General features: G+C 36.9%; 353 protein-coding genes and 9 tRNA genes. 169 read left to right on the top strand and 193 right to left on the bottom strand.

Features of this window, described 5'->3' with window-relative positions; translation table 11 throughout:
• From NAT51_RS05520 to NAT51_RS05430, 19 genes are all read right to left on the bottom strand, one after another.
• A partial coding sequence (locus NAT51_RS05520) for an HD domain-containing protein (protein WP_250596250.1) occupies positions 1–320 on the bottom strand: 320 nt, incomplete at its 3' end.
• A 39-nt stretch (positions 321–359) separates the two neighbouring features.
• Entirely contained in the window at positions 360–3224 is a 2865-nt protein-coding gene (locus NAT51_RS05515) for a lantibiotic dehydratase (RefSeq protein WP_250596221.1), read from the bottom strand.
• A gap of 27 nt (positions 3225–3251) precedes the next feature.
• Positions 3252–4415: a lanthionine synthetase LanC family protein gene (locus NAT51_RS05510; RefSeq protein WP_250596219.1), complete on the bottom strand. Its 1164-nt coding sequence runs from the start codon at positions 4413–4415 to the stop codon at positions 3252–3254.
• Positions 4416–4445: 30 nt separating this feature from the next.
• The gene (locus NAT51_RS05505) at positions 4446–6095 is read right to left on the bottom strand and encodes a S41 family peptidase (protein WP_250596217.1); all 1650 of its coding nucleotides are present in this window, start codon (positions 6093–6095) and stop codon (positions 4446–4448) included.
• A gap of 170 nt (positions 6096–6265) precedes the next feature.
• Positions 6266–6439, bottom strand: coding sequence for a hypothetical protein (locus NAT51_RS05500; RefSeq protein ID WP_250596210.1), 174 nt, complete (start codon positions 6437–6439; stop codon positions 6266–6268).
• 367 nt (positions 6440–6806) lie between these two features.
• Complete coding sequence (locus NAT51_RS05495; RefSeq protein ID WP_250596208.1) at positions 6807–7397, bottom strand: HD domain-containing protein; 591 nt, start codon at positions 7395–7397, stop codon at positions 6807–6809.
• Positions 7398–7422: 25 nt separating this feature from the next.
• Positions 7423–7938 (bottom strand): GNAT family N-acetyltransferase, encoded by a 516-nt coding sequence (locus tag NAT51_RS05490; RefSeq protein WP_250596206.1) that lies wholly within the window; start codon positions 7936–7938, stop codon positions 7423–7425.
• Between the two features lie 49 nt (positions 7939–7987).
• The gene (locus NAT51_RS05485; RefSeq protein WP_250596204.1) at positions 7988–8530 is read right to left on the bottom strand and encodes a toxin-antitoxin system YwqK family antitoxin; all 543 of its coding nucleotides are present in this window, start codon (positions 8528–8530) and stop codon (positions 7988–7990) included.
• A 201-nt stretch (positions 8531–8731) separates the two neighbouring features.
• Positions 8732–9487 (bottom strand): hypothetical protein, encoded by a 756-nt coding sequence (locus NAT51_RS05480; protein WP_250596202.1) that lies wholly within the window; start codon positions 9485–9487, stop codon positions 8732–8734.
• Positions 9488–9655: 168 nt separating this feature from the next.
• Positions 9656–9934: a hypothetical protein gene (locus NAT51_RS05475; protein WP_250596200.1), complete on the bottom strand. Its 279-nt coding sequence runs from the start codon at positions 9932–9934 to the stop codon at positions 9656–9658.
• 90 nt (positions 9935–10024) lie between these two features.
• Positions 10025–10375, bottom strand: coding sequence for a hypothetical protein (locus NAT51_RS05470; protein WP_250596198.1), 351 nt, complete (start codon positions 10373–10375; stop codon positions 10025–10027).
• 223 nt (positions 10376–10598) lie between these two features.
• Complete coding sequence (locus NAT51_RS05465; RefSeq protein ID WP_250596197.1) at positions 10599–11294, bottom strand: DUF4919 domain-containing protein; 696 nt, start codon at positions 11292–11294, stop codon at positions 10599–10601.
• A gap of 53 nt (positions 11295–11347) precedes the next feature.
• Entirely contained in the window at positions 11348–11752 is a 405-nt protein-coding gene (locus tag NAT51_RS05460; RefSeq protein WP_250596196.1) for a GNAT family N-acetyltransferase, read from the bottom strand.
• A gap of 45 nt (positions 11753–11797) precedes the next feature.
• Positions 11798–12841: a tetratricopeptide repeat protein gene (locus NAT51_RS05455; RefSeq protein WP_250596194.1), complete on the bottom strand. Its 1044-nt coding sequence runs from the start codon at positions 12839–12841 to the stop codon at positions 11798–11800.
• A 117-nt stretch (positions 12842–12958) separates the two neighbouring features.
• Entirely contained in the window at positions 12959–13603 is a 645-nt protein-coding gene (locus tag NAT51_RS05450) for a hypothetical protein (RefSeq protein ID WP_250596193.1), read from the bottom strand.
• Positions 13578–13799, bottom strand: a complete 222-nt coding sequence (locus NAT51_RS05445) for a hypothetical protein (protein ID WP_250596192.1) — start codon at positions 13797–13799, stop codon at positions 13578–13580. The genes NAT51_RS05450 and NAT51_RS05445 overlap by 26 nt, the downstream gene beginning before the upstream one ends.
• A gap of 58 nt (positions 13800–13857) precedes the next feature.
• Positions 13858–14388 (bottom strand): hypothetical protein, encoded by a 531-nt coding sequence (locus NAT51_RS05440; protein WP_250596191.1) that lies wholly within the window; start codon positions 14386–14388, stop codon positions 13858–13860.
• Positions 14389–14460: 72 nt separating this feature from the next.
• Positions 14461–14865: a hypothetical protein gene (locus NAT51_RS05435; RefSeq protein WP_250596190.1), complete on the bottom strand. Its 405-nt coding sequence runs from the start codon at positions 14863–14865 to the stop codon at positions 14461–14463.
• Between the two features lie 281 nt (positions 14866–15146).
• On the bottom strand, positions 15147–15560 hold the full coding sequence (locus tag NAT51_RS05430) for a hypothetical protein (protein ID WP_250596188.1): 414 nt from the start codon (positions 15558–15560) through the stop codon (positions 15147–15149).
• Positions 15561–15927: 367 nt separating this feature from the next.
• Here NAT51_RS05430 and NAT51_RS05425 point away from each other — a divergent pair, with 367 nt between their 5' ends.
• Complete coding sequence (locus NAT51_RS05425) at positions 15928–16476, top strand: DUF3575 domain-containing protein (RefSeq protein WP_250596186.1); 549 nt, start codon at positions 15928–15930, stop codon at positions 16474–16476.
• Between the two features lie 373 nt (positions 16477–16849).
• Here the strand turns inward: NAT51_RS05425 and NAT51_RS05420 are convergent, their stop codons facing one another.
• From NAT51_RS05420 to NAT51_RS05405, 4 genes are all read right to left on the bottom strand, one after another.
• Positions 16850–17242: a hypothetical protein gene (locus NAT51_RS05420; protein ID WP_250596185.1), complete on the bottom strand. Its 393-nt coding sequence runs from the start codon at positions 17240–17242 to the stop codon at positions 16850–16852.
• A 336-nt stretch (positions 17243–17578) separates the two neighbouring features.
• Positions 17579–18013, bottom strand: coding sequence for a 4-fold beta flower protein (locus tag NAT51_RS05415; protein ID WP_250596183.1), 435 nt, complete (start codon positions 18011–18013; stop codon positions 17579–17581).
• Positions 18014–18316: 303 nt separating this feature from the next.
• Positions 18317–19879, bottom strand: a complete 1563-nt coding sequence (locus tag NAT51_RS05410; RefSeq protein WP_250596182.1) for an FAD-binding protein — start codon at positions 19877–19879, stop codon at positions 18317–18319.
• Between the two features lies 1 nt (position 19880).
• On the bottom strand, positions 19881–20228 hold the full coding sequence (locus NAT51_RS05405) for a hypothetical protein (protein WP_250596179.1): 348 nt from the start codon (positions 20226–20228) through the stop codon (positions 19881–19883).
• Between the two features lie 801 nt (positions 20229–21029).
• On the opposite strand from NAT51_RS05405, the gene dnaE reads away from it, so the two are divergent.
• Positions 21030–25544 (top strand): DNA polymerase III subunit alpha, encoded by a 4515-nt coding sequence (gene dnaE, locus NAT51_RS05400; protein ID WP_250596177.1) that lies wholly within the window; start codon positions 21030–21032, stop codon positions 25542–25544.
• A gap of 102 nt (positions 25545–25646) precedes the next feature.
• The gene (locus NAT51_RS05395; RefSeq protein WP_250596175.1) at positions 25647–26621 is read left to right on the top strand and encodes an outer membrane beta-barrel protein; all 975 of its coding nucleotides are present in this window, start codon (positions 25647–25649) and stop codon (positions 26619–26621) included.
• Positions 26622–26668: 47 nt separating this feature from the next.
• Here the strand turns inward: NAT51_RS05395 and NAT51_RS05390 are convergent, their stop codons facing one another.
• Positions 26669–28717 carry an ATP-binding protein gene (locus NAT51_RS05390; protein WP_250596173.1) on the bottom strand — a complete coding sequence of 683 codons (2049 nt, stop codon included), beginning with the start codon at positions 28715–28717 and terminating at the stop codon, positions 26669–26671.
• Entirely contained in the window at positions 28714–29418 is a 705-nt protein-coding gene (locus NAT51_RS05385) for a LytR/AlgR family response regulator transcription factor (RefSeq protein ID WP_250596171.1), read from the bottom strand. The genes NAT51_RS05390 and NAT51_RS05385 overlap by 4 nt, the downstream gene beginning before the upstream one ends.
• A gap of 240 nt (positions 29419–29658) precedes the next feature.
• On the opposite strand from NAT51_RS05385, the gene NAT51_RS05380 reads away from it, so the two are divergent.
• From NAT51_RS05380 to trxA, 4 genes are all read left to right on the top strand, one after another.
• Entirely contained in the window at positions 29659–31344 is a 1686-nt protein-coding gene (locus tag NAT51_RS05380) for a hypothetical protein (protein ID WP_250596169.1), read from the top strand.
• A 12-nt stretch (positions 31345–31356) separates the two neighbouring features.
• Positions 31357–35898 carry a hypothetical protein gene (locus tag NAT51_RS05375; protein WP_250596167.1) on the top strand — a complete coding sequence of 1514 codons (4542 nt, stop codon included), beginning with the start codon at positions 31357–31359 and terminating at the stop codon, positions 35896–35898.
• A gap of 20 nt (positions 35899–35918) precedes the next feature.
• Positions 35919–37838, top strand: a complete 1920-nt coding sequence (locus tag NAT51_RS05370) for a fibronectin type III domain-containing protein (RefSeq protein WP_250596161.1) — start codon at positions 35919–35921, stop codon at positions 37836–37838.
• A 103-nt stretch (positions 37839–37941) separates the two neighbouring features.
• Positions 37942–38259 carry a thioredoxin gene (trxA, locus tag NAT51_RS05365; RefSeq protein WP_250596159.1) on the top strand — a complete coding sequence of 106 codons (318 nt, stop codon included), beginning with the start codon at positions 37942–37944 and terminating at the stop codon, positions 38257–38259.
• A gap of 49 nt (positions 38260–38308) precedes the next feature.
• On the opposite strand, the gene NAT51_RS05360 is transcribed toward trxA, so the two are convergent.
• Entirely contained in the window at positions 38309–38671 is a 363-nt protein-coding gene (locus tag NAT51_RS05360) for a nuclear transport factor 2 family protein (RefSeq protein WP_250596157.1), read from the bottom strand.
• Positions 38672–38848: 177 nt separating this feature from the next.
• Here NAT51_RS05360 and NAT51_RS05355 point away from each other — a divergent pair, with 177 nt between their 5' ends.
• The 6 genes from NAT51_RS05355 to NAT51_RS05335 all read left to right on the top strand — a co-directional run bounded on the left by NAT51_RS05355 (position 38849) and on the right by NAT51_RS05335 (position 42055).
• The gene (locus NAT51_RS05355; protein ID WP_250596155.1) at positions 38849–39316 is read left to right on the top strand and encodes a T9SS type A sorting domain-containing protein; all 468 of its coding nucleotides are present in this window, start codon (positions 38849–38851) and stop codon (positions 39314–39316) included.
• A gap of 10 nt (positions 39317–39326) precedes the next feature.
• Entirely contained in the window at positions 39327–40193 is an 867-nt protein-coding gene (locus NAT51_RS05350; protein WP_250596153.1) for a hypothetical protein, read from the top strand.
• A 41-nt stretch (positions 40194–40234) separates the two neighbouring features.
• Positions 40235–41161 (top strand): DUF58 domain-containing protein, encoded by a 927-nt coding sequence (locus NAT51_RS05345; RefSeq protein ID WP_250596151.1) that lies wholly within the window; start codon positions 40235–40237, stop codon positions 41159–41161.
• Between the two features lie 86 nt (positions 41162–41247).
• Positions 41248–41324 (top strand) — tRNA-Asp (locus NAT51_RS05340).
• A gap of 112 nt (positions 41325–41436) precedes the next feature.
• Entirely contained in the window at positions 41437–41772 is a 336-nt protein-coding gene (locus tag NAT51_RS19795; RefSeq protein ID WP_394799685.1) for a GIY-YIG nuclease family protein, read from the top strand.
• 206 nt (positions 41773–41978) lie between these two features.
• Positions 41979–42055, top strand: a tRNA-Asp gene (locus NAT51_RS05335).
• Positions 42056–42236: 181 nt separating this feature from the next.
• On the opposite strand, the gene NAT51_RS05330 is transcribed toward NAT51_RS05335, so the two are convergent.
• Positions 42237–42737 carry a DUF456 domain-containing protein gene (locus NAT51_RS05330; RefSeq protein WP_250596149.1) on the bottom strand — a complete coding sequence of 167 codons (501 nt, stop codon included), beginning with the start codon at positions 42735–42737 and terminating at the stop codon, positions 42237–42239.
• A 68-nt stretch (positions 42738–42805) separates the two neighbouring features.
• On the opposite strand from NAT51_RS05330, the gene NAT51_RS05325 reads away from it, so the two are divergent.
• Positions 42806–43279 carry a hypothetical protein gene (locus NAT51_RS05325; RefSeq protein WP_250596143.1) on the top strand — a complete coding sequence of 158 codons (474 nt, stop codon included), beginning with the start codon at positions 42806–42808 and terminating at the stop codon, positions 43277–43279.
• A 4-nt stretch (positions 43280–43283) separates the two neighbouring features.
• On the opposite strand, the gene NAT51_RS05320 is transcribed toward NAT51_RS05325, so the two are convergent.
• From NAT51_RS05320 to NAT51_RS05310, 3 genes are read right to left on the bottom strand one after another with little or no spacing between them, the layout of a single operon-like run.
• Positions 43284–43475: a hypothetical protein gene (locus NAT51_RS05320; RefSeq protein WP_250596141.1), complete on the bottom strand. Its 192-nt coding sequence runs from the start codon at positions 43473–43475 to the stop codon at positions 43284–43286.
• Positions 43476–43523: 48 nt separating this feature from the next.
• Positions 43524–44624, bottom strand: coding sequence for a glycosyltransferase family 2 protein (locus tag NAT51_RS05315; protein ID WP_250596139.1), 1101 nt, complete (start codon positions 44622–44624; stop codon positions 43524–43526).
• On the bottom strand, positions 44600–45556 hold the full coding sequence (locus tag NAT51_RS05310) for a hypothetical protein (protein ID WP_250596137.1): 957 nt from the start codon (positions 45554–45556) through the stop codon (positions 44600–44602). The genes NAT51_RS05315 and NAT51_RS05310 overlap by 25 nt, the downstream gene beginning before the upstream one ends.
• Positions 45557–45611: 55 nt before the next feature.
• On the opposite strand from NAT51_RS05310, the gene ruvC reads away from it, so the two are divergent.
• Positions 45612–46166 carry a crossover junction endodeoxyribonuclease RuvC gene (gene ruvC, locus NAT51_RS05305; protein WP_250596129.1) on the top strand — a complete coding sequence of 185 codons (555 nt, stop codon included), beginning with the start codon at positions 45612–45614 and terminating at the stop codon, positions 46164–46166.
• Between the two features lie 38 nt (positions 46167–46204).
• Complete coding sequence (hemW, locus tag NAT51_RS05300) at positions 46205–47329, top strand: radical SAM family heme chaperone HemW (protein WP_250596127.1); 1125 nt, start codon at positions 46205–46207, stop codon at positions 47327–47329.
• A gap of 1 nt (position 47330) precedes the next feature.
• Here the strand turns inward: hemW and NAT51_RS05295 are convergent, their stop codons facing one another.
• A complete protein-coding gene (locus NAT51_RS05295; protein ID WP_250596125.1) occupies positions 47331–49094 on the bottom strand; it encodes a DUF4153 domain-containing protein in 1764 nt (587 codons plus the stop codon).
• A gap of 54 nt (positions 49095–49148) precedes the next feature.
• On the opposite strand from NAT51_RS05295, the gene NAT51_RS05290 reads away from it, so the two are divergent.
• From NAT51_RS05290 to NAT51_RS05280, 3 genes are read left to right on the top strand one after another with little or no spacing between them, the layout of a single operon-like run.
• On the top strand, positions 49149–49916 hold the full coding sequence (locus NAT51_RS05290) for a cyclase family protein (RefSeq protein ID WP_250596123.1): 768 nt from the start codon (positions 49149–49151) through the stop codon (positions 49914–49916).
• 3 nt (positions 49917–49919) lie between these two features.
• Positions 49920–50285, top strand: coding sequence for an MmcQ/YjbR family DNA-binding protein (locus NAT51_RS05285; protein ID WP_250596121.1), 366 nt, complete (start codon positions 49920–49922; stop codon positions 50283–50285).
• A 55-nt stretch (positions 50286–50340) separates the two neighbouring features.
• On the top strand, positions 50341–51051 hold the full coding sequence (locus tag NAT51_RS05280; RefSeq protein WP_250596119.1) for a PH domain-containing protein: 711 nt from the start codon (positions 50341–50343) through the stop codon (positions 51049–51051).
• Positions 51052–51136: 85 nt separating this feature from the next.
• On the opposite strand, the gene NAT51_RS05275 is transcribed toward NAT51_RS05280, so the two are convergent.
• Positions 51137–52237: a DUF4407 domain-containing protein gene (locus tag NAT51_RS05275; RefSeq protein ID WP_250596117.1), complete on the bottom strand. Its 1101-nt coding sequence runs from the start codon at positions 52235–52237 to the stop codon at positions 51137–51139.
• A 301-nt stretch (positions 52238–52538) separates the two neighbouring features.
• On the opposite strand from NAT51_RS05275, the gene NAT51_RS05270 reads away from it, so the two are divergent.
• Entirely contained in the window at positions 52539–53357 is an 819-nt protein-coding gene (locus NAT51_RS05270) for a hypothetical protein (protein WP_250596108.1), read from the top strand.
• Positions 53358–53402: 45 nt separating this feature from the next.
• On the opposite strand, the gene NAT51_RS05265 is transcribed toward NAT51_RS05270, so the two are convergent.
• From NAT51_RS05265 to NAT51_RS05255, 3 genes are all read right to left on the bottom strand, one after another.
• Complete coding sequence (locus NAT51_RS05265) at positions 53403–54971, bottom strand: flavin monoamine oxidase family protein (RefSeq protein ID WP_250596106.1); 1569 nt, start codon at positions 54969–54971, stop codon at positions 53403–53405.
• Positions 54972–55035: 64 nt separating this feature from the next.
• A complete protein-coding gene (locus NAT51_RS05260; protein WP_250596104.1) occupies positions 55036–55587 on the bottom strand; it encodes a class I SAM-dependent methyltransferase in 552 nt (183 codons plus the stop codon).
• A gap of 6 nt (positions 55588–55593) precedes the next feature.
• Positions 55594–56982 carry a dipeptidase gene (locus NAT51_RS05255; protein ID WP_250596102.1) on the bottom strand — a complete coding sequence of 463 codons (1389 nt, stop codon included), beginning with the start codon at positions 56980–56982 and terminating at the stop codon, positions 55594–55596.
• Between the two features lie 213 nt (positions 56983–57195).
• Here NAT51_RS05255 and NAT51_RS05250 point away from each other — a divergent pair.
• The 5 genes from NAT51_RS05250 (at position 57196) to NAT51_RS05230 (ending at position 61232) form a co-directional block, all read left to right on the top strand.
• Positions 57196–57277: transfer RNA gene (locus NAT51_RS05250), tRNA-Leu, on the top strand.
• Between the two features lie 202 nt (positions 57278–57479).
• Positions 57480–58340 carry a hypothetical protein gene (locus tag NAT51_RS05245; RefSeq protein ID WP_250596100.1) on the top strand — a complete coding sequence of 287 codons (861 nt, stop codon included), beginning with the start codon at positions 57480–57482 and terminating at the stop codon, positions 58338–58340.
• An 83-nt stretch (positions 58341–58423) separates the two neighbouring features.
• On the top strand, positions 58424–58720 hold the full coding sequence (locus tag NAT51_RS05240) for a helix-turn-helix domain-containing protein (RefSeq protein ID WP_250596093.1): 297 nt from the start codon (positions 58424–58426) through the stop codon (positions 58718–58720).
• A gap of 172 nt (positions 58721–58892) precedes the next feature.
• On the top strand, positions 58893–60185 hold the full coding sequence (locus NAT51_RS05235; RefSeq protein ID WP_250596091.1) for a DUF3987 domain-containing protein: 1293 nt from the start codon (positions 58893–58895) through the stop codon (positions 60183–60185).
• A 99-nt stretch (positions 60186–60284) separates the two neighbouring features.
• Positions 60285–61232 (top strand): DUF6371 domain-containing protein, encoded by a 948-nt coding sequence (locus NAT51_RS05230; RefSeq protein WP_250596089.1) that lies wholly within the window; start codon positions 60285–60287, stop codon positions 61230–61232.
• 72 nt (positions 61233–61304) lie between these two features.
• Here the strand turns inward: NAT51_RS05230 and NAT51_RS05225 are convergent, their stop codons facing one another.
• The 5 genes from NAT51_RS05225 to NAT51_RS05205 form a co-directional block, all read right to left on the bottom strand.
• Positions 61305–62591, bottom strand: coding sequence for an HlyD family secretion protein (locus tag NAT51_RS05225; RefSeq protein WP_250596082.1), 1287 nt, complete (start codon positions 62589–62591; stop codon positions 61305–61307).
• A gap of 1 nt (position 62592) precedes the next feature.
• Complete coding sequence (locus tag NAT51_RS05220) at positions 62593–64785, bottom strand: peptidase domain-containing ABC transporter (protein ID WP_250596080.1); 2193 nt, start codon at positions 64783–64785, stop codon at positions 62593–62595.
• 161 nt (positions 64786–64946) lie between these two features.
• On the bottom strand, positions 64947–65750 hold the full coding sequence (locus NAT51_RS05215) for a tetratricopeptide repeat protein (RefSeq protein WP_250596078.1): 804 nt from the start codon (positions 65748–65750) through the stop codon (positions 64947–64949).
• Positions 65751–65756: 6 nt separating this feature from the next.
• Complete coding sequence (locus NAT51_RS05210; protein WP_250596075.1) at positions 65757–66959, bottom strand: hypothetical protein; 1203 nt, start codon at positions 66957–66959, stop codon at positions 65757–65759.
• A 74-nt stretch (positions 66960–67033) separates the two neighbouring features.
• The gene (locus tag NAT51_RS05205; protein WP_250596073.1) at positions 67034–67213 is read right to left on the bottom strand and encodes a hypothetical protein; all 180 of its coding nucleotides are present in this window, start codon (positions 67211–67213) and stop codon (positions 67034–67036) included.
• 186 nt (positions 67214–67399) lie between these two features.
• On the opposite strand from NAT51_RS05205, the gene NAT51_RS05200 reads away from it, so the two are divergent.
• Both NAT51_RS05200 and NAT51_RS05195 read left to right on the top strand, forming a co-directional pair.
• A complete protein-coding gene (locus NAT51_RS05200) occupies positions 67400–67765 on the top strand; it encodes a helix-turn-helix domain-containing protein (RefSeq protein ID WP_250596071.1) in 366 nt (121 codons plus the stop codon).
• Between the two features lie 54 nt (positions 67766–67819).
• On the top strand, positions 67820–69286 hold the full coding sequence (locus NAT51_RS05195) for a lipopolysaccharide biosynthesis protein (protein ID WP_250596070.1): 1467 nt from the start codon (positions 67820–67822) through the stop codon (positions 69284–69286).
• A 604-nt stretch (positions 69287–69890) separates the two neighbouring features.
• Here NAT51_RS05195 and NAT51_RS05190 read toward each other — a convergent pair.
• From NAT51_RS05190 to NAT51_RS05125, 15 genes are all read right to left on the bottom strand, one after another.
• Positions 69891–71192 carry a phage integrase SAM-like domain-containing protein gene (locus tag NAT51_RS05190; RefSeq protein WP_250596068.1) on the bottom strand — a complete coding sequence of 434 codons (1302 nt, stop codon included), beginning with the start codon at positions 71190–71192 and terminating at the stop codon, positions 69891–69893.
• A gap of 239 nt (positions 71193–71431) precedes the next feature.
• The gene (locus NAT51_RS05185) at positions 71432–71923 is read right to left on the bottom strand and encodes a hypothetical protein (RefSeq protein WP_250596066.1); all 492 of its coding nucleotides are present in this window, start codon (positions 71921–71923) and stop codon (positions 71432–71434) included.
• A 111-nt stretch (positions 71924–72034) separates the two neighbouring features.
• Positions 72035–72667 carry an SMI1/KNR4 family protein gene (locus NAT51_RS05180; RefSeq protein WP_250596064.1) on the bottom strand — a complete coding sequence of 211 codons (633 nt, stop codon included), beginning with the start codon at positions 72665–72667 and terminating at the stop codon, positions 72035–72037.
• Between the two features lie 16 nt (positions 72668–72683).
• The gene (locus NAT51_RS05175; protein WP_250596062.1) at positions 72684–73190 is read right to left on the bottom strand and encodes an endonuclease V; all 507 of its coding nucleotides are present in this window, start codon (positions 73188–73190) and stop codon (positions 72684–72686) included.
• A gap of 89 nt (positions 73191–73279) precedes the next feature.
• Complete coding sequence (locus tag NAT51_RS05170; RefSeq protein ID WP_250596055.1) at positions 73280–73942, bottom strand: hypothetical protein; 663 nt, start codon at positions 73940–73942, stop codon at positions 73280–73282.
• A 353-nt stretch (positions 73943–74295) separates the two neighbouring features.
• The gene (locus NAT51_RS05165; protein WP_250596053.1) at positions 74296–74703 is read right to left on the bottom strand and encodes a hypothetical protein; all 408 of its coding nucleotides are present in this window, start codon (positions 74701–74703) and stop codon (positions 74296–74298) included.
• Between the two features lie 23 nt (positions 74704–74726).
• Positions 74727–76694 carry a T9SS type A sorting domain-containing protein gene (locus NAT51_RS05160; RefSeq protein WP_250596051.1) on the bottom strand — a complete coding sequence of 656 codons (1968 nt, stop codon included), beginning with the start codon at positions 76692–76694 and terminating at the stop codon, positions 74727–74729.
• A gap of 246 nt (positions 76695–76940) precedes the next feature.
• Positions 76941–78461 (bottom strand): hypothetical protein, encoded by a 1521-nt coding sequence (locus NAT51_RS05155; protein WP_250596049.1) that lies wholly within the window; start codon positions 78459–78461, stop codon positions 76941–76943.
• A gap of 154 nt (positions 78462–78615) precedes the next feature.
• A complete protein-coding gene (locus tag NAT51_RS05150) occupies positions 78616–79404 on the bottom strand; it encodes a nucleotidyl transferase AbiEii/AbiGii toxin family protein (RefSeq protein ID WP_250596041.1) in 789 nt (262 codons plus the stop codon).
• Positions 79328–79627, bottom strand: coding sequence for a DUF6922 domain-containing protein (locus NAT51_RS19790; protein ID WP_394799684.1), 300 nt, complete (start codon positions 79625–79627; stop codon positions 79328–79330). The genes NAT51_RS05150 and NAT51_RS19790 overlap by 77 nt, the downstream gene beginning before the upstream one ends.
• 111 nt (positions 79628–79738) lie before the next feature.
• Complete coding sequence (locus NAT51_RS05145) at positions 79739–80359, bottom strand: hypothetical protein (RefSeq protein WP_250596039.1); 621 nt, start codon at positions 80357–80359, stop codon at positions 79739–79741.
• Between the two features lie 97 nt (positions 80360–80456).
• Positions 80457–80915, bottom strand: coding sequence for a hypothetical protein (locus NAT51_RS05140; RefSeq protein ID WP_250596037.1), 459 nt, complete (start codon positions 80913–80915; stop codon positions 80457–80459).
• A gap of 30 nt (positions 80916–80945) precedes the next feature.
• Entirely contained in the window at positions 80946–81383 is a 438-nt protein-coding gene (locus NAT51_RS05135) for a hypothetical protein (protein WP_250596035.1), read from the bottom strand.
• A gap of 23 nt (positions 81384–81406) precedes the next feature.
• Positions 81407–81685, bottom strand: coding sequence for a hypothetical protein (locus NAT51_RS05130; protein ID WP_250596033.1), 279 nt, complete (start codon positions 81683–81685; stop codon positions 81407–81409).
• A 75-nt stretch (positions 81686–81760) separates the two neighbouring features.
• The gene (locus tag NAT51_RS05125) at positions 81761–82240 is read right to left on the bottom strand and encodes a hypothetical protein (RefSeq protein ID WP_250596031.1); all 480 of its coding nucleotides are present in this window, start codon (positions 82238–82240) and stop codon (positions 81761–81763) included.
• A 146-nt stretch (positions 82241–82386) separates the two neighbouring features.
• On the opposite strand from NAT51_RS05125, the gene NAT51_RS19655 reads away from it, so the two are divergent.
• A complete protein-coding gene (locus tag NAT51_RS19655; RefSeq protein WP_262921785.1) occupies positions 82387–82512 on the top strand; it encodes a hypothetical protein in 126 nt (41 codons plus the stop codon).
• 25 nt (positions 82513–82537) lie between these two features.
• Here the strand turns inward: NAT51_RS19655 and NAT51_RS05120 are convergent, their stop codons facing one another.
• From NAT51_RS05120 to NAT51_RS05110, 3 genes are all read right to left on the bottom strand, one after another.
• Positions 82538–83086 carry a hypothetical protein gene (locus NAT51_RS05120; RefSeq protein ID WP_250596029.1) on the bottom strand — a complete coding sequence of 183 codons (549 nt, stop codon included), beginning with the start codon at positions 83084–83086 and terminating at the stop codon, positions 82538–82540.
• Between the two features lie 400 nt (positions 83087–83486).
• Positions 83487–83894, bottom strand: coding sequence for a hypothetical protein (locus tag NAT51_RS05115; protein ID WP_250596027.1), 408 nt, complete (start codon positions 83892–83894; stop codon positions 83487–83489).
• 79 nt (positions 83895–83973) lie between these two features.
• Positions 83974–84441, bottom strand: a complete 468-nt coding sequence (locus tag NAT51_RS05110) for a DUF4352 domain-containing protein (protein WP_250596025.1) — start codon at positions 84439–84441, stop codon at positions 83974–83976.
• Positions 84442–85145: 704 nt separating this feature from the next.
• Here NAT51_RS05110 and aspS point away from each other — a divergent pair.
• Positions 85146–86894: an aspartate--tRNA ligase gene (gene aspS / locus NAT51_RS05105; protein WP_250596023.1), complete on the top strand. Its 1749-nt coding sequence runs from the start codon at positions 85146–85148 to the stop codon at positions 86892–86894.
• 145 nt (positions 86895–87039) lie between these two features.
• Positions 87040–87237: a cold-shock protein gene (locus tag NAT51_RS05100; protein WP_250596021.1), complete on the top strand. Its 198-nt coding sequence runs from the start codon at positions 87040–87042 to the stop codon at positions 87235–87237.
• A gap of 154 nt (positions 87238–87391) precedes the next feature.
• Here the strand turns inward: NAT51_RS05100 and NAT51_RS05095 are convergent, their stop codons facing one another.
• A complete protein-coding gene (locus NAT51_RS05095) occupies positions 87392–87835 on the bottom strand; it encodes a nucleoside deaminase (RefSeq protein WP_250596017.1) in 444 nt (147 codons plus the stop codon).
• Between the two features lie 58 nt (positions 87836–87893).
• Here NAT51_RS05095 and NAT51_RS05090 point away from each other — a divergent pair, with 58 nt between their 5' ends.
• Together NAT51_RS05090 and NAT51_RS05085 are read left to right on the top strand one after the other, a co-directional pair.
• Positions 87894–88514 (top strand): hypothetical protein, encoded by a 621-nt coding sequence (locus tag NAT51_RS05090; RefSeq protein ID WP_250596015.1) that lies wholly within the window; start codon positions 87894–87896, stop codon positions 88512–88514.
• 25 nt (positions 88515–88539) lie between these two features.
• A complete protein-coding gene (locus NAT51_RS05085; RefSeq protein WP_250596013.1) occupies positions 88540–90309 on the top strand; it encodes a 1-deoxy-D-xylulose-5-phosphate synthase in 1770 nt (589 codons plus the stop codon).
• Positions 90310–90366: 57 nt separating this feature from the next.
• Here the strand turns inward: NAT51_RS05085 and NAT51_RS05080 are convergent, their stop codons facing one another.
• The 10 genes from NAT51_RS05080 to NAT51_RS05035 form a co-directional block, all read right to left on the bottom strand.
• A complete protein-coding gene (locus NAT51_RS05080; protein ID WP_250596011.1) occupies positions 90367–93042 on the bottom strand; it encodes a T9SS-dependent M36 family metallopeptidase in 2676 nt (891 codons plus the stop codon).
• Between the two features lie 151 nt (positions 93043–93193).
• Positions 93194–95920, bottom strand: coding sequence for a T9SS-dependent M36 family metallopeptidase (locus tag NAT51_RS05075; RefSeq protein WP_250596009.1), 2727 nt, complete (start codon positions 95918–95920; stop codon positions 93194–93196).
• Positions 95921–95988: 68 nt separating this feature from the next.
• A complete protein-coding gene (locus NAT51_RS05070; RefSeq protein WP_250596248.1) occupies positions 95989–97329 on the bottom strand; it encodes a deoxyguanosinetriphosphate triphosphohydrolase in 1341 nt (446 codons plus the stop codon).
• A gap of 61 nt (positions 97330–97390) precedes the next feature.
• Positions 97391–97834: a GNAT family N-acetyltransferase gene (locus tag NAT51_RS05065; protein WP_250596007.1), complete on the bottom strand. Its 444-nt coding sequence runs from the start codon at positions 97832–97834 to the stop codon at positions 97391–97393.
• Positions 97834–98058 (bottom strand): hypothetical protein, encoded by a 225-nt coding sequence (locus NAT51_RS05060; protein WP_250596005.1) that lies wholly within the window; start codon positions 98056–98058, stop codon positions 97834–97836. The genes NAT51_RS05065 and NAT51_RS05060 overlap by 1 nt, the downstream gene beginning before the upstream one ends.
• A gap of 76 nt (positions 98059–98134) precedes the next feature.
• Positions 98135–99028 carry a hypothetical protein gene (locus NAT51_RS05055; RefSeq protein ID WP_250596003.1) on the bottom strand — a complete coding sequence of 298 codons (894 nt, stop codon included), beginning with the start codon at positions 99026–99028 and terminating at the stop codon, positions 98135–98137.
• A 322-nt stretch (positions 99029–99350) separates the two neighbouring features.
• Positions 99351–101774 (bottom strand): ribonucleoside-diphosphate reductase subunit alpha, encoded by a 2424-nt coding sequence (locus tag NAT51_RS05050; protein WP_250596000.1) that lies wholly within the window; start codon positions 101772–101774, stop codon positions 99351–99353.
• A gap of 265 nt (positions 101775–102039) precedes the next feature.
• Positions 102040–103017: a ribonucleotide-diphosphate reductase subunit beta gene (locus NAT51_RS05045; protein ID WP_250595998.1), complete on the bottom strand. Its 978-nt coding sequence runs from the start codon at positions 103015–103017 to the stop codon at positions 102040–102042.
• Positions 103018–103271: 254 nt separating this feature from the next.
• Entirely contained in the window at positions 103272–103838 is a 567-nt protein-coding gene (locus NAT51_RS05040; RefSeq protein ID WP_250595996.1) for a DUF3109 family protein, read from the bottom strand.
• Between the two features lie 49 nt (positions 103839–103887).
• Entirely contained in the window at positions 103888–104610 is a 723-nt protein-coding gene (locus tag NAT51_RS05035; protein WP_250595994.1) for a DUF4412 domain-containing protein, read from the bottom strand.
• Positions 104611–105052: 442 nt separating this feature from the next.
• Here NAT51_RS05035 and NAT51_RS05030 point away from each other — a divergent pair, with 442 nt between their 5' ends.
• The 3 genes from NAT51_RS05030 to NAT51_RS05020 are packed head-to-tail and all read left to right on the top strand — an operon-like array spanning position 105053 to position 106483.
• Positions 105053–105628 (top strand): MarC family protein, encoded by a 576-nt coding sequence (locus NAT51_RS05030; protein WP_250595992.1) that lies wholly within the window; start codon positions 105053–105055, stop codon positions 105626–105628.
• A 39-nt stretch (positions 105629–105667) separates the two neighbouring features.
• Positions 105668–105871, top strand: coding sequence for a hypothetical protein (locus tag NAT51_RS05025; RefSeq protein ID WP_250595990.1), 204 nt, complete (start codon positions 105668–105670; stop codon positions 105869–105871).
• A complete protein-coding gene (locus NAT51_RS05020; protein WP_250595988.1) occupies positions 105872–106483 on the top strand; it encodes an FAD-dependent oxidoreductase in 612 nt (203 codons plus the stop codon).
• 2 nt (positions 106484–106485) lie between these two features.
• Here the strand turns inward: NAT51_RS05020 and NAT51_RS05015 are convergent, their stop codons facing one another.
• Genes NAT51_RS05015 through NAT51_RS05005 form a run of 3 tightly spaced genes read right to left on the bottom strand, consistent with a single transcriptional unit; the run spans position 106486 to position 109083 of the window.
• Positions 106486–108060: a S41 family peptidase gene (locus NAT51_RS05015; RefSeq protein WP_250595986.1), complete on the bottom strand. Its 1575-nt coding sequence runs from the start codon at positions 108058–108060 to the stop codon at positions 106486–106488.
• Positions 108060–108488 (bottom strand): deoxycytidylate deaminase, encoded by a 429-nt coding sequence (locus NAT51_RS05010; RefSeq protein ID WP_250595984.1) that lies wholly within the window; start codon positions 108486–108488, stop codon positions 108060–108062. The genes NAT51_RS05015 and NAT51_RS05010 overlap by 1 nt, the downstream gene beginning before the upstream one ends.
• 1 nt (position 108489) lies before the next feature.
• The gene (locus NAT51_RS05005; RefSeq protein ID WP_250595982.1) at positions 108490–109083 is read right to left on the bottom strand and encodes a HupE/UreJ family protein; all 594 of its coding nucleotides are present in this window, start codon (positions 109081–109083) and stop codon (positions 108490–108492) included.
• A gap of 125 nt (positions 109084–109208) precedes the next feature.
• On the opposite strand from NAT51_RS05005, the gene NAT51_RS05000 reads away from it, so the two are divergent.
• Positions 109209–109640, top strand: coding sequence for a tellurite resistance TerB family protein (locus NAT51_RS05000; RefSeq protein ID WP_250595980.1), 432 nt, complete (start codon positions 109209–109211; stop codon positions 109638–109640).
• Positions 109641–109710: 70 nt separating this feature from the next.
• Here the strand turns inward: NAT51_RS05000 and NAT51_RS04995 are convergent, their stop codons facing one another.
• On the bottom strand, positions 109711–110535 hold the full coding sequence (locus tag NAT51_RS04995) for a universal stress protein (RefSeq protein ID WP_250595978.1): 825 nt from the start codon (positions 110533–110535) through the stop codon (positions 109711–109713).
• A 178-nt stretch (positions 110536–110713) separates the two neighbouring features.
• Between NAT51_RS04995 and rimP the strand changes: the two genes are divergently transcribed.
• From rimP to NAT51_RS04975, 4 genes are all read left to right on the top strand, one after another.
• Positions 110714–111178 (top strand): ribosome assembly cofactor RimP, encoded by a 465-nt coding sequence (gene rimP, locus NAT51_RS04990; RefSeq protein ID WP_250595976.1) that lies wholly within the window; start codon positions 110714–110716, stop codon positions 111176–111178.
• 14 nt (positions 111179–111192) lie between these two features.
• Positions 111193–112434, top strand: a complete 1242-nt coding sequence (gene nusA / locus NAT51_RS04985) for a transcription termination factor NusA (RefSeq protein WP_250595974.1) — start codon at positions 111193–111195, stop codon at positions 112432–112434.
• 43 nt (positions 112435–112477) lie between these two features.
• On the top strand, positions 112478–115273 hold the full coding sequence (gene infB / locus NAT51_RS04980; RefSeq protein ID WP_250595966.1) for a translation initiation factor IF-2: 2796 nt from the start codon (positions 112478–112480) through the stop codon (positions 115271–115273).
• A gap of 105 nt (positions 115274–115378) precedes the next feature.
• Entirely contained in the window at positions 115379–115975 is a 597-nt protein-coding gene (locus tag NAT51_RS04975) for a murein L,D-transpeptidase catalytic domain-containing protein (protein ID WP_250595964.1), read from the top strand.
• 48 nt (positions 115976–116023) lie between these two features.
• Here the strand turns inward: NAT51_RS04975 and NAT51_RS04970 are convergent, their stop codons facing one another.
• Positions 116024–117430: an APC family permease gene (locus NAT51_RS04970; RefSeq protein ID WP_250595962.1), complete on the bottom strand. Its 1407-nt coding sequence runs from the start codon at positions 117428–117430 to the stop codon at positions 116024–116026.
• A gap of 86 nt (positions 117431–117516) precedes the next feature.
• Between NAT51_RS04970 and NAT51_RS04965 the strand changes: the two genes are divergently transcribed.
• The 20 genes from NAT51_RS04965 to NAT51_RS04870 all read left to right on the top strand — a co-directional run bounded on the left by NAT51_RS04965 (position 117517) and on the right by NAT51_RS04870 (position 140092).
• Positions 117517–117747, top strand: coding sequence for a (4Fe-4S)-binding protein (locus tag NAT51_RS04965; RefSeq protein ID WP_250595960.1), 231 nt, complete (start codon positions 117517–117519; stop codon positions 117745–117747).
• A gap of 1 nt (position 117748) precedes the next feature.
• The gene (locus NAT51_RS04960; protein WP_250595958.1) at positions 117749–118045 is read left to right on the top strand and encodes a GNAT family N-acetyltransferase; all 297 of its coding nucleotides are present in this window, start codon (positions 117749–117751) and stop codon (positions 118043–118045) included.
• Positions 118046–118098: 53 nt separating this feature from the next.
• Positions 118099–119121 carry a Holliday junction branch migration DNA helicase RuvB gene (ruvB, locus tag NAT51_RS04955; protein WP_250595956.1) on the top strand — a complete coding sequence of 341 codons (1023 nt, stop codon included), beginning with the start codon at positions 118099–118101 and terminating at the stop codon, positions 119119–119121.
• A gap of 80 nt (positions 119122–119201) precedes the next feature.
• Complete coding sequence (gene queG, locus NAT51_RS04950; protein WP_250595946.1) at positions 119202–120125, top strand: tRNA epoxyqueuosine(34) reductase QueG; 924 nt, start codon at positions 119202–119204, stop codon at positions 120123–120125.
• A gap of 65 nt (positions 120126–120190) precedes the next feature.
• Positions 120191–122482 (top strand): NADP-dependent malic enzyme, encoded by a 2292-nt coding sequence (locus NAT51_RS04945; protein WP_250595943.1) that lies wholly within the window; start codon positions 120191–120193, stop codon positions 122480–122482.
• Between the two features lie 93 nt (positions 122483–122575).
• The gene (gene ruvA / locus NAT51_RS04940) at positions 122576–123157 is read left to right on the top strand and encodes a Holliday junction branch migration protein RuvA (RefSeq protein WP_250595941.1); all 582 of its coding nucleotides are present in this window, start codon (positions 122576–122578) and stop codon (positions 123155–123157) included.
• 36 nt (positions 123158–123193) lie between these two features.
• Positions 123194–130477: a T9SS outer membrane translocon Sov/SprA gene (sov, locus tag NAT51_RS04935; protein WP_449536214.1), complete on the top strand. Its 7284-nt coding sequence runs from the start codon at positions 123194–123196 to the stop codon at positions 130475–130477.
• Between the two features lie 91 nt (positions 130478–130568).
• A complete protein-coding gene (gcvH, locus tag NAT51_RS04930) occupies positions 130569–130949 on the top strand; it encodes a glycine cleavage system protein GcvH (RefSeq protein ID WP_250595934.1) in 381 nt (126 codons plus the stop codon).
• The gene (locus NAT51_RS04925; protein ID WP_250595932.1) at positions 130918–131307 is read left to right on the top strand and encodes a VanZ family protein; all 390 of its coding nucleotides are present in this window, start codon (positions 130918–130920) and stop codon (positions 131305–131307) included. The genes gcvH and NAT51_RS04925 overlap by 32 nt, the downstream gene beginning before the upstream one ends.
• Before the next feature lie 73 nt (positions 131308–131380).
• Positions 131381–132124, top strand: coding sequence for a deoxyribose-phosphate aldolase (deoC, locus tag NAT51_RS04920; RefSeq protein WP_250595930.1), 744 nt, complete (start codon positions 131381–131383; stop codon positions 132122–132124).
• Between the two features lie 3 nt (positions 132125–132127).
• Positions 132128–134239 carry an energy transducer TonB gene (locus tag NAT51_RS04915; RefSeq protein ID WP_250595928.1) on the top strand — a complete coding sequence of 704 codons (2112 nt, stop codon included), beginning with the start codon at positions 132128–132130 and terminating at the stop codon, positions 134237–134239.
• A 3-nt stretch (positions 134240–134242) separates the two neighbouring features.
• A complete protein-coding gene (locus NAT51_RS04910; RefSeq protein ID WP_250595926.1) occupies positions 134243–134893 on the top strand; it encodes a hypothetical protein in 651 nt (216 codons plus the stop codon).
• 116 nt (positions 134894–135009) lie between these two features.
• Positions 135010–135912: a heme o synthase gene (gene cyoE / locus NAT51_RS04905; RefSeq protein WP_250595924.1), complete on the top strand. Its 903-nt coding sequence runs from the start codon at positions 135010–135012 to the stop codon at positions 135910–135912.
• Positions 135913–135914: 2 nt separating this feature from the next.
• Positions 135915–136493, top strand: coding sequence for a cytochrome c oxidase subunit 3 (locus tag NAT51_RS04900; protein WP_250595922.1), 579 nt, complete (start codon positions 135915–135917; stop codon positions 136491–136493).
• A 43-nt stretch (positions 136494–136536) separates the two neighbouring features.
• Entirely contained in the window at positions 136537–137529 is a 993-nt protein-coding gene (locus NAT51_RS04895; protein WP_250595921.1) for a cytochrome c oxidase subunit 3, read from the top strand.
• A gap of 19 nt (positions 137530–137548) precedes the next feature.
• Positions 137549–137899, top strand: coding sequence for a cytochrome C oxidase subunit IV family protein (locus tag NAT51_RS04890; RefSeq protein ID WP_250595919.1), 351 nt, complete (start codon positions 137549–137551; stop codon positions 137897–137899).
• A gap of 76 nt (positions 137900–137975) precedes the next feature.
• Entirely contained in the window at positions 137976–138650 is a 675-nt protein-coding gene (locus NAT51_RS04885; protein ID WP_250595916.1) for a hypothetical protein, read from the top strand.
• 2 nt (positions 138651–138652) lie between these two features.
• Complete coding sequence (locus NAT51_RS04880) at positions 138653–139336, top strand: SCO family protein (protein ID WP_250595914.1); 684 nt, start codon at positions 138653–138655, stop codon at positions 139334–139336.
• Entirely contained in the window at positions 139336–139875 is a 540-nt protein-coding gene (locus NAT51_RS04875) for a DUF420 domain-containing protein (protein ID WP_250595912.1), read from the top strand. The genes NAT51_RS04880 and NAT51_RS04875 overlap by 1 nt, the downstream gene beginning before the upstream one ends.
• Positions 139865–140092, top strand: a complete 228-nt coding sequence (locus NAT51_RS04870) for a hypothetical protein (RefSeq protein ID WP_250595910.1) — start codon at positions 139865–139867, stop codon at positions 140090–140092. Before NAT51_RS04875 ends, NAT51_RS04870 begins: the two co-directional genes overlap by 11 nt.
• On the opposite strand, the gene NAT51_RS04865 is transcribed toward NAT51_RS04870, so the two are convergent.
• The gene (locus NAT51_RS04865) at positions 140093–141487 is read right to left on the bottom strand and encodes a DUF4403 family protein (RefSeq protein ID WP_250595908.1); all 1395 of its coding nucleotides are present in this window, start codon (positions 141485–141487) and stop codon (positions 140093–140095) included.
• Between the two features lie 135 nt (positions 141488–141622).
• Here NAT51_RS04865 and NAT51_RS04860 point away from each other — a divergent pair, with 135 nt between their 5' ends.
• The 3 genes from NAT51_RS04860 to tsaB all read left to right on the top strand — a co-directional run bounded on the left by NAT51_RS04860 (position 141623) and on the right by tsaB (position 145072).
• Positions 141623–142975, top strand: a complete 1353-nt coding sequence (locus NAT51_RS04860) for a TolC family protein (RefSeq protein WP_250595906.1) — start codon at positions 141623–141625, stop codon at positions 142973–142975.
• A gap of 1 nt (position 142976) precedes the next feature.
• Positions 142977–144320, top strand: a complete 1344-nt coding sequence (locus NAT51_RS04855) for an efflux RND transporter periplasmic adaptor subunit (RefSeq protein ID WP_250595904.1) — start codon at positions 142977–142979, stop codon at positions 144318–144320.
• A gap of 92 nt (positions 144321–144412) precedes the next feature.
• Entirely contained in the window at positions 144413–145072 is a 660-nt protein-coding gene (tsaB, locus tag NAT51_RS04850) for a tRNA (adenosine(37)-N6)-threonylcarbamoyltransferase complex dimerization subunit type 1 TsaB (protein ID WP_250595897.1), read from the top strand.
• On the opposite strand, the gene NAT51_RS04845 is transcribed toward tsaB, so the two are convergent.
• The 4 genes from NAT51_RS04845 to NAT51_RS04830 form a co-directional block, all read right to left on the bottom strand.
• The gene (locus NAT51_RS04845) at positions 145056–145826 is read right to left on the bottom strand and encodes a mechanosensitive ion channel family protein (protein ID WP_250595895.1); all 771 of its coding nucleotides are present in this window, start codon (positions 145824–145826) and stop codon (positions 145056–145058) included. The two genes, tsaB and NAT51_RS04845, sit on opposite strands and share 17 nt — an antisense overlap.
• 65 nt (positions 145827–145891) lie before the next feature.
• On the bottom strand, positions 145892–146278 hold the full coding sequence (locus NAT51_RS04840; protein WP_250595893.1) for a YtxH domain-containing protein: 387 nt from the start codon (positions 146276–146278) through the stop codon (positions 145892–145894).
• Positions 146279–146389: 111 nt separating this feature from the next.
• Positions 146390–146590, bottom strand: coding sequence for a dodecin family protein (locus NAT51_RS04835; RefSeq protein ID WP_250595891.1), 201 nt, complete (start codon positions 146588–146590; stop codon positions 146390–146392).
• A gap of 62 nt (positions 146591–146652) precedes the next feature.
• Complete coding sequence (locus NAT51_RS04830; RefSeq protein ID WP_250595889.1) at positions 146653–147549, bottom strand: NifU family protein; 897 nt, start codon at positions 147547–147549, stop codon at positions 146653–146655.
• A gap of 208 nt (positions 147550–147757) precedes the next feature.
• Here NAT51_RS04830 and NAT51_RS04825 point away from each other — a divergent pair, with 208 nt between their 5' ends.
• Both NAT51_RS04825 and NAT51_RS04820 read left to right on the top strand, forming a co-directional pair.
• Positions 147758–148753 (top strand): PorP/SprF family type IX secretion system membrane protein, encoded by a 996-nt coding sequence (locus tag NAT51_RS04825; RefSeq protein ID WP_250595887.1) that lies wholly within the window; start codon positions 147758–147760, stop codon positions 148751–148753.
• Between the two features lie 41 nt (positions 148754–148794).
• Positions 148795–149304 carry a gamma carbonic anhydrase family protein gene (locus tag NAT51_RS04820; protein WP_250596244.1) on the top strand — a complete coding sequence of 170 codons (510 nt, stop codon included), beginning with the start codon at positions 148795–148797 and terminating at the stop codon, positions 149302–149304.
• Here the strand turns inward: NAT51_RS04820 and murI are convergent, their stop codons facing one another.
• The 8 genes from murI to NAT51_RS04780 all read right to left on the bottom strand — a co-directional run bounded on the left by murI (position 149305) and on the right by NAT51_RS04780 (position 157526).
• Positions 149305–150084: a glutamate racemase gene (gene murI, locus NAT51_RS04815; RefSeq protein WP_250595885.1), complete on the bottom strand. Its 780-nt coding sequence runs from the start codon at positions 150082–150084 to the stop codon at positions 149305–149307. It lies immediately after the preceding gene.
• 64 nt (positions 150085–150148) lie between these two features.
• Positions 150149–150646, bottom strand: a complete 498-nt coding sequence (locus NAT51_RS04810) for an OmpH family outer membrane protein (protein ID WP_250596242.1) — start codon at positions 150644–150646, stop codon at positions 150149–150151.
• Positions 150647–150676: 30 nt separating this feature from the next.
• Positions 150677–151708, bottom strand: coding sequence for an OmpH family outer membrane protein (locus NAT51_RS04805; RefSeq protein WP_250595883.1), 1032 nt, complete (start codon positions 151706–151708; stop codon positions 150677–150679).
• 40 nt (positions 151709–151748) lie between these two features.
• Positions 151749–154490, bottom strand: a complete 2742-nt coding sequence (gene bamA, locus NAT51_RS04800; RefSeq protein WP_250595881.1) for an outer membrane protein assembly factor BamA — start codon at positions 154488–154490, stop codon at positions 151749–151751.
• Positions 154423–155163, bottom strand: coding sequence for an isoprenyl transferase (locus NAT51_RS04795; protein ID WP_250595879.1), 741 nt, complete (start codon positions 155161–155163; stop codon positions 154423–154425). Before NAT51_RS04795 ends, bamA begins: the two co-directional genes overlap by 68 nt.
• 2 nt (positions 155164–155165) lie before the next feature.
• Positions 155166–155849: a type IX secretion system protein PorG gene (gene porG, locus NAT51_RS04790; RefSeq protein ID WP_250595877.1), complete on the bottom strand. Its 684-nt coding sequence runs from the start codon at positions 155847–155849 to the stop codon at positions 155166–155168.
• A gap of 129 nt (positions 155850–155978) precedes the next feature.
• Positions 155979–156863, bottom strand: a complete 885-nt coding sequence (locus NAT51_RS04785) for an NAD kinase (RefSeq protein WP_250595875.1) — start codon at positions 156861–156863, stop codon at positions 155979–155981.
• 3 nt (positions 156864–156866) lie between these two features.
• Positions 156867–157526 (bottom strand): CBS domain-containing protein, encoded by a 660-nt coding sequence (locus tag NAT51_RS04780; protein ID WP_250595873.1) that lies wholly within the window; start codon positions 157524–157526, stop codon positions 156867–156869.
• Positions 157527–157623: 97 nt separating this feature from the next.
• Here NAT51_RS04780 and NAT51_RS04775 point away from each other — a divergent pair, with 97 nt between their 5' ends.
• The 6 genes from NAT51_RS04775 to clpX all read left to right on the top strand — a co-directional run bounded on the left by NAT51_RS04775 (position 157624) and on the right by clpX (position 163145).
• Positions 157624–158349 carry a pyridoxine 5'-phosphate synthase gene (locus NAT51_RS04775; RefSeq protein ID WP_250595871.1) on the top strand — a complete coding sequence of 242 codons (726 nt, stop codon included), beginning with the start codon at positions 157624–157626 and terminating at the stop codon, positions 158347–158349.
• Between the two features lie 4 nt (positions 158350–158353).
• Positions 158354–159118, top strand: coding sequence for an alpha/beta fold hydrolase (locus tag NAT51_RS04770; protein WP_250596240.1), 765 nt, complete (start codon positions 158354–158356; stop codon positions 159116–159118).
• A gap of 18 nt (positions 159119–159136) precedes the next feature.
• On the top strand, positions 159137–159478 hold the full coding sequence (locus NAT51_RS04765; RefSeq protein ID WP_250595870.1) for a phage holin family protein: 342 nt from the start codon (positions 159137–159139) through the stop codon (positions 159476–159478).
• Positions 159479–159661: 183 nt separating this feature from the next.
• Positions 159662–160987 carry a trigger factor gene (gene tig / locus NAT51_RS04760; protein ID WP_250595868.1) on the top strand — a complete coding sequence of 442 codons (1326 nt, stop codon included), beginning with the start codon at positions 159662–159664 and terminating at the stop codon, positions 160985–160987.
• 151 nt (positions 160988–161138) lie between these two features.
• Positions 161139–161825 (top strand): ATP-dependent Clp endopeptidase proteolytic subunit ClpP, encoded by a 687-nt coding sequence (gene clpP / locus NAT51_RS04755; RefSeq protein ID WP_250595866.1) that lies wholly within the window; start codon positions 161139–161141, stop codon positions 161823–161825.
• 87 nt (positions 161826–161912) lie between these two features.
• Entirely contained in the window at positions 161913–163145 is a 1233-nt protein-coding gene (gene clpX / locus NAT51_RS04750) for an ATP-dependent Clp protease ATP-binding subunit ClpX (RefSeq protein WP_250595863.1), read from the top strand.
• A 56-nt stretch (positions 163146–163201) separates the two neighbouring features.
• Here clpX and NAT51_RS04745 read toward each other — a convergent pair whose 3' ends face one another.
• Both NAT51_RS04745 and NAT51_RS04740 read right to left on the bottom strand, forming a co-directional pair.
• Complete coding sequence (locus tag NAT51_RS04745; protein WP_250595861.1) at positions 163202–164770, bottom strand: OmpA family protein; 1569 nt, start codon at positions 164768–164770, stop codon at positions 163202–163204.
• A 192-nt stretch (positions 164771–164962) separates the two neighbouring features.
• Positions 164963–166477, bottom strand: a complete 1515-nt coding sequence (locus NAT51_RS04740) for a GH3 auxin-responsive promoter family protein (protein ID WP_250595859.1) — start codon at positions 166475–166477, stop codon at positions 164963–164965.
• Between the two features lie 99 nt (positions 166478–166576).
• Between NAT51_RS04740 and NAT51_RS04735 the strand changes: the two genes are divergently transcribed.
• Positions 166577–167371: a DUF2797 domain-containing protein gene (locus NAT51_RS04735; protein ID WP_250595857.1), complete on the top strand. Its 795-nt coding sequence runs from the start codon at positions 166577–166579 to the stop codon at positions 167369–167371.
• A gap of 32 nt (positions 167372–167403) precedes the next feature.
• Here the strand turns inward: NAT51_RS04735 and NAT51_RS04730 are convergent, their stop codons facing one another.
• Together NAT51_RS04730 and sppA are read right to left on the bottom strand one after the other, a co-directional pair.
• The gene (locus NAT51_RS04730; protein ID WP_250595855.1) at positions 167404–170037 is read right to left on the bottom strand and encodes an AsmA-like C-terminal region-containing protein; all 2634 of its coding nucleotides are present in this window, start codon (positions 170035–170037) and stop codon (positions 167404–167406) included.
• A gap of 133 nt (positions 170038–170170) precedes the next feature.
• Positions 170171–171937 carry a signal peptide peptidase SppA gene (gene sppA, locus NAT51_RS04725; protein ID WP_250595853.1) on the bottom strand — a complete coding sequence of 589 codons (1767 nt, stop codon included), beginning with the start codon at positions 171935–171937 and terminating at the stop codon, positions 170171–170173.
• A gap of 123 nt (positions 171938–172060) precedes the next feature.
• Between sppA and folK the strand changes: the two genes are divergently transcribed.
• Entirely contained in the window at positions 172061–173197 is a 1137-nt protein-coding gene (gene folK / locus NAT51_RS04720; RefSeq protein WP_250596238.1) for a 2-amino-4-hydroxy-6-hydroxymethyldihydropteridine diphosphokinase, read from the top strand.
• A 3-nt stretch (positions 173198–173200) separates the two neighbouring features.
• Here folK and NAT51_RS04715 read toward each other — a convergent pair whose 3' ends face one another.
• The 3 genes from NAT51_RS04715 to NAT51_RS04705 form a co-directional block, all read right to left on the bottom strand.
• Positions 173201–173734: an RNA methyltransferase gene (locus NAT51_RS04715; protein WP_250595851.1), complete on the bottom strand. Its 534-nt coding sequence runs from the start codon at positions 173732–173734 to the stop codon at positions 173201–173203.
• A 34-nt stretch (positions 173735–173768) separates the two neighbouring features.
• A complete protein-coding gene (locus tag NAT51_RS04710; RefSeq protein ID WP_250595849.1) occupies positions 173769–174647 on the bottom strand; it encodes a hypothetical protein in 879 nt (292 codons plus the stop codon).
• A 74-nt stretch (positions 174648–174721) separates the two neighbouring features.
• Entirely contained in the window at positions 174722–175186 is a 465-nt protein-coding gene (locus NAT51_RS04705; protein ID WP_250595847.1) for a DUF1573 domain-containing protein, read from the bottom strand.
• A 147-nt stretch (positions 175187–175333) separates the two neighbouring features.
• On the opposite strand from NAT51_RS04705, the gene mutS reads away from it, so the two are divergent.
• The 4 genes from mutS (at position 175334) to NAT51_RS04685 (ending at position 178841) form a co-directional block, all read left to right on the top strand.
• Positions 175334–177940 (top strand): DNA mismatch repair protein MutS, encoded by a 2607-nt coding sequence (mutS, locus tag NAT51_RS04700; RefSeq protein WP_250595846.1) that lies wholly within the window; start codon positions 175334–175336, stop codon positions 177938–177940.
• A 141-nt stretch (positions 177941–178081) separates the two neighbouring features.
• Positions 178082–178154: transfer RNA gene (locus tag NAT51_RS04695), tRNA-Gly, on the top strand.
• Positions 178155–178176: 22 nt separating this feature from the next.
• A tRNA-Leu gene (locus NAT51_RS04690) sits at positions 178177–178261 on the top strand.
• A 214-nt stretch (positions 178262–178475) separates the two neighbouring features.
• Entirely contained in the window at positions 178476–178841 is a 366-nt protein-coding gene (locus NAT51_RS04685) for a YegP family protein (RefSeq protein WP_250595844.1), read from the top strand.
• Positions 178842–178912: 71 nt separating this feature from the next.
• Here NAT51_RS04685 and NAT51_RS04680 read toward each other — a convergent pair whose 3' ends face one another.
• From NAT51_RS04680 to NAT51_RS04665, 4 genes are all read right to left on the bottom strand, one after another.
• Positions 178913–179137, bottom strand: coding sequence for a hypothetical protein (locus tag NAT51_RS04680; protein WP_250595841.1), 225 nt, complete (start codon positions 179135–179137; stop codon positions 178913–178915).
• A gap of 194 nt (positions 179138–179331) precedes the next feature.
• Complete coding sequence (locus NAT51_RS04675) at positions 179332–181479, bottom strand: S46 family peptidase (RefSeq protein WP_250595839.1); 2148 nt, start codon at positions 181477–181479, stop codon at positions 179332–179334.
• A gap of 181 nt (positions 181480–181660) precedes the next feature.
• Positions 181661–182599: a hypothetical protein gene (locus NAT51_RS04670; RefSeq protein WP_250595837.1), complete on the bottom strand. Its 939-nt coding sequence runs from the start codon at positions 182597–182599 to the stop codon at positions 181661–181663.
• 7 nt (positions 182600–182606) lie between these two features.
• Entirely contained in the window at positions 182607–183851 is a 1245-nt protein-coding gene (locus tag NAT51_RS04665; RefSeq protein ID WP_250595835.1) for a 3-deoxy-D-manno-octulosonic acid transferase, read from the bottom strand.
• A gap of 154 nt (positions 183852–184005) precedes the next feature.
• On the opposite strand from NAT51_RS04665, the gene NAT51_RS04660 reads away from it, so the two are divergent.
• Together NAT51_RS04660 and galE are read left to right on the top strand one after the other, a co-directional pair.
• Positions 184006–185133 carry a DegT/DnrJ/EryC1/StrS family aminotransferase gene (locus NAT51_RS04660; protein WP_250595833.1) on the top strand — a complete coding sequence of 376 codons (1128 nt, stop codon included), beginning with the start codon at positions 184006–184008 and terminating at the stop codon, positions 185131–185133.
• 72 nt (positions 185134–185205) lie between these two features.
• Positions 185206–186225, top strand: coding sequence for a UDP-glucose 4-epimerase GalE (galE, locus tag NAT51_RS04655; RefSeq protein ID WP_250595831.1), 1020 nt, complete (start codon positions 185206–185208; stop codon positions 186223–186225).
• A gap of 53 nt (positions 186226–186278) precedes the next feature.
• Here galE and NAT51_RS04650 read toward each other — a convergent pair whose 3' ends face one another.
• From NAT51_RS04650 to fabD, 3 genes are all read right to left on the bottom strand, one after another.
• The gene (locus NAT51_RS04650) at positions 186279–186482 is read right to left on the bottom strand and encodes a hypothetical protein (RefSeq protein ID WP_250595829.1); all 204 of its coding nucleotides are present in this window, start codon (positions 186480–186482) and stop codon (positions 186279–186281) included.
• Between the two features lie 140 nt (positions 186483–186622).
• Positions 186623–186874 (bottom strand): hypothetical protein, encoded by a 252-nt coding sequence (locus tag NAT51_RS04645; RefSeq protein WP_250595828.1) that lies wholly within the window; start codon positions 186872–186874, stop codon positions 186623–186625.
• An 86-nt stretch (positions 186875–186960) separates the two neighbouring features.
• Positions 186961–187830, bottom strand: a complete 870-nt coding sequence (gene fabD / locus NAT51_RS04640; protein WP_250595826.1) for an ACP S-malonyltransferase — start codon at positions 187828–187830, stop codon at positions 186961–186963.
• 166 nt (positions 187831–187996) lie between these two features.
• Here fabD and NAT51_RS04635 point away from each other — a divergent pair, with 166 nt between their 5' ends.
• Both NAT51_RS04635 and NAT51_RS04630 read left to right on the top strand, forming a co-directional pair.
• Positions 187997–189217, top strand: a complete 1221-nt coding sequence (locus NAT51_RS04635) for an FAD-dependent oxidoreductase (RefSeq protein ID WP_250595824.1) — start codon at positions 187997–187999, stop codon at positions 189215–189217.
• Entirely contained in the window at positions 189207–190970 is a 1764-nt protein-coding gene (locus tag NAT51_RS04630) for a flavin monoamine oxidase family protein (protein WP_250595822.1), read from the top strand. The genes NAT51_RS04635 and NAT51_RS04630 overlap by 11 nt, the downstream gene beginning before the upstream one ends.
• Positions 190971–191006: 36 nt before the next feature.
• On the opposite strand, the gene NAT51_RS04625 is transcribed toward NAT51_RS04630, so the two are convergent.
• The 6 genes from NAT51_RS04625 to NAT51_RS04600 all read right to left on the bottom strand — a co-directional run bounded on the left by NAT51_RS04625 (position 191007) and on the right by NAT51_RS04600 (position 194685).
• Entirely contained in the window at positions 191007–191882 is an 876-nt protein-coding gene (locus tag NAT51_RS04625) for an alpha/beta fold hydrolase (RefSeq protein WP_250595820.1), read from the bottom strand.
• Positions 191883–191984: 102 nt separating this feature from the next.
• Entirely contained in the window at positions 191985–192443 is a 459-nt protein-coding gene (locus NAT51_RS04620; protein WP_250595818.1) for a hypothetical protein, read from the bottom strand.
• A gap of 129 nt (positions 192444–192572) precedes the next feature.
• Positions 192573–193214: a hypothetical protein gene (locus NAT51_RS04615; protein WP_250595816.1), complete on the bottom strand. Its 642-nt coding sequence runs from the start codon at positions 193212–193214 to the stop codon at positions 192573–192575.
• A gap of 149 nt (positions 193215–193363) precedes the next feature.
• Positions 193364–193855 (bottom strand): hypothetical protein, encoded by a 492-nt coding sequence (locus tag NAT51_RS04610; RefSeq protein WP_250595814.1) that lies wholly within the window; start codon positions 193853–193855, stop codon positions 193364–193366.
• Positions 193856–193868: 13 nt separating this feature from the next.
• On the bottom strand, positions 193869–194186 hold the full coding sequence (locus NAT51_RS04605) for a hypothetical protein (RefSeq protein ID WP_250595812.1): 318 nt from the start codon (positions 194184–194186) through the stop codon (positions 193869–193871).
• Positions 194187–194292: 106 nt separating this feature from the next.
• Positions 194293–194685 (bottom strand): DUF1801 domain-containing protein, encoded by a 393-nt coding sequence (locus tag NAT51_RS04600; RefSeq protein ID WP_250595810.1) that lies wholly within the window; start codon positions 194683–194685, stop codon positions 194293–194295.
• Between the two features lie 252 nt (positions 194686–194937).
• On the opposite strand from NAT51_RS04600, the gene NAT51_RS04595 reads away from it, so the two are divergent.
• The gene (locus NAT51_RS04595) at positions 194938–195237 is read left to right on the top strand and encodes a hypothetical protein (RefSeq protein ID WP_250595808.1); all 300 of its coding nucleotides are present in this window, start codon (positions 194938–194940) and stop codon (positions 195235–195237) included.
• Between the two features lie 80 nt (positions 195238–195317).
• Here NAT51_RS04595 and NAT51_RS04590 read toward each other — a convergent pair whose 3' ends face one another.
• From NAT51_RS04590 to NAT51_RS04530, 13 genes are all read right to left on the bottom strand, one after another.
• Positions 195318–196277 (bottom strand): tetratricopeptide repeat protein, encoded by a 960-nt coding sequence (locus NAT51_RS04590; protein WP_250595806.1) that lies wholly within the window; start codon positions 196275–196277, stop codon positions 195318–195320.
• 271 nt (positions 196278–196548) lie between these two features.
• Positions 196549–199350 (bottom strand): TonB-dependent receptor domain-containing protein, encoded by a 2802-nt coding sequence (locus tag NAT51_RS04585; protein ID WP_250595804.1) that lies wholly within the window; start codon positions 199348–199350, stop codon positions 196549–196551.
• 504 nt (positions 199351–199854) lie between these two features.
• Entirely contained in the window at positions 199855–200730 is an 876-nt protein-coding gene (locus NAT51_RS04580) for a KilA-N domain-containing protein (protein ID WP_262921784.1), read from the bottom strand.
• A 150-nt stretch (positions 200731–200880) separates the two neighbouring features.
• On the bottom strand, positions 200881–201051 hold the full coding sequence (locus NAT51_RS04575) for a hypothetical protein (RefSeq protein ID WP_250595797.1): 171 nt from the start codon (positions 201049–201051) through the stop codon (positions 200881–200883).
• A gap of 11 nt (positions 201052–201062) precedes the next feature.
• Complete coding sequence (locus NAT51_RS04570) at positions 201063–201293, bottom strand: hypothetical protein (protein ID WP_250595795.1); 231 nt, start codon at positions 201291–201293, stop codon at positions 201063–201065.
• An 84-nt stretch (positions 201294–201377) separates the two neighbouring features.
• Positions 201378–201779, bottom strand: coding sequence for a superinfection immunity protein (locus NAT51_RS04565; RefSeq protein ID WP_250595793.1), 402 nt, complete (start codon positions 201777–201779; stop codon positions 201378–201380).
• Positions 201780–202131: 352 nt separating this feature from the next.
• Complete coding sequence (locus NAT51_RS04560; RefSeq protein WP_250595791.1) at positions 202132–202662, bottom strand: YceI family protein; 531 nt, start codon at positions 202660–202662, stop codon at positions 202132–202134.
• Positions 202663–202748: 86 nt separating this feature from the next.
• A complete protein-coding gene (locus NAT51_RS04555; RefSeq protein ID WP_250596234.1) occupies positions 202749–203468 on the bottom strand; it encodes a pirin family protein in 720 nt (239 codons plus the stop codon).
• Positions 203469–203834: 366 nt separating this feature from the next.
• Positions 203835–204410 carry a Crp/Fnr family transcriptional regulator gene (locus NAT51_RS04550; protein WP_250595789.1) on the bottom strand — a complete coding sequence of 192 codons (576 nt, stop codon included), beginning with the start codon at positions 204408–204410 and terminating at the stop codon, positions 203835–203837.
• Positions 204411–204413: 3 nt separating this feature from the next.
• Complete coding sequence (locus NAT51_RS04545; protein WP_250595787.1) at positions 204414–204737, bottom strand: DUF6370 family protein; 324 nt, start codon at positions 204735–204737, stop codon at positions 204414–204416.
• A gap of 120 nt (positions 204738–204857) precedes the next feature.
• The gene (purT, locus tag NAT51_RS04540) at positions 204858–206096 is read right to left on the bottom strand and encodes a formate-dependent phosphoribosylglycinamide formyltransferase (RefSeq protein ID WP_317245494.1); all 1239 of its coding nucleotides are present in this window, start codon (positions 206094–206096) and stop codon (positions 204858–204860) included.
• Positions 206097–206220: 124 nt separating this feature from the next.
• Positions 206221–207405: a pyridoxal phosphate-dependent aminotransferase gene (locus tag NAT51_RS04535; protein WP_250595783.1), complete on the bottom strand. Its 1185-nt coding sequence runs from the start codon at positions 207403–207405 to the stop codon at positions 206221–206223.
• 33 nt (positions 207406–207438) lie between these two features.
• Positions 207439–208533 (bottom strand): fatty acid desaturase family protein, encoded by a 1095-nt coding sequence (locus tag NAT51_RS04530; protein ID WP_250595781.1) that lies wholly within the window; start codon positions 208531–208533, stop codon positions 207439–207441.
• A gap of 105 nt (positions 208534–208638) precedes the next feature.
• Here NAT51_RS04530 and rsmG point away from each other — a divergent pair, with 105 nt between their 5' ends.
• A complete protein-coding gene (gene rsmG, locus NAT51_RS04525; protein ID WP_250595779.1) occupies positions 208639–209268 on the top strand; it encodes a 16S rRNA (guanine(527)-N(7))-methyltransferase RsmG in 630 nt (209 codons plus the stop codon).
• A gap of 29 nt (positions 209269–209297) precedes the next feature.
• On the opposite strand, the gene NAT51_RS04520 is transcribed toward rsmG, so the two are convergent.
• From NAT51_RS04520 to NAT51_RS04475, 10 genes are all read right to left on the bottom strand, one after another.
• The gene (locus NAT51_RS04520) at positions 209298–210308 is read right to left on the bottom strand and encodes a T9SS type A sorting domain-containing protein (RefSeq protein ID WP_250595777.1); all 1011 of its coding nucleotides are present in this window, start codon (positions 210306–210308) and stop codon (positions 209298–209300) included.
• A gap of 83 nt (positions 210309–210391) precedes the next feature.
• Entirely contained in the window at positions 210392–213427 is a 3036-nt protein-coding gene (locus NAT51_RS04515) for a T9SS type A sorting domain-containing protein (RefSeq protein ID WP_250595775.1), read from the bottom strand.
• Between the two features lie 174 nt (positions 213428–213601).
• Entirely contained in the window at positions 213602–215227 is a 1626-nt protein-coding gene (pruA, locus tag NAT51_RS04510; RefSeq protein ID WP_250595773.1) for an L-glutamate gamma-semialdehyde dehydrogenase, read from the bottom strand.
• A 92-nt stretch (positions 215228–215319) separates the two neighbouring features.
• Positions 215320–215706 carry a Co2+/Mg2+ efflux protein ApaG gene (gene apaG, locus NAT51_RS04505; RefSeq protein ID WP_250595772.1) on the bottom strand — a complete coding sequence of 129 codons (387 nt, stop codon included), beginning with the start codon at positions 215704–215706 and terminating at the stop codon, positions 215320–215322.
• Between the two features lie 72 nt (positions 215707–215778).
• Positions 215779–217035, bottom strand: coding sequence for a type IX secretion system plug protein (locus tag NAT51_RS04500; protein WP_250595771.1), 1257 nt, complete (start codon positions 217033–217035; stop codon positions 215779–215781).
• 57 nt (positions 217036–217092) lie between these two features.
• Positions 217093–217863, bottom strand: a complete 771-nt coding sequence (locus NAT51_RS04495) for a class I SAM-dependent methyltransferase (RefSeq protein ID WP_250595770.1) — start codon at positions 217861–217863, stop codon at positions 217093–217095.
• Positions 217863–218681: a type I methionyl aminopeptidase gene (gene map, locus NAT51_RS04490; RefSeq protein ID WP_250595769.1), complete on the bottom strand. Its 819-nt coding sequence runs from the start codon at positions 218679–218681 to the stop codon at positions 217863–217865. Before map ends, NAT51_RS04495 begins: the two co-directional genes overlap by 1 nt.
• A 41-nt stretch (positions 218682–218722) precedes the next feature.
• Positions 218723–219304 carry a thioredoxin family protein gene (locus NAT51_RS04485; RefSeq protein ID WP_250595768.1) on the bottom strand — a complete coding sequence of 194 codons (582 nt, stop codon included), beginning with the start codon at positions 219302–219304 and terminating at the stop codon, positions 218723–218725.
• 10 nt (positions 219305–219314) lie between these two features.
• Positions 219315–220832, bottom strand: coding sequence for a 2,3-bisphosphoglycerate-independent phosphoglycerate mutase (gpmI, locus tag NAT51_RS04480; RefSeq protein ID WP_250595766.1), 1518 nt, complete (start codon positions 220830–220832; stop codon positions 219315–219317).
• 37 nt (positions 220833–220869) lie between these two features.
• Positions 220870–223326, bottom strand: coding sequence for a DUF5916 domain-containing protein (locus tag NAT51_RS04475; RefSeq protein WP_250595764.1), 2457 nt, complete (start codon positions 223324–223326; stop codon positions 220870–220872).
• Positions 223327–223532: 206 nt separating this feature from the next.
• Between NAT51_RS04475 and NAT51_RS04470 the strand changes: the two genes are divergently transcribed.
• The gene (locus tag NAT51_RS04470; protein WP_250595762.1) at positions 223533–224240 is read left to right on the top strand and encodes a murein L,D-transpeptidase catalytic domain family protein; all 708 of its coding nucleotides are present in this window, start codon (positions 223533–223535) and stop codon (positions 224238–224240) included.
• Here the strand turns inward: NAT51_RS04470 and NAT51_RS04465 are convergent.
• Both NAT51_RS04465 and NAT51_RS04460 read right to left on the bottom strand, forming a co-directional pair.
• The gene (locus tag NAT51_RS04465; RefSeq protein ID WP_250595760.1) at positions 224184–225779 is read right to left on the bottom strand and encodes a L,D-transpeptidase family protein; all 1596 of its coding nucleotides are present in this window, start codon (positions 225777–225779) and stop codon (positions 224184–224186) included. The genes NAT51_RS04470 and NAT51_RS04465 overlap by 57 nt on opposite strands.
• Before the next feature lie 4 nt (positions 225780–225783).
• A complete protein-coding gene (locus tag NAT51_RS04460; RefSeq protein ID WP_250595758.1) occupies positions 225784–226221 on the bottom strand; it encodes a GNAT family N-acetyltransferase in 438 nt (145 codons plus the stop codon).
• 146 nt (positions 226222–226367) lie between these two features.
• Here NAT51_RS04460 and NAT51_RS04455 point away from each other — a divergent pair.
• Positions 226368–226440 (top strand) — tRNA-Gly (locus NAT51_RS04455).
• 34 nt (positions 226441–226474) lie between these two features.
• Positions 226475–226547, top strand: a tRNA-Gly gene (locus tag NAT51_RS04450).
• Between the two features lie 188 nt (positions 226548–226735).
• Here NAT51_RS04450 and pepE read toward each other — a convergent pair.
• Positions 226736–227443 (bottom strand): dipeptidase PepE, encoded by a 708-nt coding sequence (pepE, locus tag NAT51_RS04445; RefSeq protein WP_250595756.1) that lies wholly within the window; start codon positions 227441–227443, stop codon positions 226736–226738.
• 142 nt (positions 227444–227585) lie between these two features.
• Between pepE and NAT51_RS04440 the strand changes: the two genes are divergently transcribed.
• From NAT51_RS04440 to NAT51_RS04415, 6 genes are all read left to right on the top strand, one after another.
• Entirely contained in the window at positions 227586–228329 is a 744-nt protein-coding gene (locus tag NAT51_RS04440; protein ID WP_250595754.1) for a hypothetical protein, read from the top strand.
• The gene (locus NAT51_RS04435) at positions 228316–229062 is read left to right on the top strand and encodes a hypothetical protein (protein WP_250595752.1); all 747 of its coding nucleotides are present in this window, start codon (positions 228316–228318) and stop codon (positions 229060–229062) included. Before NAT51_RS04440 ends, NAT51_RS04435 begins: the two co-directional genes overlap by 14 nt.
• A gap of 7 nt (positions 229063–229069) precedes the next feature.
• Entirely contained in the window at positions 229070–229573 is a 504-nt protein-coding gene (locus NAT51_RS04430; protein ID WP_250595750.1) for a DUF6702 family protein, read from the top strand.
• Between the two features lie 61 nt (positions 229574–229634).
• On the top strand, positions 229635–231881 hold the full coding sequence (locus NAT51_RS04425; protein WP_250595748.1) for a M1 family metallopeptidase: 2247 nt from the start codon (positions 229635–229637) through the stop codon (positions 231879–231881).
• Between the two features lie 154 nt (positions 231882–232035).
• Complete coding sequence (locus NAT51_RS04420; protein ID WP_250595746.1) at positions 232036–232395, top strand: Sec-independent protein translocase subunit TatA/TatB; 360 nt, start codon at positions 232036–232038, stop codon at positions 232393–232395.
• Positions 232395–232979 (top strand): phosphatase PAP2 family protein, encoded by a 585-nt coding sequence (locus tag NAT51_RS04415; protein WP_250596232.1) that lies wholly within the window; start codon positions 232395–232397, stop codon positions 232977–232979. Before NAT51_RS04420 ends, NAT51_RS04415 begins: the two co-directional genes overlap by 1 nt.
• Here NAT51_RS04415 and NAT51_RS04410 read toward each other — a convergent pair.
• Both NAT51_RS04410 and NAT51_RS04405 read right to left on the bottom strand, forming a co-directional pair.
• Positions 232956–233597 (bottom strand): O-methyltransferase, encoded by a 642-nt coding sequence (locus tag NAT51_RS04410; RefSeq protein WP_250595744.1) that lies wholly within the window; start codon positions 233595–233597, stop codon positions 232956–232958. The two genes, NAT51_RS04415 and NAT51_RS04410, sit on opposite strands and share 24 nt — an antisense overlap.
• A gap of 87 nt (positions 233598–233684) precedes the next feature.
• Positions 233685–234632: an NAD(P)H-dependent flavin oxidoreductase gene (locus tag NAT51_RS04405; protein ID WP_250595742.1), complete on the bottom strand. Its 948-nt coding sequence runs from the start codon at positions 234630–234632 to the stop codon at positions 233685–233687.
• A gap of 83 nt (positions 234633–234715) precedes the next feature.
• On the opposite strand from NAT51_RS04405, the gene rlmN reads away from it, so the two are divergent.
• The gene (gene rlmN, locus NAT51_RS04400) at positions 234716–235759 is read left to right on the top strand and encodes a 23S rRNA (adenine(2503)-C(2))-methyltransferase RlmN (protein WP_250596225.1); all 1044 of its coding nucleotides are present in this window, start codon (positions 234716–234718) and stop codon (positions 235757–235759) included.
• Between the two features lie 29 nt (positions 235760–235788).
• Here the strand turns inward: rlmN and NAT51_RS04395 are convergent, their stop codons facing one another.
• Together NAT51_RS04395 and NAT51_RS04390 are read right to left on the bottom strand one after the other, a co-directional pair.
• Positions 235789–236610 carry a hypothetical protein gene (locus NAT51_RS04395; protein WP_250595740.1) on the bottom strand — a complete coding sequence of 274 codons (822 nt, stop codon included), beginning with the start codon at positions 236608–236610 and terminating at the stop codon, positions 235789–235791.
• Positions 236611–236738: 128 nt separating this feature from the next.
• The gene (locus tag NAT51_RS04390) at positions 236739–237629 is read right to left on the bottom strand and encodes a hypothetical protein (protein WP_250595738.1); all 891 of its coding nucleotides are present in this window, start codon (positions 237627–237629) and stop codon (positions 236739–236741) included.
• A 121-nt stretch (positions 237630–237750) separates the two neighbouring features.
• Between NAT51_RS04390 and NAT51_RS04385 the strand changes: the two genes are divergently transcribed.
• The 6 genes from NAT51_RS04385 (at position 237751) to dnaG (ending at position 244694) form a co-directional block, all read left to right on the top strand.
• Positions 237751–238731: a polyprenyl synthetase family protein gene (locus tag NAT51_RS04385; RefSeq protein WP_250595736.1), complete on the top strand. Its 981-nt coding sequence runs from the start codon at positions 237751–237753 to the stop codon at positions 238729–238731.
• Between the two features lie 117 nt (positions 238732–238848).
• Positions 238849–239409: an RNA polymerase sigma factor gene (locus NAT51_RS04380; RefSeq protein WP_250595734.1), complete on the top strand. Its 561-nt coding sequence runs from the start codon at positions 238849–238851 to the stop codon at positions 239407–239409.
• Positions 239396–240112, top strand: coding sequence for a hypothetical protein (locus NAT51_RS04375; protein ID WP_250595732.1), 717 nt, complete (start codon positions 239396–239398; stop codon positions 240110–240112). The genes NAT51_RS04380 and NAT51_RS04375 overlap by 14 nt, the downstream gene beginning before the upstream one ends.
• A 20-nt stretch (positions 240113–240132) precedes the next feature.
• Positions 240133–241185: a hypothetical protein gene (locus tag NAT51_RS04370; RefSeq protein ID WP_250595730.1), complete on the top strand. Its 1053-nt coding sequence runs from the start codon at positions 240133–240135 to the stop codon at positions 241183–241185.
• Positions 241186–241374: 189 nt separating this feature from the next.
• Entirely contained in the window at positions 241375–242610 is a 1236-nt protein-coding gene (locus tag NAT51_RS04365) for a hypothetical protein (RefSeq protein WP_250595728.1), read from the top strand.
• Between the two features lie 101 nt (positions 242611–242711).
• On the top strand, positions 242712–244694 hold the full coding sequence (gene dnaG, locus NAT51_RS04360; protein WP_250595726.1) for a DNA primase: 1983 nt from the start codon (positions 242712–242714) through the stop codon (positions 244692–244694).
• A 183-nt stretch (positions 244695–244877) separates the two neighbouring features.
• Here dnaG and NAT51_RS04355 read toward each other — a convergent pair whose 3' ends face one another.
• Together NAT51_RS04355 and nadE are read right to left on the bottom strand one after the other, a co-directional pair.
• On the bottom strand, positions 244878–245507 hold the full coding sequence (locus tag NAT51_RS04355; protein ID WP_250595724.1) for a response regulator transcription factor: 630 nt from the start codon (positions 245505–245507) through the stop codon (positions 244878–244880).
• 76 nt (positions 245508–245583) lie between these two features.
• Positions 245584–246396 (bottom strand): NAD(+) synthase, encoded by an 813-nt coding sequence (nadE, locus tag NAT51_RS04350; protein WP_250595722.1) that lies wholly within the window; start codon positions 246394–246396, stop codon positions 245584–245586.
• 87 nt (positions 246397–246483) lie between these two features.
• Between nadE and gldB the strand changes: the two genes are divergently transcribed.
• Genes gldB through NAT51_RS04335 form a run of 3 tightly spaced genes read left to right on the top strand, consistent with a single transcriptional unit; the run spans position 246484 to position 248414 of the window.
• Complete coding sequence (gene gldB, locus NAT51_RS04345; protein ID WP_250595720.1) at positions 246484–247455, top strand: gliding motility lipoprotein GldB; 972 nt, start codon at positions 246484–246486, stop codon at positions 247453–247455.
• Positions 247455–247796: a gliding motility protein GldC gene (gene gldC / locus NAT51_RS04340; protein WP_250595718.1), complete on the top strand. Its 342-nt coding sequence runs from the start codon at positions 247455–247457 to the stop codon at positions 247794–247796. Before gldB ends, gldC begins: the two co-directional genes overlap by 1 nt.
• Before the next feature lie 33 nt (positions 247797–247829).
• Positions 247830–248414: a hypothetical protein gene (locus tag NAT51_RS04335; protein WP_250595717.1), complete on the top strand. Its 585-nt coding sequence runs from the start codon at positions 247830–247832 to the stop codon at positions 248412–248414.
• A 29-nt stretch (positions 248415–248443) separates the two neighbouring features.
• Here NAT51_RS04335 and yihA read toward each other — a convergent pair whose 3' ends face one another.
• On the bottom strand, positions 248444–249067 hold the full coding sequence (yihA, locus tag NAT51_RS04330) for a ribosome biogenesis GTP-binding protein YihA/YsxC (protein ID WP_250595715.1): 624 nt from the start codon (positions 249065–249067) through the stop codon (positions 248444–248446).
• A gap of 52 nt (positions 249068–249119) precedes the next feature.
• Positions 249120–249890: an alpha/beta fold hydrolase gene (locus NAT51_RS04325; RefSeq protein ID WP_394799682.1), complete on the bottom strand. Its 771-nt coding sequence runs from the start codon at positions 249888–249890 to the stop codon at positions 249120–249122.
• 346 nt (positions 249891–250236) lie between these two features.
• Here NAT51_RS04325 and NAT51_RS04320 point away from each other — a divergent pair, with 346 nt between their 5' ends.
• The 18 genes from NAT51_RS04320 to NAT51_RS04235 all read left to right on the top strand — a co-directional run bounded on the left by NAT51_RS04320 (position 250237) and on the right by NAT51_RS04235 (position 272630).
• On the top strand, positions 250237–250710 hold the full coding sequence (locus tag NAT51_RS04320; protein ID WP_250595712.1) for a division/cell wall cluster transcriptional repressor MraZ: 474 nt from the start codon (positions 250237–250239) through the stop codon (positions 250708–250710).
• The gene (gene rsmH, locus NAT51_RS04315; RefSeq protein ID WP_250595710.1) at positions 250697–251593 is read left to right on the top strand and encodes a 16S rRNA (cytosine(1402)-N(4))-methyltransferase RsmH; all 897 of its coding nucleotides are present in this window, start codon (positions 250697–250699) and stop codon (positions 251591–251593) included. Before NAT51_RS04320 ends, rsmH begins: the two co-directional genes overlap by 14 nt.
• Entirely contained in the window at positions 251593–251934 is a 342-nt protein-coding gene (locus tag NAT51_RS04310) for an FtsL-like putative cell division protein (protein ID WP_250595708.1), read from the top strand. Before rsmH ends, NAT51_RS04310 begins: the two co-directional genes overlap by 1 nt.
• Entirely contained in the window at positions 251925–253925 is a 2001-nt protein-coding gene (locus NAT51_RS04305) for a penicillin-binding protein (protein ID WP_250595706.1), read from the top strand. Before NAT51_RS04310 ends, NAT51_RS04305 begins: the two co-directional genes overlap by 10 nt.
• On the top strand, positions 253925–255388 hold the full coding sequence (locus NAT51_RS04300) for a UDP-N-acetylmuramoyl-L-alanyl-D-glutamate--2,6-diaminopimelate ligase (RefSeq protein ID WP_250595704.1): 1464 nt from the start codon (positions 253925–253927) through the stop codon (positions 255386–255388). Before NAT51_RS04305 ends, NAT51_RS04300 begins: the two co-directional genes overlap by 1 nt.
• A 9-nt stretch (positions 255389–255397) precedes the next feature.
• Entirely contained in the window at positions 255398–256627 is a 1230-nt protein-coding gene (gene mraY / locus NAT51_RS04295) for a phospho-N-acetylmuramoyl-pentapeptide-transferase (RefSeq protein WP_250595702.1), read from the top strand.
• A 1-nt stretch (position 256628) separates the two neighbouring features.
• Entirely contained in the window at positions 256629–257960 is a 1332-nt protein-coding gene (gene murD, locus NAT51_RS04290; protein ID WP_250595700.1) for a UDP-N-acetylmuramoyl-L-alanine--D-glutamate ligase, read from the top strand.
• A 45-nt stretch (positions 257961–258005) separates the two neighbouring features.
• Positions 258006–259301 (top strand): FtsW/RodA/SpoVE family cell cycle protein, encoded by a 1296-nt coding sequence (locus NAT51_RS04285; protein WP_250595698.1) that lies wholly within the window; start codon positions 258006–258008, stop codon positions 259299–259301.
• 2 nt (positions 259302–259303) lie between these two features.
• On the top strand, positions 259304–260398 hold the full coding sequence (gene murG, locus NAT51_RS04280) for an undecaprenyldiphospho-muramoylpentapeptide beta-N-acetylglucosaminyltransferase (protein WP_250595696.1): 1095 nt from the start codon (positions 259304–259306) through the stop codon (positions 260396–260398).
• Positions 260399–260401: 3 nt separating this feature from the next.
• On the top strand, positions 260402–261745 hold the full coding sequence (gene murC / locus NAT51_RS04275; protein ID WP_250595694.1) for a UDP-N-acetylmuramate--L-alanine ligase: 1344 nt from the start codon (positions 260402–260404) through the stop codon (positions 261743–261745).
• The gene (locus tag NAT51_RS04270; RefSeq protein WP_250595692.1) at positions 261738–262463 is read left to right on the top strand and encodes a cell division protein FtsQ/DivIB; all 726 of its coding nucleotides are present in this window, start codon (positions 261738–261740) and stop codon (positions 262461–262463) included. The genes murC and NAT51_RS04270 overlap by 8 nt, the downstream gene beginning before the upstream one ends.
• 3 nt (positions 262464–262466) lie before the next feature.
• Positions 262467–263843, top strand: a complete 1377-nt coding sequence (ftsA, locus tag NAT51_RS04265; protein ID WP_250595691.1) for a cell division protein FtsA — start codon at positions 262467–262469, stop codon at positions 263841–263843.
• A gap of 42 nt (positions 263844–263885) precedes the next feature.
• The gene (gene ftsZ / locus NAT51_RS04260) at positions 263886–265868 is read left to right on the top strand and encodes a cell division protein FtsZ (RefSeq protein ID WP_250595689.1); all 1983 of its coding nucleotides are present in this window, start codon (positions 263886–263888) and stop codon (positions 265866–265868) included.
• Positions 265869–266042: 174 nt separating this feature from the next.
• Complete coding sequence (locus NAT51_RS04255) at positions 266043–266492, top strand: GatB/YqeY domain-containing protein (RefSeq protein WP_250595687.1); 450 nt, start codon at positions 266043–266045, stop codon at positions 266490–266492.
• Positions 266493–266554: 62 nt separating this feature from the next.
• Positions 266555–266626, top strand: a tRNA-Arg gene (locus tag NAT51_RS04250).
• A gap of 530 nt (positions 266627–267156) precedes the next feature.
• Positions 267157–268227 (top strand): efflux RND transporter periplasmic adaptor subunit, encoded by a 1071-nt coding sequence (locus NAT51_RS04245; protein ID WP_250595685.1) that lies wholly within the window; start codon positions 267157–267159, stop codon positions 268225–268227.
• Between the two features lie 7 nt (positions 268228–268234).
• Positions 268235–271324, top strand: a complete 3090-nt coding sequence (locus NAT51_RS04240; protein ID WP_250595683.1) for an efflux RND transporter permease subunit — start codon at positions 268235–268237, stop codon at positions 271322–271324.
• Entirely contained in the window at positions 271311–272630 is a 1320-nt protein-coding gene (locus NAT51_RS04235) for a TolC family protein (RefSeq protein WP_250595681.1), read from the top strand. The genes NAT51_RS04240 and NAT51_RS04235 overlap by 14 nt, the downstream gene beginning before the upstream one ends.
• 118 nt (positions 272631–272748) lie before the next feature.
• Here the strand turns inward: NAT51_RS04235 and rpe are convergent, their stop codons facing one another.
• Positions 272749–273411 carry a ribulose-phosphate 3-epimerase gene (gene rpe, locus NAT51_RS04230; protein ID WP_250595679.1) on the bottom strand — a complete coding sequence of 221 codons (663 nt, stop codon included), beginning with the start codon at positions 273409–273411 and terminating at the stop codon, positions 272749–272751.
• Positions 273412–273571: 160 nt separating this feature from the next.
• On the opposite strand from rpe, the gene NAT51_RS04225 reads away from it, so the two are divergent.
• Positions 273572–274792 (top strand): hypothetical protein, encoded by a 1221-nt coding sequence (locus tag NAT51_RS04225; RefSeq protein ID WP_250595677.1) that lies wholly within the window; start codon positions 273572–273574, stop codon positions 274790–274792.
• A gap of 59 nt (positions 274793–274851) precedes the next feature.
• On the top strand, positions 274852–276087 hold the full coding sequence (locus tag NAT51_RS04220) for a hypothetical protein (RefSeq protein ID WP_250595675.1): 1236 nt from the start codon (positions 274852–274854) through the stop codon (positions 276085–276087).
• Between the two features lie 52 nt (positions 276088–276139).
• On the opposite strand, the gene NAT51_RS04215 is transcribed toward NAT51_RS04220, so the two are convergent.
• The 21 genes from NAT51_RS04215 to NAT51_RS04115 form a co-directional block, all read right to left on the bottom strand.
• On the bottom strand, positions 276140–276751 hold the full coding sequence (locus NAT51_RS04215; RefSeq protein WP_250595673.1) for a hypothetical protein: 612 nt from the start codon (positions 276749–276751) through the stop codon (positions 276140–276142).
• 235 nt (positions 276752–276986) lie between these two features.
• Positions 276987–277850 (bottom strand): sigma-70 family RNA polymerase sigma factor, encoded by an 864-nt coding sequence (locus NAT51_RS04210; protein WP_014164868.1) that lies wholly within the window; start codon positions 277848–277850, stop codon positions 276987–276989.
• A gap of 80 nt (positions 277851–277930) precedes the next feature.
• The gene (locus NAT51_RS04205) at positions 277931–279163 is read right to left on the bottom strand and encodes a DUF4249 domain-containing protein (RefSeq protein WP_250595671.1); all 1233 of its coding nucleotides are present in this window, start codon (positions 279161–279163) and stop codon (positions 277931–277933) included.
• A gap of 19 nt (positions 279164–279182) precedes the next feature.
• On the bottom strand, positions 279183–280424 hold the full coding sequence (locus tag NAT51_RS04200; RefSeq protein WP_250595669.1) for a DUF4249 domain-containing protein: 1242 nt from the start codon (positions 280422–280424) through the stop codon (positions 279183–279185).
• Between the two features lie 24 nt (positions 280425–280448).
• Positions 280449–282143 carry a hypothetical protein gene (locus NAT51_RS04195; RefSeq protein WP_250595661.1) on the bottom strand — a complete coding sequence of 565 codons (1695 nt, stop codon included), beginning with the start codon at positions 282141–282143 and terminating at the stop codon, positions 280449–280451.
• Complete coding sequence (locus NAT51_RS04190) at positions 282131–283390, bottom strand: DUF4249 domain-containing protein (protein WP_250595659.1); 1260 nt, start codon at positions 283388–283390, stop codon at positions 282131–282133. The genes NAT51_RS04195 and NAT51_RS04190 overlap by 13 nt, the downstream gene beginning before the upstream one ends.
• 4 nt (positions 283391–283394) lie before the next feature.
• Positions 283395–286169, bottom strand: coding sequence for a TonB-dependent receptor (locus tag NAT51_RS04185; protein WP_250595657.1), 2775 nt, complete (start codon positions 286167–286169; stop codon positions 283395–283397).
• A 1-nt stretch (position 286170) separates the two neighbouring features.
• Positions 286171–286893 carry a hypothetical protein gene (locus NAT51_RS04180; RefSeq protein ID WP_250595655.1) on the bottom strand — a complete coding sequence of 241 codons (723 nt, stop codon included), beginning with the start codon at positions 286891–286893 and terminating at the stop codon, positions 286171–286173.
• 202 nt (positions 286894–287095) lie between these two features.
• The gene (locus NAT51_RS04175; RefSeq protein ID WP_250595653.1) at positions 287096–287290 is read right to left on the bottom strand and encodes a hypothetical protein; all 195 of its coding nucleotides are present in this window, start codon (positions 287288–287290) and stop codon (positions 287096–287098) included.
• 17 nt (positions 287291–287307) lie between these two features.
• Positions 287308–288318: a hypothetical protein gene (locus NAT51_RS04170; protein WP_250595651.1), complete on the bottom strand. Its 1011-nt coding sequence runs from the start codon at positions 288316–288318 to the stop codon at positions 287308–287310.
• Between the two features lie 120 nt (positions 288319–288438).
• Positions 288439–290607 carry a polyribonucleotide nucleotidyltransferase gene (locus NAT51_RS04165; protein ID WP_250595649.1) on the bottom strand — a complete coding sequence of 723 codons (2169 nt, stop codon included), beginning with the start codon at positions 290605–290607 and terminating at the stop codon, positions 288439–288441.
• A gap of 149 nt (positions 290608–290756) precedes the next feature.
• Positions 290757–291026: a 30S ribosomal protein S15 gene (gene rpsO / locus NAT51_RS04160; RefSeq protein WP_250595647.1), complete on the bottom strand. Its 270-nt coding sequence runs from the start codon at positions 291024–291026 to the stop codon at positions 290757–290759.
• A gap of 399 nt (positions 291027–291425) precedes the next feature.
• Positions 291426–292634: a threonine aldolase family protein gene (locus NAT51_RS04155; protein WP_250595645.1), complete on the bottom strand. Its 1209-nt coding sequence runs from the start codon at positions 292632–292634 to the stop codon at positions 291426–291428.
• 154 nt (positions 292635–292788) lie between these two features.
• The gene (locus NAT51_RS04150; RefSeq protein ID WP_250595643.1) at positions 292789–293205 is read right to left on the bottom strand and encodes a DoxX family membrane protein; all 417 of its coding nucleotides are present in this window, start codon (positions 293203–293205) and stop codon (positions 292789–292791) included.
• A 118-nt stretch (positions 293206–293323) separates the two neighbouring features.
• Positions 293324–293731: a hypothetical protein gene (locus NAT51_RS04145; RefSeq protein ID WP_250595641.1), complete on the bottom strand. Its 408-nt coding sequence runs from the start codon at positions 293729–293731 to the stop codon at positions 293324–293326.
• Positions 293732–293886: 155 nt separating this feature from the next.
• Positions 293887–294159 carry a hypothetical protein gene (locus NAT51_RS04140; RefSeq protein ID WP_250595639.1) on the bottom strand — a complete coding sequence of 91 codons (273 nt, stop codon included), beginning with the start codon at positions 294157–294159 and terminating at the stop codon, positions 293887–293889.
• 66 nt (positions 294160–294225) lie between these two features.
• The gene (locus NAT51_RS04135) at positions 294226–294498 is read right to left on the bottom strand and encodes a hypothetical protein (protein WP_250595637.1); all 273 of its coding nucleotides are present in this window, start codon (positions 294496–294498) and stop codon (positions 294226–294228) included.
• Between the two features lie 160 nt (positions 294499–294658).
• Positions 294659–295327 carry a hypothetical protein gene (locus tag NAT51_RS04130; protein WP_250595635.1) on the bottom strand — a complete coding sequence of 223 codons (669 nt, stop codon included), beginning with the start codon at positions 295325–295327 and terminating at the stop codon, positions 294659–294661.
• Between the two features lie 459 nt (positions 295328–295786).
• Positions 295787–296173, bottom strand: coding sequence for a hypothetical protein (locus NAT51_RS04125; RefSeq protein WP_250595633.1), 387 nt, complete (start codon positions 296171–296173; stop codon positions 295787–295789).
• Positions 296174–297536: 1363 nt separating this feature from the next.
• Complete coding sequence (locus NAT51_RS04120) at positions 297537–298448, bottom strand: hypothetical protein (protein WP_250595631.1); 912 nt, start codon at positions 298446–298448, stop codon at positions 297537–297539.
• Positions 298449–298901 carry a GAF domain-containing protein gene (locus NAT51_RS04115; RefSeq protein ID WP_250595629.1) on the bottom strand — a complete coding sequence of 151 codons (453 nt, stop codon included), beginning with the start codon at positions 298899–298901 and terminating at the stop codon, positions 298449–298451.
• Between the two features lie 72 nt (positions 298902–298973).
• Between NAT51_RS04115 and xrtF the strand changes: the two genes are divergently transcribed.
• From xrtF to NAT51_RS04025, 18 genes are all read left to right on the top strand, one after another.
• Complete coding sequence (xrtF, locus tag NAT51_RS04110; protein WP_250595627.1) at positions 298974–299525, top strand: exosortase family protein XrtF; 552 nt, start codon at positions 298974–298976, stop codon at positions 299523–299525.
• A complete protein-coding gene (locus tag NAT51_RS04105; protein ID WP_250595625.1) occupies positions 299503–299946 on the top strand; it encodes an exosortase F system-associated membrane protein in 444 nt (147 codons plus the stop codon). Before xrtF ends, NAT51_RS04105 begins: the two co-directional genes overlap by 23 nt.
• 328 nt (positions 299947–300274) lie before the next feature.
• Positions 300275–300499 carry a hypothetical protein gene (locus NAT51_RS04100; protein ID WP_250595623.1) on the top strand — a complete coding sequence of 75 codons (225 nt, stop codon included), beginning with the start codon at positions 300275–300277 and terminating at the stop codon, positions 300497–300499.
• A gap of 102 nt (positions 300500–300601) precedes the next feature.
• On the top strand, positions 300602–300832 hold the full coding sequence (locus NAT51_RS04095; protein WP_250595621.1) for a hypothetical protein: 231 nt from the start codon (positions 300602–300604) through the stop codon (positions 300830–300832).
• 32 nt (positions 300833–300864) lie between these two features.
• The gene (locus NAT51_RS04090; RefSeq protein ID WP_250595619.1) at positions 300865–301077 is read left to right on the top strand and encodes a hypothetical protein; all 213 of its coding nucleotides are present in this window, start codon (positions 300865–300867) and stop codon (positions 301075–301077) included.
• Positions 301078–301286: 209 nt separating this feature from the next.
• The gene (locus NAT51_RS04085; RefSeq protein WP_250595617.1) at positions 301287–301712 is read left to right on the top strand and encodes an HYC_CC_PP family protein; all 426 of its coding nucleotides are present in this window, start codon (positions 301287–301289) and stop codon (positions 301710–301712) included.
• Between the two features lie 53 nt (positions 301713–301765).
• Positions 301766–303763 (top strand): TonB-dependent receptor plug domain-containing protein, encoded by a 1998-nt coding sequence (locus NAT51_RS04080; protein WP_250595614.1) that lies wholly within the window; start codon positions 301766–301768, stop codon positions 303761–303763.
• 16 nt (positions 303764–303779) lie between these two features.
• Positions 303780–304121 (top strand): heavy-metal-associated domain-containing protein, encoded by a 342-nt coding sequence (locus NAT51_RS04075; protein ID WP_250595612.1) that lies wholly within the window; start codon positions 303780–303782, stop codon positions 304119–304121.
• A 95-nt stretch (positions 304122–304216) separates the two neighbouring features.
• Positions 304217–304507 carry a hypothetical protein gene (locus tag NAT51_RS04070; protein ID WP_250595610.1) on the top strand — a complete coding sequence of 97 codons (291 nt, stop codon included), beginning with the start codon at positions 304217–304219 and terminating at the stop codon, positions 304505–304507.
• A 59-nt stretch (positions 304508–304566) separates the two neighbouring features.
• A complete protein-coding gene (locus NAT51_RS04065) occupies positions 304567–306342 on the top strand; it encodes a SulP family inorganic anion transporter (protein ID WP_250595608.1) in 1776 nt (591 codons plus the stop codon).
• 12 nt (positions 306343–306354) lie between these two features.
• The gene (locus tag NAT51_RS04060; RefSeq protein ID WP_250595606.1) at positions 306355–306999 is read left to right on the top strand and encodes a carbonic anhydrase family protein; all 645 of its coding nucleotides are present in this window, start codon (positions 306355–306357) and stop codon (positions 306997–306999) included.
• 67 nt (positions 307000–307066) lie between these two features.
• Positions 307067–307702, top strand: coding sequence for a carbonate dehydratase (gene can / locus NAT51_RS04055; protein ID WP_250595605.1), 636 nt, complete (start codon positions 307067–307069; stop codon positions 307700–307702).
• Between the two features lie 82 nt (positions 307703–307784).
• A complete protein-coding gene (locus NAT51_RS04050) occupies positions 307785–308462 on the top strand; it encodes a DedA family protein (protein WP_250595602.1) in 678 nt (225 codons plus the stop codon).
• A 43-nt stretch (positions 308463–308505) separates the two neighbouring features.
• Positions 308506–308892, top strand: a complete 387-nt coding sequence (locus tag NAT51_RS04045; RefSeq protein ID WP_250595600.1) for a hypothetical protein — start codon at positions 308506–308508, stop codon at positions 308890–308892.
• A 284-nt stretch (positions 308893–309176) separates the two neighbouring features.
• Positions 309177–310259 carry an efflux RND transporter periplasmic adaptor subunit gene (locus NAT51_RS04040; RefSeq protein ID WP_250595598.1) on the top strand — a complete coding sequence of 361 codons (1083 nt, stop codon included), beginning with the start codon at positions 309177–309179 and terminating at the stop codon, positions 310257–310259.
• A gap of 19 nt (positions 310260–310278) precedes the next feature.
• Positions 310279–313494, top strand: a complete 3216-nt coding sequence (locus tag NAT51_RS04035) for an efflux RND transporter permease subunit (RefSeq protein ID WP_250595596.1) — start codon at positions 310279–310281, stop codon at positions 313492–313494.
• A complete protein-coding gene (locus NAT51_RS04030; protein WP_250595594.1) occupies positions 313478–314920 on the top strand; it encodes a TolC family protein in 1443 nt (480 codons plus the stop codon). The genes NAT51_RS04035 and NAT51_RS04030 overlap by 17 nt, the downstream gene beginning before the upstream one ends.
• A gap of 194 nt (positions 314921–315114) precedes the next feature.
• Positions 315115–315891, top strand: a complete 777-nt coding sequence (locus tag NAT51_RS04025) for a DUF2490 domain-containing protein (protein WP_250595592.1) — start codon at positions 315115–315117, stop codon at positions 315889–315891.
• 56 nt (positions 315892–315947) lie between these two features.
• On the opposite strand, the gene groL is transcribed toward NAT51_RS04025, so the two are convergent.
• The 7 genes from groL to miaB form a co-directional block, all read right to left on the bottom strand.
• On the bottom strand, positions 315948–317579 hold the full coding sequence (gene groL / locus NAT51_RS04020) for a chaperonin GroEL (RefSeq protein ID WP_250595590.1): 1632 nt from the start codon (positions 317577–317579) through the stop codon (positions 315948–315950).
• 55 nt (positions 317580–317634) lie between these two features.
• Positions 317635–317910, bottom strand: coding sequence for a co-chaperone GroES (locus NAT51_RS04015; protein ID WP_250595588.1), 276 nt, complete (start codon positions 317908–317910; stop codon positions 317635–317637).
• A 153-nt stretch (positions 317911–318063) separates the two neighbouring features.
• A complete protein-coding gene (gene secG, locus NAT51_RS04010) occupies positions 318064–318444 on the bottom strand; it encodes a preprotein translocase subunit SecG (protein ID WP_250595586.1) in 381 nt (126 codons plus the stop codon).
• A 2-nt stretch (positions 318445–318446) separates the two neighbouring features.
• Positions 318447–319403, bottom strand: a complete 957-nt coding sequence (locus NAT51_RS04005; protein ID WP_250595584.1) for a tetratricopeptide repeat protein — start codon at positions 319401–319403, stop codon at positions 318447–318449.
• Between the two features lie 4 nt (positions 319404–319407).
• Positions 319408–319911: an LptE family protein gene (locus NAT51_RS04000; RefSeq protein WP_250595582.1), complete on the bottom strand. Its 504-nt coding sequence runs from the start codon at positions 319909–319911 to the stop codon at positions 319408–319410.
• 30 nt (positions 319912–319941) lie between these two features.
• Entirely contained in the window at positions 319942–321204 is a 1263-nt protein-coding gene (locus tag NAT51_RS03995; protein WP_250595580.1) for a sigma-54 interaction domain-containing protein, read from the bottom strand.
• A 49-nt stretch (positions 321205–321253) separates the two neighbouring features.
• Complete coding sequence (gene miaB / locus NAT51_RS03990) at positions 321254–322708, bottom strand: tRNA (N6-isopentenyl adenosine(37)-C2)-methylthiotransferase MiaB (RefSeq protein ID WP_250595578.1); 1455 nt, start codon at positions 322706–322708, stop codon at positions 321254–321256.
• Between the two features lie 115 nt (positions 322709–322823).
• Between miaB and NAT51_RS03985 the strand changes: the two genes are divergently transcribed.
• Positions 322824–323606, top strand: a complete 783-nt coding sequence (locus NAT51_RS03985; RefSeq protein ID WP_250595576.1) for a hypothetical protein — start codon at positions 322824–322826, stop codon at positions 323604–323606.
• 62 nt (positions 323607–323668) lie between these two features.
• Here NAT51_RS03985 and NAT51_RS03980 read toward each other — a convergent pair whose 3' ends face one another.
• A complete protein-coding gene (locus tag NAT51_RS03980) occupies positions 323669–324346 on the bottom strand; it encodes a hypothetical protein (RefSeq protein ID WP_250595574.1) in 678 nt (225 codons plus the stop codon).
• Between the two features lie 282 nt (positions 324347–324628).
• On the opposite strand from NAT51_RS03980, the gene NAT51_RS03975 reads away from it, so the two are divergent.
• The 8 genes from NAT51_RS03975 (at position 324629) to NAT51_RS03940 (ending at position 334858) form a co-directional block, all read left to right on the top strand.
• Complete coding sequence (locus NAT51_RS03975; RefSeq protein ID WP_250595572.1) at positions 324629–324799, top strand: hypothetical protein; 171 nt, start codon at positions 324629–324631, stop codon at positions 324797–324799.
• A gap of 446 nt (positions 324800–325245) precedes the next feature.
• Complete coding sequence (topA, locus tag NAT51_RS03970; protein WP_250595570.1) at positions 325246–327747, top strand: type I DNA topoisomerase; 2502 nt, start codon at positions 325246–325248, stop codon at positions 327745–327747.
• A gap of 2 nt (positions 327748–327749) precedes the next feature.
• Positions 327750–328895, top strand: coding sequence for a formimidoylglutamase (locus NAT51_RS03965; protein ID WP_250595568.1), 1146 nt, complete (start codon positions 327750–327752; stop codon positions 328893–328895).
• 126 nt (positions 328896–329021) lie between these two features.
• Positions 329022–330410 (top strand): T9SS ring complex lipoprotein PorK/GldK, encoded by a 1389-nt coding sequence (porK, locus tag NAT51_RS03960; RefSeq protein ID WP_250595566.1) that lies wholly within the window; start codon positions 329022–329024, stop codon positions 330408–330410.
• A 50-nt stretch (positions 330411–330460) separates the two neighbouring features.
• Positions 330461–331108 carry a type IX secretion system motor protein PorL/GldL gene (gene porL / locus NAT51_RS03955; protein WP_250595565.1) on the top strand — a complete coding sequence of 216 codons (648 nt, stop codon included), beginning with the start codon at positions 330461–330463 and terminating at the stop codon, positions 331106–331108.
• Positions 331109–331161: 53 nt separating this feature from the next.
• Positions 331162–332691: a type IX secretion system motor protein PorM/GldM gene (gene porM / locus NAT51_RS03950; RefSeq protein ID WP_250595563.1), complete on the top strand. Its 1530-nt coding sequence runs from the start codon at positions 331162–331164 to the stop codon at positions 332689–332691.
• 51 nt (positions 332692–332742) lie between these two features.
• A complete protein-coding gene (gene porN / locus NAT51_RS03945) occupies positions 332743–333738 on the top strand; it encodes a type IX secretion system ring subunit PorN/GldN (protein WP_250595550.1) in 996 nt (331 codons plus the stop codon).
• Between the two features lie 64 nt (positions 333739–333802).
• The gene (locus tag NAT51_RS03940; RefSeq protein WP_250595542.1) at positions 333803–334858 is read left to right on the top strand and encodes an NAD(P)/FAD-dependent oxidoreductase; all 1056 of its coding nucleotides are present in this window, start codon (positions 333803–333805) and stop codon (positions 334856–334858) included.
• A gap of 495 nt (positions 334859–335353) precedes the next feature.
• Here NAT51_RS03940 and NAT51_RS03935 read toward each other — a convergent pair whose 3' ends face one another.
• Positions 335354–336055: a hypothetical protein gene (locus NAT51_RS03935; protein ID WP_250595540.1), complete on the bottom strand. Its 702-nt coding sequence runs from the start codon at positions 336053–336055 to the stop codon at positions 335354–335356.
• A gap of 246 nt (positions 336056–336301) precedes the next feature.
• Between NAT51_RS03935 and NAT51_RS03930 the strand changes: the two genes are divergently transcribed.
• The 4 genes from NAT51_RS03930 to NAT51_RS03915 are packed head-to-tail and all read left to right on the top strand — an operon-like array spanning position 336302 to position 345644.
• Complete coding sequence (locus NAT51_RS03930) at positions 336302–337777, top strand: uS8 family ribosomal protein (RefSeq protein ID WP_250595538.1); 1476 nt, start codon at positions 336302–336304, stop codon at positions 337775–337777.
• A 33-nt stretch (positions 337778–337810) separates the two neighbouring features.
• On the top strand, positions 337811–339595 hold the full coding sequence (locus NAT51_RS03925; RefSeq protein ID WP_250595536.1) for an RHS repeat domain-containing protein: 1785 nt from the start codon (positions 337811–337813) through the stop codon (positions 339593–339595).
• A 15-nt stretch (positions 339596–339610) separates the two neighbouring features.
• Positions 339611–345010: a DUF6443 domain-containing protein gene (locus NAT51_RS03920; RefSeq protein WP_250595534.1), complete on the top strand. Its 5400-nt coding sequence runs from the start codon at positions 339611–339613 to the stop codon at positions 345008–345010.
• Positions 345011–345020: 10 nt separating this feature from the next.
• Positions 345021–345644: a hypothetical protein gene (locus tag NAT51_RS03915; protein ID WP_250595532.1), complete on the top strand. Its 624-nt coding sequence runs from the start codon at positions 345021–345023 to the stop codon at positions 345642–345644.
• A 123-nt stretch (positions 345645–345767) separates the two neighbouring features.
• Here NAT51_RS03915 and NAT51_RS03910 read toward each other — a convergent pair whose 3' ends face one another.
• Positions 345768–346154 carry a DUF983 domain-containing protein gene (locus tag NAT51_RS03910; protein WP_250595530.1) on the bottom strand — a complete coding sequence of 129 codons (387 nt, stop codon included), beginning with the start codon at positions 346152–346154 and terminating at the stop codon, positions 345768–345770.
• Between the two features lie 65 nt (positions 346155–346219).
• Here NAT51_RS03910 and NAT51_RS03905 point away from each other — a divergent pair, with 65 nt between their 5' ends.
• Positions 346220–348127, top strand: coding sequence for an ABC-F family ATP-binding cassette domain-containing protein (locus NAT51_RS03905; RefSeq protein WP_250595528.1), 1908 nt, complete (start codon positions 346220–346222; stop codon positions 348125–348127).
• Positions 348128–348143: 16 nt separating this feature from the next.
• Entirely contained in the window at positions 348144–348533 is a 390-nt protein-coding gene (locus tag NAT51_RS03900; RefSeq protein WP_250595526.1) for a DUF4345 domain-containing protein, read from the top strand.
• Here NAT51_RS03900 and NAT51_RS03895 read toward each other — a convergent pair.
• The 5 genes from NAT51_RS03895 to NAT51_RS03875 form a co-directional block, all read right to left on the bottom strand.
• Positions 348526–349668, bottom strand: coding sequence for a GNAT family N-acetyltransferase (locus NAT51_RS03895; protein ID WP_250595524.1), 1143 nt, complete (start codon positions 349666–349668; stop codon positions 348526–348528). The two genes, NAT51_RS03900 and NAT51_RS03895, sit on opposite strands and share 8 nt — an antisense overlap.
• 63 nt (positions 349669–349731) lie before the next feature.
• Positions 349732–350214: a DUF1761 domain-containing protein gene (locus NAT51_RS03890; RefSeq protein ID WP_250595522.1), complete on the bottom strand. Its 483-nt coding sequence runs from the start codon at positions 350212–350214 to the stop codon at positions 349732–349734.
• A gap of 100 nt (positions 350215–350314) precedes the next feature.
• Positions 350315–350761 carry a KTSC domain-containing protein gene (locus tag NAT51_RS03885; RefSeq protein ID WP_250595520.1) on the bottom strand — a complete coding sequence of 149 codons (447 nt, stop codon included), beginning with the start codon at positions 350759–350761 and terminating at the stop codon, positions 350315–350317.
• A gap of 125 nt (positions 350762–350886) precedes the next feature.
• Complete coding sequence (locus tag NAT51_RS03880; protein WP_250595518.1) at positions 350887–352500, bottom strand: S8 family peptidase; 1614 nt, start codon at positions 352498–352500, stop codon at positions 350887–350889.
• 138 nt (positions 352501–352638) lie between these two features.
• Entirely contained in the window at positions 352639–353067 is a 429-nt protein-coding gene (locus tag NAT51_RS03875; RefSeq protein ID WP_250595510.1) for a MarR family winged helix-turn-helix transcriptional regulator, read from the bottom strand.
• Between the two features lie 125 nt (positions 353068–353192).
• Between NAT51_RS03875 and NAT51_RS03870 the strand changes: the two genes are divergently transcribed.
• The 3 genes from NAT51_RS03870 (at position 353193) to der (ending at position 355559) form a co-directional block, all read left to right on the top strand.
• A tRNA-Met gene (locus tag NAT51_RS03870) sits at positions 353193–353265 on the top strand.
• A gap of 62 nt (positions 353266–353327) precedes the next feature.
• The gene (gene era / locus NAT51_RS03865; RefSeq protein ID WP_250595508.1) at positions 353328–354212 is read left to right on the top strand and encodes a GTPase Era; all 885 of its coding nucleotides are present in this window, start codon (positions 353328–353330) and stop codon (positions 354210–354212) included.
• Positions 354213–354248: 36 nt separating this feature from the next.
• Entirely contained in the window at positions 354249–355559 is a 1311-nt protein-coding gene (gene der, locus NAT51_RS03860; RefSeq protein ID WP_250595506.1) for a ribosome biogenesis GTPase Der, read from the top strand.
• Between the two features lie 41 nt (positions 355560–355600).
• On the opposite strand, the gene NAT51_RS03855 is transcribed toward der, so the two are convergent.
• A complete protein-coding gene (locus tag NAT51_RS03855; RefSeq protein WP_250595504.1) occupies positions 355601–357472 on the bottom strand; it encodes a transthyretin-like family protein in 1872 nt (623 codons plus the stop codon).
• Positions 357473–357701: 229 nt separating this feature from the next.
• The gene (locus tag NAT51_RS03850; protein WP_250595502.1) at positions 357702–358235 is read right to left on the bottom strand and encodes a hypothetical protein; all 534 of its coding nucleotides are present in this window, start codon (positions 358233–358235) and stop codon (positions 357702–357704) included.
• A 163-nt stretch (positions 358236–358398) separates the two neighbouring features.
• Between NAT51_RS03850 and NAT51_RS03845 the strand changes: the two genes are divergently transcribed.
• Positions 358399–359187: an SDR family NAD(P)-dependent oxidoreductase gene (locus tag NAT51_RS03845; RefSeq protein ID WP_250595494.1), complete on the top strand. Its 789-nt coding sequence runs from the start codon at positions 358399–358401 to the stop codon at positions 359185–359187.
• A gap of 72 nt (positions 359188–359259) precedes the next feature.
• On the opposite strand, the gene NAT51_RS03840 is transcribed toward NAT51_RS03845, so the two are convergent.
• From NAT51_RS03840 to NAT51_RS03820, 5 genes are read right to left on the bottom strand one after another with little or no spacing between them, the layout of a single operon-like run.
• Positions 359260–360021, bottom strand: a complete 762-nt coding sequence (locus NAT51_RS03840) for a TPM domain-containing protein (RefSeq protein WP_250595492.1) — start codon at positions 360019–360021, stop codon at positions 359260–359262.
• Positions 360021–360458 carry a TPM domain-containing protein gene (locus NAT51_RS03835; RefSeq protein ID WP_250595490.1) on the bottom strand — a complete coding sequence of 146 codons (438 nt, stop codon included), beginning with the start codon at positions 360456–360458 and terminating at the stop codon, positions 360021–360023. The genes NAT51_RS03840 and NAT51_RS03835 overlap by 1 nt, the downstream gene beginning before the upstream one ends.
• An 8-nt stretch (positions 360459–360466) precedes the next feature.
• Positions 360467–361063 carry a LemA family protein gene (locus tag NAT51_RS03830; protein ID WP_250595483.1) on the bottom strand — a complete coding sequence of 199 codons (597 nt, stop codon included), beginning with the start codon at positions 361061–361063 and terminating at the stop codon, positions 360467–360469.
• A 55-nt stretch (positions 361064–361118) separates the two neighbouring features.
• On the bottom strand, positions 361119–361448 hold the full coding sequence (locus tag NAT51_RS03825; RefSeq protein WP_250595481.1) for a MerR family transcriptional regulator: 330 nt from the start codon (positions 361446–361448) through the stop codon (positions 361119–361121).
• Positions 361448–362422, bottom strand: a complete 975-nt coding sequence (locus NAT51_RS03820; protein WP_250595479.1) for a M23 family metallopeptidase — start codon at positions 362420–362422, stop codon at positions 361448–361450. The genes NAT51_RS03825 and NAT51_RS03820 overlap by 1 nt, the downstream gene beginning before the upstream one ends.
• Positions 362423–362606: 184 nt before the next feature.
• Between NAT51_RS03820 and alaS the strand changes: the two genes are divergently transcribed.
• Positions 362607–365243, top strand: a complete 2637-nt coding sequence (alaS, locus tag NAT51_RS03815; protein ID WP_250595477.1) for an alanine--tRNA ligase — start codon at positions 362607–362609, stop codon at positions 365241–365243.
• A gap of 50 nt (positions 365244–365293) precedes the next feature.
• On the top strand, positions 365294–365809 hold the full coding sequence (locus NAT51_RS03810) for a hypothetical protein (protein WP_250595475.1): 516 nt from the start codon (positions 365294–365296) through the stop codon (positions 365807–365809).
• A 55-nt stretch (positions 365810–365864) separates the two neighbouring features.
• Here the strand turns inward: NAT51_RS03810 and NAT51_RS03805 are convergent, their stop codons facing one another.
• Positions 365865–367625 carry an ABC transporter ATP-binding protein gene (locus NAT51_RS03805; RefSeq protein WP_250595473.1) on the bottom strand — a complete coding sequence of 587 codons (1761 nt, stop codon included), beginning with the start codon at positions 367623–367625 and terminating at the stop codon, positions 365865–365867.
• Positions 367626–367844: 219 nt separating this feature from the next.
• Between NAT51_RS03805 and NAT51_RS03800 the strand changes: the two genes are divergently transcribed.
• The 4 genes from NAT51_RS03800 to NAT51_RS03785 are packed head-to-tail and all read left to right on the top strand — an operon-like array spanning position 367845 to position 373172.
• On the top strand, positions 367845–370331 hold the full coding sequence (locus NAT51_RS03800; RefSeq protein WP_250595471.1) for an XrtN system VIT domain-containing protein: 2487 nt from the start codon (positions 367845–367847) through the stop codon (positions 370329–370331).
• 38 nt (positions 370332–370369) lie between these two features.
• Positions 370370–371560, top strand: coding sequence for an exosortase N (xrtN, locus tag NAT51_RS03795; RefSeq protein WP_250595469.1), 1191 nt, complete (start codon positions 370370–370372; stop codon positions 371558–371560).
• 42 nt (positions 371561–371602) lie between these two features.
• Positions 371603–372550: a GSCFA domain-containing protein gene (locus tag NAT51_RS03790; protein WP_250595467.1), complete on the top strand. Its 948-nt coding sequence runs from the start codon at positions 371603–371605 to the stop codon at positions 372548–372550.
• Between the two features lie 10 nt (positions 372551–372560).
• Complete coding sequence (locus tag NAT51_RS03785; protein ID WP_250595448.1) at positions 372561–373172, top strand: DUF4230 domain-containing protein; 612 nt, start codon at positions 372561–372563, stop codon at positions 373170–373172.
• A 48-nt stretch (positions 373173–373220) separates the two neighbouring features.
• Here the strand turns inward: NAT51_RS03785 and NAT51_RS03780 are convergent, their stop codons facing one another.
• Positions 373221–373532, bottom strand: a complete 312-nt coding sequence (locus tag NAT51_RS03780; RefSeq protein WP_250595446.1) for a rhodanese-like domain-containing protein — start codon at positions 373530–373532, stop codon at positions 373221–373223.
• 59 nt (positions 373533–373591) lie between these two features.
• Entirely contained in the window at positions 373592–375349 is a 1758-nt protein-coding gene (locus NAT51_RS03775) for an aromatic amino acid hydroxylase (RefSeq protein ID WP_250595444.1), read from the bottom strand.
• Between the two features lie 541 nt (positions 375350–375890).
• On the opposite strand from NAT51_RS03775, the gene NAT51_RS03770 reads away from it, so the two are divergent.
• From NAT51_RS03770 to NAT51_RS03760, 3 genes are read left to right on the top strand one after another with little or no spacing between them, the layout of a single operon-like run.
• Positions 375891–376133, top strand: a complete 243-nt coding sequence (locus tag NAT51_RS03770) for a microviridin/marinostatin family tricyclic proteinase inhibitor (protein WP_250595442.1) — start codon at positions 375891–375893, stop codon at positions 376131–376133.
• Between the two features lie 57 nt (positions 376134–376190).
• A complete protein-coding gene (locus tag NAT51_RS03765; protein ID WP_250595440.1) occupies positions 376191–377165 on the top strand; it encodes an MvdC/MvdD family ATP grasp protein in 975 nt (324 codons plus the stop codon).
• A 35-nt stretch (positions 377166–377200) separates the two neighbouring features.
• Positions 377201–378220 carry an MvdC/MvdD family ATP grasp protein gene (locus NAT51_RS03760; RefSeq protein WP_250595437.1) on the top strand — a complete coding sequence of 340 codons (1020 nt, stop codon included), beginning with the start codon at positions 377201–377203 and terminating at the stop codon, positions 378218–378220.
• Between the two features lie 38 nt (positions 378221–378258).
• Here the strand turns inward: NAT51_RS03760 and NAT51_RS03755 are convergent, their stop codons facing one another.
• The 3 genes from NAT51_RS03755 to NAT51_RS03745 all read right to left on the bottom strand — a co-directional run bounded on the left by NAT51_RS03755 (position 378259) and on the right by NAT51_RS03745 (position 381237).
• Positions 378259–378792 (bottom strand): DUF4136 domain-containing protein, encoded by a 534-nt coding sequence (locus NAT51_RS03755; RefSeq protein ID WP_250595435.1) that lies wholly within the window; start codon positions 378790–378792, stop codon positions 378259–378261.
• Between the two features lie 73 nt (positions 378793–378865).
• The gene (locus tag NAT51_RS03750) at positions 378866–380851 is read right to left on the bottom strand and encodes a urocanate hydratase (RefSeq protein WP_250595433.1); all 1986 of its coding nucleotides are present in this window, start codon (positions 380849–380851) and stop codon (positions 378866–378868) included.
• Positions 380852–381057: 206 nt separating this feature from the next.
• Complete coding sequence (locus NAT51_RS03745; RefSeq protein ID WP_250595426.1) at positions 381058–381237, bottom strand: DUF5522 domain-containing protein; 180 nt, start codon at positions 381235–381237, stop codon at positions 381058–381060.
• 28 nt (positions 381238–381265) lie between these two features.
• Between NAT51_RS03745 and NAT51_RS03740 the strand changes: the two genes are divergently transcribed.
• On the top strand, positions 381266–381610 hold the full coding sequence (locus NAT51_RS03740) for a hypothetical protein (protein WP_250595424.1): 345 nt from the start codon (positions 381266–381268) through the stop codon (positions 381608–381610).
• Here the strand turns inward: NAT51_RS03740 and NAT51_RS19785 are convergent.
• Both NAT51_RS19785 and NAT51_RS03730 read right to left on the bottom strand, forming a co-directional pair.
• The gene (locus tag NAT51_RS19785; RefSeq protein WP_394799686.1) at positions 381591–381794 is read right to left on the bottom strand and encodes a T9SS sorting signal type C domain-containing protein; all 204 of its coding nucleotides are present in this window, start codon (positions 381792–381794) and stop codon (positions 381591–381593) included. The genes NAT51_RS03740 and NAT51_RS19785 overlap by 20 nt on opposite strands.
• Before the next feature lie 3583 nt (positions 381795–385377).
• Positions 385378–390732 (bottom strand): GEVED domain-containing protein, encoded by a 5355-nt coding sequence (locus NAT51_RS03730; RefSeq protein ID WP_250595420.1) that lies wholly within the window; start codon positions 390730–390732, stop codon positions 385378–385380.
• Positions 390733–391821 lie beyond the last annotated feature (1089 nt).

The raw sequence follows: 391821 nt of genomic DNA, 5'->3' as shown, positions 1-391821 counted from the left end.
ATAAATTCTGCCGCCTGTTCTTCCGGCAATAACCCGAAAATGCGTTTCGCCGCCATAAGCTCTTCTTCTGTATTGCTGTGGTTCTTCGCAGTATCGTAAATAAAAGTGTCGCCGGCATCAATTTCGACTATGTCATGAATCAAGACCATTTTTAAAACTTTAAGCACATCAATGGGTTTGTCTGAATGTTCGGCCAGAATAAGGGTCATCATGGCGAGGTGCCAACTGTGTTCTGCATCATTCTCCCGCCTGTCGCTGTTGAATAACTTGGTTCTTCTCTGAATGTACTTTACCTTGTCAATCTCTTTGATGAAAGCGATCTGTTTTGCTAAATTGTCTGATTGAACTGTTTGGTGCTTTTAATTGCGATTGATTTTTGTAAATTTAAGCTGATTTAAATATTGCTTGGTTAAGTAATAAATTTTAAATTCATTAAATCTTTGATTACTACTAAAATGCCTATTCATGCTCATATGAATCGTAGACCAGATTATGCCGGAATATTCTGATGTTTTGTTCTGCAGATGATTGAGATAAATTTTTCTGAAATCAGAATCCTCCAAAAAAGTTTTGTAGTCAAAATTTAATAAATCTTCTCTTATTTCGGAATATTCCTTGTTAAATTCTTTCCTTTGCTCTGAGGTTAATTCAAATTCTTTTGAGAAATTAACAATCGATGTTTCGCAATAATTAATTGCGTCATCTAAAGGTAAGTTAAAGAAGTATAGATAGTTTCTCATTTTTAAAACAGCAAGGGTTTTTAAATTTTTCTCGTCCGGGTTTTTGGAGGTAATGTTTTTTAAAAAATCACGGCTGTCTAAATCGAAAATCTTCTCGGTTAATGCCATCATTTCTTCGCCTCCATATCTCCTTTTTTCCTGATTGTAAGGCAATATTTTATAAGAACTTATAAGATTTCTGGTTTTTAAATCGTGAACAGTATCGATTATATGTGTTTTGTCTTCGATTGATTTTGTTTTAAATCGTAATCTTAAGTGTCTTTCTGGGTTGTAATAGTTTACAAAAAAGAATTGATCAGTCTTGTTCATAGCTATAATCTTATTATAAATTGTGTTCAATATTTCAGAATCTGCTTGAGATTTACAATATAGTTCTAAATACAGCCAGTCAGAAGTTACTGCTGCATTTTGATGATTGGCATAAGAAATATCTAACTTACTGTAATCGATATTTTCTCTTTTGTAATGTGGATTTTGGACACCAACAACTAATTCATGAGCAAAATTTTCAACCCCATCAGTGATATTCGGTTCAAAATACTCATAAATATTTTCTTTTACATATAGCCACTTTTTCTCTTTTAATTTCTCATGCAGCTTTTTTAAATTTTCGGGGTTTTCAATATCAATAATAATTTCATTATAGGAATTTTTGATTATTAAGTGTTGTGAAAAATTATATTGTTTGATTTTAGCCTTAAGATAATTCTTGAATTCATCAATGTCTAAATTATTGTTAATCAGCATCATCTGTGCTGGATACAGCAAAATGCCTTCACTGAGATATATTCTGGCGATAAAAGGTAAAGAATGTTGGAATAAATTGAAGTCAAAAATTACAGGATAAATTTCCTGGTTGTACAATTCATAATCACATAAGAAATTATAAATATCTGAATCCAGAAGCCTTGAGTTTATTGCTGATACTTTTTTGGGCAAAATTTGTTTTTGAAATTGTTTGGAAACTAGTGACAAATTACCGTTTTCAAGATGTGCATAAATGTCAGATAATAAAATTGGATTTGAAGTTTCACTATGTATAGTATTTATCGGTATGGAAAAATCATAATGCTGTTCAGCCGGTGCTATATTGATACTTCTGAATGTACCAATGCAATTTATTTCAGCAATTATTTTATCTTCATTAGATTCTTTTTCGAATTGTATAACATCCTGACATGCAGTATGGGTTACATCGCTAAACCGAGATATCATTGCTAAAGCCGATTGATAACCTAAATTACGGATATATACAGTAGCTTTTTTGGATTCTTTTTCTGTTAATGTTTCTACTATGACAGAAAAAGTAGCCGGAAGTTTTTTTCTTTTGATTTCGATGTTTTCTTCAGTGGGAAGATTTAAAAAAAGGTTATTGTCTGAAGAATTTAGAATTTTCATTAAAATATCTTCATGCAATTCGATTTTGTTTTCGGTGTCGATTTCTAAATAATTTATACCGGAATACGGATTGAAAATTTCATTTAGGGGGATAAAACCCTCATTGTATCTCTCCTGGACTTTATTGATGAATTTGTTTAGTTTTTTATTTAAAGGTGCAGTTGTTGAATTGTATTGAACTATGAAATTTATGTATTGATTTATTTTTTCTTTAATTTCAGAATCCAATATACTTGCATGCTGAAAATCAAAACTGTTTATTGCATAAAAGTTCTTAGGCCTGTCACCGTTTGGAAAAATGTTGTTTAGTTCTTCAGTATAATTTTTTCTGAAATTTACAATATCTTTATTAGTAATGAGATTGTGTCTTTTTTGATCAATTAAATTTGAATGATAAGGCTGGAATAGACTGTTTAGCTTTTCAGTATAAGAATCAAATAAAAAAGATTCGATTATGACTCCGGTATCTATAGTGTCAATCAAAAAAGCCTCAATATTGAATCTGTCAAAACCTTGTTGTTCAAGACTCTCAATTACCAAATCTATTTTCTTTCCATTTTTAAATTGATCTAAAAGCCACGATAAGTCTTCGTCAAAATCAATTTCATTATATACAATTTCAATGTTGTCTTTTTCTTTTGGTTTAGACTTGTAAAAGCCAATTTTTGTATTGCTGACGAAATGGATGCTTGGATTAGGGAAGTAAACTAAATTACTCCAGTTTTTTTCAAATCCTTCATCTATTTTTGTTGTTAGGAACAAATTGTCATATTTGATGAATAATGATAGTTCATTTGATTTGGATATCCTTGTTTCATCCCCCCATTCTAACACTCCAACGTTATTGAAAATCCCAAAAGGGGTAGGGTTCATGTGTGCTCTCGCAAAATAATTATATAAAGAACCTTCTGTCTTTTTTGTTTTGTTTTTATTTAAATCAGCATATAAACTTTCTGAAGCAGTTAAAACACAAGTTTTAAATAGTTCGTTTGATTGATAGAAATCATACAAATTATCTTTGTTAATCTCATATGACTGTACAGAAAAATTTGCGACTCTTTTGATGATTTTATTGAAAAAATTCATTTTTAAACTTTTATTTAAATGGGTATATTAAAGAAGATTGAAAACTTCTAGCCATTTAGTTGTTATTTTATTGTTAACTGTCAAGATGACTAATCCCAGTCCTACTTTTCCGACCAATAAATTCGATACAGGAAAATAACTTTCGGTTACATTGTTGTACCAATTATATTCTTCGTAATTATTTGTTTGTTTTCTCATGATTTCAAACCAATATTCTATCTCTTTGTCATAATTGATTTTGTATTTCAATGAGGCCAAATAAAGTTGTATTATAACTCCGGAAGATCCATGACAAAGTCCAAAATCTTTAACTCCTGATTCGGTAAAATTTAATTTCGCGCTTTGATTCATTAGATATTCAGCCTCATCAGTCAAAGCCTTGTTGTTTAGGTAAATCCCTGCATTGTATAAGGCATTTGAAATTCCAAGGTCGCCTTGACACCATGAGAGCCTTGAAGGTAGATGATTGTCTGTTTCGGCTGATATTACATTGGCATAATATTGTTTGCTTTCATTGTCATATTTTCTTTGTGAAATTAAAAAATCAGTACATAGCTGTAATGCTTTATTAATTTCTAATTTGAGATTCGGTAAATTTGATTTTATATAAATTAAAAAATTCATGTAACTGGCAACTCCATGTGCTAAACCAAGTGAATAATGTTTTCCTCTGTTTTTATCATATTGAGCCAGAACTTCTTTGAAATCATTATTGATTTCTGTAATAAGCCTTTCAGAGAAGTTAGTCAGGATTTCTATGATTTTAATATCTTGATTTTTCTTATATCGCTCAATAAAATACATTGCAATCCCCATTGACTGATGCATGAATTCATATTTTTTTTCACTAATAAGCTGTTCAAAATCTTTTACTAAAAAATTGTCGATGTTCTCTAAATATTCTTCTTCTAATCCCAGATCATTATAGTGTAATCTCAATAAGGTTAAACCATATCCTGCCATCCCTGACGATAATGACATTGTACTTTCGGTATATTCAATAAGCTCGTTGGTTTTGGATATTGCAGTCAATAACTTGTTTTCGTATTCTTCAAGTTTATAAGCCTCAAATAATGAATCGTAAAATAAAATATATCCTGTTAGTCCGGTATATAAACCTATGTTGTCTATCTCGTTAAAAGATTGCCAAATGCTTTTTTCAATTTTGAAAATTATATCTTGTGTTTCCAATAAAATGTCGGTTTTAAGTAAAAAATGGTGCTATTTTCCAGACTCAATAAATTGTAAGGCACGCTCTAAAACTTCATCTCTGCCTTCTTGAATTCCTTTAATAGTTGGTTTGATTTTAATATCAGGAGTAACACCAATTCTTTGGGTCTCACGTTTGTCTGGGTAATAAACACCAATGCCGCTAAAACTGGAATGAAAGGCAGGCATATAGTCAATTTCAGTAACATTTCCGTCTGCTCCGGCCGTTTGACTACCAATTATTGTTGTGTTTCCGGATGTCTGAAAACACATGGCTGTCCACTCAGATTGACTCAGAGATTGTTCATTAACTAATAAAATGACCTTTCCTTTATAGTTGTTTTTATTTTGAAATCCACAAGTACTACCTTCTGACCATATAAATCTTCCGGGGTAATTTAAATCCGGTTTTGTGTAAATGGCAAATTCTTTTTCTTCTGCATTTATAAAGTTCGAAATGCCTTCATAAGTTTCTTTTGGATAGTTTCTAAGGTCAAGAATTATTGATTTTGTTGTTTTTAATTTATCAATCAATTCAGGGATGTCTTTTGTTTTCAATACTCCCATGTTAACATATCCAATGTTGTTTCCTATAATTTTTATTTTCTCTTTTTTGGAAGTGTATTTTGATTCATTTGTTAAAAGATAACGATTGGAATTGTAGTCAGTCCAATTAACTGTTTTTATGACTGTTTTGTTTTTGATTGAAAATTCCAGCGTGATAGTATCTTCTTTGCCTGATAAAACGGGTTCAATGATGTCATGTAAAAAACGTGCTTCATTTGAGGCGCAAATCAAATCTCTTTTCTCACGGATGATGTCCTTAATGCTCTTGTCATTTATTTTGGTAATGACATCTCCTGGATTTATAGTGTAATTTTCTGTCATGTGCTGATTCAAAACCTCTGTGACAATCATTTTTCCGTCAATTATTTTACAGATAACAGGGAGGTAATGTTTTTTGTTTTTGTACTTGAAAAAAACAACATGGGAATCATTTAATTTGGCAGTTAGCTTTTGCATTGCTGAATAAAAAGTATCATCATTTTGCGCCGAAAGAAAAACGGGAAGCATTTTTTCCAGTGATCTGTTCCATTTCTCATCCATTAAATACTTGTAGGGGAAGAAATACTCTACAAGGTTCCAGTAAGTAAACAATGCTAACATTCTTGAGTTTTTATCGTCGCTTTTGAAACTTGAAAAATCTTCATTTTTAATAAAAATATTGCCTCCTAAAAGTGTTCCGACATAAAATTGTTTTCCTTGAAATCGATTGTTTTCAATGAATTTTAATTTTTTAGAAATACTCTCTGTGAATACTTTTGAATTAGTAATCCAATTCAAATCAAAGTTTTTGTCAAAATAGTCAGCTTCTTTTGTCTCGGAAATAGGAGTTATTTCTTTTACCTCTCCCAAAGAATCTATCCAACTTTCCAAAAGAGACGAAAATTCCTCCTTGCTTTTGGTTTGTTCTACTTTTGGTAAAATTAGTAATAGTTGATTACTCCAGTTAAAATCACCATTGGCTACTTTCGGGTGGTAATACTTGAGAAACCCCCAAACTTTGCACGTTGTAATAAGTTTTTGGGAACTTTCAGCAGTATTTTGTGAAAAGGTAAATTGAAAAAAAAATAAAATAAGAAACAATATGTTTTTTGTCATTGATTTGATGATAAAGGGAATGCTGTGATTTTATTTTATTGAATGAATGTAAACATAACAATATATTTACGGAATTGGAAATTTAAAAAAAATGACCGTAATACATAATATTAGGTCATTCAAAACTTAAATTTTAAAAATAAATAACTTTACTTTTAAATATTCAAATCTTAGTCATTACAGCCACTGCACCATGACACATATGGATGAGAGGTTTCATTGCATTGTTTAGATGTACTCCAGCACCCTTTGCTGATGGCTTGTTCAAGTCCACCTTGTACTTTAGATTTTTGTTCATCTGTAAGTTTTACAACTTTCAAGTTTTTTAACTCCAATTTTTTCATCTTCTCTGTTTTTTAGATGATTAATAAATAATTTAAAGAGCTCTCACTATTTGATTTGTTCCTTGTGTACCAGAGTAAGTCAAATCTGTAAGAGTCATCGTCAAATATATGTAATACATTGTCTTTTTAACAAGGCTTTTATGAGATTTTTAATAAAATTCATTTTTTATTATTTATTGTAAAAAAAATTAAGAAACAGTGTGTTTGTAAAGGTTTGTCTATGAATGCTTTGGTTGGAGTGGAAATTTATTGGCTTATTTTTAATAATTCATCCGGATAGGATGTAGGTACAAAAAAGAAAGTACAAAAGTAAGTTAAATAATACAAATTCAAACTTCGTGTATAATGAAAATTTGAGTTTATTTCTTTACTTCTTCAAAATTCCCTTTTCCACACTTTCATTAATTAAACCCTCGGCATACTTCCAAATCGAAGACGAGCCGTCAGCAATCGCTTTTTTCTTCCCGTAAACTTTTTCATAAGGAACATTGAATTCGGCCCAGGTTCCGCCATTATTTGAAACGTTTTGCAACAAGGGTTCAAAGCGGTCCATCGTGCGTGCAAATTTTGCCTCATCGGTTTCGCCGTCTTCAAATTCTTTCCATACTGCTATAAATTCTGCCGCCTGTTCTTCCGGCAATAACCCGAAAATGCGTTTCGCCGCCATAAGCTCTTCTTCTGTATTGCTGTGGTTCTTCGCAGTATCGTAAATAAAAGTGTCGCCGGCATCAATTTCGACTATGTCATGAATCAAGACCATTTTTAAAACTTTAAGCACATCAATGGGTTTGTCTGAATGTTCGGCCAGAATAAGGGTCATCATGGCGAGGTGCCAACTGTGTTCTGCATCATTCTCCCGCCTGTCGCTGTTGAATAACTTGGTTCTTCTCTGGATGTACTTTACCTTGTCAATCTCTTTGATGAAAGCGATCTGTTTTGCTAAATTGTCCATCTGCATGGTTTTGTGGTTTTAGAGGATTCTTTTATTTTGATAATGTATAAACAAGCAAGTCGGAATTTTCTTCATCAACTCCAGTCAGTTTGAAATTTAAGTTCTCAAGTACTTTAGACGAGCTTCCGTTGTCTTTATGGGTAAAAGCTTCAATGCTTTCTAATTTCAGTGTCTGGAAAGCATAGGTTATCACTTCTTTCGTGGCTTCCGTTACGAAGCCTTTTCCTTGGTATTCATGTAAAAGTTCATAGCCAATTTCCCCTTTTTTAACTTCTTCCGAAAACCCGAACAAACAAATGGTTCCGATAAGTTTTTCATCACCTTTTTGGGTAATGGCCCAATAGTTTAAGGTGCTGTTTTCTCTTATTTTCCGGATGAACTGCAAAGCATCATCTAAAGTGTTGCTTAATGGCCGGTTGAGGTATTTGTTTATCGCTGCATCAGACCTAAGGATGAATATAGCACCCGCATCGCTTTCTGAAAGTTGGCGGAGTATAAGACGATCTGTTGTTAATGTTGGAAAAGGAGTAGCGTTTGGGTTTGTCATATCTTTCTGTTTTATTTTCTCCTGATTCTGGTGCAATCAATTGAAAAGGTTAATCGATATACTTCATACTTTTATAATCAAATTCACTGGTTTTATTCCCAATTGAATCGTAAACGGTTTCAATTCCGGATTCCTTACCGTTTAAATAGGTGCCTTTTTTCCTGATCTTTCCATTTCTGTGGAAACAATTGTAAGTGCCGTTTTTTATACCTTTTTTATCTACTTTGAATTGGCATTGTACCTGACCGTTGTCATGATATTCGGCAGAAGTTATCTCGGTATTGTTCTTAAAAAAGGAAATACCATAAATCATTCCTTTTGGTCTTTCGTAAACTTTAAAATAACAATTTCCGGAAGGATTTGAATAAATCGTTGGCGCCGGATTAGTTCCTGATGCTGAAGTGTCCTGATAAATAACGGTTGAAATGTCTTTAATAGAACCCAATACTTTTTTGGAATCTATTTTTTGGGCTCCGAAAATTTCTTCACTGAATTTTACCATTTGATTTTGGACCTTTAAATCAAATCGGACTTCTTCTTTGCAACTCATGGAGAGTAAGAATACAAGTGAAAGGATAACTGTTTTTTTCATTTTTTGCTGCTCTTTACAAATATACCGAAAGTTTGGATTCAAAAGGTTGGTGAATTGTATTTCAATCAATTAAATAATTTTCGTAGCGTTGTCAGGATATCGCCGCTTTTGGGTACATCATTAAATGAAGGATTATCTTTGAAATCGTTTATTTCTGTCGGTTCCGTTATTTCAACATATGCAAATGCAGCATTACACGAATCAACTTTGTAATTTGTACTGAATGAAACATCTGAAACAGGTAAAAGTGTTCTGTATATGATTTTGTTTTGGGATATACTCCCATTGGTTTAAAAAACTCGAATGCCACATGCCTCCGCCGGATTCTAACCATACACAATGGGTTTTGCTCTTAATCAGTCCGGCATATTTCTCCAATGGGATTTTAAAAAAATCAAATGGTTTTTCGAGTAAAGAATAACTGAAAAGTAAAGTGCCCGGGTCCAACAATTTTAGCCTGTAGTAGCCTTCATACGCATCAATTAGCAATAATTTATTACCAAAACCGAATCTTGCCTGTGTGAGATAATGCCCGTTATCCGAAAATTCATATTTCACTTCCAGTGTTTCTAAATCAATTAATTTGGTTTCAGTATGACCATTGATGACGCAGTATTGGTTTGTGTGGTCAAATTCATTTCCAATTAAAAAACCGATGTTGAATTCAGCTGTATTGCCATTTTCAAGATTGGTGATTTCTACACCGTTCCGCGTCGGTAATGCCAGAAATTTATTGTCATTTGAGGTGACCGAAAAGTAAGAAGGATCAGAGGTTGTGAAGGACTTAATAACCACATTGTTCTTTAAAACTTTTACGGTGCGGATGTACAGACTCATCCTGATTTCTTCAGGCTCGGTAAATTCAACAGTATACTGGTTTGCTTTAAAAGTAAAATCAGTTTTTTCAGGGAATTTCCTGAATTCAAAATTGTTCAGGCTGGTTTCAGATAGTGCCATATGATTATGCCGTAAGACTTGATATTGGTTAAGGTTTGTACAGATTCTTTTTCTATTCTTTTGTTGTCAGATTGAATTTTATGGTTCCGCCAAGTCTACAGAACGCTAAAATGAGACAAAACAATAAGGCGGTGAGTGTGTTTTTCAGTTTGCTCATTTTGTGTTGTTTTATAATTCCGGCTTCCCGATATCATCAATCGATTCTTTTTCCTCTTTTTTGCCCTGAACTAACCGCAAACCATATTTTGCAGAGAAGTAAGCAATGGTTGAAAAAAACAGAACCCCCATAAACATACCAAGGGAATATCCAAAATCAAATGCACTGTAACGGTCAATTTTTCTGATGACCGATAAGGTTTCCCTGATCAGGACTAAAAATGCGGCTAGCCCTGATATGCCTGCAATAATCAATAAAAGAATACCGGTAATTTTTTTTAAGATACGCATCTGATGGTCTGGTTTACATAATTTTTTGTTGCCCAGGTTTGATTTTTTCTTTTTTACCTAATCGTGAAGATTAAACACCGGAGAGGATAATCAATTTGTACTGGATCTATACTCTTTTTTAGATTTCCGGTTGTAAATTGCTTTAATAACTGCCTGAATAATAGTTACAACAATTAAAATGATCCCAATCATAAAACTGATGCCAATAATCCCGACTGCCGGAGTCATGCATTTTATATCCTCTTCACTTTGATTCATGGACATGGTAAAAAGAAAAAAGGAAACAATAGTTACTAATATCTGGGCCATGAAACTTGTGAAACCTATTTCGGTTATACTCATTTTGGTTAATCCTTTTATGGATTTATAACCGCAAATGAGTTGATAAACCAATGGCACGGCTAGCAGGATAAGCGAACACAATGATAAGATAATACTCATTAGTAATGTGGTTTGGGATTGTTGAAGCTAAATTATTGTCATTATAAGGCTTAGTGGCAAATATACACCGGATTATGAGTTTTACATTATTTTTCTTTTTTTACGGAATATAAAACACAAAGCTACATCAACTACCAACCCGTATACCGATAATTGACCGAGGAGGTAAAACCATTTGAATGACTGGGGTTGTCCAAGCATTTGTTTGGGTTGTTTGTGCTGTTTATTTTTTCATTATTGTCTTCTTAACGTGATTGATGTTGAAATAGAAGGTTGCAGGCAAATCTTGAAATGTTGTGTTTAAGATGTCAATAAAATAGCCATCGGGATCAGTCCCCGATCCCATGTTGCCAAGTTTGCAATCCATAAAAAAGCGGATGAAATATTGCCCGTCTTTCGGTCCCAGCGAAAACATGGGGTCTTTGATGTTTGTGCCAGATATGGTGGAACTTGCAAGCATTGCATTGTATATTTTGCCTGTTCTTATCATGAGTCGTTCGGCTATTTCCTTATTTCCGGTTTCTCCATAGGCATAAGCTAATTCCCTAAGAACCTTTATTCTGAAAGGGTTAATCTCTAGCGCTTTATTTCCGTATTCTATTGCTTCTTTGAATTTTTTGTTTTCATTCAAATTAAAAATTTCTGTATCAATGGTTAAAATGTCGAAATAAGGTTTGAAATTCTCATTGTCACTAAATCCGATCAGCAAACACAAAACTTCAAAATTACTCTGGGGTTCATGATTGGTGAATTTTTTTAATTGCGTTGAATAGGAATACTTGCTTTTTTCGTTTTTTGTTTCTTTAAGGATTAATTCATAGTGTCTTTTATAATTGAATTGCTTGATAGTATCCAAAGGAGATTGTGAATACAGATAGGTACTGATAAGTAATAAAATAAATGTTAGCTGTCTCTTCATTTTAATGTTTTCTTTTAAAAGTATGGTGCCTGATTTCGTTATGCCACTGGGTATTACCTCCAATCCGCCCTGTTGATAATAAAACTGCTTTCCTGTTTTTCAAAGCCCACTTTCGGATAATACTCCATCGCCGAAGGAACCGATAACAGCAATACTATCGACTCTTCACCCACTTTCTCCCGGGTCAGGTTGATGAGCTGCCTGCCGATGCCTTCTTTCTTGTACTCGCTTCTGACAGCAAGATCTGATAAATAACAACTCCATACCCAATCGGTGATTGAGCGGGAAACGCCTACCAGTACATCACCATCCCAAGCCGTAACAATCAAATTGGAATTGTCATACATCTTCTGGATGCGTTCTTTGTCATGGGTGGGTCTGGGCAAACCGGCATCATCATAAAGTTCGATAATCTGGTCTGCTGTTGGTTTTTCATCAAAACTGTATCGTATGTCCATAAGGGTAGTAGTGTTGGATTAAAATTTTGTAAGGTTAAATATCTTTTATTTCCATTGATAACTGCTTGACCAGTCATTGAAATTTTTTATCTCGGCGGCATGGGTTTTATGGTAGTCTAGCACATCTTCACTCTGTGAAGGAAGAAAAATGATATAGCTAAAAGGTTCAACGAGTTTTTTGCTGTTCATTTCAATAAAATAGGGAGCAAGAAATTCCCAGTAATATCCTTTACCTCCTTTTTTTGATTCGGTCAGGGAACTGCAAATGGTTTCAAACTTGGTAATGAATTTTTGGCAAGGGGTTTTGTCCTTATTCTTGTCATCATAGTCTAATGCCGCCGCCATGGATAAAATCATATCCGTTGTTGAAAAATTATTCTCGGTTTTTTTTCCTTTCTCAACACCGTCAAGGACATTTGGATCAAGAACCAATGAAATTGATTTGTCGTCTTTTTGCGAAACACCTTGGGACATATTCTTAAGAATTATTTCATAATTGCCCTTGGCCCGGGAAGATTTATTGTCTAAAGTCAGGTATCGGCTTATGGCCAGAATGGAGGCAATCCTGTTTTTCTGTTCCAAAACACCCAATGCATTGAATGAACTCGAATGGTTAGGGTTTACTCTGGTAGCTTGCTGGAAAGCAAGAATTGACTTCTCAAGCTGATTGAAGTTGGCCAGGGTTACTCCCTTGTTGAAATAAAGTTGATGGTAATCCGGGTATTTCTTTATGCCTTCGTCATATATCTTTATCGCTTTGTCGGGTTGGTTTAAATGGTCCAATGAATTCGCATAAGACACATAAACATTTTTTACATCCTCTTTTTTGTGTGTTTCAATAGCGCGTTTGCAAATCTCTATCGATTTGTCGTATTGCTTTGCTGCATTGAGGGTCATGGCCATTTCCGAAAGTGCCAGCAAATTATCTTTATCGAGGGTAAGTGCTTCTTCATACACTTTCAGGGCATGGTCATATTTACCTTCATCATGTAATGTAACGCCTTCCTGAACTTTGTTCTCAGCCTCTTCTCTTTTCTGGGAATACGCTAAAACAGGTAGTAATGTCAAAATAATAAACAGTTTTTTCATAATTATTTATTTTTGGATTTTGTCTTGGGAATTCAGTAAATGCTTTCCGGCTTTGTGAAGATAGTGATTTGGTTTTGTATCATCTCATTGTGCCGGGAAAACCTGTTTTACCACAGGTTAGTTTCGGGTGATTGTTCTTCTGGTGTCGGGTTGGATTTGTTCAGAAACAATTTTTTTAATGTCTTCTCTCAGTTTTAAGTAGTCAATGTCTTTTTTATAAGTGAAAGAATAGTACGATCCGCTCACTAATTGATTGTTTATTTCCTGTTGCTTTTCTAAGATGTAATCAAACTTTGTATTCGTGCTGTTCTGATGAAACATCAACACATGAAACCGATAAAGCTGGTCTTTGTCGGAACCATCGGCATTCCGGCTGTAAACATAATAAACTACTTTGGTAAAACTTGATGAAAACCGGTCTTCAGGCAATTCCGGGTACCATTCGTATCCCCATATGTTTTTATCATCAAGAATGAAATAGTCAAAATTAAAATAACCGTCTATCCCTTCCGGAAGTTGCTTTTTATGATAGCGTTCATACAATTGGGATTTGTATTTCTTTGCTTCGTCCGGTTTTTTTAAACCAAAATTTGAAACCACCAGATTTTTGATCATCCAGGGTTCTCTTTTGGCAAAAGTCGTATCGAATACTTTCTGGCCGTCCCGTATCAGTTTTAAAGCTTCCTGGCCATATTCAAGTGATTTTGGAAAGTTCTCCTTTAATCTGGAACTGCGCTCAAGTTCGGTTTGCCGCCCCAACATAATACCAAAGGGTGTAATTGTAAAGGGTGTCCTGTAATTTGACTTTAGGATAAAGTTCTTTAAATAGGGTATAAGCTCCTGCAGTGTTTCCCGACTTTAATTGGCTTTCAGCCTGATTATATTGGATAAGCATGTCTTCCTGGCTATACGCAGTGGCCGAAACCAAAAGAATAAAAATAAAATGTAAATACTTCATTTGCAGATTTGGATTGGTATCGTCTAATTTAATAAATAGTGTTTAACCGCAACGGGATTCACTTTTTCTTTTTTAAATCCGATTTGTATTTTTCCCTCAAATCAACTCCGTCTTCAAAATAGGGAACATCAGGATGCTCCAATATGTATTCTTTTTGGACCATCCTGAAAATGGAATCAATAAAATGGTTTCCGTATTTCCGGTTAATTTCTTTGTACATTTCTTCTTCATAGCAAAACGGTTCAAATCCTCCAATCCTGACACACCTCCCTAAATGTTCTTTAGACTCTATGCCGTATTTGAGTAGTATTTCAGACATCTTTTTAAATTCACGAGGATGAAAGCCGAAATAAACCAGCTTCCCTTTTTGGATGTCTTTAAGTACTCTTGATTTTTGGTTTATGCAGAAAGTATCAATAACCGTAACTTTTAAATTCCGGTTTTTGAACCACATTTTGGCATATACTTCTTCACTATACACAATCAGATTTCCTTTTTCATCAAATTTTGCCGGATCTTCAGACTCAACCGGTTTATTGCAGGAACCCAGAATAAACAGTATAAAACAAAACAGTGATAATTTATTCATTTGCTTTCTTATTTGTTGGTTCTTTGGACTCAAAAATTAACGCTAAACTAAATAGTCAGCCTTCGGTTTTTGTTATTGCTGTATCAGTTTAAATTCTGCAGCCGAATCAAATAGATCCGGATTTTTGCATTGCAAAACGGCACTGTGTCCATCTGTGTCAAACAGTATCTTGCTGTTCCGGGAATCGGGAAACCAATGTATACTTTGGATTCTCCGGCCAACTAACGCTGTGACCAACTCATATTCCACGTCGGGATCTTTCTCATAATCGGTCAGGGCTGTTTCAGACCAAAACGGTAAACCGGCATCCAGATAAACCCGGTATGATACGTCTGTAGTATCTAAACGGTACTCCAGATACAGTAATTCGTTTTGTTCAGTCACACAACGGTTGAAACTTTCAATTGTTTTATGGGTGTGCTCGGGAAATATTTCATTACCGGCTTCAAATAAACTGTCTCTGGGCTCTAAACGCATTTTGTTATTTCGTTATTAGGTAATCCATAACGCAGATTTGCATCCGTGCTGGTGTCGTACCAACACAAATCTAAAAAAATAATAAATGATTTGTCTTGATTTATCTATCAAATGATACTTTCAGTATACAATCCGATAGTACAGATTTGCGTATGAACCGCAGGTAATCAGTGCCGTTCCATGCCGTCACAAATCCGGAAATATAAGCAATCTATGTTGTCTAATAAGTCTAAGCTGTCCAAGAAGTCCAAGAAGTCTAACCAGTCTGAGCAATCTATTGATCACCAAATGATATTCTCAGTATACGATTCGTTTTTGTAGTCGTCAAAATCTTTTACTTTCCGTGCTTCCCGGGTCAGAATGTCAAATTCCCAAACAGAAGAATTGTCTGCCCACGGATCAATTAAAAGCTCTGCCTTATGCGTATCGGTCTGCCGTATTTTGAATGTCCAGTGAACCGAACTGTCTTTGATTTCCGTCAACTCGGTATTGGTCCATAGTTTCAGGGTCGAACCGCCAACCAAACACCAGGTATTGTCATTGCTGATTAATCCGCAATTCGGGTCACCATAAAAATGACCAATGAAAATAGAGTCACTGGTGTCCTTGTTTGTCAGATAAGCATTCTCAAAAAGATGTCCCAAAACAAACTTTTCCGTTTCATGAAGCTTGGTATAACCGGGTTGGTGTATCATAGTCTCTGTATTGCTGTTTTTCCGCAATGGCTATGAGTACCGCGGACTGTTGTTGATAAAATTAGCAATTTTTGTAAAGAAATGAAAGAAGAAGTGTATTATTTTGTAAGTTTTTTCTTTGTTTTGTTTGTCGCCCGATGGCTCGGATTACCCCGTCAGTTCGTCTCATTAGGAATAACGGGATTGCGCAATGCAGTGAAGTGAATTGTATTGTATTGGGAACCTTTTGATAAATCCGGTCATAGCAGCTGTTTTTTAATTTTTGGACCTTATTTGTGCTTTTTTTAACAAGATTTTTTGGCGCATTTAACATCTGCTGTAGCAAATTGCCATAGGTTTGTCCGAAATTAATTAAACCAACTTTTTTATGAAGAAAACCTTTGTTATAAGTGTAATACTGTTTTCGTTTTTAGCCGGTAAAGCTCAAAATCAAAATGAAATCAATGGAAATCCATACGAGAAGAACAATGAAGTTACACTCAATCTGTTTTCACCTTTGATGGGGGCAGTTGAGGTAAGTTATGAAAGACATTTAAACAAAAAGTCATCATTGGGAAGTTCCTTTTTTTATGTCTACGATACAAAACTAAACCCGGATTTAAATTATTATGCCTCTCCATATTACAGAATGTATTTTGGTAAAAAATATTCTTCCGGCTTTTTTGTGGAAGGGTTTGGGGTGATTAGTTCCATCGATGGGGATAAAGTATTTGGCACAGAAGATAAATCAACTTTTACGGAAAAACCTGATGTTTTTGATCTTTCTCTCGGTGTAGGCCTGGGCGGTAAATGGGTTACTAAGGGCGGACTTATCTACGGTGCTAACCTTGGCTGGGGTAAACAATTATTTAATTCAGATAAAACAGACCACGACCAAGTAGTGAAATTTGGAATAAATCTGGGCTATCGGTTTTAAACAATACTGATGCAGTAATTCCCACAGTTATCAGGACCCGACTTTGATTTGGCAAACAGTTCTTTGTGTTTTTGCTTGGTGGGCACGGATTACTTCGTCAGTTCGCTTCGCTCGGGTGAAAATTCGTGTCATCGGGGTTTTAATAACCTACTGCTCAATCCTGACAACTATAAAACCTATGAAATCCCGACTCTGGGCTGCTCTTTAAATGCTATCTGTGTTGTAATAATCTGACAATCTAACTGTCTAACAATCTGATAATCAGCTGCGTGCAAAGTCTCCTGACTTTGAGCTTGTGTCTGTATTCTAACAATCCAACAATCTGATAATCCAAAAAAATACCGGTAAAGTTTTCACTTTACCGGTATTGCTTTTAATGCCCTTCTACACTTTCATCATATTTTAAAACAAAACGTTCTACTTTTTCAGGATTCAGTTTACAGTTCTCCAAAGTGTTGTCTGCAAGCAGTTTTTTGATAAGTAACTTTTTGGTGAATATGTAAGAACTTGACGTAAAGGTGAGCTTTTCTTTAAGGAATGTCACTTTGGTATAAAGGCGGGCATATCTGCTGTTGTGTATGAATTTTAAAAAGATTATTTCATTTCCTTCCAAATCAAGTATTGAGACATTGTTGGCATCTGAATCATTGATTTTAAGACATTCTTTACCGTCTACAGTGACGATATCATCTTTAATCTTAATTTCCTGGCTAAATCCCATTTGACTGATCAGGGTGAAGGCAAATACTAAAAAGTTTTTTTTCATTTTTTAATGTTTTGGATTATAATAAATAGTGTAATTCAGTCTCTTTTTTGATGATTCTTACATATTGTGGCTTTGTGAAATTAAGCCAATGTCAAATCATCCGGTCCGGCTAAAAATCAAATATATAAAATTATTTTTTCTGCTCACCGCTAGGCAAAGTCTCCTGACTTTTGAGCTTTAGAGTCTGTGTCTATATTTCCAATACTCTAATGTAAGCTATTCTTTAATTTATCAGTCAGTATTCTAATAGTCTGATAGTCTGATAGTCTGATAATCTGATAGTCTGATAATCTGATAATCTGATAATCGAAAAATCTAATAATCGAACAATCTCATCTACTTCTTCCCGAAAAACAAAAACTCCGTCAGCGGAGTATTGCTCCAACGGTCCCAAAACGTCGGCTTAATAGGGGATATCGGTGTAATGGGGCGAAACGGGACAATACCCTGGATTCTTTTCATCCGTTCAAACTTGGTAGGGATGTTGAGGGCATCTTTGGTTCCTCCAACGATATAACCTTTCCGGTCATAAATAATCCCGTCTTCGTACCAACCTAAAAAACTGCGGTTAAAGCCAATGATGCACAAATCATCTCCGTCCTTTTCGATGAAAGCTACCGGTTTTCCGCTCCACATAAATATCGTGGCATCTTCATCGTAATCAATATAAGCGATAGCTTCTCCGCTACTGTCAAAAAGGGTAACCTGTTGGGCGCTGGATGATAAGGATAAACTGATTATGGCTAAAAAGGTCAAAATGTACTTTTTCATGGATGGGATATAAATGGGTTTGTTTTTCAAATATAGTCAATCCTCAAATGGATAGACTATAGGCTTCTCAAAAGTCTTGCCAAATCGTACCGGAATTACGAAATAAAAAGCACAATCCTTCACTAATATCAAATATCTGAAAATAAATAATTTTTAGTGAATTAAATCCGGTAAGCTAACCCTGTCAGCGGTTTTAAACCCTGACAGCGGTTAAACAAGTCATATTTGTCCCTTTTGACACCCCAACAAGTCTAAAAAATCTAAGAAGTTGAAAAATCTAACTGTCTAACAATCCAACAATCCCTACCCCAAACCAATATCTTCCAAAAATTTATTACTGAAGAGTTTCTGTGCTTTCTGACTAAGGAAACCCGTCCGGTGTTGTTTCCATTTTGCGGCGTCATTGCCATACATATGATTAACAAGTCCTGGAAACGACCAGTCGGCATTCTTGCCCCAATGAATCGTAAAAGGGATATTGTTTTCTTTTAACACCTCAATCATGCGCGTGCAGAATTTTTCCAGTGTAATCATTTTCTTGTTTTTGGCCGGGTCCCAGATGATGCCGTCAATTTCGAGCATACAGGTAATCGGGAAACGCGTAAACGCAAGGGTGGCTTTTGACTGTTTCACAAACCGCATCGCATAAATGCCGGGTATCGGGCCTTCTTTTTTGGCCAGTTTGGTTAATAATTCAAGGGCTTTTGCCGAATCTTTGTAATCAATCCCCACCGAACAGGCAAAGGCTGGCCCCTGATAGCCTGCGTCCCAGAATATCTCGCCGAGCGTTCCTGTTATATTGGTGTCGGTTTGGGGTAAAATAGACTTTTCAAGTATTTTGATCAGCTTCGGGATCGTTCCTTTCCAGTTTTCCGCAATTTTGATAAAGAGTAAAATCAGGTCGCGGTAAATGGACTTTTTAACGTGTGGAACGGGATCAGGATAACCACTCCGATACGGTTTCTTATACATCAGTTCGATTACAAAGTCGTTGGAATCAACATACGGATTGATGAATATTTTGTAATGATACGGGCGCAATCCCTTGCCCTGTGCATCCACTTCTTCCGGAATGATAGTGGAAGTCCCTTTAAAATCCATCGTGGTGGCGAGTTTAAGGGCCTCGGTTTTCGGAATTCTTTTTACATAACGATTGAGTAAAAACCGTTCTTCCGTTACTACAACCACGCCGTGTATGAACCCGAAGGAACCCAATCCTACCAGCGCTGCATTAAATAATCCGTCATCTCTGATGATCCGGGAATGGGTCTGACTGATAAAAGCATCTGAAAGACAGGGCTCGGTTGCTCTTTCCAGATACACAATGTCTTGCGGATCAGGACCGGTGATGATGTTCAGTCCAACAACATAATCCTGTACCGAACCTTGATCCAGTGCAGATCCGTGTACTCCGGTTGAAATGCACCCCGCTATTGTCTGCCCGTTGCTGGCACCGGACGCTTTAAGTGATTTGCCGGTTAAATTCACAAAATTATGAATCTCCTTAACGGTATTCCCACATTGGAAAATGAAGATGTTGGCCGCATCATGTGTCGAATTGGTGTGCAGATCTTGTTTCTGGACGGCCATTTTCAGATTCATATACGAATTGTCATGCATGTTGTCTCTTTGATGAGCTATATGCGACATCGACCAACGGGAGCCAAAAGCCCTGAAACCTTCGTTGGCGTCTAAAGCCTGTTTCAGTAAGCGCTGGATTTCTTTTGCCGAGTCATTGTAACAGGTTAATAGACCCGTTATGGTTTTGTCCGGCTTGGTCTGGTGCATGAATTGGGAAGGTGTAAACGGACCGTTTTCATGCAGGGTATTCCACGATTTTATTTTCTTGGTGACTGTATTTGCCATATCATTCTTTTAAACAAACATATTTAACCTTTACTTTCCGGACTCTGCCGAAGGTGATACCGCTCAGTAAAACATGTCCAAGGGTGGTCCTGTACTCAACAGCATAAAAACCGCTGGAACCGCATTTCTCAATCAGACTGAATGAATCATTGGTGACCCCCAGCTTAATTACGGTGTCGATTACTGTTACCTTTTTGTTCTTGTAAAAATCCTGGGAATCATTACTGTAATCGGGTTCAGGGATGCCGTCCCTGCTAATGATCCGTACCGAATAACAAGAACTGAGGCTTGTCGATAAAACCAGTAAAACAACAAAGGTTTTAATGTATTTGGTGTATCTTTCTTTCATTGGTTAACGAGTTGAAATTGATTAAACTAACAAAACTCATTTTTATATAAGTTCTTGACTTATATAAAATTAACAAAAAATTACGTACATACATGCCCATATTTATGCTTTTTTACCATTTTTCAACCCTGACAGTGGTTGAAAGACTTAATCCAAAAATCTTTTTCCATCCACACAATAAAGTTACTTGATTCCGGTTTGCCGGTTAAATGCATAGGTGTTAGTGCGATATATAGCGTATATATAGCGTGTCAAAGTAGTATCAAAGTAGTATCAAAGTAGTATCAAAGTAGTATCAAAGTAGTATCAAAGTAGTATCAAAGTAGTATCAAAGTAGTATCAAAGTAGTATCAAAGTAGTATCAAAGTAATATCAAATAGCCGACGGTGGCTGAGCGGAGCCGAAGCCAAGTAGTATGAGACTGTTAAACAATTAGATTTTTAGACTTCTTGGATTTTGGACTATGTAATTTGCTTCGCCAGTTCGCTGACGCTCGTGTCTCCTCCGTCGAGATGACAAAACAAGAAAGTCTTCGATCCTCCAATTCATAATTCATAACTCATAATTCATAACTCATAATTCATAACTCATAATTCATAACTCATAATTCATAACTCATAATTCATAACTCATAATTCATAACTCATAACTCATAACTCATAACTCATAACTCATAATTCATAATTCATAATTCATAACTCATAATTCATAACTCATAATTCATAACTCAAAAAAAACCGTACTTTTGTTTTTTGTCCAAAATGCTTACGGTATACAGCCTAAAGCCTAAAGCTCAGATAGATGTATTTAATTTTTGATACGGAAACCACCGGTTTACCCCGCAGTTGGTCGGCTCCCATTACCGATACCGATAACTGGCCTCGTTGCATCCAGATTGCCTGGCAATTGCACGACGAAATGGGTAACCTTATTGAACATCAGGATTATCTGGTAAAACCGGAAGGGTTCAATATTCCCTATGATGCCGAGCGTATTCACGGTATTTCCACCGAATTGGCCATGGAAGACGGAGTATCATTATCTGAAGTCCTGGAGAAGTTCAACATCGCATTATCAAAAGCTAAATATATCGTCGGACAGAATGTAGGTTTCGATGTCAATATCATGGGGTGTGAATTCCACCGTATGGGGGTGGCTTCCACTATGGCCCAAATGCCGGTATTGGACACCTGTACCGAAACTACTGCCGAATTGTTAAAGTTACCCGGAGGACGCGGGGGTAAGTTCAAATTGCCCACACTGACCGAGTTGCACCAATTCCTTTTCAACGCACCTTTCGCAGAAGCTCACAACGCTACTGCCGACGTTGAGGCAACTACCCGATGCTTCATGGAATTAATCAAACGCGAAATATTCACAAAAGAAGAACTGGATGTTGCTGATGATTACTATGTAAACTTCCGTGAAAATAACCCGCAGGAAATACAGCTCATCGGATTAAAACACATCAACCTTAAGGCTGCTTCCGATGAGATCAGAAAGCGCTTAAAGAAAGTTGCACAGGAAGATACGCAGGTGCCGGTTTCGGAAGAAAGTATCCGCGATCTGGAACACAGCCGCTTTGCCCACCTGCACAATCATACACAGTTTTCAGTATTACAGTCCACCATTTCCATCCCGAACTTAGTGGCGGCAACGGTTAAAAATAAAATGACGGCCGTAGCCATGACCGATACCGGAAACATGATGGGGGCATTCCACTTTGTAAGTGCTGTTTTAAACCATAATAAAGCAGCCAAGGCTAAAAATGATGAGGCTGTTGCCAATGGGGAAGAACCTACAGAGGTAGAAGTGAAGCCTATCGTGGGTTGTGAATTCAATATCTGTATCAATCACAAAGATAAATCCCAAAAAGACAACGGGTATCAGGTTGTTTTTCTGGCCAAAAATAAAAAGGGCTACCACAATTTAGCCAAGATGTCTTCCATAGCCTATACCGACGGATTTTACTACGTACCAAGGATTGACCGCTCGGTGATCGAGAAGTACAAAGAAGATATTATTGTCCTGTCAGGTAACCTCTATGGGGAAATCCCTTCCAAGATCCTGAACATTGGTGAAAACCAGGCGGAAGAAGCTTTGGTGTGGTGGAAGGAACAGTTCGGTGCCGATTTCTATATCGAACTGATGCGCCACAATCAGGAAGACGAAAACAGGGTAAACCAAACCTTAATAAGTTTCGCCAGAAAGCATGATGTTAAATTGATTGCAACAAATAATACGTACTATGTAGCTAAGGATGATGCGAATGCACACGATATTTTATTGTGTGTGAAGGATGGTGAAAAGCAGGCAACTCCAATCGGCCGTGGCCGTGGGTACCGCTACGGACTGCCCAATCAGGAGTATTATTTCAAATCGGAAGCCGAAATGAAAAAGCTCTTCGCTGATTTACCCGAAGCAATAATCAATATACAGGATATTATCGATAAAACGGAAGCTTATTCACTCTACCGTGATGTATTGCTTCCTAAATTCGGTATCCCGGACGAGTTTATGGTACCCGAAGATGCCGAAGACGGTGGTGTTCGGGGTGAAAATGCCTATTTAAGACACCTGACCATCAAGGGCGCCGAAAGACGGTACGGGGAAATTACTCCTGATATACAGGAACGTCTGGACTTTGAATTGCTCACGATCTCGAATTCCGGTTACCCGGGTTACTTCCTTATCGTACAGGATTTCATCGCCGAAGCCCGCAATATGGATGTATCGGTAGGTCCCGGACGTGGATCGGCTGCGGGTTCTGCTGTAGCATACTGTCTCGGGATTACGAATATCGACCCTATCAAGTACGATCTCCTTTTTGAGCGTTTCCTGAATCCTGACCGTGTATCCATGCCCGATATCGATATCGACTTCGATGACGAAGGACGTGGCCGCGTAATGGATTATGTAATCAATAAATACGGGGCAAACCAGGTAGCACAGATCATTACTTATGGTAAGATGGCGACCAAGTCGGCTATCCGTGATACCGCCCGTGTATTGGACTTGCCGCTATTCGAAGCGGATAGGATTGCGAAGTTGATCCCGGGAATGATGCCGTCTAAATGGAACCTCGCCCGTTTTCTTTCCGAGAAGGAGGAAGATGTGAAGAAGGCACTCCGTTCAGATGAATTCGACAGAGTGAAGGAATTAATCGCCATCGCCAATGAAGGGGAACTTTCAGGTGAAACCATCCAACAGGCAAAGGTGCTGGAAGGTTCTCTCCGTAATACGGGTATACACGCTTGTGGGGTAATCATCACACCGGATGATATTACTAATTTCGTTCCGGTAACCACTGCAAAGGACTCTGATCTATACGTAACCCAATTCGATAACTCGGTTGCAGAAAGTGCCGGATTACTAAAGATGGACTTCTTGGGTCTGAAGACCCTGACTTTAATTAAAGATACGGTTAAACTGGTAAAGTACCGCCTCGGTATCCAATTGGATCCGGATACTTTTCCTATTGATGACGAGAAAACATACGAGCTCTTCCAACGCGGGGAAACGGTCGGTATCTTCCAGTACGAATCCCCGGGAATGCAAAAATACATGAAGGAACTGAAACCTACGGTTTTTGGTGACTTGATTGCAATGAACGCACTCTACCGTCCCGGTCCGTTGGAGTATATACCTTCTTTCGTCCGCCGTAAAAACGGGGTAGAGGAAATTACATACGATTTGGATGCCTGTGAAGAATATTTATCAGAAACCTACGGGATTACGGTATACCAGGAGCAGGTAATGCTTTTGTCCCAGAAGTTGGCTAATTTCTCTAAAGGTGATGCCGACGTACTCCGTAAAGCGATGGGTAAGAAGCAAAAGGAAGTACTGGATAAGATGAAGTCTAAGTTTATCGACCAGGCAGTGGCTAACGGTCATGATGCTAAAAAGCTGGACAAGATCTGGACCGACTGGGAGGCGTTCGCGAGTTACGCCTTCAATAAGTCGCACTCCACCTGTTATGCCTGGATTGCTTACCAAACGGCTTACCTGAAAGCGCATTACCCCGCCGAATACATGGCGGCCGTACTTTCCAATAACATGAATGATATCAAACAGGTGTCGTTCTTCATGGAGGAGTGTAAACGCATGGGACTGGCAGTATTAGGTCCTGATGTGAATGAGTCGTATTATAAATTTACGGTAAACGAGGACTATGCCGTGCGCTTCGGAATGGGAGCCATTAAAGGTGTTGGGGAAGGTGCCGTAAATACCATCGTTGAAAACAGAAAGGACGGTAAATACAGATCTATCTTCGATTTGGCTAAACGTATCGATCTCCGCTCTGCTAATAAAAAAGCATTTGAGAACTTGGCACTGGCCGGCGGTTTCGATTGCTTTACGAATACGCACCGCGGACAGTATTTCCATCATGACGGTGATAATGTTACGTTCCTGGAAAAGGCTATCCGATACGGTGCAAAATCACAGGAGAATGAAAACTCATCACAGGTGAGTTTATTCGGGGAAGCATCTGATGTCCAAATCCCGGAACCTGTCGTGCCGCCTTGTGAGGAATGGCACACCATGGAGAAACTGGCCCGTGAAAGGGAAGTAGTGGGGATTTACATTTCCGGACATCCGCTTGATGATTACCGCTTCGAAATGAAGTACTTCTGTAATGTCAAACTGGACAGCCTCAAAAATCTGGAACCATATGTGACCAAGAATCTGACTTTCGGAGGTATCGTTTCCAATGTTCAGCACCGTACGGCCAAAAACGGTAAGGGCTGGGCTACCTTCAATGTGGAAGGGTATGATGAGAGTTTTGAATTCCGTATTTTCGATGAAGAATACCTGAAGTTCCGACACTTTTTGGTGCAAAACCAATTCGTTTTCTTTAAAATCAATGTCAAGGAAGGTTGGGTAAACCGTGAAACAGGCAAGAAGTCAGACCCAAGGATGCAGTTTCTGGAAGCTAAGATGCTTGCTGATGTATTGCCTACTTACGCCAAAAAAATGATTATCCAGTTTTCTATTTATGATTTGAAAGAGGCATTGGTCAAAGAATTACATGAATTATTCATGATGAACCCCGGCGACCATCAGATTACCTTCGAAGTCCTGGAATTGGAAAAGATTAAAAAGGAATTGCAAATCACATCCATGCCGGATAATGCAGAAGGAAGTGATGAGGTCTCTCCGGACGATCCCGAAACTGAAATCGACATCCCCGAAGAGAAGGAAGAAATCGTCATCAAAAACATGCTTTCCATGCCAAGCCGGAAGATAAAAATCAAGATTACTTCAGAGCTTTTACAGGCTTTAGAAAAAATGCAAATAAACTTTAAAATAAATTAGTTTTTTAATTATTATTTTTTATAGGAACGCATAATAAATTTGGGTTATGGCTTGATATTATTAATTTTGCAGCCTAAATAAAAACAAAAACCCCAAATTATCATGATTAAAAAAATGATGTTGGCTGCATGCTTAACTGTAACAGTATCAGCTTTCGCTCAAACACCGGATGCTTCTGCACAAGGTGCACAAAATGACAAAAAAGGTATGTATTTCAAAGTTGGAGGATCTTACTTTATACAAACCGCTGCAACTGAATTCCCAATAGTTTCAGGGCAATTACCTAATACAGATATTTATGCTGCTGATGGTACTACTTTAGTTTCAAGAGAGACTAACCATGGATCTTTTGGAGAAGGTTTCCGTGGTAGTTTAACTGCAGGTTACCGTTTTTCAAACTGTTTCGGAGTTGAAATGGGTGTAAACTATTTCAGAGGAAACAATAAAACGATGGTACAAACTGTACATAGATTAGTGGCTGCAGGACCAACTTTCGTTGACGGAACTGCTGTGGGTAGAATCAAAGCTTTGGATTTATCTCCTGCATTGGTTTTATTCTTAAACGAAACCAGTGGTTTGGAGCCTTATACTAAAGTTGGTGTTATCGTACCTGTTTACGGTGACTTGACTATCGAAACTAACCGTACTTATACAAACCCGGGTGGTGTTACTAAAGCGTATGCAAAAGACGTTGTAAAACCAAACCCAACTATCGGTTTCATGGCTGCAGTTGGTACTTCTTATAAATTAACAGAGAAGTTGTCTGCTTTCGCGGAAATCGAATACCGTAACTTTACAGTTAGCGGAAAAACTAAAGAAACTGAGATCTATACTGAAAACGGAGTAGATAGATTACATACACCAACTGCTTTCCGTCCTGATGCTTCTTATTCTGCAAGTCACGTAACTTACGTGGATCAAATTAACAGCAGCTCTAACAGCCCGTTAATTAATCCTGATACGTCAACTTCTTATACAGGTGATACAACAAGACCAAATGATGCGATGAATGAAATCAGTTCATTCGTTGGAATCAGTGGTTTAGGATTAACACTTGGATTGAAATATAGCTTATAATATTTAAGTGATTATACTTAGAAAGGAGACCAAATGGTCTCCTTTTTTTATATTGAAATAGTAATAATGGTTCCTGATTCAGAATGGGTGCTAACGCTTATTTCTGCATTGATGGTTTTGGCCAGATCACGGATAAGATGCAGTCCCAATCCCGAAGAAATACCGGTAATGGTAGTTTCATCGTAAAGAGCCTTAAATTGTTCGCTTGTACTGCCTGGGCCATTGTCACTGATGGAAAGTACAGTTTTGTTATTCTCGGTGTAGGCTTTCCATTCTATTTTTGGGTCTTCTGTTTTTTCAAGAGCTTTAATGGCGTTTCCGGTAAGATTTCTGATAATGGTTTTCAGATAGTTTTCATCGGTATATAATTCAATCTTTTCAGGGTTGTTGTACGTAATTGATATTTTTTCAATGTTTGAAAAATGTTTGGCAGTATCAACAAACAGTGAATTTATAGTTATATTTTGGGGTACTGGCTCAAAATGCTCCATCTGGCTTTTGCTCCATAACAACAGATCTTCCATGGATGATAACAAATTTTCGGCACCGGCAGTGGTTTTCTGTTTAAGCCTTTTTTCGCTTTCTTCATCCAGTAATTCGGGATGGTTTTCCTGCAAATATAAAAAGTGGATCAAATTGGCCACAGGACCTCTCAAATCATGATTGATAATACTGAAAAAGCGGGCTTTGGTCTTATTGGCTTGATCTAATTCCGAATTTAAAAGCTGAAGCTTCCGGTTAGTCCTTCTTCTGTTTATATTCTGCATATAAAGTAATCCGGCAATAGTTAATAGAAGAACAAACCCAATTCCCAAGTATATCTGTGTCTTTCTTGTGTTTTCTATTTGAAGGTTTTTAACTTTGTTTTCCGCAGAAAGCAGGTTTATTTTCTCCTGTTTGGTTCTGTTCTGAAATTGGGCTTCCGCATTGGCAATGGTTTGCTTCGCCGATTCGTTCAGCATGGTTTCGTTAGCTTTGGTGTAAATGTTTTGATATTCAAAAGCCTTTTTCCAGTCGCCTAATTGGGAGTAACTCTCCGATAACAATTGGTTGATAATAATGAAGGAATTTTTATCAAACTCAAAGGCATGGGTTGATGCCTGTTGAAGTATGACGATTGCTTTTTCAAATTGTTTTTGTCTGAAAAGAAGTTTGCCTTGTGTTACCTGTGCTTCCATCAAAATTTCTTCATCATTCGATTTTTCGGCAAACTGTAGGGCTTTTTTTCCAAAAATAACCGCTTTAGGAATATTGTTTTTGGATATAAAGTATTCAGCCATATGGCGGTTGGCAGAACTAACACTGATGTGCAATGAATCTTCTTTGGATACTAACCGGTAAATATTATTGTAGTATTTTGTAATACTGTCCAGGTTCTGTTTTCCGGTGTAGCATTTTATAAAATCGTTATATAGAAATGCCAGGGAATTGGGAGACCCTTTCATGTACGGTTTGGCATAATCGGAATATTCTATTCCTTTGTCAAACTGCTTCATTTTGATATAGGCCTGACCAATCTGTGAATAAGAAATACCAATATTAACGATATTACTCGCATCATCTTTTGGGAATTTCTTTCGGTATTCGATAGCTTTCAGTTTGTAACCTATGAATGGTTCTATTTCAGATTTGTCAAGATAGTATTCGCCTAAACTACCATTAAGGATACCTTGTGTGTAAACGCTTTTAGTAGTGTCCAAGACTTGTTTGATATAGCGGATGAGTTCCTCTCTTTTTTGAAATTGTTTTGTAGAGTAGTATAAATAGCTCAGCCGCATGATGGCCAAAGTTTCTTCTTTTAAGTTTTGATGTTTTTTGGCATATTTCCAAGAAGATTCAAAATAGGGAATAGCCTTTTCATATTGGTTATTATCGTATTCATAACCATAGGCTTTATAAAAACTGAATCGGGAAAGTAAATAAGAATCATTTTTTGACAAAGAAATTCCTTTCTCAGCTACTGTAATTAGGTTTCTGTAGTTTTCATTTTTTTTAATGGTTTCGCATTCTTCTAATAATTGAATGGCTGCCTTGTTCCGGGATTGCCCGAATAATGAAATTGGAAGTAAGAGTAAAACCAAAGTGATTTTTCTCATGTAATCAAACTTAAATTGTCTTTGTAGCTTCTTCCGACAGGTATTGAAATGTTGTTGTTCAATTCTATCTCCTGGGTGCCAATTTTCTTAACATATTGTTTTTGTACCGCAAAACTTCTGTGAATCCTAACAAATGACTGAAAGTGATTTTCTTTCAATAAGGTTCCTATACTCGAAAGAACACAGTGTTTCTTATGGTTTGTGACAACTAAAGTATAGTCTTTGAGAGCTTCCAGATAAAGAATTTCATGAAGCTTGACTTTGGTTTGTTCATGACCTTCTTTAATGTAAATGGTGTCACCTCCGATGCTTGATTCAAATAATTCGGCCTTTTGCCTGATTTCCAAAAACTCTTCAATCCTTTTAACGGTATTTTTGAAACGGTCACTTTTCAGTGGTTTGATAATAAAATCAAGGGTTTCATAATCAAAACTTTCAACGGCATGTTCAGGATGTGCCGTTATAAAAACACAAACCGGTATCTGTGCAGCACTTTTTCTGATTTCAAATCCACTGCTTTCAGGCATGTCAATGTCAAGGAACAGTACATCAATTTTTTCTTTATTGATCAGTTCCAAAGCGTCTTCCGCATTGTCGAAAGCTCCCATTAGATTTAATTGGGGGAACTTCTTGACATTCGAAATTGTCATCAGCCTGTCTATCTCATCGTCATCAACAATGATGCAGTTTATTAGCTTCATAATAATAGTTCTTGCCTAAATATATAAAAAATGCAAATGATGTAAAAATGTCATTCGTCTATTTTAATTGTCGTTCGTATATCGGTGTTTTTTTCGTGGGAAAACCCGTTGCAAATTTGGCTTAAAATTTTGTTAAAAACAATTGGTAAACCTTTTAAACACTGATAATTATAAATTTTGCATTTCATCGGTTTTATCTGCTTTTTATCGGCTTTTTTACAAAAAACAAATGAACAAACTATGAGAAGGATTAGATGGGCAATGGTTATTTTTTTTCTTTTAACCAGTGGAATAGTACCAAAAGTATTTTCGCAGGACCTGGAAACAATTACAGAGGAAAAACCGGTTGAGATTTCAGGAACTTTTTCTGCTTTTGGATCGTATTATGACGTTGATGGGATTGCTCCCCGCCGCAAAGATTTTTCCTGGTATTTTACTGGGAATCCGATTTTAAAATTGTACGGAATTGAAATTCCTTTTTCATTGACGGTAAGTGAGCAGGAACGTTCTTTCCGCCAACCGTTTAACCAGTTTTGTATAAGTCCGTCATATAAATGGGCCAAAGCACATCTGGGTTACACAAACCTGACTTGGTCACCTTTTACATGGGCAGGTCAAACTGCTATGGGTGTTGGGGTTGAATTAAATCCGGGTAAATTCCGTTTCGGTGCTTTGTACGGAAGACTCAACAGAGCTGTGGAAGAAGATTTAACATCTCCCGAAGCAATAACACCAGCTTACAAAAGAACCGGTTACGCCATGAAAGTAGGGTATGGTACTGAAACCAGCCATGTAGACCTGATTCTTCTTAAAGGTCAGGACGATGAAAATTCACTGAATACGGTTCCAACACAAACTGAGGTTTTAGCGGCCGAGAATATCGTTGCCGGGATATCGTCAAAGATGAAATTTACAGATCATTTATTCTGGGATTTTGACGTGGCTTCAAGCGTGTACACTAGAGATGTCAATGCTGCTGATTTTGCAACTGATGATAACTCACCAGTCAAAAAATTTGAATCGATAATGGAAATCAATACCTCTTCACAATGGTATAATGCTTATCAGACCGAAGTACGATACGAAGAGAAGACTTATAAAATAAAAGCAAAATACCGTCGTGTTGAACCGGATTTTCAGAGTATGGGTGCCTATTATTTTCAAACGGATGTCGAGAATATTACATTGGAGCCATCAGTTTATTTGTTAAAGAATAAATTGAAAATTACCAGTAGTGTTGGGCGTCAGCGCGATAATTTAATGGATAAAAAATCGTATACAACAAAAAGATTCATTGGTAATGTCGGTTTGGATTGGACGATTTCACAGAAATTCGGTTTTAATGCTATGTATGCTAATTTTTCAGGTGAACAAGGGAAAGGATTGAAAATCCCAAATCAGGCGACACAGCAATCGTATGTTTCCCAAAATATGGTTGTGATGCCAAGGCTGACTTTTGTAAAAGAGAAATTGACTCATTTCCATACTTTAATGTTGAACAAACAATGGATGACCGACAAAAATCCGAATACGGCAAACTTAACCGAATACCAAGTTGATAACCTAAACTATAACAGCAATTTTGTTTTTAATAAGTCGGGGTTTATGGTAGGAGTGAATTACCTGCTTTCGATCTTTAATTCGGATGCCAATACAAACCGTTTAAACGGAGTAGGCTTGAATGTTGCCAAACCTTTTTTTGAGAATAAAATGAATTTGAGTCTTAGTGCTAACGGAACCCAACAAAAACTGAACGGGGAACCTTTTGCCGATATTATAAACGTCACCCTTCAAAATACTTACAATTTGAACCAGCATCATGGGTTGACATTAAGAGGAACTTACCTTGATAACAAAGCTAAAAACGGAACCGGGGTTTCGTTTAACGAGTACAATATAGATTTAGGTTACACCTACACATTTTAATAATTGGGGATTATGAGAAATAATTTGAAATTTTTAAGTTTTATACTGTTGCTGATGACGCAGTTAATCTGGTCGCAAACACCAACAGTTAACGTCACGGTACAAGTATTGCCGCCTTATTCAACCTATTTGCCGGATTATGTAAATAGTTCGAATAAGGTATTGCTTACATTGATGTCTTACACGAATGCAAGTGTAAAGTTGAAGGCTACCATAACCGGTGATAATGGAATTACAGTGGCTACTTCTGATAGCTACAGACCAGCTACGCCACTTCAGCTTACAGCATATCAATCAAAAATGCTGACGGGGTTGGATTTAAGAAACTATTTGGAATTCAACTCTGTTACGGTTTCAGGAATCAGTAAAAGCGAACTGTTTAGAGGTTCTGGTATTCCAGAAGGGAATTACACATTGTGTGTGCAGGTTTTGGATTATAATACCGGAGCTGTTTTAAGCAGTTCTGAACCGCTAGGGTGTAGTAATTCATTCAATATTGAACAAATTACTCCGCCTCAACTGGTTTCACCAAGATGTGATGAACCAATTATGGCTGGAAATATCCAGAATGTCATTTTTTCATGGTTACCTTCGGCTGTTGCGCCTGTGGGAAGTCAGTATAAGTTGAAAATCGTGGAACTGATTCCGGCAACCCGTAATCCTAACGAAGCCATGAACAGTGCTACAACTCCGGCTTTCTTTGAAACAACAACTACTGCTTTTTCTTTTGTTTATGGTCCTGCACAGCCTCAGTTACGCAAAGGAAAAAAATATGCATGGCGTGTGACCTTGCTTCCGGCAGGTGTAAGAGGCGGGACTCCATTGAATGTTCAGAACAGAGGAAACAGTGAGGTTTGCAGTTTTGAATATAAAGGAGAAGAAATTGTAGTAATTGCCCAAAGCCAAAACACAAATTTCGGATTAAAGCCGGTTTATCCAATCAACCATCAACAGGTTTCAAGCGGTTACGGATTTAACTTTTCATGGACTCCGTCTAAAAATCCGAATGTAAAATCGTATCAGGTGCAAACCACAGATCAGATTAATGATAAGAAAACCATTAAGGAATGGAGTGAAGTATCTGAGGATTTGTTTGCTGATCAGTATAATTATTATCCATTGGATGCCCAACTTAATCTTACAGTTACCATGCAGGCAAAATGGGCGACAAAGAAAGGAAAGAATGCGTGGCGTGTGGTTGCTTTGGATGCCAATAAAAAAATAATTGAAAAGAGTACCATCGAAACTTTTGAAATTACAGACGCACCTTTAACAGAAAGGATAAAACTAATTTCACCTATTAACGGGAAACAGATTTCCGGTGGGGAAAATATGACCTATGCCTGGACGGCTTCAAAAAACAAAACCGTGCAGGAGTATATTATTCAATGGAAATATATCAAAAATAAAAGTGAAGTCAGTGAAAAACTGTTTTCAAATACTGATTTCAACGGCTCTCTCGGTCCTTTTAAAGAAACCAGTTTTAGCTTTAAAACTCAGGTGGATCAAGATAAGAACTTAATGGCCTGGCGAGTTTTGGCAATCGTTAACGGAATGATGGTGGATAGCAGTCTTCCTGATTATGTTGAGTTTGTGGAAGATAATTCGGAGTTGGCTAATCTCAAAAGTTTAGTTATCAATGGGTATAATATACAGGTGACGAAAGTGAATGATAAAAATCAGGATTCTTTCGCAGGTCAGGGGAAAATATTGCTTTGGGAAGGTGGAAAAGAAGTTACATGCTGGTTTAAAGATTTGAAAGTAAGACCGGTTGCGTATTTTCCAAAGCTTAAAAAATACCAATGGGCTGTTGTCAGTGGAACAATCGATATGAACACAAAAGGGATATTCCCGAGTAACCGCATCGATTTGAGTACGAATAAAGATTGTGAAGGCGCTTTCCAATTGGCATTGAACAGTATGAAACTGACCGCTAAACTCGAAGGGGACATGGATGCCGAAAATAAACTTTTTAAAGTCAGTAAAGATTCCGGAATCACCGAAGGTAAAGTGTCAATGAAATGGTTTTCAAACTGGTTCATCTGGCAGTCTGGTTCTAACAGTACAAACCAGCAATATGAATTTGAAACAGCTACTGACGGTACTTTGGCCATGAGTTTTGCTGATAAGTTTGACGGTTCGGTAATGCTGAAAAGCAAGAATATGCAAAATTTGGAAAATTCAGGGATTGGTGTCGATTTTGATCCGGTGGAAGGCATAAAGGTCAATGTAAAAAAACTGGAAGCTTCGACGAGTCTGACCGGAAAGATAAAAGTGCCAAAAGCAATGCCAACGAGTATGATTGATAATAATTTTGCGGTTTTGAACATTCCTTTCAAAGAGCAGAAGAATTTGAATTTCCGTTATGAATTTGCTACGCCAATGAAATGGAAAATCAATGAAGACGGATCTGTTTATGCTAAAGTAACTGAAACTTATGTGCATCTTTCAGATGACGGACGGATTGAATCTAAATTTGAAGGATATACTAACGGATTGAACTTTGATAAATTTGGTATTGAAGTTAATTTGCCCCAAAAACAGGGAGCGACTAAAAAATCAGTTCTGGACTTATCTTTCGATAAAGTACACAATTGTGGAAAAGGATATACCACAAATACTAAACCTGGAGTTGAAACTAAAAATACGGCCGACATTGCCGGTTTTACGTCAAAGTTGAGCAAATCTTCTTTCATGATCAAGAATAATAAATTGATTTTTCTGAATGTAGAAGGTAAATTGTACGCGCCTCTAATGAATGACTGGGCTGGATTAATGATTAATGTTGATGATAAGAAGATCCAGGAAATTAACCTGAGTTTCGATTACAATAAAAAATATTATCTGCATAAAAACACTTCGGGAAGTTATGCTTATATGACGATCTGGTCAGGTAGACTTGAAGGAAATGCGATTGTGGTTTCGCCTAATCTGACTGTTGAAAATTCGGAAGATAAAGGTTTTGAAACAAATAACATGAGCATGTGTGATATGCATATCAACGCTTCAGGTGCGGTTTCGTTTGACGGTAATTTTGCCGATAATTCTGAATCGGTTTGTGAAGGATTTAAAAGATGGGCTAAATATTACCGTTTCAGTTACGGCATTGATAAAATGAAAATCAAGCGGAGTACGGTAAAAACAGATGCGCAGTTTTTATTCTCAGGAGATTTGGTCTTAGGAGAAAAAATCGGAACGACTACTAAAAAAGAAATGGGCTTCGTGTATCACGGTAACGAACCAAAACCTAACACGTTTGATGTGACTGCCGATTATAATACAAATCCGAATTATTCAAATCAGACGAATCCAGCTCTTAACGATACAAAACCGCCTAAAAATATTTTTAAAGGACCAAGCTCTGAGGATGAACATTATATTTCTGCACTGGAAAATTCCCTTGAAATTTCGGATGACGGAAAAGCTGTAAACGGTGGTTATGAAGATGGTGCCCAAAAATTTGGAGGCGGCTTCAAAATCGTAACCGGGGATCAGACCTGGGGGAATTATTTTGAACTGGGAGGTTATTATGAAGCGAAAGAACCCGATGCCAAAGAATTACAGGCAAAAATGATTTTAGGAAAAACACTGGCAAATAATGGAAACTATACCTATTGGTTCTTTGAATTTAAACAAAAAGGATTCGTTGCTGTTCCAATTGTGCCGGGTATTCTCGAGGCACATGGTTTCGGAGGAAAGGCGTATTATCATATCCAGCCAACGTATAATAATTTAGGACAGATTACAGATATGAACCCGAATAAGAGTTATTCTTTGGGTATCGCTGCAGAAGCCGATGTGCGAACAGCTTACGATCAGGGAGCAACATTGCACGGACATGTTCAGGTAGTAACACAGTTTAAAGGATGGAGTATCGACGGAATTGATTACTTCGTAAAAGGTGATGCAATTGCCCAAAATAGTAACAGTTCAGGTTTGTTACAGGCGCGATTGAACGGTAAGTTAAATTGGGTTGATAAATACCTTGACGGAAAAGGCCAAATTTGGGGCGGTATCAAAGATATTGTGTGTATTAATGAAGGAGCAGCTAACGAAGATGCTATAAGTTTCCATTTTGGAGCAGATAATTTTTACCTGAACGTAGGAAGTAAAGAAGCGCCAATTACAGCTGAAATCATGTGCGGAAGTGGATTTACTAACGGTATTTGGTTGAATTTTGATAAAACACACGTTGCTTTAGGATTTAATAATCATTACGATTCGGGCTGGAAAGGATTGGATTTGGGTATTGCCTCAGCTGAAGGGCGTTTGGTTTCTAATTTAGGAGCTTCACTGGATGTCAATTATTCCCCATTTCAGGCTACCGGTAAAGCATGGTTTAGCGGAAATGCTTACGGTAGAGGTTGTGTCGATTTCTGGGCGTTTGAAGGTTGTATCGGTGGAGGTTGCGGTGTTTCGGCTGATTTGGTAGTTTCCATGCCTAATCCGGTTGTTTTTGACGGAAGTGTGGTGTGTGATGTTCACCGCTGGATTCCAAACTTTACCCTGCATGCACGCTGGTCGTCAAACGGAGGATTCAGTATTAGTCTGTAATAGATTTTAAAAGTAAAAAGATGAAAAAGATATATATAGTTACTGTTTTGTTTTTGATGTCATTGGTTGTTAATGCACAGGATTATAAATTATTTGGCGCGACTAACGGAAATAAAGTGCAATTAAAATGGATGTCAAAAAACCTGAAAGGAAATACGTCTTTTGATATTTTCAGAAGTGAATCCGGCAGCTCATGGCAAAAACTGAATTCCAGTCCGATTGTACCTTCGGCATTAATTGCTGAAGCAGAATTGAAGACGCCAAAAAATCCGTTCCCAAAGGATAAATCGTATGAATTTTATATTCAAAGCAAGAATACAAAAGCAACAGATCCTAATAAAAGAGCATATGTAAATTACCAGTTGGCTCTTGCGGCTATTTTTGACAATCAAACGGCTAAGCATTTAGGGATTTTCTTTGAAGATAATGCGGTTGTCTCGGGCAAAAGGTTTAATTATAAATTAGTTGATAATCAATCCGGAAAGGAGATTTCTGTTCTTAACGGATTAGTGGCGGGTGAAATTCCTTTAGCACCAAAAAACACAAAAGCGGCTCAGGAAAAGCAAAATGTAAAAATGTCATGGGAAACCAATGAAGATTTTATGGGTTACAATGTGTACCGTGACGGAATCAAAATCAATAGCGAACCCGTGATGGCAAATCTTGAGAAAAGCGGTTATCAGTCGGGTTATACCGATGTAAATGTTGTACAGGGAAGCCATGTTTATACAGTGAAAGGAATTACGATGCTGAATACCGAAAGTCAGGCTTCGGCTGAAATAAAAATAGAAGTTAAAGATGCAACAGCACCTGTAGTGGTAAAAGGATTTAAAGCCGAACGTAAAAATGATGAGGTTGTGTTGAGTTGGTTAGCTTCATTGGATAAAGATCTTGCCGGATATCATGTTTTGAAAAGCACCGATAAAGGCAAGACTTTTAAAAGGATTAACTCTGAAATCATTTCGGAAACCAAGTTTGTCGAAAAATTAGACGAAACTGCTTTTGGTTCTTTTCAATATCAGATTGAAGCTGTTGACAGATATAATAATGCCAGTAAAACAATACCGGCTAATGTTTTTGTTCCGGATCATAATGCGCCTGCCATGCCGAAGGAAGTGACATCAAAATCGGAACCGGGAAAAATAACCTTGTCATGGAGATCCAATTCTGAAAAGGATTTAGCAGGTTACCGTATTTACCGTGGATTGAAAGATGATGATGAAAACGAAATGCTGCTTTTAAACGTAAATCCGCAAATACAAACTGCTTTTGTGGATACTTTCAACGATAAAGCAGGAACTAAGTTCGTTTATAAAATTACCGCTATGGATAAATCATTTAATGAAAGTCCGCAAGCTGTTGTCTGGGTGCAATTGCCCGATGTTGTCGCGCCTCAGGCTCCTTTTTTACACGAAGCTAAATTTGAAAACGGTCAATTAAATTTAAAATGGAATGCTGTACATACCGATGCGATTTTAGGTTATGATGTCTATCAGGTTTACGAAGGAAGGGAAATGAAATTAAATACAGAACCAGTTAAAGAAGTATCGTTCAGTAGCGTGATACGCGAAAGAGGGCAACTGGAGTACTATATTAAAGCCATTGATTCGGCGAAGTTGGTTTCCAAAGCTTCTAATAAATTGGCTGTTGCCACGGCAGAAGGAAGAATGGAAACGATTAGATTGTCGGCTTCACAGGATGTAGCTTCTAAAAAAGTGCAATTAAGAATCGATGGGATATTACCAAATGAAGTTGCGGAAGTTAAGTTGTTCAAACGCAAAGGTGAAGCCGGTTTTGTAAGAATGCCGTTCGTGTTTTCGGAACGTGGTTTCACTGATGAAAATACTGAATTGGGAACTATTTATGAATATTTTGTTGAGGTAATCACGATTGACGGAGTTAAAATAAAATCGGAAAAAATTACGTTCAACAATTCGTAATCTAATGATTTAATTTATAAGACTATCAATAAAACTGATTTTCAATTGGCTTGCATTTAGAAATAAAATTCTATTTTTGTCCAACAATTAATAAAAAAATAAGATGGCACAAGCAATAACAGATGCTACTTTTGAAGAAGTAGTATTACAATCAAGCAAACCGGTATTAGTTGATTTTTGGGCAGCATGGTGTGGTCCTTGCCGTATGGTAGGTCCAATCATTGATGAGATTTCTTCAGAGTACGAAGGAAAAGCTGTGGTTGGTAAAGTAGACGTAGACGCAAATCAGGAATTTGCTGCTAAATACGGAGTTCGTAACATCCCGACTGTTCTTATTTTCCAAAACGGAGAAGTAGTTGGACGTCAGGTAGGTGTTGCTCCAAAAGACACTTACACTAAAGCTATTGATGCATTATTGTAATATATGTATGTAAATAAAAAAAGCCTGACATAATTTGTCAGGCTTTTTTTTATCCATGATAGACTCTTGACGCTATGATTTTTCCGTCGCGGACTTCCAATACTTCGGCAACCAGCATGTCTTCTTCTCCTTCTACCTTACGTACATATTCCATGAAAACACGGTCGCTGTTGGCGGTCAAGGAAGTTACTTTGTAATTTAAACTCGGTAATCGGTCAAAGGCATCCTGCCACCATACACGCATCGCTTCTTTCCCAATAATTAATCCCTGGGTTTCAGGTTGGCGGATTTTTAATTTCGGACTGAAATGTTGAGCTTCATCGTCATAAAGCGTTAATAATTTTTCTAACTGTTTGGTGTTAAATGCATCAAACCAACGGTATGCTATTGACTGTAAATTTTCAGGACTCATTTTTACTGATATTATACTTCAAATATAAGGATTCTTAAAAATGTAAATCAAAAAATATAAGAAAATTCCTTCTTTTAAGATTTAAAATAAGTTTATCAGATTTATAGGTATATTGTCGAGTATATTTTACAAAAACGCTTATAATCAATAAATTAGGGTATTCTAAAGTTTGTTGGTATGAAAAAAATAGCATTGGCCTTGTTTTTGCTGTGCAGGATTATGGTTTTCTCCCAGGAAGCCATTAATGCTTCGGGAGGAAATGCTTCAGGTTCAAATGGTAATGTGAATTATTCGGTTGGTCAGATTGCGTATTCTTCTTATTCCGGGAACGGATTTGTCAATGAAGGAATCCAATTTCCTTTTGAAATCACAACTTTGGCTACTGATGAACATTCAGATGACAACCAAATTGCTTTATTCCCGAATCCAGTTTCTTATGAAATTAATCTGAAAGTCGGTTTTTTGATTGCCGAAGATCTGAAATTTGAGTTATATGATATAAACGGAAGGATTTTAGCTGAAGACTGGATAAGTCAAAATGAAATTCAAATTCCGATGGGTCAATATCCAAAATCAATTTACTTTCTGAGAATAAAAGACCAGAATAAGGAATTAAAGGTTTTCAAAATTATTAAAAACTATTAATCTTGATGTTATGGAAAAAAATAAACTCTTGATATACGTTTTTTTATTGTTTTCGGTAGGTTTGCTGTATGGGCAGGTGCCGGAAAAACTAAGTTATCAGGCCATAATACGTAATAACAGTAATGTGTTGGTGGCAAATAGTCCTGTAGGGATGCAAATTAGTATACTGCAGACATCGGCTTCCGGAACAGTTGTTTTTTCGGAAACGCATACGCCAACAACCAATGCTAATGGTTTGCTTTCATTGCAAATTGGAAACGGAACGCCGGTTTTGGGTAGTTTTTCGGCGATTAACTGGGCAAACGGACCGTATTTTGTTAAAACCGAAACAGATCCGGCAGGAGGAACAAACTACACTGTTACAGGAACAAGTCAGCTGCTGTCTGTTCCTTATGCGCAATTAGCGGAAAATGTTTTAAATCCGAAATTTTCTGCTTCAGTATCAAGTTATAGTAATACTTCTTTGGCTAAAACAGCAAGGAATTTATGGCAAGATGATCCAAATATAAATGTTGTTGTTCCGGAGGCGGGAAAATATTTGCTTATGTTTTATGGAAGTGCTTTCAATGATAATGAAACTATCATTGGTGTTGATTCCAGTTATGATAATAATTGCTATGTTAGGGTTTATAATTCTACTGCTGCGACAGAACTTGTTAATGAAGTGGCTATTGAGCTTTATTTTGATCAGTTTGGAAGTAATAATATAAAAAGAAAATACAATCTCGTGAGGCCTTCTAAATCGGTGTTTGTTAATTTAAATGCGGGTGATGTACTGAAGCTTCAATATATTGTATATGGATTCGGAACACCACTGCCAAGCGGAACCTGGTATATCGGTAACGGGGGAGTATCAATTCTGAAAATCGGAAATTAATAAACTTTTTAAACCATTGATCTTTTCAATATATTTGAAGAATGAAGATCGACACGCAAATACAGAAGATTTCAAGTTTCCAGCATTTGGAATTGTTGGCGAACCAAATCGTTGAAGGTTTTATTTCGGGAATGCATAAATCGCCTTTTCATGGCTTCTCAGCGGAATTTGCCGAACATAAAATTTACAATTCGGGAGAAAGCACGAAGCATATCGACTGGAAATTATTTGCCAAAACCGATCGTTTGTACACGAAGCGTTTTGAAGAAGAAACCAATTTACGTTGCCATCTTATCATTGATAATTCGTCTTCCATGCATTATCCGAAGCTGAATGACGGCCAGTTTTTTTATGAAAACAAAATTGGATTTTCGGTTCTGGCTTCAGCGGTTTTAATGAATTTGCTGAAGAAACAGCGTGATGCAGTGGGGCTCAGTATTTATTCTGATTCATACGAATATTATGCTCAGGAAAAAGGAAGTGAACGCCATCACCGGATGTTGCTGAATCAATTGGAACAGGTTTTACAGTCTTCCAAAGTGTCTAAAAAAACAGATGCCATTACTTTTTTGCATCAGATAGCCGAAAAAATCCACCGCCGCTCTATGATTATATTGTTTACCGATATGTTTCAGGGAGAAGATGATGAACGCTTGTTTAAGGCGCTACAGCATTTAAAACACAATAAGCATAAGGTGGTTTTGTTTCATGTGATTGATAAAAAAACAGAGTTCAGTTTTAATTTTGACAATACACCGCGTAAATTTATCGATCTTGAAACCGGTGAACAGGTTAATCTGTTTGCTGAGAATGTCAAAGACGATTACGAAAAATTAGTTCAGGGTTATTTTGAAAAGGTTGCCAATACCTGTGCGATGTATAAAATTAAGTATGTTCCGGTATCTGTTGATGAGAAATTTGAAAAAATATTAACGACGTATTTAGTTGAAAAACAAAAGTTTGGTTAGTGTTTAAAATAAAAGTTTTATTTTTTTTTGAAAAACACTTGCAGAAATGAAAAACGGTTGTATATTTGCAACCGCAATAAAGCACTGGTTTGGTAGTTCAGTTGGTTAGAATACATGCCTGTCACGCATGGGGTCGCGGGTTCGAGTCCCGTCCAGACCGCCAGAAAAAGAGGAAGCTCCGTTAAATACGGAGCTTTTTTGCCCTCTTAAGATATTTAAGATTAGTTGTGTTGTTTAATCCCGGGTTAAATCGGGATGGTTTAGTAGTTAGACCAATGAAAAGCTTTCCATTTGATTGGAGGGCTTTTTTATTTTTATGCCGGTTTATGTTTTGCGTTTATATTATTTATTCGTTATCAAAAGATGTTTATTATAAAGGGTTTACATCTGATTTAGAAACCAGACTTGCAAAGCATAATGCAGGTGTGAGCAATTATACATCTTCAGTTTGTGATTGGGAATTGGTTTTTTCTATGTCTTTCGAAAGTAAGGCAGAAGCTTTGAAAGAAGAGAAGAGGTTGAAGAGACTTAATCGGGCTTCTATTGAGAGGCTAGTTCAGAAAAAAGACAATCGGGATGGTTTAGTAGTCTCGTTGTTAACAACGAGATGAAAAGCTTTCCATTTGATTGGAGGGCTTTTTATTTTTATGCCGGTTTTGTTTTTGGGTCCGTGTAATTTATTTCGTTTTGAAAACCGTTTAGTGTAAGGAAGTTACATTTGGAGCAATAAAAAATATTGGAAAGATGAGTGCTTTATGATTAAAAACACTTGCAGAAATGAAAAACGGTTGTATATTTGCAACCGCAATAAAGCACTGGTTTGGTAGTTCAGTTGGTTAGAATACATGCCTGTCACGCATGGGGTCGCGGGTTCGAGTCCCGTCCAGACCGCCAGTAAAAAGGAAGCTCTTCATTTGAAGGGCTTTTTTATTTCTATAATTCTTGGAAGGTTAGAATATATGCCTGTCACACATGGGGCGGGTTCGAGTCCTCTCGTCATCAGACGAGACCAGAAAAAATGAAGCTCCGTATTAACGGAGCTTTTTTATTTTGTAAAATTGGAATCTACCGGTTTTTAAAAAAGAAGACTTTTGTAATCCCAGGCGACATAAATAAAAGTCCCTAAGAAAGCTATGCAAACCACAAACTTGATAAAAGTGGATGCAAGAAAACCGATAAACGATCCGGTGGCAGCTTTCAAAGCGCGTTGATGGTCTTGTTTGTCGTAATATAGTTCTCCAATGAATGCTCCCACAAATGGACCAATTATAAATCCGAAAGGTATGGGGGAAATTAAGCCGACAATCAATCCTATATTAGTCCCCCAGATGCCGTATTTACTTCCTCCAAACCGTTTTGTGTCTTTGGCTGGGATTACATAATCCAATATGGTAACAATTATTGTGATAAAAAGGGTGATTCCAAGTATCCAGTAATTGTCGGGAATTGATTCTGTTAAATACAACAGCAATAAACCAATCCAGCTTAATGCGGGTCCTGGTAATGCAGGCAGGAAACTGCCAAAGACGCCAACGACAGAGCAAATCAGTCCTATAATTAACAATGTTGAATCCATATTACTATTTTTATTACTTTTGACACTAAATATAAACATTTATAAATTACCTCCACTTGCTGTCACAAATGAAAAAAATTGGTCTTCTTATCGCTGTATTCCCATTAATACAAAGCTGCCAGTATTTTGAAAAAAATGTTCCTGCAAAAGAGGAATTACTACAAAAAGAGCTCAATAAAATTAATTGGGATGAAGTTGATGAATACCCGTCAACAACAGAATGTGATTCCATTACAGATAAATTGCAGCGTAAACAATGTTTTTTTGATTACGTTTCCTCTCAACTGGAATTGCATCTGAACAATGATACCATAAAATCATTATATCCGAAACAAGACACGTTGAAAGTAAAAGTTACCGTGTTGCCTGATGCCATGATTACTTTTGTGTCTCATTTTGATATTGATACACTTTCTTTTGATAAAGTGAAAGCTGATAGTGTTTTACAGTCCAAACTTTCAGATTTTCCTCTAATGGAACCGGCTATCAAAAGAGGTATCAAAGTGAAATCTGAATTTATTATTCCTGTTGTTTTAAAATAAAAGATTATTTTTTTGAACGGATTCTCTGGATGTTCAGATAAATGCTGTAAATGAAAAATAGGGCGCTGGCAATTAATCCGATGGATTTAAAAGTGTGGTGGTCTCTTAATGCTGTTAAGGATATGGTTAAAAGCATTAAACCGATTACGACAAATTTTGTTCCTTTTTTGTTTGTGTTTTGAAGTTGATTTTCCATTTGTTAAATTTCTTATTTAAATAATTAGTAGCTGTAATCCTATAAATGTTACATTTTGAATGTTCTTCCTTTCCAGTTATAGCTCCCGAAAAATGAATAGAATACAACTCCCGTACTGAAAAAAGGATAAATTACACTGCAGGTTATAAGATATTTGATGCGTATCCGGTAGGAATGAGCGGTTTTTAAAATCAATATACTGTCAATTGAAAATTTCACAAGTATGAATAATACAAGGAATTTATAGTCTATTAAGCCTAATATGGACAAAATTAAAGTCAGTATCCAAATAAAATTCGTTAAAAACACACTTAATCCTAATTGCTTACTGTAAATACCGTTGTAGTTTCCGGTTTTACTTGCCCATCTCACTCTTTGATGAAATAAACCGCTCCAGGATTTCTCGGTTTGGGTCTGAACCAAAACCTGATTCGATTTTATAAAATGTATTCCGGTTTCTTCTTTAAGAATAGCTTTCTGTAATAAAAAAACATCATCTCCACTGGCGATTGTACTGTTTCCTTTAAATCCGCCAAGCGCTCCAAAAAAATCTTTACGGTAAGAAAAATTGGCACCATTGCACATAAAAGCCTGACTGTTGCCAAAACTCCCTATAGTGGTTCCCTGCAAGCTTAACAGATCCAATTGCTGGAAACAATCAAGAATAGAATTTCCGGTTTGATAATATACACCTGAGGCGATCATTTTAGGCCGGTATTGTTGAATAAAACTGTCAAAAGCTGCAAGCCAGTTTTTGGGAACAATACAATCAGCATCAGTTGTGACAATCCAGGTGTTTCGGGCTTTTTGAATGGCAGTATTGATGGCGTCTTTTTTAGGGGAATTGGTTTTCCGCTCGTTCTCTATCAGCGAAACTCGGAATTTGGAATTTGGAATTTGGAATTTTTCTTCAGAATCATCATCAACCAAAATCACTTCAAATAAATCCACAGGGTAATTTAATCTGTTAAACGATTCCAAAAGTTTCGGAAGATTATGCGCCTCGTTCCGGAATGGAACAATTACCGAAAAACTGTTTATCGGATGTGTATTTTCTGGAACGAATGATTTTACTTTGGCAAAACCATAAATAAGCCAAAGTATATTGAATAGGTACCAACTGGTTATGATAATGATTCCTGTTTCCATTTGGATTTGAAGGTGAAAACATAATAACTGCCGATTGCTACCGGTAACACATTGTTTAAAAACCACATGAGTGTGCTGATAAAAATCACTATCCACTCGCTAATGCCTGATAATCCGAAAAAAAATACCGCCACACTGCCTTTAACGGCAAAATCCAGAAACTGGAAACTGGGTAATGAAGAAGCCAGAAAATAGACGCTTGTTATCGTTGCCATTAATAATGCATAGGTCGATTCAACTCCTAATAGTAAAAGCAGAAAGTAATACTGGTGGGAAAATACCAGATAACGGGCAATCGCTAATGCAATATTTTTTTTATGGATGCTTTTTGGAATTGCATTGATTTTATGAATGAGTTTTTCAATGGAATATCCTTTAATATTGATTTTTTTCAGGAAGAAAACGGAAAGAAACACAAGGAGAAATACACCGAAAATGATAATGACTCTTTCGGGAGTTATGATGTTAAAACAGGCATTGAAATACAATAATCCGAAGACTCCGAAAATAACCGTGAGGATCATTTGGATGCCGTTGCAGATTAAATTAAGGAAAATAACTTTCTTGGTTTTCTCTTTTTCAAAAAACAAGGCTTTTCCGGCATATTCGCCAATTCCGTTCGGGGTAAAAAGTGCCAAAGGCAATGCGCCTAAAACCTGTCTGCTTGCCTCGCCAAACGAAATAGAACCTATCACAGTCACTAAATTTTGCCATTTGAGAATCTCCAGATACCGGTTCAAAAAGGAAAGTAGTAAAATAAAACAGACATTGCCAACCGAAGCTTTACTGATTAATAATGTTTTAAACTGGGACCAGCTTAACTGTGTATCTGTGGCTAAACGGTCGTAGATGAAATAAAATGCGCCTCCTACAATCAAAAGTTTGAGGAGAAGTATAAGGAATTGCTTAGTTTTGTCATTCACTGTTATCATCGGGACAAAGTAACGAAACTTTGAACTGATAAACTTTAAACTTTCAAATAAAAGAGTGTCAAACGAACGTATCATACTGGGAATCGATCCGGGAACCACAATAATGGGATTCGGACTTATCCGCGTGGTGAATAAAAAGATGGAGTTTGTCCAGCTAAACGAACTGCAATTAAATAAAATGGACGATCATTATATGCGTCTGAAACGTATTTTTGAACGTACCATAGAATTAATCGATACCTATCATCCGGATGAAATTGCCATTGAAGCTCCTTTCTTTGGTAAAAACGTACAGTCAATGCTGAAATTAGGCCGTGCACAGGGTGTTGCCATGGCGGCAGGATTGTCTCGCCAAATTCCTATCACCGAATATGAACCCAAAAAAATAAAAATGGCGATCACCGGTAACGGAAATGCGAGTAAGGAACAGGTGGCAAAAATGCTTCAACAGTTGTTGGGGTTGAAGGAATTGCCTAAAAACCTCGATAGTACCGATGGTCTGGCGGCCGCTGTATGTCATTTTTTTAATACCGGTAGGGTAACAGTAGGAAAGAGTTATTCCGGCTGGGATGCTTTTGTGAAACAAAATGAAGACAGAATAAAAAAATAATTCAGTTCTTAGATCTAAACAGTGATTGAAAATTAATTATGGCCGGTATCTACATTCATATTCCTTTTTGCAAGCAGGCATGTCATTACTGCGATTTTCATTTTTCGACATCGATGAAGAAAAGTGAGGCTATGGTTTTGGCTTTGGCCAAAGAAATTATATTGCGTAAGGATGAGTTTAAGGATGAAATGGTGGAAACCATTTATTTTGGTGGCGGAACACCTTCTATTTTAAAAAATGAAGATATCCAATTGCTCATTGATACTGTATATGGTAATTATAAAGTTACTTCTAATCCTGAAATCACATTGGAAGCAAATCCAGATGATTTAAGTGATGAACGGATTGTTGAATTGGCAAATTCACCGGTAAATCGTTTGTCAATTGGTATCCAGTCTTTCTTTGAGGAAGATCTTAAACTGATGAACCGTGCCCATAATGCATCCGAAGCCAGAAAATGTCTCGAAACCGCCGTTAAGTATTTCGATAATATTACAGCCGATTTGATTTATGGTATTCCCGGACTCACAAACGATAAATGGAAACAGAATATCCAAACATTACTTGATTTGGGAATTCCACATATTTCGAGTTATGCATTAACAGTCGAACATAAAACGGCTTTGGAAAAAATGATCGAAAAAGGGAGTGTTCCTGCATTGGATGAAGGAATGGCCCATGAACAGTTTTTAATGCTGGTGGATATTTTGGAAGCCAATGGTTTTGTGCATTATGAATTATCGAACTTCGGGAAACCCAATTACTTTTCCCGAAATAATTCGGCTTATTGGCTTGGTAAAAAGTACATCGGAATTGGCCCTTCCGCCCATAGTTACAATGGCATAAACCGAAGCTGGAATGTTTCAAACAACACTTTCTACTTAAAAGCCTTAGAAGAAAATAAATTGCCAAGCCAGCTGGAAACATTGACAAAAGCAGATCGCTATAACGAATACGTCATGACGGGTTTGCGCACGGTTTGGGGTGTTTCCATTGACCGTGTTGAAAATGAATTCGGTACCGGATATGTAAAATACCTTCTTGAAAATGCCCAACGTTTTCTGGATGATGATAAACTGATGCTGGAAAACAATATCCTGAAAACCACTAAAAAAGGGAAGTTCTTTTGCGATGGTATCGCATCCGACCTATTTTGGGTGTAAGCTACTTTTCCTTTAACAATAAGATGGCATTTTCAAAGCTATACTCAATTTCTCCTGAATAATCTGATTTGTTCAAATTGCTGAAATTCAATCGGAATTGATAATTACCTATGCTGTTTTCGATGAATAGGTCATCTGTTTCAATACTATATGCATTGAAATTGTATTTTTTGAAAATGGCTTTTACCTGTGGGGTAAGATCTATACTTTGTTTTGAATTTAGCGTTATTGTAATAAAATCTTTTCTACTGGCGGTCTTATTTATTTTGAAAATGTCATTTTTAATTTTGACTTCGGGGTTTTCATAACTGTTAAGTTGTATGATGTATTGATAATTTTCAACAGTAGAAAAGGTTTTCTTTGAAATAAGATTGAGAAAAGTTGCGTTTTTTGTTGATGTTGTAGATTTTATGTTAGGAAAAAAAGCGGCATAATCCCAGAAGTTTCCGTTTATGAATTCTTTTTTAGCTTTAATGCTGTCCATAAGAAATTTTGCCAGATATTCTTTTTCAAATCGTTCATTCAGGTACTCAAATTTGTTTGTAATCTGTCTGGCAACAGTGTCAATAACAGGTTTGCTGAAATTGATTTTGCCTTTTTCTAATAAGTTGTTTGCCATTAAAATGTTTTCCAATTCCTTTTTTTGACTCCTTTTTGAAACGGAAAGTGCATTGAAATAAGGAAAAATCAAAGCAAATAACCCGAATAAAAACAAGGATACCGGAATGAATTTAATAGTAGCTTCCTTTCTGAAGATAAAGTATAGTGCAATAGTAGAAACCCATATGGCTAATAACAACACAAAATAACGGGGTTCGGTAAATCCGTATTGCAATAATCGGGTGAAAATAGCTGTAAATAACAATACAACAAGAGGAATCAGACTGAAATAAAATATTTTACTGAATGCTTTTACCCATGATCTGGCGGCAACTTCTTTTAACGGATGAACCAATAATAAGGCTAAAATCCCTACTACTGAATAGGCTAAAACCAGATACGATACCCAACCACGAGGTAATTCCCAGGCCAATAATATTTTACCGGAATAAAAATAGAGAATCACTACATAAATAAAAAGTAACGGAATAAGAATGAATTGGGTGAAAAATTTCAATACAATTGGGTATTCACTTTCCTTTTCCAGAAAATCAAGGCCGGCTTCATTAAAGAGCAAAAAGATAAAAGTACTCCCGAAAATTGCCATCATGAAAAAAGTTTTCGGATAGATCAAACTGTCAAATTTGAATGTGAAAAGTTGATCTACAGCAACGATGGCGAGTTCAACACCGGCTGTGAGTACTCCTGTAAAAATCAAGGTAAGTGCAAAGTTTACAAACAGGTTTTTATTGTATTCCCAAAAGCTTTTTTCGGTATTTTCCTTTCTCAGATAAGGTGCAAATGCAACCAGTAAATGGGTTAAAAGATAAGTGGGCGCTATGATAAACGCATAAAAATCATTAAAATCTTCTCTTTTCTTCGGTAAAATAAAGTAATAACCAACCAGAAAAAGCAAGCCTGCAATAGTCAGTAGTAATTCTCTTCCAATTCTTTGTGATAACATCTTTAAACCAAAAAATAATGAAATTCCAAGTGAAGCACAGAATAAAATCCTGGTCAAGAAATATTCGTGATTGTATTCCATTTTGTTTTCAATCAGATGAACTGCTGTTAGCGCCATTAGAAGCGCCATTAATAAAACAATAGGATAACGTACAATCGTCTGAGTGGCTTTCTGGAAAATTTCGTTCAGTTTTTTGTTCATTTTTTGACCGGATAAAGGATAGAAATGTAAATTTACAAAAATTCGCATTAAAATATGATAGCTGACATATCACAAAATAATAAGACTTTTCAGATAGATTTATTGAAACCCATTGATATTTCATTACCGATTTCAAACACCGATCAGAATCCTGTTGCCTGGTATATTGATAAGCCGGTAATCGAACCGGTACGTTTCGGGGATTGGGTAGGGAAGGTTTCTGAAGGAAGTTCTTCGACCAACTTCAACAACATTGCTTTTAATCCACACGGACATGGCACGCACACTGAATGCCTGGGACATATCACACGCGATTTTTTCAGTATCAATCAATGTCTGAAACAGTTCTTTTTTACAGCCGAAGTGATTTCGGTACAGCCTGTCGCATCAGGAGAAGATTTTGTGATAACCAAAGACCAGATTGAAAAGGCCTTGGGAGAAAACCGTACACAGGCTATCGTAATCCGCACATTGCCCAATTCAGATGATAAGCGGTCAAAGAAATATTCGAATACGAATTGGCCATACCTATTGGAAGAAGCGGCTCTTTTTATCCGGGAATGCAGAATCGAACATTTGCTGATTGATCTGCCAAGTGTCGACCGTGAACATGATGAAGGGAAATTATTGGCACATAAGGCTTTTTGGAATGTTACTGATGTCAATAACCTGAATCCGGATGCCAGAATAAATTGTACGATCACAGAAATGGTTTTTGTGGAAGATACAGTGGCCGACGGGAGTTATATACTAAACCTTCAGATTGCGTCGTTTGAAAATGATGCATCGCCAAGTAAACCCGTTTTATATAAAATTGAATAGAATATGACCATTGATGTTTTCTACGAATATTGCCTGGCTAAGAAAGGCGTAACCGAACATTTTCCTTTTGATGAAGACACACTGGTTTTTAAAGTCGGCGGTAAAATGTTTGCCTTATCATCACTAAAAGAATGGGAAAATAACAATCCTGCTGTTAATTTAAAATGTGATCCCGAAAGAGCATTGGAATTGCGCGGACAATTTGATGATATACAGGCAGGATACCACATGAGCAAAGTACATTGGAATACGGTAAAAGTAAACGGTTCTGTGAATGATGCTTTTCTGAAGGAACTTATTGACCATTCGTATGATTTGGTGTTTAAAAGTTTAACAAAGAAATTGCAGGCGGAAGTATTAAATTCTTAATTTAGGCATTACTTTTGATGCAAATAGTAGAACAAAAATTAACGGATAAATAGTTATGATTGATAATTTAAAGAAAATATTAAACGAAGACCAGGATCCGAAAGCGATTGAGAAAATCACTGCTAAATTGGAAAACCTGTTAATGAGTAATGAAGAAGTAGGTTATATCGCTGTGCAAAAAAAACCGGCAATTACCGTTTTTCCGGACAGCATTGTGGTAACAAACAAACGTATCATTTTATGCAAACCGAAGAATTTAGGTCTGTCAATGGAATTCAATGATTTTAACTGGGACGAAATAGCAGGAACTTTTGTGAAAGAAGGTATCCTGGGTTCTGATTTTTCATTTTCAACTAAAACGGAATTGACGCATACTGTAGATTATTTGCCAAAGAACCAAGCGCGTAAATTATATACCTACGCTAAAGAACAATTGGACTTATTGAAGAATCCTGTAGCAACGGCCGTAACACCGGCTCCTGAAACCGTAACTCAGGTTGCTGAACCAATTGTTGAAGCTGTTGTGGAAGAAGTGGAAGTGGAAGAAGTAACTTCTTTTGCCGAAATCATGCCTTCAACACCGGCAGTTCAGGAAACGGTTACCGAAGTAATTGCGGCAACAACTCCTGGTGAGAAAAAGTTGAACGAAATGAACAGCGAAGAACTTTTTGCCAAGCTTCAAAACTATAAAAAACTATTGGATAACGGATTGATCCTTCAAGGGGAGTATGACCGTTTAAAGGCGGAAGTTTTACAGTATATGTAAAAATCATCACTGTTAAAAATAAAAGCCGGAAGTGTAATGCTTCCGGCTTTTTTACTTTATGACTTTGGTCTTTCGGCTATAATTATTACATCACACTTTTCTGCTTATCGGCATAACTGTCTGATTGCAACTTAAGAAGTTCAATAGCCGATCTTTTCTTATACGCATATACTTCCTTATCAGAGCGGATGTCTTCATAAATCTGATTGTAAATAATGGCATCAGTTTCTTTCTGTAAAACACGTTGGAAGTTATTCTGCTCAATATGTGTTTTCAAAGCCGTTTCATTGTCTTCCAGTTTATAATCGTATTCTCCTTTCGGTGACAGCATTTTGGCAATAATAGGTGAGGTTTCTATCGCCAGGAATAGCAACATGATAAAAAGTGACGGTAACAAAGGTAACTTGCCCAATGCATTGATTCTGGCCATTAATCCGTCAAAATTGTCAATAATAGGCTTTGAATCGGCTACTTTTTTATCAAGATCGGTCTGAAGGGTTTTGGCTCTGGCTTCTTTATCGGCAATGGTCTTGGCCGAATTGGCTTTCAAAGAATCCAATTGGCGTAACGCAAGATCATGTGCCTCTCTTTTTTCTTTGTATATCGGACCTTTACCCATTTTTTTGGTTCCGGCACTTCCTTCCGCTTCGGTGATATAGGATTGGTATAAATCGGCGACTTCTTTTTCTTTGGCTTTGATATTCGATTTGATGCTGTCTATCTCCGACTGGTTTTTGGTCACATCTCCCTTGAAATAATTGGAAACCTGATTTTTATTGGCAATCGCCATGGCGTTTCGCTCTTTTAGTAAAACGGTATTGATTTCTTTTTCAAAGATTTTGATTTCCAATGGTTTAGAAATGACGATTGCAATAATCATGGCCAGAATAATACGGGGTGAAGCCTGTGCTAATTCGGCCATTAGATTGTCTCTTTTCCTGATGGTTGAAACAATAAAACGGTCCAGATTGAAAATCAATAAGGCCCAAACGGTACCGAAGGCTAAGGCGTAGGCTGTATTGTCAAAAACAGTGAACAGCGCATAGGCACTGGCTAAAAAAGCCATAACAGCTGTGAAGAAAACTGTGGCGCCAATTCCAACATACTTGGTTTGTTCGCCTTCGCTGCATGATGAGAGCAGCTCGCGGTCTGCGCCGGAGCACAGAATGAAAAAACGTTTTAACATGATTGATTAAGGTTTTCTCCTTGGCACTCCGGAAATTCCAAAGCGCTTTGGGTTGATTGATGATACAGCAAATTTAAGACCAAAAAAAGAAATTTTATGTAAATCGCTGATTTATTTTGACTTATAAATAATGACTGCTTTCAAATGGCAAATCTAATTAATTATATTTTATTGATAATCAGATTTTTAAGTTAAAATTATCGTAAATTTACACCACTTTTCATGTGTTCTCAAAAATCCACGTATTCAAGGATTTAAAAACAGGTTTGATTCTTTTTTTTTAAACTTAATTTTTGAAATTATGAGAGCAATTCATTACAAGATTTTGGGATTTTTTCTAATCCTTTTGGGTATGGGTTTTTCGGCAAAGGCCCAGGAAAAAGCACCCGGTTTTTTAACGGTTACGATTCTGCACAGAAATACTTCAAACCCCGATTTAAAAAAAGAAGACTGGCTTAAAGTCGAAAAAGAGTACTTTGATAAAGTGGTGATGAAAAACCCTTATGTGAAAAATCATAACATCCTCACTCATTTTTTTACGGAAGACAATACTGAAATAGTTTTGGTTCAAATGTATGATGACTGGAATGCCATTGATAAGGCATGGGAGAAGGAAAATGAATTAATTAAAGCGGCCTGGCCTGAAGAAAAAGACCGGAAAGCTTTTTATGAGAAAAGAAATGTTTTTTACAATAACGAACACTCGGATGAAATCTACACCGTGTTGCCTTACCGTAAAACCCTGGCTAAAACTCCTGATAAGCAATTGGTTTATTATATCCGGAAAAGTGCTTTTGCCCAACCTAAAGACGGCACGGAAAAAGAATTCGAAGCGTTGTTTAAAGAAGTAATGGATAATCTGGTTAATAAAAATGACCTGCTTAAGGCGTATTACACTTACGCTCATGCCTGGGGTTCAAAAGGTGGTGAGTTTGTTGAGGTGTTTGTGTATGATAGTCTGACTGATCTTGAAAAAGCCTGGGCAAAAGATGATGAACTGGCCAAGGCATACTGGAAAGACGAGACTAAAATGAAAGAATTCGATAAAAAATTAAACAAGTATTTTTCACCAAATCACGGGGATTATATTTACCGTAATGAAGTGGGCTTACAGAAATAAAAAAATAAAGCCACAAAGCCGTTAATGGCTTTGTGGCTTTATTTTTTATTGGAAATCGATCACCATTTTTTTTCCGGTGATTTCTTCAAGTGCCCAATCGGAAGAATTGATGGCACCTTCAATAAATCCGGTATAGTCTGAATAGGCTTCCCCGATAATATGAATGTTTTTTACATCAGAATTGTCTAAAGCAAAAGCTTTGAACTGCTGCTGGATTTCCCAGGATTTCACACCCGGCCTCCAGCAATGGTTTCCGGCTCCGTACGGAGCACACGACCAGTCACGGATTCCATAGGAAACAATTGATTTTTCAATATCGGCCTTGATTTCGCCCAAACTCATATTGGCATATTTAAACAAGGCTTCTTTGGTCAGTTGTAAACCGGTGGTCGACATGGCTTCGTTGCCTTGTAGTGAGCGGAAAACGTCTTTCGACATGAAATTGGCAAATTGTTGCTTGATTTCGTCGTTGTTGTTCACTTCGGCAAATTCATGCTTATTGCGGTCTTCGATATAGTAATTCCAGAATTCTGTTGCAGGTTTGTCGGTGTAAAGCAGGATCATGCCGAAACCGTCAAAATCATTGGTCTTGGAACGGCGGAAATAATGAATCTCGCGGGTAGGCATCCTGTTGGCTCTTGCCTGTGGAGACTGGTTGTATTCCCACCACGGTTTGTCAAGAATGAAGAATACTTTGGTCATCGCAAAACCGTTCACGCTGTCCAGTTGCTCCCTGATTTTTTCCGGTAAGGAATGGCTTAGCTTTTTCAACGGGTATTGTGGCATGGCCAATAATAAATGATCTGCTGTAAGGGTTAATTTTTCTCCGTTTTTGGTATAAACGGCTTCTGCTTGATTCTTTTCATTATTTTTGAATGAAACTAATCTTGCGCCGTTAATAAGGGTAACGTTTGATCTTTCCTGTAGCTTTAAAAGCATCTGCTTGGTAATCTCATCTGTCCCTTTTTTGATAGTAGCCAATATCTGACCGTCTGTTTTAAAAGCACGCAACCACCAGATTACCCATTCAATGGCATTCAGGTTGTCAGGAATCATATGGTAAAAGGTTCCCGTATCGCGTATTTTCATCAGGGCCTGATGCGATAATATTCCGTCTTCACTCAAAGCATTCCAAAATCCCATCTTCCACATGAATTTCCCGTTTAAGGTAGCTTCCTTGCGCATGGTCCTGAAATCATCTTCGGTCAGACTGTCAATCCAGTTCTGGCAGCCAAAATCAATAGGGTTGTTCGGATTCTTGCCCATCATCAGCAAAATTCCTTTCCGCAATAAATCCAACGCATTCAGGTTTTGCTCCTGTAACGGCAAATCATACTGCGGGAATTGGGACGGATTGGCCTGCGGTCCGTTAAAAGGAACCAGGTCGATTTTTAAATCGTCTATCAGTTTACCGAATTTAGGCTGCAATTTGGTCTCAAACCGCATCGGCCCCCATTCGGTCACAAAGTTTTCCAAAACAGTGGTCTCGATCCGTCCGCCCCAGTGATTTTCCGAAGCTTCGAGTAGTATGACATTATAGTCCAGACTGCTAAGTTGGAGTGCGCTGTATAGTCCGGAAATTCCTCCTCCGGCAATACAAATTGTCTTTTTCATTTTGTTGTTTTGTTTGTAGGACAAACTTAAAAAAATTGAAAGAAAGACAAGAAATACTTTTGTTTTATTTTGAACAGATGTAAATAAATGCGGGTGGCAGATTTAAAAACGTGAAATTGATTCTGACTTCCGAAAAATAGGACTGTAGTTTCTTTTTGGCATTAAGGGAATACTGAAACTGAATGTATTTTCCGTTTTCAGACAGGGCATTGTCCGAATTGGTCAGGATGTTATGGACAACGGCATCCGGAATCATCGCAAACGGCAATGACGAAATGATATAATCGGCCGATGTAAAATGATGCTGGTCCAGATAATCCTGTATTTTTTCAGCGCTGTCATTAATGACAATCAACCGGGGATCGTTTATTTTTTCCAGTTCCTCTATGAAAGACGGATTGATTTCAAAGGCCAGCAGTTTGGCTTCAGGCTTCATTTTTTCCAATAATTTATGGGTAAAAACGCCGGTGCCGGGGCCAAATTCAACAATGCAGTCTGCTTTGCTGAAATCAATCGGTTCCAACATTTTAGCAGCCAAAAAAGAGGAACTAGGCGACAAAGCGCCTATAGTTCCTGTAGATTTTAAAACTTCTGAGATAAATTTTTTCTTACTCACCGATTCTTATTTATTCATTTCGGTGAAATACTTGTAGAATAACGGAATGGTCTCAATTCCTTTCAGGTAATTGAAAACCCCGAAATGTTCGTTAGGGGAGTGGATGGCATCACTGTCCAATCCGAATCCCATCATGATGGTTTTGGATTTTAACTCTTTTTCGAATAAAGCCACAATCGGAATACTTCCTCCTGAACGCACCGGAATCGGCTCTACTCCAAATGTATCGGCATAGGCTTTGGCTGCGGCCTGATACCCAATGCTGTCAATCGGTGTTACATATCCCTGCCCTCCGTGATGCGGTGTTACTTTTACGGTAACGGCTTTTGGAGCGATGCTTTCAAAGTGTTTCTGGAATAATTCAGTGATTTCTTCCCAGTCCTGATTCGGAACCAAACGCATCGAGATTTTAGCATAAGCTTTGCTGGCGATAACGGTTTTGGCTCCTTCACCGGTGTAGCCACCCCAGATTCCGTTTACATCCAAAGTTGGACGGATGGAGTTTCTTTCATTGGTAGTATATCCTTTTTCACCATATTCTTCAGCAATGTCAAGTGCTTTATTGTAGGCTTCCTGGCTGAATGGTCTTTTGCCCATCTGTGCTCTTTCTTCTGTTGAAAGTTCTTCCACTTTGTCATAAAAGCCCGGGATGGTGATATGGTTGTTTTCATCATGTAACGAGGCAATCATTTTAGTCAGTACATTGATAGGGTTGGCCACGGCACCTCCATATAATCCGGAATGCAAGTCACGGTTTGGTCCGGTCACTTCGACTTCCACGTAGCTCAAACCTCTCAATCCTGTTGTGATGGATGGCTGCTGGTTGGAAATCATTCCCGTATCTGAAATCAAAATAACGTCATTCGCTAATTTAGACTGGTTTCTCTCTACGAACCAACCTAAACTTTTAGAACCTACTTCCTCTTCTCCTTCTATCATGAATTTTACGTTACAAGGCAGGCAGTTGTTCTGGATCATGTATTCAAATGCTTTTACGTGCATGTACATCTGTCCTTTGTCGTCACAAGCACCACGGGCAAAAATAGCGCCTTCAGGGTGTAACTCGGTGGTTTTGATTACCGGCTCAAAAGGAGGTGAAGTCCATAATTCCATCGGATCTGCCGGCTGAACGTCGTAATGACCATAAACCAATACTGTCGGTAACGATTTGTCAATTATCTTTTCTCCGAAAACAATGGGATAACCCGGTGTCTCGCACAATTCCACCACATCACAGCCTGCTTTTTCAAGACTGGCTTTTACCACGTTTGCCGTGTCAATCACATCCTGTGCATAAGCACTGTCGGCACTCACTGAAGGGATTTTTAATAAATCGATTAGTTCGTTTAAAAAACGTTCTTTATTATCCTGAACGTATTGTTTTATGTTTTCCATTGTTTTTTGCTTGAATAGTAGATGCCAAAGATAGCAAAATGTAAATTCCCGACGGCAAAACACAAATGGCAATTTTATGTTAATTCGGCTGCGTTTAAAAAAAATCTGTTTTTTCTCATTTCTTGTTTGGAATTTAAAAAATATGTCTATATTTGCACCCACAAACGCCAGTACAATGAGTGTTTCACAAGAACACCAAGTACTACAAACCCTGCGGGTGTGGCGAAATTGGTAGACGTGCCAGACTTAGGATCTGGTGCCGCAAGGCGTGTAGGTTCGAGTCCTATCACCCGCACTTTAAAAATCTCTAAAGACTTGTAAATAAAGGATTTAGAGATTTTTTATTTTAATATTCCCCGATAATTCCCCAAAATCTTTTATCAAATGTAAATATATTTAATTTGATTAATTTAGATTAAGAGAACTGAAAGGACTAATGCTATTGTTAATTGCAAAAGTTTATTTTTGAAAATGTAAATAAGTAAAAATCCCGTAAAATGAATTTCGATTATCAGGAAATTGAAGACAGAAAATTTGTAAAGAAATTTAAACCCGAAGAACTTGAACTTTCAAATATAGAAAACCTTGTTCTGAAAAATGTTTTTATTGAAGATGAATCTTTAACTGACAACGAAAAAACAAATTCAATAGAGTTTGATACTTTGATAACTTTGGAATCAAAAGAATATAGTATAAATCAAGACATCTTAAAAGAAATATATATATCTATCCGCTTTTTTGTAGAAGTCGTTGTAACTAACCTAGAGTTTGATTTAAACAAGATTTTAACCAATTTGCAAGGACGAATTGAGAACGATGATAAAATAAAATACTTAGAGAAAAAACATAAGGATTTATATTCACAGGTTAAAAATGAATCCGAATATCTTGTTTATGCAGAAATAAAAGAATTTAATGGATTTGAAAATTGGCAGGAATTAATTTTTGATTGTCTTAGTGGAGAAAGCACTTTTATTCAGAAGTATTTAACTTTAGATTTTGAAATATCAGATATTCCTAAGGATATTTTGAGTATGTGGACAAAATATTATACCATTAAAAGCCAAATAGACTTTTGTAAAGAAGAGATTAATACACTTAAAGACACTAAACAGAAATCAAATTTTGTTGATACTTCATTGCAGATTTTTCTTCTTGAAGAAATTATAAACATGAAAGACTGGAGCAGTATAAGTGCCACCAAAAAAGGTGAGATTCTCAGCTACCTACTTGGAAAGAATAAGGATAACATTAAAAAGATTTATCTTGAACTTGATAAAAAAAGTTCTCAAAATTCGGATAAACTTTTAAACGACAGAAAAAAAGCAGATGAAATTATTAAAAAACTATTAGGGTAACTCACAGGGTTACCCTAATAGTTTTAATCCCATTCGACCAGATTAAGTTTGTGTCATAATTAATTAAAATAAACAATTAAGTTATGGCTAAAGAAATCTTGCAAATCGAGAACATCAACGCTAATGATTTTAAAAATGAAATCGTAAAGGACGTTACTCAGGCTCTAAAAGGATATGCTACTACTTTGCAAAATCCCGATAACGAAATACTACTAACAAGGGAAGAAACAGCTAAAATGCTTTCAGTTTCACTTGTAACCTTATGGTCTTGGACTAAAGACGATATTATTCCCGCCTACCGAATTGGTAATAAAGTACGCTACAAAAAAGCAGAAGTCTTAACTGCTTTACAGCAAATGAATAAATTCCCTGCTCAATAGAGATTATCTAAATCGTATTGCTAAAAAACCATTGCAATTATCTTTAAATATCATTGCAATGGTTCTGTAATGTATTCTAATTCAGTAAGTAGACAAACAAAAGATTAAAGAAAACTAATTGCAATGAAAACAAACGCACCATTGCAATTGTAGAATCATCTAAATTATGATTATGGAAATAAATAGTTTGAGCGATATTGATAATAAAATTGCGAATGCTTTTAAGACTAACAAAGAAATTGCTATTAATCAATTGGAGGAAATAATTTCCAAGATGCCTGTTGAAATTAAGTCGTTAATTAATGAAGCATTTACATTAAAGAGAATACCCAAAGAATATTTGTTAAGCTCCATATTGTTTGCCTTTAGTAACGCTGGTGGTCTTGCCTTTTCAATTAAAGCAATGGGATATGTAAACTATGCCAATTTGTATTTTGCAATAATCGGAAGCCGTGGGGATAGTAAATCCCCTGCTATGGATTTAGCTACTTTACCATTAGTAAAATATGACAATGAAAAATATAAGGAGTTTAAAAGAAACAATGCAGATTTAGAAGAAATTGAAAAGATTGACAGAAAGCAATTGTTTCTTCAGGATGCCACTATTGAATCGGCAATATATACCCACTATAAGAACAAATATTCCGTTGGGATTTTTGTAGATGAACTCTATTTCATCATTGAAAAAATGGCAAATAAAAACAGTACGGAGGGCACGGCTTGGAGAACTTTCTTTTTACAGGGAAATACCAATAAACATATTGATATATCACGCAAAACAACGGAGAGTTTTAGGATTGAAAAATCATATCCTACTTTGTTAGGCTCAATTCAACATCAATTTGTACCGAAACTATTTGCAGATGGAAATTTAGAAAGCGGATTAATCGACAGAATCCTCTTTACCAATAAGCTCACAATGAATGACCAATTGTCAAGAAATGATATTTCTACTGAAGTATATGAGAACTATTCTAAATCCTTAATCAATCTTCTAAATTACCGTACCGAAATAGAAAACACTTTCGAGATGGATGATTTACAAATAGCACTTGATTTGAAAGCCAATAAACGCCTTTTTGACTATTCACAGGAATTAATAAATCGTCAAAACAAAGCAACAGATTTAAGTAAAGAGTATATTTCAAAAATGATGATTAACATTCATAAATTAAGCCTGTTAACACACCTAATTTTAAATTCTGAAAAGCAGGACTACCAGAGTAAAATAAGTATTGATACCATTGAAATTGCAATCCTGATTCTTGAATTTTATTATATAAACTTCAAAATTGTTTTAGATGAAAATATTACCCAAAAAGAGAAACTACCAACAGCTGAAGAAATCATTAGACTGGCCATAAAAAACAATGCCAGTCAGAAAGATGTTATTGCAATTACGGGTATAAATAAATCAACCATTTCAAGGAAATGGAATAATGAGTTGATGAAACCTGCAACTTGAAACTAAACAGTGAAATCTTTGAACTGCCAGTAAAATTAATGCTTAACAGACTTTTTTTCAAAAGTTGCAAGTTGCAGGTTGCAGAACAAAATCTAAAAAATGTTACAAAAAAGAGAAATAGAGCTTGTTTTTGATGTGAAACGAAATCGCAAAATAACAACGCCTTGTTGCCATAAAAGCAACACAGATGGCAAGTTCGTAAACTATAAAAATCTAAGTGAGGAATTTGGTTATTGCCATTCCTGCGGAAAAGCAACATTACCACCCTCAATATACATTGATGAAAATGAAAACGAATATTATTGGAATGATTTAGAGCATAGATTTGCCTCCATTTCTTTAGCTCCAATTAATAAACCCAAAAGAGAACCAAAAGTAACTTTTACAAATAGAGAAATCGCTCAAAAATATATTGATGAATCCATAATATGGAAGTACTTCAAAGTAAATCCCGAAAACAATCTTTTGCAATATTTACGCAAAAAGTATGGGGATTTAAAGACTGAAGATGCAAAAGAAACTTACGCTTTAGGAACAAGTAAAGACGGAGGTATAATATTTTGGAGCATTAACACCGATTTGAATGTTCAAAAAGCTAAAATTGCGTACTATGATACAAACGGTAAACGAACCAATAAATTTAAAGTTCCTTATAAAAATGATGATGGTTATTTCAACTGTTTATTTGGTGAACATTTGATTGATGATAAAATTAAGGCAAAGAAAATAATTGTATTAACAGAAAGCGAAAAAACGGCTATTATAGGCTACATTTTATTTCCTCAATATGTTTGGGTGGCTTATGGTGGAATTAACGGATTAACAGAAAATAAAGTAAGTTGTTTAATAGGTCATAATGTGTTAATCATTCCCGATATGAACGAAAATGCGGTCAATATAATTTTAAATAAAATACCACTTTTTGTTTCATTGAGAATCAATGTCAAAATATGGGATATGACCGAGGGTAAAACTGACGAACAATTAAAACTCGAAAGGGTTTACAATAATGATTTGGAAGATGTTTTCAGAAAAATAATTATATAATCATTTTTATACTTTTTGAAGGGCTAAAAAAAAGCCATTTAACATTGCAGTTGCATGGCTTTTAAAAATTACTCACCTTTTAAAAATATCTCTAAATTGATATAATAAACGCTCTATCAGCCTTAAATCTTCAGTGACAATATCAGCAGTTCCACTCATTTCCTGTTGAAAAGCAATCCTTTTTTTGTATGAAGTTTCTAACCCATTAGGTAATGAAATATTAACAAGTAAGTTTCCATCCTTGTCGGGAGTTAGAGAAATTGCTTTAACAGTTCCTTTAATCATTCCAAATTCTCTATCAGGATAGTTTGCCAATCGGATGTTTGCAGTTTGCTCGATTTTTATTTTTCCCGAATTCTGCGCTGTTGCTTTCACCTTTCCAATATAGCCACTTTCGTTTGATGGAATTATTGCAAATACATTATCCCCAGCATTTACGGTTTGATTTTCTGCCCAAAGTTGTAAAAAAGTAACTTTGCCATCAATTGACGATCGTAAAACATAATTTAACTCCCAATCCCTTATCACTTTTTTGAGTTGATAGAAAGCATGTATGACATTACGCTCCAAATTTATATTTTCCTTACTTTCATTAATTTGTGTGGTTTTACTGTTTCTATTAAGTTCATTTAAAGACGATTTTAATTGTGAAATATTGCTTAGCAAACTTTTATAACTCTTTTGCGCTTGCAAGTACAGTAGTTTTTGTTTCTCAATTTCTTGAGTAGCAATAATCCCTTTTTTGTATAAAATTTCGTAACGCTTTAAATCGTTTTTTAAAAGTGTAAGCTCATTTTGATTGATGTCTTTTTGAGACTTTAATAAATTTAAGCGCTCTTTTAGTTGTAAAGCTTCATAATTTTGGGCATTGCCCTCAACTTGATAAGGTTGCAATTTTGTATTGAGTTCATCAGCGATGTATTCTCTTTTAAAAACTGCAAAGGCACTTTCTATTTCTCCAAGTTGAGCCGAATTTAATTTGTCAAAAGGGAATTTATCCTTATCAATATTGAAAGTGTCAAGAATTTTTTTTAACAAAAATACATCTCTATAATTAGCCGAATTCTCTATAATAGCTAAAGGTGTATTTTGATTTATATTTACTTTGTCTTTAACAAAAATAGTTTCAATTTTACCAGGTACTTTGGCAACTAACTTTTCAGGAGGTACGTTGGTTGTAATAATTATTTGAGTATTAATTACATCAGGATATTTTATAAACCAAGAAATCAAAATTAACACCATTATAAAACCAAACAATATAGTGTTACCCCATCTTAAAATTGCTTTTGGTGGGTTAGAAAGAACATCCCTAACTTCTTCACTATAAATTTTTAAGCCATCATTCGTTTCTTCCATACTAATTTCCTAATTCTAGTTGATTTTTTACCAATTCATAATATTTTCCGCGTAAGCTAGTTAAGACATCGTGAGTTCCCTGTTCAACAATTTCACCATTTTCTAGGACTATAATATTATCAGCATTTTTTACAGTACTTAACCTATGTGCAACTATTATGGCTGTTTTACCAGTTATAAAATTGTTTAGTTTTTCCATTATTACTTTTTCATTATTGGCATCTAAAGCACTTGTCGCTTCATCAAAGAAAAGATAAAAGGGGTTTTTATAAACTGCTCTTGCTATCATGATTCTTTGCTCTTGCCCCCCACTTAAACGAATACCAGATGAACCCAATTCTGTATTATATTTATTAGGTAATTTTTGAATAAAATCATCAATATTAGAAACATAAGCAGCATTATTTAATTTGTCTCTATCAATAATTTCATTTTGTTCGGATTCTGAAATATTACCACCAATAGTATCATTAAACATGAAAGTATCTTGCATTACTGCTCCAGAATTTAAACGCCAAAAGTCATTGTTGATGTTTTTTAAATCAACAGAATCAATATTAATACTTCCTTTTGTGGGTTCATAAAATTTAAGTAATAATTTCATTAAGGTAGTTTTACCACTTCCGCTAGCACCAACAATAGCGGTAGTTTTACCTTCAGGTATAATACAATTAATGTTTTTTAAAACAAATGGTGTTGATTTTCCTCCGTATCTATAAGATAAATCTTTTATCTCAATTGTTTTATTATTAGGTAACTCTTTAGCTTTATTGGCAGAGACTATATCTTCATCATCTCTTGTATGAACTTGTGACAATCGCTCTAAACTTATTTTTGCATCTTGCCAAGTTTGGACAAAAGTTATGAAATTGCTTAAAGGTAAATTTAATTGTCCTACAATATATTGAGTTGAAATCATCATTCCTAAAGTTAGATTGCCGTCAACAACGGCTTTTGCTGCCAAAAATGTAATTATAACATTTTTCAATTCATTGATAAATGAAGACCCGATAGTTTGATATTGAGCCAATTTCAAAGTACTTAAAGAGGTTTTAAAAAGACTGATTTGGTTATACTCCCATTTCCAACGATTCTTTCTTTGAGAATTATTTATTTTTATTTCCTTTACTCCACTAATTATTTGCAATAGATTATTTTGACTTTGCGATGTTTCATCAAAACGTTTATAATCTAAATCTGCTCTCTTTTTTAAGAAAAAAAATGTCCAGCCAACATATAGTATAGCTCCAGTTATGAAAACAAAAAATATTTTTAGATTATAATATGCTAAAATGCAATTGAAGATTATAAAAGTTATCATCGAAAATAGCATATTCAAAGATGATGAGGAAACAAAATTCTGAATACGGGTGTGGTCTGTAACTCTCTGTAAATGTTCTCCAGCACTCCTTGTGTCAAAATATTTTACAGGGAGTTTTAACATTTTAAACAAAAAATCAGAAATCATTTTTATATTAAAACGACTGGTAATATGTATTAAAAGCCATTCTCTAAAAACACTAACTAAAGTTTGTGATAATATTAAAACGAGTTGAGATATAAGTATAAGATAAATAAAAGGAATATCACGATTATTTACACCTACATCAACAACCGTTTGCATCAAAAAAGGTAAAATAAACTGGATAATTGTAGCTACTAATAAACCTATAAATAACTGTCGAATTAATTTTTTATAAGGTTTAAAATAAGGGATTAAAAAAGAGAATCCTTTGATTTTATTTTGGTCTTCTTCTAAAACATAGAACTGAGAGTTTGGTTCTAACAGCAATACAAAACCTGTATCTTCATTTTTTGTAGTCCAAGCTTTCTTGAAATCTTCGTGAGAATAACTTAGTAATCCTTGTGCCGGGTCTGCAACATAAATTTTATTTTTTGTCGTTTTATAAATAACCACAAAGTGTTTTTGCCTCCATGGTACAATAAAAGGAGTAGGTGCTTCCGTAATCAAACTTTCTAAGGAAATACGCATACCCAATGTTCGCATTTCTATAGCTTCAGCAGCTTCCGATATACCTGCCATAGTGACACCAGTTCGTGTTATACTTGCTTTGTCTCTAAGAAATTCTCTTGAGAAATTTTTACCATAATGTTTAGCAATCATCCGTAAACAAGTCGGACCACAATCTTTATGGTCTAATTGTCTAAAATGAGGAAATTCTTTTTTTAACATTTACTTTTACTATTTTTATTAACCTTTAAAACGATTGTTAAAATTGGTAATCATCAATCACTTTAAGATTGTAAATATTTTTCATCTGTTTTAATTTAATGCAATTCTTTAATTATTGGGAATCTTGTTTTTCTAAATTTTCTAACTAAGATGAATTTTATTTATTTCCATATTACTTGATAGGGATATTTTTCATAAACTGCATTATCTTCATTTATTGTGTATCCTGTTTTAGCATCTTTTTCACCTTCTTCAAATAAAAGCTTAGCTTCTTTTTCTTTATTAAGCCTCATAAGACATAAAGCTTTATAAAATTTTACATCTGAAAAATTTGGATATGATTTTAAAGTTCTGTCAAATTCGTGTATTGCCTCTACCCATTTTTGTTGTTCATATTTTGAGATGCCATAATAAAACAAAGCCGTCGGATGTACCCAATCTTCACCATTTTTTTTTAGCATTTCGTTTATGTAATCAGAAAGTAATTTTTCCGCTTCATCATACTGATTAAGTTGCAACTTACACAAAGCAATATAAAAATTGTAAGTATGATCCATTTCATAATTGTTTCCAAATTTTTTTTTACAATCTTCAAAATCGGCTATTGCTTCTGTATATGTTTTTGCAAAAATACATTTAATAAATGCTCTATACGGCTGCCATCTTTGTGCATCATATTTTACTGCTTTGTCAATAAGAGGCATACCTATTTCATATTTTCTTAGCTTAAAATAAGGCATAGCTTTTTGTTGCCATAAATAGGCAATAGTACTATCTTTTTTCAAACCTAAATCAATATTTTCTTGCCATTCTTTTGAAAACATCATGTGACGCCATGCGCCCTTTTCTAAATGCTCTTTAATTATTTCTTCTTGTCGAATTTTCTTCTCTTTTGAATTTGATTGAGAATTACAAGATGAAGTGGAAAATAATATTAAAAAGAGCATTAGTCTTATCATTATCATGTTGTATTATTTTAAAGGATTGAGTTCAATAAATTCGGAAAAGGTAAAGTTGTAAGGCTGATTACTCAAGTCAAAATTTTTAACTTTTTCAAACCATTTTTGATGCATTTCTTTCCATTTATTTTTAAGTTCATTATATATAATTATACCTTCTTCAGTAAAATACTGATTAGCTTTTGTGTCCAAATGTATTGGATTATCGAAAAGTAACAAATCCCTACAGCATTTATTTATATAAAATGCTATTCTACCAAGAGCTTCGTGCTTTTGTCTTGTGTTAAAGACATTATTTTCAAGACATGAATCTAAGCATAAAAAACTTGAATAATAAGTATATAGTGCATGGAAAAGAACTAATAAGCTACGTTTTTCTGTTAGTGAACCATCTGGCATTGTCAATGTTTCAAGAGTAAAGTTTTTATCAACTTTAAAAAAACGACTATCTTCATAAATCATAGAATTAAAAATTGCATGACCAGTCTGATGTGCAATATCATCTACAAAAAATACTTCATCATAATCCTCTTGATAGGCATTGTAAAAACCAACACCAAGAGCTTTGTTAGAAGCGAAAGAGTTTCGCTGGTAGGTGTCTACGTTAAAAATCACACATTTAGGGGCATATTTTTCAATTAGCTCAAATTGAGTAGGTATATTTTCTTTTATTATATGATAAGCTTTTGTCAAATTTTTTAGATGTCTTTTAGTAATATCTTCTATTTCTACATTAATCTGTTCTTTTTTTACGTTTATATAACATTGTTTGAGAAGAGGTAATGAGTATTTGTATATTTCAATTTTTGTGTTTTCAATTAAAGCTGGCTTTTCAAAATCGAAATTAATATTCGTGTCTCCTTTTTTTAATGTGAAAGTTTGTTTGTCAAAAATTAAAGATTCATTTTGAAAAGTGGTCAAAAACCAACCGACATTGGGTAGATAAACTCTCCCAAATTCATCAGTAAATAATTCTATTTGAATATTTCCTTTTGAGTATCCATAAAGTATGCTTTCTATTGATTGGCATTCATTAACCTCAGTATTAAAAAAAGATGATAGAGTTGGCTCATTATATATTAGGTTATTTTCAAAATCTAATATTTCAAATACTCTTTCATTCTGCTTGTAAAGAAGAATTTTAAAATTTAAAATGATTTTTGAGCTACCATCTTCTAAAAAGGGCTTTGAAATTTCGTATAGAGGATTGTTCATTGTATGTATATTTTATTAAAATTAAATAACCCGAGTTTGGCTCGGGTTATTAGTTTCTTGAACAATATTATTAATTATGGGTAGTTAGCGTGAATAGGATCACCCATTTCAAAATACTTCCCTAATTTGCCCCAGTAACCGTGACAGTCTCCCCAACCTTCTAGTCCACCTTCGACCTGTCTCATCACGTCTTCAGTTTGCACGCTTTCTGCCATTTGTTTGAAGGCATCTAAGCTTAATTTTTTGTTTTCCATCTTCATTTTTTTAGATGATTAATACTTGATTTAAAACTATTCATGACAATCTTTCTGTAATTTCCCACGTGCACTTGGTAAAGAATTTTTTGCACGATAATTTATGTAAAAAAAAGAGAAAAATTTTAAATCCACAATCTATATTTTAAATATAAACAAGTATTTTCGCACTTATATATTTACGTAATGAATACAGTTGGATTAAGAATAAGAAAATTAAGAGAAGAAAAGAATATTTCGCAAGAAAAAATGGCTATGGAATTAATTATTACACAAAGTAATTATGGTCGTTTAGAAAAAGATGATAAAAGATTAACCGTTCCCAAATTAAGAAAAATATCTGAAGTTTTAGATGTTAATGTTTCATACCTATTTGCAGAAGATTTTTCAAAAAGGAGGAATCAAATTGACAATCGAGATGTTGAAGCATATAATTTTACTGTTTTTCAATCAGACAAAGATCATATTAAAACTCTAAAAGATGAGATTGCTTTTCTTCGCAAATTGCTTGAGGTTGATAAAAAGATGAAAAAGAGTAATGAAACTTATTAATATACATGTATTTAATTAATTTAACAAATAGTACAATATTTTAAATTTAATGTTTTGAGTTTATATAAAAACCTTTTCAAGCAAACCGCCATTTATGGATTAGCAACTGTTTTACCTAGAATGTTCGGTTTTTTATTAGTCCCTCTCTATACAGATTTACTTCCAAAAGTTGCCTATGGTAAAATTACAGAAGTTTTTGCCTATATGATTTTCTTTAATGTAGTATTAGCTTATGGAATGGAAACAACCTTTTTTAGGTTCTACAACACAGAATCTGATAAAGAAAACGTTTTGGAGACATCTATTATTTCAATTTTCTCTTCGACAATTAGTTTTTTGATTATAGCTCTCTTATACCAAAAAACACTAGCTCTTTTTTTGGGAATAGACGTTGAATATATAAATTTCACAATTTGGATTTTGGTACTCGATGCACTTGTAATTATACCATTTTCAAGATTGAGAGCTAATCAAAATTCTATGCAATATGCAATAATCAAAATAGGGAATGTAATAATTAACCTTTCTTTGAATGTGTGGTTTTTAATTTATTTACCTCGAATTGCAAAAACACAACCCAATGGGTTTTTAAAATTACTTTATTTTGAAGACTTTCAAATAGGTTATATTTTTATATCTAACATTATAGCAAGTTTGGTTACTTTCATTATACTATCACCTATTTATTTTAAAATTAAATGGAAATTTGATTTTGATTTATGGAAGAGAATGATACTTTACGGTTCACCTATTTTAGTAGCGGGTATTGCATTTGCAATAAATGAACAGTTTGATAAAATTCTTCTAGCAAAATTATTGCCTGTTAAAATCGCTGAATCTGAAGTAGGTGTTTATTCAGCATGTTATAAGTTAGGGCTATTTATGGTTCTTTACAGGACAGCATACACATTAGGTATTGAACCCTTTTTTTTTAGTCATTCTTCAAATGAAGATGCTCCTCAGACTTATGCAACTATAACAAAATATTTTGTTATACTAGGCTCATTTATTTTATTATTTGTGATTGTTTTTGCAGACATTTTTAAATTTATGATGATTCGAGATTCATCATATTGGGAAGCTATGAAAGTTGTGCCTCTGATAATTTTAGCTAATTTTTTTCTAGGAATTTATACTAATCTCTCAGTATGGTATAAACTAATTGACAAAACATATATAGGTGCTTATATTTCAGTTTTTGGTGCATTTGTAACTTTAATCCTTAATTTTTTATTAATTCCAACTATGAGTTATTACGGGTCTGCGATTGCAACAATTTCGGCATACGGAAGCATGATGTTTGTTTCCTATTATTTTGGAAATAAATATTATCCTATTCCTTATGATATAAAAAAAATAGCTGGCTATCTCATGATTTCAATAGTATTTTCCATAATTTCATTTTATGGTTTTAGAGAAAATTATTATGTAGGAATACCTTTATTATTGGTCTTTATTTACTTTACATATTATAACGAAAAAGAGACTTTAAAATTAATCATCAAAAATGTAAAAACATGAAATTAAAAGTTTTCTTGAATAAATGGAAATTACATTTACATATTAATTGGAATGGTAAAGTCATTTTGGATATGTAAATGAAAAATAGTTTAAATTAAGCTAAATGTTGCACTATTCGGTATTTTTTTATTCCCTTCAGATTGAATAAGATTTGGAATAATATTTTTTTCTGTCAATTTTCTATCTGAAAAATTTAAAAAAGAAAGAAAAATTTCGGCAATTTTTCAGCAAAAACCAAAACAAAAAAAATCTATAAATTCTTAATTTACATGTCTTTATATGTTTTTAAAGCGCGGGCGATAGTATTGCAATACTTTTTAAGTATGTACTTATTGTTTTGTCACTATCAAAAACAGAAACCAGTTTCAGCTAAAATGACAACCAGTTTTTTATATTGATAAATAACAAAAAACATTGAAAACCAGCCATTTTACTTGAATTAAAGTATTATTCCAACCAAAAGAAAAACCAGTTTTCATTATTTCAGAACAAGACACAGATACTAAAATCAATTCTTGATTTATTCGGCAATTCTTAAACTACGTTCCTTATATTGTTTTTTGATTTGTATACTCTATAAAAGCCTATAACTATTTAAAGGAATTTATTCTGACATAATTGTTGAAGCATTTTTCCAATATGCTTTTAACTTTTCAGCATATTCTCTCGGAGTGATTTTAATATAACTCAAAAATTGGGCTTCTGTTTGATGACCAGTAATTTTCATAATAGTAAGCGTGTCAATTTTACCATATAAATTTGTTGCAAATGACCGCCTACAAATGTGTGATGTTACTAATTCATGCTTTGGGAATTTTCCAAATTGTTTTCTATGTATTTTTTTCTTTTTACCATTTTCTTTAATCTCAATCTCAACAATTTTTGCTCCCTCGACAATTTCTGAAATTCCAACCTCTTTACAAATAATTTTGATATAGTCATTAAATTTTTGGTCACTTATTCTTCTGGGGAAATCTCCATTACGCTTTTCTAAAATATATTTCACTTGATTGTGGATAGGTATAATTACAGGAAAATCTGTTTTTATGGTTTGCTTTTCAATAAAGCCATGTATTAGATTCTTTTTTGTAAGCTTTAAAAAGTCTGAAATCCTAAATCCTGTCCTTAATCCAATTATTAGCCAATCTCTAGCATTGTCCAAGTAGTCCTGTTCAAAATTTGAACTAAATATTGAATTTATTTCATCCTCTTTGAGATAAACGTCTTTTGTTTTGTTAGATGGGGTATAAAATTCTGAAAGTTTAAATTCTTTAGAAATTTGTATGTCTTTTTTATCAGCATTATTACAAAATAATTTGATGTCATCAATATATCCGCCAATTGTATTTGGGTTTAGTTTTTGTTTGTTTTCAAGAAATTCAAGAAATTTTGTATGAAATGAAATAGTTATGTCAGTTAATTTTACTCTACTGCCAATATGCTCCTCAAAGGCTATAATTTTATTTAAAGTTGTATTGTAATGTTGAATTGTTCTTGGTTTTACTGGAGTATTGTTTCTAGTTTTCTTTGTTTTAGATTCTTCGATAAATGAAACTATATAGTTTGTTAAAAAAATGCTTGAATTTATTGTGTCATTATTGGTTTCTCGATTAAAAAAAACATTGATTTTTGTTTTTAACCAATTAGTATTAATGGTCTCAGATTTGAGTTTTGCATCTTCAAAATCTTTCCTTATTTTTGAATCAAGGTCTTTGAGTTTAAGGTTTATTTCTTTAAAGTTTATATCGTTGGTTTGTAAAACTTCTTGTTTTGAATTGCTCCAACGCTTGTTGGGAATTTGTATTCCAGTTGAGCACTCAATATCAAACTTATTGCTGTGTTTGAAACGATAAAAAATAGTATTCCAATCGTTTGAGGTTTTAATTCTGAATTTACTTGTTGCCATATTTTATGTATTGCATTTTTGTATTCCCCTATTATTCCCCGAAATTTATTAGTTCAGCTTAATTAAAGGAGGTTTGCTTTTATTGTGATTTTAGCAAAAACCTCGCCAAATATAGGCTTTATAATTTTTTTTAATTCGATTTAATTTTACTTAATTGGGAGGTTGATTCCTATCACCCGCACAAAAAAGCCCAGACTTATGTTTGGGCTTTTTTTATTTCAAACAGAATCAACCGGGTTCTAACGGTAAAAATACAATCCAGATTTTTTAACGGCCTCTAATAATGGCTTGATCTTTTCATAATCCCTGTACCAAATTATTGTCGTCCAATCCCATTCTTCACTGTAAACAGCAGAATATTCAGGTAAAAGAATATCATAACGGTGACCACTTTCCCAGGTCTGATTCAGGATGTCGCAATGTCTGAGTAGGTTCTGGAGTGAGCCGGGTTTGTAAAACAAAATTCTGTAATGTCTTTTATGTCTCCACAAATAAACATCGGTTAAGTTGAAAAAATCAACCAACACATCTTCCAGTTTTTTTCTTCTCTCTGCAATTGTTTTTTTATCTGTATCATAAATTTGCCAACATTCTTCCTCTTTAAGCGGTTTTTCAAAGACACTGATGCAAATTGATTGGTAAAGCTCCCTGTTTTCGTACAATTGTTTTTTGATATGAGGCAGTCCGGTGTTGATTTCTCTTAATTCGGTTTTGGTTAGCTTTCTTTTCATGCAATGGTTGGAATTCTTTAGGAGGTGCCGGATATCACTTGATTTTACTGATATAACTCAAACACACTTCTTTTAAAGAATTAAAATCCTTGTCTTTAAGTTTAATTCAAGTTATGGATTGTTGTCAGTGATTTTCTTCTGTTCAAAATCAATCAATTTCTCAACTGTAAATAAAAGCCAGTCTCCAAAGCTAATTCGTTTCATATTTTTTTCGAAATTATACAGAGGATAAATATCATTATTTGAAAGCTTGTTATAGCACCATATATTTCCTTTTTCCTTTCCGTTAACAACAATGAAATCATATCCTCCACATCCTGTTGAAAGAATGTTTATCGTATTGTATGTGGTTCCTCCTTTATTATATGGATTTGAGTCATTAACATACTCTGTCTCATAAGGATACCACGACTCTTCATCTTCTTCTTTTTGTATGTCCTGGCCCGGATAACCAAAATATAACCTTTTGTCTAAAGGAAATTCAGACCAGACATATTCGTCCTGAAGAAAAAAAGCATTGTCAGGATCCATTTTCTCAAAAACACGTAAAGATTCCAGTCCGTTGTAGTAGATCCCATTTGCAAGATTTTTAATGGTGTATTTATAGTCTTCCGGTAAACTAATATTGAATTTGGATTCGAATTTTTCAATTTCAACCGCATTTAAACACGGTTGGAATATAAATGTTTTTGTTTTTTCGTTTAACTTTTGTAAAACATGAAATTTCTCGGTTAGTGTTTTCATAATTATAAGTTTGGCTTTAAACATTCCCTCTCCCGATTCCATCCACTTTTTTTAGTAAATCCGGTATTCTGTACTGTCCGGTCATGCTCTGGATAAATCCGGCCGCTTGGTCAATATCAATCCCTTTTGCGGTTATATGCAAAGCTTTTTGGCTGTCTCCCCTGAAAATCTCCCTTTGGTATTCCTGAATTTTGGAATAGTTGTTTTTGGCTACGCCGATAACGGGTATTTTGCCCTCTAAACTAGTGTGTAAATAATCACCAAGCCCCGGATTCTGTTCGTCATCCAATACAACAAAACCATCTATGACAATGGCTTCACAGGTTGATAAGTCTATCTGTTTGAGTAAACTCAAAATACAGGGTAGCTCGCGCTTGTAAAATTCCCCTGATTTATATTCTTCAATGCCCGATAATGTTTCTTCATAAGTATGGGTAACAGTACTGTCTGTCCATTCCTCAAATTGGATACAAACGGTTTTGGCGCTGTCCTCAAAATAATAAGTGTCAAAGGCTAAGATCATAATTATGAAATGGTTTCTTTTGTGCTAAAGTGGTATTGGCGTGGAATTAGGTTTAAATAAATGAAATGGGGAAAGATTGATTGGAGTTGCTAGCCCACCCAATATCCAAATCGGTATATGTTTTTCCATAGCCCATTCTCTAATTTGTAAACATAATATTTTCCACTCCCGGAATTGTTAATCTTAATCAATGCATACTTTTTATTTTCGGAAAAGACAGGTGTCGAAAATTTGAAATACACTTTCTTTTCTTTTGCGGTACTTTTTTCATAATGATCCCACGCAGCTTCAGCTAGTTCATTGATTTCTTCTTCGCTTCTGTTTTTTCCGGTTTCGATCCGGAGTTGATTATAGGCAACAAAACTAATTTTCAGGACCGATTCTTCATCACTCAATACGACAATATTATTTCTCATACAGCATGGAAATTTGGGAATGGAATCAAAAGAATACATTCTGGCTTTTGGATGGTTGAATTGGCGCCAGTTGATTTTTTTTGTTGATTTGGCTTTTTGGGCAAATTCTTCAGGATTAAAGTCCTTGTATTTTTCGAGAAATTCTTTATCATCTACTACATCCAAATCGTATCTGTCAAATGTCATTATAAAACTTGAATCGACTAAATTAAAATAGTCAAAATCATCAGGCACTGCATCTTTGGAACAAGCCTCAAATAATGCTTGAATTTCATTGCTTTGGGCAAAAAATGAAGTGGAAATCGTGAAAAATAGAATAACAATAAGTGTTCTCATTTTAAGGTTTCGGTTTTTAGTGCTGATGTTTACAAATATACCGAAAGTAGTATAATTCCGGGGCTGTTTTTTAGGTTTAATCTGTCAATTCATGAAGTCAAAATCCGCAAAGCAACCCTGTCAGCTGCGGTTACTGAGCCTGTCGAAGTATCAAACCCTGACAGCGGTTAAACTCAAATATTTTTTTCACTAACACAATAAAGATACCCGGTTCCGGTTTGCCCGTAAGTGCAAAACGGTGGCTGAGGTTCTCGAAGCCAAGTGCAATCAAAGTGCAATCAAAGTGCAGTAGAGACGGAATGCTTCCGTCTCATCAGTTAAAAACAAAAAGAGGACTCAAGGTCCTCTTTTTCTCATTCTTTTGTTTTAAACCAGCTTTTAAGGTCATTGGGAATCCCAAGCAATAAAAGCAACAGTAAAGGCAGGCACCAGTTGGCCGACCGCTCTACAAACTCCACAAACCGTTCACCGGATATCGGCCGGCTTAATGCAGCCATGAGGGCCCACAGGACCGCCCAAACCACGACCGCCCTGATGGGATATAATAAAATAGTAAGTGCAACAATAATATCAGCTATGCCAATGAGTGGCATGATTGCAACCGCCTGCTCTTCACTGAATCCATAACAGGTCAGTAAAGGAATCCATTTCGGATTGACTCCGATAGCCACGATCCCGTGTCCCAGAAAGGTGCCGAAGACACCAATCTTGGCCAGTATCTCCAGTTTGTCGTTTACAGTTGCAATATAAAATCTCAGCATAGTTATAGTAAGTTTTTCAGTGATTACTGACGGATTAAGATCGAACTGTCTTTCTGGTTGTTCATCTGGATTTCAAATACATATACACCTGCTTTTAATGAAGAAGCATTATAACTGTAGGTGAATTCGGTATTCTCTTTCATGGCCTTTTCCGAAGCAACTAATTTTCCTTTGATATCATAGATGTTGATTTTTACATCTCCGGTATTCGGGGAAGAATAGTCCACTTTGAAGGATTCTTTTACCGGGTTCGGATACAATTTAATCGGATAGAAAGTTTCTTTTGGTGGGTCAGTCGACAAATACGGCTTGTTGATACAGAAATTATCAATAACCGCATTGGTATCATCATAAACGGTTCCGCAAAGTGTCGTATTGGTCACATCAAACATCACATAATGGTAATCTGATTTAAACGCTTGCAATAAAGAAGAGGTTCCCGGTGTGTACAAGGGGGCTCCGGCTCCTCCGCAAACGACCTGGCATCTGCCTTCCCCAGCTAAACTGCCGTAATTGGCTACGGGAACAGTTGTGCTTACATTTCTGTTGATAGGCTTGAATCTTTCATATAAATGATCGTGACCGGTTAAAAGTAAATCCACCCCATAATCGTCAAAGGCTTTAAACCAGGTGTTCCATTGGGCATCCATCTCCCCTGCGTGTGGACCTACAGTGTAAAAAGGCCTGTGGAACGAAATGATTTTCCATTTCTTGTTGGCATTGGCGGCCAAAGTACTGGTCAACCATGAATATTGAGCCGCATCAGCCGGTGTCTCCGAATTTAAACAGATGAAAATAGCTTCTCCATAATCGACTGAATAATACAATTCAGTGGCAGGAGTATTGTTTTTAGGTAAATCAAATATGTTCTGATAGTATGAAGCTGATGCCACATCATGGTTCCCTTGGGCATGTAAAATCAATTTATTATTGATCAGACCTGATCCGTTGTCAAACCACGCATCCCATTGTGATGCCGAACTTCCGGTATCTACAATATCTCCGTTGAATACCACAAATGCAGGATTCTTCGCATGGGTTAAGTTGGAAATGGTATTCCATACGCCTACATTGGTACGGCTGTCACCCACCGCCGCAAACGAAAAGGTATTGGTATTCAAAGGTGGGGAAGTGGTGTAGGTTTTCTGGGCCGACCAAACACCGGATACCGAATCATACAGTGAATAGTATATCGTTGCATTAGGGGTCAACACACCCGGAAAGGTGAAGCTGAAAAACTTATTCGTAGCTGCCGCATAACCCGCTCTTGAAGAAACATTGGAAGTTCCCTGTTCATATCCGGTCGTATATCCCCATTTGATCTGATCGGTGGTGGCAGTAGTTGCATTTGTCCATGAAACAGTTAAGCCTTCCAATGTGTTTTTTGTAGTTCCCCATCTGATATGTTTCTGGGAAACTGATGGTGCAGCTGTTGTATTACCGATAAGCCCTAAATCAAAACTGATGTCCGAACTGTTGGCCGCATTCTGGTGGATTTCTACCGCTATTGTATTGCTCCCTGTTACAAATGTGCCTGCCGGTAATGTTGTAGTCTGAAAGCCAGCCCCGTCATCACTGGCAAGTGTAGCTAAAGTTGTATTGGATGCACCGGCTGCTAAATTATCTCTGTAAACTTCATTGCCATTCACATAAACAGCAACGCCGTCATCTCTTTTTACGTTTAAAGTATAATTCAGGTATAAGCTTGCATCGGTAACTGTAAATGTTCTTCTGAAGTAAGTGGTAATGTATTTACTGCTAGAACTCGGTCCGTAACTCACAACGGTTGCTTCATCTCCGTCCCCATATCCCAGTTGGGCATTTCCTTGTAACCATCCCGTTTCATCTATGGTTGTGGCTCTCCATGCCGTTCCCTGATTGGAACCGTTGTCTAAATATTTCCAGGAGGACCCGGTATTTACAAGGGTTGTCTGTGAGGTCATTATGCTCTGGATTCCAAGACATAATAACGTAAAATAGAGTTTTTTCATTGTTAGTTTTTTTAATTGGTTGCGCAAACCTAACAAGGGAAGAAAAAGGAAGAAAGTAAAATTTAGGCCAACTTTTGGAATTCAAACTGCCTGCTTACTTTAAATAATTTTTAAGCAAAGGTAAAATCTATGATAATCAATGGGTTAATTGTTTTGGTGATTGGGCTAAAGAGATGGTTTACAGCGTGTGATGACCGTTATTAAGAGAAATATAAAATGATTCTTTTTTGGATTTCTAACTGTTTTTTAAGCGAATAAATTATGGTTTGATTTTAAGGTTTCAACAAAACAACTGTTGCTGATTTTGCTTTCAATCCAATTAATCTGATGGGTGTAAAAGTTGATTTCCTTTTCAGTAAAGGGTCTGGAAATTGCGGTGAGCTCTAAATGTAACCGTGTGTATAATTTGGCTTTTTCTTTTTCATCCGTAATCAGGTAAATCCTCTTAAAGAATGAAAAAAGGGCTTCTTCGTATTTATACAGTTTTTCCCTTGTGGAAAAGAAATAACGGCTGGACTTTACAAGATGTTCTATCGAAAGCATATCATTGGTCTCAAGGTAAATCATAAGTTGCAACATGCGGGTATGGCAAAGGATATCCCTTCGGAGATCAGAAGGGTCGTTTACAATGTAATGAATCTGTTGTAACGCGTTTTTATAATCCTTAACGCCAAAATAGGAATAAGCAAAGTGAAAGTATAAACTGATTATCTTGGATTTATGGATAACGGTTTCGTATTGTTTGATACCTGTTTTTACCGTAGTAACCAGTTGTTCAGCTTTTTCAAATTCCCCGGTCTGGTTATACAGGGAGAGCAGATTGTCATAATACCGGTAAAACTGTTTGCCTTTTTCCAGAAATGATTTGGCGGGCAATGATTTCATTTTCTCAAGTAAGATCATGGCATCACTGTACTTGCCCATTTTGATACAGATTTCACAGAAGTTGGAAAGTCTTCTGGTTTCTTCGGAAAGATCAAATGCTTCTTTTTGGGTCAGTTCCGAATAGTAGTTGTAATTGCTTTCCAAACCTTCCCCGATTATATATTGGTAGGTATTGCTGATGTAATGGAATATGGCCTTGGCATCATTGGTGAGTGCCAGACTTTCGTCAGACATCAAACGGTGGTTGAGGATGGGTGTGAATTTCGATTGTCCCGAATCATTCCGGATGTATTCTCCTTCTTTCCGGATCAGTAGCAAAAACTGGACATATAATTCCCGGTATTCCTGCAGGTTCTGGATCTTTTCCAAAGCGAGTTTCGAATCATGGATGGTTTGGATTAACTCCCGCTCCAGTTTCTTGGAATTCTTGGATGATTGTAACGATAAAGCAATCCGGTGACGGGTTGATTTGATTAACTGTACCGGCATTTCATGGGTCAAAGCCACTTTTTTGTATTTGTCAATCAGTTTCTCACTTTGATTGAAAAGTCCCCGGCTATACAATATTTCAGAGTAATGCAGCAACTCCGCGGCTTTGATGTTGTCATCAGACGCCGAATGGTACAAATGCAGCGTCTTCAGAATCAGATTGTACAGGTAGTTCTTTTCCGAAGGCAGGTGTTTGATGAACTTACTGTCTGAAAAGGTAGCAATCACTTCTTCCTCGTTATACGTTTTCTGCTTTTCAATGGCATCAAACAACTTGAGGTAATTGTGTTTCGTAGACGAATCTTTCCCTTTGGAAGTGTAAATTTTAAAATACCTTTTCTCGGTTTTAGTCAGGGATTTTATCAATACAAATAAGTCGTCCGTTGTTTTCATTTGATTGTGAGTGGTTTTGCCGCAATCAAATATATAAAAATAGGCGGGTATGTTAAACAGGATTTCTCATAGAAAATAATTTCTATTTATGGTAAATAAAAAATGGAAAGGATAGTCAATAATTATTGCTTAAAATGTAGTAAAGAATGCTTTTTTATTTATTCTCTTTTAAATAAGTATTTACTTTTATCTTCCAATTTGACTTGTGATATGTAAGTAATGTTTTATTGTTTTTTAGCTTTGATTCTGAATGGAAAGGTATTCTTTCTTTGTCTTTTTTGTGATTTTCTAAAATCAATAATTCAGTATTTTCAATAGGGCAATATTCATTTGATAAACTGAATATTGTGTTTATCTCATTTTCAATATAATAGCTTTTTCTTTTTTCGTACAATTCCATTAGTTTGTTTAAAGAATGATTTCGGTTTTCAGTTATATAATCTAAATCATATAAATCTTTCTCTGCATATCTGTTGGTTATGGAATCTAATTTAAAAAGACCTATGTCAATCTCGCTGGCAAGTCTTATTTCATTGATTAATTCAATTGGATTGAATAATTTAAATCCTTGTATTATTTCAACTTTAATATTTGTTTTATTCGTTGAAATAATAGTTCGAAGAAAAACGAGCTCATCATTTTGTTTTGTAGGATAAGTAATAGACAGGACTCTGTCTTTGAATGTTTCTTTTATTTCTTTTTCGATTAGCTCAAAACCACTAACACCAATGATATTTTCGCAAAACAAATCAATATCAATTGATTCCCTGTGAGAATATCTTATTGCTAAATTACTGCCACCAGCTAAATAGAAACTATTTAATGAATCTAATTGTTGTAATTCTTTAATAGTTGTCTCTAATTCATTAGAGATGTACATACTTGTTGAATTTACTTTTGATAGAAATATTGTATCTTTTTGAGGTAACTGAACAAATTTCATCTGAAATCCGTTCAGTTGAAGATATAGCTACTTTTTTTATTATTTCTTTAGTATAGATATTTTCTAAAAACAATAAATTTTCAGTGATATTTGATAAGTCTGAAAACATAAGGATGCGAGATATTATAACATCATAATCTTCCTGGATGTTGAGTTTGTTCATGTCCAAGTCCCAAAAAACGTAATTTGGTATTTTTTCTAATATGTTAACAGTCTTTTTCATAAGTAGTTAAGACAAAAGTAATGATTGTTTTTTATATACATCAAATTTTGTGCAAATTTTAATTTTTGTAAGCTAATTACGTTAGTTTTTTTATCAAATCGTGCTCTCCAATCACTCATAAACAGGCACAAAATGCCATTCTTCTTTACGGCCAGTTGCATCCGAAACCCTGCTTTCTTTCAAACAGGTCCCTCTTTCATCTTTTGAAATACAGGATATCAACAGCTCATCAACCATCCGGTCATTTTGGTCTTTGGTGACTATTTTAGAAAGTCCGTTATCGGTATAGTAATAATACTGCGTATGGAATGTCGTAAAATTATCCACTATTTTAGCAATGGTACCGTCAGTATTGTAATAATAAACAGCTTCATTCTGCTTGTATTGTTTCTGGGTATAACAACTGATGCGTTCACGTTGTCCGGGTTTCCAGCGTGTCTTACAGTAATACTTCTCTTTATCGGGATAGGATTCGGTTATGAACCATAACTTCTTGTGGGTTTCCTGCATTAAATTTCCGGAAGCATCAACGGTTCTGGAGTATCGGATACGACCGTTTCCCGTAAAGATCATCTCCTTTTTCTGCAAAAGTTCTTTCCGGTCATTAAGGATGACGTATCTTTCCTCAATGGCTGATTTAATTCCTTTCGGAAGTTGCCGTATGACCGTATATTTTTTGGACGTACACGACTGAAGGACTGTGATGAGAATGAAAAACAATATAACATTCATAACCATAACGCTTAGCAATACACTAAGTTACGGATTTTCGGAGATTTAAAGTAAAACTGTATTGCAGAAGTAAATACCGGCAATAAGAAGGGTTTGACTAACTTTTTTCGTTGATTATTTTCAGTAACTTCCTAAGTAATTTCAGTCCCGTGGAATTTGCATCAGGCTCAATGCAGGACATCGAGAGTTCTTCTTTTTTGCCGTTTCTGCTGAAATGGACAATGAGTAAGTTGGAGTGAAAACAATCGTATTCTTCCTCTTCTGGTTTTAACCGGAAAGCGTTTTCCAATTCACTAATCAATGAAGCATACACTGTTCTGCTGATTTCAAAAGCGGACATTACCTTCGTCCGGGGTTTGTTGTCACTTACGGAAAACTCTCTTCGCTCGATATATTTGTAGACTGACACAGAAGAATCCCGGCAGACTTCAAATTCCACATCAATACAATCGCCGATACGGCCTTTTGTAATATAACGGAATGTTACATTTTTAGGGTCAATTTGTGCCGTACACAGGCAGCTGAATAACAGTATTAGATTAAGCAGGTTTTTCATGTGCTGGATTATAATTTGTATGTTGCTTTTTTACCCAAAACACCCAAAATTAATACTCACCATTTTGCCGCTTTTGGATTGCCCCACAATAAGCAATGATTTGTTTTTTAATATCCGGTCCCTGATCTTTATTAAATCAGACGGTCCGGCTTCTTTGCAGTCATCAGTATAAATCAACGAGTTTTTATCAAGTATATAGGTCCTGATTTTTGGATTTTTATTGATGACTATCCGTTCATCTGTATTCCGGTACTTGAATTGGACAAGATCTATGTCTACACATGTTTTTCCGTTCTTCGCATAAATGTTTTTGACATAAGCATTGATTTCGCTAATGTCTTCGCCAAGAATGATGTTGTCGGTCTGTTCCTGTTGGATGTCTTTCGCTTTAAAAGCTTCGGTATATGCTGCTTTACCACTCAAAAGGAAAATATAAACAAAAGCAGTTAGGTTAATAAAGTGTTTCATTTACTGTTTTACATGGAATTCTTTTAAGCTTCATCCTGATTCTCCACCAGTTTTCTGGATTTTAACTCGTTCCTGATTTCATGCGCTAAAACCGCATTGTTCTTCGAGTTTTTAATAACCACATAGGTGATGAGCAAAGGGAAGAAGGTAAAAAAGCCTAAACCGCTTTTTACCGCACTGTAAATAACAATCCCAATGGTAAAACCAACAAGCACGGCATCAATTATTTTACCGGTTTTTAGGGTTTTGCTCTTTTGTAAAAGTTCCTGGTCGCTTAATTCAGCTAAGTTTTTTGGTTTCATGTTTTTGATGGTTGGTTAATTGTTTTTTTGTCTTACGTTCTTGTTTTGGAGATTGGAGGAGATGATCCTTCGGCTTTACTCAATCATCAAACGTTCTTTACGCCATTTCTTTATTTTTCCGTCACCGGTAATGTCAAATAAGTAAGTAACAAATGTCCCGTCCAGATTTTCAATAAGGGCCACAATATTCTGGCCGGTTTCAAAACTTAGGACCGGGGTTACAAAAACCTGCCCGGATTTATTCTTTTTGAATTTCTTTAGTTCAAAACGGTTGTCATCCCCAATGTCTATAATGCCGGTTATTCTGGACGGTGTAACTCCTGCTGCCGTATCGTTGATCGTCAGGGCAAATTCTTTCAGGCATTTAACATTCCAGTAGCTGTAGTCGGCTATAGGGGTTTTGCTGATTTTTATCTTGTCCTTGCCTTTATAGTGCTTGAATACCGAGTCTCTGTAGTACTCAAAAGCAACCTGCTCAAACGTGATTTTCTTCTGTCCGTATGCGCACAGGATACTTCCAAATAAAAAGACAGTCAATAGCAAAGAGTGTTTCATTTTTTTAATTTTTAAGGGCAGCTAATTCATATTTGTACTGATGTATTACTGTAATCCGGATAAAACCGGGCATTATTTTTACAGTTACTTCAAAAATAAAACTTTCAGCGGTTATTACGTAAAGAAAAGGATAATCTTTTGAAAGTATGGTTTTATTGTTAGAACAAATTGTAAATCAGTACAACAGCCAACCCAAGAAGGTTATATCCGGTATCGAAACCCTGACAGCGGTTAATGTCCGGAATTCGTTGTTTTCGGCTGCTGCTTCGTAAGTTGTAAATTTGACATTCAGGGTGGTTAAAGTCCAAATAATTTACCCCACCAGCTCTTTCTTTTTGATGGGTTGTTGTCCCTGTTTTCCACCCGGTTTGAAATGAGTTCAAGCCGGTTTCTGATAAGGTCGTTCAGGAGTTTTTGTTCCTCAGGATTTGTTGAGGCCGATTTTAACTCATCAAAATAATCCAACAGCTCTTTTGCGCTTTCTTTTGAAAGGGTCAGTCTTCCGGAACTCATTCCTGTATCCATCGAATGGGAGGCTCCCCGTATGTAGTCTAACAGGTATTCCTTTCCGCCCCGTTTCAGGAGTTCGTCGGCAAGAAGATGGAATTTATTGTAAACGCCAAAGGTCATAGGGGAGGTTTTACCGGTTTCAAGGTATAAATCCCTGATCAATTCAATGGGTACGGTGTCAATCCTGGAAACGGCCAACTCACATACCTGTACTCGGAAATCGTAGTTTTCGTCTGCAAAATCCTCTCCGTACTTGCCATTCCAGATAAGCTTGATCCGGTCAAAATCCCTTGCAGAATAATGATCGATAAAGATTTGTAATTCTTGAACTGTCATGTGTTGGGGTTTTTAAACTAATTATCAGTGAAACTTTGTTGCGGTTGGGGATCTATTGTGTTTTGTATATTTTGATGGTCGTTCATTGTCTGGTTCAAAAGATTGTGCGTGTTTTGTTGGTCAGTTATTGTTTGGTTCATAAGGTTTTGCTGATGAATCTGGTCAATGGTTTGCTGACTGTCTGTAAATTGATTTTGTATGCCCGGATTGGGGTTCGGTTGATTCCTTTTTTCTGACGGATTGTTGTTGATAATCTTGTAAAATACCAGTAGGCCAAACAATAATTGAAGTTATGAATATGCTGATATTAAAATTTTCCATTGTTCTTTTATTTTCTGATCATTTAAGTTTTTTAGTTGCCGATGCAAGTTTCTGCTTTGCCTGAATCCGGCCTGTTGTGTTATTTTCGCTTGAATATCCATTTAACTGCGGAGTCATCTTTTGGGTAATTTTCGGTACATGTCTTTCCTTCACAGAAACCAATGGACCATCCGGAAGGTAAATTGTAAAAGAACCCCCAGCCGTCTTCCTTGGTTAGGTTTTGTTTGATGTAAAAGGGTAATTCCCATAGCTTTTTCCCAACATAAATCCCTTCTTTGGTAATAAACTTACTGTCGGTTGTCTGTAAATAAACCGTGTCTTTGTTTTTTACGGCTAAATCAAAATTGATGTTGTGAATTTTAACTGTTTTATACCTTGAATTTTGACTGCCTGAGGTCATAATCATTTTTTCCGGATTGTTTTCGGTTTTAGCATTTTGTCCCAAAATATTGAGGGTAAAAAGAATCAGGATTATGGGCAGTTTCATTTTTGTTCGGTTAAACGGTTTTGTTGTAAAGATAGTTTATTTAGTGGAAGATTGTCCTGGGTGAATGCTTGTTGTCCGTTTAAATCGAAACGGTGTTCGACCATATTATATTCTTCTTTTTCTTTAACGTGCTATACTGGAAAAGATCCTGCCTTTTAGTTGATTTTATCAAATTATAGCCAATCTTAAACTCTTTTTTCGCTGTGCCTGATACTTGGCCGGTTATTAATTTTAAGGCAACTGTCTTCTTTTTTCCTGGTGCCAATGTCAAAATTGTAGGGATGTTTTTGTCACAAACCGAACCTTCGATTGTAAGGTTTTTATGGTCTACAACATAAAGGTCTTCCCAAGAGCATGACATGCTCAGATAGTTTAAGATATCCTTGGAATTGTTTGTCAGGGTAACCGGAACAATTAAATACAACTGCTTGTTTCTCTTTATGGTTTTACCCTTTTTAACCGTCAGTACATAGTCGGTGTTGTAACTTTTAAACGAATGGAGTCCAATAAATGACAGTATAAATATAACAATCAAAATTTGTTTCATATCGGAATGTTTTATGCAGATTGAGGCTTCCGGCTCTTTTCTGTTTTTAAGGTTGGAATTCTCCAAAGATAATTTATTTCCAGTGTCAGGTTTTTAAAATATGGACGGCTTAATCTCTCAATTGAAGAAGTTAATATCCGGTATCGTAACCCTGACAGCGGCGGTTACTGAGCCTGTCGAAGTATCAAACCCTGACAGCGGTTAGTGGTTAAAATAGGATGAACCAATTATAAAAACTTCCCTACAGGCACAATAAATACTCCGGATCCCGGTTGGTGTTAATAACATATATAGCGTATATATAGCGTATATATAGCGTATATATAGCGTATATATAGCGTATTTATAGCGTATTTATAGCGTGTATATGTCGTGTCAAATCCATATCAAAGTAGCCGACGGTGGCTGAGGTTCTCGAAGCCAAGTAGTATCAAAGTAATATCAAATAGCCGACGGTGGCTGAGCGGAGCCGAAGCCAAGTAGTATTGGACAGTTAGACAATTAGATTTTTAGACTTCTTGGATTTAGGAATTTGACGCGAACCCTGTCAGCGGTTACCAACCCTGACAGCGGTTAATAGGTAATCCTTCAATTCCTCAGTTTCTTAACCTCCTACAATCTTTCAGTCAAAACGTACTCATAACTCATAACTTATAATTCATAATTCCAAAAAAACCTTAAATTTGCATTCAAATTTTACAAAAATGTACAGAAGTCATAACTGTGGGGAATTAAATGCCGCACATATCAATACAGAAGTAACCCTGGCCGGTTGGGTGCAAAAATCACGTGATAAAGGTTTTATGGTATGGGTCGATTTACGCGACCGCTATGGAATCACTCAGTTGATCTTTGATGAAAACCGTACTGATAAAGCCGTTTTCGAATTGGCTAAAACTCTTGGACGTGAGTTCGTAATCCAGGTAAAAGGAACCGTGATCGAGCGCGAATCCAAAAACCCGAATATGCAAACAGGTGATATCGAGATTCTGGTTTCCGAATTATCAGTCCTGAATTCGGCTATCACACCACCTTTCACTATTGAAGATGAAACAGACGGAGGGGAAGACATCCGTATGAAATACCGTTACCTGGACATCAGAAGAAACCCGGTAAAAAACAGCTTGTTATTCCGTCACAAAGTGGCAATGGAAGTGCGTAACTTCCTTTCAAATCAGGGATTCTGCGAAGTGGAAACTCCTTATTTGATTAAATCTACTCCGGAAGGAGCGCGTGACTTTATCGTGCCAAGCCGTATGAGCCCGGGGCAGTTTTATGCCTTACCACAATCACCGCAAACCTTCAAGCAGTTGTTGATGGTGGGAGGTATGGACAAGTATTTCCAAATCGTGAAGTGTTTCCGTGATGAGGATTTACGTGCCGACCGTCAGCCTGAGTTCACTCAGATCGATTGTGAAATGGCCTTTGTGGAACAGGAAGACATCCTGAATATATTTGAAAGTTTAACGCGTCACCTGTTAAAGGAAATCAAAGGAATCGAAGTAGATAAATTCCCGAGAATGACGTATGAGCATGCCATGAAAACCTATGGTAACGATAAACCGGACATCCGTTTTGGTATGGAGTTCGGTGAGTTGAATGCCGTAGCACAACATAAAGATTTCGGAGTGTTCAATTCATCCGAATTGGTAGTGGGTATCGCCGTTCCGGGCGGTGCTGCATACACCCGTAAAGAAATCGATGCCCTTATTGACTGGGTAAAACGTCCGCAGGTAGGGGTATCAGGAATGGTGTACTGTAAATTGGAAGCTGACGGTAGCCTGAAGTCTTCGGTAGATAAATTCTACGATCAGGAAGATTTAAAGAAATGGGCAGAAGTAACAGGAGCAAAACAAGGGGATATCATCTTCGTGTTGTCAGGTCCTGCACACAAAACCAGAACACAGTTAAGTGCTTTGCGTATGGAAGTAGCCACGCGTTTAGGACTGAGAAAACCGGACGAATTCGCACCGCTGTGGGTAGTCGATTTCCCGTTATTGGAATTTGATGAGGAAAGCGGACGCTACCACGCCATGCACCACCCGTTCACTTCCCCTAAACCGGAAGATTTACACCTGATCACTACAGATCCGGGTAATATCCGTGCCAATGCTTATGATATGGTACTGAACGGTAACGAAATCGGTGGTGGTTCCATCCGTATCCACGATAAAGATTTACAGGCAAGAATGTTCGAATTATTGGGCTTCTCTGCCGAAGAGGCTGAAAACCAATTTGGTTTCTTAATGAATGCCTTCCAGTACGGAGCGCCTCCACATGGTGGTTTAGCCTTCGGTTTGGATCGTTTGGTAGCTATTTTAGGAGGTCAGGAAACCATCCGTGATTTCATCGCATTCCCTAAAAATAATTCAGGACGTGATGTAATGATCGATGCACCTTCTGTAATCGATAACAAACAATTGGACGAACTGGCAATTAAGCTGAATCAATAAGAAAAAGAAAGTGGGCTAAGGCCCACTTTTTTGTTGTACAGGATTGTAACAAAATCAATTATATTTTGAAAAAATTATAAGAAAACTTTTTTGTCTCAATAAAAAGTATATCTTTGATTTATTATTAATTTATTTTATCAAAAGAATGCGCACAGGCAAAGTTAAATTTTTTGTTGAATCTAAAGGTTTTGGATTCATCACTGATGATGAAACAGGAGCAGACATCTTCGTTCACATTACTGGTACTAACGGTAAAGAGTTAAAAGAAGGTGAAAAAGTTTCATACACAGAAGAAGACGGAAGAAAAGGTAAAGTAGCTACTAACGTAGTAGTAGTTGGCTAATTATATATAGTATTTTTAGATTACCAGAATGAAGGTTACACCACGTCAGAAATGACGTGGTTTTTTATTGGTTTTCAGGAGCTATTTCCTGCTTTCGCCTTTATCTTTTTCCTGTTTTTGCAAAACAAAAAAAAGGATGCCGGCTCTATCAGGGCTAGGGCCTTCTCTTCTTAAAAAAATCCTTCATTAAATCAGAACATTCATTTTCCATCACACCGGTCACCACTTCGGTTTTTGGATGCAGTTTTCCACCCATACTGCGGTATCCCCTGTGTTCATCGGCAGCTCCATATACGATCTTACTGATCTGGCTCCAGTACAGTGCCCCGGCACACATCTGGCAGGGTTCCAGTGTTACATAAAGTGTACAGCCTTTTAAATACTTTCCGCCCAGAAAATTCGCCGATGCAGTAATAGCCTGCATCTCGGCATGGGCAGTCACATCATTCAGCATCTCGGTTAAATTATGACTGCGGGCTATAACTCTGTTGTCTACCACAATTACCGCACCCACAGGGATTTCGCCCCGCTCAAAAGCAGCCTCAGCCTCCTGTAAGGCTTTCTTCATAAAATATTCGTCAGTAAAAATGTTCTCCATAACCGCAAATGTACAATATTGGAACAGTTTTTGTTACTTTTAAGATAAATACAAAGCTATGACTCCCAATTACAAAATCTCCATCCCAAAACCGTGTCACGAAGACTGGAACGCCATGACCCAAGAAGATAAAGGACGCTTCTGTGGTGTCTGTGCTAAATCGGTGGTCGACTTTACTGGCCTCGATAACGAAGAAGTAAGTGACTATCTGAACCAAAACAAGGATAAAAAGATATGCGGCAGGTTCAGAAAGGACCAACTCGAGCCTGAGTTCACATTTACGGTACCCGAAACGGTTCTGTATCAAAAGAGAAGTTTCCATAAAGCTTTTCTTCTGGCTTTGTTTGTAGTGATGGGTACTACTTTGTTCAGTTGTAAAAACTACAACGGTCAAACGCTGGGTGAAGTGGAAGTCATGGAGGATACTACTTACGTAAAGGTAGATCCGGTACCTGAAGTAGAAAGCATCAAGGTAGGTAAAGTGAAGTATGATCCGTCTAAACCGGGCAAAGTACTTCCGCCACCGCCAAAACCTAAAGTAGATGAGGTGAAGTTCGTTAAACCGAAACCGTCAAAAGAAGTTGAGGTTCCTCAGGTTACTATGGGTGTAATGCTAGCTGAGCCCCCGGCTGTTGAGATAGAACCTGTTCCGCCTAAAGAGATAAAAGGGAATAATTAATTTAAATGAACTAAATTTGCCTGACATGAAAGGCAAATTATTACATTCCATAAATTCCCCCTCCGATTTAAAGAAATTGGAACCGTCACAGCTTCCGGTCCTGGCACAGGAACTCCGTGATTTTATTATCGATATTATTTCCCAAAAAGAAGGTCACTTAGGCGCAAGCCTCGGTGTGGTCGAACTCACCATTGCACTGCATTATGTTTTCAATACACCGGATGATCAGTTGGTCTGGGACGTTGGGCATCAGGCCTACGGACATAAGATTCTGACGGGCAGGAGGGATGTGTTTCATACAAATAGGGATTTAGATGGTATTTCGGGCTTCCCGAAGCGTTCTGAGAGTGTTTACGATACGTTTGGGGTTGGGCATTCGTCTACATCCATTTCGGCAGCTTTAGGGATGGCTTTGGCTTCTGATTTAAAAGGAGAGAAGGATAAACAGCATATCGCAGTTATCGGTGATGCTTCTATTGCTTCAGGAATGGCTTTTGAAGCAATGAATCATGCGGGTGTAACTAATGCAAACCTTCTGATTATATTAAATGATAATGCTATCGGTATCGATCCGAGTGTGGGCGCCCTTAAGGAATACCTGACTTCTTTCAAGGAAGGGAATGTTCATGAAGAGAATAATATTTTCAAGGCGCTGAGCTTTGATTACTCAGGTCCAATAGACGGACATAATCTTGATATGCTTGTTAACGAGTTAAACCGTTTAAAAAAGGTAAGCGGACCTAAATTCCTGCATGTGATTACCACTAAGGGGAAAGGGCTTCAGTTGGCAGAAGAGAATCAGGTCAAGTACCATGCTCCCGGTAAGTTTGACCCGGAAACAGGTAAAATATATCCTAAAGAAGAGGATAATCTGCCGCCTAAATTCCAGGATGTTTTCGGACATACATTGGTTGAACTGGCAAAACAAAACGATAAGATTATAGGGGTGACACCAGCTATGCCTTCGGGTTCTTCCATGAAGTTCATGATGGAGGTTTTCCCTGAGCGGGCTTTTGATGTAGGCATCGCCGAACAGCATGCCGTGACGCTTTCCGCCGGAATGGCAACACAAGGAATGACTGTTTTTTGTAATGTGTATTCTACTTTTTTGCAAAGGGCTTATGATCAGTTGATACATGACGTTGCTCTTCAGAAACTGCCGGTTATTTTCTGTCTTGACCGTGCAGGTTTTGTTGGGGAGGACGGCGCTACACATCATGGTTTGTATGATTTGGCCTACCTGAACTGTATCCCGAATATGATCGTTTTTGCGCCTTTAAATGAAATAGAGCTGCGCAATATCATGTATACTGCACAACTTGGTCTGGAGTATCCTATAGCAATCCGTTATCCAAGAGGGCGCGGTTTTATCCAAAACTGGCAACAACCTCTTGAAAGATTACCAATTGGTAAAGGAACTCGTCTGAAGGAAGGAAATGCAATAGCGGTTTTGTCTACCGGAACAATAGGTAACAATGTAATTGAAGCACTAAAACAGGTTGGGGATACTGATAACTTTGCCCATTACCATTTTCCGTTTGTAAAACCATTGGATGAAGAGATGCTCAATTCGATAGGAAAGAAGTACCATAAAATCATAACTGTTGAAGAAGGAACTGTTAATGGTGGCTTTGGAGGTCTGGTGTCTTCATTCTTTTTGGAAAACTACTACTCGATTTCAATCAAAAAGATTGGGGTTAAGGATGAATTCATCGAGCAAGGTACTGTTCCTCAATTGCACCATATTGCCGGTATTGGTATAGAAGTACTTAAAGATTATTTTGGTCAACTATAAGAAATAAAAAAACTCCGCAATTAGCGGAGTTTTTTATTAGTATTATTTACTGTTTTATTATTCTAAAACTATTTTCTGAGTATGGTTAATAGTGTCACCGTTTAGTTTAACTACATAGATACCCGATTGTAAGTGATTTAGATTAAATGCTTTTTCAGTTCCAAAGTCAATGTTCTCTTTAGAGTAAACTACTCTTCCGTTTAAGTCAACAATCTGAAGATTTGCAACTCCTGCAAAACTATTGATTCTGATGTTGATTAAACCATTAGAAGGGTTAGGGTAAATTCTAATATTGTTTTTGTTTTCAAACTGATCTGCGCTAAGAGTACAATTTGGACCCGGAGCCGGCTCTGTAAAATCTTCAACCTGATCTTTAATTCCGTCTGCTCCTGAATTTGTTCCTGATGAAGCATTAATACCAAGACCTCTTCTCGCAAAAGTTTTCCAGATCATACAATAGTCCTGTCCTCCTGTTGTGGCCTGATCTGCAGCAATGATTGCATCACGCGCTGATACGAAAGAGGGGCTACATCCGTCAAGTTTGATGGCATCAAGAACTAAACGCATTACTTTGTTGTTACCTCCTGTTCCAGAGTAGATGTTAGGATCATAGCCATATTTATCAATATAATTCCATGCTAAATCCCATAACATTACTGCCCAAACAGATCCTACAGCGTGTACATTTACTTGTTCATCTCCGTTTGCATCAGTATACGACATTGCATTCGTTGCAGCAAATGTATGAGGGTTTACGGCCATGTCTGTAGAATATTTGTATTGTCTGATACCATTGCCATTTGTTGGCTCGTTTTGTGCAAACGTACCAATTCCTCTCGAGCCGTTTCTTGTGTCTCCCGGTTTGATTTGCATCATTAACCAGAACCAGTCTGACCATCCCTCACCTTGTTGTTCAGAACTTCCTAAACAGTTACCTGATAGTCTTGTCGAAATACCGTGACCATATTCGTGAGCGATAATACCATTGTCAAAATCACCATCTGTATTTACAAAGCTTGTTCCTTTTTGTAAAGTTGCATTAACTGTTGAAGTTTGCATTCTGGTAATTAAAGCCTCACCGATTTCCATTGTAACACTGATAGCAGGAATTGTAATGGTTGCATCTGCACCTGCCATTCCAACTACACCTGCCACATTGTTAACAATAATAGCGGCTACGGCACCAGCATTTTGTGCTGCTTTAACTTTTATGGCAAAAGAACAGTCACCTCTTCTCATGACAACAATTTTTCCGTTTAATGCAGCAGCATTTACTGCAGCAGTACAGGCATCTGATTCAGGAGCTACACCATCATTGAATAAAGCCAAGTCAGCTGTGATTGCTGCAGGAGCCTGAGGTATATTAACGTGGCCTGGGCTAAATGAGTTATCTCTTGCAACTTTTCCACCCGCAATGTCAGCAGGTGTATTTACTGTAAAAAATGGTGGTTGTACATCCCATAAATACATTTGCATTCTTGGACTGATACCATCGGTTTGTGTTGAAAAGTTAGCATTATTAAGGTTTTGAGGTGAAGCTTGTCCTCCATCTTGTGCATCAGCAATTACATAATCATTTTGAACACCACCTCTTGCGTAGTTGTTTGACTGGAAGTTTTTATTAGCTTCATTGAAACCGTATTGGTACCATAAATCGTGCATGATGTTATTCATGTAGAATAAATTGGTATTTGCTGCATCAATATAAGTTGACGCTGCTACAGCTGTACCCGGGTATGCGAAATCAAACGTAAGGCTAGGATGTGTTCCTGTTCCTGTCGGACTTGTCCCGTTTGGAGCTGTTGTTGAGTTTGTTCCTGCAAAATCATTTCTTGCCCAAACATTATTACCTCTTGTAATAGAATATTTTTGTGCAGCGATATTACCGGCTAAAGCATTTGTGTCATGCCATCCTTTTGGAGAAGCAGTTGTGTTTTCAGGGTTGGTTACTAATTGTCTTGCACTATGGTTAGGACTTTCGTAGTTCCAAGGGACAACTCTATAGTTTGTTGTTCCCGGTGTCATCATGTATGATGATTGACGGTCTTTAAGGAAAGATTGTGTAAATGTATTTGAAATCAAATCAACATGATTATGTTCTTTATGGTTTGATCCGAAATTACAAGAGATTACTAAGTCTCTCTTTTCCAGTAATTTTCCGGTAACAGCATCTATCTTTAAACTCCATAAGTGACTGTAGTCTTGAGAATAAAATTCACAGTCCCAAGCAAGTTTTAACTCATTTTGGCTAACAAGGAAATATACTAATTCGGCTCTGATTGGGTCTTCAGTAAGATTACCATTGCTTAGTTTATAATCGTGACCATTTGATTCAAGAATCTGTGTAGAACCTAACAGTGGATTGTTGATTTCCTGTAAAACACCGGTTATGGCAGCTGCAACATTTAAACTTGGTGTTGAAGTGTTAATCTTGTGGCTTACATTCTTGATGAAATCTTCACCGCCATTGATTACGTTATTGTTTTTTATCCAAAAATTTGAATCAGAATTATAAACTTCAATGCCATTTTCACGTTGCTTCACGTGATAGTTGTTTATTCCTGTTGATTCTGAGCTGAATTCGTTTACGATTACCAAATCAGAAATATCTTGGTTGGTTAGTCCAAATTTTGACCGGTTATCGTTCATGTATGTTTTTATCTTATCGAGAGGATTCTGTGAAAATCCTGCTGCAGACATAAGAAAAAACAATAAAACAGTAGTTTTTTTCATTATAGTTAGATGTATTGGTTAAAGATGTTGCGAATATATTAATTATTTTATATAAAATTCATTTTAATTTAACATGTTGGTTTTTTGTTGTGATTTTATATAAGAATAGGCTACCATTGGCAGCCTATTCTTATTATATATCTTAAAGTAATTAATCTAATATAATTTTTTGGGTGTGGTTTAAAGTATCTCCGTTAAGTTTGATGATGTAAACCCCAGCTTGAAGATGACTTAGATTAAAAGTTTTTTCTGTAGAAAAATCAACTTTATCTTTTGTATAAACGATACGGCCATTCAGATCTACAATCTGTAAATTGGTTAAGCCGGCAAAAGAGTTAATCTTAATGTTTACCAAGCCATTTGAAGGGTTAGGATAAATTAGAATATTGTTTTTGTCAAAGTCGTTAACAGCTAATGTACAGTTTGGTCCGGGTGCGGGAGTTAAGAAGCTTTCCGTTTGATCCTGGATGTTAGGTGTTGAATTTGTATTGGCACCTGCTGAAGCTGCTGTTCCAAGGCCTCTTCTGGCAAAAGTTGCCCAGATTAGACAAAAATCCTGTCCGCCAGTTGTATTTTGATCTGCTGTGATAATTGCATCCCTACATTGAATAAACGAAGGATTGGCTGGAGTTAATTTAAGAGCATCAAGTACTAAGCGCATGACTTTGTTGTTTCCGGCAGTACCATTGTATATATTTGAACTGTATCCGTACTTGTCAATGTAATCCCATGCTAAATCCCATAACATGGCACACCAGATTGAACCAACTCCGTGTACGTTTATTTTGTCTAATCCATCACTTGGGTCATTGTACCATTGGTCGTTTGTATCACCATAAGTATGTGGATTTACTGCCAAATTTGTTGAATATCTGAATTCTCTGATTCCTTCCCCGGTTGTAGGTTCGTTAATGGAAAACGTTGCAATGCCTCTTGCGTCATTTCGGGTATCACCGGGCTTGATTTGCATCATTAGCCAAAACCAGTCAGACCATCCTTCTCCAGGTTGTTCAGCCGAATTTAAACCTGCTCCTCCACCAACTAAACGGGTTGAAATACCATGACCGTACTCATGAGCTATAATTCCGTTGTCAAAATCTCCGTCTGCATAAGCATAACTGTCAGGCGATGATAAACTTACATTTACTGTTCCGCTTGACATGGAAGTAATTAATGCTTCTCCGTCGGCTTGCGTCATACTTAAAGCAGGAATCGTGATTGTAGGATCATCTCCTGCCATTGATACTGTTCCGGCTGCATTATTTACAACCAAAACTGCTACTGCACCTGCATTTTGTGCTGCTTTGGCTTTTATGGCAAATGTACAGCTACCTCTTCTGACTACTGCAATTTTTCCGCTCAAAGCAGCTCCGTTTACTGCGGCTGTACAGGCATCAGAATTATCCGGAGTACCGTCATCAAATAAAACGAGGCTATTTGTCAGTGCTGCAGGAGCTATAGGTAAATGAGCATGTCCTTCGTTGAAGGCATTTTCAATGATCTGATAAGAAGTTCCTGTTAAAGTTCCGCTGGTTACGCTAAGATTTGAGAATTTTTTACCGCTGTTCCAAATATACATTTGCATTCTTGGTCTGCTTCCGTCAACCGGTGTTGCAAAGTTTGCATTGTTATATGTTGGAGTTGCTAAAAAAGAACCATCCTGTGCTTCAGCAAAAACATAGTCAGCTGTCGCAGCTCCTCCGCGTCCGTAATTAGAATTCTGGAAGTTACGGTTTGGTTCTGTAAAACCATATTGGTACCATAAATCATGCATGATGTTGTTCATGTAGAAAACATTTGTAATGGCTGCGTTGATATAGGTTTTAGGTGAAATTCCTGTTCCGCCGTAAGGATAGTCAAATGTAAGCGAAGGATAAGTTCCGGCCGAAGCATTTGCATACGTTGTTGGTGAAGCAGAATCAGTATCCATGAAATCTGAAGAAGCCCAAACATTATTACCTCTTGAATAGTTAAACAGTGCGGCCGGTGTAGTTCCCCCAACGGTTGTGCTTGTATTGTGCCATCCGTTTGGAGATGCGGCATTTGTTGATGGAGCAAGAATGGTTGTAGCTTCTGGATTTGTGATTAATTGTCTGGCGCTGTGATTCGGACTTTCATAATTCCACGGAATAACCCTGTAATTTGTCGTGCCCGGAGTTAAAAACGCTGATGGGCTTTCCTGCTTATAGAATTTGTTTAAGAATGAAGAATCAGTTTCAGCGTGTTTTTTATGTTTGGAATGATCGTGACCTGCAGTGCCACAACGTAAGACAAGGTCCCTTTTTTCAAGAATGCTTCCGGTTTGTGCATCAATTTGGACATTCCATAAATGATCTGTATTTTGGCTATAAAACTCATAACTCCATGCTAAACGCAATGTATTGTCTTTAGTCAGAAAGTAAATAAGTTTTGCGTTAACCGGATCTTCAGTCAGGTTGCCGTTGCTTAATTTGTATTTGTTTGATGTGTTTTCAATAACAGCTGAAGTAAATGTGCTTTCGCCAAGTGATGTTAATGCTTTTGAAAAACCATCCGTTACCGATAAAGTTGGGCGTGTTGCATTAATTTTGGCAGCGATATTGTTTAGAAAACCTTCAGGGGTATTGATGATTTCCCCATTTTTAATCCAAAAGTATAAATACGACTGTTGGATTTCTATTCCCTGATGGGATTGCTTGACGTAACAATTTTCGATTCCGGTTGTTTCTGAACTCGTAATGTTTTCTAAAAACCAGTCTTTGGAATCCTGTTCGGTCAATTGTAATTTTGGTGCATTTTGGTTGAAATACTGTTGAATTCTCTCATTTTTGCTTTGAGAATGCACAGAACTAAAACCTGCGAATGCGCAAAAAAGCGTCACAAGTAATTTTCTTTTCATAATATGCAGATTTTGAATTGTTTACTATCTGCTAATATATTCAATATTTTACATACTTCTGTAAGTTTTTATTCATTATTTGAGACTATTTTGTTAAAATTCAAGGCGTTACCGTCGGTTAACATGGAAATGAAGTGACAAATATGTAGTAAACGTTCATATAATGTCTCTTTTTCGATGTGTTGTTTCTCCGGTAGAATGCGTAATAAAAGGTTATCGAAGTTTGTGGCTTTTCCTTCGTGTTTGTTGTTGTAAGCCGTTATGAATTTATCCAGAAGATTGTTGATGATCTGGTATCCGTTGATTTCTTTTTCGATAACTTCCCTGCTTTGGTATATGTTTTTGACACTCAGTTTAATAATGTCATTCATTTGTGCATTGTATTTGCTTTTATCAGTCAATGCATAAGGAAATTTTCCCTGAAGGATGGCTTCTTCGTTTTCAATAAACACCTTAACGGTATCATTGATTAAACTTCCGATGGCTAAGGCACGCAAATAACTGATGCGGTCTTCTTTAGTGGTTAAGGCGTTGTATTTTGAGGAGTCAATCGAATCTTTTACCAGATTAATCAGGTATTCCAAGGCATAGTCTTCCGAAACAAGGCCTAGATTGATACCGTCTTCAAAATCAATTATTGTGTAACATATATCATCGGCAGCTTCAACCAAATAGGCAAGTGGATGTCTTTCGAAGCCAATATCATCTCCTGATTTATTGGGAATTAGTCCCAATTCATTTGCTACTTCCTTAAAAAAAGCTTTATCCTGTTGGAAGAAACCATACTTTTTATCGGCAATATTTGGAGTGGGTTTTTTGGGTAAACTTTCCTTTGGATATTTCATAAAAGCACCCAAAGTGGCATAGGTTAAGCGTAATCCGCCTTCAACACCTGGTCTTGAGCTTGTAACTACTGAAAATCCGTTGGCATTTCCTTCAAAATCAATTAAATCCTGCCATTCTTTATCGGAAAGTTGTTCTTTGAATTGTTTTCCTTTTCCAATTGAAAAATATTCTCCTATGGCTCTTTCTCCCGAATGTCCGAAAGGTGGGTTTCCGATATCATGAGCCAATGATGCTGCTGCAACGATTGCACCGAAATCATTCATGTGATAGCCATGTACTTCCTGCAAGTGCGGGTATTTTTCCAATATTTGTTTTCCTACCAAACGCCCCAGTGAACGGCCTACAACCGATACTTCTAAACTGTGGGTTAAACGTGTATGGACGAAGTCGGTTTTAGAAAGAGGAATGACTTGTGTTTTATCCTGTAAACTACGGAAAGCAGACGAAAATATAATCCGGTCATAATCGACTTCAAATCCTAAACGGGTGTCGTCTTGTTCTTTACGTAATCGTTTACTGGTGTCGCCTTGGCGTTTTAAAGATAAAAGTTGTTCCCAGTTCATCATTGGAATTTAGTTTTTTAGAATGTAGGTTTTAGTTTTTAGAATTTTTACGGATGTGGTTTTAACTTTCTTTCTTCATGCAGATACTGTTCTCCACGCCAATATACTGTCCGTAGTTGGGAATAAGATGATAGCCCGTTTTTTTATATAAGGCAATAGCACTTTCCAGTTTTGGCGAAGTTTCAAGTATGTAATTGTGATAACCAAAATCCTTTGCCCAATTTTCCAATTCTTCCAGAATAAGTCTTGCAATGCCTTTACCCCGTTGATCAGGATGTACAAACATACGCTTGATTTCGGCGGTGCTGTCGTTAAATTTTTTGAAAGCACCACAACCCACTGCCTCTTCGTTTTCGTAAACAACCAAGACATGGTCTAATTGTACATTGTTGTAGAAGGCAAAAAACTCTCTTTCTTCTCCATCAATATCCACAAGATATTCGTCAAAAAGTGCTGATAACGTTTTGAAGTCGGGATTGTCAGAAGTTGTACGAATAAGTTTCATTATTCCTTGTCGTTAGCCAGAAAGAAGACACGTGATTTTTTAGGGTATAAATTGTAGCTTTTATCACTCGGATTCTCAATAACCGTTTTAATATTAATCAGGTCTCCTAATTTGAAATTCTTTTCAGTGTATTGGTAGTCCAATAAATATTCGCCACAGAAGTAATTGCCGTGTTCGTCTTTTTCGATGATTCCTGTATAGATTCCTTTTTTATCTTTTGACATGTTATTTTATTTATGTACCAAATATACGCATTCGGGAAATAAAAAACAGCCATCATTTGACGGCTGTTTTAAAAACCTAAGCTGCTGATTTTATCAGTTCTAAAGAAATCTTAATCATTGACTTTAGTGTTGGCAGATTATTTTCATAATCTACCAAATTAGATACATCGACATTAGAACGTATTTTTTCTTTGTTTTTGATGTAAAAAGTCTTGCAGCTTTTATTGTAGCCAAGAACGAAAGCTATTTCGTCAAATTCCCCTTTGTTTAAAAAAGGAATCTTTGTAAATTCATTCGTTTCGTCTTGGTTAAATAACTCAATAAGGATTCGTTTCATTTCATGTGAATCAGAACTGTTGGATATTTTGAAAATTCTTTCCTCTCTTCCAAATGTATTACTTAGTTCTGAAGAATCATTATTAAAAAGCCTAATTTCTTTTAGAGTACCATTTTCTAAATGATTTTTAATGAAATACCTCGGTGGGGCTTGTCTTAACTCTAAATAATAGTTAGAAACCCCTTTTGCTCTCATGAAATTATTAAATGCATTTTCAAATATTGTCTTGACACCATGATTTTCTTTTCTTTCCACTATCAGATAACCATATTTTAGGTTTTTAGGTACATAAATCAAATAGAAAAAACTTTTGGAGACTAAATCGTCAGTTTTAATATCTATAATTTTTTCATTTGTCTCTCTGTTTCTTAATTTTCCTTCTTCACCGGTATATGATGATTCAAAATAACCAGTAATAGTTCTCTTTTCTTGATCTTTTTTCTGAATTCTATCAAGAGTGAATGTTCTATATTTTCCTTGATTATCTGTATAATCTCTTATATTACGGTGAATGTAACTGCAAAAATCATTTAATGTTTCTAATAAATCTTCTTCTTCATTGTAGAAGCTTAATACCTGTTGTTCTTTCGCTTTGTTTAAAATTGAAAAGCGATAAATTTCTAATTTAACCATGCTTGTTCTTTTAAAAATTACCTCAAGCCTTATGTGGCTTGACTTTGAAAAATTGTTATAAATTTCTGTAGATAATTTAACTTAGAAGAAGAATTATTTTATACTTTTGAGGCATAAAATAAGCGGGTGAGGTAACCCTTACCTTCTGCATAAAACTTAAATATTTTTTGGATCCGACCCCGTAAAAAATTAAGTTTTCCAAGTTAGGGATATCCACGGATGTCCCTTTTTTATTTTCTTTCTTTCCCTCGCTTATATGTTTAGTTAATATTCTTTAAAAAGGCTTCAATTATGAAGCCTTTTGTTTGTTTTATAAATATCCTTAAGATCCACACATTTCACAATCTTCCGGACCGGCATTTTTGGCCAGTTCGATCATGGCTCTGTATTCTTCAACACTCATGGAAGTTGGTTCTTCCACTACTTCGATGGATACTGCCTGTGCTTCTTCTTTAACTTCTACCGGTTCTGCTTTTTTCTCGTTGTTCAGGGTGAACTTGATCGCATCAACTGCCGCTTTGGTTCTCAAATAGTACATTCCTGTTTTTAAACCTGACTGCCAAGCGTAGAAATGCATTGAAGTCAGTTTTGCATACGTAGCGCCTTCCATAAATAAATTCAATGACTGTGACTGGTCAATGAAATAACCACGTTGGCGGGACATATCGATAATGTCTTTCATCGACATTTCCCAAACAGTTTTGTATAGTTCTTTCAAATCCTGCGGAATCGCTTCGATATTTTGTACCGAACCATTGTGGCGCATGATTTGTTGTTTTAACTCTTCATTCCATAATCCACGTTTTACCAAGTCTTCCAGTAAGTGTTTGTTCACTACGATAAACTCTCCTGAAAGTACACGGCGGGTATAAATGTTTGAAGTGTAAGGTTCGAATGCTTCGTTGTTTCCTAAAATCTGAGAAGTAGAGGCTGTTGGCATTGGTGCCATCAGCAATGAGTTGCGTACACCGTTCTCCATTACTTCTTTTCTTAAAGAAGCCCAATCCCATCTTCCTGATAAGTCTGAATCCTGTAATCCCCATAAGTTGTATTGGAATTCTCCTTGTGAAATCGGTGATCCTTCAAAAGTTGAGTACGGACCTTCTTCTTTCGCCATTTCCATTGAAGCGGTTACGGCTGCAAAGTACATGGTTTCGAAAATTTCCTGGTTCAATTGTTTTGCTTCGTCGCTGGTGAAAGGCATTCTCAACAGGATGAAAGCATCGGCTAATCCCTGAACTCCCAATCCTACCGGACGGTGGCGCATGTTTGAATTCTCCGCTTCTTTTACCGGATAGTAATTTCGGTCAATTACTTTATTTAAGTTTCGGGTTACACGTTTGGTAACCGAGAATAATAATTCATGGTTGAATTTTCCGTTTTCCACAAACATCGGTAACGAAATAGAAGCCAGGTTACATACTGCAATTTCATCTGCAGAAGTATATTCCATGATTTCCGTACATAAGTTGGATGAACGGATGGTTCCTAAATTCTTTTGGTTGGATTTACGGTTGGCTGCATCTTTGTACAACATGTAAGGCGTTCCTGTCTCAATTTGTGATTCAAGGATTTTCTCCCATAATTCACGGGCTTTGATGGTTTTTCTTCCTTTGCCCTGTGCTTCGTATGAAGTATATAAAGCCTCAAACTCATCGCCGTAAACATCATACATTCCCGGACATTCGTTCGGACACATCAACGTCCAATTGGCATCTTCCTGAACGCGTTTCATGAATAAATCAGAAGTCCACATGGCGAAGAATAAATCTCTCGCACGCATTTCTTCTTTCCCTGTATTTTTCTTTAAATCTAAGAAATCAAAGACGTCAGCATGCCAGGTTTCAATATAAATCGCAAAGCTTCCTTTGCGTTTTCCACCACCTTGATCTACGTAGCGCGCCGTGTCGTTAAAAACTCTCAGCATCGGGACAATCCCGTTTGATGTTCCGTTTGTACCACGAATATAAGATCCTGTTGCACGAACGTTGTGAATTGATAAACCGATTCCTCCCGCAGATTGCGAGATTTTAGCAGTTTGTTTCAACGTGTCGTAAATTCCGTCGATACTGTCATCCTGCATTGCTAATAAGAAGCATGAGGACATTTGTGGTTTTGGAGTTCCTGCGTTGAATAATGTAGGTGTAGCGTGCGTGAAGAATTTTTTAGACATTAAGTCGTATGTTTCAATCACTGCATCCAAATCGTCAAGGTGGATACCCACAGATACACGCATTAACATGTGTTGTGGACGCTCCACGATTTTACCGTTGATTTTCAGTAAGTACGAACGCTCTAAGGTTTTGAACCCGAAATAATCGTAGTTGAAATCACGGTTGTATATAATGTGCGAGTTTAAAAACTCGGCATTTTCCATAATTACTTTATGTACTTCTTCTGATAAAAGAGGTGCTTCCTGATTGGTTCTCGGATTTACATAGTGGAACATTTCGTTCATCGTTTCTGAGAACGATTTGTTGGTGTTCTTGTGTAAATTCGAAATCGCGATACGAGCGGCTAATTGTGCATAATCCGGATGGGATACCGTCATCGAAGCGGCAGTTTCTGCAGCTAAATTGTCTAATTCCGAAGTGGTTACCCCGTCATACAGTCCTTCAATAACACGCATGGCTACTTTTACCGCATCCACCATGTCATTTAATCCATAGCATAATTTTTTAATTCTGTCTGTGATCTTGTCAAACATCACCGGCTCTTTATGGCCATCTCTTTTTACTACGTACATAGTTTTAGTTTTGTGAAAGCAAACAATCCCTTCTTTGCTTTCTGGTTCTTATTTGATTTTATTTGTGATTCAACGCAGGTCTCCCGGCCTTTAACGCGTTTTATTTTTATTCCGAATGGTTTTCAGGAGCTTAATCCTGCTTTCGCCTGTATCTTTTTATCTCGTTTGGCACGAGACAAAAAGGATGCCGGCTCTATCAGGGCTAGGGCTCATCATTCCGTTCAGAATGTTCTTTTAAATTGTAATGAAGCAGGTTGTTTCTGTCCTAGAAATCGGCGTCGAAACTTATTTTATTGGCATCAGTGTCATTGTTCATCACGCCTGCTTTTTGGTATTCTGCTACACGTTTTTCAAAGAAATTCGTTTTCCCCTGTAGCGAAATCATATCCATAAAATCGAATGGGTTCGAAGAGTTGTATTCTCTTTCGCAACCTAATTCAACTAATAATCTGTCGGCAACAAATTCTAAATATTGTGTCATTAAAGTCGCATTCATACCAATTAAGCTCACCGGAAGTGATTCGGTAATAAATTCGCGTTCAATGTTTAAGGCATCTACAATAATTTCCCTGATTCTTGCTGTCGGTACTTTGTTTACCAAGTGGTGGTTATGCAAGTGCACCGCAAAGTCACAGTGAACTCCTTCGTCACGCGAAATCAACTCGTTTGAGAATGTTAATCCCGGCATTAAACCTCTTTTCTTTAACCAGTAAATTGAACAGAATGCACCCGAGAAGAAAATTCCTTCCACTGCTGCAAAGGCAATCAAACGCTCGGCAAATGAATCAGATTCAATCCATTTCAATGCCCAGTCTGCTTTCTTTTTGATTGCAGGGAACACATCAAGAGCATGGAATAATTCGTTTTTCTCTGCGTCGTCTTTTACATAGGTGTCAATTAATAAAGAGTAGGTTTCGCTATGGATGTTTTCCATCATAATCTGGAAACCATAGAAGAATTTAGCTTCAGGATATTGTACTTCGTTTACAAAGTTTTCCGCTAAATTTTCATTCACAATTCCATCAGAAGCAGCAAAAAATGCTAAAATATGTTTGATGAAATATTTCTCGTCGTCATTTAATTTATTGTTCCAATCCGATAGATCCTGGTGTAAATCAATTTCTTCAGCAGTCCAGAAACTGGCCTCCATTTTTTTGTACCATTCCCAGATGTCGTGGTGTTTGATAGGAAAAATAACAAATCGGTCTTTGTTTTCTTGTAAAATGGGTTCCATGGTAGCCATAGCTATTTGAAAATTAGTGTTTTAAAAAAATGATTGTTTGTCTTGATCGGGACTACAAAGATTCGAATTTGTAATCAAAAATGAAAGACATAGTTATTCACAATTTCTTTGAGTTTTTAACAACCCAGTAAAATCAAGGGGTTTCAGTTGTTTTGATGTAACAATCTGATAGTCAAATCAGTAAAAATTTTTAATTTGGTGAACTACTGTAAAATAAGGAGTTAAGTAAGGTGTTGAAAAGCCTGTAAGGAGGTTTATTTTTTCAATTCTTCAGCTACTTTTTCAAGTTCTTCATACCATTCAATCCCAAAACGGCGTATCAATGCTTCTTTGACAAATTTGTACACCGGAACTTCTAATTCTTTTCCTAACGCACAAGCTGCCGAACAAATGTCCCAACGGTCGTAATTTACCGCCTGGAAACTGCTGAATTCTTTTACGCGGATAGGGTATAAATGGCAGGAAACCGGTTTCTTCCAGTCGATAAGCCCCTGATTGTAGGCTTGCTCAATACCGCAAAGTGCTGTTTCTCCGTCAAAAATAACATAGGCACAATCCTTATCATCGATTAAAGGTGTGCCCAGTTCATTGTCTTTGTCTGTAACCCATGTTCCTTGTGCTTCGATCGCGGCAATCCCTTCCGGACGTAAAAATGGTTTTACAACCGGGTAGATTTTTTCCAAAATCGCAGTTTCTTCTTCTAAAAGGGGAGCGCCCGAATCGCCGTCAACACAACATGCACCTTTACAGGCGGTTAGGTTGCAAACGAACTCTTTTTCTAAGATGTCTTCTGATACGATGGTTTTGCCTAATTGAAACATGGTGTCCTGAATTTTGAGCGGCAAAAGTACAAAGATTAATCACATATCATCACATGAATTGGTAATCTGATTTGTTAAATGTGAAGGCTTCTTTGTTTAATGCCGTGCATTGCATTTTTACACTTTTCGATTTGTCTTTTAAATGGGTATAATCCATTGATAATAATAACGGTTTTTCACCTGCTTTGAAAACTTCGTTGAATACATTTGGAATTCCTTGGTTTTGCTGTGATTTGAACAGTTCTGCAAAACTGACTTTGGCTTCGGTTGTGTAATAGAATACCATGCTTGATGAAGTGCTTGTGGCTTGGATTCCTTTGCAGTTGTAGCCTAGAATAACTTTGTTGGGTAATTTTTTAAAGGTGTATTTTTCCTGTTTGGTCTTTTGATCCTTATAATCCGGAATTTTGGATACCATGGCCATTTTCTTTCCTTTCTGGTTAAAACCGGTAACCATAGTCTTGTTTTTGGTATCCATGACCATCAGCATGTCGGAGCCTCTTTGGTTCATTTTGGCTCCATAATACGTGGCGTTGGGTTGTAAAAAATATTGGAAATTGATTGTTTTTCCTGATTGGGCTGTCATCTCCATATTGTATTTCCAGGTAAATGCATATTTGGCCGGGATTGTTGAAGGATCCACTTTGTTCTGCCTCGTCTTCATGGCCTCTACCATGGCTTTCTTTTGTGCTTCGGTAGGGGCCTGGGCAAATAGATTGGCGATTGTAAAGAATGTAATAAGGATTCCGTAAATTAATTTTGTGTTTTTCATAGTGTGTTAGTTATAATTATTTGTTGTTTTAGTGATATTCTCTGTTGTTGCTTTGTGTCTATGTTGTCTGTTGTTGGATCGATATTGTCGCTTGTTGAGCCTCTGTTGTCTGTTGTTGGGTCAATATTGCTGCTTGTTGAGCCTCAGTTGTCTGTTGTTGGGTCAATATTGCTGCTTGTTGAGCTTCAGTTGTCTGTTGTTGGGTCAATATTGCTGCTTGTTGAGCCTCTGTTGTCTGTTGTTGAGTCAATATTGCTGCTTGTTGAGCTTCTGTAAACTATTGCTGAGCCAATATAAATTGTTGTTGGGCCTCTCTTTTCTAATTACTATTCACTAATCACTAAGGACTAACCACTTGTACATCAGTAAATTTAAGAATAAATTACTTTATTTTGAATTGGAACCGATTTAAAATACCTTTGTAGGATAAAATTGATACGCTATGGCTTTTGACTGGAAAGAAGTTTTTACGGTAGGAATGGTTTTGTTTGCAGTAATCGATATTGTGGGGACAATTCCCATTATTGTTGATTTACGCAATAAAATAGGGCATATTCATTCCGAAAGAGCGAGTCTTGTCTCGGGACTGATTATGATTACTTTTCTGTTTGTAGGGGAGGAAATGCTTAAGTTTATTGGTGTTGATGTGAAATCTTTTGCCGTTGCCGGTTCTATTGTATTGTTTTTTCTTTCGTTGGAAATGATTTTGGGAATCAGTATTTATAAAGATGACGAGCCAAAAACCGCCAGTATTGTGCCTATTGCTTTTCCGTTGATTGCGGGAGCGGGAACAATGACAACCTTACTTTCATTACGTTCTGAATACCAGTCTATTAATATTGTTGTGGCGATTCTGATCAATATCATTATTGTATATGGGGTTTTAAAGCTTTCGGGTAAAATTGAACAAATGCTGGGACAAACCGGTCTTGGTGTTATCCGAAAGGTGTTTGGTGTTATTTTACTGGCAATTGCTGTTAAATTATTTGCCGCTAATGTTAAAGGATTGTTTGTTTAAAAAAGAATGCCCTAAATTTGTCCCAATAATAAATACGTGATGAAAATTTTTACCTACATAGTTTTAGCTTTAGCACTTGTATTAATCGGGATCAATGTGATGAATCTGGATTTTAAAAATCTGTTTGAAGGAGATAGTCTTGTGGCATTAATTGGTATTTTGGCCATTTTGTGTGCTGTAGTGATTCTTTTGATCTTCAGGGTTTCCAAAGCTATTGATGAAAAATTAAAAAAGCATTCGTAAATGTTTGATGTTCTGATTATTGGTGGTGGAGTCTCAGGCGTTTCCTGTGCTTTGATTTTAGGTTCTGCCCATAAAAAATCCTTTGTCCAGGATAAGAAAATTGCAATTATTACCCACCAGAAAGCGTCTTCACTACAAGATGCTGTTTTTTTTAATGCCTATGGTGTTCCTTCAGGTAAATTAGGTTCTGATATACTAACCGAAAGCACGGAACATCTGAAAAATGATTATCCTCATATCGGGCAAATTGAAGATGAAAAGGTGTTGAAAGTTGTTTTAACCGATGGGATTTATGAAGTAACGACTAATAAAAAGGTGTATGTTTCAAAAATTGTTGTGGTAGGAATAGGTTCTTCTAATTTATTTGCCATTGAGGGTTTGACGGAATATGTCGAACCACATCAAAAATCATTGCCTGAAAAGCAACGCATTCAATTGCGTAATATTGATCAAAAAGTGGCTGATAATCTTTATGTCTGCGGAACATTGGCCGGTCACAGAAGTCAATTGGCAATTGCGTCAGGAAGTGGTGCGGCAGTTGCAACAGATATTCTGGTGTTATGGAATAATGGAGTTGAAACTCACAGTCACGACAGTATCCGGTTAAAATAAAATTAATGCTTTAAAGCTTCTTTGATCATGGTGTCTTCTTTCAGAATTATTCTGAAATAATCTGTATCTCCGAGAAGTTGTCGGCAAAACTCAGCTGTCAGGTATCTTTTTACATAAGATTTACTTAGGGAAAGGTCAATATAACCATCCGTTTTGGCAACGAATTCTTTGAATAGATTGAAATATTCATCGGTTCCGTTTACTTTGGAATAGATTTGGGAATAATTCATCTTTTCAAATTCCTTTCTTTTGGCGTCAATTGATTTAAAAGCAAAATTGGTTACAACGCCTGATTGCATTAAAATGGGGATTACTTCATTTCCTTTTGATGCTTCCAATGGTACAAAAACATCAGGAACAATTCCGCCTCCGCCATATACGATCCGGCCTTTTGGTGTTTTGAATTTTAAAGTATCGGCTATTTTGATGCTGTCTTTTGCATACAGTTCGCCATTATGGTAGCGGTTCATGAAATCATTGAAATATTCTTCAGATCCATGATTGTAAGGTTTTTGGATGGAACGGCCTGTTGGAGTATAATATCTCGCAACGGTTAAGCGTACACTTGATCCGTCTTTGAACGGCATTTCACGTTGTACTAATCCTTTTCCGAATGAACGGCGTCCAATGACAAGTCCTCTGTCGTTATCCTGAATGGCTCCTGCAATAATTTCACTCGCAGATGCCGAATTTTCATTGATCAAAACGGTAATTTTTCCGTTCTCAAAAGTACCATCGTTTGTGGCGAATGTTTTGTCAATGCGGCCTTTTTTGTTTTTGGTAAAAACAATCAGTTTCTTTTCTTTCAGAAATTCATCGGCTATTTCTACTGCTTCTTCCAAATATCCTCCGCCATTATCTCTTAAATCCAAAACCAATGAATTCGCCTTACTGTTGATGATTTGTGTCAGTCCTTTTTTGAATTCTTCGAAAGTGGTTTCTGCAAAACGGTTGATTTTGATGTAACCGGTGTTTTTGTTTAGCATGATGGCGATGTCAACACTTTTTACCGGAATAACATTGCGTGTAATTTCAAAGTTTAATTTTTTCTTTTCAGATTTGCGGTAAACGGTCACATTGACTTTGGAGTCGATTTCTCCTTTTAATATGTCATAAAGCTTTTCGGTATTGACTTTCTTGCCGAAGAGTTGTTTTTTGCCGGCAGTTAAAATCCGGTCACCGGCTTTGATTCCGGCTTTGTAGGCAGGTCCGTCTTTTATCGGACTGATAACGGTAACAGTGTCGTTCTCAATAAAAAAATTAACACCAATACCTACAAAATCACCACGCATGTTCTGTGCTTCAGTTGCAGCGTCATTTTTAGCGATATAGATAGAGTGTGGATCAAGTTTTTCTAAAATTCCTGTTACGGTCTGATCTACTATAGAGTCGGTATTAACGTCGTCAACATATTCCGAATCAATAAAATCGATCAGTTTGTTGAGTTTTTGCTTGGTTTCGTTTTGTGTAACGATTTGTGGTGCAACAGGTGCTTTGATAAATATACCGCCCAAAAGGAATCCTACGGCTACTGCCGAAAAAATAAGTAAGGGTAAGTATACTTTATCTATTTTCATTATTCTAAGTCTTCAATGTGTTTTACTTCAACGCCAGCTTTTAAAAGAAATTGTAACCCTGAATCATCTTTGTAGCCTTCGTGGTATACAACGCGTTTAATGCCTGACTGGTGAATCAGTTTGCTACATTCCTTACAAGGTGAAAGAGTTATGTATAAGGTAGCGTCTTTGCATGATTGTGTTGAATTGGCTACCTTTAAAATAGCATTGGCTTCAGCATGTAAAACATACCAGTGGGTTAAATTGTTTTCGTCTTCACAGCAATTTTCAAATCCTGACGGTGTTCCGTTGTAACCGTCTGAAATAATCATTCTGTCATGCACAATAATCGCGCCAACCTGCTTTCTTTTGCAATACGAAAGTTTGCTCCATTCTTTTGCAAGGCGGAGGTATGCTTTGTCGTATTTGTTCATTTTTTTTTCTTTCATTTTATCTGTTCCAGATTGGACTGTGAATAATCATCGGGATAACCACTCCTATAATGAATGCTGACATAACCAGTGTCCAGTCTCTTTTTGAGAATCTGAATACGGTTTGTACGATATAGGATAAAATCAGTACTATAAATACTACGATGATTTGCGCGGCTTCAATTCCTAATGCGAATTCTCCTAATGGTAAAAGTTTGTCTGATGAACTTCCGGGTAATATGGTTTTGAAATAATTGGAAAAACCTAATCCGTGAATAATACCAAAAAACAAGGTTACTATAGCAATCAGGCTTATGCTTTCTGCTTTGTTGTTCTTTCCTGCGGTGAATAAATTGTATAATGCTACTATTAAGATGGTGATAGGAATCACAAATTCCACCAGATTTTCACGGATATACATAATGTTGTATACCGAAAGTATTAATGCGGTTGTGTGTCCGATTGTAAATAAGCTGACAAGGATGAATAATTTTTTCCATTCATTAAATGAATAAGGAACGGTAAGTCCAATAAGGAAAAGAACATGATCGTAAGCATTGATGTCCAGGACGTGTCTCAGTCCCATTTGAAAGTATAGCCAAAACTCTTGCATGGTGATAGATATTAGGAAAACCAAACATACAAAATTTATTTGTCTTTGGGATTTTATTGGTAACCGTAATTTTTTGAAAACATTTTTTTAATGAGTACATTTGTAAGAAATTAAAATACATACTTATGTCAATCTCTGATTTATTTGATAGTGAATTTAAAGCAAGAAATAAAGGGCATTTTTCTGCTATTGTGCGTGTTGCCATTGCTGATGGTGATTTAAGCGAAGAAGAAAAACTTTTCCTGGACAAATTGAAAAGCCGTCTTGAAATTTCTGATGCAGAATATGAAGAAATTTTAGAAAACCCTACAAAATATCCAATTAATCCACCTTCTTTACATGTGCAACGTATCGAGCGTTTGTATGATTTGTCAAGAATGGTGTATGCTGACCACGTTTTAGGGCCTAAACAAAAAGAAATTGTTACAAAATTTGCTTTGGCGTTAGGTTTTACACCTGGAAATGTTGGTTATATCGTGGATAAGGCTTTTTCTCTTTTAATGCTGAATGTTGATTTGGATACTTTTGTGTACGAGATGCAACATATGAATAAATAACAAATTACAGTTGTAAATAAAAAGAGCCATGCATTGCATGGCTCTTTTCGTTGTATGTATGTCTTTTTGATTAGATTTTAAAAGTTATTACTGGTTTATGTGCGTGATTTACTAAGCTTTCGCTTACGCTTCCGTTTAGGAAATGAGCCAAACCTTTTCTTCCGTGTGTACACATTCCGACTAAGTCAGCTTTCACATGATTTGCGAAATTTAAGACACCCGCTTCAATGTTTGCATCATTGTAAATGTGTGTTTGGTAATTCTGAATGTTGAATTCTTTGGCGAAATTATCGATGATTGATTGTGCTGTATGTGTCGATTTGAAATTATTCGGTGTATTGATGTTTAGTAAGTGTAGTGTAGCTCCGAAGTCATTTGCAAGTTCAACAACCCTTGCGAAAGGTTTTTTGATTTCATCAGAAAAATCAGAAGCAAATACAAAATTATCAACTGTGAAGTTGCTTTTGTCATCTTTGATGATTAAAACAGGTATTTCGGAGTTTCTGACTACTTTTTCAGCGTTGGAGCCAACGAACATTTCTTTCATGCCGTTTGCGCCATGTGAACCCATTACGATTAAATCAATATCGTGGTTTTTTCCAATTCTCATAATGCCTTCATGTGCAAGATCTAATTGGACGATTTCGGAAACAGCAATTCCGTCAAGGTAGTCGCGATCCAATAATTCTTCCATTTTTTTTAGAACAGCATTTTTGAAGAACACTACTTCGGGAATGTCTAGGCCTTGAGTTATGGCGTCGTTTTCTTGATGTGGTAATTCGAGCATGTGAACCAGAATGATTTCTCCGTCATTTTTTTTGGCAATTTGAGCGGCTACTTTTAAGGCATACTCTGCATGTTCAGAAAAATCTGTGGGAACTAATATTCGTTTCATAATTTTTTGATGTTTTGAGATTAAAATTAAGTTCTTGACCAAAGCATACTTTAAAGGTAAGAAAAATTTTAACATAATGCAATAATTTCATTATTAGAAAAAAAGTAGTATATTTGCACCATTATTTAGTAGTTTTTTAAATAATGAGGCACGCAGAGCGTGCCTCTTTTTATACAATATGGGATTTAAAGAAAAAGTAAAGCAATTATTGAATGATGGTCTGGCAGAGTATCCGGATCTCTTTTTGATTGATTTGACCATTACGGATGCTAATAAAATTATTGTAACTTTAGATGGTGATAACGGGGTGCAATTGCAGGATTGTATCAATATCAGCCGGGCTATTGAACATAATCTGGACAGGGAAGAGCAGGATTTTGCATTGGAAGTGGCTTCTGCCGGTGTTTCCGCGCCTTTGAAGTTGGTGCGTCAGTTCAGAAAAAACATTGGAAGAACACTTAGTGTGAAAACCAAAACCCAGACAATTGAAGCAAAGTTGACAGATGTGTCTGAGGAAAATATAACATTGGAATGGAGTTCGAGAGAACCGAAAAAGATAGGAAAAGGAAAAGAAACAGTACTGCATAACGAGAAAATAGTGTACGATGAAATCGTGGAAGCAGTGGTTACTATAATATTTTAAATTAAAGAGTTGGCATGGAGAATTTAGCATTAATCGATTCGTTTTCAGAGTTTAAAGATGATAAACTGATAGATCGTGTAACGCTTATGGCGATTTTAGAAGATGTATTTAGAAATGCATTGAAGAAAAAATACGGTTCAGATGATAATTTTGATATCATCATCAATCCTGATAAAGGTGATATGGAGATCTGGAGACGTAGAGTTATTGTTGCAGATGAGGATCTGGATTTTGAAAATGAAGAAATTTCGCTTTCGGAAGCCCGTAAGATAGAGCCGGATTTTGAAATTGGTGAAGAAGTTTCGGAAGAAGTTAAATTAATTGATTTGGGTAGAAGAGCTATTTTGGCATTGCGTCAGAATCTGATTTCTAAAATCCATGAACATGATAATACAAATCTTTATAAACAATTTAAGGATTTAATTGGTGATATTTATACGGCAGAAGTGCATCACGTAAGACCAAAAGCAGTAATTTTGGTGGATGATGAAGGGAATGAGATTGTATTGCCGAAAGAAAAGCAGATTCCTTCAGATTTTTTCCGTAAAGGAGATAACGTTCGTGGAATCATTGAAAATGTTGAGCTTAAAGGGAATAAGCCGCAAATCATTATGTCAAGAACTTCTGAAAAATTCCTTGAGAAATTATTCGAACAGGAAATTCCGGAAGTATTCGACGGATTGATTACTATCAAAAAAGTGGTTCGTATCCCGGGAGAAAAGGCAAAAGTGGCTGTAGATTCTTATGATGACAGAATTGATCCTGTAGGAGCGTGTGTGGGAATGAAAGGATCTCGTATACACGGAATTGTACGTGAATTAGGGAATGAAAATATTGATGTGATCAATTATACAAACAATTTACAGTTGTATATCACGAGAGCATTGAGTCCGGCTAAAGTTTCTTCAATCAAAATTGATGAAGAAAAGAAAACAGCCGAAGTATATTTGAAATTAGAAGAAGTATCAAAAGCAATTGGACGTGGCGGACATAATATTAAATTAGCCGGACAATTAACAGGGTATGAATTAGATGTAATCAGAGAAGGTAATGTTGCGGAAGATGATGATGTTGAATTGACAGAGTTCTCAGATGAAATCGATGGTTGGATCATTGACGAATTTGCTAAAATCGGATTGGATACAGCAAAAAGCATTTTAAGTCAGGATGTTAACGATTTAGTTCGCCGTACTGATCTAGAAGAAGAAACCATTCTTGAGGTTATCAAGATTTTAAAAGAAGAATTTGAAGATTAATCACCTTAATCTAACAAATAAAAATAAATCATAAATAAAATTTATGTCTGAAGGAACAATTAGAATAAACAAAGTTTTAAGGGAATTTAATATTTCGTTAGAAAGAGCTGTCGATTTTTTAAAGGACAAGGGCTTCACTATTGAGTCTAATCCGAATACAAAAATTACTGACGAAATATATAATGTCCTGTCAAATCAGTTTGCTGGTGATAAAGGCAACAAAGATGCTTCAAAAGAAGTTGGTGAAGAAAAAAGAAAAGAAAAGGAAGCATTGCGTTTAGAGCGTGAGCACGAACTTGAAGAAAAGCGTAAGCTTGATGAAGAGCGTGCACGTCAGGAAGTTATCAAAGCAAAAGCAAGTGTTATTGCTCCTAAGCAAGTGGGTAAAATTGATTTAAACCCAAAACCTGCTGAGGTAAAACCTGTCGAGGAAGAGCCTAAAGAAGAGGTTAAGCCTGTCGTTGTTGAAACGCCTAAAGAAGAGGTTAAACCTGTTGTGGTAGAAACGCCAAAAGTTGAGGTTAAACCTGAGCCTGTAATTGAGAAGAAAGTAGAGAAACCAGCTTCAAATCCTTCAGTTGAAGCAGCTCCTGCCGAAGAAACTCATGCTACTCAGTATACCAAACTATCGGGAGCAACTTTTACGGGACAAACGATCGATTTATCGCAATTTAATAAGCCTAAGAAAAAACCTGAGGATAAAAATCAGAATAATAAACCGGGTGGTAATAATAACAATGCAGCCGGCGCAGATAAAAAGAAAAGAAACAGGATTCCTTCAAAACCGGGACAACCGGGTCAAGGAGGAGGACAGCCAGGTCAAGGTGGGCAAAATAGACCTCAGGGACAAGGAGGTTTCAATAAACAAGGCGGAAATAGACCTTTTAATAAAGGGAATAACCAGCAGCGTCCGGCTATCGTAAAAGTTGAGCCAACAGAAGAAGAGGTTAAAAACCAAATCAAAGAAACCCTTGAAAGACTTCAGGGTAAAGGTAACAAATCAAAAGCGGCTAAATACCGTCGTGATAAGCGTGATTCACACCGTCAGCGTACTGAGGATGAATTACAGGCATTGGAAGAAGGAAGCAAAACCCTTAAAGTAACTGAATTCGTTACTGTTGGGGAGATTGCAACGATGATGGATGTGCCAATTACAAAAGTTATTGGTACTTGTATGTCATTAGGGATTATGGTGACCATGAACCAGCGTTTGGATGCAGAGACTTTAACAATCTTAGCTGATGAATTTGGTTTTGAAGTGCAATTTATTACTACTGATATTGAAGAAAATATCGTTGTGGTAGAGGATAAACCGGAAGAATTAGAACACAGAGCGCCTATTGTTACGGTAATGGGACACGTTGACCACGGTAAAACATCTTTACTGGATTATATCCGTAAAGCTAATGTAATTGCAGGTGAGTCAGGTGGTATTACACAGCACATCGGAGCGTACGGAGTTGAGTTGGAAAGTGGACAGGAAATTACTTTTCTAGATACGCCAGGTCACGAAGCGTTTACAGCGATGCGTGCCCGTGGTGCACAGGTTACCGATATTGCGATTATTGTAGTTGCTGCGGATGACGATATCATGCCACAAACCAAAGAGGCTATTTCTCACGCACAAGCAGCAGGTGTACCCATGATTTTTGCTATTAATAAAGTGGATAAACCAAGTGCTAATCCTGAAAAAATTAAGGAGCAATTGGCCGCTATGAATTTATTGGTAGAAGATTGGGGTGGTAAATATCAATCACATGACATTTCTGCAAAATTCGGACAGGGAGTTCCGGAATTATTGGAAAAAGTATTATTAGAAGCTGAAGTTTTAGAACTAAAAGCTAATCCAAATAAACCGGCTTTGGGAACTGTTGTGGAAGCCCAGTTGGATAAAGGACGTGGATATGTTTCTACTATTTTGGTGCAAGCCGGAACGTTGAAAGTTGGAGATTACGTTTTAGCAGGAAGAAACCACGGAAAAATCCGTGCGATGTTCGACGAAAGAGGTAATCAGGTTAAAGAAGCAGGGCCGTCAACACCAGTGTCAATCTTAGGATTGGATGGTGCGCCAACAGCTGGTGATAAATTCAATGTTTACGAAGATGAAAGAGAAGCGAAGCAAATTGCTGTTAAACGTACTCAATTGCAACGTGAGCAATCAGCAAGGGTTAAGAAACATACAACACTTGAAGAAATTGGACGTCGTATTGCTTTAGGACAGTTTAAAGAATTGAACATTATCCTTAAAGGTGATGTGGATGGTTCGGTTGAAGCATTATCAGATTCATTTTCTAAATTATCAACAGAAGAAATTCAAGTTAACATCATCCATAAAGGAGTAGGTGCTATTACAGAATCTGATGTTATGTTAGCTTCTGCTTCAGATGCAATCATTATCGGATTTAATGTAAGACCTGCAGGAAATGCTAAACAATTGGCTGAAAAAGAAGAGATCGATATCCGTAATTACTCGATTATTTATGCGGCTATTGATGATTTACGTGATGCAATGGAAGGTATGCTTTCTCCGGAAATGAAGGAAGAAATCACCGGTACGGCAGAAATCAGAGAGTTGTTTAAAATCTCTAAAGTGGGGACTATTGCCGGATGTATGGTTACCGATGGTAAAATCTTACGTGCAAATAAAATCCGTTTAATCCGTGAAGGTGTAGTAATTTACACTGGAGAATTAATTGCCTTGAAACGTTTCAAAGACGATGTTAAGGAAGTTTCCAAAGGATATGACTGTGGTATGCAGATTAAAGGATACAACGATATTCAGGAATACGACATCATTGAAGGATTTACTGAAGTTGCAGTTAAGAAAAAATTGAAATAATTTTGAAATAATAGTAATTGAAAAGCCCGGTCTTTATGATTGGGCTTTTTTTATGTTTATTGGTATTATTTTTGTGGTTCACAATTAATTTAAATTAAATTCTCCATGAGATTATTGGTAATCGCATTAACGGCTTTGTTTTGTTTCTGTCAAAACACAGAGAAAGAATCAAGCAATAAGAAGAATTATTCGCTTTATACTAAAGAAGCATCCGCCTTTTGTAAAAAGAATAAGTTAGAAAATGGGTATTTTTTATTAGCCGATTTAGGTGTGCATTCGGGAAGAAAAAGATTGTTTCTTTATGATTTTAAAAAAGATACAATTGTCTCATCATATATGGTGAGTCATGGTTGCGGAGATAGTATGTGGGGAAATACTTTTACGAAGACTGATCCTAAAATAAGCAATGAAGCCGATTCCCATTGTTCGTCTGTTGGGAAATATGTGATAAAAGAAAGAGGTGTTAGCCAGTGGGGAATTCGGGTGAAGTATCTTTTATATGGTAAAGATAAAACAAATTCAAATGCTATGGATAGGGCAATTGTACTTCATTCCTGGGAAAAAATCCCACATGAGGAGGTTTATCCGCAAGGAGCTCCGGAAGGCTGGGGATGCCCTGCAGTTTCTAATGAGGCGATGCGCGAAATAGATAAAATACTCAAATTATCAAGAAAGCCGGTGCTTCTTTGGATTATAAAATAAACCCGATAGATTTCTATCGGGTTTATGTTTTATAAGATGTTAAGGGTATTAACTTTTCTCTTTGGTCAAATAATAAACCGGAATACCTGCCAACATGATTAAAACACCCCAACCGCATGTGCTGGTTCTGTCAATCAACAGCATCACACAAATTGCGGAAGCTATCAGTATATATAATGCAGGTAGGAAAGGATATGCAAAGGCTTTGTAAGGTCTTTCGGCATCCGGCATTTTTTTACGTAAGATAAAAATTCCGTAGATGGTAAGAATGTAAAAGATGATTACGATAATCATTACGAAATCCAACAAATCGCCATATTTACCGGTCAAACATAATGCAGAAGCCCAAATACACTGAATCCATAATCCCCACCCCGGGACACTGGCTTTATTCAGATTGGCTGCTTTTTTAAAGAATAAACCATCTTTCGCCATCGTGTAATAAACACGGGATCCGGCCATGATTAAACCGTTGTTGCATCCAAAAGTGGAAATCATAATCATCACAGCAATGATAATGGTTCCGGTTGCACCAAAAATATGTTCCGAAGCCACAACTGCAACCCTGTCAGAAGGAGCGAAGGCAATTTCTTCCAGTGGCATAACGGCTAGGTACATTACATTGGCTAAAACATAAATAATACTTACAATCAAAGTACCCAAGAATAAACTCAGGCCTACATTACGCTCCGGATTTTTAATTTCACCTGAAATAAAGGTTACGCCATTCCAGGCATCACTTGAAAATAAGGAACCTACCATCGAAGCAGCTATTGCAGAAAGTAATGTGAAACCGCCAATTTCGGTCCAAAGATTTGTCTCTTTGTTAAAGGATTTTGCTGTCCAGGCATTGGTCCAGTTTGTATCCCAAATATCACTTTTGGCAGCTAAAACCAATCCGAAAATGATCAATCCGAATAATGAAGCAATCTTGGTAATGGTGAATATTTTTTGGATTATTTTACCGTTTTTGACTCCTCGGCTATTAATATAAGTCAATAGGATAATAGTAGCAATGGAAACTAACTGGGCGGCACTTAATTTAAATGATCCGATTTCGATTAGGAAGTTGTTTTCACTAAAAGACGGAATTAAATAGGCGGCAAATTTTGAAAAAGCAACACCTACTGCAGCGATGGTTCCTGTTTGGATTACGGCAAAAAAGCTCCATCCGTATAAAAAAGCAATCAATTTATTATAGGCTTCTTTTAAATAAACATACTGCCCGCCGGCCTGTGGAAACATGGCGCTCAACTCGCCATAACTTACGGCCGCGGTCATTGTGATCAATGCTGAAACAATCCATATGAGTACCAGCCATCCGGCACTTCCTATATTTCGGGTGATGTCGGCGCTTACAATAAAAATACCCGAGCCGATCATCGATCCTACCACTAATAAAGTAGCGTCCAATAAGCCTAACTCGCGCTTAAAATGTTGTTTTTCTTCTTGCATAATTTTTGGGTTAGTTTCGATAAAGATATAAAAACTAATGTTTACTGGTTGTTTTTTTGTAATTTTAAGGATTAATCAATATGGTCATGGAAACGAATAAAGAGTACACAAACGGTGAAGTAACCATTGTGTGGAAGCCGCAACTTTGTGCCCATTCGGCAATTTGCGCCCGAGGATTACCCGGAGTTTTTAAACCTAAAGAAAAACCATGGATTCATCCACACGGAGCAACTTCTGAGGAAATCATTGCACAGGTGGCAAAATGTCCTTCCGGAGCATTATCCGGATATTATAACAACGAAAAAGAGAACAGCTAATATGACTGAAAATGAATTGATCCTTAATCAGGATAAAAAGAGATTTGAATTGGAAGTAGAAGGTAAAACTGCATTTATAGAGTACATTTTAAGTAACGAAAATATCATTTTTTTGACGCACACCGAAGTTCCGAGAGAATTAGAAGGGAAGGGGGCGGGTTCTGCTATTGTTTCAAAAACATTGGATTATATTAAAGAGAAAGGTTATACGTTGGCGCCACTGTGTCCGTTTGTTGCTTCTTATGTCAAGCGTCATCCCGAACGGAAGGAAATTCTTGCCAAAGGTTATAATGTTTAGTAAATCTGATTACTGACAACTGTGACTGAATACTAAATTTCTATCTTTGCCAGATGAATGAAAATTTGAATCCGAATAAAGACAGGTTTACTTCTGAGGAAGTTGATATTGAAAAGGCATTGCGTCCTCTTTCTTTTGATGATTTCACAGGACAGGATCAGGTGTTGGAAAACTTGAAGATTTTTGTTCAGGCGGCTAATTTAAGAGGTGAGGCGCTTGACCATACATTGTTTCACGGGCCACCCGGATTAGGAAAAACTACTCTGGCAAATATTCTGGCTAACGAATTGGGTGTAAGCATCAAAATTACTTCAGGCCCGGTGTTGGATAAACCCGGAGATTTGGCCGGATTACTGACCAATCTGGATGAAAGGGATGTTTTGTTCATTGATGAGATTCACCGTTTAAGTCCGGTTGTGGAAGAATACCTGTATTCGGCGATGGAGGATTTCAAAATAGATATCATGATTGAATCAGGGCCAAACGCAAGGACTGTTCAAATTAATCTGAATCCTTTTACTTTGGTAGGAGCTACAACCCGATCGGGATTGTTAACCGCTCCCATGCGTGCCCGTTTCGGAATTCAATCGCGATTGCAATACTATAACACCGAATTACTGACTACCATTGTACAGCGTAGTTCTTCTATTTTAAGGATGCCAATTTCCATGGAAGCAGCCATCGAAATTGCCGGACGCAGCCGTGGAACGCCACGTATTGCAAATGCTTTATTGCGTCGCGTGCGTGATTTTGCCCAAATTAAAGGAAACGGTAAAATTGACATTGAAATTGCACGTTTTGCTTTAAAAGCATTGCATGTGGATGCAAACGGATTGGACGAAATGGATAACAAAATACTGACGACTGTCATTGATAAATTTAAAGGCGGGCCGGTAGGATTAACAACTTTGGCAACAGCTGTTTCCGAAAGTGGGGAAACCATTGAAGAAGTATATGAGCCGTTCCTGATTCAGGAAGGTTTCATTATCAGAACGCCGCGTGGACGAGAAGTTACCGAGAAAGCTTATAAGCATCTAGGAAGAGTGCGCGGAGCTAATCAAGGGGAATTGTTTTAGGGCATTTCCCTGCGGGTCGGGTCTTCCGCTATATCTTTTTTCGTTCCTCAAAAAGGATGCCGCTTCAACCCCTAATGCAAATGAATTCTAAAGAAAAATACTCGAATCTTATTAAAGCTGAAGCCTTACGCCTCGGGTTTCTTTCGTGTGGAATTTCCAAAGCCGGTTTTTTGGAAGAAGAAGCGCCCCGGTTGGAAAATTGGCTGAATAAAAATAGGCACGGTCAGATGTCGTATATGGAAAACCATTTCGATAAGCGGCTTGATCCTACATTACTGGTTGATGATGCAAAAAGTGTGGTTTCGCTTTTGTTGAGCTATTATCCATCAGAAGTGCAAAATCAGAACTCGTATAAAATTTCCAAATACGCATACGGACAGGATTATCACTTTGTAATCAAAGACAAACTTAAAGATTTATTACGTTTTGTCCAGACTGAAATTGGTGAAATCAGCGGAAGGGTTTTTGTGGATTCTGCACCGGTTTTGGATAAGGCTTGGGCGGCCAAGTCCGGTTTGGGGTGGATTGGGAAAAACAGTAATTTGATTACGAAGCAGGTTGGTTCGTTTTATTTCATCGCCGAACTGATTATTGATCTGGAATTGGAATATGATTATGCGACTACAGACCATTGTGGTTCCTGTACGGCCTGTTTGGATGCATGTCCAACCCAGGCAATTGTTGCGCCTTATGTTGTTGACGGGAGCAAATGCATTTCCTATTTTACTATCGAATTGAAAGAGCATATTCCGTTGGAAATGAAGGGGAAATTTAACGATTGGATGTTTGGTTGCGATGTTTGCCAGGATGTTTGTCCGTGGAACCGGTTCTCAAAATCCCATAATGAGCCGCTTTTTAATCCCAATCCGGAAATTTTATCTTACTCCAAAAAAGACTGGGAAGAAATAACCGACGATGTTTTTAAGAAAATTTTTAAAAATTCGGCAGTAAAAAGAACAAAACTGGAAGGATTGCAAAGAAATATCCGGTTTTTGAAAGATTAGGCTATAAAACTTTCTTACTTCATTTACATCGTTTAACTTTGCAAGTTCCAATTATTCGAAAAAATATGGCAGACGATAAAAAACGCAGAGAAGCTTTACTATACCACGCAAAACCGCAACCCGGTAAAATAAAGGTCGTTCCCACAAAAAAATATGCAACACAAAGGGATTTGTCTTTGGCTTATTCACCAGGGGTTGCTGAGCCTTGTATCGAAATCGCTAAAGATGTCGATAAAGTATATAAGTATACGGCAAAAGGAAATCTTGTGGCGGTAATTTCAAACGGTACTGCAGTTTTGGGCTTGGGTGATATTGGTCCTGAGGCTTCAAAACCGGTAATGGAAGGAAAAGCGTTGTTGTTTAAAATATTTTCAGATATTGATGTTTTTGATATTGAAGTAGATGCAACCGATATCGATAAGTTTGTTGATACAGTTAAGGCAATTGCGCCTACTTTCGGAGGAATCAACCTGGAAGATATCAAAGCACCGGAGTCTTTTGAAATTGAAAGACGTCTGGTGGAAGAGTTGAATATACCCGTAATGCATGATGATCAACATGGGACAGCTATCATTTCTTCAGCAGCTTTATTGAATGCGCTGGAATTAGCCGAAAAGAAAGTTGATGAAATCAAACTGGTGGTTTCCGGTGCGGGATCAGCGGCATTGGCTTGTGCGAATTTATATGTATTGTTAGGAGTAAAGCCTGAAAACGTCATGATGTTTGACGTAGACGGAATGTTAGTAACAAGCAGAAATGATTTGTCAGATCTGCAAAGAAGATATGCTAAAGAAGGAGAGGCAAAAACCTTAGCGGAAGCTTTAGTAGGAGCTGATATGTTCTTAGGGCTTTCAGCAGGAAATATATTAAAACCGGAAATGTTATTGACTATGGCAAACGATCCTATTGTTTTTGCTATGGCAAACCCGGTTCCTGAAATCGATTATAATCTGGCCATTGCAACCCGAGAAGATATTATCATGGCAACGGGCCGTTCTGATTATCCTAATCAGGTAAACAACGTTTTGGGATTCCCTTATATTTTCCGTGGAGCACTAGATGTTAGAGCAACCAAGATTAACGAAGCGATGAAAATGGCTGCCGTTAAAGCTTTGGCCAGTCTGGCTAAACAGTCAGTTCCGGAACAGGTAAATATTGCTTACGGAGAAACAAAATTGAATTTCGGACGTGAATATATTATTCCGAAGCCATTCGACCCGAGGTTGATTGCAGAAGTGGCTCCTGCCGTTGCGAAAGCAGCAATGGAAAGTGGTGTGGCACAAAATCCGATTACCGATTGGGATCGTTATAAAGATGAATTATTAGAACGTTTGGGTTCTGATAACAAAATGGTGCGTTTATTGGCAAACCGTGCAAAAACAGCTCCTAAAAGAGTGGTTTTTGCTGAAGCTGATCATTTGGACGTACTGAAAGCAGCCCAGATTGTTCATGAAGAAGGTATCGGAATCCCGGTATTGTTAGGAAATAAAGAGATTATCCTTGAATTGAAAGAAGAATTGGGATTTGATGCAGAAGTTGAAATTCTGGATCCGAAAACCAAAGAAGAAGATGAGCGCCGTTTGCGTTTCGCTGATACTTATTGGCAGGCACGCCGCCGCCGCGGAATTACATTGCTGGATGCTCAAAAATGGATGCGTGAACGTAATTATTTTGCGGCGATGATGGTAAATGAAGGCGAAGCTGATGCATTGGTGACCGGTTATTCTCGCAGTTATCCTTCGGTAGTTAAACCGATGATGGAATTAATCGGAAAAGCTCCGGGCGTAACCCGTATGGCAGCTGCGAATATGATGATGACGCCTCGCGGGCCTATGTTTCTGTCAGATACAGCGATTAACCCGAATCCTTCGGCTGATGACTTGGCAAAAATTGCTTTGATGACAGCTAAAACGGCCAAATTGTTTGGTCTTGAGCCGGTTATTGCCATGGTTTCATTCTCCAATTTTGGTTCTTCAAAAGATGAAAGTGCGGCTAAAGTACGCGAAGCAGTTGCGTATCTTCATAACTATTATCCGGATATGATTGTGGACGGAGAAATCCAAACCGATTTTGCTTTGAATCCGGATATGCTGAAAAGTAAATTCCCTTTTTCAAAACTTGCAGGTCACAAAGTGAATACATTGGTTTTTCCGAATCTTGAATCGGCCAATATTACCTATAAAATGCTGAAAGAATTGTACAAAGTAGATTCAATCGGTCCAATTATGATGGGTATGGATAAACCGGTACATATTTTCCAGTTGGGAGCCAGCGTTGAAGAGATGGTGAATATGGCAGCAGTAGCAGTTGTCGATGCACAGGAGAAAGAAAAAAGGTATAAAAACGTAAAAAAATAGGCCCGAAACTTAATCGAGAAATCAGGTAGTTGGACTGAAAAATTGACACTAATTAAAGAAAATTAGTATATTTGGAAGTTAACCAAACTAACTATGATTGCGCACATCCAGGGAAAATTAGTTGAGAAATCACCTACAGAAGTTGTAATTGACTGTAACGGAGTTGGTTATCAGTTAAATATTTCCCTACATACCTTTGGGCTATTACCAAATTCAGACCATCTTAAACTCTATACCTGTCTTCTTGTAAAAGAAGATAGCCACACATTATTTGGTTTTGTTGAAAAATCGGAAAGAGAAATTTTTAAATTATTGATTTCTGTTTCGGGTATTGGGGCAAACACGGCCCGTACGATGCTTTCTTCACTGGAACCGAAACAAATTATCAATGCCATTGCATCCGGTGATGTTGCCGTTATTCAATCCATTAAAGGAATTGGGGCAAAAACGGCACAAAGGGCTATCCTTGATTTGAAGGATAAAGTGTTAAAATTGTATGATATTCAGGAAGTTTCGATGTTTCCAAACAATACAAACCGTGATGAAGCGTTATCAGCTTTGGAGGTTTTAGGTTTTGTCAGAAAAGCTTCCGAGAAAGTAGTCGATAAAATCGTAGCAAATTCCCCAGATGCTAATGTTGAAACTATTATAAAACAAGCCTTAAAAAATTTATAATCCTTGAAAAAGCTCATCATCAATCCGGCCAGTTTGTTGCATAATTACAGTAGCTTTTTGCTGCTTTTCTTCGTTTCATTCAGTGGTTTTGCCCAAGAAGAAAGAGATACGGTAAAAGGTTACAATAAAGGGAGTCTGGAATTACCGAATCCTACGAGTATTCTTGAAGCTTATACGTATGATCCCAGTACAGACCGTTATATTTACACTAAGACTTTTGAAGGGTTCAATATTGATTATCCAACTGTTCTGACACCAGAAGAGTATCAGGAATTGGTTGAGAAAGAATCTATTCGGAATTATTTTAAGAAAAAATCAGATGCCGTAAGTGGTAAGAAAGAAGGAAGTAAAGATGCTAAAAAAGATTTGCTTCCGAGGTATTATATTAATTCCAATTTCTTCGAAACTATTTTTGGAAGTAATACTATCGATATTAAGCCAACAGGAACAGTTGAAGTTGATTTGGGGATGCGTTATTCAAAACAGGATAACCCGTCTTTTTCGCCAAGAAACAGAAGTACATTTACATTTGATTTTGACCAACGTATCAGTTTGAGTATGTTGGGTCAGGTTGGTACCAAGTTGAAAGTGAATACGAATTATGATACCGAGTCAACTTTTGCATTCCAGAATTTAATTAAATTAGAATATACTCCAACGGAAGATGATATTTTGAAAAAAATTGAAGTCGGTAACGTGAGTATGCCACTCAACAGTACTTTGATCAGGGGAGCACAGAGTTTATTCGGGGTGAAAACACAATTGCAATTCGGTAAAACGACTGTGACCGGTGTGTTTTCTGAACAAAAATCGCAAACCCGTACCGTAACTTCGCAAGGTGGTGGATTGGTTCAGGAGTTTGATTTGTTTGGTTTGGAGTATGATTCGGACCGCCACTTTTTCCTTTCCCAGTATTTTAGGAACCGATATGATGCAGCACTTAAGCAATACCCTATTATTGATTCCCGTGTTCAAATTACCCGTATGGAAGTTTGGATTACGAACAGACAAAACAGGGTTACTACAGGTGGTGACGGAAATAATCTTAGAAATGTTGTAGCGATACAGGATTTAGGAGAATCACAGTTGAATGGAATTCCTGATAATCGGGTAATCAGTACTGATACACAGTATTATCCGGACTTTTTTGTTAACGCTCCTGACAGTCCTCCGAGCAATAAGAACAACTTAATGGATCCGGCAAGTATAACTTCGGTAGTGGTTGACGCTAATCCGACATTACCTCCTAACAATGGTGTGTTGAATTTTAAAATTAGGGATGTGTCAACTGCAAGTGCCGGTTTCAATATACCAGGTACCCAACAGATTTTTGCTGAAGGTGTTGATTATTCGAAATTGGAAAATGCCAGAAAATTAACGCCTAATGAATATACTTATCATCCACAATTGGGTTATATATCATTAAACCAGCGCTTAACAAACGATGAAGTGTTGGCTGTTGCATATCAGTATACTATTGGAGGAGAGGATTATCAGGTTGGTGAATTTGGAACAGATGGTATAGATGCTACACAAGTTGATGATAATAATATACCATCATCGAGAGCTTTGATTTTGAAATTGTTAAAAGGGAATTTGACAAATGTGAATAAGCCTATCTGGAATTTAATGATGAAAAATGTTTATCAGATTCCCGGAGCTTATCAATTGGATCCAACTGATTTTAAATTTAACATCTTATATACTGATCCATCTCCATTAAATTACATTACACCAGTAGCCGGAACTCCTTTTCCATTAAACCCTACGGTTGAAAATGAAGTTGAAAATACGCCATTGTTAAGAGTGTTTAATTTGGATAGATTGAATCCGACTAATGATCCTCAGATGAGAGGTGACGGTTTCTTTGATTTTATTCCTGGATTGACAGTTGATACCCAAAACGCAAGAATTATTTTCACTACTGTTGAGCCATTTGGTAAATTGCTTTATGATAAATTATATGACCCGAATTTTGCTTCTACTTACGGTGATGAGAATTCATACAACCCGAACCAGAAAAAATATGTTTTTACAAGTCTATATAAATCAACACAGGCACAAGCTTTACAGGATGCCAATAAAAATAAATTTCAATTAAAAGGTAAATTTAAATCATCGGGAGGACAGGGGATTTCGCTGGGTGCAGCTAATGTACCAAGAGGTTCAGTTGTAGTGACAGCCGGAGGACGTGTCTTACAGGAAGGAATTGATTATACCGTAAACTATCAGGCCGGCAGGGTTGAAATTCTGGATCCCTCACTTCAGGCTTCAGGTATACCAATCAATGTTTCAGTAGAAAACAATGCAGTATTCGGGCAGCAAACGAGAAGATTCGTAGGGCTGAATGTTGAACATAAATTTTCAGAAAAGTTTCAGGTTGGGGGAACTGTATTGAATTTATCTGAAAGACCATTTACACAAAAAACAAATTACGGACAGGAATCTGTAAATAATACTATTTTCGGATTGAATGGGAATTATTCAACCGAGGTTCCTTTCTTTACAAGATTGGTGAATAAATTGCCTAATATGGATACAGATGTTCCTTCAAATTTTTCATTCAGAGGTGAAGTAGCTGTTTTGAAACCAAGTACACCAAAAGCAGACCGTTTTGAAGGTGAGTCTACTGTGTATGTCGATGATTTTGAAGGTTCTCAGTCAACAATTGATATGAGATCGCCTTTAGCGTGGTCATTGTCGAGTGTGCCGACCGGCTTTGGAGGACAATATGGGGAAGAGCAATTAGAATATGGTTACAATAGGGCTAAATTCTCCTGGTATACCATCGATCCTATATTTTATACGGCACAACGTCCGGCCGGATTGAGTGATAATGATGTTTCGCGTTATGATACCCGAAGAATTTACAGCAGGGAGTTGTACCCGGTAACTGATGTTGCTCCTGGAGAAACAACCGTGATCAATACGTTGGATATGACTTATTATCCTGCTGAACGTGGGCCTTATAATTATAATCCTAATTCTGTTAATAATGCATTGCCGAATCCCCAGGATAATTTCGGTGGGATTATGCGCCCGATTACATCGACTAATTTTGAGCAGGCGAATGTGGAATATATTCAATTCTGGGTTCAGGATCCTTACTTTGAAACAGGTAGTGCGATCAGTAATACAAATATTGGAAAGCTGACTTTTCATTTGGGGGAGATTTCAGAGGATGTATTGAAAGACAGTAAAAAATTATATGAAAACGGTTTGCCTGTTCCGGGATCAAGCCAGGCAGTTTATGATACAGACTGGGGTAAAGTACCTGCATCGCAATCATTGATTTATGCTTTTGATGCTGATTCGGCTAACAGAAACCGTCAGGATGTTGGTTTTAATGGTTTGAATGATGCGGAAGAAGCAGTTAAACATCCGGATTTTGCAAGTGATTCCGATCCCTCACAGGATAATTATCAATACTTTTTAAGTGCTTCAGGTTCTGTTACTGAGCGATACAAACGTTATAACGGTAACGAAGGAAACTCTCCTGTAGAGGTGACTGATACTAACCGTGGTTCGGTAACAACACCTGATGTTGAGGATATCAACAGAGATAACACCATGAATACCATAGAAGCCTACTATAAATTTACGGTTGATATTAAGCCGGATATGAAAGTTGGTGATTTGTATGTGACTGATGTTAGAGAAGGTGAGGAAACTATGGTTAACGGAACCACTGTGCCAACACGATGGGTTCAGTTTAAAATACCGATTAATGTAAACGGCCCAAGAGAGGGGGGGATTTCCGATTTGCGTTCAATCCGATTCATGAGAATGTTAATGCATGGTTTTACTGATAAGGTAACATTGCGTTTTGGTTCATTGGATCTTGTGAGAGGTGAGTTTAGAAAATATTTAGCTTCATTGCAACCTGTTGTTGATGAAAACCCGGATAATGACTCTACCGGTTTTGATGTTATTGGAGTTAATATTGAAGAGAATACGGAAAGAGCTCCTATCCGTTATGTTATACCGCCAGGGGTTCAACGTGAACAAATGAATAATAACAATGCGGTTATAAATCAAAATGAGCAGTCATTGTCTGTTCGTGTTTATGATAAAGATAATCCGTCTGTGGGGATAAAAGGGCTTGAAGGAGGAGATTCAAGAGGTACTTTTAAAAGTGTAAGTGTAGATATGCGTCAGTATAAAAAACTGAAAATGTTTGTACATGCTGAAGCGCTTTCGAGTGATGTTATTAATAATGATGTTACTGTTTTAGCCCGATTGGCAGATAAGAAGATGTATGGATTTTTACGTTTTGGTAATGACTTTACAAATAACTTCTACCAAGTGGAAATTCCATTAAAAATTACTGAATTTACTGCAGGACAGGCTACAGGTGATGATAATCCTGTGGAAAATCCTTCATTAATTTGGCCTGAAGAGAATGAAATTGATTTGAAATTAAATTTGCTTTCTAAAATTAAGGCAGCGAGTTTAAGAGCAGATCCTACTGATCCGAATTTTGATGAAAATGGTATTTATTATATAGAAGAAGACGGTCTTCGTATCGGTATTAAAGGAAATCCTAATATCGGATTGGTCCGTACAATGATGTTGGGTGTTAAAAACGGTAATCAAAATGAAGGGGAATATATAAGGGGTGAAGTGTGGTTCAATGAGTTGCGTTTGGCAGATATGGATAGTGAGGGAGGTATGGCGGCTATTGCAAGTATGGATACTAATTTTGCAGATTTCATGACAGTTTCAGCGACCGGGCGTATGAGTACAATCGGATTTGGTGGGATTGAACAAAGTCCGAATGAACGAAGCCGTGAAGATGCTTTGGTATATGACGTTGTTACCAATGTTAATTTAGGGAAGTTATTGCCAAAAAAATGGGGAATTAATTTGCCTTTTAATTATGCAGTTGGAGAACAGATTATCACGCCGGAATATGATCCTTTATATCAGGATTTAAAACTAAAAGATGTTTTGAATGCTGCTGAGACCAATGCTGAAAAAGAAGCTATTAAGAGAAGATCAGAAGATTTCACCAAACGTAAAAGCATCAATTTTATTGGGGTTAAAAAAGAGAGAGGAGCTGAGCAGAAACAGCATTTCTATGATCCTGAAAATTTAACGGTGTCCTATTCTTTTAATCAATTGGAGCATAGGGATTTCGAAATTGAGGGTATGCTGGATCAACAGGTAAGGACTTCAGCTGATTATGCTTATACCTTTAAACCAAAAGCAGTTGAGCCTTTCAAGAACACTAAATTCATGAAAAAAAGCACCTACTGGAAAATGCTGAGTGATTTTAATTTCAATTACCTGCCATCAAGTATTAATTTCAGTTCGTCTATTCTGCGTCAGTTTAATAAGCAGGAGTTCAGGGATGTGGATGTTGTAGGTATTGGTCTGGATCCTTTGTACAAGCGTAATTTCTTGTTTAATTATAACTACGGATTTAATTATAATCTGACAAAAGCATTACGTGTGAATTATGCGGCAAATACAGGTAATATTGTACGTAATTATCTTGATGAATTCAATCAACAGGATCCTGATTTCACAATTTGGGATGACTATTGGGATATTGGAACTCCAAATCAACACAACCAGCAGTTAACCGTAAATTATGAATTACCACTTAATAAACTACCGTTTTTGGCTTTCGTAAAGTCTGATTATACGTATTCTGGTGATTATTCCTGGACCCGTGCTTCATTGCAGGCTCAGAGTTTTAATGGGTTTAATTTGGGGAATACTATCCAGAATGCTAATTCACATAAATTGAATACATCATTCAATATGACTACTTTTTATAAGTATATAGGATTGGTGAAAAGATCGGAAAAGGCTAAAAATCCTAAGCCAGTTGCTCCGGTGCCAGCTCCTAAACCGGGTGAAAAAGTTGTCGCAAAACCTAAAGCGAAGGATCCTAAGCCGAATATTTGGCTGGATGGTTTGATTGGTGTGGCTACAAGTATTAAAAATGTTCAGGTCAATTATACGGAAACCAGTGGAACGATGCTTCCGGGTTATTTGCCATCTATTGGTTTCTTGGGTTCATCGAGACCTTCATTAGGATTTGTTTTCGGGTTACAGGATGACGTGCGTTTTGAAGCTGCTAAACGTGGTTGGTTGACCAGTTATCCGGAATTTAATCAAAGTTTTACACAAATCAATAATAAACAAATTACTGGAACGGCAAATTTAGAACCGTTTCCGGATTTGAAAATCGATTTGACTGCTGACAGGACTTTGGCAGAAAATTTCTCAGAGCAGTATGATGCTGTTGGAGGTGTCTATACGCCAAGATCTCCATATAGTTATGGTAATTTCTCTATTTCAACAAATTTAATCCGTACGGCTTTTTCGCAAAGTGATGAGAATTTTTCTGAAGCTTTTGAAGATTTCAGGGAGAATAGATTAAAAATAGCAAATAGACTTGCAGCTGAACATTATGGAGCCAACATTCCAAGGTATGGTGATGTTGCTTTCCCGATTCCTGCTGATCCAAATGATCCTAATTATGCTTTCTATGTTGCAAACCAAGGTTATCCTGTAGGTTATGGAAAAAACAATCAGGCGGTATTGCTTCCTGCTTTCATGGCGGCTTATACTGGGGCAAGTGCATCAGGGGTTTCTTTGAATGCATTTAGAAACTTCCCAATTCCTAATTGGACCATCAAATATACCGGATTGATGCGTTATAAATTCTTTAAAGATAAATTCAAACGTTTTTCAATCCAGCATGGTTATAAAGCGGCTTATACCTTGAATTCTTTCCGCTCTAATTTTGAGTATGATAAGGATCCGGGTGGACAAATGAATGATACTTGGAATTTCTTCAATAAAACAATTATTTCCAATGTGAACTTAACAGAGCAATTCAGTCCGTTAGTCCGTTTGGATTTTGAGATGAAAAATTCCATCAAGATTTTAGCTGAAATGAAAAAAGACAGAACACTTTCATTAAGTTTTGATAATAACTTATTGACAGAAATGAGAGGTGTTGAATATATTATTGGTTTGGGTTACCGCATTAAAGATGTGAAAATCAAATCATCATTGGCGGATAATCCGACTGGAGTTGTAAAGAGTGATATCAATTTGAGAGCCGACGTGTCATACAGAAATAATAAAACTATTGTCCGTAATATTGATTATAATAACAACCAGTTGGGTGGCGGTCAGAATTTAATTTCGGCTAAATTGACTGGTGATTATACATTCAGCAGAAATCTGACGGCTTTGTTTTATTTTGACTATTCCTTCTCGCAGGCAGTAATATCAACATCGTTCCCGTTAACAAATATCCGTTCAGGGTTCACACTGCGATATAATTTTGGAAACTAAGTAAAGAATAACAATAAAAATTAACTTGTGAAATAGTAGCAATATTAATCTATTAATTTTACATTTGTTCGAAATTTAATATACTAAAAAAATGAACATACCAACTAACTTAAAGTACACTAAAGACCACGAATGGGTAAGTATTGAAGGCGATATCGCTACTGTAGGAATCACTGATTTTGCTCAAAAAGAATTAGGAGATATTGTATATGTTGAAGTTGATACGCTGGATCAGACTTTAAGTAAAGATGAAGTTTTCGGGACAGTTGAGGCTGTAAAAACCGTATCGGATTTATTTTTGCCTTTATCAGGGGAAATCGTTGAATTTAATGAAGAATTAGAATCTAGTCCTGAATTGGTGAACAGCGATCCTTATGGTGATGCCTGGATGATTAAAGTTAAAATTTCTGATACTTCAGAATTAGATTCATTACTTTCAAGTGAAGATTATAAAGCGCTTATTGGCGCCTAGTGAAAAATCGCTTTGGATTGCTGTTTTGTGGACGCTTTTAGTTTTTTATCTAAGCTTTAAGACTCCTTCTGAAATTCCAAAATTTGATTTTTTTCTGGCAGACAAACTGATTCATTTCAGTTTTTATTTTGGCTTTGTTTTTTTATGGTACCATTATATGTGTTTTAAAAAAAGAGTCAACTGGAAAGATAAATTGAATTTGGTAATAATTGCTGTCTTTATAGGGGTTCTGATAGAATTCTGTCAGGGTTATTTTACCACAAACAGACAAGCTGATGTATTTGATGCCTTGGCTAATGCAATTGGTAGTTTATGTGGTATTGCCACAGCCAGTCTTTTATTTAAAAAAATCTTTTAATAGAATAATATTCTTAAAAATATATCCCGCTTCGGCGGGATTTTTCTATTTTTATACTCAAATAAATAGGAAAATGGACATCAGACAATATTTAGATTCGACGTATTTAAAAACGGCTGAACAGGCAAACTTGAGTGAAAGCAAAAACAAGGAGATTGTACGTAAAGCTATACAGGAAGCAATCGATGAAGAATTTAAACTGATTATGATACGGCCAGACATGGTGAAGATGGCCAAAGAAATGATTTCAAATGCCAATTCAAGAGTATTGATAGGTACTGTTATTGACTTTCCGGAAGGAAAATCAGAATTGGATGAAAAATTAGCTGAAGCACAACAGGCTATTAAGAATCACGCAGATGAGCTGGATTATGTTATCAATTACGAGGCTTTCAAAAGAGGTGAAATCCATCAGGTGAAAGAAGAAGTTATTTCATGTACCCGATTGGGATTGATTAATCACAAAGTCGTGAAATTCATAATTGAAGTGGCGGCTTTAACTGATGACCAGATTATCCAATTGTCTTCCCTTATTAAAAATACCATTGTTGCTAATTTTGAAGAAAAAGACTATCATAACGTTTTTGTAAAATCTTCCACCGGATTTTACGTTACTAAAGAAGGAAAGCCAAACGGGGCTACTGTCCCAACCATTACTTTAATGCTTGAAAACTCTAATCCGCTTCCGGTTAAAGCTGCCGGAGGAGTTCGTACATTGGATGAAGCATTGGAAATGATTCGTTTGGGTGTAAAAAGAATCGGAACATCTTCTGCAAAAACGATCGCTGACGGAAATGTTTCCACTGAAAACTATTAATCAATGAAAAAACTCTTTTTTCTGCTGTTTTTAATGGCGCAATATACCTTCGGTCAAGTTAGTAATTCTGAAAAATTTCCTGTTTTTCCTGCTTGTCAGAATACTTTGGATAAAGATCTTGAGAATTGTTTTTATAATCAGATTCAGGATTTTGTATACAGTAATTTTCAAATTCCGGATGTAGTCAAACAAAAGGAATATAAAGGAAAAGTAATTGTGCTTTTTGAGGTTGATTCTACCGGAACTTTTAAAGTGCAATATGTAGATGCCGTTTATCCGCAATTAGCCGAAGAATCGAAACGGGTGTTTGGAGCTTTGCCAAAAATTGAACCAGCCACATATAATGGTAAGCCTACCTATACAAAATACACCATGCATATCGCCATTCCGTTACAAAGTGCGGCTGATTTGGCAAATGAAAAGGACAAACTTTATGGTTCAAACCATGATGCAGTTTTGTTAAAAGGTGAGAGTGATGAATTTGAAAATGTGGAAAATAATTACCGGAAGTTTTCAAATCCACATCTATCAAGTAATCTGAATATTCCTTTTTCACATAGTTTTTATTCGCAGTTTGATGATGAAATGAATCAGGTTGGGACAAATAGCCATACCGGATCCAAGCCGTTTACATATGCAGAAGTTTCCAAATACTATGATTTGAATGAGGCTTATAAAAAACTGGAGTTGAATAAGGCAAGTTGGCTGGGTAGAAAAATTTTTAATGAAAATTTAGTGGCCATTCAAGGGAAGGATTATTGGTTTACGATGAATCCTGTTTTGGACTTAAGAATGGGTAAAGCAGATCCAAGTACTGAAAATTATACGTTTGTGAACACCCGCGCCATTCAGATTCAAGGAGGTTTGGGCAGTCAATTCAATTTTACGGCCAGTATTTTTGAAAGTCAGGGTGTTTTCGCAGATTATTACAATCGCTATGCAATTTCTATACAACCATCAGGAGGAAATCCGGCGATTATTCCTGGAATAGGAATTGCAAAAAAATTCAAGGATACAAATTTCGATTTTCCTTCTGCTGATGCCAATATTACTTACGCCCCAAGTAAATTTTTTAACCTTCAATTAGGGTATAGCCGAAACTTCATCGGTGATGGTTACCGTTCTCTTTTACAGGGTGATGGTGCCAGTCCGTATCCTTTTTTCAAAATCAATACTACTTTTTGGAAAATTAAATATACCAATACGTATATGTGGCTAAAAGATGTAAGACCTACGGATGTAGTGTTGGAGACAAAAACGTATTCCACAAAATTTATGGCAAATCATTATTTGAGTTGGAATGTTTCCAAAAAATGGAACCTTGGTTTTTTTGAATCGGTGGTTTGGGCCAATACAAATGACAGGGGTTTTGATATGAGTTTTGTAAATCCGGTTATTTTCTTCCGTTCAGTGGAATTCAGTTCTTCTTCCAAGAGTGGAAATGCAGTTTTGGGACTTACAACCAAGTTAAAATGGAATAATTCGGTTAATTTTTACGGACAATTCCTGCTTGATGAATTCGCTTTGGGCGATATGAAGTCGGGTGAAAAAAGTTGGAGAAACAAATATGGTTACCAGATCGGAGCAAAATATTACAATGCATTTGGTGTGTCAAGCCTTCTTCTTCAGGCCGAATATAACCGTGTAAGACCTTATACGTATGCGCATAGTAATCCTTTGACTAATTATGGGCATAATAACCAGAGTATGGGACATAATTGGGGTTCAAATTTTAACGAATTAACCGGAATTGCCCGTTATACAAGAGGGCGTTTGTTTGCAAATGCGCAGGTTAGTGTTGGTGTCCGTGGTTTTGATTTTGATACTGTGGGTGATGATCTTAATTATGGATCAAATATCTATAAGGACTATGATGATGACAGGGCTTTTGAAAAAGGAGTGGAAATAGGACAGGGAAATAAAACTAAAATGTTTATCGCCGATTTTCAGGCGGGTTATTTGGTAAATCCGCATACGAATCTGAAGGTCTTTGGAAATATCATGTACAGAAGTATGTCCCCGGAAGTCGATACAGTAGCTATTTTTAAAGAAAACACAACCTGGTTCAGTGTTGGATTGAGAGCGGATGTGTTTAACTGGTATTTTGATTATTAAAATATGAAGGTTTTATTATTATCGTCTTTGTTTGTTTTGCTGATTGGAAATTACGACCAGACAAAAGCTGAATTCAAACAGTTAAAAGAGACGTGTAGAAAAGAATATCAGGCTGGTTCTGATAAAAATCAAATGATTAAAAAAGCCGGCAGGAGATTTTTGGATGAGTTTACGGTAAAAATATTGCCCGAATGGTACACAACACCATGGACTTTTACAGGTCATACCGAAAAGCCGAAACAAGGAAGTGTTGCCTGTGGTTATTTTGTTTCAACAACACTGAGAGATGCCGGTTTTAATCTGAATCGTTATAAATTGGCGCAAATGGCTCCGCTTGATGAGGCGAAAATAATTGCCTGTGGAGATTCGGTTAAAGTTTACAATAATTTTGATAAGGCTAAATTTAGCGCCGAAATGCTTAAATATGAAGATGGTCTGTATTTTGTTGGTTTGGATTTTCATGTTGGTTTCATTCTCAAATCTTCCGGGCAAATTTATTTTATCCATTCAAATTATATCGGAAAAGCAGGAGTGATGAAAGAGGATATTCAAGCTTCGAAAGCGATTCAAAGTGAATCATATTATGTTTGCTCAATTTCAGGTAATAAAAATCTGATGAAAAAATGGATTTTGAACGAAAAAATAAATTATTAGGCCGAAATCAATGGCTGGTGATAATTAATGATAATCCTTTTTTAATTAATAGCGTCTAAATTTGATTTTTAACATCGCTTCTTCCTATCTTTGCACCGATTTTTAAAACAATTGCCTTGAGCACTTCACAACAGTCATTTACTCTAAAATCTGTATTTGTTGATTTCAAAGAAATTACCAAAGCAGGACTTGCCATTAGTGTTGTCTTTTCATCTATTGCGGGCTATTTGTTAGGTGTTGATCAATTTGGTTTCCATGAAATAAAGATATTGATCATGTTGGCATTGGGAGGTTACTGCATGGTGGGAGCTTCGAATGCTTACAATCAGATTATTGAAAAAGACCTTGATTCGTTGATGGACCGGACTAAAAATCGTCCCATCCCTTCCGGAAGAATGTCTTCTAAAACAGCTTTTATTATTGCGACTGTTTTGACGCTTGCGGGTATCGTAATTCTTTACAATATTAATGAGAAGTCGGCTATGTTTGGTGCGATTTCCATCTTTTTATATACAAGCGTGTATACGCCTTTAAAAACTAAGACGCCATTAGCTGTTTTCGTGGGAGCATTTCCTGGGGCCATTCCTTTTATGTTGGGATGGGTTGCAGCTACGGGAGAATTCGGAATTGAGGCGGGTACATTGTTTTTGATTCAGTTTTTCTGGCAATTTCCACATTTTTGGGCAATTGGTTGGTTTTTATATGACGATTATAAAAAAGGTGGGTTTTTTATGTTGCCGACCGGTAATCGTGACAAAGCTACTGCCATGCAGGTGATATTGTATACTTTATGGTTGGTTGTGGCTTCTGTTTTGCCAACTTTTGGATATACGGGTCAATTATATCTGACAACAGTTTCAACGGTTGTTGTGTTGTTGATGGGATTGTGGATGTTGTATTATGCCATGCGTTTGTATAAACTTCAAACTGATAAAGCAGCTAAAAGTCTGATGTTAGTGAGTGTTTCGTATATTTCATTGCTTCAGTTGGTGTATATTTTAGATAAATTTTTGAGATAATTATGGAAATGATAATTGAGGAAGAGAAAATAAAAAAAGAAAGATCGGCTAAATTACTTTTGTATTTTGCGATTGTAAGTATGTTTATGATGTTTGCCGGTTTGACTAGCGCTTATTTGGTGAGTTCTTCAAGAAAAGACTGGAATCATGAAATGCATTTGCCGCCGGCATTTACAATTAGTACCATCGTTATTTTTATCAGTAGCTTTGCGATTCAGTTTGCTGTCCGTTCAATGAAAAACGGAAACCGTGAAAGAACGACTTTGTTATTGCTGACTACTTTGGTATTGGGTGTGATTTTTATTTTCTTTCAATTCCAAGGCTTTGATGAATTAGTGGCGCAAAGGTTTTTCTTTACCGGTAGTGAGAGTTCAATTACAGCTACTTTTCTGTATATATTGACTGTTTTGCATATGGTTCATTTGTTTGCAGGTATAATTTCACTTTTAATCATAATTTATAATCATTATAAACAAAAATATAACGCTTCGCAAACCCTTGGTATAGAGCTTGGTGCGATTTTTTGGCATTTTCTCGATATTTTGTGGATATTATTGTTTTTGTTTTTATATTTCGTGTAAAAAGAAAAAAACGTAAATTTGACAACTTTTTAAAATTATTTCTATGGCAACGACAGTTACTACAAGTACTGAAGGTAAAGTTTGGGGCGGAGGAAACGAACCAATGGGAGTTAGCTACGGTAAAATGATGATGTGGTTTTTCATCGTTTCAGATGCTTTGACTTTCTCTGGATTTCTTGCTGCTTATGGTTTCTCAAGATTTAAATTTATTGAAACTTGGCCGCTGGCCGATGAAGTTTTCACGCACTTCCCGTTTATGCATGGTTATCCTGCACCAATGTATTATGTTGCGTTAATGACTTTTATCCTTATTTTCTCGTCTGTAACCATGGTATTGGCTGTGGATGCAGGACACCAGATGAATAAGAAAAAAGTTACTTTGTACATGTTTTTAACGATTATCGGAGGTTTAATCTTCGTTGGTTCACAGGCATGGGAGTGGAAAAACTTTATCAAGGGTGAGCATGGTGCTGTTGAAACACACGGAGGTTCATTGTTGCAGTTTGTGAAAGTTGATAAGACACAGCCTTCAGGTTATGCAAGGGTGAGTTTATCTGAATTTGCTTCAACTACACCTGAAGAAAGAGTACAGGATACACGTAGTAAAGGATTATGGTTCACTGATGAGCCTACTTTGCCGTCTGTTTCTGTAAATCAAGTAGTTGAAGGTTTTAAATCACACGAGGAAATTTTAGTTCGTTCTGAAAAAGTTAACGCTGAAAAACATAAAATTGTTTTATCCCGTGAAGAGTCTTTAAAATTAGTGGAAAGCGCTAAATATGTAGTTGAGGGAGCTAACTTAAAGCGTAATGAATACGGAAACAGATTGTTTGCTGATTTCTTCTTCTTTATTACAGGTTTCCACGGTTTCCACGTATTTTCAGGAGTTGTAATCAATATTATCATTTTCTTGAATGTGTTATTGGGAACTTATGAAAGAAGAGGAAGCTACGAAATGGTAGAAAAAGTTGGTTTATACTGGCACTTTGTAGATTTAGTGTGGGTATTCGTATTTACATTCTTCTATTTAGTGTAATTTAAAAGTTAAAAGTATTATGGGACACGCACACGAATCAAACGTTGGTAGAATCTGGAAAGTTTTCGGAATTTTATCACTTATCACTATAGTTGAAGTAGCTTTGGGTATTTATAAACCACACAGCTTACACTTTACAAATTTATTGGGAATGAATTTACTTAACTGGATCTTCATCATCCTGACTGTTGCAAAAGCTTACGGAATTATGTGGGCTTTCATGCACCTTGAAGGTGAAGTGGCAACACTTCGCTGGTCAATTGTGGGGCCGCTGGTATTTTTGATTATCTATTTGGTTTTTATTTTATTGGTTGAAGCTGACTACATTTATGAGATTTTTAAAAATTCAACAATTAAGTGGAATTTTTAACAACATATTAATTCAAATTAAATCCCGATTCGTCGGGATTTTTTTATTTTTGTACTCTCAAAAACTTTCTTTTCTGATGCAGAAAAAAATTATCTTACTTACGTTATTAGCATTACCAATAGTAATCTATTTAATATTTGCTTCGGCAACCCACAACCAACTTTTTTTGCCTACCATATCTAAAAACAATCTTGAATTGCCACAATGGAAAAGCCTTGACGGAAAGCCAGTGCAATTAAAAAATAAGATTACGGTTTTAGGATTTATCGGAAGCGATATTAAGAAACATCAGGGGAATGTATTCAATCTGAATCAGAAGATATATGATAAGTATGTTGGTTTTAAAGATTTTCAGGTGGTTTTAGTTGCTAAAGAAGGAAGTGAAGCCAAGGTTAAGGAGCTAATGGAAAAATTGGCCGGATTTACCGAAAATATGACCAGTTACCGAATTGTATTTGCAAAACCGGCTGAAATAGAGACATATTATGATTCTTTTGGTTTGGAAGAAAAACTTGATGCTGATCTAAGTACGTCCCAAGTGATTATCCTAGATAAGGATAAAAACCATAGAGGAAGAAAAGGAAAGAATAAAGCAGGAAAAGAAGAATACCGCGAAGGCTATAATACCACGTCGGCTGCTGATTTACATAATGAGATGACGGATGATGTCAAAATATTGCTGCGCGAATACAGATTGGCTCTAAAGAGAAACAAAACAAAAGAGGATTTCCGTTTACACGAAAAGAAATAAACATGAAAAATAAATCATACATAGGATTGTCATTGGTGATTTTGGTTTTCGGAATCATTTTCATTCCGAAAATTGTATCCAGAATCAAAAATAATGATGTAGTAAAAGGTGATCGTTTGAATAGGATCGAAGCTGACGGTTCGGTTAAAAGTGATTTACATACAATAGGGAAAGCTCCGCAATTCAGTTTGACCAATCAAAAAGGTCAAACAATTACCAATGAATCTTATAAAGGTAAAGTGTATGTGTTGGAATTTTTCTTTTCAACTTGCCCTACGATTTGTCCAATTATGAACAAGAACATGAAGTTCGTTCAGGAAAGTTTTGCTTCCAATGCTAATTTCGGGATAGCATCAATTACCATTAATCCTGAAACTGATACGCCTGAAGCTTTAAAAAAGCATGCTGAAGATATTGGTGCAGTCGGAATGAACTGGAATTTTCTGACAGGTGACCAGAAAAAGATATACGAAATTGCCCAAAAAGGATTCAATATGTATGTTGGCCAAAATAAAAAAGTAGCTGGAGGATTCGAGCATTCGGGACTTTTTGCTTTAATCGACAAAGAAGGGAATATACGATGTCGTAAGGATAATTTTGGAAACCCTATTGTATACTATGACGGATTACAGGAAGAAGGAATTAAACAAATTAAACAAGATATTTCAAAATTATTAGCAGAATAATGGAAAACAATACAGAAAAAAAATACAACGTTTGGATTACTATATTGTCAATTGCCATACCTTTAGTGGTAGCGCTTTTATTTAAAGTGAAGCTGAAGGATTTTGGTTTTGATGTGAAACCATTATCATTTTTGCCTCCGATTTACGCAACTATCAACGGAATTACAGCTGTTGTGCTGGTTTGGGCAGTTATGGCAATCAAAGGTGGGAACAGAAAACTGCATGAAAGACTTATGAAGGTGGCGATTGGATTGTCGGTAGCGTTCCTTGGGATGTATGTTGCGTATCACATGACTGCTGAAGCTACAAAATATGGTGGAGAAGGAATCTTAAAGGCTGTTTATTTCTTTATTTTGATTACACATATCACCTTGTCAATTGTTATTATTCCAATGGTTTTGGTGACGTATGTACGGGCTTTGGCTCAGCGTTTTGATAAGCACAAAAAATTAGCTAAAATTACCTTCCCGATTTGGTTGTACGTTGCGGTTACAGGAGTTATAGTATACTTAATGATTTCGCCATATTATGCCCACTAAAGCTAAAAATATTGTTTTTACAATTGTTGTTTTCCTGATTTTTTCAGCTTCGAATGCACAATGCGCCATGTGCAGGGCTTCATTGGAAAGCTCTGGTGACACTGGACAGGGAGAAGCGGTTAATGATGGAATTGTTTATCTGATGGCGATTCCTTACATCATTGTTGCTGTTTTAGGTTATGTGATTTACAGAATGTACAGGAATAAAAAAGCCTGATTACATTCCGTTAATATTAACTTTTATACTTCCTGTGATGTTCAGAAAGGCAACAATTGAAGTATTGGTTAGTTGTACTTTTTCAAAAACAATATCATTCATTTTGCCATTCACAAATACACCGGGCATCGGAGAATAGTTGTTCAGATATTTCAGCATGTTTTTCTTTCCTTCTTCTAAATTGGGTTGAATTGAATAGCGGCAGCTTTCTTTTAGTTTTAATAAAATCATACTTTGAAAAAGCCAGTTGGCCGATTTCATTAATTTGCTTTTGGTTTCAAGTGCGTAATCCAAATCGTCAAAATACAGTTCTTTGGTGTCTGGGTTGTATTGTGGAAAACCGGCAAGATAAATTCTTCCGTTGATACTTCCGGTCATATCCAAGGCGATTATCATTTTAGATCTTTTGTGCCAGATTTCAACGTTTTGCACGGTTATTTTCCTTTTCCCGGAAGAAAAGACCTTTCCTTTGAAATTTTCATTCATGATGCGTGATGCTTCCTGGTAAGTGGAAACCGCAGTAATATTGGCTACGACCCTGTCCGGTAAATTAGCAATTGGCTTCAAAGTCATTTTACTCTTGTCATAGGCAGGTTTGGGTTTTTGGCCAATGAATGATTCCATCAGGCATTTCAGTCCAACATTCATATTTACGGCATTCTTTTCGAGTTTGGCTTCAGTGGCATAAAGTTCCTGAGGGGTTACTTTCAGCCAGGTGTGGTAAGTTGAACTCATCTCGACGGGTTCGGCTACTTTTTGCATCATCTCAAGAATATTGGATTTGAAATCGAGTGTTTTGCCCATCGATTCGTCGATCATCCGCTCGATTTTTGACCTGAAAATCCTGATGGTGGGATTGATAAGATAGGTGATTTTCATTTCTCTTCCGGCAATACTTACCGTCGGACTTTCATTCCATTGAATGTCCTGTAGTTCGGTTTGTGTAGTGACCTTCCAATTAGTCATTTTGATATCACTGAGCAAGGTAACGGTTCCGTTTAAATTAAACTCCCTGACATCGTATAAATTTAGACCTAATGCCGATGTACCGTATTTGACTTTTGCCCAAATTTTCAAGGGAACTATGGTTTTGAGGCGTTCGCCTTCCTGTGAAATTAAAATAGGAGCATTCTTCCAGATTTTTACTTCGGTATCGTCATCATCAAGAATGGTGTCATTGTATATCAATCCGTTCAGGGCTTTGTTGGTTTGCTTTTCAATGTCTTTAACTGTCAGGTTAATCGGAAAGCTCACATAGGACGAAGTAACCGGATATTTGATGGGCGGTGCGTCATCAGGTTCGGGTTTCATGAGTTCTATTTTTTGGGTCGTTGAACAGCTTGTGTTAAATAATCCCATTATAATGAAGCTTATAGCGATTAAAATTCTTTTCATAATTGCGAGTTGGTCAGCAAATGTATAATTATTTTGAAAAAATATTCGGATGAAATTGTAACAAAATGATAATGTGATAGTCTTATGGATTATAAGATAAATTTGTAAGAGTTGTCATCAAACTTTCAATAAAAAATGATAAAAAAGCCAAAGAATATAATTGCCTTAACATTCTTATTCACTTCGGTCATCGGTTTTGGACAATCCAAAAAATGGACATTGGAAGAATGTGTTAATCACGCCATTCAGCATAATATTTCGATTAAGCAGTCAGAATTGGATAAACAAACCTCTGAGATAGGTAAGAAAGATGCATTTGGGAATTTTTTGCCGGCCATCAACGGGCAGGTTTCACATTCATGGAATATGGGTCTGAGTAATGACCCTCTTTCAGGTGTAAAAACAAACCAGACAACCGAATCTTCTTCTGCAGGGTTAAGTGCATCGGTTGATATTTATAAAGGGATGCGAAACTTGAATCAGATGAGAAAGGCTAAAATGTCAATTATAGCTTCCCAATATCAGTTGACTAAAATGCAAGAAGATATTTCATTGAATGTTGTGAATGCATATCTGCAAATCCTTTTCAATAAAGAGAATTTGAAGGTACAACAGCAACAATTGCAGTATGATACCAAACAAATGGAACGTACTAAAGAATTAGTAGATGCAGGAGTTATACCCAAAGGTGATTTAATGGATGTTAATGCTACTGTTGCAACAGATAACCAACGGTTGATAGCGGCTGAAAACGCTTTGTTGATTTCTAAATTGAGTTTGGCTCAATTACTTCAGTTAGAGAATTTTCAGGATTTTGATGTAGTGGAAGAAAATGTTGAAGCTGCCTTGAGTAAAGTGTTGTTAGAAGATCCGAAAGCAATATTCAGTAAAGCTAAGGAAACCAGAACTGAATTGAAATTGGCCGAAACAAACCTGAAGATTGCTGAAAAAGATATTCAAATTGCAAAAGGGTCATATCAACCCACTTTGACAGGTTCGTATAGTATTGGGACCAGTGTTTTGCATAGAAATACACTCATTGATTCAAATTTGATTCCTTCTTTTTCAAATCAGGTTGGAGACAACAAAGGACAAACAGTTGCTCTGCAATTGAGTATTCCTATTTTAAATGGGTTCTCAACACGTAACAATGTTTCCAGATCTAAAATTGCTTTAGAACGATCTAAAATTGCATTGGAACAGTCTGAGTTGGATCTGGAGAGAACAGTTTATACGGCTTACACGGATACCAAAGGGGCGCAAAAATCCTATGAAGCAGCGGTGACAACATTGGAAGCACGTGAGAATTCAATGAATTACGCTAAGGAGCGTTATGAGGTGGGATTGATGAATATTTTTGATTTCAATCAGGCACAAACCTTATATGTGAATGCACAATCAGAGGTGCTGAGAACAAAATACGATTATATTTTCAGAACTAAGATATTAGAATTCTATTTCGGAATTCCGATCATTAAAAATAAATAGTATGACTAACAAAACTAAATATCTTTTATTCGGTGGTGTGGCTTTACTTATTGTCGGAGGTATCACTTTAAAGAAAAGCGGTGCTTTGGGAGAGAATAAAGAAGGAACCGAAGTCGAAATCGCTAAAGTGGAACAGCGTACAGTAATTGAAACTGTATCGGCTACCGGAAAAATCCAACCTGAGATAGAGGTGAAGATTTCTTCTGAAGTGTCAGGTGAAATTATTGCTTTGCCCGTAAAAGAAGGGCAAATTGTGAAAAAAGGAGACTTGTTGGTTCGCGTTAATCCGGAATTGTATGTGTCTGGATTAAATCGTTCCGTATCTGGGCTTTCTAATACAAAAGCAGGATTAAGTCAGGCTGATGCGCAATTCAAAGAAGCTAAAGCGAGTTACGAGCGTAATAAAAAGTTGTTCGAAAAAGGAATTGTATCGCGCTCAGAGTGGGAGAAGGCTGTTGCAGCTTATGAAGGTGCGCAGGCAGCTAAAGAGGCGGCATATTATAATGTACAGAGTGCTTCGGCGACAGTAAATGAGTCAAAAGAAAACTTAGGGAAAACATCAATTTATGCACCGGTCGACGGTACAATTTCCAGATTGGATGTTGAACTGGGTGAAAGAGTTTTGGGAACACAACAAATGACAGGTACCGAAATGATGCGTGTTGCCAACTTAAACAATATGGAAGTTGAAGTTGATGTAAACGAAAATGATATTGTAAAAGTTGAAATTGGTGATGAGGCTAAAGTTGAAGTAGATGCTTATTTAAAGAAAGAATTCAAAGGTGTTGTGACCAGTATTTCAAATTCGGCAAGCACAGCTTTATCTGCTGATCAGGTGACAAATTTTAAAGTAAAAATCCGTATCCTTAAGGAATCTTATGCAGATTTGTTGCAGGGTAAGCCGTCAAATTATTCTCCTTTCCGTCCGGGTATGACGGCAACTGTTGATATTATTACGACAACTAAAGCTGATGTGATTGCGGTTCCTATCAGTTCAGTGGTGATGCGTACTGATACGACAGCCAGTCGTAAAGCTTATTTGGATGAATCAAATGATGATGAAACTGAGAGCGGTGAGCTAGTGGAAGATGTTAAGCCTAAAAATGAAAAACGCCACGAATGTGTTTTTGTAAAATCAGGTGATAAAGTTAAACTGCGTATTGTTCAAACGGGTATTCAGGACGATACATACATTGAAATTATTTCAGGGTTGAAGAAAGGGGAGACCATAGTGACAGGGCCTTATACGGTTGTGTCAAAAGACTTGAATCCTGGCGATAAAGTCATTGTAAAGACAAAAGCAGAACTTGAAGCAGAACGTAAGAAAGCTAAAAAAGATAGTTAAGATTTAATTGATTAATTCTTGGAAAAGCTCGGACTTATTAATAGTCCGGGCTTTTCCTTTTTTAATTATCTTTGTGCCTCTAATAAAAGGAAATGGATTATATCTTATCAATAGAAACGGCAACTAAAAATTGTTCGGTTGGATTATCGCTTGACGGTCAAACGGTTTTATGTAAGGAAATTGCAGAAAACGGATATTCACATGCTGAGAAACTCCACGTTTTTATTGAAGAAATTCTACAGGAGGCAGACATTTTATTTTCGGATTTAAAAGCAATAGCGGTTAGTCAGGGGCCCGGTTCTTATACTGGATTACGTATTGGGGTTTCTGCTGCCAAAGGATTGTGTTATTCTTTAAACATTCCCTTGATTGCAATTGATACTTTGGAAACACTTGCCCGACAGTTAAAAGTTGAAAGCGGTATTATTGTTCCAATGATCGATGCCAGACGTATGGAGTGTTATACAGCTTTTTTTGATGTCAATTATTCTAAAATCAGAGCGGTTGAATCTGAAATTATTGATGAAACGACTTATCAGGATGTTTCTGATGAAGTCCACTTGCTGGGGGATGGCGCTTCTAAATGTCAGACAGTATTGACGGATCGCAAATTTGTTTTCCATACCGATTATATTTATCCTTCTGCTAAAGAAATGAGCTCAATTGCTTATAGTAAGTATAAAAAAAGCGACACTGTGGATGTTGCCTATTTTGAGCCTTTTTACCTCAAAGATTTTATGATTGTGAAGTAACGAGTGTTACGTATTTTCTCGATTTTTCCAGTATATCTGATTTTGCTTCAGTTGCATGGGCGTTTTCGGTCCATATTTTTACCATAAAATTCACTGAATTATCTGTAAAGTGTGAAATGTAAATTTCTGGTTTAGGGTCTTTCATAACCAATGGTTGATTCTGAACTATTGCCAGTAAATTGTTTTTCAACTCTGTAACATCTGAGCTGTGATTTGAAATGATTTCAAAATCGGTGCGTTGTGTGGGTAACTGTGAAAAATTTTTGATTTTACCATTTGAAAGTAATCCGTTTGGGATATAGACAGTCTGGTTATTCCCTGTGGTTATCTTTGTGGAGAAAATCTGAATTTCCTCAACTTTACCGGTTTCTCCCTGTACTTCGATTTTGTCACCTAATTTGAAAGGTTTGAATAAAATAATAAGTATCCCGCCGGCGAAATTTGACAAAGATCCTTGTAATGAAAGACCAATTGCTAAACCGGCCGCCCCCAGTATAGCTACAAATGAAGATGTTTCTACGCCTAGCTTAGATACTACAGCTATGAAAACAATCACACGTAAACTCCAAAAAACAAGATTGCCAAGGAAATTGGTTAAGGTTAATTCAATTTTACGGCTAAGCATGATTTTTTTGAACGCTCTGGTAATAATGCTTGTAACCCAAAGACCGACAAAAAGGATGATTAATGCCGTGATAATTTTTGGTGAAATGTCAAATAGTAATTTTTTAAATGCTTCTAAATAAAAATTCATTGTGTAGGTATTAAAAGAAAAAGAGGTCAGAATATCCAACCTCTTTTTTGTATTTCAATTTTTTGTTACTTCGTTTCTTCGTTGGCTTGTTCTGTTGATTCTTCAGTTGATTGTTGAGTTGCTTCTTCGGTTGGGACAACAGCGTCTTCTGCTTTTTCTTTCGCGGTATCAACAGCGCCATGGGCTAATTCCTCTACCTTGTCGATAGCAATTTCAGCCTTTTCTTTTACTGTTTCAACCAAATTATCAATAGATTCTGCAGCCTGAGGGATGAATTCTTTTACTTTTTCCCCAGCTTGTTCAGCAAATTCTTCAACTTTGTCAATAAGTGGTGCAGCACTTTCTTTAGCTTTTGCAATAGCATCATCAGCAAACTCTTCTACTTTGTTGGTGACTTCTTCTACTTTAGCTTTAGAACCAAATAAATTCTTAAAAAAACTTCCAATTCCCATTTTTTATAATTTTTTGATTATTAATAAGTGTAATATTACGATTTTTTTCCCGATTGAAATGAAAAGCGCCCCAAAATATGAAGCGCTTTGTTTCTTTATCGGTGTCGGTCATTATTCGATTTCGAACGTTAGTTTGACGTTTACACGGTATTCGGTTACTTTTCCGTCTATTACGGCTGCACTTTGTTCCTGTACATAGGCAGAACGTATGTGTTTTACCGATTTTGATGCTTTTTCAACTGCTTTTGCAGTGGCATCTTCCCAACTGATGCTCGAATTCGACAAGACTTCGATTACTTTTAATACTGACATAGCTTTTAGTTTAAATGATTATTGACTATTAAAGTTAATCATTTAAATGAGCAAAAGCAAATCTATCCGTTTAACGCTTCAACTTTAATCTCTTGATCGTGAAGCATTTCCTTTAACATGTTTTCAATACCGTTTTTTAATGTAAAAGTTGACGAAGGACATCCGCTGCAGGCTCCTTGCAAAATTACTTTCACTTTTTTGTCTGTTTCCGAGAAAGAATCAAACAGGATGTTTCCTCCGTCTGCAGCAACTGCTGGTTTGATATACTCTTCAATAATGTTGATGATCTTCTGGGATGTAACATCAAGATTATCGAAATTTTTGATTTGTTGTTTCTCCTGCTTCTCTGAAGAAACTATTTTGGTTTCATCTACGGCAATATTTCCGTTTTCAATAAACTCACGGATGAAAGTTCTTATTTCATTAGTTACTTCTTGCCATTCACTAACAGCATATTTTGTTACTGAAACATAATTTTCGTCAATGAAGACTTCTTTTACATAGGGGAATTTAAATAATTCCTTTGCAAGTGGTGAAGAGTCAGTTTCGTCAATGTTTTTACATTCTACAATTGATTTTGACAAAATACGGCTTGCAACGAATTTCATAACCGAAGGATTCGGAGTGCTTTCTGCATAAACTGTAACCGCTACTTTTTTAGTGGCTTCTTTTGTTTTAACTACTTCACCGCCGGCATTTACATAATTTTCCAATTGGTCTGCAACTTCGTGTTTTACATCATCCCATTCTACGATACTGAATTTTTCAATTGCAATAAAGTTGCCAGATATATAAACTGTTTTGACAAAAGGTAGGTAAAATAATTGCTGGGCTAATGGCGAATCAGCGCATTCGTCAATGTTTTTGAATTCGAAACTCTGATTCGGGCAGATGAAGTATGAAAACTCAAATTTTAATATGCTCGGGTTAGTGGTTTCTTTTATAGTGATAAGTCTCATCTGATATTTTTTTGCAAAGTTAATAAACATAATTTTACTTCTTTAGTACTAATGTATTTTATGGATTAATTAACTTTTTTATGACGATTAAAAAAAATGTTCAAGTTAAGTATTGTATAACAAAAAGTTATATCTTTGAGCGTTTTGAAAATTAGAGTATTAATTAATTTTATCAGATTAAGTCCTGAATCTGTAAAAGTCTAAAACCATGATTTTAAAGAATATAAAACTACTTATCTTACTATTTGTTTGTCAAGTATCTTTCTCTCAGGAAGGTATTGCTGTTTATTCGGATTATTTAACGGATAACTATTATTTGTTGCATCCATCTATGGCCGGTGCTTCTAATTGTTCTAAAGTTAGATTGACTGCCAGAAATCAATGGTTTGGAAATGATGATGCTCCAGCCTTACAAACATTGAGTTTTAATGGTAAAATTGGTGATAGGGGTTCAGCAATTGGTGCCATATTGTTTAATGATAAAAATGGTTATCATTCTCAAAAAGGAGCTAAAATTACTTATGCACATCATTTGATGTTTTCAAGAAGTAATGTAGATTTGAATCAACTATCATTTGGTTTGAGTGCCGGATTGGTACAAAATCAATTGGATGAGTCAAGTTTTGATATGTCTGATTTTGATCCTATTATTGCTGGTATTATTCAACGTTCAACTTATTTCAATGTTGATTTCGGAGCTTCTTATAATTATTTGGATTTTTATGTTCATGCAACTGTTAAAAATGCATTGTTCAGAAGTAGGGATTTGTATTCGGATTATGAATCAGATAACTTGAGAAAATATCTTTTGAGCGGTGGTTATGTGTTTGGTAATCCTCGTAAATTACTTTGGGAGCCATCCGTTCTTTTCCAATTGACAGAAAGAACCAAAGAAAAATCGTTTGATGCTAACTTGAAAGTTTACAAAACTATGGATTTTGGTAAAATCTGGGGTGGATTGTCATACAGAAGAAGTTTTGATGGGGCACAATACCTTGATGGTACTGAGTTGAAAGATCAAAAATTACAATATATTACACCGCTTATTGGTGTGAACTATAAGAAATTCATGTTCGCCTATACCTATTCGAATGTTATGGGTGATATCAAATTCGAAACTGGTGGCTTCCACCAAATTACATTAGGATTTGATTTTGGTTGTAAAAAAGAACGCTACGACTGTAACTGTCCGGCAATTAATTAAATACTATAATGTCCCGATTCATCGGGACTTATTTTTTATATATGGTTATCAAAGAAGTAAATGGGAAATTCCCGCAAATACCTGCTGATTGTTATGTTGCTGAAAATGCTACCATTGTTGGTGATGTAACGTTAGGCGAGCAATGTAGTGTTTGGTTTAATGCGGTTGTACGTGGAGATGTTCATTATATTAAGGTTGGGAATAAAGTAAACATTCAGGATGGTGCTGTAATCCATTGTACCTATCAAAAACACCCTACGGTAATCGGAAACAATGTTTCAATAGGTCATAATGCAATTGTACATGGGTGTACTCTAAAAGACAATGTCTTAATCGGTATGGGTGCTATCGTTATGGATGGTTGCGTGATTGAAAGTAATTCAATCGTCGCTGCGGGAAGTGTGGTTACACAAAACACCGTTGTTGAATCTGGAACGATTTATGCCGGTATTCCTGCCAAGAAAGTTAAGGATATAGATCAAAGTGATTTTGCCGGAGAAATTGAGCGTATTTCAAATAATTATGTGATGTATTCAGGATGGTTTAAATAATTAAAAATCCTTTTCAAAAACATTGGTTTCAAATCCCAGGATGTTTTTTAAAACTTGGGAATCACTGTTGACATAGAATAGGCCTTCTGATACTTTCTTTGAATTATTCAGAAGGTTATTTTTTTCCAAAATTGCTTTTGTTTGTCTTGCAACTGCTTCACCCGAATCAATAATTTTTACATGAGGAGGAATAATTTTTTTGATTTCGGGTATCAGGTAAGGGTAGTGGCTGCATCCTAATACTAAATAGTCGATGTTTTCGGCAACCATTGGTCTTAAATAGATTTTAAGAAGATTTCTCATTTCTTCAGTGTCTATTTTACCTCCTTCTATTAATTCAACCAAACCATAACCAACCTGCTCAAGAACTCTTATGTTTGAGTAGCTTTCAACGTGTTTGTTGAAAAGATCACTATTGAGTGTCCCTTTGGTCGCTAAAATGCCAATAGTCTGGGTTTCGGATTGATTTGCAGCCGGTTTTATTGCTGGTTCAATCCCGATGAAAGGAACGTCATATTTAGCCCTTAACTCTTTTATTGCGTTAGTGGTTGCTGTATTACAGGCAACTACAATCATTTTGCAATTTTGTTCTAATAAAAAATCAACGTTCTTATAGCACAAATCAATAATCTCCTCTTTGCTTCTTTTACCATAAGGCGCGTTTTTGCTGTCAGCAAGGTAGATTGTGTTTTCGTATGGTAATAGTTGATGGATTTCTTTCCAGATTGAGGTGCCTCCAATTCCGGAATCAAATAGGCCAATAGGGTTTGTGTTGCTCATAAAACAAATGTAAAAAAAAACTGCGCTAATAAGTAACGCAGTTTTTTAAAAATATTTTGGAAAATTAGAATTTTAATTCTTTTTTCACATCTTCATATAAGTTTGGACCATCAGCTACGATAAAAGCAGAAGCGTCCATTACATACTGATATCCTTTAGCTTTAGCTACTTTTACGATTGCTGCTTTAGCTTTATCCATAATTGGTTTTACGATTTCAGTTTCTTTATCTTGTAATTGTTTTTGAGCGTTATCTCTGTATTGTTGGATGCGTTGACCCATATCCTGCATTTCTTTAGCACGTGTTTCATTCATTTCTTTAGTAGCTGTTTCAGCTTCACTTTCGTATTTTTTCATTTTGGTCTGATATTCAGTTACCATTGTTGAATATTCAGTTTCGAAAGTTTTGTTTAATTTTTCCAATTGTGCTTTAGCAGAAGTCATTTCAGGCATCTTGGATAATAATTCCTGAACATCGATATGAGCTGTTTTTACTTGAGCATTCATTGTACCTGCTCCTAACATCATTACAGCTGCGATAAGTAAAGTTTTAATCTGTTTCATCATTTTAGTATTAATTAGGTAATATTAATTTTAGTTATTTTTCTTTTTTAATTCAATTTCTTTTGCTTTTCTGATCGAATCTCTCTCTTCGATGATTTTCTTTCTTTTTTCTTCCAGTGCTTTTCTTTTTTGCTCCTGGGCTTTTTTATTGTTTTCGATCGCTTTTAAACGTTCTGCTTCTTTAACTGCTTTTATTGAATCCTGTGCTACTTTTTTGTCTTCGGCTTTGTTGAAATCTTTGGTCTGCTTATCCTCGGTTTTTGTTTCTTTAGCTTCAGCTGGTTTAGTAGAATCAATTGTTGTGCCAGAATTTTGTTTATTGCGTTCTTCGATTAGTTTTTTACGGTTTTCTTCGAAGGTTTTTCTTTTCTCTTCGGCTGTTTTACGTCTTTCCTCAAGGATTTTGTCTCTTTTGGCTTTTTTCTCGTCTAAAAGTTTTTGTCTTTCTGATAAAGCCTGATTGTCTGCGATTTCATCTTGCTTCTCCTGTTTTTCTTCTAATGCTTTTTGTTGCTTTTTACTCAATTCTTCACGTTTTTCAGCACGGGTAATAACGCGTACTACCTGATCACTGATGTCAAACCTTTTGGCAGAAAAAAGCATGGTCATATCAGAAGATTTGTCAAAAATAAAGTCGTATTGTTTCGCTTCAGCAATATCCTGAACAGCCGTAAAAACCTGATCTTGAACTGGCTTTATGATGGTTTCTTTTTGGATGGCCAAGTCACCGCGGGGACCGAATCTCTTTTGTTGGTAGTCAATTAAATCAGCTTCCAGAAATTTAATTTCTTCTTCCTTTTCTTCAATAAGCTCTTTGGTGTAAAGTGCTTTTTCGTTTTTTAAGGCTTCTTTTAATTTTTGAATATTATTTTTCCTTTCTTCAATATCCTGTTTCCATTTTTGGGCCTTTTGTTCCAATTGACTTTTAGCTTCTTTATAATCAGGAACATTTTCCAAAATATAATCCATGTCAATATATCCTATTTTAATACCTGCTTTGGCTTGTCCGAAAACGAGGCCGGTAGCAGAAAAAAACACGATTAAGAAGAATAACTTTTTCATAGTTTGTTTTTTATTATGTTGATTGTTGTATCAAATATAACTAAAATTGCTGACCTATGATAAAATGAGTTTCCCATCCATTTCTTACTCCGTTTGGATACAATGAATCGAATCCATGTGCAAAGTCTATCCCCAATAGACCAAAAGCAGGCATGAAAACTCTTAAACCTACACCCGCAGATCTTTTTAAATCAAACGGATTGTATCCCTTAAAGTTGCTGAAGGCTGCTCCACCTTCAACAAATGTTAAGGCATAAATCGAGGCTGCTTGTTTTAGTGTAATTGGATAACGTAATTCAAGGGAGAATTTATTGTACACAGTTGCACCAATTTGTTCTCCTTTTGAATTGGTTGGTGTTAATGAGTTGTTAGGGTAACCTCTTAATTGGATTGTTTCGCGACCGTCCATTGAGTAATTCGCCATACCGTCTCCGCCTAAATAGAATCTTTCAAAAGGAACTAATCCTCTTTCCTGATTGTAAGCTCCCATGAAACCAAATTCGCCCAATGATCTTAAGGTTAGTTTTTTATAGACTTTGTTGTACCATTCGGCCTTGAATTTAACTTTGTAAAATTCCAGCCAGTTAAATCTTTTTTGGTCAATTTTAGAATTATTGGCATCTGCTTCTTGATAAGTATCAACTGCGACATAGCCTCCTAAATCTGAATTATAAGCTATATAGTCGCCAATAGTAGGTATTACTCCATTGTTTGCAGCAGTAATCTGTGTACCGTCAAATTTTAATTTGTATTCTTCAAGGTTTTTCAGATTTCCATAATCAACACCGTTGAATAATGAGTAAGGAGGGGTAAATTTAGCTGTAAAAGTAAATTCCGATCCGTACGTTGGGAAAATAGGGTTAACTCCTTTGTTGTTTCTTGAAATTCCAAGAGTGTATGATAAGTTTCTTGAAGTTCCGTATCCAAAAGTAAACAAACCTACATTGTAGTTTTTAAGATCATAATGTTGGTAACTCAGCGAGTTTGATAAAACGAAGAAATCATCCGGTGCTTTTAATCTTTTTGCTAATCCTAATGAAACCGAAAAGATGTTAAAACTTTTTGAACGGTCTACATCATTGGTTGTGAAGTTGTTTGAAAACTGCTTGCTGTAAGAAACCGATCCAGAGAACTGTACTGGTTTTTTTCCGCCAAACCATGGTTCAGAAAAAGAGAAGCTATACGTTTGGAAATAAGTACTTCCCTGTAGTCTTAATGATAGTTTTTGACCATCTCCCATAGGTAATGGCTTGTATGCGTGCTTTTTGAAAATATTTCCAATTGAGAAATTGTTGAACGATAATCCAAGGGTTCCGATGAATCCTCCTCCGCCATAACCACCTTGTAATTCAATTTGGCTGGCTCCTTTTTCAACAACATTATACTTAATGTCAACTGTTCCGGCAGCCGGGTCAACATTTTCAAAATCCGGTTTAATTGCTTCAGCATCGAAGAAGCCCAGCTGACCAATTTCGCGAATGGTTCTTACTAATTGTTCTTTACTGTAAATATCTCCCGGTTTAGTTCTGATTTCACGGTAAATTACCTTATCGTTTGTTTTGTCGTTTCCAACAACCGATATTTTATTAAAGTGTGCTAACGGACCTTCAACGATTCTGATTTCCATGTCAATGGTGTCGTTTTCTGTTTTAACCTCTACCGGGTTGATGTTTGAAAATAAATAACCGTTGTTTTGGTATAAATTGGTTAAATCATCGCTATCAGGACTCGATTTGTCAGCAATACGTTTGTCGAGTAATACACCATTGTAAACATCACCTTTTTTAAGACCTAATTGTCTTGCCAGTACATTGTCACTGTATACGGTGTTTCCAACGAATTTGATGTCGCCGAAGTAGTATTTATTCCCTTCTTCAAGGTTAAGATTGATGGTTAACTCGTTTCTTTCTTTGTCATAGATAACAGAGTCAGAAACAACACGTGCATCACGATATCCGCTTTCTTTGTATTTTTCTACAATCGAAGCTAGGTCTTCCCTGTATTTGTCGCGCATGAATTTTGAAGCTTTGAAAAGTCGTATAGGATTCTTCTGCTTCGTATTCTTCATTGCTTTCCGTATTTTGGCGTCAGCTATTTGGGAATTACCGTTAACATTGATTTTGCGGATTTTTACACGATCACCTTTGTCGACATTTACGATCATGTTTACATGGTTAATAGCGGAAGTATCTTCTACTGTAGTGATATTAACTTTAGTATTGTAAAATCCTTCCTTTTTGTATTTGTTTTCAATGTAGAATTTGGTCGTTGTAATTAAATTCTCATTGACGATTTTTTCCGGAGTTAAGGCATTGTCTTTAATTAAGTCGTCAATTGCTCCTTTTTTGATACCTACAAATCTTACCTCTTTAAGTTTAGGTAATTCATTTAGGTTTAATTCTAAAGAGATGCTGTCGCCTTCAATTTTGTCAACATAATAATTTACGTTTTCATAGAATCCCAATCTCCAGAGTTTCTTGATTGAGTTACTTATTTCTTCACCCGGAACTGTAATCGATTGTCCTTTTTGCAATCCGGCAAAAGTAACAATTGTCTGTTCGTTATAGGTTACTTTACCGGTAACTGAAACTTTCTTTAATATATATACTTTTCCCTGATCAAACGGAAGTCTGTCCTGAGCTCTTAAATTTGCCGTAAGGCTTATTAATAAAAAGAACAGCACTAATTTAATGCTGTTGGTAATACTTAGGGATTTATTGAATTTGTTCACTTGTTTTTCCAAATCTACGTTCTCTTTTTTGATAACTAATAATGGCCTCATATAAATGTTCTTCTGTAAAATCGGGCCACAATACATCTGTAAAATAAAATTCGGCATAAGCAATCTGCCAAAGTAAAAAATTACTGATGCGGTGTTCACCACTGGTTCTTACCACTAGATCTACGTCCGGTAAATCATGCGTGTAAAGATGATTATTTAATATGGATTCGTCAATAGTATCAATTGAAATTATATTATTTTTAACTTTATCTGATATTTTTTTAACAGCATTTAAGATTTCTTCCCGTGAGCCGTAACTCAAGGCAAGTGTCAAAGTCATGCGTGTATTGTTTTTGGTTTTTTCGATTACTTCCTGAAGTTCTTTTTGAACCCCTTTGGGAAGGTGATCCAGATTGCCGATTGAATTTAACTTAATGTCGTTTTTTTCAAGCGTAGCCAACTCCTTCTTTAAAGATGAAATGAGGAGTTTCATTAAAGTTTCCACTTCTAATTTGGGTCTGTTCCAGTTTTCGGTAGAGAAAGCATATAGGGTCAGATTTTTGATACCTAAACGGGCACAGGCTTCAACAGTGGTTCTCACACTTTTGGTTCCGTTTTCATGGCCAAAAGCACGAAGCATTCCTTTCTGTTTTGCCCAACGGCCATTACCATCCATTATGATGGCTAGATGAGTGGGTAAATTATCTGTGTTAATTTTGTTTAATAAGCTCATTTTTATTCTCTACAATAACAAGGTTTTTCGCCAAACGTGTACGTTAGTGTCAACCCTGTAAATACATACCAATCCTTACTATTTACGTTCCCGAATTTGTAGCCTTCCAAACTGCTTTTTTTAGGGAAACTTCCATCAATATCATCTGTAAATGTATAGTGTGCGCCGCTTTCTAATCCTAAGATAAAATTGCGTGAAATTTTCATTTTGATTCCTGCGATAATCGGAAGGGCAAAATCACCTGAACGATCATCATTTTCGTATTGATTTCCTACCACATACAAATTGTCGTGAAAGAAATAGTTAACACCTGAAGATAGATAAGGTGTCATGAAAAAACCGGATTGATGTTGGTCAAAATCAAAGAAGTTGAACTCAAAACCTGCTGAAAGCTCAGTAATTGAATTTTCAAACTGTAAGCCTCTGTCTTTTCTTCCTGCCACATCAGAATCTAAATCGTTTCCTGATATTTTAGAGCGCATTGCCGAAAATCTCCAGGCAAAACGCGGACTCTTATTCCACTTGTATAAAATACCGATAGCGGGTTCGTTAGGATGAATATAATCTGTTCTTCCTACGTCGCCAATAAAATTACTTCCGCCGGCAAATAAACCAAATTCATGGATCTGCGCATGGGCAAATTGCATTGCCAATAAAAGTACTATGGTATGATAAACTTTCTTCATTTTTATAATAGGTTGCAAATATAGTAATTATGACCACTTAACAAAGTGAAAACTTACATTCTGGTTGAAATGTTGGTAATTTTATTTAAGTTAAACGGAAAAGTGTGAAATGTAGTATTTACCTTTACTCTAATTGCGTTTGTCTTCTCCGAAGAGTAATTTATTGCGGAGTGTTTTCAGAAACGTCTCTTCAGGGATTTCTACCATATTGATTTTGAATGGTGTTTTCTTGATGGTCAGAATAGATTCGTTTTTGACTGAAGCCATTCTGGAATCCAGTGATATCAAATAGTTTTCTTCGCGTCCGGTAACTTTTAGTTTGATGGTGGTGTTGTCTGGAATTACTATCGGGCGGGCATTGAGGTTGTGTGGTGCAATGGGTGTTAATACCAGGCTGTTTGCATTTGGTGTCAAAATAGGGCCGCCGCAACTCATGGAATAACCGGTTGACCCTGTTGGTGTGGAAATAATTAATCCATCGGCCCAATAAGAGGTGAGGTATTCTCCGTTTAAATAGGTTTCAATGGTAATCATCGAAGTGGTGTCTTTACGGCTGACAGTTACTTCGTTCATGGCGAAATTTAAATCGGTAATGTTTTCTGCCTTAGGATTGCATTGCAGACTTAAAAGTGTGCGCTTCGAAATTGTATATTTTTTATCCAGTACCAATTGTAAAAAACGCTCCAGATTTTCTTGTTGTACGGTTGCCAGAAAACCTAAACGCCCGGCATTTATGCCTAATATGGGTATTCCTGAATTTCTGACTAATGTAGCGGCTCTCAGAAATGTTCCGTCGCCTCCCACACTGATTAACATGTCAAAACTTTTGTCCAGTTCTTTATAAGATATGAATATTGGGTAGCTTTTGGTTATGGCTTTGTTTTCTGTAAGTATTTCCAGAAATTTTTCTTCAAAAACAAACTGAACTTTATTGGTTTCCAAAAATGCCAATAACCGCTCAATGATAGGCGAAGTGGCGTTTTGATAAAACTGGCCGTAAATTGCGACTTTCATTGGTTATGTGTTAAGGTAGCGGTCTAAATAATCGGAGCGCTCTTTCAAAGTTCTTAAATAATCGTCTTCCTGATGCTCGGAAATAATTTCATATTCATAACGACGGAAAGTCTGAATGATTTCGTTTAGCCCGCCTTCGCCTATTTTTATGGTAATTTGTACTTTTTCTGCATCAGCATTGGAGATAAAAGCACCTAAAATTTTGCCGTTATTACCTTCGATAATCTGAGCAATCTGGCTGAAAGAATAATCATTGATTCCTTTTTCTATAATAATGATTCCGCCTATTTCCCTTAAAAAAGGAGTTTCATTAAATACCTTGATAATATCTTCAAGTTCGTAATAGCCAACGTAGTTGTTGTGTTCATCCAATACCGGAATCACATTGCTTTCATTTTTTGCGAAATCATCCAAAACATCCAGTAATACCGAATTTTTGCGGGTAAAGAAGCCTTCGAATGTATATTTATAATCTGTAAGATCTTTGCTGAAGTCGAATGAACTGGCATCTTCACTTGAAATGTTGCCAATAAAAACACCTTCTTCGGTTACAGGGAAATGGGAAAAATTGAAATCTGTGAAAAAATCCTGAACCCGTGCGATATTTTCCTTGATGTCGAAAGGTTTAAAATCTTGATTAATATAGTTTGAAAGTGTGTTCATAATACGTATGGTAATCTTCTGCAAAATAATTAAAAAATAAGAGAATGACCTTGTATAAGTTCGTATTTTTGTCCAATCATATAAAAATGACGTCAAAATGACACATAACAACTGTAAATTAAGTGTAAATATTAATAAGATAGCCACATTGAGAAATTCACGTGGCGGTAATACACCAAGTGTAACTGAAGCTGCAAAAAGAATTCAGGAATTTGGTGCTCATGGAATTACTATTCATCCAAGACCTGACGAGAGACATATCCGTTATCAGGATGCTCGTGATTTGAAGGGAGTTGTATATACCGAATATAATATAGAAGGCAATCCGCAGCATAATTTTATTGATTTAGTATTAGAATGTAAGCCTACGCAAGTTACACTGGTTCCGGATGCTATCGGGGCGCTGACTTCAAATGCGGGTTGGGATACGGTTAAAAACCAGGCTTATTTGAAAGAGGTAATTGCCGAATTTAAGCGTAATGGGATCAGGACTTCTATATTCGTGGATCCTGTTTTGGATATGATTGAAGGTGCGAAAGAAACCGGAACTGACCGAATTGAACTGTATACAGAGGCTTTTGCCCATCAGTATGGATTAGGGAACAAAGACGGAATTATTCCTTATGTGGCTGCTGCTGAATTAGCTAATGAGTTAGAATTGGGAATCAATGCGGGACATGATTTGAGCTTGGATAACATTCAGTTTTTCAATCAAAACATTCCGGGATTACTGGAGGTGTCGATTGGGCATGCTTTAATTTCTGAATCATTGTATTTAGGGCTGGAGAATGTTGTGAATATGTATCTGCAAAAATTAAAATAAGATGTTGTTGCATTCTAAAATAGAAGGTCAAGGGAAGCCGTTGTTGATTATTCATGGTTTTCTTGGAATGTCAGATAATTGGAAAACACTCTCAATGCAGTATGTTGAGCAAGGATTTCAGGTGCATGCCTTGGATTTAAGAAATCACGGAAAAAGTTTTCATTCGGAAGAATGGGGTTATGATTATATGGTTCAGGATGTTGTGGAATATTGTCAATTTTACCAATTGAAAAATATTGATGTGATCGGTCATTCGATGGGAGGTAAGGTGTCAATGTTGCTGGCTGCTAATCATCCGGAATTAGTTGATAAATTAGTTGTGGCTGATATCGGTCCGAAATATTATGCGCCTCACCATCAAACAATTCTTGCTTCGTTAAATGCGGTTGATTTTTCAAAAAAACCTTCGCGTTCAGAAGCTGAAGAAATTGTATCGGGGTATATCCATGATTTTGGGACTCGTCAATTTCTGTTGAAAAACCTGTATTGGGTAGAGCCAGGGCAATTGGGTTTTCGTTTCAACCTGAAAGTGTTTACTGAAAATACATCAGTGATTGGTGATGCGTTGCCTTTTGAAAATCATTTTGATAAAAAAACTTTATTTTTGCGGGGCGATAAATCGGATTATATTTTGGATTCCGATTTTGAAACGATTTACCATCATTTCCCAAATGCGGAAATTGAGACAGTTGCAAATGCCGGACATTGGCTACATGCCGAAAATCCAAAAGATTTTTTTAAAAAAACGGTATATTTTTTGAAAAACTAACCCAAAATAAAATTTAAAATGAACTTATTGAAAAAATTATTGATTTCGACAATCATAGTGTTGTTATTGTCTTATTTCCTTAAGCCAGGAGTGCAAGTGGACGGAATTGCTACTGCCTTAATTGTGGCTGTGGTTTTGGGGTTGTTAAATACCTTCGTGAAACCTATTCTGGTGTTTTTTACCCTGCCGATTACTTTTTTTACGTTGGGATTATTCCTTTTGGTAATCAATACGGTGATGGTGTATGTTTGTGATTATCTGGTTGACGGATTTGATGTAAACAGCTTTGTTACGGCTATGCTTTTTAGTGTATTGTTGTCGATTTCGCAATGGATACTTTACAAGTTTATAAAAGACTAGTAATTAGAAGCTTAAAATTTTTCAATTTGAAAATTTAATTTTTAAAGGATTTCAAGAACTCACTTTGGTGTTGTAATTTAAATATTATAATCTATAAAGTGAGTTTCAGTTAAATAAAATTTGTTGGGTGGTATAAATTATGTAATTTTGCCACCCAAATTTAGTATGTAAAAAACGTATATAATGAATATTACAAAAACCAATATCGATGCGTTAAACGCAGTGGTAACTGTTGAAGTTGCAAAAAATGATTATGCTGATAATGTAGAGAAAGTTTTGCAAAACTACCGTAAAAGCGCTAACATTCCTGGCTTCAGAAAAGGAGCTGTTCCAATGTCTTTAGTGAAAAAACAATACGGTAAAGCAGTTTTAGCTGAAGAAGTTAATAAAGTATTACAGGAGAATTTAAACAAATACTTAGTAGATGAAAAATTGGATATCTTAGGGAATCCATTACCTAAATTTACTGAAGATTTCAACTGGGATGCAGATGATTTTAAATTTGAGTTCGAATTAGGTTTAGCGCCTCAATTTGATGTTAAATTAGACGGGAAAAACGATTTGACTTATTTCAAAATCGTTGCTGATGATAAATTATTGGATGAGCAGGTTGTTAGAATCCAAAAGCAATTCGGAAAAATGATTGCTAAAACGGAAGTGGCTGAAGGTGACGATATCAGAGGAACTTTCATCAATGAAGAAAAAGGAATCAATGCTCCTGCACAAATCACTTTGGATATTTTCAAAAGCAAAACAGCTGTGAAAGCATTCATCGGTAAAAAAGCAGGTGATGTTGTGACGGTTTCAACTAAAGGATTATTTGATGATGATCACAAATTAATGGATTACTTACAAGTAGGACATGACGATGTTCATGGTTTGGATATCAATGTGGATTTCAAAATCGAAGAAGTTACAACTAGTGAGCCGGCTGAATTAAACCAAGAGTTATTCGATAAATTATTCGGTGCTGGAAACGTTTCTTCAGTAGAAGAAGTGAAAGCAAAAATCAAGGAAGATGCTGAAAAACAGTTTGCACAACAAGCTGATCAGAAATTCTATAACGATGCTTCTGCTTTCCTATTGGAAAGCCATAAAGTTGAATTACCGGCTACTTTCCTTAAAAAATGGATTCAGGTAGCAGGTGAAAACCCGCTTTCTGCTGAGCAGGCTGAAGAAGAGTACGCAAAATCTGAGAATGGATTACGTTACCAGTTGATCGAAGGTAAAATCATTACTGAGAACAACTTGCAAATCAATTTTGATGAATTAAAAGCATATGCCGGTGATATCATCAAAAAGCAAATGGCCCAATTTGGTCAAATGAATCCAACTGATGAAGATGTAAACGGAATCGTTGCCCGCGTTTTATCAAACCAAGACGAAGTCCGCCGTTTGTCTGAGCAAGTAATGAGCGAGAAAATGCTGAACTTGTTCAAAGAAAAAATTAATGCTAAGACAAAAGAAGTTTCTTACGAGCAGTTTGTAAAAGAGATGTACGGAGAATAATCTTCAAAAAATCATTATATTTGAGCGTCAGATTGTACAATTTGGCGCTTTTTTTATAGACAAAATGGCAGTCAGAAAAAAAGGTATGAATTTTGACTTGACAAAGTCTGTAAAGTAATGATTAGATACACAAACTTATAAATACGTTAGAATGAACTACGGTAAAGACCCAAGAGCTACGCTCGAAATGGCGAAGCAATTTAAAAAATTTGCGACAAAGCATCACGGAGTGAACAGTATGTACTATGACAAAATTGTTGGTAGTATGACTCCTTACATTATTGAAGAGCGTCAGTTGAATATTTCGCAATTGGACGTTTTTTCACGTTTAATGATGGATAGAATTATTTTCCTTGGAACCGGGGTTGATGATTATATGGCTAATATTATCCAGGCACAATTGTTGTTTTTGGAAAGTGTGGATGCATCAAAAGATATCCAGATTTATATCAATTCTCCGGGAGGAAGTGTATATGCAGGTTTAGGAATTTATGACACTATGCAGTATATCAAACCGGATGTTGCAACAATCTGTACCGGTATGGCTGCATCTATGGGAGCTGTTTTATTATGTGCCGGTGCTGAAGGCAAACGTTCGGCATTACCGCATTCAAGAGTGATGATCCACCAACCTTCAGGAGGTGCGCAGGGTGTGGCAACCGATATGGAAATCAACTTGAAAGAAATGTTGAAATTGAAAGATGAATTATACCATATTATTGCTAAACATTCAAACCAGCCATTCGATAAAGTTTACAAAGACAGTGAGCGTGATTATTGGATGATTGCTGATGAGGCGAAAGAATATGGAATGATTGATGAAGTGTTAAGAAGATAATTAAAAGTTTCAAAATTACAGAGCGGCTGAGTGACATCGTTTGTTGCTTTGCAACTTTGCAACTTTGCAACTTTGTAACTCAAAAAAATGGCAAAAGAAATATTAGAATGTTCTTTCTGCGGAAGAAAGAAACCCGAAACGAATTTGTTGATCGCCGGTATTAATTCACATATTTGTGACCGATGCATCGAACAGGCGCACGGAATTGTTTTGGAAGAAATGAAAGCGAGCGGAATTGCCAGATCAAGTGCAGATTTGGTATTGAAAAAACCGAAAGAGATCAGGGCGTTTTTAGATAAATACGTGATTGGTCAGGATCAAACCAAAAAGGTTATGTCTGTAGCGGTTTATAATCATTACAAAAGATTGATGCAACAGGATCACGGTGATGAAGTTGAAATTGAAAAGAGTAATATCATCATGGCCGGGCAAACCGGAACCGGGAAAACATTAGTGGCAAAAACCATTGCAAAGATGCTTGATGTTCCTTTGGCTATTGTCGATGCAACAGTTTTAACCGAGGCTGGTTATGTTGGGGAAGACGTGGAAAGTATTTTAACCCGTTTGCTTCAGGCGGCTGATTATGATGTGTCAAAAGCCGAAAGAGGAATCGTATTCATTGACGAAATTGATAAAATTGCCCGTAAAAGTGATAATCCTTCAATTACACGTGATGTTTCAGGTGAAGGTGTTCAGCAGGCACTTTTGAAATTATTGGAAGGAACGGTTGTGAATGTTCCGCCTAAAGGAGGAAGAAAGCACCCGGATCAAAAATTTGTGGAAGTGAATACTCAGGATATCTTATTTATTGCCGGAGGTGCTTTTGACGGTATTGAAAGAATCATTTCAAAGCGTTTGAACCGTCAGGCGATGGGTTACAGTGCATCAAAAGAGACTGATAAAATTGATGAGTCAAATTTATTGCAGTATGTAATTCCGAAAGATATCAAAGAATTCGGATTGATTCCTGAAATCATTGGGCGTTTACCTGTTTTGACACATATGGATCCGTTAGACAGAAATACATTGCGTGCAATTTTGACTGAACCGAAGAATGCATTGATCAAGCAGTATAAAAAGCTGTTTGCAATGGATGAAATCGAATTTTCAATTACGGATGATGCTTTGGATTTTATTGTTGATAAAGCCTTAGAATACAAATTGGGAGCAAGAGGTTTACGTTCTTTATGCGAAGCGATCTTAACTGACGCGATGTATGAAATTCCGGGTTCAGATGAAAAAGAACTGCATATCGATAAGCATTATGTAGAAGAAGCATTGACCAAAAACTTATTGAAGCGATTGGAAATTGCATCCTAAAATACAAATAAAAAAGCCTGAAGATCTCTTCAGGCTTTTTTGGTTAACAACGTTGTTTATTCAATAATTAAGAATTCTATTCTCCGGTCGGCATCATATTCTTTTTCCGTGCAATTTTCCGTGCATTTTGATAAAGATGATGATTCTCCAAAACCTTTCGGACTTATACGGTGACTTTCAATTCCTTTTTTGATTAGATATTGATAAGCTGAATTTGCTCTTTTGTCAGATAAAGCCTGATTGTATTTTTCGGAACCACGACAATCAGTATGAGCATTGACAGAAATTTTCATTTCAGGGTTACTGATCAATACCTCATAGATTTTATTCAGTGATAATGTTGATTCTTTTTTCAAAGAAGCTTTATTGTATTCGAAATAGATGTTCTCAATAATAATTGCTTCTTTAGTTACTTCTGCCTTTTTTTGATCTAAAGCGACATTGGCAAATGAATTTCCTGGAGAAGTCGTTACCGGCAATTCAAAAGCATTGTAACCTTCTTTTTGCGCAACTATTGAATAGATTTCCAACGGTTCGACATTAAATTTATAATTACCCTGTTCGTCAGTTACCTGTTTTTGGATTTCTTTTCCGTTTTCGTCAACTAAAGTAAGTTCAGTATTTGGTAATGCAATTTTGGAAACTTTTTCATGAGCTGTACCTTGCAAAGAAACTGGCGTTTTTTGTAAATCAAAACGATAGATGTCATACAGGCCTAAACTTCCACTTCTGTCGGAAGTGAAGTAACCTTTGGTTTTGGTAGCAAGAATAAATGCAATTTCATCTGCCTGTGAATTGATGGTTTTACCAAGATTTAAAGGATTAGAATAACCATCTTTTCTGATTTTTGCTACAAAAACATCCTGATTTCCATATCCGGGATGGCCGTTTGAAGAAAAGTACAACTCTTTATTGGATCCGCCAACGTAAGGAAACTTTTCATCAGACGTTGTGTTGATGTTTTTTCCAAGGTTAACCGGGTTAACAGGAATGCCTTCGGCATTGATGTCAGCTACATATAAGTCATATCCGCCAAAACCTCCGGGCATGTTTGATGAAAAATATAATTTCTTCCCATCAGGAGAAACCGCAGGATTTTCAATTGAATAATTCTCACTGCTAAACGGAATTAATGTTTCCTGAATCCAGGTGCAACGACAGGTTTCATCAAAAATTCTTTTGTATAAAGAGTAGTTGCCCGAATTACCTTCGTTACTTTTTGTGTAGTAAAGTGTTTTTTCATCCGGTGTAAAGGCTAATCCGCCTTCATTCCCTTTGGAATCCAATACAGAAGCAAAAAAATAAGGGTGTGATAAATTTCCGCTCTTGTCCATATTCATGCAGTATAAAGCATTGTATGGATTATTTGTACTTTCATCACGGCCTGCTCCAATGGCTCCTGTTTTTCTTGACGAATACATAATGTATTTGTTCATAAAGAAAGTTGAACCGATATCAGACAATTTTGAATTGATGCCTGTTGGAGCAATATTATACTTATCGTCTAATTCGGTTATTTCTTCGGATAGGCTTATATCATTAACCTCATTGTTAACAAATGCATCTTGTGAATTCATTACATTGGATACCACTCCAAAAAGTAATGAAAAAACAATTTTTTTCATGGGTAAAATATTTTCTGGAAAATTTCGCGCAAAAGTATGGCTTTCAGTACTAAATGCTCAAATTTTATAGACTATCTTGCAAAAAAATCGATGAAATGCACTTTTTCAACTATAGAATATTTAAAAACAGCTGTATTTTGTCGGTAAGTATTGCGTTTTATTTATGAAAATATGTTAAAAATGGTGTTTTTGTTAATGTTGTAAAGAGAGTAATTGGTCGAGGTATTCCCTTTGATTGGATAGTCTCGGGATTTTATGTTGACCGCCAAGTTTATCCTGATTTTTCAACCAGTCATAAAACAGGTTGGTTCTGGCTACATTAATCACTAATTGGTTTAGTGTCATATTGTTGTAACGTTTAGCTTCGTAATCTGAATTGAGTGATTGAATGTTTTCGTCCAATAACGTTCCAAATTTTGAAAGATCTTCCGGTTTTTTACGGAATTCAATAATCCATTCATGGGCACCTTTTTCTTTACCGTTCATGAAAATAGGCGCTACGGTATATTCTATAACTTCAGAATTGGTTTCCTGACAGGTTTTGGCAATAGCCTGATCAGTGTTTTCAACCATAAGTTCTTCTCCGAAAACATTGATATGATGTTTGGTTCTTCCCGTAACTCTTATACGGTAAGGTTTTAAGGAAGTGAAGCGAACGGTGTCGCCGATCATATAGCGCCATAAACCGGAATTGGTTGTAATTACTACTGCGTAGTTTTTGTTCAATTCAACTTCAGCCAGACGTATAACTTTTTGATTTGGCGTGCCAAAAGTATCCATCGGGATAAATTCGTAAAAAATACCATAGTCAAGCATTAAAAGTAAATCATTGGAATTGTTTAAATCCTGTATTCCAAAGAAACCTTCGGAAGCATTGTAAATTTCATAGTATTTGAAATCGGCTTTCGGAAGGATGTTTTTGTATTGTTCGCGATAGGGATCAAAACTTACGCCTCCATGAAAATAGACTTCAAGATTTGGCCATACTTCAAACAGATTAGTTTTTCCGGTCTCTTCCAAAACTTTATTGAGAAGCACCATCATCCAGGAAGGAACTCCTGCAAAGCTGGTTACATTTTCGGTTTTGGTTTCATTGACAATGGCTAACAGTTTGGTTTCCCATTCACTCATCAACGAAGTTTTATTGCTTGGTGTACTGCTGAATTCTGCCCAAAAGGGCATATTGTCAATCAGAATTGCGGATAAATCCCCGAAAAAAGTATTGTTGTCTTCGTACAATTGTTTACTTCCGCCTAAACGAAGACTTTTTCCGGTAAATAATTGTGAATCTTCGTTATTGTTAAGGTATAGGCATAATAAATCTTTACCGGCTTTATAATGACAGTCTTCCAGTGCCTGGTTGCTTACCGGAATGAATTTGCTTTTTGCATTGGTCGTTCCGCTTGATTTTGCAAACCATTTGATGGGTTCGTTCCAAAATACATTTTGCTCGCCACGTCTGGTTCGTTCAATTAAAGGTTCCAGATCTTCATAAGTGGAAACCGGAACGCGCTCCTGAAAAGTATGGTAAGTTCTGACCGAATTAAAATCGTATTGTTTTCCCAAAACCGTATTCTCTGATGACCGTATCAAATTCATCAGTAACTCTTCCTGTACTTCATTCGGATATTTTAAAAATAACTCAATTTGATGAATGCGTTGTTTTAAAACCCAGGAAGCAATTGAATTTATAATTGGTAGAGGCATTTTTCGGTGTAGGTTTTACAATTTCTGATTTAGATTCATAACTTTACCAAAAATAACATATTTTTTCAAGAATCCTAACCTAACAACCCTATTTCCGATATGACTTACGAAGGCGTACTGACTAAGATGCAGACTGAATTTTCCAATCCGATTCAATATTATTTAGTATTTGAAAATAGTTTTCTGAGCCTGAATCAATTGCTTGGTAAAGAACTGGAAATTGTACATCAGGGATATCAGTGTTTAGAGTGTGGGAAAAAGAAGAAAATTTTCCGTCAGGGCTTTTGTTATGATTGTTTTATGGGAAGTGCTGCAGCGGGTGACTGGATTATGAAACCGGAACTAAGTACAGCGCATTTGAATATTGAAGACAGGGATCTGGAATACGAGAAAAAGGTTCAGTTACAGCCACATGTTGTTTATCTGGCTTTGTCGAGCGAGGTAAAAGTTGGTGTTACTAGAAAAACACAGGTGCCCACACGATGGATTGATCAAGGGGCTGTGCAGGCAATACCAATTGTAGAGGTTCCTAACCGCTATTTAGCCGGAATAACGGAAGTAGCTTTGAAAAGTTTATATGCAGACAAAACCAATTGGCAAAAAATGCTGAAAGGTGAAATTCCACAGGCAGATATTGTGAAAGAAAGAAAAGGATTGCAGTACGTAATTCCTAATGAAGTAAAAGAATACTATGATGTCGATAAAAATGAATTATTCGAATTGCAATATCCAGTATTGCAATATCCAAAGAAGGTAAGTAGTCTGAATTTGGACAAGAGTCCGTCATTTACCGGTAAACTTTCCGGAATAAAAGGGCAATACTTAATTTTTGAAGACGGAACGGTTTTTAATGTCCGGACGTTTGAAGGTTATGTGGTTAAAATTTCATTATAAATAAAAAAGGCTCTTGAAAAGAGCCTTTTTTATTATGGTGTTGTTTGTTGCGGTTTTTTCTTTTTCCCGAAGATGCCGTCTATTAACTGACCGGCAGTATTCTTAACTGCATCCTTTTTAGGGTCGGTTGTTTTTGAGGTGTCTGTTTTTTTCTTGCCACCCAAAATATCACCTAATGCATCTTTTCCTTTGTTCAGGTATTTATCCTTTTGCATATTGGCAACCTGCATGGCCAGATTATTAGTAGCCTGTTTCATGTCAGTGGTTACTTTAGGGCTTTTGAAATTTCCGGTCATCTTTGCCGTGATCGGTACATTTTCAATCTTTGAAGCTTCGGCTGGAGTCAGTTTCGCTAATAATTTATTAGCATCATTTCCTAAATATTTGGCAGGAACGTCAAACTTCAGATTGTAATCCATACTTTGGTCAAAACCATGCGCACCGCCAATTTCAGCAGTGATGTCCTGATATTTTATTTTGAAAGGTTTTACTACAACTTTTCCTTTGTCAAATGAAACTGCTGCTTTGATGTCATTTAAATTGATTTTCTTCATATCGATGAATTTCAATTGGGAACCTAAAGCTGTCAGCATTTGTGAATTGTTGGCGTTAACGGTTGATGACAGTAATTGTCCTAACAAATCACCGGTAAGTGAAGTTAGTACAGGAGTCATTTCAACAGCATCAAGGTTTCCGTTCAGTTTGATGTTGGAGTTTAAACGTCCGCTTATCGCACCGGCAATAGGAGCGATGCTTTTGAGCATGTCTAGCTGTGTAAATGATTTGGCAATATCAACTTTGTCCAGATTCAGGCTCATGTTGAATTTTGGAGTGTTTCCTTTTGTCGACACAACACCATCAAGTCCAATCTGCCCGTCGAATATATTGGTTTTTACATTTTGAAGTGTAACCGCCTGGTCGCGGATGATCATCTTGCCTGAAACCGCTTTCAGGGTTAGGTTGTCATAAACAACTGTATTTGCTTTGGCTGAAATGGCACAATCGATAAATGCAGGAATTTTTACAGCATCTTTTTTACCTGAAGAAGCTGTTTTGGATTCTGAACTTTCTTCTGTTTTCTTAGTTGCAGTTGCTGAAGCCGGTTCCATGAAATCAGCCACTAAAAACTGATTGGAATTCATATTGAAGTTTCCTTTCAGGATTTGGTTTCGGAATAAAAATCCGTAGAAATTATCCAATGTTCCGTTCATTTGAATGTCTGATCCACCTGTTCTTAAATCAAAACTGTTCAATCTGATCTGGTTATTATTGAAGGCTACAACCGCTTGTTTGATTTGCACCGGTTTTGCCATTTCTGGTCCGGTATAATTGAAACCAGTAAGTGATATGTTTCCTGAATTCTGGATGTTTTGGTATTGGTTTTTTTCCACCGATTGCATGTCGAATTTCGTTTTGACATCGGCTTTTAAAATTCCTGAAAGCGGTTTGTCCAGTTTAACAGGATACGCTTTGGTTACATTGCCTAAATTGATGGTTCCTTTCAAAGCAGCATCAACCAAAGCATTGGTCATGGCATTTTTGATACTGGCTTTGATGCTGAAAACATCCTGATCGATTTTGAATGAAAGTTGATCAAGATTTACATAAGTATCGGTAACTGCTCCGGTTTCGTTGATGATTTTGGTGTCAATTACGATGTTTTGTACCGACTTTGGTAAATCAGGATATTGGAAAGACGCATTGTTTGAAGCAATTCCGATATTAAACTTAGGAACAGTTGTATCCGTCAGAGTTCCTTTTACCTTACCATTTACCGAAAAATTACCGGTTGTTTTAACAGTACTCAGGTTTCCGGCATAGGCAGCAGGAATCAAGCCCAAGAAGTTTTTGAAATCGGAAGTCGGGGTTTTGAAACTCAAATCATACTCTTGACCGTTTTCCAATAATTGGATGAATCCGGTAAATTCAAGCGGTAATTCATTGATTTTGGCTTTATTGTCTTTGAAGGTGTATTTGCTTTTTTCCAAATCAATTCCTAAAATGGCATCCAATGATAAACTCACATTATTCATGTAATTCATTTTATCCATGTCAATAGATATTTTGGCTGTCGATTTTGTGTCCAAATCTAATTTTTGTGTCCCGAAGTTCCCTTTACCGGTGTGGTTCAGACTATCGATAACCAATTTGATTTTAGAACGCTCATCATAATACTTGAAACGGAAGTTTTCCACTTCATAGTTTTGGATATTCATGGAGAAAGGCTTGCTTTCTTCTTTGGTATCCTCTTTTTTATCATCCTTTATGGCAATGTCAAAATTCCCGACACCGTCTTTATTGAAGAGAATATTGGCTAATCCGTTTTCTACTGAAATTGCTTCCAGAGTCATGGGGTCTTTTTCGCCTTTGAATAATTCGGTAACAGACATCTGAAGGTTTAATTCATCAAATGCTACCAATGTATCTCCTTCAAATGGAGCTTTATTGATGACCAATAATTTTTCAATTGATACACTCGCATCAGGAAAATTCCGGAACAAACTCAAATCGGCATCAGCAAAAGAAACCTTGGCATTTAGGTTGTCGTTTATGGATTGCTGGATTTTTGCTTTGATCTGGTCTTTGAAGAATATAGGAATTGATGCCAAAGCCGCCACTGTGACTACCAGAAAAACACCAATGCCAATAAATATTTTCTTTTTCATAACTCGAATGATTTGGAGTGAGTAAATTACATTTCTTACAAAAATAAGGTATATAATGAAAAACTGCTGTAAAGTTTTCATAAAAAAATCCGCTCTTGTATAGAACGGATTTTTCAGCTTTGTTAGTATGTATTTACTGGATTTCTATCTCATAAGGAAGTGAAGCCTGGATGCCTTTCTTCGAATTTAGTGACTTGATGCGTTGTATCATTTCGTAATTTTCTTCACCCAATTCTTCTTTCAGCAATGTTTCACGTGTTTTTAAGAAACTGAAGAATCCTTTTCCGCCAAATAATTCTTCAATATCTTTTTCATATTCAGGATATTCAACGGTTGAATAATCTTCAAGTTTTACTAAGCTTGCTGCATAAGCAATGGCGTCATCCATTCCGCCAATTTTGTCTACTAATCTTAATTTTAAAGCATCTGACCCGCTCCAGACACGTCCTTGGGCAATTGCATCTACTTGGCTGAAAGTCATTTTGCGTCCTGCAGCCACACGGGATACGAAAGTTTTGTAAACTTGTTCAACGCCTTCCTGAGTAAAGTTTCTGAAATCTTCTTCCAAAGGTTCAAAAGGTGTATAGCCTGAAGCATTTTTATGGGTTTCCACTAATTCGGAATTGATACCGTATTTGTCACTGATCTTGAAAAGATTCGGTAACATTCCGAAAACACCTATCGAACCGGTAATCGTACTGTTTTCTGCAAAAATTTTATCAGCATTGCAAGCGATGTAATAACCTCCCGAAGCTGCTAAATTACCCATGGAAACTACGACCGGCTTCACTTTTTTGGTGATTTCGATTTCTCTCCAGATTAAATCAGATGTCAGTGCACTTCCTCCCGGACTGTCGATGCGTAAAACAATGGCTTTAACATCATCGTCCTCACGGGCTTCTTTTAATGAACGTCGCATTGAACCTTCGCCCACAACATTTAAATCGCCTTCACCGGAACCAATTTCACCTTGAGCATAAATGATGGCAATTTTTTCTTTTGTTGAGAATTCGTTATCCAAGGCAACATCTTTGGCATAGTCTAAAATGTCAACTGTGTTATAATCTTCCTCTTCTTCTACTTTTAAACGTTTTTTGATATCGTCGTGGTAAACATCTTCATAAGCAACTATGTCAACCAAATTGTTGTTTTTGGCCATTTCAGGAGTTCTTGCCAGCAAATCTGCCGCTATGTTGTTTAGTTTTTCAACCGGTATATTTCTGGATTTGGAAATATCGGTTGCCATTGAATTCCAGATTGAATTTAAGAAAGTTGTAATCTGTTCACGGTTTTCCGGACTCATTTCACTGGCTAAGAAGGGTTCAACGGCACTTTTGTATTTTCCGTGACGGATAACTTCCATTTTTAATCCTGTTTTGTCCTGGAAATCTTTGAAATACATTACTTCGGTTGATAATCCTTTGAAATCCATTTCACCAACAGGGTTTAGGTATACTTTGTCGGCAACTGAATTTAAGTAATATTCCTTTTGTGACAATACATTGCCATATGACAATACAAATTTTCCGGATTTCTTGAATTTTTCCAATTCATCACGTAGGGTTTTGGTTTGTGCAATTCCTAAATGGATTTCGTTGTTTAATATTGAAATTCCTTTGATGTTATCGTCAGATGCAGCTGCTTCTATGGCACGTAATACATCGGTCAGGCCTTCTTTAGTGCCTTTGTCGTTTAAAAAAGGCATTTCTTTATAGTTGAATTTTCCGCCGTAATCATATGTTACTTTGGATAAATCAAGTTCAATTACCGAATTTTCTTTGACAACTGTCCGTTCTTCACCTCCGAACAAAGCACCTAAAATGATGATTCCGAAGAAAAAGAGAAAACAAAAAACAAAAAGCCCCACAACGGTAGCCAATACATTACCTAAAAATTTCATTTCAAATTTATTTTTATACCTATATGTAGCAATAAAGCTTTTTTTGTTACAATGAAATAGTTGTTAACAGTTGCAGGATTATGCTGTTATACTACAATTCTTTTTAGTTATTTTGTGGCTGATATGAGTCTCCAGCAAAAAGTCGTCCTTTCCCTGGGCAGTAATATAGGGAACCGGCGTGAAAATATCGAAAACTGCATTGAATTGATCCATCATCGAATCGGGTTGGTATTGCGTGTGTCAAAATTATATGAAACACCGGCCTGGGGATTTGAAAGTGATGCTTTTTATAATTGTGCTTTATTGGTACATTCATCTTTTTCGGCGGAGAAAATTTTAAAAAAAATCACGGCCATCGAAAAAGAGATGGGGCGCTTCCGTAAGCATAATACAGGTTATGAAGCCAGGATTATTGATATCGATATAATTTCGGTTGAAGATCAGGTAGCTGATGCGCATCATTTGCACATACCGCATCCGCAAATGCAAAACAGGAAATTTGTTTTGTTGCCGGTTTCTGATTTGAAACTGGATTGGCAGCATCCGGTGTTGGGAAAAACAGTTACAGAATTGATTCAGGTTTGTCCGGATGACAGCAAATGTGAAATTGCAGGAGAATTGAATGCGCCCGGAACCCAAAATAATATCAATAAGGTTAATTATATAGCTATTGAAGGGAATATTGGTGCGGGTAAAACTACTTTGGCTACTAAAATTTCGGAAGATTTCAATGCGAAACTTGTTTTGGAGCGCTTTGCAGATAATCCTTTTTTACCTAAGTTTTATAAAGACCAAAACCGCTATGCATTCCCGTTGGAAATGTCGTTTCTGGCCGACAGGTACCAGCAATTGGCTGATGACTTATCGCAATTTGATTTATTTGCCGATTTTGTTGTGGCTGATTATCATATTTTTAAGTCGCTGATTTTTGCCAAAGTAACGTTGCAGGAGGATGAATTTCGTTTGTATAAAACGTTGTTTGATATTATTTACAAAGAAATGCCAAAGCCTGATTTATATGTGTATCTGTATCAAAATACCGAAAGGCTGCTAAAAAACATCAAAAAACGCGGCCGTAGTTATGAACAGGAAATTCCGGCCGAATATCTTGATAAAATCAACCAGGGTTATCTGGATTATATTAAAACCCAAACGGATTTGAATGTCTTGGTAATCGATGTGTCCGATTTTGATTTTGTCAAACGTCAGGAGGATTATGTTACCATTTTGAAGGCTATTGAGAATAAACTGGGCAGCTGATGGTTAGCTTGTTTTTAGCTTACAGAATAAATCCCAGATTACAATCCCGGTAGTTACTGATATGTTTAATGAATGTTTGGTTCCCAATTGTGGTATTTCAATGGTGCCGTCACATAATTTTATAGCTTCCTGATTAACCCCGAAAACTTCATTTCCGAAAACCAATGCGTATTTTTTGTTGGTCTGTGTTTTAAAATTATCCAAGAAAATAGCGTTTTCAACCTGCTCAATCGCATAAACATCAACCTGTTGTGATTTTAATTCCTGAATTACTTCCAATACATCTTTTTTGTATTCCCAAACGACAGTTTCGGTTGCGCCTAAAGCTGTTTTGTTAATTTCTTTATTGGGCGGAGTGGCAGTAATTCCGCATAAATAGATTTTTTCAATTAAAAAAGCGTCACCGGTTCTGAATACCGATCCGATGTTGTGTAAACTTCTGATGTCATCCAATACCACAATTATTGGGGTTTTTTCAGCTTGTTTAAATTCTTCGACTGATTTACGTTCTAATTCGCTGTTTTCAATTTTTCTCATGCCGCAAAATTACACAAAAACTGAAAAAATGGAACTATTCTTTTAGTTGGTTGTGCGGAATAAAGTATAATGATGGTTTGGTCTTTATAATAGGAAGGGAAAATTCTTCACCTGAAATATAAATCCCTTCTTCGTTTACCGTTATACCTTCGAGTTGTCCAATCGAGAGTGAAGAACCTAATCTGTATTTTTGATAGGGATTGTTGAAAAACATTCCTGAATTATCCTTTGTGTTGAAAATGAGTAAAAAGCAGTTGCCTTTTCTGTTGTAACCAATGAGATATAGTTTCTGGTTGAAATAGCTTGCATCGGTTACAACAAATTTAGTTTTGAAACTTTCTCTTTTAACCAGTTTTTGCCTTTCAGATAAGTTAGGGTTAATTACATAATGCGAAGTGGCTTTGTTTTTCCATTCTTTTGAGAATAAATGTAGATTGCCATTTAAATAAATCAAGGCTTCAGCATCAAAATTATGACGGATGTTTTTGGGGCTGAAATCCTTTTGTTCCTCATATTCAAATGTAATTTTTGAAATGGGTTTAATAATAGTATCTGATTCGGTTTTTATTTTATAAATTGAAAGATCCTTTCGAGTTCCAAGGTTGTTGCCAAAATCTGCCAAATAAAGGTAAGTACTGTCTGTGGTTATGGCTTCCCAGTCAATATTAGGCAGTTCCGTTTTTGCTATTGAATTAATCTTTCCTGTTTCAGGGTTAACTTGATAAAGATTGTTAAGATTGCCGCCGTCATTGAATGTATAAAGTTTTTGCTTAAGGAAGCACAATCCTGATGTTTCTTTTAAGGTGTCTGACAAATGTCCGGTCAAGTATTTTTTGAGACGTATACGGCCTTTCTCCTGCGCAAACGAATGACAGTAAGCCAATAAGAATATAAATAATAGCGTCTTTTTCAAGAATGCAGTTTGAAATTGGTATAAAAATAAAAAGCCCATCAAAAGATGAGCTTTTCTATATTGTTTTCTGTTAATTAACTTTTAGGTGTTTCAACAGCTTTTGCATTTACTGTACCTTTAATAGTCAATACTTTTGAAGCACTTGCAGTTGCATTTGAAGTAACTGTTACTGTTTTAGTAAAAGCTCCAACTCTGTTTGTGTCATATTTCACACCGATAACAGCACTTTTTCCGGGTAAGATCGGCTCTTTAGGGAAAGTTGGTACTGTACATCCGCAAGATCCAGTAGCGTTAGTAATGATTAGTGGTTGGTTACCGTTGTTAGTTAAAACGAATTCGCGTTTTCCGTCAGCGCCTTGGTCGATTGTTCCGTAGTCGATTGTTTCGTTTTCGAAAACCATCCCAACTCCTTCAACTTTCGGTAACTTAGCTTTTTTAGCTTTTTTTTCTGTTTTAGCTTTAGCGGCAGTTTCCTGAGCAGATGCTGAGTACGTTCCTAAAAAGGCAACCGCAGCTAACATAAGTATAAATTTTTTCATAAATCTTTTTTTTGTTGATTCAACAAATGTATAAATAATTTCAATTGACAATTAAGAATTGCTTCAAAATTGTTGTTAAATATTTTAAGCAAATATTAGGCCAAAAATAATTAATTTCGTCGCCTGTATTTTTAAAACCATTACATTTTGTCTGCAAAAGAAAAAACTCCGAAAGAAACCCCGTTAATGAAGCAATATAATGAGATAAAAGCCAAGTATCCCGATGCTTGCCTGTTGTTTCGTGTAGGGGATTTTTACGAAACTTTTGGGGAAGATGCCATCAGGGCTTCGAAAATTTTAGGAATTACACTTACGAAGCGTGGCGCAGGAAGTGATTCGGAGACTGCTTTGGCCGGATTTCCGCACCATTCCTTGAATACCTATTTGCCTAAACTGGTTAAAGCCGGACTTAGGGTTGCAATCTGTGATCAGTTGGAAGATCCTAAAATGACCAAAACAATTGTAAAACGAGGAGTAACCGAATTGGTAACGCCTGGAGTTTCAATGAATGATGAGGTTTTGGTTTCCAAATCAAATAATTTCCTGGCTTCTGTTTATTTCGGTAAAAAACAATTGGGTGTTGCCTTTTTGGATGTGTCGACCGGTGAGTTTTTGACTTCGGAAGGTAATGAAGAATATATTGACAAATTGTTACAGAATTTTGGTCCGAGTGAAATTTTGGTTCCCAAACAAAATAAAAATGATTTTAAAGAAGCTTTCGGTGAAAATTTCCATGCCTTTTATTTGGAAGACTGGGTGTATAAAGAAGATTATGCTACAGAAACACTGACCAATCACTTTCAGACAAATTCCCTGAAAGGTTTTGGAATTGAAGAAATGATCCACGGAATTATTGCTTCTGGAGCTGTTTTGTATTATTTATCTGAAACACAGCATAATAAAATACAGCATATCACATCAATTCACCGTATTGCAGAAGATGCTTATGTGTGGATGGATCGTTTTACCATCCGTAATCTGGAATTGTACCACAGTTATAACCCGAATGCGGTTACACTTCTGGATGTAATTGATAAGACCTTGTCTCCAATGGGTGGAAGGCTGTTAAAGAGATGGTTGGCTTTACCGTTAAAAAACAGTAATAAAATTAATGACCGTCATGAAGTGGTTGGTTACCTGAAGGATAACCAGGATATTTTGCAGCAAATCCAATATCAGATTAAACAAATTTCCGATTTGGAACGTTTGATTTCCAAAGTGGCAGCCGGAAGGATTTCGCCTCGTGAGGTTATCTATCTGAAAGAGTCTTTAGATGCTGTTATCCCTATTAAGGAGTTGGCACTTAAAAGTCCGCAGGAAGCTGTAAAAGTAATTGGTGACAGTTTACATTCATGTGATTTGTTGCGTGAAAAAATACAAACGACTTTGAATCAGGATGCGCCGGTTTCCATTAATAAAGGAAACGCGATTGCTTTTGGAGTGAATCCTGAATTAGATGAGTTGCGTAATATATCCAATACCGGTAAAGGGTTTTTGGAAGCTATTGAAAAAAGAGAATCGGAAGCGACAGGGATACCTTCATTGAAAATATCCTTCAATAATGTATTTGGGTATTATATTGAAGTAAGAAATACACATAAAGATAAAGTTCCTTCGGAATGGATCAGAAAACAGACGTTGGTAAATGCTGAACGTTATATTACGGAAGAATTAAAAGAATACGAATCCAAAATATTAGGTGCCGAAGAAAAAATACAGCAATTGGAGAGTCAGTTGTTTGAACAATTGGTGGGTTGGGTTGCTACTTATATTAAGCCAGTGCAGTTAAATGCGAACTTAATTGCACAATTGGATTGTCTGGCTTCTTTTGCGCAACAGGCGATTGATAATAATTATGTGCGTCCGGTGCTTAATGATTCGTTTGAGCTGGATATTAAAAACGGCCGTCATCCTGTAATTGAAAAGCAATTGCCAATCGGAGTTCCTTATATAGCCAATGATGTGTATCTGGATAGGGATTCACAGCAGGTGATTATGATTACCGGACCGAATATGTCAGGTAAGTCGGCTATTTTAAGACAAACGGCATTGATTGTGTTGTTAGCCCAAATGGGGAGTTTTGTGCCGGCAGAGTCAGTAACGATGGGTGTCGTGGATAAAATTTTTACAAGGGTAGGTGCCAGTGATAATATTTCAATGGGAGAATCTACGTTTATGGTTGAGATGAATGAAACGGCTTCTATTTTGAATAATATATCAGACAGAAGTCTGGTGCTTTTGGATGAAATTGGGCGGGGAACCAGTACCTATGATGGTGTTTCCATTGCGTGGGCTATTGCCGAATTCCTGCATGAAAATCCGGCACAGCCTAAAACGTTATTTGCGACGCATTATCATGAACTGAATGAGATGACCGAAAGTTTACCAAGAATCCGTAATTATAATGTATCGGTTAAGGAATTGAAGGATACGGTATTGTTTATCCGTAAGCTGGAAAAAGGTGGAAGCGCCCACAGTTTTGGTATCCATGTGGCAAAAATGGCCGGAATGCCGCAAACAGTAATACAGAAGGCGGGGAAAATATTAAAAAAGCTGGAAAAGAACCATTCGGCGGAAGCGTTAAGCGGAATTAAGTCGGATAAAGATGAAATGCAGTTGAGTATTTTTAATTTAGATGATCCGCTTTTGGAAGAAATCAAGGAAGAAATCTTGAGTTTAGACATCAATACACTGACTCCTGTTGAGGCTTTGATGAAATTGAATGAAATTAAGCGGATGATTTCAAAAAAATAATTTTTGTAAATTATTACTATTCAATTGCTTAAAAAAATGATGTGATTTTTTTTTAAAAAGTTCTTGCAGAAGTAAATTCTTGTTGTATATTTGCACTCGCAATACGGAACAAGTATGGCGAAGTTCTTAAAAAGACGCAATGCGAAAATAGCTCAGTTGGTAGAGCGCAACCTTGCCAAGGTTGAGGTCGCGGGTTCGAACCCCGTTTTTCGCTCGACTACCAAGTTAAAATATTTGCTCGAGTGGTGGAATTGGTAGACACGCTGGACTTAAAATCCAGTGAACATTTCGTTCGTGCGGGTTCAAGTCCCGCCTTGAGTACAAAAGCTCCTAGCGTAAGTTAGGAGCTTTTTTGTTTTTGTAAATCAACTGACAAATTATAAACAGTCTGTATTTTATTTTGTGAATACATTCTTGGCTGAAATGGGTATTACTTCGTAAATTATCTATAAATTGCCTTGCTTGAAAAATGGATGGGAAGTGGTTTTACTCATTTCATTTTCAATTATTCTTAATTATCCAAACTAAAAAATAAATGGGGGTTTTTGTTATTACTAAGCGTAGTAATGACGATTACAAGTTTGAATTTGTTTCCCGAAAAGGGAAAACGATTCTGACGAGTAATAGTTATGAATTGCGGTTTGAGTGTGAAGAAGAGATTGAAGTGTTGAAAAATTCGCTTCCAGAGGCGATTTTTATGCGGTTTAAGACCTCGAGTGGTAAGTTTTACTTTCGGTTGATTGTGGATAAGAAAGAAATGGCGACAAGCCGTAAATATACCACGCAGCTTTTAATGCAAAGAGGTATTGATGAGATAATAAGATCTGGTGCGAATTCTGAATTATTGGATTTCTCTACTAATGATTTTGTATTTCCTGAAATTGATGTCTTTCAAGATTGATCTTTCTAAAAGAAGGGGAATAAAAAAAAGCTCCGCATTGCGGAGCTTTTTAAAAACTAGATATTATCTAATTATTTTTTTACTTCTTCAGTGTGAGCAGCAGCATCAGTAGCAGCAGCGTCAGCAGCAGGAGCAGCAGTAGAATCTGCAGTAGCTGTAGTAGAATCTACAGTTTCAGCAGTAGCCTCAACAGCTTCTTCCATTACTGGAGCCTCAGTAGTAGCCTCAGCAGCTTGATCTTTACAAGAAACTAAAACAGCAGCAACGAATGCTAAGCTTAAAACAACTTTTTTCATCTTACTTAAATTATAAAAGGTTAATTATTAATTCGTGGCAAAGATATAAATTTTTTGATATGAAATATTTTTTTTAAATATTTTTTTTAAAAATCCAAACTTTTACCGTTGTGTAGTATTCTACAAATTGCGTGCCAAAAATAAAGCGGATTCTAAATTTTAGAATCCGCTTTAAATAATTGTCTATTAGGATCTTATTTCTTAGAAGGAAGAATTAATTTCATCTCCTCCACTAAATTTTTAGCGCCTGCAAATTTATCCACAATGAATAAAATGTATCGGGCATCAACCATAATGTTCCTACAAATTTCAGGGCTGTAATAAATGTCGCTCATAGTTCCTTCCCAAACACGGTCAAAATTCAATCCGATAAGGTTTCCATTGGCATCTAAAGCAGGACTTCCTGAATTTCCTCCGGTAGTATGGTTTGTTGCAATGAAGGCTACTGGCATTTTCCCGTTTTTATCTGCATATCTGCCGTAATCTTTTGTGTTGTATAAATCAACCAGTTTTTTCGGAAGATCAAATTCATAATCACCAGGAATATATTTCTCAATTACTCCGTCTAAATATGTGATTGGTGTATAAGTGACTGCGTCAGCCGGTTTGTAACCTTTTACTTTTCCGTAAGTAATACGTAGTGTGCTGTTTGCGTCAGGGAAAATACGGGCCGATTTCGGGCTTAATTCTAAAATAGCTTTCATATAAGTGCGTTGTAAAGCGATGTTTTTTAAGTTCATCTCTTCAAACCTTGGGAAAACATTTTTAATATAAACATCTGAAATTGATTTCACCAATGCATAACCTTTATCTTGGTTTAATTTCTCAATAACTGATTTGGCATCTCCGTTCAATAATTCTTTTAATCCATTGTAAGAAGTTAATTTTGAATTCTTGAAAATATCTGAAGCTAATTGCGTGGCATTGATGTTTTGTAATGTAGAAGGTAAGAACTGTTTTGGTGATTTTGTCGCGTAGATATTGATTAACTGTTCAAATACTTTTTCGTCAACATTAGCATTGAAGTCTTTGTATAAACCTTCAAAAGTAGTGATGGCGTTGTTTTTTCGGTCGTTGAATGCCTGTTCACCTTTGGAATTGTATACTTGTTCCAATTGATACAAGCGGAATCCAAAAGATAAAATTTCAGTATTGCGTTGTACTACTTCTGTGAAATAGTCTCTTGCTAATGCATATTCTCTGATATTGGCGTAATTTGTTTTGAACTCGTTCAGAATATTGCCGTATTCGGCTTGTTTGCCTGCTTTTTCAATTTTCGTCTGTAAGTCTTTTTCGAATTTTTGCTTGATGCTTAGAGCGTCCGATTTTTTCAAACCTTTGGTTTCACCAATCCATTTTTTCCAGTAATTAGCTACTGAAGCATATTTAGAAGCATACTGGATTTTGATCGCATTATCTTTACGCATGAATCCGTCCTGAACTTTTAAGGCAGCATCACGGACTTCTATTTTAGCCGGATTTAGTTCGTTCACAATTTGCTCAACCGCAAATGACGGTAAGTACTCCTGTGTTCTTCCCGGATATCCCATTACCATTGTGAAGTCGTTTTCCTGAATTCCTTTTAATGAAATTGGGAAGAAATGTTTAGGAGTGTATGGAACGTTGTCTTTTGAATATTCTGCCGGACGGTTGTTTTTGTCAGCATAAATACGGAATAAAGAGAAGTCTCCTGTGTGACGTGGCCAAACCCAATTGTCTGTGTCAGACCCGAATTTCCCGATTGAGCTTGGCGGAGCACCCACTAAACGTACATCGCGGAAAGTTTCAGTTACAAATAATAAATATTGGTTTCCGTCAAAGAATGTTTTGATTTGGTTTTCCTGCCATGATTCTTTCGGAAGTGTTTTGTTTAAAGTGGCAATGTTCTCCTGTATTTTCTTTTGTTTTTCAGCTTCGGTTGCTAAAGACGCTACTCCTTCGGTTACTTTGGAGGTAACATCTTCTATACGTACAATGAAAGTAACAAATAAATCTTTGTTTGGTAGCTCTTCTTCCATTTTGTATGCCCAGAATCCATTAGTTAAGTAATCATGCTCAACCGTTGAATGGCTTTGAATGTTGTCGTATCCACAGTGGTGGTTGGTCAGGATTAATCCTTTAGGTGAAATCACCTCTGCCGTACAGCCACCGTCAAAGTGGGGAACAGCATCTTTTAAGCTGGATTTGTTTACCGAATAAATGTCTTCGGCTGTGATTTTCATACCCAGGTTTTTCATTTCGGCTTCGTTCATTCCTTTTAGTAATGAAGGGACCCACATACCGCCTTGTTGGGCGAATAATGGAGCGACGAATAAAATAAGAAGTAGTCGTAAAAATTTCATATGTTGATAGTTATTATTCTTTTGTCTGTCATATGTTATCGCCTTTTATTTGGTGTTTGCTTTGGCAAACTTTTTTGTTTGTGGCGATTTCATAATTAATATTTAATAGTAGCGCAAGTTACAATTTTAGAGTTGTTTATGTTTTATTTTAAGTTTTTGTTAAGAAATGAGGCTTTTGTTTTTATTCATATTGATATGGTGGTCTGACTCCCATCGGTGCTCTATGTAAAACGCCTTTGTTGGAAAGTGTTAATGTGAAGTTATCTGTTTCTTCATCGGGAAATATTAAATCAACAGTACAAAATTTGATTTTGGAATTAATACTTTCTATTTTGTTGATTTTGTATGATGAAAATTGAATTGGATTATCTCCAAAATCATAATAGGTTATTTCGTTTTTTGAAAAGTTGACAAAAGCATTATTTGAGGTGTCTTTGAATACCTTTTTCTTATTGATGAAATTTTGAATATCTTTTACTGAATTAAAGGCAATGAATTTCTTTTCCGGATCAGCATAGGAAGCATCCGGGACATGATAATAATCAATGGCAACCAGATTTATTGAGTTTTCATATATTGAAAAGTAAAACTCGTAAACGATACTTTTGCTTGTAGAGATTCCACTTCCCTTAAAGTTACATTTGTTTTTTATTGACTTGTTTGACTGGAAGGTTTCTTCAGGTAGATTTACATAAGCATTGTCAAAATGATCAAAAGAAAACTTATTTTTATAATCCTCATAAAAGAATCCATTTTTTTTAAATTCTAAATCTCCTAAATACTCAGGTGAATCATTATGGACTATATTGGTGGAAATTTCGTCATTAAACCAGTCGAAGTTATCTTTAAAGGAAGTGCTGAAAGTAAGAATAGGGTAGTATCCGTCTTTGTAGGAAAAAAGACATCCTGTTTTTTTATCAATAAATTGGTCAAGCTTCTTGTAGTCATTGGAATTAAAGGCAATGATGAATTTCTCGAATAATTCGTTGATGTTTTCTTTTTTCTGGGGTTTGGCAACAACTTTTGTTGTATCAGTCTTCGTTGTGTGTTGAGAATTTTGTTTTTCTTCATTTTTGCAGCATATAATTGCAAGAAAAAACACAAAAAATATTTTTTTCATAATTTGATTAAATGGAATTTAAAATTTTATCAGCTGCTCCTTTATTCATTTGGACGAAAGTGCTGCAGATGTGTCCTTTTTCAAATCGTTCATCTGGATTCTGAACCAATAAGTTAAAGGCCTGATTCAATTCCTGTTGGCTTTTTATAGTGGTACAACCATCCATGTTGACTAAAGCAGTTGCTTCGGCAAAATGGGAATAATTGGGGCCGATTATAATTGGCAAACCGAAAGTAGCCGGTTCCAATATATTGTGAACGCCCGGGTTTCCAAATCCGCCTCCTACGTAAGTGATGTCGGCATAACTGTATATTTTGGTCAAAATTCCTATAGTGTCGATGATGAATACATCATAATCTGCCAAATTCTTGCCTTCCATTTCAGAAAAAAGAACAGTCTTTTTTGCGATTTGTGATTTCAGATCAGCGATTTGGTCTGGTTTAATGTTGTGTGGTGCAATGATAAATTTCAACCGGTGTGAAGTTCTGTTGATGTAGTTGACCAGTAATTCTTCATCTTTTGGCCATGAGCTTCCAATGACAATTGTTGTCATTTTAAATTCCTGGAACGGATTTTTACAGAACTCTTCAATGAAGTTTAATGTGTTGTCTCTTTCTAAAATGGAAACCACCCGGTCAAAGCGTGTATCTCCTGATGTTTTGACATTTGTAAAGCCGATGCTTTGCAATAATTCTTTTGATGAGTCGTTTTGTACAAAAAAATAATCAAAAGTTTTCAGGGCTTTTCGGTAAAAACCGCCATACCATTTAAAAAATGTCTGGGTTTCCCTGAAAATTCCTGAAATAAGGTAAGTCTTGATTTTGTTCTTTTTCAGCTCGTTTAGATAGTTCGGCCAGTATTCGTATTTGATGAAAAATACCTGTTCCGGATGCACGATTGAAATAAATTTTCCGGCATTGGATGCGGTGTCAAGTGGTAAATAAACCGTTACATCGGCAATGGGATTGTTTTTACGGACTTCATAACCTGAAGGGGAAAAAAAAGTCAGTACTATTTTATGATTTGGGAATTTATTTTTGATTTTTTCCATCACCGGGAGGCCTTGTTCATATTCTCCAAGTGACGCGGCATGAAACCAGATGGTTTTGTCATTTGGTTTGATGGCAGAGGAAAGTGTAGTGAAAACATTTTTTCTTCCGTTAACGAATAATTTGATTTTCGGACTGAAAATCGCAATGATCTTGAGGATAAAGCCGGTGAGTTGGACTATTAGGTTGTATGCAAAAAACATGCTTCTGATTTTGTCCTGCTAAAATACATTTTCTATATTGAAATTCATTGCAGACTATGTAAATTAATGACTATTTTTGTTCTTGCTTTTGACAAGGTGTGTTTTGTCCGAAACGTATAGGTTTTAAGCTTAATTTATTTTAACTCTTTTTATAATGAGAAAATTACAAATGGTTGACTTGAAAAGTCAATATGATAAAATAAAAGATGAAGTGAATGCTTCAATCCAGGAGGTTTTAGATACTACAACATATATTAATGGGCCTTTGGTGCACCAGTTTCAGGCAGATTTAGAGAAGTATTTAGGTGTAAAACACGTTATTCCGTGTGCAAATGGTACAGATGCATTACAAATTGCCATGATGGGGCTTGAATTAAAACCCGGAGATGAGGTTATTACGGCCGATTTCACATTTGCTGCAACTGTTGAAGTGATAGCTTTATTGCAATTAACGCCTGTTTTGGTAGATGTGGATATGGATACCATGAATATTTCAATTGAAGCGCTTAAGAAGGCAATTACCCCTAAAACAAAAGCAATCGTTCCGGTGCATTTGTTTGGGCGCGCAGCCAATATGGATGCTATAATGGAAATTGCAAATGAGTACAATTTGTTTGTGATTGAAGATAACGCACAGGCTATTGGTGCAAATTATGCATCTAAAGACGGTTCGAAAGTGAAAGTTGGCGCAATCGGACATGTTGCAGCTACATCTTTCTTCCCTTCTAAAAATTTAGGATGTTATGGTGACGGAGGTGCAATTTTTACAAACAACGATGCTTTGGCGCATAAGCTGAGAGGGATTGTGAACCACGGGATGTATGTGCGTTACCATCATGATGTTGTAGGAGTGAATTCCCGTTTGGACAGTATTCAGGCAGGTGTGTTGAAGGCTAAGCTACCACATTTGGATGCTTACAATGCAGCCCGCAGAGAGGCAGCATATAAATACAATCAGGCACTTTCGGTTAATCCTAATATAGTGGTTCCTGAATTTGATATGAATGGTGATGATCATGTTTTTCATCAATATGTAATCCGTATCACAAACGGAAAACGTGATGGGCTTTTGGAGCATTTGATGGCTAAAGGTATTCCTTGTGCTATCTATTATCCAATTCCGTTGCACAGTCAGAAGGCTTATGTCGATTCGAGGTATGCTGAAGCCGATTTTCCGGTCACAAATCAATTAGTGAAAGAAGTCGCTGCTTTGCCAATGCATACTGAGTTAGATGATGAGCAGATCAAATTTATAACTGATTCGGTTCTTGAGTTTGTATAATGAAAATATGAAAAAGAGAAAAGACGGGCTTGAATAAAAGTTTTCTTTTCTCTTTTACTTTTAAAAAAAACAATGAAAATACTTGTAACAGGGGGGTTGGGTTTTATTGGTTCACATACGGTTGTTGAACTACAAAATGAAGGCTTTGAGGTTGTGGTGATTGATAATCTTTCCAATTCATCAATTGATGTTCTGGATGGTATTCAGAAGATAACCGGAAAGAAGCCTTTTTTTGAGAATCTTGATTTGAAGAATAAAGTTTCGGTGCAGGATTTTTTTGATAAACATACTGATGTCACCCACGTCATTCATTTTGCAGCCAGTAAAGCTGTAGGGGAGAGTGTGGGAAATCCGTTACTGTATTATGAAAATAATATTAATACGTTAGTGTATCTTCTTCAGGAGTTGGAGAAAAAGACCGAAGCAAATTTTATTTTTAGTTCTTCCTGTACGGTTTACGGACAGGCTGATGATATGCCTATTACTGAAAAGGCGTCTGTAAAACCTGCCTTTTCACCATATGGAAATACCAAGCAAATTGGTGAGGAAATTGTTTGGGATGTTTCAGCGGTCTCCGGAATTAATGCAGTTTTGTTGCGCTATTTTAATCCTATAGGAGCGCATCCATCTGCTGAGATTGGCGAATTGCCTTTGGGTGTTCCCCAAAATTTAGTTCCTTTTATTACGCAGACTGCTATTGGTTTGCGCCAGGAATTGTCTGTTTTTGGTGATGATTATCCTACGCCTGACGGAACAGCTGTCAGGGATTATATTCACGTGGTGGATTTGGCCAAGGCGCATGTATTGGCATTGAAACGCTTAATAGAAAAGAAAAATAAGGACAAGGTTGAGGTTTTTAATATTGGAACAGGAAAAGGAAGTTCAGTTTTAGAAGTGATTAAGGCTTTTGAAAAAGTATCGGAACAAAAATTGGCTTACAAAATTGTTGGCAGACGTGACGGTGATGTGACGGAAGTATATGCCAATACAGATAAGGCTAATCAGGTTTTGGGATGGAAAGCACAATTGACCCTGGAAGATGCTTTGGGTAGTGCCTGGAAATGGGAGAAGAAAATTAGGAATAACATATAATTAAAAAAACCGAGCATTGCTCGGTTTTTTTATTTTGTAAAAGCTGTTAAAAATTATTTTTTAACTTCTTCAGTAGCTTTAGCAGCAGCAGTGTCAACAGTTGTAGCAGCAGTGTCTACAGTTGTAGCAGCAGTATCAACAGCAGTAGCAGCAGTATCAACAGTTTCTGCAGTAGCTTCAGTAGCAGTTTCTTCTTTTTTGTTGCAAGATGTCATTAAAGCAGCTACGAAAGCTAAGCTTAAAATTGTTTTTTTCATTTTCTTGTGTTTTTAGAATTAATAATATTGAATTTCGGCGGCAAAAATATGGAAATATATTTCAAAAAAAAAATTTTTCACACTAAAAATATAAAAACCGGGAAAAGCCCGGTTTTTTTGTATTGCGATTAGCGTTCAGATTATTTCTTTGCGTCCTCTTTTACTTCTTTTGCAGCTTCCTCTACTTTTGCAGCACCGGCTTCAACTGCACCGGCAGTTTTAGCGGCAGCAGAATCTACAACTTCTCCCGTTTTAGCTGCTGCAGAATCAACTGCATCAGTCATTTCAGTTGCAACTGCATCAGCAGCTTCTGTTGCTTCTTCCTGTGTTTTTTCTTTGCAAGATGTCATTAAAGCAGCTATGAAAGCTAAGCTTAAAATTGTTTTTTTCATTGTTTTAGGGTTTTAAGAATTAATAATACGATTATTTTATGCAAAATATAAAAAAAATAGTATTAATTCCAAAAAATAATTAACAATTATGCAGAAATAGTTTCGACTTGATTGTTGATTTTGTTGACCAATCCTACTAAAACTTTTCCGGGACCAATTTCTGTGAACGATTGTGCTCCGTCAGCAATCATCTGTTGTACGGATTGTGTCCATTTTACAGGAGCTGTCAGCTGAATGATCAAATTCTTTTTAATCTCTGTGGCATCACTTACGGCACTTGCCGGAACGTTTTGGTAAACCGGACAACTTGGTGTGTTGAAAGTTGTAGCTTCAATTGCAGCTGCAAGCTCTTCTCTTGCCGGTTCCATCATTGGGGAATGGAAAGCACCACCTACCGGTAAAATCAAGGCTCTTTTGGCTCCGGCCTCTTTCATTTTTACACAAGCTTCTTCCACGGCTTTCAATTCTCCGGAAATCACTAACTGACCGGGGCAGTTATAATTGGCAGCAACCACAACCCCGTCAATTGAAGCACAAATATCTTCCACAATTTTGTCGTCAAGATTTAATACTGCCGCCATTGTTGAAGGTGTAATTTCACACGCTTTTTGCATTGCCAAAGCACGTTGTGAAACTAATTTCAATCCGTCTTCAAACGATAAAGTTCCGTTAGCTACCAAAGCGGAAAATTCTCCAAGTGAATGACCGGCAACCATGTCCGGTTTTACATCCAGTACTTTGGCTAAAATCACAGAATGTAAAAATACAGCCGGTTGGGTAACTTTCGTTTCCTTTAATTGCTCTGCTGTTCCTTCAAACATAATGTCTGTGATTCTGAAACCTAAAATGTCATTCGCTTTTTCAAATAATTCTTTGGCAACTTCTGAAGTTTCATATAATTCTTTACCCATTCCCGTGAACTGGGCTCCCTGACCGGGAAATACGTATGCTTTCATCTTAATCAATTTAGTTTAGTAAAGCAAAAATACACTTTTTTTGGAGAATCGGTTTTTTAGTCTTTTTATCAGATTAAACTTAATAATTAAATTGAAATCAGGTAGTTTTACGGGGTTGCATTTTGGTTAATATTTTGAAATTTGGAGAACAAACAAATTAAAAAATATGTCAAACAACGAATACGAAGTAGTGGTGATTGGCGGTGGGGCCATGGGGCTGGCCACGGCGTTCCATCTTAACAAGAGAAAAGTCAAAACCCTGGTTTTGGAACAGTTTACTTTTAAAAACCAATTAGGAAGTTCCGCCGGCGTTTCACGTCAGTTCAGGATACCCTATCCGGATGCCTATATGGTGCAGATGGCATTGGATTCTGAACCTTATTGGGATGAACTCCAAACGTACACCGATAAGAAACTGTTGGAAAAAGTGGGTACGTTATGGTTTGGGGATCCTACAGTGCACTCAACCGAAGGTAATATTGCCGAAGCAGAGAAAGCATTACAGGAATTAAATGTACCCTATGAATCACTGACATGTGAAGAAATTGAATCACGCTTCCATTTTAAAAATTTACCGAAAGAATATACGGGTTTGTTCCAAAAAGACGGAGCCAGTATCGATTTCAGGGCTACTATCCAAACGTTGTACGACCTTGCGTTGAAAAGTGAGCACGTCACACTGGAAGAAGAAGCTCCTGTTACCGATATTAAGGAGGTTGAGAACGGATTCCAGATCACAACACCCAATGGAGTAAGTTATGCAAAGAAAATTGTGCTGACACCCGGTCCGTACATGAACAGCGCGACAAATCTTTTGGGATTTGATGTGAAAGCGACCTATTGGAATATGTCATCGGCTTATTTCAAAAAAACAGATCCGGATATTCAGTATCCAACCTGGTTTGTATTCCAAAATGCCGAAGGCGAAAACGGGAATCAGTTTTATGGTTTTCCGGAAGTTGATTGGGATCATCCGGGCTACATTCGTACTGCTCCCGATTTTGTGATCAATCCGTTAAAAGAACCAAATGGAAGAACGCTTATCCCGAATGAACAGGAATTGGCTTATACTTCACAATGGGTTGAAAACCACATGACGGGAATGGATCCGAAGCCGTATTATACTTCGACCTGTCTGGTGGCATTGAGTTCGATCCCGAATAAGGAATTAATCATCGATTTTGCACCGGCTTATGTTCCACATCACAAAGACGTTGTTATCTACGCTACCGGTTGGGCAGCTAAGTTCACTCCGTTTTTAGGTAAAATTCTTGCCGATCTGGCGATGTACGGCAAAACCGATTTTGATATCACGCCGTTCCAATTGGGACAAAATTATTTCAGGGAATACAAACAATTGCAATTAACAAAACAATATGAACAATAAAAATATACCATTAAATAACGGAATGTCGCCCGATATGAAAATCGAGGTGGCTGTCATAGGAGCCGGAACTTCAGGTTTGTACAGTGCTTACCGTTTGACCACTGATAAAAAATATTCGGGGAGCGAACTGCAGATTTTTGATATGAACAATAAGATTGCAGGCCGTCTGGAATCGGTTGTTATGCCGGGAATGAATTTCTGGGGAGAATTGGGAGGAATGCGTTACCTGACTTCGCAGGAAATCGTGACCACATTAATCGAAGGTTATCCGTTAACTGAAGAAGATCCTGAAAAACGTAAAAAAGTTTTGGATTATCCAATGGTCCCGGTTCCGTTCCCGATGGGAAATCCTTCTGATTTACTGATGTATCTCAGAAAAGAAAGAACCAAGCAGGATGTGTGGAATGTGGCACAAAGCAAAGGAGAAAAATTCATTACACGTTATTACCTGAATGATGATGATTTAGGCTTTAGTTCTGATCAGTTGTTCAATAAAATTATTTACGACGTATTAATGGCCGATCCTTGGTTTGTAAAAAATTACAGTACTAAAGTAAGTCAGGATTCACCGTATGATTACACTTTTAAACTGACCAGTTGGGACTGGGATCAGGTGAAACCGGTATTGCGTTATTGCTTCAAAGGTTCGCCTTACGAAGGAAGAAAAGTGAACGACATCGGTTTCTGGAACTTAATCAAAGATCAGGTTTCGCAGGAAGGTTACGATTTCTTAGCTAATGCAGGAGGTTATTACTCCAATACCATCAACTGGAATTCAGCGGAAGCATTTCCTTATATGGTTGGGGATTTTTCGGCGAATCCAACCTATAAAACCATTAAGGAAGGGTATGATAGTATAGCTTATGCTTTGGCCAATCAATATCTGGAAGAAGAAGGTGCTGCCATCTGGATTGAAAACAAATTGCTGACTTTCAATAAAGACCATGTGAACAGTGCGACACACAAATATGAATTGGTTTTCCTTAATCTGCCAACGAATACGGAATGGAAAGTCTATGCCAATACCATCGTTTTGGGTATGCCAAGGCAATCACTGGAATTGCTGGATCAAAATAATTTCTTCTTTGATATCAATGAAAGAAAGGAGCTGAATGAGAATATCCGTTCGGTTATTAAAGAGCCGGCGTTTAAAATCTTAATGGGATTTGAGTATCCTTGGTGGAAGGAATTGAATATCGATTCAGGACATTCGATTACTGATTTACCAATGCGCCAGTGTTATTATTTCGGGACTGATGAAACGAATGACAATTCGATGCTTTTGGGAAGTTACGGAGATATGTCAACCGAAACATTCTGGAAAGCGCTATCTGATGATAAAGTCCTTTTTGAGGTACGGTCAAACAAATCGGCTTCATTGCTGGAGCTACAGGAATTAAATGATGTGCAGGCCACTAAAATGATGGTGAACGAACTGATGAACCAGCTTCGTGAACTGCACGGTGAAACTGTAAAAATTCCGGAACCTTATGTAACCTGGTTTAAAGATTGGACCGATGCGCCTTTTGGTGCCGGATATCACGCCTGGAAAGCCGGATTCGAAGTAAAAGATGTAATGCCGTATATGCGTAAACCGTTAGCTACAGAAACCATACATATCATTGGGGAAGCCTATTCAGATCAGCAAGGCTGGGTAGAAGGCGCTTTCTGTGTAGCCGAAAAAATGCTGCAGGATTATTTCGGGTTGCCAAGACCGTATTGGTTAAGTCCTGATTATTATTTGGGATGGTAACATAGAATATAAAACGGAGCGATAAGCTCCGTTTTTTTATTTTTCGGTAATGGATTCGCTCAAAAATTTATTGATGACGGATATTGTCGCAGCAATAAGATCGTCATGTTGCGGAGTTGTTACTTCTCCTATGTATTCTCCGTGACCGCCGGGAATGATGGCCAATTGTGAATTTGGAATAAGGGTATGAACTTCGGTGGCATGCTTCGTTGTGATAACATCTTTGTCGCCAATCATGATCAGTGTTGGTGCTTTTATTCCTTTAATCTGTGCGTCAGGAATGTCTTTGAAGTCAAGCATTCTTTTGGCGTCTTTATCGTGCATTACCTGTAAGCCGTCAGGATCTTCCGCTACTTTTTTATAAGCTTCTTTCAATTGTGGCGGCATATTGTCCAAATGTGCCTGTTTCATAAAATCCCAGAATTGTACTGGGACACCATCGCGTTTGCATAAAGCAGAACCGGCGATTATCTTGTTAACGACTTCGGGATGTCTGATGGCAACTTGTAAAGCTGTCGTTCCGCCGTTGCTGAATCCGAAGAAATTTGCTTTTTCAATGTTCAGATTTTTAAGCAGTGCAGCCACATCATCGGCGTCCTGTTCAAAAGTCAGTTCCGAATTTCTGTCGGAGGTACGCCCATGCGCTTGCATCTCAACAGCAATCACCTGATGCGTTTTGGCAAATTCCCCAATCACTTTGCCGAAAGTCGTTTCAATGGTCGAGCCGCCTCCATGGATTAAAACCAGCGGATAGCCTTTGCCGTGAATTTCATAATACATCTTGAGTCCGTTCACGGTTGCATAATGGCCCGCGCTTTCGGTATTGGTTGGGTTTGCCATTTTTTTGGAGTCGGTTTTATTGCAGCCTGTCATCATCAAAGCTGCCAATGTTGCTAAAAGTAAGGTTCTCATAAACAATTCCGGATTCGGTATAAATCGGTATACCAAACTTACTCAATTCAGTTGTAATTTGGAATCATTAAAATCAGGTATTTTTTTACCGTTGTTGTGTTTTCAACTGAAATGTAGCCTGTAAGTCTTTCTGATTTTAAAAAAATGAAACCAAAAATAAATCTGTCCGCTTAAGAACAACACATTCAGGCATACAATAATAACAACGAAGAATTCAATGCTGTTGTTGATCTTTTCCATATTCCCTGATTCGAAATCGACTAAGTTCAGGAGTGAAAATTTAGCATTAATAACCGAAGGAATTGTTGTTAAGAGGTGTGTGCCAACTAACGTACGGCTTACCGCAGGATTGTTTTTTGAAAGTATCCAATACCCGCTTATGGCCAATAGTAAAAGTATGAATTTGATAAAAGTAGCAAGCAGATAACCGTTTGAAAAAGAAGTATCCCAGCCCGGAGCTATAGATGTAAAAAAAATATTTTCGGATAAAATAAAAGAAAAAGGGAACAGGATAATGGCAAGAACTGAAAAAAAAAGTAAAACAAACTTTGTTTTAATCATTGTTTTGGGCTTGTATTTTAATTTTGAAAATGAATGAGCAAATGGGGTAGCTAAAGTAATAAAGTTTAACCTTAGCTACATTAATTTCACGATAAAAAAATCATTGCGCCAACTTGTTACCCAGTAAAATCAATTTCCCATTTGCATAAAAGATTTTATATGAAAGAGATTATCCACAAAGGTGTGGAGTTTCAATTTAATGCCATTGCTTTCGTTTTTCTGACGAAAACTTCTTTCTTCTTTTCCTGATTTTTCCAAGTGTTTCTTTTGGGCTATCCGCGGAAGATTCTCAAAGGTTCTGTCGATGCAGCTGAAAGAGAATTTCTTTTGGGTTTCCCAATACACTTTGTAAAGTTCGGTTCCTTCGTCAACTTTTAAAGTTTTGCAGTCAAAAGAATTCAAAAACATAACCAGTCCCGTAAAACCGCCATAGTTGGAACTTCCGGTTAAAAAACGGATACGGCCTTTGTTTCCGGTTTTACTACACTCCAGGTATTTGACGTCCATGTCTTCCTGTAAATGATTGATTATGCCTTCAAAATGCCAGATCAAATCATTTCGTTCTGTAATTTCGTTCCGGTCCGCGAAGCGTTTGCTGCGGATGTAAAAGCAGTTTAAAGCATAGTCAGGGAATACGTCCGGCCAAAATTCATCCGGTCTTGGTTTTCCTGTGTTTTTTGCTTCGGCGATTACTTCGTAAACCCTTTTCATGTCGTTGAATTTCTCTTCATCTCCAACTTCAAATTCGATATAGGCGGTTTTAGTTTCCATCTTACGGAGATTAATATTTGACATTTATTCCTGATGATGCGACGACCATCATATATAATGATGACTATTTTTTTGTAAAGGTTGGGAGAGAGTAAAAAAAAAATCCGGATCAAAAGTGAACCGGATAACTTGTATGATTTTAATGAGGGTTAATTGTTTCTGTGTGGATGCGGCATTTCGATGTATGAAAAAACATTTTCAGATTCCCATTTTATTTTGAAAAACAGGCCCCCTTCATCAGCTACTGTGGCTTTGCAGCCAAATGAATTCAGGAATACAATCAAACCGCCGACTCCTCCGTACGGATAACCCCAGGCATCAAATTCGATGCGGCCTTTGTTTCCGTCCCGGGTGCATTCCAGGTATTCAACATCCATGTCTTCAACTAAATGGTCGACAATTCCTTCGAAAGGCCAAACGCCATCATTTTTTTCAGCAGTTTCAAATGCAGGTTTCAATTGGTTACTTCTGATATAAAAATGTTTTACCGAATATTCCGGAAAAACGGTAAGCCAATATTCATGTGGTTTGATTTCTTCCGCAAGTTTTGCTTCGGCGATTAATGCATAGACTTTTTTCAGATCATCAAATTTTGCATTATCTGTGATTTCAAATTCTATGTATTCAAATTTAACAGTCATTTTTAATAGGATTTTAGTTTGGAAATGAGTTGGCCGACAAAAATAAAAACAGAATGGCGATACTGCAATATCCGGTGACAGACCAATTGCCGTTATTTTGGTTCAACAGTAAAAAGCCAACGGAAAGCGAGATAATCAGAATGAAATTTTCTTTTTGGTGTCTTCTTATAATTGCCCAGAGAAAACAAATTATAAGAGCTGTACAAAAAGTAACCATCGTGTAAAACAGGTGCCACATATCAGGCCTGTATTGGTAGTGTGGCATGAAAGGCATTTCCGGAGCATAAAGTACAAGCATGAGAAATGCCAGAAGAGTCAGTACAACTTTCATTATTTACCATTGTGTTTATACGGTCACAAAAGTAAATTTATTTTTCAGATGCTGAGGTGTGCGTTGAAAGGATATTTTTATACGGGAAGCCTAAAAAATATAATAATTACTTCAACCGTTCCAAAACCCCTTTCCGTTTCACGACATTTTTATAATCCCACTGGATCGTGCGGCTTTTTTCCAGCCAGCGTTGCAAATCTTCGGTGTTTATTTGCTCGGCTTCGGTATATAAAATGGAAGCGTCTTTGAATTTTCCGGTGCCGGGTTTTAATCTGGGTTCGTCAAAACTGTCGCCGCTCCAGAACATCAAACGGATACCGGCTTTGAGTTTGCTGTACCCGACAACGGGATTGTCGTCCAAAAACCACACCGGATGGGCGTGCCAGATCCTGTTTTCTGCTTCCGGAAGCCCTTTGTTGATTTCTTTGGCCAGTGTATCGCAGATGAATTGTTCTTCGGGTTCCTGTTTGTTGTTGTACAGACGCGTATCTAAATCCATGTTAATGTTTTTTGTAGTATTAAAATTACAAAAAGAATTTTTTTTACCGAAGAGAGAAGTAATTTTTTTGTGGCAAAAAGAAAATCAAAAATGAAATTGCCACACTTTTTGTGGCAAAATGGTTTTCGAAAACGAAATTGCCACAGATTTTCCGGCGGCATCCTTAAAAACAGTGAGGAAAAAATCCCCGAAATTGGCGATTGTGCGAAATTTCTTTTTGACATAATTTGGCTCCATCAAAACTAACAGGCCATGATGCAGGAGAAAAAAGAACGGTTCGCAGAAATTTTATACAAAGAAGTGCAGACTTTGGATGTGAATGCGGTCAAGTCATTCAGTATAGAACTGATGGAAAAAGATACTGAGTCAGCTAATACGATATTGTTCAGTTCCTTGAATGAAGCGGTTGAAATCATTTCCTCTTTTGCGGGAACAGCTAAAAAAGAAGAAATCAGGGAAGACATACTCTCCTATATTTCGCTGGAAGAGCTAAAAGTACAGCCTTCGTTCCGGCTTAAGATTTCGGTGGGTGAAGCCAGTATCCTTCCATAAACTACCGGGATAGGTTGTAAAAAAAATGTTGGCACAGATCACAAACGTAAAGTAATCCATGCCAACGGAATTAATAAAATCTATTTGGTCAGTAATTTGTAAAATCCGGATTCGGTTAAAATTTTATTTGCAGCCTTTTTCATCTCTTCCTCAGATGCGAATCCTCCGTAAAAGTCCCATGAATTCAGAAGAATTTTCCGGTTTAGGAAACGGATGTAATAATAGTTGTATTCATCTTTATTCCTGGTTTCTTTTTCGGTGATAATATTTTGGAAAGCATTTTCAAATTGGACTTTCAGTTCATCTTTTGTGTATTTTTTTACTAATGCATCCAAGGCCAATTCGACAATATAGTGGTTGCTGGCCAATCCGTTTTCGATAATATTTGGCAATAAGACATCATATGCTTTTTCATAGTCGTTTAAAGCCAGATAGCATTTCGAATACATTCTGGTCATGTAGAGATCGTTCTCAGCATGTTCATTTCCGCAAAAATGACGGTACGGGTATTTTTTAGTCTGGTCAAGATAGTGTAATGCTTCCTGATAATTTTTATTTTCAACTTCAATTTCTGCCAAAATTTTACAGGCTCTGTTTTTGTAATTGGCATAAGGTTCAGCCATGATTCCGGAACCAATTCCGCCTTTTTCCTTATCGTTTGCCCCACTGTTCAGTACTTTTAAAAAGGTTTCTTTGGCTTTTTCGGTATCATCTGATTGAAGCTCTGCATATCCTTTGTTGTTCAGCGCCCTGAAGATCAGTTTTGATTTAGGATAGTCTTTGATCAGTTCCTCATAACCATCGATTGCTTTAGAAAGAATTTTTTCCCTGATTTCTTTAGTCAAATCCTTTTCGATTCTCTCTTCCGTTGTAAGGCTGATTGTGTCGTCTGGGTTTCTTCTGTCCCTTAAATCGTAATCGGCAAATTCCTGCAGCGCGAGTGCTCTTTCAAAAAGGATGCGGTCTTCATTTTTGTCTTTTTTCTGGCTGAAGGCGGTTACGGTAAGTAATAGGCCAAGGGTGATAAAAATGTTTTTCATAGCGTAGTGTTTAAGGTTTACGTGGGTGCGATAGCTGAAGGGCTATATTGATAAAGATGATAAAAATGGAGGAAAGGTTGGGATACTTGTTGTTTTTATAAAAAAAACGGAAGCAAGAGGTTGATCTATATAGCAAGTTCAGATTAAAAATCTGCGTTGGTGGGGTCTTATGGATAGATCAAGGGAAAAGCAAAAGTTTAATAAGCATCTGTAATAATAAAAAAGGGCAATACATTAAGTAGCGCCCCTTTTTTTATTATAAAGAATTTAATTAGAAATTATATCTAACTGCAAAATTCCAAGTTCTTCCAAATCCGAAATAGGCATTGTTGGCTTTGGCTACACCTTTATAAGCACCAAACACTTGACCATAGGTTGAAGTTGTGTTTGGTATTTGTTGGTTATAACCATAACTGGTGTTGGATTCCATTAAATAGGTTCTGTCTAATACATTATCCATGTTGAAACAAAGACTAAGTTTGTGTTCGTTTTGTAAAGTCAAATCATATTTTAAGAATGAGTCTACTACCAAGTAGTTTGGTAATTCAATAACCGAGTTGAAAAAGTAAGTATAGGTTACCGGGTCAAATTTTTCAATTGGTGCATTTGTGTACAAACGATCATGGAATCTTGCTTTTGTACCCAATTGGAATCCTTTAAATAAGTAAGCTGATGCTCCTAAATTGACCATTGTTTGAGGCATACCTCCTATGTAGTTATCCTTTACATATAATACATCTTCTCTGTTGGAACCGTAATAGGTGAATTTAGCATCGGATGTATATTTCCATTCACCATAAGATACTGTACTGAAAATATTTATGGTTTTAGTTGGTCTGACAGTTAATTCTGCTTCCACACCATAGTTCTTTTTGTTGATGCCGGTTGTTGCTCCAAAAAATCCAGAAGTATTATTCGCATATGGAATTGTTGAATCTTCGTGGAAAGCTAAATAACCGTTTAATTTAAAGTTGATTTTAGATGTTGAAAATCCGTAACCGGCTTCAGCAGACTTAAAATCTTCGTTTTTGTATATTTTATTAGGAACATCTGAGAAACTTGAGAAAATGTTCGTATAAATCGGAGCTCTCGAAACGATACCACCATTTGCCCAAAGGTTGTGTTTTTCATTGATGTTATAATTGATCCCTAATTTAGCATTATAACCGTCAATATTTACAGACGCTGAATTGTGGGTTGTATTCGTTAAAAGATTGTTCGTAGTACGACTTAAAAATTGTCTGTTAAAACCACCTTGAGCTAAAATATTTACTTTGTTGAAGTTTGCTTCAACTTGCACATAGGCTCCCAAATAATCAATATTTGAAGTAAAATCATAGTTTACTTTTGATGAATTAGCTGTTTTATCAAAGATCTTCCAGATATTATCCTGGGAAGAAACAGTAGTGTTAACGATTTGGTTATAAGCATTTAGTGTTGTGTTTAAATCGTTGTAATTGTTCGTTACGGCATACCCGTCAGCTCCAAATAAGTTTTCTAAGGTTCTATAGTTGTTGTATTCTGTTTTTCTATAGTCAAGACCTGTGTTTACTTTAAGGATTTTTCCAATTTGTTTGTCTAAGTTGATAATTGCACCGTACGAATTGATTTCTTTATTGTTGGCAATTTGTGAAATACCGGTGTAGATTCTATCTTCAACAATTGAGTTTAAGTATTTCCCGTTTATTGCAGCTCTATAGATAGCAGGGGTGTTGCTGTATCTGTCATAAGGCAGTTGTCCTTGATTATAACCTGAAATATAATCAAAATCAATCTGTGCAGTATTGTTAAACTGCCCAAATTCTGAAGTTAAATAAGGAGAATCATTGGTAAAAATTGTATTACCATTCATTCTTATATCTGTTGATTTCCCTTTTGATCCGTAAACTTTTGCAGATAACTGGTCATTATCATTGAATTTGAAATCCCATTGTAAAGTCGCAATTGGTTTGTGGCTGTTGTTGCTTTCAGCGGCATATGGGTTATTTTGATAATACCCCCAATCTCTATTGTATCTTGTGTTAAGATTGGTATTATTTTGATCAAAATATTGGTTCAATCCAATTGAAGAATTTCTTTGGTTATGCCATTGTGGTGTTCCAAATAATTTAAATTGTAAATTATGTTTTTGATTTTCATAACCAAAAGCGATGAAGTAACCGGTTGCATTAAAATCGGTATTTTTAATATAACCATCTCCTGAAACATTGGTAAGCATGAAATTAAGACCGAATCCATTTTCTAATCTTCCTGTTCCATAAGAGGCACCAAATTTTTTGTATCCATTGTTTCCTGTAGCAGTAAACAGACTTCCTCCCCTAGGGCTAAAAGCATCTTTTAGAATTAAGTTTAAAGTTCCTGCAACTGAAGAGTTTACTAATTTAGAGGCACCAAGTCCTTTTTGTAACTGAATTGAGCTAATGGCATCATTGATAGTCATAAAGCCACTCCAATCCACATTTCCATTTTCTAAATCATATAAAGAGATACCATCAATCATTGGGGTCAGGTTGTTTTGTTCAAAACCTCTGACACGTAATTGGGAATCACCAAATCCACCACCCATTCTGGATACAAATGCTCCTGACATATCATTGGAAAATTCGATGAAATCCTTGTTTGAGCTTTGTGCCTGGATATCAGAATTTAATAGTGTGGAAGAAGCAATTGGAGATTTTCTGTTTTCAACAACATCGACAATTGATGAAGTGTTTTCAATTTGTTTCTCAATATCACTTTCTAAAAATATGGTTTGCAAGTCTAAAGTGCTATTGCCTTGTAGGGAAACTTCATTGACCTTTATGTAAGTAGTTTTGTAATTTAGAAAACTGATCTTAATCCGGTTTTCAGAAATTCTGGTTTTTAAAATGAAATTACCTGTAATATCAGTGTACGTTGAGTTGATTTCATTTTCTCCGGTTATGGGCACTAATGCTATTTTAACACCGTAGATGTTTTCATGTGTGCCAGCATCTTGTATAACACCTGTGATTTTTATGTTATTCTGAGCACTTGAGGAAAAAAATGCGAATAATGATAGAATTAGGCTGATAAGAAAGAGTTTTTTCTTCATTTGTGTAAAATTTAATTTTGGGGCGCAAAACTAAGGATTGTTTAATGAGAGGAAAAATTGCAATCTGTTTTCAAGACCTGTTCAATTTAGTATATCATTTTTTTTAACGGTTATAATTTTTGATCTGTTAAAAAATGTGAATTTATATTATGTAATTTATGTCTTAAGTGTTAAAGGTTTTTTTGTGTTCTGAATTCGTGCCTGAATTTCATTCTTGTAAGAATTGGATTTAAAAACAGTAATATTTTGTTATAAAATCATAAAATAAGTCTGTTGAATGTTATTTTTTCATTTGTTGTAAAGGATTGAAAAATCTCAACCCGGTGAGTTTTTTGAAGTTTAATTAATGGTAACTGGATATCGGGTTTTACATCTTTTCTTAAGGTTGGCGCAGTTGGGATGCTGGTGCTTGAAAAGATTATATTTAAGGAATTAATCTTAATTGATGAGGTTGTGGCACGAGCGGGAGGCTCGCGCCAGCGGGGGAACTATCGGAGATGTTTTTTACTCAAGCTTCTTCTTTTCATCTAGATAAGTTGATTCAGATTCTTTTTTCATTGATTTGATAAAATCTTTGTCAGTTAATATTGCTAACTGTTGTCTGGCAATTCTATGTAAATTATTAAAACGTATTCTTTTTTCTATATTACTTTTAATGAATTCTGAATTTATTGATTCTAAATTGGAAAGCACTGCTAATTCATTTATGCTTGCAAAATCCCTGATATTTTTGTTTTCAAATGCGTATTGAGGATTAGCCTCTCTCCATTGTTTGGCTGTACAGCCAAATAATGCAACATTCATTAAATCTGCTTCTTCGGCATAAATCAGCCATTCATTAGTGTTTGTTTGATTAGAAATGGGTATTATATGATTTTTTACAGCATCTGTATGTATATGATAATTAATTTTACTCAGAACTCTCTTGATATCCCATTCTAAATTATATTGATTGGTTTCAATTTCTTTAAGTCTTTGAAATTCTTTTATCAATAAAAGTTTGAACATTGGACTAATCCATGCTCCAAATTCGAATGCTATATCTTTATGAGCATAGGTACCGCCTTGTCTGCCACTTTTGGAAACTATTCCTATTGCGGCAGTGTTTTCCACCCATTTTTTTGGTGTAAGATTGAAAGAATTTAATCCAGCTTCTTTTCTTAAGGTGTCGAATTCGACACCTTTAAAATTTGGATTGTACAATTGTTCCCAAATTCCCAGAAATTCTACAGTGTTCCTGTTTCTCATCCAATTTCTGATATGGTCATTTCCTTCTTCTCCTCTTACCATATCGGTTAGGCATATATAATCATTGTTATTAAAGGATGTAATGGCAATTATTTTATCTTCGACTTCAATTTGTTTTATTTTGGCGGACATAGATTGATAATTATTATTGTATTGTAAATATACAAAGGCTGAGTGAAATTCTAAAGGTAGATATAAAATTGAGTTATGATGGCATTTAACTATACAGATAACTCTATGAAGCGGGCTGGTTGCACTAGCGTGGGGAAGTAGAAAACACTTTTAATTGTTCAATAATTTTTTCAGGTCATTGAATGAAATGTCAATTCTTTCAACTTTCCCATCTGTAAAAAACACATTAATTGAAGTTCCATAGTCCTCAACTCTAATTAAACTTTTTTTAGTAAAATGGATAATAGTATTGTCTCTTGTTTTTAATGTAGTGAATTCCATATTGATAAAATTTAGTCATTTATAAAGTCAATATCAAAACTTGATATTTGAAAGTGGTTATCAGATGAATATTTTTTCGCATCTTCATTTGATATGTAAATTCTCTTTACAAAAAGATCTGAGAAATATGTCATTAGATCATTAGGATTTTTCGGCAATACTTTCGTTTTAAAAGTTCGATCTAAATAATTATGATATTCACCATGTGTTTCAATCATTTTTAAAGCTTCTTCAAAAGTCATAATGTATATTTTTAGTAAATCATGCTTAGACAACACATGGATTTGCATACGAGCGTAGCGAACTGACGAAGTAATCCATGCTTTTCACCTCCCCAACAACTTCCCTTTCTCATTTTCATATTCCTCCACCGACAAAGCACCCGAGTCCAGTAAATCCTTAAGACGGCGCAGGCTGTCCAGTTTGTTGTGCAGGCTTGGTGCCGGGAACTCGATTTTTTCTTCGTTGTTGTGCTGATTGTTGTTAATAGTAATCAGCGGTACCTGTTTGCCGTTGGAACAAGCCCAAATAAATGCAATAACCCAGCCCACGACCGTCCAGCCCAAAAACAAATTGAGCACAATAATGGTTGCCGTTCCGGTTTTTTTGCGGTTGAGGGTAATGGCTGTGGGTAAAAAATAAACAAGCAGTAATAAGAAAAGTACGATGACTTCCGTGGTTCCGAATCGTCCCATAGTGTTTGTGTTGATTTGAGGTTTATCAAACATAACCATTCACCATGAGAAAAAAACCAGTAGAAATACGTATTTTTTAATGGATTTAATTTTTCAGGACGAAAAAAGTTGTGAGAAATTTTCTGTGGTAAAAAAAAATCTCACAGCGTTGTGAGAAAAATTCTGTGAGAAAATAAATTCTCACAAAAAAAATCTCACAACCTTGTGAGAAAATAAAATTTTCCGAAAAAATTCTCACAGCAAAAAAAATAACCCTGTACATCTCGTTAGTACAGGGTTATCCATGAAAAAAACAAACTAAAACTAATTAACTATTATCATTTGGTACAAAACGATTCTCGATACATTTTTTAGTGCCTAAAAAACACTCGAATTGACGTTTTGCTTATTGCTTAACCAATTGCAATTCGATATCCAGTTTTACTTCTTCGCTTACCAGTACGCCACCGGTTTCCAGTGCCGAGTTCCAGTTTAATCCCCAATCCTTGCGGTTGATTTTTCCGGAGATGTTCAATCCCGCTTTTGTATTCCCCCACGGATCGGTCATCAAACCGCTGAATTCTGCCGGAAGTGTCACGAATTTTGTCACACCGCGCATGGTTAAGTCACCTGCGATTTCATAATTTCCCCCGCTTGTTTTGGTTAGGGAAGAAGCTCTGAAGGTCATCTTCGGATGGTTTTCGGCATCAAAGAAGTCGGCGCTCTTTAAGTGATTGTCACGGTCGGCATTGCGGGTGTCAATTGAATTGATATCGGCAGCGAATTCGATGTTGGCATTGGTGAAATCGTCACCGTCAGTCACGATGCTGGCATCATAGTTTTCAAATTTTCCGGATACATTGGTAAACATCATGTGTTTTACTTTAAAACCGATTGCTGAGTGTGTTGGGTCTATTGACCATTTTGTTGTTGACATATTTTTTTGAATTATGAGTTATGAATTATGAGTTATTATGTTAATCACTAATTACTAGTCACTAATTACTAGTCACTAAGAACCAATCACTTAATCTCCATCGGTACTTCCATTAACAAAACTTCTGCATTGGAATCTGCTTTGATAGTAACGGTGTCAATATCCCAGATCCCGAAGCCGTCGCGTTTGTTCAATGCCTGTCCGTTTACGGTTACGTCGCCGTTCAATACGAATACATACAAGCCGTTTCCTTCTTTTTTGAATTGGTATTCGGTTGCAAAATCCTTATCAAATTTCCCCAAATGGAACCAGGCATCCTGATGGATCCATACCCCGGCATCGTCTGCATTGGGTGACAGGATTTGCTGTAAGGTATTGTGGCGGTCTTCCTCATTTAAAGTAATCTGGTCGTAACGCGGTGCAACGCCTCTTTTGTTTGGGATGACCCAGATTTGTAAAAATTTCACCGCCTCGTCTGCGTTCTTGTTGTATTCGCTGTGTTGTACCCCGGTTCCGGCGCTCATCACCTGGATGTCACCGTTTTTGATCACAGTTTTGTTCCCCATGCTGTCTTGGTGTTCCAAATCGCCTTCCAAAGGAATACTGATGATTTCCATATCCTGGTGCGGGTGTTTTCCGAACCCCATTCCGCCTGAAACGGTGTCGTCATTCAGTACGCGGAGTACTCCAAAATTCATACGCTCCGGGTTGAAATAATTGGCAAAACTGAAAGTGTGAAAACTTTGCAACCAACCGTGATTGGCGTTACCTCTTGTATTGGCTTTGTGTACTACGATGTTGTCCATGATTTTTGAGTTTGTGTTTTGAATATGATTGAATCCGACGGTTTCTTTTTCGGATTCGGTTGCTTTTTTGGCCAAAGCCGCTCCTGTAAGAAGTGCTCCGCTGCCTAAGGCTACTTTTCTGATAAAATCTTTTCGGTCCATAACTTGTTCATTTTGATGGGACAAAGTTAGGGCAGGGGTATGGGTTAGGCACTTAACCTAGATTAAGAAATGTTTTTTAGAGTGGGAAAGTTTCAGAGTAACAGAGTTTCAGAGTGGCAAAGTTTTAGAGTGACTGAGTTTCAAAGTTTCAGAGTGACAGAGTAGCAGCGTTTTTTACTGCGAGATGCAAAGACTTTGCAACTTTGGGACTTTGCAACTTTGCAACTATTTCTTAAGCATTCGTGCTTTCATTTTACTGAAAAACTCGGGAGTGACTCCTATATAAGAAGCGATTTGTTTTTGCGGCAGGGAATGGATAAGCCCTGAATATTTTTTGGAGAATTTGTCGTAACGGGCTTCGGCGGTGAAGCTCATGTTGTCGATCAGCCGCTGTTGGTTGGCGACCAGTGAATTTTCAATCAGGATACGGAAGAAGCGCTCCATTTTAGGAACTTCCCGGTACATTTTGTCCTGATCTTCTTTGGAGAGTAGGAGTACTTCGGCCTCTTCGTTGACTTCGATGAATAATTGTCCGGGACGTTGGGAAAGAAAGCTGTACATGTCGGCAATCCACCAGCCGGGACAAGCAAAACTCACCACATGTTCGACACCGTTTTCATCCATGGTGTAACTGCGAAGGATGCCTTTGGTTACAAAAAAAGAATGTGTGCAGATCTCGCCCGCTTTAAGCAGGATGGTTTTGGGTTTGAATTGCTTGGGGGTTGTAAAAGACAAAACACGTTCCTGCTCATCTGGTGTGAGTGAAACGTGTTTGGCGATATTTTCAAGGAGTAAATTCAAAAATTATTTCTTCTTATCCTCTACCAGAACAAAGCTGGAGGCAATAAACTTTTCATTTTTGATTTCACCGGATACTTTTGCTTTCCGTACTGCATTGCAAAGACCATTGTGTGCATGGGCATCACCGTAGTCGTCAATTTTGATGCCTTCCACAAAGTAGGCTTTGCCTTCAAATTTAACAGCTAAGTCGCAGCTTTTACCGTCCATTTCAAATTGGCATTCGCCACATGAAGCTTCTACAAGCTGATCTTTGACCTGAATACTTTTTTCCTGTGCGCCTGCATTAACTCCATATGCCAACAGCGCGGTTAGAATAACTCTTTTCATAATTATCGGTTCTTGGTGATTGGGTTTCACATCTCCTGTTCGGACCGCATCGTAAGCGGCGTGGACCACAGGAAGTGAGTGTAAAGATACTAAATAAGATGAAAAGTAATCTACTCATTGTTAAGAATTTACTGTAATAAGGGTTGCGGTTTTTTTGGCGCGCTCCACAATTTCTTCGATTGGTGTGTCCAAAGAGTCGTTTGACAGGACAACTCCCATGCGTCTGTACGGTCTTGATGTGGGTTTTCCAAAGATACGGAAATCAGTTTTAGCCAAGCCCGCCACTTTTTCAATTCCGCTGTACGTTGGGTTCTCCGAATTTTCAGTAGCAAGGATTACGGCACTGGCGCCTACTTTCTCCAGCGTGATTTCGGCAATAGGCAAACCAAGGATGGCGCGTAAATGCAATTCAAACTCGTTGAAATTCTGCGTGCCGGCCAAAGTCACCATTCCGGTATCGTGCGGTCTTGGGGATAGTTCCGAAAAATACACACCTTCATCAGTCAGGAAAAATTCTACACCGAATAATCCGGCTCCGCCTAAAGCTTCGGTAACTTTTTCGGCCATATCCTGTGCTTCGTAGATGTCTTTTTGTGAAACATGGGCCGGTTGCCAGCTTTCCTGGTAATCACCACGTTCCTGACGGTGGCCTATCGGTGCACAGAATAAGGTATGTCCGTTGTGTTGTGTGACAGTCAGTAAGGTAATTTCAGAATGGAAATTGACGAATGCTTCCACGATAACTTCGACTACGTCACCGCGTGAACCTTCGACGGCATATTTCCATGCTTTTTCAATATCAGCTTCCGTTTTAATGGTCGATTGTCCTTTTCCGGATGACGACATCAGTGGTTTTACCACGCAAGGGATTCCGACTTCACCAACGGCTTTTTGCAATTCCCCGGCTGAGGTGGCGTAACGGTAATTGGCGGTACGCAATCCTAATTCTTTGGCTGCCAGATCACGGATGGCTTTGCGGTTCATGGTAAAGTTGGCCGCTTTCGCCGAAGGAACAACTGTGATTCCCTGTTTTTCGTAATCGTAAAAACGCTCTGTACGGATGGCTTCGATTTCGGGAACGATATAATCAGGCTGGTGTTTGGTTACAATTCGGTCCAGCTCCGAGCCGTCAAGCATGTTGATGACTTCGAATCCATGTGCGACCTGCATCGCCGGAGCGTTTTCATAACTGTCGACAGCAATTACTTTTTGTCCGATGCGTTGGGCAGCGATGACAAATTCTTTTCCTAATTCACCTGATCCTAATAATAGTATTTTCTTTTGCATTGTTTTTAAGTGGTTCGTTGTTTTTTGTTTATGGTTTGTTGTTGCGGCCGCGTGAGGGGTTGAAGTGGAAATCCTTTTTTATAACTGAGCGGAGCAGAAGTATAAAAAAGATTGCAACGGAAAACCCGACCCTTGTGGTCACGCCCTAAAAATAAGAACAAAAAAAGCCCCAAGTTTCCTCGGGGCATATGATTTTTTAAGCTAAAGCTTCTTTGATTCTTGTGATGGCTTCGGTTAGTTGCTCTTCGCTGGCAGCGTATGACAAACGAAGGCAGTTAGGGTTTCCGAATGCGTCACCGGTTACGGTTGCGACGTTTGCTTCTGCTAAAAGATACATCGAGAAATCTTCCGCGTTATTGATGGTTGTGCCTCTTAATGTTTTTCCGAAGAATGATGAAATGTCCGGGAACACGTAGAATGCACCTTCCGGAACGTTTAATTTAACGCCCGGGATTTCTTTCATTAACCCCACCACTAAATCTCTTCTGTTTTTGAAAGCAGAAACCATGGTGTTCAATACGCTTGGATCAGCTTCAACAGCAGCGATGGTTGCGCGTTGTGCAATTGAATTGGCACCGCTTGTTACCTGTCCCTGTATTTTGGTACACGCTTTAGCGATAGCTTCAGGTGCTCCGATATACCCGATTCTCCATCCGGTCATGGCAAACGCTTTTGCTACTCCGTTTACGGTGATGGTTCTGTCGAACATTCCCGGAATGGTTGCTATACTGCAGAAGGTTCCTGAGAAGTTGATGTGTTCGTAGATTTCGTCAGATACGATGAATACGTTTGGATATTTCTCCAAAACTTTGGCTAATGCCGTTAATTCTTCTTTGTTGTACACTGAACCGGAAGGGTTACATGGCGAACTGAACCACATCATTTTGGTTTTAGGTGTGATGGCTGCTTCCAATTGTTCCGGTGTGATTTTGAAATCGCTTTCCACTGAAGTTGGTACTTCTACCGGTATTCCGCCTGAAAGTTTGATGATTTCGAAATAACTTACCCAGTAAGGTGCCGGAAGGATCACTTCGTCTCCGTCGTTCAGCATTACCTGGGCAATATTGTATAAAGATTGTTTAGCACCGGTTGAAACTACAATGTTTCCCGGTTTATAATCCAATCCGTTGTCACGTTTGAATTTTTTACAGATGGCTTCTTTCAATTCCACATATCCGTCAACCGGAGTGTAGGTGCTGTAATTTTCGTCGATGGCCTTTTTAGCAGCTTCTTTGATGAAATCCGGCGTGTTGAAATCCGGTTCTCCTAAACTTAAACTGATGATGTCGATTCCCTGTGCTTTTAATTCCCTTGCTTTAGCGGCCATTGCCAGAGTTTGGGAGGTAGATAGATTGTTAATTCTGTCTGAAAGAAAATTCATGGTGTTGTTAGTTGTTTTGTGTTGTTGTGTTTATTATGCTAATTGTGGTTTTTGTCCTAGTTCTTTTAAATGACGGAAGTGTGAAATGATGGCTCCGGTCATCGTTTTGTATTCGTAGTATGGCAGGTTGCATTCTTTAGCGGTCTGCTTTACGATTTCAGCTATTTTACCGTAATGTACGTGGCTGATGTGTGGGAAAATGTGGTGCTCGATCTGATGGTTCAATCCGCCTGTGTACCAGTTTACCAACCAGTTTTTAGGTGCAAAATTTACAGTCGTGAACAATTGGTGGATCGCCCATGTGTTTTCCAATTCGTTATCATCATTTGGTTCCGGAGTTACGGTGTCTTCAATTACGTGAGCCAATTGGAAAATAACACTTAAGATCAATCCTGCCGTATAGTGCATCACGATAAATCCGATCAATACTTCCCACCAAACGATTCCCAATAGCATCGGGGTTACTAACCAGATTGAAAAGTAAATTACTTTAGTGATTACCAATGTTGTCCATTGGATGGCCGGGCTTTTGAAATCACCGTATGATAATTTACGTTTTAAGTAACGTTTCATCTGCATGAAATCGGTTGTGATAGCCCAGTTGAAAGTCAATAATCCGTAAAGGAAAATCGAATAATAATGCTGGAATTTATGGAAACGGTGCCATTTTGCCGTTTTACTGAAACGCAGGATGCGGCCTGCTTCCAAGTCTTCATCATGTCCGGGAACATTGGTATACGTATGGTGCAATACATTGTGTTGTACCTGCCAGTTGTATACGTTTCCGGCTAAAATGTAAATACTTCCGCCCATGATTTTGTTTAACCATTGTTTTGAAGAGTACGAACCGTGATTACCGTCGTGCATCACGTTCATTCCCACTCCGGCCATACCAATTCCAATCACGATGGAAAGCAGGATATGGGCCCAAAACGGTAAGTTCAAAGTCAGGATCAAAAAGTATGGCGTCAGGAACAGGGCAAACATGACTACGGTTTTTAAATGTAGCTTCCAGTTACCTGTTTTCTGTAAGTTGTTTTCTTTGAAATAGTTATTGACACGTGTATTCAAAGTTCTGAAGAACTTCATCGAGTCGGTTCTTGAAAAAGTTGGAATTGATGTATTCATAATTTTTACAATAAGCGCCAAAGGTAGTATTTAATAAATTGAATTGATACTCATTAACACAATTTTTAACCTCTAAATTGTGTAATTTTGTGAAAAATTTAAGCCATGGATGAAATACTAAAGTATTTTCCTAATTTGTCTGATGAGCAAATTGAACAGTTTACAAAACTGGAAGCATTATATAAAGACTGGAATGCAAAAATCAACGTAATTTCCCGTAAAGATATTGACGAACTGTATGTTAAGCATGTTTTGCATTCACTGGCCATTGCCAAAGTACAACCATTTGAGCCCGGTACTTATGTTCTTGATGTGGGAACCGGTGGTGGATTTCCGGGGATACCGTTAGCGATTCTTTTTCCTGAAACCCGTTTTTATTTAATTGATGTTATTGCCAAAAAAATAAAGGTAGTGCAGGCAGTTGCTGAAGGAGTCGGATTGAAAAATGTAAAAGCCGAACAGTTGCGTGCCGAAAACGTTAAAGGGGATTTTGATTTCATCGTGAGCCGTGCAGTGACTAATATGCCGGATTTTGTTTCGTGGATTAAGGATAAAATCAAAAAGCAACAGAAGCATGAACTGAAGAATGGTATTTTATATCTGAAAGGCGGTGACCTGACGGAAGAATTAAAAGACTTTCCGAAGGCGACTGAATATAATATTTCAGATTTCTTCGCACCCGATTTCTTTGAAACCAAAAAAGTGGTGCATCTTCCTTTAAAATTTAAAGCATAAATTCAGTAAGCTCCCAAATTCCAGGGAGCTTATTCTTTTATAATCTTTTTACTTACGGATCCTTTTTCGGTTTTTACTACAACAAGATACATTCCTGAGGGTAAGCGGCCGACATTTATGTTTTGTTCTTCCCCGGTTTTGATTACTTCTTTTCCGTACAAATCAAAAACACGGACTGACTCAATTACCAGTTCTTCACGCAAATCAATCTTTAAATTTTCTTTCATCGGATTTGGGAATAAAGTAATGGAGCGGTTCAAATTATTTTCGTCGATTCCCAGCAAAATAGCTACGAAACTTTCAATGGAAACCGATGTCTGGTTGATGGACAACAAAGGAACATTGATGTTGAAATGGGTATATCTGAAAACCAATAAACCATTGGCCGAACTGTAATAATTGTAATTGGTGAGTGTTACGGTTCCCACATTGGGAAAAATGGCGGTGCTCAGATTTAAGTTCTGTTCAGTTTTTAACCGGGTTACAGTACCGTTGAATGCCCTTGCACCGGCATTAGTTACATTTAGCATGCCGTATGCATCTACGCTGGTATTGAAAGTTCCCTGAAAGGTTCCGTTATTACCGCCGTAAATAAATGTTCCGGCGACATTGTCGTTGTTCGAATAGCCATAACTTAACGGGAAAGTACCGATTAGCGCGTTATCTGTGATGTAATTCAACTCTAAGTTGGGATTGTTAAAAGCGGTAAACGAAACCTGACTGCCGTTGTTTTTGGTGTAAAATTTATTGCTGCTCACGTTTGCATTAATAGTGCTGGTTACCGTAAGGGCTGTTGTTGTTCCGGGATAGGATGCTAATTCTCCTGATGTTGGTACGGTATACGTATCAACTGATTCGCCAACTTTCACCAGATTGGTAAAATTCCAGGTTTGGTTGGCTCCTGAGGTCTGATTAAGAACAGTCGCCGGGTCAATAATGTCATAGTATGAGTCCGGAGCACTGTAATAGCTGTTGATTGGTGTTTGGGACAGTGCTGTTATGGTGAAACCAATAAACAGTAAGTGTAAAGATTTTTTCATAACCGTTGCGTTTAATTGTTTTCAAATACTACTATAAATTTAGTGATTTTCCGGCAATGAAAAAGCCCCTTTCGGGGCTTAATTTATTGTTTGACAAATGATTTGGCATATCGTTGGTTCTGATTTTCCATGACCACTAAATAAGTTCCTCCGGAAAGGGATGAAACGTTGATTTGCAAATGGTTTGCATTGATATGTCTGGCTTCTGTATTTTGTATGATTCTTCCGCAGATATCAACAATTTGTACTTTCATATCCACTGGGATGTTTGTGCCTGTTATGTTGAGAATGTCCTTCGAAGGATTCGGATATAATTTCAATTTGAAAGTCTCAGGTGAATTATTCCCCAATGAAGTATCTACTATTACCGTCATCGGAATGTTTGTGGGTGCCATGCGTGAACAATCATTGTCGAAAGTTATTTTAGCATTCCAGGTTCCTTCTTCGGTACTGCTGTCCTGAATGTTGTTGATTACCGGATTTGTATTACCTCTTGAAGCACCGGTAGGATCAAACCATTCGATGGTTCCGGTATATAAATTGGAAGGAATGCGGAGTTCTAAGTTGGTTCCCTGTTGAACTGTTACACTTGTTGCAGTTGTAAACAGATTGTCTCCGTTTAAACTGTATTGTGTTGTACCTGATAGATTAGGATTGCTTGGATTTACAGTCAGTGTTACGGGAATCGTTTTGGTTGGAAAATTAACCGGTGTTACGTTTATTGTATAAGTTCCGGGTAATACATTTGAAACATTCATTGTAACGATTCCGTTAGCAGCTATGGAATTCGGACTGAAAGTTATACTACTGCCGGCAGGAGCTCCGGTTGCGGTAAAACTGATTGGGTTGGGAAGACAGCCATGAATTCCGTTGAAATTAAACGTGTAGCTTGCTGTGTTTCCCTGACAAGCAGTAACGGTATTTGATGTATTTAAGGCAAAATTGAAATCCGGTTTTACAATTTCACACCAGGCAAAATCTACGTTCCCCTGTGTTATGGTTACATGATTTTCGTTAGTGGGAGGCATGTGCCAATTTTTGAACGGAGTTGTATTCGACGTTGTGGTGTTAATGCCGTCCCAGGGAATATCTTTAGCTCCCAGATTAATGTTGAAGTAATAATTAGGCTGTGAATTGTTGATGTTTCCACCGATATTCAATCCCATGGCACTCACGGCAGGAATGAAACTGAATTTGTCGGCTTTCATGGCATTCATAAAATTAGTCAGCACATCATCACCTGGAGGGAGTGAAGCGGCCAATCCACTCATGTCAAATAATCCTCCAGGTGAAGAGTCTACCCCGTTTGTATTGGCGCTTTGTTTGGCTGTTGCCGTAAAAGAATCTTGTGTGACCCAGAAAAATACCTGCGCCTGAATGTCTACATCGGTAATTATTTCCTGGACATTGGCATTCGGCATATACTCACAAAAGGTGAGTGCTCTTGTATTGATAAAAGCAAATACGTCTCCGGTATCAATATTCGCTGGGGTAGCAGCAGTACCGATAAAATCGAAGCCCGGATTGATGTCATTCCCCAGTTTGTCTTTGAATTTAGCCAAATTACCACTTCCGTTAATCATAGAAATATTTCGGGTAGTCTGCGGGAATCCCATCGAGTTCATTCTGTTTTGGAAATTATCCCTGATGTTAGGATATCCGGCCGGTGTTAACGGTAGTCCGGCAGAAGGAATTATAGGGTCATCTCCCAAAGGGGCTCCAGGACCTGCTGCTGTATGAGCCTGAAAATGATCCACCAGCATTTGTTTGGCAGCCGGAGATCGTAACATGCCGTCTATAAGAGGTTTTACACCGTCGGCATCCCCATAACCATAAGCAAAATAATTGAATAAATGCTGTAAACCAATGGGTACATTAGCGCCATAATGCGGTGAGTCAAATGAAATCCACAAACGGGTTTGATGGTTCAGGTTGTTTTGCTCCATGAAGCGTAAGGCATAACGTGAAATCAACCCGCCCATACTTGGTCCGATGACGATATTTTGTTCGTTACCTGTTTTTTGAAGGTTGAGTGTTTCAATGACAGTAACTAATGATAACGCATTTCTTTCGATATAGTCGGCACCACCGTCAATGGTTTTAGTGGCAGCATTTACGTAAGTCGGAAAGTTGACCACTACGATGTCATAACCTTCCTGATTTCTGATACGGTCACCTAAATTTTGCGTATTTCCGTTTGTGTCAGTGTAGGTAAGTAAATTATAAACGGCAGTCGTATTTCGGCTGTCGGAAGGATCGAAGCCGTCCACAACATAAATCGGTTTGTCAAAAATGCCGTCCGGACTCGTGAAAATTTCATATTCACATTTCCCGGCTGATAAATCATTTTCTCCATAAAGAGCTAAGTCAGGTGTGCGTGTGGCAGTAATTAAAACAGGAGTTCTTCTGAACAACCTTGATATGTCTGCGTTTGAATAAGTTACAGTTAATGCAGAGTTGCGGATGATTTTTTTACCGTTTTCGAAAGTGATTTCGAAGTGAAGTTCTTTTTGGCCTTCAGTTGGGTAAGATACCGAAACGGGATTGTCTAATTCGGTATTGATGTATCCTTTTCCGTCGCCAAAATCAGTCCGGATTGTTTTGATTTTATCAGCAGTTGTGTTAATGAAGTATTTGCTGTCAAAAAGAAATGTGGTGTTGACTCCTTTTTTTCGGACAGCCAGCGGACTGACAATGGTGTTGGTGTGTTTGTTGAAGATATAGGAAGGTGAGTTTCTTCTGGCTTTGTTGTTTTCAATGGAAACTAATCCTCTTTGATAAGCTTCCTTGCTTGGGATTTCGAATTCGGTATGGATGAATCCTATTTTGAGAATGTTACCGCTGTTTTCAAATTTTATTTCCGATGCCAATAAACCGGTGTTTAGAAATCTTTTTTGGGTATCGGATTTACTTAATTCCTGATAGGATTCGTACAGATTGTACATGTTGTAGGTTTTGCCGTTTTGTCCTAAAACCGTGAATGGTTTGGTGTCGGTCAGGAGAATTGAAGTTTGCATTCCGCTCCGGTCAAATCCGGAAAAATCAACTTTCTTTTTAGTTTGCGCCTGTACGTGACAGGCCACAACTAAAAAGTAAAGCCAGAGTGACTTTTGTTTCATAATTTGTTTTTTGTTTGTTAGTTTGTTTTTGTAAGAATTTTATATGCACGCATAATATATTCTCAGAACAAATTATGAAATATTTTTGATTATTCAAATAATTAACAAATTAAATGAAGTATATGTAATTAAAAAGCCTGACATTGTCAGGCTTTTTAATGAAATTAATTATGATTAGCCCAAAAACGGGTATCTGTAATCTATAGGAGTTACAAAGGTTTCCTTGATGGTACGAGGAGAAACCCAGCGTAGTAAGTTTTGTGCAGAACCTGCTTTGTCATTCGTTCCTGAAGCTCTTGCTCCACCGAAAGGCTGTTGTCCAACAACCGCACCGGTTGGTTTGTCGTTGATATAGAAGTTACCGGCACTGTTTTGTAAAGCCACGGTAGCTTCTTCAATAGCATAACGGTCCTGACTGAAAATAGCTCCGGTTAAAGCGTATTCTGATGTTGAATCTACTAATTGTAATGTTTCAGAGAATTTTTCATCTTCATATACATAAACAGTTAGAACCGGACCGAAAAGTTCCGTTTCCATTGTAGTATATTTAGGATTTGTTGTTAGGATAACAGTTGGTTCAATGAAATACCCTTTTGATTTGTCGTATCCTCCACCGAAAATAACTTCCGCATCAGCATCATTTTTAGCCTGATCAATATATTTAGCCAATTTATCGAATGAACCTTCATGGATTACAGCGGTAACAAAGTTTGAGAAATCTTCGGGAGAACCTTGCTTGATAGTCGCTAATTCTTTACCCATTTCCTCTTTGATGGCAGGCCATAAGCTTTTTGGATAGTAAGCTCTCGATGCAGCCGAACATTTTTGTCCCTGGAATTCGAAAGCACCACGGATACTGTTTGCAGCTACTTGCTTAACATCAGCTGAAGGGTGAACCATGATAAAATCTTTTCCTCCGGTTTCCCCAACAATTCTTGGGTATGTTTTATAAGCATGGATGTTTTCTCCGATTTTTTTCCAGATTTCCTTGAAAACAAATGTTGATCCTGTATAGTGGATTCCTGCAAAATCAGGAGAAGCCAAAACAGTGTCGGTAATCATTACCGGATCTCCGAAAACTACGTTGATTACACCGTCAGGAACTCCCGCTTCTTTGAATACGTCGATAATTACTTTTGCAGAGAAAACCTGACTGTCTGATGGTTTCCAAATCACTACATTCCCCATTAAGGCAGCACTTGCCGGTAGATTGGCAGCGATTGCTGTAAAGTTGAATGGTGTAATTGCGTATACAAATCCTTCTAATGGACGGTATTCCACACGGTTCCACATATCTGAATTTGATGTTGGCTGATCCTGGTAAATCTGCGTCATGAATTCTACGTTGAAACGTAAGAAGTCAATTAACTCACATGCTGCATCAATTTCTGCCTGGTGAATCGTTTTTGATTGTGCGATCATAGTGGCAGCATTGATTTTTGCGCGGTACGGACCAGCAATCAATTCGGCTGCCTTTAAAAATATGGCAGCTCTTTGTTCCCAAGCCATGTTTGCCCATTTAGTGCGGCTTTCCAAAGCATTTGCAATCGCTTTTTCGATGTGCGCTTTTTCGGCTAAATGATAAGTCCCAACGATGTGTTTGTGATCGTGCGGAGCTGACATGTTTCTTGTATTTCCTGTACGGATTTCTTCGCTTCCGATGTATAAAGGAACATCGATTTGTGAATTCCATAATTCTTTATAAGCTGATTGTACTGCAGCTCTTTCGGGAGAATTCGGAGCGTATGATTTTACGGGTTCGTTAACCGCTTTCGGTACGTTAAAAAATCCTTTTAGCATTTTATGATTGTTAAATAGTTAGATTAAAACAATAAATTAATTGGCACAAAAGTACAAAGGAAAAACAGATTAATTTATAAAGAAATCACAAATTAATTCAATGCAAAAGGAGCACTTAATTTAAAAGGAGGGATAATAACTTTAAAAGACTTTGTGGAAGTGAAATTGATCATGCTGAAATAACCCTGCATCGTCCCGAATGGTGCGCAAAGGAGGCAACCGGAGCTGTAAGTGTGTACTTCTCCGGGTTTTAATACCGGTTTTCTGCCAACAACCCCTTCGCCGTCAACGACTTCCATACTGTTGAGAGCATCGAAGATTTCCCAGTGGCGTGCCATGAGCTGTACTGAATCTTTGCTGTGGTTTTCGATGGAAATATGATAACTGAAGGCAAAATGCATCTTATGATTTTTGAAGTAGGTTCCTTCAAAAGTCGTCATAACCGAAATTTTAATGCCTTGTGTAATTTGAGTTACCATAAACTTAAGCCTGAGGATTATACAAATTTAGAAATTAAAAAAAATATACGTTCTATATTCCTGTTAAATTTTTTAATTGGTTATATTAAGGGAAGATGCTTCACCTTTTCCGATTACCCTGTCGTATCTTTCACCATTGGCGCGATAGTATATGAAAGCATCGTAAATGTTTTCGGTTTCATAATAATTACCGTCGATGGCATTTTTTTCATCGAGTTTATTGTTGCTGTCCAAAAGTGTGTAATTGTAATTGTTGAAACCCTGTTTGATCAGGATTGCTTTTTCAAAAACACCTTTCTCAGCATCATAATCCATTTTGTTTTCTACGGATAATTGATAATTATTGAACATCCCGGTTACATAAATGGCAGATTTTGCTGGAAGGGTGGGAGCAAACAATGTGAAATGCATCCAGGCATAATCAGATTGTACATCACTGTTTTCTGCAATCAGGTTGCGGTTTAAAAAGCTTCCGTTTATATCCGGGAAATAGGTGTAGCCTTTGTCTTTTCTTGAAGGATCGGTATATAGATAAGCACTGTATAAACCATTGTTTGAGTCAATCCGCTGAACGGTATTTGTGGGAACCCGGATTTCTTTATTGTCAAAATTCAGGTATTCGTTTCCGGCAAAAAACTGGGTTTCGGTATTGTATCTGAAGATTAAATCATTGCCGATAGTGTATTGGGGTTTGATATTCACAATGGTATTGTTCCATTTTCCGTTTTGGAATAAAATGACCTTAACGTTTTGATTGGGTGACTGAAAAAGAATGTTTTGGGATTTTACGGCAAATTCCACATTGTGTTTTTCTTTGATGTCACTGATGTTTCTCGAGCGCTTGATTTGCATCGGGACGTCTGTTAATTCTTCATAAACGATGAATTTTTTTGAAAAAACCAGTTCCTTGTCATTGTTAAAAACCGATACCAGATAATTTCCGCTTTTGGTGAGTTGGAAAAAATTATTCGGAAAATTTAACCGGTAATGTGAATATAACTGTAGTGTGTTGAATGAGTTTTCGTAATTCTGAATGCGTTGGTTATCGGTTCCGGCCAGGTATTCGGCTTTTGCCAGTTCAGAAGGTTCCCAATTGTAATTGTGATGAGTAATCGTAAAATAATAATCTTCTTCATTTCCGTATAAATCATCGAAAGTGAGTTGGAAAGATGCACCTAATTTGAAAAAAGGGAAAACATTTCCAACGCCCTGATTAAAGCTGATGGTTTTAATGTTGAAAGGCGGCGGTGTTTCGGTTACGGCCTGTGCCTGTAAATTAAGATTTACGGCAAGTATGAAAATGAAGTATGTAATAACTTTGTGGATCATAACGAAAAATCTGATTCAGTAAAGATATTATTTTACAACGAATTTTATGCCAAGATATTATTTATGGCAAACCGGTATGATTTCGCCCTGTGCCAGACAGTATTTTTCGACTGATTCAGGGGAAATTTTTTCGGTGTAATTTACTTCGGAAACTGTAAAGCCGATGCTTCTTAATTTATCAAAGTAATCCAAACCATAAACACGTACATGGTCATATTGTCCGAATATTTTAGCGCGTTCCTTCGGATCAGTGATTGTGTCATCTGCAAAAGTCGTCGCACGAGATAAATCCTGTGGAATCTGGAAAATACCCATACCGCCTGGTTTTAAAACACGGTACAATTCCTGCATGGCCTTTGTGTCATCCGGGATGTGTTCCAAAACGTGGTTGCAAAAAATGATATCATATGAATTGTCTTCAAAAGGCAAATTACAGATGTCGGCTTTTACATCGGCCAATGGAGAAAATAAATCGGTTGTGGTATAATCGATGTTACTCTGTTTCTTGAAACGCTTGTAAAATTCCTGTTCCGGTGCAAAGTGCAATACTTTCTTCTTTTGGGTTGCCGTAAAAAAATCGGTTTCGTTTTGTAAGTATAACCAAAGTAAGCGGTGTCTTTCCAGCGAAAGAGTGCTGGGTGATAATACATTGTTCCGTTGGTTGCCGTATCCGTAGGGCAAAAACATGCGGAAACTTTTTCCGTCAATTGGATCGGTAAACTTATTTCCTTTTAATAAAAAAGCCAAAATTGGGCGCACAACAATACTTAAACGGATCAATATTGGGCGAGGAATGGTGTTCAGTATGAATTTGAAAATTTTTTTCATTATAACACTAAAGGCAGTTTTCTAAATTCATTTTCTTCATTGGAATTGATTCCCAAAGCTTTGTAGATATAAGCAAAAGTTGATAACAATTCCGGTTTTCCGTCAATAATGGCTACATCGTGCTCAAAATGAGCTGAAGGTTTTCCATCGGCAGTGGTAATTGTCCAGCCGTCTTTGTGCTGTTTGATATTTTTGGTTCCCTGATTAATCATCGGTTCAATGGCAACAACCATTCCTTCCTGCAACAATTTTCCGCGTCCGCGTTTTCCGTAATTAGGCATTTCAGGAGCTTCGTGCATCGTACGCCCGATTCCGTGTCCTACTAATTCACGTACAACACCATAACCATTACTTTCGCAATATTTCTGGATGGCGTAACCTACGTCTTCGGTACGGTTGCCGGCTTTTAATTCGCGGATACCTTCGTATAAAGATTCTTTAGTGATTTTTAAAAGTCTTTTCGTTGCGTCATTTACATTACCCACTTCGAAAGTGTAAGCGTGATCGCCGTAAAATCCATTTTTTAACGCACCACAATCTACCGAAATAATGTCGCCGTCTTCTAAAGGTGTGTTGTTTGGAATACCGTGAACGACCTGGGTGTTCGGACTCATACATAAAGAGTTCGGGAAACCATACATGCCAAGGAAAGCCGGTGTGGCTCCGTGGTCACGAATAAAGGTTTCAGCTAATTTATCGAGAGATAGAGTGGTTACACCTGGTTTGATTTCAGAAGCAATCATTCCTAAGGTTTTGGAAACAATCAAGGCGCTTTCACGCATCAATTCAATTTCTTCACGGTTTTTTACGATTATCATTGTTGCAAAAATTGGACTGCAAATGTACTAATTTTATTTTTTTAATTCTGGTAAGTATGTTTGTAAGGCTCCTCTGATATGATTTTCAGCATGTCGGCTTCAAGTGTTTCTACCGGGGATTCTACTATACGGTGTAATTCTTTTCCGTTTTTGTAAAAGATGAAAGTCGGTACATTCGTAATGTTTAAGCCTTCTTCAAAATTTTCAGGTGTCTTTTTTTCTCTGTCCATCGTAATTAATTTTACTTTGGATAAATCGAAATCAATTTCGCCCAGAATCTTATAAAAATTTGGAACCTGTGCTTTACTGTCGTCGCACCAGGTGCCCATGAAAATGCTGATTTGGTAATCCTGTGGTGCGTTTCTCAGTAAAGTAATGACTGACGGATTGCTTTTGTAGGCTTCTTCACCCGGTTTAAACCAGCTGTCATAAGGTGCAGCTTCCAGATCAGATTTTGTTTTCAATCCGAGTAAAAATGTCTCGGCTGGTTTTTGTGGTTCTTGGATTACTGCTCTTTTATCCATGGCTATTGGTGTTCCTCCTCTTAGAGGCATAATTTGTTGTGATGTACAGGCTGTCAATGCCAGTGCTGCTATGAGTGCAGCTGTTACTGATCTTCTCATATTTGTTTGCTTATAATAAAGAGTGACTTGTCATTACTTCCGGCTTATTGATTCCCATCAGCTCCAAAATTGTTGGGGCGATATCACCTAAAACCCCATTGTTGATCTTTTTTAAATCTTTGTCAACTAAAATAATCGGAACCGGATTGGTTGTGTGAGCCGTATTCGGAGATCCGTCAGGATTGATCATGGTTTCACAGTTTCCGTGGTCAGCAATTACAATAGTTGTGTAGTTGTGTTTTAAAGCGGTTTCGATAACTTCTTTGGTGCAAATGTCAACAGCTTCGCAGGCTTTAATGGCTGCTTCCATCACGCCGGTATGTCCTACCATGTCGCCATTGGCAAAATTCAGGCACACAAAATCAACTTCTCCTTTTTCCAGTTCCGGGATTAAAGCATCTTTGAGTTCAAAGGCGCTCATTTCAGGTTTTAAATCGTAAGTTGCCACTTTTGGAGAAGGGCAAAGGATTCTGCTTTCTCCGGTGAAAGGTTCTTCGCGACCGCCTGAAAAGAAAAAGGTAACGTGCGGGTATTTTTCAGTTTCGGCGATACGGATTTGCTTTTTATTGTTTTTTTCCAAAACTTCTCCAAGAGTTTCAGTAATGTTATCCTTGTCGTAAATCACATGAACATTATTATATGTTTCATCGTAATTGGTCATGGTAACATAGTATAAGTTGAGTTTGTGCATGTTTTGTTCATGCAAATCTTTTTGGGAAAGCACTTCGGTTAACTCACGTCCGCGGTCTGTTCTGAAATTGAAAAAGATAACGACATCATCTTCTTTTATTGTTGCTAAAGGGAGGTCGTTTTCATCAACCATCACAATAGGTTCTATAAATTCATCGGTAACATGATTGTGGTAACTCTCCAGTATGCTTAAAACGGCATTTTTAGAATGGGTTCCGGTTCCATTGACCATTACATCATATGCCTTTTTTACACGCTCCCATCTTTTGTCCCGGTCCATGGCATAATAACGTCCTACAATTGAAGCGATTCTTGCGGAAGACTTTTTGGTGTATTCGTTTAAATCTTCAATGTGTTTTGCGCCTGATTTGGGATCAACATCGCGTCCATCGGTGAAGGCGTGAATGAATACTTTTTGCAGGCCAAAATCCTGTGCGGCATCCAGTAAGCCTTTTAAATGGTCTGTATGCGAGTGAACACCTCCGTCTGAAACCAAACCTAAAAAATGAACCGGTTTGTTGTTTCCTTTGGCATAAGCAAAAGCATCGCTTAATACTTGTTCGTCGTTTAATGATTTGTGTTCTACAGCCAGGTTGATTTTTGCCAAATCCTGATAAACAATACGTCCGGCGCCTAAATTCATATGACCTACTTCACTGTTGCCCATCTGTCCTTCCGGAAGTCCAACGTTGAGACCATCGGTTCTTAATTGGGCATTGGGATATTTGGTGTATAAACTGTTTATGTAAGGTACGTTTGCGTTGTCAATTGCCGAGACTTTTGGATCTGGAGATTTTCCCCATCCGTCCAAAATCATTAGGATTACTTTTTTGTTCATTTTATGATGCTAAAGAAATAGCTTCAAAATTAGAAAATTAAATCCAGCTTTTAACCCGGTTGAAATCTAAAAAGTAACGTAAACTGATTGAAAAAGTATGATTTAATTTGTCTCCGAATAAATTCTGGAAGTTATGTGACAGGTTTTTTTCCACTCTGCTCAAGCCTTCGTCATAATTTCCGGAATTGTTACGGTATAAAATATTTAATTGACTTCCGGGAGCAATCCACCATGAATATGAGCAATCCAGATTCCAGGAACTGAAATCCTGAGCGGATGATTCCGGTAAATAGATATTGTTTAAGCTTCCGTCTTCCTGTAATTCCTTGAAACCTTTTGCGTCAACATAACTCCAGTAATACCGGGTATTGATGTTGATTGTCATTTTGTTGTTTAAGGCAAATCTGCTTTTTAGATAAACTGTTGAAGTATTGATGTCTCTTTTTTCAAAAATGATATCGCCGTCATCCAGATGGTCGTAAAAACCAACTGTGTTATTTTCTTTACTGTAATCGTATCCTAAAATAACCATGAGTTTATTGCTGAAACGGTATCTCGGACTCAAGCTGAAGCCATAACTGTCACGTCCAACTTCAGATGTTGTGCCTATCCATGGGTTAAAGTCAAAAGCAAATTTTCTGTTATAATTGGAAGAATAATAAACCCATGTTTCATAATATTCCGGGTAGGTGACATATCTTCCGTCTTTTTGGGGTGCATAAAAATCATGTACATCTAAAGGTCTGATGAACAATCCTCCGCCAAAACCGTCATTATTTTTAAAGGTAGAATTCAAATTGAAATTAACATTTCCAGCCTGAAGTTTACCGGTTATGTTCTCAAATTCACTGTTTACGTTCATGTTCGCTGTTAGTGTATTGAATGTTTTGGTTGGCTTTAAAATACGGTAATGCAAATTTCCGTAGGTGCCTAGGTAATTAGTCTTGAAGGTAATGCCAAGGTCGTTATTGTCAAATTCCTTTGTGATGTAATTTGTGGTAAGGCTAAAACGTATTTTTCCACTTGTTTCCGAAAAACTTAATGAAGTATTGTATCCGTTTTTGTTTTCCTGCTTTTGAAATTCATTTACATAGCTGTATTTGAAATCTCCTGAAAGATTGAATGTGTTCTTTTTTGTATTTAAATCAAAAACCAAAGCAGATACATTTGCATCCCTGAATTCACCATTACGCGTTACGTTTGTATTGATAAGGGAAACCGATGAGTTTTTGTTAAAACGTTGGTCTAATGTTAAAATGTTGTAATTAGCCAAAGATTCAACAACTTGATGTCTTCTGATGCCTGTGATGGTGTCTTTTAAAGTGGCTTCTGTTTTTTCGGTTACGGCATTCATGAAACCAATTCCCAAGCCTTTTTTGGTACGCCCCGAAATTTTTAAGGCATTCACCAGATTTATTTTTTCAGGATAATCTTCGATGATTTCATCTTCTCCTTTCATGTCATTCAATTTCCCTTTTCTCAAAGAGGGTTTTCCGCCAATTCTTCTTGAATAGAAAAGATTACCTTTGTTAAATAAGTCGGTTCCTTCAGTAAAGAAAGGTCTGTTTTCATTGAATTGTTGCTCAAACGGACCCAGATTCAGGATTTGATTATCGAATGCGGTCTGTCCGAAATCAGGAACTAAAATTGCGTCAAGTGTAAAAGCATCATTAATTCCGTATTTAATATCCATTCCGCCTTTGAATTCTGTTTTTGTTCCGTTTTCTTTGTTGTTGCTCACATAGGTTGAAGCGTAAGGGAAAAAGAACAAGCGGGTAGGGGTTTTGATGCTTTCAATTCCTGTAAGTTCGCCCGATTGTTGTTCTAAAGATCCTTTGTTGTTATTTACGTAATTCCAAGTGTATAATTGACGGAATCTTCTGAGTTGTCTGAAAAACTGTATTCCCCAGGTTTGTTTCTGTTCTTTTGAAAATCGCAATGCCGAATACGGAAGTTTAACTTCTACCTGCCAGCCTTTTTCAGTTAGTTTTACATTACTTTCCCAAATGGCGTCCCAGGAAGCGTCTTCTCCCGTTGTTGAACTGGCATTGGCGTCCCATTGTACACCTGCGGCGGTAACAATAAAACGAAATTCCTGTTGCCCGTCGTTATATCCATTAACGCTAATCCCAAAAAAATCGGTAGCACCGTCATCATCACGTTGGGTTATTTCTCGCATTATTTTTTCAGGCTCATTATCATTTAGTATTGCACCTATATATATAGCCTCGTCATCATAGAGAACTTTAACGTCGGTTTTTTTGGTGGGATCGATAGGTTTTCCGTTATCAGGTTCAAGCATTACGAAATCAGTAGCGGTCTCGGCATTCTGCCATTCGGCTTCATCAAGTAATCCGTCAATCGAAATTGGATTGGAAATTCTTTTGGTAAGTAATTTTTTCTTCTCAAAAGAATCTGATTTTGAGGGTGTTGTTTGCGAAAATGTCAAAATTGTATGAAAAATCGCAACAATTGATAAAAAATTTTTTCCCATGATTTTGATGATTGATGAAGGTTCAAAAATAAAGAAAACCCCCTTATTTTAAAGTGTTTTATGATATGTTTAACTATTTGTTAAAAAGTTAGGAATATCGACGAAATGCATAAAAATACCGACAAAATGCAAAAAAAATTTGGATGGTATATTTTTTTTAGTAATATTTGCCTTGTACAAATAACAACACAATTAAAAGAATATCAATGAATTACAGATTTTTACCCCTTTTACTGTTATTTTTCATGTCTTTTGCCCCAAAGTCTACAAATAACACAGATCCGAAGTTGCTGGCTAATACAAACACTGTAAGTTTAGCTGCTAAGATTGAGTTGGTTTACAATTCATTAGATGCAAATGATTTTGCTTTGCCTCAAATGGAATGCTTCAAACGTGCCATGACTGGTTTTTATTCTTTAAAACAAAAAGGTATTGTTGAAAAAGATATACTTACCGTTATAGATTTTAGTATGTCTTCTACTAAAAAGAGAATGTGGGTTATTGATTTAGTTTCAAATAAAATCCTTTTTAATACTGTTGTTTCCCATGGAATGAAATCGGGCAGTGAGTTCGCTACAAGTTTTTCGAATGAAATGAATTCTAACAAGAGTAGCCTAGGGTTTTATACTACAGGTGAAACGTACTTTGGGAAACATGGTTTATCTTTAAAATTAGATGGTCAGGAAAGAGGAATTAACAGTAATGCACGTTCAAGAGCAGTTGTTGTTCATGGTGCTGATTATGCTAATCCTTCAATTTTAAAATCTCAGGGATATTTAGGAAGAAGCCAAGGCTGTCCTGCAATCCCGGAAGCTTTAAAAGAGCAAATCATACAAACAATTAAAGGGAAATCTTGTTTATTTATCTATCATCCTAGCGGGAGCTACGATATCGCCAGTAAATTGGTTGCTTAAACGAAGATATAATTCAGGATCATAATTATAGATATCTTGTCTGAATTGTAAATCCTGCTTATCATACCAAGCTGTAAAGTATAGGAAATGAACGCCAAAGTTCTGATCCAGCTTTACAGTTTTTGTTTTTTTAGTCTTTACTATAGTGTCAATTTCGCTTTTTGAATAAATAGGTTTTTCTATCAGTTTTTTGTTTTTCTGTCTTTCTTTAAATGTTTTTGTTTTTAGCAGATATTCAGCTAAAGGTAGTGGCTTTTCAATGCGTACACAGCCAGAGCTTAATGCGCGGTAGTTGTAGACAAAATAATCTCTGTGGTTAGTGTCATGCATGTAAACCAGATGGTTGTTCGGGAAATTGATTTTAACAACACCCAATGAATTATTGTATCCCGGATCCTGAACGTACTTGTATTTCTTAGCGTCTTTTGGCTGCCATTCCCAGGGCGAAATTTCGGCTCCTTTGTGGTTGAAGATTTTGATTTTGGCTTTGGTAAAATAACTTCTGCTTTTTGTTGCATCAGGTATTAAATCTTCTTTTATGATTGTTGGAGGTACTGTCCATGTTGGATTAAAGACTATATTGTCTGCTCTTGAAGAAAGAACAGGGGTTTTTCTTTTGGGTTGTCCCACGACTACTTTGTGATTTGAAATCGTGTCTTTGTTTTCTACAACATATAAAATGTAATTCGGGATGTTAACACCTAAAAAGTTATCGCCCAGATCACTTGGGAACCATCTCCAGCGTTCCAGATTGGCAATTAATTGTTCTTTTCTGGTTTTTTTACTGAAGTTCAAGGCTTTTAGGGTTCCGGGGCCAATAATACCGTCATCTGCCAATCCGTGTCTTGATTGGAATTTGCTTACCGCAGATTTTAATTCCTTGTCATATAGGTCGTTTGCCAAAGTATCCGATACAGGCAAATCTCCCCAATAACGAAGTTTGGCTTTTATTTTTTCAACAGTTTTACTTTTGAATCCGATTTTGAATTTTTCCTTTGTAATAATTGAGTCAAAATTTTCCTCCGGCATCGCTTCTAATTTCGCCAAAGCTTTTTTCAGATTGAGATAAATTGTATGCTTTGGTTTATGGCTTTCAATTGTACTGTCAATTTTGTTTTTTTGTAATGCAATCGATAAAATGGTGTCCGGATGTATTTCTTTCGGTTTCATTTCCCAATCGGAATAAATTTCCAACGGGTTGATTTTTCCGTTAGTCAAGTGGGAAATATATTTGATATATGCTGAAGTCAGTAATTTGTAATACTCTTCTTTTGAATCTGGCTTCAGATCTAAATTGGCTTCGAATTCTGCTAATTTCTGATAGTCATAATCTTCCGGTAAAAGACCTTCTTTATCTGCATTTTTAACAGCTTCGATTAATTGAATGCGGTTTTCGGGTAAATCCCATCCTTCTTGGATTTTTTTATTCTTTAAGGCATTGGCAATAAACTCTTCCGTTCTGTTATGGTGATTTGAATTGTTACCACAGCCAATATATATGAAAATAGTTAGTAAAACAGTAGTAATGGTATATTTCATAAAGTTAAATTTGTTTCCACATTACAAAATGTGTTCCGATTCCTATAATATCAAATTCTGTACCGAAAGTCTCGTAACCTGATTTTTTATAGAAACTCACAGCTTTTTCCCTAGCATTAAACCAAATTATATTAACATTATTGTGTAAGGCTAATTTTTCAACTTCGGTCATGAGAAGATTTCCGTATCCGTTTTGCTGTTCGTTTTCCAAAATGGCCATGCCTCTTACCTGGTACTGTTTTTTATTGCCGAAATTTTCATTCTGCACTTCAAAAACAGAAACCACTCCAATTAGTTCATCGTTTTTGTAAAGCCCGAAGTGTATGGTAGTGTTTAAATCATCTCCTTCAAACCGGCAGCTTTCAATTAGTTTGCCGGGTCTGAGTATTGGTTGCCTAACTTTGTAAGTTAATTCTGACGCAATTATTTTAATTTCAATCATATTTGACAAATTTAATACTAATTCTAAAACTTTAATTATTAGTGGCTTGCTATTGCTCGACTATTTTTATGTGTTTATCGGAAATATTTTTTTTAAAAAAAGTTTGCAGATAAGAAAAGTAATTCTGTATATTTGCAACCTCAAAAGCGGAAGTAGCTCAGTTGGTAGAGCTCCAGCCTTCCAAGCTGGTTGTCGCGAGTTCGAGCCTCGTCTTCCGCTCTAAAAACAAGAAAAGTTTTAAAAATTACACCCTGCGGAAGTAGCTCAGTTGGTAGAGCTCCAGCCTTCCAAGCTGGTTGTCGCGAGTTCGAGCCTCGTCTTCCGCTCTGTAAAGCCTCAAGTTAATACTTGGGGCTTTTTGTTTTTTAGCTGGTTGTCGTCTCGTTGTACGCAACGAGAAGCCTCGTCTTCCGCTTTGTAAACCTCAAGTTAGTACTTGAGTTTTTTTGTTTTAGTTAGTAATCTTAGATGGAATTATAAATAAAAAAACCTCAGGTATCACCTGAGGTCTGTTTTATAAAAAGTTTAGATTCTCACCTGGAGCCATTTCTACGGCAAATTCGCCGGCTCTGAATAAACGAGCAGTTAAATCTCCTTTTAGAATAATATTGTTTCCGTAGGCTTCAAGCCAACTTCCTTCGCGTAATCCCAAAACGGGTATATCGCTTACTTTGTGAAATTCGTTGATGCGTGTTTCCCTTGTTTCTCCCATGTGGGTTGAGCCTTCAATTGGATCTAAATAATGCGGATTTAAATTGAAATTGATTAATCCTAAAGTGTTAAAGCTTTGGGGTAAAACAATTGGCATATCGTTAGTAGTGTTCATCGTGCGTCCGCCAATGTTACTTCCGGCACTGGTTCCCAGGTATGGGGTTCCGTTTTCAACTGTTTTTTTTAAGACATCCATCAGATTCAGGTTGTACAATTGGCTAACCAATAAAAAAGTATTTCCTCCTCCGGTGAAAATCCCTTCCGCTTTTTGAATGGCTTCGGCCGGGTTGTCAAATTTATGCAATCCGGAAACATTGATGCCTATTGTATTGAAGGCTTCGCTTACTTTTTTGGTATATTCTTCGTGTGTAATTCCGCCTGGTCTTGCATAAGGGATGAAAATCAGGTTTTTAGCGCTTTCGAAATGCTTTTTCAATGTGGGTAAAAGATACTCTAAATAGCCACCATTGTATAGTGTGGAAGTGCTGGCAAGGATGATTTTTTTATTCATACTGTTCAGGATGGTTTAACTGTTGAATTTTTATTTGGGTTATTGTGCGTCAAAGATATTTAGAATTAACAAATTTTTACCAAGTCATTAATAATAAATTGGGAGCAATCAAATTTACTTTTACCACTATAATGTTAGTCTTATGAGAATAGTTTTACTTTTTTTATTATTTGTCCAAAGTGTGTTTTCGCAAAATTTGATGAAAGGGAAGATTGTTATGGAAGCTCCTTCAGTCAATAAGATATATATTGTAAATTATTCGGAAAAAAAGGAAACAATCGCTGATGAGCAGGGTTATTTTAAAATTATGGCAAAGCCAAAAGATACTCTGGTTGTTTCGGGAGTTAATGTTCAGGGAAAACAGATTGTCCTGAAAGAGAAAGATTTTTCGGAAGAATTGTTCTTTATTAAATTGAGATTACAACCTTATGTTTTGGATGAAGTAATAGTCCGGAATTATCCACATATCAATGCAGTCGATTTGGGGATTATTCCACGTGATACGAAAACGTATACTCCGGCAGAAAGAAAATTGAAAACAGCCAGCGGACTCGCGGTGAAAGGTAATGCCGACGGGACTACAGGTGCGTCAATAGGAGTTGATCCTTTGTTGAATGCTATTTCGGGACGTACAGCTCTATTGCAAAAAGAACTTGAAGTTGAAAGGAAAGAAAAATTGCAAAGAAAATTAGAGTCATTGTTCTCTGAAAAATTTTATACCGAAGTACTGGAGCTACCGCTGGAATATGTAAAGGGATTTGTAATTTATGCTTTGGATGATGTGAATGTTACCCGGCTTTTAAACGCAAAAAAGACTAAATTAGTCGAAAATTTACTCAAAGAGAAAGTGATGAACTATTTGCAGATAATAGATGGGGCAAAATAATTACGTTATTGTTGTACTGTTGCTTTTGTTTCAAAACGTATTTGCTCAATCTGTTTTGAAAGGAAGGGTTATTTCTGAAGTCAATCCGGACGGAATCATGGTGGCTAACTTTACAACCAAGACATCTACAATTACTGCTGATGGAGGATATTTTGCCATTGAAGCCAATCCCGGAGACATTTTGGTTGTTACTGCTAAATATATCGAAGGTGTGCAGTTAAGACTTACAATTCATTCTTTTGATAAAGGAATTTTAAATATAGCAGTAAAAACCAAAGCCGGTGAATTGGCTGAAATTAAAGTAAATGCAATCACAGCCAAGTCGCAGGGAATTGTATCTAAGAATGTGAAAGAATATACGCCTGCCGAGCGTAAATTGAAGACGGCAGGGAAGTTGAAATGGTACAGTCCGTTGTTGATTCCTTTGGGAGGCATGAGTGTTGACGGACTTATTAATCAGCTTAGCGGGAGAACCAGTATGTTGAAAAAAGAACTTTCTGTAGAAAAAAAAGAAATACTTTTGGCGGCATTGGAAGAGATGTTTTTGAATGAATATTATGTGGAAACACTTCAAATTCCTGAAGAGTATATCAGTGGTTTTCAAATTTATGCTTTGGATAATGTGCAATTTGCAGAAGCCGTGAAAAATAAGAACCGTACTTTGGTCGCATTTTTGATAGGAGATATAGCGGGTCAGTACAAAACTTTAATTTTGGAAGATGTTAAGAAATAATGAGTGTATGAAAAAGTTTTTGAAAATAGTAACGGTTAGTTCTTTACTTTTAGTAATGTCCTCTTTTGCAGTACACAAATTTTATGTGTCTATTTATCAGATTAATTTTGCGCAGGATAAAAAAATGCTTCAAATTACATCCCGCATCTTTGTAGATGATTTGAATAATATGTTGAAGATTAAGTATAATCAGAAAACAAATTTGGGAGAACCAAACGAGTCTGCGAATGACATAACGTTGATGAAAAAGTATATTTTTGAAAACTTTTCGGTTAAGGTTAATGGGCAGTCAAAGGCTATCAATTTTGCAAACAAGGAGATGGAGGGGAACGTGCTTATTTGCTATTATAATGTAAAAGATATTCCGAAAATAAAAACACTGGAAATCCATAATTCAGTGTTGCATGATTTTGTCGATGAACAGCAAAATATAATCCAAACAACGGTATATGGAAAGAAACAGAGTTTTCTTTTTACTCCCGGAAATGCAAAAGGTTTGTTAAAACCATAGTTAAATATTAGTGTGGTTTGAAAAAATAAGTATTTTTAGCTCCTAAAATTGAGTTTCTGTCATGAAAAATTTTAAATTTTTAGCTTTAATGTTGTCTTTTTCGGGTGTGGTAATGGCTCAGGAACAAGGCCAGTCCAAACCGAAACAGGAAGGACATACTGATACCAGTAAGTTCCGTCAAATGTATGATTTGATGGCAACTCCGAATATGTACCGCACAGCATCAGGTGCTCCTGGTCCTGAATATTATCAGCAAAGAGCCGATTATAAAATGGATATCGAGCTGGATGATAAAAATGCCAGGTTATCAGGTGTTGAGACAATTACATATACGAATAATGCCAAAGAATCTTTGGATTATTTATGGGTGCAATTGGACCAGAATCTGTTTGCTAAAAATTCCAAAACACCATTAATCCGCAGCGAGAAAATTGATCCGGCGCTAAGTGCAGCTGCTTTTTCACGAACTTACATGGAAGAGAAGTTTGACGGAGGTTTTAAAATTGATTACATCAAAGATATTGCTGGTCAACCTGTTTCGTATACGATTAATGAAACTATGATGCGTATCAATCTGAAAACACCTTTGGCGAAAGGCGAGAAATTCGTGTTTTCTATCAAATGGTGGTACAACATCGGAAATTATATGGTAGATGGAGGGCGTTCAGGATATGAGCAATTCAAAGACGGAAACCGTTTGTATATTTTGGCGCAGTTTTTCCCAAGAATGGCTGTCTATAACGATGTTGAAGGTTGGCAAAATATGCAATTCTGGGGACAGGGTGAATTCGCTTTGCCATTTGGTAATTATGAAGTAAATATTACAGTTCCGGCTGACCACATCATGGAGGCTACCGGAGTATTGCAAAATAGGGCAGAGGTAATTTCCCCGGCTCAATACCAACGCTATCTTTTAGCGGAAAAAACATTTGATAAACCGGTTATTATTGCTACTCAGGCAGAAGCTGTGGAGCGTGAGAAATCATGGTCAGAAAAGAAAAAAACTTGGAAATTCAAGGCTGAGAATGTCCGTGATTTCGGTATTTCGACTTCAAGAAAATTCATTTGGGATGCTATGGCTGTTAAATTGGGAGACAAAAATGTTATGGCAACTTCAGTTTATCCAAAAGAAGGAAATCCGTTATGGGAACAATATTCTACAAAAGCGGTTGCTCATACTTTAAAAAGTTATTCGAGCCATACATTTGATTACCCATATCCAAAAGCGGTTTCTGTAAACGCGCAGGATCAGGGAATGGAATATCCGATGATTTGCTGGAACTTTGGACGTCCTGATGAAAATGGTGTGGTTTCTGACCGTGTAAAATATGGTATGTTAGGTGTAATCATCCATGAAGTGGGACATAATTTCTTTCCAATGATTGTAAATTCAGACGAGCGTCAGTGGACATGGATGGATGAAGGTTTGAATACTTTTCTGGAATATTTAGCAGAAATCGAATTTGACCCTAATTTTCCGGTTGACAGAGGTCCGGCTAAATTGATTGTTCCTTATATGAGTGGTGATCAGAATTGGATTGAGCCAATTATGTCAAATTCTGAAGTAATCAAGCAATTTGGTAATAACGCTTACGGAAAACCCGCTGCAGGATTAAATATTTTGCGCGAAACCATTATGGGACGTGAATTGTTTGATTATTCATTCAAAACTTATGCTAACCGTTGGAAATTCAAACATCCAACACCTGAGGATTTTTTCAGAACAATGGAAGATGCTTCCGGAGTTGATTTGGATTGGTTCTGGAGAGGATGGTTCTATACAACTGATTTTACTGATATAGGAATCAAAGAAGTTAAGCAGTTTTATGTGTCTAATGATGCTCCGGCTAATTTCCAGGCGCAGCAAACCAGCAGACGTAACCGTTTCAGAAATTCAGGACCTATGGTTTATATGATTGATGGTACTGGTACAGATGTTAAATCAGAGAACAGAAAGAAACTGGATGTTAAAGAGATAAAAACATTAGACGAGTATCTGACAGCTAACTTTAATGAAACTGAACGCGCTAAATTGGAATCTCCTAAATATTTCTATCAGGTGACTTTTGATAAGCCCGGAGGATTAGTTATGCCGCTGATTGTTGAAATTACTTTTGAAGACGGGACTACTCAAAATCATAAATTTCCGGTTCAGATCTGGATGAAAAACGATAAAGAGGTTTCAAGAACTTTTGCAACCCAAAAGCAAATCAAAAAGATTATGGTCGATCCGAAAGAAGAAACAGCTGATATCGATGTGACCAATAATGCTTGGCCAAAAGAAGAAGTGAAGTCAAAATTTGAGTAATTGTAAAACATTATGACTTGTCATTGTGAACTGTTTGTGTAATCTGATAAAGATTCCCGGAGTTTATGATGACAAGTTTTTTTATTATATTTTTCACACATAAGAGTTAATTTCTGTTTAACTTTGTACCACTGAATTTAGTAAACTTAAAGAAATGTTTGGAATAGGCGGAGGCGAATTAATATTAATTATTTTCATCGCATTGATGTTGTTTGGATCAGAGAAGATTCCTGATATCGCACGTACTCTGGGTAAAGGAATGGCGCATCTTAAAAACGCTACTAACGAGATTAAATCTGAAATACAACGTAGTGCCGATAATCATGAATTGTCTTCATTAACAAGGGATTTTAACCGTGAAGTGGAAGAAGTCAAAAGCGGTTTTGATAAAATCGTAAATGATGAAACCAATAAACTGACCGGAGGTAATAATCCTTTGGATATTTCTTCTGAAATTAATGAAGTGAAAGAGAACTTCGATGACTTGACCGGACCTATTAAACGCCAAATGTAATCTTGGAAAAAATAATTCAATTAGATAAGCAACTTCTCGTATTTTTAAACAGTCTGGGTTCAGAACCTTTTGACGGATTCTGGCTTTTGATTACAAAACAATTGCACTGGGCTCCGGTGTTTCTTTTTGTTTTTTATCTGTTGCAGAAGAAATTGGGATGGAAAAACTTCGGAATTGTTATTCTGATGCTGGCTTTATTGATATTTTTTACAGACAGAATGACTGAGTTGGTAAAAGCTACAGTGCAGCGTTTACGTCCTTGTAATGATCCCGAAATTAATTCAATGATCAGGATTGTTAAAAGTAGCAGTACTTACAGTTACTTTTCGGGTCACGCCGCAAATTCTATGGCGAGTACGGTTTTAATTTTCTCATTGATGAAAAAATATTACCGTCACGCTTATTTACTGTTTTTATTTCCTTTGATTTTTGCTTACAGCCGTATTTACTTGGGATTGCATTTTCCGGGTGATATACTTTCGGGATACCTTTTCGGAATCTTTTCCGGCTATATGTTTTACCGTTTGTATTTAATCGTCTTGAAAAAATACTTCCCGGAATTACAAAACCCTGCTAACGGTTAATCCGTCTCTTATTGGTAGTAAAACGGTTTCAACTCTCGTATCTTTTTTTAGCAATTCGTTGTATTCCAAAAGAATTTTGGTGCTTTTGTCGTTGGTTTTAACATCACCCAGAATTTTTCCACTCCACAATACATTGTCTGATAATATTACACCGCCTTTATTCATCATCGGAACAATCATCTCAAAATAGTTGATATAGTTTTCTTTATCTGCATCAATAAATACCAAGTCAAATTTCTTGTTTAAACCCGGAATAATGTCCAATGCGTTTCCTAAATGCTGGTGAATTTGGTTGGCCCATGTTGACTGGTCAAAATATTTTTTTTGGAAATCGAATAATTCTTCGTTATTGTCAATAGTATCCAAAGTTCCGTTTTCGGTTAATCCTTCGGCTAAACACAATGCGGCATAACCGGTGTAGGTTCCAATTTCCAAAATGCTTGCAGGACGGATTAATTTGGATAGCATGCTCAAGACCCTTCCCTGAAAATGACCGCTTAACATGCGGGGCTGTAATATTTTCTGGTGGGTTTCTTTGTTCAGGCGGGCTAATAATTCCGGTTCGTTCTCACTATGATTGGCTACATAGTTTTCTAATTCTTCAGAAATGAAATGCATAGTATAAAAATTATTGATGCGAAATTACGAATTCCTGACGGACTAAATAAAAAAAGAGCAGAATCTTTACAACTCTGCCCTCTCCAACTATTTAACCAATGTATCAATTATTTTCTGTACCGGTAGGATTGTTTTTGAATATTCAATTGTTGGTCCGGCAACCCAAACGGTTTTGTATGTAGCTTCGGTAGCGGCTTTTGTGACAGCATTGTTGCCAATCATAAAACGGATCAATTTTGCCCATTTTTTCAGACGTTTATTGGTGTTTAAAAAGCGCTCCAGCCAATTTAATCTGGTTCCGATTTTTTGTACGTAAGGAGTATTGATTACTGTACATGGTGTTCCGGAAATTTTTTCGGTCATCACAATGTCTTTCGCCCCATAATCAACACAAGCCTGCTTGTATTCCTGTGATACTTTGGCTTCTTCCGAAGGAATGAATAAACTTCCAATGGAAACTCCAACGGCACCAGCATTCAGCATTTTATCCACGTCAGCTTTACAGCCAACGCCTCCTGCCGATATAACCGGCAACGAAGTGTGTTCGTCCAATAATTTGATTAAATCTTCTGGACCGATATTTCCTCTGTGTCCGCCGGCCTGATTGTTTACGGCGATAAGTGCATCTGCCTTTAAACTTTCTACTTTTTTGGCAAAACTTAAATCGGTTACATCACAAAAGACTTTAACACCTGATTTATGTGCTTCTTTGATGGTTTCTTCGGGACTTCCCAACGAAGTAATGATGAAATCTACTTTTTCTTCACACAATACACGTAGTTGGTCTTTGTATTTTATGTTCGATTTGTTTACGATCAGATTGAAACCAAAACTTCCACCTTCCGGTTTTGCTTCTTTCAATTCTTTTATGGCGGCTTTTAGTTCCTCCAATGTTCTGTAATTTAAGGCAGGAATGCAACCGGCAACTCCGGCTTTCATGCCTTCAATTACCATGGCGGTATTTGATACCAGGAACATAGGCGCCATTATAATGGGATGCTTTATTTGTAATAACTCGGTTAATGTTGGTTTCATGTGGTAACTTTTTTCAAATATACTAAAAAATAGTATGCGTGCATATAAATTTATTATTGCAGAAATACTTTTATCTTTGCAGCATGCAAATGGAGAAGAAAGATATTAGAGCGCTTACAAAAGAGCAGCTGCGTGATTTTTTTACATCGAATGGTGATAAAGCTTTTCGGGGAAATCAGGTTTATGAATGGCTTTGGCAGAAACACGCCCATACTTTTGAAGATATGACCAATATTTCAAAAGAAACACGTGCCAAGCTGGAGGCAAATTTTGTAATCAATCACATTAAAGTGGATACGATGCAGCGTAGTAGTGACGGTACAGTTAAAAATGCCGTACGACTACATGATGACTTGATCGTGGAATCGGTTTTGATTCCTACTGAAACGCGAACTACAGCATGTGTGTCGAGTCAGGTGGGATGCAGTTTGGATTGTAATTTCTGCGCGACGGCACGGTTGAAACGTATGCGTAATTTAAATCCTGATGAAATCTATGATCAGGTGGCAGCTATTGACAGTGAAAGCCGCTTGTATTATAACCGTCCACTTTCCAATATTGTTTTCATGGGAATGGGTGAGCCGTTAATGAATTATCCTAACGTGATGAAAGCAATTGATAAAATTACATCACCGGAAGGATTGGGAATGTCTCCAAAACGTATTACTGTTTCAACTTCAGGTGTTTCGAAGATGATTAAAAAAATGGCGGATGATGAAGTGAAATTCAAATTAGCGGTTTCCTTACATTCGGCTATTGAAGAAACCCGAAATCAGATTATGCCGTTTACCAAGAGTTTTCCGCTACCGGAATTGCGTGAAGCTTTGGAGTACTGGTATAGAAAAACCAAAAGCAAAGTAACTTACGAATATGTGGTTTGGAAAGGGATCAATGATGATAAAAAGTCAATCGATGCTTTGGTGAAATTCTGTAAATATGTACCGTGTAAAGTCAATTTGATTGAATACAATCCAATTGATGACGGTGAATTCCAACAGGCAGCTCCCGAAGTAATCGATAACTACATAAAAGCACTGGAATCAAGCGGAATTGTTGCCAAAGTGCGCAGAAGTCGTGGTAAAGACATCGATGCTGCCTGCGGTCAACTGGCTAACAAAGAAGCATAAAAAAATCCCACAATTTGTGGGATTTTTTATTAAAGTGTTATAATTCTGATTTCTCCATTGATAGTTAGTGTGGCCTGATTATCACACTCGCCATCTCCAAAATCAAGGGTTGCTTCACTGTCGTTTTTTGTGAAAACAATGACACCTTCAACATAATAATGACAGTTTCCAAGTTTTTTTAAAGGAGTTGTGATAGTAGCGCTCATGGTTCCGTTGGGAGAAGTTGTACTCCAGTTTCCTGTTACCAGATGAACGTCGTCGCTTCTGTCATTTGGTGTGTCATGACCTTCGGTCCATTCTGTTGTTCTTGTGCCTGTTCTGGTATAAACATCACCATTTCCAAGGGTTAATGTGAGATTTGTGTTAAAAGATGTTTCAGGATTTCCATTTGTATTAGATCTGGTTCGGGTTAATGTACGATTACCATTGAGTTGTACATCATTGTGGTAAAAGTTTTCGAAAGTATAAGAAATCACTTTCGTTTGAGTTTCAAAATCATTGGTAAAACTGAAAATAATTTTTCCTTTTAAAATGTTTCCATTCGATAATTCACAACCTTCAGTTCCAAAATCTATGGTAAGTGTCCAATTTGTACCATTTAAAACAGAAGTTACAGTAGCGCATGAAGGCAAATGAAAACCAGATTCAGAATTTGTTCTTCCGGCAAAGCCCGATTGGATCAAGTATTGACCTTCAATAATCTCATCTACATCATTAATGGAAGCGTCTATTTTTCTTTCATTTGTGATGTCTTCTTCAGTAATACGGCTTGACTGCAGGCTATCGTCATTACTACAACCTGAAATGAGCAAACCTAATATGAAGAGTAGGTTTAAAATTTTAATTTTCATAACGTAACTATTTGATAATTAAATAATTATAACTAAAAAAATGATTAATTATTTTGTTTGCAAGGGATTATTTTAAAATAAAAAAATCCCACAATTGTGGGATTCTTTCGTTTATGGCAGGCTTACTATTAATTACCAATGACGATTGTGAATTCTACACCGTCAATAGTTAAAATAGCGATATTGTCACATTCTCCGTTTCCGTAATTTAATGTAGCGGTATGGTTGTTTCTTGTGAATGTTATTAAACCTTGAACAAGTAATGGTTTGTGTAAAGCAGCGCAGCTCATTTTGATAATTAAAGGATTGTCTGCGCTTATTGTTGCGGTTTGTACGCTTGAATTAGGGAAAGTCGTAGTCCAGCTTCCGGTTACTTTGTATATATTGTTTGCCCAGTTGTCATCACCATATCCGGAAACAAACTCTCTAACTCTTTGGCCAACTCTTCTGATAGTTGCTCCGTCAGGGAAAGTGGCTGTCATATCCATAGTCATTGTGATTACGGGAAGACTTGGAGTGTTACTTGTTGCTGCCGACATGGTTCTGGTGAAAGACTTATTTCCGTTGAACTTTATCTGGTTGTGGTAGAAGTTTACGAATTCGTAATTAATAGTGTGAGATGTTGCATTTGGCTGGTAAACAAAACTAATGATAATTTTTCCTTTTAATACATTTCCGTTGGCTAATGTACATCCGTCACCAAAGTCAATTGTTTTGGTTACTGTAGTGCCTGGTGTAATTGGTGTACCGAATGCCGGAACTCTTGTGATGGTTGCACATGAAGAAAGAGCCGAAGTTGGAGAGTCTATAGAGCGTCCATTGGTGTTATCGGCATAGGTTTTTCCTTCCTGTTCGGCAACGATATCTGAAATATCATCGTTTGCGATATCAATTTTAGCATTGATAGCAGCTTCTTCAGTAGTAATTGCTTGTTGGTTTTCTGTGGTTGTTTCATCTTTTGTACAGCTGAAAAAAGCCATTGACAAAAGTGCAGTTAAGATTAAGATTTTAGCTTTCATAATTTTAAGAATTTATTAAGATTTGAGAATAAGACAATTATAATGCCAAAAGGTTTAATCAAATATAAAAAAATATTTCAATCATGGAATTTTTCAACTTAAATACTATCTTTGGCTTTCGATGGATATTACTTCGCAAATAAAAAAACCCATTCTTGAAGAAATGGAACTTTTTGAAAAAAAGTTTCACCATTCAATGTCTTCTAAAGTTGCGCTTTTAAACAGAATCACTTATTACATTGTAAACAGAAAAGGGAAGCAGATGCGTCCCATGTTTGTTTTTTTGACAGCAAAAATGATTTCCGGAGGTGAAGTTCTGGAACGCACATACAGAGGAGCTTTGGTTATCGAATTAATCCATACGGCTACCCTTGTTCATGATGATGTGGTTGATGACAGTAACCGACGCCGTGGTTTCTTCTCGATTAATGCATTATGGAAAAATAAAATTGCGGTTTTGGTTGGTGATTATCTTTTGTCGAAAGGTTTGTTGCTTTCGATTGATAACGGTGATTTTGATTTACTCCGCATTATTTCCGTAGCAGTACGTGAAATGAGTGAAGGGGAATTACTTCAGATTGAAAAAGCACGCCGTCTGGATATTACAGAAGAAGTATACTATGAAATTATCCGTCAGAAAACAGCAACCCTTATTGCGGCTTGTTGCTCGTTGGCAGCCTGTTCCGTTAAGCCGGACGATTTGGAATTAACCGAACGCATGCGCAAATTCGGTGAGCTTATCGGTATGGCTTTTCAGATTAAAGATGATTTGTTTGATTATTCAGATGAAGCAATCGGTAAACCAACAGGAATCGATATCAAAGAGCAGAAAATGACTTTGCCGTTAATCCATGTTCTAAACCATTGTTCGGATAAGGATAAAAAATGGCTGATCAATTCGATTAAAAATCACAACAAGGATAAAAAGCGTGTAAAAGAGGTTATCGCTTTCGTAAAAAACAACAACGGTTTGGCTTATGCCGAGCAAAAAATGATTCAATTTCAGAAAGAAGCACTACAATTAATTGAATCTTTTCCAAATTCTTCCTACAAAGAAGCCTTGATTTTAATGGTGAATTACGTGATTGAAAGAAAAAAATAAACTTTTTTTTCAACCCCATGCAACCATTTTGAATCGAGAATCGTCTATGCTAATAGAAGACGGTATTAAACAAGTGTTTTTCTGTCTTCCTAAAAAGTAAACTAACTAAAAACGATTTTGAAAGTAATTGATTTACATCAGGACGAAAAAAGAATAATCGATTTGGCTGTCGATAATAACAGACAGGCCCAACATCAGATTTATTCTAAATTTTCGCCAAGAATGTTAAGTGTTTGCCGACAGTATATAAAGGATTTGCATGAAGCCGAAGATGTGATGATTACGGCTTTTATGAAGGCTTTTACCAGTCTGAAGTATTTTGGGCACAAGGGAAGTTTTGAAGGCTGGATTCGGAGGATAATGGTGAATGAATGCATTTCATATATCCGCGTTCAAAAGCAAATGAAATTCATTGATGACGAAACGTATTTTGATGAAACAGTCAACGATATTGAAAATCAGCTTTCGCTGGATGAAATACAGTTTTTGATTGACAGCCTGCCGGATGGCTATAAAATGGTTTTCAATTTGTATGCCATAGAAGGGTATAAGCATCATGAAATTGCACAAATGCTGGGAATCAATGAAGGAACTTCAAAGTCGCAATTATCACACGCAAAGAAAATGTTGACGGAACAAATCAATAAATTAAAAAATTACAGTAATGGAACCGAATAAATTAGAAAATCAAATCAGAGAAAAGCTGCATGGAAGGGAAATCCAGCCTTCAGCGAATTCCTGGGACCGTTTGGATGCAATGCTTACTGTTCAGGAAGAGAAAAAAAACAGAAAAGCTTTTCCGTGGTTGTCAATTGCAGCAAGTTTTTTTGTTTTGGCAGGTTTGGGCTATTTTTTCCTGAATCAAAATCAGAAAAATGATGTTGATGCAAATGGAACTCCTTCGGTTGTTGAAACAAACAGAGAAAAAGAAACAAAATCCGCAGAAGATAATTTAATTCAAAAAGATGCCGTAGTTATTTCAGATAAAGATCAGGTTGTTATTTCTAATCCGAAATTGGAAAAACAAGGAAAAGAAAGTAAACGTCAAATTAATAATCCTGAATCAAAATCTGAAAGCTCTGAAAATAAATCATCAATTGCGTTTCAGAATGAGCCAAAGAAAGATAATAATATTCAGATAAATACACTAGTTTCTCCAAAAGAAGAAGTCAATCCGGAGGCTTTGCTGGCACAGGTGGAAAAACCGAAATCTGAACAAAAATCAAAACTAAAGGTGGATGCCAAAAATTTACTTTCACAAGTCGACGGTGAAATAGAATTGACTTTCCGCCAGAAAGTATTGAAAACCATTAAAAAGAATTATCAGGAAACCAAAGTAGCGCTTGCTACACGTAATCAGGAATCATCATCGAATCATTAATTAAATAACGAACAGTCATTATGAAAAATTTTATTATCTATTTGGCAATCTTTGCCGCAACAACTATTGCCAAAACTTACGGTCAGGAGACATTTGAACAGAAAGCAAAAGCGATTGCTTCTGAAATTGAAAAAATCACAAAAGAAGAGAAGGTTTACCTTAAAGATCAGGTTGAATTAGTTAATCAAGAGCTGGAAAAAGGAAAGATCAACCGCGAGCAGGCTGATGAGAAAAAGCTAAAATTAGCAGAAGAGGTAGCTGCAAGAATTGAAGAAAGAGTTGCAATTCAGGAATCAAAATTATCCGATTTAGTGCAACAAAAAGTTGAAGGAAGGATAACTTCTTTAGATACAGTAGATCGTTACGACCGATTTTTTGGAAAAGGATTTAAAGTCCGTTACGGAAGAAAGAAAGATTCTTTGCAGTATGTTGAAAAAAGAACAACAACTCAATTGGTTTTTGCTGCCGGTGTAAATAATCTGGTAACTGATAAGGCTGTGGCTAATTCAGATTTCAGATATTGGGGTTCACATTTTTACGAATTGGGATGGACATACAATACACGTATCTTCAAAAATGATAATCTGTTGCATTTTAAATACGGTTTGTCACTTCAATACAATAATTTAAGAGCTACTGATAACCGTTACTTTGTGGAAAACGGAAATCAAACTCAATTAGTAGCTTCGGGTATCAATTTGAAAGATTCGAGATTGCGTAATGTTAATCTGGTAATGCCATTATATCTTGAATTCGATACATCTCCAAAACAAATGAAAAACGACAAAACGGTGTATAAAATCCAGCAGGGATTTAGATTCGGGATTGGAGGATTTGTTGGGGCAAATTTAAAAACAAAACAAATTCTGCGTTACGATAACCCAAGCGGTCATTCTGTGATTGAAAAGGCTAAAGGAGACTTTAATGTAAATGATTTTGTTTACGGATTGGGTGCTTATGCCGGTTTTGAAGGTACAACTTTGTATGTGAAATATGATTTGAATCCATTGTTCAAAAATAATCCGATAGATCAAAACAACATTTCCCTTGGTATTAGATTTGATATGAATTAATTTTATTTGCAGGTTATTTTTAGACAGGTATCTCCATTTTGGAGATGCCTGTTTTTTTGTTTTGTAAATATTGGCACAGTATTTGGTTGGGCTTGTGATGTAAAATTAACTTCTGCAATTTTGTGTATTCAAATTGGAATATTACATTTGTAGTTCGCGAAAAAAATAACTTATCAAAAAAGACCCTAAATGAGAATTAAATTTTTACTTATTTTGTTGGCTGCATGTGGTGCGGTTAACGCGCAAAAAGTGCATGGTATCTATGGAGATTCTAACTGGTTTAACGGTTGGACTAACTTCAAGCCAAAGCAAGCAGAGTACAATCAGCCTTCTCAGATTCTAACAGGAGTTATCTCGGAAAACACGACCCTTAAGAAAACAACTTATTTGATTATGGGGACTGTTTATGTGGCTAATAATGCAACTTTGACAATCGAGCCTGGAGCAGTTTTAAGAGGAGATCATGATTCAAACGGTACATTGGTAATTACCAAAGGATCCAGATTAATAGCGGAAGGAACCGTGACAGATCCAATCGTTTTTACTTCAAGTAAAGGAACAGCTGACAGAAAACCGGGAGACTGGGGTGGTGTTATTCTTTATGGAGATGCACCGTTAAACAGATTGGGTGGTGTAATTTCGTCTATTTATGACCCAAATCCATTGTATAATGTTTTTGGAGGAACCAATGAAAGCAACGATGCGGGAAGCATGAAGTATGTTCGTATTGAATTTGCAGGGAAAAAGATCAATGAAAAAACGATGTTGAACGGATTGACACTTGGCGCAGTCGGTAAAAAGACTAAAATCGAGTATGTTCAAATCAGTTTTGCAAAAGATGATGCTGTTGAAATTATCGGAGGGAACATTGATATGAACAATATTATTTCTTTCAGAAATGCTGATGATGATTTTGATTATTCGATGGGAACGCAAGGTATTCTTTCGAACAGTATTGTAATCAGAAGTCCGTTTATTTCAGATAACACACGTTCTAGATGTTTTGAAATTGACTCTTATGATAAAGTTGAAAACTTTGATCCTACCAAGAAAAGAACGGTAATCAAACTTCTGAACGTAACGATGGTGAATAATGAGGAAAATTCAATGGGACTTGTGAAAGAGGCTATTTCATTGAAGTCGGATTCGTTTCTTGAAGTTGAAAATTGTTTAGTTGTTGGATTTGCTAGTTTTATGGCTTTGGATGATAAATATCTGGATGCAGATAATTTCAAGAAAATCAAAGTATATAATAATACTGCTGATAGTTGTACGGCTTTGTTTACGAATGAGAATTTATTCAAAAGCGATGTGGCTACAAACTGGTTTTCACAGCCTGATAAACTTATGAATGTTTCAAGTATCGGTATTATGAGCTTGTTCAAAAATAATGATGTGAAAAAACCGGATTTACGTTTGCGATAATCTGTTTTTAAAAATAACTGAAGTGCTCCAGATTGGGGCACTTTTCTTTTTGTTTCAAATCCTTTTTAGTTTGTATATTTGATCCCTATTTGTTTTGAGAGATGATTTCCAAAAGTACCATAGATGCTGTATTTGAAACCGCCCGTGTTGAGGAGGTAATCGGCGATTTTGTGCAATTAAAAAGAGCGGGGAGTAATTTTAAGGGGCTGAGTCCTTTTTCTGATGAAAAGTCTCCTTCCTTTATGGTGTCTCCCGTTAAGCAGATTTGGAAAGATTTCAGTTCGGGTAAAGGAGGAAATGCTGTTACTTTTGTTATGGAACACGAGCATTTTTCATTTCCGGAAGCGATCCGTTATCTGGCCAAAAAATACAACATCGAAATCGAAGAAACGGTACAAACCGATCAGGATATAGCAGAAGCTAATGAAAAGGAAAGTATGTATTTGGTTTCCGAATTTGCCCAAAAGTTTTTCCAGAGTACAATGTTGAATTCTGATGAAGGTCAGGCTATCGGATTGTCTTATTTTAAGGAAAGAGGGTTTACTTCTGATACAATTAAAAAGTTTGGATTGGGTTATTCTCCTGAAACTTGGGATGCTTTTACCAAAGAAGCATTAGGTCAGGGTTATAAACTCGAATTCATGGAAAAGGTAGGTCTGACTATTTTACGAGAAGACGGAAGGCATTTTGACCGTTTCAAAGGACGGGTGATGTTTCCTATTCAGAGTATGTCGGGACGAGTTCTGGGGTTTGGAGGAAGAATACTGACTAACGATAAAAAAGCAGCTAAATACTTAAATTCACCGGAAAGTGATATCTATCATAAAAGTAAGGTTTTGTATGGAATTTATCATGCAAAACAGTCTATTGCAAAATTGGATAATTGCTTTTTGTGTGAAGGGTATACCGATGTGATCCAAATGCATCAGGCCGGAATTGAAAATGTTGTTTCTTCTTCCGGAACAGCGCTAACGCCTGATCAAATCCGATTGATTAACAGACTGACGAAAAATGTAACTGTTCTTTTTGATGGGGATGCCGCCGGTTTGCGCGCTTCCATCAGAGGGATTGATTTGATTCTTGAAGAAGGAATGAATGTTCGCGTGTGTTCGTTTCCAGATGGTGATGATCCGGATAGCTTTGCTAAAAAAACGCCGCATGATGATTTAATTCGTTACCTGGATGAAAATGCCATGGATTTTATTCAATTCAAGGCTTCGCTTTTGATGAAGGATGCTAAAAATGACCCTATCAAAAAAGCCGAATTAATCCGGGACATGGTAACTAGTATTTCGAAAATTCCGGATAGAATTAAACGGGAAGTTTATGTGCAGGAATGTGCCCGTATTATGGATATTTCTGAGGAAGTGATTTTTAATACACTTGCACAATTAACTCAAAAAGATATTTCTGACGCGAATAAAAAAATAAAGCAGGAACAGAAAGCCTTTGAAGTTCATAAAACCGAAAATGTAGCGGTAAATGCCAAAGTCGATGTTCAGTATATTTTGGAACGCAAAATTATTGAGCTTTTATTGCGTTACGGAAATGTTGAAGAAGAATTTAAAGATTCTTTTTGGAAAGCTGATGAGGATGGTGAGTTGAAAAGGGTTGAAGAACGAACAAAATGCAAAGTTTACCAAAGAATTTTCCTTAGTCTCCAAGATGATGAGGTCGAATTTGTAAATCCTCATTTTAAGGATATTTATAATAATCTGATGGATTTCTTCAATCAGAATAATGAATTTAATCTTGAGAAGTATTTAATGGATTTACCGCCGGAAATGGCTCAGGAAATTACTAGTATTATCATGGAAGATGAAAAAAATCCATTGAATAACTGGGAGGCCAAAGAAATTTATGTCAAAATGAAAGAAACGACCATAAGTCAGAATGTTACCGAAACGGTGTTGACTTTCAGAAGATTTTTGATTGACAAAGTCATTAGAGAGGTAATGTATAATTTACCAAAAGAGAGTAATGCAGATAATTCAGAAGTTCTTTCTTTGATTACCGATTATAATAAGCTGTCAAAAGATATCGCCGAAATTTTGGGAAGAGTTGTAATTCCGTATAGTTTTTAAATCTCATTCCAAAGGAAGTTAAGATGTGGAGTGCTATCTGAAATTTTTATTTGGGTAAAAAAAAGCATCCATTTCAAATGAAACGGATGCTAATATTGTAGAAAATCTCTCTATGGTGATGAATACTCTAAACTTGTACGTAACTTTTTCCGGCAAATTGGGAAGAGTAACGTCGGTGTATAGTTAGACAATTTCCAGTGTTTTAGCTTTATTAACCAAATCAACCAAGTTAGTTACATTCAGCTTGGCTAATAAGCGAAGTTTGTATGTACTGATGGTTTTTTCATTAAGGTGCAATGCTTCTGCTACTTCCTTGTTTTTCTTACCATTTGACAAGTAGCGTAAAACTTCTACTTCACGGGTAGATAATTTTCTGTACAAACGCTCAGATTTTGCCTGTTTAGAGATGAGTGCCATGTTGCGTTTGACAGCTTCGCTGAAAATTACAGCGCCACGATTCACTTTGATAATGGTCGACGCCAAAATATCAAGTTTTTCTGATTTTTGAATAAAAGAGGAAACACCTGCTTTAATAGCATTCGGTGCATAAACCTGTTCATTCAAGTTGGAAAACAAGACGATTTTTAGTTTTGGGTGATCTTTCAGTAAAGCTTTAATTAGATTAATACTTGAAAGACCGTCTAATTCTAAATCCATAACCAGAACGTCAATTTCCTTTCTTTTCAGCATTTCTTCAACCATTTCAAAATTGTCAACAATTCCTACTAAGGTGATATCAGAATGCTCTTTAAAATACGATTTAATGCCATAATGGACAACTGGATGGTTGTCGGCAAGTCCTATCTTCACCATAACTCCTAAATATTAAATTGAACAAAGCGGGGCTGTAAAGTTACGGAAAATTTTTATAAAAATCTGAAAATCAGTATTATTTTTGCTTGAATTCTGTAGGAATTTTACATACGGGAATTGCGGTCATCTTGTGTTGGTTGATTGTGTTAAGTCTTTGGTAGATCTCGAAAACCTTGCGTTCCCTGCCTTCAAAGTCGGTTGAAGTCTTTCCTTTTTCCAGCTGTTCCATGGCCCATTCCAGTTCCGGATAACTGGCTCCTAATTGATCTTCATCGCTTCGGTCGTCACCAAATAAGCCGTCTGTCGGTGCCGCATTTAAGATGGAATCAGGCACATTTAAATAATTTGCCAATGCTCTTACATCGCTTTTGAGTAGGTCGGCGATCGGACTCAAATCAACTCCTCCATCTCCATATTTTGTAAAAAAACCAACCCCGAAATCTTCGACTTTATTTCCTGTTCCTGCTACTAAGAGTCCGTGAATTCCGGCCATATAATATAAAGTAGTCATTCTCAGTCGGGCACGGGTATTTGCTAGTGATAAGTTTAATTTTGCTTCGTTGTCGCTGCTGGGAACTTCAGTTTTTAAACTTTCAAAAACAGGAGTTAAATCTACCCTTGTGTCAGAAACATTTGAAAAGCGTGCTTTTAGTTGGGTGATATGTTCCTGTGCTCTGTTGACATGGCTTTGAGCCTGGTGTATTGGCATTTCAACGCATAAAGTCTGTAAGCCTGTCTGTGCGCAAAGCGTTGAGGTAAGCGCCGAATCAATTCCTCCTGAAATTCCAACTACGAAACCATTTACTTTGGCGCTTTCGGCGTAAGATTTTAGCCAGTTTACAATATGTGTGTTTGTTTTATCGGTATTGATTGTGCTAATTTTTTGCATAGTGACTCTTTCTATTAAAAACCAATGTATATTTGCAAAAATAATAATTTTATACTCATTTCGTTTGAGATGCTAAACACTAATTTGATGAAGAAAATTTTATATTTTTCATTGTTGATTCTGGCAGTTGTCTCTTGTAAAAAGAACGACAAGATTAAAGAAGAAGCTGAAGAAAAACCACTAAATGTAGAAATTGTACGTTATGACAAGGTGTTTTTCGAAACAAAGCCCCAGGATTTTCCAAAATTAAAAGCGCAATATCCCCAATTTTTTCCGGAAAGCATGACTCCACAACAGGAACAGGCTTTGCTTGAGTCGATTTCTGATCCGATGTGGCGCAAATTATATCAGCAAGTTGAAAAGCGTTACGATAATTTCGATAAACAAAAAGAAGAAATCGAAAAATTGTTCAAATATGTTCAGTTTTATTATCCGAGCACAAAAATTCCGAAGATTTATACAATGATCAACAATGCTGATCCGGAACAAAAAGTTATTTATGACCGTGATAAAAATGTTTTGATTATTTCATTGGAAATGTATCTAGGAAAAGACAGTTGGGTTTATGAATATCCTGAGTATCTTAAAAAAACATTTGAAGAAGGACAAATGCTTCCGGATGTTGTGGATCAATTGTCTTTCGGAAAGATTAAACCGCCAACAGAACGTGATTTTTTATCACAGATTATTTTTGCCGGAAAGCAAATGTACATGAAAGATATGTTCTTGCCTGAGGTTACTGATGAGGATAAAATCTGTTATACAGCAGAAGAGATTAAATGGTGTGAAGAGAATGATGTGGAGGTTTGGAAGTATTTTGTTGAACAGAATTATTTATATAGCCCAGATCAGAAATTAATACAAAATTTTATTGCACCAGGCCCTTTTTCAAAATTCGGAATGGATAATGATAAAGATACACCTTCCAGAATTGGTGTTTGGCTAGGATGGCAAATTGTTAGGTCATTTATGGAAAATAATGATATTCCGGCACAGAAAATGATGGTGTTGGATGCTAAAGAAATATTTCAAAAATCTAAATATAAACCCGCTAAATAATGGCAATTACAAAAACTTCAGATATACTATTCGAAATTTCGCTTGACGAAAATCATGTTCCCGAAAAATTGCATTGGACCGCCAAAGATGGTGGTGTTGAAAATGAAGAGGCAAAAGCAATTATGTTGAATATTTGGGACAGCAATGCTAAAGAAACCATGCGTATTGATCTTTGGACAAAAGATATGCCGGTCGATGAAATGAAGGTTTTCTTTCATCAGACTTTGGTTGCTATGGCAGATACTTTTGAAAGAGCTACTGCTGACGAAAAGATGAGTGCAACGATGCGTGATTTCTGCGATTATTTTGCTGAAAAATTAGAATTGAAGAGCGAAGAATAGTGATATATATATCTTCGCGTCAAAAAATAATTCATGAAAAAAATTACAAAATTAGTTGCTGCTTTTACTTTGTTTATTGGTGTTGGATGTAGTAGTGACGGAGGGGAATCTTCAGGTGAAAATTGTGTGTCGGATATTCCTTTTGTACAGACAGGGAAATCTTTTACCGTAAATGTTACCCAATTTGGAATGGAAGCCGGGACGATAAGTTTTGCAATAGGCGAATGTAACGGATCAGGATTTTTGGTTAGTAGAAAAATATATAATCCTTCAGGGGATCTGACTAATTCAGCAACTGATTTATGGAAGCAGAAAGGGGATTTTTTGTTGACAGACTCAAATAATAACGGAGACTATTTTTCAAAAATTTATAAAAAAGGAGCGGCTTTGGGAGATACATGGCAGATTACCAGACCTACTGATAATGCTGTTATTACGCATGAAGTGATTGATATGGATTCGTTGATTACCGTGCCGGCAGGAACGTTTCATTGTAAGGTTTTTAAATATACAAATTCAAAGACTATAAATGACTCTCATATTTTCTGGCATGACGAAATCGGACAGATAAAAGAAGATGCCGGTTTTATGACTACCGAATTGAAAACATATAATTAAAAAAAAAGGCCTGAATTCAGGCCTTTTTTTTATATGAAATTGTCGTTGTTTTTGAATATTTCCTGGTTTACGGAATCTATGTATTCTAAAACTCCTTCCTTGCCAATTACGTCCAAAGATGAAGTGACAAAATATTGGGGCATTTCTTCCCAGTTATTGGCTAGTAAAGCTTTGCGGTAAGCGGCAACATGCTGTTCTATTTTTCCTTTTGAAATTTTATCGGCTTTGGTGAAAATAATACAAAAAGGAACCTGTGTTTCGCCAAGGTAGGTAATGAATTCAAGATCGATTTTTTGTGCTTCGTGACGGATGTCTATTAATACAAATGCGCAAACTAACTGTTCTCTTTTTTCAAAATAATCAGTGATGAATTTTTGGAATACTTCTTTTGTTTTCTTGGAAACGCGGGCGTATCCATAACCTGGTAAATCTACTAAAAACCAGTTGTTGTTGATCTTGAAGTGGTTTATTAGTTGAGTTTTTCCCGGTCTTGCAGATGTTTTGGCTAAATTTTTATGATTGGTCAGCATATTGATCAGGGAAGATTTTCCTACATTTGATCTTCCGATGAAAGCGTATTCAGGTATGCGTTCCTGTGGGCATTTGCTTACGATCGAATTACTGATGATAAATTCGGCAGTGTTGATTTTCATTGCTCTTTATTTTATAAAAATTCCCCTAACGTTTGGGTTAGGGGGACTTGATTTATTCTTTATGTTCTGCTTTATTTTCAAGCCATTCGCCAAGAATTCTGTTGAATTCATCTGGATGTTCCATCATGGCGGCATGACCACATTTGTCTATCCAGTATAATGTTGAATTTGGTAATAATCTGTGAAATTCTTCAGCTACATCAGGTGGTGTAACCTTGTCTTGTTTTCCCCAGATAATTCCGGTTGGGACATGCATTTTAGGTAAATCTTTTGCCATGTTGTGTCTGATGGCACTTTTGGCAATGGTTAAAGTCTTTATCAGTTTTACACGGTCATTCACCGTGTTGTAAACGTCGTCAATGATTTCTTTGGTTGCAATTTCAGGGTTGTAAAACACATCTTCGGCTTTCTTTTTGATGTATTCGTAGTCGCCGCGTTTTGGATAGCTGTCTCCCATTGCACTTTCATATAAGCCTGAACTTCCTGTGATTACTAAACCGCAAACTCTTTCGGGGTACATTTTTGTGAAATACAATGAGATATGCCCGCCAAGTGAATTTCCTAAAAGGATAGCCCGGTCGAATTTTTTGTAATCCATGAAATTCTTTACATAAACTGCAAAAGATTTTACGTTCGTTTTTAAAATATTTTGTGTGTATAAAGGCAATTGGGGAATGACAACTTTGTATCCTCTCTGTGGAAAGTAGTTGGCAACTCCGTCAAAATTACTCAATCCGCCCATTAATCCGTGTAATATAATAATCGGGGTTCCTTCTCCGGCTTCAAAGTATTCGTATTTACCGTCTTTTATTAAGTTCTCCACTATCTCTTCTCTGTTTGGTTTGTCTATCAATTCACAAATATAGAATATTTTAAAACAAATAAGGGTATAGAAATTGATGAATAGCCCTTTCTGCTATTTAATTGACTGAAGTGTAGTTTTTTACGATTTATTAAGGTGTTTGAATTTTAAAAGATATTTGCATTAATGTTAATAATCGGAAATATTGTGAAATTTCCTCCCACTTTCAAAAAGCTAATAAAATCAATTTGTTTCAGATTTTTTTGGTTTTAAAAGTGTAAAACTTATTAACAAAGTGGTAATTTGTGGTAAAATGTGGTAAATTATTTTTTACATTTGTACATTATCATGCAAAAAGTGTAACTCATTGAATACCATCATTGGAACATATGAATGTAAGGCTGATGCGAAGGGCAGGTTGATGTTACCTGTGGCTTTGAAGAATCAGTTGGCTTCTTCGTTGCAGGACGGATTCGTTTTAAAACGATCTGTTTTTCAGCAATGTTTGGAGTTGTATCCAATGGTAGAATGGAATTTGATGATGCAAAAAATCAACAAACTTAATCGATTCAACAAGAAGCACAATGATTTTATCAGACGATTTACGGTTGGTGTGCGTATGGTTGAAATTGATTCGACAGGAAGATTGTTGGTTCCTAAAGACTTGGCTGTTTTTGCTTCAATTGCAAGTAACGTAGTGTTGTCTTCGGCGGTTAATATCGTTGAGATTTGGGATAAGGATTTGTATGAAAAAGCTATTGATGATGCAGATGTTGATTTTGCAGATTTGGCTGAAGAAGTAATGGGTAACATAAACGATGATTTAGATGGAATATCATAATCCGGTATTATTGAAGGAGACGGTTGAAGGCTTGAATGTTAAGCCTGATGGGGTTTATGTGGATGTAACCTTTGGAGGTGGCGGACATTCCCGTGAAATTTTATCCCATTTGGGACCAAACGGAAAATTGTTTGCATTCGATCAGGATGAAGATGCTTGGGCGAATGAAATACAGGATGAACGATTTACGCTGATAAAAGAAAATTTCAGATATATTAAAAGATTTCTCCGTTTTTACGGCATTAAAAAAGTAGATGGAATCTTAGGTGATTTGGGGGTTTCGTCCCATCAGTTTGATGTTCCTGAGCGTGGTTTTTCAACGCGATTCGACGCCGGACTCGATATGCGCATGAGTAAGAAAAATGAATTAAGTGCATACCGGGTGGTGAACGAATACGACGATAAAAATTTACGTCGTATTTTTTTAGAATATGGTGAACTGAAAAATGCACCGGCTTTAGCACGGACAATTATCGAAGCACGTGAAAAGGAAACTATTGTAAATACTGAGGATCTAAAGCAGGTTTTGGCTCGTTTTTTACCGGCTCACAAAGCGAATAAAATTCTGGCACAAATTTACCAAGCGATCCGTATTGAGGTAAATCAGGAAATGGAAGTTTTGAAGGAATTCTTGGAACAAACTCTTGAAATTTTGGATGCTGGAGGAAGATTAAGTGTGATCTCGTATCATTCCCTTGAAGACAGATTGGTGAAACGCTTCATTAAAAACGGAATGTTTGAAGGAGAGCCGGAGCGAGATATGTTTGGACGGTTTGAAGTTCCGTTCAAGGCAATCGGTAAGTTGATTGTTCCTTCTGATGCTGAAATCAAAATCAATAACAGGGCACGTAGTGCCAAATTGAGAATCGCTGAAAAAATATAATGAAAGGGAAGTTGTATAATTTGTTGAAAGCCAGATTTCTGGTGAATGAAGATGCGGTAAAAAACTGGCGGTTTATTGTGTTTTTGATCTTTCTGGCAATAATCATGATTGCAAATACACACAGTTATGAAGAAAAAATTTTTAAAATCGCCGAGTTAACAAATGAAGTAAAAGAATTACGTTCGGAATTTGTAGACCGCCGTTCAGAATTAATGAAGATAAAGATGGAGTCGACCGTTGCGTTGAAGATGGAAGCAAAAGAAATATTTCCATCATCGGTTCCTCCGAAAAAAATAAAAGTAGCAAAAGAAAAATCAGCTTGGGATAAGCTATGGCAGTAGAAAACAGAAACATATTGAATCGTATTTATGTGGTTGCTTTAATCATTTTGATTATGGTGACTGCTGTTGGTGTGAAGCTGACGAACATTCAGTGGGTGGAAGGTGATTATTACCGTCAGTTGGCAAAGGAACGGACAGTTAAAAATTTTGTTATTCCGGCAAACAGAGGGAATGTTTATTCATCAGACGGTAGTTTACTGGCGACGTCAATCCCTGAATATACCATACGTTTTGATGCGGTTGCTCCTACTAAAGAGAATTTCGATAAGTTTATCAAACCACTTTCTGATTCATTGGGAGCATTCCTTGGGAAATCGAGTTCAGGCTATTTGAATGAGTTTAGAAAAGCGAGAGCAAACAAAAGCCGTTATTTTATGGTAGCCCGTGATTTGAGTTATACGCAGTATATGACGATTAAGGGGTTTCCATTATTTAATTTAGGAGCTTACAAAGGAGGTATTATTACCGAACAGGAAACGGTGAGGGAACATCCAATAGGTAAAATTGCCAAAAGAACGATCGGTTATGAACGCTATGATGATAAAGGACGATTGCTTCCGGTGGGTATTGAAGGTGCTTTCAGTCAGTTTCTTAACGGTAAAGACGGTAAAATCCTAAAGCAGAAAATTGCGAAAGGGCAATGGAAGCCGATTCATGATAATAACGAAGTTGAACCGCGTGACGGTTATGATATTGTTTCTACAATTGATGTGTATGTGCAGGATATTGCGCATCATGCTCTATTGAAGCAATTGGAGGAGTATGAAGCTGATCATGGTTGTGTGGTGGTGATGGAAACTAAAACCGGAGCAGTGAAAGCTATTTCCAATTTAGGAAGAGGTAAAGACGGTACTTATTATGAGACTGTGAATTATGCGATCGGGGAATCCCACGAACCTGGGTCTACATTCAAGTTATTAGATTTAATAGCGCTATTGGATGATGAAAAAGTGGATACAAGCAAAATATACGATTCCAAAGGAGGTGATATTGTCTATAAAGGACGCCATGTTCGTGATTCACATGAAGGCGGATATGGTAAAATTTCTTTGGCTCGTGGCTTCGAGGTTTCTTCAAATACCGTTTTAGTTCAGGCCGTTTACGAAAATTATAAAACCAATCCAAAACAGTTTGTTGACCGAGTTAACAATTTGGGGTTAAATAGACCTCTGGGGTTACCATTTAAAGGAGAGGGTATTCCTAAAATACCACAACCGGGCCAGAATGGCTGGAGCGGAATCTCTCTTCCTTGGATGGCATTTGGTTACGGAGTTTCCGTTACGCCTTTGCAGACATTAACGTTGTATAATGCTGTAGCTAACAATGGTGAAATGGTAAAGCCGATGTTTGTGCAGGAAGTAAAAGAATGGAATAAGACGATTAAAAAATTTGATAAGCAGGTCATTAATCCGAAGATATGCTCGGATAAAACACTTTTAAAAGTTCGTGCAGTTTTACAAAATGTGGTAAAAAAAGGAACGGCTTCTAAATTATATTCGAAGGATTTTTCCATGGCCGGGAAAACAGGAACTGCAAAAGTTGATTATCATAAAGGAGACGGACATGTGTATTATGCATCTTCATTTGTTGGGTACTTTCCAGCAGATAATCCGAAATATTCATGTATTGTGGTTGTGCATAAACCTAATACATCGAAGAATAATTATTACGGTGCTGATGTGGCAGGGCCGGTTTTCAAACGAATTGCCCAAAAGGTTTTTACCGATGTCCCGTCAACAAATGAAATCAAGACATTAAAGAAAAGATTTAAAAATCAGGAAACGAATTATCAGGTATACAACGATAAAGTAAACAATAAGCCGAAAGTTATACCGAATGTGAAAGGAATGCCGGGTATGGATGCCGTGGCACTTTTGGAAAACCTGAACATGAAAGTTAAAGTGATTGGTTTCGGGAAAGTAAAAAAACAATCTATTCTTCCTGGACAGCCTCTTATTAAAAATAATACAATAATTCTCGAATTGTCGTAATGCAAAAGTTAAAAGACATATTATATAAAATCAGCATCGAATCGGTTCACGGTTCCACTGATGTTATCGTGAATGCCATTCAATTTGATTCCCGTAAAATAACGGCTGATGATGTGTTTGTTGCAATCAAAGGAACGGTTTCAGACGGTCATGCATTTATAGATAAGGCAATTTCTTTAGGAGCTGCAGTTGTTGTGTGCGAAACGTTGCCGGAAAATCTTCTGTCGCAAATTACCTATGTTCAGGTTGCTGATACGAATACTGCTTTGGCATTTTTAGCAGCTAATTTTTATGGAAATCCTTCCGAAAAATTACAATTAATAGGAGTTACGGGAACTAATGGTAAAACAACTATTGCTTCTTTGCTATACCAAATGTTCAAGAAGGCTGATTATAAAGTCGGATTGCTCTCAACGGTTAAAATTTTGGTTGATGAAACGGAATATAAAGCAACACATACCACACCAGATTCGCTTGCAATCAATCATTATCTGAATGAGATGGTTGAAGAAGGTTGTGAATACTGCTTTATGGAAGTGAGTTCACACGGTATACACCAAAAACGTACTGAAGGTCTTCATTTCAGAGGCGGTGTCTTTACAAATTTATCACATGATCATTTGGATTATCATCCAACATTTGCCGAATATCGGGATGTGAAAAAGTCATTCTTTGATCATTTGCCAAAATCGGCTTTTGCAATCACCAATATAGATGACAAAAACGGAAGTGTAATGCTTCAAAATACACAGGCTAAAAAGTTGACATATGCCTTGAAAACATATGCTGATTATAAAGCAATAATTCTTGAAAACCAATTGTCTGGATTGCAGTTGAAAATAAATGAACAGGAAGTATGGACTCGCCTGATAGGTAATTTCAACGCTTACAATCTATTGGCAATTTATGCAGTGGCGATTGAATTGGGAATTGAAAAAATTGAAGCGTTACGATTACTTTCTGAATTGGAAAGTGTTTCAGGACGTTTCCAGTATATTGTTTCGAACGGAAAAATTACAGCTGTTGTTGATTATGCACACACACCTGATGCGTTGGAAAATGTACTGAATACGATTAATGACATCAGAACCAAAAATGAAAAATTAATCACGGTTGTAGGTTGTGGAGGAGACAGGGATAAAACGAAAAGGCCTGTGATGGCTGGTATTGCAACAAACTTGAGTGATAATGTTATTATTACTTCCGACAATCCGCGTACCGAAGATCCGCAGGTTATCATTAATGAAATGGAAGCCGGAGTTTCAGCCGAAAACTTCAAAAAATATGTGTCAATTGTGGATAGAAAACAAGCAATAAAAATGGCTTGCCAGATGGCAGAAGCAAATGATATCATTGTGATTGCCGGGAAAGGGCATGAAACCTATCAGGAAATCAACGGTGTACGCCATGATTTTGACGATATGAAAATTGTAAAAGAAATATTAGAACAACTTAACAAATAAAAATAGGATATGTTATACTATTTATTTGAGTACTTAGATAAAACTATGGATGTTCCGGGAACAGGAGTTTTCCAGTATATCACTTTTAGATCAGCTTTGGCTATTATCATGTCCTTGTTGCTGTCTACTATTTATGGTAAAAGGGTAATCGGTTTTTTACGCCGCCAGCAAATCGGGGAAACAGTACGTGAACTTGGTTTGGAAGGTCAGACGCAAAAAGCTGGAACACCGACCATGGGAGGAATCATTATCATTTTTTCGACTTTGATTCCGGTTTTTTTATTGGCTAAACTGAATAATATTTATATCATTCTTTTGATTGTTTCCATGTTATGGATGGGATTAATCGGTTTCTTGGATGATTACATCAAAGTGTTTAAAAAAGATAAACAGGGATTGAAAGGAATCTTCAAAGTGATTGGTCAAATCGGACTTGGAGTAATTGTTGGGGCAACCTTGTATTTTCATCCCGGTGTTACGGTACGCAAAGAATCTCAGCCTACAAAAATCGTTGTGAATTCGGTTCAAAATACAATCAATCCAATTTCATTGGAAGAAAAATCAACCGCTACAACCATTCCATTCTTTAAAAATAATGAATTTGATTATGCTGAATTATTGGCATGGATGGGTGATGGATATGAAAACTGGGCTTGGGTGATATTTATCCCAATTGTGATTTTTATCATTACGGCTGTTTCAAATGGTGCTAACCTGACGGATGGTATCGACGGACTTGCAGCTGGTACATCGGCTATTTCGGTTATTGCTCTCGGCGTATTCACTTTTGTTTCGGGTAATATTATTTTCTCAAACTACCTGAATATCATGTTTATCCCGAATTCCGGGGAAATGACGGTGTTTATTGCGGCTTTTGTAGGAGCATTGGTAGGATTTTTATGGTATAACAGCTATCCGGCAGCTGTTTTTATGGGTGATACCGGAAGTTTGACTATCGGTGGTGTTATTGCTGTTTTGGCAATCGCTGTACGCAAAGAAATGTTGATACCGGTTATCTGCGGAATCTTTTTGGCCGAAAATCTGTCAGTTGTATTACAGGTTGCTTATTTCAAATACACGAAAAAGAAATATGGTGAAGGCCGACGCATTTTCTTAATGTCTCCTTTGCATCACCACTATCAGAAAAAAGGATATCATGAAAGTAAAATTGTGACCCGTTTCTGGATCGTGGGAATTTTACTGGCGATTGTTTCAATTGTAACCCTAAAATTAAGATAATATGAGATTAGTAGTTTTAGGCGGAGGAGAAAGCGGTGTTGGAACGGCAATTCTTGGAAAAAAGAAAGGGTACGAAGTATTTGTGTCTGATTTCGGTCAGATTAAAAATAACTATAAAGAAGTTTTATCGCTGCATAAGATCAAATTCGAAGATGAAAAACACACCGAAGATCTGATTTTAAATGCTGATGTGGTGATGAAAAGTCCTGGGATTCCGGATAAAGCACCAATTGTAAAAAAGCTAAAAAAAGCAAACATCCCAGTGCTTTCCGAAATTGAATTTACGAATCAGTTTACCGATGCGGTTACAATCGGGATTACAGGAAGTAACGGAAAAACGACAACCACAATGCTTACGTATCATTTGTTGAAGCAAGGTGGATTAAATGTTGGTTTAGCCGGAAATATTGGGAAAAGCTATGCATGGCAGGTGGCGGAAGGAAAGTATGATACGTATGTGCTGGAGCTGAGCAGCTTTCAGTTGGACGGAATCGAAACATACAAACCTCATATCGCCATCATAACCAATATCAGCCCGGATCATTTAGACCGCTACGATTATAAATACGAAAATTATATCGCTGCAAAATTCAGGATAACCATGAATCAGACTGAAGAAGATTACCTGATTTATGATGCAGATGATGAAGCAATAAAAAATTGGCTGGAAAATAATACCACCAAAGCAAAACTGGTTCCCTTTTCATTAACGAAACCGCTTGATTTCGGAGCCTTTTTAGAAGAAAACAATATTAACATCAATACCACAAAAGAACCTTTTGTTATGCCAACAAATCAATTATCATTAGAAGGAAAACACAACGTTAAAAACGCCATGGCTGCAGCAACAGTAGCACAACTTTTGAAAATCAGAAAAGAGACAATCCGCGAAAGTTTGTCTGATTTCCAAGGTGTGGAGCACCGTTTGGAAAAAGTACTTAAGATCCAGAATGTGCAATATGTTAACGATTCAAAAGCGACGAATGTAAATGCAACTTTCTTTGCTTTGGACAGTATGACTACACCTACGGTTTGGATTGTTGGTGGTGTTGATAAAGGAAATGATTACACAGAATTGATGCCGTTGGTAAATGAAAAAGTAAAAGCAATTGTGTGTTTGGGTATTGATAATAAGAAAATTATCGAAGCTTTTGCAGGTGTTGTGGATACATTGGTGGAGGCGTCAAGTATGACTGAAGCTGTAAGGCAGGCTTATAAAATTGCCGAAAAAGGTGATACAGTTTTATTGTCACCCGCTTGTGCAAGTTTCGATTTGTTCGAAAATTACGAAGACAGAGGCCGTCAGTTCAAACAGGCGGTTCAAAATTTATAGGCTTTTGCCAATCATATTGAATTAATAGAGCTTAAAGCTAAATAAATGAAAACGTTAATACATAATTTAAAAGGAGATAAGGTAATTTGGGCAATGGTGGCATTGTTGGCTCTTATTTCGTTTATTCCGGTATATAGCGCCAGTAGTAATTTGGCTTACCAAAAACACGGAACCGGTAATACGTTGGTGTATTTAATCAAGCATTTGGTGCATTTATCTGCAGGTGTCTGGATTATGTTTCAGGTGCAGAAAATCCCATACCATTATTTCAGAAGTATCTCAAGGGTACTGTTGCCAGTAGCATGGATATTGTTGGCTTATACCATGTTAAAGGGAACGATGATTGATGGTGCGAATGCCAGTCGCTGGATATCGGTGCCCTTTGTAGGAATCACGTTTCAGCCTTCTGCATTTGCCGGAATAGTCTTGTTTTTATACGTTGCCCGTTACCTTTCGAAAACGGAAATAGAGGATATGACTTTTCAAAAGTCGTTTGTTGAGCTCTGGATTCCAGTGTTTATTACGCTGGCTTTGATTTTACCAGCCAACTTCTCAACGACGGCATTGATATTTTCAATGGTTATGTTGTTGACTTTTGTGGGGAATTATCCCATTCGGAATAGTGCGATTATTGTAGCGATGGGAGTTGTGTCTTTTGCTTTCTTCGTTTTATTAGTAAAAGCATTTCCTGATGCATTCCCAAACCGTGTTGATACTTGGATTAGTCGTATAGAAAATTTTACTTCAGATGAACCTGATGAAGATGATTACCAAATCGAAAAAGCAAAAACAGCCATTGCCTCAGGAGGGTTATATGGTTTAGGACCGGGAAAAAGTGTACAGAAAAATTTCTTGCCGCAATCTTCTTCCGATTTCATTTTTGCCATTATTGTGGAAGAGTTAGGACTTGCGGGCGCATTTTTTATTATCCTGATTTATCTGATTTTGTTTATTCGATTTGTAATCGCTTCGTATAAAGCCCCAACGGTGTTTGGGAAGTTAGTCGTCGCAGGCCTCGGTTTCCCGATTATCTTTCAGGCTTTCATAAATATGGGTGTCGCAGTCGAGTTGTTGCCTACAACCGGTCAGACATTACCTTTAATCAGTAGCGGGGGAACTTCTATCTGGATGACTTGTGCTGCATTGGGTATCATTTTGAATGTGACCAAAAAAGAAGAGGAAATTGCTCAGGAAAATATAGAGAAGCAAAAAAGGGAAGATGTTTTGCAAAGGATTATAGATAGGGAATTAGCAGAAGAAAATATAATTGAAGGTGAGGCGGAAGGAAGTTATTCAATTGAAGATGTAACGAATCCGATGAATGCAGTTTTAAATAAATAAAGATGAAGGAGAATCCAAGATTCATAATTAGTGGTGGTGGAACAGGAGGTCATATTTATCCTGCAATTGCAATTGCAAATGAGTTAAAAACGAGATATCCAAAAGCAGAAATTCTTTTCGTTGGTGCCAGTGATAAAATGGAAATGCAAAAAGTTCCTCAGGCAGGATATTCTATTAAAGGTTTGTGGATTGCAGGAATACAGCGTAAGCTTACATTACAGAATGCCATGTTTCCATTGAAGTTAATGTCGAGCTTGGCAAAATCATTTGGGATTATAAAAAAATTCAAGCCCGATGTGGTAATCGGAACAGGAGGATTTGCCAGCGGAGCTGTTTTGAAAGTGGCTTCCATGTTAGGAATTCCAACTGTAATTCAGGAGCAAAACTCATATCCGGGAATTACTAATAAGCTATTAAGCAAAAAAGCGAATAAAATTTGTGTCGCTTACGAAAATTTGGAACGGTTTTTTCCAAAAGAAAATATGATACTAACAGGAAATCCTGTCCGTCAGGATCTGATTTCGGTAGAAGATAAAAAGGAAGAAGCACTTCATTATTTCAAATTGGATGCTTCAAAAAAAACTGTGTTGATTTTAGGTGGAAGTTTAGGTGCGAGAAGAATCAATCAGTTAATTTCCAAAGAGATAGATTGGCTTGTGGGTCAAAATCTCCAAATCATCTGGCAATGCGGGAAATTGTATTTTGAAGAGTACAAACAATTTTCTGAAAAACGAGGCGTTCAGGTACTTGCTTTTATTGATAGGATGGATTTGGTTTATGCTGCTGCAGATGTAGTTATTTCAAGATCAGGAGCTTCTTCAGTGTCGGAATTGGCTATTGTGGGTAAACCGGTAATTTTTATTCCGTCACCGAATGTTGCTGAAGATCACCAAACTAAAAATGCCCAGGCAATAGTTGATAAAAACGGAGCAATTTTAATGAAGGAAAATGAATTGGATACCCAATTTGAAGTAGTTTTTGATGGATTAATTAATGATGAAGGGAAGCAACAGGTTTTGAGTGATAACATAAAGAAATTGGCTTTGCCGGACGCAACAAAACAGATTGCTGACGAAATAGTAAAATTAGTTAGATAAAAAATGAATTTAAATCAGATACATAACGTTTATTTTATCGGTATAGGCGGAATCGGAATGAGCGCCTTGGCCCGTTACTTTAAATTTATCGGAAAAAAAGTAACAGGATACGATAAAACGCCAACGATGCTTACCGATGAACTCGTTGCAAGTGGGATTGCGATTCATTTTGAAGATGATGTCCGTCAGATTCCAACTGATTTTACCAAAGAAAATACCTTGGTAATCATAACTCCAGCCGTGCCGAAGACACATTCGGAATGGAATTATTTTCTGGATAATGAGTATGTGGTAAAAAAACGTGCTGAAGTTTTGGGTATAATTACAAAAGATACCTATTGTTTTGCAGTTGCCGGTACGCATGGTAAAACAACGACTTCCAGTATTTTAGGGCATGTTTTACATGAAAGCGGAGTTGATGTTACGGCTTTTTTGGGAGGAATTGTTGAAAACTATAATTCCAATTTAATTGGAACCGGTAAAACAATTACTGTCGTAGAAGCAGACGAATTTGATAGATCTTTTTTACATTTGCACCCCAATTTGGCCTGCATCACGTCAATGGATGCGGATCATTTGGATATTTATGGTGATGATGCGTCTATCAAAGCCTCATTTCAGGAATTTGCGGATAAAGTTGAGGATAAGAGCAATTTGTTTGTAATCAATGGGTTGCCTTTGGAAGGGATTACCGTAGGAGTAAATGACGGTTCAAAATTTGTAGCACATAATGTTAGGATAATTGACGGTTGGTATGTGTTTGATGTTACAACACCAACCGAAGAGATAAAAGATATAAAATTTGGATTGCCAGGAAAGCATAACTTAACCAATGCGTTGCTGGCTTTGGCAATGGCTAGTACGTACGGAACCCCAACCGTCGCTATTGCTAAAGCGTTAGCAACATTTAAAGGAGTAAAACGTCGTTTTTCGTTCCAAATCAGAAAACCGGAGTTTGTGTATATTGATGACTATGCACACCATCCAACCGAGATTAATGCCGTGCATCAAGCGGTGCGTGAGTTGTATCCCGGTAAAAGAGTTTTGGCTGTATTCCAGCCGCATTTATTTAGCAGAACACGCGATTTTGTCGATGATTTTGCTAAAAGCCTGTCGCAGTTTGATGAAGTATTGCTGATGGATATTTATCCGGCCCGTGAGTTGCCTATGGAAGGAGTGACATCACAATGGCTCTTGGATAAAATTGAAAATCCAAATAAAAAATTGGTTCAGAAAAATGAACTGATTGGATTGTTGAAAGCATCGGATGCACCGGTTATTGTAACCATTGGTGCCGGCGATGTAGGAGAAATGGTTCCTGAAATTAAAAATGCATTAGATGCGTAGAAATTGGTTATTAAATATTCAGCTGATTGCGATTTTTGGATTGGTCATTTTTTTGTATTCGTTTACCTCAAAAAGAAACGAACAACGGAAAATTTCGAAACCGAAGATCGAATTTTTAAATGCTGAAAGTCCATTTGTTACGCACGAAATGGTTAATAACTTGTTGAAAGAAAAATTTGGAGGTGCTTCTACGATTAAAAAAGAAAATCTAGATTTGAAGAGTATAGAGCAAACCCTTAACAAACACAGCCTGATAGAAGATTCTGAGGTATATGTGAGTGTTGACGGTAAGTTAAAAACAGTCGTAAAACAGAAGTCCCCAATCGCGCGTGTTTTTAATAATAATACCTCTTTTTATATTGATTATGAGGGGGGTAAAATGCCACTTTCAACAAATTTTAGCGCTAGAGTGCCTCTTGTTTATGGTCAAATTGATACAGCCAAAAACAAAGGTTTCGTATCGCTGTTGCAGATGATCTATAACGATGATTTTTTGAAAAAAAATATCATCGGAATGCAGATTCAGGAGGACGGAAGCATTATTATGAAGAATAGGAATTATGGTTATGATATTATTTTCGGAAGAACCATTCATATGGAAAGAAAATTTAATAACTATAAAGCATTTTTTCAAAAAGCTGTACAAGACACTTTGATTGGTTCATATAAGAGCATCAATTTAAAGTTTACGACACAGGTAGTTTGTACAAAAGAATAAAGTATGGAAAGAGAGAGAATAGCAGTAGGGCTTGACATAGGTACGACCAAAATCGTAGCTATGATAGGTAAGAAAAATGAGTATGGAAAACTTGAGATTTTAGGCGTTGGTAAGTCTAAAAGTTTAGGTGTGGCCCGCGGCGTTGTAAATAATATTACGCAAACTATTCAATCGATTCAGGAGGCTATTGCTTTGGCTGAAGAAGATTCCGGGTTTAAAATAAAAGATGTGGTGGTAGGTATTGCCGGCCAGCACATCCGAAGTATACAACACAGTGATTACATCTCAAGGCCAAATCCGGAGGAGGTAATCAGTGAAAAGGATATTGACCTTTTGATCAATCAGGTTCAAAAGTTGGCAATGTTACCGGGAGAAGAAATAATTCACGTATTGCCCCAGGAATTTAAAATCGACGGGCAATCAGAAATTAAAGAACCTATCGGGATGTATGGGGGAAGACTGGAGGCCAGTTTTCATGTTGTGGTAGGACAGGCCTCTTCGATACGTAATGTGGGAAGATGTATCAAGAGTGCCGGACTGGATTTGTCAGGATTAACGCTGGAGCCTTTAGCTTCGGCTGATGCTGTTTTAAGCCAGGAAGAAAAAGAAGCAGGTGTTGCTTTGATCGATATTGGGGGTGGAACAACAGATTTAGCCATTTTTAAAGATGGAATTATACGTCACACGGCAGTAGTGCCATTTGGGGGGAATGTAATTACCGAAGATATTAAAGAAGGCTGTTCCATTATCGAAAAACAGGCAGAATTGCTGAAAACCAAATTTGGTTCAGCTTGGCCTGGTGAGAATAAAGACAATGAAATTGTTTCTATTCCGGGTTTGCGTGGACGTGATCCAAAAGAGATTTCTTTGAAAAACCTTTCTAAAATCATCCATGCACGTGTTGTGGAAATTATCGAACAGGTTTACAGTGAAATCAGAGTTTACGGACATGAAGATCCAAGAAAGAAACTAATTGCAGGAATCGTGTTGACAGGTGGTGGGTCACAATTGAAACACATTAAGCAGTTAGTGGAGTACATTACCGGGATGGATACCCGTATCGGATATCCTAATGAGCATCTGGCAGGTAATTCGAATGAAGAAATATCAAGTCCTTTATATGCTACAGCAGTGGGATTGGTTATGAACAGCGTTCGTAATAATACTGTTAGTGCGGTGCCTCAGGAAAATTATGTTCCTGAACCTGTTTTGGTACAACAGCCAACGGTTGAAGAACAGCAAATGCTGCAACAGGAAGCTGAAAAGGTTTTGGAGGAAGCTAAAATGGCTGATACCAAAACAACGGAACGAACGATCCGTAAATCGTTTTTTGATAAATATATAGACAAAATAAAAGATTTTTTAGACAACGCAGAGTAATCAGTATTGTCGGAAGTAACACAAAGTAAAAAACCAAATAGTATGGAAAGCAACTCAGAATTTGGAAGTATCGCATTCGATTTGCCTAAAAACCAGTCGAACGTGATAAAAGTGATCGGAGTAGGTGGAGGTGGTAGTAATGCGATCAACCACATGTTCAAACAAGGTATCAAAGGGGTAGATTTTATTGTTTGTAATACTGATTCACAGGCATTACAAAACAGTCCAGTGCCTAATAAAATTCAGTTGGGGGTTAATTTAACTGAAGGTCTGGGGGCCGGAGCTAATCCTGATGTTGGTCAACAATCGGCTTTGGAGAGTATTGAGGATATCGAGAAAATGCTCGATGTTAATACGAAGATGGTTTTTATCACTGCCGGTATGGGTGGAGGAACCGGAACCGGAGCAGCACCTGTAATTGCACAGCTTGCAAAAGAAAGAGATATCCTGACTGTGGGGATTGTAACAATTCCGTTTCAGTTTGAGGGTAAAATCCGTACGGAACAAGCTTTACTTGGGGTTGAAAAATTAAGAAGACAAGTTGATTCCTTAATTGTAATCAATAACAATAAATTAAGAGAAGTTTATGGGAATCTTGGTTTCAAAGCAGGTTTCTCTAAAGCTGATGAAGTCTTGGCAACTGCGTCACGCGGAATTGCCGAGGTAATTACACATCACTATACCCAAAATATTGACTTGAAGGATGCTAAAACTGTTTTGGCAAATTCGGGTACAGCTATCATGGGTTCTGCAATGGCAGATGGTGAAAACCGTGCAAAAGAAGCAATAGTTTCTGCATTGGATTCCCCACTTTTAAATGATAATAAAATTACCGGTGCCAAAAACGTATTGTTGCTTATCGTTTCAGGTACTAATGAAATTACGATCGATGAAATTGGTGAAATCAATGACCATATTCAGGCTGAGGCAGGATTCAATGCTAACATCATCATGGGTGTTGGTGAAGATGAAACTTTAGGGGATAAAATTGCGGTTACTATTATCGCAACTGGTTTTTGTGTAGAACAACAAGCGGAAATCGTTAATACAGAGCCAAAAAAAATCATCCATTCTTTAGAAGATGAGCAGCGATTGGTACACAATCTGACGCAGACTTTTGAAGCAAAAGGTTTTGATTTTTCTAAACCTGTGACTCAGGCTGCTCCAGTAGCGCCAATTGTAAATGAAACACCTGCTCCGGTTGTTGAAGATAAAATTGTATTTTCATTGGAAGATGAAATTGCAACACCTGATTTGGTTGAGCCATATTTTACCATGGATTTAGTGCCAACTACAGAGTTTATCAAAAATCTGGATGTAACTTTTGAAATCGTTTCGCCTAATCAGGTTAATGAAAATGATTTTTATTTTACATCTCCTGAAGTGAAAGAAATCGAAGTTGTTGAGCCGCAGTTTGTGGTGGCTGAACCTGAACAAATCGCTTTTACGTTTGACTTGCCAATAGCTAAAGTTGAAGAGCCGGTAGTGAATACCGATAGATTGATTTTTGACTTGACTAATGAAATCAAAGATATCAAAGTTAATGAAGCGGTTGAGTTTGTTCCGGTAACCGAAGTGAATCAAAACGGTGTTATCCGTCATTCTCTGGAAGAGTACATGGAAGTCGAAAATCAATTTGCGCAGGCTAAAAAAGAAACACCTGTTGTAGATCCTACTCCGGCAGAGTTGAATATTACTGTGAAGCAGGTAGAAAATCAAAATCCTGTTGTACAACAATCATTGATGAATGATTCTTTTGCTCCAACCGAAATGTCTATCGAAGATTCATTGAAAATGCGTGCTGAAGAGCGTCGCCGAAAAATGAAGGAGTTTAATTATAAATTCCATAATAATGCGGCCCGTGTTGATGAGTATGAAAAAGTTCCGGCTTACAAACGTATGGGAATTGATGTGACAAATAATTCAATTGAGGATAACAGATCAAGATTATCTTTAGGGTTGGATAGTAACGACGATATTCAGTTGCGTTCAAATAATTCTTTCCTTCATGATAATGTTGACTAAATAACGTGAACCTAAATTACTGTAACCCGAAATTTCCATGGATTTTTCGGGTTATTTTTTTTAACTTCGCATCGCATTTCCGGATAACGGGGATTTTTAATGAATTATTAATTTGAGTATAAGTTTAGGTTTGTTAAAAATCTGGCTTTACATTATAAAAGATAGAAGAAGAGTATGAGTTTATCTGCACAAATCATGGATGAGATGAAAACTGCCATGAGAGCTAAAGATACAGTTGCATTGGAAGCTTTAAGAGCAATCAAGTCGGCTATTTTATTGGCGCAAACCGAAAGTGGCGCCAAAGAAGAATTGTCAGCTGATGAAGAAATCAAATTATTACAGCGTTTAGTAAAACAACGTAAGGATAGTGCTGCTATTTATACTGAACAAAACCGTCCTGATTTAGCAGAACCGGAAATTGCACAGGTAGCAGTAATTGAAAAATTCTTACCGGCACAATTATCAGAAGCTGAAGTTGAAGCGGCAGTAGCGAAGATTATTGCTGACGGTGGCTTCTCCGGTATGGCAGCTATGGGTCAGGTAATGGGAGCAGCTTCAAAAGCTTTGGCAGGCCAGGCTGATGGTAAAACCATTTCAAATGTTGTTAAAAAACTTTTAGCATAAGTTAGATTATCAGATTGTTGGATTTTCAGATAGTCCGACTTAAAAAAAGATAATCATGAAATGGCCCCATAGTTCAATGGATAGAATATCAGATTCCGGTTCTGATGATTTGGGTTCGAATCCCGATGGGGTCACGAATGAATAAAAAGAAGGGTAAAAAAACATCAAGCTCGCTTGAAATGTTTTTTTACCCTTCTTTTTATTCTCAAAGCGGAGCTTTGCGGGAACAACGGAGTTGAATCCCGATAATGAAAATTGCAAAGCAGTTTTTGTTTAGCAGTTGAAATGTTTCTTTTCGAAGTGTCTTGTTTGCTTCCGGCAGTTAGCTGGTTTCTTTTCGCAATGGACATATTTCTCTTTGCAATGAACTGTTTTCTTTCCGCAATTGAGAAATTTCTTTCCGCAATAAACAGTTTTCTTTCTGCAGTTAGAAGATTCCTTTCTGTAATTATAAACTTTCTTTCCGCTGTTAGAAGATTTCTTTCTGTAGTAACCAAATTTCTTTCTTGAGTAAGGAGATTTCTTTTTGCAGTGATGTACTTTTTGGAAGCCGTCTAATAGTTCTAAATTAATGTTAAATAAAATTTAATCATTCAGACATGTAAATAATAACGAGTAGTTTTGTTAATAAATCCCAACATTGACATAAAATTACACACGTATTATGAAATTTAAACATATTGTATATTTACTGTTGGCAGTAGTTTTAGGCGGAATGGTATTCTACAGAATATCAGCTAATAACGCTAAAGATGAAGAAAACGGTAAAGGGAAAGGTAAAGAAGGAGGCGACAAAAAACCTTCAAAAGTTTCCGGAATTGTTTTAAAGCCACAGGTTTTTTCAGATAACTTATTACTTTCGGGTTCTATTGAAGCGAACGAGCAAATTGAAGTCAGAAGTGAAGTTTCCGGAGTGGTACAAAGTATCAATTTCAAGGAAGGTAGTTATGTTTCAAAAGGACAACAGTTATTCAAGATTAACGATGTCGAGCTCCGTGCCCAACTATCACAAGCCAGAACAAAACAAACGTTGGCCTCTGAAAATGAAAGAAGAGCAAGGTTATTACTTCAAAAAGAAGCCATCAGCCAGGAAGAATACGATATTGCCAGTGCTGAATTCCGTTCTGCACAGGCACAAACCCAACTGATTCAGGCGCAAATTGCCAAAACTTCGGTTAAAGCTCCTTTTTCAGGAAAAATAGGTTTACGATATATATCAAACGGAAGTTATGTGACACCAACAACTGTTGTGGCAAATTTGGTAAATACCAGTCAGGTGAAAATCACTTTTTCCATCCCTGAAAAATATGCGGCACAGATGAAAGTCAATACTTCACTTTCGTTTACCATTTCAGGATCAAGAGACAAATTCTCCGCAAAAGTCTATGCTATCGAGCCTGAAATAGAAGAAGCTACCCGAACCCTAAAAATGCGTGCTATTGCAGAAAATCCGAACGGGAAGTTGATTCCGGGAACATTTGCAAGCGTATCATTACCATTGGAGAATATCAATGATGCATTGTTAGTGCCGACTGAAGCTTTGATTCCGGTACAAAACGGTAAAAAAGTATTCGTTTCGGTTAACGGAAAAGCGAAAGAAATCATGGTTGAAACCGGTGCCAGAACAGATAAAGATGTATTGGTCTTGACGGGTCTGAAGGCTGGAGATACTGTTTTAACAAGCGGTGTAATGACATTGAAAGATGACACGCCTGTAAAAGTTAATGTAAACTAAGATCGCTATGAGTTTATCCACCTTAAGCATCAAGAGACCGGTTTTAACAATAGTACTCAACTTAATGCTGATACTTTTCGGGATTATCGGGTATACCTTTTTGGGAGTCCGGGAATTCCCGTCAATTGATCCGGCGCAAATTTCGGTACAGACCAACTACTCCGGTGCTAATGCTGATATCATCGAATCACAGATTACCGAACCTTTGGAAAAAGCCGTTAACTCAATTGACGGTATCCGAAATATTTCTTCGTCGAGCAGTTCGGGAAGAAGTAACATCACAATCGAATTCAACTTAGATAAAAATCTTGAAGAAGCTGCAAATGACGTGCGTGATAAAGTGTCACAAGCCGTGAGAAGTTTACCGCAGGATATTGATGCGCCGCCGGTAGTTTCGAAAGCAGATGCTGATTCGGAGCCTATTATCACCATGACCGTTCAGAGTGATAATAAAAATGTATTGGAACTAACCGATTATGCCGATAACGTACTTTCACAGCGTTTGCAAACCATTCCGGGTGTGAGTAGTGTACAGATCTGGGGAATGCGTAAGTATGCCATGCGTTTGTGGATCGATCCGAATAAACTGGCTTCATATGGATGTACGGTAGCCGATGTGCGTTCGGCGTTGAATAAGCAAAATGTCGAATTGCCTTCGGGGAAACTGACAGGAGCCAATACAGAATTGACCGTAAAAACTATCGGTAACATTTCGACCGAAGAAGGTTTCAATAATATCATCATTAAAGCGGAAGGCGACAAAATTGTACGTTTCAGTGATATTGGTAAAGCAGCTTTAGAGGCAGAAAATCTGGAGACTAAATTATCAGATTCCGGCCAGCCGATGATTGGTATGGCGATTATTCCGCAGCCCGGAACCAATTATCTGGATATTGCCGAAAAATTCTACGAACAGTACGATTTATTGCAAAAGGATTTGCCGAAAGATTTCAAACTGAATATTGCCATCGATAATACGGTTTTTGTGAAGAAAGCGGTGTTGGAAGTAGCCGAAACCTTGTTGCTTTCGGTAATACTGGTGGTATTGATTATTTATTTGTTTTTCAGGGATTGGGCTATTGCTTTCCGTCCGTTGATTGATATTCCTGTTTCGTTAATCGCTACATTCTTCATTATGTATTTGTGCGGATTCTCGGTAAATGTATTAACACTTCTAGCTATCGTTTTAGCAACAGGATTAGTGGTGGATGATGGTATCGTTGTGACCGAAAATATATTCAAGAAAGTAGAAGAAGGAATGTCACCTATTGAAGCGGCTATCAAAGGTTCGAATGAAATTTTCTTTGCTGTAATTTCGATTTCAATCACACTGGCAGCGGTATTTTTACCTGTAATTTTCCTGGAAGGATTCGTGGGAAGACTTTTCCGTGAGTTTGGGGTTGTGATTGGTGCGGCAGTATTGATTTCTGCCTTTGTATCGTTAACGCTTACGCCAATGTTAAACGCGTATTTGATGAAAGGCGGCGAACAGAAAAAATCCAAATTCTATAATTTGACTGAACCGATTTTTGAAAAAATGAATTCCGGATATGCCGAAGCATTAACCGGTTTTATGAAAAAGAAATGGTTGAGTTTCCCAATATTGATTGTTTGTTTCGGATTGATTTATCTGTTTTTTAATGTGCTTCAGAAAGAAACCGCGCCTTATGACGATAGAAGTTTTCTTAGTGCGCGTGTAACAGCTCCCGAAGGTGCGTCTTACGATTATATGGATCGTTTTATGAACGAATTAACCGAATTGATTAACGATTCGATTCCGGAGAAAAAAGTAAGTTTGATTGTGACTTCGCCAGGATTCGGTTCATCTTCGGTGAACAGCGGTATGGCCAGAATTGCTTTGGTACAGCCGGATGAAAGAGGTAAGGCACAGAAGGAAATTGCTGAGAAACTTACGAAATGGACCAAACAATATTCAGAAGCCAAAGTATCGGTTTCAGAATCACCAACAATAGCAGTGAACAGAAGAGGTGGCTTGCCGGTTCAGTTTGTTATTCAGGCTCCAAATTTCAAAAAACTGGAAGAGAAAATTCCACAGTTCATGGATGAAGTTTCCAATGATCCTACGTTTTCGAATTCGGATGTGAATTTAAAATTCAATAAACCGGAAGTATATGTGACCATCGACAGGGAAAAAGCCCAAAGCATGGGTGTTTCGGTTATTGATGTTGCCCAAACGCTTCAGCTTTCCTTGAGCGGACAACGTTTTGGTTACTTCATGATGAACGGAAAACAGTACCAGGTAATGGGTCAGTTTGATAAAAAAGACCGTAACGCACCAATGGATCTGACTTCTATTTTTGTGAAAAACGATAAAGGCCAGTTAATCCAGTTGGATAACTTAGTTCATGTGGAAGAGCAAAGCAGCCCTCCGCAATTGTATCATAACAATCGATACATGTCGGCGACCGTTTCAGCAGGATTGGCACCGGGTAAAAGTATCGGTGACGGTATCGATGCCATGGAACGGATAAAAGAAAAGGTACTGGATGATACTTTTACAACCGATTTGAGCGGTGAATCCCGTGATTTCGTAGAAAGTAGTTCGAATACCTCTTTTGCCTTCGGATTGGCATTGCTGTTAATCTTCTTGATTTTGGCAGCTCAATTTGAAAGTTTTATCGACCCGTTTATTATTATTTTGACTGTACCAATGGCGGTAGCCGGCGCTTTATTCTCGTTATGGTTATTTGGTCAGACCTGGAATATTTTCAGCCAGATTGGGACTGTGATGTTAATTGGTCTGGTTACCAAGAACGGTATTTTGATTGTGGAATTTGCGAATCAGTTACGTGAACAAGGGAAATCGAAATACGAAGCGATTATTGAAGCTTCCGAATCGCGTTTGCGTCCCATTTTAATGACCAGTTTAGCCATTGCGTTAGGAGCATTGCCAATTGCTTTGTCGCTAGGAGCGGCTTCTACCAGTAGGATAGGAATGGGAGTTGTGATTGTGGGCGGAACCTTGTTTTCATTGGCATTGACATTGTTTGTAATCCCGGCGATTTATTTAATGTGGTCAAGGGAAAGAAAACACCGACCTGAATTTGATAATGTAGAACAGTATGAAAAAGCATAAGTTGATGAGTAAATTTTTGTTTCAGATAGCATTGCTTGTTTTTGTTCCGAAGTTGATGGCGCAGGATGTTTTGACTGTTGATCAGGCGGTTCAGATTGCATTGAAAAATAATTATGATATCAAGATTGCGACCAATGAGTTGAGTGTTGATCAAGAAAATAACAGTATTGGTAATGCGGGAATGCTGCCGGAAGTTAATGCTTCGCTGACTAAAAACAATAGCATTCAAAATTCAAAACAAACCCAATCAAACGGGACGGTGACCGAAAGAGACAATGCTAAAAATAACCGTTTGGAATATGGTGTGAGTCTGGGCTGGACGATTTTTGACGGATTGAGAATGTTTGCCCGTTATGACCAGTTGAAAGAATTGGAAAAACAAGGCGATGTTCAGTTGAAATTGATGGTGCTGACCAAGGTTAGTGATGTCATGACCACGTACTATGATTTAGTGCAGCAGCAACAGTTGATAAAAGCGTTGGATACTACAATCGTGATTTCGAAGCAACGTTTAAAAACAGCTGAGAACCGATTTTTGATTGGAAAAGCCGCCAAGTTGGAAGTCTTGAATGCGCAGGTTGACCTTAATACGGATTCGTCTACTTTATTGAAGCAGAAAGAGTTTTATGAAACAACCAAAATCCGCTTAAATGAATTATTGGCAAGAGATTTAACTACTAATTTTCAAGTCACGGAAGAAGTGGTTGTAGATGATAAGTTGCAATTGGCTGAATTGAAATCAATGACCGAAAAGCAAAATTTGCAACTACAGTTGGCATTGATCAGTAAAAGAGTCGCCGAACTGGATTTAAAGCAAACGAAAGCCGGAAGATATCCAACAGTACGATTGAATACAGGTTATACATTTGTGGAAACCGAAAGCAGTTTAGGGTTTACCTCGGCAACTTCAAGCCGTGGATTAAATTACGGTCTTACGGCAACCATGCCAATCTTTAATGGGTTTTCGCAAAACAGAAATGAAAGAATAGCCAAGCTACAGGTTGAGAACTCAGCCTTGGTTGCGGAACAGCAAAAACAGACTGTAAATGCCCAACTGGCTTCGGCTTATCAAACGTATTTGACAAATGTTGAATTGGCTAAATTGGAAGAAAGTAATGAAGCTATAGCCAAAAAGAATATGGAAATCACGTTGGATAAATTCAAAATCGGAACCGTACCAACGATAGAATTTAGGAATGCACAGGAAAATTATATTAATGCAATTGCCAGAAACAGTAATTCTAAATTTCAGGCCAAGATATCAGAGATTGTTTTGCAACAGATAGCCGGGAATATCAAATTTTAATCAATTACCATAACAGAAAATCCGTACAATTATAGTTGAATAGAAAATATAAACCGCAAATTCACAGATTTAATTTGTTTCAATCTGTGAATCTGCGGTAATTTTTTTAGAAGAGTTCTTATGATGAAGCCAATTTCTTTAAATCGGCAGTTGTCTGTATTGGGTTTTCAGCATTGAAAATATAACTTCCTGCTACTAATACGTCGGCTCCTGCTTCAACAAGTTGTTTTGCATTTTTATCGGTAACTCCGCCGTCGATTTCAATCAGTGTTTCCAAGCCTTGATCGGTAATCATTTTTTTTAGTTTACGAACCTTATTGTACGTTATCTCTTCAAATTTCTGACCTCCGAATCCAGGGTTTATAGACATGATTAAAACCATGTAACATTCCGGAAGGATATCTTCCAAAACTGAAACAGGAGTGGTTAAATTTAAAACAACCCCGGCTTTACAGCCTGCTGCTTTTATTTGTCTTAAAGTTCTGTGTAAGTGAACGGTAGATTCATAATGTACTGTTATTATATCTGCTCCTATTTTTGCAAATTCCTCAATATACCTTTCAGGTTTTTCAATCATCAAATGTACATCCAATGGTTTTGTTGCATGTTTTTTTATGGCCTGTATAACGGGCATTCCGTATGAGATATTTGGTACAAAATGTCCGTCCATTACATCAATATGGAACCAGTCAGCTTCACTGGAGTTAATCATTTCGATGTCGCGTTGTAAATTGGCAAAATCCGCTGCAAGTACAGACGGAGCAATAAGTGTGTTTTTCATTAGGTGCTTTGTTGTGTTGTGCAAATTTAATTATTTAATTGATATGTTTCCAATTTCTTGCCATTAACATAATTTACGGAAATTCCGCAACTTATGTTAAATTTAACATTAGACTTCGTTATCTTTTATTTACTTTTGCACTGTCAAAAAAAACCTACTTATGAGAATTTTATATGTTGGGTTGTTGTTTGTCTTGACTTTCCCGGTTAGTGCCCAAATCGGAGTAGGAACGACAACGCCTAATGCTGCAGCTGTTTTAGATGTAAACTCGTCTAACCGCGGATTTTTAATGCCCAGAATTGCTTTGACTTCTGCTACAGATGCAACGACTATCACTTCACCAGCTAAAGGGCTTATCGTTTATAATAAAGGGACCGGAGGATTTACACCCGAAGGGTTGTATCAGTGGAATGGTACCGGCTGGCGTCCTGTTGTATACGAAGCTGCTAATTATTTTAGCGGTGATGTTAACGGTAATACGGGAGCAAATAAAGTGGTTGGGATCAGGACTAAACCAATTGTCTTTTCTTCACCTTCGGCCACACAATTACTGCGTTTCAACGGAACATCATGGGTAAATTCAAACGATGTTTCAAGCCAGAACTGGTTGATGACCGGAAATACAGTTACAACGGTAAGTAATTTTCTGGGAACAACCGATGATGTGAAAATGACATTGTCATCTTATAGTCAGCCTTTTTTTGAATTTGGAAGAAGACAGACATTAGGACTTACACAAGGATATACCGATTATACCAATGACAACCAGTTAGTAACCCATTTAAGAAGTGCCATTCAGTTTGAAGCGCCGGGAGCCTCTTTTTACAAGCCCATGTTTTTTGTTGACGGTTATGGTAATTTCCGATTTAAAGGAAGTGCGGCAGGAAATGATTATTTTGAAATTGGTGCTGCGGGGTCTACATCTAATGATGGTTCTGTTGAATTTATTGTTGGTGACGATGGTAATGAACCGGTTGTTTTTGAAAAGTATAACAATACAACTAAAGTTGAATTAATGCGTATGCAGGGAACCGGCCTTAACACAGAAGTAAGGGTTGGGATCAATACTAATTATACTACGGCTAATTCAGTTTTGCAGGTTAGGGGATCCCAAGCCAGAAGTATTGTGAGTACTAACGCCAGTATTACATTATCTGATGTTCATCATACAGTTGTTTTTACAGGTGGAGATGCTTCTATTGCTGTATCATTGCCTGCTGCGAATCTGGTTACGGGTAGAACGTATGTGATAAGAAATACATCCGGTTCGACAAAAATAATCAGTACTTACATCAATCAATCAGGTACTTCAGTAACTTCAATCGCAAATAATAGTGTGATATGGTTGCAGTCTGACGGTACTAATTGGATGTCAATTTAAGAATAACCATAAAAATATAATCTATAAAATAAAACTACTCACTTAACAATCACCTACTTATGAATTTAAAAAATAACCTGTTAGCAGCTTGTCTGGTATTGGTAACTTTAGCCTTAAAAGCACAGGTCGGAATTGGGACAACTACACCGGATCCATCAGCCATATTACATCTAGAGTCTAATTCAAAAGGATTGCTTCTTCCGAGAATTGCACTTACCTCGAAAACGGATGCTGCTACAATTGCCTCGCCGGTTGCAGGTTTGCTTGTGTATAATACCGGACTTGGAGGATTATCTCCTGAAGGTCTTTACCAATGGAAAAGCGGAAATTGGAATTTAATCCTTGACTCGACTGCGCCACTTGCCGGAGATGTTACAGGAGGAATCGGAACTAGTGTGGTTTCTAAATTGCAAAACTTACCGGTTTCATCTGCAGCACCAACAATCAATCAAGTATTGCGTTATAACGGAACCCAGTGGGAGCCATCAAATGACGTGTCAAGTCAGAACTGGTTATTGGTAGGGAATGTGGGTACTAATCCGACGACTAATTTCTTGGGTACAACCGATGATGTTAAGATGCAATTGCGTTCGAATAATCAAAACGTTTTGGAATTTGGTAACAGAAATACACTTGGATTAGTGCAGGCTGTAACCGATTATACGAATCCTACCCAAAGAGTGACTTACCTGAAAAGTGCATTACAGTTTGAAGCGGCAGGAGCTTCTTTTTATAAGCCAATGTTTTTTGTGGATGCAGATGGTAACTTCAAGCTTAAAGGTAGTGCGGCAGGAACTGATTTCTTCAGCTTAGGTTCGGCGGGAACTTCAGGAAACGGATCTTTGGAATTTCAGATTGGTGACGATGGTAATGAGCCGATTGTATTCAAAAAATATAATTATACATCAGGTGCCTATATTGAAATGATGCGTATGCAAGGAACCGGATTGGATGCAACGGTTAGGGTAGGCGTGAACACTTCGGGAACTGTAGCTAATTCTACTTTGCAGGTAGTGGGTTCGCAGTCGAATAGTGTAACTACTTTTTCCACGGCTAATCCTGCATTAAATGATACACATTATACAGCTGTTCTTGCGGCTGGTGTATCGGGAACATTGAGCTTACCAACAGCGTCAACCTGTACGGGAAGGATATACTGCATCAGAAATACTTCAGGTGGTGCGGTAACAACTTCTTCTTATAGAAATATGTCAAATACTGCTGTTACTTCAATTGCAAATTCAACAGTGATACAGCTACAGTCTGACGGGACAAACTGGTTGCAGATTCGTTAGTTTTTAATTTTAAGATATAAAAAGAGCCCTGGATTCCAGGGCTTTTTTGTTTTTAATTTAATTTTGATAAATCCAATTTTTTCAAGAATGTTTTTAATTCATCTAAACTTATTTTTTCCCCTGATAAAGTAACTTGAAAGCGTTCATCGTGGATAAAAGTTATTGAAGATCTCGGGTTGTCCGGGTTGGTGTCATTTTCGGTAAGATATTTAACCCCGTCAATTTCTTCTGACTTTTTTGTATTTGTTCCGTCAATTGATTCGGTATCTACAGACAATCCCATTACCAAAAGACTTATAATGGCACTTCCGGATTCGCCGGCTCCGTCCAGAATGACTAATTTAATGTTTTTGTTGGCTGTATCTCCGTAAGTTGCCTCAGCTGAAGAAACACCCATCATTGATGTACTGCCGGCACTATAATTGGTTCTTTTTAACCCTCCTATTTCTTCTGTTAATACGCTTTTGTAAATTTCACTGGAAACAGGTGTCATTTTTTTCAATTCTTCAACCCTTTTTTCAAAATCTTTTAATCCTTCAGCAGCATTATTAAGATTCTGAACATTTTCAACAGCATCCATTATGCCGGGTTCGTCTTTTGTTTCTTCATTTTTTTTACAGGCAACCACACTGATAAGTGAAGCAAGAATTACAAATTTTTTCATATTTTTTAGTCGTTTATTGGTAAAAGTAATGTAAGAAAATGACTTAGACAACTTAAAGAAGTAAATAAAATGCTACAGAATGAAGTTGGAATGTAGGCCTGGGAAGCCAATTGATAGTAGTGGGGTAATTTTATTTTTAGCCAAGCTAATAAAAAGCAAAACTCCGGTAATCAGCCGGAGTTTCAATCATCAATCAAAAAACGAACAGTCATAGACTGTTGTTGCTGTCTTAGGATTAACCTAAATAAGTTTTCAAGATTTTACTTCTTGATGTATGTTTTAATCTGCGGATTGCTTTTTCTTTAATTTGACGAACACGTTCGCGCGTTAAATCAAAAGTTTCACCGATTTCTTCCAAAGTCATTGGATGTTGATCGCCTAAACCGAAGTATAAACGAACCACATCAGCTTCACGTGGTGTCAATGTTTCCAAAGAACGCTCGATTTCCGTACGTAAAGATTCATGAATCAATTCGCGGTCAGGGTTTGGAGATTCACCAGAACGTAAAACGTCGTATAAGTTTGAATCTTCACCTTCAACTAACGGAGCATCCATTGATAAATGGCGTCCCGAGTTTTTCATTGATTCTTTAACATCATTCACGGTCATGTCAAGTTCGGCAGCAATTTCTTCAGCCGATGGTGCACGCTCATTAGATTGCTCTAATAATGCATACATTTTATTGATTTTATTGATCGAACCGATTTTGTTTAATGGCAAACGAACGATACGTGATTGTTCTGCTAAAGCTTGTAAGATAGATTGACGAATCCACCAAACAGCATATGAAATGAATTTGAAACCACGAGTTTCATCAAAACGTTGAGCTGCTTTAATCAAACCAAGATTTCCTTCATTAATCAAATCGGGAAGTGTTAATCCCTGATTTTGGTATTGTTTTGCTACCGATACAACGAAACGCAGGTTGGCTTTGGTTAATTTTTCCAATGCACGTTGGTCACCGGCCTTAATACGCTGTGCTAACTCTACTTCTTCATCAGCCGTAATAAGGTCTACCTTACCAATTTCCTGTAGGTACTTGTCTAAGGAAGCAGTTTCACGGTTAGTTACCTGCTTAGTAATTTTGAGTTGTCTCATCTAAAATTCTCCTTACTTTTAAAAGTTCTGATAGTTATACGTATTGAGTTACCGAAAAGTTACAAAAAAATAAAATTATTTTAATCTTGCCAAAAAGAAGGTCTGATGTTGGATGCAAATGTCGTACAATCACCACATTGCGAATTGACGAGCATTATTTGTTCTGTGCCAAATCGGTAAAGGGTTTTGATCCTCATGTCGAGCGTGTTTAAAATAAATACGCCTTGACAGTTGCTGGGTGTGCCGGGCAGGCTAAAACACATATTGTAGGTAAAATCCAATTCGTTCGCGGCTGTAATTTCAGGACAAAAATAAGGATATGGAGGTTTTGGGTCATTCGGGAATACATCCTCAAAATTGAAGAAGATTCTTTGGGTGGTAACATGTGCAACATCAAAAAAACCTATTACTTTTTCAATTGGATTTGCTACATTTTTTATATTCCCACTAAAAAAACCGGGTTGGTTCTGTGATAATAAGCTACCGTTTGATGACGATTTTTTCAAGGCATCATAAAAATTATAAGCAGCCTGACTTTCATTGTACATGGTTACTTTAATCGAATACCTGTTGGCAATTTTATAATCGTCAACTTTTAGGAAACGGATCAGGTCAACAGTATTGTTCGTACTGTTTAATGAGGTGTTGCTGATCAGAATTTCATCGGAAGATGCACTCTTAAAGCAGGTTTTAGCTTCGTATGGCCATGGTTCTACGTGAACTTCTCCAATTTTAGGATCAAATGGTGGCGGCGGATTGTAATAAAATGCCACACCTCTTTGTGGTATCCAATGTGGTGCCACAATTTTATGGGTTTCTTCATAAGTATACCGGTAATATTCGGTATTGCCCGTGCTTTTGGTACTGCTTAAAAGAATTTGTACGCCTTTTTCCCCTAGGCTGTTCAGTCCTGCAACGGGATTAATACTTCCGATGTTTGTCGTTGATGATAAGGATTCAGTTTTTGAAGTGTATGTTTTACCATCGGATGTTACAACGTGTAATTGATAGGCAACATTCGGCACGGCCTGAAATTCCTGAGTTGAAATATATTTGCCGTTGTTTTCACTGAAATTATATTGATTACCATTGTTATCGGTTACATAAACGACTGCTCCGGTTTCCATGTCAGGTCCGTCTTCTTCCAGTTTATAAGTCCGGGAAAGTTTTATTTCCTGATGCTTTAATTCATCGGTCAGTGTAGCTTCTATAACAATCGCGCTTTCGAATGTTTCAGTTTGTAAGCCGTAAGGTTCTGTACAACTTCCAAAAAGCTGTATGCAGAAAATAAAGAGTAAGCAGATTTTTCTCATGGCTTTAATCGTAAAATAGTTAATCAACCCAAAAAGATGGTCTTACATTTGACGAAAATGAGGTGCAGTCTCCGCATTCGATATTTGTCAAATAGATAAATTCATCTCCGTATATATAAACAGCTTTCATTTTAATTCTGACAGATTCAAGAATGTAGAAACCGGCACAACTAGGATCTGTCGGGCAACCGGGACCAACACAGAAGCAATAGTAAAATTTAAATTTATCTTCATTTAAAGGGGTTACTACCGGACAGAAATAAGGGTATTCGGGTCTCTGATGATTCGGGAATATATCTTCAAAATTAAAGAAAATCCTTTTGCTTGAAACATGTGAAACATCAAAAAAACCGATTACTTTTTCACTTTGATTGCTTTGGTTCTTGATGTTTCCACTAAAAAAACCGGGCTGGTTTTGGGATAGTAAACTTCCTCCTGTTGAGGATTTTTTCAGTGCATCATAAAAATTGTAGGCTTCCAGGCTTTCATTATGCATGGTGACTTTAATCGAATATCGGTTGGCAATTTTATAATCACTGGCTTTTAAAAAACGGATGAAAGATACATTTGAGTTGCTGCTGTTCAATGAAGTATTACTAATGGAAATTTCTTTCGATTGTTCTGTTGTGTAACAGGTTTTTGCTTCATATGGCCAGTCAATCATTTCTATTTTACCTGGACCTCCGTTCGGTAACGGTTGTGTGGAATAAACAACAGTTCCCTGTCTTGAAATCCAGTGTGGCGCTATGATTTTATTGGTTTCCTCGTAATCAAATCTGTAATATTCGATTCCAGCGGTCGATTTAGTGCTGTTGGCAAGTATTTGTACTCCTTCTTCACCATTGGTATTAACACCCTGAGTAGCCGTTACATCATCAATGTTTGTTAATGACGACAAAGATTCATTTGTTGAAGTATAGGTTTTACCGTCAGAAGTTACCACGTGTAATTGATAGGTTGCATTAGGAAGTGCTTTAAATTCATCCTGTGAAATATACTTGTCACTGTTTTCCTGAAAATTGTATTGATTACCATTGCTGTCAGTAATAAAAACCACAGCTCCGGTTTCTACATCAGGACCGTTTTCTTCCAGTCGGTGTGTACGCGACAGTTTTATTTCCTGGTGTTTGAATTCATCTGTCAAAGTGGCTTCGATGACAATGGCACTTTCATAGCTTTCTGTCTGAAGGGCATAAGGCTCCGTGCAGCTTTCGGTAAAAAGCGATCCAAGTACGATCAATATGTAGTATAATCTTTTCATATTCTCATTAATTGGCAGTTCGTGTTATTCTACTTCAAATGAATCAGAAAGGTAAACCGGGTTCCCTTTTGAATCAATGCCTTCCAGTATTACTTCAAATGTACCGGAAATATCAGAAGTATAAAAACTGATTTCTTTTTCTTCTGGATTAAGATCCGGTTTCCATAATAGCTGGTATCTGTAATCAGGTATTCTTGAATAATCTTTTGTTGTATAATCGATGTTGAAAATTTCTTTCTTCTGTAAAGGTCTCAAAAGAGTTGGTTCAATCACATAAACTTCTTTATTGGTGCTTTCGTAATCATTGTTTTTGGTTTTGATGAAAATGACACCGTTGAAAATTTTGGTTCCTAAATAATAACCACCTTTGATCAGGCTTACAGATTTTACATTGTCCACATTATAATTGAACAATTCGGTGACATCCTGAATGTAATACCCGTCAATTAATACCAAAGCAGGATAAGACAATTCATATTCTTCAATATTATCAGTAATGTGAATTTCGAATTTTTTGCCAACCGATTTATAATGAGCCCTGTCAATAATTTCGGTCAGTGTTTCTTTAAGGGTTTTAAATCGGGTGTAATCGTCAAGATTGTACGTTATATCAAATTTAAGTTGTTCGTTTTTAACTGTTTTGTCTTCAGTCAATGAATCTTTTTTCAAAGCGATGTAAGCGTTTTCAATCTGACTGGCTACGGCTCTGTTTTCAAGCATTTTTTTCATCGAAGCAGAAATGCTCACTGGTGTAAACGTCAAATTGGTATAATCCAATACGGCCGGGGAATCTTCCATTTCAATAGTGTACTCATTAATTTCTTTGTCAAGAATTTGAATATGCACTTTTCCTTTTTCGACAGGAGATTCAATTGTAAAACAGAACTTACCTTCATAATCGGTTTTTACAATTTTTATAAATGAACGATTGCCCACGATTGACAACGAGATATTTACATTCTTAAGTTCTGCATCCGGATTTTTCCTGGCTTTTATTTTTCCTTTCAACATTTCTCCTCTGAACTCAGGTGTGATGTTCAAATTGGCTTTTTTACCGATGGATTGTGTTGTGATTAGTTTTGTGCCTGCCGATGGGTTAAGGCTGTCTTTGCGCTGCACTTTCAATGCATAAGAACCATATTTGTCTATCGTTGCAGATCCGTTTGCTTTTAAGGTCAGTTTTTCCCTTTTGGCATATTTCTTTTTATCAAAGCCATAAAGCGTGTTTATTGAGCTGTTACTTTGGCTGTTAGCCTGTGCGTTGTTTAGAATCTGTACCTTTTTATTGTCAGGTATTTGGTAAGGATTGATGATGGAAATATCTGCCATGTCAAGTTCTAAAGGAACAGTATTCAGCATCCAGTTGGTATAAGCAACCAGTTTATAGTTTCCGGTCTTCAGTGAAGCAGGAATGAAATATTCACCGTTACTTTTACTGTTATTCAGTACCAGTTTGGTTTTATAAACCATTTCTTTATCACTGCTGATCAGTTCAACATAAGCAATCTTGCTTAAAGTTGAAAAACTGTTACCTGTTTTATTCAGGCAGGTAATAGTATAGTATAGTTTCTCTCCGGTTAAGAGTGTATTCGAATTAGTACTGATGTGTACTTTTTCGCTAAATGGCGTGTTTTGTTCATTCGTTGTGCTTAATTGCGGAAATGCCGGAGTAAGCACTAATGCCATTAAAATATTGAGGGTAAGTTTTAATCGATCCAAAATTCAGGTTTTATGTTAGACGAAAAAGAGGTGCAGTCACCACATTGAATATTGCGTAAAGAAACAGCAGTTACAGGGATCCCAATTTGATAAGAAGGAGTATATTCAAATACTGATTTTAATTTTCCTGAAACTGCAGCTAAAACATAAGGGCCGTCACAGTCAGTACTTGGTGTATTGGGAAAGCAAAATTTGACCATGTAGCTTAGTTCAGCAGCATTTGGATCATCACTTTCAGGACAATAGTAAGGATAATCAGGTTTTTGATGATTCTGGAAAAGATCTTCAAAATTAAAGAAGATTCTCTTTTTGGAAATATGGGAAACATCAAAGAAACCAACAACTTTTTCGGTCGGATTAGCTTGGTTTCTGATATTGCCGTTGTAAAAACCATTTTGGGTTTGCGATAACAAACCGCCTGCAGAAGATGCTTTTTTCATGGCATCATAATATTTGTTTGCCGCCTGGCTTTGATTGTACAGGCTGACTTCAATTGAATATCTGTTGGCAATTTTATAATCGCCGACTTTTAAAAACCGCACCAGATTAGCCGATGCATTACTACTGTTTAAAGAAGTATTGCTTATAAGGATATCCTTTGATTTTTCTGTTGAATAACAGGTTTTGGCTTCGTATGGCCATGGCTCCATGTACATATAGCCTAAATCTGGACTTGTAGCCGGTGGCGGATTGTAATAAACAGCCACTCCTCTGTAAGGAATCCATTTTGGAGCAATAATCTTATTGGTTTCCTCATAGGTAAACCGGTAATATTCTGTATTGTCGGTTGTTTTGGTGCTGTTTACAATTATCTGTGCGCCGTCACCTTCTGTACCGCTGTTTCCTCTTCTGGCTATTATGGCATCAATATCGGTCACTGAAGCTATTTTTTCATGGGTTGACGTGTAGGATTTTCCTTCAGCTGTTGTTACATGAAGTTGGTACGTTACATTGGGTAGTGCCTTGAATTCCTGCTGGGAAACATACTTATCGTCCACTTCTGAAAAATTGAATTGGTTTCCGTTACTGTCCGTTACAAAAACGACTGCACCTGCTTCAACTTCAGGAATGTTGTATTCCATTTTGTAACTTCGGGTTAATTTTACTTCCTGGTATTTGTATTCATCGGTAAGGGTAGCCTCAATTACAATTACGTTTTCAAAATCCTCTGTCTGCAAGGCATAAGGTTCTGTGCAACTTTGTAAAAAGAGTATGCCCAAAATGAATAGGTAGAATATTCTTGCCATTGGTTTAGAATTTGAAATTATACGTTATCGTTGGTACCGGAACACTGAAAATTGTGGTTTTGTATCCTTTGACTTCTCCGTTTTTGGTCACAAAAAATACAGAATAGGGGTTGTTTCGTCCTAATACATTATACACGGAAACATTCCAGAAACTGTGGGCCAGTTTTTTGATTTTATGGTTTCCTTCTATGTTAACCGATAAATCCAGACGGTAATAATCAGGGATTCTGAATTTATTACGGTCACTGTACAGGGTGTATTCAACACCGTTGTATACATATTTTCCAACAGGATAAGTTACAGGTCTTCCGGTTTGGTAAACGAAATTTCCTGAAAGGCTGTATCTTTTGGTCAATTTGTAATTTAAAATGGCACTAAAATCATGCGGTTTGTCAAAATTGGCCGCAAAATATTTCCCGTTGTTCACTGTTTCTTCGTCAAATTTACTGTCTAATTTGATGAAAGATCTGGAGTAGGTATAACTCAACCAACCATTAAGTCTTCCGTCAGATTTTTTAATCAGTAATTCGGCTCCGTATGATTTTCCTTTACCTTGTAACAGTTCGGTTTCCAGGTCTTCATTCATGATCAGATTGGCACCCACTTTGTAATCAAGGATGTTTTTCGATTTTTTATAATACCCTTCAACACTTACCTCTAAATCCAATTGGTTCAGGTTTTGGAATACTCCAAATGAGAATTGTTCTCCACTTTGGGGTTTTACATTCAAATCAGAAAGTTTCCAGGTGTCCGTTGGTGATTGTGTCGTGTTGCTTGACAGAAGGTGGATGTACTGGTATGTTTTGTCGTAACCTCCTTTGATGGATAAATTGTCATTGACCATATAGCGGAATGCAACTCTTGGCTCCAGTCCATGGAAGGTTTTGAAAATTTCATTGTTCTTGTACTGCTCTTCTCCAATCTGTGTTCCTTCGCTTTTAGGTTGGTTGGGCTCGTATATTTTTTGCGTCGAAGGTCCCATGGCGTTGAACATGGAATAACGAAGACCGAAATCAAACAATAACTTGTCTGAGAATTTATAACTGTCGGATACAAACAGTCCGCTTTCCAATCCTTTTTCAAGATCGATTCTTCTGGACTCAATCGTTGACTGGTCATTGTTCGGATCAATATAACCCGGATTGATTTCATACAGTTTGTTTGTTAATCCGTATGTCAGTTTGTGTTTAGGATTTAGAATGGTTATTCCTTTTAGAATTAACTGGTTTTCGTTGTTGTCATAACCAAATTTGTATGAGTTTTGCGGTAAACCGTCATAATCAATCCCAAATTGATACTTGCTGTTGGTGAATGTAATTTCGCTGCTGGTCTTTTTGTTGAATGTGTGTTTCCATCCTAAAGTTGCCAGTCTGTTGCTGTATTTGTACAACGAATCGGCAGTAATGGAAAATTTGTCATTACTGTAATATAAAGTCGATTCGATGGTATTGTTACCGTTGATTTTATGGTTGTATTTGGCTACAAAATCATAAAAAGAGGCTTCGCTTTCTTTTAGGTTTTCTTCTTTCAGACTTCTTAAAATCCAGCCTGAGTAAGTGCCTCTTCCTCCAACAAGCACACTGGCTTTGTCTTTTACCACCGGAATGGAAAGTGCCACATTGCTGGTTACTGGACCAATTCCTGCTTCACCTGATAACTTGTCAGTATTTCCGTTTTTGGATGTAATATCGAAAACCGATGATAAACGGCCACCGAATTCTGCCGGAATACTTCCTTTATAAATGTCAACTTTTTTGGTAACATACGGATTTAAAGCAGAGAAGAATCCAAAGAAATGCGCCGGATTGTAAATCGTCCCTTTGTCAAGTAAAAATAAGTTTTGGTCTTCTTTACCGCCTCTTACGTTAAAGCCCGAGGAACCTTCTCCTGCAGTTTTTACACCCGGAATCGTTGTGGCAATTTTTAAAACATCCCTTTCACCGAATACCAAAGGAACATTCTTGATGCCTTCCGCTTCAATGGTGGTTACTCCGGTTACGGCTGTTCTCAGTTTCTGTTTACTGCGTCCTTTGATGACTACTTCGTTCAACTGGTTTACTTTTTCGGAAAGTGACAGATTCAGTTTTCCGTTGCTGTAAACCATTACTTTTTTGGAAGTGGGTTTGAAGTTTAATATATCTGTTGTGATGGTGTAAATCCCCGAAGGCAACTTTAGTTCATAATAACCTTCGCTGTCTGATTTAACCACAATATCGGTGTTTTTAACACGGATGTTTACATCGCTTACAGGTTCGTTGTTTTTTTTGTTTTTAATATGACCTGAAAAGGTATACACGGCATTTTGGGCATTGTTGCCTGCCGTTTCTTTTCCAATCAGTGAGATGGATTCATTGTCATCTTTATTGGAGTCAAATTCCTGGAAAAATACAGGTGATACTGTCGTTTTTCCGTTTGATAACGAGTCTTTTTGGAAGAATTTTTCCGGAAGCTTGTTGTAAATAAGGCTTTTGTAGGTCAAAATTACCTTGTTGGAATCTACGAAATAATTGATATCGGTATCGTCAAACAGTTTGTCCAAAACCTGTGAAATAGTTTTGTCTTTAAATTGACCTGAAATTAAAGCCGTATTGTTTAACCAGCTTTCCTGATAATAGAAACGATAGGTGGTTAAGCCTTCTATTTTATCCAGAACAGCTTTCAGGTTTATATTGGTGTATTCAAATGAAATGGTATTTTCATTTGCAGCAATTGCTTTCTCTTCCTGGGCATGGGAAAAAGTAAAAAACAGAAAGGCGAGCAGTAAGTATATTTTCTTCATTTTAGTTAAGAGATGATTTTTTGATGGCTAACATTAGGTTTTCCATGAATTTTACATTGTTTTCGCTTTCCAGGTTTCCTGAAAATTTATAATAATCTTCAATTACCGATTTCAACTCAGGATATAGTTTTAAGATGCTTTTTTTACTTCTGACCTCATGAATGGTATTGTCAATCTTCACATAAAATTTATTCTGGCTGGTATAAGAAGAGTATAGGCTGTTGTCTTTGATGATTTCCTTGAAATTCTTTTTGTACTTGATGTAAAAAATGAAGTTTTTGGCATTCAGGTTTTCTTCAAGATATTCGGCTGGGTCTTCTTCGTTAAGTTTTACTTTGACAAACTTCCTGTTTTGGATGGTAAAATAGTCAACCTTGGTCTTGTCTAATATAATAAGGATTTTTTCCGACTGGTTTTCCGGGTTAATAACAACTTCGTCTTTAAGTAGGTCGTATTTTACTTTATTGTTAAAATATAATTGGTTGTTATAACTGATGTCGCCTGAATACAATCTGTCTTCAGAAAAATATCGGTGTTCATTGTCCAGGTTGTTACTATTGTCAATCTGGAACTTTCCGTTGTTGACAAGCGCATTGCCCGAACTAAGCTCTTTATCAAGTGCTGTATAAAGTTCTTTTTCCTTCTCTTTTTGGTTTTGGGAAAAAGCGTTTTGGCTTTTCAGGCCGGTTAGGGCCAAAAAAGTTAGGAATACTATTTTGTACATGATTTGATTGGGTTTATTTCAATATTTTGTAAAAATAGGGGATTAAAAGAAATTTCCTACACCAATTACGGGAAAACCGTAAAATTTCTTAAAATACTATTGTGTTGTTTTTTTAATCGCCTTATTTTTAAGGGTTTGCGATTGTTTGTTTTTTAAAAAAATGTATAAAATATTGTGAGACATTTTATAAATTGTGTAGATATTATTGTCTTATTGAAAAAATGAATCCCCAAAAGATGGCTCCTTTGGGGCTTTTATGAATTAAATAATTATAATTAACCTCTTGAATTTCTTTTTTATTCTTTTTCTTGTCTTCATATGAAGGATGAGGTAACAATTGTTTTCTTGAAACTTTTTCTTTACGTGTTTTAGGATCGATGCCAATGTGCTTGATCATGAATACGTAACCTGTTTTTAATTAATGCATAAGTCATTAAACCCACAATTAAATTTAGTCAGTAAGCTAACTCCGTCATATTGAAATAGACTTGCTGTGTTTGCATAATCGTCACTATAGCCAATGGAGGTTATCTTGTTGTTAATGATTTCCATGCTGTTAATTACCGGATGATAATAAGTTCCGTTTGTCAATATTGTTTCCGCTCCGTTTTTCCAATATTTAAGTATTCCATCTCCAGCCGAATTAAATTCAACACCATTTACATATATATCGTTGTTTTTAAAACGGATTGCGCCTGCAGTTGCATCGTAATTTCCGTTTGTCAATGAAGTTGGGACTCCGTTTTTCCAGTATTTTGCAACTGAAACATTGCTTGGGTTTTTCTCAGAACCGGTTACATATACATTATTTTCAAAGACTTCTATGGTGTTAACATAGCAATCTTTTGTGCCGTCAGTTAATAATGTTTGGGTATTATTTTTCCAATAGGCAGCATATGAATTATTTCCTTCATAAATAAATCCTGCAACATAAACATCATGATTTGCTATGGTAATTGATGTAAATGATTCTTTTCCGGTTGAAGTCAAATTGCTTAAAACACCATTTTTCCATAGTTTGCCTTGATAGTGCCCAAATTGTGGATTATAAGCTAAACCTATTACATAAATGTCATCTCCGTCTACTGCGAAATCTTGCGGTATAAAGCCTTCATTTAATGTAATAAAAATAGAATTGTTTTTCCAGATATAATAACTTATGTCATCACCACTAGTGTCATTATTTAAGCCGCCTAAACAAAAAACATCGTTGTTGAATACTTTTATCGATGATGCACTTCCTATTTTTCCATTGTTTTCCAGCTGATTTACAGTGTTGTTTTTCCAATAGGCCGGAAAATAGTTCTCGTGCCCGCAAACATATACATCTTTTTGTGCGGTATTAATATCATCTTCATCGTTGGAACAACTAAGGAATGAAATTGAAATGATTGACAATAAAAGTATACTTTTTAATTTTTTCATAATCGATGTTTTTGAGTTCATATCTGATAGTCTGAAAAGATTAAAAAGGTTGCCTGATAAAATAAAAAAACCTCTAAGAATTTTCTTAGAGGTTCAACCTATTGAATTAATGTGAATTAATTAACCTTGAGGATTTTCTTTTTTATCATCTTTCTTGTCTTCACGTGGAGGACGAGGTAATAACTGTTTTCTTGAAACTTTTTCTTTACGGGTTTTAGGGTCAATACCAAGATATTTTACTTGGAATACATCGCCCATATTCACTACGTCAGATGGTTTTTCTGTACGCTCCCAAGCTAATTCGGATACGTGTAGTAAAACTTCATTTCCAGGTGCTGCCGTATATTCAACCACTGCTCCGAAATCTAACATCTTAACTACTTTCACTTCATAAGTTTCGCCCATTGCCGGTTTGAAAATAATAGAGTCAATTTTAGCTAATACTGCTGCGATTCCATCTGGATCTGTTCCTAAGATTTCAACCACACCCTGCTCGTCTACTTCGTTGATAACGATAGTGGTACCTGTAGCTTTCTGTAATTCCTGGATAACTTTTCCACCAGGACCAATTAATGCACCAATGAAATTTCCAGGGATTGTACGTGTAATAATTTTTGGAGCATGTTTTTTAACATCAGCTCTCGGTGTAGCAATTGTTTCAGTCAATTTACCCAAAATATGTAAACGCCCGTCACGTGCCTGACCTAAAGCTTGTTCCATAATGTCATAACGTAAACCATCAATTTTGATGTCCATTTGACATGCAGTAATACCATCAGCAGTTCCGGTTACTTTAAAGTCCATATCTCCTAAGTGATCTTCATCACCTAAAATATCAGACAATACCGCAAAATTATTTCCGTCTGTGATTAATCCCATAGCAATACCTGAAACCGGTTTTACCATTTGAACTCCGGCATCCATAAGAGCCATTGTTCCCGCACATACCGTAGCCATTGATGATGAACCGTTAGATTCCAATACTTCAGATACAATACGGATAGTGTAAGGACAATCTGCAGGGATCATGTTTTTTAATGCTCTCTGTGCTAAGTTTCCGTGTCCTACCTCACGACGTGAAGTTCCTCTTAATGGTTTTGCTTCACCAGTTGAGAAAGGAGGGAAGTTATAGTGCAGGTAGAATCTTTCTTCACCTTGTTCTGATGGAGAATCGATTACGTTAGCTTCTCTTGATGTTCCAAGGGTAACTGTAGCTAAAGCTTGAGTTTCCCCTCTTGTAAATAATGAAGATCCGTGTACCGACGGTAAATAATCTGTTTCACACCAGATAGGTCTGATCTCAGTCGTTTTTCTTCCGTCTAAACGCAATCCTTTTTCTAAAATTACATTACGTACAGCTTCTTTGTTGGTTTTGTAGAAATACTTTCCGACTAAACCTGCTAAATCTGAATTTTCAGCATATTCTTCTTCTGTGAATAATGCTTTAGCTTCTTCTTTAACCGCAGCGAATTTCTCTCCACGCTCACTTTTTCCTGAAGCTTCTTGTGCAATTGCATAACATTTGTCATACGCCGCCGCTTTTACTTTTGCATAAACTGCTTCGTCTTCCACTTCACCTTCGTACTCTCTGTAAGCTGGTGAACCAACAGCAGCTCTCAATCTTTCCTGAGCAGCAATTTGAACTTTGATAGCTTCATGGGCAAACTTGATGGCTTCTACCATCTCAGCTTCTGAAATTTCTTTCATCTCACCTTCTACCATCGCAACTGAATCTTTAGAAGCTCCAATCATCATGTCAATGTCTGATAATTCTAATTCTTCTCTGCTTGGATTGATTACAAATTTACCGTCAATACGTGCTACACGTACTTCAGAAATCAAATTGTAAAATGGAATGTCAGACACAGCTAAACACGCAGATGCAGCTAATCCAGCCAAGGCATCAGGCATTACACTGTCGTCATGCGACATTAATTGGATCATTACCTGCGTTTCTGCATGGTAATCATCCGGGAATAGCGGACGCAATACACGGTCTACTAAACGCATGGTTAATACTTCGCTGTCACTTGGACGTGCTTCTCTCTTGAAGAAACCACCAGGAAAACGACCTGCCGCAGCAAATTTTTCACGATAATCTACCGTTAAAGGTAAAAAATCCACGCCAGGGTTTGATGTTCTTGCAGATACAGCAGTTGCTAGTAACATGGCATCGCCCATACGAACAACTACTGATCCGTCAGCTTGTTTGGCTAATTTCCCAGTCTCGATCGTGATACTTCTTCCGTCACCTAAATCGATAACTTCTTGGAATGCTTTTGGAATCATAAAAATGTAATTCTAAATTAAACAAAGGGTCTTAGTCGTGTTGTTGTTGTGTGTTGTGTAGTTGTCTGAAACCCAATGAAAAACCAAACTTTTCTGTTGATAAATATATAAAACAAAAAGAGGCGCGCAGGCACCTCTTTTCATCTTGATTATTTTCTGATGTTTAATTCTTTGATAATCGCACGGTATCTGTTGATCTCCGTATTCTTTAAGTAGTCAAGAAGACTTCTTCTCTTACCTACTAATTTCACTAACGAACGCTCAGTGTTGTAATCGTGACGATTCTTTTTTAAGTGCTCAGTTAAGTGGTTGATTCTGAAAGTGAACAAAGCGATTTGTCCCTCAGCAGAACCTGTGTTCTCAGCTTTACCTCCGTGTTTAGCGAAAATCTCAGCTTTTGTCTCTTTTGATAAATACATGCTAATATTATTTAAATGATTATTATGTAGATTGGGGTTATCCCAATACGGGTGCAAAGGTAAAAATATTTTTTGATAACACAAGTTTTATTTTAAGAGAGATTGAAATATCTGTGATGCTGTGTGAGATGTATTATATGTAAGATGCGTGGTTTAAATTCGATAGCGCGGATTTACTTCGTCAGTTCGGCTAAAGCCTTGGGTGTAATCCGTGCTCTATACCCACAAATAAAAAAATCCCACACCACATTATCCATATTAATGCGTAATTTCCGCTATCCTAACCCTGTCAGCGGCTTCTAGCCCTGACAGCGGTTAAAAGAATACGGTAATTATCATGTTTTACATTGTTCAGAAAGTTGGAAGTCTAAAAAGTCTAAGAATTCTAACAGTCATTCTTTATTTCCTTGCATGCTCAATCCCTTTTTTCCACGCAGTAAGAATCTCATTGTAATCTCTTGTGAGCAGACTCTCATTAACGGTAAATTTCACAATGCCTTTATCATTGGCTCTTCCCAGCCAGATGTTGTGGTGTTCGTATAAGTATACGGCAAGATTCCGCAAGCCTATCCCGTTGCTTAATTTTAAATCGTAAATATTAGTGCCGTTTTGTAAGCTCACAATACTCACGCCTTCTATTTTGTTCAAATGGGATACTAATTTTTGTGCTGTCTTGACAACCTGACTCCACCGCTGGTCAATTCCGTTTAAATAATGTAAGGCCATCGCCGTATTGTTCCAACTTTGGAATACGGTTCCGCCCAGTATTTTTATCTGGTGGGAAATCAGGTCAATGGTTTTGGAATCTCCGCACAGTATGGCACCACCGGTCGCATTTAAATATTTATAGAGCGAAATATAAACAGTATCAAAATAGGAGGCGTATTCGGAAAGGGAAATGCCACTGAAAGCTGCCGCCAGATGAATCCGTGCCCCGTCTAAATGCATCTTGTAATTGTTCGTCTTGCAATAGTTGGAAATTTCCTTAATGGTGTCAATCGGAACAAAAGTGCCGTCAGTACGCCTGATCGGATTCTCTATCACAACGGTTCCCAAGCCGCTTTTGAAAACTTCATTGCTGTTTAGGTAGTCAATGGTGTTTTTTAAGTCGGCCAACTCATAATAAGCCTTCCCTTCGCCCACAGGGATCAGCCTTTTTCCATGAACGCTTTGTGCGGCATCGGCTTCATCTCTGTAAACATGGGAGTTTTCCGGAACGATTACTTTGGTGTTGTTTCCACTGAGTAGCTTTATGGCTAGCTGGTTGGCCATTGTACCGGAAGGAAGGTAAATGGCTTTTTCCTTGCCGGTCAGCTTGGCAAATTCTTCTTCAAGCTGTTTCGTGGCACCGCCGTCTCCGTAAAAATCGGGTTCAATGGGTTTTAATTTGCTTATTTCCTGTAGTTTGGCAAGGTATTCATCAGGATCAAGCGGCAGTCCGTCATAAATGAAGTTAACAGGTGATTTTTTTTCGGCAGGAGCTTCTTCGATGGTTTCGCCAAATGACATGGCATTCAGGCTAACCGCGGGAAGTAAAAAAGGAACGGCCGATAGACCAAATTTTTTAAGGAAGTCTCTTCTCTTGTTTTCGTCTGTTGTTTTCTTCATCTTGATTTTTATAAAGGTGACCGGATGATTGTTGCTGGTAGTCACAAATATATCGAAAAATTTGAAGGAAAAAGATTACTTGTCAAAACTGGAATTACAAGCATTTGGAAGTTTGTCAATCGAATAACGAATAATCGAACAATCCGGATTATTTTTAAATTATCGAATCAATCTCCCAATATTTCTCCTTCATGGTGCTCAATGCAAAAGCTGCAGCTGCCGCCGTGAAAACAGAGAAATCCAATGCGCCTTTAATTCCCGTCGAAAAGGTCATCGACAAAGCAAATACTAACAATAAGTAACCGCTTAGCTTGGCAAACAGTTCGGTTTTAAACCCAAGAAGCAGAAAAACAGGAAAGATGATTTCCGCAGCTGTGGCAACAATACCCAACGGCTCAATTAAACTTCCGGGTACCCAACGGTTTATTTGTTGGGTATAGTTTAGGAAATTTTCCCAATTTCCCCAAACAGAAACTGCTTTACCCCACATTCCAAAACGGTCTGCAACTGCCGAAAGGAATCCTGCTGAAAGGGAAAGGCGTAACGCTGTTTTAATCAGTTTTGTGTTCATTTGATGTGGTTGTTGGGGAAAGAAATTTCCGGAATCAATAATAAAAGTAAGATAAAAGACTTGATTTTTAAGTACAAAGCCTGTAATGTCAATGAAAACGTTCTCGGTAGTTGTGCTGTTATTTTAGCTCATTGTATTTATCGAAAAAAGCATTCAATTTTTCAGGATTAATTTTAAAATCGTTTGTGATGACGTTATTTTCCAGAAATTTAAAAAGCAAATCATTCCGGCCTATAATTTTGGAATTTGAAAACTGCTTTTTCTCTTGAACAAAAGTAATCACACTGGACCATTTTCCATCGCCTGATGACGTTATATCACCGGTAATAATTTCATTTTTATTTATATCTGATAATATAAAGTGATTTTTGTTGTCTATAGAATAATTAAATGCTAATTGATCATTCATAAAGACTTTATCCTTTTCAAACTTTACTTGTTTTATAATTTGTTCTTCTTTCTTTTGGGCAATCAATGAGTTGGAATTTATTAAAATAAGAAGGAATACAAGCTTGAATAGTTTCATATAGTATGCTTTAAGATTTATTTTTAGGTTAAACGATTAACTTCCTGTTGTTTATGAAGTCATAAGTTTACTGTGATGTTTGCAAATCTATGGAAATTTAGTGAAAAGTACAGATTGTTCACTCATGCGTTCAGCCACTTTTGTACTGACTGCTCTTATAATTTACAGGTTACAAACCACATGAGTTCTAAATAAAGGTTGAGGAATAAGGCCGTAATCAGGATGAAAAATACAACTACCGGTGTGTTCTTAAATTGACTCTTCCGAAAATCGGAAATAGCCGCAAATACTAAATGCAACAATAAACAAACCGCTAAACAGAATGTAAAAAAAATATCAGCTCCTCCCGAATGATTGAATAAAACCGAAGAGAACAGTAATAAATACAAAAGGAAAATAAGCGTATTGATAATTATCGGTCTTTTCATTTTTTACTTTTGGTATAGGTTAGTATTTGTTTTTTGGGCTTGTCTGGGGGTGTTTATTGGCGCTGATTACCGTAATCCGGATAATGACATGATACAAATTGTACCGATAAATAAAAAGAGTTCCGGTTTAAGCTCTTGAAAGACCTTCTGTCTAAACCGCCCGGCTATAATCTTTGCCAAAATAACCACAAATGAAAATAAGAGTATAAACAACGAAATAAAAGCAGAAAAATAATTGAACCCGTACGATTCAACCGGACCTAGAATGGTCATCAGAAGTTGTGTTGCGCCACTCAGGATCAATGCAATCCAAAGCATAAGATTCAGGATGTGTTTCATTTAATTTTTTTTGTAAAGTACTAAAAAACAATAAGAAATAACATATAGTATTCCGCCGGGTTTGTTAATGCTGTTAAAGATAATGTTTTGAGGAAGGTGTAAACGTCTGGTTGATTGCGGATTAGTTGTTTTAGAAAATTTGTATCAGCGTTTAGTGTCTTTATTCATAATTCGTATTGTCCCAAATTAACAGTCCGCCAATGTCGTCTATATTTAATTTTTCAACTTCGTTTATTTTGGTAAGCCGTTGTTCCAGATTTTGGAGTTCTATGATAGCTTTTTCAACTGCTTTTTTGAGTTCAAGCCTGTCAACAGATAAAATGATTTCCGGTGGAGTAGGCTGAAAGGGCTCATCATGTTCTTCTGTCGAAAAGTTAAAAATAATTTTACCGGCATCAAATTTTACTTGTGGGGCAGGGTGTTCTTCGTGGTACGAACTTCTGCCGTTTGAAATATTTTCCCAATACTTAATATCGCTCAGTTCTCCACAGCATTGCGGGAAATATTTGTCCTCTCCGTCAATTCTCAAAACATAACCACCTGAAAATGAACACGTGTCCTGAGGTCTTTTATATTCACCTTCCCTCAATTCTTTAGTGTGGTCTATTGTGAGTTTGGTTAAATTATTGTTTGTAATGTCATGGAGTCTGTAAAACGATGAGCCTTCTAAATAGGGTTTAAAATCATCAATAAAACCAGCTTTTTTATAACAGTCAGAATTGTAAATGGTCCATACTTCGGAATATTCCCAATAAGGGTATTTGTCAGGAGTTGGTATTCCAGGATTGTTGTATCCAACTTCTAGTACGGGTATCAATTCTACAGTCATTGTGTTGGTTTTGTTGTTAGAAATTACTGTTAATATACCACCGGATTTTGACGTTGCTGTTTTTTGCCCGGGATATTTGCAAAGCTATGGAAATTTAGAAAAGGACAGGCCGCCTTAAATACCTAAACCGTTGTTGTGGTGATTTTTTGTTTTTCTGTTGAATAGTATGGTACTCACCAGTAAAATTAAGAGCGTCACAAAAAACAAAATCGAGGAATACAATAACACCACCAAAGATTTACCTTCTTTGAAATTGTCCGGGTCTGAATATAAAATCACATTCAATGAAACGCAAACCATAAAAATAACCGATAACCTAAATCGATCCGTCCTAGACACTTTTACAATTTTGTAAAAAATCCAGATAAAGAGAAGTGCATAAAGGAAATATAATAGTGAAAATTCAGCATCGGTTGGGAGCATATAGTTGGATTTGGAATGGTTTTGTTGTGTGGAATGCTATTTTTTTAAATACAACTCTTCAGCTTCTTTTCTCGATCTCTCAAATATATCAGCACCGAATTTTTCAAGTATTATTTTCTCAATTGTTTCTGAATAACATTTTGAATAATCAGAAATTACACAGCCGCCATTTCCCGTAATGATTCCATATTTTTTCTCCCGATATTCCCTTGCAAATGTATTGAGTTCAGGATTTGGATCAAATCTTAATCCATATGATAAGCATTTGTACTTTCCGTTTTGAGCATCAATTTTGGCAGCCTCAATTCCTTTCTCACATGTCATTTCTGTCCAGACAAGAGAATCCTTTTTAGTTATAATCTTTTCCTGGGAATAAATAAATCCACCTGTTAATATCAATAATAAGGAAAATAATGTTTTCATGTTTTATGAGTGAAGCTATCAGTTTTAAGAAGTCATTTTTTGTCAAAAAATCCAGTAGACTGAAGTCAAATATAGGAAAATATTGCTCTATTTTGCTCAATCATTGTATTGATATCCGCTCCACAAGATTCCCTGACTTTAAGGAAGATTTTGTATCCGATAATAGGGATTTTCTATCGATACCAAAATAATAAAACACACACACCAAACAATTTTTATAAATACGTAATTTTCGCAATCCCAACCCTGTCAGCGGTTTCAACCCTGACAGCGGTTAAAAAAGAACTAGTTGACAGCGGTTAAAAGAAATCCAGACAGTATATTTTCAAGAGCCTAAGACCTAAGAGTCTAAGAAGTCGAAAAATCTGAAAATCGGATAATCCAACAATATAACAATCTAACATCCGGCATTTTTTTCTCATTTCTACACAATAAATATTCCGCATTCCGGTTGGCTTTAATTACTATTTATAGCGTATTTATAGCGTATTTATAGCGTATTTATAGCGTATTTATAGCGTATTTATAGCGTATTTATAGCGTATTTATAGCGTATTTATAGCGTATTTATAGCGTATTTATAGCGTATTTATAGTGTATTTATAGCGTATATATGTCGTGTCAAATCCGTATCAAAGTAGCCAACGGTGGCTGAGGCTCTCGAAGCCAAGTAGTGTCAAATCCATATCAAAGTAGCCGACGGTGGCTGAGGTTCTCGAAGCCAAGTAGTATCAAAGTAATATCAAATAGCCGACGGTGGCTGAGCGGAGTCGAAGCCAAGTAGTATTGGACAGTTAGATCACCCGATTTTTCGACTGTCAGACTTCTTAGGAGTTTATGTATCCGTCAACGACATACGAGAGGTAAAAAGTCTTCGGATTTGGAAGCGAGTGTCAAATAGTTGAAGAATCCGTAAAAAGAAAAGCTGTCTGAACCCGAAGGGTGAGTTCTTTTCTTTTAGGATTCGAAATGGAATTGGAACGCCGAGAATCCAAGTCTTGATTTTTTGTTTCTTTGCCGTGTCTCGGCCCTAGACGAGATGTCAAGACAAAGTACGTAAATAAGCCGTATCCCTTTGCCAAAAGGGATGCAGGAAAATTTAGTTGCCAACACAATAAGTTTAATGCATTGCGGTTTGCCCGTAAGTGCAAAATGGTGGCTGAGCCTGTCGAAGTCAAGTGCAGTGTAAGTGCAAAATGGTGGCTGAGCCTGTCGAAGTCAAGTGCAGTGTAAGTGTAAGATGGTGGCTGAGGTTCTCGAAGCCAAGCAACATTGAATTTTACATGACCTCATTATTGGATTTACATCATTTTAAAACTAAACCCAACTCATAACTCATAATTTATAACTCATAACTACTTTGCTATTTCTGTCTGTTAAGATACTCCACCACCTTCTTTTCAATTTCTCCCGCTGCAACCGGTGAAATCCCAAGACTCCTGATTCGTTTCAGTTCTGTTTCAGCATGTGCTTTCTGGTTGTACCAGTCTCCCAAGCCGTCGTTTTTCTCCTTCTTCCACGCCGGTATGGCGGTTGTCGCAATCGGTTCCAGTTCCATTTTATCAAAAGTATTGTCGATGGTAACCTTGAAAAAGACCTTGGTGTTTTGATTGTTTTGTAGTGGGACAATAAATTCGGACCAACTGTGATTGCCTCTCGTCGTAACCTTACCCTCGTAGCCCATCGTGGTCAGTAACGCCACAAAGGCCATTTCCCTTTCACTGCACCATCCAAACGTATTGAAATTCCCGCATTGGGGAGTGTTGTATTTCGGTTTGTCGCTCACAAGGTCACTCAGGAACAAATAGGGGGTACGGTCAATATCGGCAAAGGATTTGTATTTGGAAAACTCCTTCGGAGGGGTCTTTCCGGTTAGTTTTGCATTGGTCTCCAAATCAAGTATCCCATACCTCGGATTCGGATTTGTCCAATGCCAGAAGTACGGGATATTCAATATGTCGCCCTTCGAATAATTTGAAGCCGAATGGCTCGTAAAGAGCTTGTGCAGTATTTGTAAAGTGTAAAAGGTACTGTCATTAACCGAATCCTCTTTTTTGATAAGGTGTTTCGTGACTGCATCTTCATAATCATCATGATCGACAGCATAAAAGTCTTTCAGATGGTTTTGGATGAGTTTCCTGAAAAATACAGGTGCTGTAGTCTGTTGGTAACGGAAGGTTTCAGGATAAAAGTCAGAATTGGTCTCGGCAACTTCGTTCTTGCAGAAAGCCAACAGAAGGAAACACGCAAAAAAAGGAAGGAGGGCCTTTTTCATTTAGTACAGCTTCGCTACTTCACCGGTTACAAATTCAAGGAATCGTTCGTCAGCTTCTGTAAACGGATCGATAACATGGCTGTCAATGTCGATCTGGCCAATGTTTACGCCGTTCACAAACAAAGGAACCACAATCTCTGATTTTACGGTAAAACTGCAGGCGATATAGTTGTCCTGTGCCGATACATCGGGCACTACAAAGTTAGCATTCGATTCTGCCACCTGTCCGCAAATCCCTTTCCCGAACGGGATAACGGTATGGTCGGTTTCAGCTCCCACATATGGGCCTAAGTGCAACGTACGGGCTTCATGGTTGGCAAAGTAAAAACCAACCCAGTTGTAATAACTGATGTTGTCCTGTAATAACTGGCAGATATTCAATAATTTCTCATCTCTTGTTGCAGATGAATTTACTATTTCGGTAACCTGGGGTTGTAAAGCGTCAAATGTCATTTTATTCGGTTTTTATGCAAAAGTAGCTAACGTCCATTTTAATTTTTATATAAATTTGTTAAAAAAATCATTTTGACAAACTATTTCCGGCAATACAAACCTTTCCTGTCGTTTTTGGGTAAATTCTTTCTGGCTTATTTAGCAATGGCGGGAGTGTACCAATGGTATCTTTCCGGTTTTGGGGAAGTTAAAATGGATCATATCACAAGAATGGTTGCCTGGCAGACAGAAGAGTTGTTGCAAATGGTAAGCAATCAGCCGGTTGTGGTCGAAGATAACAAGCCCGACCAGTTCATCAAGATAATCTATAGCGGAAAATACGTCGCCCGGATCATCGAAGGCTGTAATGCCATTAGTGTCATCATTCTGTTTATTTCGTTTGTTGTGGCTTTTTCGGGCAGGTTGAAACCTACGGTTTTGTTTATCTTCTTGGGAAGCATACTCATTTACTTCCTGAATATCTTCCGGATTGCCGTATTGACAGTATTGGTGTACAACTTTCCGGAACAGGAGCATTTCCTGCACGGTGTGGTTTTCCCGCTAATGATTTACGGTGTGGTCTTTTTGTTATGGATTTACTGGGTTAAAAAACATTCACAATATGCTGCGGGAAAGTCTGAATAGAAGAGGGCAAATTGCCTTGGTTTTGTTCTTGGTGGGATTACTGGTCGCCATAAGGGCTTTTGAGGAGCAGTTGTTCTATGATCCTTTTACGGCCTATTTTCAATCGGATTTCTCCCAATCCCTATACCCTGACTGTAGCAAATTACTGCTCTTCGGTCACTGGATTTTAAGATACATGCTCAATTCTGTCGTTACGGTATCGCTTGTCTATGTTGTTTTTAAAAAAAAGGACATGGCTGTGTTCTCGGCAGTTCTCCTGGGGGTGTTTTTAATAGTTTTATTGGTTTTGCTGTATCTCTTGCTGAATTACCTCGATGAAAGCCATAAGATGATACTGTTCTATGTCAGAAGGTTTGTAATCCAACCGTTATTCTTACTGCTTTTTATTCCTGCTTTTTACTACCAAAAAAGAAATTCATAGCTTTTTAATTACTGGTAAAAACCTTTTATCGTAATGATTCTGTAAAGTTTGGTTTTTATTGATTTATCAATGGGCGCTGTGTTTATGTGTTTCATTTACAGGTTTCTGAAGTGTTTGTTTTCTGTCCTTTCATAAGCATTTTTTTATAAAAACAGGTTTTTGTGACTTTCAATTGATCATTTAATAATTGAATTTTGACAAGCTGTTCCTATTTGTCGGACTTCTTCAGGCACTCTGTTCGGACTCTTGGAATACAACAAATCGGCAGTAGTCAAAAAACTCCATTGACTTAAAATGTTGGAAAATTATCATGTTAATATTTTTAGTTATGAAATCAATTGAAAACTTTAAAACCAATGAACTGGGCAAAACGGCTAAATGTGCAATTAAAGGCGGTGGTGAAACAAGAACTGCCTGCAGGCCTATTTATGGCAGCCCTTATGTGCGTGTTATTACTTACAATGATGTAAATGGAGACGGACAGTTAGGGGCCGGGGATCAGATAATCTCGGAAGACGTTTCATTAACCTGCCCGAAAACCCAGGCACAGTAAATAACTGGCGTGGCCTTCAATGTAATTGTCATGACAGGGAAAAAAGTCAAAAACCCAATTGACTTAAATTGTTTGGGGAAAGCCAATTTTAAATGAATAATCATGAAATCAATTGAGAGTTTTAAAGCACAGAGTTTAAAAAAGTCAGAAATGAGCAGTGTTAGCGGTGGTAATACAAGAAGACATTACCAGGAAACCAACGGAGGTGACGGTTATGTGTATGTAACTGTTATTTACTACACAGATGTGGATGGTAGCGGATCTTTATCTTCAGGAGATGTAATTACAACCACAATGCAGTATAGAAGGCAGATAAATACCCATGCTAATTAATGAATGTTTAGTAATAGTTAATCGAAAACAATATGAAAACAATAAATGATTTTAAAAAGAATGAGGTGAATGGTCAACAATTGATCTCGATTTCTGGTGGCGCAGGTGCTAATGTGCAGGTGGTTACAACAAGAAACGGTAATACGGTTACGGCTGTTTATTATGACGACGCCAATGGTAACGGGAGACTTGACAGTAACGAAAGAGTAATCGAAATCCAAAGGTATACGTTACACGCCCAATAGTGCTTTTACTAAGCAGGCAGTTTTGTGTTGGCTGTCTGTTTTGACGATAGAAAGGCTGTGCAATTGTACAGCCTTTTTTAATGGTAATCATGTTTTTTGGAGTAGAAACGTTAGCCTGTTTTTCGGTTAAGACTAAGTGTCGAAATCAATTAACAAGATTTTAGTACCCGGATTCTAAAAAATGTCTAATTTTGACTCCTGAAAGCATAATGAAAATAAAAAAACACATAGTAATCGTATTGTCCTTTCTGATATTGGTTTCCAATGTCGGACTGGCGTTCAATGTGCATTATTGTGCCGGTGAGCTTTCAGGTGTTTCGTTTGCTTACAGGACAGATGACTCTTGTACCGAAAAGAAAACCGAAACTGAAAAAAAATGTTGTGCACAGGAAGACAGCGATAGTGCCTGCTGCAAGAACAATAAAATCAAAATAGAAAAAACCACTTCCGAAAATGTTTTGGTTAAAACATTCCAGCTGGATCTGGTTACTTTGAATAATGTCAGTTTCTGGCAGCCAACTTCACTTTTTGCCTTTGAGGAAATTGTAACCAAAAGCGAAAACCCTTCGTTTTATTGCGATACACACGCACCGCCGCTGTATCAGCTTTATTCTCAGTATATTTTCTATGCGTGATTAATGTTTCTGAATCAGAATTTGATTTTATAAACATTTAATTACCCCATACAATGAAAAAAATAGTATTGTTTTTTGTTGTTTTCCTTACTGTAGAGACTTCTGCACAAACGCAGGATACCTTGCAGACGGTCAAAGTCGACGGGAAAAGAGCGAAAACACAAAAATCATTGCTGAAAACAACAAATACAACTGTTTTATCCAGCAAAGAATTACTCAAAGCAGCCTGTTGTAACCTGGCGGAAAGTTTTGAGACCAATCCGTCTATCGACGTGAACTTCTCGGATGCCTTAACGGGTACCAAACAAATTAAAATGCTCGGATTAACGAGTCCGTATCTGTTAATTGCCGAGGAGAACATTCCTTCGGTACGAGGTGCTTCACAGGCTTTCGGATTGTCTTTTACTCCGGGAACTTGGGTAGAAAGTATCCAGATTACCAAAGGCGCCGGAAGTGTTGTTAATGGCTTTGAGAGTATCTCGGGTCAAATCAACACCGAATTACTGAAACCGTCCAAAGAAATACCGTTCTTCCTGAATGCTTACGGCTCAACCGATTCCCGCTTTGAATTGAATACACATCTGGCCCAAAAGATTGACAGTTTGTGGTCAACCAGTTTATTGGTACACGGCAATATGCGTGTGGCTAAAAATGATATGAATAACGATGGTTTCCTGGATAACCCATTAGGTAATCAGATTAACATCATGAACCGCTGGCAGTATGCTAATCCGGCAAAAGGATGGGTGAGCTTCCTGAATTTCAGGTATATGAATGATGAAAAGCAAACCGGTGAAGTTGATTTTGACCCTAATATGCATAAATTAACCACAACCTACTGGGGTTCCGAAATCAATACAGAGCGTTTTGATTTCTCTTCTAAATTAGGCTATGTATGGCAGGATATGCCGTATCAGAGTATTGGTTTCCAAAATGCCTATACTTCGCACAACCAACAGTCATATTTCGGATTGCGTACCTATGATATCAAACAGAAGAGTGCTTATTCCAATTTGATTTTCAATTCGATCATCAATAATACCATGCACAAATTCGCAACTGGTTTGAATTTTACGTATGATGAATACCAGGAGTTTGTAAATACTGCCGATGTAAGTCGCAAGGACACTTCGTTGGGGAGTTTTTTTGAGTATACATACGATAACGGAGATAACATGAGCATGGTGTTGGGTGGCCGTCTGGATTACCATAACCGCTTGGGAGTATTTGTTACACCAAGATTGCATGTGCGTTATAATCCGTGGGATCAGGGTGTAATCCGGTTTTCTGCCGGTAGGGGAAAACGTTCGGCTAATATTTTTGCAGAAAACCAACAGTTATTCGGAAGTTCAAGAAACTTCAATATCTTGGATAACGGTGGTAAGATCTATGGTCTCGATCCCGAAATTGCCTGGAATTATGGCTTCGGATTACTACAAAAATTCGAATGGTTCGGAATGAAATCAGATGCTTCTGTCGATTTTTACCGCACCGATTTCCAAAACCAGGTGGTGGTTGATTTATTCCAGGGAAGCGGTCAGGTCGATTTTTACAACCTGAAAGGGAATTCATACGCAAACAGTCTGCAGGTCGAATTCAATACCGAAATTATCAAGCATTTGAACTTTCGTTCGGCTTATAAGTATTACGACATCAAAACCGATTACAACTCGGGTAGTTTCCAGCGTCCGTTACAGGCGAAGCATCGCTTCTTTACAAACCTTGAATTCGAAACCCACATCAAAGAAAAAGGACAGCAATGGCGATTCGACTATACCCTGAACTGGTTAGGGAAACAACAACTGCCTAATACGGGAGGCGAATTACCGCAAATGTCACCGTCTTTTATTGTGATGAATTCACAAATTACCCGTACCTTTTCATCCACGTTTGAAATGTATGTAGGGGTTGAGAACTTAGGGAATTACAAGCAGGATAAAGCGATTGTGGGTGTCAATGATCCTTTTGGAACAAATTTTGATACTTCAGTGGTATATGCGCCGGTTTTCGGGCAGATGTTCTACGCCGGATTACGCTTTAAAGTCAAATAATTTAAAAGAATAAGAAATGAAAAATATAGTTTTACTGTTGATGCTGATGATCGGGTTTACCGGAATGGCTCAGGGAAATAAGAATAAAAATGCAAAGTACAATGTTGAGGTCAACGGAAACTGCGAGATGTGCAAGAAGCGTATCGAGAAAGCCGCTTTTTCGGTTGCCGGAGTAAAAAGTGCTGTCTGGAATACCGAAGATACAACGCTGCGCCTGATCCTGAATGAAGAGAAATGTTCAGTCGGTGATGTGGAAAAAGCGGTGGCCAAAGTAGGACATGATACCAAGAATGTAAAAGCCTCTGAAGCTGATTATAATAAGCTTCATACCTGTTGCCAGTACGAACGGATAAAGTAATTTTAAAAGCCTTGATAGAATAAATCAAGGCTTTTTTATTGGTAAGAAAATGTTAAGTCCTTTGGTAATTGGTTATAAAATGATACTTTTGCCCCATGAAATTTTTCGCCAAAATAGTTTTGGGTATCTTTATACTGTTTCAGTTTTCTTCGATTATCGTATGGGTAATCAACGAGAAGACTAACTCGACATTTACCTATAACATTACGGAAGAAGAAGAACACCAGAAAAATACCAAGCAGGTGAAAGCTGAAGTGGTATTGGAACGAAGTGTTTTTCAGGATTTCATGTTTGACGAAACTACACAGGACAATTTTGAAGTATATCTGCTCAAAGATTATTCTTCAAATCCTTTATTATTCTTCCCTCCGCCTGAACAAGCTTAAAATAATAGGACTCCGGAAAAGTTCCGGAGCGACATATTGTTTTAAAATTGTAAAGGTTTATGACAAAAAAAGTAAATATTTTTGGTAGCCTTAATTCGGATATTCCTGCCGGGTTAGTGGTATTTTTAGTAGCCTTACCTTTGTGTTTAGGTATTGCTTTGGCATCGGGTGCACCGTTGTTTTCAGGGATCATCGCCGGAGTGGTAGGTGGAATTGTTGTAGGGAGTTTAAGTAAATCCCATTTATCGGTTTCGGGTCCTGCTGCCGGTTTAACAGCAATTGTTTTAACAGCTATTACTTCTTTGGGAAGTTTCGAAGCGTTTTTGCTGGCTGTATTCATAGCGGGTATTTTCCAGATCATTTTAGGTTTCATTAAAGCTGGTACCATCTCTAATTATTTTCCAAACAATGTAATTGAAGGAATGTTGGCTGGTATTGGTATTATTATCTTCCTGAAACAAATTCCGCACGCAGTGGGTTATGATAAGGATTATGAAGGTGATTTTGCCTTTTTGCAACCGGATGGGGAAAATACGTTCTCGGAAATCTTTTCGGTTATGGGTAATATTCATGCCGGAGCCGTAATAGTGGCTTTGGTGTCGCTTTTCATTCTGATTGGTTGGACCAAAGTGCCTTTCCTTCGCAACTTAAAATTAGTACCGGCAGCTTTAGTGGCTGTAATTGCAGGTGTTGCCATTAATCAGTTTTTTATTGCATCAGGCAGTTCTTTGGCTATCACAGGTGACCATTTGGTGAGTTTGCCGGTGCCGAAGTCTTTTGATGAATTCAAACAGAGTTTTGTGTTTCCTGACTTTTCTCAGATAGGGAATAAAGAGGTTTGGGTTGTGGCAATTACTATTGCTGTGGTTGCATCAATTGAAACACTTCTGTGTATCGAAGCTGCTGACCGTATGGATGTGCACAAACGTTATACGGATACGAATGTTGAGTTAAAAGCACAAGGTGTTGGTAATATAGTGAGTTCACTTTTAGGTGGTTTGCCAATGACGTCGGTAGTGGTAAGGACATCGGCTAATGCAAATGCCGGGGCGCAGACTAAAATGTCGGCTATCACACATGGTATATTACTTTTGGTGAGCGCAGTTTCTATTCCTTTTTTACTGAATAAAATACCTTTGGCAACTTTGGCAGCCGTTCTTTTATTGGTTGGTTATAAATTAGCTGTGCCTAATATCAAGCATTTTGCTAAATTTATGCCTGTAGATATCAATATTCTGATTTTATCGCTCATCGGATTTAAAGTGGCTTATGATAATACAGCGTTCACAACACTGACATGGGGTATTGTTGCTTTGTTATTCTTGGTTCAGATTGTAAATTTGGTATACAAAATAATGGGTAACCCGGAATTTAAAAAGACCGTTTTAAGAAATCAGTATTTATATTTTCCTTTTTTTGCAACGACTATTGCAGTTGTATTTACAGATTTACTGAAAGGAGTTGCCCTTGGATTAATTATCAGTGTGATCTTTATTCTGAAAGGAAATATGCAACGTGCTTATAAATTCAGAAAGCAGGAATACCAAGATGGTGACGTCATTCATATCGACCTTGCACAGGAAGTTTCATTTTTGAATAAGGCAGCTATTAAAACAACTTTGTCGTCTATCCCTGAAAATTCAAAAGTTGTGATCAATGCATCAGATACGGTGTATATTGCACACGACGTATTGGATTTGATTAAAGAATTTAAAAAGATCAGGTCTAAAGAAGAAAACATCAAGGTGAAGTTGGTAGGATTTAAAAAAGCTTACGAACTTGAAAACACCGGAGAAGAAGAAAAACACATTTACGTAGAACACACAACAAATTAAAATATAAAAATTATGAGAACTTTAAATAAAGAATTACAGTCAGAAATAACACCAAAAAAAGCATTAGAACTTTTAAAAGAAGGGAACGGCCGTTTCGTAAACAACCTGAAACTACACCGTGATTTACTGGAGCAGGTTAATGCTACAAGTGAAGGACAATGGCCGTTTGCAACGATTTTAAGTTGTATCGACAGCCGTACTTCTGCAGAATTGATCTTTGATCAGGGATTGGGAGATGTTTTTTCTATCCGTATTGCCGGAAATGTTGTAAATACAGATATCCTTGGGAGTATGGAGTTTGCTTGTAAAGTAGCAGGTTCAAAATTGATTGTAGTGTTGGGGCATACTAAATGCGGAGCAGTTAAAGGAGCTTGTGACCACGTGGAAATGGGTAACCTGACAGAGCTTTTGTCTAAATTGCAGCCTGCGGTTTATGAAGAGCAAATCACTAAGGAAGAAAGAAGTTCCAAAAACCCTGAGTTCGTTGAAAATGTAGCGGAAATCAATGTGAAAAGAACAGTGAAGTCTGTTTTGCAACGCAGCCACATTTTAGCTGAAATGATTGAAAATGGTGAAATTGGAATTATCGGTGCAATGTACAACGTTGAAACGGGTGATGTTGAATTTTACGGTGACAGTGAGTTTGTCAAAGACTAACGCTTGTTGATTTAGTTTTTGTCTTAATAAGCAATAATTCCTAATTTTAACTTGATAATAAAACAGCATGAGCGATTTTTATAAAAAGATACTGGATAATAATAAAAAGTGGGTAGAAGAGAAGTTAGGCCAGGATCCTAATTTCTTTCAGGATTTGTCTAAAGGGCAAAATCCGCCGCTGTTATGGATTGGATGTTCAGACAGCCGTGTTCCGGCTAACGAAATTACCGGAACAAAAGCCGGTGAAGTATTTGTACACCGCAATATTGCCAATATGGTTATCCATAGCGATATGAATATGTTGAGTGTGCTGGATTATGCAGTGAATGTGTTGAAAGTCAAGCATGTTATCGTTTGTGGCCACTATGGATGTGGTGGTGTCAAAGCAGCTATGGGTAACAGCTCTTATGGGATTATTGATAACTGGATCAGACATATCAAAGATATTTACAGACTGAACAAGGAGAAGTTGATTCATATTGAAGATGAAGAAGAGCGTTTCAATAAGTTTGTTGAATTGAATGTGAAGGAACAAGTGCTGAATTTAGCTAAAACATCTATCGTGCAAGGAGCGTGGAAAGACGGTCAGGAATTAACGTTACACGGTTGGGTTTACGGACTTAATTCGGGTTATGTAACCGATCTGGATGTGAATTTCTCAAGCAATGAAGATTTACACGAATTGTATCAGTTAGATATTTAAGATTAATTTAATAATTAAAAATTTAGGCGATTGTGCTATTTGTAGTACCTTCGCCTTTTTTATAAATACTTATATTTACCGAATGGAAGATTTCAATTGGTTGCAGTTGCTGAATCCGGAATTCTATATTTTGCTGGAGTTTGGAGGAGTTAAAATAGGTTTACTTGTTGTTTTATTCATTGTTTTTGCCGAAACAGGTTTGTTGGCAGGATTCTTTTTACCTGGAGACAGTTTGCTTTTTTTGGCGGGAATTTACAGTGAAACATTGATGCAGCAAATTTCATTGGGTAGCGATTTTCTGAATGTAACGGTTTTTGCCTCGTTGGTTTCCCTGATGGGTATCCTCGGGAATATGACAGGGTATTGGTTTGGTGCCAAAAGCGGAAGTTACCTTTATAATCAAAAGGATTCTTTTTTCTTCAAGAAGAAATATTTATACCAAGCCAAAGACTTTTTTGAAAAATACGGAAACAGAGCTATAGTTTTTGCCCGATTTTTACCTATTGTAAGGACTTTTGCGCCGGTTGTGGCGGGAATTGTTGCAATGGATAAAAAGAAATTCATGTATTATAATATTGTCGGATCTATTCTGTGGTCATTCTCTATGATTTTCGCAGGACATTACCTTCATGCACTATTCCTTGACAAGTTTGGAATTGACCTAAAACATTATATCGAATTTATAGTAATCGGGATTGTAGCTTTTACAACTCTTCCGGTACTTTGGAAATTATTCAAAAAAAGAGTGCATCTCGAATAGACTGAACGAAATTATTTTATAGTTTTGCAGCCGTAAAAATAAAATGTTTAAAATCAATAAAAATATAATAGCAGAAAGAGCAAAGGGTTTACTCTCTTTGATGGCTGTATTTTTATTGGTTTTTTCTGTTTCTGCCAAAGACGTTTCCAATAAGTTTCAGTTAGAAAAAGGAAGAACACTTTCTTTTGTACAGAAAGGAACAGGAGAAACAAAAGTTTACCGCATTAATTCAGTTCCGGATGAAGATCAGGAAGATCTTTCAGAAGTTGAATTAGACGACATTGAGTTTTTTACATTTGATTCTTATACTTTATCAAGTGTTGTTTTATATATTGAAAAATCAGTAGCTTTTCCGGTTTTTCAATTTACCAAAATCACTAAACTTCCACTTTATGCACTCTTCTGTAAGTGGAAATTCCATCTTAGCTAAATAACTTCATGGCTTAAGGGAATAGTGGTTTTTTAGCAGTTATTCACTGACTTTTCAGAAAATTTATTTCATCACAATTTGCGGAATACATGTTTTTTAAATATTACTGTATTCGTACGTGTTGTGTGTTTTGAAATGCTTACTCTGTCCTAACAACTTGTTTTGTTCCCCGAAGGAATAATATTCTGTTATTCCAAGCCATACCTGTAACCGTTTTGCAAAATGTAAAATAGGTTGCAATCATTTATCCAAAAATATTTTAATCTATTTATTGTTACCTAGTTATGGCAAAAAAAGTTTTGTTGCTGGCTGGTGTGTTAACACTATTGCTACACATAAGTTGCGACTCCAAAAAAGAAGAAAAAGAAGAGAAAACACATTTTTTAGTTACTACACCAATTAAAAAAGACACCATTATTACTAAAGATTATGTTTGTCAGATACATGCTTCAAATCATATTGAATTAAGAGCTCAGGAAAGAGGTTACCTGCAAAAGATATTTGTTGACGAAGGACAGTTTGTACGTAAAGGCCAGTTGTTATTTCAGATCATGCCTAATTTGTACCAAGCTGAAGTACAAAAGGCTCAGGCTGAAGCTAATTTTGTTAAAATCGAATATCAGAATACCAAAAAATTGGCAGATAAAAATGTTGTTTCGCCCAATGAATTGGCGATGGCTAAAGCTAAATTGGACAAGGCCACAGCTGAATTGGCATTGATGAAAGTGCACTTGCAGTTTACTGAAATCAGAGCTCCGTTTGATGGTATCGTAGATAAATTCCATGTGCGTTTGGGAAGTTTGCTGGAAGAAGGTGATTTGTTGACCAATTTATCCGATAACAGTAAAATGTGGGTGTACTTCAACGTTCCTGAATCAGAATATTTAGACTATAAATCGAAAGCAAGCAGCAGTAAAGCTAAGGTGAATCTGGTAATGGCCAATAACGAAACTTTCGGTTACACCGGAATCGTTGAAACCATCGAAGCCGACTTCAATAATGAAACGGGAAACATCGCTTTCAGAGCTACTTTCCCTAATCCAAAAGGTTTATTGCGTCATGGAGAAACCGGAAATGTTCAAACAACTATTCCGTTGAAAAATGCTTTGCTGATTCCACAGAAAGCTACTTTCGAAGTACTTGAGAAAAAATATGTTTATGTAATCGATAAAAACAACGAGGTAAAATCAAGAGCAATTACAATTGCGGCTGAATTACCACACGTTTTTGCTGTTGCAAGTGGTTTGTCTGAAGGTGATAAAATCCTTCTGGAAGGTTTACGCATGGTAAAAGAAAACGAAAAAATCGAGTATAAAATGGAGGATGCATCACATGTGCTTTCCCATTTAGAATTGTATGCTGAATAATTTAATATAGAAAGAGAAAATGTTTAGCAAATTCATACACAGACCCGTATTTGCGATTGTAATTTCAATCATGATACTTTTTGTGGGAACCTTGGCCATCAAACAGATGCCTATTTCACAGTTCCCTCAGATCGCGCCTACCACAGTAAATATTTTTATTGCTTACCCGGGAGCCAGTGCCGATGTATTGGTGAAGTCAACCCTGATTACTTTGGAAAATTCCATTAACGGGGTGGAAGGGATGCGTTATATTGCTACCGATGCTACGAGTGCCGGTGAAGCTACCTTGCGTATTATTTTTGAACCGGGAACCGATCCCAATCAGGCCGTTGTGCGTGTAAAAACAAGGGTAGACCAGGTTATGCCATTACTGCCTGAATTGGTTCAACGTGAGGGTGTTGTAATTACGCCTATCCAACCCAGTATGTTGATGTACGTGAATCTTTACTCGAAAGATAAAGGAATGGATGAAAAATTCCTGTACAATTATGCGAGTGTAAAAATGATTCCTGAAATTAACCGTCTAAAAGGTGTGGCCCGTTCCCAAATTTTGGGAAGTAGAACGTATGCAATGCGTGTATGGCTAAACCCTGAGCGAATGCGTGCCTATAATATTTCTGTTGAAGAAGTAATGGATGCGCTCGGTGAGCAGAGTATCATCGGACGTCCGGGGCGTATCGGACAAAGTTCGGGGATTGCTGCTCAGTCTTTAGAATATGTACTGACTTATAAAGGACGTTACAGCGAGCCAAAGGAATATGAAAATGTGATTATCCGTGCTAATTCAGACGGTGAGAGTATTCATTTGAAAGATATCGGTAAAGTAGAATTAGGAAGTGAATTCTTTGATATTTATTCGAATTTGGACGGTCATCCTTCGGCGGCGATCGTATTGAAGCAAAACTACGGAAGTAATGCCAGCGAGGTTATTAAAGAAATTAAAGATAAACTGGAAGAAATGAAAGAATCCTTTCCTCCGGGAATGGATTATAAAATCAGTTATGACGTTTCACAATTCCTTGATGCTTCGATTGAGCAGGTTATTGATACTTTACGTGATGCATTTATCTTGGTGGCACTTGTGGTGTTTGTCTTTTTAGGAGACTGGCGATCGACGTTAATTCCAATTTTAGCCGTTCCGGTTTCGTTGATTGGTGCCTTCTTTGTGATTCAGTTCTTTGGCCTTTCCATTAATCTGGTAACACTATTTGCACTTGTATTGGCAATTGGTATTGTGGTCGATGATGCGATAGTCGTCGTCGAGGCAGTGCATGCCAAATTTGAAGAATTCCCCAATATTACGCCTTATCAGGCGGTTAAAAAAGTATTGGGTGAAATCGCCGGTGCCGTTATTGCAATTACTGCGGTTATGGTATCTGTGTTCCTGCCAATTTCATTTATGTCTGGACCGGTAGGGACTTTCTACCGTCAGTTCTCGATTACTATGGCGAGTTCCATTGTGATTTCTGCGCTTATCGCGCTTACTTTAACACCTGTATTGTGTGCCATGATGTTGAAAAACCATCACGGTCATCCGAAAAAACAGAATATACTGACCAAAGCTTTGGACCGCTTTAACCAAATGTTTGACAAGCTTACCGGGAAGTATGTGGCTTTACTGAAAGGTATTGTAAACCGAAGGGTACTTACGTTTGGTATTCTGGCAGTTTTCTGTGCAGGAATATTTATTGAAAACCAAATTCTTCCTTCCGGATTTATTCCTATTGAAGATCAAGGTACGATTTATGCGATTATTCAGACGCCTCCGGGCTCTACTTTGGAAACAACCAATCATGTTTCACAGAAACTTCAGAAAATTTGTGAAAAGGTTGATGGTGTCGAATCGGTTTCTTCTTTGGCTGGTTATGAAATCATGACGGAAGGACGTGGATCGAATGCCGGTACCTGTCTGATTAACTTAAAGCCATGGGATGAGCGTGAACATACAGTGAAGGAAATCATGGAGGAGTTGGAAGAAAAGTCGAAAGGTTTGGGAGCTATTGTCGAATATTTCGAGCCACCGGCAATTCCGGGATTCGGAGCGTCAGGAGGTTTCTCAATGCGTTTGTTGGATAAAAATACCACAACGGATTATCAGGATTTTGATAAAGTGAACAAAAAATTCATGGAGGATCTTGGCAAGCGCAAAGAATTGACAGGATTGTTTACCTTCTTTGCGGCTAATTATCCACAGTACGAACTGGAAATCAATAATGAATTAGCAATGCAAAAAGGAGTGTCCATTGGTAAAGCAATGGAAAATCTGAATATTTTGATTGGTAGTACTTACGAACAAGGATTTATTAAATTTGGACGTTTCTTCAAAGTGTATGTGCAATCGGATCCAAAATACAGAAGATTACCAACCGATATCCTAAATCTCTACGTGAAAAATGATAAAGGTGAAATGGTGCCTTATTCGGCATTCATGACGCTTAAAAAAGGTCAAGGGCCAAATGAAATCACACGCTATAATATGTATAATTCCTCAGCTATTCAGGGATTACCAGCAAGTGGTTACACAACAGCTGATGCTATTAAAGCGATCAAGGAAGTTGCCGAGGTTTCGTTACCAAAAGGCTACGATATTGCCTGGGAAGGACTTTCATATGATGAAGCCGGGAAAGGGAATGAGTCGATTTACATTTTTGCAATTGTATTATTGTTTGTGTATTTCGTCTTGGCAGCTCAATATGAAAGTTTCATTATTCCGTTATCGGTGATTTTATCACTTCCTGTGGGTATTTTCGGTTCATTCTTTTTGCTTCAGGCGATGGGACTTGAAAACAATATTTATGCTCAAATCGGATTAATCATGCTCGTCGGGTTACTCGGTAAAAATGCCGTACTGATCGTGGAATTTGCCATACAGAAACGGAACGAAGGTTTTACTATTCTGGATGCTGCCATTGAAGGTGCCAAAGTGCGTTTCCGTCCAATTTTGATGACTTCTTTTGCTTTTATCGCCGGATTAATTCCGTTGATTATTGCTACAGGTGCAGGAGCTATCGGGAACAAGACAATTGGTGCGGCAGCCTTGGGAGGGATGCTTTTCGGAACTATTTTCGGAGTGGTTATTGTTCCGGGATTATACTACATTTTTGGTTCATTGGCAGATGGCAGAAAATTAATTAAAGACGAAGATGAAAGCTCATTATCAGATGAATTTGTTCATATTATTGATGGGTTTGCCGTAAAAAATCAAAAAAATAAAGAGAATGAAGAAGCTAAATAAAAACCAAGTTTACGGATTTATTGCTATTGCAGTTTTGTCTTTAGGAGTTGTTGGTTGTAAGGCCACTTCTTCTGTAGAAAAAACAGAGGATAAAACGGTTCCGGAAATGTTTGCCGGAGCCACCAAAGACACTTTGAATTCGGGAGTCATTTCATGGAAAACCTATTTTAAAGATGCTTATTTGCAATCGCTGATTGAAACCGCCCTGAAAAACAACCAGGAGCTGAATATTACGATGCAGGAAATTGAAATTTCCAAAAGCGAAATCAAGGCGAGAAATGGAGAATACCTCCCGTTTGTTGGAGTTGGAGCGGGTGCTTCAGTAGATAAAGTGGCCCGTTTTACAAACATTGGTGCCATGGAAGCGACCACCGAAATCAAACCGGGTAAGGAAATGCCGGAGCCGTTAAAAGATTTCAAACTTGGAGTGTATGCCAATTGGGAAATTGATATCTGGAAGAAACTGCGAAATGGTAAGAAAGCTGCAGTTAACCGTTATCTTTCCTCAGTTGAAGGTAAAAACTTCATGGTTACGAACTTGGTAGCAGAAATTGCCAATTCCTATTACGAGTTATTAGCTTTGGATAATCAATTGGAGATTATAAACCAGAATATTGAGATTCAAAGCAACGCATTGGAAATTGTTAAAATCCAGAAGGATGCTGCACGTGTTACCGAATTGGCAGTCAAAAAATTTGAAGCTGAAGTATTCAAAACGAAAAGCCTTCAGTTTGAAGTACTGCAAAAGATTGTAGAAACAGAGAACCGCATTAATTTTCTGGTTGGACGTTATCCACAGCATGTGGACAGAAGTACAGGAACATTCAATGATATGGTGCCTAATGTCGTGTCTGCCGGTATCCCGTCTCAACTTTTAAGTAACAGACCGGATATAAGACAGGCTGAATTTGAGTTGGCTGCCTCTAAATTGGATGTAAAATCGGCTAAAGCCCGTTTTTATCCTTCATTAGGAATTTCGGCAGGGATTGGATACAGAGCTTTCGATCCAGGTTATCTTTTTAAACCGGAATCGTTGTTGTATTCTATTGCAGGTGATTTGATGGCGCCGTTAATTAACAGAAATGCCATTAAAGCAAGTTATAATACGGCAAATGCGAAGCAAATCCAAGCAGTTTACAAATACGAGCAAACCATTTTGAACAGTTATATAGAAGTAGCAAATCAGGTTTCCAAAATCAGCAATCTGGAGAAAAGCTATTCGTTAAGAACCAAACAGGTTGAAGCACTTACCAATTCGGTTTCTATTTCGAATGAACTGTTCCGTTCGGCAAGAGCTGATTATATGGAAGTATTGCTTACACAACGAGATGCATTGGAGTCCAAATTTGATTTGGTTGATACTAAAATGCAGCAGTTGAATGCTATGGTGAATATTTACAGAGCTTTAGGTGGTGGATGGAATTAGTTACAGTTAGTTATTTTTAAAATTAAAGCCATTGTACTCCGGTATGATGGCTTTTTTATTTGACTCTATTGAAATGAGCTAACATTTGGCTAAAACTGATAAAGCCGTTATCTTTACAAACTTCTTGGTATTAAGTGTGAAATGGAGGGATTTTTATTGGTTCCATTTTACTATTGGCTTAAAAAAAACAGAATATGTTAAAGTTTAATTCTATTAAACCGTTAATCCTGATTGGGTTCTTGGCTTTCGGATTTGTGTTGGATATTCAGGCACAAACCAAAAACAGCAATAATGATATTTGGTTTCATTATGTTGGAAAAAATATGTTGACTAAAAAATTATCCTTCACTTTTGAAGGAACATTGCGGTTTGCTAATGGATTTGATGAAAAGCAACAATGGTTTGTGCGTCCTTCTGTTGATTACCAATTTGCAAAGTGGTTTACGGGAAGTATTGGCTATAGTCATTATAATACATATTCGTACGGAAATCCGGCAATGAATAAAATAAGCATTCCGGAAGATCATTTGTGGTTTCAGGGAACTTTTGTACACAACTCGGGCGATTTTAAATTTACCCACCGTTTACGTGATGAATTGCGTTATGTTGACGTAGCGGTCAAAGATCCTGTTACTGAAGAATTTGAAATTGATCATTATGAATACCGTAACCGTTTTCGTTATATGTTTTTGTTGAACCATCCCATAACGAAGAAAGAAGAGGCTACAAAGTTGTTTGCGTTTTTCGGAGATGAAGTTTTCATGAATTTGGGCTCAAATGCCGGGAAAACCTTTCTGAATCAAAATAGAATAATCGGAGGAGTTGGATATAATATCAATAAGCATCATCAGTTGCAGTTGTCTTATATCCATCAGAATATCTGGAATTACCCGAATACTTTTCAGGAAAGTAATCCAACGGTACGATTGTCTTATATTACCAATTTTGATTGGTATCAAAAGGCAGAATAAAAAAGAAAACCCCGAAATATGTTATTCGGGGTTTTTTTATTGGTTTTAAAGAAAGATTACATCATTCCCGGCATTCCGCCTCCCATTGGCATTCCGCCTCCGGCAGTTTCTTCTTTAATGTCGATTAACGCACATTCAGTAGTTAAAATCATACCTGAAACCGAGGCAGCATTTTCCAATGCTACACGGGTTACTTTTTTAGGATCGATAATACCTGCTGCCAACATATCTACATATTCATCAGTTTTTGCATTATATCCGAAGTTGTCTTTACCTTCTGCTACTTTTGCCACAATCACTGAACCTTCCAATCCGGCATTTTCAACAATTGTTCTTAATGGAGCTTCAATGGCGCGGGCAACAATCTGAATTCCTGTTGCTTCATCTGCATTGTTGGTTTTGATTTCTGCCAAAACAGTTTTAGCTCTTAATAAAGCAACACCACCACCGGCAACAATTCCTTCTTCAACAGCCGCACGTGTAGCATGTAAAGCATCATCCACACGGTCTTTTTTCTCTTTCATTTCAACTTCAGAAGCAGCTCCTACGTATAATACAGCCACACCCCCGGCTAATTTAGCCAAACGTTCCTGTAGTTTTTCCCTGTCGTAATCAGAAGTTGTTGATTCCATTTGTGCTTTGATTTGATTAACACGGTTTTTGATCAATTCCGCTTCACCAGCACCGTTCACAATGGTTGTATTGTCTTTGTCGATTGTTACTTTTTCAGAAGTACCCAACATGTCTAAAGTTGCATTTTCCAAAGTATAACCACTTTCTTCAGAAATTACGATACCACCGGTTAAGATCGCGATATCTTCCAACATTGCTTTTCTTCTGTCACCAAAACCTGGCGCTTTTACAGCAGCAATTTTTAATGCTCCACGTAATTTATTCACTACCAAAGTCGATAATGCTTCACCGTCTACATCTTCAGCAATGATCAATAATGGTTTTGTAGATTGTGCTACTGGCTCAAGGATTGGTAATAATTCTTTTAATGAAGATACTTTCTTATCGTATAATAAAATGTAAGGTCTTTCCAGTTCCACTTCCATTTTTTCGGTGTTGGTCACAAAGTACGGCGATAAATAACCTCTGTCAAATTGCATTCCTTCCACTACATCAACATAAGTATCGGTACCTTTAGCTTCTTCAACAGTGATAACTCCTTCTTTTCCAACTTTGTCAAATGCCTGTGCGATTAATTCACCTATGGTGTCATCGTTATTGGCAGAAATAGAAGCTACTTGTTTGATTTTTTCAGAAGAAGAACCAACTTCCTTAGCTTGTTTTCCTAAGTCGGTAACAATTGCTTCAACAGCTTTGTCGATACCTCTTTTTAAATCCATCGGATTAGCACCTGCCGCTACGTTTTTCAAACCTTCTTTAACGATTGCCTGAGCTAAAACAGTTGCAGTTGTCGTACCGTCTCCGGCTAAATCATTGGTTTTGGAAGCAACTTCCTTAACCATTTGAGCTCCCATATTTTCAAGAGCGTCTTTCAATTCAACTTCTTTTGCTACTGAAACACCGTCTTTAGTTACAGTTGGTGCTCCGAAAGATTTTGAAATAATCACGTTACGCCCTTTTGGACCTAAAGTTACCTTTACTGCATTGGCTAATGCGTCAACACCGCGTTTTAATCCGTCGCGTGCTTCAATATCAAATTTTATATCTTTTGCCATATTGTTGTTTTAATTTTTAAAGTTTAAAAAGTTTAAAGTTTTCAGATTATCATGCTTAAATAATCGCAAGAATGTCTTCTTCGCGCATGATTAGATAATCTTTACCTTCAAATTTTAAATCGGTTCCAGCATATTTTCCATAAAGAACAGTGTCACCAACCTGAACAGTCAGGGGTTGGTCTTTTTTACCAGTTCCAATAGCTACCACGGTTCCTTTTTGGGGTTTTTCTTTTGCGGTGTCAGGAATAATGATACCGGAAGCTGTTTGTGTTTCAGCGGCAGCCGGTTCCACGATAACGCGGTCTGAAAGTGGTCTGATGTTTAATGCCATAATTATATGTATTTATGTTATTAGAATTGTTTTTAATTGTAAAATCGCTATGCTGATTTCAGAAATTGTGCCAAGGCTTTAAAACTGACAAATTTACTAAATAAAAATGCCAGCACTGACAGGCTGGCATTTTAAGTTTTCGTTATACCGAAATTATTTTTTAGCTTCTTCAGTAGCCGGAGTTTCAGTTCCGGTTGCAGGAGCAGCTGTTTTACCGTCTGTTGCAGGTGCAGTTTGAGGAGCAGTCTGGATAGGAGCAGCAGTAGCAGCGTCATCAATAACTTTAGAACCTGTATCACTATTGCTTCCTGTGAAACTTAAGCTTGATAATAAAATCAAAACGATTAAACTTCCGGCTAAATACCAAGTACTTTTGTCTAAGAAGTCAGTTGTTTTTTGAACTCCACCCATCATTTGTGAACTTCCAAAAGTTGAAGATAAACCTCCTCCTTTAGGATTTTGTACCATAACTACTACGATTAGTAAAAAACAAACTATAGTGATTAAAACTAAAAAAATTGAAAATGTATCCATTATTACTTATTGTTATTTTGTTGTAATTCTTTTATTTCTAAAATTCGGTTTGCAAATAAACTACTTTTTTCTGGATATTTCAAAATTAATATCTCATATGCTTGTATTGCTTTGCTATATTTTCGCTGTTCAAGGTAAACTTTTGCTAAAGTCTCTGTCATTAAGTAAGATGTATCCTCGTTTTTCTGTGTGTAGAGCGGTGGATTAATATCTTCTTTCGGAGGAGAAATTTTAGGATTACTTTCGATAAATTTATCGATTAATTCCAGTTTGGCTTCCAGGGTTTTGTTTTCTGTTTTGTACTCCGGATTTTCATTTGTCCTGTCAATTGGTTTTAATTTTGACAATTGCAGCCACTCCTGAAATGAATGGGTTTCGCCAGCATTAAAATTTATAGGCTTTTCAGTCTCTTTTTCTTCTTCAATTACGGGTTCAATTGTTGGTTCAATTGTTGGTTCAATTGTTGGTTCAATTTCTTCCTGAACATATTCGGTGGTTATTTCTTCAACGGTTTCAATTGCCGGAGCCAAATCCTGTGTAGCTTCTTTTATTGAGGACAGGATTGATTTTTCAAGAGTATTCTCTGTAATCAATTCCTGATGATTCACTGCCGGAATTTCAACTTCAGTTATTTCAACTTCAGCAGCTTCTTCCGTTTCAACGATTTCAATGTTCTGGACTTCTGTTTCTTTGGTTTCGAAAGCCGCTTTCTGAACTCCTGTGAAATGTTCAGATGTGACGAAGTCAAATAAAACCGTACGGTCGTTTGTATGTGCAGCAGTCATTTTCAGATACTGGTTGTATTTGAAGCTGTCCTGTGCATGCAAACCTTTCAGTAATATACTTCTCGCACTCTGAAAATAGGGAAATTCGGAAATAATCCTGTCCAAGTCAACAATCTGAACCGGATTAATCGCATCGGGTTTATTCAGTAAATAAGTGAATTCAGATACATTCATACTGTTACCATTTAGCAAGTGTGTCGTTGAACATATCCTGGGTAATTCTTTGGAAAATTTCGTCTAAAGCAACACGGAGTTGGTTTCCTGTCAATTGTGCTTCACCTGGATAGTCGTAAAAGAAAGTATATCTTTTTTCGAAATTCTCTTCGGGTTTCTTTTTATTCGAAAAACGGAGATTCACCGTAATCGATAAACGGTTTTGTGCAGCCGTCAATTCAGCTGTGGCAGTCATCGGGGAAATACGGTAATCTGTAATTTCACCTTCATAAACTAAATCGCCGTCAGTCGTTGTTAAGTTTAAATTAGTTTGGTTCTGGATTAAATCCTGCAAACGTAAAGTGAAATCGCGGTCAATTCCCGGTTCTACCAGTTCAGATACATTCTGAAAATAGTTAACCTGAAACGTTTTAGCATCAATAGGTGATGTTCCTGTAAAGTTGTAAACCGAACAACTGTTCAGAACAAACAAAATGGGTGCTAATAATATGTAGTATATTTTTTTCATGTTGGGATTCCAAAGATATTAAATTGGGATTTACAAATCGAATTGTTTTATTTTTCGGTACAATGTTCTTTCGGAAATTCCCAATTCATCAGCCGCCGCTTTACGTTTTCCTTTGTTACGTTCAAGTGCTTTTTTGATGAGTTCAATTTCTTTCTGGTCAAGGCGCAGTGAATCTACTTCTTCAACCGTATCGGCAAAAATATAGTTGCCTTCTTCGTCTTCGTCTATATATTCTTCTTCAATGGCTTCTTCAGTCGGAATTACAGATATTCTCGGTTCTTCTTCAAAAAGGATTTCACTTTCGTTTTCTTTGGAAGTTCCGTATACCTTTTGAATCAGACTTGGATTGATATCCTGTACTTTGGCACCGTTTTTCATCAGTTCCAAAGTTAGTTTCTTCAAATCGTTCAAATCGCTTTTCATGTCAAAAAGGACTTTGTATAAAATGTCTCTTTCGGTAGAAAAGTCACTCTCTGATTTTTTATTGATCACCGAAGGTAGATTGCTTCCTTCCGATGGTAAATATGAAACTAATGTTTGTAACGAAATATCTCTGTTGGTTTCCAAAACCGAAATCTGCTCAGCAGCATTGCGCAACTGACGGATATTTCCGCTCCATCTGTATTTTAATAAGTATTGTACGGCCTGATCATCTAATTTGATAGGTGGCATTTTGTATTTATGGGCAAAATCGGCTGCAAACTTCCTGAACAGTAAATGAATATCTTCCTTACGGTCGCGAAGTGGTGGTAAGCCTATTTCAACAGTGCTTAAACGATAGTATAAATCCTCACGGAATTTCCCTTTTTCAATCGCTTCCACCATATTCACATTGGTTGCGGCAACAATTCTAACGTTGGTTTTCTGTACTTGTGACGAACCTACTTTGATAAATTCTCCATTTTCCAATACACGCAATAAACGGACTTGCGTAGTCAAAGGTAATTCGCCCACTTCATCAAGGAAAATGGTTCCGCCGTCTGCTACTTCAAAATAACCTTCACGCGTAGCGGTCGCTCCTGTAAATGATCCTTTTTCGTGTCCAAATAATTCACTGTCGATGGTTCCTTCCGGAATGGCTCCACAATTCACAGCAATGTATTTACCATGTTTGCGGTGTGATAAAGAATGGACTATCTTCGGAATACTTTCTTTACCTACACCACTTTCACCGGTTACTAATACCGAAATATCCGTTGGTGCGACCTGAATGGCTTTTTCAATCGCACGGTTTAATTTCGGGTCGTTACCGATAATCTCAAAGCGTTGTTTGATGGCTTGAACGTTTTCCATTTGTTTTTAGTTGTTTAAAGTTTCGTGTTTAAGGTGTTTGTCCTTAAAATTAATTGGTCTGCATTGCGCTGTAACCAACTGCTTCTCCTATTAGTGTGGCAGTAGTGCAATCTGTTACTTTAACCAATACGAAATCTCCGGGCTTGTAATTTTCTTTTGGGAAAACAGTTACCATATTTTCTGAGTTTCTTCCTGACCAGTGTTGGTCTGATTTCTTGGATTCTTTTTCAATTAAGATTTCCACAGTCTGATCTAGGAAACGTGCTGTACGTTTTGCACTTAATTCTTGTTGAAGATCAACAACTTCCTGTAAACGGCGCATTTTGTCAGCTTCGGCAACGTCATCTTCCATCTTACGTGCAGCCAATGTTCCCGGTCTTTCAGAATAAGCAAACATATAACCAAAGTCATATTCCACATATTCCATCAAACTTAAAGTATCCTTGTGGTCTTCTTCAGTTTCGGTAGGGAAACCGGTAATCATATCCTGTGAAATCGAACAGCCCGGAATAATGCGCTTGATTTTATCCACAAGCTCCATATACTCCTCACGGGTATGCTGGCGGTTCATTTCTTTTAATATTCTGGTACTTCCTGATTGTACAGGTAAGTGAATGTAGTTACAAATATTCTCGTGTTTCGCAATCACATGCAATACTTCTTCGTGCATATCCTGCGGGTTCGAAGTCGAAAACCTGAAGCGCATTTTAGGGAATTGCACGGCACACATTTCTAATAATTGGGCAAAGTCAACGGCAGTGGCTTTTTGCATTTCGCTGGCTTTTTCGAAATCTTTCTTTAATCCGCCGCCATACCAAAGGTAACTGTCAACGTTTTGACCCAATAAACAGATTTCCTTGAAACCTCTGTCCCACAAATCTTTGATTTCTTCAATAATCGATTGTGGCTCACGGCTTCTTTCGCGTCCGCGGGTAAAAGGTACCACACAAAACGTACACATATTGTCACATCCTCTGGTGATCGATACAAAGGCATTGATGCCGTTTGAATTTAAACGTACCGGCGCAATGTCACCATAGGTTTCATCTTTCGATAAGATTACATTGATCGCATCACGGCCTTCATCCACTTCTTTTAAAAGATTCGGTAAGTCTTTGTAGGCATCAGGTCCTACAACCATGTCAACAATTTTTTCTTCTTCAAGGAACTGACTTTTCAAGCGCTCGGCCATACATCCCAAAACACCTACTTTCATCCCCGGATTGATACTGCGCTTTACAGCGTTGTATTTCTCCAAACGTTTGCGTACAGTCTGTTCTGCTTTGTCTCGAATCGAACAGGTATTTACTAATACAAGATCGGCCTCCTCTAATTTCTGGGTGGTATTGTAACCTTGTTCAGTTAAGATAGATGCTACGATTTCACTATCCGAAAAGTTCATGGCGCAACCATAACTTTCAATAAACAGTTTTTTTGTATTTCCTTCTTTTTCTTGTAAAACCAGGCTGGTGCCTTGCTTTTTTTCATCAATTTCCTTTTCCATAAAGTTGCCTCTGCGTAAAAATGTGCGTGCAAAGATAATACTAAAATTTAATTTTATGACAAGATGTCAGATGCTTGGTGTTAAATATTTTGTTAATCTTGTAAAAAATTAAAATATGGAAGAATTTTACGATTTAGAACAAAAAATTGCTACGAATCCCCGATTGGATTTCGGTACTGTTTTCAACGAATCTTTAGAGTTATTTAAAAAAATATGGGGCAAAGGGGCACTGTTTATGCTCTTTTATCTTTTAGGTTCATTCTTACTGATGATGCTTCTGGGTATGCCTCTTTCTTTGCTTGGTGTTGCAATTGATGATGTTAATGCTACTGGTTCTGGTTTTACTACGCTTGCCGGTTTAGGTGCAATCCTTTTTATGTTGCTTTTTTTTGTTGTAATAATCACTTTTGTGACTGGTTTAATGGCGGGTTTCTTCCATGGATGTAAAAAGGCTGATGAAGGTGGTGAGTTCAGAACTTCAGATTATTTTACTTTTTTTGAAGGACGTTATTTAAAACGTACTGTTGGGGTTGGGCTTGCTACTTTTGGTGTGGCTTTGCTTTCGGCAATATTATGTTATCTTCCTTTAATTTATACATCAATTCCTCTCAGTTATTTTGTGGTGATTTATGCTTTTAATCCGCACTTGTCAACAACTGAAATTGTAAAGCTGGCATTCAAACTGGGGACTAATAAATGGGGGATAACCTTTGCGTCGACTTTTGTTGTACTGTTATTGGCTTATTTGGGAGCAATAATTACCTGCGGGATCGGATTTATTTTTACCTTTTCATTTATGCTGATTCCCAGATACTATATATATAAAGGTGTAGTCGGTTTTAATACTGCCGATGTATTGGACGAAATCGGTCAGGATTCCGAATTTGATAATTTATAATACGCAGGAACATAAATTAAAAATCCCCCAACAGTTAACATACGGTTGGGGGATTCTTAATTCTACATTAAAGCTGGTTCAGCGGCTTGTGGTTGCTTAGCCGAACGCATCCTGCTCACAACTCTCCTCACGCTGTACTCGTCTTTCTTGACGCTGTCTTCAAAAACAAGTCTTCCTGCATTAACTATCTTCGAAATATAACCATATAAAGCGTTGTAGTGTACAACATTGGCTTCGGTCAATTCTTTTCTTTGGTTCATGAATACATTTTGTTCAGCATTTTTCTCAGCCAGACTTACTCTGTGTGTTTCCAGTGTGCCGGCAAATGTAGGAACCATGCCTTCGTCAACAAGAGCTTCTAAGTTGGCCATTACAAACTGGCGTAAACTTTCGATTTTCAATATGGCTCCTTCAATATTATTGCGGGCCAAATCGTTTTTCAGTGTAATAATAATGTCTGTATTCAATCCGGCACTGTCTGTGTAACTCTTCAAAAAATTAAGCTCCTTGTTCAGTTCGGTGGCTTCTGCATACAAACTGAACGTTGCGTTTTTTTGTTTTTCGGTCAAGACTAATCCGCTTTCCAGTGTTTTTACTTCTTCCAACTTAGCTGTAAATTCTGCCAGAAATGTCGCATTGAGTTTCGGATACCGTGTCATGATAATTTCCTGGTCCCTCACAAAGCTTTTTCGCACAAAGTCTCCCAAACTTGTGTACTCTTCTTTCCTGATTCTGCTCATAAATAGTGTTTTTTAGTTTTAGTGTGTTTTTTTTCAAATGTAAAGAGGAGATTAATAAATAACAATAAAATTCCTACAAAAATTTAAAGAAACTTAACCTGTTTTTTACTTAAAAAAGGTAAGTGTTTAATAGCCAGTGTTATTGGAGATTAAAAATTTCTTAAGCCTAATGTTATTTATAATGATATTAAATACTAATTGTCAATTGCAATCATACTATATATAGGTAGAAAGTTCTAATTAATTGGTACTAAGGATGTTTTTAATGGTACTGGTCATTGTTTGGGTGGTGCCAAAGACTTTTTAGGTGGTACCAATGATTTTTTAGCTGGTACAGATGACTTTTTAACTGGTACAGATGACTTTTTAGCTGGTACCGAAGACTTTTTAACTGGTACTGATGACTTTTTAGCTGGTACAGATGATTTTGTAATTGGTACCGATAGTTTTTAAGTGGTACTGATAGTTTTTAAGTGGTACTGATAGTTTTTAAGTGGTACTGATAGTTTTTAAGTGGTACCGATAGTTTTTAAGTGGTACTGATAGTTTTTAAATGGTACTGATAGTTTTTAAGTGGTACCGATAGTTTTTAAGTGGTACTGATAGTTTTTAAGTGGTACCGATGATTTTTAAGTGGTACCGATAGTTTTTTAATTGGAACTAAGCATACTTTAAGCGGTGCTAAGTACTAAGTACTCCTCACTTATCACTAATTACTAGTTACTAGGCACTGTTTAAACAGTACTAAGGACTTGGTGCTAAGTACTAAGTACTCTTTAAAAAGTACTCAAAACTAAGGACTAAGGACTATGAACTAACGACTAAAACCAACTTTAAAACGGGCAAAACCGCAATATTTAAAAAAAACCCATACTTTTGCCGAAGAAATAAAGATGCAAATGGCAAAGAATTTAGTGATCGTTGAGTCGCCTGCAAAGGCAAAAACTATTGAAAAATTTCTGGGGAAAGAGTTCCAGGTTGAATCAAGTTATGGACACATCGCTGATTTACCTTCTAAGGAAATCGGGGTCGATGTTGAAAATAACTTCAAACCGAAATACGAAGTTTCCCCTGATAAAAAAGCATTGGTGAAAAAACTCAAGGACTTGTCTAAAAATGCCGAAACGGTTTGGTTAGCATCCGATGAGGACCGCGAGGGAGAGGCTATTTCATGGCACTTGGCGGAAGAATTAAAACTGGATCCTAAGAAAACAAAACGTATTGTTTTTCACGAAATCACAAAGTCGGCTATCCAAAAGGCTATTGAAAACCCACGCGGAATCAATTACGATTTGGTAAACGCACAACAGGCACGACGTGTCTTAGACCGTTTGGTAGGATACGAATTGTCGCCGGTACTTTGGAAGAAGGTAAAAGGAGGATTATCTGCAGGACGTGTACAATCGGTTTCCGTACGTTTAATTGTAGAACGCGAACGCGAAATCCAAAACTTTAAAGCAGAAGCTTCTTACAGCATCACCGCCGAATTCGCAAACGAAGCCGGAAAAACCTTCAAAGCGAAATTGCCTAAAAACTTCGCTACTAAACAAGAAGCCGAAAAATTCTTACAACAAAATATTGGTTCTATATATAAGGTAGGGGATTTGGAAACAAAACCAACTAAAAAATCGCCTGCTGCACCTTTTACAACGTCAACTTTACAACAGGAAGCTGCCCGTAAATTGTATTTACCGGTTGGTATCACGATGCAAATTGCACAGCGTTTGTACGAAGCCGGATTGATTACGTATATGAGAACAGACAGTGTGAACCTTTCGCAGGAAGCCATGTCGGCGGCACAAGCTGAAATTACCAGCTACTACGGCGCCGAATACAGCAAACCAAGAAGCTATAACACAAAGTCTAAAGGAGCTCAGGAAGCGCACGAAGCCATCCGTCCTACAGACATGTCGCGCCACACGATCGATATGGACCGTGACCAGGCGCGTTTGTATGACCTGATCTGGAAACGTACTGTTGCTTCGCAAATGAGTGACGCGCAATTGGAGCGTACTAATGTGAAGATTGAAGCAAACAACCATAACGAAATATTCACGGCGACTGGTGAGGTGATCAAATTCGAAGGATTCCTTAAAGTGTATCTGGAAGGAAATGACGATGATGAAGAACAGGAGGAAGGAATGTTGCCGGCTTTAAAAGTTAGTGAAATTTTAAAAAATAACTATATCACCGCAACCGAGCGTTTCTCGAGAGCGGCTGCAAGATACACCGAAGCTTCTTTGGTGAAGAAATTGGAAGAATTGGGAATCGGTCGTCCGTCTACGTATGCGCCAACCATCTCTACCATCATCAACAGAAACTATGTTGAGAAAGGAAATTTCGAAGGTCAGGAGCGTCAGTACAACCAAATCACTTTAAAAGGTGGCGATATCAAAGCGCAGGTTTTAAAAGAAAACGTGGGTTCTGATAAAGGTAAATTGGTGCCAACGGATATTGGTATCATTGTAAATGACTTCCTGGTTAAGAATTTCGAAACGATTTTGGATTATAACTTCACGGCTAAAGTGGAGCAGGATTTTGACGAAATCGCCGAAGGAAATATCGAATGGGCAAAAATGATGAACGATTTTTACAATCATTTCCATCCGAATGTTCAAAATGTAGAAAAGAATGCCGAAAGAGAAAGCGGCGAACGTATATTAGGTACTGATCCAAAATCGGGTAAACAGGTTTCTGTCCGTCTGGGTAAATTCGGTCCGATGGTACAAATCGGAGAGGCCGATGACGAGAATAAACAATTTGCAAGTTTACGCGCCGAACAAAATATCAGTACAGTTACTTTGGAAGATGCTTTGAACCTGTTTTTACTGCCTAAAAATTTAGGTATATATAAAGGAGAAGAAGTAGAAGTGAATAATGGCCGTTTCGGACCGTATGTCCGTTTCGGAAAAGTCTTCATTTCATTACCGAAAGGAGAAGAGCCTCTGGATGTAACTTTAGAAAGAGCACAACAATTAATTGATGAGAAGAATCAGGCTGATGCGCCTATCGGACAATATAAAGGTATGGATGTCCAAAAAGGAGTAGGTCGTTTCGGTCCGTTTATCAAATGGAATGGTATCTTCATCAACGTAAGCAAAAAATACAACTTCGATAATTTATCAGCTTCAGATATTACAGAGTTGATTGAGGATAAATTACAAAAAGATATTGATAAGGTAATCCATAACTGGGAAGAAGAAGGAATCCGTGTGGAGAAAGCACGCTGGGGACGTTCGGTAATCCTGAAAGGGAAAACTAAGATCGAATTAAATAAAGATGTTGATGCTACAGCACTTACTTTGGATAAAGTAAAAGAATTGATTGAGGCTAAGGCTCCGGCTAAAAAAGCAGCGGCTAAGAAACCGGCAGCGAAAAAAACTACTGCAAAAAAGAAATAAGAATGGTATTTGATTTCTTTCAGCCTTTAGATTTAGAGTTTATGGAATTTATCCAAGGTTTGTCTTCGCAAACTTTGGGTAAAAAAATAGTATTCCATACGGAAACCGATTTTCCTAAAATTGAATCGGCCAGAATTGCCATTATAGGAGTTTTGGAAAACCGTGGTTTGGAATTCGACAATGATACAGTTGATTTAACGCCAATCCGTAAAGAGCTTTATTCGTTGTTTCCGGGTAACTGGTCGGCTCAAATTGTTGATTTGGGTAATATAATAGGAGGAAGCGATGTTGAAGATACCTATTATGTGTTGAAAAATGCAGTGGCTCATCTGATTAAAAATAATGTGTTGCCGATAGTTATCGGTGGATCACAGGATTTAACCTATGCGATGTACCGTGCTTACGATCAGTTAGAGCAAATGGTAAATGTGGTTTCTGTGGATAGTAAATTTGATTTTGCCAAAGAAAATGCAACAAATGCCGAATCGTTTTTGACTAAAATGATTGTGGAGGAGCCAAACAACTTATTTAATTATAGTAATATAGGATATCAAACGTATTTCAATTCCCAGGAAGAGATTGATCTGATCGAAAAATTATATTTTGATGCTTACCGTTTAGGTGAGGTGTGTAATAATCCTGCCATTGCAGAGCCGGTTTTCCGTGATGCTGATCTGGTGTCAATTGATTTGCTGTCTGTAAAGTCTTCTGATTCAGGAAATTTCATTAAATTTGCTCCTAATGGTTTTAATGGTAAAGAAATTTGCGCCCTTTCCAGGTATGCTGGCATAAGTGATAAAACAAGTTCTTTTGGAGTTTTTAATCATTACAATACACAGTCGGAATCTGTTTTAGCAGCGCAAATCATTTGGTATTTTATAGAAGGTTTTCATTACAGATCAAACGAATATCCGTTTGGTACGAAGGAAAATTATATAAAATATATTGTGACTCTTGAAGATGAAGTGATTTTTTATAAGAGTAATAAGACGGAAAGATGGTGGATTGAGATTCCATTTATAGCGGGACAGAACAATAAATTGAAAAAAGCTACGTTATTCCCCTGCACGCACAATGATTATTTATCCGCCTGCAATGGAGATGTTCCTGAAAGATGGTGGAAAGCACAAAGGAAAAATTTGCTTTAAATAGTATATATTTGCAAGGAATAAAAAAAATTAAGGTTTTTTTAATAAAAAAATTGTTTTTTAGAAAATAAATAGATAGGTTTACGGCCTTAAAACTATATGAATACATACATAACCCCAATTTATATGAAGAAGTTCATTTTATTAGCAGTTTTTGTTTCATTTTTATACAGCTGCGGATCAAAAGACAATGGTCAACTGGTAGGTGTTAAGGGAAAAGCTTGGCATCCCGAAAAACCTTTCGGTATGACTTTGATTCCTGGAGGTGCTTTCATTATGGGTAAATCCGATGATGATTTAGCAAGCGTTCAGGATGCGCCTACAAAAACAGTTACAGTTCGTTCGTTTTATATGGACGAGACTGAAATTACTAACAGTGAGTACAGACAGTATGTGAACTGGGTAAGAGATTCAGTTGTTAGAACAAGATTAGCAATTGCTGCCGATGAATTAGGTCAGAAAAATGATCCGGATTCAAAATCGTCAAAAGGCGGAAGTATTGCTGATTATGCATTTATGGATGCGGACACTGCTAACATGAGTGTTTACGATAAGTATATGTATGATAACTACTACAGCATGGGAACAGCTGATGATCCTTATGCGGGTAGAAAGTTGAACAAAAAAGTTGAACTTAAGTGGAAGACTGGAGAGTATCCTGATGCATATTATGCTGAGGTAATGGATTCTATGTATATTCCTGCTGAAGAGGCTTATAACGGTTTGAGAACTTTAAGAGTTGAAAACTTGGAATTCCGTTATTCTTGGATGGATATTCAGGCTGCTGCTAAAAATAAAGCTGGAAAAAGAAAAGAGTTTATCCGTAAGGAAAAAGTAACAGTTTATCCTGATACAACAGTATGGATTAAAGACTTTGCTTATTCTTATAATGAGCCAATGCACAATGATTATTTTTGGCACCAGGCATATGGCGAATATCCAGTAGTTGGGGTGAGCTGGAAGCAGGCTAAAGCGTTTTGTGCTTGGAGAACTTTATATCACAATGCGGCTAGAAAAGACCGTCACCAAGAATTTGTTAACCAATACAGACTTCCAACAGAAGCTGAATGGGAATATGCTGCACGTGGTGGTTTAGAATCTGGAACTTTCCCATGGGGTGGTCCTTATGCTAAAAACGACAGAGGATGTTACTTGGCTAACTTCAAGCCGGTAAGAGGGGATTATGCTGCTGATCAAGCTTTATATACTGTTGAGGCTGATGCTTACGAGCCAAATGATTATGGTTTGTATAATATGGCTGGAAACGTTGCTGAGTGGACTGACTCTTCTTATGATCCAACAGCTTATGAATTTGTTTCTACAATGAATCCAAATGTTTCTGATTTGAAAAATATGCGTAAAGTTACAAGAGGTGGTTCTTGGAAAGATGTTTCTTACTACTTACAAGTAAGTACTCGTGATTTCGAATACGCAGATTCAGCAAGAAGTTATATTGGTTTCCGTACAATCCAGGATTATATGGGTACTGATGTAACAGGAAATGCATCTAAATAAGAAAAAAACCAAACACAAATATTTATATTAACTTAACTAAATTTATTATTATGGCAATTTTAAGCAAAAAAGCAATGAATTTCGCTTACGGTATGGGAGCATCAGTTGTTATCCTTGGAGCATTATTCAAAATCGCTCACTTTGAATTCGGATTTTTAACAGGAACAGTGATGTTAACAATTGGATTGGTAACAGAAGCATTAATCTTCGCTTTATCTGCATTTGAACCAGTAGAAAAAGACTTGGACTGGTCATTGGTATATCCGGAATTAGCAGGTGGAGAAGTTACTAATAGAAAGGCTAAAAAAGAAGATGCGACTGAGGCTCAAGGTTTATTGTCTCAAAAATTAGACGCTATGCTTAAAGAGGCTAAAATTGACGGCGAATTAATGTCTAGCTTAGGAAACAGTATCAAAAACTTTGAAGGAGCTGCTAAGAGTATTTCTCCAACAGTAGATGCTATTGCTTCACAAAAGAAATATGCTGAAGAAATGACTACAGCTGCGGCTTCAATGGAATCATTGAACAGCTTGTACAAATTGCAATTGGATAGCGCTGCACGTAACGCAGAAGCTAACAAAGAAATTGCTGAAAATGCATCTAAATTAAAAGAACAAATGCAATCAATGACTTCTAACATTGCTACATTGAACAATGTTTACGGAGGTATGCTTTCTGCAATGAGTAACAGAGGTTAATTAGTTTTAACTAAATCATAAAAGTATTTATTAACAAAACTAATTAAAAAGAAATGGCAGGAGGAAAATTAACCCCTAGACAGAAGATGATTAACCTGATGTATCTGGTTTTCATCGCGATGTTGGCAATGAATATGTCAAAAGAAGTTTTATCTGCTTTTGGATTGATGAATGAAAGATTTGAAGGTTCTAACCAAGCGGCTCAAGCTACAAATGAGCAGATGTTAGCTGCATTGGATAAAAAGGCTTCAGAATCAAAAGGTGAATTCGAAAAAGCAGCTTTGACTGCGCATAAAGTTGAAGTAGCTACTAAAAAATTCTATGATTTCGTTGGTACATTGAAGCAAGATGTATTGACTGGAGTGCAACCTGAAGATGGTAAATTGCCTTATGAGGCTATGGATAAAGCTGATAATTTAGATAACAGCTGGTTCCGTGGTGAAGGATATACTCAAAGAGGAAAAGATGTAATTAAGGCTATTGAAACTTACAAAGCTGATGTTAAAGCGGCTTTGTCAGATGTGAAATATGCGCCAATATTAAGAGAAATTGAAAAGAAGTTCGATTTGTCAGATGTAGCTAATAAAGAAGGTATTAAAATTAAATTTTTAGATTACCATTTTAAAGGTTTCCCTGCAATTGCTTCTTTAGCAAAATTATCAGCTTGGCAAAATGATGCTAAAAAAGCAGAATCTGATGTAATTAGTGCTGCTTTAGGAAAAGCAGCAGTTTCAGAAGCTTCTTATAGTAAGTTTCAGGCTATTGTAGTTTTGGATAAGAATGCTTATTTCCAAGGAGAAAGTGTTACTGGTAAAGTTGTTTTGGGTAAGTATGATCCTAACGCGCAATTTTCAGGTTTTAAAGGTCCTGGTAAATTAGTAAACGGTCAGGCAATTATTTCTACCACAGCTGGTGGTGTTGGAGAACAAACGCTTGCTGGTTCATTTAACTTTATTGAAGATGGAAAACCTATCAACTTGCCATTTAAAGGTGGATATGTTGTAGTGCCTCGTCCTAACTCAGCTACTATTTCTGCTGATAAAATGAACGTTGTTTACCGTGGTGTACCTAACCCAATGACAATTTCATTTGCTGGTGTAGGTTCTGACAAAGTAAGAGCTAATGCTCCTGGAATGTCTCCTGCTGGTGCTGCTGGTAAATATGTTATCAAACCGGGTCCTGGATCTACGGTAATGGTAAATGTAAGTGCTACATTACCTGATGGTAAAGTGGTTTCTGATAAGAAAGAATTCAGAATTAAAGGTTTGCCTGCTCCAACCGGAAAAATCCGTGGTGAAGTTGCTGCTAAAGGTTCTAAATCAAACTTAGAAGTGTGTTCTGTTTCAGCTGTAATGGAAGATTTCGATTTCCCTGTAACAGTTAATGTAACACAATTCAACATTAAAGTTCCTGGTCAACCTACAATTGTAGTTTCAGGAAGTAAAATGGATGGAAGAGCTAAAGGTGCTATCCAAAAAGCTCAAAGAGGTGATGTGGTTGTAATTTCTGAAATTAAAGCTAGTTTCTCAGGAATTGACCAGGTTGCTAAGAGAGTTTCTTCTTGTACTTACGAGATACAATAAAAAAAATTAAATTTCGTTTAATTTATTTAAACGCCTCAAATAATAAAAATTATGAATTGGAGAAATTTATTATTAGTTGTTTTTCTTGCTGGTAGTGCAACTGGTTTTGCACAATCAAACTTGTTGAATGCTAAAACACCAGACCAAATTGGTTTGAAATCTGCAGCTCAACAACAAAAAGATAACGACAAGCCTTTAGATTACGGTTATATTGATGATCGTGATATCTTAATGTCAAAGAAAGTATGGGAAATCATTGACCTTGATGAAAGAATCAATTTCCCGTTGTATTACCCAATTGATACAGTTGCTATCGGTAGCGACCGTCGTTCTTTGTACGATGTATTGGTAAAAGGTATCAAGTCTGGAAAAATTACTGAAGTGTATTCAGATAGTTATTTCAGAGAAAAGAAAACATTAAAAGATATTAATGCTTCTTTAACTAAAATTGATACTACTGATGCTGGTAGAGAGGAAATGAATACAGATATTGATGCGTACCGTACCAGAACTGTTGAAGTGCCTATCTATCAAGGAACAGGTAGGAAAAAGAAGAAAATTGGTGTTGAAACTAAAACAATCCCGGCTTCTAAATTTATCTCTCCTGAGTACATCAACAAAACTGATTTAGCTTCAATTGATGTATCTGACTACAAAGTTGTAGGATTATGGTATTTCGATAAAAGACAGTCTGATTTACGTTACAGAATTTTAGGTATTTGTCCTGTTATTCCTGACGTTTATACAATGGGTAAAACTGAAGAAGAGAAAGATTATATCGAGTTATTCTGGGTATTCTACCCTGGAGCCCGTGAGGTATTACATGAGTGGAAAGCATTCAATGACAAAAACTCATCTATGCCAATCTCTTTTGATCACTTGTTAAACTCACGTCGTTTCAATGCGTTGACTTACAAAGAAGAAAACGTTTACAACGACAGAGAAATTTCTGAATACATGAAAGATAACTCGTTAATGCAGTTAATCGAATCAGAAAGAGTAAAAGATAAGATTCGTAATTTTGAACAAGATATGTGGAATTACTAATAGTTAATTTCTCCAATTACATAAAAAACTCTCACAATGCGTGGGAGTTTTTTATTTTTGCATTATGTTAGATTATATCATTGTAGGTTCCGGGTTAGCCGGTATTTGTTTTTCAGAGTTGTGTTTTGAGAATGATAAGACTTTTTTGGTTTTTGATGATTACTCGACTTCATCATCCAAGATAGCCGGAGGATTGTATAATCCTGTTATTTTAAAGCGTTTCAGTCAAGTTTGGAAAGCGAAGGAGCAATTAGACTACGGACTTTCTTTTTACGAGCGGATTTCAAATAGAATCAATTTGAAGTTCGATTATAAAATTCCGATTTACAGAAAGTTTGCTTCTATTGAAGAACAGAATAACTGGTTTCAGGCTGCGGATAAACCTACTTTATCTCCTTTTTTATCGACTAGGATTATTCACAAGCAATACCAATCAATTCATTCTGAATTTGGTTTTGGTGAGGTGTTGCATACCGGTTATGTTGATACTGCTGCTTTATTGGATGCTTACAACGCTTATTTGGAAAGTCAAATGCTTTTTGTAAATGAAACTTTTGATTACTCGGGTGTTGAGTTTGCAGATGATCATGTTGTTTATAAAGGTTATCAGGCGAGACATATTGTTTTTGCAGAAGGTTTCGGACTTCAGTATAATCCTTTCTTTAATGAATTTCCGTTGGATGGTACTAAAGGGGAACTACTTATTATCAAAGCGCCTGATCTTGATCTGGATGTGGTTTTGAAATCCAGTATATTCATTTTGCCAATAGGTGACAATATGTTTAAAGTTGGTGCCACTTATAATTGGGATGATAAAACCAGTACTCCTACAGAAGAAGGGAAACAAGAGCTTATTGAGAGTTTAAAGGAATTAATTGATTGCGACTTTGAAATTGTGAAACACTTTGCAGGTGTTCGGCCAACGGTTAAAGACCGACGTCCTTTGGTAGGAACACATTCAGCGCATAGTACTATTCATTTGTTGAATGGTCTCGGTACAAGAGGAGTTATGCTTGGGCCTTGGTTAGCGAAAGCTTTATTTGAAAATATTGAAGGCGGAATTGCTTTAGATCTTCAGATTGATATAAAGCGATTTGATAAAATGAATAAGAATAGGTAAGCAATTGTTGAAATCGAGAGTTAGTTTATCGATTAGATTCTTCATTAGTATGTAGCATAAGCTGATTTTGTTGATGACTAATTCAAATCAAAAGAAGTCTATACTACTATTATTGATTCACTGTGTTTAATCAGTAGCAAGTGGGATTGTTTGATTGGCAAGCTTCGTAATTGAAGCGGCAAGTCAGGTAATTCATGCAGCAAGCTGGGTTATTCAAAGAACAAGAGCGGTCGTTCAAAGGGCAAGCTTGACTATTCCATTGGCAAGGGCAGTTATTCAAAGAATAAGGATCTTTATTTCAATGGCAAGCCAGATTATTTCCATGGCAAAGGAAGTCATTCTAAAGACAAGGGAGGGTATTTAAACGATAAACGGAATACTTTCCTTACTTGAGAAACTTCATTCTCAGTTTCAGTTGGTAGAAAGGGGCAGGATTTTTGGCTTTACCAACCGGAAATGAAGTGTTTTTCACTACATGCTTATCATTTCAACCTATTAGATTTTCAGACTTTTGATCAGATTGTATTCGCTTGAATGCAGTCCGTATTGTGATTTGACCCCGTCTTTGATTCGGATTGTCGTTTGCGTTAATTCGGCGTATGCCCGAATGCGTATGTTGTTGTTTTGGATGAATTGGGAATAGGTATTCATCACCTCATTGTTTGCGATTGTTGTATTAGTGAGTAATGTTTGCAGGCTTTCAATGATGAGTTCATTGTTTGACGGATTGTAATTGGTATCAAAATTCTTCAGATAGGCAATTAAATCGGAGAAGAACTGGGTTCTTGAATTGAAGGATTGGTACGACTGGCTTACCGCAGTTGGGTTGTTTTGGAGACCGGATTTGCCATTGGCACCTCTTATTTTGGCAATGATTGTGGCTACATCAGTGGCTTCTTTAGCTTCTTTGCCATAGCTTGCTTTGACGGTAGCGTTAATGGGAGACAGGATTTTTTTGATGGAATACGGTTTTTTTTCAAACTGTTGTTTTCTGTTTTCTACCGCCAGGGAATAGTTTTGTTTTCTGGAAGCGATGTCGCTGTTTTGGTTTTTGATTTGGGCAATCATTGCTGTGAGGTGGGTGATGCTGAACTCTGGTTTTTGAGGTTGGTAATTGTGGAAGGTTTGCAATGCGGTAAGTAATTTTTCGGCATTTCCGATACGTGCCCCGTAACTTGTTTCTGAATGTGAACTCATAATTTTAATTTTTAGGATTTAAATGATTTATAGTTTTAAGTCCTAACCAACATTGTGCCAAAATTCTTACAAAATAATAAAAAGTTTTATAAGGTTGTTTGGATAATGGTTTTTGATGGTTGTAACTTGTTGATTTTTAAGGGTAAGTGCTGTTCTTTTTTTTAGTAGGATTTTTATTAAAATCATTACGCTTTGTAATGAGAATTTCTGGTTACTTTCGTCCAAAAAATTAACATAAAATACAAGATGAAGCGTTTATCTATTACTTTCTGTCTGATTATTCTGAATTTTTCCGGTTTAATATATGGGCAGTCAAATGTCATGCCGGATTTTAATGAGTATTCGAGGCAATTTTCTTTATCCAATCCTGATGTTTACAGTTTTGAAAAATACAGTTTTAGCCCTGTAACTAACTATGTTGGTAAACAGTCTGTTAATGTGCCTATATATACAATTGAATCTGGGGGTATAAACTATCCTATCAAGCTAAATTATGCAACTGGTGGAATTAAAGTAGATCAACTGGCATCCGACGTAGGTTTAGGTTGGAGTTTATCGCAAGCTATAATTACAAGAACTATAATACATGAAAATGATTTTGATAATTTAGGTGCCAGAAATCTTCGTCCTGATTATAATCTGTACACAACATCTGAAAAAAATGCTGACTCGGATGCAAGATATGATTATAACAGTGAATACAAAGTAGGTTATTTTTTGCAGAAAAGAGATAACATCCAAATAACTCCGAATAGTCAATATGTTGATTTTATGCCGGATATCTATAGTTTTTATATTGATGGGTTTAGTACCAGTTTCTTTTTTAATGATGAGAACACCCCTGTAGAAATTAACCCTAAGGGAACTAAAATTGAAGCGATAGCTTCGACCCAGCGTTTTGATGTGGGAAGAGTTAATTATATGGGTAATGTTGAAGTGACGATTCCTACCCGTGATTTTTTCACCATTATTATTACCACCAATGAAGGAATAAAGTATACTTTTTCTGACTGTGATTTAAGCTTAAATCAGGTAGTGGGTGGTCGTACAACTGCTTCGTCTTTTGAACTCGCTCATTCGCCAGCGCAAATATCAGCTTGGCACGTAACTAAAATTGAGGATCTTAAAACGGGAAAAAAAATAGATTTTGTTTATGAAAATAGCAGTTCGAATCCGAACCAAGGAATGCCGAATACAACAATAATTCAGAAATATGCGCAACGTTCGTTTGAACTAGACGAAGATCCTTCTACCAACTCACCAGGGAACTGTTCTTATTATGTTCCTTACTCAGGCTATGAGACTTTTGATAAAAAAATTATAGCAAGAATTGATGTTCAGAAGAAGCGATTACGAAAGATTCTTTTTGATGAAGGTCAAGTTTTTTTTAATTATAATCAAGAAGGTATTGCAAGTCAATGGGGAGTTGGAAGAAATGACTTGTATAATGGAGATTTTTTAACCCAAGTGTATCTTAAAGACAAAAATTTTAAAGCTATCAAGTCGTTTGATTTAAAATACAGCACTTTTAATTCGGATTATAATGTTGGTGAGTTCAATCCTGATGGAGAATTAAATACTTATAGATATAAAAGATTGAAATTACTTTCTTTCGAAGAAGTAGGAATGCCTCCTTATAAATTTTCTTATGAAGAAAGTATAAAACTACCGCCTGTTAATTCATTTTCAGTTGACTTTTTAGGTTATTTTAATAATTCTTAGGATATTACCAGTTATAGTGTAGTAACTGGATTGATGCGTCCAAATCCAACCCTGTATTATTATCCGAATCAATTTGAAAAATCATTATTGCCTTTTCCAGTTCCTGGAATGCAGTATACTACTATACCTGGAATTTTTAACAGACAGGCTAATGATTATGCCAAAGCCTGGAGTTTGAATAAAGTAGAGTATCCAACAGGAGGCTCTTCGGAATATGTTTATGAGTCTAATGAGTTTGAAGTTTTTGGTCAGACGATAAAAGGAGGGGGGGTTCGAATTGCTAAGCAATTATTAAAAGACGGTTTAGGGAATACAAGGGAAATTCAATATACGTATACAAAAGCAGGTGGAGGTACCTCAGGTTCATTGGGTTCTTTTCCTTATTTTGGTCACCCTACGGTTGGTTTTTTTCCTGTTTCCATTGATTATCCTCATGTGCCCCGTGATGAGTTTTACGATGCAGTCAGTACAGTAACACCTTCGGGAACATCATTTGATATAGATCATTGGAAACTATATGATAAAGGGAAGCTAAATGCAGATATTACAAGTGGGTCTTTTGTAGGATACTCAAGGGTTATTGAAAAAGAAGTAAATAACGGTTATAAAGAATTTTTATATACTTCGAGCGATCTGGCTGGTTTTAAGAATAAATTCTATAGAGTTATTCCTCAAAAGTCAAGAGATTTATATGGAATGAGCATACTAAATAATTGTATTACAGAATTCATGGTAGCCAATAGCGGTTTTGGTTCAGAAATATTCAATGATAATTCGTATAAAAGAGGAAAATTACTGGAAGAAAATGTTTTTAATGAATCCAATCAACTTTTAAAGAAAACTTTTGTTGACTATACCGATTTTTTGATTACAAAATATAATTATGCACAAGGCTTTATTGCTCCTGTACCCTCACAAAGTGAAGAAGATAATGTAAGGGGATTTTTTACAGCAGAGAAAGATTATAGAATTAGCCAGTTTTTACCTATTAAGGAAACAACTACATCTTATGACAATAATGGTGCACCAAATATAGTAGAAGTAGACTTTGCCTATAATACTTATGGTTTACTTAAGACAAGAGCTGTAAAAGACAGTAGAGGTAATAGTAAGATAAGTCAGACTTATTATCCAACAGATGTAACCACTGCTACAAGTTTGCCGGGTGGTACACTGACGACTTCAGAGCTTTCAGCTTATCAAGGGATGAAGTCAAACGGGATTAATAACATTTCCGAGCAAATACAGATAGAGAATTTCTTAAATACAACTAAGATGGCAACACGACGCCAAACTTTTAAAGAGCGCCCAGTTTCTTTAGGAGGCGGAATATTGTATGAAACAATGAAAACTGCTAAGGACAGCGATTCATTGTTAAATGAATATACTATCCATAAATATGAAGACGGAACAAGTAATCCTATAGAAATATCTAAGGAACAAGGAGAAAAGACGGTATTAATTTGGGGATATAAAAAAGGGAAATTATTAGCTAAGATTGGTAATGCTACTTACGCTTCGATACCTGCGGCAACGATTGTGAATTTACAGTCTTTATCAGATGCTGATAACGATAATTGCAAAGACAGTACTTGTAAAGAGCAACTGCTTAGAAACGCATTAGAGGCATTAAGAGTTTCTTTGCCTGATGCAGAGGTAACTACTTATACTCACGATTGGTTAGTAGGAATTACCAGTGTCACAGATGTAAGAGGTTATACCATTTATTATGAGTATGATTCATTAGGCAGATTAATAAGCGAAAAAAATCCAGAAGGGAAAATTATAACCAAAAACGAATATAATTTCCATCAATAATTAAGATTTACCATCATGAAAAAATATTTAATAGCCTTTATATTCCTTCTCCCGATACTTGCTTTTGGTCAAAACGTGACGAAGAATTTCGTTAAAACCACAAAATACAATCACTCTGCACCACCAAATGGAGGGGGCACTAATCTATATGATAATTATAATCTACATATGGATCTTTCCACTAGCTATGCTCAGGATTTTCTGACTGATTATGCTACTGGATATGTTGATGTCACTATCTTGAATGATATTCTGACCGTTGAATTTAAAGGGACATTTAATGCACCTGCCCGTTATCAGACAGAGTCACAAACTACAGCGATTGCATCTAATATTCCTTTGCCTAATGTGGTTTTGGGTGATCTTGATGCAGCGGGTCATGCTGACGTAGTTAAGGTATCGATATTGAATAATATGCTTTATTTGGAAGAGAATTACAGTTATGCGCCTTTTAATTCTTTTAATGAAACTTTTATTATTTCATTAAATCCGAATATCATTCCATCTGAAAAAATTGAAAGCGTGACTTATTTTGATGGAATAGGGAGGCCTATTCAAAAAATAGGTGTTGGTCAAGCGCCAAAACTTAGTGTAAAAAATAATTTATTCGATTGGGAAAGTACCTGGACGCTTGGTAATGGGATGCCTACTTTTTTTAATTTAAATGGTACTACTGCTGAAAATAAAAGAATAAATGGAATGAATCCTTTTGGATTGACAAGTGTGATATGGGAATGTGGTAGTGATACTGGAAGTAATGAGGATGGAGGATGGAATACCAACAGTATTGCTATAGATAAGAATGTGAAGTATCAATATGCAGTATGGATAAAACGTACAGGTAATATGGATGGTTATGGTCATCATGGGACACTAAATGTGCGTAATTTAGCAGGAGTAGTAGATTCAAATCCTTACTTTTGGGTTGGAGATACACCTGAATTAGATAAATGGTATCTGGTTGTGGGTGTTGTACATCCGGCTTCTTATACTGGTGGAGATACAGGGGTAAGTGGACTTTATGATGTTAATGGAAATAAAGTAATGGACGGTGACGAATTTAAATGGGATTCTACCACTACTAGTACGATATTCAGAAGTTACTTCTATTATGCTACTGATTTAAATGCCAAACAATATTTCTATAGTCCAACTCTACAGAAATTTGATGGAACACAGTACTCTATAGCTCAATTTACGAGTAACCCATATCCTTCCGATTTAGTAAAACACATCGCCTATGATAGCTTCGGGAGAGAGTCGAAAGATTATTTGACATACGCCTCGAATAATACATTAAAAGGGTATGATTATGCTAATCCGGTTACGGATTTGAATAATTTTTATAATACCTCAAAATATGATTTCACACAAAATCCATATACTGAGAAAAGATATGATGCCTCTCCTTTAGATGAAGTTTTAGAGGAAGGAGCTCCAGGAAATGCTTGGAAAGTTATTGCTAATAGTGATGCCGATAGGACAATTAAACGCGATAATCTATTTAATTCCGCCACTGATAAAGTTAAAAATTATTCTGTAAATATTTCCCCTACAGATGTTTATACGCTTCAGGATGGGGGCTATTATTCGGTAAACGAACTTTTTAAAGTAGTTACAAAAAATGAAAACTGGACGCCGACTCAACCTAATTTAACTGATAATACAACGATTGAATTTAACGACAAGTTAGGTAGCACCATTTTGAAAAGAAGTGTTAGTGGAGGAAAATGGCATGATACTTATAATGTGTATGATGCTTACGGAAATCTCGCATATATATTGCCTCCAATGATTAACACTTATCCTAGTGAACAACAAATATGGAATGACCAATATGTCTATATGACTGATATCAATACAATTACCGAAAATGGTATAGATGTCGGAGGAAATGAAGCAGAGGTAAGTCTTAATAGTAATGAATTATATGTCTATTTATCTACTTACGGTGAGACAACACCTAGTCCATTAAATATCAGTACGACAGTTCCGGCAATAACATTAAATTTTGATCCAAAATTACCCGATATGGATTTAGGTTTTTTTACCACTACTGGAGGTCTTAATGGAACGAATCCTTCCAATGTACATTATAGAGCTTATATTCAGGATGGAAATATTTATTTTTCAGGAGATGGAACACCTGTGTATGACGCTTACATTAATTTTGGTGTTAATTTGAGTACAGTTGCAACAGCTACGGTACCTGCTGTTGATGCTACGATGATTAATGAGTTGGGTTATCAGTATAAGTATGATAGCAGAAATCGATTAATTGAGAAAAAATTACCAGGTAAAGATTGGGATTATACTGTTTATGATAATTTGGATCGTCCTATTTTAACTCAGGATGGTAATTTAAGAACTCAGAACAAATGGGTGTTTATTAAATATGGTGCTTTTGATAGATTAATTTATTCAGGAATCTGGACAAATACTGTTGCCAATCAAAGCAGACAAGATGTTCAGGGATTGGTAGATGCTCAGGTTAGTCCTGTTTGGAGCGAAGCAAAATCAGTTTCAGCACAAACTATTGGATCGCCATCAACAACTGTTTATTACACTAACAATGCATTTCCAAAACTAAATTTAGAAGTTTTAAGTATTACTTATTATGACAATTATACTTTTGTTAGCAATCCAAGTTTAGATTCGGATGTGTCCTTTGGAATTATTCCTGTAACCAATGCTAAATCTTTGGAGACGGGAACCAAAATTAAAATTCTAGGGACAAGTTTATGGAAAACTAATGTGAATTATTATGATGATAGAGGCCGTCTAATTTATAATGCTTCCAATAATGAATATTTGGGCACAGCAAGTAAAGTTAAGAGGAAGTTGGATTTTGCTAATAAGCTCTTGGAAACAGAATCATCTTATATTAAAGGAGCTTTTACTGTAGTAATCAAAGATAAATTTACCTATGATGCGACAGGAAGAATTTTAACTCAAAAACAACAAATTGACAATCAGGCAGAGCAGTTAATTGTTAAGAATGAATATAATGAAGTGGGTAATTTAATAACCACAAATGTTGGAGGAAAAACAAATGTTTCCGGTGAGAAAGGATTACAAAAAGTAGATTTTAGTCATAATGTACGTGGATGGTTAAAAGATATTAATAATATCTCCCACATGGAGAATGACCTATTTGCTTTAAAACTGAATTATGATGAACAAAATCAGCCTTATACGAATGGTCCCGGTCAGCCTTTATTTAATAGGAATATAAGTGGTATGACCTGGAAAACAGATAATATCTCCTCTACTTTAAAGTCGTATTATTATGATTATGATAATCTTGATAGAATGAAGTCGGCTAATTATGCTGAAAATGGTATTCTTAATTATAAGTACAATGAATCTATAAGTAAGTATGATAGAAATGGTAATATTTTAGATTTGTTTAGGAATACACAATCTACAACCAATACTAATTATGGTGAAACAATTGATTATTTAGCATATCAATATAAAGGGAATCAATTGCTTTCAGTAACAGATGCTTATGGGCTTTCTGTTAACGGAGCTAAAGGATTTAAGGACAGAAATACCGTAGGAGACGATTATACTTATGACGCTAATGGTAACATGACTAAAGATAAGAATAAGGATATCACTGCTATTGAGTACAACCACTTGAATTTACCTATTAAAATTGTATTTAATAATGCTGATGAAAATTCTCCAAACCCTAAAGTGATATTTTTTAAGTATAATGCAGATGGTATTAAAATTGAAAAAACAGTTAAGGAACCTAAATCAATTTCAGGAGTCTTAACCAATACGACTACCACGACTCAGTATGATGGTAGTGCGGTATATTTGAACGGAGATTTACAATTCTTTTCACAATCAGAAGGTTATGTGGCTTATAATGCTAGTGCCGCAGTAGACAATAAATATTCCTACGTATTTCAGTATAAAGATCAAGTTGGGAATATAAGATTGTCTTATGCAGATGCTAATAATGACGGTGTAATTACTGGAGCCACTACTGAAGTTTTTTATGATGGTTTTGAAACAGCCAGCGGTTGGGAGAGTCAAGGATTTTCATGGGGACAATCAGTCAGTTCTTATGATAATGTGAAAAAGCATTCAGGAAACGTATCTGGAAAAATTGAAAAACTTACTGCAGGAGAAAGGGTAGCACATAGTAATAACTGGGTTGCCATTAACAATTCGCAGTCGACAGATTATATTTTCTCAGCATGGATTTATAGCGATAATCCATCTGTCGACATTTTTTTGTTTAAAAGCAATGCTGCAGAAACAGGTTATCCTGCTAATTTTGATTATATCAATACTTCTCAAAAAAACCGTTGGGTTTATGTTGAGAAAAGAGTGACAGTTCCTGCTAACTTTACAAAATTGAATCTACGTATCGATAATAATGGTGGAGGGACAGTTTGGTTTGATGATTTAAGTATCAGAAAGGTAAATGCAGCCAATGATATCGAGATTGTTGATGAAAATAATTTTTATCCTTTTGGTTTAAAGCATGAAGGGTACAATAATGCTATTGCGGGCGGTAATGCCATTGCACAACAGTTTAAATATCAAGGTCAGGAGCGTCAGGAAGAACTTGGTTTGATGTGGGACAGTTTTAAATGGAGGAATTATGATCCGGCTATCGGAAGGTTTATGAGTATTGACCCATTGGCTGAAAAATACACTTATAATTCTACTTATGCTTTCCAGGAAAACAAAATAGGGATAGGTAGGGAATTAGAAGGGTTAGAAGTAAGAAGTGGGACAGGGATGGACCAGTTTCAGGCACTTTCAAGACAATTTTCTTATGCTATGGCCAATATTGTAGATTTCTTTGGATTTGAAGGAAAAACCTATGTTAGCGGTAGTTATGATCTTGGTGGGAATAATTCAATCCAAGGAGAATTGTCATACACAGCTTCTCCAACGGCTACAGCATACTTGTCAGAAATTACTCGCGATCCTACATCGCCACAAACGTTGTTTGATATTCAGTTTGAAGCTTTTTTAGGATTAGTTAAAGAATACTGTATCGCAGGTAAGTTTGAATGTGTTGATTTTGAGATGAAAGTTGCTGATAAATTAAATTTCTTTACTTTTAGTTCTACAACTGAAGTGTCAACTTCAGTTGGTGCCGGAGGAGCTACTGTAGTTACCGTTACTACTTTAAATCATCAGACAGGTCAAACAACGACTAGGGCTGGAGTACAACTTGAAGCTAAAACTCCAATAAAAGTGGCTGGTTTTGAGTTTAACGCAGGAGTGAGTGCTACAGTGGGACAAAAAGAAAACAGAGAGACAAAAGACCAGCCTACACAAAAAGAAAAAGAAGCAGCAGAAAAAAGTGCCCGAGATCTGCAAGATAGATATAATGAGACATTTGGAAACAGAGAGGCTCCAGAGACACCAGGATATGATTAATTGAAACAAGATGAGAAATTCGTTACTATATTTTGCGTTGTTTTTTGCCATTTTAGGGTGTAGAGATGAGAAACCGAAACCTAATTTGAATAAAGAAGATAGAGTTTTTTCAAAGAACGAATTGCTAAAAGGATGGAGAACCTATTCTAAAGATAGTATTGAAGTTAACATTCCCTCTACCTGGCTGCCAGAAAGTAGGGAGAACACTCTTTTATATATACCAATTGATGTTGATAAGGATTTGTTTTATGTTATAGAAAGGGTTGGTCCATCTGAAATTAGTTGTAGAAACTATATAAAGTTACTACTTAAGCAGTTTACTGCGGAAAGTAAAAACCCTAAATATTTTTTGAGGAAACTCAATTTAAAAAACAAACGGGATTGTTTTAGAGTAGAACTTTATGCAGATGGAAACAACAATGTCCGTCATAAATTTTATAATTTTCTATATGACACAGGGAGTGAAGTATATCATTTTGGTTATAAAACAGTTGATGATAAAAAAATGAATCATAAAAATTATCAAACTTTTTACAGTGTTTTACTCAGTTTTGTCATTCAACATGATAATGTATTCGATGGTGATAAAATTAGAGTGGAAGGAGAACAAGATATGGGGTATGAAGATTTGTAACTCTCTATCACTTAATAAGGTTGTTTAAGCATGTTTATATAATTAAAATGACTCATTGCTGTTTTAGCTTTTAAATAAAAACCCACAACTTATGGTTGTGGGTTTTTTAATTTAAAAAGTGGTTTATTTCTTTTCCCTCCAGTTTTTATCGTAACTGATAAAGAGATTAATCCATATGTTGCGGGAGATCCGCATGATAAAAGGCATCAATAGTACCAAAGTGGCGGTAATACCTATGAAAGCTGTTTTTAAATTGGTTTTCATAAAGAAATAAAAAACCACAAACGCGGCAACTCCTAAAGCTACACCCAATGCATAACTCACATACATGGATCCGTAAAAGAAAGAAGGTTCTATTTTGTATCGGGTACCACAATGACTGCAAGTATCATTCATTTTGATGGTATATTCAGGATTGTATAAGTTTTTTCCTTTATACATGCTTTCTTCCTGACATTTAGGACAACTTCCTGTTAAAATACTATTTAGTTTGGATCCTTTTTTTAACATTTGCAAAAAATTTCTACAAAGGTACACTATTGTATTTTTGGAAGTGAAATAATTAAAAATATACTATGCTTAATATACACAATTTGTCGGTCTCTTTTGGAGGCACTTATTTATTTGAAGAAGTCACTTTTAGAATGGGGGCCGGCGATAGAGTAGGACTTGTAGGGAAAAACGGTGCCGGAAAATCGACGATGCTGAAGATTTTAGCTAGGGATTTTGCGCCCGATTCAGGAAGTATAGCAACAGAGAAAGAAGTGAGAATAGGTTTCTTGCGTCAGGATATCGATTTTGAGCAAGGAAGAACCGTGCTTGAAGAAGCCTATCAGGCATTTACAGATATTAAAGAAGTAGAGAAAAAACTCGCTGAAATTAACCATCAATTGGTTACCCGAACCGATTATGAAAGCGAAGAGTATTCACAGATTATAGAAGATTTATCTGATTATACCCACCGTTTTGAATTGTTAGGCGGGTATAATTATGTAGGAGATACAGAGAAAATTTTATTGGGATTAGGTTTTAAAAGAGATGTTTTTAACAACCAGACAGAGACTTTTTCCGGAGGGTGGCGTATGCGTATCGAATTAGCGAAATTATTGCTTCAGTCGAACGATATACTGCTTTTGGATGAGCCAACCAATCACTTGGATATTGAAAGTATCATTTGGCTGGAGAGTTTCCTTCGTAATTATCCCGGAGTTGTGGTTATTGTTTCCCACGATAAGATGTTTTTAGATAATGTAACGAACAGAACCATTGAGATTTCGTTAGGAAAAGCATACGATTTTAATAAGCCGTATTCACAATATTTAGAATTGCGTCATGAAATCCGTGAAAAGCAATTGGCCACACAAAAGAACCAGGCTAAGAAAATTGAAGAAACGGAAAAGTTAATTGAGAAATTCCGTGCCAAAGCTTCTAAAGCTTCCATGGCCCAGTCATTGATTAAAAAACTGGACAAAGTGGAACGTATTGAAGTAGATGAAGATGATAATTCGGTGATGAATATTTCGTTTCCGGTGTCAAAAGTACCAGGGAAAGTAGTGATTGAGGCAGAGCATGTGACTAAAGCATACGGAGACAAGACCATTTTGAAAGATATTTCACTTTTAGTGGAGCGAGGCAGTAAAATTGCTTTTGTAGGTCAGAACGGTCAAGGAAAATCAACACTTATAAAAGCGATAGTCAATGAGTTTGAATATGAAGGTTCGATCAAATTGGGGCATAATGTACAAGTGGGTTATTTTGCCCAAAACCAAGCGGAATATTTAGACGGTGAGATTACCTTGCTGCAAACTATGGAAGATGCCGCAACAGATACCAACCGTTCGAAAGTACGCGATATGTTAGGTTCTTTCCTGTTTAGGGGAGATGACGTAGAGAAAAAAGTGAAAGTTCTTTCCGGAGGTGAAAGAAATCGTTTGGCGCTTTGTAAATTATTATTGCAGCCGATCAATGTTTTGGTGATGGATGAGCCAACGAATCACTTGGATATAAAATCAAAGAACGTACTGAAAGCCGCACTTCAAAAATATGAAGGAACACTTTTGCTGGTTTCCCATGACAGGGATTTTCTTCAGGACATGTCCAATCTTGTTTATGAATTTAAAGACCAAAAGATCAAAGAGTATTTAGGAGATATCAATTATTTCTTAGAACAGCGGAATCTGGAAAATATGCGTGAGGTTGAAAAGAAAGATGTTGTGGTTAAAGAAGTACCAAAACAGATTAAAAATCTTTCTTACGAAGATCAAAAAGCACAAAAATCATTGCAGAACCGATTGTCTAAAATTGAAAGTCAGATCCAGCAGTTGGAAAAAGATATTCAGCAGGACGATAAAGAGTTGGCTTCCAATTATGATAAACATATAGAGAATGCCAGTTTTTTTGCTGCTTATGAAAAGAAAAAGCAGGAATTGGAAAAATTATTGGAAGATTGGGAAACAGTTCAGATGGAAATTGATAACTTGTAGGAACTAAATGTAGCCTATGAGACGAAGCGATGCACTTAAAAATACCCATTTAATTATCTCTTCTTTCGTGGTTCTTCCAGTGTCGCTTATCTATGGCTTTGCGCCCGATTTTTTCTTTAAGCTGACCGTCAATACCATCGATGAGCAAAATATCCTGAAGGCAATAATGGGGATTTATATTGCTTTTGCGGTGCTTTGGATTCTGGGAGTATGCAAACTGAAATTCTGGAAGATAGCGACCGTTTCCAATTTTATATTCATGTTCGGATTAGCTTTTGGCCGGATTATCAGTATGGTTTTGGATGGTATACCTTCGGCATTGTTGCTTCTTGGTGTATCGGGAGAATTAATTTTAGGATTTTATGGTGTTTATATTTACCAATACCACCAAAACAAAACTACTTAAAAGGATGTCTTTGCTGCCAATCGACATTAGGTTCCAGTCTTTTGAAAATTTTATCAATGTGTTTGTTGATGAGTTTGTTTGTGTGGTAAATGAAACCCGACATCAAAACAGGTTGTGCGCCGATGGAGCTTTTGATTTCAAGAGCAGTTCTTCCGAAGATAATTTTCTTAAATCCGTTTTCAATACCGAATTTGGTCATGTTGTAAAGCATGTTTAAATACAGCATTTTTTCCTTCTGTACATGTTCGTCATAGCCTAAGAAATACGTTTCCAGTGTTTCTCCGTTCAAGAGGATAGTGTGAAAACCAACTAGCTTTCCGTCTAAAAAGTAACCCGATACACGCAAGTCTTCCTGCAATTGCTTTTTGAAAGTAGAGAAGTGGTCTTTGGCCAAAAAGAATGTATTGAATGGAGCGTTTTTGGCTACATAATGGTATAATTCGTAAATACGTTCTTCGTGGGACAAAATTTCTTCGTAGCATAATTCCTTTACTTCAACCCCTTCACATTTTTTATGCGAACGTTTGTACTGGTCACGGTATTTTTTTGAAAAGGCGGCGACATAATCGGTTTCTGATTTCCATTCAGGCTGAAGTTCAAAAATCATATTCGGTTGAATGTTGAAGTCGTGCATGTTTGCAAAGTCGTATTTCTTCAATTCATCCGAACAATGCTGATAGAAATCTTTAAACGAAACGATATGGATTTTGATTCCCTTCTCTTTAAAGTATTTTATAATAGCTTCCGAACATTGAATCAGTAAGTTGCTGATGTGTTTGAAATCCATCGGTTTATTGAAAACATAGCCGTTTTGGCCTGTAATCATGTTGTTTCCGAGGAACAGCACATGCGAGGCAAAATTCTTGAATACAAAATTACGGATGGCAGTTTTGAAACATTTGTCCCTTTCCCCGAAGGATTCCAGTTTGTGAACATTCAGGTATTGGGCCAATGCCACGCCGATAAGGTTGTTGTCTTCGAATATCCCGATATAGAAGCACTGCATGTTTGTGGGAGCAGATTCTTCCAGAACTTTCAGGTAAGGAGTTTGTAAGAATACATTGCTTTCGGTAACCTGATCCCAGGAGGCCGGCAATTCGTTAATGGCTGAGTAAATTTTAAAAGTCGAATTCAAAATCAAAAAAATCGCTCCACAAATGTAGAGCGATGTTGTTATAAATAAATGTTAAGAAAAATATTATTTCCAGCCGCAAACGATAGCTCCGATGATAGTTAAAGAAACCATCCAGAAACCTGCATTAATCAAAATGTATTTCCATGATTTTTGTTCGAAAAGAGCATTGATGGCTGTAATTGGCAAAGCCAGGAATATACCTGTCATTAAGCCGTGTAAAGCGCCGTGTTTAAATGTGCGGAAGGCATCTCCGTAATCTGCTAAGAAAGCAGTATAAGAAGGTTTTGCCAATGTTGGGTCACCGCCAATCATTCCTAATGCTCCCATTTGATGTACGGTTAGTGCCGGCATTAAAAATGAAATCATGAAAGAATAGAAAATAGTAAGTCCGAAGATTTTTGCCATGTTTCCCTGTTTGGCTTTTTCTTCCGTCATTCCGCTTTCGTTCATCCAGGCGGTTCCGAAAAGTTTTGGATGATACCATACAAATCCGACAAGTAAAGTGACCAATGAAGATACCAATACTGCATAAAAGTTAAAAGGCATAGTGTTTTGTTTTTTTGTTAGTTACCCAAATATAAGAAAATATTTAATTAAAAAAGGCTCCCATTTCTGAAAGCCTTTCTTTTATTTTGATTGTAACGGATTAAACTTCAACAGCTTCTCCTGATTTTCTGTAGATGAAATTACCATAGATATGACGTTTTGCAAAACGGTTTGGTGACTCGGCATTAATCATTTTGATGTACACATTTTTAGGAACTCCGATGTATTCATACGATACTCCGTTCAAATAGGTAACATGCAATGTTTGTTTTTCCAGATAGAAATCCAAAATAGTCGAACCGTTTATGGTTTCCTGATATTCCGGAAGGTTTTTTTCAAGAGTTTCAGGAGCAATGCTTACTAAGAAGTGATATGCGCTGATAACAGCTTTGCTTTTTTCTTCAGCAGCAAGTTTGCCTTCATCATCATTTACAAATTTGTCAGGATGAGTTTCTTTCATGCTGTTTCTGTAAATGGTTTTAAGCTCTTTTAAAGTTACGTTTTTGTCAACTTCAAGTAATTTTCTGTACTCAACAACTCTTTTCATATATGTAAAATAGTAATAACCCGGATTTGAGGATTATTTTTTTTGCGGTGCAAAAGTATAGAAATCAATTAGATAATTTCGTACTATTTTGTTTTAAATGAAAAAAAGTTAAATTTTTTACTGAATTAGCTTTTAAGTGTTTTCTTTTCTTTTGGGAATTTTTTTGGTTTCATTTTTTCTTTGCTCATTTTTTCAGCCAAAGTCATTGCTGTATAGCCGTTTACAATTTTTCCTGATTTTGACAGGGAATTGAAAGGACGTACATCTTTTGCATCACCACCAACCACTACATCCTCTGAAATGGTAGTTCCGCTGTTCATGATTATGCCTTTGATTTCTTTTGCTGATAAATTCGGGTAGTATGAACGGATCATTGCTGCTACTCCGGCAACATTTGGCGATGCCATTGATGTTCCCTGTAAATACTGGTATTCACTGTTTGGAGTTGTAGCGTATATTTTTACACCCGGTGCGTAAACATCAACATTCAGTTTTCCGTAATTAGAGAAGTTGGCAACGATTTTTTTACCGTTTTCAAAATTTAAGGCACCAACGGTGATTACATTGTCTGCGAATTCGATCTTTTTATCATCAGAATCATTAGGGAAATTTGGCTCGACATCAATATCTTTTGAGTCGTTACCCGCAGCATGGATGATTAGAACGTCTTTGCTTTCGGCATATTTTATGGCGTCGTAAACCCATTGTTTATTTGGTGAAAAATCTTTTCCAAAACTGGCGTTGATTACTTTGGCACCGTTATCCACGGCATATTTAATGGCTAATGCAACGTCTTTGTCGTACTCATCTCCGTTAGGCACGGCACGGACAGACATGATTTCAACGTTGTCGGCAACTCCGTCACCGCCTAAGTTGTTGTTGCGTGACTGTGCGATGATTCCGGCTACGTGTGTGCCGTGTAATGCGCCTTCCTTGGTTGGTCCGTAAACGATATTGTTTCCGTAAATTTTATCATTGATATCGTTAGGATTGTCACCAACTAATTTACGTGCATCGTATTCTAAATTGTAATTGTAGTTTAATTGGTTGTAAACCTGTGTTTTGAATTTGTTTACGTTTGCCATTAAAGCCGGACCTGCTTTGCCTATTTTTGTGAATACTTCGATGCTTTTCTTTAATTCGGCATCCTCAGTTGTGATGGCTTTTACTTCATCGATAGTGAAATCTTCTTTTTTAAGATGGTCGCTGATGGCTTTGTTGGCATCAAAAATGGCATCCACTTGCTTTTTATTGGCTAAAAGGGCTTCCATTTTTTTGTCGTATGCCGCTTTTGCATCCTTATAGGCTTGGGAGCCATCATCACCTTTTTTAAGAAGTCGTGTTAACTCCAGGTTTTCATTTTCAATGTTTCCTAAGAAATTCCATCCGTGAACATCATCAATGTATCCGTTTTTATCATCATCTATGCCGTTACCCGGGATTTCCTTTTTATTAACCCAGATTACCGGTTTCAGATCTTCATGGTCAATGTCAACGCCAGAGTCTACAACACCCACAATAACTTTTTTGCCTTTCTTTCCTTTTAGTAATTCGCTATAAACGCGGTCTATGCTCATTCCGGGAATGCTGTCTTTTTCTAAATCCAAATGACTCCAACGCTTTAGTTGGTTTTCGGTCATCTTTTGTTTTTTTGTGACACTCGGATTTGGTCCTTGGGCGAATGCTGTTGTTGACAATGCTAATCCAACAAACAGATACATTAAATTTCCTTTTTTCATTTTTTCAAATTTGATTTTGTAATTGATCGACTGATTGAAACTTGATATATCAAATAAATATCTAAAGGTAAGTATTCATTGCCTGAGTGTTGTTACAGTTTTGCTGTATTTTAGCAAAATATTAACTTTTAATTTGGATTAAGAGCAGTTTTTGATGATCTTTTGTAGGATTATATCCATTGTGTTCAGGTCTTCTTTACTTATGCTTTCCAATGCTTCTTTTCTGTTTTCAAGAATAATGCTTTGAACTTTCTCAATAATATCTTTGCCTTCTTTTGTGACTGATAATACGGACTTTCTTCTGTCATTTGAATCGACTTTACGGTTTAAGTAATTTGACTTTACCATCAGTTCAATGATTCTTGTAACCGATGCATTGTCTTTAAAAACATTCCTGGCTAGTTCCTGTTGGGTTATTTTTGGGTTTTCCAGTATCGATTTAATAATAAGCCATTGGTCGGTCGTGATTTTGTATCCGTTTTCGCGGATTTTCTTCATGGCATACATTCTATAGGTTTTTATAGCCTTATCTAAATTGTAAAATATAATGTCGTTAAGCTTTTCCATTTTTAATTTTCATATTTTTCAAATGTATAAAACCTGAAAATAAGTAGCTTGAAAAATAAAATTATTATTTTTTTAAAAAAGGCTTGCATTTATGGATAATGGTTGTATATTTGCACTCGAAACAACGCGGGATAGAGCAGTAGGCAGCTCGTCGGGCTCATAACCCGAAGGTCACAGGTTCGAGTCCTGTTCCCGCTACTAAAACCAAATAAACCGAAAACACCAAAACAGGAGTTTTCGGTTTTTTTATTCAGCAATATATGACACATAAAGCAGGTTTCGTTAATATTATCGGTAATCCTAACGTTGGTAAATCCACTTTGATGAATGCGTTAGTTGGTGAACGTCTTTCGATTATCACTTCGAAAGCACAAACAACCCGTCACCGTATTTTGGGAATTGTGAACGGAGATGATTTTCAGGTGTTGTTTTCAGATACTCCGGGAATTATCAAACCGGCATATGAGTTGCAAAGTTCCATGATGGACTTTGTGAAATCAGCTTTTGAAGATGCCGATGTGTTGATTTATATGGTTGAGATTGGTGAAAAAGAATTAAAAGACGAAGCTTTCTTCAATAAAATTATTCATTCTAAAATTCCGGTTTTATTGTTGCTGAACAAGATTGATAAATCAAATCAGGAGCAATTGGAAGAACAGGTTGCGCTTTGGAAGGAAAAAGTTCCTAATGCAGAGATTTTTCCGATTTCAGCTTTGGAAAACTTTAATGTGCAGACTGTTTTTGACCGTATTTTGGAATTGCTTCCGGAATCACCTGCATTTTATCCTAAAGATGCTTTGACAGATAAACCGGAACGTTTCTTTGTAAATGAAACCATCCGTGAGAAGATTTTACTGCATTATGATAAAGAAATCCCATATGCGGTGGAAATTGAAACCGAGGAATTTATCGAGGATGAAAATATTATCAGAATCCGTGCCGTGATTATGGTGGAACGTGATACCCAAAAAGGAATTATCATCGGTCATAAAGGATCTGCAATTAAAAGAGTAGGAATCGAAGCGCGTCAGGATCTGGAAAAATTCTTTGGAAAACAAATCCATATCGAAATGTATGTGAAAGTCAATAAGGATTGGAGAAGCAATGCTTACCAATTAAAACGATTCGGATACAATCAGAAATAAAACGTACTTTTGCAAAAAAAATAACAGAAATTAAGGATGAACAATATCGTAGCCATTGTAGGAAGACCTAATGTTGGAAAGTCGACATTTTTTAATCGATTGATTCAACGTCGTGAAGCAATCGTAGATTCTGTTTCGGGAGTAACCCGTGACCGTAACTATGGAAAAAGTGAGTGGAACGGGAAGGAGTTTTCGGTAATTGATACCGGTGGATATATTAAAGGTTCTGACGATATTTTTGAAGGTGAAATCCGTAAACAGGTAGAATTAGCCATTGATGAAGCGGATGCAATCATCTTTGTGGTAGATGTGGAAGAAGGAGTTACGCCAATGGATGAAGAAGTGGCAAAATTACTTCGTAAAGTTACTAAGCCTGTACTTCTTGCCGTGAATAAAGTAGATAACGGTAAGCGTGAACAGGATGCTATCGAGTTTTACAACTTAGGATTAGGCGAATATTTCACTATTGCCGGTATGAACGGAAGTGGAACAGGTGAGTTATTAGATAAACTTGTAGAAGTTTTACCGGAAATGCCGGATGCAGTTGAAGAGGAAAATCCATTGCCGCGTTTTTGTGTGGTTGGAAGACCAAATGCAGGAAAATCATCATTTATCAATGCTTTAATTGGTGAAGATCGTTTCGTGGTGACTGATATTGCCGGAACAACACGTGATGCCATTGATACAAAATACAACCGTTTCGGTTTTGAATTTAACTTGGTGGACACAGCCGGTATCAGACGTAAAGCCAAAGTTAAGGAAGATTTGGAGTTTTATTCAGTGATGCGATCTGTCCGTGCTATTGAGCATAGTGATGTTTGTATCTTAATGATTGATGCAACCCGCGGATTTGAAGGTCAGGACCAAAGTATTTTCTGGTTGGCCGAAAAAAACCGTAAAGGAATTGTGATCTTAGTGAATAAATGGGATTTGGTTGAAAAAGATACCATGTCAACCCGTGATTACGAATTGAAAATCAGAGAGGAAATAGCACCTTTTACTGATGTGCCTATTTTATTCGTATCGGCATTAACAAAGCAACGTTTACTGAAAGCGTTGGAAACAGCTGTGAAAGTATATGAAAACAGAAGTCAGCGTATTTCAACTTCGAAATTCAATGAACATATGCTTAATATTATCGAGCATATGCCGCCACCGGCGTTAAAAGGGAAATACATTAAAATTAAGTATTGTATGCAGTTGCCAACTCCGGTTCCGCAATTTGTATTCTTTGCGAATCTTCCGCAATATGTGAAAGATCCATATAAGCGATTTATAGAGAATAAAATCCGCGAAAATTGGGATTTCGAAGGAGTTCCGATGGATATTTACTTCAGACAGAAATAGAAAAAAGCAGCTTTCATAGCTGCTTTTTTGTTTTCAATTAATTAGCCTTCATAAAAGAATGTTTGAATAGGTGCTTCTTGTGTCGGATATGATGATTTTCCATTGTGTAATCTTGGTACAGAACGTAATCTTAATGCATAAGTACATCTTCCTAATGTTGGCGGATTGTTAAGTTTTAAAAGATTTTTTACAACTTCATCTACCGAAGGATTGCCGTCACCGTCTAACAATGGAGCTATTGAAACATTTTCCCATGTAGGAACACTGTTTTTTTTGATTTCCAATGTAGTAGCTGACGCAGCAAGATGTGGATGGTAAACAGTGTATTTTGCATGTACATCACCGCTAATTGGTGAACAAAGGGTGGTGTCTTCCAATTCTTTGATGGCAAGCTTCATGAATACCGGGTTGTTGTTGATTACGATTGAATTTAACGTTCTACCGTTACCGGGAATTGGATTATTTGTTACTGATTCCCTGATTTCAAAGCGGATGGCAATTTTTTCTATAGAAATCGTGTTTCCGTTTGGTATTGCTTCTCCGGCATTTGCAGCGCTATCCGGAACACTAAGAGCTGTTGTCAGAGCTCTGGTGTCTAATGAAATAAGTGGGTCTTCTTCAATAATCTGGTAGGAACCTAAATCACCTGGAGTCAGTCCTATGCTGATTAATGTTCTGTCGATGGACTTGTTGGCATCAAACCAGCCATCTGAATCGAAATCACTTTGGTGGCTATATACACTTATTATACTGGGTAATGAAGGATCAGAGCTTGTTTTGTTAAGTTTGATTACTTTGCTTGGCCAGAATAAATTAGGTGTTACACCTATGATTTTTGTAAAATCGCCAATTGTCGGACTTGCCATATCATTTGGTGTTGTCACGTGACTGATTAAAAAACGGTATTCAATAGCTCTGTTAGCGGCCGATTTTAGAGCTGCCTGCCCAGTAAGATCTATAACCGAATATAGAGCATATTTTCCTGCTCCTGCATAACCATCTGTATCAAAGTCTTCGGGACCAGATCCAAAAACAGAATTGAATGTGTCACCAATACCGGTCCATGCACTTGGAAAGTTAGGATCTTCCGGATTTACAACATTTACTTCTGAACAAAGTTTGACGCAAAGACAATAGCCTACATTTTTACGGGCATTTGCTTTGGTTTCATTAACTAAATTGGTTCCTGCTAATTCAGCTTTGAAGTAAACATCGGGACCACTTTGAAAAGTTAATGGCAATGCAGGGTCGGTTTCAACATTAATTAAAGGAGACAGAAAGGTTTGTTTGAATTGGATGGAGGAATAATCAATCCTAAAGTGTCCGTTACTGTCGGTTGTTACGGTTCCTAAATTATCATCGCTTATGAAGTCGGCGTCAAATGCTGTAACTGTGGCGTTAGCAATCGGTGTGTTGGTTTTGCAGTTCATCAAACGGCCGCAAATTACCCATGCATCAAAATAATAACCTCTGATAAAACACCACCATTTATAGGAAATGTAATGTTCCCAACTGTAGATGCTGTAATCCTGTTCTGCACTGTCTCGCCATTGCATTACTAAAGTTGTAATGTGAAATTGTACCGGTTTGTTTCTTCTTGGAACCGGAGGTTTCGGCGGAACAGTTCCGCAAACAAAATCAATATCAAAAGCTCCATATTTGAATTCATCATCAATCTCAAATTCAAAGTTTCCGTCAATGTCAGTTTTAGTTCTGGCGATTAAAAGACTTTCTCTTTTTTTTGCCTCTTCTTCCGTTACGTAATGGAAAGTTTCTTTAGCATCTGCAACTGCGCTGTTCGCTATAATTTCCCTGTTGTAGGGATGATACAGAAGAACTTCTACTTCAGATAACGATTCAAAACATTCTTCACATAAGTACCCTTTTAGGGAACCTTTAAAAATATTTTTCATAATACTAGGTTTTAAATTGCCTACTCTAATCAGTTTTCGGCTTATCTGTCGTACTCTTTTTCAGGATTTTCCGATTGTTCCTTAGTTTGTTTGTAAGTAACAAAGGTTTTGTTTTTATGTGAATTGGATTACAGGTGATTGCCGCAATTTAGAGAGGTGATTTTCCGGTTTTTTATTGAGGAAGAAAAAGAAAAGTAATAAAAAAGCAGCTGTTAAGCTGCTTTTCTTTCTATAATGAAGACAAACTGATTTGCTTGTCTGAAACCGTCTTTATGGATATGTTTTCGATTTCCATTTCTAGCCTGGTTCCTCCGTTGTCGTTTGCTTTGGCAGTCATTAAAGGGAAAAACCATAATTGCATGTTGTTATATTCAGGTGTGAAATAAATTTTCTTTTGTTGCCATTGGTTGAATTTGTCGCTGGCTTTTTGTGACCAAACCACTTCACTGTATTCGGTGAAATTCGGTAATGTGTATTCCAGTGCATTGTATGATGTATTGGAAGCTGTCCTGATATTAATTGTAGATTGCTGTATCGCTTTTTTGTTTGGTTTTGAAATGTTTGATGATGTTTTTACCCAAAAAGTAATTTCATAGGTTTTGTCTTTTTCAAAATTGAAATCGACGTTGATGCCATTTCCTAAATTTGAATGAGACCATGCCCATTTATTGGTTTCTTTGTCAGTTGAAGCTGATTCATTTGTTTGTGCACACATTAATTCCCCAATTAATAAAAGTGCTGCGGTTAATAGAAAGTTTTTCATTGTATCGTTAGTTTGTTTTATTTCTAATTGTCTGATGCAAAGATGGTTTGTGTGAGAAAAATAGTTGTAGGGGAATAGTCGTATTTTGATGGGGTGTTTTTCCCTTTTTTGTCCTACGGGTTTTTGGTGATATTGATCTAATTGTTTTATTTTTAAAGAAAAAATGGATAAACTGAACGGTAAGATTGTATGGATAACAGGAGCTTCTTCCGGAATAGGGGAAGGCTTGACTTATGGATTATCAGCTAAAAACTGCAAATTGATTATCTCGGCCCGGAATGTTGAAGCTTTGGAGAAAGTTAAGTCTGTTTGTTATGGGAGGGTCGAAATCCTGCCTTTTGATTTGGCCGATTTTGATAATGCTAAGCTGTATGTAGAAAAGGCTATTGCTGTTTTTGGGAAGATTGATGTATTGATTCTGAATGGCGGTGTAAGCCAGCGCTCTTTGATTGTTGAAACCGATTTCAGTGTTGATAAGAAACTTGTTGAAGTCGATTATCTTGGTAATGTAGCTTTAGCCAAAGCTATTTTGCCACATTTCCTGCATAATAAGAATGGTCATTTTGCAGTTGTGACAAGTTTGATGGGAAAATTTGGGTCACCTTACCGTTCGGGATATTGTGGTGCAAAACACGCGTTGCATGGTTTTTTTGATGTGATGCGGATGGAACATCAAAAAGACGGTGTGAATGTGACAATGATTTGTCCCGGGTTTATACAGACGAATGTGGCTAAAAATGCCTTAACAGCAGATGGTTCTAAACAAATTGTTGATGATGAAGCAACTAAAAGCGGTATGCCTGTTTACGTTTTTGTCAAAAGAATGATCCGTGCTATTGAAAAAGGAAAATTTGAAGCTTATATAGGCGGAAAAGAAACACTTGGCGTTTTGATGAAGCGTTTCTTCCCAACTTTGTTACATTATTTTGTAATTAGAAGTAAAGTGAGGTGATGCTTTTGAAATATAAAAAATGCAGATTTTCAAGAATTGAATAATCTGCATTTGTAATTTTAAGTGTTATGTTTACCAATCTCCACTGGCGCCACCACCACCAAAGCTTCCGCCACCTCCGAAACCGCCCCAGTCACTGCCGCCTGAGGATCCTCCCCAGCTGCTTCCGCTATTGCCGCGTCCCAGACTGCTCAGGATAATGATATCAGTTAAATCGAGTCCGCCTCCGCCGCCTCTTCCGCCGTTTCTGTTTCCTTTGCTTCTGGCAAAAATGATGATGAACAATATAACGATAAAAATGAAGAAAAAGATTCCGGCCGTATTGCCGTCCTTATCTTTAGGTTCACCTTTGTACTCGCCTTTCATTACTTTGAAAATAGCAGTGGTTCCCTGATCTATTCCATCGTAAAAATTACCGGCTTTAAAATTGGGTTTGATTTCCTGTTCGATGATTCTCCTTGAAAGTGCATCGGTCAGTAAATGTTCGATGCCGTAACCGGTTTGAATGGTTATTTTTCGGTCGTCTTTGGCAATCAATACGATAATTCCGTTGTCTTTTCCTTTTTGTCCGATTTGCCATTTCTGACCTAAATCAGTAGCATATCTCGCCACATCTTCACCTTGCGTGGTTGATACCATCATAACCAGAACTTGCGTTGAAGTACTGTCAGAATAAATTTTCAGCTTTTGGTAAAGTTGGCTTAATTGTATTTCACTCAGAGTTTTGGTGCTGTCAATTACAGGAGGGATAAAGGAAGGTTTCTCAGGAATTCTGATTTGTGCCTGTGCAACTATTCCGAAAAGGAGAATTGCAAATAAAAATAACTTTTTCATTATCCTCTTGAGATTTCGTTTGACAATTCGTTTGTGTCGTCATCTTCAAAAGGGAAATGTTCTTTCAGGCGTTCGCCGGCACGTAAAATTCCGGAAACCAGTCCGTTTTTGAATTGACCTTGCTTGAAATTTGAAACGACCGCATCTTTGGTACAATCCCAAAAATCAGATTCAACCAAATCATTGATTCCTTTGTCGCCAATTACGGCAAAAGTCCTGCTTTGCATACAAACGTAGAATAATACACCGTTTCTTAATCCGGTTTTATCCATGCCTAAGTGGTGAAAAACCTCCTGGGCTCTTTCGAGAGGAGGTTTTTGATTGTTTTCTTCTATGTGTACACGAATTTCCCCCGAAGTGTTTTTTTCAGCCTGGATAATAGCTTCAACAATTTCCTTTTCTTCGGCTTTTGTTAAGAAATCTTCGGTTTTAGACATTGTGCAGCTTATTTTTTGTTACCAAAATCAAATTCTACATCCGGAGCTTTTTCGGCACCTTCTTCAGCTTTGAATCTTGCCATCTCATCAAATCCAAACATTTTGGCAAAAAGAACAGAAGGGAATGTTTTTATTTTTTTGTCGTATGTATTAACCGAATCATTGTAACGGTCTCTTTCTACATTAATTCTGTTTTCTGTTCCTTCTAACTGAGATTGTAATTCAAGAAAGTTTTGGTTCGCTTTCAGTTCAGGATATTGTTCTACAGTTACCAATAATTTAGATAAAGAACCTTTTAATCCATCCTGTACTTGTTGAAATTGAGCTAATTGCTCAGGAGTAACGTTAGTTGGGTCTATTGTTACAGAAGTAGCCTTAGCTCTGGCTTCGATAACAGCGGTTAAAGTTCCTTTCTCAAAATCAGCAGCTCCCTGAACTGTTTTAACCAAGTTTCCAATTAAGTCATTTCTTCTTTGGTAAGCACTTTCCACTTTAGACCAAGCTGTTTTGGCATCTGCCTGAACACCCACTAATCCGTTATAAGATGAAATTGCGAATACAACTAATACCCCGATAATAATTACCGGAACGATCCATTTTTTCATATTTGTTTGTTTTAATTATTTGAATTTATGATTGTACGGAAAAGTTGGAAAAAAGTTACAATTCATTTTTGATATTAATGAGTTGTGTTTTGATGGTTTCCAATTTGCGTATAATTTCAAATTTGTCCAGTGTTTTTTTCTGGCCTTCCTTCAGATGTATTTTTGCGCCTTCAAGTGTAAAGCCCCTTTCTTTGACCAAATGGTATATTAACTGAAGGTTTTTTACATCTTCAGGAGTAAACATGCGATTTCCTTTCGCGTTTTTCTTTGGTTTCAGGATATCGAATTCCTTGTCCCAAAAACGAATGAGCGATTGGTTTACGTTGAAAGCTTTGGCGATCTCGCCCATACTGTAGTATAATTTTTGAGGTAAATCGATGTGCATCAGTCAAAAGATTGGTTTTCTTGTGTGGCCATTTTAGCAATCGCAGTATATTCAACGGCTGAAATATCACCGTAATAGAAATTAATTGGATTGACTACTTTTCCGCCTTTATGTACTTCATAATGTAAGTGAGGCGCCTGACTACGTCCTGTGCTTCCCACAAATCCGATGATGTCACCACGTTTTACACGTTTTCCAGGGCGGCAGTTGTAGCGACTCAAGTGTGCATAAACAGTTTCGTATCCAAAACCGTGGCTTACCACAATATGATTTCCAAAACCTGAAGCACCTGCATCGGCTCTGCGTACCACACCGTCACCGGTTGCATAAACGGGAGTTCCGGTTGGCGATGTGAAATCCATTCCTTTGTGCATTTTACGTGCCTTTGTAAATGGATCGCTTCGGTATCCGAAACCGGACGCCATATGTTTTAACTGCTCATTTTTAACCGGTTGGATGGCTGGTATTGAGGAAAGAAATTTCTGTTTGTTTTTGGCCAGTTTCAAAATATCATCCAATGATTTGGATTGTGTGGCTAATTCTCCTGAAATGGTTTTAACCCTTCCGTTGGTGAAATTGATGATTTTTTGATTGTCATAATTGATTAATTGCTTAAAAGTAGCTTTGGCATTTATACTGTCTTTTACTTCATCGTCAAAACCGGCCGAGTTGAAATATACTTTATAGATGTTGTTATCCCTTTCCTGCATGGCAAGTATAACTTCGTCCAGTTCGTCTATTTTTTCATTTAAAAGCGCATAATTTATTTTCATGTTTTCCAGCTGGCGTGCCTGGATTTTATCTTTCGGAGTTTCAAAATAACTGGAGTTTGAAGCGATGAAAAAAGAAAGGAATCCAAATAGAGCCGAAGCTAATAAAAACAAGGTGATGTAACCTATATTTCTGGCTTTTTTGGGTTTTATTTTCCGGTAGGCTAAATTTTCGGTATCGAAATAATATTTTACTTTCCCCATTCCTTAAAAATGTACTATTTTTGCACACATTATTACAAAGAAACGAAATATTAGCCAAAAAGTTAAACTTTTTAAAGCATAAACTTTTGTCATATTTTGTAATTATGAAGGAGTCAATTTGTTAATTCAGGTATTTGATTGAAACTCAAAAGCCTGATTAAATATAACCGAATAAAGTTAAATAATGAAATCACAAGACATTCGTAGAAAGTATTTGCAATTCTTTGAAAACCGTGGTCACTTGATTGTGCCATCGGCGCCTATTGTTTTAAAAGATGATCCAACCCTGATGTTCAACAACTCGGGAATGGCCCAGTTCAAAGAATTCTTTTTAGGTAACGGAACGCCTAAAAGTAAGCGTATTGCCGATACTCAAAAATGTCTTCGTGTTTCAGGTAAACATAACGATTTGGAAGATGTAGGTTTTGATACCTATCACCATACCATGTTCGAAATGTTAGGAAACTGGTCATTTGGCGATTACTTCAAAAAGGAAGCATTGGCTTGGGCTTGGGAGTTCTTAACAGAAGAATTGAAAATTGAAAAAGACCGTTTGTATGTTTCGGTTTTTGAAGGAAACCCTGACGAAAATGTTCCGTTTGACCAGGAAGCATTTGATATCTGGAAGCAATATGTTTCAGAAGACAGAATCATTTTAGGAAATAAAAAAGATAACTTCTGGGAAATGGGGGATCAGGGACCGTGCGGACCTTGTTCTGAAATTCATGTTGATTTGCGTTCGGAAGAAGAAAGAGCAGCCGTTTCAGGCCGTGATCTGGTAAATGCTGATCATCCACAGGTTGTTGAAATCTGGAATAACGTATTTATGGAATTCAATCGTAAGGCTGATAAATCTTTGGAAAAATTACCGGAACAACACGTGGATACAGGAATGGGATTTGAGCGTTTGTGTATGGCAATGCAAGATGTAACTTCAAATTATGATACTGATGTGTTTACACCGCTAATCGCAAAAGTTGAAGAAATTACTGGATTGAAATATACCAGTAACGAAGTTAAAAATATCTCGGAAGAGCAAAATAAAATCAATATTGCCATCCGTGTAATCGTAGATCACGTACGTGCAGTTGCATTTGCTATTGCTGACGGCCAGTTGCCTTCAAATACAGGTGCCGGTTATGTAATCCGTCGTATTTTGCGTCGTGCGATTCGTTACGGATTTACATTCTTAAATACAAAAGAGCCTTTTATTAATCAATTAGTTGCTGTTTTGGCTGTTCAGATGGGAGAATTTTTCCCGGAAATCAAAGCACAGCAAAATTTGGTTACCAATGTAATCAAAGAAGAAGAAGCTTCTTTCCTGAGAACATTGGATCAAGGTTTACAATTGTTGGATAAAGTGGTTTCAGAAACTAACGGAAAAGAAGTTTCCGGAGCTAAAGTTTTTGAATTGTACGATACTTTCGGATTTCCGAAGGATTTAACGGCTTTGATTCTGAAGGAAAAAGGATATTCCTATAATGAAGCTGAATTTGAAGCTGAATTGAAGAAACAGAAAGACCGCTCACGTGCTGCTTCTGAAATGTCTACAGATGACTGGACGGTTTTAATTGACGGAAATGTGGAAACTTTTGTTGGGTATGATCAAGCTGAAAATGATGTAAAGATTACCCGTTTCCGTAAAGTGGATTCAAAGAAAGACGGAATTTTATACCAAATTGTTTTGGATAATACACCTTTCTATCCGGAAGGAGGAGGGCAGGTTGGTGATAAAGGAACTTTAGTTTCGGCTAATGACACCATTGAAATCATCGATACCAAAAAAGAAAACAACCTGATTTTACATTTTGCCAAAAGTTTACCTGAAAATGTAAATGGTACATTTCAGGCTAAAGTAAATACCGAATTGCGTGATTTGTGTGCAAGTAATCACTCAGCTACACACTTGTTGCATCAAGCATTGCGTACTATTTTAGGTACACATGTGGAGCAAAAAGGATCATTGGTAGCGCCAAACTATTTGCGTTTTGACTTCTCACACTTCTCAAAAGTGACCGATGAAGAGTTAAAACAAGTTGAGGATTTTGTGAATGCAAGAATTCAGGAACATTTACCTTTGATTGAAAGGAGAAGCATTCCGTTTGCACAGGCTATTGAAGAAGGTGCTATGGCACTATTCGGAGAGAAATATGGAGATAATGTACGTGCAATAAAATTTGGTGAAAGTATGGAATTGTGTGGAGGAATCCATGTGAAGAATACAGCAGAAATCTGGTATTTCAAAATTGTTTCGGAAGGAGCTGTTGCAGCAGGTATCCGTCGTATAGAGGCAATTACTAACTCTGCGGTGAAAGATTTCTTTGCAAATCAGGAGAACTTGATTGCTGAAATTAAAGAGACGTTGAAAAATCCGCAGGATGTAATGAAATCAGTTGTTTCATTACAGGATGAAAATGCGAAGTTGAAAAAACAAGTAGAACAACTGTTAAAAGAAAAAGCGAAAAACCTGAAAGGTGAATTAGCTTCTCAATTGCAACATATTAACGGAATTGATTTCCTTGCCGTTCAGGTTGATCTGGATGCAAACGGAGCTAAAGATTTAGCTTACGAATTAGGAAATAATAAAAGTAACCTGTTTGCTGTTTTGGCTACAGTTGCAGAAGATAAACCAATGTTAACTTGTTATGTTTCTAAAGAATTAGTGGAAAGCAAAGGATTGAATGCCAGTCAGGTCGTACGTGAATTGGGTAAATATATTCAAGGTGGCGGTGGCGGTCAACCTTTCTTTGCAACGGCGGGAGGTAAAAATCCGGCAGGTGTAAAAGAAGCTTTGGAGAAGGCAATTGAATTTGTGAAATAAAATAATTAATTAGATCTTATAAAGCGGAATTTTTTCCGCTTTCTTTTTTTATGAAAAAAATAAAAGTATTACTTGCATTCTTTTTAAGTTGTCAATTACAAGCACAGGAAACAAATACATTCGAAGTTAAAGCAATTGAAGGAGGAATTGGTATTTATACTGATTTAGGAAGTGACGGAATGAGAGGTTTGGCTATTAACGGAGAGTTGATAACCGGTTATAAAAAAAATCTCTTTTCATTGAATTGTATGACGGGTTTTGGGTTGGTAAAACAAAATGACGGTAATCATGATTTACAGGCAATTATGACAATCGATATGTTGTACGGAAGAGAATTTCAACTATCAAAAGTTATTTCTCTTCAACCACAGGTAGGAGTTGGATATTTTGCTAATGGAAACACTTCAGATTCAGGGAATAAAGAAGCTATCGGATTTCCTGTAAGAGCAAAATTATATTTCAAAACAAGTGACGATTTTAAAATAGGTATAAATCCTAACGTGAATTTTAATAATGTAAATACATTTTATTCAGCGAATATATTATTAGCTTTTACTTTTGATTAAGAGAAGAAAGTAATAACAACAAAAAAGCCTTTCAATTGAAAGGCTTTTTTGTTTTTTATGCAACGGCGGTACTTTTCCGTTCTCCTATTTGTTGTCTCCACATGGCATAATACAATCCTTTTTCGTCCAGTAAATCCGAATGTTTACCCTGCTCGATGATTTTGCCTTGTTCCAGTACGAAAATCTTGTCAGCGTGCATGATCGTTGATAAACGGTGGGCAATAAGGATGGTAATTCTGTTTTGGTCAGAAATACTTCTAATTGTACTGTTGATTTCTTCTTCTGTTATAGAATCCAATGCTGATGTTGCTTCATCAAAGATCAATAAATTAGGATGGCGCAATATGGCACGGGCAATTGATAAGCGTTGTTTTTCCCCTCCGGATACTTTTATTCCACCTTCTCCTATAGTTGTGTTTAGACCGTTTTCGGCTCTGTTTAGCAATTTTTCACAACTTGCCTTATGTAAGGCGTCCAGCAATTCCTGATCGGTGGCATCGGGTTTAACAAATAATAAATTCTCTTTTATCGTTCCGGAAAACAACTGAGCGTCCTGAGTTACGAATCCTAATTGTTTACGTAGCTCTAAAATATCAATTGCTTTTGAATCTATACCATTATATAAAACTTGTCCTTGCGCCGGTGGATACAATCCTACCAGTAATTTTACCAAAGTTGTCTTTCCGGCTCCTGAAGGTCCTACGAATGCAATGGTTTCACCTTGTTTTATGTCAAAATTAATATTTTCTACTGCGGGTTGGCTCGCCGATTTATGTTTAAAACTCACATTGGAGAATGTCATCGATTTTATGGTTCCGATTGTCGCTGGATTTTCAGGACGGTGTTCTGAATTTGCTTTTAAAAGCTTCTCGAAATTTTCCATTGAAACTTTTGTTTCATTTTTAGCAATGATGTAGGCGCTTAATTCCTGTAACGGATTAAAAATGAAGAAGGTGAAAAACACCATTGTTAAAAGGTCTCCCACAACAATTTTTCCTCCGAATAAAAAATAATACAACGTGAAAACTACGCAGGTACGCATGAAATGAACTGTAGTTCCCTGAATAAAACTTAAACTTCTGATAAAGCGGACTTTCTGTAGTTCTAGATGTAAAATTTTGTGTGTATTTGAATTCAAGCGTTCTTCTTCCTGATGGATAAGTCCCAAGCTTTTTACTAATTCGATGTTGCGTAAACTTTCGGTTGTCGATCCGGCAAGTGAATTGGTTTGCTGTACAATTCTTCTGGAAACAGCCTTGATTTTTTTGCCCAAAAATGAGCTTACATAAGCAATGATCGGAGCAGTTAAAATAAATATGACGGCAACTCTGTAATCAATCCTTGATATATAAACCAATACGAATATGAAACCGATTATGGTCTGGAAAATCAATGAAATGGAAAGTGTAATTAGTTTTTCTGAGTCGGTGCGGACTTTTTGCAGTTTGCTCAAAGTTTCTCCGCTTCGTTGATCTTCAAAATCTTCATAGGGCAAATCCAATGATTTTTTAATTCCGTCTGTATACATTTCAGCACCGGTACGCTGAATGACAATATTGGTAAAATAATCCTGGAAATTTTTAGTGATTCTGGAAATCATGGCTGCACCAAGGGAAAGCCCAAGCCAAAAGCCAACGGCCTTAATAAAATCCAATTCCCGTCCTTTATATTTGGCAATACCAACACCGCAATCCTGCATCAGTTTACCGGTAATAATGGAATCACTTAAACTGAAACAAATATTAATGGCGGCCATCAACAAGGCAAAAAATAATAGGGTTTTATGTTTTTTGAGATAACAGTATAGTAGCTTCATAGTGTTTTTGAATGGTCCGGTTGTTTGGCGGACGAACAAAATTAAGGAAATAAAGAGTGAAGAAATCGTTAAAATTATCGGAATAAATTTATATCGGAATAAACAGAAATAATGAGTATGATGCTTATTGTGATTTTTTTGAAAGTTTATCGAAAAATTATTTGCCGGTTTAAAATTTACAGTAACTTTGTAATTCAAAGTACTTTTAAAATTTTAATCATGAAAGAAAATTTTTTCAATAAAAAAGGGGTTTATGCAAGTATAGTGGTTACTATACTGAGTGTTTGTTTTTTGATAACTGCTTTGGTGGGAATAGAATTTGATGTCAGAGGCTTGGAGTCTGTTTGTCTTTTGGGTTTGCTCATTGAAATACTTTACGGGGGTATTTTTATCTTAAAAATACTAAACAATAAGAATGAGTACGATCATATAATACCATTTCTGTTCTTAAACTGGTTTGTAGGTTGTTTTTCAACAAATATTCTGATATGTGTTTTTGAAAATCTGCCTGTTTGGGTTTATGTTGTGACTTTTATCTTTTGTTTGTCTAACTTTTTTATCTACAATAACTACAAGCATAAAATTATAACACCTCTTGCTTATTTTTCGAATGGGATTTCATTTTTGATGATTATTTATTTTATGTTTTATTTAATCCCAATAATGCCGATTTCTTTTGTGGGTATTTTGGCTGTTGGATTGGGTTTTTACGGATTGGTACCGGCAATTGTATCTTTTTGGCATATAATGAAGCTGTTTTACAATGCCTCGATTGAAAAGAAAAACCTACTTCAGTTTTTTTCAGGGATTACATTAGGAATAGCCGGTATTGTCGTGTTTGTCATTGTACTGCATGGAGAGAATCAAAAAATAAACAGTTTTCTGATTACAAAAACTTTTGATACAAACAGTGATTTGCCGGGTTATATAAGAGTATCCCAAAATTTGGAACCTAATTTCTGCAATGAAATACTTCTCAAGAAAGGGATTGTTTATATTCACAGTGAAGACTTTTTTGAATTCAGGGGCCTGGATGGTTTGGGAACTAAACAATATAATGAAAGAAAGACGCACAATCCAATTGTAAATATTGCTTATATGTTTATGCATAATCTTTCGTTGACTGCTGATGACCGTATCAATATTCTGAAGTCAAATTTTGATAAGCGATTGGAGACTGAAGAACAATTATGGAGTGGTATGGATTTGGTAACTAAAAATATCAAGGAAGATGTTAAGATATATTCCAATGAAAGATTAGCATACACCGAAATTACAATGGATGTGGCCTGTGATGAAGGTTCTGGGCGCGTTGACAAGGAAGCTATTTATTCTTTTCAATTACCGGAAGGTTCTGTGGCAACGTCACTTTCTTTATGGGTTAACGGGGTGGAACGTAAAGGTGTTTTGACAACAAAGGAGAAGGCTAAAGCTGCTTATAACCAAATTGTAGGGGTGGAATCCCGAGATCCCTCATTAATGCAATGGAAAGAAGGTAATAGGGTTGTAGTTCGTGTTTTTCCTATCAATGAAGCTTTACCCAGAACTTTTAAATGTGGTTTTACCACACCGTTGAAGGTAAGTGGAAATGAAATGGTTTATTCCAGCTTAAATATTAAAGGGCCTAATATTTCAAATGCTGAAACATTATCCAGAATACAAATGGTTGGAAATGGAAAGTTTGAATCGAGTAAAGAATTTGAATTGAAAAACGGCTTTTATATCAATGAGTCAGAAGGTTTGGATAAGTGGGAGGCTGTCATGCCTTTGAATAATAATGCTTTTGGAAGTTCTTTTGTTTGGGAAAATAAGGCATACGAGATAAAGAAAACAGATAAAGAAAAAATTTCATTCAAACCGAGTGAAGTGGTTTTAGACCTGAATGCGAGTTGGGAAGAAGAAGAATTAGAAGCCATTTTAGAAAATTCAAATTCAACGTATTATGTATTTATTAATAATGAAAAACTGGAAATCAATAAGGAGAATTATGAATCTTTTTTTGATCAGTTTAAATCGTTACAGTACTCGTTAATCCCTTTTTACAAATTGAAAGAGAATGCTCTGGTAGTGACAAAAAGCGGTTCAATTTCAGCTAATTTTGAAGAATTGGAAGCATCTCCTTACCTTAAAAAAGTTAAAGAAAATGCTAAATCAAAAAATATAAAAGTAATAGCGATTTCTTCTGATATCAATCCGTTTTGGCAGACAGTAAAAGAACAGAAGTATGTAGATTTTCTGCAAACAAATCTCAAAGAATGTGTAGAGTTAATTGCTAAAAACCATTTTATAATCATTAGGAGAAATGAAAACCGTGTAAATCTCGAAGTGGCAGATGTTGCTATTGAAGAAAGTCCTGCCAATACCAATTCAAAAAACAACGGTTCCAATCATATTTTCAGAATGTACGCCTTTGCAAGGATTTTAGACGAACAAATCAAAATACAGGAAGATACTTTATCAACTAATAAATTTGTTGATCTGGCTAAAGAAGCGAATGTTGTTTCGCCGGTTTCATCGTTAATCGTACTTGAAACAGATGAAGATTATGAAAATAACGGAATTGAAAAAAATGTAAATACACTTGGTAATGCGTCGGTTAATAATGACGGAGCTGTTCCGGAGCCGCATGAATGGGCTATGATTATTATATTGGTATTGACTCTTTTGTTTTATTATAAAAGGCAAATGAATAAATCCGCTTATTAATGCAGTTTGTACTACAAAATAAAAAAACACTCATGATTATGATTCCAATAATACTGTTGGTCATGAATTATGAGTTGTTTTTTTTTGCTCTTGAAAACGATTTCTTCGGAGTTATTCTTTCTATGGTTTTGTTTTTCGTGGGAGGAAGGACAACAAATTTAAAAGTCCATTATCCGCTTCTTTTTTTACTGGTTTTGCTTGAATTTATAAGTTATAGATTGCATACGAGATCACTGCATTTTCTGTCATTGTGTATGATCATTTGTTTGACTTATTATACAATTACCAGGAGATTTTCATTTATAGCGTTTATCAGTTTGTTGTTATTTTCTTCACTGTTTAATAAGTTTTTTGAACATTTATCCGCAGAAATCAAACAGTGGTTGTGTCAGGGTGTGTATCTTACGTTAAAAAACACCATAAACATAGATAAGGCTGAAGGTGTCAATTTTTTCATCAAAGGTGCTAAAATTACCGTTGATACGGCTTGTATGGGCTTATCGATGTTTAAAACCGGATTATTAGCGGCTGCGGTACTTCTTACAATTGAAGAAAAAAAGAGCGGCTTTTACTATAAGAATATCCAAATCATTCTTTTTTGTCTTTTGGTAATACTCTTAAACATTGTTTCCAATTTCTTTAGAATTATCACTTTGGTTTTATTGGATTGTACACAGGAAAATGTATTGCATCATATGGTTGGTTTAGTCTGTTTTGGTTTGTATCAAATTATGCCGATGCTTTTTTTGATCCGTTATATCAAACCCAAACAAGAACAATTAAAAGAATTGGGTCACTCACTTGGTTTTTATCCTGTTTTGGGAGCATTTGTTTTGATTTTTATCACAAGTCTGGAAATTAAAAATGATCAAAATTTCAATTTATTGTACCAAATCGATCCGAAGTATGATATTAAAAAGGGGAAGTGGGTCAATCCCGAAGTCTTTAAAATTTCAACCCCGGAAAAACTAACGTATATCAAAGCGCCTTCCCACAAACCTTTAATTTGTTGGACAGGTGATGGGTATAAAATCTCGGAATCTGAAATTGTAGAAGTTAATCATTCAAAAGTCTGGTTTAACAAAATGGAGAAAAACAATCTGCACTACAAATCATTCTGGTGGTATGAATGCGGAAACAAAAAGTATACGTCATTTATTGATGTAATGTTGCAAAGATTGGTTTATAATAAACCAATACGTTTGATTAATGAAGTGGAAGTTGATTAAGGAAAACCAAATTTTGTATTTTTGGTAAAATTATAAGCCGCTATGCAATTCAGAACACAGATTCCGATTAATAAAACTGATTTTCCCATTGATTATCAGTCGGAAGTTTTGTCCTTAGGTTCCTGTTTTGCCGAGAATATGGGAGAGAAATTCGGGTATTTTAAATTCCGTTCAGTGGTAAATCCTTTCGGAATTATTTTCAACCCTGTCTCTTTGAAAAAAATAATAAGCAGAAGTGTCCATAAAAAGTATTTCACCGAAGATGATATTTTCCAGTATAATGGTTTGTGGCATTGTTATGAAGTGCATTCTGAACTTTCAAATCCTGATAAAGAATCTTTTTTAAAAGTTCTGAATGAACTAATAGAATCAACTTACCTGCAACTTATTAAATCTTCGCATTTTATTGTCACATTGGGAACAGCCTGGATTTACCGAAGTTTGGATTCCGGAGAAATTGTGGCAAATTGCCATAAGGTTCCACAAAAACAGTTTGGGAAAGAATTGCTTTCAGTGGCGGTAATTGAACAGAGTCTGGCAGAGATTATTTCATTGATTAGCTCTGTCAATTCTAATGCTAAATTCATTTTTACGGTTTCTCCGGTACGTCATATCAAAGATGGTTTTGTTGAAAACAACGTGAGCAAGTCACATTTGATTGCCGCTGTTTATAAAGTTGTTGCTGGATTTTCTTCTTCCAGCTATTTTCCAAGTTACGAAATCATGATGGACGAGCTCAGGGATTACAGATTTTATGCCGAAGATATGTTACACCCAAATGCAACGGCAATCGATTATATCTGGAGCCGTTTTTTTGAAAATTATATCGATGCCAAAGCATTTTCCGTAATGGAAAAAGTATCGGATATCCAAAAAGCCATCAGCCACCGTCCGTTTAACCCGGATAGTGAGAGTCACCGGAAATTTTTGGAAAATCTGAGCCAAAAAATCAATACATTAGCCATTGATTATCCTTTTATGAAGTTTTAAACGCCAATTTATGATCAATTTATACAAGAAACTATTTTACGGATTACTCATCCTTGTTCTGGGCTTTTTTACGTTTAAATTTTTTGCTTCTGATGATGAAGGTACAACTGAATACAATTCTAATTTAATTCAGGAACAGATCAAAAATGTGGGTAAATTAGTTGTTACCGAAGGTCATTTTTCGCAGGTGCTAACATTCAAAGATCAGGATCAATATCTGGGTGGACTCGTTTCTTTCGATAAAAAAGCATTGGTTGTAGTCAATTCAGATGTGACGGTAAGTTATGATTTGCGTAAAATGGAATATGAAATTGACGAGAAAAGCAAAACGATTACGATTGTCAGTATTCCTAAAGAAGAAATTAAAATCAATCCTGATATTCAGTACTATGATATCGAACAGAGTAAATTCAATGAATTTACCGGCACAGATTTTAATAATATCACTAAAAAAGTAAAAGCAGATTTGGCTAAAAAGATTGAGAAATCAACTTTGAAATCAAATGCCGAAAACAGATTGATCAGTGAACTGTCAAAGATTTTATTGGTTACCCATGCAGCCGGATGGAAAGTGGAGTATAAGGGTGAAAGGGTTACTTCCGAAAAACAATTCAAACCGTAAAAAAAAGAGACTTTCTGATGAAAGTCTCTTTTTCAATATATAGAGCAGTTAGTTTAATCTACTGTTCAAATCTTCCCAGCCACCGCCATTGATCACATCAATACCGTGTTGCTTCAGGATTGAAGTTGCCTGACCGCTGCGCATGCCACTACGGCAACATGCTATTACTGGTTTATTAAGGGATTTTATACTGCCAACAGCTTCTGTTATGGTGTCTAAAGGGATGTTTTTTGAATCGGTAATGTGACCTGATTCAAATTCGCCTACTGTCCTCACATCAATGATTACTGCTCCTTTTTCAATGAAATCTTTAATCTCACTGTTTTTGTCTCCTAAACCTAATATATCTAAAATGCCCATACTTTGTTTTTTATCAAAAATATGGGCATTCCGTTTTATTATTGGTGACTTTTGTTACATTAAGTTGAAACTTTCTCTAAAATCAAATCCAGTCCGTTTGTAATTAAATGCGTAATTTCCGGACGTCTTCTTTTTACGTTTTCCAAATGATTCACCACTTTGTCCATTAAATCATTGTTATGGTTTTTGTATGCCAGTTCAGCTATTTCTACCGATAACAGCCAATCGTTCGGATGGCATCCTGAAACAGCTCCGAAAGCTTCTTTTAAAGTGATTTCGGCTTCTTTGTTTTCGCGTATATTGCGGATGTTCAGGTACAAATTTTCCAGTTCTTCTCTTTCTTCTGTTTTCTTTTGCTTAATCGTTTTGGATGACGGAACGTGATTGATCATGTCAAAACTGTTCACATCGGCCGGACCTGAAAAAGCGGAAATAACTTCTTTACCAACGGCCATGTCGTAAATTCCCCAATCCGGACTGAATAGTAAAGTATCTCCTTGTGTTACGGTACAATTTTTGAACTTAATCAATAAAATTTTCCCCTGAATATTACGGGTTCCGGTGATAATTTCTCCAGAAACTGTAATGTCTCCTTCAAATTCCAATGTGATGTGTTTGCCTTCGTAGATGTCGTAGGCTTTTAAATCACGCGGACTCATGTCTTCTATTGCAAGGTTTATACCTTTCAGTTTTCCGATAGGCGAACCAAAACCTTCTGCATGATATTCGGTTCCATGGCCAACCAATTCTTTCTCACGGTAGGATAGAGCCGTTTTTCCGGTACATTGAACATAAACAGGTTTGTTGTCATGTTCTATAACATTGGTGAATACGCCTGAAATCTGTAAACCGGTACTCAATTCAATCGTTCCTAACGCTTTTGATTGGATGACTTTCTTGATTCCGGATAAACCACCCGTTCTCAAAGCCATCGTATTGGCAAATTCTTCAAGGATTTGATTCAGTTGTGCAAAATCTTGTGTAACATATAGCTGAGGTTGCGGTTTTGTAATGTCAAAGCTTTGATCAGCCGCAGCAATATCATACGGTATTTTCTTTACATTATCGGTCATGCACCAAGCACTTTCGCCAATTGATGAAAGTAATCCGGCTCCATATATCTTCGGATTTTCAACAGTACCAATTAATCCGTATTCAACTGTCCACCAGTGTAAATTCCTGATTTTGGACATTTCGGACAATTCTCCCATATTGTTCTGAAGGAAATCTACCTGCTCTTCTGCTTTTTTGACTTCTTCTTCCGGCGTATCTTCAGCTTCTTTTAAAATAGAAAGCAATCGTACTGCTTCATACATTTCATAATCCCTTGCAGATGAAATTGCCTTACATCCGATTTCTCCAAAACGACGTAAATATTCAGCATACTCAGGATTGGCTATGATAGGAGCATGACCGGCGCCTTCGTGGATAATATCCGGTGCCGGTGTATATTCAATATGTTCTAACTGACGGATGTCACTGGCAATAACCAATACATTATAGGCCTGGAATTCCATAAAGGCACTCGGCGGAATAAAACCGTCAACTGCAACTGCAGCCCAGCCTATTTCCTGTAAAATCCGGTTCATCCCGTACATATTCGGAATGTTTTCAATATCAATTCCTGTTTGACGCAATCCGTCCAGATAGGATTCATGAGCCACTTTTCCTAAATAATCTACGTTTTTGCGCATTACATAGCGCCACACGGCTTGATTAACAGGTGTGTAATCATTGTAATCCTGAGGTTTGATAAATTGCTTCAAATGCTTCGGAAGTCGGTCTATCAATGGGTTGCTTTCGTATTCTGTATTCATCGTTTTAATAGTTGTGCTCGTTTACAAAGTTAATAAATCTTAGGAGCTTATTCCTGCTGTCCGCTATATCTTTTTTTGAAGGCATTCCGAAACTCCATGCATTCAAAAAAAGGATGCCGCTTCCATCAGGGCTATTGGGGTTGTCTTAAAAATTGATATCTTTAGTAAAAATGAAATTTCAACTGTCCCGGAAATTGAAGGATGAAGATTGTTTTTTAACTGTAAAAGCATTCGGTATTATCAATAATATAACGAAAAATGGCTGGATTTAGCCTTGATTTTTAGTTTTTTTTAACAGAAATTTTTTACTTTTTTTTATTTGGTGTAAATTCAGGTCAAAAGAGGTTGATTTATAATGGATAAGGAGTGTTTTTTTGTGCGAAAAAGGGTACCTATTTTTATAAATTTAAGGTAGAAAATCAATCACCTTGCCGGATTTGGATTTTTTGAGGGTAGAATTAAGGGTAATTTAGCTCTGTCGAATATTTGCAAATAGACAGACTAAGTAAACAAATTTTTTTAAAATTAAATTTTTAATCTCATGAAAAAAAATGAATTGAAAAAGCCGTTTTTCGCGAGCTTTTTAGAAAACCAAATGTCAAAAGAAGAAGCTAATGCAGTTCAAGGTGGTGCTATCACTTCAGTACTAAGAGATACTGTGCAAACTATGAAATATCCATCTGACGGAGAAGAAGGACCTGGGGGAACTACAAAACCGTCTGCTGATGTTTATGAGACAATGAAATACCCATCTGACAGTGATGAGGATGGAACTGCTATCTAATATTAAATAGTGGAATAAGAGTAACGGTTATGCCGTTGCTCTTATTTTTTTATGCTTATGGTTTTATGTATTAGTCATTCTAACGATTTTTATACGATTGATATAGTCGAAAAGAAACTCAGGGAATTAGGAAAAGATGTTTTAAGACTCAACTCAGATCAGTTTTCTGAATTGTTATCATTTGAATACAAAGTGAATTCAGAGGAGACATTGGTTGAGGTTAATTATAATGACAGGAAATTTACAGCTCAGGATGTTGAAGCTGTTTGGTATAGAAAATTATGGGGAGTTTCTGTTCCTGAAGATTTGGATAATTCTTTTAAGCCTATTCATAAACAGGAATACACTACCATGCGGAATTTGTTTTTTGAGTCAATCAGTCATGTTCCATGGATGAATATCATGGATACAGACCATAAAGTTGGAGAGAACAAATTTGAGCAGCTGAATCAGGCCCGTAAAGCCGGATTGATCATACCGGAAAGTTTATTTACAAATTCCCAGCCGCAGGTTATAGAATTCTTCCATTCAACCTGTAAAGGGCGCATGATAGTAAAACTTCACGGCGCTTTATCCAGAAGCATGTCCGGGAATACACCAATGTTTCCGACAACAGTTATTCGGGAAGAAGATTTGGATAATTTGGATACTTTACCGTATTGCCCAATGATATTCCAAAGGGAAATCGAAAAATCATATGAACTGCGTATCGCTTACGTAGACGGTACTTTTTTTGCCGGAAAAATTAATGCAACAGCTTCTGTAACAGGTAAAACAGATTGGAGAATCGCAAATGATCTTCAGTCAACATGGGAAGAGTATACATTGCCTGAACTGGTTTGTATGTCTTTAACCGCAATGATGGAAAATATGGGATTGCTTTTTGGTGTAATCGATATGATCCGTGACAGTGAAGGCAAATATGTTTTCCTGGAAGTGAACCCGCAAGGGGAATGGGGAATGATTCAAAGGGATTTAGGCTACCCAATTGGGGAAACAATAGCTGAAAAGCTGGTAGCCAGAATTAATTAATAAAATTGGAATTTAGTTTATCAAATAAATAAATTATGGAAAAAGTATTAATAATTACGCACACAGGTGATAATAACAGTGTTGAAGTAGTTTCACAAAAAATTAGGGAAAATAATGGCATACCTATCCGTTTCAATGTGGACGAGTATCCTTTAAAATATGGATTGAGTACTTGTTATGAAAACGGTGAATGGAAAATGTATCTGGATTATGAAGGGGAGCGGACTACTATACACGATGTTGCGTCATTATGGTACAGAAGAAGCCATAATTTAGGGAGTGGCCTGAATGGTTTGGTGGAAGGGGAATTCTTAAGTAGTATCCATGGGGAAATCAGAACAACCCTTAATGGTATGTTAGAAGGTCTTAACTGTTTTCAATTAGGGAAGTACAGTATGTACAGAAGATTGGATAGTAAAGAAGAGCAGATGAAAATTGCTTCGGGTTTAGGATTGAAAGTTCCTGAAACCTGTATTACAAACAGCCCGGAAGAAGCAAGACGTTTTGTAAGAAGCCATAACAGTGTGATTACAAAAATGCAGAGTTCTTTTGCAATTTATAAGGACGGTGTTGAGAATGTTGTTTTTACAAATGAAGTTAAAGAAGAAGATTTGGACAGTATTGATACATTGCAATATTGCCCAATGCAGTTTCAGCAAAAATTAGAAAAGAAATTAGAATTGAGAATCACAATTGTTGGAGAAGAAGTATATGCTTTTGCAATTGATTCACAAAAACTGGATAATGCAAAATTAGACTGGAGAAGAGAAGGAGTGAAGCTCTTACAGGATTGGGTTCCGTATGAATTGCCTCTGGAAATAAAGGAAAAATTACTTCAGTTAATGGATGTCTACGGAATGAATTATGGCGCAGCTGATATTATTGTAACACCGGAAGACGAATATTATTTTCTGGAAATCAATTCGGCTGGGGAATTCTTCTGGCTGGATATGCTGATTGACGGTGAAATATCCACGCAAATCGCAAAAGTTTTGTTAGGGAAAGCAAACAGACGCTATGTGCCATTGCAGTTTGAAACAAGCCAAATGGTTTAATTATAAGAATAAAAAAAGACTGCATCTGCAGTCTTTTTTTATTTCGATTGTGGAGGAAATTGCTCAAGAATTTTGGTTACAAATTCGTTGGCTCTTTGATCTTTTTTCTCGGTATCGTGAGTCAGATAACCGGTTCCCATTCCCTGCCAGATCAATTCTTTGTTCTTTGCATCAATTAAATCAATGTATAATGTTCCCTCAGTTGAAGTAGATACATAAGTTCTTCCTCCCCATAAATAAGGATTCCAGCCGTAACCCCAGCCATATCCCCATCCGGCAGAGAAGTTGTTTACATCTACTTTTTCCCTTTCCTTGGTAAAAATATTAACCAATAATTCGGGAGTTTCACTTTTCGTAAAACCTTTGGCTGACATTTGGGCGTCGATAGCACGTAAAATTCTTCTTTTATCCAAATCAGAGATCTCCGCTTTGTCTATTCCGCTTTTGTGAAAGGCATAAGTTTTATACTGACCAAAATTAGCGTTTTTGTCATAATCGGCATTAACCCTTACTGAACTGCAGGAAGTGATAATGAACAATCCGATTAACGACAGTAATTTGAATAGTTTCATTTTTTAATAATTTTAGTTTAAATAATTTGCACAAAATCTATACCGAAATTTATTAAAAAACTGAAATACAATGTTATAATAAATTTTCGTCTACTATATTAGGGATGGTCACTTTTAATAAAGGTTGCGTCTCCATAGCTCTTTTTATGGCAAAAATTGCTCCTTCGTTACGTGCCCAGCTTCTTCTTGAGATTCCGTTGTTAACATCCCAGAATAACATTGATTTTAATCGTCTGTCAGCATCATCAGTACCATCAAGCAACATTCCGAAGCCACCGTTGATTACTTCGCCCCATCCAACGCCGCCGCCATTGTGTATGGAAACCCAGGTCGCACCTCTGAAACTGTCACCAATTACGTTATGTATAGCCATGTCTGCAGTAAATCTCGAACCGTCATAAATGTTGGAAGTCTCTCTGTAAGGTGAATCTGTTCCGGATACATCATGATGATCACGTCCTAAAACAACCGGTCCGATTTCATTCTTTGCAATTGCTCTATTAAAGGCTTCTGCTATTTTCATACGTCCTTCAGCATCTGCATATAAAATTCGGGCTTGCGATCCTACAACCAGTTTGTTTTCCTGTGCTCCTTTGATCCATTGGATGTTGTCGGCCATTTGCTGTTGGATTTCTTCCGGTGAATTTTTCATCATTTCTTCCAAAATGTCACAGGCGATTGCATCGGTTTTGGCTAAATCTTCTGGTTTTCCTGAAGTACAAACCCAACGGAATGGTCCAAATCCGTAATCAAAACACATTGGTCCCATGATATCCTGAACGTAAGAAGGATATTTGAATTCCCTGCCTAAAGTTGGATTTTCAGCCATAACATCGGCTCCGGCTCTTGAAGCTTCTAAAAGGAAAGCATTTCCGTAATCGAAGAAATAAGTTCCTTTGGCAGTGTGTTTATTGATGGCAGCAGCATGACGGCGTAAGGTTTTCTGAACTTCTTCTTTGAATTGTTCAGGATTGTTAGCCATCATTTCATTCGATTCTTCAAACGATAGACCAACCGGGTAATATCCGCCGGCCCAAGGATTGTGTAAAGAAGTTTGATCTGAACCCAAATCAATATGTAAATTTTCCTGATCGAATTTTTCCCAAACATCAACTATATTGCCTAAATAAGCGATTGAAACCACTTCTTTGTTTTCTAATGCTTTTCGTGTTCTTGCTACCAAAAGGTCAAGGTCTTCAACGATTTCATGAATCCAGCCTTGTTCATGGCGGATTTTAGTGATTTTCGGATTTACTTCAGCACAAACGGTCACGCATCCTGCAATAGTACCGGCTTTTGGCTGAGCACCACTCATACCTCCTAAGCCTGAAGTGACAAATAAGCCACCGGATGGATTTTTTTTAATTTTTCTGAAGCCGTTCAAAACGGTGATGGTTGTTCCGTGAACGATTCCCTGAGGACCTATGTACATATAACTTCCGGCAGTCATTTGTCCGTATTGCGTAACACCTAAAGCATTGAATTTTTCCCAGTCATCCGGTTTTGAATAGTTAGGGATCATCATTCCGTTTGTAACAACTACTCTCGGTGCCTCTTTGTGGGACGGAAATAATCCCATAGGATGACCTGAATACATAACCAATGTTTGTTCATCAGTCATCTCGGCCAGGTATTTCATGGTTAAGCGATACTGCGCCCAGTTACTGAATACAGCTCCGTTTCCACCGTATGTAATTAATTCATGTGGATGTTGTGCCACTGCATAATCCAGGTTGTTCTGGATCATCAGCATGATAGCTTTGGCTTGTTCGCTTTTTCCCGGATAATCTGAAATTGGACGCGCCTTCATTTCATAATCCGGACGAAGACGATACATGTAAATACGCCCGTATTTTTCCAGCTCTTCTTTAAATTCAGGAATTAATTCGGTGTGATGTTTTGCTTCAAAATAACGTAAAGCATTTTTTAACGCTAATTTTTTTTCTTCGTCATTTAGTATTTCTTTACGCTTAGGCGCATGATTGATTGCCGTTTCGTATACTTTTTGTTGCGGTAAAACAGAAGGGATACCTTCTAATATCTGGTCTTGAAAAGTCATGTTTAGTGTTTTAAATTATTCAATTATTAAGTTGTCGTGTTTAGTGGGACAACTAGGGATAACGAATGTCAGACCTATGATAGGACTTATGTATTTTGACTCTGTATTTTCTTAAATGGTGGTCCATTCTTTTAGTTGTTTGTTCGCGTGAGGGATAGAAGCTGGCTGCCACGCAGCGCGGATAGCCCGACCCGTAGGGGCACGCCCTATTTTTTAATGAAATTCCCCGTTTTTTTATCAAATCCGTATGGGCAATGCCTGCATCCGCTTTTACAGCAATACCCTCTTTTTAAATGGTATTTTTCGGTAAAACATTTGTAACCTTCCGGCGTGTAATAAAAATCTTCGCCTTCGATTAAATTATTTGGATTCAAATCATTGTTCATGTGCGCAAATTTATCAATTTTGTAGCATATGATTTTGATTGTTTTTAAATATTTGACACCGAAAGGATTCAGAGGGATTACTTTTTATCCGTTTGTTATTATGACTGATAAAAAAGATAAGCAAAATCCTGTTTTTGTCAATCATGAACATATTCATATAAAACAGCAGTTAGAATTGCTGGTTATTCCTTTTTTTATCTGGTACGGAATAGAATTTATGATCCGGTTGATTCAATATAAAAACCGCCATAAAGCGTATCGGAATATTTGTTTTGAGCGTGAAGCTTATGCAAACGAAAAAGACCTTGATTATTTAAAATCAAGGCCTTTTTGGGGATTTAGTAGGTTTGTTTTTAGTAGATTACTTTCTTAGTTACCACACTTCCGTTTTCCAAAGTTACTTTTACTAAAATAACATTTGTCGTTGGTTTTAACTGACTGATAGTAATTTGTTTTTGCTGGATGTTTTTCAAATTCAGTAATTTCTTGCCCAATACATCATAAACACTAATTTCGTTAATGTCTAATTTTGAAGATTCGACATTCAGACTGCCCATGGCGAATATTTTGATGTCGTTTGGTGAAACAAAATCGTCATTTGAAAGTGCCTGATTGATATATTTCAAAATAAAGCGGTCATTAAATCTTTCTTTTTGCGCTGTAAAAGTGTATGGACTTTCTTTTAGGTCGTGTGTGATATTTAATAATTTGTCTTCAAGAAATATATTTTGTGATCTGTTTTCAAATAATCCGTCAACAGCCGCAATTCCGATTTTATATTCTCCGGTTTCGGGTATTCCAACTCCTAAAGCAATAGTGTCGTTGCTGTCAAATGGAAGTGCTTTACCTTGAATGACTTGTATTTCATTGTTTAGTAATGAATAGATATTAAAACTTAATTTTTCACTTCCCAATGCATCATACATGCGGTCTTTATCGTTTGTTGCACCATCCATATAACCAACTAACGTACGTCTGTTTGTGTTATCTGATGATTTGATTAAATCAAGCCAAATTCTGTTGTATTCAGGTTCTATTGTATTGTTGTTGTCAGAATCCCTGAAGAATTGTGAATTAGCATAAGTTGCACTTCTCATCGCGTTAGTGAAGGTAACTGTTCCTGTTGTGGAAGGAGTACTGTGATTCATAATTGTAAAGAAACTCTGTCCTGAACCCACATATCCTCCAAATGTTCCCGGTCCTGAAGAAGCTCCAGCTGAATTGTATGTGATGTAGTCAGAAGACGTATAGTTGTAATTGTAATTTGCATAGAACGGATCCGTTGATGAAACCGGTAAAGTACCGTGTGTCCAGACATTGATGAATCCTGCAAGATTTGTATTCGCGTTAAGGAAATCAATTGCTCTTATTGAAGACGGATATGGATTTCCGATTAGATTCCAGTTGTCATCATTAGCTGTAACCAATGTTGAAGTTGGTCCCACATAGCTTGTGCCATTGTAAGTGCTTCGTGAAATTGGGCTGGTTATGGTTCCGTTGTTTGGTACACCAATAAATGTTGCAGTGTAGTTAGTTGCTGCCGAGCTTGAATAAGCATCGGGTCCACGGACAATGTATCCTTTTCCGGTTACCATTGTTTCATTGCCATTAGTCCAGTTTCCAAAATTACTTGTATAGCCGGTTGTTGTACTTGGTAGCCATTTGTAAATGTAACCGCTGTTTGTTCCCGGAGATATAGAGCTCGAAGAGAAATTTGCTACTGGTGATGACCAGTAAACATAATCCTGTCTTCTGATATTTGCAGTTCTTGAATACTGAATGTTACCTGTATTTGTTACGTTGTTAACCTGAACTAAACTTGCATCATCATTGATAATGAAGGCTCCCGTTCCCTGAACAGTAACACCATTGGTTACGGTAATGTTATTATTTGTTGCAACCGTCAATTGAGCTCCGGTTTGAACTGTCAATGAGCATGCCTGTGCATTGATGCCTCCGGTAATTACAGGTTTGTTTGTAACATTAGCAATAACAACCGGTTGGGTGTTGTTTGGTACTCCAGACGGAGTCCAGTTGGCGGCAGTGTTCCAATCGGTGTTAACAGAGCCATTCCAAACTTTATTTCCTGAGACCGTAACAGTTGTTTGGTCTGTAACTTTTACTGTCGAACCGCTGCATAAAGTATAAGTAACTTCAGCTGTATAAGTCGTTGTGGCAGCAGGACAAACATTGATTACATCGGTTGTTCCAACTACAGGTCCGCCGGTTCCTGCTCCCTGATACCATTTGATTGATGTGATCGAAGTTCCTGATGGTACAAATCGCCAAGCTTCGTTTGTTGTGGTCCAATCAGGGCTTAATCCATTTCTGTTAGGAGCTACTGTTCCAACTGTTCCTGCGCCATTTTGAACACCTACGATTGCATTTCCACTATTCCATGAAGCACAAACACTTTTTTGTTTAATGTATACTTCGATGATATTTGTGTTTTCATATAAGACCATCATGCCGGTGTATAAAATTGAATTACAAGAAGACGAGAACATTGGGATATCATTCCATGATGCGACAAGGGCTCTACAACCTGTAGATAAAGTTACTAATTCCCATCCTACAGTTCCACCCACACTTGGGTCGATGTCATGGTAAACACCAAATATGCTATTTCTGAAAAGTGCTGCATTTGGTAGGTTGTCAATGAATTCCCATTCTGAGAATCCTCCCGGTGTATTGTTTGTTGTGTCGAAGGTTAATACCCCATTCGATCCAATTAAACATTGATTGTAATTTGTTCCGTAAAAACAGAAATTAAACGGTAAATTGATTGTTGGTGACCAAACATCATCAGTGTTAACGCTGACAGCATTTGCCAGACAGCCAAATTGATATGGAGGACTGTATGGAATCGATTGTACCGAATAGCTTGTTGTTTGTCCTAATTGTAAATAGGTTGCTTCTAAATCTACACAACTTGAAGTTGAACAGGTAATTGCGGCCGGATCTGAACCGCTAAGGCCTAAACCGCCAGAAACAACCGAAGGACAACCGGCTGCAGAAGTGCCAGTTCCTGAACCCGGAGTACATCCGCCTCCACCGGAAGCAGTTCCGTTAGTTACAGATGTGGTTGTACAGTTTGAGGCTGTGCCACATGATGAATTTGTATTGTAGTGTACATAAAATGTTCCTGATGAAGCAGCAGTAAAGGATAAAGGAGAATTGCCACTGGCCACAACCGTTCCGTTGTATGATCCTGATCTTATTGTTATAAATCCTCCAGCTGAATTTGTAAAGGTATAGGTTGTTCCTGAAACGATGCCGCTTATTGCGTTATATTCTGTCTGATAATTACAGGTTGAGATTGTGGCTGTATTTCCGGCTGAAGGTGCAGCTACACTTGATGATGGGTATTGTGTGGTGTTTGTACAGCCTGTTGGGGCTATAGGTATTACTGTCCCTGCTATGCAAATTGTTCCTGTCATGTCGTTTGTATTTGCATTATTTGTACGCATAATCCGAAGACGATAAGTTGTATTTGGTGTTACGGCTGTGGTAAGTGTTGCGTTTGCATTGTTTGGTACTTCACACGCGATAGATGAAGGAGAGGCGCAGGTTCCGGAATAAACAGCCAACCCCATTTGGCGGTTACTCGTACCTGTAATTGTTATCGAATTTGTCGTTGCATCGGTTGTAAAGGAATACCAGCCGTCGCGGTAAGAGGTTCCACTACAAGGAGTAGGGCCGTCATTGGTAAATGAACTTGATACTGTGTAATTGGTAGTTGTACAGGTAGCTCCGATAGTTAATGAAGTTAATGAAGCGGTACAGTCATTAGCTTGTGCTATTGTTTTTTGAAGTGGTGACAGTAAAACAAAAAGCAGCAAGCAGAAAAATTGGGTCATTTTTTTCCGCCATAGTAAGCTTGGAAAAAAATTAGCTAGAACGTAATTTTTTTTCACTTTTTAGTTATTTAGTTGTTGTTTTTTAGAAATTTTGTTAAAAATATTAAAAAATATTCAAGCTATTTTGGTCAAATCGATAAAAAGCATAAAAATTCGATTAAATTCAAAAAACGCCGATGAATTGCAATATCAGATTCGTTAATCGATTATAAATCAAATAGTGGTATAAAAAAAACCCCACAATTGTGGAGTTTTTTCTTACGGGTTGTATTTTGTGTTTTTAGTAGATAACTTTTTTGGTAACTACTGAACCGTTTTCTAAAGTTACTTTAACCAAGATGACATTTGTTGTTGGTTTTAATTGGTTGACAGTTAATTGTTTTTGCTGGATGTTTTTTAAACTCAACAAATTTTTACCTACAATGTCATAAACTTCAATAGTATTGATGTCAAGTTTTAATGACTCAATATTCAAGTGATTTGTGGCATATATTTTAATGTCGTTAGCAAATGTATTGTCATCATTTGAAAGTGATTGGTCTACGAATTTAAGAACAAAACGGTCGTTTGATCTACCTGTATTGGCCATAAATGTATAAGGACTACTTTTTATATTGTGTGTAATATTCAGTACTTTGTCCTCAATATAAATATTTTGAGCCGCATCAGTGAATAAACCGTCTAATGTTGCAATTCCAATTTTGTATTCTCCATCTTGAGGAATATTAACTCCTAACTGTACTTGGTCATTGCTGTCAAATGGTAAAGATCTTCCCTGAATGATCTGTGCTTCATTGTCAAGTACTGAATAAATATTGAAATTCATTTTTTCGCTTCCTAAGGCGTCGTATAAACGATCTTTCTCATTGGTTGCTCCTTCAATATAACCAACCATTGCTCTTCTGTTTGTAAGATCAGAAGATTTGATTAAATCAAGCCAGATTCTATTTCTTTCAATGTCAACTGGAGTGTCATTTTCAGAAGTCTTGTAAAATTGTGAATTACTATAGGCTGCACTTCTCATTGTGTTATTGAAAGTAACTGTCTCCGTTGTAGCAGCCGATGTATGATTCATTAAAACGAAGAAACCTTGTCCTGAACCAATATAGCCATTGAATGTGCCAGGACCACTTGATGTTCCGGAAACATTGTAAGTGATGTAATCGGCCGTTGTGTAATTATAGGTGTAATTTGCATAATAAGGATTAGGAGCAGATGTGGTTGGTAAAGTTCCGTGCGTCCAAATATTTACAAATCCGGCAATATTAGAGTTGGCATTTAAGAAATCTATTGCTCTTATTGATGACGGGTATGGATTTCCAACAAGGTTGAAGTTGTCATCATTTGCAGTTACCAAAGTTGATGTAGGTCCGGCATAACTTGCTCCATTATATGTACTTCTTGATATAGGAGTGGTTATGATTCCATTGTTTGGTACACCCGTAAAAGTTGCTGTGTAATTGGTTAATACCGAAGTCGAATAAGCATTCGGTCCGCGAACAATATACCCTTTACCGGTTACCATGTTTTCGGTTGTATTTGACCAAGCTCCAAAATTACTTGCATATGCAGTAGGGGTTGTTGGAAGCCATTTGTAAATAAAACCAGATGAAGTTCCAGGAGAAATTGAAGTTACAGGGAAATTAGCAACAGCAGATGACCAGTAAACATAATCTAATCTTCTGATGTTTGCTGTTCTTTCCATGTTGATGTTTCCGCTGTTGGCAACATTATTAACCTGAACCAGATTTGCGTTGTTGCGAACATTGAATACTCCTGAAGGAACTACGGTTATTTCGTCAGAAACAGTTAGGTTATTCGATGACTGAAGTTCTAAGTTACCGGTTGATTTAATGGTTACGTTTTTAGCAAGAGCATTGTATCCTGAACCGGTAATTTGGGTTGTGCTTGGTATTACTACGCAGTTAGCAGATGTTGGAACTCCTGCAGGAACCCAGTTGTTGGCATCATTCCATAATGTGGAACTTGCTCCTGTCCAACTTTTGGTGTTATTGGTTACTGTAATATTTTTAACTACGGCACATCCGTTTGATAAAGTTGCTGTTGCTGTAAATGCCCATGATGGACTATTGATCTGAGTAGCATTTGGTTTTACATAAATGGTTGTAACGCTTTGTGCAACATATGGAATAGTACAAGCTGCATCAGTAAATGCATCAACACCGCCACTCCAAGTAAAAGTTGTGTTTAGTGGTTTTACACCTGATAGTTTGATGTTGTCAACTGCCCATCCGTCGTCAAATTGAGCTGTATATACAAAACGGAATTGTAAACTTGTATTTGCCGGTAATGCATAAGCACTTAAATCAACTGTTTGGGTAACAAAATCAGAAGGTGTTCCTATGTCGGTATTGTAAAGGGCTGGAGTTGGGGTTATTGCGGCAAAAGCACCTCCGTTGACTGAAACCTGTACAGCAGCAGTATCTCCTGAGAAATTAGAATAGTAATGATCAAATGTTAGTGTAAGGCTTGTATAGGCTGAAGGGTTGACAATAGGCGAAGTTATGATGCTTACTATGTTTGAACCGTTATAGTCAGATGTAGTTAATGCAAATTTATTGCCAATTGTTGCGACAGAGCCTGAGTTTATGGCAGGTTTCCATACCGAAGTTCCTGATGGCTGATATGGACTGGTTTTAACACTCCAAGGCGAATCAGCTCCTGCATTTGTATTTGTTGGGATGGTTGCAGTGAAAGGAGCCATTCCGCTTTCAAAATCCTGAACTAACAAATCTTCTTGAGTTGTGTCTCCAGCTGCAGTAATCGAAATAGGATTGTTGTCGCCACATATGGTTGGTGTCGAAGGTGTTACTGTTATGTTTGTTGTTGTTAAGATGGTTGCTTTAACCGGAGTTCTGTATAATGATTCACAAGTTCCATTGTAAGCGGTAACATAATATGTTGTGGTTGTAGCTATTGAAGGTGTTGTCCAGTTTCCAGCTGCAGTTGTTGCCAGTAGGCTACCGCCTGTTTCGGCACTATACCATCTGAAACCTGTTGCTCCAGCGGAAACAGCAGAAAGATTAACTGTATTCGGTGAACCGCAGGCAGATCCGTTTGTTACACTTGTTATTTTTTGTGTACAATCAGCTACTACTACAATAGTGTAATCTTCGGCTTCGCCAGAAGCTAAATTTGAACATGGGTCAATAGTTGATGCACCTCTTGATCTGATTCTTATTCTGTAGTTTCCAGGGGTTTGTCCGGAAGGAACGACAAAGCCATAAGTTGTTGGTCCTGTTAATAATGTTGATCCTGTGTTGTATACCTCTTCGGCTGGATCTGCAAAAATTCCGTCATTGTTCCAGTCAACATAAGTTCTCATTCCTTGTCCGCCTGCTCCCTGAAGGTTAATGTTGATGTTGATTCCGCCTCCTGGTATTTGGCTTGCCATTGTTATGGCTGTGTAATTTCCATACCCGCCAGCTGAATATCCTGTAGGAGAATTAGTTCCGTTTGTTAAGGTTCCTTCAGAACTTACACCGGCAATATAATATAATGAGGTTGAGGATGATGGTGTGCAGTAGCAAGGTGTGCTTCCGGTGGTAAAAGTCCAATTTACAGGTGTTCCGGTCGTTACGCCACAAATATTTCTTGGTACTATTTTCCAGTAATAAGTTGTATTAGCAACTAATGCAGGTGAAATGGTCCAAGTGGTTCCGGCTTGATTTGAACTTACTAATGCAGGTGAAGCAGTTGTGCCAAAATAAACATCATATCCTGATGCTCCTGCAGCTGCTCCCCAACTAATTTGTGTTGTGGCTCCGGTTCCTATGTAACATATTCCGGTTGCACCGTTTGTTGGGCTTGTTACTGTTGCTAAGCTGTTTATTGGATTGTTGACAGTTACTGCCACACTTCCTGCTCCATTGCTCCAGCAGTTTCCGTTGTATGCGCGGATATAGTAAGTTCCACTGGTATTTACAACCCATGGTGTACTTGCATTATTGGCTGTGGATGTTCCGGCTGCTATTGTTTGCCAATACCAGGTAACTCCGACAGGTGCAGATCCGCTTTGTGTGATTGTTACACCGCCCGGGTTACATTGTGGTGAATTACTGGTTGGATTTCCTGGTACGGCCGGTAAGCTGTTGACTGTGATTGTTCCTAATGCAGTTGCTGCGGTACATGGTCCTCCGCTGGTAGTGACTGTGTAATTAAAAATTCCTGATGCTAATGGTGTTCCGCTTATTGTAAAAACACCCGCTGCATAATTTCCACTAACACCTGCAGGCAATCCTGAAGCTGAAGCACCAGTGGCACTGCCTCCTATGTTGTAAGCTATATTTGTAATGGAAGCATTTTGGCAAACTGTTTGATTGTTTGTTCCTGCTGCTGATGACAATGTGGCTGTTGGTAAAGCGCTAACTGTAATTGTTCCCGTTGCTGTATTTGTACAACCTCCGGTACTGTTAACGGTATAGTTGAAAGTTCCTGATGCAGTCGGAGTCCCTGAAATGGTTAAAGTTCCTGCTGCGTATAGGCTTGTTACGCCTGCTGGTAGCCCGGATACCGTTGCCCCGGTAACTCCTCCTCCAGTAAGACTATAGGTTATGGGTGTTATTAGTGTATTTATACATCTGGTTTGGTTGTTTGTACCAGCTGCAGATGTTAATGTAATTGTTGTTAAAGGTGTTACGGTGAAGTTTGTTGCGCCACTATTGGCAGATCCGCCTGGTGTTGTAACTGCTACTTGTCCTGTTGTCCCGGTTCCTATTACGGCTACAATTTGTGTGGCTGTATTGGTTGTAATTGAAGCGACTGGGGTTCCTCCAATGGTTACACTTGTGGCTCCTGTCAGATTAGTTCCGTTTATGGTTATGTTTCCTCCTGCGCATGCTGGAGATCCGGCCAAACTTGTTATGGTTGGAGGGATTGATGGTCTTAGGGCTATTAATATTCCTCCTCTTCTTTCAGATGTTGAAATTGTGACTGAACCATTGCCTGTGTTGCCAGCAGTTGCTTTAATTGCCCATGCAGCTCCAACTGATGCTTGGTCTCCATTATTGTATAAATTGTCGTATAATTCAGTAAGTGCTCCTGGCGAGGTGACGGTTGACCATCCACTCCATGATACAGAACTTCCGCCAGACATGGAGAACATCATTACAGCGGCGTTGTTTGTTAATGTGGTTATTGTTGTAGGTGCTAATCCGGTTCCACCGTTTGCAGTAACAAATGCACCGGTCACATCTATGGGGGTTGTGTTGTTGACTCCTGAAAAAGCAACTATAGAACCTACAGTAACATCGGCATCATTGTCTAATGTAAAAGTATAATTTGCAGGTTCAGCTGCACCTGCAACTTTATATAAGACATTTCCCCAGCGGGTTGTAGATCCTAGGTCTGAAGAAACTATTGAAGTCCAGCCTGCTAAAGATGCAGTTGATAAATTGTTTCCGCTGTCTTCTCTTTGTGATATGTTGACTAGCATTATATCACCCTGTATGACTCCTGTCGGTTTGTTAATGGTCAGTGTATTGTTTGTTGAGTTTCCAGTTGTGGAGGTTCCTCTTTGTGTTATTTGTGCCACTGTGGTGTTTGTTAGTCCTAAAAAAAGAATAACAAAAAATGCCAAATACTTCGTTTTATCAAGTGTAAAATATATTTTCATAGCATTCTTAAGTTTAAAATGAACAATATTTTTTGAGTGTCTGACTCTCTGATTTGCGGGGACTGGAATATGTTTCGGTTTAAGATGTACAGAAGGCATATTCTTTGATCAGTTTTAAGAATTTAAGTAGTGTTTTGTCATAAGCCTTTGGTTTTTGGGTTTTAGAGCATTTCTTTTTGTTATGCTTTTTGCTTTTTAAATTACTTTTAACAATTTTTACGGAAAAACCGTAAAATCATTTTGTTATGTTTTTTTAATTTTGATTGTACAAATACTAAAAAAGATAAAAGCATAAAAAGGACTGGACACTATTAAAATTTAATTGAGTTGATTTTAAAATTATTGCCACATAATTTTAAAGCAACAAAAGCGGGGGCTAATCAATTAGAATAACAAGTTTGCAGACTTGATATTTAAAATGTCTTTCTTTTAAAAATGATTTTTTTAGAACAATTATCTTCTTAGTACACGTTTATTTCTTCATAGGATTCCTTTTTATAGGAATTTTATGAAGAAAACTATTTTGTAAAGTTAAGTTATTTGTTTTTGTTAAACAAAATATTTTAAGTTCTATTGTCTTGATTGTGCATCATTTAATCGATTATTTTTTCTTTTTGAGAGAAAAATTTTGTTAAAATTAAAAACAATCATTTCTGATTTTGGAGATATTTATATTTTTAATTCTGTTTTTGAAAATGTATGAGTTTTGTAAGAATGATTTGTGTTTGAGAGCAGTTTTGGGAGATTTACCTTTTTGTATTGTATTATTTAGTTAGTATTTATAAATATTAAAATTTGTATTGCCCTTTATGAAATGTTTTATTTAATTATTTAACATATCAGATGTAAAAAAGCCTTGCGGAAAAGCAAGGCTTTTTTTATGTAAATCTGTTTTTTAGAAGAATTTTATTGTTCTGTGATGTGTCTTTTTTAAGAGTTAAATTGATTTTCAAGGGTGTTTATGACTAGTCCTAAAATAACGATACAGGATTAATAATAGTAAAAATACATTTTTAGACAGAAGTAGCTTTATAGTTACTTCTGTTTTTTATTTCATAAGTTTTCATTTTAATGCTACTCTGTAAATGC

This window comes from Flavobacterium amniphilum (assembly GCF_023634845.1).
Lineage (GTDB): Bacteria > Bacteroidota > Bacteroidia > Flavobacteriales > Flavobacteriaceae > Flavobacterium > Flavobacterium amniphilum.
This window is presented reverse-complemented; position numbering and strand designations above follow the sequence as displayed.

Excerpts from the sequence above, each read along its gene's own strand:
- NAT51_RS05135 (WP_250596035.1), bottom strand. The coding sequence starts at position 81,383 with ATGAAACACTTTATTAACCTAACTGCTTTTGTTTATATTTTCCTTTTG.
- NAT51_RS05350 (WP_250596153.1), top strand. The coding sequence starts at position 39,327 with ATGGAAAAAAATAAACTCTTGATATACGTTTTTTTATTGTTTTCGGTA.
- NAT51_RS05070 (WP_250596248.1), bottom strand. The coding sequence starts at position 97,329 with ATGAACTGGGAACAACTTTTATCTTTAAAACGCCAAGGCGACACCAGT.
- NAT51_RS03780 (WP_250595446.1), bottom strand. The coding sequence starts at position 373,532 with ATGGGCATTTTAGATATATTAGGTTTAGGAGACAAAAACAGTGAGATT.
- NAT51_RS04535 (WP_250595783.1), bottom strand. The coding sequence starts at position 207,405 with ATGAATTTTCTTTCAGACAGAATTAACAATCTATCTACCTCCCAAACT.
- NAT51_RS05470 (WP_250596198.1), bottom strand. The coding sequence starts at position 10,375 with ATGAGTATTATCTTATCATTGTGTTCGCTTATCCTGCTAGCCGTGCCA.
- NAT51_RS04075 (WP_250595612.1), top strand. The coding sequence starts at position 303,780 with ATGAAAAATATAGTTTTACTGTTGATGCTGATGATCGGGTTTACCGGA.
- NAT51_RS03855 (WP_250595504.1), bottom strand. The coding sequence starts at position 357,472 with ATGAAAAATATTTTTAAAGGTTCCCTAAAAGGGTACTTATGTGAAGAA.
- NAT51_RS05020 (WP_250595988.1), top strand. The coding sequence starts at position 105,872 with ATGTTTGATGTTCTGATTATTGGTGGTGGAGTCTCAGGCGTTTCCTGT.
- NAT51_RS04620 (WP_250595818.1), bottom strand. The coding sequence starts at position 192,443 with ATGATTAAAACAAAGTTTGTTTTACTTTTTTTTTCAGTTCTTGCCATT.
- NAT51_RS05085 (WP_250596013.1), top strand. The coding sequence starts at position 88,540 with ATGAAAGGCAAATTATTACATTCCATAAATTCCCCCTCCGATTTAAAG.
- NAT51_RS05345 (WP_250596151.1), top strand. The coding sequence starts at position 40,235 with ATGAAGATCGACACGCAAATACAGAAGATTTCAAGTTTCCAGCATTTG.
- NAT51_RS05320 (WP_250596141.1), bottom strand. The coding sequence starts at position 43,475 with ATGGAAAATCAACTTCAAAACACAAACAAAAAAGGAACAAAATTTGTC.
- NAT51_RS04000 (WP_250595582.1), bottom strand. The coding sequence starts at position 319,911 with ATGAAAAAAATATACTACATATTATTAGCACCCATTTTGTTTGTTCTG.
- NAT51_RS05150 (WP_250596041.1), bottom strand. The coding sequence starts at position 79,404 with ATGAAATTTGTTCAGTTACCTCAAAAAGATACAATATTTCTATCAAAA.
- NAT51_RS04555 (WP_250596234.1), bottom strand. The coding sequence starts at position 203,468 with ATGGACAACATCGTAGTACACAAAGCCAATACAAGAGGTAACGCCAAT.
- NAT51_RS03745 (WP_250595426.1), bottom strand. The coding sequence starts at position 381,237 with ATGAACAATGATTTGAATCCAAATAATTTAATCGAAGGCGAAGATTTT.
- NAT51_RS03940 (WP_250595542.1), top strand. The coding sequence starts at position 333,803 with ATGTTAGATTATATCATTGTAGGTTCCGGGTTAGCCGGTATTTGTTTT.
- NAT51_RS04520 (WP_250595777.1), bottom strand. The coding sequence starts at position 210,308 with ATGAAAAAATCTTTACACTTACTGTTTATTGGTTTCACCATAACAGCA.
- NAT51_RS04965 (WP_250595960.1), top strand. The coding sequence starts at position 117,517 with ATGGAAACGAATAAAGAGTACACAAACGGTGAAGTAACCATTGTGTGG.
- NAT51_RS05115 (WP_250596027.1), bottom strand. The coding sequence starts at position 83,894 with ATGAAACTGCCCATAATCCTGATTCTTTTTACCCTCAATATTTTGGGA.
- NAT51_RS04805 (WP_250595883.1), bottom strand. The coding sequence starts at position 151,708 with ATGAAAAAGTTATTCTTCTTAATCGTGTTTTTTTCTGCTACCGGCCTC.
- groL (WP_250595590.1), bottom strand. The coding sequence starts at position 317,579 with ATGGCAAAAGATATAAAATTTGATATTGAAGCACGCGACGGATTAAAA.
- rpe (WP_250595679.1), bottom strand. The coding sequence starts at position 273,411 with ATGAAAAACACACTTATTGCTCCGTCTGTACTTGCAGCGGATTTTGCC.
- NAT51_RS05355 (WP_250596155.1), top strand. The coding sequence starts at position 38,849 with ATGAAAAAAATAGCATTGGCCTTGTTTTTGCTGTGCAGGATTATGGTT.
- NAT51_RS05160 (WP_250596051.1), bottom strand. The coding sequence starts at position 76,694 with ATGAAAAAACTCTATTTTACGTTATTATGTCTTGGAATCCAGAGCATA.
- NAT51_RS04460 (WP_250595758.1), bottom strand. The coding sequence starts at position 226,221 with ATGATTGAAATTAAAATAATTGCGTCAGAATTAACTTACAAAGTTAGG.
- NAT51_RS04300 (WP_250595704.1), top strand. The coding sequence starts at position 253,925 with ATGCAAAAGTTAAAAGACATATTATATAAAATCAGCATCGAATCGGTT.
- NAT51_RS05015 (WP_250595986.1), bottom strand. The coding sequence starts at position 108,060 with ATGAAAATAGATAAAGTATACTTACCCTTACTTATTTTTTCGGCAGTA.
- NAT51_RS04600 (WP_250595810.1), bottom strand. The coding sequence starts at position 194,685 with ATGGATTTAGATACGCGTCTGTACAACAACAAACAGGAACCCGAAGAA.
- NAT51_RS05060 (WP_250596005.1), bottom strand. The coding sequence starts at position 98,058 with ATGTCAAAAGATAAAAAAGGAATCTATACAGGAATCATCGAAAAAGAC.
- NAT51_RS04185 (WP_250595657.1), bottom strand. The coding sequence starts at position 286,169 with ATGAAGAAAATATACTTACTGCTCGCCTTTCTGTTTTTTACTTTTTCC.
- trxA (WP_250596159.1), top strand. The coding sequence starts at position 37,942 with ATGGCACAAGCAATAACAGATGCTACTTTTGAAGAAGTAGTATTACAA.
- NAT51_RS04165 (WP_250595649.1), bottom strand. The coding sequence starts at position 290,607 with ATGATTCCAAAAGCATTCCAAGAAGTTATCGATTTAGGTGACGGAAGA.
- NAT51_RS04745 (WP_250595861.1), bottom strand. The coding sequence starts at position 164,770 with ATGAAAAAAATTGTTTTTTCATTACTTTTTGGAGTGGTATCCAATGTA.
- NAT51_RS04405 (WP_250595742.1), bottom strand. The coding sequence starts at position 234,632 with ATGAAACCAACATTAACCGAGTTATTACAAATAAAGCATCCCATTATA.
- NAT51_RS04515 (WP_250595775.1), bottom strand. The coding sequence starts at position 213,427 with ATGAAACAAAAGTCACTCTGGCTTTACTTTTTAGTTGTGGCCTGTCAC.
- NAT51_RS04060 (WP_250595606.1), top strand. The coding sequence starts at position 306,355 with ATGAGAACTTTAAATAAAGAATTACAGTCAGAAATAACACCAAAAAAA.
- NAT51_RS04910 (WP_250595926.1), top strand. The coding sequence starts at position 134,243 with ATGAAGGTTTTATTATTATCGTCTTTGTTTGTTTTGCTGATTGGAAAT.
- NAT51_RS05055 (WP_250596003.1), bottom strand. The coding sequence starts at position 99,028 with ATGGTTAAATTAGAAATTTATCGCTTTTCAATTTTAAACAAAGCGAAA.
- NAT51_RS05100 (WP_250596021.1), top strand. The coding sequence starts at position 87,040 with ATGCGCACAGGCAAAGTTAAATTTTTTGTTGAATCTAAAGGTTTTGGA.
- NAT51_RS04740 (WP_250595859.1), bottom strand. The coding sequence starts at position 166,477 with ATGCCTCTACCAATTATAAATTCAATTGCTTCCTGGGTTTTAAAACAA.
- NAT51_RS04680 (WP_250595841.1), bottom strand. The coding sequence starts at position 179,137 with ATGAAAAAAGTTGTTTTAAGCTTAGCATTCGTTGCTGCTGTTTTAGTT.
- dnaG (WP_250595726.1), top strand. The coding sequence starts at position 242,712 with ATGATTTCCAAAAGTACCATAGATGCTGTATTTGAAACCGCCCGTGTT.
- rsmG (WP_250595779.1), top strand. The coding sequence starts at position 208,639 with ATGGATGAAATACTAAAGTATTTTCCTAATTTGTCTGATGAGCAAATT.
- NAT51_RS05165 (WP_250596053.1), bottom strand. The coding sequence starts at position 74,703 with ATGCTGAGATTTTATATTGCAACTGTAAACGACAAACTGGAGATACTG.
- NAT51_RS03890 (WP_250595522.1), bottom strand. The coding sequence starts at position 350,214 with ATGCCTTTTAACTTTTATGCAGTATTGGTATCTTCATTGGTCACTTTA.
- NAT51_RS04255 (WP_250595687.1), top strand. The coding sequence starts at position 266,043 with ATGAGTTTATCTGCACAAATCATGGATGAGATGAAAACTGCCATGAGA.
- NAT51_RS04285 (WP_250595698.1), top strand. The coding sequence starts at position 258,006 with ATGAAAACGTTAATACATAATTTAAAAGGAGATAAGGTAATTTGGGCA.
- NAT51_RS04425 (WP_250595748.1), top strand. The coding sequence starts at position 229,635 with ATGAAAAATTTTAAATTTTTAGCTTTAATGTTGTCTTTTTCGGGTGTG.
- gldC (WP_250595718.1), top strand. The coding sequence starts at position 247,455 with ATGGCAATTACAAAAACTTCAGATATACTATTCGAAATTTCGCTTGAC.
- tsaB (WP_250595897.1), top strand. The coding sequence starts at position 144,413 with ATGGATTATATCTTATCAATAGAAACGGCAACTAAAAATTGTTCGGTT.
- NAT51_RS05480 (WP_250596202.1), bottom strand. The coding sequence starts at position 9,487 with ATGGCACTATCTGAAACCAGCCTGAACAATTTTGAATTCAGGAAATTC.
- NAT51_RS04155 (WP_250595645.1), bottom strand. The coding sequence starts at position 292,634 with ATGAAGAAAACAACAGACGAAAACAAGAGAAGAGACTTCCTTAAAAAA.
- NAT51_RS05515 (WP_250596221.1), bottom strand. The coding sequence starts at position 3,224 with ATGAATTTTTTCAATAAAATCATCAAAAGAGTCGCAAATTTTTCTGTA.
- NAT51_RS04685 (WP_250595844.1), top strand. The coding sequence starts at position 178,476 with ATGGGGGTTTTTGTTATTACTAAGCGTAGTAATGACGATTACAAGTTT.
- tig (WP_250595868.1), top strand. The coding sequence starts at position 159,662 with ATGAATATTACAAAAACCAATATCGATGCGTTAAACGCAGTGGTAACT.
- NAT51_RS04310 (WP_250595708.1), top strand. The coding sequence starts at position 251,593 with ATGAAAGGGAAGTTGTATAATTTGTTGAAAGCCAGATTTCTGGTGAAT.
- porN (WP_250595550.1), top strand. The coding sequence starts at position 332,743 with ATGAATTGGAGAAATTTATTATTAGTTGTTTTTCTTGCTGGTAGTGCA.
- NAT51_RS04435 (WP_250595752.1), top strand. The coding sequence starts at position 228,316 with ATGGGGCAAAATAATTACGTTATTGTTGTACTGTTGCTTTTGTTTCAA.
- NAT51_RS04880 (WP_250595914.1), top strand. The coding sequence starts at position 138,653 with ATGAAAAATAAATCATACATAGGATTGTCATTGGTGATTTTGGTTTTC.
- NAT51_RS04840 (WP_250595893.1), bottom strand. The coding sequence starts at position 146,278 with ATGGGAATTGGAAGTTTTTTTAAGAATTTATTTGGTTCTAAAGCTAAA.
- NAT51_RS05080 (WP_250596011.1), bottom strand. The coding sequence starts at position 93,042 with ATGAAAAAAACTACTGTTTTATTGTTTTTTCTTATGTCTGCAGCAGGA.
- NAT51_RS05455 (WP_250596194.1), bottom strand. The coding sequence starts at position 12,841 with ATGAAAAAACTGTTTATTATTTTGACATTACTACCTGTTTTAGCGTAT.
- NAT51_RS03785 (WP_250595448.1), top strand. The coding sequence starts at position 372,561 with ATGATCAATTTATACAAGAAACTATTTTACGGATTACTCATCCTTGTT.
- NAT51_RS04975 (WP_250595964.1), top strand. The coding sequence starts at position 115,379 with ATGAGATTATTGGTAATCGCATTAACGGCTTTGTTTTGTTTCTGTCAA.
- NAT51_RS05230 (WP_250596089.1), top strand. The coding sequence starts at position 60,285 with ATGTTACAAAAAAGAGAAATAGAGCTTGTTTTTGATGTGAAACGAAAT.
- NAT51_RS04585 (WP_250595804.1), bottom strand. The coding sequence starts at position 199,350 with ATGAAGAAAAAACTCTTTCTTATCAGCCTAATTCTATCATTATTCGCA.
- clpX (WP_250595863.1), top strand. The coding sequence starts at position 161,913 with ATGGCAAAAGAAATATTAGAATGTTCTTTCTGCGGAAGAAAGAAACCC.
- alaS (WP_250595477.1), top strand. The coding sequence starts at position 362,607 with ATGAAATCACAAGACATTCGTAGAAAGTATTTGCAATTCTTTGAAAAC.
- NAT51_RS05410 (WP_250596182.1), bottom strand. The coding sequence starts at position 19,879 with ATGGCAAATACAGTCACCAAGAAAATAAAATCGTGGAATACCCTGCAT.
- NAT51_RS04005 (WP_250595584.1), bottom strand. The coding sequence starts at position 319,403 with ATGAATGTATCTGAATTCACTTATTTACTGAATAAACCCGATGCGATT.
- NAT51_RS04220 (WP_250595675.1), top strand. The coding sequence starts at position 274,852 with ATGAATTTAAAAAATAACCTGTTAGCAGCTTGTCTGGTATTGGTAACT.
- yihA (WP_250595715.1), bottom strand. The coding sequence starts at position 249,067 with ATGAAAATCAACACTGCCGAATTTATCATCAGTAATTCGATCGTAAGC.
- NAT51_RS05140 (WP_250596037.1), bottom strand. The coding sequence starts at position 80,915 with ATGAAAAACCTGCTTAATCTAATACTGTTATTCAGCTGCCTGTGTACG.
- NAT51_RS04995 (WP_250595978.1), bottom strand. The coding sequence starts at position 110,535 with ATGAAACGAATATTAGTTCCCACAGATTTTTCTGAACATGCAGAGTAT.
- NAT51_RS03765 (WP_250595440.1), top strand. The coding sequence starts at position 376,191 with ATGGTTTTATGTATTAGTCATTCTAACGATTTTTATACGATTGATATA.
- NAT51_RS03980 (WP_250595574.1), bottom strand. The coding sequence starts at position 324,346 with ATGAGCAGAATCAGGAAAGAAGAGTACACAAGTTTGGGAGACTTTGTG.
- NAT51_RS05180 (WP_250596064.1), bottom strand. The coding sequence starts at position 72,667 with ATGAAAACACTAACCGAGAAATTTCATGTTTTACAAAAGTTAAACGAA.
- NAT51_RS04030 (WP_250595594.1), top strand. The coding sequence starts at position 313,478 with ATGAAGAAGCTAAATAAAAACCAAGTTTACGGATTTATTGCTATTGCA.
- murG (WP_250595696.1), top strand. The coding sequence starts at position 259,304 with ATGAAGGAGAATCCAAGATTCATAATTAGTGGTGGTGGAACAGGAGGT.
- NAT51_RS05485 (WP_250596204.1), bottom strand. The coding sequence starts at position 8,530 with ATGAAAAAAACAGTTATCCTTTCACTTGTATTCTTACTCTCCATGAGT.
- NAT51_RS04875 (WP_250595912.1), top strand. The coding sequence starts at position 139,336 with ATGGAAAACAATACAGAAAAAAAATACAACGTTTGGATTACTATATTG.
- NAT51_RS03905 (WP_250595528.1), top strand. The coding sequence starts at position 346,220 with ATGCTTAATATACACAATTTGTCGGTCTCTTTTGGAGGCACTTATTTA.
- NAT51_RS05175 (WP_250596062.1), bottom strand. The coding sequence starts at position 73,190 with ATGATCTTAGCCTTTGACACTTATTATTTTGAGGACAGCGCCAAAACC.
- NAT51_RS03935 (WP_250595540.1), bottom strand. The coding sequence starts at position 336,055 with ATGAGTTCACATTCAGAAACAAGTTACGGGGCACGTATCGGAAATGCC.
- NAT51_RS05425 (WP_250596186.1), top strand. The coding sequence starts at position 15,928 with ATGAAGAAAACCTTTGTTATAAGTGTAATACTGTTTTCGTTTTTAGCC.
- NAT51_RS04865 (WP_250595908.1), bottom strand. The coding sequence starts at position 141,487 with ATGAAAAGAATTTTAATCGCTATAAGCTTCATTATAATGGGATTATTT.
- NAT51_RS05380 (WP_250596169.1), top strand. The coding sequence starts at position 29,659 with ATGAGAAGGATTAGATGGGCAATGGTTATTTTTTTTCTTTTAACCAGT.
- NAT51_RS03830 (WP_250595483.1), bottom strand. The coding sequence starts at position 361,063 with ATGAAAAAATGGATCGTTCCGGTAATTATTATCGGGGTATTAGTTGTA.
- NAT51_RS04245 (WP_250595685.1), top strand. The coding sequence starts at position 267,157 with ATGAAATTTAAACATATTGTATATTTACTGTTGGCAGTAGTTTTAGGC.
- NAT51_RS04390 (WP_250595738.1), bottom strand. The coding sequence starts at position 237,629 with ATGAAAGCTAAAATCTTAATCTTAACTGCACTTTTGTCAATGGCTTTT.
- NAT51_RS05465 (WP_250596197.1), bottom strand. The coding sequence starts at position 11,294 with ATGAAGAGACAGCTAACATTTATTTTATTACTTATCAGTACCTATCTG.
- NAT51_RS04675 (WP_250595839.1), bottom strand. The coding sequence starts at position 181,479 with ATGAAATTTTTACGACTACTTCTTATTTTATTCGTCGCTCCATTATTC.
- NAT51_RS04715 (WP_250595851.1), bottom strand. The coding sequence starts at position 173,734 with ATGAGAAAAATTGAAAACAGCGAATTAGAACGTAAATCAGTCGAAGAA.
- NAT51_RS04355 (WP_250595724.1), bottom strand. The coding sequence starts at position 245,507 with ATGGTGAAGATAGGACTTGCCGACAACCATCCAGTTGTCCATTATGGC.
- NAT51_RS04225 (WP_250595677.1), top strand. The coding sequence starts at position 273,572 with ATGAGAATTTTATATGTTGGGTTGTTGTTTGTCTTGACTTTCCCGGTT.
- NAT51_RS04040 (WP_250595598.1), top strand. The coding sequence starts at position 309,177 with ATGGCAAAAAAAGTTTTGTTGCTGGCTGGTGTGTTAACACTATTGCTA.
- NAT51_RS04440 (WP_250595754.1), top strand. The coding sequence starts at position 227,586 with ATGAGAATAGTTTTACTTTTTTTATTATTTGTCCAAAGTGTGTTTTCG.
- NAT51_RS03835 (WP_250595490.1), bottom strand. The coding sequence starts at position 360,458 with ATGTCTAAAACCGAAGATTTCTTAACAAAAGCCGAAGAAAAGGAAATT.
- NAT51_RS04960 (WP_250595958.1), top strand. The coding sequence starts at position 117,749 with ATGACTGAAAATGAATTGATCCTTAATCAGGATAAAAAGAGATTTGAA.
- NAT51_RS04605 (WP_250595812.1), bottom strand. The coding sequence starts at position 194,186 with ATGAAAGTTGTACTGACTCTTCTGGCATTTCTCATGCTTGTACTTTAT.
- fabD (WP_250595826.1), bottom strand. The coding sequence starts at position 187,830 with ATGAAAGCATACGTATTTCCCGGTCAGGGAGCCCAGTTCACGGGAATG.
- NAT51_RS04705 (WP_250595847.1), bottom strand. The coding sequence starts at position 175,186 with ATGAAAAAATTTATACTTATGTTAGCTGCGGTTGCCTTTTTAGGAACG.
- sppA (WP_250595853.1), bottom strand. The coding sequence starts at position 171,937 with ATGAAATTTTTAGGTAATGTATTGGCTACCGTTGTGGGGCTTTTTGTT.
- NAT51_RS05075 (WP_250596009.1), bottom strand. The coding sequence starts at position 95,920 with ATGAAAAGAAAATTACTTGTGACGCTTTTTTGCGCATTCGCAGGTTTT.
- NAT51_RS05065 (WP_250596007.1), bottom strand. The coding sequence starts at position 97,834 with ATGAAACTTATTCGTACAACTTCTGACAATCCCGACTTCAAAACGTTA.
- NAT51_RS05405 (WP_250596179.1), bottom strand. The coding sequence starts at position 20,228 with ATGAAAGAAAGATACACCAAATACATTAAAACCTTTGTTGTTTTACTG.
- NAT51_RS04170 (WP_250595651.1), bottom strand. The coding sequence starts at position 288,318 with ATGAAAAAATTAAAAAGTATACTTTTATTGTCAATCATTTCAATTTCA.
- NAT51_RS05290 (WP_250596123.1), top strand. The coding sequence starts at position 49,149 with ATGATAGCTGACATATCACAAAATAATAAGACTTTTCAGATAGATTTA.
- NAT51_RS04095 (WP_250595621.1), top strand. The coding sequence starts at position 300,602 with ATGAAATCAATTGAGAGTTTTAAAGCACAGAGTTTAAAAAAGTCAGAA.
- NAT51_RS05110 (WP_250596025.1), bottom strand. The coding sequence starts at position 84,441 with ATGAAACAAATTTTGATTGTTATATTTATACTGTCATTTATTGGACTC.
- NAT51_RS04945 (WP_250595943.1), top strand. The coding sequence starts at position 120,191 with ATGGCAGACGATAAAAAACGCAGAGAAGCTTTACTATACCACGCAAAA.
- NAT51_RS04365 (WP_250595728.1), top strand. The coding sequence starts at position 241,375 with ATGAGAATTAAATTTTTACTTATTTTGTTGGCTGCATGTGGTGCGGTT.
- NAT51_RS04870 (WP_250595910.1), top strand. The coding sequence starts at position 139,865 with ATGCCCACTAAAGCTAAAAATATTGTTTTTACAATTGTTGTTTTCCTG.
- NAT51_RS04375 (WP_250595732.1), top strand. The coding sequence starts at position 239,396 with ATGGAACCGAATAAATTAGAAAATCAAATCAGAGAAAAGCTGCATGGA.
- NAT51_RS05500 (WP_250596210.1), bottom strand. The coding sequence starts at position 6,439 with ATGAAAAAATTGGAGTTAAAAAACTTGAAAGTTGTAAAACTTACAGAT.
- NAT51_RS04105 (WP_250595625.1), top strand. The coding sequence starts at position 299,503 with ATGCTGCGGGAAAGTCTGAATAGAAGAGGGCAAATTGCCTTGGTTTTG.
- NAT51_RS03925 (WP_250595536.1), top strand. The coding sequence starts at position 337,811 with ATGCGTCCAAATCCAACCCTGTATTATTATCCGAATCAATTTGAAAAA.
- NAT51_RS04395 (WP_250595740.1), bottom strand. The coding sequence starts at position 236,610 with ATGAAAATTAAAATTTTAAACCTACTCTTCATATTAGGTTTGCTCATT.
- NAT51_RS19790 (WP_394799684.1), bottom strand. The coding sequence starts at position 79,627 with ATGAAAAAGACTGTTAACATATTAGAAAAAATACCAAATTACGTTTTT.
- NAT51_RS04570 (WP_250595795.1), bottom strand. The coding sequence starts at position 201,293 with ATGACTTTTGAAGAAGCTTTAAAAATGATTGAAACACATGGTGAATAT.
- NAT51_RS05235 (WP_250596091.1), top strand. The coding sequence starts at position 58,893 with ATGGAAATAAATAGTTTGAGCGATATTGATAATAAAATTGCGAATGCT.
- NAT51_RS03840 (WP_250595492.1), bottom strand. The coding sequence starts at position 360,021 with ATGAAAAAGTTATTTTTATTTGCAATTCTCCTTTTCGGAATAGTTGCA.
- porG (WP_250595877.1), bottom strand. The coding sequence starts at position 155,849 with ATGAAGAAAGTTTATCATACCATAGTACTTTTATTGGCAATGCAATTT.
- NAT51_RS05205 (WP_250596073.1), bottom strand. The coding sequence starts at position 67,213 with ATGGAAAACAAAAAATTAAGCTTAGATGCCTTCAAACAAATGGCAGAA.
- NAT51_RS05000 (WP_250595980.1), top strand. The coding sequence starts at position 109,209 with ATGTCAATCTCTGATTTATTTGATAGTGAATTTAAAGCAAGAAATAAA.
- NAT51_RS04125 (WP_250595633.1), bottom strand. The coding sequence starts at position 296,173 with ATGAAAACATTATTTTCCTTATTATTGATATTAACAGGTGGATTTATT.
- NAT51_RS03730 (WP_250595420.1), bottom strand. The coding sequence starts at position 390,732 with ATGAAAATATATTTTACACTTGATAAAACGAAGTATTTGGCATTTTTT.
- NAT51_RS04890 (WP_250595919.1), top strand. The coding sequence starts at position 137,549 with ATGGGACACGCACACGAATCAAACGTTGGTAGAATCTGGAAAGTTTTC.
- topA (WP_250595570.1), top strand. The coding sequence starts at position 325,246 with ATGGCAAAGAATTTAGTGATCGTTGAGTCGCCTGCAAAGGCAAAAACT.
- deoC (WP_250595930.1), top strand. The coding sequence starts at position 131,381 with ATGGACATCAGACAATATTTAGATTCGACGTATTTAAAAACGGCTGAA.
- NAT51_RS05430 (WP_250596188.1), bottom strand. The coding sequence starts at position 15,560 with ATGATACACCAACCCGGTTATACCAAGCTTCATGAAACGGAAAAGTTT.
- NAT51_RS04860 (WP_250595906.1), top strand. The coding sequence starts at position 141,623 with ATGATAAAAAAGCCAAAGAATATAATTGCCTTAACATTCTTATTCACT.
- NAT51_RS04120 (WP_250595631.1), bottom strand. The coding sequence starts at position 298,448 with ATGAAAAAGGCCCTCCTTCCTTTTTTTGCGTGTTTCCTTCTGTTGGCT.
- NAT51_RS05145 (WP_250596039.1), bottom strand. The coding sequence starts at position 80,359 with ATGAATGTTATATTGTTTTTCATTCTCATCACAGTCCTTCAGTCGTGT.
- NAT51_RS05505 (WP_250596217.1), bottom strand. The coding sequence starts at position 6,095 with ATGACAAAAAACATATTGTTTCTTATTTTATTTTTTTTTCAATTTACC.
- NAT51_RS04615 (WP_250595816.1), bottom strand. The coding sequence starts at position 193,214 with ATGGAAACTAAAACCGCCTATATCGAATTTGAAGTTGGAGATGAAGAG.
- NAT51_RS19795 (WP_394799685.1), top strand. The coding sequence starts at position 41,437 with ATGAAAAGCTTTCCATTTGATTGGAGGGCTTTTTTATTTTTATGCCGG.
- NAT51_RS05170 (WP_250596055.1), bottom strand. The coding sequence starts at position 73,942 with ATGAGAACACTTATTGTTATTCTATTTTTCACGATTTCCACTTCATTT.
- miaB (WP_250595578.1), bottom strand. The coding sequence starts at position 322,708 with ATGGAAAAGGAAATTGATGAAAAAAAGCAAGGCACCAGCCTGGTTTTA.
- NAT51_RS04335 (WP_250595717.1), top strand. The coding sequence starts at position 247,830 with ATGAAAAAAATTACAAAATTAGTTGCTGCTTTTACTTTGTTTATTGGT.
- NAT51_RS05475 (WP_250596200.1), bottom strand. The coding sequence starts at position 9,934 with ATGCGTATCTTAAAAAAAATTACCGGTATTCTTTTATTGATTATTGCA.
- ftsZ (WP_250595689.1), top strand. The coding sequence starts at position 263,886 with ATGGAAAGCAACTCAGAATTTGGAAGTATCGCATTCGATTTGCCTAAA.
- rsmH (WP_250595710.1), top strand. The coding sequence starts at position 250,697 with ATGGAATATCATAATCCGGTATTATTGAAGGAGACGGTTGAAGGCTTG.
- hemW (WP_250596127.1), top strand. The coding sequence starts at position 46,205 with ATGGCCGGTATCTACATTCATATTCCTTTTTGCAAGCAGGCATGTCAT.
- ruvA (WP_250595941.1), top strand. The coding sequence starts at position 122,576 with ATGATTGCGCACATCCAGGGAAAATTAGTTGAGAAATCACCTACAGAA.
- NAT51_RS05005 (WP_250595982.1), bottom strand. The coding sequence starts at position 109,083 with ATGCAAGAGTTTTGGCTATACTTTCAAATGGGACTGAGACACGTCCTG.
- NAT51_RS04200 (WP_250595669.1), bottom strand. The coding sequence starts at position 280,424 with ATGAAAAGATTATACTACATATTGATCGTACTTGGATCGCTTTTTACC.
- NAT51_RS05330 (WP_250596149.1), bottom strand. The coding sequence starts at position 42,737 with ATGGATTCAACATTGTTAATTATAGGACTGATTTGCTCTGTCGTTGGC.
- NAT51_RS04625 (WP_250595820.1), bottom strand. The coding sequence starts at position 191,882 with ATGAGAACCTTACTTTTAGCAACATTGGCAGCTTTGATGATGACAGGC.
- clpP (WP_250595866.1), top strand. The coding sequence starts at position 161,139 with ATGAACTACGGTAAAGACCCAAGAGCTACGCTCGAAATGGCGAAGCAA.
- NAT51_RS05255 (WP_250596102.1), bottom strand. The coding sequence starts at position 56,982 with ATGGAAAACATAAAACAATACGTTCAGGATAATAAAGAACGTTTTTTA.
- NAT51_RS04645 (WP_250595828.1), bottom strand. The coding sequence starts at position 186,874 with ATGAAAAAAACAATTTTAAGCTTAGCTTTCATAGCTGCTTTAATGACA.
- NAT51_RS04015 (WP_250595588.1), bottom strand. The coding sequence starts at position 317,910 with ATGGCATTAAACATCAGACCACTTTCAGACCGCGTTATCGTGGAACCG.
- NAT51_RS04130 (WP_250595635.1), bottom strand. The coding sequence starts at position 295,327 with ATGACTGTAGAATTGATACCCGTACTAGAAGTTGGATACAACAATCCT.
- NAT51_RS05215 (WP_250596078.1), bottom strand. The coding sequence starts at position 65,750 with ATGATAATGATAAGACTAATGCTCTTTTTAATATTATTTTCCACTTCA.
- NAT51_RS05385 (WP_250596171.1), bottom strand. The coding sequence starts at position 29,418 with ATGAAGCTAATAAACTGCATCATTGTTGATGACGATGAGATAGACAGG.
- NAT51_RS04080 (WP_250595614.1), top strand. The coding sequence starts at position 301,766 with ATGAAAAAAATAGTATTGTTTTTTGTTGTTTTCCTTACTGTAGAGACT.
- map (WP_250595769.1), bottom strand. The coding sequence starts at position 218,681 with ATGATAATCGTAAAAAACCGTGAAGAAATTGAATTGATGCGTGAAAGC.
- NAT51_RS03930 (WP_250595538.1), top strand. The coding sequence starts at position 336,302 with ATGAAGCGTTTATCTATTACTTTCTGTCTGATTATTCTGAATTTTTCC.
- NAT51_RS03900 (WP_250595526.1), top strand. The coding sequence starts at position 348,144 with ATGAGACGAAGCGATGCACTTAAAAATACCCATTTAATTATCTCTTCT.
- NAT51_RS04830 (WP_250595889.1), bottom strand. The coding sequence starts at position 147,549 with ATGAGACTTATCACTATAAAAGAAACCACTAACCCGAGCATATTAAAA.
- NAT51_RS04970 (WP_250595962.1), bottom strand. The coding sequence starts at position 117,430 with ATGCAAGAAGAAAAACAACATTTTAAGCGCGAGTTAGGCTTATTGGAC.
- NAT51_RS04410 (WP_250595744.1), bottom strand. The coding sequence starts at position 233,597 with ATGCATTTCATTTCTGAAGAATTAGAAAACTATGTAGCCAATCATAGT.
- NAT51_RS04915 (WP_250595928.1), top strand. The coding sequence starts at position 132,128 with ATGAAAAAACTCTTTTTTCTGCTGTTTTTAATGGCGCAATATACCTTC.
- NAT51_RS04650 (WP_250595829.1), bottom strand. The coding sequence starts at position 186,482 with ATGAAAAAAACAATTTTAAGCTTAGCTTTCGTAGCTGCTTTAATGACA.
- NAT51_RS05280 (WP_250596119.1), top strand. The coding sequence starts at position 50,341 with ATGATTGATAATTTAAAGAAAATATTAAACGAAGACCAGGATCCGAAA.
- NAT51_RS03825 (WP_250595481.1), bottom strand. The coding sequence starts at position 361,448 with ATGCACATCGATTTACCTCAAAAATTATACTACAGTATGGGCGAGATC.
- NAT51_RS05270 (WP_250596108.1), top strand. The coding sequence starts at position 52,539 with ATGAGAGCAATTCATTACAAGATTTTGGGATTTTTTCTAATCCTTTTG.
- rpsO (WP_250595647.1), bottom strand. The coding sequence starts at position 291,026 with ATGTATTTATCAAAAGAGACAAAAGCTGAGATTTTCGCTAAACACGGA.
- NAT51_RS04190 (WP_250595659.1), bottom strand. The coding sequence starts at position 283,390 with ATGGCAAGAATATTCTACCTATTCATTTTGGGCATACTCTTTTTACAA.
- NAT51_RS05095 (WP_250596017.1), bottom strand. The coding sequence starts at position 87,835 with ATGGAGAACATTTTTACTGACGAATATTTTATGAAGAAAGCCTTACAG.
- NAT51_RS04630 (WP_250595822.1), top strand. The coding sequence starts at position 189,207 with ATGAACAATAAAAATATACCATTAAATAACGGAATGTCGCCCGATATG.
- NAT51_RS05050 (WP_250596000.1), bottom strand. The coding sequence starts at position 101,774 with ATGTACGTAGTAAAAAGAGATGGCCATAAAGAGCCGGTGATGTTTGAC.
- NAT51_RS04665 (WP_250595835.1), bottom strand. The coding sequence starts at position 183,851 with ATGTTTTTTGCATACAACCTAATAGTCCAACTCACCGGCTTTATCCTC.
- NAT51_RS04475 (WP_250595764.1), bottom strand. The coding sequence starts at position 223,326 with ATGGGAAAAAATTTTTTATCAATTGTTGCGATTTTTCATACAATTTTG.
- queG (WP_250595946.1), top strand. The coding sequence starts at position 119,202 with ATGAATTCTAAAGAAAAATACTCGAATCTTATTAAAGCTGAAGCCTTA.
- NAT51_RS04795 (WP_250595879.1), bottom strand. The coding sequence starts at position 155,163 with ATGAGCTTATTAAACAAAATTAACACAGATAATTTACCCACTCATCTA.
- NAT51_RS04785 (WP_250595875.1), bottom strand. The coding sequence starts at position 156,863 with ATGAAAGTCGCAATTTACGGCCAGTTTTATCAAAACGCCACTTCGCCT.
- NAT51_RS05025 (WP_250595990.1), top strand. The coding sequence starts at position 105,668 with ATGAAAATTTTTACCTACATAGTTTTAGCTTTAGCACTTGTATTAATC.
- NAT51_RS04050 (WP_250595602.1), top strand. The coding sequence starts at position 307,785 with ATGGAAGATTTCAATTGGTTGCAGTTGCTGAATCCGGAATTCTATATT.
- NAT51_RS03920 (WP_250595534.1), top strand. The coding sequence starts at position 339,611 with ATGAAAAAATATTTAATAGCCTTTATATTCCTTCTCCCGATACTTGCT.
- NAT51_RS04485 (WP_250595768.1), bottom strand. The coding sequence starts at position 219,304 with ATGAGAAGATCAGTAACAGCTGCACTCATAGCAGCACTGGCATTGACA.
- rlmN (WP_250596225.1), top strand. The coding sequence starts at position 234,716 with ATGCAAATGGAGAAGAAAGATATTAGAGCGCTTACAAAAGAGCAGCTG.
- NAT51_RS05200 (WP_250596071.1), top strand. The coding sequence starts at position 67,400 with ATGAATACAGTTGGATTAAGAATAAGAAAATTAAGAGAAGAAAAGAAT.
- NAT51_RS04140 (WP_250595639.1), bottom strand. The coding sequence starts at position 294,159 with ATGAAAAGACCGATAATTATCAATACGCTTATTTTCCTTTTGTATTTA.
- NAT51_RS04215 (WP_250595673.1), bottom strand. The coding sequence starts at position 276,751 with ATGAAAAAATTTGTAATTCTTGCTTCACTTATCAGTGTGGTTGCCTGT.
- NAT51_RS05375 (WP_250596167.1), top strand. The coding sequence starts at position 31,357 with ATGAGAAATAATTTGAAATTTTTAAGTTTTATACTGTTGCTGATGACG.
- NAT51_RS03810 (WP_250595475.1), top strand. The coding sequence starts at position 365,294 with ATGAAAAAAATAAAAGTATTACTTGCATTCTTTTTAAGTTGTCAATTA.
- NAT51_RS03800 (WP_250595471.1), top strand. The coding sequence starts at position 367,845 with ATGAAAGAAAATTTTTTCAATAAAAAAGGGGTTTATGCAAGTATAGTG.
- NAT51_RS03820 (WP_250595479.1), bottom strand. The coding sequence starts at position 362,422 with ATGGGGAAAGTAAAATATTATTTCGATACCGAAAATTTAGCCTACCGG.
- ftsA (WP_250595691.1), top strand. The coding sequence starts at position 262,467 with ATGGAAAGAGAGAGAATAGCAGTAGGGCTTGACATAGGTACGACCAAA.
- NAT51_RS04180 (WP_250595655.1), bottom strand. The coding sequence starts at position 286,893 with ATGTACAAAATAGTATTCCTAACTTTTTTGGCCCTAACCGGCCTGAAA.
- NAT51_RS03770 (WP_250595442.1), top strand. The coding sequence starts at position 375,891 with ATGAAAAAAAATGAATTGAAAAAGCCGTTTTTCGCGAGCTTTTTAGAA.
- NAT51_RS05370 (WP_250596161.1), top strand. The coding sequence starts at position 35,919 with ATGAAAAAGATATATATAGTTACTGTTTTGTTTTTGATGTCATTGGTT.
- NAT51_RS04240 (WP_250595683.1), top strand. The coding sequence starts at position 268,235 with ATGAGTTTATCCACCTTAAGCATCAAGAGACCGGTTTTAACAATAGTA.
- NAT51_RS05035 (WP_250595994.1), bottom strand. The coding sequence starts at position 104,610 with ATGAAAAACACAAAATTAATTTACGGAATCCTTATTACATTCTTTACA.
- NAT51_RS03740 (WP_250595424.1), top strand. The coding sequence starts at position 381,266 with ATGATTTTGATTGTTTTTAAATATTTGACACCGAAAGGATTCAGAGGG.
- NAT51_RS04835 (WP_250595891.1), bottom strand. The coding sequence starts at position 146,590 with ATGTCAGTATTAAAAGTAATCGAAGTCTTGTCGAATTCGAGCATCAGT.
- NAT51_RS05490 (WP_250596206.1), bottom strand. The coding sequence starts at position 7,938 with ATGACAAACCCAAACGCTACTCCTTTTCCAACATTAACAACAGATCGT.
- NAT51_RS05460 (WP_250596196.1), bottom strand. The coding sequence starts at position 11,752 with ATGGACATACGATACAGTTTTGATGAAAAACCAACAGCAGACCAGATT.
- NAT51_RS04270 (WP_250595692.1), top strand. The coding sequence starts at position 261,738 with ATGCGTAGAAATTGGTTATTAAATATTCAGCTGATTGCGATTTTTGGA.
- NAT51_RS05240 (WP_250596093.1), top strand. The coding sequence starts at position 58,424 with ATGGCTAAAGAAATCTTGCAAATCGAGAACATCAACGCTAATGATTTT.
- NAT51_RS03995 (WP_250595580.1), bottom strand. The coding sequence starts at position 321,204 with ATGGAAAACGTTCAAGCCATCAAACAACGCTTTGAGATTATCGGTAAC.
- aspS (WP_250596023.1), top strand. The coding sequence starts at position 85,146 with ATGTACAGAAGTCATAACTGTGGGGAATTAAATGCCGCACATATCAAT.
- NAT51_RS03760 (WP_250595437.1), top strand. The coding sequence starts at position 377,201 with ATGGAAAAAGTATTAATAATTACGCACACAGGTGATAATAACAGTGTT.
- mraY (WP_250595702.1), top strand. The coding sequence starts at position 255,398 with ATGTTATACTATTTATTTGAGTACTTAGATAAAACTATGGATGTTCCG.
- murC (WP_250595694.1), top strand. The coding sequence starts at position 260,402 with ATGAATTTAAATCAGATACATAACGTTTATTTTATCGGTATAGGCGGA.
- NAT51_RS05185 (WP_250596066.1), bottom strand. The coding sequence starts at position 71,923 with ATGAAAAGAAAGCTAACCAAAACCGAATTAAGAGAAATCAACACCGGA.
- can (WP_250595605.1), top strand. The coding sequence starts at position 307,067 with ATGAGCGATTTTTATAAAAAGATACTGGATAATAATAAAAAGTGGGTA.
- NAT51_RS05310 (WP_250596137.1), bottom strand. The coding sequence starts at position 45,556 with ATGATAACAGTGAATGACAAAACTAAGCAATTCCTTATACTTCTCCTC.
- NAT51_RS04305 (WP_250595706.1), top strand. The coding sequence starts at position 251,925 with ATGGCAGTAGAAAACAGAAACATATTGAATCGTATTTATGTGGTTGCT.
- NAT51_RS04670 (WP_250595837.1), bottom strand. The coding sequence starts at position 182,599 with ATGAAAAAAATATTTTTTGTGTTTTTTCTTGCAATTATATGCTGCAAA.
- NAT51_RS19785 (WP_394799686.1), bottom strand. The coding sequence starts at position 381,794 with ATGGGCAGTCTGAATGTCGAATCTTCAAAATTAGACATTAACGAAATT.
- NAT51_RS04660 (WP_250595833.1), top strand. The coding sequence starts at position 184,006 with ATGAGAAAATTACAAATGGTTGACTTGAAAAGTCAATATGATAAAATA.
- gldB (WP_250595720.1), top strand. The coding sequence starts at position 246,484 with ATGAAGAAAATTTTATATTTTTCATTGTTGATTCTGGCAGTTGTCTCT.
- NAT51_RS03790 (WP_250595467.1), top strand. The coding sequence starts at position 371,603 with ATGCAATTCAGAACACAGATTCCGATTAATAAAACTGATTTTCCCATT.
- NAT51_RS05495 (WP_250596208.1), bottom strand. The coding sequence starts at position 7,397 with ATGCAGATGGACAATTTAGCAAAACAGATCGCTTTCATCAAAGAGATT.
- NAT51_RS19655 (WP_262921785.1), top strand. The coding sequence starts at position 82,387 with ATGGTTTTATTGTTAGAACAAATTGTAAATCAGTACAACAGCCAACCC.
- folK (WP_250596238.1), top strand. The coding sequence starts at position 172,061 with ATGAGTCTCCAGCAAAAAGTCGTCCTTTCCCTGGGCAGTAATATAGGG.
- dnaE (WP_250596177.1), top strand. The coding sequence starts at position 21,030 with ATGTATTTAATTTTTGATACGGAAACCACCGGTTTACCCCGCAGTTGG.
- NAT51_RS04635 (WP_250595824.1), top strand. The coding sequence starts at position 187,997 with ATGTCAAACAACGAATACGAAGTAGTGGTGATTGGCGGTGGGGCCATG.
- NAT51_RS03880 (WP_250595518.1), bottom strand. The coding sequence starts at position 352,500 with ATGAAAAAAGGAAATTTAATGTATCTGTTTGTTGGATTAGCATTGTCA.
- apaG (WP_250595772.1), bottom strand. The coding sequence starts at position 215,706 with ATGGTAACTCAAATTACACAAGGCATTAAAATTTCGGTTATGACGACT.
- NAT51_RS04070 (WP_250595610.1), top strand. The coding sequence starts at position 304,217 with ATGAAATTTTTCGCCAAAATAGTTTTGGGTATCTTTATACTGTTTCAG.
- NAT51_RS04895 (WP_250595921.1), top strand. The coding sequence starts at position 136,537 with ATGGCAACGACAGTTACTACAAGTACTGAAGGTAAAGTTTGGGGCGGA.
- NAT51_RS05190 (WP_250596068.1), bottom strand. The coding sequence starts at position 71,192 with ATGGCAACAAGTAAATTCAGAATTAAAACCTCAAACGATTGGAATACT.
- NAT51_RS05225 (WP_250596082.1), bottom strand. The coding sequence starts at position 62,591 with ATGGAAGAAACGAATGATGGCTTAAAAATTTATAGTGAAGAAGTTAGG.
- NAT51_RS05125 (WP_250596031.1), bottom strand. The coding sequence starts at position 82,240 with ATGAAACACTCTTTGCTATTGACTGTCTTTTTATTTGGAAGTATCCTG.
- NAT51_RS05275 (WP_250596117.1), bottom strand. The coding sequence starts at position 52,237 with ATGTTAAAACGTTTTTTCATTCTGTGCTCCGGCGCAGACCGCGAGCTG.
- NAT51_RS04810 (WP_250596242.1), bottom strand. The coding sequence starts at position 150,646 with ATGAAACAGATTAAAACTTTACTTATCGCAGCTGTAATGATGTTAGGA.
- NAT51_RS03915 (WP_250595532.1), top strand. The coding sequence starts at position 345,021 with ATGAGAAATTCGTTACTATATTTTGCGTTGTTTTTTGCCATTTTAGGG.
- NAT51_RS05420 (WP_250596185.1), bottom strand. The coding sequence starts at position 17,242 with ATGAAAAAAAACTTTTTAGTATTTGCCTTCACCCTGATCAGTCAAATG.
- murI (WP_250595885.1), bottom strand. The coding sequence starts at position 150,084 with ATGAGCAACACAAACCCTATTGGCCTATTTGATTCCGGAATTGGAGGC.
- NAT51_RS04900 (WP_250595922.1), top strand. The coding sequence starts at position 135,915 with ATGGAAATGATAATTGAGGAAGAGAAAATAAAAAAAGAAAGATCGGCT.
- NAT51_RS05130 (WP_250596033.1), bottom strand. The coding sequence starts at position 81,685 with ATGAAACCAAAAAACTTAGCTGAATTAAGCGACCAGGAACTTTTACAA.
- NAT51_RS05245 (WP_250596100.1), top strand. The coding sequence starts at position 57,480 with ATGAATTTCGATTATCAGGAAATTGAAGACAGAAAATTTGTAAAGAAA.
- NAT51_RS04035 (WP_250595596.1), top strand. The coding sequence starts at position 310,279 with ATGTTTAGCAAATTCATACACAGACCCGTATTTGCGATTGTAATTTCA.
- NAT51_RS05390 (WP_250596173.1), bottom strand. The coding sequence starts at position 28,717 with ATGAGAAAAATCACTTTGGTTTTACTCTTACTTCCAATTTCATTATTC.
- NAT51_RS04735 (WP_250595857.1), top strand. The coding sequence starts at position 166,577 with ATGACTTACGAAGGCGTACTGACTAAGATGCAGACTGAATTTTCCAAT.
- NAT51_RS04210 (WP_014164868.1), bottom strand. The coding sequence starts at position 277,850 with ATGAGACAACTCAAAATTACTAAGCAGGTAACTAACCGTGAAACTGCT.
- NAT51_RS03850 (WP_250595502.1), bottom strand. The coding sequence starts at position 358,235 with ATGAAAAACTTTCTATTAACCGCAGCACTTTTATTAATTGGGGAATTA.
- NAT51_RS04775 (WP_250595871.1), top strand. The coding sequence starts at position 157,624 with ATGACACATAACAACTGTAAATTAAGTGTAAATATTAATAAGATAGCC.
- NAT51_RS04765 (WP_250595870.1), top strand. The coding sequence starts at position 159,137 with ATGAACTTATTGAAAAAATTATTGATTTCGACAATCATAGTGTTGTTA.
- ruvB (WP_250595956.1), top strand. The coding sequence starts at position 118,099 with ATGAATGAAAATTTGAATCCGAATAAAGACAGGTTTACTTCTGAGGAA.
- NAT51_RS03755 (WP_250595435.1), bottom strand. The coding sequence starts at position 378,792 with ATGAAACTATTCAAATTACTGTCGTTAATCGGATTGTTCATTATCACT.
- NAT51_RS04565 (WP_250595793.1), bottom strand. The coding sequence starts at position 201,779 with ATGTTTGATAAACCTCAAATCAACACAAACACTATGGGACGATTCGGA.
- NAT51_RS05360 (WP_250596157.1), bottom strand. The coding sequence starts at position 38,671 with ATGAGTCCTGAAAATTTACAGTCAATAGCATACCGTTGGTTTGATGCA.
- rimP (WP_250595976.1), top strand. The coding sequence starts at position 110,714 with ATGGGATTTAAAGAAAAAGTAAAGCAATTATTGAATGATGGTCTGGCA.
- era (WP_250595508.1), top strand. The coding sequence starts at position 353,328 with ATGACACATAAAGCAGGTTTCGTTAATATTATCGGTAATCCTAACGTT.
- NAT51_RS03885 (WP_250595520.1), bottom strand. The coding sequence starts at position 350,761 with ATGAAAAGAGTTGTTGAGTACAGAAAATTACTTGAAGTTGACAAAAAC.
- galE (WP_250595831.1), top strand. The coding sequence starts at position 185,206 with ATGAAAATACTTGTAACAGGGGGGTTGGGTTTTATTGGTTCACATACG.
- NAT51_RS04135 (WP_250595637.1), bottom strand. The coding sequence starts at position 294,498 with ATGAAACACATCCTGAATCTTATGCTTTGGATTGCATTGATCCTGAGT.
- NAT51_RS05445 (WP_250596192.1), bottom strand. The coding sequence starts at position 13,799 with ATGAAGTATTTACATTTTATTTTTATTCTTTTGGTTTCGGCCACTGCG.
- NAT51_RS05265 (WP_250596106.1), bottom strand. The coding sequence starts at position 54,971 with ATGAAAAAGACAATTTGTATTGCCGGAGGAGGAATTTCCGGACTATAC.
- NAT51_RS05325 (WP_250596143.1), top strand. The coding sequence starts at position 42,806 with ATGAAAAAAATTGGTCTTCTTATCGCTGTATTCCCATTAATACAAAGC.
- NAT51_RS04235 (WP_250595681.1), top strand. The coding sequence starts at position 271,311 with ATGAAAAAGCATAAGTTGATGAGTAAATTTTTGTTTCAGATAGCATTG.
- NAT51_RS05450 (WP_250596193.1), bottom strand. The coding sequence starts at position 13,603 with ATGTTGGGGCGGCAAACCGAACTTGAGCGCAGTTCCAGATTAAAGGAG.
- pepE (WP_250595756.1), bottom strand. The coding sequence starts at position 227,443 with ATGAATAAAAAAATCATCCTTGCCAGCACTTCCACACTATACAATGGT.
- NAT51_RS03910 (WP_250595530.1), bottom strand. The coding sequence starts at position 346,154 with ATGTTAAAAAAAGGATCCAAACTAAATAGTATTTTAACAGGAAGTTGT.
- NAT51_RS04855 (WP_250595904.1), top strand. The coding sequence starts at position 142,977 with ATGACTAACAAAACTAAATATCTTTTATTCGGTGGTGTGGCTTTACTT.
- NAT51_RS04025 (WP_250595592.1), top strand. The coding sequence starts at position 315,115 with ATGTTAAAGTTTAATTCTATTAAACCGTTAATCCTGATTGGGTTCTTG.
- NAT51_RS04085 (WP_250595617.1), top strand. The coding sequence starts at position 301,287 with ATGAAAATAAAAAAACACATAGTAATCGTATTGTCCTTTCTGATATTG.
- NAT51_RS05010 (WP_250595984.1), bottom strand. The coding sequence starts at position 108,488 with ATGAAAGAAAAAAAAATGAACAAATACGACAAAGCATACCTCCGCCTT.
- NAT51_RS05315 (WP_250596139.1), bottom strand. The coding sequence starts at position 44,624 with ATGGAAACAGGAATCATTATCATAACCAGTTGGTACCTATTCAATATA.
- NAT51_RS04175 (WP_250595653.1), bottom strand. The coding sequence starts at position 287,290 with ATGATCAAGCACATTGGCATCGATCCTAAAACACGTAAAGAAAAAGTT.
- NAT51_RS04500 (WP_250595771.1), bottom strand. The coding sequence starts at position 217,035 with ATGATCCACAAAGTTATTACATACTTCATTTTCATACTTGCCGTAAAT.
- NAT51_RS05045 (WP_250595998.1), bottom strand. The coding sequence starts at position 103,017 with ATGGCTACCATGGAACCCATTTTACAAGAAAACAAAGACCGATTTGTT.
- xrtN (WP_250595469.1), top strand. The coding sequence starts at position 370,370 with ATGATTCCAATAATACTGTTGGTCATGAATTATGAGTTGTTTTTTTTT.
- NAT51_RS04370 (WP_250595730.1), top strand. The coding sequence starts at position 240,133 with ATGAAAAATTTTATTATCTATTTGGCAATCTTTGCCGCAACAACTATT.
- gcvH (WP_250595934.1), top strand. The coding sequence starts at position 130,569 with ATGAACATACCAACTAACTTAAAGTACACTAAAGACCACGAATGGGTA.
- NAT51_RS04730 (WP_250595855.1), bottom strand. The coding sequence starts at position 170,037 with ATGAAAAAGAAAATATTTATTGGCATTGGTGTTTTTCTGGTAGTCACA.
- NAT51_RS04465 (WP_250595760.1), bottom strand. The coding sequence starts at position 225,779 with ATGAAATATACCATTACTACTGTTTTACTAACTATTTTCATATATATT.
- NAT51_RS05210 (WP_250596075.1), bottom strand. The coding sequence starts at position 66,959 with ATGAACAATCCTCTATACGAAATTTCAAAGCCCTTTTTAGAAGATGGT.
- NAT51_RS04150 (WP_250595643.1), bottom strand. The coding sequence starts at position 293,205 with ATGAACACAAAACTGATTAAAACAGCGTTACGCCTTTCCCTTTCAGCA.
- NAT51_RS04470 (WP_250595762.1), top strand. The coding sequence starts at position 223,533 with ATGAATTACAGATTTTTACCCCTTTTACTGTTATTTTTCATGTCTTTT.
- secG (WP_250595586.1), bottom strand. The coding sequence starts at position 318,444 with ATGGATACATTTTCAATTTTTTTAGTTTTAATCACTATAGTTTGTTTT.
- NAT51_RS04115 (WP_250595629.1), bottom strand. The coding sequence starts at position 298,901 with ATGACATTTGACGCTTTACAACCCCAGGTTACCGAAATAGTAAATTCA.
- NAT51_RS05090 (WP_250596015.1), top strand. The coding sequence starts at position 87,894 with ATGACTCCCAATTACAAAATCTCCATCCCAAAACCGTGTCACGAAGAC.
- NAT51_RS05155 (WP_250596049.1), bottom strand. The coding sequence starts at position 78,461 with ATGAAAACAACGGACGACTTATTTGTATTGATAAAATCCCTGACTAAA.
- NAT51_RS04820 (WP_250596244.1), top strand. The coding sequence starts at position 148,795 with ATGGTTATCAAAGAAGTAAATGGGAAATTCCCGCAAATACCTGCTGAT.
- NAT51_RS04530 (WP_250595781.1), bottom strand. The coding sequence starts at position 208,533 with ATGAATACATCAATTCCAACTTTTTCAAGAACCGACTCGATGAAGTTC.
- NAT51_RS03845 (WP_250595494.1), top strand. The coding sequence starts at position 358,399 with ATGGATAAACTGAACGGTAAGATTGTATGGATAACAGGAGCTTCTTCC.
- NAT51_RS03750 (WP_250595433.1), bottom strand. The coding sequence starts at position 380,851 with ATGACTTTTCAAGACCAGATATTAGAAGGTATCCCTTCTGTTTTACCG.
- bamA (WP_250595881.1), bottom strand. The coding sequence starts at position 154,490 with ATGAGGCCATTATTAGTTATCAAAAAAGAGAACGTAGATTTGGAAAAA.
- NAT51_RS05435 (WP_250596190.1), bottom strand. The coding sequence starts at position 14,865 with ATGCGTTTAGAGCCCAGAGACAGTTTATTTGAAGCCGGTAATGAAATA.
- NAT51_RS04205 (WP_250595671.1), bottom strand. The coding sequence starts at position 279,163 with ATGAGAAAAATCTGCTTACTCTTTATTTTCTGCATACAGCTTTTTGGA.
- pruA (WP_250595773.1), bottom strand. The coding sequence starts at position 215,227 with ATGCTAAAAGGATTTTTTAACGTACCGAAAGCGGTTAACGAACCCGTA.
- NAT51_RS04430 (WP_250595750.1), top strand. The coding sequence starts at position 229,070 with ATGAAAAAGTTTTTGAAAATAGTAACGGTTAGTTCTTTACTTTTAGTA.
- NAT51_RS05415 (WP_250596183.1), bottom strand. The coding sequence starts at position 18,013 with ATGAAAAAGTACATTTTGACCTTTTTAGCCATAATCAGTTTATCCTTA.
- NAT51_RS05440 (WP_250596191.1), bottom strand. The coding sequence starts at position 14,388 with ATGAATAAATTATCACTGTTTTGTTTTATACTGTTTATTCTGGGTTCC.
- NAT51_RS04385 (WP_250595736.1), top strand. The coding sequence starts at position 237,751 with ATGGATATTACTTCGCAAATAAAAAAACCCATTCTTGAAGAAATGGAA.
- NAT51_RS04580 (WP_262921784.1), bottom strand. The coding sequence starts at position 200,730 with ATGTCCGCCAAAATAAAACAAATTGAAGTCGAAGATAAAATAATTGCC.
- porK (WP_250595566.1), top strand. The coding sequence starts at position 329,022 with ATGAAGAAGTTCATTTTATTAGCAGTTTTTGTTTCATTTTTATACAGC.
- NAT51_RS04090 (WP_250595619.1), top strand. The coding sequence starts at position 300,865 with ATGAAAACAATAAATGATTTTAAAAAGAATGAGGTGAATGGTCAACAA.
- NAT51_RS04610 (WP_250595814.1), bottom strand. The coding sequence starts at position 193,855 with ATGACTGTTAAATTTGAATACATAGAATTTGAAATCACAGATAATGCA.
- NAT51_RS04595 (WP_250595808.1), top strand. The coding sequence starts at position 194,938 with ATGATGCAGGAGAAAAAAGAACGGTTCGCAGAAATTTTATACAAAGAA.
- NAT51_RS05120 (WP_250596029.1), bottom strand. The coding sequence starts at position 83,086 with ATGACAGTTCAAGAATTACAAATCTTTATCGATCATTATTCTGCAAGG.
- NAT51_RS03965 (WP_250595568.1), top strand. The coding sequence starts at position 327,750 with ATGGTATTTGATTTCTTTCAGCCTTTAGATTTAGAGTTTATGGAATTT.
- NAT51_RS04780 (WP_250595873.1), bottom strand. The coding sequence starts at position 157,526 with ATGAACACACTTTCAAACTATATTAATCAAGATTTTAAACCTTTCGAC.
- NAT51_RS03875 (WP_250595510.1), bottom strand. The coding sequence starts at position 353,067 with ATGGAAAAGCTTAACGACATTATATTTTACAATTTAGATAAGGCTATA.
- NAT51_RS04145 (WP_250595641.1), bottom strand. The coding sequence starts at position 293,731 with ATGAAACTATTCAAGCTTGTATTCCTTCTTATTTTAATAAATTCCAAC.
- nadE (WP_250595722.1), bottom strand. The coding sequence starts at position 246,396 with ATGCAAAAAATTAGCACAATCAATACCGATAAAACAAACACACATATT.
- NAT51_RS04420 (WP_250595746.1), top strand. The coding sequence starts at position 232,036 with ATGTTTGGAATAGGCGGAGGCGAATTAATATTAATTATTTTCATCGCA.
- gpmI (WP_250595766.1), bottom strand. The coding sequence starts at position 220,832 with ATGAACAAAAAAGTAATCCTAATGATTTTGGACGGATGGGGAAAATCT.
- porL (WP_250595565.1), top strand. The coding sequence starts at position 330,461 with ATGGCAATTTTAAGCAAAAAAGCAATGAATTTCGCTTACGGTATGGGA.
- NAT51_RS03985 (WP_250595576.1), top strand. The coding sequence starts at position 322,824 with ATGGAAGAATTTTACGATTTAGAACAAAAAATTGCTACGAATCCCCGA.
- NAT51_RS04845 (WP_250595895.1), bottom strand. The coding sequence starts at position 145,826 with ATGAATTTTTATTTAGAAGCATTTAAAAAATTACTATTTGACATTTCA.
- NAT51_RS03775 (WP_250595444.1), bottom strand. The coding sequence starts at position 375,349 with ATGAATACAGAATACGAAAGCAACCCATTGATAGACCGACTTCCGAAG.
- der (WP_250595506.1), top strand. The coding sequence starts at position 354,249 with ATGAACAATATCGTAGCCATTGTAGGAAGACCTAATGTTGGAAAGTCG.
- NAT51_RS04590 (WP_250595806.1), bottom strand. The coding sequence starts at position 196,277 with ATGAAAAACATTTTTATCACCCTTGGCCTATTACTTACCGTAACCGCC.
- NAT51_RS04560 (WP_250595791.1), bottom strand. The coding sequence starts at position 202,662 with ATGTCAACAACAAAATGGTCAATAGACCCAACACACTCAGCAATCGGT.
- NAT51_RS05295 (WP_250596125.1), bottom strand. The coding sequence starts at position 49,094 with ATGAACAAAAAACTGAACGAAATTTTCCAGAAAGCCACTCAGACGATT.
- NAT51_RS04885 (WP_250595916.1), top strand. The coding sequence starts at position 137,976 with ATGCAGAAAAAAATTATCTTACTTACGTTATTAGCATTACCAATAGTA.
- infB (WP_250595966.1), top strand. The coding sequence starts at position 112,478 with ATGTCTGAAGGAACAATTAGAATAAACAAAGTTTTAAGGGAATTTAAT.
- porM (WP_250595563.1), top strand. The coding sequence starts at position 331,162 with ATGGCAGGAGGAAAATTAACCCCTAGACAGAAGATGATTAACCTGATG.
- NAT51_RS04545 (WP_250595787.1), bottom strand. The coding sequence starts at position 204,737 with ATGAAAAGAGTTATTCTAACCGCGCTGTTGGCATATGGAGTTAATGCA.
- NAT51_RS04575 (WP_250595797.1), bottom strand. The coding sequence starts at position 201,051 with ATGGAATTCACTACATTAAAAACAAGAGACAATACTATTATCCATTTT.
- NAT51_RS05030 (WP_250595992.1), top strand. The coding sequence starts at position 105,053 with ATGGCTTTTGACTGGAAAGAAGTTTTTACGGTAGGAATGGTTTTGTTT.
- NAT51_RS03805 (WP_250595473.1), bottom strand. The coding sequence starts at position 367,625 with ATGAAGCTACTATACTGTTATCTCAAAAAACATAAAACCCTATTATTT.
- nusA (WP_250595974.1), top strand. The coding sequence starts at position 111,193 with ATGGAGAATTTAGCATTAATCGATTCGTTTTCAGAGTTTAAAGATGAT.
- NAT51_RS05285 (WP_250596121.1), top strand. The coding sequence starts at position 49,920 with ATGACCATTGATGTTTTCTACGAATATTGCCTGGCTAAGAAAGGCGTA.
- NAT51_RS04495 (WP_250595770.1), bottom strand. The coding sequence starts at position 217,863 with ATGAAAAAAATTTTCAAATTCATACTGAACACCATTCCTCGCCCAATA.
- NAT51_RS04100 (WP_250595623.1), top strand. The coding sequence starts at position 300,275 with ATGAAATCAATTGAAAACTTTAAAACCAATGAACTGGGCAAAACGGCT.
- NAT51_RS05395 (WP_250596175.1), top strand. The coding sequence starts at position 25,647 with ATGATTAAAAAAATGATGTTGGCTGCATGCTTAACTGTAACAGTATCA.
- NAT51_RS05220 (WP_250596080.1), bottom strand. The coding sequence starts at position 64,785 with ATGTTAAAAAAAGAATTTCCTCATTTTAGACAATTAGACCATAAAGAT.
- murD (WP_250595700.1), top strand. The coding sequence starts at position 256,629 with ATGAGATTAGTAGTTTTAGGCGGAGGAGAAAGCGGTGTTGGAACGGCA.
- NAT51_RS04065 (WP_250595608.1), top strand. The coding sequence starts at position 304,567 with ATGACAAAAAAAGTAAATATTTTTGGTAGCCTTAATTCGGATATTCCT.
- NAT51_RS05040 (WP_250595996.1), bottom strand. The coding sequence starts at position 103,838 with ATGTTTCAATTAGGCAAAACCATCGTATCAGAAGACATCTTAGAAAAA.
- NAT51_RS04825 (WP_250595887.1), top strand. The coding sequence starts at position 147,758 with ATGATTTTAAAGAATATAAAACTACTTATCTTACTATTTGTTTGTCAA.
- NAT51_RS04045 (WP_250595600.1), top strand. The coding sequence starts at position 308,506 with ATGTTTAAAATCAATAAAAATATAATAGCAGAAAGAGCAAAGGGTTTA.